This is a genomic window from Flavitalea plasmicola (assembly GCF_030546645.1).
In the GTDB taxonomy this organism is placed as follows: Bacteria; Bacteroidota; Bacteroidia; order Chitinophagales; family Chitinophagaceae; genus Puia.
In genome coordinates, this window is sequence record NZ_JAUOTO010000003.1 from 346,029 (window position 1) to 807,401 (window position 461,373).

A 461,373-nucleotide genomic window follows, 5' to 3' on the forward strand; every position below is an offset into this window, starting at 1 on the left:
GGCGATACCGGGTGCGGTCAGGGTGGCATGCAGGGAGCTCAATACCCCGATGGTAAACAGCAGGTTCAATACCAGTGCAATATTTGCAACCCATCCCGCCGTGTTGTAATAGACAAGCATGAGGATAAAGATCACCACAAAAGAGATCGTAAAGGCCATGGTACCGCCGTGGACGGCTTCCTTACCCAAGGTAGGGCCTACCACATATTCCTGTACGATCTTTGCCGGGGCATCCAACTTACCGGTTTTAATGATATTTGCAAGGTCCTGCGCGTCTTCGATGGTATGCGTGGAGCCGCCGCTGCGTCCCATGGTGATCCTGGACTGGCCGCCTGTGATAGGCTCGTTGACAAACGGGGCGGAATACACGATGTCGTCCAATACAATGGCGATGGGCTTGCCTGTATTCTTAGTGGTCATATCGGCCCAGGCCTTGGCACCTTGCTTGTTCATGCTCATCTCTACGAGCACTTCGCTGGTCATCTGGTCAAAATCCTGGGTCGCATCCTCGATGGCTGCGCCTTCGATACGGGCTTTATCCGTACCAGGAAGCGTCTTGATGGCGTATAAATCCAGTACTGGGATCGGCTTGCCATTGTCGTCCAATCCCTGTTTGCCCCAAAGGAATTTCAGGTCCTGGGGGAAGTTGTTGCGAACCACGGGATTGTTGAGCCAGCTGTTGACCGTACCCGTATCTTTCAGCAATACCTGGGCCAGGTAGGCGGCATAACGCGGCTGTCCGGTCTTGGGGTCCTGCTGGGGCTGTATGAAATGGATCACCCGTTGGTTCAGCAGCGGATGTGCATTCGGGTCATTGGCGGCCAGTGAATCATTTTTTGATTTCGCCGTGGAATCCTTTCCCGCAACAGCGGTATCGGCCTTCACGCCAGTGAGATAATTTTCCAAAGCTTTATCGGCGCTGACAACAGAAGTTTCCAGCTCACCCAGGTTGTATACTTCCCAGAATTGCAGATTGGCGGTCGACTGCAGATAATTGCGCACCCTTTCCGGATCAGTGGCGCCTGCCAGCTCGACGGAGATGATACCCCTGTTCTCATCCAGGCTGATGCTGGGCTGAGCAACGCCGAACTTATCGATACGGGTCTGCAATACCTTGTAGGTTTGTTTCATGGCGGCGCTGGCCATGCCATGCAGATAGGTGATCACGTCATCGTCCGCTGCTTCGAATTTGAGTTTATTGCGATTGGCATTGGCGAACAGCGGAGCCAGCTTGCCATTGGGATTTAACTCCTTATAAGATTGTGCAAACAGATCGATAAGGTTGCTGGAGCTGGACACCTTCCTCTTATTGGCAAGGTCAAGCGCTTTCAGCAGCTGCGGGTCACGGGAGTTATTGGCCAGGCCCTTGATCAGTCCATCCAATGCAACGTCCAGGGTCACGCTGATACCGCCCTGCAGATCGAGGCCCAGCAGGAGCTCGCTCTCTTTGGACTTCTGATAGGTCGTGCCCCACCAGGTGATCTTTGTCTCTCTTGTGCTGTCCAGTAATTGTTTCTTACGCAGGTTGAATGCCTCATCAATGGTGTCCTGGTAGAGGGCCTGTGCCTCTTTGTTACCGGGATATTTTGTGGCGGCCGAAGGATAAAGGCTGTTTATTTGCCTTTTGGCCTTGGCTTCCATGGCCGATTCATGGCTGTTGACAAACCACGTAAAAGAAAGTTGGTACAGTGAAATGACAATAAGTAAAGCGGCGAATAATCCCACCAGTGCTCTCATTGGAAGTTTCGTTTGTTTTTTAAGAACCGCAAATATAAGTTTTAGGAATTGAATACCATCAGCTATTTTCAATTATTCCGGGCGGCTTCAACCCCCGCGGGATACGGGCCAGATAAGGGGTTTCCTACCCCCCCGGGGTAGAAAAGAGCCGGATTGGAAAGCAGCCTGTCGCTGCAGCCGGCCCGGGCGGAATACTAATCGTATTAGTAGAATCGCAAAAACACACCTGTTATTGGCACAAATAATACAAATTATTTACCGGGTAAACCCCCGCTTTCAATTGCGCAATGTTTTACCTTTGCGGCGCTCAATTAATATACTAATTATGCAATTATCATCAATTCTCTCCCGGTTCAGCGAGCCGGAAACCCTGAAAATGGCCAAGCTCGGCCGCGAATTAAGAGCGAAAGGCATCGACGTTATTGACCTGAGTCTCGGAGAACCCGATTTCGACACCCCTAAGCATATAAAGGACGCCGCGAAGAAAGCCATCGATGATAACTGGAGCCACTATACTCCTGTATCCGGCTATCCCGATCTGCGCGAAGCCGTGTGCACCAAGTTCAAGAGGGATAATAACCTGGATTACAAGCCGGAGAATATCGTTGTATCCACAGGCGCCAAGCAAAGCCTGGCTAATGTGATCCTTGCCCTGGTGGACGAAGGGGAGGAAGTGATCATCCCCACGCCCTATTGGGTGACCTATTCCGAGCTGGTGAAGATCGCCCGTGGAAAGGTGGTAGAAGTACATTGCACCCTGGACAGCGGCTTCAAGATCACGCCTGCCCAGCTGGAAGCCGCTATTACTCCCAAGACAAAGGCCTTTCTCTTCTCGTCACCCTGTAACCCGTCGGGCGCCGTTTACAGCAAGGCAGAGCTGGAAGCCCTGGCTGCCGTCTTCCGCAAACATCCTGATATTTTCATCCTCTCCGATGAAATATATGAATATATCAATTTCACCGGAAAACATGAGAGCATCGCCCAGTTCAGCGATCTGAAGGACCGCATCATCATCATCAATGGCCTGAGCAAAGGCTTTGCGATGACGGGCTGGCGGCTGGGTTATATTGCCGCAAACACCGAAGTGGCTAAAGCATGTGAGAAACTGCAGGGACAGTTCACCAGCGGCACAAATTCCATTGCACAAAAATCCGCCGTAGTGGCGTTGACTGCCGATCTGGCGCCTTCCATGGATATGGTGAAGGAATTTACGGATCGTCGGAAAAAGACCCTGGAGCTGGTGAAAGCCATCCCGGGACTGAAATGCTTCGAACCTGAAGGCGCTTTCTATATTTTCCCTGATGTATCCGCCTACTACGGCAAATCCGATGGGACGACTACCATCAGTAATTCCGGAGATTTCAGCATGTACCTGCTGAACAATGCGCATGTGTCCTCAGTCATGGGAGATGCTTTCGGAGAGCCGGCCTGTGTCCGTTTCTCCTTTGCGAACAGCATGGGGAATATTGAAAAGGCCTGGGGCAGGATCAAGGACGCGCTCAGCAAGCTTAAATAAGATCATCATACGGCTGCTGCGGACAGACGCAGCAACTTTTCGTGAAGGGACAGCACCTGGGGGATTACCGGGTGCTGTTCGTCATTATAGATGACAGCATCGCACAGTTTCATCTTTATATCCTCGTCTATCTGGCTGCGCATGCGCTGGAGGATCTCTTCCCTGCTTAATTGGTCCCGTTGGAGCACACGATGGATCCGCAGGGTTTGAGGCGCGAAAACCCCAATGACGAAGTCCATGTATCGCAGGGAATCGCTCTCGAAGATCAGGGCCGCTTCCCGGATGGCGTAAGGTGCACGGCCTTTTTGCTGCTCCAACCATTTTTCTCCTGCGGCGATAGTAGCAGGGTGAACGAGGGAGTTCAGCAGCGCCAGCTTTTCTTTGTCGGCAAACACCTGCGCTGCCAGGTAGGGCCGGTTCAGCTGACCACCGGCATAAGTCTCCTCCCCGAAATGACGGATGAGCTGCCGTCGCAGCTCCGGGTCCTCCGCCATGACCCTTTTGGCTTCCCGGTCGGCATAGGCCACAGGAATGCCCAGCACCTCGAAGATGCCGGCCACCGTGCTTTTGCCGGACCCCATACCGCCGGTTAATCCTACGCTGAACATATTATAATCTAAAAGCCCCGCGATCGCGGGGCCTGGTTTATTTTTTATCTGCTGGTGCCGCAGCTGCCTTGTTGATGTTCTGTGTCCACTCTATGGAGATGGCGCTCTTCTCGATCTTCAGATAGCTGCCGGGACTTGTCTCGATCTGGATGGTGCCGTCATCGTTTACCTTGTTCACAGTGCCATGAATACCGGCGATCGTTACGATCTTGTCGCCTTTCTGCATTTCTTCCTGGAACTTTTTGGCGAGCTTGGCCTTTTTTTGTTGGGGACGTATCATAAACAGCCAGAATACCAGGATCATACCTCCCAGCAGGATCAATTGAAAGGATCCGCCCCCTCCTGGTGCACCTGCTTGTAATAGAACCACTAATTGAGTCATTGTATTATTTGTTTGTTTGAGAATGATGAATTGAATGATCTTTTAGGAAGCCTTCTTTTCCACCTGTACCACAAATACCAGGGGATGGGCTTTGGCGTCCTTCATATTGGCATAGACGAAGATCGTCTTGTGGTTGGTGCCCACGCGGCCTTCGCTGTTGAAAGAAGCTTTGATCTGTCCTTCCTGCCCGGGCTGTATCGGCTCCTTGGGTTGTTCTGCCACCGTACAACCGCAGCTTGGCTGCACTTTTTCGATCACCAGGGGCTTATCTCCCGTGTTGCGAAAGCGAAATGCCACTTCCAGCTTTTGCCCTTCGACGATCTTTCCGAAATCTTTGGAGGAATCCAGCCATTGGACCGAAGTAAGCTGGGCAGAATCCCGGGTTTCCCCGGCAGCAGGAGCGGAAGCTGCCGCTTTTTTATCATTGCCCTGGCAGCCGCCTATCAGGATCGCAGCCAATAAAAATGCCGTTAAATAACGCATGGGGTATTTTTTTGCAAACCTACGGGTTTGCCTTGAAATTGATCTTATGCATTTTTTCCTCCTTTACCAGGTCTTTATGGATATTGTCCAGGATGCCATTGACAAACTGGCCGCTCTGTGGTGTGCTGTAATCCTTGGCCAGGTCGATGTATTCATTGATGGTCACCTTGGGAGGGATGGTCTCAAAATACAGGAATTCGGAAACGCCCATTTGCATGAGGATCATATCCAGGGTAGCGATGCGCTCCGGGTCCCAATTCTTCAATTTAGGCTTGATAAGGTCCATCAGCACCTCCTTCTTATCCATCACTGTCTGCAGCAGGCCTTTGGCGAAATCCCATTTATCCTTGCTGATGATCTCCTGGAAATTGACGGATTGGGGTTTATTAATAAACCCCATCACCAGCTGGCTCACCATTTCCCCGTCATCATCCCAGTTGGTGAACAGCTCTTCGACGTGCGTTTCGAAGGCCTCGTTAGGCAGCATCAACCCGGTGAAAATAAATTCGAGTATGGCCTTTTCCGACTTCTTTTCCCTGCCCGCCTCGCCGATGTATTGTTTGTATTCATCCGTGGTCACCAGTTCCTGGTAAAGCTTTTTGATCAGCTCCTTATTTTCCTGCAAATGAGGTTTGTCCGTGCCCAAGACCTTCTGCCAGCTGGCATCTTCCAGCATTTTCCAGAGATATTCATTGCCTGCCAGCTTGATATTGACATTGAGATCCTGTTCGTTTGGCAGGTGCTTGGATGACCTGACCCTGGAATCCGTCTCAGCATAACGGGCCACTTCAGTGATAAAATAAGTAAGGTAGGTCAGTAGCTGCCGGGTCTGATCGAAATGTTTCTGTAGGATCCGTATATGTTCTCCCGGCTTTACGATTTGTTCCTGCGCTTCCAGCGTATACAAGGTCTGCATCACTTTTACCCGGATATTTCTTCTGCTGATCATTTTTAAGAGCTTAATTAGCGGCTGCAAATATACGGATTTACCGTCTCCGGGAGTAAATTCAATTATTTTTAAAAAACCCGCAATCTATTGCCATCGTATTGTCGTATCTCTTACAAGCGCTTCACTGGTGGTTCTGATCAATTCCTCCAAGCTAGATCTATTCATTCCTAAAAGCATTTTTCCTTTTTCATTTATTTAATCATTAATCTTTTTTTCATGCAAAAAAGGACCTGGAAGAGAATTGCCCTGGGCGTATTGTCCGGCACTGGTCTGCTGGTGATCGTACTTTGCGTACACATATATATTGTCACCCGTCCGAAACCTATCGACGCCCATACCAGGGCCATGGCCCGTATTGATATCAGGCAGGCCATCACGCAAACGGACGCCGATAAGATCACTTGCTGGCTCTACCAGCAGAAAGGGGTGGATCATGTGCTGGTAAACCCGAAGTCTGATATTGCCGTATTTACGTTCTTTCCCATCAAAACTACGGCCAGTCAGGTAGTCAGCGCCTTTAAGGCGCAGCTGCCATACAAAGCAGAACGTTTCATCCCCAGTGAAGAAGCCATGAAGAGCGGTTGTCCCGTTGCCTCCACTTCTATTTCATACAGGGTGTACGGATTTTTCAAACACATTTTTTAAACACAAAATCAGCAATATGAAATTGAAAAGACATTTTATCCGGATCAAAGTAAGAAGGAACCTGATCATTTTGACAGCAGCCCTCGGCATTGGCGTTGTTTTATGCACCATGCAGTCCTGTAAAAAGGACAGTTCGCCCGCAAAGCAGACCCTGTATGATTCGCTGGGTGGAACGACGAAAGTGTCTGATCCCGCCAATTCCGGCACAATGATCGAAAAAGGGCGCCTTGGTCTGCGCTCAGTGGTGGACAGCGCCATCTTCGTTATCGCCGCGGACCCGGAGATCAATGGATTTTTCCAGACGCTGCTGGCAGAGGTTGGCAGCAACAATCTGACAGGTTTCACCGCCCTGAGCAAGAACCTGACGGATTTCTTCTGCGTTGCCACCGGGGCTAAGAATTTTACCTATGGGGGTAAGAATATGCACGACGCCCATGATCCGGCTACCAATTCCCGCATGAATGGCAAGGCCGACAGCGGAGACTTTGATGCCTTTGTGGCAGACGTCGTCACGGCCGCAAAAAAGAATGGGCTGTCGGATCAGCTCATTGGCCAGGTAGGGGTCGTCATTTACTCGGTAAAGCCGGCTGTCGTACAAAAGTAATGGCAATATTTATTTTGACGGCGCCCCACCCGGAAGGGTGGGGTTCTTTATTTACTGACAAACAGCCCGTTGCCTGCCTGAAAAATTGACACATCTGCCGGGCTTGCCGACTCGATATTTTAACAAATCTGTAAAAATGACCTGGCTTTCGGGTTTGGTACAAAATTCGCCTACCTTTGCCGACCGGACCAAACTGGTCATTATCATTCCATCAAACAAAAATAAATACGATTATGGCGAAAAAGTTAAACGTTACCCCGCTTGCTGATAGGGTAATAGTGAAGCCAGCTCCTGCTGAAGAAAAAACTGCCGGTGGCATTATCATCCCAGACACAGCCAAGGAAAAACCGCAGCGCGGTACAGTTGTAGCCGCCGGTCCCGGAAAAAAAGATGAGCCGGTGACAGTTAAGATCGGAGACACCGTTCTCTACGGCAAATACGCCGGTACGGAGATCCAGATTGAAGGTGATGATTTCCTCATCATGCGGGAATCAGATATCCTGGCAATTGTTTAACGCATACATACCATTCATTTTTAAACTTACTCCCCTTCAGATGGGAGATCAATCAGAATAATTATGGCAAAACAACTTTTCTTCGATATCGAAGCCCGCAACAGGATGAAGAAGGGCGTTGATATCCTCGCCAATGCAGTAAAAGTGACACTGGGTCCCAAGGGACGTAATGTAGTTTTAGAAAAGAAATTCGGCGCTCCCTCCATTACCAAGGATGGTGTCACCGTAGCAAAAGAAATTGAGCTGGAAGACCCCATCGAGAACATGGGCGCCCAAATGGTGAAAGAAGTGGCTTCCAAGACAGCGGACATCGCCGGCGACGGTACCACCACCGCCACCGTATTGGCCCAGTCCATCATTGGTGAAGGGCTGAGGAACGTAGCAGCCGGTGCGAATCCCATGGATCTTAAGCGCGGCATCGACAAGGCCGTAATTAAGGTGGTAGAAAACCTTAGCGGCCAGTCCCAGACCATCGGTAACGACAGCCGTAAGATCGAGCAGGTGGCCTCCATCTCCGCCAACAATGACAACGCCATCGGCAAGCTCATTGCACAAGCCTTCGCCAAAGTAGGCAAGGAAGGCGTCATCACCGTAGAAGAAGCCAAAGGCACCGACACTACCGTCGACGTGGTAGAAGGTATGCAATTCGATAGGGGATATCTCTCCGCTTATTTCGTTACCAACAGCGAAAAAATGGAAGCGGAACTGCAGAATCCCTATATCCTTATCTACGATAAGAAGATCTCTGCCATGAAGGACATCCTTCACATCCTGGAAAAAGTAGCACAAAGCGGCCGTCCCCTGCTGATCATCGCAGAAGACCTGGAAGGCGAAGCGCTGGCTACCCTGGTAGTGAACAAGCTTCGCGGCACTATCAAAGTGGCTGCTGTCAAAGCCCCCGGTTTTGGCGACCGCCGCAAGGAAATGCTGCAGGATCTCGCTATCCTCACTAAAGGCATCGTCATCAGCGAAGAGCAGGGTTACAAGCTGGAAGGCGCCGACCTCAGCTACCTGGGTTCTGCCGCCAGCGTGACTATCGACAAGGACAACACGACTATCGTAGGCGGTAAAGGCAAGAAGGAAGATATCCTGGCCCGCGTCAACCAGATCAAGGCCCAGATCGAAACCACTACCTCCGACTATGATAAGGAAAAATTACAGGAACGCCTGGCTAAGCTCAGCGGCGGTGTAGCTGTACTATATGTAGGCGCTGCTACCGAAGTGGAAATGAAGGAAAAGAAGGATCGTGTAGACGACGCCCTGCATGCCACCCGCGCTGCGGTAGAAGAAGGCATCGTTCCCGGCGGTGGCGTAGCTTATATCCGTGCCATCGAATCCCTGGAAAAGCTGAAAGGCGCCAACGAAGACGAAACCACCGGTATCGCGATCGTGAAAAGGGCCCTGGAAGAGCCTATCCGTCAGATCGTGGTCAACAGCGGCATCGAAGGCAGCATCGTAGTACAGAAAGTGAAGGAAGGCAAAGCCGATTTCGGTTTCAATGCCCGCACGGAAGTCTATGAAAACCTGCTGAAAGCTGGTGTTATCGACCCCACCAAGGTTACCCGCATCGCACTGGAAAACGCGGCTTCTATCGCCGGTATGTTGCTGACCACTGAGTGTGTCATCGCCGACAAACCTAAGAAAGAAGAAGGTCATGCTCACCCCGGCGGCGGTGCTCCCGGTATGGGCGGAATGGATTATTAATCAATGCGTTGTAAATATTGAGAGGCCCGGCATCCGCCGGGCCTTTTTCTTTCGTATATGTGGATATATGGCCCGGGTTATGAAAATAGCGCTGATAACAAGCCTGATGATTGGCTGGGCAGCGGCTTGCATAAAGCACAACGCCAATCCGGTGATGGCCGCCTCTCCCGATACGACTGCCACTGTTATTCAGCCCCCCCTGCCTAAAGATTCCCTCACTTATCTGGCCCTGGGCGACAGCTATACCATTGGCCAGTCTGTACCTGTAAGGGAACGGTATCCCACCCAGGTAGTCACCCTGTTGAGGGCTGACAATATGCCCTACAATGACCCCGATATCATTGCCGTCACCGGCTGGACCACGGCCGACCTGTTGGCGGCATTGCCTGACACGGCCCCCTCATCCCCCTATCATATTGTCTCCCTGCTCATAGGCGTGAACAACCAATACCTGGGGCTGGGCCAATCCCTTTACCGTGACCAGTTCACCGTACTCCTGCAGCGATCCATCCGGATGGCGGGTAACCGGCCTTCCCATGTCATTGTGCTGTCCATCCCTGACTATTCTGTTACACCTTTCGCCAGGGGAAGGAACAGGGCGACTATTGCAGCAGAGATCGATTCTTTCAATGTCATTAACCGGGAGATTTCCCTGGCTTACCAGGTGCGATACATCGATGTGACGGGAGAAAGCCGGAAGGCAGCGAGTGATCCCTCGCTCATAGCAGGGGACAGCCTTCATTTTTCCGGGAAGGAATATGCCATTTGGGCAGCAATGATGCGGCCGCTGATGGCATCCATTCACTAAAACTTGAATCCCACAGTGAGCACCACCGTCCCGCCTGTTTCCTTTAAAGCAGATACCAGGTTGTTCTTATCCGACAAGAGATACGGGAAATTGACATCCCGGGAGAATTGCATTACAAAGGCCAGGTCGAAGAACATGCCTGCGTTACGATAGCCTGTGCCGGCTGTGAGAAACAGCTTGTCCGCCTTCAGCTCCTTGCTGTCCTGGTAGGGGTTGGTATAGTAAGCTGCGCCGGCGCGGGCAAAGATCGTATTGAACTTTAGTTCGCCTCCCATCCGCAGGCTGAGGTAATTCTTATAAATATCTTTAATGGCTGCATTCACTGCATCATAATAGTTGTCCGGAGCGGACCCATCCCCGGTATTCTCCGGTTTGAAATGGGCCGTGCGTGTCGTGACGTATTCCACATCCGCCGTGACAAAGCCTTTTTGTGCTTTTACATTGCTTTCCCCGCCTCCGAATACGTACGAGCCGCTGGCGATGAACCTCCAGGGCGTATATATATTGTAGTTGACGCTATTGACGGGACCATAAGCGGCGTCAAGGTCACCCGAGCTCACTTGCTGGGGCTTGGAAAAGTCTTCCAGGTCGCTGGTCATGAAAGTATGGATCTTATCGGTCACACCGAGCAGGCTGGGCGTATGGACCGCAAGACCTACCCGCCAGGCATTGGAAGGTCTGAAGATCAAGCCCAGCTTGGCATTTAGCCCGAAACCTTTGGAAGTATATTTCTCCGTATAGGTATAGTTGGCGAAATCATTGTGGGCATTGCCTGTCGCGTCGGATTCCTGGTAATGTTGCTCGCGGGTGTAGCTGATGATCGGGATGCCTATGCCGCCGCCGATGTACCATTTATCATGCAGGCTGGTGGCCAGGTTCAGGGCGATCTCCGTGATGCCGCCGCTGGTCCGGACATCGTTCACCTGGTCCAGCAAGCCCGCGTTCTGCGCCCGGCTGATCACTTGTTGCTGGCCATTAACAGTGGTCGTGTCGACCAGGTAGGTATAGAGGGCGCTACGAGTGCCGTAAGAGACATCGCCATTAGGGTTTGCGATGGCCGAATCGATGGTATATCCCGACCGCGAGAATTCTTCCGCATATTGTTCGGACTGGGAGCTGTAATTGTTCCGTCCCTTATAATAAACGTGATTGTTGAAATTCGCCGTCCTGTTCACCGCGATGGAAAAAACGCTGTTGTTCCCATTGTAGGTGGTGTGGCTGGTGACCAGGCCGCTGGTGCCAAGGTTAAAGTTGCTGGCGGTCTGGCCGCCATTGGCAGTATTCAGATAACTGGCCTTATCCTGGAGGAGACGGAATCCCGGGCTGATGACGATCTCCCTGGTCTTGTAAAAGCCGAGACCAGCGGGATTGACGAAATTGGAAGAGATCTCACCTCCCAGGGAACCCATGGCGCCTCCGATGGCCTGCTGGCGGGCCGTACCACTGGGGACTGTCCACGAAGCTCTAAGGGCATCTTCCGGTAGTTGGGCAACCAATTGCTGACAGGCCAGAATGCCTATAGCTACGACAATTTTTTTCATGAAAGACAGAATACTTAGGTATGTAGGGTGCTGGTATTAGTGCCTGCTGGGCCTGGCGCCGCCACCGCCACCGCCACCTGAAGAAGGAGGAGGTGAGTAGCTTCTCACAGGCTGGCTGCCGCCACTGAAACCGCCGCTGCTGGGCCTTGAATAGCTGCCGTTGTTATTCATGCCGCTATTCGGGCTGACAGAACGATAGTAGGTATTGTTCCGGCCACCGCTCTGGTTGGTGGAATTAAACCGGTTGCTGGTGCCGTATTGAACGTCCCGGGTGTATACATTGCTGGAAGGACGATAGCTCCTGTTATTGCTGTTGGTTACCCTTGCCGTAAGGCTGCTCCTGTAGCTGGTGCCATTGAAAGCGCGCAGGTGCGTATACATGTTATTGGCATAAGAACCGTTCCCTTTCACAATAATGGCGCCACCTCCATAGTAGGGGTTATAAAAATAAGGGTTGTAACAGGTGTTCCAAAGGAAGTAGCTGTTCCATCCCAGGTAGGGGTTTCCGAATCCAAGGCCCAACCCATAAGAAAGGCCATATCCATACATGGGATAGCCGTATCCGAATCCCATTCCATAATACGGGCTGATGGCAGCGGAAGGGTAATAATAAGAGTCGTATGCATTGTAATCGTCGAAATAGGACCAGCGGGACTGATCCTGGGCTTTCAGACGCACATAGTTATCGCTGGGAGCGGTGCTGTAATAGTCTCCCCGGTTGCTGGAACGGGGGCTATAGTATCCGCCGTCTTCCTCATCATCTGCTGCGGCGACAGCCCTGGAAGAACCGGGAGAATAATAGACATCATCCGGGGTCTGTGCGGCTTTCCGGGAAGAGGAGCAGCTGCTGAACAGGATAAGGCCGGCAGCCAGGATGGAAAGGGTATGTTTACTTGGTGTCATGGCGAAAGCATTTAGTGTTTTTCGGGATGAAGTTGCTATCTTGCGCAACTTAACATGATTTAACCTCCATGTTAACGTAAAGTTACAATAAAATATCAGCCTTTATAGGGAAAATTAATGCCTGATTGTTAAAAGGGGATTAATAATATAACGCGATAGTTCGAACAGTTATGAGTAAAGAAATCACAAGCCGAGCACAGGATTATTCCAGGTGGTATAATGATCTGGTCATCAAAGGCAGCCTGGCCGACCATTCCGGCGTCAAGGGATGCATGGTGATCAAGCCTTATGGGTTTGCCCTTTGGGAGAACATGCGGGACCAGCTGGACAGGATGTTCAAAGACACGGGACATGTCAATGCCTATTTCCCCCTGTTCATACCGAAAAGTTTTCTCAGCAAGGAAGCTGCGCACGTGGAAGGCTTTGCCAAAGAGTGCGCAGTGGTCACCCATTACAGGTTGAAGAACGATCCCAATGGGGGAGGGGTGATCGTGGATCCCGAGGCGAAGCTGGAAGAGGAGCTGATCGTCCGCCCCACCAGCGAAACGATCATCTGGAATACCTATAAGGGATGGATCCGCAGCTACCGGGACCTGCCCCTGCTCATTAACCAATGGGCCAATGTCGTTCGGTGGGAAATGAGGACACGGCTTTTCCTGCGGACCGCCGAATTCCTCTGGCAGGAAGGTCATACGGCCCATGCTACTGCTGACGAGGCCATTGCCGAGGCACGCCAGATGCTGGACATATATGCCACTTTTGCCGAAGAGTACATGGCCTTGCCCGTCATCCGGGGCGTTAAAACGGAAAGCGAACGCTTTGCAGGCGCAGTGGACACCTATTGTATAGAGGCGCTCATGCAGGATGGCAAGGCCCTGCAGGCAGGCACCTCCCACTTTTTGGGACAGAACTTTGCCAAGGCCTTCGACGTAAAATTTTCCGATAAGGATAATCAGCTGGAATACGTATGGGCCACCAGCTGGGGTGTAAGCACCCGGCTCATCGGCGGATTGGTCATGGCTCACAGCGATGACGATGGACTGATACTGCCTCCCCGTATCGCACCGCTGCAGGCTGTTATCGTCCCCATTTATAAGGGAGAGGAAAGAAAGGACCTGCTGGACGCCAAAGGCAGGGAGCTGGCTGCACAGCTGAAGGCTGCGGGCATCCGGGTGAAATTCGACGACAATGACAACGCGCGCCCGGGGTGGAAATTCGCGGAATATGAAATGAAAGGCGTTCCTGTCCGCATTGCCATGGGTTTGCGTGACCTGGACAACCAGGTGGTCGAGATCGTCCGTCGCGACTCGAAGGAGAAAGTATCCGTTCCGATGGAAGGTCTGTCCGGCTATGTCTCCGCTTTACTGGAATCGATCCAAAAGGCCATGTTTGACAAGGCGCTTGCTTACCGTGATCAGCACATCACTAAAGTGGACACCTGGGAAGAATTTGAAAAAGTGCTGAACGAAAAAGGCGGGTTCGTCCTCGCACATTGGGACGGCACGCCTGCAACCGAGGCGGCCATCAAGGAAAAGACCCAGGCGACCATCCGTTGTATACCCCTCGACAATCCTGCCGAAGAGGGAAAATGTATTTTGACGGGTGCACCGAGCCGCCAGCGGGTGCTTTTTGCAATGGCTTATTAGACAGTAATTTATATTAGATATGCCCTTTTTAAGGGGTAAATAGTCAGGATCATCATTGATACCTGGCTATTTTTTTTACTTTCAGGTAAATTTTAATTTCATGGAAACCAATACGACCAGCTTATTCGAGCTTCAGGTGGATCACGAGGCATCCATTTACCTCAGAGATGCGGCCCGTTGGGCCAAATTCCTGGCGATCATGGGCTTCATCGGCTGCGGGTTCTGCCTGCTGGCAGGCATCGGGCTGGGTGCGGGCACGTCCGGCGATCTCAGCACCCTGGGGGCATCCTCCGGCATGCGATATATGAGCGGGACAGCCATTGCCATCGTCTATTTCATCATCGCGCTTTTGTATTTCTTTCCCTGCCTCTACACTTTCAATTTCGCCAGGAAGATCCAGGCAGCGCTGAGGAGCAATGACCAGGTCCAGCTGAACGAAGGCTTCAGGAACCTGAAAGCCTGCTACCGCTTCCTGGGAATATTGACGGCCATTTGGCTCGGTCTGATGGCCATCGTGCTACTTTTCACCATCACCGTCGCTATATTCCGCCGCTGATCCTTATTGAGTGGAATAGTAGTTGTAATCCTTCAAAAGGGTCTCCAGGAAGTCGAGGGAGTCCTGGTCGCTTTCGATCCGAAGCTTCGACTTGATCCGCTCTCCAATGCGCATGGAGAGATCATAATCTCTCTTTTTCGCCACTGTGTTGATGATGCTCTTCAGCGTGTTGATGTCCTTGTCGGTCAATTGCATTACCTGCGGGAACCTTGGCCTGTAATCATTTTCCAGCTCGGTGAATACCGTATCTTCCCATGACGTATGTGTGCGCGTATCTATGATAATAGTGCCTGCGATCAGGTCGCCAATGCGTTGGGTATGGGGTGTGGAGATCACACTCGCCAGGCCTCCGAAAAGGAATATAGCGCACCACCAGGGCAGGGCTCCGAATGCGATGGATGGCATGATCCATACAGGGAAATCCGCCAACCGGAATACCCAGCGGATCAGGTATTGGCTGAGCGACGGCTGTCCTCCGTCCAGGGTGATCACCTTGATCGACATCGCCTTTTTCCCCACCGTCTGCCCATTCATGGTGATCTCGCAGATCAGGTGATAAAAGAGGGGAGGGAGGCCTGCCAGCACATAGATCCATTCCCTTTCACCCGACATGGCAACATTCAGCAGCTTGCTCATGAACAGGTAATAAGCTATCAGGATCACAAAGTCGATCATCCACGCGAGAAATCGTTTGTGAAAAGGTGTGATGGCGAATTCCACCTCTATGTTGAAACCGGTGTCTAGTTTTACTAATGGCATAGATCGGGGTAGGGGGAATTATAATTATCAGATATAACTTACTATATTTATCCGTAAATATAAAGCTAAATCTTCCTACGTGCGAGAAGGTCTTTTTATTAAGAAAAATATTGATAAGTGGAAGCAGTATCAATACGAGCCTGCGACGGACCCGGACGAAATGGCCGGACAGTTCACGGAGTTGGTGAATGATCTGGGCTATTCCAAAACATTCTATCCGCATAGTAAAGTCACCCTGTACCTCAACGGACTCGCTTCACGGATCTACCTGGGGATCTACCGCAATAAGAAAGAGCAGGTATCCCGCATCCTCAGTTTCTGGAAAACAGAGTTGCCCACCGTCGTAAGGAGATACCACCGTGAAATATTTTATTCTTTTCTTGTTTTTACACTTTTTGCCATCCTCGCCGCTTTTTCGGCTGCTCATGACGAGACTTTTGTGCGCGGTGTCCTGGGCGACCGTTATATGGACATGACGGAAGAGAATATCGCGAAAGGCGACCCGTTCGGCGTGTACAAACACCAGGACCAGCTGAGCATGTTCACCTGGATAGCAGTGAACAATATAAAGGTATCCTTTATGGTATTCGTCAGCGGCTTCATCCTTTCCATCGGTACGATCTGGCAGCTGTTTAACAACGGCGTCATGCTGGGAGCTTTCCAATACTATTTTTTTGCAAAAGGACTCGGCTGGCAGTCCATACTAGTCATCTGGATCCATGGCACGCTGGAGATATCTTCCATCATCATCGCGGGCGGCGCAGGCTTCATCCTGGGTAACAGTATCCTCTTCCCGGGTACGCACCGGCGTCTGCATTCCTTAAAACGAGGTGCAAAAGACGGAGTGAAACTGATGATCGGACTGGTCCCCATATTTATTGTCGCCGCCTTCCTGGAAGGATTCGTCACACGTTATTCTACGATGCCTGTATGGCTCAGCATCATGATATTGGCTGCATCTTTGGGCTTTATTGTCTGGTACTTTATCATCTATCCCCGTCGATTTGAACCCCCCACTCCTACATATTAAATATTACCTCCACCCGGCTGCCCTCACCGTGCTCTTTCTGCTTGCTGTCCTGCATAGCCCGGCTCAGCGGCATGGAAGACGTCACGCGACGCGTCATTCCGCCAGCATGCCGGATTCGGTCAATACCGCCGACGAAGAGATCCGACCATTTGTCACCGACACGACGACGGCGACCATCGATGGCACTGAACATCATGCCGACACGACCGTCGCATCGGAAGTTACCGGGGCGACGACGGCCCCTCCTGAAAAAGAGGAGGAACCGCCCCTGGAATTGCGGAGTATTCCCGACAGCACTATCCGCAACCTGAAAAAGCAACGTGATTTTGCTTATGCCAACGATTCCGCCTACTGGAAACGTCCTGCCAAAGATGGCCCATCGGACGAAACATTCTTCAGGCTGCTGGACAGCAAAGCCTTTCTTTATTTCATTTATATATTTTTTGGAGGCGTGCTGGTTTACGCCTTGTATAAGATCATTTCGGAAAATAATCTTCGTTTTTTCTACAAAAAGCCGGTCAAACTGGGCGTGGGTCCACTGGCGGAGGCGGAGTTGCCGGAAGAAGACCTTGACCAGCTGTTGAAAAAAGCAATGGATCAGCGCGATCACCGTTTGGCTACCCGATACCTTTATCTGAAAACGCTTCGCATGCTGGAAGCCCGGGAGCTGATACGATGGCATATCCGAAGCACCGATGAGGAATACGCGCGCCAAATGGATATAAGGCCCCAGGGCGAAAGCTTTCGAAGGGTAATGGGCGCTTATGAAAGGGTGTGGTATGGGAAATTCTCCCTCAGCGACCAGCAGTTCGCCCGTTTGTTACAATATTTCCAGGACTTTCATACATCCATCGAGCACTCCAGACGCGCATGAGAAAAAGCTACCGCATCATATGGCTGATGTTATTCTTACTTCCCATGTTGTCCTGCAACCGGGGCAGCGGCAGAAAAAAACTGAACGACCGGATAACTTTCAGGCGAAAGGATAAGATACCCTATGGGACTTTTGTCGCCTATGAAAGCCTCCAATACCTGTTCCCGAACGCCGAAATAACCATCAACAAAACAAACTTTGCCACCCTTGCGCAAGGCGAGGGCGGAAAAAAAGCGCTGATCTTCATCGGCCAAAGTGCTACGATGGACGCTTCGCAGGTCAATGCCATGTTGAGCTTTGTCGGGCAAGGTAATCATGTATTTATTTCTTCTTTTTATTTTGATGATTCATTGCTGCATGCATTGAATTTACGGACGGGCGGCAACGCCAACGTCCTTACAGCAGAGGAGGGACTGCGGGTCAGCGTATTGCAGCCCATCACCAATGACTCTTTGTCGTTTGCCTATCCCGGCGCAGCCATTGACAATTACGTCGATTCGCTGGACCCCGTTTACGCCACCGTGTTGGGCAGGAATGAGCAGGGACGGCCCAATCTGGTGAAGTTCAGCTACAAGGGAGGAGGATCGATCTTACTTCATTTTGCGCCTATGGCATTCACTAATTTCTTTCTGCTGCATAAGAACAACAAAGCGTATTACGATAATGTCCTTTCCTACATCCCGAACAATGTCAATGAAGTCCTGTGGGATGAGAACTTTCGTTATGGCGATGACGGCGGCAAAAGCTCCTTTTCCGCCCTTCGGTATATCCTGAACAGCCGCCCGCTGGCCATATCTTTCTGGCTCCTGTTGGGACTGCTGCTGATCATCTATCTTATAGAGTCCAAGCGGAGACAGCGGATCGTACCTGTGATAGAGGGTTTGCGCAATAATTCCCTGGACTTTATCACGACCATCGGCCGCTTGTATTACCAGCGGAGGGACAACCAGAACCTGGTTGTCAAAATGGCCACCCATTTCCAGGATCATATCCGGACAAAATATAACCTGTCCATACATATGACTGACGAAGGATTTGCGGATCGCCTGGCTTATAAGACGGGCATTTCAAAAGAGTTCCTGAGCATCCTGACAGAGGATCTCCTGCGTTTGCAGGACAGCCCTGCTGTGTCGGATGAAGAGCTGCTGACATTGAATAATAAACTGGAAGAATTTTATAAACAAGGATAAATATGGAAGAAAATCTGTTTGAACAACGTACTGATCTGGGTGAATTGCAGCAGGCTGTCGGAGAGCTCAAGCGGGAGATAGGCAAAGTGATCGTAGGACAGGAGCAAATGATCGAATTATTGCTGGCAGGCATCCTGGCAGACGGACATATATTGATAGAAGGCGTACCCGGTGTGGCTAAGACACTGACGGCAAAACTGCTTAGCAGGGTGATCTCCGTGAATTTTTCCCGGATACAGTTTACACCCGACCTTATGCCCAGCGACGTCATCGGGACCTCCATCTTCAACCCCCGGGAAAACACTTTCCAGTTCAAGCCGGGTCCCATCTTCAGCAATATCGTGCTGATCGACGAGATCAACAGGGCGCCCGCCAAGACGCAATCGGCCCTCTTCGAAGTTATGGAAGAACGTCAGATCACTGTCGACGGTCAGACTCTCGTGATGGAGCCTCCGTTCATGGTGGTGGCGACGCAAAACCCTATTGAACAGGAAGGCACCTACCACCTTCCGGAGGCGCAGCTCGACCGGTTTCTCTTCAAGATCAATGTAGGTTATCCCACGCAGGAGCAGGAGTTCCGCATCGTATCCGATCACCACCTGGCGCGCACAGAGAACCGCCTGGACCGCGTTCAGTCCGTATTATCTCCGGCAACCATTGAGACGCTGCGCAAAAAAGTGCATGGACTGGTCATCGAAGAGAAATTGATACAGTTCATCACATCCATTGTGGCGGCTACCCGCAATCATAAGGCGCTGTACCTGGGGGCTTCGCCCCGGGCTTCCATAGGTATCCTGAACGGCTCCAAGGCCCTGGCCGCCATGCGGGGGCGGGATTTTGTCATACCGGACGACATTGTATATATCGTTCCTGCCGTATTGCGCCACCGGCTGGTGCTGGCGCCGGAAAGAGAAATGGAAGGAGCTTCAACGGATGATGTTATCAATGAGATCGTTCAATCCATCGAAATACCACGTTGATGATTAAACGATTTTATAAATCCCTGTTTTTTTCCCGCCGCTGGTATGCGTTGTGGGTAGGGGTGATCCTGCTTTTTATATTGTCCTATTGGATCAGCCTGCTTTTTGTCGTTTCCCAGCTGATAGCCCTGTTCATTTTTGTCGCGAGCACGCTGGACTATCTGGTCCTCTTTTCCCGTAAGCAACCCGTAGAGGTCCAACGCCAGCTGCCGGAGCGGTTCAGCAACGGGGATCATAACCCGGTGAAGCTGGTGGTGACGAACCAATACCCTTTCAGGGTGTCCTACCGTATCATCGACGAGTTGCCGGACCAGTTCCAGCGAAGGGATTTCCACCTGGACGGCGTCCTGAAGCCGGGCGAGACTATCGGGCTGTCCTACGGGCTGCGGCCGACGCAGCGGGGAGAATATGTCTTCCATGATATCAACGTTTATATAAAAAGCCCGTTTGGTCTCATCGTGCGACGAAAGGTCCTTCCCGCTGAAAAAATGGTGAGGGTGCTGCCGTCTTATTTCACCCTGCGGAAATATGAGCTCCAGGCATTTTCGAGCAACCTGGCCGAGAGCGGCAATAAAAGGATGCGCAAGCAGGGACAAAGCCTCGAGTTCGAACAGATAAAGGAATACGTCACCGGGGACGATATCCGGAGCCTCAACTGGAAAGCCACGGCCCGTAAGGGCGGACAGCTGATGGTGAATAACTTCACGGATGAAAAGAGCCAGCAGGTCTATTGTCTCATCGACAAGGGGCGCATCATGAAAATGCCTTTCGAAGGCATCAGCCTCCTGGACTATGCGATCAACGCGACGCTCATTCTTTCCCGGGTAGCGCTCATCAGGCAAGACAAAGCCGGGCTCGTAACTTTTGCCGATCAGATAGGGACCTTTCTTCCCGCCGGGAGAAAAGCCTTGCAGATGAGCAATATCCTGGATATCCTCTATAACCAGCAGACTAAATTCCTTGAGACGGATTACGAAAGGCTGCACGCCCTCATTCGCACCCGCATCACGCAGCGGAGCCTTCTCATACTATTCACCAATTTTGAATCCCTGTCAGGCCTCCAAAGACAAATGCCCTATATCCGGGCCATCGCCAGGAGCCATTTATTGCTGGTGGTGTTTTTCGAGAACACAGGTCTGCAGCAGGTGCGCACGTCCCCGGCAGAAGATATCGAAGGGCTGTATATAAAGACCATTGCCGAAAAATTCGCTTATGAGAAAAGGCTGATCGTCAAGGAGCTGAACAGGCATGGTATTGCCACTATACTCACCGCACCCGAGCACCTCACCGTCCAGACCGTCAACAGATACCTGGAAATAAAGGCACGTTTGGCGATTTGACTTCCGGCCGCCGGACCTGTGAACCGTTTTTGTACCTTTGCGCCCGATGCAACAAAACCATACAGACAACAATCCCTTTGCAGAAGGACAGGTAATGCTTATCGACAAGCCGCTGAACTGGACCTCCTTCGACGTGGTAAGGAAATTAAGAGGCATGGTAAAGACAAAAAAGGTGGGTCATGCAGGCACCCTTGATCCTCTGGCCACGGGGTTGCTGATCGTCTGCACGGGAAAATATACCAAAAAGATCAACGAATATATGGCGCAGGAAAAGGAGTACACCGGCAGTATTACCCTGGGCGCCACTACTCCTACTTTCGACCTGGAAAGCGAACCGGAAAATTTCAGGGATTTTTCCGGCATTACCCTGGAGATCGTGCAGCAGGCTGTCGTCGGGTTCACCGGGCTGATAGAGCAGGTGCCGCCCATCCATTCGGCCATTAAAAAGGACGGCCAGCGGGTGTATGAGCTGGCGCGAAAAGGCAAAGAGGTAAAGCTGGACCCGCGACCGGTGACCATCCACGTTTTCGAGATCACCGGCTTCCATCTGCCACTGGTGCATTTCCGGGTGGTTTGCTCAACGGGGACCTATATCCGAAGCCTCGCCAATGACGTGGGCGCTGCCCTTGGTTGCGGAGGATATCTCAGCAGTCTCTGCCGCACGCGCATCGGCTCCTTTCACCTGGAGCAGGCCATGAATATAGAAGAGGCGGGGAAATATATCCGGGAGCGACTGGCTGCCCTATCTTAAAAGGGATAGTTTATGCCCAGCTGGAACTGCCCGTCGCTGAGATGCATATCGTAGAACCACTTATCGCTGTTTTCCAGCCGCTGCGGATCTTTGAGCTTATAGGCCCAGTCAAATCGTATGAGGAAATAATCGAAATCCAGCCGGAGACCGGTGCCTGCGTCGACGGCTATCTCCTTGTAGAACCGGTTAAGACGGAAGTCGCTGCCCACGTCTCTCCCGGCGGAGTCGATCAGCTTGCGGTTCCAGATATTTCCCGCATCGGCATAAAAGGCGCTCTTCAGCTTGACGCCGAACAAAGTACCCAGGGGAAATCTATATTCGATATTGCCTTCCAGCTGTACATCCCCGAAGCGGTCGTATTTTGCATTTTCAGGCTTATCATAAAACTTGGAAGACCCCAGCCCCAGCTGCCGGATACGCCATCCCCGCATACTGTTTGGGCCCCCGGCAAAAAACGCTTTATAGAAAGGTAGGGTCTCCTCATACCCTTTGCCTTCCCTGCCATAAGCCCATCCCGCTCCGGCATAGGCACGCATGGCCAGCTCCGTCCTGCGCCAGTCTATGTGGTGGCTGTACTCTACCTCTCCTTTTATGAAACGCCAGAGATCTCCCTGGTCCACCTCCTTGATAAGTCCCAGCAATGCGCCGCTTTCTTCCAGGCTGATGCGCAGGAAATTGGTATGAATACCAATCTTTCGCCGGCTGCTGTAGATGAATTGTGTACCTACTACCAGCCCGCTGCGGAAGGCCAGGTTCAGAGAAGGGATGCTGTCCAGGAACCGCTGGAAGCTGTCCGTCTTGAACAGCTTCGTGTATTCCACGTTCAACGGATTGAGAATAAACGAGCGGTTGCCTCTTGTCCATTGATAGCCCCAGGACGCATTGAAGGATTGCACGGTAAAGAATTGACGCCTGTCCGTATAGGAAGCGTTGAGGTTGAGCACTGAGCGGAGGCTGTCCAGTCTCCGTTCCCGCCGTACGTTCCAGGGGACAATGAGACGGGGGATGGAGATGGTATGTGCGATGCTGGCCTGGGTGGTCTGGATGAGGTCGTTACCCAACTCTACCCCGGCCCTTAGATTGGTATTGGAAAGGACGGATTGCCGGAAAGTATTGCGGTTGCGCAGTCCCAGATTCACGCCCACACCGAAAAGGTTGCCTACGGTAATGATATCTGCGGTATTGCGGCTGGCTTCCACGCCCACGTTGAGGTTCTGTTTTTTATTGGGATAGAGGCGCAGGGCGACATCCAGCAGGGAATCCGCGGGGCCTTCCGTGCTGAAATTAATGGAAGCCTGGTCCCATGCGCCCATCTGGCTAAACCTGTTGATGGTCCTGTCGTAGTTGGATTTCCGGTACATGCGCTGCGGCCGGAGATATACGTTGTTGGCGACAAAGGAAGGCTTGAACCTGTCTGTGCGGGCGATGATGGTAAAACCTTTCGCGGTGCTGGTATCAATCGTGCTGATCGCGATAGTATCTTCCAGGATGGGCAGGTCCGGGAACACGGTGACATGCCCGATGTAATATCTTTTGATCCGGCTGGAGTCCCTGACGGGCCGCTGCTCCACCACTACATGGACCGTGGGGTGCTCCCTTTTTCTACGCAGCTCTTCCAGCAGGGCCGCCTGCTGAAAAGGGTCCAGGGTCGGATCGATAAGGCCTGCTACCACGGTGTCCTTGATGATGACCAGGTCTTCCTTGGAGAATTTATAGTAGCCATTGTCCTGGAACAGCGCAACCAGCCTGTCCAGCTCATCGGATAGGTTCTTATTGGAATAAGGCTGACCTCGCCGGAGAAGAGACTGACCTTTGCTCTGCAATGCCAGGGCCTGAAGCGCAGGCGTATGCAGGTCATACCCGATGGAATCCAGCCGCAGCTGTTTGCCGGGCCATACCCGGAATTCAATGCTTACCCTGAACTGATCCTTAAAAGGTTTTTTCCTCCGGACGTGGACCGTATCTATATGAAAGGTATCCCTGATCTGCGGCGTATAATAGCCCGACGCATTCAGCAGGGCCACCATATATCCGATGGAGCGGCGCACATTTGCAGAATCGAATGCAGGGGGATTGACCAGTTTTCTGTAAACGCCGGCGATGGAGGATTCCTGTGTACGGAGACTGTCGTCCAGCTGATTGAACAGGCGCAGGGTAAGATCCTTTTTTTCACCTCCCGGGATATCACCTTCTACTTTTATATTTGTGCTGTAGACAAACGGTTTTCCATACTGGTAGCCGGAGACTTGTTTGCCGGGCGTACAGGAAAACAGGAAGATCACCGTCGACAATGCAAATGCAGGGTAAAGGATGAACACACTAACTTGCCGGCGGTATAGCATAATGAGATTAAACAAACCCGGTCAGGGTTAACTTTTGTATGTAAACGAAAACCAATGCTGGTAAAATCGCAGGTCAAATATATTCAAAGTTTAGGCCAGAAAAAATTCCGGGATGAAGAAGGGGCATTTGTCGTGGAAGGTCCTAAGATGGTCAGGGAGCTATTGCAAGCTCCGAACCTGGCGTTATTGCACCTGTTTGCCTTATCTTCTTTCCGGGACGCGGGCGTGCCTTTCACCGAAGTAAAGGAAGGTGAGCTGGAAAAGATTTCTTTCCTCGCCACGCCCAACCAGGTCCTGGCCGTTTTCAGGAAGCCTGTCTTTGCCGCGCCGGATCACGACCATCGCGTCAGCCTGGTGCTCGACGGGATCCAGGACCCCGGCAACCTGGGAACCATCGTCCGCATCGCGGACTGGTTTGGCGTGGGCCAGGTGGTTTGCACCCCTGACAGCGCCGATGTCTTCAGTCCCAAGGCAATCCAATCGACCATGGGCAGCATTAGTCGTGTACAGGTGCTGTATGAGGATCCTCTCAGGTTGATGGACCTTCACCCGGACCTTCCCGTCTATGCCGCCGTGCTGGAAGGGAAAAGCATCTTCGAGCAGCCACGCGTCACGAAAGGCTGGATCGTCATCGGAAATGAATCAAAAGGTATCCGCGGGGAGCTGCTGCAACGCTCCACCCATCCCATTACCATCCCGCGCATCGGTGAGGCGGAATCCCTCAATGCGGCCGTAGCCACGGGGATCATACTATCGCACCTGGTGCGGTAGGAGCTGCAAGCTTCAAGCTACAAGCATCAAGCAGGACTTGTTAAGAGTTTTAACGCTTATTTGAGCCCACCTTGTAGCTTGTGGCTTGCAGCTTGTAGCTGTTCGCTTTAGCGGAATTGTATCGCCCTCGCCGGCTGCATCCGCCGGACCACCAGGGTAGGGATCGTCAGGATGAGAAAACAAATGAGGAAAGTACCGGCATTCACCGCCACAATATGCCACCACTCCAGCTTTACCACGGCTTTTGAGATGAAATAAGCGTCCTCCGGAAGGGTAATGAACCCATATTTCTGCTGCAGCCAGCAGAGGAGGAGGCCGCACCCGTTGCCGATGGCCATTCCGAATAAAGTTATGATGGCGCCCTGGTAGAGGAATATTTTCTGGACAGCGGAAGTAGGGGCGCCGATGGCTTTTAAAATACCGATCATCCTTGTACGTTCCAGCACCAGGATGATAAGGCACGTGACGAGGTTGAGGGTGGCTATCACGATCATGATCACCAGCACGATGAAGATAGTGAGGTCCTGCAGGTTCAGCCAATCGAAGATATTGGGAATGACTTCCTCTATGGTACGGCTGTTCCAGGCGTCTGGCAGCTGATTATAGATGGCGGAATTTACAGAGTCGGCCAGGCGATAGTCCTTGACAAAGACCTCGTATCCCCCGATCTGGTCAGGCCCCCAGTTGTTCAAACGCTGGATCAGCCGCAGATCGCCGATGGCGATCAGCTTATCAAAGTCCTCGATGCCAATTTTGAAGATCCCGGCCACCGTGAGGGACCTCACCCGCGTGCCTTCCTGCTGAATGAAATAGATCAGCACCTTATCGCCTACTTTCAGCTTCAGCTGGCTGGCCATGGAGGCGGAGATGTTGATCTCGTTGCTATACCCGCTGTCGGGAAATTGCACCCAGCGCCCGCTTTTCAGGAAGGCGTCCATGTGGCTGAAATCATAACCTTTCCGCACTCCTTTCAGCATTATGCCTTCGATGCCTTCAGGGCTCCGCAGGACGGCATTCTTGGTCGCATAGGCTCCGACGCTTAGTATGTTCCTGTTGGCGCGCAGGACCCGTCTTACCGTATCGTTCTCCGATATCGGTTGCTCCTCGGCAATGGCTGCCCTGTTAGGCGAGGCATATTGTACACGGATATGCCCCCACAGGCTGAAGATCTTCTGGCTGATGGTGTACTGGAATCCCTTTGTAAAGGCGAGTGTCAGGAGCATGGCCGCTATGCTGATCGCAGTTGCGGTGATGGCCAGCCGGATGATAAATCGGGAAAAAGATCGTTCCCGGTTGAAAGCCACGCGCCGGGCGATAAATGCTGCTACATTCAAACATTATAGTTTAAGGCCAAATCTATAAAAGTTTTTTCCAATTTTGTGTTACATTGTTCTGCAATTCTTTTCCCATGAAGCACCTCCTCCTGTTTTTCTGCGGTAATCTGCTCGCCATCTTCGCATGGGCGCAAGCTCCGGACTCTATCTATGGGCCTAATATCAAACTGCCACAGCTCTACCAGGCAGGCAACCAGTTGGGCTATCCCGTCCTGCAGCTGAATGGCAACGACCAGCTGGAGCTTCATTTTGATGACCTGGACGGAGACGTGAAGAATTATTACTACACTTACCAACTATGCAACGCTGACTGGAGTCCTGCCGTTGTCAGCGTATTTGACTATATCAGGGGGTTTGCGCAAACGCGCATTTCCAATTATCAGCTGTCTTCCGTAGCGCTCACGCGCTATACGCATTACCAAGCCTTGCTGCCTGATGCCAATTGCGTGCCCATCCATTCAGGCAATTACCTGCTTAAGGTATTCCTGGACGCAGACACTTCCAAACTGGCTTTCACCCGGCGTCTGCTGGTGCTGGACAAAAAGATCAGCGGCGGAATGCAGCTGCTGCAGCCCCTGGATCCTGATATTGCACATACGCATCAACGTCTCCTGCTGAAATTGAATGTGGCCAGCGTGAATCCTTCCAACGCCCTGGACCAGATCAGGGTAGTGATCCTGCAAAACTATCGATGGGACAATGCCCTGCGTAATATCAAGCCCACGTTCTATGTCAATAATGTCCTGGATTATAACAACAATGAGGACGGCATCGTATTTGCCGGCGGAAGTGAATGGCGTTGGCTGGATCTGCAGAGCTTTCGTTTCCAGAGCGACAGGGTGCAGAGCGTCAACTACGGCAAGCGGTCCACCGAGGTCCTGCTCAGGCCGGATGGCGATAGAAGCCGCCAGCCCTACCTGTTCTACAAGGATTATAATGGATCCTGGTTCTCGCAGACGACGGAAAGCATCAATCCCTATTTCCAGACGGACTATGCCACCGTCCGTTTCTATTTTGTACCGGCTGATCGTTCTCCCTGGCCCGACAAGGATCTGTACCTGCTGTCCCAGTTTACCGGTGGCGGCCTGAACGATTCCACCCGGCTGGTGTTCAACGCTGAAAAAGGAAGATATGAAACATCCTTCCTGCTAAAGCAGGGATTCTATAATTATGCATATGTCACGGTAGACAGGTCGGACCCCGCCCGCAAACCATCCTTCGAGTTCACGGAAGGCAATCACATAGAGACGGAGAACACATATACGGTTCTCGTTTATTACAGGGCCCTGGGTGCAAGAGCGGATGAACTGGTGGGCGTTTTGTCAACCAGCAGCCTTAATACCTTTCGATGAAAGATGCATCTTTTGCAATAAAACAGGCTAAAAGTTTTTAAATATTTAAACCATCGTTACCTGTTTATCCGTATCTTTGTGGCCGGCAAGTCTTATACGACCAGCTCCCGCTGAACCCCCCCAGGGCCGGAAGGCAGCAAGGGTAAGTGGTCGCAGCGGTGCGATGTAAGTAACTTGCCTTTTTTTATTTATACCCGGGCCTCCAGGGCCCACTGCTCCGATAAAAGATAAATTTAATACCATGAAGTTTTTTATTGACACTGCCGACCTGGCACAGATCAAAGAAGCAAATGACCTAGGCATTTTAGATGGCGTAACCACCAATCCTTCCCTCATGGCCAAAGTAGGCATCAAGGGCGAGGCGGCCGTAACCAACCATTACAAGACGATCGCAGAGATGGTAAATGGGGATGTAAGCGCAGAAGTGGTGTCCACTGAATTCAAAGAGATCGTAGAAGAAGGAAAGAAGCTGCATGCTATTCACCCCAACATCGTGGTGAAGGTGCCGATGATCAAGGACGGTATCAAGGCATTGAAATGGTTCTCCGATAATGGCATTAAGACCAATTGTACTTTGGTGTTCTCCGCCGGTCAGGCAATCCTGGCCGCCAAGGCAGGTGCTAACTATGTTTCTCCCTTCATCGGCCGCATCGACGACAGCAACTGGGATGGTGTAGAGCTCATTGCCCAGATCGCACAGATATATGCAGTGCAGGGCTACGAAACGGAGATCCTGGCCGCTTCTATCCGCAGTGCGCTCCATATCGTAAAATGTGCCGAAGCGGGTGCAGATGTGATCACTTCTCCCCTGGAACCCATCCTGGGCCTGTTAAAACATCCGTTGACGGATATCGGGCTGGCTAAGTTCCTGGCCGATGCAAAGGCGTTTAAATAACTTTTAGTTGTTGCAGGCCATTGGCATCCGCAGGATGGCTGATGGCCTGCATTTTTATATCCATGCCCAGCGCTACGACAGGCCCTATGACGATGATCGAAGGGTGCGTCAGCTGATGGATAGACGCCAGTTCCGGTAGTTGCCGGACGACTCCCCGGGCCATTTTTTCTTCAGGCAGGGATGCCTGCCTTATAATAGCCGCAGGCATTGCTCCCAGGCCCGCCGCCTCATAAAGGGCTGCTATCTCCTTTAATTTTTTCATTCCCATATAGATCACTACAGTGGCTTTGCTCTTCATGGCCAATGCCAGATCGGCTGAGAGATCACCGTCCTTTTTTGTACCGGTGATGATCCAGATGCTCTCGCTGACATGCCGGTGTGTAAGGGGGATGGCTGAAAGACCAGCCGCCTGCATGCTGCTGACTCCCGGTATATATGATACGGCAATCCCATGCTGGCGGGCAAAGACGATCTCCTCGAAACCCCGGCCAAAAATAAACGGATCTCCGCCCTTCAGGCGGATCACCCTTCCGGCGGCAAATGCTTTCTCCTTTATTAAAGTATGGATGGTCTCCTGGGGCGTATAAGCGCCATAAGGCAGCTTGCCTACATAAATTTTTTCACAGTCGGGATGCGCCCAGTCCAGCAAGGCAGTGTTGGCGAGATTGTCATATAATATGACCGGCGCTTCCTTTAAGATCCGGTAGGCTTTTAGCGTGATCAGCTCCGGGTCGCCTGGACCGGCGCCTACTACAATCAATTCCGGATTATTATTATAAATAATGTGCATATGATATATATCATACAAATTAGGCAAAAAATCCAGTCGTGGCAATTATTTTATTATATAAATAATATTTATTTGCAAAAAAAGTCATATAATTGTATGGAAGTATTACATGTGAAAATAGATAATACTTGCACTGACTGCTAACGTTTGCCTGCCATCCAACCTGGGGATTCCCCTTAAAAATGATCATATGAGCAGCTCCAACAAACCCGTGGTGGTTGTCATCGGCAATGGCATGGTGGGCCATAAGTTTTGTGAGAAATTGATGGCGGCCTCGCCTTCCTTCCAGATCGTCGTCTTTGGCGAAGAGCCCAGGCCTGCCTATGACCGGGTGCACCTGAGCGAGTATTTCAATGGCAAGTCGGCCAATGACCTGAGTCTTTCCATGGCGGGCTGGTTTGATGCAGAACAAGACATCGTGTTGCATGTAGGCGATCCTGTCAGGGAGATCGACAGGACGGCAAAGGTCATTCACTCGCGAAAAGGCATTATCCAGCCTTATGATTTCCTGGTGCTGGCCACCGGCTCTGCCGCCTTTGTACCGGACATTCCCGGTATTGAGAAGCAAGGTGTGTTCGTTTACCGCACGATCGAGGACCTCGACCTTATCAGGGCCTATGCGAGGGAGGCCCGCAACGGAGCCGTGATGGGGGGCGGCCTCCTGGGGCTGGAAGCCGCCAAGGCATTGCTGGACCTGGGAATCTCCCATCCCCATGTCATCGAATTTGCATCCCGCCTCATGCCCCGGCAGATAGACAGCGCCGGTAGTCATATACTGGAGGCGCGGCTCAAAAAATTAGGATTGCAGCTCCACCTCAACAAGACTACTCTTGCCGTGGAAGGCGAGGGTAGGGTCAAATCCCTGCGGTTTGCGGACGATACTTCGCTGGACCTGGATATGCTGGTCATTTCCGCGGGTATCCGTCCCCGTGATGAGCTGGCGCGGCTGGCCGGTCTCCAGGTAGGCACCCGGGGCGGCATCCTGGTGAATGAGAAAATGCAGACCAGCGACCCGCAGATCTTCGCCATCGGGGAATGCGCCCTGGTAGCGGGCATGGTCTATGGTCTGGTGGCGCCGGGCTATGAAATGGCGGATGTGGTGGCAGCCAATCTGGCCGGAGGGCACAAAACGTTCACCGGCTTTGATATGAGCACCAAGTTGAAGCTGATCGGCGTGGATGTGGCCAGTTTCGGGGACGCTTTCGTCGGCGAGCCGGACAGCAGGACCATTGTATTCGAAGACAGGCACAAGGGCATCTATAAACGCATCAATATTACGGGTGATGGGACACGTCTGCTGGGAGGCATTCTCATTGGGGACGCCGCTGCCTATAATATGTTATTACAGACCGTCAATAACCGATTGCCCCTGCCCCCGGACCCGGAAGACCTGATCCTTGGGAGCCGGGGCGGCGCCGGATCCGGCGCTGGTGTGATGGACCTGCCGGACGATGCCCTGATCTGTTCCTGCGAATCCGTCACCAAAGCCGCCATCTGTCAGGCAGTGTCGGAAAAAGGCATCGAAACCATCGATGGCATGAAGAAATGCACCAAAGCAGGTACGGGCTGCGGCGGTTGTGTGCCCCTGGTGAAGGACCTCATTGCCGGCGAACTAAAAGCCAATGGCCGTTATATCCGTAATGTGATCTGCGAGCATTTCGACCAGTCCCGGCAGGAGCTGCTGCACCTGATAAAGCTGCATGACGTGAGGACCTACGACGAAGTGCTGGGCCGCTGGGGGAAGGGCGATGGTTGCGAGGTATGCAAGCCGGCGGTCGCCAGCATACTGGCCAGCTGCTGGAACGACAATATTCAGCAACAGGCGGTCATCCAGGACAGCAACGACCGTTATCTCGCCAATATCCAGAAAGGCGGCACCTATTCAGTTGTGCCCCGCATCCCGGGCGGGGAGATCACCCCCGAAAAGCTCATCGTACTGGGAAAAGTCGCCAAAAAGTACCATCTCTATACCAAGATCACAGGCGGTCAGCGCATCGACCTCTTCGGCGCGCATGTAAGCGACTTGCCCGATATCTGGGAAGAGCTGATCGCGGCAGGGTTTGAAAGCGGACATGCCTACGGCAAGGCCTTACGAACAGTGAAGAGCTGCGTCGGCAGCACCTGGTGTCGCTTTGGCCTTCATGACAGCGTCAGCTTCGCCATCGAAGTCGAGGAAAGGTACAGGGGTATCCGGGCTCCCCATAAGATCAAGGGGGGCGTCAGCGGCTGTATCAGGGAATGTGCCGAGGCGCAGAGTAAGGATTTCGGCATCATCGCGACGGAGAAAGGATGGAACCTGTATGTCTGCGGCAACGGCGGCTCCAAACCCCAGCACGCACAGCTGCTGGCGACCGACATCGACCAGGCCACGGTCGTCCGCCTGCTGGACCGGTTCCTGATGTTCTATATACAGACGGCCGACCCGCTGACGCGCACAGCCACCTGGCTGAATAAAATGGACGGCGGTATGTCCTATCTGAAGAACGTGGTCGTTGAGGACAGTCTTGGCATGGCTGCGCAATGGGAGGAGGAGATGCAGGCGCTCGTGGATAGTTACAAATGCGAGTGGAAGGAAGTAGTGGATAACCCGGCCCTCCGGCAACGCTTTGTCCACTTTGTGAATGCCCCCCGGAAAAAGGACCCTACCGTGGCATTCGACAGTATGCGGGGGCAGATAAAAGCAAAAGAGTGGTAAATATCATCTTATAATTTTTCTCACATGGAATCAAATGCAAAATGGAGGCTGGCCTGCCAGGTAGAGGACGTGCCGTCCGATGGCGGGGCCTGCGTCAGCTTTGGGGACGAGCAGATAGCGATCTTTAATTTTTCCCGGCGCAATCAATGGTATGCGACGGAGAACAGGTGTCCCCACAAACAACAAATGGCCCTGTCCCGTGGAATGACAGGCAGCACGGGCGAACAATGCGAGCCCAAGGTGGCTTGTCCATTTCATAAAAAAACGTTTTCGCTGGTGACGGGGGAGTGCTTAAGCGGAGATGAGTATAAGATCAGGACTTATCCGGTGAAGGTAAAGGATGGGAAGGTGTATATTTGCGCATAAACCAGGACATGCGCGACATCTCCCACAAACAGATCACTCTCCGCACCGCCGACGCCATGGGCGTCCTCTTTTGTGCTCCCGCCACCATCGATCTCATCCGCAATGACCAGCTGCCGAAGGGCAATCTCTTCGATGTGGCCCGGGCTGCCGCCTTTCTTGGCGCCAAAAACACGCCGCAATTATTACCGCATTGCCATCCTGTGTCTATTGACGGCATGGACATGCAGTTTGAGTTCCTGGACAGTCTGGTCCACGGCGAACTGCTGGATGCCCCTGTTTTCACCCGTACGGGTATCCTAATCAGGGGACAGGCCCGCAGCATCGGGCGCACCGGCATCGAAATGGAAATATTGATGGGGGTATCCGTCGCGGCCCTGGAGATCTATGACATGCTCAAGCCGGTGGACAAGGAACTGGAGATCGGCCACATCCGTTTGCTGGAAAAAAAAGGAGGCAAGAGCGACAGGGAAAGGTACTTTGCCACACCCCCTTCCTGCGCTGTGCTGGTATGCTCCGACTCCACGGCAGCAGGCAAAAGAGAGGATAAAAGCGGAAAGATCATACAGGAGATGCTGGGCCTGGCAAATGCACAGGTGAAATATTACGATGTCGTGCCTGATGAAAAGTTACGCATCCAGGAGAAGATACGGCAATGGGTGGCGGAGGACATACAATTTATTTTTACCACAGGTGGGACAGGGCTTGGTCCCCGTGACAATACAGTCGGCGCGGTGAGGGAGATCCTGGAAAGAGACGCCGAGGGCATCACAGAAGCCATGCGGGCTTACGGCCAGATGCGCACACCCATGGCCATGATGAGCAGGGCCGTGGCCGGCTCCATCGCCCAAACGCTCATCGTCACGCTTCCGGGCAGCAGCGATGGCGCCCGGGAATCGCTGGAAGCCATCCTGCCTGCCGTCTTCCACGCGCGTAAGATGATGAAAGGAGGAGGGCACTGATCATGATAAGTTATAAGGAAGCCCAGGCAGTGGTGAGAGCGAAAGCCCATACGTTCGGGACGGATATCATTTCCCTGGACCAGGCTCAGGGACGTGTGCTGAGCACCGTAATACGCGCCGACCGGGATTATCCCCCTTTCAACCGCGCTTCCATGGATGGATATGCGATGCGCTGGGAAGATCTCCAGAAAGGCATCCTTGAATTCCAGGTAGTCGAGACTGTTTTCGCCGGCGCCGCCGCCACCAGGGACCTTCCGCCAGGCGCCTGCTACAAGATCATGACAGGCGCTCCTGTGCCTGCCGCAGCCAATGTGGTCATACGAAGGGAAGACACGGAAGAAAGGGACCGCACCGCACTGGTGCAGCGGATCCCCGACCGCCCGTTCCTCAATATTGCCCGGCAGGGAGAAGACCTCTCCCAGGGCGGGATCGTCATCGACCAGCCCTGTATTTGCGAACCGTCCATTGTGGGACTACTGGCATCCCTTGGACAAAATGAGCTGGCGGTCGCACGGCTGCCGCGGATAGCCATCGTTACCACAGGAAATGAAGTAGTACCCGTAGAGGCGCCGGTGGGACCGGCCCAGATACGGAACAGCAACCGCTGGCTGCTGCAATCTCTTTTAAAAAAATGGCAGATCGACCCCTGGTGCTATCAGCACGCACCCGACGACAAGGCATCCCTCAAAGCGATGCTGGAAAAAGCGCTCCGGGCCGATGTCGTTGTTCTTTGTGGCGGCGTTTCCGCAGGCGATGCGGATTACGTCCCCGAAATGCTGGAGGCTTCGGGCGTACATTGCCTCTTTCACAAAATGGCTATCAAACCGGGCAAGCCCGTCTGGTGCGGGACAACGGCTGAAAATACCATGGTCTTTGCCTTGCCAGGCAATCCATTTTCCTGTCTGGTAGGTTTTATATTGCTGATCCAGCCTTATTTACAGGCTTGTTTTGGCCTGCCCCTTCCGTCCCCGCTGAGCCTGCCCCTCGGCAGCTTTAAAAAGAAGCAGACGCCGCTGGATGAATTCTTCCCGGTACGCATACACGGAGAACCAGCCCATCTGCAGCTTGTTTCGCTGAATGGCTCCGGAGATATCCGCCTGGGCATGCAAGCCAATGCATTGGCCCTCCATCCGGCAGAGCGTCCGGACCTGGCCGCGGAAACCCCCGTAATGTATTTTAGTCTGTGATCGATTTTTGGCTCTGACCTTCCGATTCGCGGGTAAGCTCCTTCAGTTTGTGGGCATCCATCAGGGCGATGCTCTTACCTTCCGTTCGGATCAGCTGTTCTTCCGTGAACTCATTGATGATGCGAAAGACCGTTTCATAGGTAGTGCCTGCAAAAGAAGCCAGGTCCTGGCGGCTGAGGGATACGTCGATGAAGCCATTCGCGGTGACGCCAAACTTATCCTGCAGCGCGAGCAGCGCCTGGGCAATACGCCCCTTCACCTGCATATGGGCCAGGTTCCGCATCTTCCGCTCTGACTCCTGCAACTCATCTGCGAAGAATAACAGGAGCTGGTAAATGAATTCGTAATTCACCTTTAAGGCAGACTGGAAAAAATTCAGGTCGATATAGCACACCTGCACAGGCTCGATGGCGGTGGCCGAAATAGGGTAATACACATTGTGCCCCAGACCACGGTGCCCGAGAATATCCCCTTTTTGAGCAAACCGTATGATCAGCTCTTTTTCTTCTCCCCATTTTTTATGCACTTTTACCTTCCCGCTATACACGAAATAAATGCCTTTTACGGCTTCCCCCTCTTCGAAGATCAATTCCCCTTTCTTATAATGGAACGTTTTTCTATTGGCATCGACGGCAGGCAGCCATTCGGGAAGACATCTTTTGCACAGAAAGCAGCTTTTCAGATCACAGGTATGATTAATTTTCTTCATGTCCAGAGCTTTGCGATTTTGCCGGCGTAAAAGTAGGGTTGATTACCTACTATTCGCTACATTAAATAAATAAATATATGTTAGTTTGACTCCAAAATGATGGAAATAGAACATAAATATCTTATTTTTATGATACAAGTAATGTTTTTATAGATTAATAATTTTTAGACAGCCGATATATATTAAATGTAATTTAATTTAATATGTTTAAAAGCTGCTCCCGTCTACGATCGCTCTCCCCGTCTACGATTGCCTGCCGTGTGGAATACCGGCACTTACCGGTATATAAATAAAGCCCCGGAAGAGGTTCAGTCTATCCGAGGCTTGAAGGATAAAATGATGGCTCATTTTAAACCAAAACAAATTTATGATGAAAAAGAGAGATTTCATCGTCGCATCTGTACTCCTGGCATTTTTGGGAAAACCCTTCTCCGGACGGGCCCAATTTTCTCTGACAGGACAGCTGCGCACCCGCACCGAAGTTCGTGACGGCTATGGCACCCTGGAGACGAAAGGAAACACACCGGCTTTCTTCACCTCCCAACGGGCTCGCCTCAATTTCAATTATCGCTCCCCGAGAGTGATCTTCCAGGTTTCTTTACAGGATGTGAGGGTATGGGGCGCCGATGCCTCCACCATCAACAATGCCGACGGCAACCGGCTCAGCCTCCACGAAGCATGGGCAGACATTATCCTGGCCAATGTAAAGGATAGCGCCCTGCCCAAAAGCGCCGTCGAGTATTTCAGCATCAAGATCGGGCGCCAGGAACTGGTCTACGACGACCAACGGCTATTAGGCAACCTTGACTGGCTGCAACAGGCAAGACGCCATGACGCCGTCGTATTTAAATTGCTGCACAAAGGCTGGCAGGCAGACCTGGGGGCGGCATTCAATCAGAATTCGGACGCGGTGGGTTATAACGGCACCTACTATACGCCGGCAAACCTCCCTGCTTATGTGAAAGACAGTAAAGGGAACCTGGCCCCCACGCCCGCAGGACTGGTACCCCTGGCAAATGCGGCCGGTCTCAGCGCCAGGACGGGTACTCCGCTGCTGGCCAGCGCTGCCGGTACCAATGGGATGAACCAGGATTATAAATCCATGCAGTTCCTCTACCTGGCTAAAAAATTCAGCAGCACCCGGATCGCAGGTCTGGCGTTTGCCGACGAATTTGGAAAATACAGCCTCGACTCTGTGCGCAATATCGCCGGCGCGGACACCGGCTTTATATATGGCCGCCGCTTTTCCCACAGTGGGGTGAATGCCCGCCTCACCGCCGGCGCGCTGCTGACCAGCCAGCTGGACGCGCAAAAAGCATGGACCCTGCAGGCCGGCTACTACTACCAGATGGGCAAAAACAAGGACGGTATCAGCCTTGGCGCTTACACCACTACGTTATCCATTGCATATGCGAGGCAGACCCTTTCATGGACGGCCGGCTGGGATTATGTGGCCGGCGGCTTCGACCCGTTGTATGGCACGCCTCATAAATTCTGGGGGGCCATGGACTATTTCTATGCAGCCTCCGGCTCACCTGCCGCAGGCCTGAACAATCCTTTCCTGAAAGGGAAGTACACTTCGCCCGGGAAAAGGTTCAGCGCGGAGCTGGCCTATCATTATTTCGGGCTGGCAAACGATCAGAAGGATGCGAAGGGCAATGTGCTTTCCAGGTACCTGGGCAGCGAAGTGGACGCCACCTTCAGCTATGGCCTGAATAAGATCACCAACCTGGAGCTGGGAGCATCCTGGATGGCCGCCACGCACAGCATGGAATATGCCAAAGGCATCACCCCTGGCGCCGCCCGCCTGAATGCCAGCTGGGCCTACCTGCAGGTGAATATCCGCCCCGACTTTTTCAGCAAATAACAAGATACCTCCATCTATAAAATTATTCCGATGACTACTCCGACAACTAACCAACCCCTGAATTCCATCCGGCTTTTTTCGCTGGGAAGTATACAAATGCGTACTTTTCATGTTACATGGCTGATGTTCTTCGTATGCTTCTTCGGATGGTTCGGCCTGGCTCCGCTTATGCCGACGGTCCGCACCGACCTGGGGTTGTCCAAGGCACAGGTAGGAAATATCATTATCGCATCCGTCTCTTCCACCATTTTGGCGAGATTGATCATCGGCAGGCTTTGCGATAGCTGGGGACCGCGCAAGACGGCGGTACGGCTGCTGCTGGTGGGTTCCATACCCGTGTTCTTCGTAGGATTGGCGAAAGATTACACCACCTTCCTCATCTTCCGTTTTGCCATCGGCATTATCGGCGCCTCCTTCGTCATCACTCAATTCCATACGTCTATGATGTTTGCTTCCAGGATCAAGGGCACGGCCAACGCCATTACGGGCGGGTGGGGTAACCTGGGCGGCGGCGTGACCAACATGGTGATGCCCCTGATATTCGCAGCTATCGTCGGCTTTGGTTATACCAAGCATGAAGCCTGGCGCTATGCTATGATCGTTCCGGGCCTGATGATGCTCATCATCGCCTTTCTCTATCACCGCTATACGAAGGACACGCCTGCCGGCAATTTTAAAGACATCGGCCGCAGCGCATCCGCAGGCAAGACCGACTGGTCCGCCCTGGCCGACTGGAGAGTTTGGGCCCTTACGCTAGCCTATGGCTGCTGCTTTGGCATGGAGATCACTTTCGACAACGTTGCCTCTCTCCACTTTGTGGATTCTTTTAAGCTGTCTCAAAGCAGTGCGGGTTTCTGGGCCGGTATATTCGGATTTATGAACCTGTTTGCGCGCGCCCTGGGAGGTATCGTGTCCGACAGGATAGGGGGCCGCTGGGGGCTCCAGGGTAAAGGTTTCCTGTTGGCCGGCGTGCTGCTGCTGGAAGGCATAGGCCTCATCGCCTTCGCTTCTGCCGGAACTTTTGCGCTGGCCATCGCCTTTATGCTGTCCTTCGCCCTCTTTCTGAAGATGGCTAATGGGGCGACTTATGGTATTGTACCGTTCATCAATGAAAAGAACATCGGGCTTATCAGCGGCGTCGTAGGCGCAGGCGGTAACCTGGGCGGCATGCTTTTCGGATTTCTCTTCAAGTCGGAATCCATCAGCTACGTACAGGCTTTTACCTACATAGGCATCGCCGTTATAATCGTATCCCTGGTGATCCTGGCCACCCGCTTCCGAAGCGCAGCAGCGCCTTCCGGAGAATTAGCCAGGGTAGAAACGGCATTTTCATGAAACAAAGAGGCACATCCTTTTCCACTACTTGTTGTTACTGCGGCGTAGGCTGCGGTGTGACCGTGCATAAAGATAAGAAAGGGAATATCACCGTGCAGGGCGATGCCGCATATCCTGTCAACAAGGGCATGCTATGCAGCAAAGGACTCAACCTGCATTATACGGTCAACGACCGGAGCGACCGGCTCCTGCACCCGCAAATGCGCCCCAACAGGCAGATGCCGCTGCAAAGGGTAAGCTGGGACACGGCGCTGGACCGGGCTGCCGCGGTGTTCAGGACAATGATCGAAAAATACGGACCGGACTCCGTAGCCTTCTATATTTCCGGCCAATGCCTGACAGAAGAGTACTATGTCATCAACAAGCTGATGAAAGGGTTCATCGGTACCAATAATGTCGACAGCAATTCCCGCCTGTGTATGAGCAGCGCCGTCGCCGCCTATAAGAAGGCCCTGGGCGAGGACAGTGTCCCGGTGAACTATTCCGACATCGAACGGGCGGATTGCTTTTTTGTCACCGGCGCCAACCCCGCCTGGTGTCATCCCATCCTCTGGAGAAGGGTCGAGGCGCAAAAGGCTGCCAACCCCCATGTGAAGATCATCGTATCCGACCCACGGCAGACAGATACAGCCGCACTGGCGGATTGTTATTTGCCTATCCGCCCGGGCACGGATATTACCTTACACCATGCCATCGGCAGGATATTGATCGAACAGGGGGCCATCGATCCTGCCTTCATCCGGGATCATACGGAAGGGTTTACCGCCTACCAGCAGGCCGCCTTCCAGCGAACAGTGGCCGAGGCCGCCTTGCTATGTGGAATACCCGAAGAAAAGATATACCAGGCCGCCGGCTACATCGCCGATGCCAAAGGATTTATCAGCATGTGGACCATGGGGCTGAACCAAAGCGCGAGCGGAGTGGATAAGATCCTTTCCCTGATCAACCTTCACCTGGCGACAGGACACATCGGCAAGCCCGGTGCAGGGCCATTTTCCCTCACCGGTCAACCCAACGCCATGGGCGGCCGTGAGGTGGGAGGTCTGGCCAACCTGCTGCCGGCCCACCTGGACCTTGCCAATCCGGCGCACAGGGAAAAGATGCAGCAATTCTGGGGAGGCGCCGCCATCTCCCCTACGCCCGGGCTGACGGCTACGGAGCTATTCGAAGCCCTGGAGCAGGGCCGCCTGAAAGCCATCTGGATACTCGGTACGAATCCCCTGGTAAGCCTTCCCGATGTGCGGCAGGCGGAAGCTGCCCTCAGAAAAGCAAAGTTTGTCGTGGTGCAGGACATCAGCAATAAGCCCGAGACCCTGGCTTTCGCCGACCTCGTCCTGCCCGCGGCCGGCTGGGCGGAGAAGGACGGCACCATGACCAATTCCGAAAGGCGGATCAGCTATCTCCATAAGATCGTGGACCCTCCCGGCGAGGCGCTCCCGGATGCGGCCATCATTTGCCGCCTGGCCCGGAAAATGGGCTACCCGGGCTTTGACTTCCAGGATAGTGCGGCTATTTACCGAGAGTATGCGCGGCTGACGACCGGCACTTCCGTCGATATCAGTGGTCTTAGCCATGACGTGCTGCGCGCGGAAAGGTCGGTGCAGTGGCCGCGCCCGGCGGGAGATGCGCCGCAGGTCGTACCTGCCCCCTTTTCCGACCATCGGTTTTCCACCCCCTCCGGCCGTGCCATCTTCCATGGGGTAGCGGATACACTTTCCAGTGAGACGCCGGACGCTGATTTCCCCCTGATACTCACCACGGGCCGTATCCGTGATCAGTGGCATACGATGACCAAGACAGGAAAGGTCAATAAATTAAAGCAGCATATCGCACAGGCTTTTTTGGAAATACACCCGGAAGACGCCCGTGCCCTGCACATTGCCGATAATGACGTAGTGCTGGTACGATCCAGGCGTGGCGAAGTGCGGGTAAAAGCCCGGTTTTCCGCCGCCATCCGGAAAGGAGTGGTATTCCTGCCCATGCATTGGGGGAAGATCGTGGGCAATGACCTCAACAGAGCCAATAACCTCACCCATAACCTGGTGGACCCCGTGTCCAAAGAGCCGGATTTCAAATACTGCGCCGTCCACGTGGAGCGGTATAAAAAAAGAAAGGAAAGGATCGTCGTCATCGGGGCCGGCGCAGGCGCATTTGGGTTCGTCCAGTCCTACCGTACGTTGAATAAAGAAGACGAGATCGTCATCTTCAGCAAGGAGGACTTCCCTTTTTACAACCGCGTGCAGCTTCCGGATTACATCAGCGGCACACAAAGCTGGGAGCAGCTGATCAAGATGACGGATGAGGAAGAGCCCGAATATCACATACGGTTACATAGAGGCGTTAGTATAGAGTCGATCCACCGGGAAGAGAAATATGTGGTGGACTCCAGGGGCATAAAAACGTATTATGACAAGCTGATGCTGGCCACAGGCAGCAGGGCCGCGCTTCCGAAGAATGTTCCGTCCCTGGAAGGCATTTTCACCATGCGCAGCCGCACGGATGCCGATCGCTTTAAAGAGCTGGTACCCCCGGGGGGGCATGTGGTCATCGCAGGAGGAGGGTTGCTGGGATTGGAGATGGCGGCTTCCCTGCGGGAGATAGGAAGGCAGGTCTCCATTGTGCACCGCACCTCCCGGTTCCTGGATCGCCAGCTGGATGTCCTGGGCAGCCAGCTGTTGCATGAGGAGATGATCGACCAGGGCTGTGAGATATACTATAATGATGAAGTACAGCTGTTCTATGGGCATCCGCGGTTGACGGGCATACGTCTTAAAAGCGGCAGGATGATCGATTGCGATGCCCTGATCTTTGCCATCGGCACTATTCCCAACATCGAGCTGGCCATGGCGGCAGGGCTGCATTGCCAGCGGGGCGTCATCGTGAACGAGTACCTGCAGACCAGCGACCCGGACATCTATTCCGTCGGCGAGATCGCCGAGTTCAACGGGATGCTATATGGCTTCACCGCGGCCGCAGAGCAGCAGGCTGGCATATTCGCCCGGTACCTTAACGGAGATATCAGCGATTATTACAAGGGCAGCACGCTCATGAGCATCATTAAGATCCATGGCTTTGATCTCTGCAGCATAGGTATTCCCGACAGGCCCAACGAACACGAATATGAAGAGATCGTATTTATCGATCGCGCCCGCCGATACTACAAGAAATGCATCGTTCACCAGGATCGCCTGGTAGGGGCGATCCTCATCGGGGACAAGGATGAGTTCCTTGAATTTAAGGAGTTGATCGACGGGCGGATCGAGCTGAATGAGAAACGCCTCGGCCTTTTACGCAGCGGAGGAAAAATGGAGCCGGTGCTGGGCAGACTGGTCTGCAGCTGCAACAATGTCGGCAGCGGTAATATTGAAAATAAGATCGCATCCGGCTGTACAGAGTTGTCACAGCTTGCCATGGCTACAGGAGCAGGCACGGGGTGCGGGTCCTGCCGTCCGGAAGTGAAAAAGATATTGGAAAGGAAATTGCAGGAGATGAATATCCATGTTTCGTAAGAACTATATCGTCAAGATCAATCTTTCCGGCGGCATTGTCGCTGCGGGAGAGCTGTATGCCATCGTGTCGGCGGCAGAGCGGGCCCGGGTTGTCAACATGCAGCTGGGCACGAGACAACAACTTTTCTGCAAGGTGACGGATAAATACGGACCGGCATTTTTACAGGAGCTGCAGCAGGCGGGCGTCGCTTTCGAGGCAAATGAAGAACGGTACCCCAATATCGTCAGCTCCTATGTCACGGGGGGGATCTTCACTACACAAAGCTGGGTCAGCGAAGGCTTGTACAGGGATATTCTAGGAGCATTCGATTACAAACCCCGTTTGAAGGTCAATCTGGTGGAGCGCAACCAGTCTTTCGTGCCTTTCTTCACGGGCAATATCAATTTTATCAGCTCGGACATCGGCAACTATTGGTATCTCTACGTACGTTGGCCACAGGCGACACATATCCAGCCCTGGAAGGACCTCATCTGCTCGCAGGACATACCCCGTATCAGCCGTTTCATTGAAGAGGCTATCCTGCACGGATCAGTTCCTTCTATTGACGGGTTGTATGCGGCCATGCAGCACAAGGGACCCTTTGCTACGCAGCCGGTGCGATCGGCGCTGCAGAGCCCCTCTTTTGATCTTCCTTATTATGAGGGCTTTTCTCAATGGGGTAACAAGACCTGGTTGGGAATCTACCGGAGGGAGGAGTTATTCCCCGTGCCTTTCCTGAAGGACATTTGCCTGGTCTGCCTGGAGACCCGCGTCGGGCAATTGTATACGACGCCGTGGAAATCCCTGATCATCAAGGGTATCGAGGAAAAGGACAAAAATCTTTGGGAATATGTGATGGGGAAATACCGTATCAATCTCCGGCATGCCAGCAACGAGCTGAACTGGCAGGTGGAAGATCTGAATGAAGAGGGGCTGCGGCTGAAACGCTACCTGGTCCGTCAGTTCGACCTGGAAGATGTCCGTACGGAAGGCTTGTGCTTTGCCATTAAGACCCGGCCCAGGTCAGGTCTTTCGGGGTCTGTCATCATTCGCAAACAGGAAGTTGGGCGCTCCGATCAGCGGAAAGTGCTGGACCGCTACGATATTTTACATACGCCTGATTTCAATGCCAATTCAAAGGAATATATCCTTTACAGGGAAGGTCTGGAAAAAGAGAACCTGTTCGTCTATCTTGTTTCCCTCTGCAAATCATTTTACGAGCAGCAGAGCAGGAAAGAACCGGCCCCATTGCACAACTCTCTTTCCGGGGCAGGCGGTACGACATCTTCGCCTGCAGTGGGTGGATCTCCCGTTTTTCAATGCCGGCATTGCCTCACGGTATATGACGAGCAATACGGCGACCCGGCGGCGGGAGAACCTGCCGGCCGGCCTTTCGCACAAGTAGCCCCGGACTATGCCTGTCCCGTCTGCGGCAGCGGGAAATCCGATTTCCGTCTCATCGAAAAAACTGCCTTTATTAAGGGCTGACAATCGTAACTTTGGGTATATGGCAGTCATTCAGGATCAATATGGGAGAACGTTCAGGACGTTGAGGGTAAGTCTGCTCAACCATTGCAACCTGGGCTGCGTGTACTGCGTGGCGGGTGAAGATATCGTGAAAGCTGCTAATGCCGGAGGAAAGAAGGATTTGCTTTCCGTGCCCGCCTTGCTGGAGATCATCGGACGTCTGCACGGGCAGCTGGAACTCGGCACCATCCGTCTCACGGGAGGAGAACCTCTATTATATCCGGGACTGACAGCGCTCATCCGGGGCATTCATGATCTGGGTATACCGGCCATCAAGCTGACCACCAATGGGTTTCTTTTGGAGCGGCTGGCCATTCCTATGAAGGAGGCCGGCATGGCATCCGTCAATGTGTCCCTGGATGCCGTGGACGAAGATGTCTTTTACAAGATGAGCCGGCGTCACTCCGCTGAGCGGGTCATCCGCGGTATTGATGCGGCCCTGGAAGCCGGCCTGGATGTCAAGATCAATTCCGTCATCATGCGCGGCATCAATGACGGACAGATCCTGCCGTTACTGGATTTCGCCTTCTCCCGTCGTTGCAGCATCCGTTACCTGGAAGTGATGGCCATGGGACACCTCCACGACCAGGCAGAAAAATACCTGTTTTCTCAAAAGGATATACTATCCGTCATTGCCGCCCGCCACTCGTTCAGCTCCCTGGGTAGGGCCGGAGCGGCTACCGCCAGCTATTGGCGAACGGACGAAGGCCATCAGTTTGGGGTCATCGCCAACGAGACGGAGCCTTTTTGCAGGGACTGTGACAGACTCAGGCTGGACAGCAGCGGCCATATATACGGTTGTCTCAGCAGCAATCACCCTATACAACTGGACAATATGGAAGACGAAACAAAATGGGTGGAAAAATTACAGCAGGCGCTTCTGCAGAAACAGGCGTTACGATTTACGGGCAGCGATCTGAGCATGCTGTATATTGGGGGCTAGGCAATATTAAAACATTATTATGAAGATCCACGTATATGCCACACTGAAAGATTACTTCTCATCGGAGTTCGAGCTGGCAACCGTCGCGCATAATACGGATGAGCTTAAACGCCACCTGGTGCAGCTGAATGACCAGGCGGAGCTGCTCCTGAACAGCTGCCGTTTTGCCGTAGAGGAAGGTTTCATAGACAACGATTATAAATTGAAGGAAAATGATACGGTCATCATCATCCCTCCCGCCAGTGGAGGTTAGCCAGTCTTCTTCGGAGGCTATCCAGCCTCCTTTGGAGGTTTTTCAGGTTATCTCCGCTGCGCCACTGGACATGGTGGAGCTGCTTCGTCGCGCCCATCACCCGGCGGCAGGGGCCGTCGTCCTGTTCAGCGGTGAAGTGCGGGATCATAACAAGGGTAGGGCAGTGGACCACCTGGAGTATGAGGCCTATCAACCCCTGGCCGTCAAAATGATCCATGCCATACTCGCGGAGGCCACGGCGAAATGGTCCCTGCAATCGGCCATTGCACAACACCGGGTAGGGAGACTGGCCATCGGTGAATCGGCTGTAGTGGTGATCACTGCCGCTGCCCACCGGCGGGAGGCGTATGAGGCCAACCGGCATATCATCGACAGGATCAAGCATGAGGTGCCTATCTGGAAATGCGAATATTTCCACGACGGCTCTCATCAATGGGGGAATAACTGTAATTGCTAATGCAACTGAAACCGAACATCACCATCGAATATTGCCCCAAATGCGGATGGCTGCTCCGTGCCGCTTATATGGCCCAGGAGCTGTTGACCACGTTCACGGAAGAGCTGCGTGCAGTAAGCCTCCAGCCTTCGGACCGCGCCGGCTCCTTTGTCATTTATGTTGAAGGAGAGGTGCTTTTTGACAGGAAAAGAGAAGGCCGGTTCCCTGAGATTAAAGAACTGAAACAATTGGTGCGGGATAAGGCCTGCCCGGAAAAAAGCCTGGGACATTCCGATAGATCACATGGATAGGCTCATGGGTGTCATACTATGCGGCGGCAACAGCAGTCGTATGGGCCGCGACAAAGGGCTTATGCTCAGGGAGGGTGTTCCCTGGGCACGTCATATGGCGGACAAGCTGTCTCCCTTCCATCTTCCCGTCGTCTTTTCCATTAATGCTTCCCAGGTGGACGCTTATTCGGCTTTTGTCCCGGCCGCGGCGCTGGTGACGGATAATGTGCCTGTCTCCGGTCCGCTGAAAGGCCTGCTCAGCGTACATGAGCAATTCCCTGGTACAGACCTGCTCCTGCTTGCCTGCGATATGCTGGACGTGGATGGACCCACTATTGGTCATCTCATTGCCTCCTACGGCGCCGGAGGCTACGAATTTTACGCTTACCAGGAAAGCACTTTCTTCCAACCCCTCTGCGCCATCTTCACTGCTGCCGCCCTGGAACGCGGAACGCAGGAGCCCAGCCTGCAAATGCTGCTCAGGCACGGGAAAACAAGAAGCCTCGCCGTTTTGAGGAGCGAGGCTTTCCGGAACTACAATTCGTTGTAAACTATTTCAGCTTCTTTTGTAAATTCTGGTCTATTGCGTCCAGGAACTCCTCCGTGTAGAGGAAATGCTTGCCATGTTCGACCTTATTACCGTGTACGCATACTGCCAGGTCCTTCGTCATCGCGCCGCTCTCTACGGTCTCGATACACACCGCTTCCAGCGCATCCGCAAAGTTGATCAGGTCCTGGTTGCCATCCAGCTTGCCACGGAAGGCCAATCCCCTTGTCCAGGCGAAAATGGAAGCGATAGGATTGGTAGAAGTGGGTTTGCCGGCCTGGTGATCCCGGTAGTGACGGGTCACAGTGCCATGGGCTGCTTCCGCCTCCATGATCTTGCCGTCAGGCGTGATGAGCACAGAGGTCATGAGGCCCAGCGAGCCGAAGCCCTGGGCAACGGAGTCGCTTTGTACATCCCCATCATAGTTCTTACAGGCCCATACGAAATTCCCGTTCCATTTGAGGGCGCTGGCTACCATGTCATCGATGAGACGATGCTCATAAACAATGCCGGCTTCCTTGAAGGATTGGATAAACTCCTTTTCATAGATATCCTGGAAGATATCCTTAAAGCGGCCGTCATATTTCTTCAGGATGGTATTTTTGGTGGAGAGGTACAAGGGCCATTTCTTACTCAGCGCCATATTGAAACAGCTGCGGGCAAAACCCCTGATCGACTCGTCCGTATTATACATGCTCAGCGCGACGCCGTCCCCTTTGAAATTGAAGACTTCAAATGTCTGGGGAGCGCTGCCGTCTTCCGGCGTAAAGGTCATTGTCAGCTTGCCCTTGCCCTTGATCACTGTGTCGGTGGCGCGGTATTGATCACCGAACGCGTGACGTCCCACGATGATAGGGGCCGTCCAGTTGGTCACCAGCCGGGGAACGTTCTTCATTACGATGGGCTCGCGGAACACGGTGCCGTCCAGGATGTTCCTGATAGTTCCGTTGGGGCTTTTCCACATTTGCTTCAGGGAAAATTCTTTGACGCGCGCCTCATCGGGCGTAATGGTGGCGCATTTGATACCTACGCCGTATTTTTTGATGGCCTCTGCGGCATCGATGGTCACCTGGTCATTTGTCTGGTCACGATATTCCACACCGAGGTCAAAATATTTGATATCCACGTCCAGGTAGGGCAGAATTAATTTGTCCTTAATGAACTTCCAGATAATACGGGTCATTTCATCCCCATCTAACTCCACCACAGGGTTTGCAACTTTGATTTTTTTGGCCATATTTCTACTTATTTTATATACAAAAGAGAGCAAACCTACAAGAATTGAGTCAAAATGAGCCATCGTGATCGTGTTTTTTTTGAAATTTAACCCTGCCCGGACCTGTACCAGCGGTGCGTGATTCGCGTATTTCTACCCACGCCCGGACCCATGGTTTTTTTGTATGTTTGCTTCTCATATCTTTTTCGGATGTTAGATACATTAAGACAATATATTTCGGGCTTTGTATCGCTGACTAGTGAGGAGTTTGCCTTGCTTGCCGATACGCTGGTGATCCGGAATTTCGATAAGAAAGAGCTGTTGATCAACGCCGGGGAAGTGGAGAATTATCTCAATTTCATCGTGAAAGGGCTTGCCCGAAAATATTTCTACAAAGGTAAAACAGAGGTCATTACCCAGATCGCAAGGGAAGGGGAGCTTGTCAACTCTTCGGCATCCTTTTTATCCGGAACGCCGTCCCCTTATATAGTAGAGACCCTGGAGCCATCCACCTTTCTTTCCATCACCCGGCAGCAGTTGGAAAAGCTGTATGAGCATAGCCCGCGGATCGAAAGGCTGGGACGCATTGCCATTACCCATCTGTTCCTGCAACGGGAAGAATGGGAGCATGAATGCCTGCGATTGGACACCAGGGAAAGGTTCCTGCATTTTGTACAAAACAACGCGGACCTGATGCGGCGGGTCCCGCAAAAGTTCCTGGCATCCTATCTCAACATGAAGCCAGAGACATTTAGCCGCCTGAAGCATTTGCGGCCGCGGACCGCAGCGCTTGAAAAAAAATTTGACTGACATAGATGGGCAAACAGAAGTCCTCTTATAAGACAGCCCTGGATGGATTACATCATTACCTCTCCAGTTACCTTCCCCTTTCCAAGGCGGAATTCCAGCTCATGCTGCCCTATATCGAGATCCGCGAATACGACAAAAAAGTGAGGGTCACCAGGGAAGGGGAGATAGAACGTTATTTCAACATCATTGCCCGGGGACTGGTCCGTAAATACCTGCCGGTGAAGGGTGGGGAACAGACTATCCAGCTGGCGGTGGAAGGTCATATCATCCATTCGGAGCTTTCTTTTTTTTATCGGACCCCTTCCAATGCTGTTGTGGAGACCATTGAACCCACGGTCTTCCTTTCCATCAGTTATGACAGCCTGGAACAGCTGTATGACCAGTTTCCCAGGATCGAGCGGTTGGGCAGGCTGATCGTGACGGACCTCTTCGTCAAAAAGGACCTTCACTTTTTCGACCAGCTACGAAAGAGCACCAGGGAACGGTTCCTGGATTATATAAAAACCCATTCTCATATGTTGCAACGTGTGCCTCAGAAACACCTTGCCAGCTATCTCAATATCAAGCCAGAGACCTTCAGCAGGCTGAAACATTTGATGCGCCCGAAGAAATAGCTGCAAGCTGCAAGCTGTGAGCTACTAGCTGTGAGCCTGGTTTTAATAAGTCCTGCTTGAGGCTTGTCGCTTGCAGCTTGTAGCTGATCAAAGGTTCACAATAAGCACGGGGATCTTCAAGGCGTGCCTGACAGCATCCACCGTTTCTCCATAGATGAAGTCCTGGAGGCCGCGATGACCATGGGCGCCGATCACCAGCATGTCGGCCTTTTGCTCTTTTACGATGCGTGCGATCTCCCGGCTGCGATGCCGGAATCCCAGGCTTGTCCGGCTATGATAGCCTTTCTGTATCAGCACTTCCCGGTAGTGATCCAGCCGTTCCTGGTCCTTTCTTGTCTCCAGATCATCGCTTTCCTTTCCCAGCATGCGGGCTGAAGCGCTTTCCACCACGTGGATCAGCAGATATTCGCAGTCCTTTCCTCCCTGGGCGAGGGCATACGCCAGGAGCTTTTCATCGTGGGCGCTGAAGTCCAATGCAATGGCGATATACCGGAAGGCAGGAGGGATCCAGTCCGTCAGGGGGCCGGACTGAGGGTGCGGCAGTGCGGGCGCTTTTCGCGGCTGGCGCGTTAACCAGGGATGGAAAAAGACGTATGCCAGTAATAGCGCCGCCACAATGCTGCCGGCTATGATACCGGCTTTTGAAAGCAGGTGTCCCGCCTCGGCAAAGAGGGGACTGGCCTCTTCCACCACCAGCTTGACATTGAGATACACCAGAACGGATGCTACCATCCAGGCGAGGGTTTTGATAACTGGGCTGATGACGAAATTTCCCATGGTGCCCTTATCGCTGACGAAATGGATGAGGGGGATAATGGCGAATCCCAGCTGTATGCTGAGGATGACCTGGCTGAATACCAACAAGCTGTCCACGGCCTCTTCCCCCATCACCAGGATGACGGCAACGGCGGGTATAATGGCCAGCAACCGGGTCAGCAGGCGTCTGAGCCAGGGATTGATCCGCAGCTGCAAATAGCCCTCCATCACGATCTGTCCTGCCAGGGTGCCCGTAATGGTAGAACTCTGCCCGGCGGCAATGAGCGCAATGGCAAACAGTTTGGGAGCAATGTCGGTCCCCAGCATCGGCAGAAGGCGATAGGCTTCTTTAATGGATGCTACATCCGTCTTGCCTGTTTTAAAAAAAACGGTGGCTGCCAATATCAGTATGGCTGCGTTGACGAAAAAAGCCAGGTTGAGGGCGATTGCGCTGTCTAAGAAATTGATTTTTAGTGCCTTCCGTACGTGCTCTTCCCCGGGTTGTATCTTGCGCGTCTGAACAAGGGCCGAATGGAGGTAGAGATTATGAGGCATTACCGTAGCCCCGATGATACCGATGGCGATGTACAGTGCCTCTTTCCCCCGCAGGGTGGGGACAAAGCCGGTAGCGATCTCCTTCAGGGCGGGTTTGGCCAGCAGGATCTCCACGAGAAAAGAAAGCCCCACCACACTTATTAGTCCAATGATAAATGCTTCCATCCTTCGCATCCCCAGTTTTTGCAGGAACAGCAGGAGGAAAGTGTCCAGGACGGTAATGCTGACGCCGTATACCAGCGGAAGGCCCGTCAGCAGTTGGATACCGATGGCCATACCCAGCACTTCCGCCAGATCGCAGGCAGCAATAGCGATCTCTGCCAGGACATAGAGGGCAATATTGACATACCCCGGATAAACTTCCCGGTTGGCCTGGGCCAGGTCCCTTCCCCTGACGATGCCAAGCCGGGCCGACAGGTTCTGTAACAGGATGGCCATTCCATTGCTCATCAGCAGGACCCAGATCAGGGAATAGCCAAACTTGCTTCCCCCCGCCAGGTCGGTAGCCCAGTTGCCGGGATCCATATATCCCACGCTCACCAGGTAAGCCGGGCCGAAGAAAACAAATATTTGCCTCCACCAGGGGCCTTTCGCCGTAGTATCTACGCTGCCGTGTACCTCGCTGAGACTAACATCTTTGGAAAATCTATTCATCATCTTTTACCAGGACATTTTTGGCTACCTGGGCGCTGAGCGTCACCGGCGGCCGATTGCGTATTTTCACTTCGAGTGAATTGTCAAAAGGGAACTTCTTGCGTATTTCCAGCCTGGTGCCCAGCTGGATATGTTTGTGCTGGAGCAGCTCCAGCATCTCTGTCGTCTGGCTGGAAATAGCAGACACTTGTGCAGGCTTGTTCAGGGGAAGCTCCGACAGACTGATCTGCCGCCTTTGAAGAAACCGGCCCTGGCTGTCGGGAATAGGATCCCCATGCGGATCGGTGTCGGGAAAACCTAAAAAAGCATCCAGGCGATCTACCAGCTTCTTGCTGCTGATGTGCTCCAGCTCTTCTGCGATCTCATGCACTTCGTCCCAGCCGAACTGCAATTTCTTTACCAGGAAATACTCCCATAGACGGTGTTTGCGGATCACCTGAATGGCGGCTTTTTTCCCTTCGTTGTTGAGCCGGAAGCCTTTGTATCGCTCATACAGCAGCAGCTTCTGGTCCTTCAGCTTCTTCAGCATGTCCGTGACCGAGGCGGGACGGGTCTGTAAAGCCGCAGCCAACGCATTGGTGGTGACGATCCCCTGCTCAAGCTGCAGGTGAAAGATGGCTTTCAGATGGTTTTCCTTGCTGGCTGAAAATTTCATGTTTAATTAGGTCTAAATTTAAATTTAGACAAATCTAAAATTAAAAAATGATAAATAACAGGAAAAATAGCGCCTTGTTGCCGCGAATGTTTATTTTTAACACCGGTAGTATTTCAAAGATGTTAGTATGAACAAATTCTTGTTGCTGGTCGTGCTGGCTGCCCTGATCTTCTCCTGTAAGAGCAAAAAAACCTCCCTTGCCGGGGATGACGAAAAAGTAGATGGGCACGATTTTGTAGAATTCTTCCAACCCCTGAAACTGCCCTACCAGGTGACGGATACCATCCTGCGCCGGAAAGAGGCGGAAGGTTCCATCATCAGCTATAAAGTATTTACACAGCTTGTCCCGGACACCGTGCTGACAAAGCTCTTCGGGAAAGAGCTGAAGCCGAGACTATATGCCATCGGCAAGATCAACGTCCCCAAAAGCGAGACATACCTTTTTGTCAAAGCGTCCACAGCGTCCCGGAAAGCGTTGTATATCGTTTGCTTTACCCGGCAGAACAAATTTGCAGCGGCGCGGCCCGTCCTCTATTCCGACAATGAATCCGCGGGCAGCGGCATCGTCGTCATGGACGCCAAATATACCCTTACCCTTACCCATCAGCGGAAAGCATCTGATGGACAGAATTATTATAAAAGGGATGCCTATATCTTCAATGAAGAGACCGGGTTTGTGCTGATCCTGACCGAATCGAATGAAACAAAAACAAAGATCCCCCCCATCTATAACCCCATCGATACGCTTCCACATAAACATAAATTCACGGGAGACTATATACAGGACAAAAGGAATATCATCTCAGTCCGAGACGGCAAGGATCCTTCCCGTATCCTCTTTTTCATTCACTTCGAAAAAGCCGAAGGCACCTGCAAGGGCGAGCTGAAAGGCGAAGCCAGATTCATATCCGCCAATACGGCCCGTTTCCGGTCCGGCGGAGACCCCTGCACGGTGGATCTCACCTTCAACCCCTCCGGAGTCTCCATGAAGGAGGTGGAAGGATGCGGCAACCACCGGGATATTAAATGTTCTTTTGAAGGTTATTTCGACCGCCGCGCAGCGCCTAAACCCAAGCCACCGAAGAAAAAAGGATGATACGGTCAGATGGGCAACTTATCCGGACAATTCAATTCATGATTATCCGTTATATTGCGTACTTAATACATGCCTGAAACATGACTAAAATAATATGGAATTGCTATGAGTTTTAAAAATTTTACTGTTCCCTATACGATAGACGAGCGCTATTCAAAGAAAGTGGCTTATTTTTCTATGGAATTCGCGGTGCATCAGCCACTAAAGATCTACAGCGGCGGCCTGGGTTTCCTGGCCGGCTCACATCTCCGCAGCGCTTACGAGCTGAGGCAGAATATGATTAACATCGGCATTTTGTGGAAATACGGATACTATGACCAGGCGCGCAACCAGGATCAGACCCTGCAAGTGACCTGGATGGAGAAACAATACAGCTTCCTGGAGGATACAGGTATAAAATACCAGGTCATTATCCATGAGCATCCCGTTTGGGTGAAGGTGTTTTACCTCAACCCGGAGACGTTTAAAAGCGCTCCTTTGTTTTTGCTGAGCACCGATCTTCCGGAAAATGATTATGTCTCGCAGACCATTACGCATCGCCTCTATGACGCCAACGTGGCGACCAAAGTGGCGCAGTTCATTTTATTGGGAGTAGGGGGGGCGCAGCTGGTGGATGAACTGGGGTTCAATCCGGACCTCTACCATTTCAACGAAGCCCATGCCATCAGCGCTGCCTTCCATCTGTATAAGAAATACAACCATGACATCGCTGAAGTAAAGAAGAGGCTCGTATTCACTACCCACACGCCTGAGGAAGCCGGCAACGAAAAGCACGATATTTACCTTTGTCACAAGATGAGCTACTTCTGCGGTCTCAGCGTCGACGAGGTCCGTAAGCTGACAGGCATCGAGGACGATGCCTTCAATCATTCCCTCGTAGCGCTGCGATTTGCCCATCTGGCTAATGGCGTATCCAAACTGCACGGAGACGTATCCAGGGCCATGTGGAGCAAGTACACCAATATATGTCCCATCATCTCGATCACCAACGCGCAGAACTGGCGCTATTGGGCCGACAAGGAGCTGTACCGGAAAATGGAAGAAGGCAATGACTATTGGTGGGACGACCGCAAACGATACATGAAAAAAAGGGCCTTCGAGCTCGTCGCCGATCAGACGGGTAAGATCTTCGATCCGAATGTGTTCACTATTGTCTGGGCCCGTCGTTTTGCAGGCTATAAAAGGGCCGGGTTCCTCACCCGTGATATGGATCGCTTTAACAAGCTGATCAGCGACACCCGATATCCCGTCCAGATCATCTGGGCGGGCAAACCCTATCCCATGGACTATCCCGCCATCAATGAATTCAATCATCTCGTGCACCTCAGCAAGGGATATAAGAATGTGGCAGTAGTCATCGGATATGAGCTGTCTTTATCCAAGCGGCTCAAGCAGGCTGCCGACTGCTGGCTGAATAATCCCCGCGTACCGCGTGAAGCGTCCGGCACCAGCGGCATGACAGCCGCTATGAACGGGGCCGTCAATTTTTCCACCGACGATGGATGGATACCTGAATTCATCAATCATGGCAACAATGGCTTTGTCGTACCGAAAGGGGATTATGCCAATATGCACGTGGAACAGCAGGACGATTATGACTATAATAAGCTCTACGAGATCCTGCAGCAACAGATGCTTCCATTGTATTATGATAATTATGACACCTGGCGCCAGATCGCAAAGAATGGAATGAGGGATGTTCGCTACCAGTTTGACGCGGGCAGGATGGCAGCCGAGTATTACGATCTGTTGTACAAATAGATATAGTAACCGTAGACAAACCAAAAGAATAAGGAAAATTTATGTAATCAGGCGGATCCCTGCATCTGGTGTACAAATCAATCGTATGCATCGTGTATCCGCCTTACTGTTTGGCCTGGCCATATCTATCGGCCCGGCCTATGCTTCCGAAGGAAAGGAAATAGTCCCTTCCTCGCTGAAATCCGCTACCATTTACCGCAATGGTGCGGAGCTTATCCATACCGCCAGCGCTACCCTTCCACAGGGCAGCAGCGAGCTCATCATCGGCGATATCAGCAGCTCGATCGACGTCGCCAGTCTGCGCGTCAGCTGTACGGGCAGTGTAACGATCATGTCCGTGGCCTTTTCCACTGAATACCTGAAACCGGAATCCTCCAGCCCTTTCGTCAAACGGCTTCGCGACTCCGCAGAAACTATAAAGAAGGAGCTTGCCAGACTGGATGTGCTGATCCGGAGCGACAATGCACTGCTGGATGTGCTGACGGCCAATAAGAGCATCACGGGTTCCAATGGTCTCTCCGTAGCGGAGCTGTCAAAAATGGTGGATTATTATAAGCAAAAGACCATCGAGCTGAATACAGAGATAAATGGTTACGGTGAAAAAAGTGATAAATGTAAGCAGTTGATCGGAAGGCTGGAAAATCAGATCAAAGAAGAAGAAAAAAAGAATGGCAAAACGGGAGGGCGCCTCACGCTGCTGTTGCAGAGTCCGGTATCAGGCGTTGTCGACTTCACCGTCAGCTATTTGACCACCGCCGCCTCCTGGACGCCCTTCTACGACCTGAAAGTGGACAATGTCAACGAGCCTATCCGCATCCTGTACAAAGCCAGGCTGGCGCAAACTACTGGACTGGACTGGAAAAAAATAAAGCTGACCCTATCGACCTCTCAACCCGGACAGGGGGGCAATGCGCCCATTCTAAAGACGTGGTTCCTGCAATTTGTCGACCCTTTCCGTATCCGCGGAGCAGGCGCTTACTATCTTAATAACCATTCCACTGGTGCCGCCAACGGCAGCCTGAACGAAGTAGTCGTAACAGGTTATGCCAAAGAAAAGGTGGAAGAAGATCAAAAGGAGCGCACAGCGCCCTTGTACATCGTCAACGGCAGTCCTGTCGACGCTGCCGCTTATAAAAATATCGATCCCCGGGCCATCAAGAAGATCGATGTGCTGAAAGGGGCTGAAGCCACCGCCATTTATGGGTCGCGCGCGGCTGAGGGAGCCATGATCATAACATTGAAAGAAGAGCTGGGGGACTACGTTTCCGTCAGCGATAACCAGATGGATGTCACATTCGATATCGATCTGCCCTACGATGTTCCTGCCAATGGAAAGGAGCAGGGAGTGGTGCTGAAAGAATATAAGGTTCCCTGCTTCTATCAGTATTATTCGGCTCCCAGGGTGGATAAGGAAGCTTATCTACTAGGGGGTATCTCAGGATGGGAAAAGCTCAACCTGTTGCCCGGCGATGCCAATATCATCGTGGAAGGAGCCAATATAGGCAAATCCTTCATAGATCCCAGTTCTACGCAGGACACGCTGAACCTCACGCTGGGCCGGGACAAAAGAGTAGTGGTGAAAAAAGAAAAGCTGGTGAACTACAGCAGCGTGAAATTTCTTGGCAGCAATAAAAAACAGATCTTCACTTACGAGCTTACGGTACGAAACAATAAAAAAGAAAAGGTGCAGATGTTGCTGAAGGACCAATACCCCATCAGCTCCAGTAAGGACATCGAAGAAGAGCTGATCGAAAGCGGCGGAGCGGCGGTGAACAGAGAGACCGGCGTGCTTACCTGGCAGATGGACCTGGCCCCGGGCGAGACAAAAAAATTTCGTGTCAGCTACAGTATCAAATATCCGAAGGAAAAAACAGTAAATATCAATTGAAAAAAAACCGGGCATTTCAAATGCCCGGTTTTTTTTTATTTATTTAACTATGTCCAGCAGCTCCACGTCGAAGATCAAGGTAGAACCGGGCGCGATCAATTGACCGGCCTGCTGATCTCCATACGCCAGGTTGGATGGAATAAAAAGCTTCCATTTGCTGCCCACCGGCATCAGCTGCAATGCTTCTGTCCAGCCGGGTATGACGCCGTTCACCGACAGCTCGATAGGCTGACCTCTGTCGACAGAGCTATCGAACACCCGTCCGTCGATCAGGGTACCATGATAATGGACCTTTACTTTGTCGGTAGGACCGGGCTTGGGGCCGGTGCCCTCTTTCAGGACGGTGTATTGCAGTCCGCTGGGCAGCGTGACGACACCGGGCTTGGTCTTATTGGCGGCCAGGAACTCTTCGCCGATCTTCTTGGTGCCGGCTGACTTTTCAGCCTTGGCCTTTTGCATATAATTTACGATGGTAGTATTACACTGCTGTTCGTCCATCAACGGCTTGACTTTCTTATTCACGTCATTAATGGCCTTTACAACCAGGGATGTGTTGATATTGGTGATGTTCTGCTGCTTGTAGAAATTTGCCACGCTGATCCCGATGGCATAGCTAAGGGAGTCCTGCGTCGTCCTGAGGCTGGTGGCGGGTGCGGAGGCGGATTTAGCGCCACCTGCATGGGAGGCCGGGACGGATTTCTTCACCGTTGTCTGGGCCATCGCCGGCAGACAAGCGGACAGGGAAAGCATCGAGACAACAAGATTCTTTCTTACGATCATATTTGATTTTTTAAAGATTTGCCAAATTTGTCACGCAAGATAGCGGTTTCTTGGCAAAAAGGGTAGTACCTCACTTCCCGGCCGGGAACAGTCTGCTGTTTAGTTCCCGGACCAGCTCCGCCTTCTCAGGCTCTCCCGAAGTCTGCAATACTTTGGCATAGGAAGTCAGCTCCCCGGGTGAGCTGACCAGCGGCCTCAGTCTTTCTATCAACTCCGGCAGATGGGCTTTCACCTTCCCCAGCTGTCCCCGGCGGAATACATCCGCCAGTAGTGCCCCTCCCTGGTAGTGGGGCGTATAGGGCGCTCCCGATACAATGGATAGCAGGTCCTTTTCCAGGGAAACCACTGGTGACTCTACGATCCTGCCTATCTCCCGACCCTTGTCCAGAACGATGAAATCGGGTACCCTGAAGATATTGAGCCCCTTCTCCTCATGGTTGGGACTCTGTTTGTACAAACTATCCGAATTGCTGACCGTCACGATGTCCACGGCAGACGACGCTATACCACAACAGTCGAGCAGCTTGAACAAACGGGGTACTTCCCTTCTGCTGTCGCCGCACCAGGTACCCAAAAAGACGATCAGATGTTTGCCCGCCAGTCCTGCCCGGAGCCTTGCTGCTGTTATCGAGTCGATGGGGTAGGCATCGTAGCTTTTCATGAACCAATCTCTATACGGCGGCTGTTCCAATCTTTCCCGCGAGGTCTTACCTAATAATTGGGGATTCCCATGCGCGTCATTTACTTCGAGGTTGGCGAATGCCGGTCCCTGGGGGGACAGCTGATGATGGCAGGAGATGCACAGAAGGGTATAAATAAATAAGGCTATATATGAAAATGAAGGCTTCATAATTAATGAGTTTTTAATAAATAGGCGCGCATAGGCGCAGGCACAGGAAGCCTCGCCCAAACCGCGAAAATTGTTGTAGTCACGTCAAATAAATAAGGGAAAGAAGACGTTTCCCCGGGGAGGTTGGAAGATGGCTCCGGTATGCCCGGCAACGACCAGGTATGATTTGTCTGCGCTGCCTGGAAGGAGCAGGCCGATGGCGTCGTCGGGAGACGGCGATGCAAGGGCCATGAAAATTTCCTCAGGCCTTGGCTTGAAAACGGAATTTTCCGTGCTGTGCTGTTTGTTCGTTGTGCTCGCTTCGGGGACCTGTTTCTGGCAATCGCAAGCCAGGGCGGGCGAAGTGGACAAAGGAGTGATGCGGCAGGATTGATACTGCAGGATCCTGCCGTAAAGGAGCAGCAGCCAGGATAAGAGCGTCAATATGGAAAAGGTCGTCCTCAGGCACTCTAATATAACATTACTTTACCAATTTGTTGCGCTATTTTTAACCGTTAGAAATTAGAAATTTGAAAAATATCCATTATGAAGAAAATTACCTCCGTTGTTTTGTTATCCCTTTGTTCTTTTCTTATGGCAGATGCGCAGGGCCTGCTGGGTGGCGCTAAAAATGCATTGAATTCTTTAAAAGGTGGCAAGAGCGGATCTTTAAGCTCGGATGACATCGTAGCCGGCTTGAAAGAAGCTTTGTCACAAGGGGCTAAGAAGAGTGGCGATAAGCTTTCGGCCGTGGATGGATTCTTTAAGGACGCAGCCGTAAAGATCCTTCTTCCTCCCGAAGCAGCGAAAGTGGAAAAAGCTTTACGCAGCGCAGGCTTCGGCAAGCAGGTGGACGATGCCATTCTCAGCCTGAACAGGGCAGCAGAGGACGCCGCAAAATCCGCCGCACCCATATTTTTAAACGCCATTAAGGGCATGAGCGTGCAGGACGGTGTAGGTATCCTGAAAGGACCAGATACCGCCGCAACTTCTTATCTCCGTAAATCCACGACGACACAGCTGACAGCCGCTTTCCGTCCCGTGATCGATACGTCCCTGCAAAAGACGGGCGCGACAAGGTATTGGAAGACGGTGTTTGAAACTTATAATAAGCTTCCCCTGGTGTCGAAAGTAAATCCGGACCTGTCCTCTTATGCCACGGGCAAGGCCATGGACGGCGTGTTCTACTATGTAGCGCAGGAAGAAAAGAATATTCGTAAGAATCCGGCGGCCCAGGTCACAGACCTGCTGAAAAAAGTATTCGGTAAATAATATAGGAAGGAAGACGTAACTTCGCCGCAGGCCCCGGCAGCATCCCTGATGCTCCGGGGCCTGTATCATTGGTGTATGCAACCAGAAAAATTACAGATGTTCCGGAACAGGCTGACGAAGACCTTCCGCCACACTTCCCGGCTGGCGGGACGCCAGTCCGTCTCCTGCTACCGTATCTACGACCACGACCTGCCCGAGTTCCCTTTTTGCATCGAGTTGTATGAGGATAAGGTCTACCTGGCGGAATACCGTCGCCGGCATGGCATGACCGAAGAAGAACATGAAGCCTGGCTGGAGTCCTGTCTGCCGGTGATCAGCGAGATACTAGGCATCCCCGACGAGACCATCTACTGGCGGCAGCGGCAGCGCAAGGCCGGTAGACAGGGACAGTATGAAAAGCTGGCCAGCGAACAGGAATTTTTCGTGGTGAAAGAAGCTGGGCTTTCTTTCAGGGTCAACCTGACGGATTACCTGGACACGGGCCTTTTCCTGGATCACCGGATCACCCGTGGCATGGTGCGGGAAGCGTCGAAGGACAAGAAAATGCTGAACCTTTTCTGCTATACGGGCTCCTTCTCGGTTTACGCGGCCGCGGGAGGCGCCGTTCAGGTGGACTCGGTCGATCTCTCGAAGACCTACCTCGGCTGGGCTGAAGAAAATATGGCCCTTAATAAACCTGGCAGCGGCCAAGGCCCGGTGTGCAATTTCATTCACGCAGATGTTAAACAATGGCTGGATGAAGCGCCTGCCGGGTTTTACGACCTGGTAGTGATGGATCCGCCAACCTTCAGTAACAGTAAAAGGATGAAGGATTTTCTGGACATACAGCGCGATCATCCGGAATTATTGAATAAGACCCTCCATGCCATGAAGCCGGGCGGACTGTTGTTCTTTAGCACGAATTCCCGGAAATTCCAGCTGGAGGCGGAGAAGATCGCCGCTTCATCCATCAAGGACATTACCAACGCTACAACCCCTTTTGACTTTCAGGGCAAATTATTCCGCTGGTGCTATAAGATCACGAAATAGATCAGTTCAACGGTATATCCCTTTTCAGCATGTCGTTACGGTTGGCCATCTCCCAGGCGGTGTAGAACACCAGCCGGGCCCGCCTTTCCATCAGATCATAGTTGATCTTGTCGGGTGTATCCGAGGGACGATGGTAATCCTTGTGGATGCCGTCGAAATAAAAGATGATGGGCACTCCCTTGCGGGCGAAGTTATAATGGTCGCTGCGATAGTAAATGTGCTGCGGGTCGGAGGGGTCATTGAACTTATAATCCAGCTCCAGCTTAATGTGCTTTTTATTCTGGGCCTCGCTGATCTTCTTCAGATCCGAGCTAAGTTTGTCGTCCCCGACCACATATACGTAGTTCGTGGAATCTCCTTTCTTACGATTGGGATCGATGCGCCCGATCATATCGATGTTCAGGTCCACCGTCGTTTGCTCCAGGGGATAAGCCGGATGCTCCGAGTAGTACTCTGATCCCCAGAGGCCTTTTTCTTCCCCGGAATTGGCGAGGAAAAGAATGCTCCGCCGCGGACCTTTACCGTCAGCTTTGGCCTTTGCAAAGGCTTTTGCCAACTGCAGTATACTGACCGTGCCGGATCCGTCGTCATCGGCGCCATAATAGATGACGCTGTCCCGTCTGCCCAGATGATCATAATGGGCGGAGAGCACGACAAACTGATCTTTCAGGTCGCTGCCTTCCAGCAGGCCCAGTACATCGCTGCTGTGTTCGGCGACGATGGTTTTTGCAAAGTCCAGCACCACGTCGGCCTGGTAGGTCCCTGTTTGGATCCTGCCGGATGTGGCGGCCTCGTAATCTTTGCCCATGATGGCCTCCGCGACCTTATCAGAAATAAAGAATGTATTGGGCAGGATGACTTTCTTAAAGCCATTCAGGTAGGGCGAGTTATCGGATGCGCGGAATTTTTGTGGATATCCCTGCCGCACGACCAGTATGGCTGCAGCCCCGTTGTTCAGGGCCGTTTCCTGCCAGTTCATAAGCCCTCTTCTGCCGCCGGAGCCAGGGCGTGCGCCCCCTGGCAGGTCGGTTAGTATCAGCACGATCTTACCCCGGACATCCAGGCCATTGTAATCATTCCTCGTGGAATCGCTGAACCCGGTGCCCACAAACACTACTTCACTGCCATAGATCGTGGCAGTATGATTCACCAGGCTGAAGACGGAAAGGTCCTCGAAATTATGGAATACCTGCCCGTTGACCTCAATGGAGGCTTTTGTAAGTGAATCATGGAAGATGGGATAGTACAATTGATAACCCAGTTTATTCCCAGGCTGTAATCCCAGCGCTTTGAACTGATCCTCTATATAGGCGGCTGCCTTTCGCTGACCTTCCGTGCCCGTCTCCCTGCCTTCGAATTCCTTACTGGCCACCTTGTACAAATGCGTTTTCAGGTCTTCCGCGGTGATGACATTGGCGAAAGGCGAGGGATCAGATATTTCCTGGGCATGTGTAAAATGGGCGCTCAGGAGGGAAAACAATAAAAAGAGGCGGTTCATGGAGCTGGGTAATTTTTAAGACAAATCCAAATATAAAGTATATTCGTCGATAACCTGGCACGTGTGAATGCAGATCATTGGATACTATTGATGTCGTGGGGCCTGTTCGGCCTTTTGCACAGTTGGATGGCCACGCCCCTGTGCAAAAGATATGGCGCCATCCTGCTGGGAGGGCAGGGCAGGTACTACCGGCTAATATATTCGCTTCTTGCGTTACTAAGCCTGGGCGCCGTCCTGGCAGTGCAATTCTCCATCAAGAGCCGCGAGCTTGCTTCCTTTCCTATATTGAAATACCTGGCGGGTCTTGCCATTGGCCTCCCCGGCGTCGTGCTGATGATGGTAAGCATCCGGAAATATTTTGTTAATCTCAGTGGGGTGAAAGTGATCTTTGGCGAAGATAAAGACCCGGTGCTGGAACTGACGGGCATCCACACATATGTACGTCATCCTCTTTACCTGGGGACATTGGCCATGGTCTGGTCCGTGTTCCTCTTTTTTCCTTTGCTGAATAATTTTATAGCCTGCCTGGCCATTACGGTGTATACGCTCATCGGCATACGCCTGGAAGAACGGAAGCTTCTGCGGATCTTTGGCCGGCAGTATGCGGACTATCGTCGCCATACGCCCATGCTGATCCCTAGTTTTCGGCTTCGCTGAGCTCCAGCCAACGCATTTCTTTCTCATCCAGCAGCCGGTCGATCTCGCCAATGCGAAGGGAAAGCTTTTGCAGCTCATCGAAAGGAGTGCCGCCGCTGTTGAGCCTTTCCGTCACCAGCTTTTTTTCTTCCGTCAATTGTGCGATGTCCTTATCCAGGCCCTCCAGCTCTCTTTTTTCTTTGTAGGATAATTTCCTTTTTTCGGTGGCTGCGGCCGGGGCTGGGGCGGCAGGGGGCTGGTCCGAAGAATTGTCGCCATTGTTGCTGGTGATCTCGCGTCCGACAGACGTTGTTCCAAGATCCCGCTCTGCGGCGCGGTATTGCGAATAATTGCCCGGGAAATCCCGGACGACGCCGTTGCCTTCCAGCACCAGCAGATGGTCCACCAGCTTGTCCATAAAATAGCGGTCGTGCGAAACAATGAGCAGGCATCCCTGGAATTCGCTTAAGAAATTTTCCAGCACCCCTAAGGTAGGCAGGTCGAGGTCATTGGTTGGCTCGTCCAGCACCAGGAAGTTAGGATTGCGAAAAAGGATGGACAGCAGATGAAGCCTTCGCTTTTCACCGCCGCTGAGCTTGGAGATATAAGTATATTGTTGTTCGGGCGGAAACAGGAAGAGATTCAGGAACTGCGCTGCGCTGAGCGATCCGCCGTTCGCGAGCGGGAATACTTCCGCAATGTTCTTTACATATTCGATTACCCGCATGTCTTCCTTGATGACGAGTCCTCCCTGCGAATAATTGCCGAAGATCACGGTCTCGCCGATGTTTACTTTGCCACTGTCAGGCTGTTCGATGCCTTGCAGGATATTGATGAAGGTGGATTTGCCTACGCCGTTCTTGCCGACGACGCCCAGGCGTTCCCCCTTTTTGAAGGTGTAATCAAACCCTTTTAGAAGCACTTTTTCGCCAAAGCTTTTATACACTTTCTTCAGCTCGGCGATCTTTCCTCCCAGGCGGTTCATCTTCACCTGCAATTCCACCTGCTGGTCTTCTATGCGTTGTTTGGCCTTGGCCTCCACTACATAAAAATTATCCTGCCGGCTCTTGCTCTTGGTGGTCCGGGCCTTGGGCTGCTTGCGCATCCATTCCAGCTCTTTGCGGTATGTATTACGGGCCTTGTCGATGCTGGCCGCTTCATTTTCCATCCGGGCCGCTTTCTTTTCCAGGTAATTCTCGTAATTACCTTTATAGGTATGCAGGTCGCTGCCGTCTATCTCGTAAATCTCGTTACATACGGCGTCCAGGAAATAGCGGTCATGGGTCACCAGCAACAGGGTGACCTTTTCCTGGTTGAGATAATGTTCCAGCCATTCCACCATTTCCACGTCCAGGTGGTTGGTGGGCTCATCCATGATCAGGAGCACGTGCTTATGCTCGAAGCCGATGTCGATGAGCGTCTTAGCCAGGGCTACCCGCTTGCGCTGTCCCCCGGACAAAGTTCCGGCCAGCTGCTGCAGGTGGTGGATGTTCAGCTTGCCCAATATCTGTTTGACCTTCGTGTCGAAATCCCAGGCATTCAGCTCGTCCAGCTTTACGATGGCGTCCGTCAGCTTGTCCACATCCCCTTCCTCACTGACCTTCTCGTATTCGCGGATGGCATTGATGACAGGATGATTATGATGGAAGATATTGTCCAGGATGGACTTGTCCTCCATGAATACAGGTTCCTGCTCGAACAAAGCCACTGTGACGTCCTTATGCACCCATACGGTGCCGCTGTCGGCCGTCTCATTGCCGGACAATATCTTCAGCAGGGTAGACTTGCCGCTGCCATTGCGTGCTATGATCGCTATTTTATCGCCCTCTTCGATGTGGAAGCTGATATTGCTGAAAAGGGGCTTAACACCGTACGATTTGCTCAAACCTTCGACAGAAACATAATGCATCCCGCAAAGATAAGCTACAAGCGACAAGCTGCAAGCCGCAAGCGGGACTTATTTAGGCCCCAGCGGCTTACAAAAACGCTGCTTGTAGCTTGAAGCTTGTAGCTTGTGACTACGCTTTAATGAATTCCAGCCCAACATGGATACGGACTTCGTCGCTGAGGACAATATTGCCGGCTTCTGTAACGGCGTGAAATTGCAGGCCGAACTCTTTGCGGTTGATCTTTCCGCTGACCGTGATGCCCGCGCGGGTATTGCCCCAGGGATCCTTTATCACGCCGCCGAACTCGGCATCCAGTTTTACCTGCCTGGTAACGTCCCGGATGGTGAGGTCTCCATAAATTTCATAAGATCCGTCGTTATCCACATTTTCATATTTCGTGGCTGTGAACCTGATCTGGGGGAATTTGGCGGTCTCGAAAAAATCAGGGGCTTTCAAATGACCGTCCCGCTGCTCGTTACCGGTGGTAATGGAATTCACGTCGATGGTAAAATTGACCTTGGCTGTCGTAAAATCCTCCTCTTCCGTCTGAACGTCAGCCTCGAACTGCGTGAACTTGCCGCTGACGGTGGAGATCATCATATGCTTTACCTTGAACTCAACTTCTGAATGGGTTGGATCCAGTATCCATTTGGTTGCTGCCATAGTTAATGTTTAAACACTAAGTTAAGGGAAAATTGATAAATCCTGTCCGGGACTGCCCGGACAGGATTGTTAAATTATTATAAACCGAAGGAATAGGCTACTCTCAGCCCCAGGAAATTTGCATAAGAACCCCCGTCGTAAAAGGAGGCGGTGCTTTCCCAACGGAAGCCGATGTCGAGATAGTTCTTCGGAGCCAGCTTCAGCAATGCGCCGATCTGAGGCGCATAGACGAATGCGGTGGATTTGTCCGCCTGCAGGTCGGACTTGTTAGCCAGGAAGGAAACGCCTGCGTCTCCCTGCACATAGAAGATATCTCCCACGGGAAAATACTTCAGACCTGCCCTCACGGGTATCAGCTGCATATTCTTACCGCCCAGCTGCTTGAGTTCGTCCTTGATGAAGAAATTGTTGTACCCTGCGTTCACGGTGACGTACAGGCTCTGTACGATGGGAATGTCTGCCTGCACCGACCCTCCCAGATTCCAGTTGTAGCTGTCTTTAAGACTTCCAATCGGCAGTCCGACCTCGGGTCCTACGCTCAATCTGAATTCCTGTTTTGCGGTTTTGGGGGCCTCCTGCGCTTTCGCCTTTCCGGCGTACGCTAAAAATCCTAAGAATGCTAATGCGGCTAGGCCGAGCTTGTGTTTCGTTTTCATTTTTCTATTGTTTTATGGTTCTAAATACTTATCTGTTCCTGTCTGTTATTCGTCGGTCGTAGTAGTTGGTATAATCAACGATGCCGGCTGGAAAAAGTTCGGTTACCACGAAAAAAATACAGAAATATTTCCCACCTCGTGGCTGTAAAGACCTTTCATCGCCGGCGAAGAAGTATTTTGGGTAAAAGAGATGCTGAAATTTCCTGACGAGACAACTGCCCCATAATTTATTCCATACATCCAATTCCGCAGCGCTCTATAGGGTAGGGGGGCAGTTGATTTGCCCGGGTGGCCATACCGGGTATTGGGATTGCCGGTGAACATGCCGCCTTCCAATAAAGCATTGGTGAAAATGATCTGCGCCTCTGGTTTGAGGATAAGGTATGCCTGCCATTTTTTTCTCCTTCCGCCGTCGGTGCTGCGACCGCCGTATTGACGCATGTAACCCTGGAAATAGGGGTTCATTTTCCCTATCCGGATCAATGGGTAAAATGCCATGCCGTTCATCATCGTTCCGGCGAAGACCTGGGCGCCGCCGATAACTTCCAGGGTATGGCCCGAGGCCGCCAGCTGCTTTTCTGCCGTCATATTGATGTTGAGCAGCAAGTCGTTCCTGAACTGGTGCGCCCACCCCATGGGCCGCTGGTAATGGATCAGCCGGTGAATAAAGGTCTGCGTCTCCGCTGCAAACGAAGCCGGACCAATGACGCCTGCCACCAGTTCCGTCTGCCAGTCGAATTTTTTGTCGGCATTATACGAATAAAGCGTGTGGGTAGCAACAAGGGCGCCCGAATAAGGGTAGTCGTCCGGTTGATAGTCCGGCGTGCTGATATCATTCGGCGTGAACATCAGCTGCATGATACCCCACCCATACACGTCCATGCTGCTGGCGCCTGCTTTCGGCAGAAGCCTGTCAATGGCGTTGCGGGAGGGATGCTGCTTTGTGTAGAACAGATCGATCCGGGTACCATTCGTGTAAGCGTTGTCGGTCCCTGCTCCCCGGGTATTGATAAAATCATTGTCCTCATAAATGCGGAACAAAAAGGTGGGCGCTTCCTGCGCAAGAAGCGCCTCACCTCCTACGCACCCTGCTGATAGCAGCAGGGTGGTCATACAACGTAAAAATTGTTTCATAGCCTGTCATGTTTGATTCTTTAATTGATTGCTGCATCGAAAAAGCCTTTCTATTGTTTATACTATTCCTTTTTTCCCAACTATTGTATATACAACAATTGAGGAAAAAAAATTTACTTTCTGAATTTTTCCAGGAGACCTGCCAATAATATATGTTCCTGGTCCGTCAATTTATTCTCATAGTAACATTGATGACCTTCTTTTAGTTTGGATTCGATTTTATCCAAAAAAGCAAGGCCTTTTGCCGTAATGGAAATGTCTACCCGTCTGCGATTGTTCTCATCGATGTCCCTGGTAACCAGTCCTTTTACCCGCAGCTTTTCCACCAGCCTGGTGGCATTGCTCATTTTGTGGAACATCTGTTCCTGCACATGGCAGAGGTTGCAGGTCTTGCCACATTTTTTTAATATGAACAGGACATTCAACTGCTGTTCGGAGATCCCGAAGGGTTTGACCGTCTCGTTCAGGCGATCGCTTATCCAATACCCGGTTTTCAGGATACCTGTTACGGCCAGTTTCCATGGCGCATCCTGTTCTTCTACCTGTTTGGGCTTTTGCCGGGGCATAATGATGTTTTAACGACTATTGTATATACAAGTGTGTATTTGGAAAAGTTCACGGCCAGAAATTTATTTCTGGCCGTGAAGCATTATTTCGGTGGTGAAGCACTATTTTCCTTTTTCTGCCCCTGCCTGCTGCTCGTCCTCTTTCACGGCAAAATGGTAGGTTCCGGACCCCAGGCTCAGCATCAGATATCCTCTGCCCACCCCAGCCACTTTTATCTCCTTCACATTTCCCAGCAGGTGCCCGCTCTCCGTCACCAGTCCGCCTTCCGGGGCCGGGATATAAACGGTGGAGCTGGTATTGGCAGGTATGGTGACATCCAGTAATAAAGAATCCTTATCCCGGCGCCAGTGGGAGACCAGCTCGCCATAGCCCGTCTGGAGCCTGGCCTCTGCCTCTTTCAACCCGCCCCCGGGATGCGGATAGATCATGCTATGCTTATAGCCTGCCCCGTCCTCATAAGTGTCCACTCCGGCCACGAAGCGATACATCCAGTCGCCGATGGCCCCGTAGGAATAATGGTTAAAAGAGTTCATGCCTGCGTTTTCAAAGCTGCCGTCAGGCCTGATCCCATCCCATCTTTCCCAAATGGTGGTAGCACCCATCTTCACCGGATAAAGCCAGGAAGGATAGCTTTCCTGCATCAGCAGCCGGTAGGCTACATCTGTAAAACCCCACCTGCTCAGGACATGGCAGAGATACGGCGTGCCCAAAAAACCGGTGGTAAGGTGATAATCATAATCTTTTACATTATCCGCCAGTCTCCTCGCCGCCTGCATTTGCAGTGAATCAGGGAGCATGTCGAACTGCAGGGCCAGTACATAGGCTGTCTGTGTGCCGGAAACCAACCTGCCATTGGGCGTCATGTATTCCCTTGTGAAGGCGGCTTTGATCCGCTTCAGCAGCTGTTCATAAGCGGCGACCTCTTCTTTTTTATTCAACACCCTGGCTGCATTGATGAGCAGCTGCGTGCTGTGCGCGTAAAAGCATTGAGCGATGAGGTATTTATCCGTCACTGCCGAGCGGCCGTCATTGTCGTCGAATGGCCGGTAGAAAAGCCAGTCCCCGAAATGGAACCCTGTGTTCCAGAGATCGTTCCTGCTCTGCGACCGCATATATTCCACCCAGGCCTTCATGGAAGGATACTGGTCTTCCAGCACGCGCTGGTCACCGTATGCGAGGTAAAGGTTCCACGGTATTACGGTGCCCACGTCTGCCCAGCCTGCGCTGGCGCCGTTGCCCAGCACATTGGGGATGACAAAAGGTATGGCGCCCGCAGGTGATTGGTCTGCTGCTACGTCCTTTAGCCATTTGGTGAAAAAATTATCCACGCCCATGTTATAGGCTGCTGTCCGGGAGAACACCTGTGCATCCCCGGTCCATCCCAGCCGCTCGTCCCGCTGCGGGCAATCGGTGGGTACGTCCAGGAAGTTGCCCCGTTGCCCCCACTGGATATTGTGCTGCAATTGATTGATGAGGGCATCCGAGCAGTGAAAATATCCTGTCTTCGTCATGTCTGAATACAAAGCCACTGCCTGCAGATCGTCCGTGGCCAATTTGCCGGGATATCCTTCCACGCGGATATAACGGAAACCATGAAAGGTAAAGCGCGGCTCGAATACTTCCTCACCGCCTCCTTTCAGAATAAAGGTATCGCTGGCCCTGGCGCTGCGGAGATTCTCCGTATAGAAATTTCCTGTTTTGTCGAGCACTTCCGCGTGGGAGATGATAATACGGTCTCCGGCTTTTCCATTGGCTTTAAGCACCACATGGCCCACCAGGTTCTGACCAAAGTCGACCAGCTGGTCGCCGGCAGGACTGTTGAAGATCCCTTTGGGATGGAAGACCTCCTGTTTTCTCACCGGCTCACTATGCGTGGCGACAAGATTGTTCATGGGGAATGCCGCTACCCGCACACCGCTCCAATCCTTATCATCATAGCCCGGCAAGGCCCATCCTGCCTTCTCTTCCCGTGCGTCGATCGTCTCCCCGTGATAGATCTCCGCACTCCTGATCGCACCGGTGGAAGATTTCCAGCTGCCGTCGGAGACAATGGTCTCGGTGCTGCCGTCTTTATATTTGATCACCAGCTGCAGCAGCAATGAAATATCCTTGCCATAAAAATCTTTTTGCCGTTCGAATCCGATGTACCCCCTGTACCAGCCACTGGCCAGCGTTACGCCCAGCGCATTACGGCCACTACGGATGAGCGATGTCACATCATAGGTCTGGTATTGCAGCCGTTTGAGGTAGGAGGTCCATCCTGGCTGCAGACAGCCATCACCGATAGGACGACCGTTCAGCTGCGCTTCATACAATCCGTGAGCCGTGATATAGGCGGTGGCAGATTCCACGGAGTTAGCAGATGTAAATTCTTTCCGGAACAGCGGGCTGGGGCGCGACGAGGGCTCTTCATAGCCGGGGCTTATCCACTTTGCCACATAATCCTGCTGCGGGGCGAATAAAGCGGTCTGCCACCAGGCCGGGTCGCTCCAGCCTGTGCCACGGCCTTTATTATCCCATATGCGTACCTGCCAGTAATAACGGGTGCCGGATACCAAAGGTGTTCCGGCATAAGGTACCCATAAGGATTGATCGGAACTTATTTTGCCGGAGCTCCAGACCACTTCTTTTCCGCCCCTGGTGACCTTTATCTCAAAAGCTGTCTGCTGCAGCCCCCTTTCGGGACCTGAAAGCTGCCAGCTGAACCGGGGTTGCCGGACATCCAGGCCAATGGGGTTGGAAAGATTTTCAGTCAGGAGATGCCCTGGCTTTACCTGGGCAAAGGACAGAAGGCAAAGTAGCTGTAGCATAGCCAGGGAGCAAGCAAATTTGATCATGGTGCTGTAGTTGAGACAGCAAATATAGCGGTACAACCATCATGTACCATCCTGGAAAACAGACAATTAAAGAATAGTGAGATTTTTGGACCTGTAAGCCTGCAATTCCGCGCTGTCAGGGGGCAGCTCCGTGAGCAGATAATGGATCTCGTCAATATCCGCGATCTTCATTTGCATGGTGGAGTTCAGCTTTTCGGAAATAGCCAGGATAGCAACTTTCTCTGCCGCCTTGATCATCGCTTTCTTCACCTGGATCGTTTCCCAGTCAGAGTCGGTAAGCCCGTTGCCGTAGTCGATGGCGTTGGTGCCCAGGATGCAAAGGTCTGCCTTGATGTCCGCAAGATATTCGAAGACCTCTCCACTGACAGTCATCTGGCTATACGCGGAGATCTGTCCGCCGATCATGATCGTCTTGATCATTGGTTTGTCCAGTAATTCCACGGCCGTCAGCACATTCACCGTAATAAAGGTGGCCCGCAGCTTATTGGGTATGCGCTTGATGAATTCACGTATGGTCGTTCCGCCACCAATGAGGACGATCATGTCATCCCGCAGCAGCTCTATTGCCTTTTCTGCGATCACCAGCTTATTGGATTGTGCATAGGTCTCCGAATCATGTCCGATGTGGTAGGCCCCCGACATCACGCCTCCTTTTATCCGGATCACCTGCCCCTCTTCCGCCAATTCATTCACATCCCGGCGGATCGTATCCTCGGAAACGTCGATCAGGTTAACGAGGTCATTGAACATCAGCCGTGTATGTATGTTCACCTGCTTGAGGATCAGCATTTTCCGTTCTTTTTTCGGCAGCGATACGCCCACATTGCCATTCGCCTTGATCTTTGTCATAATGAAAAAACTGTTTTCTGGCTTCTTAAAAATTTGCAGTATTTGCAAAATTGCAATGCTTTCCAGCCTTCCGATCTGCAATGATACGGGTTTTGCTTAATAAATGAAAGTCCGGCTATAAAAGGTAAGGGTAAAATCCGCAAACTTTCGGTTAATAATTGGCTATCCAGCCTTATTATGCAAAATATTTGCAGTATTTTTTTCATTTTCGGATTAAAATGATAAATTCGGGGAGGATTTTGCAAAATAGTCGCAACTATCCCATCACTAACTAAAACTACTGCACAATGAAAAGATTCCACCCGAAAGTCTTGGGCAGCCTGCTGATCTGCTGTCTACTGGCGATCCCGGCCAGTCATGCCCAGGCGCAGGACGCCAAATCTCTCCGCATCAATGGTACTGTTCGCAGTGTATCCGATGGATTGCCCATTGCGGGCGCTACTGTTGTTCTTGTCGCCAATAAGAAAATCGCTACGGCCACCGATGCTTCGGGCAGCTTTACCCTGGTAATACCTGCCGATGTCACTGCCCGTACGCTGGAGATCAGTTCCATTGGTTTCAGCAGTAAGCAGGTGGAGGTTCAACCCGGGCAGGCCGTATTGTCCATTACCCTGGAAGGCAGCCGGTCCAGCCTCAATGAAGTAGTGGTGACGGCGCTGGGCATCAGCCGTCAGAAGAAATCACTGGGTTACTCAGTCACCGAAGTAAAAGGATCTGAATTTACCCAGGCGCGTGAGAATAATATTGCCAATGCGCTCACCGGTAAGGTCGCCGGTGTCAACGCCGTAGGTATTTCCACAGGACCCGGTGGCAGCAGCCGCGTCACTATCCGGGGGAATGGCAGTTTCGGCGAAAACCAACCGTTGTATGTGGTCAACGGGATGCCGATCGATAACTCTGTGCCTGGTGGTGCTCCCACTGTCAACGGCATCACTTTCAATGTGGACCGCGGCGATGGCATCGGAGATATCAATCCCGACGACATCGAATCCATCACCGTCCTGAAAGGCGGTACGGCCTCGGCGTTATACGGTTCCCGTGCCAGCAATGGCGTCATCCTGATCACCACTAAAAAGGGCCGTACACAAAAAGGCGTCGGTCTGGAATACAATACAACAGGAACACTGGAGAATGTTGCGGTGATCCCCGATTATCAATTCGAATACGGGCAGGGCGACGGGGGTAAAAAACCGACGGACATCGGGGCTTCCCGGAACACCGGGCGCCGTTCCTGGGGTGCGAAGATCGACGGCTCCACGGACTATGTCGGCGTGGACGGTAAAACGCATCCTTACACTGCCCAAAAGAACAATTTCCAGAACTATTATCACACGGGTAAAACCCTTACCAATACCATCGCCTTGTCCGGCGGCAACGAATTTACCACCTACCGGTTCAGCGCATCCGATCTCAACAGCAAGGGCATCCTCCCGAGAACGACCATAGACCGCAAGACGTTCAACCTTGCCGTCAACAGCCGGCTGACCGATAAGCTTTCGCTGGACGCCCTGGCCCAGTATAACCTGGAGGTGGGGCATAACCGCACCAGCGCCGGCGACGCCCTCGGCAATCCCAACTGGGTTCCCCTGGAAATAGCCAATACCGCTGACGTACGCTGGCTCGCACCCGGCTACGATTCATTGGGTAATGAAACACCGTGGAACGATGCCCCCATCGCCTCCAACGGGTATTTCGTCCAGAATAAGTTCCAGGAAAATGATACCAAGAACCGCTTTCTCGGTCAGGCTTCGCTTTCCTACAAGCTGCTGCCCAACCTGGTGTTCAAGGGCACGGTGAGCCGTGATTTTTACAACTATAATTACACCAATATCATGCCGACCGGCACCCTGTACGTGCTCACCGGGCAATATGCCGGGGTGAAATCCGATGTATCGGAAACCAACGCGCTGTTCACGACTACCTATAACACCCGTGTCGGGGATGACTTCGGTATTGCGGTGATGGGCGGCGCCAACAGCCGTAAGTTCCGGAACCAGCAGCTGACCCTTTCCGGGCTGAACTTTACCATTCCCTATTTCTATTCTTTTACCAACCTGTCCACTTCCTCCGTAACGCCATTTACTTCACATTTAACCACGAATTCGGCCTTCGGCTCAGTGGACCTCGATTATAAGAGTCTCTTCTTCCTCAGCTTCACCGGCCGTAAGGACTGGTTCTCCACGCTGAGCCCAAAGCATTACGGCGTTTTTTATCCCAGCATCGGAGGCAGCTTCATCCTGTCTGATGCGGTGAGTCTGCCGGCCATATTCAACCTGGCGAAGATCAGGGGCTCCTGGGCAAAGGTGGGCGGCGGCGCACCGGACCCTTACGCCATCAACCTGACCTACAGCAGCGTTCCCAGCTCCGGCCAGCCTTTGCAGAGCGTGACGCCGGATCCCAACGCTTTTACGAACATCATCTCCAATCCCGATCTAAAGCCTTTTACCTCCACGACCTACGAGGCAGGGTTCGAGCTCAGCATGCTGAATCACAGGTTGGGGTTGGATGTTACGTATTACAACCGGAAGACTACCAACGAGATCCTTCCGACGACCATCTCCACGACCTCCGGCTATAGCGCAGCCTATCTCAACATAGGTCAGCTGAACAATAAAGGAATTGAAATGCTGCTCACCGGTACGCCCATTAAAATGGGCGATTTCAGCTGGAATGTCAGCTACAATGTGGCTTACAACAATAATAAGGTAATACAGCTGGCGCCGGGATTGACCTCTTTCCCCGTGGCTCAAAGCGTAAACGGCTATACCACCCTTCAGCATATTGTCGGGCAGCCCTTCGGTATGCTGGTAGGCACCAGCATGCTGAAAAATGCCAATGGCGACACCGTCTTCAATGCCACCAGCGGTCTTCCCGTTATAGCGCCTTCGCATAATCTCGGCAAGAGCGTGGCGCCCTGGACCATGGGCCTGACCAATGAGTTCCATTATAAACGTTTTGGCTTCAGCTTCCTCATTGACGGTAAGTTCGGGAATAAGATATTCTCCATCTTCGAGGTCTATGCCACCCGTATGGGCAAGTTGAAATCCACGCTGAAAGGACGGGAAAATGGTCTCACTGTAAATGGCGTGGATCAGGCGGGCAATAAATACGCCAGGACTGTTCCCATATCCGGCCTCCGGGTTTATTACGACAACTATAAAACATATTCGGACCTGTTCGTGCACGACGGCAGCTTTGTCAAACTGCGCCAGGTGATCGCCAGCTACAACCTGCCCATCAGCAAATGGCATCTCGGCAGGCTCCAGTCTGCCAACATCGGGTTCGTTGCCCGCAACCTGTTCATCCTGTACAGGAAGACAAAGAACTTCGATCCGGAACAAAGCCTTACTAACAGCAACGCCCAGGGCTTCGAATCCATCGGTCTGCCCAGGACCCGTTCCTATGGGCTCAACCTGTCGTTGAAATTTTAATTGATTACTTCAAACAGCAATGAATATGAAATTACATATAAGCGCTCTTCTTGGACTATGTATCCTGGCGCAGACATCCTGCACCAAGAACTTTGTTGCAGAAAATACCAACCCGGATGCCGTTTCGGCACCCATCCCTGCGTATGTCTTTACCAAAGCATTGTATGACGGCATGGGCAATGCTTCGGGCACCTATGGCGGCAGCACGATGTATCTCCTGCAAGGGACCATGCAATACACCACCAGCTACAATGATGTGGCGGGTTTCGGCTCCAAATACGTAGCCGCCCAGGTCCAGCAGACCTTCGGCGCCTTTAATGCAGCCTATCCCGATGAGATCAACGAGCTGGGCATCGTGATAAAGGCCGTAAAAAGTGATCCGGCCAAGGTGAACATGCTGGCGTCAGCCCGGATCTGGCGGGTCTTCTGCTTTTCCCGCCTTACGGACCTGTATGGGGACATTCCTTACTCCCAGGCGGGGTTGGGGTATGACTCTTCTCTATTCACCCCTGCTTATGATGCCCAGCAAGCCATCTACGCCAACATGCTGTCCGAGCTGGATGCCGCCGCGCAAAGTCTCGATGCCTCCAAACCAACTTTCGGATCGGCTGACCTCATCTACAACGGCAACACCGCGCAGTGGAAGAAATTCGCCTACTCACTGATGCTGCGTCTGGCCATGCGCATGACCAAGGTGGATATCGCCTTGGCACAAAGCTGGGCGACTAAAGCGATCACCGGAGGGGTAATTACGCAGGATGCCGACATTGCCAAAATGCCGTATCTCGCAGCCGGCCAGGTGATCAACCAGAACCCCATGGCATACAACCTCTGGAATAGCGACTACATTGCCCAGGACGGCAACAGTAACGCGGAAGGCGGCAAATACCAGGACGTTTGGATCAACTATCTCCAATCCACCAACGATCCCCGGCTGCCGATCATCTCCGTGGTATATACTTCGCCTGGCGTTACGGACACTTCCGTCGCTATTCAGAAAGGTATGCCTGCGAATATCCAATACACCAAACCCGCCAATTTTGTCACTTTTTCCGAGCCCAACCCCAAGACCGTCCTGAAGCTGAGTTCCAACCAACTGGTGTTCTCTGCGGCAGAATCCTATTTCCTGCTGACCGAAGCGGCTTTGCGCGGTTGGTACAGCGGTTCGACCGCTGCCGCCCTGTACACCCTTGGCGTGCAGGCCGCCCTGCGCAACTGGTCGATCATTGCCGGTGCCGACGGAACTATAAGCCCGGGGGCGATCAACGCCTATGTATCCGCCAACCCGCTGAATACGGCCGGCACCTTCGATGCGCAGATGCAGCAGGTGTATACTCAATTCTGGGTGAGCATCTTCCCGGATGCTACGGAAGCCTATAGCAGCTATCGCCGCACCGGTTACCCTGCGCTCGTGGGCAATAATTATACAGGCAACGCAACGGGGGGAAAGATCTTCAGAAGATGTCTGTATCCCGTCACCGAGCAAAGCCTCAACGGCGCAAATTTAAAGGCGGCTATCGCCCGCCAGGGAGCCGACGATCTGATGACCCATATCTGGTGGGATAAATGATAATGTGCGCACATGAACAGGCTTTTTTATTTTCTCATAAGCACGCTGAGTTTTGGTAATCTAAAAAGAGGGCAGTTCTCTGCCCTCTTTCTTCTACTGATGCCCCTGTTTGCCGTCGCACAGAATGACACCGTCCGCGACGACCAGGCCAGCGACTACAACCTCAACAAGCCGGAAAGGGTGGAGTGGTTCCGCAACACCGGCGCAGGACTTTTTATCCACTTCGGGGTGGATGCCCAGCTGGGTATAGTCATCAGCCATTCGCTGGTAGGCGCTTCCGACGACTATGTGGAAAGATATTTCAGCCAGCTGCCCCGTACTTTTGATCCAGCCCTCTTTTCGCCCCGTGAAATCGCTACGCTGGCGAAGCTGGCCGGCATGAAATACCTCGTATTTACCACCAAGCACCATTCGGGCTTTTGCATGTGGGACACGAAGACGAGTCCTTTCAATATCATGAATACGCCCTATCATGCAGACCTGCTTCAGGCTTATACGGAAGCCACGCGTGCGGCAGGGCTGGGAGTAGGGTTTTATTTTTCTCCCGAGGATTTCTGGTTCCTTCACCAGCACCACATCCCCATCAGCCGGACAGACGTGAAGATGGATGACACTATCCGGCAGGCATATGACGACTATACGCGGCGCCAATGCGAAGAGCTGATGACCAGGTATGGGAAGGTGGACGTGCTGTTCATCGACGGCACGCCCAAAGAGGTCGTGAAGAACACCTGCTGGCGATTGCAGCCTGACCTGCTGATCACACGCGGCGCAATGAAGACGCCTGAACAGGTGTTGCCCGGGGAAAGGAGCATGGATCCCTGGCTATCCTGTATCACCATGGGAACCGCCTGGCAATATCAACCCACCAATGAAAGGTACAAATCCGGCGACCAGCTGATCCGGTTGGCCATTGAAGCCAGGGCAAAAGGAGGATCTCTGCTGCTGAACGTCGGTCCGAAAGCTGACGGTTCGTTGCCTTTCGAGCAGGAAGACAGATTGCGTGAAATGGCTGCCTGGTATTTCATCAACCACGAATGCATGGACAGCGTCCGCAGCTGGGTCGTCAGCCGGGAAAATGGGGTCTGGTTCACCGCCCGGGATGCACATACCTGCTATGCTATCGTCACCGGTGAATGGAAAGAAGGAGAGAGAAAGACTTTTCGTCTGCATTCTGTGAAGGCGGGCCCGGAGACACGCGTCAGCGTATTGGGGCAGAACAGCCGGATCATCGAATACAAGCGGGATGATGTCGGCTGCCGTTTCCGGCAAGTGGGAGAGCGCCTGGAACTGTCGGTGGTGAAAGCACAACGCGTCTATGACGATCATCGATGGCCGAACCCCGTCGTAATAAAGCTGGAGCATATCGATGCGGCATTCGATGAAGCGGTGGAGGTACGCACCCTGGACGGGAAGACGACGAAGGAAGGCGTTCTTTTCTCGGGAAAGGTCTTCGGCAACAAGCGATCCTTGGCTAAGAGAGCCCGTTTTTATTATCGTCCCTACGCGGGCCAGGTGGAAACCTTATACGCAGCACCCTGGACGGCAACGGCCTGGGTGAGCCTCCATGCCGATGGCACATTTCAGCTCCGGGAGCAGCATGCCCGGCCTGACAGACAATATGAATACCGGGCGGTCGTCGAGTACCGCCAGGTGGAGATCAATGGGGAGGACAGGATCTACAAGCCTGGGACCGCCCGTCATCAATAACACTACAAAGAACATCATATGAAGATCTACAATGCCGAAGAGCAATTCGAACGCTTAGACCTTAGCTTACCGCCTGCACCGAGCCCCAAGGGAGTATACAAGCCTTACCTGATAGAAGGGAAATACCTGTACCTGTCCGGGCATGGGCCGGTGCAAAATGACCGGTCGCTCATCATTGGCCGTATTGGAAGAGAACTGGATATCGAACAGGGGAAGCTGGCTGCCCGCCAGGTAGGGCTGACCATGTTGTCCACCATCCGCACACATGTCGGCGAGCTTAATAAAATAAAAAGAGTGATCAAGGTCTTCGGAATGGTGAACTGCACCCCGGAATTCGAACGTCATCCCTATGTGATCAACGGGTGCAGTGAGCTTTTTGCGGCCGTCTGGGGCGAAGAGAATGGGATTGGGGTTCGCAGCGCCGTGGGGTTTGGTTCCCTGCCGGACAATATTCCTGTTGAAATTGAGGCTATATTTGAGCTGCAATAAAACCAAACCGACATGCTTCAGAAAGCCGCTCCCGGTAAACCGCAATTAGCCGCCTTCGGCGAGTTCATGCTCCGGCTGCACTGTATGGAAGGACGCCGTTTTTTACAGGCAGGTTCCTACCAGCCCTATTATGCAGGCGCGGAAGCAAATACCTGCGTATTATTGTCCCGCCTGGGTATACCAGTACGCTACATAACACGACTGCCGGAAAATGATATAGCCAGGGCCGGCATTCAGGAACTGAGAGGCCAGGGTGTGGACACTTCCCATATCGTCTATGGGGGCGATAAGATGGGCATTTACTTTACAGAGCAGGGTAATGGCATTCGAAGCACCCGGGTGATCTATGACCGCGATGGATCTTCCTACGCGCGTCTGCAACCGGGTGTCATAGACTGGAACAGCAGCCTTGCCGGGGTCCCCGCTTTCCATTGGTCGGGCATATCGGCGGCTGTTTCACCGGGTGCGGCCGAGGTTTGCGCGGAAGCCCTGGCGGTGGCGCGCGAACAGGGGGCGATGATCTCATCGGATTTCAATTACAGGACGACACTCTGGAAATACGGTAAGCATCCCCGTGAGGTGATGCCCGGACTTCTGCAATACACAAAAGTAGCCGTGGCGGACCTGGACTCGGCAGCCGTTTATTTCGGGATAGAGACGGACCCTGGCGCGGCTTTGGAGGATCGGTTCATACAATGCAGCAGGGCTTTGCAGGAACAGCTGCCGCAGCTGGAGGTGCTTGCCATGAGCTTCCGCAAGACACAGGGGATCCAGCATATTTATTCCGGCGCGCTCCTTTATAAAGGCGCCTGCTATTTTTCGCCACGGCATGAGCTGCCTTATGTCACCGACCAGATCGGCAGCGGCGATGCGTTCACGGGCGGGATGCTTTATGGGCTGATGACCGACGCGCCGCCTCAGTCGATCATAGATTTTGCGACCGCCTGTGGCGCCATCAAACAAAGCATTCCGGGAGACTGGGCGCTGGTGAACAAGGCGGAACTGGAACAATTCATTCACAACGGACCCACCGGCCGGATCATCCGGTGAAAAAAAAGTACGACCTGCTTATGTTTATAATCGATGCACACCTGGATCTGAGCATGAATGCTATGGAATGGAACAGGGACCTTCGCCTTCCCGTGCAGGCGATAAGAGAAAGGGAAAAAGGGCTCTCAGACAAGCCCGACAGGGGAAAAGGAACGGTGTCCCTGCCGGCGCTGCGTAAAGGCGGCATCGGGCTGGTAGTAGCTACGCAGATAGCCCGGTATGTGGCGCCGGACAATCCTTTGCCGGGCTGGCATTCTCCCTGGCAGGCATGGGCGCAGACACAGGGCCAGCTGGCCTGGTATAAAGCCATGGAAGAGGCGGGGGAAATGACAATGATAAGAGACACCGCTTCCCTGGAGGATCACATCGCCTTGTGGATGGACGATACGGACCCGGGAAGAGTAAAGCCCATCGGATATATCCTCAGCCTGGAAGGAGCCGACTCCATCATTACGCCGGGACACCTGGAAGAGGCATATGAATATGGACTGCGGGCCGTGGGCCCCGCCCACTATGGCCCGGGGCGCTATGCCAATGGCACAGACGCCACAGGCGGCCTTACAGACGAAGGAAAGGAACTGCTGCGGGTAATGGAAAGATTGAATATTATCCTGGATGCCACCCATCTCTGCGATGATGCCTTCTGGGACGCGATGGAGCTGTTCGGGGGCGCCGTATGGGCCAGTCATAACAACTGCCGGGCACTGGTGGATCACAATCGCCAGTTCAGCGACGATATGATCAGGGCCCTCATTACAAAAGGAGCCGTCATCGGTGGCGCCCTTGACGCTTGGATGATGGTGCCCGGCTGGATAAGAGGAAAGTCTACGCCTGAGAGTATGCAATGCAACCTGGAAAAGATGCTGGACCACCTGGACCATATTTGTCAGCTGGCTGGCAATACCTTGCACGCAGGCATCGGCACGGACCTGGATGGGGCATTCGGAAAAGAGCAAACGCCTTATGACCTGGAGACGATCGCGGACCTGCAGAAGATCCCTGACATGCTTTCGAAGAGAGGGTATAACGCCGGAGACATCGATAATATCATGCACGGCAACTGGCTCCGGCTCCTGCGTAAAACCTGGGCGTAACCGGCTAATACTTCGACATCTTCAGACAGACAGGAGCAGGAACGCTCAACTGTTTGCCCGTGCTCTTCAGTAGACCTGTCGCCTTGTCGATGCTGAATACGACGATGTTGTCGCTGCGCTGGTTAGCCACCAGCAGCCAACGGCCTGTCGGATCGATCATGAAATTGCGGGGTGTGGCGCCTTGCGTGGGTTCGAAGCCTTTTATGGTGAGCTTCCCGGTGGCCGTATCAATGGCATAAATGGCCAGGCTGTTGGCATCGCCCCTGTTGCTGGCATACAGAAACTTTCCTTTGGGTGCCACGTGGATATCCGCGCTGCCAATGTCCCCTTTGAAACCTTCCGGAAGCGAGCTGATATGCTGAGTGGCGACCAGCTTACCGTTGGTCCAGCGTAGGACATCCACGGCGCCTCCCATTTCCATCATCGCATATACATACGGTTTGCCGGGATAAAAGCTGATATGGCGGGGGCCATCGCCGGGACCCATGTGCAGCGTGGAAGCAGGGGACGCTGACAGCGGATGGGCTGCCGCGGCGGCATTGAATGTATAAACGGACAGCTCGTCCAGCCCCAGGTCCGCCGTGATGAGATAATGATCGTCAGGCGTAAATGTCACTGAATGGACGTGCGGTTTTTCCTGGCGTTCCTTATTGGGACCGGCCCCGCTGTGCTGGATCAACTGTGTCAGCGCTCCCAATGAGCCATCTGCACGAATGGGCAGGGCTGCCAGGCTGCCCCCACCATAATTGGCGACCATCAGCCATTTACGACGGGCGTCCACGGACACGTAGCAAGGGCCGTCGCCTCCGGAGGACTGCCGGTCGAGAAAACGCAGCTGACCAGTGTTTTTATCAAAGGCGAAGGCGCTTACTCCCGAGGAGTCATTTCCTTCTGATTCGTTGGCCGCATACAGGAATTTTCCACCGGGCGCCAGCGCCAGGTAGGAAGGGCTCGCCGTAGCCGCGGTACTGACCAGTGTGGCTTCGCCCGTGGCTGCGTCGAACTGGTAGACGTAAATGCCTTTGCTTGCATTGCCGTTGGTATAAGTGCCTACGAAGAGATGGAATTTTTGTGCAAAGCCGGATAGGGTGCACAATGACAAGGAGAAAAGAAGAATTAAACGCATAGACCAAATTTAACGAAAAAAAAAGACGGGGTCACAGGACCCCGTCTTTTTTTTAAAATGATCAGTTTTATCGGATCAATTTTACATTCACTGCATTCAGGCCCTTCTTGCCATTCTGAAGATCAAACTCTACACGATCGTTTTCTTTGACCTGGTCGATCAGACCGCTGGCATGCACAAATGTCTCTTTATTGCCGTCGTCGTGCTTGATAAAACCAAAGCCCTTGTCGGCGTTAAAGAATTTCACGGTGCCTGTTGTTTTGTTGTCCATCATTAATTGTATTGGTAATAAAATGTAGCGCAAGATAAGCTTTTTTTTCTTTGACGGGCCGGTAAAATCCGCCGTGATTCGGAATTTACGGCGGCGGGCTGCGTAAAATACGATAGGACAACCGTATGTTTTACGCGTCCCGAAAAACGGATGAAGGCCACGTAAGGGTTTGCTTTTAGGCCCGGGTAAGATAACCACAAATGGTAACGGATTGGTCATATGAAAAATTTGTTTTCTCTCGCGACTGACGGACCTTTGCAGTATGAATGAATGATAGATCCGTATCCATTTGCAAAACCAAATCAAGTAAGGCTCAGATCCATTATCTCTGAAAAACCAACAACGTCCAATGTCCTGTCCTGTTTAGGGCTCTCACTGTAAGAAACGTCCTTCTTATGGTAAATTACTTACACCCGTTCCAGGTTTCCCGGAACGGGTTTTTTCATTCTATGCCTGTAACTTATCTTTACGTTTCATCAACGGATCTATACACATGGCAGGGATCAATGAACCAATGATATCGCCTCTCCAGGTGAACCAGCTCATTCGCCTGAGGCGAAGCACTTTTCCTGATCAGTTTGAAAAAGACAGACCAATAGACGAGGACATCATCTGGCAACTGCTGGAGAATGCCTCCTGGGCGCCCAATCACAAGGCTACTGAGCCCTGGCATTTTACCGTTTTCACCGGGGAAGGTTTGAAGAAATTCGCTGCCTTCCAGGCAGGGAGATACCAGCAGACGGCCGGCGAAAAGTTCAGGCAGGATAAATACAACAAGCTGCTGACAAACCCCCTGAAAGCCTCGCATATCATCGCGATCATCCTGCGCCGCAGCAAGACCGCCGACATCCCGGAAATAGAGGAGATTGCCGCAGTATCCTGCGCGGTGGAGAACATATACCTCTCCGCAACCGCCTATGGCCTGGGCGGATATTGGAGCACGGGCGGACCAACCTATGACCCTGCTGCCGGAGGATTCTTCGGACTGGAAGAGGGGGACAAACTGATGGGCTTCTTTTACCTTGGGCATGTCCGTGTGCCTTCCGTTGCGGGATCCCGGAAGCCCGTGAAGGAAAAAACCACCTGGGTGACGACATAGGTGTATGATTGATAGTTATTAAGTACCTTTCGTGCACAAAATTTATTTCTACCATGCGTAAGCTTTATTTTCTTCCTGCTGCACTGCTCCTGGGGCTCGCTGCCTGCAACAACGCCGGCGACCAGACTGCTGCTGCTACGGATACTTCCAAAAAGGCAGGACATGACACAATGGCGATGAATCATACGCCCGACAGTACACAGGCAATAACACCCTTGCCGGAAGTGCCCGCGGGCAGTAAAGTCTATTTTAAGAACCTGAAGGACGGGCAGACTGTTCAGTCTCCCTTTAAAGTGGAAATGGGAATGGATGGATTGAAGGTCGATACGGCAGGCGCCATCGTCTCCGGCTCCGGACACCATCATCTCCTCATCGACGCCGGTGATTCCATTGCGGCAGGCGTGATCGTGCCCAAGGACGAACATCACCTGCATTTCGGCAAGGGCCAGACCAGCACAGACGTGACGCTGCCTGCCGGCGAACACGTACTGACCCTTCAATTTGCTGACGGTATCCACCGGTCATACGGCAGCAGGCTGGCGACAACCATCAAGGTCAAAGTCAAGTAAATTGCGTTCAGCTGCTGAATGACGCTAAAATCTTACCTTGCGCCTGCCTCCCTCACCGGAGGCAGGCGTTCCTTTTTTAAGGTGTCCTGAGACAACCTAAGCAACGGAAAAGACGTAGAGATTGTCATAGGGATGAGATGAAGAGAATGCGATATATTAAACAAATAAATCATGAGTAAAAACATGCGTGCAAGTAACCTATTCAGCGTTTTAATAGTGGCCCTGGTTGTCGGAATATCGTCCGGTTGTATGAAAACAGGCTCCGGCACCAATCAGAACACCAATAACGTCAGTTTTATTAGTTTAATGCATATGGCGCCCTATTCCTCCTCCACGGAGGTCTATTTCAACGGGGACAAAAAAACTTCAGCCATCGCGGCAGGAACTTTTTCCACGAGCTATGGACAGATACCTCCGGGCGTCTATGATATAAAGTTCCATGTGGCCGGCTCTGACAGCGTGCTTTCCTCTCTGCCGGCTACCACCTATGATTCCCTCGGATTTTATACGTTGATCCTGTATAACACCGAAGGCGGCACCGGATTAGGCTCCATGAAGATCAACGACGATTTTTCCAGTCTTTCCCTGTCGGGCGCCAACTACCGGTTTTTTAACTTCTGCCCCGATGCACCCGCTGTCGATCTCTATATGAACACGACCCCCGTACAACAGGGACGGCATGTGGCGGATAATGCCAGTAGCTATTATTACAACTCCTTCCAGGCTGTGACCGCGGGAGGCTATAGCCTGCAGGCGAAAAAGGCGGGGACAGACTCCGTGATCGCTTCTGTTACCAGCGTGAACCTGGTGGCGGGCGCGGCCTATACCATATTCCTGGCAGGAAGTACGCACAGTACCTCCAATCCCGTGACATTGAATGTATTGCAGGCAGCCTACTAAACCAGGCTGCTTACTTTTTCGTAGTCCATTCGCTGAGCGCGAACTCCTTCTCCAGCTCCTTCCGGGAAGGCAGCATGTCTTCCCGGCTCTGTACCAGCTGCTGCTCCCCCAGCGGGATCGGCTCAACAAAGGGCGCATCGGGGGAAGAAGGCAATGGGGCACCCGGAATACGGCAGATGATATTAGCCAGCAGCATCAGCGCCCGCGAGCGTACAGCCAGCAAGTTGAACAAAGGCTTATACAGTTCAAACGTTATCTCGCTGAGCAGGCGATCCTCGCTTGCCTGGGTCGTCTCTGCAATGACGGATACAGGATTTTCTCCTCCCAGCTTGTCTACGATGGATGTGATCTTCTCTTCCATGCCCGCCAGGTGGGTATAAAGCCATTCGCGCGAAAACTGCAGCTCCAGGGTGTGCGACAATAAGCCTTCCGGTATGCGCGCCGACAGTCGGTTGTCATTAGACGTTAGAAATACATTCCGGGGATAGTTCGTTTGCGGCGAATAACTGAAAATATGATCCAGGGATTTCTGTGAAGCAGGCGGCAGCATAAAACACAATGCGAAAATTATCTCGCTCCCGGGTGTTTTCGAAAGACGCACGACCTCAATGTCCTCGTAATACCTGAGATGAGCATATCGCAGGTGCAATCCTTCTTCTAGGAATATGCTTTTCATTAGCCCACTGCTCTTATGCTGAGGTAGATGCATAGCCTTGTTACATACGTAAAATGGCTTCATTTGGATTCAAAATAAAAAGAGACCGTCCCATTAGACAAATGTCGGGACGGCCTCTTCTCCAGTATCATGTCCGCAGCTAAGCCAGCTCTTCGTAAGCACTCACCGGCTCGCAGGTGCAGATGAGATTGCGATCTCCGTAAGTGTTATTGACCCGCCCGATGCTGGGCCAGAATTTATTTTCCTTCACATAAGGCAGGGGGAAGGCCGCCTGGGTACGGCTGTATGCATGATCCCATTCGTCCGCACAGATGACATGTTGCGTGTGCGGGGCATGCTTCAATGCATTGTCCACCTTGTCCGATGTGCCTTCTTCAATCCGGAGGATCTCTTCGTGAATACCGATCAGCGCGTCGCAGAAACGGTCCAGTTCCGCCTTGTCCTCGCTCTCCGTCGGTTCGATCATAATGGTGCCGGGTACGGGGAAGCTGAGGGTAGGGGCATGGAAGCCGTAATCCATCAGGCGTTTGGCGACATCTTCCGCTTCTATCCCCGCAGTGGCCTTGAAAGGACGCAGATCCACGATGAACTCATGGGCGCAGGTGCCATTGCTGCCACTGTACAGGATCTTGTAATGTTTCTCCAGCCGTGCCTTCATGTAGTTGGCGTTGAGGATGGCATATTTCGTGCTTCGGGTAAGGCCTTCTGCTCCTAACAATCTTATATACGCATAGCTGATAAGCAGGATGCTGGCTGAGCCGTAGGGGGCTGCGGATACTGCGTGGACCTTCGTTTCATGTTCACCATGCCCGTTGGCCGAAGCATGGGCGGCAGCAGCGGCTTCTTCCAGGGCCACATGTCCTGGCAGATAAGGTTTCAGCTTCTCATTGACACAAATGGGGCCCATGCCGGGGCCACCACCGCCGTGGGGAATGGCGAAAGTCTTATGCAGGTTAAGGTGACAGACGTCGGCTCCTATGACACCGGGGCTGGTGAGTCCCACCTGGGCGTTCATATTGGCACCGTCCATATACACGAGCCCCCCATTGTCATGGATAGCCTTACAAATGTCTTTGATGCTTTCCTCGAATACTCCGTGCGTGGAGGGGTAAGTCACCATCAGGCCGGCGAGGCTTTCCTTGTACTGCGCCGCCTTGGCCTTGAGATCAGGCACGTCAATATGCCCGTCCTCATCGCTTTTTACCACCACTACTTTCATGCCCGCCATGACGGCGCTGGCGGGATTGGTGCCATGGGCGGAGATAGGAATGAGCATTACGTCCCGGTGACCTTCTTTATGAGCGGCGTGATAAGCCCGGATGGTAAGCAGTCCGGCATATTCTCCCTGGGCTCCGCTGTTCGGTTGCAGGGACGTAGCGGCAAACCCGGTGATCTCGCTCAGCGCCTTTTCCAGGTCGGTGATCATCTGCCGGTAACCTTTCCATTGATCCGCGGGTGCGAAGGGGTGCAGTCCGCCAAACTCCGGCCAGCTCACCGGGATGAGTTCCGTGGCGGCATTCAGCTTCATCGTACAGGATCCCAGCGAGATCATGGACGTATTCAGCGACAGGTCCTTGTTCTCCAGGCTCTTCAAATAGCGCATCATTTCCGACTCGCTGTGATGCGTATTGAAGACGGGATGCGTGAGGAAGGAAGAAACGCGGGTAAGGGCTGAAGGGATATTATCCAATGTATCGTCTTCCACATCGAAAGTGGCGATGGTCAGGTCACTGCCTGCCGCCGCCTGGAATACGCCGAGGATATCGAGCACATCCTGCTGTGTAGTCGTTTCGTTCAGCGTAATGCCGATGTTGTCGCCATAATAGCGGAAATTGATCCCCCTTGCTTCGGCCAGGCTGCGGATCGCGGCAGGGTTGGCCGACCTGATCCGCACCGTATCAAAATAGGAAGTATTCAGGTTCTGATATCCCAGCGCTGTCAGCTCGTGGGAAAGGGTTCGCGCCAGCAGGCTTACCCGCTTGGCGATGTCAGTGAGGCCCGCCGGACCGTGATATACGGCATACATGGCTGACATATTGGCCAGCAAAGCCTGGGCCGTACAGATATTGGACGTGGCTTTTTCCCGCTTGATATGCTGCTCGCGGGTCTGCAGGGCCATTCGCAGCGCGCGATTGCCCTGCGCATCGATGCTTACACCGATGATGCGTCCGGGTATGCTGCGTTTGAAATCCTCCTTGGCGGCAAAGAAGGCCGCATGCGGCCCCCCGAATCCCATGGGCACGCCAAAGCGTTGTGCGCTGCCGACGGCTACGTCGGCGCCCAATTCACCCGGAGGCGTCAATAAGGTCAGGGACAGCAGATCCGTAGCCATTGCCACAAACCCACCCGCAGCGTGCACCTGCTGTATGAATTGCCGGTGATCTTCCACCGATCCGTCACTGGCGGGATATTGTACGATGGCTCCAAAATAGGAGCCGTCGATGGTGGCATTGCGGTAATCGTCTTCTACCAGCTGGATGCCCACCGGCTGCGCCCTGGTTAGCAGGATGTCTTTGGTCTGGGCGAATATATTGGTGTCGACGAAAAATTTGGGAACGGTGATATGGTCATGATCCTTGTTCTTCAGATTGAAGAACATCGTCATGGCTTCCGCCGCCGCAGTGCCTTCATCCAGCAGGGATGCATTGGCCAGGGGCAACGCCGTCAGGTCGACCACCAGGGTCTGGAAATTCAACAGGCTTTCCAGGCGGCCCTGGGCAATCTCCGCCTGGTACGGCGTATACTGGGTGTACCAGCCCGGGTTTTCGAACACATTCCGTAAAATGACGCTGGGTACGATGACGTCGTAATAGCCCTGACCAATATAGGACCTGAATACCTTATTGCGGGCCGCCAGCTCTTTCAGCTCGGTCAGGTACTGATGTTCGCTTATGGGGCCAGCCAGCGCAAGGCCTTCTTTACTGCGGATAGAAGCGGGGATGGTCCTGTCGATCAGTTCGTCTAAAGACCCTACGCCAATGGTTTTCAACATCTGCGCCGTTTCCTCATCATTAGGACCGATGTGACGACCGATGAATTCTCCAGCCTGTTTTTCGAATAGATTCATCAGAATAGTATTTGTTTTTAATTGCCCGATGGAACCTCGCATAAGCTCGGTTTCATATAAGCAGGGGGTTGACCGTTTAAAAAAGATGTGCAAAGTTACGGCCCGGGAAGGAGAAAACAGCGGGTTTCGATCAGGCCAGCTAATGGCGTGGATAAAAGGTGATTATCGGAGGATGGAAATGAAAAAAGGCCGCTCCGTAAGTTGATACAAATGGAGCTGGCCTCCAAAACGGCGGAGCCGTTTAAAAATCATATATGAAAAGAGGCCGCTCCGTAAGTTGATACAAATGGAGCTGGCCTCTTTTCTGTTTAAAAACCCCTAAACCCTAAAACTTAATGCTAAAACTTATTGCTGTGAGTAAGCATGAACTAATTACCACAACGAAATTAACCCGGAAAGACCGGAAAGGAAGTTAAGATATATTAAAACTAAATTAAAATTGTCTCCTGCTGCGGAGGCTCCTGGCGGGCCTCGCCATACATACGCGACTCTGCTTCACGCATTTGCTCGCTGGTCTGCCGGCTGCCGTCATGGCTCCAGCCGGGAGGCCCGAAGAGGTAATTCCATTTCTCTTTCCAGCCGATGTCCTTACGCGAAAGATCTTTACCAATGTGGTTCCATTCATGGAAAATGATATGAACGGGATCCTTCTTCTCGGGTGTCGTGGTTAGGCCATATTTCGTAGGTTGATACGCTTCTTCGGAAAGCTCTGCCTGGAAAGTCCCGAAGAGCTGATCCCAGATGATGAGGAACATGCCCATGTTCTTATCCAGGTAGCGGGGATTGGAAGCGTGATGTACCCGGTGGTGGGAAGGCGTCACCAGGATATGTTCCAGCCAGCCCATCTTATCAATGAGCTCAGTGTGGACAAATATGCCCCAGATCTGGGTCGCCGAGTACATAAAGACGATGTCCAAAGGCCTGAAGCCCAGGTAAGCCAGGGGAATGAAGTAGACGAAGCGATACAGGGGCTGAAATACCGAACTGCGGAAGCCCACCGTAAAATTCATATGCTCGGAGGAGTGATGTGTTACATGGACCGCCCAGAACAGGCGGATCTCATGGTCCCACCGGTGCAGCCAGTAGTAGAGGAAGTCCTCGGCCAGCAGCAGCAGGAACCAATAGGAAAAGAGATTGGTAATGGATATCCAATGGTGCCTGTAGCATAGATCCAGGATCATTAAATAAGTGGCCCGGAACAACAGATCGATGCCCCCATTGAGCAGCATCAGATAAATATTTGTCAGCGTATCACGCACCGTATACAGCTTCCTATGCCTGTAATTGCTAAGGAATAACTCTAATCCGATGATGATAAGATAGAGTGGCGTGGAGATCAGCAATAATATTTGCTCTTTCAGGTTATGCACGATGGTCAAAAATAAACGAAAAAACGGACCTTTGTATTGTTTTAGTTGTTAATCAAGCACTAATAGGAAGCGATATATGACAGATCTCTTACATAACTGGGAAAAAAAGTCGGCGGCGCGCCAGAAGGATTACAAGCGCTTCCTTGGGAAGGCCGACAAGAAAAAGATACTCCCCCTGCTGCCGGACCTCCATGAAGCAGCGTTCCAAAAGATAGATTGCCTGCAATGCGCCAACTGCTGCAAGCATTATTCACCCCGGTTTAAGACTCCCGATATCAAACGTATCGCCCGGCATCTTAAGATGAAAGAGAGTGTGTTCATCGACACCTATCTGCGCCTGGACGAAGACGGGGACTATGTGGTAAGATCGACGCCCTGTCCATTCCTGGGGCAGGACAATTATTGTAGCATTTATGAGGTACGTCCCTCGGACTGCGAACGATTTCCATACACAGATGAGGACGTATTGATCAAGAGGCCTGCCATCACGCAGAAGAACACCACTTTTTGTCCCATCGTTTATTTTGTTTTGGAGAAGCTGATGGCCGTCATTCCTTAGTATTCCATTTTCCGGAGACTGGGCGCCTTGAACCAGGTGACTGCCACCACGGCAATGGTCATACATCCGCCGAATACCACGGACGGCACTACGCCCAGCAAACGGGCCATCACGCCGCTTTCAAACATTCCCAGCTCGTTGCTGGAATTGATGAACATGGAATTGACCGAAGATACCCTTCCCCGCATGACGTCTGGTGTCTTCACCTGCAGGATGGTCCCCCGGACCACGACGCTGATGCCATCCAGCATCCCGCAGACCAGCAGGGCGATGAAGGACAGCAGGTACCATTGGGAAAGACCGAAGATGATAGTGCTGATGCCAAAGCCTGCAATGGCGTACATAAGGATCAGGCCTTGCCGGCGGCGCAGGGGATACAGGGTCATCGCAAAGATGGTGCAGATCGATCCAATATCGCTGGCGGCATTCAGCCATCCGAAGCCGATGGGCCCGATCCTGAGGATATCCCGGGCATAGACGGGGATCATGGCGACAGCACCCCCGAAAAGAACGGCGAACAGGTCGAGTGCCATCGCGCCCAGCACTTCACGGGTCCTGTAGACAAAGCGCAACCCGTCGAGGATGCTATCCCATGTCTTCTTCTCCGTACTTACCAGCATGACCTTCTTAGGGGCGATGGTGGAAAGCGCGTACAAGGCAACGACGACATACAGGGCGACGGTCAGGAAAGAATAAAGGTACGTGGTATGAGCGATGAGAAAGCCGCCGGTGGCATGCCCTATCACTGAGGCGAACAGGAAAGCGCTGGTATTCATGGTCACGGCGGATGGGAGCTGTTCGCGGGGAACGATCTGGGCGACGATGGCGCTCAGGGCCGGACCCGCAAACGCACGTATGATCCCCGTAGTAAAGATGATAGTATACGTCAGCCATTGGATCCAGTGGACGCCCAGGGTTCGTACCAGTGGACCGACGGAGAGCGCTATCAGGCCCGTCACGCAGACGAGGTAGCAGCTGGTAGTTATCAGCAGCAGACGCCGCTTGTCGCTCTTGTCGATGACATGCCCCGCAGGGAGAGCGCAGATGAAAGCCGGGATAAACTCGGAAAGACCGATGAGACCGATGGCGAATGCATTGTGCGTGATCTCATAAATACGCCAGCCCACGATGGTGGTCACCATGCGCATGGCCATCACATAAAAAAAACGGGCTATGATAAAGTTCCGGTATTCCGGGATACGTAATATTTCCAGTGCTGTCTGTCTGTTTCCTTCCTGGGTCATGGTAATGTAAAATAATGTTGTCCTTCGTCAAGGTCTTTTTCCAATGCATCCAAAATCACCTGCAGGTGTGCGCTGTTCCCAAGAAAATCCGCATTGCTGACGTCTATGAAGATGGTCTTGATATTATGCTGCCGTATATAATTGGTATAGGCTTCCTGGATCCTGAAAAGGTAATCGTCCGCAATACCCTGCTCATAGGACCGGTTCCTTTTTCTGATGTTCTGCTGCAGCCGGCTGACGGGGGCATGCAGATAGATGAGTATGTCCGGTTGCACAAGCTGGGTATTGATGATGTCAAAAAGCTTCTGGTAGAGACGGAATTCCTGCTCCGGCAGATTCACCTTGGCAAAGAGCAGGCATTTGGTGAAGAGATAGTCCGAAATAGTGAGACTTTGGAACAGGTCGCTGGTATGCACGAGCTCTTTCAGCTGCTTGTATCGCTCTGCCATGAAGAACAGCTCCAGTGGAAAAGCATTTTGACCGGGGTTCTCATAGAATTTCGGGAGAAAAGGGTTGTCGGCAAATTGCTCCAAAACGAGCCTTGCATTAAAATGTTTAGAAAGTATATGCGCCAGGGTTGTCTTTCCGGAACCGATATTTCCTTCGATCGTGATAAAATGATAGTTCATCCGCTTATGATTAGTTTTTTTACTTCCAGCTTATCCGGGCATAGGGCCAGCAGCTCGCGTATGGTCTTTTGCAGGATCGGATGCACATAGTCAGGGGCGATCTCATTCAAAGGCTCCAGGGCAAAGCGGCGGTTAGCCACTTCGGGATGGGGAATGACCAGCCATGGCAGACGGATGACCTCCTCATTAAAGAAAAGTATATCGATGTCGATGGTCCTCGGGCCATATCTTTCCGTCCGTATGCGCCCCATCTGCTCCTCTAAGGTCAGCAGACGCTGCAGCAGGGCAGGGGCGTCCAAAGATGTTTCAACGATCAACGCCTGGTTGAGAAAAGCAGCCTGATCCGTCTTCCCCCAGGCCGCCGTTTCGTATACGGACGATTGCCGGAAGATCCTGGTGCCTCCGGACCCTATTTGCCGGGTTGTTTGCTGCAAATAAGCTGATCGGTCACCTTCGTTGCCACCTATCAATAAATAGGCTATGTTCATAGATTCCGTAATTTCGGGAGCTCAAATATCTTATAATTTTAGATTTAGCTTTAAAAATATAAATCCTTTTCATGCGAGGCTTTTTTAAATCGTTCTTTGCCGCCCTGCTGGCGCTGGCCGTTTTTGCGGTGATCGTGGTGTTTGTCCTCGCAGGTGTCGTCGGTGGGCTTTTGTCCCCGAAGAAGCCGGATGTAGAGGCCAGATCCATCCTCGTCATAGACCTTGCCCAATCTGTCCGCGAGCAGATGCAGGACAATCCCCTGTCCGGATTTGGCTCGGAAGACCAGTATGACGTTCCCGGATTATATGACATGGTGCGGCTGGTCCGCCATGCCAAAGGGGACTCGGCCATCAAAGGCATCTTTCTGAAATGCAGCGATGACCCCAACGGGTTCGCCACCAATGAGGAGATCCGCAACGCCCTTCTGGATTTTAAAAAGAGCGGTAAGTTCGTCTATGCATATGGGGAATCTTTCCCGCAAAAGGCTTACTATGTGGCCAATGTCGCCGACAAGATCTACTGTAACCCTAAAGGCAGCATCGACTGGAGAGGCTTTTCCGTGGAAATGACCTTTTTGAAGGGCGCCCTCCAGAAGCTGGATATACAACCACAGATCTTTTATGCGGGTAAATTCAAAAGCGCTACGGAACCGCTGCGGGAAGACAGGATGACAGATGCCAATCGTCTCCAGCTGACAGAGCTGCTGAATGATTTTTACGATCGTCTGCTGTATACGACTGCAAAGCAGCGCAACCTGGATACGACTCAATTACGCAAATGTGTAAACGAACATCTTATCCAGCATCCCCGGGATGCCGTAAACTTCAAGTTGATAGACGGACTTCGTTATGATGATGAATTGAAGGATGAGCTCCGGCAAAAACTGCACATCGACAAGCATGAGTTCATCAATTTTATTCCCCTGGGCAAATATGCAAAGGCGGTGGACTATAAGGCCGAAGGCAAGGACAAGATCACCCTTATCTATGCGGAAGGAGATATCGTGGATGGTAAGGGGGACAAGAATGAGATCGGGTCCGACACTTACCGCTGGCTGGTGCGCAAGGCCCGTTTCGACAAAGATGTAAAGGCCATTGTGATCCGGGTCAACTCCGGTGGGGGCAGCTCGCTGGCCAGTGAGAATATCTGGAGAGAGATCAGCCTGGCCAGGAAGGAAAAACCCGTGGTCGTCAGCTTTGGGGATGTGGCGGCTTCCGGAGCGTATTATTTCTCCTGCAATGCCGACAGCGTATTTGCCATGCCGGGCACCATCACGGGATCCATTGGCGTGTTCATCGTAGTGCCTAACCTGCAGAGCTTCTTCCGCGATAAGCTGGGTGTCACTTTCGATGGGGTAAAGACGGCCCCCGAAGCCGATCCGCTCAGTGTCACCCGCCCCCTGACCCCTTCCCAGCGAAAATACCTGCAGGACGGCGTCGACACGACCTACCTGGACTTCAAGACACGTGTGGCGGAGGGCCGTAAGAAAACGATAGAATTTGTTGACAGCATTGGCCAGGGGCGTGTATGGAGCGGTGTCAGGGGCATGGATATAGGGCTGGTCGACCGGATGGGCACCCTGCAGGATGCCATCGATTGTGCGGCCCGTATGGCAAAGACCAGTGACTACCGGCTGAAAGAATATCCCGAGCCTAAAAGTTTTCTGGACCAGCTGCTGGGCGGCTATAAGAAGTCGATGAGCGCGAAGGCGCTGCAGGAGCAGCTGGGAGAAGAGGGCTACAAGACCTGGCATACCATCAAAAAATTAAAGGCATCGGTTGGGATCGGCCAGGCTAAATTGCCTTTCGACCTCAGCATTGAATAGCGGATCACATAATATTTATTCCGACCTTCGTCGTATGGCAGAAAAATACAACCAGCTGAGGGCAATGCTGGCTATCACCAAAGGAAGCCTGAAAGCTATTTTCAGAAATCCGGCTTCCGTGGCCTTCAGTTTTGGTTTTCCCCTGGTGTTTATTCTTGTTTTTGGCTTTATCAGCGGAGGAGGTCCTACGGTGTATATTGCCTTGACCAATAGGGCTGACACTTCCAATGGCGTCATTCACGGCATGCTTTCTTACCAGACGATAAGGCTGTCGAAGGATACTGATGCCATTTCCATCCGCCGGAACCTTGAAAAGGGAAGGATAGGGGCTGTTCTCTCTGTGGATTCTTCCAGGTCAGCCATGGGCTTCATGCAATATCACTTTCGTGTGCAGACGTCTTCGGCTGCCGGGGACAAGTACCCGATCGTCAGGATGTCTCTGGCGCAGGCCATCCGGTATGCGGAGGACGAGAAGATACCCGCGCAATATAAGTTCATGAGCGTGGACGAGCTTCCCATGATCACAGGCAGGAAATATGCCATGATCGACTTTATACTCCCGGGCATGCTGGGCTTTTCCCTGCTGAGCGCGGCCGTATTCGGCGTGGCCTTTCTTTTTTTCAGTCTCCGTCAGCAACTGGTGCTAAAGCGTTTCTATGCCACCCCCATCAGCAAAAAATACATTATCCTGGGAGAAGGCCTTGCCAGGGTGCTGTTCCAGCTGATCACGGCTGTCGTCATCATCGTCATTGGCAAGATCGCTTTTCATTTTACCCTGGTACATGGCTGGATCACTTTCCTGGACATGCTGCTCCTTAGCTTGTTCGGGCTCATTGTTTTCATGGGCTTCGGTTTTATTATCAGCAGCGTAGCGAAAAGCGAAAGCACTATCCCCCCTTTTGCGAATATGTTCACCCTGCCTCAGTTCCTGCTCGGGGGTACTTTTTTTTCGACAGAAGCTTTCCCCGGCTGGCTGCAGAAAATATGCGAAATATTACCCCTCAAACAGTTGAACGATGCCATGCGCAACGTGGCTTTCGAGGGGGCGCACCTCACCGATTGCGGCAAACAGCTGGGTATACTTGCTCTGTGGGGCATTGCCGTCTACGCCGTCGCCATTAAAGTTTTCAAATGGGAATAATATGCGCATCATAAAATTACTGCTTATCAGCGCCATCGTCCTCTTTGGGGTCATGACCGCCCTCTCTCTCTTATTCCCTTCCAGGTTACGATTGTCCCGTGCCGTCAACATAGCGGTTCCCCGGGAAAAGGTCTATGCCGCCATTGGCGACCTGCGCCAGTGGGAAGAATGGAATGCGTTCATCCGCGCCACCCCGCTGACGGGAAAAACCTATTCTTCCCCGGCCACCGGCAAAGGAGCCTATTTGCATGCAGACCAGCTGGTGCTGACACTCGTGACTTCGGCGCCCGATTCCGTTGCGCTGGACTGGCGGCTGTCAACCGGGAAGCATTTCGAGGGAGGATACAATATCCTGCAGAGCGGCAGCGACAGTATCACCATTCAGTCCTGGTTCGACTTCCATTTCCGCTGGTATCCCTGGGAAAAATTAGGGATACTCGTATATGACAAACAATTTGGGCCGCTGATGGAAGAATCTTTGGCGGGATTGAAACAATATCTGGAAAAGACCCCATAACTTTATGTGCGGTAGATAATTCTTGTGGCAATGTGATATGTTTGTATACCACCATTTTTAACCAATCAAATGTTGCAAGTATGAAAAAAGCTTTTTTATTGTCAACGATCCTGTTCCTGGGACTGGCTGCCTTTAGCCAGGAAGCAAAGAAACGCGCCAGCCCGCATGACACGCTCAAGGCCAAGGACCTCTCCGTTACCTACGGTCGTCCCTATAAGAAGGGCCGGGAGATCTTTGGAAAGCTGGAACCCTATGGTAAAGTTTACCGTTGCGGCGCAGACGAAGCCACTCAGATCACTTTTAATAAGGATGTGACCTTCGGCGGTAAGCCTGTTAAGGCCGGTACTTACACCCTCTTTGTCATTCCCGAGGAAAAGCAATGGACCATTATCCTCAACTCGAAGTTAGGGCAATGGGGCGCCTATGACTATGATAAAAATAAGGACAAGGATGTACTGCAGACGGTAGTACCAGTGACGATGTTGTCTGCCCCCGTAGAGCAGCTGACAATTGCACGACCGGCGGCTGGTCTTTCCATCAGCTGGGACAAGACGCAGGTGGTCATCCCCATAAAGAGTTAATAAGAAGACGAAGCCCGGCCTATGGCCGGGCTTTCTTTATGTATTTTTCGAGAAAATCATAGATCTTATCCAACTCTTCCTTCGTTGTACAATAGGGGGGCAGAATATAGACGGTGTTCCCCAGCGGCCGCAGATAAATACCCTCCTCCATCGCCTTTTGGGTCAGATCCAACCCTGCCGGGTTGATATAGCCATCCTCTCCCTGGCTGAGTTCGAACGCAACAACGGTTCCAAGTGTGCGTACATCCCGGACGACGTCATAAGCCTTTATCTTTTCTGCAAATGCAGCATGCTGCGTGTTGATGCCCCGGATACGCTCCGCACATGCTGTTTCCAGCAGTAGATCCAGGCTCGCCAGGGCAGCCGCGCAGGCCAGCGGGTTTGCCGTGAACGAATGTCCATGAAATAGCGACTTTCGCCTGTCATCACTGAGAAAAGCTTCGAAGACCCTTTCCGTGGCGGCCGTAGCGCCCAGGGCCATCGTGCCTCCCGTCAATCCCTTACTAAGACAAATGATATCGGCAGTATTGCGGAGATAGTTCCCCGCAAATAATTCTCCCGTTCGGCCGAATCCCGTCAGCACCTCGTCGGCGATAAGTAATAAATCCATTTCCTTCGCCACGCCCATTAATTCATCTAAAAGCGCCGCATCATACATGTGCATGCCGCCCGCCCCCTGCAGCAGCGGTTCGTAGATAAAACAAGCCATTTCGCAGCCATGACGGCGGAGTAGCTCTTTCAGCTGCCCGATATTTTCCCGGTCCGGGGCATCGATAAAAACAGGTTCGAACAGGTAATCCTGGAAGGCAGCGGTGAACAGGCTGCGCCCGCTGACGCTCATGGACCCGAAAGTATCGCCATGGTACGAGTTGCGCAACGCCAGTATTTTTTTCCTGTCGTCCCCTTTGTTCTTCCAATACTGAATGGCCATTTTAAGGGCGACTTCCACAGCTGTCGACCCATTGTCGGAATAGAATATCCTGGAAAGGTCTCCCGGCAGCAGGGGGAGCAGCCGCTCTGCCAGCGACACGGCCGGTTCGTGCGTAAAGCCGGTGAAGATCACTTGTTCCAGCACCAGGGCCTGCTGATAGATCTTTTGTGCGATATGGGGATGGGCATGCCCATGAAGGGTCACCCACCAACTGCTGATGGCATCGATATAGGGGTTGCCTTTTTCATCCCATAACAGAGTACCTTTGCCCCGAACCACCGGGATGGGAGGCAATTTATTCTTATGTTGCGTATAAGGATGCCAGATCACCTCGTGATCCCGGTCGGTTAGCGATTTCGTTTGCATGAGGGGCAAATTTAAAGTAGTTCAGAGAAATAGCGCACAATTGCCATGCAACGGTAAATGCTGTTCAATTGTCAATGTTGTTAACAAATAAGGAATGGATTATCACCAGTTGGTAAAAGACTGTTTGAGAGGGAATACAGCTGCTCAAAGGCAGTTGTATGAGCATTTCGCGGGAAATATGCTGGGGGTATGCTATCGATATACCAAATCCATGGTCGATGCGGAAGATGTTCTGCAGGAGGGGTTTATCATGGTCTTTAAAAATCTCCACCAGTTTAGCTTTTCGGGTGAGCTGGGGGGATGGGTTCGAAGGATCATGGTCAACACCGCGATCAATTACCTGAAAAAGCACAGCCGTTATCAGACGGAGCTGCTGTTTACGGAAGGGGTGCTCCATCCCGTCTCTGACGATGATCCGGAAGTATTGCTGAGCACCAAGGAGCTGGCAGACCTGATCCGCCAGCTGCCGCCTGGATATCAGACGATATTCAACCTGCACGCAGTCGAAGGGTACAGTCATGTGGAGATCGGAAAGATTTTAGGCATCAATGAAGGGACTTCCCGTTCCCAGTATGCACGGGCCAGGTCCCTGCTGATCAGTTGGATAAAAAAACTATCGGCCGTAACAAAAAATGAGACGTATGCACGACCCTAAATTTGAGAAAGAAGTACAGCAAAAGCTGGAAGAGCTGTCGTTCAGCCCTTCGGATGCTGTCTGGACAAGGGTGGAGCAGGCCGTCAACGGTAAAAAAAGACGCAGAGTACCCGTTTTCTGGCTGTTCCTGCTGCCAGCGCTCGTGATGACGGGCGCCGGAGTGATCTATTTTTCAGGGACCAGGAAGGTTCCGGCTACCGCCATGGCCCAACGGCCCGCCATCGTCCCGGCATCCCCTGTAACATCGCCGGCAGCGACGCCACCTGCTTCGCCGTCCACGGCATCCAGCCTGCCAGCTGCTGCGCCTACCTCGTCAGCTCCGGCCAATCCGGTCTATCCATCCTCTACGGCAACCAGTGCCCATACGAACCCGACTTATACAAAGCCAACCGATACATACAGGCCTTCTTCCGGCATGTCCGTTGTACGGCAGTCTCATGCCAGGCGTGCGGCGCCAGCTGCCATCTCCGGGGTAGCAGCTGCTGACGAAACCTCCGGCGAAGGCGTTCTTTCAGGTCATTCGGCCGAAGCAGCTGTTTCATCCGTAAAATCCGTTGCTTCCACTGCCACCGCGAAAGCTGTCACCGCCCGCGTTACCCTTCCCGGGCGAAATGATTTCGGGCGCCATTATGCTGCTCCTACGGCGGCACGCCTGCCCACCACCAGCCAGGCTTTTCCTGCAAAGGCGCCTATCCGGCTTAAACCGAAATATTCATGGGAATCAGGCTTTGCAGGAGGAATAGGATTATCCTCGCAGAACAAGACCTTATTCCAGCAGCCCACGATCATGTCCGACCTGAGCCCCAATGCGGCGCCCATCACGGGACGGCCCAAGACCTATACCTCACAGGTGCAGCCCGATCTGTCCTACTGGGCCGGCATTGTCGTGCAAAGACCGCTTAGCAAGGTGCTGACCCTGTCATTGGGTTTGGACCTGCACTATTACTCCACGAAGGTCCAGATAGGAGAAAAAGTAGATAATTCCCTCAGCGCCAGTTCGTCCCCATCCCTGCTAACAGGGCAAAGCCAATATGTGCAGACAGCAGCAGCCTATCCCTATTATTATTCCGTAGGCAATAAGGATGTTTTTGTCAACCGCTATTACTTCCTGGAGCTGCCAGGATCGGTCGTCTGGCAGGTGAACCATAGCCGCAATCTGCCCCTGTTCTGGGAGGGAGGCTTCTCTCTTGCCTACCTGGTCAGCTCGAATGCGCTTTATTTCAACTCGAAATCAGGGGTATTTTATAAAGACGGGAATGCGACCAAGAAAACGCAGATCAACCTGACCACCGCATTGCTGGTAGGTCTTCCCATCAGGGGGTTACGGCTTCAGGCAGGACCCCAGGTGCAGTATGGCCTCACCAGTCTGCAAAGCCAGGGCTCCGGCATGCAACATCTTTTTTATGGCGGCCTGCGGCTGGTACTGCTTCCGGGGAAAGCTAAGAACTAGCGGGAGGAGGACCAGGAGTGATGAAGTGAAGATTCCGGCGGATGCCGGCATAGCGGGCACGTTTCAGCGGCGAGTGGCGGAAGATCTCCTTAAAACTTTCCTCTGTCAGCTCTTCCCACTCGGCTGTCCTGAAATGAAGAATGGCGGGGATAGGAGAGAAGGCCATTTCGGTAGCAGGCTTGGAAAAACGGTTCCAGGGGCATACATCCTGGCAGGTGTCACAGCCGAACAGCCAGTCCTGGAATTTTCCTTTCATGGCATCGGGTATCAACAGGTCTTTCAGCTCGATGGTAAAATAAGAGATGCATTGGCTGCCATTTACAACTTTATCGTCAGATATGGCATCCGTTGGACACGCGTCTATACATTTCCTGCAGCTGCCGCAATAATCTCCGGCAAAAGGGACATCATACTCCAGCTCCAGGTCCACGATCAGGGTGGCAATGAAGAAAAAAGACCCCGCCTGCTTGTGCAGAAGGTTCCCGTTCTTTCCTATCCAACCCAGCCCGCTGCGTACAGCCCAGGTTCGTTCCAGTACAGGAGCGCTGTCCACAAACCCCCGGCCTTCTATCTCTCCAATGCCGTCTCGCATCTGCTTCAATAATAAATTGAGTTTTCTGCGAATAACTTCATGATAGTCATCTCCATATGCGTATTTGGCTATTCGGGGGGCGCCTTCTTCGGCAGCGTCTTTCAAAGCTTCCCTGCCAGGAAAATAGTTCAACAGCAGCGTAATCACCGATTTAGCGCCCGGCACCAGCTTGCAGGGATCTATCCTGAGATCGAAATGATTTTCCATGTAATGCATGGACCCATGCATACCCTGGTGAAGCCAGCTTTCCAGCCGACGGGCATCTTCGTCCAGGCGCCCTGCTTTTGCAATCCCACAATGGTCGAATCCAAGGTCCCTCGTCCATTCCTTGATCCATTTCGTATAATCGTATTTTGTCAAGTGTATTTTTTTTAATCCTTGAGGAGTATGTGGAATACTGCAATTTCACTATTTTGCCGTCGCTAATTGACCCCCATGATGCTCCTAAGGCCGACCGTGCTGCTAGCTATAGTCTTATTCCTATGCCTGCCACAAAGGTATTGTGCCGCCCAGGACAAATCAAAAATTCAATTCGTAAAGACGGGACCGGATGATTTCAGGTCTTTTTCCGGCACCGGTGTCGACAGCAGCACCGATGCCATCATTCTTTCCGATCAGGGGGCTGTCCACTTCGTGGGCAATCAAAAAGGATGGTTTTCCTATGTATACCAGCGGCATACCCGCATCAGGATCCTGCATAAGAAAGCCTTTAGGCTGGCCACCGTGGAGATCGGCCTTCATTCCCGGGACAATGACGCAGAAGTGGCCGATAATATCGCTGCTTCCATCTACAATTTGGAAAATGGGGCCGTAGTGGAGACACGGCTGGATAAAAAGGACATCTTCGAGGACAAGAAAAGTAAGTACTATACGGAGAAAAAGTTCACGCTCCCGGCAGTACGGGAAGGCTCGATCATTGAGTATACTTATACGATCACTTCAGATTTTTATTTCAATCTTCCTCCCTGGGAGTTTCAATCCATCGAATATCCCTGCCTGTTTAGTGAATACAACGTGGAGATACCGCAGACCCTCTTTTATGTAGTGGTCAGGCAAGGGATCCATCCCTATGCGATAGATAAGGGTAGTGAAGGGCATGGATCGTACCGGGTCGTCCAAAAAGAAAGTACCGGTCTGACAAATATGGATCGTGACCTGTTTGTCAATGCCAATACGGTGAAGCATCGCTGGGTGATGAAAGACGTTCCACCCCTTCGGATAGAGAACTATATTTCTACTCCGCACAATTACCTGGACCGGATAGAGCTGCAGCTATCAAAGACCTACAATGGTCAGGATACCCATGACGTGATGAATACATGGCGTTCTGCAACGGAAGAGTTGTTGAAACGGGAGGATTTCGGGCGTCCTTTGTACGAAGACACCGAGTGGCTGGATGAGCTGCTGGATAAGATCACGTCCGGGGTAAACGACCCTCTCCAACAGGCAAAGGCTATCTATTATTATCTACAGGAACACCTCACGTGTACGAGTCACTATGATAAATATATACGGACTACGCTCCGCGACGTCCTGAAGAAGAACAGCGGCACCGTGGGGGATCTCAATCTGCTGCTGGTGGCTATGCTGCATCAGAAAGGCTTTATGGCCGACCCCGTCCTGCTCAGCACCCGGGAATATGGGTTCAATCTTTCCAAATACCCTATTCTGGACAGGTTGAATTATGTCATAGCCAGGTTGTCTTTGAACGGGTCTGTGTATTACCTGGATATTGCACATCCCCGCCTGGGGTTTGGCCAGCTGGCAGGCAACTGCTACAATGGACATGCCCGGATCATCAGCAATAAGGACTCCGCATCGGTGTATTTCGAAGCTGATTCCCTCATGGAGAAAAGAACGACCATGGTCTTCATTTCCAACGGAGAAAAAGGAATGGAAGGGTCTTATCAATCAATAATGGACCCTCAGGCTTCCTATGACGTTCGTGAGCGGATAAGTGAAATAGGGGAGAAGGAATATTTTTCAAGGATCCAGACCGCTTATGGAGAAGATGCGGTTATCCGGAATACGCACCTCGATTCGCTGGATAAGAAGGAACTGCCCATCACAGTCAGGTACGACTTTGATCTGAAGCAGGCTCCCGGCGTACCGATGATCTATTTTAATCCTTTTTTCGGGGATGGCCTGCGGGAGAATCCATTCCGGGCGGCTGACAGGAAATATCCCGTGGAAATGAACCATGCCACTGACGATCTCTACCTTTTCAACCTGGACATTCCGGCCGGGTATGCGGTGGAAGAATTGCCTAAGTCAGCTAAGGTAGCTTTCAACGGGGATCAAGGATCCTTTGAATACCTGATCGCCAAACAGGAAAATACGATCCAGCTGAGATGCCGGCTGAAATTAAACCGGGCCAGTTTTTCCCCGGATGATTATGAAAGCCTGCGGGACTTTTACGCCTTTATCGTTAAGAAAGAGAGTGAACAGATCGTGCTGAAGAAACAATAGAACCCATTTAACCCATTTAACCATAACCTCCTAAATTCGACCTCCCATGCGCGCGCGGAAAAAGCTCCTTATCGCCCTATGCTGTTTTTGGGCAACCTGCAGCGCCACTCAGGCCCAGGACAAAGTACGTTTTGGAAAAGTTTCTCCCGAGGACTTCAATGTGAAAGCCCCCTCTTTTGATACGGCCGCGGATGCCGTGGTGATCGCCGACATAGGCAGCTCTGAATTTGTCGGGAATAACAAAGGCTGGTTTACGCTGGACTTCAAACATTCCAAACGCATAAAGATCCTCAACAAAAAGGGGTTTGACGCGGCCACGGAAGAAATAGTCCTTTACACCGATGGCGAAAAAGTGGATGGACTGAAAGCGGTGACCTACAACCTGGAGAACGGAACGGTAGTGGAGACCCGCCTGGATGACAAGTCCGTCTTTACGGACAAGCTGAATAAATACCTGTCGGTAAAGAAGTTCACCTTCCCCGCCCTGAAGGAAGGCTCCATCATCGAATTTACCTATACCCAGCATTCCGAATACCTGAGGAATCTGCAGCCGTGGACATTTCAAAGTGAATATCCCTGCCTGTACAGCGAATATGAGGTCAATATGCCCAACTTCTTTCAATATGTCACGCTGACGCAGGGCTATCTTCAAATGAATGTAAAGCCCACTATCTCCCGGCGGACCCATTTCAGGGTGGTCGTTCCCGGAGGTGCGGACAGGGATGAAACTGTCCCGGTTGAGGACGAAGTGGTGGACCATGTATGGTCGATGAAAAATATTCCCTCCCTGAAAGAAGAGCGGTTTACCACCACCATCAGGAACTATACTTCAAAAATCGAATTTCAGCTGGCCCGCTATGCTTTCCCGAATGCCGTGCCGGAGGATAAGATGGGCAACTGGCTGACGGTCAGCACGGGCCTTATGAAGTCGGAATCTTTCGGTTCGGAACTCCACAGCAACAATGGCTGGATGGACGAAGAGATGAAGGCGGCCGTCAACGGCGCCGCGCAACCCCTCGACAAAGCAAAGAACATTTTCACCTATGTGCGGGATCATTACACCTGCACGGACCACAGCAGCTTTTCTTGCGCCAATCCGCTGAAAACGGTGTTTAAGAATAAGAATGGCAGCGTGGCGGAGATCAATCTGCTGCTGATCGCTATGCTGAATCATGCCCGCCTGCAGGCCGACCCGGTGATCCTGAGCACCCGCAGCCATGGGTTTACCCATGAGCTGTACCCCTTGCTGAGCCGGTTCAATTATGTAGTCGGCCGTCTCGTCATCGACTCCACCGAATGGTTTATGGACGCCAGCGAACCGTGGATCGGATTTGGCCATCTGCCTGAGCGTTGTTACAACGGTCATGCGCGGATCATAAAGGACGGGCTCCCGGAACCCATCTATCTTGATGCGGATGCGATGATGGAAAGGAAAGTCACTACTGTGTTCATAACCAACGAAGGGAAAGGCGTGCTCAGTGGCAGAGTGCAGACCGTGCCCGGATATTTTGAGTCCTGCGGCATCAGGGAAAAGATACGCGACAAAAACGAAAAGGAATATTTCAAGACGATCCAGGCTGCTTATCCGGCAGAGACGGAGATCTCCAATTCTTCTGTTGACTCGCTGAAGCTGATGGACGAGCCTGTAGGCATCAATTATGACATAAAATGGAAGAATGATCCCTCTGAAGACATAATCTATTTCAACCCGATGCTGGCAGAGGGATACAAGGAAAATCCCTTCAAAGCAGCCGAACGCAGATATCCGGTGGAAATGCCTTATGGATTTGACGAAACATTTATTCTCAATATGGAAATACCCGAAGGGTATATCGTAGACGAGCTGCCTAAATCCACCAAGGTTACCTTCAACGAGAACGAAGGTGCATTCGAATACCTGATCGTAAAAAATGACGATGGCATCCAGTTCCGCAGCCGTATCCAGCTTAAGAAAGCTAATTATAAGCCGGAAGATTATGCTACCCTGCGTGATTTCTTCGCCTTTGTCGTAAAAAAACAGAGTGAACAGATCGTATTCAAAAAGAAAAAATGACAAAAATGCGCGAGATCCTGAACGCTTTTTTTATAATGTTGATCCCCTGCTGCCTGCATGCGCAGACCTATAATGCCTTGCTGATCCCCGACAGCCTGAAAAAAGATGCCAGGGCCGTGGTGAGGGAGGACGAATATATCCTGGAGATCCGGTCGGCTTCCAAGGCCATTGCCCGGGAACATCATGTCTACACCATCCTGAATGAAAACGGCGATAACCTGGGAGGTTTTACCTCCTGGTATGATAAATTCCAATCCATTAATTCTGTTTCGATGACTTTGTATGATGGGATGGGAAAAGAGCTGAAACATGTGAAGAAGAAAGATATGGAGGACCGAAGCTATGTCACCGAAGGGACCCTGATGAATGACGCGCGTTATAAAGAATATAATTTTTATTATAAGGTCTATCCTTATACAGTGGCTTGTGATGAGGAGGATGAGTTCAACGGCATATTGTATTTCCAATCCTGGCGTCCCTTGTTGAATTCGGGCATCTCCACCCAGCATAGCAAGTATGTGATCATTGCGCCAAAGGAATACGAGGTGAGGTACAAGCCGGTGAACTGTAATTTCCAGCCCGTGATCACTACCGCAGGGGACAGAAAAACATATACCTGGGAAGTAAGCAATCTTCCCGCCCGCAGGACGGAGGTGGCAGGCCCCCGATGGAAGGAGATCGCTCCGCATGTATTGATGGCGCCTTCAGACTTCGAGGCTGAGGGATATAAGGGCAATATGTCCAGTTGGGAGAACTATGGCAAATTCTTCCACCAGCTGTGCGTGGGCAGAGATGCGCTGCCCGATGACATCAAAAGAAAGGTGCATGAACTGACGGACAAGCTGCAGGATCCCCGCCAGAAAGTATATGCCCTTTATGATTTTCTGCAAAAAAATACGCATTACATCAGCATTCAATTGGGTATTGGCGGCTGGCAGCCATTTCCGGCAGACTATGTGGCGACAAAAAGATATGGCGATTGCAAGGCTTTGTCCAACTACATGATCGCCCTGCTGAAAGAGGCAGGCATCTCTGGTAAATATGTGATCATTTATGGCGGCAGGGACGAGCCGGACCTGATAGACGAATTCCCTTCACTGCAGGGCAACCACGTTATATCCTGCGTACCGATGGCCAGGGACACTATCTGGCTGGAATGCACCAGTCAGACTGAATCACCGGGCTATATGGGCAGCTTCACGGGCGACCGAAAGGCCATCCTCATCGATGAAGCAGGAGCGCACATTGTAAGGACCCCTTCCTATTCTTCCGCTGACAATACAAAGTGCCGTGTCGTCAACGCCACCATCAACACCGAAGGTAATTTGGAGGCCGACGTGGCGACCACCTATCGGGGTACGAGGCAGGAGTCACCCCATGGATTGATCTATGGCGCTTCGGATGAAGAGCGGGAGAAGTATCTCAACGGCCTCTTTCACCTGCCCACCTACAAAGTGGATAAAAGCCGGTATGAGGAGGAAAAAGGCGCCATGCCCGTGATCAGGGAATACCTGCATGTGGTCAGTCCCAACTACGCTAATATAACGGGCAAACGGTTGTTCATCACGCCCAACCTTTTTGACAAAAGTACGTACCGCCTGCCCCAGGATTCGGTGCGGCATTATGATTTTGTGGATGACAGGGCTTTCAGGGACATCGACAGTATTACGATCAGCATACCTGCAGGCTATCAGCCCGAAGCTGTCCCTTCCGATACGCACATCGATACAAAGTTTGGGAAATACAGCGCCTCGGTAAAGGTGCTGCCCGACAAGATCCTGTACTATCGTAGCTGTGAAGAGTCGGTAGCGCATTTCCCGCCATCGGATTATCCGGCCATTGTCAGATTTTACGAGCAGCTGTACAAGGCGGACCATACCCGTATCGTCCTGGTGAAAAAAGAGTAGGGATCACTGGCATCCACTCCCTCCAACCGCCTCGTCCACCAGGTTCTTCAGGCTTTGGAAAAGGGGCTTTTTCTCCTCTTCCGGCTTGTCGATAATGAGGATGGCGGCATAATTCCGGCATTTGTCGATGTAGGGGATCGTGCCCATCAGGTTAGGACAGGCCAGCACATTGGCGGCGCCCGATGCGGTGGACTCCGTGATAAAGGCGCCGAAACTATAATGAAATCCCTGCACCTGCTTAGGCGCATTTTTGACGGGTAATTGCGCGAACTGTGACGCCTCCAGTTCCTCCACTGCCTTTTCGCTGAGGATGCGCTTGCCTTCAAATACCCCCTTGTTCAGCAGCATGGAGAGAAAATTAATATAGTCATTGGCCGTAGACCTTGCGCCGCCGGCAGGATTAAGCGCTCCCCCTTCCTCATTGCTGAAGCTGGTACCCCGCATTTTAAGGGGCCGCACGATCCTCTCCTGGATCAGCCTGTCAAAACTTTTTTTAGTGATCACTTCCAGTACCCGGGCAGCGATATTGGGGCCCACGTAGCTGTAGTAGAATTCAGTCCCCGGATTGGACACGATGTCGCGGTGTGAGGCGTAGGAGTTTATTTCTTCCTCTAAACTTGCGAACTTTGTCTTGCCTTCCGCCTTGATACCCGTGGTATTGGTGAGACAATGGCGGATGGTGATATAGCTTTTCGAATATTTGGCGAATAGGGGAATATATTGCGTTACCCGGTCGTCCAGGGACAGCTTCCCTTCATCCACAAACGTCATCACCAGGGCGGCGATAAGCCAGTTGCCGGAATTGCCGATGGGAGCGACCGTCTTGGGGGTGAAATCCATACCGCCCTGTTTCTGGTAAATAATTTTCCCATCCTTCCACACCAGGGCGGTGAAATTGTTCCCCAGGGTCTTTTGGTTCTGCTTAAATAATTGATCTACTGCACTAAAATCGGATTGAGCAATGACGGGCCGACAGAATAGCAGGTAGGCGAGCAGGAATCCGCATTGTAGACAGGTTGTTTTAACTTTATATGACATAGTTGCCGGGTTTAGCTTTTGGATTAGATTTTGTCGCACAATTTAACAGTAAATTTTAAAGGAAAACAGCTAATTATATGAACCTAAACAATTTTACCATCAAAGCCCAGGAAGCGATCTCTCGGTCGCAGCAATTGGCTTTTGACAAGGCGAATCCCGTCATCGAAACGGAACATTTGCTTAAATCGTTGCTGACCGAAGAAGATTCTTTGGTAGAATTTCTGTTGAAAAAGAATAACGTGAACGTGCCTTTCGTAGAGACGAAGCTCGAGGAGAGCATCAATAAATTACCAAAGGTCAGCGGCGGCGAACCCGCCCAGACCATCAGCCGCGACATGAATAATGTCATGCTGCGGGCGGGATCGGACCTGAAACAATTCGGAGATGAGTTCGTGAGCGTAGAACATCTCCTGCTGGCCATCGTGCATGGCAGCGATAATGCCGCGAAATTACTAAAGGATGCCGGGCTGACCGAGAAAGGCCTTATCGCGGCTATCAGGGACCTTCGTAAAGGCTCTACGGTCAATTCCCAGACGCAGGAAGCGTCTTTCAATGCACTGAATAAATATGCAAAGAATTTAAATGAGCTGGCACGCCAGGGGAAGCTGGACCCCGTCATCGGCAGGGACGAAGAGATCCGCAGGACGCTGCATATCCTATCCCGTCGCAGCAAGAACAACCCCATCCTGGTGGGTGAGCCCGGCGTCGGTAAGACAGCCATCGCCGAAGGTCTGGCCCATCGCATTGTGAACGGGGATGTTCCCGAGAATCTTCGTTCCAAGGTGATCTTCGCCCTGGATATGGGACAGCTGATCGCGGGCGCCAAATATAAAGGGGAATTTGAAGAGCGCCTGAAAAGCGTCGTGAAGGAAGTAGCCGGCAGCGATGGGGAGATCATCCTCTTCATTGACGAGATCCACACCCTCGTCGGTGCGGGTGGGGGAGAGGGCGCCATGGATGCCGCCAATATCCTTAAGCCGGCCCTTGCCCGTGGTGAGCTCCGGGCTATCGGCGCCACTACCCTGAATGAATACCAGAAATTCTTTGAGAAGGATAAAGCGCTGGAGCGCCGTTTCCAGAAAGTGTTGATCGACGAGCCCAGTGTGGAGGACGCCATTTCTATCCTGCGTGGACTGAAAGACAGGTATGAGACGCACCATCACGTGCGGATCAAGGATGATGCGATCATTGCTGCCGTGGAATTATCACATCGTTATGTCACGGACCGTTTCCTGCCTGACAAGGCCATTGACCTGATAGACGAAAGCGCGGCCAAGCTGCGGCTGGAGATGAACTCTATGCCTGAAGAGCTGGACAAGCTGGAAAGGCAGATCCGTCAGCTGGAGATCGAACGGGAAGCCATCAAAAGAGAGAACGATAAGGATAAATTAAAAGAGCTGAGCGCTGAAATAGGCAATCTCACTGTGAACAGGGATACATTAAAAGCTAAATGGAAGCAGGAAAAAGAGCTGGTGGAGAAAGTGCAGAACGCCAAGGCAGAGATAGAAAACCTCAAAATGGCTGCTGAGAAGGCCGAAAGGGAAGGACAATATGGACTGGTGGCGGAGATCCGTTATGGCAAAGTGAAAGAGCAGGAAAAGATCATCGAAGAATATTCACGGCAGCTGGCAACCATCAGCGCTCATTCGCGGCTGATGAAAGAAGAAGTGGACGCGGAAGACATTGCGGAGGCCGTGGCGAAGGCCACGGGTATACCGGTCTCGAAGATGCTGCAAAGCGAAAGGGAAAAGCTGCTGAACCTGGAAGACGAGCTGCACAAGCGGGTGGTAGGACAGGATGAAGCCATCCTGGCCGTAGCCGACGCTATCCGCCGGAGCCGTGCAGGCCTGCAGGACCCAAAACGCCCCATCGGATCGTTCATCTTTTTGGGAACTACCGGTGTCGGTAAAACGGAATTGGCAAAGGCATTGGCGGAATATCTTTTTGATGATGAGGGCATGATGACCCGCATCGATATGAGCGAATACCAGGAGAAACATGCGGTGAGCAGACTGATCGGCGCTCCTCCGGGATATGTGGGATATGATGAAGGCGGTCAACTGACGGAGGCCGTCCGCCGCAAACCTTATAGTGTCATTCTGCTCGACGAGATCGAAAAAGCGCATCCGGATGTCTTCAATATCCTGCTGCAGGTGCTGGACGACGGACGGCTCACCGATAACAAAGGCAGGGTGGTGAACTTCAAGAACACCATCATCATCATGACCAGCAATATGGGGAGCCAGATCATCCAGGCGAATTTTGAGGATGTGACGGAAAAGAACAGGGAAGATGTAATGGAAACGACCAGACGGGAAGTAACGGATCTGCTGAAACAGACCATCCGGCCGGAATTCCTCAATCGCATAGACGAGATCATCCTATTCCAGCCCTTGCTGAAAAGCGAGATCAAAGGGATCATCCGTATCCAGCTGGATGGCCTGCAAAAGATGGTGGCTAAGAATGGGATCGACCTCCAATTCAGCGACTATGCGCTGGATTACCTGGCCGAAAATGGCTTCGATCCCCAGTTCGGGGCCCGTCCGCTGAAGCGGCTGATCCAGAAAGAAATAGTTAATAAATTGAGTAAGAAGATATTAGCTGGCGATGTGGCAAAAGACCATCCGGTGTTGGTGGATGTATTCGATGGCGTTGTCGTATTTCGCAATGAAGCGCAGGAGACCCACGCGATCTAATAGCCGCAGTGGTTTGAAAATGACCCGGGGAAGTGCTTTTCCGGGTCATTTTTATGTAGATGTCCAATAAAAAAGGGTATATTGCGAATAAGCTGAACCAAACCGATTAGGAATTGTTAAATAGATGAATTATGGCACTAAAAGCAAAAGAAGTGGAGATCATCCCTACCCGGGATATCTTCGTCGGAGACCTCAAAGCTCCCGTAACACTGACAGAATATGGTGATTATGAAAGCGAAGCCTGCGCAAAAGTCAATGAAGTAGTGGACAAGCTGCTAAAAGCATACGACGGCAGGATACGCTTCAATTTCCGTCATTTTCCCCTCACCAAGATCCATCAGCATGCGATGAAGGCGGCGGAAGCCTCCCTTGGCGCAGCCCAGGAGGGAAAGTTCTGGGAAATGCATAATACGCTCTTCGCCCATCGGCGGCGCCTGGGCGCTATCAGCCTGCGCGAATATGCCAAGGAGGTAGGGGTGATCAATAAGAAGTTCCTGGAACACCTGGTGAATTGCACCTACGGCTGGTCTGTCAAGAGCGATCTGCTCGAAGGGCTGGATAAAGGAGTAAGGGACGTACCGGCTTTCTTCATCAATGGAGAACTGTTCACCGGTAAGCCCACTTATGACAATTTGAGCAAGGGTATCGAAGCCGCCCTTAACCAGGGAAAGAAAAAGAAGAAAGTTTCGACAGCGAAGGTTTAAAAAGTACATTCTTACATAAATGTTCAGCCTGGCCCCTCCCTGAGGGGCCTTTTTTTATTATCTTCAGGAGTATGAAAAACATCCTCCTCCTTTCAACCCTCCTCGCACTAACGTCTGCATTTTGTTTTGCACAAGGCTCCATCCCTTATGGTAATAACAAGGACGCCGGCAAATTCTACGATATCCGTGGATTTAAAATGTACTGTGAGATCTACGGACAAGGTCAGCCATTGCTGATCATTCATGGCAATGGAGGATCGATTGAAAATTTTAAGAAGAACATACCGTATTTCGCAGGTAAATACAAGGTGATCATTGCCGATAGCAGGGCGCAGGGGCGTTCAGCAGACCCGGGCGACTCGCTGACCTATGAAATGATGGCCGATGACCTTTCCGCGTTGCTGGACCAATTGCGTATAGACTCGGCCGATGTCATCGGCTGGAGCGACGGGGGGATCGATGGACTCCTGCTGGCTATGCGCCACCCGGAGAAAGTAAAGAAGCTGGCCGTCACAGGTGCCAATCTCTGGCCGGACACCAATGCCGTTTACCAGGAAGTATGGGATATGGTGCGGCCATACTATGCAGGACTAAAGAAAAAAACGTCCCTCACAGCACAGGAGAAAGGCAGCTATAAATTGCTGAGGCTGCTGTGCGACCAACCGAACATCCCTTTGGACGATCTCCATACTATCCATTGTCCCACATTGGTGATAGGAGGGGATCATGACGTGATCAAACCGGAACACACCATGCAGATAGCACATCATATCCCGCGGAGCTATTTGTGGATCCTGCCTAATTCGGGACACAGCACGCCGGTGGTGTACAGTGACCTGTTCAATAAGACGGTGGACGATTTCTTTATAATGCCTTTCCGGGAGATAAAAGGAGAGGGGCGGTTTAATTGATAATTGATCATATGATCCAGTTCACCACGACAATCTTACAATTTGCGGACCAGGGCGAAAAGACCGGCTGGACGTATATAAAGATCCCGGCTGCCCAGGCGCAGCAGCTTAAGCCTGGCAATAAGAAGTCCTTCCGGGTGAAAGGCAAGCTGGATGAGCATCCGATCAAAAAAGTGGCCTTGCTGCCCATGGGAGAGGGCGATTTCATTATGGCGCTTAATGCCACGATGAGGAAAGCCATCCGGAAGAGCAAGGGAGCCAGGCTGAAAGTGCAGCTGGAAGTGGATAATGCGAAGATCGAGCCGCCATCGGACCTGCTGGAATGCCTGGCCGATGAGCCTGCTGCGATGGCGTATTTCAGGGAGCTACCCAAATCCCATCAGAATTATTTCGGCAACTGGGTGCGCAGCGCCAAAACGGACGCCACCCGTGCAAAGAGGATTGCCCGGGTGGTGACGGCCATGGTTAAAAAGCAGGACTATGGGCAGATGATCCGTTCAGGCCAGCAGGACAGGCAGGACCTGATGGGATGAATGCAGGTCCTGCGGGCAAATTTTCATTTTGGCATGTATTCTTTTCATTTTGGGGTGGTACGCCGCTTCAGCTTCTTACATAATAATTTTTTTGTATCTCCTGTGATCCTTTGCTGGAGCGGCTTTTGACCAGGCCGGAGCCCTTCAGCCCTTGCTGGGTATGCTTTTTGACGCTGGGGGTCGACCCTACAGGCATAAATATGGACACAGGCCACTCAAAAAAGATCACCACAGCAGGACTGCTCATTACATTAGGCATTATTTTCGGAGACATCGGTACTTCTCCCCTTTATACTTTCCAGACGATATTGAATGAGGGAGGGAAGATTTCCAGTGAGCTGGTGCTGGGCGCCATCTCCTGTGTTTTCTGGACACTGACCCTGCAAACAACCTTTAAGTATGTTTTGATCACACTCCAGGCGGACAACAGGGGGGAGGGAGGCGTATTCTCCCTTTTCGCGCTGGTGCGGCGCTATGGGAAAAAGCTGGTGTATCCGGCTATCATCGGGGCAGGCACGCTGCTGGCCGACGGTATCATTACCCCTCCTATATCCGTGACATCGGCCATTGAAGGGCTGAACTCCGTGAAGGGGCTGGAGCATATCATCGTGCCGGGCAACAACCTGGTGGTGGAACTGGTGCTGGTGATCCTCCTGCTGCTGTTCGTATTTCAGCGTTTCGGCACAAAGATCGTCGGCGGTTCCTTTGGACCGATCATGCTCATATGGTTTTCCATGCTCGCTGTACTGGGTATCAACCAGATCATACATTATCCGCTCGTATTGAAAGCGCTGAGCCCGCATTATGGGCTGGAGCTGCTGATCCGGCACCCAAAGGGTTTCTGGCTGCTGGGAGCCGTGTTCCTCTGCACGACAGGGGCCGAAGCTTTGTATTCCGACCTTGGTCATTGCGGCAGACGGAACATACAGATCAGCTGGATCTTTGTAAAGACAGCCCTTGTATTGAATTACCTGGGACAGGGCGCCTGGGTGCTGCTGCAGCAGAAGAACGACCTGGGCGGCGTCAACCCATTCTTTGCCATCGTGCCTCACTGGTTCCTCGTACCCAGCGTCTTTATTGGCATGGCAGCCTCGATCATCGCCAGCCAGGCCCTGATCAGCGGCAGCTTCACCCTCATTAATGAGGCCATCAGCCTGAACTTCTGGCCCAAGGTCACCGTGAAATTTCCCACGGAAATCCGCGGCCAGATATATATTCCCAGCATCAATTGGATCCTATGCACAGGCTGTTTTCTTGTAGTGCTCTATTTCAGGACTTCCGAAAGCATGACGGCAGCATATGGATTTTCCATTACGATCGCAATGCTGATGACCACCATCCTTGTATACCATTTTCTACGGTATGTGAAACACTATTCTGTCTGGACCGTTATCCCCATTCTCATTGTCTTCGTAGTGGTGGAGTCCTCTTTTTTCGTGGCCAACGCCGTCAAGATCGTGAAAAGACTTTTCTTCCTCGTATTTGAAGTGGGGCTGATCTTCACCATGTATATCTGGTACCATGCGCGGAAGATCAACAACCGGTTCCTGAACTTCATCGACCTGAAGGAGCATATACCCTTGCTCGAAAGTCTCAGTCAGGATGAGTCCATCCCCAGATTGACCTCTCACCTTATCTACCTCACTAAAGCCAACCGGCCCGGGCAGATCGAGCAAAAGATACTCTACTCCATTTTCAGCCATAATCCCAAGCGGGCGGATATATACTGGTTCCTGCATATCGAGCGGACTGACGAGCCGTATACCATGGAATATGGGGTGGAAGAGCTGAGCGATAAAGTGATACGGGTGGAATTCCGCCTGGGTTTCCGTGTGCAGCCGCGTGTGGGACTCATGTTCCGCCGTGTCGTTTCGGAAATGATCTGCAACAGGGAGCTGGATATCACCCATCGCTATCCTTCCCTGAAGAAGCACAATATTGCAGATGATTTCCGTTATGTGATCCTGGAAAAATTCCTCTCTTACGACAATGAGTTTACTGTAAGGGAAGGATTTATCCTGAATGCTTATTTCAGCATGAAAAAGCTGGCCCTGGCGGAAGAAAAAGCTTTCGGGCTGGATTCCAGCGAGACGGTGGTGGAAAAGCTGCCTATGCTGGTAGCGCCGGCTACAAAGGTCAAGCTGCAGCGGGCTTACTACCGTGTCCATCAATCTGCTACCGTATAGTAATATGCGCGGTACTGTCCGGCAGGAATACCGGACTCTCCCGGCTGACCTAATGGATTTAATTGCGCAATCGTTCCCGGAGTGCCATCAAAATGGAAACAAATTTTGTTGCATCATTTTATTTTGGTAGCTTTTCAGAAGATTAATTTGCCTGACCTGTTTTTAACTCCGTTTCCATCAGCATCCGTCTCCCGTTTTTGTTACTGACCTTTACACCTCTTCAGAAGCCAGTGCTGTTCGTATATGCATTGGCTGTCGCATTTATACCCTCTGCGTAGGAAACAGGCTGAAAATTGTATGCCTTTTCAAATTTAGAAGAGTCGAACAAATAACCGTATTCATATTGATAGAGCATTTCATGCAACTCCGCCGTCGTCTTGTCGAAGAGACCTCCTATGCGGATCATCCATTTAGGGAGCACCATGCTGCGGGGCGTTTTGCCCAGGGCCGCCGCCGCCGATGCAATATAGCCGGCACCGGTGAGCGGGTCGGCCGCAGTAGGAAGATGCCAGACCTGGTTCCAGGAGTTTTCATCACTCCCCAACAGGTACAGCGCCCTGGCGGCGTCCTCAGTATAGGTAAAGGAATGGCGGGCATGGAGGTTCACGAGCCATTGTGCTTTTTGATCTTTGAAAAGTCGCTGGAAAACCAGCAGGTTGAATACGCTGGTCTTGTCGGCCCCGGGACCATAAAAATCCGCTGCGCGGGCGATGGTGGCGGTGATATTGCCCTTCCGTACCTCGCTCATCAGCTGGGTGGCGATCCGGGCGCGAAGATCGCCCTTCCTGCTGTCCGGATCATAAGGCGTTTCCTCCGTCATGGCGCCATCGACCCTTCCGTACATATATACGTTGTCGAAAAAGATAAGCCTTGCATTTGCCTGCCGGCAAGCCTCGATGAGATTGTTCATAATGAGCGGCCAGGCTTGTCTCCAGACGGCGTAATCATATTTCAGGCCTATGCAGCAGTAGACGACGGCGGACCCGCTGACAGCCGCTGATGCGTCATCCGCGCGGGTAATGTCGGCAGCAAGTGTCATTGCTCCGGGAAAGGGCGATGGATGCCGGGAAACGAGCCGGACGGGCAGCTGATGACGGATAAGCTCGCGGGCAAGACGGTTGGCAATGACGCCTCCGGCGCCTAGTATGGTATGGATCGACATGGTGTTGGAATTAGCTTTCAAAGATAGACAGAAGGACATTAACGTCTTATCCCAGCCTAATTGTATGAAAATAAAATATTTAGAAATATATATGATTAAAAATTGATTAAACGTTTGTTTAATTTAAACGTTTGTTTAAATTTGCTGCGCAATAGGTGTATTGAATACATAAATACATCAGCGGTTATTTTGTCTCAACTATTTGTAGCGATTTTTGCCTGCCGAAAGAAGATCATTCATCTATAGCCAACATATTTATGAAAAGAATAATGTATGCAGTATTTGTCAGCAGTGGCTTATTTATTTTATCTCCGGCGGTCAACGCCCAGAAGGCTCCCGACACAGTGCTGCAGCAGGCGACCTTGCCACAGGTGGTCGATTTTGCCCTGAAGCACTATCCGCTGATCCAGCAGGCGATGCTGGACGAACAGATCACGGACCGGCAGATCCGCAGCAAGCTGGCAGACTGGCTGCCGCAGCTGAACCTCAATGCCAGCTATCAGAATAACTTTCAGCTCCAGACCATCAATTTTAACGGCACCTATGTGCGTTCCGGCGTCTACAACACTTCGCTGGTAGGATTGGGGCTGACCCAGAATATTTTCAACAGGGACGTGCTGCTGGCCAGCCGGACTAAGAATGACGCGATGAAGCTGAGCCGGCAATATACTGCCACCGATAAGATCAACCTCGTCGTGAATGTCAGCAAGGCTTTTTATGATGTGCTGCTCACCCAGAAACAGATAGAAGTGCTGGATGATGACATCCGCCGGCTGGAAAGGAACCTGAAGGACACCTACAATCAGTACCAGGGTGGATTGGTGGACAAGACGGATTACAAACGGGCAACCATCTCCCTGAATAATTCGAAGGCGCAGCGGAAGACAAATGAAGAGGCGCTGAAGGCCAAATACAGTGCTCTGCAGCAGCTGATGGGTTATACTTCGAAGGACAGCATCCATCTCGTATATGACAGCGCGCAGATGGCATCGGATATATTGGTGGATACGCTGTCCGGAGTAGACTTTAACAACCGGATAGAATACCAGGCGCTGTTGACGCAAAAGAAATTACAGCAGACCAATCTGCAATACGAGAAGTGGAGCTACCTGCCCAGCCTGACAGCCAACGGAGCTTACAACATGAATTACCTCAACAACCGGTTCTCAAAACTATATAATGATAATTTCCCGAATTCCTATGCCGGATTGATGCTGAGCTTCCCCATTTTCCAGGGTACCAAACGGACCCAGAATATCAGGATAGCAGAGTTGCAGGTCCAACGCCTGGACTGGGATATCGTGAACCTGCAAAACTCCATTGGTACTGAATATGCGCAGGCGCTTGCTGCTTATAAAGGATACCTCAATAATTATAATGTGCTGAGGGAGAATCTCGATCTTGCCCGGGATGTGTTCAATACCATCGAGCTGCAGTACAGGAGCGGGATCAAGGCCTATCTGGAGCTCATCACGGCCGAAACAGACCTTCGCAATGCACAAACCAATTTCAGTGACGCGCTGTACCAGGTGTTGAGCAGTAAACTGGATGTTCAAAAGGCATTAGGGACCATTAAATTTTAATATAGCAAAATAAATCATCGTTTTTATATGGAAAATATTACACGTTGGACAGGACTAATGATCATCGTATCCGGATTAATGGCGGCTTGCGGCAACGATAAACCTGCAGGTCCCGCAACACCTCCTCCAGTCTCCGTATCGGTGTACACGGTAGCTCCCGGGGATGCTACCTATTTTGATTCCTACCCTGCGACCGTGGCTGCCCTGAACCAGGTGGATATCAAGCCGCAGGTTTCGGGCAATATTACCCATATCTTTTTCCAGGACGGGCAGCATGTACGCAAGGGAGCGCCATTGTATGAAATAGACCAGCAGCAGTACAAGGCGTCCTATGACGCGGCGATCGCCAACCTCAACGTCAGCAAGGCCAACCTGGCAAGGGCGCAACAGGATGCCGACCGGTATACCGAGCTTTCGCAGAAAGATGCCATTGCGCGCCAGACGCTGGATCATGCCCTGGCAGACCTGGAAGCCAACAAGCGGCAGGTAGAGGCTGCGCAGGCCAATGTGGCCAGTGTGCAGACCAATCTGAAGTATTCCATGATCTATGCTCCCTTTGACGGCACGATAGGGATCTCCCAGGTGAAGCTGGGTACCGCCGTGTATCCGCAGACACTGCTGAACACCGTTTCTTCCGACAATCCCCTGGCCGTGGATGTAGCCCTGGATGAAAAGCAGATCGCCCGCTTCTCTGCTTTGCTGCAGCAAAAGCCTTTGGCAAATGATTCCACTTTCACTTTCGTACAGCCGGACGGGACCGTCTATCCTTACCCGGGGCATATCCTGTTGCTGGACCGCGCAGTAGATCCTACGACAGGCACCATCAAAGCCCGTCTAATTTTTCCCAACCCAAAGAACACCATACGTCCCGGTGTCACAGGGAATGTACGCATCCAGAATAAAGGCGCCATCGGCAGCCTCCTCATTCCTTTAAAGTCAGTGGTCGAGCAGATGGGTGAGAACTTTGTTTACGTGCTAGGCGACAGCAGCAAGGTGGCGCAAAAGAAAGTCGTCCTTGGCGCCCATGTTGGCGATAAGGTCGTTGCCAGGGAAGGACTACAGGAAGGAGATAAGGTAGTGACCGACGGTGTGCAGAAGGTGAGGGACGGCATCAAGGTAAATGTGGGAGCTCCGGGAGCTAAGCCGCAGGCAGGTGCACAGCAGCAAGGGAAATAATATTCATCAGACAACAGATCAAGTCACAGCTATGATTGCAGATACTTTTATAAAAAGGCCGGTAACGGCTATCGTAATATCACTGGTCATTTTGATCGTGGGCGTACTGGCAATATTGACGCTGCCGGTGAGCCAGTACCCGGATATCACACCGGCTACGGTCCAGGTGACCAGTAATTTCACTGGCGCGGACGCACAGACAGTAGAGCAGACCGTCACCACGCCCATCGAGACCCAGATCAACGGCGTGCCCGGCATGACCTATATGCAGAGCAACAGCACCAACAACGGGCAATCGACCATCACCGTTACCCTGGATGTGGGCACCAATGTGGACATCGCCGCCCTGGACATTCAGAACAGGGTGGGCATCGCTACTCCGCCGCTGCCCGCGGTGGTTAAGAACCTGGGGATCATCACCCGCAAAAGGAACCCCAGTATCCTGATGCTGGTGGCTATTTACTCACCCAACGCCTCCCATGGAGTGCCTTTCCTGGACAATTATACCAATATATTCGTTCGTGATGCCCTCCTGCGGGTGAAAGGGGTAGGAGACGTGTTCACACGCGCCGATGATTTCAGTATGCGCATATGGTTGAAGACGGACAAGATGGCCCAGCTGGGCCTTTCATCGCAGGACGTGACCGCCGCCATCCAGGAACAGAACCTGCAGATCGCCGCAGGTTCCGTAGGCGTACCGCCGCAGAAAGCCACCTCTTCTTTCGAGTATACCGTATTCACCAACAGCCGGCTGAGCTCTGAAAAGGATTTCGAGAACATCGTCATCCGCAGCAATACCCAGAACGGCTCGATCATCTACCTGAAGGACGTGGCCAGGATCCAGCTGGGAAAGTTCAGCTATGCCAGCAATTCCTTCGTCGACCGGAAAAGAGCCAGTTACCTGCTGGTGTACCAGGCGCCGGGCAGCAATGCCCTGGCTACGGCAGAAGGCGTATACAAGGCCATGGATGCCTTAAAAAAATATTTCCCCGTCGGAGTTGATTATGTAGTGCCTTTCGAAGCGGTGTCCGTCGTACGTGTATCCATCAGCGAAGTGGTGGATACCCTGCTGGAAGCCCTCGGGCTGGTGGTGCTGGTGGTATTCCTCTTCTTACAGAGCTGGCGGGCGACGCTGATCCCTGTCCTGGCCATACCGGTATCCATCATAGGCACCTTCATCCTCTTCATACCGCTGGGCTTTACCATCAATACGCTTACCATGTTTGGTTTCGTGCTGGCCATCGGGATCGTGGTGGATGATGCCATCGTAGTGGTGGAAGCTGTACAGCATTATATGGACGAAGAGGGGCTTTCTGCGAAGGAGGCCACCACACGGGCGATGAAGGACATTTCCGGTCCCGTGGTGGCGATTGCGCTGATCCTGGCCGCAGTGTTCGTACCCGTAGGGTTCATTCCGGGCATAACAGGCCGTCTGTACCAGCAGTTTGCCATTACCATCGCCATTTCCGTCCTGATATCCGCTTTTGTCGCCTTGTCGCTGACGCCAGCCCTTTGTACCTTGCTGCTAAGGCCTATGCATCTCGACAAGAACTCGCGAGGCCTGAACAAGTTCTTCTATCATTTCAATAGCTGGTTCCACCGGGTATCGATCCGTTATACCAAGAGTGTAAAGGGATGGATCAAGCGGGCGCCGCTGGCCATTATCCTGCTGATCTGCATCGTATTGGGAGCATTGTTCCTCTTCAAGCAGAAACCCAGCGCCTTCATCCCCACGGAGGACGAAGGCCGCGTATATGTCACCTATGAGATCCCGGAAGCCGCCTCTACGACCCGAAGCCTTGCGGTCCTGGACAGTATGATGAAGGTCATCGACAGCATTCCCGGAGTCGCCCACTACGCGGCCCTGGGCGGACTGAACGTAGTGACCTTTGCCACGAAATCCAACAGCGGCACTATCTTCTGCCAGCTGAAGCCCTGGGACGACCGGAAAGAGAAGAGTCAGCAGCTGGACGGCGTTATGGCAGAGATGCGTAAGCGCTTTGCCGTCTTCAAGGAGGCCAACGTGGTCGTTATTTCGCCCCCCGCCATTCCCGGTCTGGGACAAACGGGCGGCTTCACATTCGAGCTGGAGCAACGGCAAAGCAATGACGACCTTCCCACCTTTGAAAAGGTGGTCCGGAACTTTGTAGGCGAAATGAACAAGCGGCCCGAGATCGCCCAGGCCTTTAGCTTCTTCACTGCCCATACACCCAGCTACCAGGTAACTGTTGACAGGGATAAATGTAAGAAGCTCGGCGTGTCCCTGGCAGATGTATATTCGACCCTGCAGATGTACCTGGGCAGCAGCTATATCAATGACTTTACCATCTATGGCCGTAACTTCCACGTGGTGGCGCAGGCCGACACCATCTACAGGGCTGATATCTCCGATATCGGGCAGTTCTATGTGCGTAACAACGCCCAGCAGATGATCCCGCTGAGCACGGTGGTGAGCTACAAGCTGCAGGAAAGTGCCCCGCTGATCTCGCACTTCAACATCTTCCGGACGGCGGAGATCAACGGCGGCGCCAAGCCAGGCTTTAGCAGCGGCCAGGCCATCCAGGCCTTGCAGGAAGTGGCGGCTAAGACCCTGCCCGAAGGTTATGGTTATGAGTTTGCCGGCCTTAGCAAACAGGAGATCGAATCCGGGTCCAGCACTATTTACATCTTCTCCCTGTCTGTCCTGTTCGTATTCCTCTTTTTGTCGGCCCTTTATGAGAGCTGGTCGGTGCCATTCTCCGTATTGCTGGCCGTGCCCATCGGGATATTCGGCGCTATCCTGACGCTGACCCTGGTGCCCAGGCTGACCAATAACGTGTACGCCCAGATCGGCCTGATCACCCTCATTGGTCTGGCGGCCAAGAATGCCATCCTGATCGTGGAATTTGCCAAGGAAAGGGTGGATAGAGGGGTGCCGGTGCTAACGGCTACATTGGAGGCTGTCCAGCTCCGTCTCCGCCCCATCCTGATGACATCCATGGCATTTATCCTGGGCGTATTGCCCCTCATCTTTGCCACGGGCGCAGGTGCCGTTGCACGGAATACCATCGGCTTCACCGTATTCGGAGGGATGCTGTCAGCCACTTTGCTGGCCATTTTCATCGTGCCGGTGCTTTTTGTGGTCATCACACGGACGGCTTATGGCAAGAAAAAGCTGGAAGAGCTGCAGAAGCAAAGACCGAATTTGTCGGAATAAGATCCATAAAGTAGGGCTAAAGATCCCGGGAATATACAGAGCGTCTCAATCATGATTGAGACGCTCTTTTTTTGAGGCGCTTATGCAATCGGCAGAAAAAGAGCATCCTTGCCTGAAAAGGTATTATGCCGGTAAAACGATTTGTCCCCGACCCCCGCTGTTTCCAGCTGTTCTTTCAGACCATCTTTTTGTCCTATGGCCTGCTTTACCTGGGCTGGACGGCTGAATGGGGCCATTACCTTGTCAGTATCGTAAGTGCGGTGGCGTTCAACTATCTGGCCGAGGGCATCCGGCTGCGCAAATGGCCTGCCAGGCATAGCTGGCGTTCCTGGGGGCTAAGCCCCCTCATCAGCGCTATGAGCCTTTGTCTATTACTGAAGACGGGCCATTGGTACACCAGCTTACTGGCCGCCCTGCTGACAGTAGCTTCGAAATATGTTCTTCGCGTCGGCGGCAAACATATTTTCAATCCTTCCGCTTTCGGAATAGTAGCTACGCTGCTGATCACGCAGGATGCCTGGCTTTCTCCCGGGCAATGGGGCAGCGATGCCATACTGTTCTTCCTTACCATTGTCTTTGGAACCATCGTCGTGACAAGCGTGCAGAAGCTGGATACTACGCTTGCCTTTCTCCTGACTTTTGTGCTGCTGACCTGGTGGAGACAGACCTATGTGCTGGAATGGCCCGTGGATCATTTCCTTCATTCCATTACAACCGGAAGTTTGTTATTATTCGCCTTTTTTATGATCAGCGACCCCCGGACCTCTCCCAACCATCCTTTTGCAAGGATCATCTGGGCATCGCTGATCGCGGTGGTCTCCTTCTATCTTGCCGCCTTCCAATGGAAATATAATACGTCAATCTGGGTATTAGTGGCGGCGGCGCCCCTCGTTCCTGTCCTGGACAGGGTCTTCAGGGCCAGCGCTTTTAAATGGTCGTCTTCTCCCATTCAATTTAATTTTCTTTTACAACTTAAAAAACAGGGTATGAGAACAAGGATTAGAAAAGCAGGCGCAGCCGTGATCCTGGTTACCATGATCGGCCATGATGCCGCGGCCTTCTGCGGATTTTACGTCAGCAAGGCGGATGGGACACTGAAAAACAAGACATCGCAGGTAATCGTCGTACACGATGGCGACAGGAGCACCATCACCATGTACAATGATTTCAAAGGCGATCTAAAGGATTTTGCCATGGTGGTGCCCGTGCCCGTCGTATTGAAAGAAAGGGATATCAAGGTGGTGGATCAGAAGATCTTCGCAACCCTGAATGACTATAGCCAGCCACGGCTGGTGGAATATTACGACAATAATCCCTGCGGGATACAAGATAAACTCCAGGGTAGGGTCCCCGGGCTGGCCATGGGTGAAGTAGTGGTAGTGGGGTATGGCAAAAGCAAAAAGGACCTCGGTGTCCGTATAGAAGCCCGGTACCTGGTGGGTGAATACGATATTCTTATCCTCAGCGCAAAGGAATCCCAGGGATTGAAAACCTGGCTTACGGAGAATGGGTATAAGATCCCGGCAGGAGCTGAGGAGGTATTGGAGCCCTACATCAGGAGCAACCTGAAGTTCTTCGTCGTAAAAGTAAATGAGGAAGAAAAGAAGAAGCTGCCGGGCAATTTCCTCAGGCCAATCCAGATCTCTTTCAATTCTCCCAGGTTCATGCTGCCCATCCGTCTGGGCATGGCCAATGCGGAAGGCGACCAGGACATGGTCGTATATGCTTTCAGTAAAAGAGGTAGGATCGAATGCGCCAACTACCGGACCGTGTCCCTGCCGACCGGGAAAAATATCCCCTTATTCGTACAGCAAAATTTCGGGAATTTCTATTCCAATCTTTTTCAGCATCAATGGAAGATGGAAGGTAAGGCGGTGACGATGCTGGAATATGCCTGGGATGTCAGTCCCCGGAACTATGTAAAATGCGATCCCTGCGTAGCCAGCGCTCCTTCCCGGCAGGACCTGGTACAGGCCGGTGTATGGTGGATGGGAGGATCACCATTGGCAGACGATGAAGCGGGGCAGGAGGCTTCCGATAAGGTCTATTTCACCCGGCTGCATGTCCGGTATAACCGCAAGGCCTTCCCCCAGGACCTGCTTTTCCAGGAGACAGCCAATACGGAAAATTTCCAGGCCCGCTATATTATCACCCACCCGGCTACCGGGGATCTCAGCTGTCCGGAAGGAAAAAAATACCTCAATGAATTGAAGGAAAGGCGTAAGGATGAACTGGAGATGCTGACCTATCTCACAGGCAAAGGACCCGATGACTGGGACCTCCTCGCGCAGACGGATGAGGAAAGAGCTATTCCTGCCGGGAGCTCTTATGCTGTGGCTGCGATGACCCTACACCAAGAGAAAAAGGACGGACTAGAGATTTGGGGCACTTCGTTAGGTATGATCGTGCTGATCTCCCTGGCCTGTTTCAAGCGGAAAGGACGGACGGGGGAAGAATAGGAGAGGGAATGCTCTTTTTTTATTTTCCCGGCTCACGGGGGATTTCGTATCTTCCGGGTTGACGTTTTTTTCTGCTAAAATGTTTGGGTTCCAAGCCGCAAAAAGCCGCAAGAAGAGCGAAACCAGGCTACTAATATAATTGGAGGATAATTAAATATATCATTTTATTGATTTTTAAATACTTACAATATTTTATATGCTATTTATTAATACTTGTTTATTGGCTCCAAATAGTCCTATAGGTGCCTAATCTCCCCAAATTTAGACAAGACTCAATTAAATTTTATGTAGATGAATCTAGTAACTGATTTACAATACTTTCCAAGTGTTATATTATATAAAATCTCAAATAAGACATCAAATATAATATTTGAGCAATATGAATGTTACCAAAAAATGAGTTTTCGCAACAGGTGCGAGATCGCCGGGTCCCAGGGACGGATCCATCTCAGCATTCCCCTGGAAAAAGGACGTGATCAAAAGACCCTGATGAAAGAAGTGAAAATTGCGAATGCCTACTCCTGGCAGGACCGGCATTGGAAGACCATTCTTGCCTGCTACAGCCGTTCACCCTGGTTTGAATTTTACCGGGACGAGCTGGAGTTGTTCTATCGCAGGCGCTTTGATTTTCTCCTGGATTGGAACCTCGCCTGTTTCGAATGGACATGCCGTGCCCTGGCGTTATCCGTCCGGGTGGCGCTTACGGAATCCTGGCGGCCGCATTATGATGGAGTGAATTGGCTGGACATACGGGGACAGATCCGCCCCAAAAATATCAGGGAGGGCAGCACTTCGTCTCCGGTGATCTACCGCCAGGTCTTTGAAGAGATCACCGGTTTCATCCCGCATCTCTCCATCCTGGACTTATTATTCTGCGAGGGTCAGCGGGCCCGATCTTTACTTGCCGGGGTCGACCCAACATCGTAAATTACATGGATTGCAAACCAAAACTGCCTGATGCGATTTTTTACAGTGATCAGAGTGTTGCCGGTGATCACCAGCCTTCTCCTGGGTACCTTGCTGCAAGCGCAACAAAAACCGGAGTACACCCAGTATATTCTCAATAACTATATCCTCAATCCTGCCCTCACGGGGATCGAAAATTACACGGATGTGAAGATCAGCCATCGCCACCAATGGGTGGGCGTTCAGGATGCACCGATCACCACTTATCTCACCATCCATGGGCCGTTGGGCAAAAAGGATGATCGTGAAACGGCGACTTCTTTTCATAAACCCGGCTACAATCCCCGGGGAAGGGACTATTGGGATGACTATACGGCCGCAAGACCTCACCACGGCGTCGGCCTTCAGGTGCTGGATGACCGGACCGGGCCACTCAGCCGGTTTTCCGCCTACGCTACTTATGCCTACCATCTGGGACTTAGCCCCCGCACCAGCCTTGCCCTGGGCTTTGCCGCAGGCATCAGCCAGCTGAACCTGGACAGGAGCAAGCTTTTTTTCGATGTACCTGTGGATCCCGCGGTTTACTCCAGCGGCGAGCTGAATAAGATCAAGCCGGATTTTGGGGCAGGCATCTGGCTGTATTCGGCTGATTATTTCATGGGCTTCTCTGCGCAGCAGATCATTCCGCAGAAAATAGCATTTACGGATAAGATCGCTCCTCATCCCGGAAAATTAGTGCCCCACCTGTTCGGACAAGCCGGCTATCGTTTCCTGCTTGACGAGGACTTCAATTTGATACCTTCCGTGATGGTGAAATACGTAGACCCATTGCCCCTGCAATTCGATTTTTCCGCCAAGCTGCAATACCAGGATTTCTTATGGATAGGGGCTAATTTCCGGACTTATGATGGCTTTTCTGCCATGGCCGGGCTCAACGTCTCCAATACTTTTAATATCGGCTATTCCTATGACCTGACAACTTCTAAATTGAATACCATCAGCAAGGGTACCCATGAGATCATCATTGGGTTCCTCATCGGAAACAAATACGGGGATTGGTGTCCTAAAAATATTTGGTGAATGGAGGTCTGATATCAGATGACTACGGTAACCCGCTTTTTCCCGATCCTGCCCAATTTTCTTTGCAGTTCCTGTTGCTTATCCAGGTACTGCTGCTGAAGTTTAAGCTGCTCCATTAGTATCTGGCGTTTTTGCCTTAGTTCAGGTGCTTCTTTCGCGCCTGCCTGCTGGAGAAGCTTTAGCTGAATTTGCAGCTCCTTTTGCATTTTATTGATAGCCAGTTCCACCTGGTGAGAGGCCATTTGCTGCAAGTATACATATTGCTCTCCGGGAAGGGTAGTGCTGTCCTGTATGTTCTGGAAGGAGAAGCTCGAATTGGGAACATAAGGAGGAGGCGCGCCATCTCCATGCAATTGGGTAACCACGTCGGTATGTGCCGAAATGGAGTAGTCCCGTTTGTCGGCCTGCAGGGGCGTGGAAGCATAGCCTGCCAGGGCGTTGCCATCTTCATCCTCAGCAGGAGCATCCGACTGGATCAGCTCATCCGTTGCATAACTGTCTTCATCGCCGGCTGCATCCTTATGATGGGCGTGTGGCGTTGCAGGCTTTCGGAGGGCTGCCTGCTTATGCGCTATCCGGAAAGACACCGATACAAAGGCAGTCCGCTTGCTTTCCCCGCCGGCCGGCTCGTCCGTTATTTTTTTCTCTGAGGCAGCAATCGCCGGAACACGGAACGCAGCCGGCTGCTTCACCGCAAAGTTCGGCCAAGACAATAGCATGCCGGTGGTAAAAAGCGTCAGGAACAGGAATATCAATGGTTTTCCCCTCAGCGGTTCAGACGTCTGATTAAGCTTCAGGATCCGCCTGACCCTTTGCAGCAGGAGTTGGTCGTCGCCGCCCGTGGCGGCCAGCACCAGCCGGGGACTTCCCTGTATGCCTTTTGCCAGGGCCAGCAGCGCAGAGACATAAGTGTGAGGATCATATCGGAATTGAAGGACCAGGTCGTCGCAACGATGCTCCCTTTCTTTTTGAATGCTTCGTATGAGCAGTCTTGAGAAGGGGTTGAAGAAGAACAGTATTTCCAGGAAAGCTATCCACAGATGCAAAAGATAGTCCTGCCGCCGGATATGCGCAAGTTCATGCAGGATCAGCGCTTCCATCTGCTCCGGGCTGAGATGGCTTACCATTGCCAGCGGCAGCAGAATGATGGGCTTTAAGGAGCCAAGGGTCACAGGGCCTTCCACCAGGGAAGAAAGCCAGACCTTTACGACCTTTTTTATCCCCATCCTCCGGCCTGTCTGCTCCACAAAGGTCCGAAGCTCCGGCGCCGCTTTCGACAGACCGGCATGGGCAAGGCGCCTGGAATAAAAATATTGTTTGCCAAAACGGGCAAAAAGCATACACAAGGTCAGCAGATAAAGGGTCGAGCAATAAGGGAGACCTTCAATGATCAGCTGCCTGCCTGCCACCAGGAAGGAGGCGATGCGGTCTGATCCCCAAAAAGAAGATACTCCCAGCCGGGAAGCCGGCGTAAGCGGATCTGCAGAGAAAAAAGCATTGAAAAAGCTGATGCCCGTCCAGACAGTTCCGGCCCCTAATAACAGGATCGCAAGTCCATGGCGGAGATGGGCGGAAGTGCGCCTGAAAATATTGACAAAGCAAACATATACCAGCCACAAAAAAGCCATTTGCCAAAGGCTATTTAACAATGACCATCCCAGCGCCCTCAGTAAAGCGGATTGGGTAAGCAGGTGCATGCCTATTGATTTTTCAGATTATTTAATAGCTGTTGGATCTCTTCCAGCTCTTCCGGGGAAGCCTTGTGATTGCCCAGCGCTTGCAGAACCAGTTCCGTAGGCGATCCGCCAAACAAAGTATTGATCATTTTGCCAAGCAGGTGCTTCTGCGTTCTCTCCCTGGTGACAGCCGCCTGGTAGATATGGGTCTTGAAAGAGTCGTCTCTTTTCACCAACCCCTTCTCATGCATGATCTGCATTAGCTTGAGCGTAGTGGTGTAGCCTACGTCCTTGGATTTGGCCAGATCCTCGTGCACTTCCCGAACGCTGGCCAGGTCTTTACTCCAAAGGACCTGCAGGATCTCCAGCTCGCTTTCAGTTGGCTTTATATACTTCGTCGACATAAAAATATATTTGAAAAGCAATTTACGATTTTTTTCGTAAATGAATGTTAAAAATGGGCCTCCTCTTGCCGGCGGTGTTCTTCGATCAGTTGACGGGTAGTGAAGCTGCTGCCGTCATGACTCCAGCCCGGCGGCTTGATAAAATAAAGGAGGGCGTTCTTCAGTGAGCCTGAATGGGCTGCTTTTTTGAATAATTCTCCCCAGGTCCTGAACGCCACGATAAAAGGATTGAAGGAGCCTATATTTCGGGTGAGCCCATATTGTGGCCGTTGCTGTTCGGGTGTGAAGGTACCGAAGATCCTGTCCCAGATGATCAGCACTCCGCCATGGTTCCTGTCCAGGTAAGCAAGGTCCGTTCCATGATGCACGCGGTGATGGGAGGGGGTGTTGAAAATAAATTCCAATGGTGCCGGCAGCCGCCGGATCATCTCGGTGTGTATCCAGAACTGGTAAATAAGGCTTGCGGATTGCATCATGAGCACGATGACAGGATGAAAGCCGATCACGGGCATCCAGCACCAGAAGATAAAGGCGCCTGTCAGGTTGCCTGTCCAGGTTTGCCTCAAGGCAGCTGCGAGATTATAGCGTTTGGAAGAATGGTGTACCACGTGCGATGCCCAGAACCAGTTGATATGGTGGCTGGCTCTATGGAACCAGTAATAAGAGAAGTCGTCCGCGAAGAAAGCAAGCACCCAATGCCACCACCGGCTTCCGTCCAGGGTAAAGATCCGAAGGCGATAGAGCAGCATGAAAAATCCGAAGATGAGGGCTTTGGTGATCAGGCCTGTCGCCACATTCCCGATACCCAGGGCCAGGCTGCTGAAAGTATCTTTTGTTTCATACAGATCGCGGCGCTCCCGGTGGGATAACCAGGCTTCCAGGCTGAGCAAAAGGATAAAGCCGGGAATTGCGTAATAAAGGATGGCTGGCGGCATGCAAACGTATTACTCGTAATTTACTCTTTTTTTGGCGGGGCTGCAAACCTGGAAACATTTGAAAGTATTTGCCTAAAAGCGTCTAATAGTCTATAGCCGGCCACAGGCCGGCTGTCCGAAGGACCATCATTAGATTTTTTTTCGCCGAAGGGAGTACATTTCAGATACCCCGAAGGCGAAAAAAAAAGCCCCCATGTAGAAACATCGGGACTTTTGGTATTTGGATCTGATTAGTGTCGTTCTTTGAGGTCGTAAAGATAAATATACCTACGAATTATCCAACTATTTTTTTTGTTAAAACTGCAATTAATTGACAGCTGCGGTCACAGCTGGCTGAGCCGGCTTGACCACTACTGCAGGTGCATCCTTTCTGACATGGATCTTCACTTCGTCGCGCGTATGGAAAATAGACGCAAGGGTGGGTGCAATGACCAGAGATACGATCGACATCAGTTTAATAAGGATGTTCATGGACGGGCCGGAAGTATCCTTGAAAGGATCGCCTACGGTGTCACCTGTTACAGAAGCCTTATGGGGATCGGACTTCTTGTAATGGACCTCTCCATTGATCTCCACTCCTTTTTCAAATGACTTCTTTGCATTATCCCAGGCGCCTCCGGCATTATTCTGAAAAATACCCATCAATACACCGCAGACAGTGGCGCCTGCTAAAAAGCCGCCCAGCGCTTCGGGTCCCAGGAGGAAGCCGATGATGAGGGGAGAGAGGATCGCGATCGCTCCCGGCAATACCATTTTCTTGATAGAAGCCTGCGTGGAGATAGCCACGCACTTATCATATTCAGGTTTGCCCGTTCCTTCCATGATACCTGGAATGGTGCGGAACTGGCGACGTACTTCTTCCACCATCGCCATGGCTGCCTGTCCTACTGCCTGTATGGCCAGGGAAGAAAAAATGAAGGGGATCATGCCGCCTATGAAGAGGCTGGCCAAAACCTTCGCCTTATAGATGTCAATACCCTGGATCCCGGCCACGCCGACGAAGGCGGCGAAAAGAGCCAGCGCCGTCAGGGCCGCTGAAGCAATGGCAAATCCTTTACCGGTGGCGGCAGTCGTATTTCCTACGGCATCCAGTATATCTGTTTTTTCACGTACTTCCTTGGGCAGCTCGCTCATCTCGGCAATACCGCCTGCATTATCCGCGATGGGACCAAAGGCATCGATCGCCAGCTGCATGGCAGTCGTCGCCATCATACCGGCGGCGGCAATGGCGACTCCATAAAGACCGGCGCATGCGAATGAACCCATGATACCGCCTGCCAGCACCAGGATCGGAAGGAAGGTGGATTGCATACCGACCGCCAGACCGCCGATGACGTTGGTGGCATGACCGGTGCCGGACTGCCGTATGATGCTTAATACAGGTCCCTTGCCCATGGCTGTATAATATTCCGTGATGATGCTCATCAGCGTCCCTACCAGCAGACCTACTGCAATGGCGCCCAGCACTCCCCATTTCGTGAATTCCGTTCCACGCAGTACCATCGTTTCAGGCAGTACATAATACACCAGTCCGATGCAGGCGAGGGCCGTCAGAATGATGGAACCCCAGTTACCCATATTCAGGGCCTTTTGCACGACAGCAGTGTTGAGTTGGGCCGAATCGCTTACGCGGACGAATAAAGTGCCTACGATGGAGAAGAGAATGCCGATGCCGGCGATCAGCATGGGCAGCAGGATAGGGGCCATGCCACCAAACTGGTCGTCTGACTGCGTTTCCCTTCCCAAAACCATGGTGGCCAGCACGGTGGCTACATATGAACCGAACAGGTCAGCGCCCATCCCCGCCACATCGCCTACGTTATCACCCACATTGTCTGCAATCGTAGCAGGGTTGCGGGGATCATCCTCGGGGATGCCCGCCTCTACTTTACCTACCAGGTCAGCGCCAACGTCGGCGGCTTTGGTATAGATACCACCTCCCACACGGGCAAACAGCGCAATGGATTCCGCGCCAAGGGAAAAGCCCGTCAGCACTTCGATCGTACGGATCATTTCCGGGGAATCCACCGCAGCGCCGGGGGCGAAGATCGCTTTGAGTATGATGAACAAGCCTCCTAATCCCATCACTGCCAGGCCCGCTACACCCAGGCCCATGACGGAACCGCCGGTGAACGATACCTTCAGCGCCTGGCTAAGACTGGTACGTGCGGCCTGTGCTGTCCGGACATTGGCTTTGGTGGCGCTACGCATACCAATATAACCAGCGGTGGCGCTTAAGATAGCTCCCAGGATAAATGAAATGGCTATCGACCAGTGCGAGTCAGGATTGCTGTTGCCCATGAAAGCCAGCAGGATGGCGGCCAGCACCACAAAATAGGAGAGGATCTTCCACTCCGCTTTGAGAAAGGCCATTGCGCCTTCCGCAATGTAACGGCTGATCTCTTGCATTCGCTCGTTACCCGCATCTTGTTTGGACACCCAGGCAAACTTGATAAATGTGTAGAGGAGACCGATGGCGCCCATGACGGGAACTAAATAAATCAATTTGTCCATAATAAATATTAGTTCTTAAAAGAGGAGTTCCACCAGCAAACAGTCGTTTTTTTGGTTACCTGGTGAAAACAAGGGAGGCAAAAATAAGGGGAAATGGTTGAATATTACCGTCCATGCGCTACCTATAATGAAAAATCCTCCCGCTTCAGTTCGGGAGGATCTCTCAGAAACCTTGAAATTTGAAAAAAAGAGAAGAACAATCTTTATTATGAACTATTGATGGCCGGTGTAAGGAAAAGGTTGTTCGTTTGAAAAGTTTAAGGTTTAGGGGTTAAATGGGTGGTTCAGGTATACAAGAAAATATACGAAATTGGTGCCAATTGAGTAAGTGTCTGATAATCAATTGTAAAATACCGAATAAGGCTCCTGTATTTTTCCCGATTTTGGAATCTTCGTCCCGAAATGAATTGATTTGGTTATAAAAGAGTGGACTTAATTACATTTACAAAGCAACGGTGAACCCCTCCGCACCGTCATGTAGTTAACTAGCTTTGGATGTTCTCTAAGAAACTGCTTAGTATTATATTGGTGCTATTATTTACCCTGGTCAGAGGTCTTCCTGTGCTGTCACAGGGCTGTACTACATTGGGGCAGACTCCTGTCACGGCCTTCCCGGTCTGCGGCAGCGCTACGTTTACCCAATCCAGTGTTCCCGTATGTACCAATGGCACGGTGAAAGCACCATGCTCTTCCGGTACCGGGAATGTATATGAAGACAAAAATCCCTATTGGTATAAATTCACCTGCTTTACCTCGGGCACGCTTGCGCTTACCATCAACCCTAAGAACCAGGACGATGACTATGACTGGCAGATCTTCGATGTGACGGGACATGACCCTTCGGAGGTTTATACCAATGACAATCTGCTGGTGGCCTCCAATTGGTCGGGACTCACCGGCGCTACGGGTACAGCGGCCAATGCGGCTTCCCTCAATGAATGCGGATCCACCGGTACCTTCAATCCTCCGAAATACAGCAAGTTGCCTTCCATCATCCAGGGACATAATTATCTTCTGCTTATTAGTCATTTCTCCGGGACGCAGCAGAGCGGTTATGATCTTTCATTTTCGGGAGGCACCGCCAGCATCACTGATACGGTCCCGCCTACCTTTAAGGATATTCGTCCCATTTGTGATGGCAGCCGTATCCGGGTGATCCTGAACAAGAAGATGAAGTGCAGCAGCCTTGCGGCAGATGGCAGCGACTTTTCCATCAGCCCTGCCGCTGCACAGGTCATAGGCGCCGTAGGCAACAGCTGCAGCGCGGGTTTCGATATGGACACTGTGACCCTGACGCTTAACAGCGGGTTCCTTCCAGGCACCTATTCGGTCGTCGCAAAAAATGGCCAGGATCAGAATACCCTTTTTGATAACTGCGGTACGCAAATTCCGGCAGGCACTTCCCTGCCATTTGTCATTGCCCCTCCTGTACCCACTCCTTTCGATAGCCTTACACCGCCGGCCTGCGCACCCGACGTGCTGCAGCTGGTGTTCAGCAAGAAAATAAAATGCAGCTCCATCGCAGCGGACGGCAGTGATTTCGTTGTTTCCGGATCTTCCCCGGTGACAGTCGTTTCAGCCAACGGTAAATGTGATGCCGACGGACAGACCAATGTGATCCTCGTACATCTGTCTGCGCCCATCATGACGGCTGGTAATTTCCAGATCAGGCTGGTGAACGGGATTGACGGCAATACCATCATTGATGAATGCGGTCTGGTAACCCCTTTAGGCGCGCCGCTGCCCTTTGTTACCAAAGACACTGTCACGGCGGCTTTTGATAACCGGGTACACCTGGGATGCATCCAGGATACCATTGACTTCTTCTACCCGGATAAGAACGGCGTCGATCAATGGACGTGGATCTTTGATGACACGGACACCAGCCATGTACAAAACCCTGAGCGCCGCTATACGGTCTTTGGGAATAAAAAGGTGCAACTGATCGTTTCGAATGGATTTTGCAGTGACACCAATGCGGTCGTTATTCCCCTGGACAATGCCATCAATGCTGCATTCGAAGCGCCGAATATTCTTTGCCCCAGGGATGCAGCCCGCTTTTCAAATTTCACCCAGGGACATGTCAGCACCTGGGACTGGGACTTCGGTGATGGGACTACCAGCACGGATTCGCTCCCGGCGGATCACCTGTTCCCCGTCATAGGCGCCGAAAAAAAATATGGCGTCACGCTCATCATCACTAATGACATTGGTTGCAAGGACACGGCCAGCCAACTGATAGATGTGCTCAAATCCTGTTATATAGCGGTCCCCTCTGCCTTCACGCCCAATGGAGATGGCCTTAACGATTACCTCTATCCGCTGAACGCTTTCAAGGCGGATAATATGGAGTTCAAAATATTCAATCGCTGGGGACAGCTCTTATTTACTTCAAAAGACTGGCTGTCGAAATGGGACGGCACGGTCAACGGGCACCCCGAGCCTCCCGGCACGCTGGTATGGGTACTCCATTATACGGACAGGGATACGGGTAAAAAGATCTTCCAGAAGGGGACTGCGCTATTGATAAGGTAAAATGAAAACGCCCCACTTTTAATTGTTGGGGCGATTTTCATTTTTTGTATGAACCTGTAAGCCTGAAAAAACTAGAGAAACCTTTTTAAACTTATTGATGGCCGTCAAATTGTTTTTAAGGTAAATATCTTTAAGAGCTTTAGTTGTCAATTGAATACGTGTTAAGGATTACGAATAGAATGCCAATTTATAATAGATTGAAAACCAAATATTAATAAAAAAGTTGACCATTTTGGCTGTCCATGATTGGGAAAAAAATTCCGGGTCAAGGAAAACTGCCGTAGATAGACAATTTTATGACACCCATCACGTTTAAATACTACAATCCAATATTCTCTAAAAACTAATGCTCATCCCTATGACCCCTGACATACGCAACAACCAGGATCATCTGGCAGAAGAGTTTCGCCAGTCGGAAAATTATCTTTTACAGGAAAGCAGGATCGCGCTGCTGAAGATACAAAGCTGGCAATTTGCCATGCGGACCCCGGAAGTCGGTCTGCACTATCAGCAAGAGGCGGCAGCAATGGTAAAACAATCACTTCTTAGTTTCGTTCCAAACAGCTTTGTGCTAAACGAAGAAGGGTTCTATTACAAACCCCTTGACAATTAAAAAGCAGTAAAAAATTTCAATTTCTTTTCGTTTGTGTAAGACGGGCGGACCATCGGTTTCTCCCAGTTCCTTCGCATGCGTCCGTTCGACGGCCGAACAAATGCCCGCTCAGTAGCTATTTATGCTGCTGAGCCGGCAGCCGACAATCGGCAAGCGGACCTTATGTGAAGCTGACGCATTCCTTCAGTTCCTTCTCGGTATACGCCAACCCATATTGTTTGAGAACATCATCCGGAACGCCATTCCATTGATTGGGGATATTACCCGCATATCCAAGGTCTTTTACGCCCATTTGTGAAGTGAAAAAACCTGTAGCGACCAGGTTGCGCATGAGGTTAAAAAAGGCGACACCCTGCGCCATTTCCGGCTTTGCTTTTTTCGGATACGCGATGGCGTCTACCATTTCTATCTGCTGCTGCGGGGTACAATCCGAAAATGCTTTTTCATATCGGTTAAGACACTGTACATCCAGCCAGCGGAGGCCGCCCCGCATGGGGATCTGGTGGCTGGGCATATCCTTTACGATGAATTCGATGAATTCCGGAACTTTTGCATCCGAAGCGCTGCCGCTGTGCTCGTCCTTGGGGATGATGATATCGCCGAGGATAGTGATGGTGGCCATCTCACCCGGGGTAAAAAATGTTTTGGCGACAACCTCTTTATAGTGCGCTTCCTCTTCCTTCATCCGGTTAGTCTCCGCTGGCGCCGCTGCATCGGCCGCTTTGGGCGCTTCGGGTTTTTTCTCTTCGCCGGGTTTGCAGGCCTCGACCAGCACGCCGGTGGACACAGTACCTACGATAAGGGCTTTGATGGATTTTCTTCTGTCCATAAAATATTTTAAATATTACGTTTTTTCATTTCATCAACGATATACTCGCTGGTCCGCATGGACAGCGCCAGTATGGTCCAGGTGATATTCTTGTCGGCCTGAGATACGAAAGGACCGCCATCCACACAGAAAAGATTTTTTACGTCATGGGCCTGGCTCCATTTGTTGAGGGGCGAAGTCTTCGGATCATTGCCCATCCGCACGGTGCCGGCTTCGTGGATGATATTACCCGGCGCGTGGATGCCGTAATTATTTTTTTCGTTGTCATCGCCACCCCAGGTGACCACAGCGCCCATGGCATGGAGGATCTCTTTGAAGGTCTCCTTCATATGTTTGGCCTGTTTGATCTCATAGTCCGAATGGCTGGTGTTGAATCGCAATACGGGGATACCATATTTATCCACGACTGACGGATCGATCTCGCAGTAATTATTGATATTGGCGACGGCTTCACCACGCCCTGCCATCCCCACATGGGCGCCGAACAGCCGGCGGTAATCGTCTTTCAGGGAAGCGCCATAGCCCCCTGGTTCTTTGGCCTTGCCCATGATCCTGCCGTCCCCGTTGATCTTCTCGATACCCCATTCAAAACCATAGAGGGGCATTCCAAAACCACCACCGTATTCGATGTGATAGCCGCGGGGAAAATCTAATTTTTTATTGTCCAGCCACCAGGGGGTGTATACATGCATCCCGCCAGTGCCGTCTTCATTATAGCGTTTACGATCGAGCAGGTGTGGGATGATGCCTCCCATATCGGCGCCAGTGGAATCGTGCAGGTATTTGCCTACGATGCCGCTGTTATTGGCCAGGCCATTGGGAAAGCGGGATGACTTGGAATTGAGCAGGAGACGGGCGCTTTCACAGGCGCTGGCAGCCAGGATGACGGTCCTGCCGGTGACCTGGTACTCCTGCATGTCGTCTTTACTGACATAAGACACGCCCGTGGCCAGTCCTTCCTTATTCGTCAGGACCTCGCGTGCCATGGCATTGGTGACCAGGTCGATGTTGCCCGTCTTCAGGGCAGGGATTACCAGGCAGCTGGACGACGAGAAATCGGCATAGACCTTACAGCTCCGGCCACATTGTGAACAATAAAAACACTGGCCTCTGTCTTTGTTGATCTGTTTGGTGAGAATGGACATCCTGGAAGGGATGACGGGTATGCCGATGCCTGTGGCCGCTTTTTTGATGAAAAGTTCGTGCAGCCTGGGTTTGGGCGGAGGCAGGAAAAATCCATCCGGATCATTGTATAGTCCTTCATTCGTCCCGTACACTCCCAGCAACTGATCTATTTTGTCGTAATAAGGTTTTACGTCCTCATAGCCGATGGGCCAGTCATCACCCAGGCTATCGATGCTTTTCCGCTTGAAATCCTTCGGACCAAAGCGGAGGGAGATCCGACCCCAGTGATTGGTCCGGCCTCCCAGCATACGCGCACGCCACCATTCCCAGTTGGTGGTGCCTTTGTTGCCTGTCTGCGTATAAGGTTCCCCTTCGACTTCCCATCCCCAATAGCAACCATCGAAGTCGCCAAAAGGTCTGAATTTCGTATGGGCGCCTCGTCTTGGCGACTCCCAGGGATTTTTCAACTGGTTGGAATCTTTTTTGGGATCGAACATGGGGCCTGCTTCCAGCAGGCACACTTTAAGGCCCGCGTTGGCAAGCACATATGCCGCCATTCCGCCGCCTGCGCCGGATCCTACTATAACTGCATCGTAATTCTTTGGCTGTTTCCTGATCTGGAGATCTCCCATATCAATTTGGGGTTGAGGGCATATAGCCCGCTTATGTGTATAAATACAAAAGGTAAATATAAAGTTTTAGCAAAACAGGAAGCAAATAAATTTTATTTTCTTTCCTGTGCGCTGCTGTCGCGAATGGCCTTGAATTCCGAACCCGCTTTCCATTGGGGCCAGGCGCTTCCGAAGGCCAGCTTCTTTCCTAAGAGATATATTAATCCAAGGTCCTCCAATCCTCCGGTGAGATCCCATGTTCTGGCATCGTATTCGTCACTGGGCTGATGATAGCGCTGCGCCGTATATTCATCATGCTTCTGTTTGCCGAACGAGGTACCTTTGGTTACATCATCCACGCCGCCGTCAGCTGTCAGCGAAGGTACACCGGCCCGCGCGAAATTGAAATGGTCACTCCGGAAATAATGGCCTGCCTCCGGATGATCCTCCGGCGCAATATACCGGCCTTTTGCTTTTACCTCCGCTGCCAGCAGGTCCTCCAGGTCGGACTGTCCCTTGCCGCTGTAAGTAATGTCCTTTGTAGGACCGTAAGTATTCAATACATCGATGTTCAGGTTCGCCACCGTCCTGGCCAGGGGATAGACCGGATGCTGCCCGTACCAGGCCGAACCCAGCAGCCCCTGCTCCTCAGCCGTCACGGCAAGGAAGATCACCGTGCGGGCTGGCTTCTCCGGTAGGCTCTTAAACGCGCGGGCAAGTTCCAGCAAGGCGGCTGTTCCGCTGGCGTTGTCTGCCGCTCCATTATATATGGAATCGCCCTTTTCATCAGGCTTACCTATACCCAGGTGGTCCCAATGGGCGGAATAAATGACGTATTCATCCGGCCGCTGGCTACCCGTGATCCTGGCAATGACGTTATGAGATTTATTATACACTTCCTTCACCTTCAGTGAGGCGGATAATTTCACATCGAGCGGCTGTCCTTTGAACCCTTTTTGCCTGGCTGCTGTAAGCAGCGTGCTGTCCTTGCCTGCCGCCGCCAGCAATTTCTTACCCGTCTCTTCCGTGATCCATCCCTGCAGCGCCAGCTGGTACTGACCATTACCCCTTGTATCCAGGTGCAATTTTACGCCGCCATTGGAGCTTTGTACCACCTGGAAAGGGTAGGAGGCCGCGCCCGTATTGTGAATGATGAGACAGGCTGCGGCGCCCTGACGGGCGGCTTCCTCGTATTTGTAGGTCCAGCGACCGTAATAAGTCATCGTATGTCCTTTGAACAGGGTGGAATCATAATACCCCGGATCGTTCACCATCACCAGTACTGTCTTGCCTTTTACATCCAGGCCTGCATAATCGTTCCAGTTATATTCCGGGGCGACGACGCCAAAGCCGGCGAAGACCACCGCATTTCTGTCGAGGTTGATGACAGCGTCAGGCCGCTCTGTCCAGATGACAAAATCATCCAGCGTTTTCAGGTCAAAGCTGGTTTTGGGCGCCTGGATCTTCATGGTCGGCGTGCCTGCAGGGCTTATTTCCACCATGGGCACATCCTGCGTATATCCGGCACCGTTGCCAGGCTCCAGGCCAAGGGCTGCAAAAGATCTGGAAAGGTAGTCCACCGTCCTGTCCTCACCCGCGGTAAATGGACGACGTCCCTGGAAGCTGTCGGAAGCCAGGACCTGTATATGGGCGGCCAGGCTGTCCTTGCTGAGAACGGAGAGCCCTTCTTCTCCGCCTTGCGTGGCGGAAGAGGAACCGCCGCCCTGACCGCATCCGGCAGCACCCATTGCTAAACTGAGAAAAACACCTGCACGAAAAAGTGAATTTGTCATACGTATTTTATTGGCAAGGGATAAAGGTAGGGGATTGCAATAAAATACCTTTCACTCATTACAAAGTTTGCTTCGGAAGGGCACTCATCTTGCCTGCAACCAATCGATGGCTGCGGCTCTCACCGGGTCATCGTCTACGGGACCCATCGTGGGTGGACGGATGATCCTGTCAGGCAAAATGCTGCCCTCGCAGATCCGGCCCATATAGTCGGCTTCCCGACACACGGTGAGCACCAGCATGGAATGGTCCGATAAAGAGTAGGTGGCATTGGCCGTGGTAAGGCCTGCCGTAGGCTCCCCCACAAAGTAAGCCTGCTCCCTGCCCTTAAAAGCAAGCGCGACGATCTCCCCGGCGCTGATCGTCCGACGGCCAGTGAGCACCACGATCGACTTGTGTTCCTGTTGCGTGCGATAGCCGTTCCTGCTGACCCGGCAGAGAACGTGTTTTCCCTGGAAGGCCGCACCATTGCGATAAGAGATGGGGATCCTTTCCCCTCCACTGACAAAGTAGCCGCAGACACCGTCGCCCAGCAGCGGGCCGATCCCTGCCAGCATGGGCCAGCAATTGCCGCCTGCATTCTTTCGCAGATCGATGATCCATCTTGAAACGCCCTTACTGTCCAATCTTGCGATCAGTTCCTGCAGGGAGTCGGCTATCCGCATGCAGATGAATGAATCGGTGGTGCTCACCCAGGGTACTGTGAGATAGGCGATGCTGTCGTTCAGCCACTCGCCCCTGATCTCGCCCACCAGCTCGGAAAGGGGGGGCAGCGGAGCAAGGCTGGCATCATAATTATATTGACCAGCTTTTTGGGGAGGCATGATAAAGCTATGTTGCTCGTTCAGCTGTTTGAAGCAGGATGAAATAATATCATATACGTCATCACATCTCCCTGAAGCTTTCAGACGCGTCCTGGCCTCATTGGTAATGTTCTCCCAGCTGACATCGGCCCTGCGGTAGTAGTTCTTTTTCATAAAGCCCAGCGCTTCATCCAATAATCCATTCGCCCTGTCCAGGCAGGGTTGAGCATTTAAAAGGGAGCAGCACCATAAGAAGAGGAGGAGTAAAAGAATAGGGCGCATAGGCTATGATTATTCCTGTAAGGAAGTTAAGATGAAAAAACGCACCTTTTCCATAAAATTGAAATTTCACATCGTTTTAACGCCTTGGCCACACCGGACCAATGCCGTATCAGGCATCGTTATTGTATTAAATATCTTATCAATACTTAGTCTATATGAAAAAGATAATGATCATGGCAGGCATTGCATTGTTCGCAGGCATACTGCCTCCTGTTGCACAGCGCGCAAACGCCCAGGTCAATGTCAGCTTCCAGCTTTTTTATGATCAGCTGAGCCCATTCGGCAGCTGGGTCAGCTACCCTGATTACGGCTATGTATGGGTGCCTGACGCAGGCTCCGGGTTCAGGCCCTACGGCAGCCGCGGTCACTGGGTGTACACAGAGGATGGATGGTTATGGGTTTCGGACTACAGCTGGGGCTGGGCTACGTTCCACTATGGCAACTGGTTCTATGACGACTCCTATGGATGGATGTGGATGCCCGGATACGAATGGGCCCCTGCATGGGTCACCTGGGGTGAATACGGAGGGAATTACTGTTGGGCGCCCATAGGACCGCGGATAGACATCGGCGTTGCTTATAGTACGTATCGTCCACCGGCCAGGTATTGGAACTTTTGCCCGAGGGAACGCATCACCAGCGTCAACGTGAGCAACTATTATGTGAGGAACGTGCATAATACCACCGTCATCAATAATATCACTGTTATCAACAATGTGAACAGGGGAAATGGACATGCCTACCTCCGGGGACCGCAGGCCAATAATGTGGAAAGATTTACCCACAGCGCCGTGCGACCGGTGGCTATACGTCCTGCGGAAAGACCCGGCGCAGCAGCCGTACGCAACGGACAGGTGAGCATTTACCGTCCTGCCGTGCAGAATAATAATGCATCGGCCCGTCCTGCCCAGGTACGCGATCTGCATGCGCTGAGGCCGGTCAACAACCGTCCTGAGGCAGCCGCTGATCGTCCGGGCAATGCTCCCGGAAGACCGGCCCAGCCGGCCGACCGCCCGTCACAACCGGCTGGGCAACGCCCCGGACAGCCTGACCGCGGGGCCCTGCCCAGGTCAAACCCTTCAACACAACCCAGAGAGGTCCACCCTTCGAACCCGGGGCAGCCTCCCGGACAGCAGCCGCATCCAACACCGGCTGATCGCCCGGTGCAACGTCCTCCCGTCCAGCAGCAGCCGCATCAGCAGCCTCCCCATCAGCAGCTGCCGGTGAGCCGGCCGCCAGCCCAGCAACCGCATCCCGTGCAACAACCACGTCCAGCTCAGCCACACCCAATTCAGCCACCGCATCCGGCCCAGCCACGCCAGGGAGAAGCGCGCCCAAATCCAGCGCCCCGACCGATGCCGCAGCAGCGTCCCGAGCAGCGACCGGCAACACCGCCACCACACCCTGAGCATCAACGTTAGCACCTCATAAAAACCCGTTGTCACCGAACGGGTTTTTAAATATAATTCGTTATATTCGTCATATGAACCAATCACGCAGAACTTTCCTGAAGAACAGCGCACTGGCAGCTGCCGCCGCCAGCTTCATGCCAGGGAGCTCTTTCGCAGCCCCCACAAAAAAACGCATCCTGGGAATACAATTATACTCTGTAAGGGACGACATGAAAAATGATCCCGCAGGTACCTTGCAGAAGCTGGCTGCGATGGGTTATAAATACGTCGAGCATGCAAACTATATAGACAGGAAATTCTACGGCTATGGTGCAAAAGAATTCAAAAGCCTGCTGGACGGCATGGGATTGAAAATGCTCAGCGGTCACACCAGGATGGACCCCCAACACTGGGACGAATCAAAAAAAGACTTCTCCGACTCCTGGAAATGGACGGTGGAAGACGCCGCTGTGGCTGGTCAGCATTATGTCATCAGCCCCTGGCTGGATGCCAGCCTTCGCAAGACCTACGACGATCTTCTCCATTACATGGACGTGTTCAACAAATGCGGTGAGCTGTGTAAGAAGTCAGGAATGAAATTCGGCTATCACAACCATGACTTCGAATTCAGCACCGTGCTCGATAACAAAAAAGTATTCGATATCATCCTCCAGCATACCGATCCCGAATTGGTGGCCCAGCAGTTGGACATAGGAAACCTCTACAATGGCGGCGCCGTCGCCATTGCCATCGTCATGCAATATCCAGGGCGATTTGAACTGATGCATGTAAAAGACGAGATCAAAGCCGCCAGCGGAAGCGAAAAATACGAAAGCACCATTCTGGGACAGGGCATCGTCAATACCAAACAGGTCGCTGACCTGGGTAGAAAATCAGGTGGTACGCAACATTTCATCATCGAGCAGGAGTCCTACCAGGGTAAGTCGCCGCTGGACTGTGCGAAGGAAGACCTGGCGATCATGAAGAAATGGGGATACTAGTTAATGGCCTGGGTCCGTATAAGTGAATACGGCTTTCTTATCTCCTGCCATCACGTCAAAATCCCCGGGCTCCGTCACTGTTTTCAACCGGGCGTTGACAAAGGCCAGATCTGCGGTATGCAGTGTAAATCTCACCGTCCTGGACTCGCCGGCCTTTAAAGAAATTTTTGTGAATGCACGCAACCGCCGCATGCTGGGCGTTACGCTGGCGTAATGTTGCCGGGTGTACAGCTCCACCGTGTGCTTTCCGTCGCGGTCGCCGGCATTCTTCACCGTAAGGCTGACGGTCAGCGACCCGCCCGGACCCGTCAAATGAGGACTGCTCAGCTGCAGGTCGCTGTATTCCCAGCGGGTATAGCTCAGTCCAAAGCCAAAAGGGAACAGGGGCTTATACCCGTCCATCGTCATGTCAGAATTGAATATTTCCCGTATCTCTTCCGTAGGCTTACGGTCATACAGCACCATCTCTCCCATGCTGCGGGGATAGCTGAAAGGCAGGATGCCGTCAGGGTTGTAATCTCCTGATAGGATGTCGCTGACAGCCTCGGCCGTTTTTCGCCCGCTCCAATATGCCAGCAAAATGCCTTTCATCAATGGGGCAATGGAAGTGATCAGGCGGGGCCTTCCCTCCGTGAGGACAAGGATGACGGGTTTGCCGGTGGCCGCTGCCGCCCTTGCCAGCGCTGCCTGTTCGCCGGGCAATGCCAGGTCGGCTATGTTGCCGGGACTTTCTGCATAAGCGTTCTCGCCCAGGCAAAGGACGATGGCGTCTGCGCCCGCTGCCGCCGCCTTCAGGGTCGTCGTATCATAATTTTCCCGGCTGTCAAAGCCCTGAACGGAGGTAGTGGTTACGTTCCCGGCGCCAAATTTGTCCTGCAGGGCCTGCAGGATGGTCTTACTATTTTTAGGATACCATTGTTCCTCCTTTCCCTGCCAGGTATAGCTCCAGCAACCATTCAATGCGCTGATGCTCTGCGCGGACGGCCCCGCGACCAGGATCCGGGTATTCCGGGCCAGCGGTAAGATCCCTTCGCTGTTCTGCAGGAGGGTCATGGCCTCGCGGGCCGCCTGCAAGGCAAGCGTCTGGTATTCCGGCAATCCGAAATTCGGGAGAGCCGCTTCTTCCGGGTATGGATGATCGAAAAGGCCCAGCTTGTACTTCAGCTCCAATATCCTCGTGACAGCCTCGTCGATGCGACCCACGGATACCTCTCCCTTTTGTACGGCCTCCTTCAGCAGATTGAAAAAAGAAAGATCGTATGGCACCATGCTCATGTCAATGCCCGCATTCACGGCCATCACTACCGCCGCGCGGGGCGTGGCTGCTACGTTATGACGGGTATGCAGCCGGATGATATCCTCCCAGTCGGTGACAGCGACTCCCTGAAAACCAAGCTCCTTGCGCAATACATCCGTCAGCAGGTATTTGCTGGCGTGCACCGGGGTTCCATTGATCTCGCCGGAGTTCACCATGATAGTGGACGCCCCCGCTGCTACCGCCGCCCTGAACTGCGGCAGGTAATATTCCCGTAATTCTATATCCGGCAGGTAAATAGGGGTGCGATCCTTTCCCGTGCGGCTGGCAGAGTAGGCAAGATAATGTTTCATACAGCTGGCCACTGCCGTGGGATTCCGGAGGCCATCGCCTTCATATGCTTTTATAACAGCCGCTCCCAGGGTCTTGCCTATATACACGTCTTCCCCATAGGTTTCGGGAAATCTCGACCATAGGGGTTGGCGTCCACAATCCAATACGGGGGCAAAGTTCCAGCGGACACCCGAAGCCCGCAGCTCCCGGGCGGCTACTTTTGTCACGGCTATGGCAAGCTCCGTGTTACGGGTGGCGGCCACACCGATATTTTGCGGAAATAAAGTGGCGTCCAGCGTATAAGTCTGGCCGTGAATGCCGTCGAGACCGTAGATCACCGGTATTTTCAGACGGGTCTTCAACGCAGCATCCTGGATCTGGCGAAGGACTGTATGCCATTGCTCCAGCGACAGCGCATGATTGGTGACATTGAGTATCGAGCCAACATGATGCTCTTCCACGATCCGGGCAAGGGCGGCCGGGTCCAATATGCCGTCCTCGGACGTCGAGACGACACCCAGCGTCACCTGCGTCATTTGTCCGATCTTTTCATCCAGGGTCATTCGCCGCAGGAGGGCGACAGCTTTTTGGCGATCTGCATTGCCAGTCTGGGCAGGAGCGGCCGGCGAAAGCAGGATGGTAAAGAAAAGCAGGCAAAACGGCAGAGTAAGATTTTTTTTCATAATAGGGCTTAAAATTAAGGAGAAGCCGCTCCCTTCCTGCATGACATTTTGATCATTTATAATACTTATTTATCTGGACAGCTACAGATCCTTCAGTTCTTTTTTATAATCATATTGAAGATCCTCATGCAAGGTGGCTATTACCGAGTGGACCTTTTTCAGCTGCCCCTTATAGAGGTTCGTCAGGACGGGGTGCTTGTCTACAGGTATGCCGGATTGACGGACCTTATTCAGGAAATAGGTCAGCAGCTCGACTTCCGCCTGCGGAGAGCTCGTATACCGTATCTGCCGGGTTGTTATGCGAAGCACTTTGCGCAGGCTTTTCTTGGTCAGGTACAGGTTGGGCTTCGGCAACTCCTCGAATTCCAGGTCTATCTCCTTCTTTACGCCGGCGATGTACTCCCTGATATCGGCGGCCTCGAATAAAAGATAGGTCAGCAATTCCTTATTATCCTTTTTGAATTTGGCCAGGCGAAGGCAAAGGTCGGCCAACGCGGCGGGTGATAAGGATGACAATTCCTGTTTGATCTCGTGGACAGTAGCAGCTTTCATGCAGAGAAAAGTTATTCGCAAAAATATTTTTTCCCGGCGAATAAAAATTGATATATATACTAACAGCCGTTAGTATCTTTGCGACTCAACCCATAGCATGCAAAAAGCAAATAAAGAAGTTGTCATCATAGCCGCCGTCCGTACGCCCATCGGCGCCTTTGGCGGGGCCCTCAAAGACCTTTCAGCCACTCGTCTTGGCGCCATTGCCATCAAAGGCGCCCTTGAAAAAGCCGGCATCGGGGGAGATCAGGTGGAGGAGGTGCTAATGGGATGTGTGCTGCAGGCTAACCTGGGTCAGGCTCCTGCCCGGCAAGCTGCCAGGGGAGCGGGCTTACCTGATAAGGTCGTCTGCACCACTGTCAATAAGGTATGTGCCAGCGGGATGAAGTCCATTGCATTGGGCGCCCAGTCCATCCTGCTGGGAGAAACGGAGATCGTGGTCGCCGGCGGCATGGAAAGCATGAGCAATATTCCATTTTATGTGGAAAGTATGCGCTGGGGGAATAAATATGGGGACAGCAAGCTGATTGATGGTCTAGCTAAAGATGGTCTGACGGATGCCTATGACGGCAAGGCCATGGGCCATGCAGCGGAGCTTTGCGCGTCCACCTGTGGCATCAGCAGGGAGGAACAGGATGCGTTCGCCATTCAAAGCTATCAGCGGTCTCAGGCTGCCTGGGCGGCTGGCAGGTTCAGTGACGAAGTGATCCCTGTGGAGATTCCCCAGCGGAAAGGCGATCCGCAGATCTTCGCCAAAGATGAAGAGCCTTTCAATGTCAAGTTCGATAAGATCAAAGAATTGAAGCCATCCTTCCAGAAGGATGGCACCGTAACTGCGGCCAATGCTTCCACCCTGAATGACGGCGCAGCAGCCCTTGTCCTGATGAGCGGTGAAAAAGCCGCCGCCCTGGGATTAAAGCCGCTGGCCAGGATCCTGTCTTTTGCCGACGCAGAACAGGCGCCCGAATGGTTCACTACCACGCCCGCCATCGCTACGCCCAGGGCAGTCGGGAAAGCGGGGCTAAAAATGCAGGACATTGATTATTGGGAATTGAACGAAGCTTTTTCAGTGGTGGGCATCGAGAATACCCGTCGTATGCAATTGGACCCGGCCCGGGTCAACGTTCACGGAGGGGCCGTATCCATCGGACATCCGCTGGGCGCCAGCGGCGCCCGTATCATTACTACATTGGTGCATATTCTCAGGCAGCACAAGGCGAAGTATGGAGCTGCCGGCATTTGCAATGGGGGAGGAGGCGCTTCCGCCATGGTACTGGAGAATCTTTCTATTTAAGCTTTTGATTGATCCGGTCTATTTCCCCCTGCATCTTATTCAGTCTTTGCAGGATATAGGTAAGGCTTGCATCGTCCGGCTCCTTTAACAGGAACTCTTCTTTTTTTTCAGGGTCGTACTCCCTGCCAGTCTCTTTTTTCCCGTCCTTGCCTGACTTACCCACCTCCCAGCTTGTAAGGGACAGATCCACCTTTAACAGGATATCCAGGGGTGTACCAAAATAGTTGCTGAGAAGAAGGAGCTCTTCCAGGCTTGGTTCGCTGACGCCGTTTTCCCAATTGCCGACCGTGGTCTGCCCTTTTCCCATCAGATCTGCCAGCTCTGATTGGGTTTGGTTGAATTGCTTTCGCAGGTGTCTGATATTTTTTCCTAGAAAATGCATAGCAGGACGTGTTACTAATTTTGTTGGTATTATTATATTTATTGCTCTACCTTTGCTAAGGTAATCAAAAAAAATGATTTTATGCGTACCGATATAGACCATCTGGGACCTGTCGCCCGCGAACAGGTCCTTTCCATTATCCCGGTGATCATCCAGGCCGTCCGTCCCGAAAAGATCATCCTGTACGGCAGCCATGGCGCCGGCAGCCTTGAAATGCCCGTCAATGACCGGAATGACCTCGCCTTTCCCACCGGGTATGATCTGCTCGTCGTCACCCGTCGAGGAGACCGTCGCTATGACCACGAGATACAGGATATCATCGAGAACCGGTGCCGTATTCACGCCACCGTCACCGTGCTTGTGCACGATATAGATTATGTAAACCAGCGACTTTCGGAAGGACAATATTTCTTTACCCTGATGAGCCGGGAAGCCATCCTCTTGTATGATGCAGGGGGCACGCCCTTTTCCAGGGCCGCTGCTCCGGACTTCGGGGCTATCCGGCATAAGGCCCAAAAAGATTTTGACAGATGGAGCCGGCAGGCTCGTGCCTTTTTTAACAGCGCCCTTTTCAACGTCAGGGAAAATGAGCCCAGGCTGGCCGTCTTCCTCCTTCACCAGGCAGCAGAACATATTTACCAGGCCATCCTGCTGGCATTTATGGGCTACAAGCCATGCACGCACAACCTGGATAAGCTGAGGCGTTATACCCACCGTTTTTCCATAGAGCTCGCCTTTCTTTTCCCCCGCGATGGGGCCGGAGAAGATCATCTCTTCAAGCTACTGCTGCAGAGCTATGTGGATGCCCGCTATAAAGAAGACTACCACATTACGGAAAATGAATTACAACTATTGGTGCAGCGCGTAGACAGGCTTTTGTCCATAGCCGGGCGTATTTGCCATAACAGGTTCATCAGTCTCGAGAAAATGGCGGCGGCATCCGTGCGCACGGGAGGATAACAGGGTAGGCTCTACAACGGCCGCGTATCAACGCTTTGCGAGATCCGCGATGGTCTTTTTTTCCAGTATCTTCAGGTTGGCGTCGCGCACCTGCGACATAACGATGTGAAGACCGCAATGATTTTGATCACAATTCTTACATCGTTCGTAAAAGTACAGACTGACACATGGCAGCAGTGATATAGGGCCATCCAGCAGACGCATGATCTGCGCCAATGGGACGTCTTTGGGGTTCTTGGCAAAAAAATAGCCCCCGCCCTTGCCCTTCTTGCTTTCCAGTATGCCGGCATTCTTCAGCTCCAGCAGGATATTCTCCAGGAACTTCAAAGGGATCTTCTTCTTCTTGGCGATCTCTGCGATCAGCACCGGCTCGTCCTTCCCTTTTTCTGCCAGGTACATCAGCGCCTGGAATGCATATTGTGTTTTCTTCGACAGCATTTTGTATCCTTATTTTGTAGTAGTCTCGTTAGCTACGTCTCTAGAATCCGAGAACATCCTTCATTTGAAATATCCCTTTCTTATCACGGATATATTCCGCCGCCAGCACGGCTCCCGTGGCAAACCCCTTGCGATTGTGCGCCGTATGAATGATCTCAATATCATCGATGGCCGAATGATATCTCACCATGTGCGTCCCCGGCGCCGGGTCCACCCGTTCGCTTACAATGGACAACTCGTCCTGGCTATCGCTTGCCTGGTTCACCCATTTCTTTTTCCGGGGCATCTTTCCCAGGATCTGCTCAGCCAGAGAGATCGCCGTTCCGCTGGGGGCATCCTTTTTTTCTGTATGATGCACCTCCGTAAGCCGGACCTCATAATCAGGGTGGGGGGCCATCAGCTCTGCCAGCCGTTTGTTCAGCTCAAAGAAAATGTTAACGCCCACGCTGAAATTGCTGGCATATAAGAAAGTACCTCCGGAACTCAAGCAATATTGCCGGATCTCTTCATATTTGTCCAGCCAGCCAGTAGAGCCGGAAACCAACGGAACACCCGCGTCCAGGCATAACCTGATATTCCCGTAGGCGCTTTCAGGACCAGTAAACTCGATGGCGACATCTGCTTTGCGGATATTTTCCACTGTATTTTCCTCCAGATTATCTATCGATGTCCTTAAAACGATGCTATGACCCCTCCCCAGGGCGATCTCCTCGATAGCCCTGCCCATTTTACCATATCCGATTAACGCGATCTTCATGATGCTGAAAAAATTTTGCCAAACCTACATTAAATTGTTTATACTGCCATCAAGGCAGAGGGATCGGCTTATACCTTGCCTTGTGCAGGTCAAAGACCAGGCCGACGCCCGCCGGACTGGCAGAACCGGGGATCAGCAGGTTGCCCTGGGTGCCCGACCCTTCCCGCAGGTGCATGCTCAGCTCCGGACTAATGTCAAAATTCATCAGGTGCGCATCCACCGTCGCATCCACGATCTGCAGCCCCCAGAAGAGAAGGAAGAAAATGACGGAGTAATCCTGGTCCTTCCGGTACTCATTGCGATACTCCCGGATATAATTGTCTTGCTTGGTCGTGACGAATCCCTGCAGCTTTGGATCTACCTTGGCAAGGGTGGCCGAGTCTGTGGAGCCATTGAGCACCACCGTCAAGGCATACTGGCACTTTTTGTACCAGCTCCTGTTGTAGAAATAAGTGTAGGTTGGGATGCCCACCGCCGCATATACCAGGGGCAGCTTCCAGTATTTCCGGTTGTAAATCTGCCCCAGGCCCGGACAGAAAGTAGAATACAAAGTGGCTTTATGGGGATCGTGCTTCTTTTTGACAGCTGGTGAATCCACTTTATTGAGACCAGGCTTACCTCTTTTACGGCCTCTCAAAGAATCGGCGTTCGGAGGCAAGGTATCCAGCACCCTTTCTCCCAGCACCACCTTGCCTTTGATATAATTGGGTATTGTATCATTCTTTACCTGGCCATGGCAGACGTGGTGCAGCCCTGCCAGGACACAGACCGTAAATAAAAACCTGACCGTCTTCATGCGTGAGATGCTTAAGTTTGCAGCCAGCTTGTCAATTCACGGCAATTCCCAACTGATCCAATAATTTATTCAATTCCTGGAGAGAGTAATACTCAATGGAAATGCTGCCTTCTCCCTTCTTGTTGTGATTGAGCTTTACCCGCGTGCTGAAATGCGATGCTAAGTTATCTTCAATTCTTTTGAAAGCCTCAGGCAATGAGGGTTTTACGGAATTTTTAACGCCAGCAGGGCTGTCTTCCTTATAGAGGCGGCGCACCAGCTCTTCTGTCTGACGTACGGAAAGGCCTTTGTTCTTGATCTCGCCGAAGAGATACAGTTGTTTGTCCACGGTGTCCACATTCACCAGCGCACGGGCATGTCCCATGGACAATTGGTTGCTGCGTACGGCCACCTGTATATCAGGAGGGAGTTTCAGCAGCCGGATATAATTGGCCACGGTGCTCCGTTCCTTGCCCATACGTTCGGCCACCTGCTCCTGCGTATAGTTCAGCTCCTCCATCATCCGCTTGTAGCTGAGCGCTATTTCCATCGCATTCAGGTCCTCGCGCTGGAGGTTCTCCAGCAGCGCCAGTTCCAGCAGCTGCTGGTCATCAGCCTGGCGGACATACGCCGGAATATCCTTGAGGGCGGCGATCTTTGCGGCACGGAACCGGCGCTCTCCCGAGATAAGGCGATATTTTCCGGAGGGCAGCTTCGATACCGTGACAGGCTGAATAATGTCATGCATCCTGATAGAGTGCGCCAGTTCCTGCAGAGCCTGCTCGTCAAAATCGTGACGAGGCTGCCGGGGGTTGGTCTCGATCTGGTCCAGGGGAATCCGCAGCATGTTCGTCACCGCCTCTACGACGGAGGATTTTAGCTCGCCCGAAGTAGTCTTCAGGTCTGCGTCTATACTTTTCAATAACGAGCGGATGCCCTTACCCAGGGCCTCTTTATCTTTTTTATGGGGGGTGGTCATAATTTAGCTTCAAGCAACAAGCGGCAAGCTGCAAGTTACTTTTTATTAGGTGTTAAATACTTTATTACTTAATCGGTTCTTAGCTTGTAGCTGTCAGCTTGCAGCTTGCAGCTATTCCAAGATCCTCTCTTCCTGTTTGATCTTCGTCATATTATTCTTCTGCAGGATCTCCTTTGCAAGGTTGAGATAGTTCACGGAGCCTTTGCTGAAAGCGTCGTACAGGATCACCGGCTTGCCGACGCTGGGCGCCTCGCTGATCTTCGTATTACGGTGGATGATGGTATTGAAAACGATCTCGTCGAAATGCTTGCGTACTTCGCTTACAACCTGGTTGCACAAACGCAGGCGACCGTCATACATGGTCATCAGGATGCCTTCTATAGCCAGCTCGGGGTTCAGCCTGCTTTGGACGATCTTAATGGTATTCAGCAGCTTGCCCAGGCCTTCCAGGGCGAAGAACTCCGTCTGCACCGGCACGATCACAGAATCCGAAGCCGTCAGGGCATTGACGGTGATCAGACCCAGGGAGGGGCTGCAATCGATAATGATGAAATCATAATCCTTCTTCACCGGCTCCAGGATGCCTTTCAGCACCAGCTCCCGGTTGGGATAGTTGATCATCTCAATCTCGGCTCCCACCAGGTCAATGTGAGAGGGAACTACATCCAAATGGGGGATCTCGGACTTTAAGATCACGTCCTTAACAAGGACATTATTGACCATACAGTCATAAAGGCTCTGGGTAACATTATGGAGGTCAAATCCCACCCCGGTAGTGCTGTTCGCCTGTGGGTCGGCATCCACCAATAAGGTCCTGAATTCCAGCACGGCAAAGCTGGCCGCCAGGTTGATAGCCGAAGTGGTCTTGCCTACGCCGCCTTTTTGATTTGCAACTCCGATTGTTCTTGCCATAGTGATAATGTAACTTAGTCCTCCCGTGAGGGGGGGAAGTTTTTATTCCCTTCAGGGGGAAGTGGAGCAAAAATACATTCTTAAAGATAATTATCAGAACTTTCCTTTTTCTTTACTGTTGAAGACGCCGAATATGTATACTATTATATCAGGGACTAACCGGCCCCACAGCAAAACCCTTAAAGTGGCCAAGGTCTACCAGGGAATTTTGCTTCAAAAAGGTATGGAATCCAATCTGTTATCTTTGGAGGGGCTAAATGTCCTGGAAAGAAACCCTGCCTACGAAAAGATCGAAAAAGAAGTCATCATACCCACTTCCCGGTTTATTTTCGTCTCCCCGGAATACAACGGCAGCATTCCCGGCGTCCTCAAGGCCCTGTTCGATATTTCAGACATTGAGAAATGCTGGTGGGGCAAGCATGCCCTTCTGACCGGGGTATCCACGGGCAGGGCGGGTAATCTTCGGGGCATGGAACACCTCACGGGGATCCTGCATTACCTGAAGATGAAGGTGCACCATAATAAACTGCCTATATCCGTCGTCAATACCCTGCTGAACGACCATGGCGGCATCGAAGACGTGCGTACCCTGGAAGCCATTAATATACAACTGGATGAATATCTTGAAAACTAATAATAAATAGGTCTTACATGCGCAACTGGAGATTTACCGCTGTCGTCATCATTCTGGTCGTCCTGTTGGATTTTTATATATTCCAGGCGGTGAAAACCGTCAGCCAGGGCGCGTCTGCCCGGTGGCGGACCATCATTTTCAATGGCTACTGGGCATTGACGATCATTTCCCTGCTTCTTTTTGCTCTGCTGCCTATGCTCTCCGATCCTTATTGGCACCGGGTGAGGACCTATGTATTTGCCACTATCCTGGGCTTTTTCTTCGCCAAGCTGCTGGCGGCCCTTTTTTTCCTGATAGATGATATCCGTCGCCTCATCCAGTGGGCTTCCGGAAAATTATTCTTCCCGAATACCGAAGGCGAGAACATCTCCGAAGACGGCATCTCCCGTTCTGTGTTCCTCAGCTGGCTGGGGCTGGGTATGGGAGGCGCTCTCTTTTCATCCCTGGTATATGGCTTTGGCAATAAATACAGCTATAAGATCAGGCGGCTCTCCCTTGCATTTGATAATCTTCCCCCTGCCTTTAAGGGGTTGAAAATAATACAACTGTCTGATATTCATTCAGGTAGCCTAGCTGATCAACAGGCCGTCGCCCATGGGGTCGACCTGGTGCTGGCCGAAAAGGCGGATCTGATCCTGTTCACAGGAGACCTGGTCAACGATACAGCCGTTGAAATGGAGCCGTATAAGGAAATTTTTAGCCGGCTGAAAGCTCCCATGGGTGTATTTTCCACATTGGGGAATCATGATTATGGGGATTACATCTGGTGGGAGACGCCGGAACTGAAAAAGGCGAACCTGGACCGGCTCAAAAAGCTGCAAACCGATATGGGGTGGAGGCTGCTGATGAACGAGCACGTAGCCCTGGAAAAAGACGGTCAGCACATCGCCCTGATCGGCATCGAGAACTGGAGCGCCAAAGCCCGCTTTCCCAAACATGGCCGGCTGAATGAAGCTTATGCCGGCGCCGAAAAATATCCTTTCAAGATCCTGATGAGCCATGACCCCAGCCACTGGGACGCGCAGGTAAGACCCCACTTTCCCGACATCGACCTCGCTCTGGCAGGCCATACCCACGGAATGCAGTTCGGCGTGGAGATCCCCGGCCTGAAATGGAGTCCCGTCCAATATGTATATAAGCAATGGGCCGGCTTGTATGAAGAAGGCCGTCAGAAGCTGTATGTCAACCGGGGATTTGGATTTATAGGCTATCCTGGCAGAGTGGGGATCCTGCCTGAGATCACCGTTATCCAACTGACCTGAAGCTTGGGGGCGTTAGCTTTCCCGGATGCCGGGTTACTACCGGTGACTTGTAGACGAAATGCCTTTCATCAACGCTTTTTGCCGTCTTGACCCTTTTCACAATAATATCTTCACACCCTATCGCAAAAGGCCATAAATTTGCGGGCCGGCAACGTTTTACAACTATTTAACGTACAGAGGGATGATTAACGAGCCATTAAATATATTTTAACAAAGCTATAAGGGATTCAACCCTATATTCACCATTATTTGTATTTGAACCAAAAAACAGCATCAACAATGAACCCGAGAGTGAAATTCGTTATCATTTCTTTCGTCTTGTTAACTACTGCAACTGCTTCCTCCTATGCTCAAAAACTGCATCTGGGCTTAACAGCCGGGGCCAATCTCTATAAGGTCACGGGCCGCAGCTTTGATCAGAAAACGCAGTCGGGCTTCAGTGCGGGCGCCTACGGAGAATATAGCTTCAACAGGCTGCTGGGTGTACAGGGCGAACTGATCTGGAGCCAGCTCAGGGCCAAGACCAACGACCAGTTCAATCAGATCTATGGCACTTATGGTGGCGTATCGGGTGCCGACGTTTATTTAAATTATATTTCCCTTCCTTTGATGGTGGCCTTTAAACCTACACCCGAATTATCCATCTTAATAGGACCCCAGTACAGCTATCTCGTCAACCAGACCTCCGGCTTACTGCAGGCTCCGGGATACCAGAGCAAAGATGCTTTCAAGAAAGGCGAAGCGTCACTGGTTTTCGGCGGTCAGCTCAACCTGGGTAAAATAAAGATAGGTGCACGGTACACTGCCGGTCTGACCAATCTCAACGGTATCAACAGCAGCGACGAATGGAAATATCATGGCTTCCATTTCTCTTTGGGATATCAGTTGAAATAATAGATGGAAAGGGTGGCATGATTGTGGCGTGTAGATAATTTTCCTCTTAAAATCATTGGCATATAAGTTGAAATATTACTCTCAAACCAGTTAATCACAAAAACACCTTTAACATGAAGAGTAAGTCAATTTTTTTATCGCTATTGCTGGTAGGCTTTGCCGTTATTAATACCCGTGCCCAGGGCGTCCATCTGGGCGTAAAAGGCGGCGCCAATATATTCAAGGTCGATGGCCAGGGTTACGACCAGGGATTTCACTTCGGTTACAATGTCGGCGCTTTCGCAGAGCTCAATTTCACCAGCTCATGGGGCATACAACCCGAGTTATTATGGAACCAAACGAATTACCGCACAGGCACCCAGTTCAGCTCCATCTATCCGGGCGGACTCAATGATGTCAAAGGCAAGCTGAACTATCTCAGCGTCCCCTTGCTGCTGAGCTATCGTCCTGTCAAGTTGCTCAGCCTCCAGGCGGGTCCACAGTTCGGCATCTTATTGAGTCAGGATAAGAATCTGGCGGACAACACCAAGGATGCCTTCAAGAAAGGAGACTTCTCCCTGGTAGGCGGTGTGCAGCTCAACCTTGCCAATCTGGTAGTGGGCGGCCGTTACGTGGTAGGCCTCACTGACATCAATGACGTCACAGACAACCAGAAATGGAAGAACCAGGGTTTTCAGGTGTATGCAGGATTCAGGTTCTTTTAATAAGAAAAGACATTTTGAAAATGGTTGGGTTGGAAACGACCCAACCATTTTTTATAGCTTAATTTTGGGTAGCGTGGCCCTGGGGTCAATATATTCCTCTGAAAAACAGTAGGATTTTTCCTTTACAGATGCTATTTTGTCATGGATTCAGCCCGTCCGGGGCGCCCATTACCCCTGGCGGCAAACAAAAACAATAGGATGAAAGAATCGAACTTATTTATGCGTGCCGAAGATGATATGGATTTCATGCCAATCATACCCTTGAATGAAAGCGACAACGAAAGCCTGAACGATATCGAGATCCCCAAGGAATTACCCGTGCTCCCCCTGCGCAATACCGTGCTCTTTCCCGGCGTAGTGCTGCCCATCACGGTGGGCAGAGATAAAAGTATCAAGGCCGTGAACGATGCCTATAAGGCGGACAAGCTGATAGGAGTGCTGGCGCAGAAGGACAGCAGCATCGAAGACCCGTCCGTGTCCGACCTGGAAGACGTAGGGACGGTGGCCCGCATCATAAAATTGATCAAAATGCCTGATGGAGGCACCACGGTCATTCTCCAGGGCAAACGAAGGTTTAAGGTGGGTGCGGTCACGGCGGAAGATCCTTATTTCAAGGCCCAGGTGGTCCTGTTGCAGGAAGAGGAAGCGCCCAAAGAGCAGGACTTCGAAGCCTATGTCAGCAATATCAAGGACCTTGCCGCCCAGATCATCCAGCTATCGCCCAACATCCCTTCAGAGGCCTCCATCATCCTGAAGAATATCGAGAACCCATCCTTTCTCATCCATTTCATCTCCAGCAACCTCAATACAGAGCTCCACGAAAAACAACAGCTCCTCGAGATCCACCATATCAAGTCCCGTGCGGACCTGCTGATGCAGCTGCTGCAAAGGGAATTGCAATTCGCCGAGCTCAAGAATAAGCTTACCAACAGGACCAAGACAGAGCTGGACAAGCAGCAGCGGGAATACTTCCTGCAACAGCAGCTGAAAAGCATCAAGGACGAATTGGGCGGCGACACCAATGAGCGGGAAGTGAAGGAGATGCTGAAGAAGGCGGAAGGCAAGAAATGGCCGGTCGCTGCCAGGGACATGTTCAAAAAAGGCATCGAACGCCTGGAACGCATGCACCCCAGCACACCGGACTATTCGGTCGTATACAATCATCTCGACCTGATGCTGGAGCTGCCCTGGCAGGACTATACGGACGATTCGTATGACCTGAAAAAAGCTAAAAAAATACTCGACCTGGATCATTATGGCATGGACAAGGTGAAGGAAAGGATCCTGGAATACCTGGCAGTGCTCAAGCTGAAGGGAGACATGAAAAGCCCCATCCTTTGCTTTGTCGGACCTCCGGGCATCGGTAAAACCTCCCTGGGCAGAAGCATCGCTTCGGCCATCGGCCGCAAATACGTCCGCATCAGCCTGGGGGGCCTCCATGACGAGAGTGAGATCCGGGGACATCGCAAGACCTATATCGGCGCAATGCCAGGCAGGATACTCCAGGCGCTCCGCAAGGTCAAATCTTCTAATCCTGTCATGATCCTGGACGAGATCGATAAGGTGGGGACGGACTTTCGAGGCGACCCCTCTTCCGCCTTATTGGAAGTGTTGGACCCTGAACAAAACCATACCTTCTACGACAACTACCTGGAACTGGAATATGATCTGAGTAAAGTGCTGTTCGTAGCGACGGCCAATGACTTGAGCGCCATCCAGCCCGCTCTTCGTGATAGGTTGGAAATCATTGATTTAAGCGGTTACGCCATCGAAGAAAAAGTAGAGATTGCCCGGCAGCATCTCCTTCCCAAGCAAAAGGAGGCGCACGGCGTCGACAAATTGAATTTCAAGATCAACGATAATGTCCTGGCCAAGATCATCCAGGACTATACACGGGAGAGTGGCGTCCGCGAGCTGGACAGACAGCTGGCTTCCATCATGCGTTATCAGGCTAAGGAATTTGCCATGAAGGGCAAGGTCAAATCCCAGCTTACGCCCGCCGACGTGGAGAAGGTCCTGGGCAAATCCCGTTATAGCAATGACCTCTATAAAGTGGCGAATATGCCCGGCGTAGCCGTTGGACTCGCCTGGACCTACGTGGGTGGGGACATCCTTTTTGTAGAGACCAGCCTCAGCGACGGCAAGGGGGATCTCAAGCTGACGGGCAACCTGGGCAATGTAATGAAGGAGAGCGCCGTCACTGCCCTGACCTATCTCCAGTCGAATGCCCGCAAGTACGATATCGATCCTGAGCTGTTTAATAAAAAGACCATTCATGTCCATGTGCCCGAAGGCGCCGTACCAAAAGACGGCCCCAGCGCTGGCGTCACCATGATGAGCTCCATCGCGTCTGCGATTACAGGAAAGAAAGTCAAGCCTTACCTGGCCATGACCGGCGAGATCACGCTGAGGGGCCAGGTCCTGCCCGTAGGGGGCATCAAGGAAAAAGTGCTGGCTGCCAAAAGGGCTGGTTTAAAAGAGATCATTCTCTGCTGGCAAAATGAAAAAGATATCCAGGACATCGACTCCTCTTTCATCAAGGGCATGAAGTTTAGTTTTGTTAAGAATATGCAACAAGTGCTGGAACTGGCGCTTGCCTGACGCACTGAATGAACTAAACCCTTATGCCGCATGTTAATTATGAAACGGCCATCCAATTCAAGGCCGTATGAATATTTTCATGTTGGTTGTTTTAAGGGTTAAAAAAAATCCCTCATGTCCATGAGGGATTTTTGCTAGTTTGCAGCTACGTCATGAAGCTGATAGCAGTCATCATCCTCTCGTTAAACTTTGGCCAGCTGGCTGCACAAACCCTGGGAGGCAACACTGTCTATAGCTTCCTGAACCTCCCTAATACACCCCAGCTCACTGCCCTGGGCGGCATCAACAATTCCGCCATCACGGATGACGTCGGGCTCTCCTTTTCTAACCCCGCACTCCTGCGATCTTCCATGCATGCTCAGATCAATGCTTCTTTCAGCACGCTGTATGATGGTGTCCGCGACTACAGCTGCTGGGCGGCAATGCATAGCGCCCGGTGGCAAATGAATTTTGCCATGGGCGTGAATTTTCTGGATTACGGCAATGTTCCGCAGACCGACGTCATGGGAAATATATTGGGCAATTTTCACCCTTCCGACTATGTAGCGCAGGTGGCTGCCTCCCGTCAATACGAGAAGAAATGGTTTTACGGCGTCACGTTTAAATTCATCCATTCTTCGTATGGATACTACCGGTCTTCCGGCGCCGCCCTGGACATCGGCATCAATTATTATGACAGTGTACAGCTGTTCCAGGCGGGCCTCACGCTGCGCAATATGGGCGTTCAGCTAAGCCCTTATCCCGGAACGACCAGGGGCGATCTCCCTTTCGATCTGACCCTGGGCCTGACCAAGCGGCTCGCTAAGGCGCCTATCCAATTCTCTTTTACGGCGCATCACCTGCAGCAATTCAATATCCGCTATGACGACACTACTTTTTCCAACTACAATGGATTCGATCAGAATAATAAAAATTCTTCCTTCACCATCGACAAACTCTTCCGCCATTTTATCCTGGCTGCGCAGCTATTTCCTGAAGATAGGGTAGAGGTCACCGTTGCCTATAATTACCTCCGGAGAAAAGAGCTCAACATCGGGCAAACAAGTAATGGCTTCACCGGATTTTCATTTGGACTGGGCGTGTTGCTTAAGAAATTACAGCTGAGATATGCCCGGGGTTTCTACACGAATACGACTGGATATAACCAGTTTGGTCTTAACCTAAGGTTAAATGATTAGACAGACGTAAGTAGAGATAAGTGCCCACTGGGGAAACTGGGTAATCGTGTAGGGGATTGCGCCGATTTGGATTGTTTTTAATGCTTTAGCAGTAATTTTGATCTGGTAGAAAAAACTTTCATGGTCAGGATAATTATCGTAGATGATCATTTTCATGTCCGGGAGGCCTGGAGCTGGGTGCTGAACCAGGCCCCTGGGATCAAGGTCATCGCCCAGTGCTCCAACGGGCAGGAGGGGATCGAAGCTGCCAGAAAATTGCGGCCTGATGTCATGCTGATGGATATCAATATGCAACCTGTCAATGGCATCGAGGCAACCCGGAGCATCCGGCAATTCGACACCGATATTAAGATCATCGCCGTCTCTGTCCAGGCGGAACGTTCTTATGTAAACGAAATGTTGCGCAACGGCGCCAATGGATATGTCACCAAGAACTCCTCCAGCACCGAAATGATTGCGGCTATCGACGAAGTATTGGCCGGAAAGACCTATTTATGTGAAGAGATAGGATATCTTCGGGCCCAGCTCGTGCATTAGCTGATCCCTGCCGCTTCCGCCAACTCCTTCTCAGTCTTGAAGGCCTCTCTTGGCTTCAATCCCAGCAGCTCGAACATGATATTGTCCTCTTCAAACGATGGGTTGGGGGTCGTCAGCAATTTCTCTCCGGCAAAGATGGAATTAGCGCCTGCCATAAAGCAAAGGGCTTGCTCCGCCTGGCTCATTTCCGCCCTTCCCGCGCTAAGGCGAACCATCGTACGCGGCATCAGTATCCGGGCAGTGGCGATCATACGCACCATATCCCAGGTATCGACCTTGGGATTGTTCTCCAGCGGCGTGCCTTTCACCCGCACCAGCGCATTGATGGGAACGCTTTCGGGGTGCTCGGGCATCGTCGACAAAGTATACAGCATCTTGATACGATCGGCATGCGTCTCACCCAGGCCAATAATGCCTCCGCAACATACGGTCACTCCGGCCTTACGGACATTATCCAGCGTAGACAACCGATCATGATAGGTCCTCGTGGAGATGATTTCATTATAATATTCGGAAGATGTATCCAGATTGTGATTGTAAGCATAGAGCCCAGCATCTGCCAGCTTTTTGGCCTGTTCTTCATTCAGCATGCCCAGTGTACAGCAAACTTCCATCCCCATTTCATTCACCCCTTTCACCATATCCAGCACCCTGTCAAAATCCTTGTTATCCCGCACCTCTCTCCAGGCCGCGCCCATGCAAAACCGGGTAGAGCCGGCCGCCTTTGCTTTTGCGGCATAATCCAGGACCTCCTCCTTTTTCATCAATGCCTGTACATTGACCCCTGTATTGTACCTGGCGGCCTGGGGACAGTAAGCGCAGTCTTCCGGGCATCCGCCTGTTTTGATCGACAGCAGGGTACAGACCTGCACTTCTCCCGTCTCATTGTGCTCCCGGTGTACCTTCGCAGCCTGGTAGATCAGGTCCAGCAGCGGCGTATTGTATATATCGTTAATTTCCTCTATTGTCCAGTCCTTTCTTATCATAATTGGTATGATTTAATTTTGATGGAACTCCCATTGCTTAATGGAAGCAAATTTATTTCTTATCTTTTACATTCACGATTGAATCTTTTAACAAAGGAATATTTTGCCTGAACAGGGTATTCAGCACCACCCGAAACTGGTTTACCCCTGAGATACTATCATACAGCAGTCGGTAGTCCCGGGAAGGGAAATAGACGGCATTCTGGTTCTCCAGGAAGAAAAGTGGATTGTATCCCAGCCGGTCATGGCAACGGAGACCATGATCTCCCATGAATATGATCACAGCCTTACCGTTGGTCCGTTGCTGGATCGTCAGGATCATGTTTTCCAGGACACGGTTGGCATAGGACACATAAGCCAGGTAATCCTCCGTACGGTCCTCGTCAGCCGGAGAATAGGGGGCCGCTACCTTCAGTTTCCGGCCTTTTCCATCAAAGTAGTACGGGGGGTGCGGAAGGTTGAAATGACCGTAAATAAAACGGGGACGCCTGCCCCGGGGCAGATTGGCCTCCTTCAACAGTTCCTCCTCCAGCTTTTCATTGTTATATAAAGGGCCGTAAAGAACTTTTTTTGACAGGGGATCATGGAAATACTGGAGGAAGTTCCATGCAATGTCCCGGACGAACCTTGAATAAAAAGTCTGATCCGTGATCAATCTCGTTTTCAGCGGCAACAAAGTTTCCGAGATGGGCGTAGGATTGCCTTCCAGGTCGAAGATGGAGCAGTTGACGATGTCGTACCCTTGCTCCTTTAGCCAGGCCGTAAGAGCATTGTCCCTGATCCGTCCGCTGAGGTAGAGATACTCTTCCGCCGGACCGCCTTTGACATTTTTCAGATCGTCGAGATAATCCATGTTGAGAATGGAGGGCATCGAAAGGATGGTGTATTTGTAATTACTTCTGCTGTTGCGTTGTATGTGAAATCCCCGGACGGCCAGAAAACTATCGAGTTCGGAATTGTCATAGTGGAATTGCTCCCGCAGCGCTTTTGAGCTGGCGTATGCATCGAACAATAAAAAATAAATGTCAGGCCGGTGAATACTGTCGGCCGCGGGCGTCAGTGAGAGATGCCGCGTAACGGCGCCCGTTTCCCGTCTGGCGGAGGGCCTTAACGCCGAGATCAGCAGTCCCGAGATATCTATGACGAGATAAATGATGAACAATCCGTTCAAAAAAAGAGACCATCGCGGCACCACTTGTGGTTTCCTGCGCAGGTATAAGAAGAGGCCTATCGCCAGGGCCATCCATAGAGAAAGAAATACAGACCACCGGTGAAGGAAATGAATATGGATCTTGAAAAAATCTTTTATCGCTCCGAAGAAAAAATAAAAAAAAAGCACAGCGCCAGTGTATAGGCCTGCTTTGCCGGCATGGCGGCAGATAAGAAAAAATAACCCAAACAGCGCCCCGGCTCCCGCGCAATAAGTCATCATGAGCAGTGCCACATCGGAAAATGATAAATAGCCATAATATTCCAGGCTTCCATGAATGACAAAGAAGACCGGAAGGAGAAGAACATAAAACGGTATCTTTTTTAGCATGCGGCTCATGGAAGTCAAATGTAACTAAAGCTTCTTATCTGTCAAATAAACGGTGGAATCCTTCAATAAAGGGATGTTTTGCCGGAATAGGCTATTGAAGACGACCCTGAACTGGTTGACCCCGCTGATGCTGTCATACAATAAATGATAATCCCTGCCCGGAAAGAAAATAGCATTTTGGTTTTGATGGTCGTGTATGTTCAGCGTGTCGCCCGGGGCCGGATATCGTACCCCATGGTCTCCCATCATAATGATCACGGCATTATTATGCGTGTTCTGCTGGATGGAGGTCACCAGTTTTTTGATCACCTCATTGGTATAAGGAAGGTAGTCCAGATAGCCCTCTATATTCTGGCGCAGATTGCCGGGCTCGTTCAGCGACCCATGGCTGTCGTAATAAAAGGGGTTATGCGGCAGAAGAAGATGTACATAGACAAAACGGGGGCGTGCGGAACGCATAGCGCTTTGTTTTTCTGCCTCTTCAATGAGATGGTCGTTGTCATGAAGGATCTGGTACACCTGGTCTCTTATCGCCCGGAGCGGTAGGCCATGGAGGTTCCACCCGATGTCGTGGACAATACGGCTCCACAGCGTTTGCCCGGTGATGAGGCTTGCTTTGGCCGGCAGCAGATGCAGATTGACTTCCGAAGGTTTGCCTTCCAGGTCGAAGACAGAATAGTTGACGATGTCATATCCATGTGCGGCGAACTGTTTTACGACTTCACAGCTGCGTATCAGGTCCTTGCTGGAAGCGTAGCCGGCGATGGTGGCGACGTTGCCTGGCTCGAGACCTTCCAGGTAGGACATGTTCAGGATGGAGGCCATCGAAAAAGAAGTGAAATTATAATTACTGCGACTGCCCTGTTGAATATGAAATCCTCTCTCCCGCAAAAAACTGTCCAGTGCGCTGTTGTCATAGTGGAACCATTCTTTCAGGGAGGCCGTGCTGGCATATTCATCCATTAACAACAGGTAGACATCCGGGTAGGTACAGGTGTCGCAGGCAGGGCCAGCCTGTTTAATGGGAGTGGCCAGCGTCAGACGTTCCTGGTTTTGATCACCCGTGAAAAAAGCGCTTGCCCCGTCCACCAGGAGATAAATCAACAGTAATACGTTCAGGAACAATACGAGGCCGCTCAGCTTGCGGGAAGTCTTCTTCAGCCAGACCAATGCCGTGGCTATCAGGATCGTAAGGACGGGTAGGATAACGCTGTACCTGCTTAAAAATCCCGCGTGCCGGGTGAGGAAGTCATGCATGGCGCCAAAGAAAAAGGACACGGCTTGCAGGGTTCCCAACGCTAATGACGCCTTTGCTGCATTCCTGTAGAACAGGTACAATAAAATGTAGAGTCCCCCGGCTATCAGCAGGTAGGTCAATACCAGTCCACCGCAATCGCGGAGGCTTATGAAAGGCCTGTTTTCAATGAACCCATGCAATACGAAGAATACGGGTAACAAAAAAGGGAAAAGAGGGATATAGCGCAATTTCATTTTCATTTCTGCGGCTGAAGTTTTTTCATCATATATAGGATCCTTTCCGTCCCCGGTACTTTACTTTTTTTCACGATGGAGAAATATTCCAGGAAAAACCGCTCGAAAGAAGGTTCATCGTAGGGGAGGTGCCATCTGTGCTTGTTCCGGATAAGCTCCTGTGCCTTTTCGTCCTCCAGGGGAACAAATTCGATGATCAGCAGGTGGTTGCTTAGTTCCGCCAGGTGACCTGCGACATCACGGACCGGAACATTCCCGCTGAGCACCAGATGATGGATCAGGGCCAATGCAACCACCAGCTCCGCCCGGAACCTGTCGTTGAAAGAAGAGCGCTCCCTGTTACGGAAACCAAGGGCAGGGGAAGGATGCAGTATGTCGACACATAATGGAAGGATATTGCTGATCCGCTTATTGTAGAGGTTATTGATACAGGTGGCATCGGCGTCGATGGCTATGACAGCGACATCGCTTCTCTCCGCCAGCAGCTGTGAAAAATAGCCGTCGTTCGCGCCCATGTCCAGCACAGTCCGGAAAGAGATATCACCTATAAAATTCCGGAACAGCTTTTCTTTTTCTTCCAGGTAATTGCGGCTGAGAATGGTTTGCCCGTAATAGTTGTTCCAGGTGGAAAGGGCGGGGACGCGGGTCCTGAGCTTCTTAACGATGCCGGCAAGATTTTCAACGAGATTCGTCAGTTTCTGCCGGCTGAAGGCCGGGGGCTTTCCCTGGCGGGGGGCGCTGCCTGTGCCCACCCAACTTTGCAGGTGCACATGCATCAGGGCGCCGGGGCTCAACCTGCTTTTTCCGGGAAGCAGCCGCGCTGTTACATTCGCCGGGATGCCGTCCGGGTACGCGGTGAGCAGCTTACCCAGTTCGATGCCACAATAATGTTCCAGGTACAGGGGGAATAGAAAACACTCGCAGAACTGGCGATAAGCTACCCAGGGCAAGGCCGGATCGTATCTTTCAAAAGAGAGCGTGTCGATAAACAGGGGCTTACCCTTGACGAACTGTAAATTAAAAGGAGTAGCGTCCTTCAGGATCATGCCCCGCTGCATAGCAATGGAAAGGATGGACAATGTACGGAGGGCTGCATCCCGCAATTGCTCAAAGCCCCATTCGTAAGGATAGGTGATCTGGTCCAGCTGGTCTGGCAGCAGGGTCTTATACCAATCTGCCGAACCCGTGAGGTTGCCGGGTATTTCCTGGTGAGCGATGATCCATCCTTTTTCCGCCAGCGCCGAATACAGACCGGAATCCATGAGCGAGGTATAATCCGCTGCATAGGACTGGTTCACCTGCCTGTGATAAATGCCATTCACCTGGAATACAAAACCCGACGGATCCCTGTAAGATGACGGGTGATGGATCGGCTCAGGCATTTTCACTGTCATTTTTCGGTGGCTGGTCTTTTTTGCTCTTCGAGAAAAAAGACCTGAACTTCCACCACAGGTTCCTGAAATAAAAAGCGACGCCCAATACGGCGGCAATGATCATCTGTATCAGATAACTGCCGCTGCCCGGGTCGATGTATAAAAAGAGCTTTCCTATCATAGATACCGTAAATTGGTTTGTGGCGTCAAAGTCAGCAGGGTCTCATACATCAATTGAATGGTTTGCTCAATATCTTTTTTGTGCAGCATCTCCACCGTCGTATGCATATAACGGAGAGGAATGGAGATCAGTACGGAAGGGCAGCCATCGTTGGCATAGGCGAAGGAGTCCGTATCCGTGCCCGTGCTTCTGGACACTGCCCTCATTTGCACGGGGATCTCTTTCTTACCTGCCACGTCCTGTACCAGGGCCAGCAGCTTGTTGTGCACGGCAGGACCGAATGCAAGGGAAGGACCTTTGCCGCAGGAAATATCCCCTTCAATGATCTTATTGATCATGGGCGTGGAGGTATCGTGGGTGACATCCGTAATGATGGCTACATCCGGCTTTATCCGCCGGGCGATCATCTCCGCGCCTCTTAATCCCACTTCTTCCTGTACGGCATTGACGATATACAGCCCGAAAGATAGTTTCTTTTTATGTTCATGCAGGAGACGCGCTACTTCGGCGATCATAAATCCCCCAACGCGATTGTCGAAGGCGCGGCCAACCAGGTAATCGTAAGCCAGCTCTTCATATCCCGCCTGATAGGTGACCACCGCCCCGATGTGAACGCCCAGGTCCTCGACTTCTTTCCTGTTGCGCGCGCCTGTGTCGAGAAAGAGGTTGTCAACTTTAGGCTGCTGCTCTTTGGCGTCCGGGTTTCCCAGCCTTGTATGAATGGCAGGCCATCCGAATACGGCAGGTACCATGCCTTTCTTACCATGGATAAATACCCTTTGGGCAGGCGCTATCTGGTGGTCAACGCCTCCATTGCGCTTGAGGTACAACAATCCTTCGGGGGTGATGTAGTTGACGAACCAGCTGATCTCATCGGCATGGGCTTCGATGACGACCTTAAAGGCAGCCTTGGGATTCACCACGCCGACGGCGGTGCCATAAGGATCGGTAAAATAGCTGTCGACATATGGCTTGAGATAGTCCAGCCAGAGCTGCTGTCCGCTGCTCTCAAAACCGACGGGAGACGGATTGTTGATATAATTCTTCAGGAAATTCAGCGATCGGGTAGTCAATATGGACGGGGATTTTGTGGTGGTCTTCGTGGATTTTGCCATTTTGTCGGTATTTCAGTATAGTTGATAAGCTACAAATTTAACTAAATTCGGAAGACCAGCATCAGCAGACCCGAAAACATCATCAGGCCGTCAAGTACGAAGTAATAGAGGTAATCGGAAAAATCCTTTTTGGCCCTCCCGTATAAAAAGGCTAACAATATACCTGGTATCAGCAGCAGCAGGATATAAAAGGCCGGATAATGGAAGAAGGCCAGGGCTATCGTGGTCAACCCGAACAGGCTTAGCGACGTGACGAAGAGGCGATGGATCCCTTTTTCGTTCAATAGGGTGATGAGGCTCCTGATCCCATCCTTTTTATCGTCCTCACGGTCCCGGTAATCGAAGAGGATACAGATGGCATAGATGAGGAAAAACCGGCCCAGGGAAAAGAGGAAATGCCCTGCCTGCCAGGAAGTGCCTGCAACGATCAGGGGCAGCACCGTGGTCACGTACATCCAGACAAAGGCGAGAAAAATGGTCTTGCCGACAGCGATATCCCGCAGCCGCCGGAAGATGGGGTGCGGCAGTTTGGGGGCCGAATAAAGAAAAGTGACAAAAACCCCGAAACAGAGGGCAACGATGTGAGAAAGCAGGTAAAAAAAATAGACGGCGGACCCCACGAATCCCACCAGATATAGAATGAAATGCAGCACCTTATGCCTTTGTGTCCACAGCGCCCGCCGCGAAGGATTCACTGAATAGGGGGTCAGATACCAGTGAAAATTATAGCTGCAGATGGTGGAGAAAAATACAAATCCTATCAGCCTTCCCGAAGAGGGGGCTCCCAACAGCAACCAGCTCGTCTGCCAAACCATCAAAACGGCACACAAGGCAATGTATAGACTGCTGAAGATAAAAAGATCGAATATTTTTCGTAGCAAGGCGCTAAATAATTACTGGATCAAAGATCTTAAGGGTTGATCACGATGATCTGGGGCGATGAAATGGTATCGCTGGATATCCCGTTGACGTCGATGACCGCGAACTTAAGTACCAGCGTGTCGTTGATATGATCGATAAAATGAAGGTAGCCCTGGTAAGGTTGTATGAATTGCAGCTCGCCTTTTTCGGCGCTGAATTCGGGGATCTTGAAAGAGACGGTGTCGCCGCTGACGGGATTGGGCGGCTGGATCTGATTAAGACGCGTGCGAAAAGCCACGAAAGTACCTTTGGAAAGCTTGCTGCCATTGGTGAACTTGATGTTCACCGTCAATGATTCGTCCGGCTGGACGGGATTGTTCAAGGACTCTATGCTGATCTTCGGTTTGCTGCCATTTCCACTTTTGCTGCAGGCTGATACGGCAATGGTCATCGTTATCAATATTCCGGGTAACAATAAACACGAAAGCTTCATGCTGGATGGATATATGTACAAACCTACCTAATTTTGTCGAAAAGGTCCAGCCTTAACGCAATTTTTGCAATTAATTGACTAAAAAGACGCTAAATACACCGATTGGAATGACCCAACTGGAAAAGGACATTTTCGGGGGCACACCGCTCCCCAGCCTGGCTTTGGAGGTATTTCATTTTCAATATGAACATAACCCGCTTTACCGTAGTTGGGTGGATACGTTGGGGGTTCCGCCGGATACGGTACAGTCGTTGTCGCAGATACCCTTCCTGCCTGTGAGCTTCTTTAAGTCCGGGGAAGTACGGACGACGGACTTTGTCCCTGCCGCCGTGTTCGAAAGCTCCGGAACCACGGGCACCGGCGGCAGCCGCCACGAGGTAAAAGACCTGGAGCTCTATAAGGAAAGCTTTATCCGGTGCTTCCGGTTGTTTTATGGACTTCCCGGGGACTATTGTATCATCGGTCTGCTGCCAGCTTACCTGGAAAGGTCCAACTCCTCACTCGTGGTGATGGTCCATGAACTGATCGGTCTCAGCGGCCATCCGGACAGCGGTTTTTATCTTTACGAGCATGAAAGGCTGCAAGGGCTGCTGACGGAGCTGGAGAAGAAAGGGCAAAAGACCCTGCTTATCGGGGTGACATTTGCCCTGCTGGACTTTGCGGAAAAATACGCGCTGCACCTGCAACATACCATTGTGATGGAGACGGGCGGCATGAAGGGCCGCCGCAAGGAGATCACACGGCCCGAGCTGCATGCCTTCCTTCAGCGAAGGCTGGGCGTAAAGACGGTACACGCGGAATATGGGATGACGGAGCTGCTTTCCCAGGCCTATTCGGCCGGCGAAGGACGCTTTCGCTGTCCGCCCTGGATGAAGGTGCTGGTAAGGAAGGAAGACGATCCGCTGGATGTGACGGACAGGGGAGAGGGGCTGTTGAATATCATCGACCTGGCGAATATCTATTCCTGTAGCTTTATAGCGGTGGATGACATCGGGCGTATTCATGCCGACGGCAGTTTTGAAGTGTCCGGACGGGTGGACAACAGTGATATCCGCGGGTGCAGCCTGATGGTGGTCTGAAGTGCGCTAGAAACTTTTCATCACGGTGATAACGGCCTTGAATAGCGTATTGCAGCTGGCAAGGATCACCAGCGCTCCCACGGCAATGAACATAGCTTTAATGGGCAGCTTGCCCACCAGCCTTGCGGCGATCGGCGCCGCAATGACTCCTCCCAGGATCATGCCCGCAACATCCATCAGGGGAATATGCTTCAGCAGGATAAAAAAGGTAATGGCGCTGGACAGGACTACAAAAAATTCTGCCAGGCATACGGACCCGATGACATATCGGGGATTCCGGCGCTTGGAGATCAGTGTGCTGGTGACCAGCGTTCCCCAGCCGCCTCCGGCAAAGGCGTCCATAAAGCCTCCTATCGAAGCCAGCCAGCCGGCTTTTTTAACTTTGTCTTTCGGGTTCGTGCGTATGAAAGCTTTTCTCAGGATGTAATATCCCAGGTAAACAGTGTAGATAGACAAAGGTATCCGGACATAGGAGGCATATTTCTGTCCAAAATAGGCAAGGGAAGCGCCAATCACCGCCCCGATGCAACCTGGTATGACCAGTACGCTGAAGAGCTTTTTGTTGATGTTCCCAAACCGGTGGTGGCTGTACCCGGATACACCGCTGGAAAAGACACGGGCAGAATGCACCCGGCTGCTGACGATCGCGGGGCTTACCCCATTCGCCAGCAGGAAAGTGGTGGCGATGGTGCCATAGCCCAGTCCCATCGAACCGTCCACCATTTGCGCAATAAATCCGGTCAGCATCATGATGAGAAACCCATGAATGGCATCCTGAGGGATGGTCTCGATATACCGCCCGATATCACGGAGAGGCACCAGTGAAAGCAGGCCGTGCCCCAGGATCATAAAAAGGAAAGCGAATAGGCACCATTTTACTATTTGCATCCATTTGCCAGGAGGAGGCCGATGGAGGATCTCCGGTTTATCCGGCACCGCCTGTTTAGCAACCAGGACACTGGTGAGGTCATTCAGCCGCCGCACTTTCTCGCTGAAATCTCCATTCATCCGCTGCCGTATCGTCTGCATATTGTCGAGGACGCTCTCCATTTCATCGGGGATCATGCTGCTGATCTCTTCCTTCAGCCGCTTGGCAATGGTAGGAGATTTGCCGTTCGTGGAGATAGCGATCTTCAGGTTGCCTTTCCTGACCACGGAGCTGAGATAAAAATCACAGAGCTCCGGTTTGTCTGCCACGTTCACCAGCTTCCCCGCCCGTCGCGCGTCTGTCTTGATCTGTGTGGCGACGGGAATATCATTCACCGCCGCGATGACAAGGTCGGCCCCCTCCAGATCGCTGCGGTCGTAAGGTTTTTCTATCAATTCTATATTGGCATGCAAAGCCGCTTCCGCGGCCAGGCCTTCCGACACTACCTTCGCCACGATCTTTATCCTGGTGGCAGGTGCATTGGAAAGTACGGCATGCAGCTTTTCCAGGGCCACATTTCCACCGCCTACGATCAGCAGGGAAAGCTCTTCCAGCTTTAAAAAGACGGGGAAGAGCCGGTTGCCTTCCTGCTCTTCCCTGGCTTCTGCGGGCGTCACACCGATTGGATGATCATTTATCTCCATAGTCCTCCAAATTTATAGAATAATACCCACTCCATACGTCTTATTTCAACAATCCGTCGATGGTAATGGCCGCATAGTAAAGGCCGCCTATTGTGGGACCGCCGGCATACTGCAGATATCGGTGATCGAAGAGGTTCGACCCTCCCAGCTTGATGGTGGAATACAGTTTGGGGAGACGAAAGCTCACCTGGGCGTCCACTGTGCTGAAGGCCGAGACGCTGCCTGTCACCAGGGGGCTCTCCCAAAGGAAGCTGTCCTGCCACCTCCAGACCACGTTGAAGCCGATGTTCTTTACGATCTCGCGGTTGCCGAAAGAAATATTTCCCGACCATTTCGGAGTGTTGAATCCGGTGACAAAGACGTCGTTCGTCTTATTGGACTTCATTTCATTGAAGTTCAGGGCGCCGCCTATGGTATATTTCTTATAGAAGTTATAGTTCACAGAAAGGGCGGATCCGAAATTGTGATAGGTGTTTTTTGCATTGGTGTATACGCGGTATCGGTCCTGGGCATTCCTGTTCTTGTCCAACATGGCCAGCACGGCGGTGTCGGTGCCGATGGTCACGCCATGGGGAACATACACCTGCACCTGTCCGAGGAAGCCGTTATAGGAGTTGATATAAGCATCTACGTCGACGACCAGGGTATTGTTCAGGAGTACGCTCTTGTAGCCTGCTTCGAAAGATGTAATACGCTCGGGCCTGGCATTGGGCAGGTTGGCCCATTCCAGGAGGTTACGGTTGGCGAGGGCCGCGTCCCTGGTGCCGCCGGCTGCGCTGACCGCAGCATTGAAATTGACGACGGATTGCTGTGTATAGCTGTTCTCCAGGTAGCCCAGTCCTTCGTTGATATAGGGGAGGCTGCCCACCCTTTTCACCCGGCCGTTGTTAACGTAGGAGAGAGCTTCGAAGAGGGCGGGGAAGCGGTAGCCGTTCTGGAAAGTGAGACGGAAGTTATGCCGTTGGTTCAGTGTGTACACCGCCGCTACGCGAGGAGTAAATTTGGGGTCGAACTCCGGGTTATAGTCATAGCGGAGGGAAGCGAACAGTTTCAGCTTTTCATCGAAGAAGGTCTTCGTTACCTGGGCGAAGCCGCCGAACTTTTTGTACAGCACGTCTTTTCCAAAGCTGCCGTCTTTTTCAGGCTTGTTCCTGTCAGCGATGGGGCGGGAAAAGTCTACGAAGTTATTGCCATCAGGGATGACCTGGTAAATACGGGCGTCGGCGCCGATGAGCAGGTCCAGGACCTTGGTGTATCTGGAGAGGTCCCATTGGGCTTCGGTGTGGTACAGGCGGCTCTTCTGGATAAGGGCTGCGCCGCCGGTGACGGGCGCATCGGGTATGGAGGCGGACTTGATGTCCCAGTTATTGATCTTTCGAATGGTGTCTACCAGACTGTTAAACCGGGCTGTACCTGGCTCGGCCCGCCCGGCGTCTGCCTGAGCCCGGGCATACCGGCCTGCATCTGCAAGGTTGGCGGAGGTAAGCTCGCCGCCATGGTCGGCGGCAAATTTCTGCAGCGCCGCCTTGTATTTGGAGCCCCAGTCGCCAGGCTTCTTGGTATCGGTGGCGCCGCCGGTATACAGGTCCAGGTTATCGGCCAGCGGTTTCACGTTGTAGGAGTCGCCTGTATTCTCCAGGGAGACATAGGCCCGGACGACATAGTTGCTGCCTTTGAGCTCCAGATGATGGTTTTGTACGACGACATTATCCAGCCGGATCTTGTTCCCCCGCTGGAATACGCCATCCATGGAGCCTATGCGGTAGCTGTAGGAGATCTCTGTCTTTTCGGACAGGCGATAATGCAGGGCCGCGTCGAATTTTATATTTCTTACCTGGGGCTTCACGAGGTCTGTCTCCCAGTATCCTGTGCGGGCCACCCGTAAAGTTTGATTGTCTGTCTTATCGATCCTGAGACCGTCAATGGATACGACGTTGCTGCCGGACAGTACATCGTCCCCATATTTATTCCAGCCGTCGAAAGCCATATTGTTCTCAGGGCCGTTGAGGGCGGAGAAGCGGGGGTTGGCGCTTTTGAGGTTATTGGGGTTCTGGTCCAGGCGGGTATTGCTTCGCCAGTCCGTGCCCTGCATATATCCGAAGTTCAGTTTGACAGCCCATTTATTATTGATCACTTTGGCATAGCGGATGGCCGACTCTGTAAGTATGGCGGGATCGTGGTCCTTACCGTCGACGTGGTTGACGCCTGTTTTGTGGTAGATGCTGAGACCCTGGCTTGTGAAGGGACTTTTTGTCAACAGGTTGGCCATGCCGTTGACGGCATTCATCCCGTATAGGGCGCTGGCTGCGCCCGGCGTGATCTCGACGCTGGCGATATCCAGCTCGGTAGGCCCGATGGCATTGCCCAGCGGTACACCCAGGGTGGCGGCCTGCATATCCACGCCATCCACCAGCTGCATAAAACGGAAGTTATTGGGGATATTGAACCCCCTGGTATTCGGGACTTTAAAAGTGAGACTGGAGGTGGTCATCTGTACGCCTTTCACATTTTCCAAGGCATCGTAAAAGCTGGGAGAAGGACTCTCCCGGATGGCCCGGATATCCAGCTTGTTAATGGCGACGGGGCTTCTTAATATGCTTTCCGGCAGGCGACTGGCTGTCACCACCAGCTCGTTGCCCAGCACCGTCTGCGTGGTCAGGGCTATCTGCAGATTGGAGCCCAGGCTCCTGACCTCGAATTCCTGCTGTCTGAAGCCGACGGAAGAGAATATCAGGGTAAAAGGCAGCCTGGCTTTGGTACGCAGCCTGAAATCACCGGACTGGTTGGTTACCGTGCCGGTGACGGTGCCCTTCACCTGCACGGAGACATCAGGGAGAGGTTCCTTCTTTTCCTGGTCAGTCACCCTGCCGGAGATCTCGATAATGGAATTGTTGTCCTGGGCAAAGAGGGATTTGCCCGCGAACAGGAGTGAAAAAAGGATAAGGGTTGTTAGCATTTTCGCATTTCTCATAACGAAATCGTTTGGGCGTTTTAAGATGTTTTTTAAAGTGTTAGTCTACTTATTTTATAGACTTTTTGCTCGCAAAAATAGTCTATTGATTTAATAGACTAAAAATATAATTTAAAAAATGCTGCACGCAGCATTTTGATTGGTTAGACTCTAAACTATTGCGCTTCGCGCGGCTTCGCTGTGCTCAGCCTTTGTACCATTTCTGTCTCCAGGCAAAATCCCCGAACTTTTCTCCTGTAATCCGCTCTTTCCTATAAAGCCAGAAAAGGAGGTCCAGTTCCCGGAGGATGGAGGCCTCGTCCAGGTTCTCTTTATAGATCCTGTTAAGGCGCAACCCTTCATGGTCGCCCGCGAGATGCATATTATAATGTCCCGGAGCAGTGCCTACAAAACCTATCTCGGCAGCGTAGGGGCGTCCGCACCCATTGGGACAACCCGTCATCCGGGTGATGATATTCTCGTCGTTCAGCTCATGCTTGTTCACCAGCTCCTCGATCTTGTCGATCAGCACAGGCAAATATCGCTGCGCTTCGGCCAATGCCAGGGGGCAGGTGGGCAGGGCAACACAAGCCATGGCGTTCTTGCGCAGGGCCGAGGCCGTCTCCGTATGCCGGATGATGCCGTACTTTTCCAGGATCGTGTCGATGGCTGCTTTATCTTTCTTGTTTATATCCGCCAGGATGAGGTTTTGATTACCCGTAAATCGGAAATTCGCTTTTCCCGTTTGAGCCACTTCCAGCAGGGCGGTCTTTAGCGCTACCTTCTCGTCATCGAGCACGCGGCCGTTCTCGATGAAAGGCGTGTAGTACCAAAGTCCCTTGTGATTCTGGCGCCATCCGTAATAGTCGATGCGGTCGGTGAAACTGACAGGGCGTGCCTCTTCCAGCCGGAACCCTGTGCGGCGCTCCAACTCCTCCTTATACCATTCGATCCCATACTTATCCACTGTGTACTTCAGCCTGGCCAGTTTCCGGTCGCTGCGGTTGCCATAATCCCGCTGGATCGTCAGCACCTCGTAAATGGCTTTCATCAGCTTGTCGTCGCCGGAAGTGACGGGGATATAGCCGATGGTGGTAGCCAGGCGGGCATAGGTCTCTGCGTTGCCATGGGTGGTACCCAGGCCGCCGCCGATGGCGATGTTGAATCCTTTTAAGGTCTTTTTCTCTATGATAGCGGTGAGCCCCAGGTCATTGGTAAATACATCCACCTCGTTGTTAGGCGGGATTGCAATGCCGATCTTGAATTTCCGGGGCAGATACCGGTCCTGGTATAAGGGATCCTCTTCCGAGGACTTGTCGGCGAGCTTTTCTTCATCCAGCCAGATCTCGTAATAGGCATGCGTCTTCGGCTTCAGCAGCTCGCTGATCCTTGCCGTATAGGCGTGCACCTGCTCATGTACTTCTGACTGCAGGGGATGCGCTGCACAAGTGACATTACGATTTACATCGCCGCAGGTGGCGATAGAGTCGAGCCCGGCCTCGTTGAAAGCCTTGATCGTGGGTTTTAGCCGGGATTTCAGCAATCCATGCAGCTGGACGGTCATCCGGGTGGTGATCTTGATCGTGCCTGTGGAATTCTCTCCCGCTATATGATGAAGGGCGATCCATTGTTCGGGTGTAAGGAACCCTCCCGGCAACCGGAGACGGATCATAAAGGAATACAGCCGCTCCAGTTTCTTTTCTGCGCGCTCTTCCCGTCTGTCCCGGTCATCCTGCTGGTACATGCCGTGAAACTTCACCAGGGACTGGTCGTCCTCGCTGATGGCGCCTGTCACCTCGTCCTGCAGTCTTTCCACCAACGTACCCCTCAGCCCATCGCTCTTCTGCTTGATCCGCTCCACCGGGGTCAGGTTCACTTGTTTGGGAGGCTCCACGGGTACTACATTCGTTTGCTTGGTCTCGCTCATAAGTTCTTTTATTTAATACACGTCTTTTACATACCGGCCGGCTTCTTTCAGCTCGTCCAGATAGCCTTCCGCCTGCGCGGCGTTCTTTTTCCCCTGCTGCTGTATAATTGTCAGCAGGGCATTTTCGACATCCACGCTCATCGGCTCTTTTGCTCCGCAAAGATATACATAGGCGCCGGCCTCGAGCCACGCATACAGCTCGGCTGCCTGTTTATGCATCTTATGCTGAACGTATACCTTATCCTGCTGATCGCGGGAAAAAGCAGTATTGATCTTCGTTAGTACGCCCGTTTGTATCCAGTTTTGTATCTCAGTCTGGTAAAGGAAGTCGGTGGTAAAATGCTGGTCGCCGAAAAACAGCCAGTTCCTGCCGCCGGCGCCCGTGGCATCGCGCTCTGCCAGGAAGCTGCGGAAGGGGGCGATACCCGTTCCCGGCCCGATCATGATAACGTCCTTGTCGTGGTCCGGGAGCTTGAACTGAGAATTTTTATGTACATAGAACTCCAGCGTCTGATCCGGGCTCAGTTGCGACAATACGTCGGAGCAGAGACCGTGCTTGGTCTCACCGTTGACGACAAAGGTGTCTTTGGCCACCGTGATATGTACCTCGCCGCCATGTGCTTCCGGTGACGAAGAAATAGAGTACAGTCGTGGGGCGGTAGGTTCGAGGATGCTGATGACCTCCTGGAATTGCGTGATATCTTTTACGGGATAGATCTTCAGCAGGTCCAGCAGCCCGATCCTGGTTTCGGGAATATCCTGCCGGACGATGGCGGCATATTTTTTCACCACCCGCTCCGGGAGGAAAACAATGTTCAGCTTCCTGCGCAGCAGGTCTGCTACGGATAGCTCCTCTTCCCGGTAGGTCATTTTGCGTGTCGGATCGATCCCTGTGAGGGATATGATAGCCTCTACGATCTCCCGGGGATTTTCCGGTGTGATACCAATGGAGTCGCCTGGCTGGTATTCCACTTCGGCGGCGATCTCCAGGTGGTGGGTTTGTTTGCCGGAGCCGATGTCGTTGAGGTTGATATTGCTGATAACAGTGCCTGCATGGATCTTTTTACCCGTGGACTTACGGACAACGACGCCGGGAGCGCTGAGCGCCGGGGCGGTGCTGCTGACCAGCTTCTGCAGGATCTGGTCGAACCAGCCGCCGGCCTCCACCTCATAATCCGTATCGCACTTCTGCAGCGAGACGATGCGTTGGCCTCCCATGCGTTGTAATTGCTCATCCACGTCCTCGCCGGCCTTGCAGAAGAGGGGATAGGATGTATCGCCAAGGGCCAGCACGCTGTATTTCAGCTGGGTCAGCTGCAAGCTTTCCTTATGGATGTGATCGTAAAATTTCCTGGCAGAGGCAGGGGGTTCGCCATCGCCCTGCGTGCTGATGACAGTGAAGAAATATTCCTCCTTGGAAAGGTCCGTGAGCCGGTATTGTTCCAATCCCACTAATTTCGCATTGATCCCCTTCTTTTTGGCCCTGGCGGCAAAGTCCGTTGCCAGTTTCTTGGAGTTGCCCGTTTCCGTCCCGTAGGCTATAGTGATCTTGCTCACGACAGGCTTTGCCGCAGCTTCCGGCTCCGGCGCCGTAACCAGGACGTTGGTGGTAATGGCCGGTTGCCCGGTGGTCTGTGCTACCACGCCGGCCAGATAGCCGCTCAGCCAGATCAGCTCTTCTTTAGTCGCGCCGGCTATCAGCTCCTGTAAAGTCTTCAATTTCGGCGTTGTCAGCATGTCGGTAACTTTTTATTGTATAGGTCTGCCCCCGCTACGCTCAAGGGGGTAAAATAATGTTCATTGCTGCGGCTATCCGGCATCCATCCGAAAGATCCGTGTAGTGCCGCTACTTTTCCAATGATGATCAGGGTAGGGGACGCATAGCTGCTGCCTGCGGCTTTGTCCAGGTAATCATTGACAGGATAATGATGTACATGCTGCAACGGCGTGGTGGCCTGTTCGACAATGGCTATCCATTTGTCGGATGCTATCCCATAGTGCACCAGCTTTTCCACCAGCTGGTCCAGCGTGCCGGAAGACATATAGAACACGAGGGTGTCGTCAGTCCGCGCCAGGTCCTGCATATAGGATTCGTTCAGCAGCTCGCTCCTGTAGTAGGTCAGCATACGCACCGCCGTGGCATAACCCCGGGCTGTCAGCGGAATGCCGGCACAGGCGGCCGCACCAAGTGCTGCCGTCACGCCCGGAATGATCTCATACTCGATCTGGTGTTCGGTGAGCGTCTTCAGCTCATCCAGCACATTGGAGAAGATGGAGACATCGCCGCCTTTCAACCTCACCACCAGCTTCCCCTGGAGCGCATATTCCACCAGGAGCTCATTGATGATTTCCTGCGGCGTGGAAGCATGGTCACTGCATTTTTTCCCCACCGGCACGATAAGCACGTCTTCACGGGTAAATTCCTGCAAAGCCTCCCGGCTGACCAGCCGATCGACGATCACCACGTCAGCTTTTTGAAGCCAGCGGAGGGCTTTAATGGTCAGCAGTTCCGGGTCTCCGGGTCCTGCGCCTGCTAATATCACTTTACCTTTGGGTTGCATCTCTTTTGTTTGCTCTCTACTCTTTTATCTTTTTTAAGCCCTGAACCTGACGGTTCGGAGTTTGGTGTGGTTAGACGCCTATGATGGGCCTTCTGCCGGGTTCGCTGTGCTCAGCCTATTGAATCATGCAGGCCCCCACTGTTACGTAACTGGTTTCATCCACCAGGATTGCGCCGCCGTTCGCCTGTAGCGAACTATAGCTGTCGAAAGGCAGGGGAGTAGCCGTACGGATGGTGACTTTCACAATATCATTCAGTCCGATCTGTCCCGGGCTGGTATTCTTCTCCAGGGTATTGACATCCAGCTGGTACGCTATTTCTTTTACCACGGCGCGTACTACCCGGCTGCCTTGCTGGAGGAGATATTTATTGCCCGGGATGAGTGGCTTCGTATCCATCCAGCACAGCAGCACTTCCAGCTCCTGGTCGACACGGGGCGGATGTTCGTTCGTCACGATGAGGTCGCCCCGGCTGATATCGATGTCGTCTTCCAGCTGCAGGATGGCGCTTTGAGGCGCAAAAGCCTCTTCCACTTCCCTGCCGCCAGTTTCGATGCTTTTGATACGGCTGGTGAGCCCCGCGGGCAGCACGGTGACGGCATCGCCTTTACGGTACACGCCGCTGACGATCTTTCCCGCATATCCCCGATAGTCATGCAGCTCCTCGGTCTGGGGACGGATAACATATTGAACGGGCAGCCGGCCATGGGTGAGGTTGACATCTTTCTCCACCTCCGTCTGCTCCAGCAGCTCCAGCAGCGTGGGGCCTTCATACCAGGCCAGCTTATCACTCCGATCCACGATATTATCACCTTTCAACGCGCTGATGGGCAGGTAGACCACATCCCTTAACTGCAGCGTCCTGGCGGTCTCCGCATAGTCAATGGCAATATTGTTATATACATCTTCGGAATAATCTACCAGGTCCATTTTGTTAATGGCGACTACCACGTGAGGGATGTTCAAAAGGCTGGCAATGATCGAATGACGGCGGGTCTGTTCCACCACACCATTACGTGCATCCACGAGAATGATGATCAGGTTCGCATTGGAAGCGCCGGTGATCATATTCCGGGTGTACTGGATATGCCCGGGCGCATCTGCGATGATGAACTTCCGTTTGGGCGTGGAAAAATATTTGTAGGCGACGTCGATGGTAATACCTTGCTCCCGCTCCGCACGAAGGCCGTCGGTCAGGAGCGCCAGGTCGATCTCTCCGTCCTCCTTGTTCCTGCTTTGTTTTTCCAGCGCTTCCAGCTGGTCCGCCAGGATGCTTTTGCTGTCGTATAACAACCGGCCGATGAGGGTGCTCTTCCCGTCATCCACGCTGCCTGCCGTAATAAATCTTAACAGATCCATATTCTAATATTTTTAAGCCTTCTAAAAGTAACCGTTCTTTTTCCTGTCCTCCATCGCCGCCTCTGACACCTTATCATCGATGCGGGTCTCACCCCGTTCGCTGGTACGCGTGGCAGTGATCTCACGGATAATATCATCGATGACGGAGGCGCCGGATTCCACAGCCGCAGTACATGTCATATCTCCCACCGTGCGGTAGCGCACGCGCCTGGTTTCTACCTGGTCGCTGGGGTCCAGCCGGATGAAAGGTGATACGGCCACCCACTGGCCTTCGTACCCGATGACCTCCCGCTCATGCGAAAAATAAATGGAAGGAAGGTCTATCTTCTCGCGACGAATATAGTTCCAGATGTCCAGCTCCGTCCAGTTGCTGATAGGGAATGCACGCACATTCTCACCTTTCCTGATCTTCCCGTTGTAGGTATTCCACAATTCAGGCCGCTGCCGTTTGGGATCCCATCCGCCGAACTCATCCCGCACCGAAAAGATCCGCTCTTTTGCCCTTGCTTTTTCCTCGTCTCTTCTGGCTCCGCCGATGCAGGCGTCGAACCCGAACTCTTCAATGGTATCCAGGAGCGTATAGGTCTGCAGCGCATTACGGCTGGCGAATTTGCCCGTGGGCTCCGTCAGGTGCCTGGCCTTGATGGTATCCTCCACCTTGCGGACGATGAGCTTCTCTCCGATGCTGGCAGCCAGCTGATCCCGGAAATCCAACGCTTCAGGGAAATTGTGTCCCGTATCGATATGCACAAGAGGGAAGGGGAACTTACCCGGCCGAAAGGCTTTCAGCGCCAGGTATACCAGCGTGATGGAATCCTTGCCCCCGCTGAAAAGAAGGGCAGGCCGTTCGAATTGTCCTGCAACTTCGCGCAGGATGTGGATGGCTTCCGACTCCAGCTGGTCCAGATAATCCAAGTGATACTTATTCGTTGTGCTCATAATTATTTTTTTACCCTCCTAAGAGGTATGTAATCCACATTCCTTTTTGCTGCTGTCCTCCCACCACCATCTGCCCGCCCGGAAATCCTCTCCCGGCCTGATGGCGCGGGTGCAGGGCGCACAGCCAATGCTGACAAAGCCCCTGTCATGCAGTACATTGTAAGGGACGTCATTGCCGTCTATATATTCTTTCACCCTTGCCGTATTCCAATGCAGCAGGGGGTTGAACTTGATGATCTGGTTGCCTTCATCCCATTCTATCAGCGCATGATCCTTGCGCTCCGGTGAATGTTCCGCCCGTAAGCCCGTCACCCAGATTGCTTTCCCTTTCAGTGCGCGTTTCAGGGGTTCTACTTTCCGTATCCGGCAACATTCTTTCCGATTGTCCACTGACTCATAAAAGGAGTTGGGCCCTTTCTCATTGAGCAGCTTTTCCAGCAGGGCGCGGTCAGGATAATAGGCCTGCACCCGGGTATGGTATTTCTCATTGGTGCTGCTCCATACGGAATAGGTCTCCGCGAAAAGCCGTCCGGTATCCAGCGTAAAAAGAGTGACAGGAATATCATGCGAAGCGATGGCGTGTGTGATCACCTGGTCTTCGAAGCTGAAGCTGGTCGAAAATGTAACCTGCCCCGGAAAGCGTGCAGCCAGCAGCGTCAGGGCTGATTCCATGCTCAATCCTTCCGTTTGTTCCGTCAATGAGGACACCAGCTCCTTTAACCCACCATTTTGGTAGGGTATTGTAGTTTGGTCTTGTTTCAGCTGTATTGTATTGTCCATAATCAGGTGGTTAATTTCGAACGAATAAAATGTCAGGGGGGATGGCGACAAGTATCAGCAGCAACAACAACAGGAGTTGTTACAGGAGAGAGACATATACTTCATGGACGCTGCAGATTTCATACTTGTTATTAAGTCTACCATTATGATGGACAAAGATATAGTGGAAAAGTCAAATTAAAAAAACCTTTTTCGGCGATCTGTCCGGTGAAAGATGTCTTTGTTCAGGACGCTAATCGCTGTCCGACAGGAGAATGCATCTTAATTAACGCATTTAATTTTTTTGTAATATCTTTGTAAAAATGCTTGATTATGAAAAAGTTAACGTTTTGTCTATTCCTGGTTGGGGGTTTTTTCTGTTACCCGGGATCCGCCCAGGTCAACGTAAGCATCAATATTGGCAGCCAGCCTTTATGGGGCCCCACCGGATATGACGAGGTACAATATTATTATTTACCTGAATATGATGTCTACTATGATGTTCCTCACCGGCAATATATTTATTGGAATAATGGCCGCATGGCTACGGGAAGGATGTTGCCTTCCAGGTTTCATGCTGACCTGTACAGGACCTATAAGGTAGTGAGAAATGAGCCCAGTCCCTGGAGACGTCACAATGATGATCGGCAGAAGTACAATGCCTATAAAGGGCGGCGCGATCAGGTAGTTATCCGTGACAGCCACGACGAAAAATACTGGAAGATCAAGGGACATCCGGATCACAGTCGGTGGAACGCCAACGGCAACGGAAACCGGAACGGCAACGGAAAGGGGAATGGCAACGGCAACGGGAATGGCAACGGAAAGGGCAACGGCAACGGAAATGGGAAGGGGCGCCATTAAAAGAAAGAGGGGCTGAACCCCTCTTTCCTTGTTCGATAAAACTATTTAAGCGCCGGAGGCCCTGCGGGCGCCGGCTTGCCATTGTACTGTTTATCCCACTCTTCCATCTGCAGCAGGATCTGATAAGACGACACGATGTCCTGTGCGAAGGGCGCCTGTTTTTCCGAGAGATTGCCGCCCTTGCCCTGTAACATCATCTGGGCATTGACCGCCATTTGCTCGTCCGTCATCCCTTCTCCCAGGGATTTATAATACACCATCTGCTGCTGGAGGTCCTTTTTCAGAGAGGCCGCCACTTTCTCCGCCAGCTTATGGTCTTCTGCCTGATAACAGGCTTCCAGGAAACGGAAGGAGAAATAATCATGCAGGTTGTTCTGGTTGCTCGTCATCCCATAGGAGAAATTAGACTCCAGCACATTCTGGTCATAATGCTCCAGCACTTTCCGGGCGGAATCCTTAAGACCCGCCTGGGCCAGGCTCAGTCCCACCTGTGCGTGCGCAAATTTGATGCTATTCAGATGCCGGCGATTCTCTTCATCATAATAGACTCCTGGCTTATTGGCATTGCCGTAGGTGAACTTTTCCATCAGTGTCTTATAGGCCACTTCATTGTCCACATTGCCATTGGCCACGGGCACCAGCTGGTACGACATACCCCGCAACCGTACGTATTTCGACAAGCCCAGATCGCCCAGCTCCTGGGGAGACGTGAAGCAAATAGGCCTGTTCCATTTATTGGCCGCGATGATGGCCAGGATTGCCAGGTCATTTTTTACCAGGTAGCTTTTCTGCGCAGGGATATCCAGGTGCAGTTCGGATAAGACGCTGTCTCCCGGATGCACCGTCCCGTTGCTGCGCACGGTATTCACATCCACGGGCACGGAGAATTTCTGCGTAGGCACCATATTGACCGTTCCGCCGTTGTTGGTCTGGTTAGTGTATTGGGGAGCGTCACTGCCTACTACATGCTTCAACACGTCGTAAAGGTCATAGTATTTGCTCTTATCGAAGCCGGGTATCCTGTCGGTGAAATAGCAGACGTTCCGTTTATCACCCATTATCTGCTCCGGCGTGAATATGACGTCAAAGGGCGCGCTTTCATTCACCTTATACCGCAGCTGGTTCATGTACCAGTCCGTACCCAACAGCGTATTTACCATCACGCGTACATCGGGACGGATGCCTTCCACTTCCTGTGCATACCACAGCGGGTAAGTATCGTTATCACCGAAAGAAAAAAGAATGGCATTTTTCGGACAACTCTCCAGGTAATTTCGCGCCAGGTCTCTCGCCAATGTCTTTTTGCTACGGTCATGGTCATCCCATTCCTGGTTGCCCATCAGCACGGGCACGGCAAGGAAGCATAGGCCGGCCGCAGCATAGTTTGCCATGGCTCCCTTTCCTTTTAGCACATATTTTTCCAGCAGCTCTTTTATCCATAGGACACCCAGCCCGATCCAGATAGCAAACACATATTCCGATCCCGCATAGGCATAGTCACGTTCACGTGGCTGCAGACCTGCCTGGTTGAGATAGAGGACGATGGCAAAGCCGGTGAAGAAGAAAAGCAGCCCCGTTACGATGAAATCTTTCCTGGCGCGCCGGGCCTGGAATACCAATCCCAGAAGACCCAATATCAGCGGGAGAAGGTACATCCGGTTGTAGGATTTATTATTCTTACGGATGGAGTCGGGCAGCTTGCTTTGATCTCCCAAAAAGAAATTGTCGATAAAGGATATGCCAGTAATGGCATTCCCATCCCGTGCATTGCCGAAGCCTTCCAGGTCATTCTGCTTGCCGGAGAAGTTCCACATAAAATAGCGGAGATACATCCACCCCGTCTGGTAGTTGACAAAATATTTTATGTTGTCGGCCATTGTGGGCTGATCGCCTTCCATGTGGGAATATTGACGGTAAGTATCCACCTCACGCCGCTCGTTACTGGGGTTCCACATACGTGGGAAGATATGGGCGGAAGGAGCGCCCCCCCAATCCTGTACGATGGCCTTGCCCGCCACTTCATATTTATCCTTTCCCTTGGCATATACGTCGGCCCCTTCGACAGTGGGAGCCGGGTCGGTGAAATCCGGCCCATAGAGAATGGGCCAGTCGCCGTATTGTTCACGGCTGAGATAACCGACAAGACTGACGGGATTGTCCACATTGTACATATCGACGGCCGGGTTGGCAGTGCTGCGGATGAGGGTGGTGAAATAAGTGGAATAGCCCAGCAGCATGAAAGCAAAGCACCAAAGCGCCAGCTTAAAGCTGGGGATGGCGTCCTTCTTGACAATATACCCACCGAAGTAGGCCAGGACCAGGCCTGCCAGCAACTTGATGAACTTGCCGCCGCCGCCACCACCGGAATTGATGATAACTGGCAATGCCACGATCAATACAAACAAGGCCAGCCAGATGCGCATTTGCAGGACGCCGGTTCTTTCCCTTTTAAAGATGAGCCCCCAGGCAAGCAGGGCAGCCAGCAAGACGAAGTACAATCCAAATCCGGAGAAGAAGGGGAGCCCCAGGCTATTGACAAAGAAGATATCGAAAGCGCCTGCGCCTTTAATTGTGTATTGAATGACTACCACCTGTACCACGCCCGTGATGACGATGCCGGTGAGGAGGGCGATAATGCTGCCCCAGGTAGTAGGCTTGAATCGCTTGAAATAATACACCATCACAATGGCCGTAATGGTCAGCAGGTTCAACAGGTGCACGCCGATGGAGAGGCCCATCATATAAAAGATGAAGACGATCCACTTGTCGGACCCGGGTTGGTCTGCATGATGCTCCCATTTGAGAATGGCCCAGAAGACCAGGGCGGTGAAGAAAGCGGAGGACGCATATACTTCGCCTTCTACCGCACTGTACCAATAAGAATCGCAGAAAGTATAGGCCAGTGCACCCACGACACCCGCGCTCATGATGGTGAACAGCTGGTTGCGGTCCGGCTCCACGGCAGTATTTTGTCGCTGCACGAGCTTGCGGGCAAAGTGCGTAATGGTCCAGAATAAGAAGAGGATGGACAGGCCGCTGGCAATGGCGCTCATGAAGTTCACCCCCCTGGCGGCAGTGAGCGGGTTGTCGCCAAACAGGACGATGAACAGGCGGCCCATAAGGACGAATAGCGGGGCGCCGGGCGGATGGGGGATCTGGAGCTTAAAACAGCTGGAGACAAACTCGCCGCAATCCCAGAAGCTGCCGGTGGGCTCCATGGTCATAACATAGACAGTACATGCAATCACTCCCACGATCCAGCCCACAACATTGTTCACTCGGTTGAAACTCATAAATTAAATTACTGGTTAACAGGATTTTGTTGGACACTAGTGATAGGGCCGAAGGCCCATTTTACCACATGCCGGGCAAATATAGATTATTTCACCAGCAATTTTTCCACCTTCCTTCCCCCTTCTGTATCAATTATAACTAAGTAGATACCGTGGGAAAGAGGCCCCGGTGTGAGCGTCCACGTGGTGCCGCTGGCTGCCGTCCGGAAAAGGATCCTGCCGGAGACATCCGCCAGCTCGATGTTGCGCAGGCTCTGGGTGCTGGTGATATGCAGTTCGCCGCTGTGCCAGGGGTTCGGATAGATATGAATATAGGCACCGGCATCATTCAGGTCGAGGGTGCATATGAAGGAATAGTTATAGCGTCCGTCAGCATCCAGGAGCATCAGCCGATAGTAATTCAACCCTTTCCACAGGGAATTATCAGCAAAATGATAGGTATTTAGGGTGTCTCCATTCCTACCGGCAATGGAATCCAGGGCGGTGAACTTGACCCCGTCAGGGCTTTTTTCAATGATGATCCGGCTGGTATTGGTTTCGCCGTCTGTAGTCCATTGCAACAGCCCTCTATCGCCGCTTCTGCTCGCCGTGAAAGAAAGCAGGGTAGGTCCTTCGGATTGCTGATTGCCCGGTCCTCCGGCATTTACCCAAAACTCGGAGAAGCCGGCGACGCTATATTCTGCATAATAGCCGTTGTCGTAGGGAACTACGGCGACATCCCGGCGAGGCTGGAAAAAATGATAAAAGCCGGTGGCATTATTGGTCAGGGTGCTGTCCTCTTCTGCGGCAATGGCGCTGCTGTATTGGGCTACGCCGGCCTGGTACGCGTCGGAGAACGGGGTACAGCCCGGGCAGCCGCTCGCGGCGATCAGGTCCCGGGCCTCCAGGTCGGTGAAATAATACCGGACTGCTACCTTGCCTGCCGGCGCATTGGAAGGCTGGACGACGATGTTCCTGTCAAGGTAGTATTGTTTGCCATCATTACGGACCCCACCCGTGTTGATAAAGACTTTCACCGCTACATTGCCCAGGTCCTGCCCATTGGGTTGTAAGGACAGGATCCTTTGACCTGCCAGATCAAAATTCACCCAGTTGCTGCCGTTGACGGGCCGGGTCAGCGTGGTGTCATGGCTGCCATAAATGGCAGCTTTATCGAAGATATGGATGTCGTCGATACCCACCCCCTCGTAATGGGTGCCGGGATCGCTGCTCATGACGATGCGGAAACGGACGCGGGCCGCATTCGTGGGAATATCGTAGCTCGATACATGCCACAGGGTGTCCGACAGCTGCCACGCCTGCCGGGGAGCGTTGTCATACCAGCTGACTCCCTGGTTGCTGGCACCGAGTTTTGTCCAGTTGGCGCCGTCAGTGCTGAATTCCACCCAATGGAAGTCGCACATGCAATTGTCTTCCGTCCGGAAGATATGGCTGAAGGAAAGCACCGGGTTGGAAAGGGTGCTCAGGTCAAAGCAGGGCGAGTACAGGTAAGACAGCTCGTTATCGTTATAGCCTCCCGTCAGACTGGTAGTCCAGCATTTTATTCCATTGGCGGCCTTGTTGATCGTCGTCTTGGCCGGCGTACCCCATTGCCAGCTGCTGTTGATCCCTCCGGTGTACCAATGGCCATCATTGGTCTCGAAGCTTTCCAGGTAGGGGAAGCTGCTGACCATGGGCACCGTGTGGAAAACGATCACCGGGAGGCTATCATTGGCCGCATAGGTGTCGCCGGCAGCGCTTACCCAGGCTCGTAAGCTATAAGTCCCGTAGGAGGAAAGGTCGGCCTTTCGCGTAAAGGTGTAAATCATCGAATCGTTGGCATTGACAGCAGGTATCGTTTCGGTGACATTCACCCCATTGATGGAATAAGTAGCGGGTATGTTGCTGATGGTAGCGCCGCTGTAATTCCTTACTTTGATACGAATGGTCTCCGCATTGCTCAGGTTGCATACACCACCGGACTGATCGGGTCCTGTCAGCGCCAGGACGCTGACGTCATTGGAAGCACGCGTCAGGGTGACATCATCGAAGGAATAGCCGTCATCCAGGTCCCCGTCCGTCACCACGGAAGTAGCGGAGGTATGCCCCTGCTGCCCGAATTTTACCTGGAAGCTGCTGCTCAGAGTCTGTGAAGGTACTGCCGCCTTCAGAAGGCCTGTAATGTCTATATTGGAAGAAGGCTGATAGACGCCGATCTTATTAAATGTGGCATCCAGGGTATAGACGGGTATCCAGGCAGCCTGGTCATTGCCCCGTACCCAAACGGTGTTGCCCGGAAAAGTGGAATCAATTCCCTGGTTACGGTAAAAAAAGTTCAGCCAGATCTGGTCGGCGACTGTATAGGCCGATAGATTGAAAGTGGCGATCAGGCTGTCTGTGGTAGTGCTGCCGCTGTAATGCACCTGGTCCAGGACGGCGCTGCGTGCACCTGTCCGTGCAAAGCCTGTATTGACAAAGGTTCTGGCCCTTCCATTGACATTGCTGCGGCTGAAATCGCACCGGTCCAGGCCGGAAAGTCCCATCACGGGCCGGATATATTCCGCGGCATCAGCCGATTCGAATCCCTCGGTAAAGGAAGGGTTCAATGTAATGGGATCGTTCTGTAAATGTTTGACCACTGTCGTCAGGGTATCGTTGCCGGATTGCGGATCGCCGGGATAGGTCACCCATGTCTGTATCGTATACGCGCCGGGAGCCGAAAGGTCGGCCCCGGTGCTAAAGCTATAGCCGTAGACGCCCCCGCCCGGCGGGATCACCGCATTGCTGGCCTCTGTGATCACCGGGCCGCCATTGATCCGGTATGATAGATTGAAAGGGGTGGCCGCAGGCACGGTGCCCAGGTTCTTCAGCTCTATCCGGATCGTTTCGGCAGATGTAAGCGCCGAAGATGAATGTTGCCGGCCTGTCAACGGACCGATGAGCGAGTCTGTCGTTAGGTCCTTGTCAAGGGCCGTAAGCGCGCAGGCTCCCCCGGAAGGAGTGACGACGCCTGCGATGGACCGCCGGCCCCTTGTCCCGCCATTGACAGCCGCCACGGCCAGCCAATAGGTGCTGTCCCGTCGCAGGTTGCCCAGCAGATAGCTGGTGCCCGTTGTGGAAGCCACTTTCGCCATGCTGTCTCCTTTTAGCTGAAATATATCGTATCCGGTGGCGGAAGGTACGGCGCTCCAGGCCAGCTGGGCATAGCCCTGACAAGGGTTGGTCACCGTGACGGCAGGCTGTCCCAGGATCGTAAAATTATAGTTGCTGACGTCGCTGTAGGCTGTCCCGTTGCGGCTGACCCGAATCAGCCCCTGGTTGGTAGCCGTCCCTGGCGTCGTCCAGGTATACATACGCTGGGTGGAAGGAATGCTGTTGCTGATAAGGGACCAGCTGCTGCCGTTGTCCGGTGAATATTCCAATGAAAAAGTGTTAGGCTCGCCGCCATAGGCGTTCCATCGTATCGTCTCGCTGGCGCCGGGTAGCCAGGTCTCCAGCCCCAGCGGATATTGCAGGATGACGGAAGGCTGAATGGGCTGCCATGCCACCACGAAATTCTGGGAGCCAGACACAATGTTGGTGCCCTTCACCGTCACGGTAAAGCTGCCGGCGACAGGATTGTCAATTACGACCTGTTCGATATTATTAAGATGGTCGGCGCCTTCCACAGCCACGTCGGCGGTATGTCCAACCGCAGGGTTGAGAACCAGGGGCAGGTGCACGACGGCGTCGGGACTGGTGACTGTAAGGTCCAGGTCATTCACCAGGGCTGCTGCCGCATTCGGTGCGGCAGGAACATCGGGCCAGTATAGCAGGATCTTCAGCTGACGGAGTCCTGAGGGGATGCCGGTGAGCGTGTAAGTGTAATTGCCTCCATTGTTCACTGCGCTGGCGGTATAGCGGTTGCCTTCGAGCGCTTCAACGGCAGCCCTTGCATTCAGCGATCCGAAGCCGTAGATAAAATCGGGACCTGGGTTACCCAAATCCGTAGCCGTATTGCAGGCAATGGTCTTGATCAGGGCGGCGGTCGGATCGGCGCCACCATGCAACTGCCGGTAACGTTGTATCAGCAACGCCAGCGTACCGGTGACCGTTGGTGTAGCCATGCTGGTGCCCGTGCCTGGTCCATAGGTATTGTTCGGTGTGGTGGAAGTGACATTCACCCCTCCCGCCACGATCTCCGGCTTGAGCCTGCCGTCATTCACAGGGCCGCAGCTGGAGGTAGGACCGATGATATATTTGCTGTTGTCCACGTTGCCCACTGTCAGAACGTTCTTGGCGCATTGATAGCCTGATTTCACCGTGGCATAAGGCAGGCTGTACGGCTTGCAGTTCTGCAGTCCGTCATTGCCTGCCGCAAATACATGGAGGAGGGTGGGGTAGGACGCCAGCTGTCCATCTACATAATAGCTGAGAAAATCATATTCGCCTTCCCAGGAGCACCCGGGGTCATAGGCCGTATAGGAATTATTGGTCAGCGGCATATCGTAATCCGTAATATATGTCCCCGCGTTGACAAGGATATCGCTGAAGTACTGGCTGACAAGGGTCACGTGAGGCGCCATTCCTTTATACTGGGGATCAAGGATGCCCCCGCCGCCTACGGTGCCGGAAGTATGGGTGCCATGCAGCGCGACGGGCTGGGAGAACCGGTCGATCAGCCTGCCCGTAAAATCCACATGTGTATAAGGGGTGGAGTTATCGCCCATGCCTACCGTGACGCCATCTCCCTGCAGGTTGCGCACCGGGTCATTGTTCAGGGCATCCAGCCCGTGCGCCGCCCGGTTGTTATAGTTCAGACTTTGGTCCTTCAACGACTGCGGTCCTATATAGCTGACATAGGGCAGTGCGGCGATGCGCTGCAGGGCTGCTTTTCCCGCCTGTATGAAAAGCACTTTCTCGGGCTTGATCTTCGTCGTCACCAGGCTTGCTCCGGCAGCTGCCAATGCTTTTCCCGCCTCTTCTTTGGTGATGGTCCCGAAAAAGCGTACGGCAATCAGCTGACCAGTTGCCGGCGTGTAGGATTCCGGGCTGGCGGCCACCCGGGGGGATATCTTCATCGAAGGGGTTAAATTATACACTCCGCTGACGGCATATTGTTGCAATGCTGTAAGCCTGAGATCGTCAGGCACTTCTGCCATATAAGCATGGCCAGGCATATAGTCGAAAAGACGGACACCCTGCGACTGCAGACCCGATCGCCTGACTGCATCCGGCAATTGGTCGAATTGCAGCAGGACATAATAATGTTGCCGGAAATGTACGGGGCGCAATGAGTCGCCGGTGATGCGGGAAAGATTTCTTTCACGGTTGAGCAGGCCATTTTTGAGACGGATGGGGTTGGGCTGCTGAGCCGGAAGAGAAGAGAGCCAGAAGAGGAAGACCAGGAAGGAGCCAATGGGACGTAATATGGTTATCGTTTTGGTTTTCAATGTTCCTGGAAGGGTTTGGGGCGAATATAGGCAACCTCTTTTCTAAAACGTCCCTTCGCCGAAATTATTTTCTCAACAGGGTTCTACAACTTTTATTGTGTAAGAAAGGTTAAAATATGGTTAAAGCCATGGGGTAATTTGTTAAAATTGATGAATCAGCCGGTAGCGCGAGAGGGTAATTTACATCGAACTTAAAAACTACTGCTCCTCATGAGAAAGCTCCTTGTGCTTTGCGCAGTGCCGCTATTGGTGGCGCTTAACGCTATTTCCCAAAATTTAATTACGGTGAAGGGGACGATCAAGGCTGAAAACGGCCAGCCCATTGCCAATGTTTCCATCCGGGTTAAAGGGACCAACAAAGGGACTACCACCAACGAAAAGGGAGACTTTACGCTCACTACCGCTGCACAGTCGACCCTCGAGATCTCTGCCATCAACTACTCGCCACAGGAAATCAAGCTGGCGGGCCGGACCTCGCTGGCATTGACGATGCAGGAAAGCAACAGCAGCCTGGGTGAGACCGTGATCATCGGTTATCAGCGTGTCACCCGCAAAAAGAGTACTGCCGCCATTTCCAGCATTTCCGGCAAAGAAATAGAGAACCTGCCTTCTTCCAGCTTTGATCAGTTGATGCAGGGCCGTCTTTCCGGGGTCAACGTGCAGAATTTCAGCGGAGAGCCCGGCGCGCGGCCAACCGTCAGTGTTCGTGGTAATTCGTTGGTCAGCCGCGATTATGACCAGAATAATGTTGTAAATAATCCGCTCTACGTAGTAGATGGCGTCCCTCAGCCGAATGAGGAATACGTAGGTCCCGGCACGACGACAGGTATGAACTACCTGGGCGGCGTTAATCCCAACGATATCGAATCCATCGACGTATTGAAAGATGCCTCTGCCGCCGCCATCTATGGCTCCCGGGCGGCCAATGGCGTTATCCTCATCACCACGAAAAAAGGCCGCGTGGGCGCACCCCGCGTTTTGATCTCGGGTTACACAGGTGTCACGGAAAGGCCCAAGCTGCGGGAAGTGACGTTAGGCACACTGGAGAGAAGGCAAAAAATGGAAGTGCTGATGCAGCAGCTGGATTACACACAGCGAACCCAGCTACCTTACTTGCTGACAGACAGTCTGAATCCTGCTTTCAATGGTAATACCGACTGGCAAGGGCTCTTCTATAAGACCGGTCTCATCCGCAATGGCGATCTCAGTATGAGCGGCGGTAGCGACAACTCCAACTATCGTTTCAGTGCAGGGTATTATGATGAGGACGGAATCATCAAGGCAACTGGTTTCAAGCGTTATTCCATGCGGCTGAACCTGCTGACCAAGACCCTGCATAATAAATTGGACATTAATCCCATTATTGCCTACTCCCGTACGGACAAGGCGCGGGGAAATGGCCAGGATCCCCGCTATACAAATAACTATAATCCTTTTAGCCTTAGTGCCGGCAGCATGCCTTCGTCACTTTTTGGCCTGGACGCCAACAAGCAGCAGGCAATTCTCGGCGCATATAACAATAACCTGGATAAGAACGTTGCCAATAATCTCAACTTCAATCTGAACCTGGGTTATACTTTCAATCCGCACCTGAGATTCCAATCGCTTACCGGGTACCTGTATAACACTTCCCGCAGGGATTTCACGCGTTCCAACGCGATGGAAAGCCAGCAGGGTAATTACTCTTATACTTTTTCCGACAACCAGATCGATATCCAGATATCCAATTATCTCACCTATACCAACAGCTTTGGCAAACACAATCTAAGTTTGCTGGGCGGCCAGGACATCCAGTATGATCAATACGAAAATACTACCGCCTCCGGCTCCAACGGCGCTTCCGACCAGATCCAGGTAGTGAACGGTTTTCGCCAGTCGACCATCAGGGCCAGTTCCGATTACCAGGCTTATGGCCTGCTGTCCTACTATGCACGTCTGGCCTATGACTATGACAGCAAATACCTGTTATCCTTTTCTGCCCGTAGGGATGGTTCCTCCCGGTTTGGCCAGAACAGCAAATGGGGCTTCTTTCCTTCCGCTTCTGTTGCCTGGATCCTGTCCGACGAGAAGATCATGAAGAACTCTTACTTCTCCTTGTTAAAGCTGCGCGCTAGCCTGGGGACCTCCGGCAGCCTGCCCAAACAGAATTATCTCCAATATAATCTGTACAATGTCAATGCCGCAGCGTTTAATGGCAATAATTCCAGCACCTCTTCCGCCAGCTCCTATAACTCTATTGCGGCCATTACCCCCAATTTTCATGATGGTGTGGCTCAGAAAGGCCTGAGCTGGGAGAAATCCATGCAGTGGAATATCGGTACGGATATGGAGATCGACCAGGGAAGGTTTGGCGCACAGATCGATTTCTACAACAAAGAAAGCTCTCTCCAGCTGTTTTCCGTGAATCTTCCCGTTACCACAGGGTATGACATTGCCCTTACGAATTCTATCGGCGTCAGGAATGCAGGCGTTGAACTATTGCTGAAGGCCTACCCTCTGCCTAAATCCAGTCCGGTGAAATGGTTTACCAGCTTCAATATCTCTTATAATAAGAACCGTATCATGAGCCTGCCTAATGGAGGCAGGGACCTGATCTTCCAGAATGGCGACCGGTTTGACAAATCCCATATCCTTTCCGTCGGCAGACCGATCAACAGCTTCTACCTGTACCAGACCCTGGGTGTATTTGCTACGGACGCGGACGTGCCCATCGACAAGTTCACCGGCGCAAGGTATCGCAACGGGAACGGCCCCTATAAAGCAGGCGATTTTTACCTGGCCGATCTGGATCACGACAATTTCATTGATATTTTCAACAGCAACCTGAATCCCGACAAAATGCCCATCGGTGATCCCAATCCCAAGTTTACGGGCGGGTGGACCAACAATTTCACCTGGAAGAATTGGAACCTGGGTGTGTTCTTCGCCTTTACTTTCAAACGCGACGTGCTGAACCTGTATAAAGCCGATCAGTTCAATAACTCTACGGATGGCAATGCCAATGAGAATTTTGCGCAATACAGCATACCGAACCTGGATAAGATCAATATCTGGCGTAAACCGGGCGATAAGGCAGAATTTGCCAAATATGACCTGGGGACTTATCTATATTATTATACCTCTGCCCAGACTTTCTTTCTGACAAGCGGCGACTATTTCCGTCTGAAAAGTTTGAGCCTGACATATCAACTGCCGAATAATCTCCTGCATAAAATAGGCCTGGAACGTGTGAAGGTCTTTGGTGTGGCAGACAACCTGCTGAGATGGCAAAGCTCGAAGGACCTGCCTGATGCAGAAAACGTCAATGCTTATGGCGAGTACGACGGCGCCGGATATCCTATCCCTAAGAAATTCACGCTGGGCCTGGAGGTACAATTTTGATCCCTAACAATTTTTAGCTATGACAAAGTATATAAGAAAAAATATCATATATCTGGCGGTTCTGATGATCGTCATCTCGCCCTCGTGCAGAAAGATCCTGGAGCAGCAGCCGAAGAATTCAACCTATCTCGATCAGTATTGGAAATCTGCTAATGACTGCGAGTATGCCATTGCGGGCAATTACGCCCTTTTGCGGGACGCATTCACCGATTATAATTTCAGGTATTACATGTACGGGGATGCGGTCGCCAACACCTATTTCACCATCGATTATAATGGAGACGGACTGGAAGGCATTCAGAGCGGCAATTTCACTTTCCAATACAATGTTGCGAGCCTGGGTGACTGGACAAAGTTTTATAAGACGATCGCAATGAGCAATACGGTCATCAAGCAGGTGCCAAAGATCACTGACGCCCAGTTGTCAGGTTCGGGTCTCGTCACCGACCCTGCTACTTACCGGAACAAGATCATAGGCGAAGCGCTTTTTATCCGGGCGCTCACTTATTTTGAGATGGTAAAAGTATGGGGGGATGTTCCCCTGGTGACCGAAGCATATGACGACCCCATCACGGCGCCCCAATTACCGAGAAGCCCCAAGGCGGATGTCATGGCGCAGATCGAGAAGGATTGCCTTGCCGCAGCTGGCATGCTGTCATGGGGATATACAGATAAGTCGAATATCGCCGTCCGGGCCAACAAAGGTGCTGCCATGGCGCTCTTGACCCATCTGTACCTCTGGCGCGCCACAACGACGGATCTGAATTCATCCAATCCTATTATGGCCGATGTGGACAAAGCCAGTGCAGCCATCGACAGCATTACCACCATGGGCGGATACACGCTGGTAGATACGGGCAGCTATGGCAAACAATTCATTGGTCGCAGCACGGAAAGTATTTTCGAGATCTATATGAGTGAAGATTCCAAAGAGGGCTCTAATGCTCATATCGGTTTTCAATTCCTCATCGACAAATATGTCAATGGCTTTGGAACAACCCATCGATATTGGGTGCCATCGGGCTACCTGGACAATCATTATCATTACCTGGGTGATGACAGCCTGGATGCCAACGGAGATCCATATCCGGATAAGTATAACCCTATCCTGATCTATGATACGCTGGATGTACGCTACCGGAATAATTTTGCGCTCACTTCAACGGATAAGCCCACTTGCCTGAAATATGCGAATGTTGTTTATCGCAATCCGGGTACAAAGACAGATCCTTATCTCAGCAATAACATGATCATTTTCCGGCTCAGTGACATGTTGCTGCTCAAAGCCGAGATTGCCCTGTATAAAAATGATCTTCCCAAAGCCGTTGGTATTATCAATAGCTGGAAAATACGAAACGGCAGCATCGCGCATTTCTGGGTAGATGACACATGGTCCAAGGACGACCTGATGTCTGAGTATATTAAGGAAAGAGGCAAAGAGCTTTACCTGGAAGGCCATATCTATTGGGACCTGATCAGGACCCGGCAGTATGGAAACTTTATACCCTGGCTAAGCGACTCCCGCTGGCAGGCAGGTGGCATCTACTGGCCTGTATATCCCCTGTTGTTCAGGGACAATAGGTTTCTTGTTCAAACGCCTTATTGGAGAGGAAAGGTTTAATCATTTACCCAAAAGCATTTATTATGAGAAATATAAAAATATCGATCCTTATCGTCCTGGTGGCCCTTACTTCCTGCAAAAAGAGCTATATAGATGACGGAGGTAAATCGAATCCCAATGTAAATATGTCCACCTACGACTTCCTGAAGTCGGATACACTCTTTGCAGACCTGGTTCATCTCATCGACAGGGCCGGACTGAAGGCGACCGTTAACGGTAATATCACTTTTTTTGCTACCACGAATTATGGCGTGCAGAATTATTTAAAAGCTATGAAACAGCGACGGGCTGTTGAGCTGGGGGATGAGAATATCACTTATACCCTCGACAGCATCCCACTGGTAAATCTTGATTCGCTGAAGACTTATATGTTCGATGGAAAGATCAACCGGGACCAGATCACTGTGCAGGGGAAATTGTATAATTCCCTGTTTGGACCTATTCCGAATGTTCAATACCTCATTAAAATGACGCGCACGCTGGATTATAATGCCTATCTGGATCATGTCGATTATGTCACGTATTATAAAGTTTATGGCAGCAGGGATGACCTGGAACCGGATCCATCGACGATCCCTCCTGCACTCATTGACGTCGGTGCTTTCTGCCAGACCTCCGGCATTGTCACAACGACCGGGATCGTGCATGTCCTCAATGGCTACCATCGCCTGTTGTTCAACAATGATGTATTACAATAATCACCCAGTATAAAGATTTACCATGAATAAAATAATTTTAGTACTGCTGGCAGCCTCCTCCTGCTGTTTTGCAGCCTGTAAAAAGATCACAGATGGGTTTCTGAGCGATACACTACGATATAAAAGTCCCGACCTGTTCTGCCAGCGTGGGCTGCCGTTGATTCAGTCTGATGCTATCAACCTCGATGGGTCTACTCCTCCCATTACTTTTAAGATGGTCAATCTTCGCGACAGCTCGGGCAAGGCGCTTGCCCCGCAGTGGAATACCAAATATGATATTGTGGCTTTCAAGGCGGGCATGACCTTTAATGTGGATACGGATACTACCATCGAGCTCCTGAATAAGAAGAGGGAAACGTTGAATGTTACTCCCATGGATTTTAACACGGTCAGCGGACAGCTGACCTTCAATAAAGGATCGCTCAATCTGCCCCTGGGCATCTATGTCTTCGATATTCAGGCTACGAACGTACACGGTACCAAGTACTACCCCTCCCTGGGCCGTATCAATGTCGTGGATCCTACGACGGACGATATGTTCCAGCTGGAAGACAATACCAACAATGCCTTCAGCGATGCCACGGGAGCCGTAACGCCGATGAAAGGCCTAAAGGTTATCTTCACGAAAGTGTCCGGAGAAGGAGCCAGGATCATTCTAAAGATAACGGATAAGAACGGTAATCCCTTTAATCCCAGTGCCGGCGAGATCATCAAACGCGGCGACCGGCCTACTTTTGAAAATTATACAAAATTCCATCCTATCACCTACAACGACACCAGTATGGTGTGCGATTTCGAAGTGCCGCCATTCCCATTGGCAAGATATGTGACGCCGACCACAGACTGGGGCCATCTGATCTACTATCGTATCCCCAGCAAATATGTAGTCATCGATGGATTAGGTGCGCATCTATACTCATCCAATGTCCGTATCGCATTTGACGTAAAGCTCGAAGGAACTTACATCGTTGAATTCAGGATGTCGGATGCCACACGTACGCCGTAGTTAATGCTCTGATGATAAATGGTAAGGGTGTACTGATCCGGTACACCCTTTTTTATTAGTGGCTACGGGACCGGGAATATTGCGCCCTGTTTCCCGGATATTTCCTACATTCATCGAATAAATATTTTTAATCCTTTACATCGCATGACCCATTCGTCAGAAGCCCCCGTTCTCCCGTCCTCTTCCAGGAGCTTGTCCCTGGACATTTTCAGAGGCATGACCATATGTTTTATGATCATTGTGAACACCCCCGGCAGCGAGATCTTCACCTATTCGCCCCTGCGCCATGCCCACTGGAATGGCTGTACCCCGACTGACCTGGTATTTCCTTCCTTCCTCTTCGCCGTAGGCAATGCCATGAGCTTTGCCCGCAAGAAATTCGCAACGATGAGCAACGCCGCCGTGCTGGGAAAGATCTTCAAAAGGACCCTGCTGATCTTTTTGCTGGGCTATCTGCTGTACTGGTTCCCGTTCTTCCACCAGGCCAATGATGGCAGCTGGAGCCTGTCGCCCATCTCCCATACCCGTATCCTCGGCGTATTGGAAAGGATCGCGCTGTGCTATTGCTTCGCCTCCCTGCTGATTCAATACTGTTCCACCCGGACCATATTCGTCGTCTCCGCCCTTTTGCTCATCGGCTATTGGGTGGTATTGCTCCTCGCGGGCGCACCAGGGGCGGACCCCTTCGGTATGACCACCAATGCGGGCTATTTCCTTGACAAATGGGTGCTGGGAGAAAACCATATGTACCACGGTGAAGGCATCGCCTTCGAACCGGAAGGCATTCTAGGCACCTTCCCGGCCATCGTCAACGTCATCGCCGGCTATTTCACCGGCGTCTTCGTCCAGCAGAAGGGCAAGACCTATGAAGGGCTGGCAAAAATGCTGCTGCTCGGGAGCATGCTCATGGCCGTCGCGGTAGGGTGGGATCTCCTGTTCCCCATCAACAAAAAACTATGGACGAGCTCCTATGTACTCTACACCGTGGGCATCGACATGATCTTCCTCGCTTTTCTTATTTATATCATTGAATTCCGGCAGAAGGTTTCCTGGACGCCTTTTTTTAATGTATTCGGGAAGAATCCGATATTCATTTATATGCTCTCGGAGCTCTTGGTGATAGTCCTGTTCACTGTCCGTCATGGCCATGATCAAAGCCTTTTCGAATGGATCAACAAAGATTTTTACCAGGCCCTGTTCCCCGGCGCCTTCGGATCCCTGCTCTTCGCCCTCACCTATATGCTCGTTTGCTGGTCGGTGGGTAAATGGCTGGATGTTAAGAAAATTTACATAAGGGTTTGATGAATGTCTTAAATTGCGCATCCATCAACCCAATTGTAGCACATGTATAAGGCAGTATTCCTGGATATGGATGGCACCCTATTGAGATCAGACCATTCGGTCAGCGAGCCCACGAAAGATATGATCCGGCATCTCACCCGAGAGGGCATTCCCGTCATACTGGTTTCCGCAAGGCCGTTGAACGCCATCCTGCCTACCTTCCGGGCCATCGGCATTCCCGATCATTATCCCCTGGTAAGCCTGAACGGAAGCTATATCGTGGAAGGGGAAAAGCCCGTTTTTGATGCAAGGATCGACCTGGAGATGGCCGAAGCCGTATCTGGCAAAGTGAGGCCCTTCGGGGCAACCATTGCTTACTATCTTCAAAGGGAATGGTTCGCCGAAGTGAAAGACGCCTGGACTGACCATGAACAAAGGATCATGGACGTACAGCTGGTGGTAGCCCCGCTGGCAGACCTGGTCAGAGACTGGTCCCATCGCGGCATTGCGCCCAATAAGATGATGGTGATGAGCGAGGCTGCCAATATCGACCAGATACAGCAGCATTTGAGATCGGTGTACAATGGCCGGTTGAACATCTATCCTTCCAAGCCAACTTATCTCGAAGTCATGGATCCCCGTGGCTCCAAATCCAATGCCGTACAATGGCTGATCCAACGGATGAACATCGATCGTTCCGAGGTCATTGCCATGGGCGATAATTATAATGACAGGGAAATGATAGCATTCGCCGGCATGGGCGTAGCTATGGGCAATGCGCCCGATGAGATAAAGGCTGCCGCCGACTTTGTAACGGACACCAACAATAACGACGGGGTCCGCAAAGCATTGGAGAAATTCTTCGGCTAGCAGACCGGAGGTTCGTTGTCCGGACACATAAATGCCTAAATGATCTCGTAAAGCCGGGCCAGATTGATCAGCTCCACCGTATTGGAGATCTTCAGCTTATCCAATATACGGGTCTTGTGGGTGCCTACGGTCGATTTATGCAGGCTCAGCGTATTGGCGATCTCCGAAACGGAGCTACCCTTCAGCATTTGAAGCACTACCTCAAATTCCCGGTCGGAAAGATCTTCGAATGGATTATCCTTTAATTTCTTGGTCAGCTCGCCAGACAGGATCTCTGCCAGATTATCGCTGATATAACGCTTTCCACCCAGCACTTTTTGAATAGCATACTTGATCTCAGATTCCTTCGAATATTTGTTAAGGTAGCCGTGTGCGCCAATCTTCAAAAACCTTTTAGCAAAAAAAACTTCCTGGTTCATGGTGAAGATGATGATCTTTAAGGAAGGATATTCTTTCAAAAGGTAAGTAGTGAGACTAAAAGACTCTGTATGCGGCATATTGATATCCAGTATCAGCAGATCAAAGCTGGCGGATCGCATTTTTTTGATCACAGTCTCTCCGTCTTCGGCTTCATCGATGGTCACATCCCGGATACTACTGTTGATCAGTAGCTTTAGTCCTGCCCGGACAATGGAATGGTCATCTGCGATTAAAATGGTGTGCATGAGTCTCGGTTTGTATAGGGTTCTTGCACCAAATATAAACGATATAAATTATATTAGATGTCCCGGGAAGGCTGAGTTTTATTTTTTTTGTGGCCGGGCAGCGATGCCGTTCTTATATCTCCGGACGGCCACCAGGAGCTTCTTATATTTAGGAATGATCATATGAAGGAAAAGGATATAGAAACTAACTGACAGAAATATAATGATCAGCCACTTATATATGCCACTGTTGTTCATAGATAACAATGCGCCCGGCTTATACCAGAAAAGGATCTTTTCCAGGATTGCCAGGGCATAAAATCCGCAAAGGATACTTACTACGCCAAAAGAAAGTATATACTTATCCAGAATGGTCTCCACCTTTTGCAGGAAGGGCATCAGTCGCAGCGCCAGTAGGGCAGGGTAGTCCGCAAATAGCAGCAGCCTCGTATGGAAATAAACAAAATACCCCAGTGTAAAGAAGATAACTACCTGTCGATCCAGGTCGCCACCCCCCGTTGTATACTGCTCCCGCAGCTGGTACAGATTATATAACAGCAGTAACCCTCCGGCAATGATCCGGAAAAGGATCTTTTTCTTCAGGTAAAATGCATCTGAAAGTGGATTCCTGACCACTATTTTTTCCAGGTCGGACGAGAGCACCGGGCGCTCCTCCATGGAGATCTCGGGGAAATTGTCCCAGTATTGCTGCAGGTTTTTTAGCTCCATATCAGTTTTTCCTTTAGGTAAGGGATAAAGTTCTTTTTGATCCCTTCCTTCGGAACAACATTCCTGGAGGGCAACGGACCCGTCAGATCGGCTATCTCTCCCGGTGAAAGCTTCTCAAACTCCAGGAAGAGCCGCATCTTATCAAAATCGGATATATTGCCCATACGCTCCCGGAATTGAAGCATATTTTTTTGATAGTCAGGCGATTTAAACTGAATGCTCCGGTCTACCGCCGGCTCCATTTCCAACGTGATGGAATGCAGCGCCACCATATTGATACAGGCCCTCAGCAAAAGCACCTGTTTGCTTTCCTCTCCACGCCGTGAACGGATGCTCTGGGAAGCGGCCGAGATAATGTTGGCGAAGAGACGTTGATGCTCTTTGTAGTTGTTAGCGAAAAAACGGCAAATGGAATAAACTCTCTTGTGCTGGGCCTTAAGAAGTGATCGCAGGTCCTGGTCAGGGCCTTCTTTTTTTTGCGGGTTATTCATGCGGGTATGGATTTTTTTGTCATAGGTATGGATTGCGGGGTAAATATTTCAATAAAACGACACTTTCGATAATTGTCAAAATTGTTTCACTTACGCAAAAGGACAAGGCCTTCATACCACCAAAAAACAAAATATGTTTTCTTATAGCGTAGTATACATTATAATTATTAAATATTTAAATTAGGATGCGCTCAAGTGTAGTCAAAAAACTACAGGCAATTAAATTTTGTACTATACCGGCGCGGTAGCCTTATTAATAACTTGTCGCCGCAGAAAAATCAGCTTATATAGATTAGTAGCCTGTATAAGTTCTTTACGTAGGGCGAATAAATTTAAGTCAATGAGTTATGTATCTCTTGAAAATTCAGAATCGTTTCTGAAGTGTTTTGAGGTGATGGCAGAAGACAAATCCTGTATTGTTACTGATTCGGTACTTTATTTTTCGGGAAAAAATGGTAAAGGCTTTATGACTGTGGCTGGTGTTTCCACTGGAATCGAGGTCCTGGCCATTAATGTTTCCATGCTCTCCGAAGATCTTACATTCAGTTTCTTACCTTCCCGCAGCGCATCTTCCTACATCTTATGTTTTGATGACATCAGCGTTCCCGGCAAAATGGAGAGTGATCTTCCCCTGGCATTTACAGGCATTCCCGGCGACAAGCATAACTCATCCGTATCTATCACGGACGCCAGCTACGGGAAGCTTATCAGCTATCCAAAGGAGAAAACGATCCGGGCGTTGATCGTAAGAGTGCAGAAGTCAAGCATGGGGCATCTCATCGATGATTTTGATGCGGGCGCCATCCAGAACATATTGCAATCCCACGACAATGCCTCTTTTCTAAGCTGGCCTATTACGTTCAAATACCGGCTGTTGCTGAACGATTTTATGTCGGAGATCATACAGCATCCTTTCCGGGAGCTGTTCACTGTCCGCAACGTATCCGTCCTGGTGGAATATCTGCTTCTACAGTTCTTCGTAATGGAGAAGCTGGTAAAGGATGGCAATTACCTCAGCACCCAGGATACACATAATCTATCAAAAGTAGAGCAACATCTTTGCGTACACTATAAGCAGGAATTTCCAGGCATCGAGAAACTGTCACGCATATCGGCAATGAGCCCCACCAGCCTCAAGACAAAGTTCAAGAAATATTATGGCGAGACCTTATTCGGCTATTATCAAAAGAATAAGCTGGAGCATGCCCGTAAACTGTTGGATAACAAAGTGCCTGTAAAGGTTGTAGCCACAGAGATCGGCTACTCCAACCCGTCGCATTTTACCCTTGCCTTTAAAAAAGAATACGGTTTTTCACCCTGGCATTATCTCAACCCTCATTAACCTAAGCTCTACCTGACCCCTAATACTAACCTGGCAATACATGACTATGAAATCCCTAAACGCCGCTTTTAATGACCCGGAGGTCGCTCATCCTCCCCGGTTCACGGAAAAATTACCCGTGGGCCTGGGGATCTCCTGTTGGTCTGCATCTGCAGATCATCTGGACCTTTCCATCCCCGCTAACATGGGAAATGGGCTGCTGCTGACTTTCATCAACTACAAAGGCGACCTGCAGATCGCCTCCGGTGATGGGAATAATGGATTACAGCAGGCCAGTCCCGGACTGGGCCTGTTGACGAGGGCCGCCCAACCTTTGCTGTTCCGTAGTTTTACCCCCATTCAGTTCTCAGCGGTCATGTTGTACATCTCCGCTGAGTGGATCGACGTCTTTTTAAAAGTAAACCCTAATTTTATTAAGATCGAACAAGCACTGGAAGGGGAGGGAAGCATTGTCACCTGTCGGCTGGGCCGCAGACAATTAACTCTCTTTTCTTCGATCACCGGGCATGGTCGTCAGCGATCGGATGAAGAGACCACCGGCCTGCTGGAAGTTCAAAACCACGCGCTGAGCCTGCTGGAGCATTTTCTCTGCAGCCGGCACCGCAATCTCGCAAGCGTAAATACCGCTACGGGCATTGACAACGAAGATGATCTAAGCCTAATTCGTGAAGTGGAATCGTATATTTCGGAATACTACTGCTCCGACACCTTCACGGTCGATAGCATCCTGAAAAAGACCTATACCAGCTATCACAAGCTGAACTTTCTGTTCAAATCGACACACGGCATGACCATCTCGGAGTACATCCGTAATAAAAGGATCGAAAAATCAAGGGAAATGATCGCGGATAATGTCAAATCGATTAGCCAGATCGCTTATGAGATCGGCTATTCCAGCATCAGCAATTATATACTGGCATTTAAAAAGATCTACCGGATAACGCCCGGGAAATATAAAAAGCAAATGGACAACCTCGCATAAATCCCTTGACTTCCTGTCGACTCATTTACAATGGCCGGGCCCCCTTAAGTCCGGCCTTGTTTTTCACCGGCAAACCTCAAGTACACTGTTGTTCCCTTTCCCTCCCGGCTCTCCACCACCACATAACCATTCAGCCGGTGTGTAAGATCGAATACGAATTTATGGCCCAGCTGGCTGCCGCTCTGTACATGGTCCAGGCTAACCTCCTGCATGAAATAGGCTGCCTGTTTCGGACTCATGCCCCTTCCCGTATCGCTGACTGAGATACAGAGGTCGGAACCTTCTTTGTAAGCGCGCAGGATAATATTTCCACCGTCCGTATATTTATTGGCGTTGTCCACCAGGTTACGGATAATGGTGATCAGAATATGCGGATCCGACCAGGTAGTGAGATCCTCTTCCGCCTCGTATGTCAGGATATTCCCTTTTTGCTGCACCTGTTCCAGGTAGAAATCGTAGATCTCGCGGAGCAATGGCTTCAGGTGAATATGGCGGCGGGTAATGTTGAAGTCATCACGCTGGCTGGTTACCCATAACAGGAAGTCCTCCGAAAAATTGTAGATATCCTGGGTACCTTTTTTGATCCAGTAGATACGCTCTTTTATTTCTTCGGTCGAATAGTTCGCGTGCTTGTCCAGAAGGTCACTTGATATCAGGTTGAGAAAGCGCAAAGGGCTGCGGAGATCATGGATCACCAGGGAAATGAGCTTTTCCCGGAGATTGCTGCTTTGCATCAGCGCTTGCGCCGCTTGTTCGGCGCGAGCGAGCTCCTCTTTCCTTCGCGCCCTTAATTTTATCCATATCAGCACCAGTGCGATGAGCAGCATCAAAAAAAACAACAGGACGGAAACCTCCTGCCATGTAAAAGCCTTTCTAACCATGCCTGACCTTAACTTAAGGGTTAAAATAACAGAAATAAAACGATATAGCATGATTGAGTGAAAAAAAACGCATAGGAGTATGGCGTCGGCAACGTATATAATAGCCTCATAGTATGATGTAAGCGTTTTTTGGTATCCTTTTGTCCTTGTGAGGGGCCATTTTTTGCAAAATGAGTATTCCGGGGCTGCATGGGGGGGTACTTTTATAATGCATTAAAATCTGTACGCTATGGACAAAATCTACACTCGTTTTTGTTCTTCCTTCGCGCATGCTGTTTCATCTGGCCGGCAGGCAAACTGGTAATAGATAAATAGACTTTTTACAGACCCGCATTTTTCTATTTAAACCAATTAGTTATGCCCCTATTCGACCTAACTGTCAATGTCGTCGTGCTTTTCATATTGATGGCGCTTGCCGCTTTGGCGGGGTTTGCCCTGCGCAGCCGACAGCTTGCCAAGAAGAACAGACAGATCGCATCGCTGGAGAAAGAAGTGGTGGTGGTCAGCGCAGAGATACTCCAGGTGCAAAAGGAGTTTTGCGAAATAGAGATGAAGCTGAAGGACATGAACATACCCGTGATCTCCATCAGGCAGGCAGCAAAGGAAGACCCTCCAAAAAAGGACGGCAGGACGGCATGACGAAGATCAAGAAAACCATCGCTTGTCCTATAGCGCAACCTATTTTATAATTATAAGCATAGGGATGCATGGTATTTTATTTTTTTTAATGTCGAGATATTCAATGAATGCCATCTTAAACCTTACATTTTCATAGACATTGGTATTATTGAAATTTCTCAACTAACCAATAAACCTGGGAAAATGTTATTTCCATTATCCTGGAAAGACAAGTTGATTGCCTTTCTTGCCACAGCAGTTCTGCTGACGACCGTTGCTAAAGCCGATAGCCGTATTTTTTTGTATTCTTCCCTCCGAAATAGTCATATTTCCGGGATTTATTCGTTATATATAGATAAGGACACCGGGTGGCTTAGCCCGGTCGGAGAAAAGATCTCTTCCAGGTATGTCCGGAAGGAAAGGAACAGCGATCTGTCGATCGTTGTCCCCACTCCTCACGGAAGATACAGGATCCGGTTCTTCGACAGCCAGGATCGATTACTATTCGAGATCAGGCTGATCCGGGATTCCTTATTGATTGTTGAAAAAGCTAATTTCCGTCACGCAGGTCTTTTTCAGTACGAGCTGTATAAGGACAATGCACTGGTGGAAAGGAAAACATTCATGATTAAATCCAACCCTTGAAAATGAAACAAAAGACAAAGAACTAACGCTAACATCCCTATTCAACTAAAATCCAAATTCCATGCGAATCCTGACCAGCCTGCTATGCAAGGTCACCCTATCATCCATGATCCTTACTGCTCCATCAATAGCCAGCAGCAGCAAGGATGACGGCACCGAAAAGCCGCTCGACAAAGACCTGATGCAACCCTATTATTCCTCCGCAGTTATCAAGAAATTTGTCAACTATACGTCGTTGACCGCCTCTCCCATTTATTCGGAGAAAGGAGAAACGACCGCTCGTCTCGCTGACGTCCAGCGTATCCATTTGGCCACCTCCGTCAACCTCACCAGGGTTGCCGTCGCAGCAAAAGTCCATGTGATGGCCTCTGCAGGCAGCAGGATGATCGCCCTGGCCACTGCCGCCGCCAGGACAAAAGCAGCCGCAAATGCCAAAGCCGCCGAGCTGAAGATGGTGATCAACGAGGCAGCGTTCATGTACGACTACATGGAACTTGAAAACAGCGACCTGAATGAACAGGCCTTCGAGTATGCCTGGCGCGGTTATCACAATTTGTTGAAGAAAGGCCTTATCCGGAAGAAGAACGTACTGACGATCTGTGACTTCAGTCAACCTTCTTACAGCAAGCGCCTCTATGTCATCGACGTCCGGCACAAAAAATTGCTGTACCAGACCTATGTAGCACACGGACAAAACTCCGGAGGAGACTATGCTACCTCTTTTTCCAATGACCCCGAATCGTTTAAGAGCAGTCTGGGTTTTTATCTTACCAATAGGACCTACAGAGGACGAAATGGCCTTTCTCTTCGTATCAGCGGCATAGACACGGGCTACAATGACATGGCATCGAAGAGGAACATCGTTCTGCATGGATCTAATTACGTCAACCCTCAGTACATGAGCGATTTCGGGACCATCGGCACCAGCCTGGGCTGCCCGGCGATACCTACGGGCGTTAGCAAACATATTATCCGTGCAGTCAAGAACGGAAGCTGCCTTTTCATTTATCATCCGACCCCAAAATACCTTGAAGAGTCGGTTGTCATAAACAACTATTGAGCATTAGCCCCTACCCCCTATAACCCCGGGCTGATCGAAAGATCAGCCCTTTTTTATGTCCTTGCGCAAACAGACCTCCATCCCAATATGGTACTTACTTAGGGACAATAAGGGACTTTTCGACTAACGATTACGGAGTTGATAGGTGTATACCTCTAACTTCATCTAAGCGTTTCAAAAATATTTACGTTATTTGATTAGCGATATATTTAATTTTATCAGGTATCATATCGTGTCCGGTCCGCCTCATGAATACGTTGCCGTTGCTACTTATCCTGATCAATTGCGTAAACCCTCTTATGAATAATAATAACAAAAGGCCCTTCGACGGAGAATTATGCCAGCCCCTCGACCCTGATGCGACGTATGGGGTAGTCTGTACAAAACAATTTCCGCGGGAAGGCATCACCCTCTCCCTGAGACCGCTGTCCCTTACTGCCGATGATACCCTGGTAAGAGCATTTGCCATCCTCGAGATGCCGGAAAGAAAAGAGCTGGCTGAAGTGCTGTACCGCACAAAAAAAGAAGAATTAGGGCTGCTTACCATTTCTGACCTGGGACAATCTTTTATAGGTTTTATCGACGACCAGCCGGCCTTCCTGGTCTCCATCTATCGCATGCAGCAAAACAACCTGGGGCGCTATTATTCCTCCCTGCCCGGCGATTACAGGATACATCTGGAACGTCTGTCCCTGGTCGGCGGACGCGATGCGGAAACCTTCGCCCTGGCCATCTGGCAGGCTTGCCCTGCGTGGTTCTTTTCCTTCCCGGAAGTCAAAAGACTGATCACCACCCTTGATATCGAACGCCCTTTGGAAAAGCAATACTGCCGCGCGGCCGGCTTCAGACCGCTGGCCAGGACGGGTGGAGGACCGGACTGGGAAGAATTGTACGTCCTCTCCGGACAGGAACTAAAGGTGGAGGGATGACGTAAGGTCGGGCGGCAGCGGTAGCAGGATCTGCACTCTGGTACCCTTGTTCTTTTCGCTCTGGATGAACAGGCTGCCCCGGATGATCTTCAGCAGGTCTTTTATGATCAGGTAGCCCAGTCCATTGCCTTTTCGCCTGTCGACATTGGCGGAGGAAATGATGAAATGATCCGCCATGATGTTATTGATCTGCTCCTGGGTCATACCGACTCCTGTATCTTCAATGATCAACGTTATTCCATCCGGGGCCGTTTCGCTGCTGACGACGATATGCCCCTCCGATGAAAAGTTGATCCCATTTAGCACCAGGTTGTATAATACGATCTTTACAGGTTCGATGAACTGGTAGATCTGGAGATCTTCCTCCACCTGGTTGATCAGCCGTATCTGCTTTTGCTTGGCCATGGAATTGAAAAGACTGAAAAGTTGCTGGACCAGCGCATGCAGGTTGAAGCTTTCCTTCACCAGCCTCCTGTCCTCATTCCGGTATTTTATCCAATTGAGGATGTTCGTGGACAGCAGCTCCAGCTCCTTGGAAGTATTCATCATCTCCGTAATGGTCTCCCTTTGCAATGCTTCCGGCAGCTCGCTTTTCTTCTCTATCAGGCTTTTGCCGGCAAGGTGGAGGAATTTCAAAGGCGTCACCAGGTCATGACTGATGATGGAGATCAGCCTTGTTTTGATCTGGTCCGTCTTTTCCAGCTCCTCGTTCTTTTGCTTCAGCTCTCCGGTCTTGTCAGCGACCTGCAGCTCCAGGCGGTGTTGTCTCACCTGGAACTGACGGGTACGCGTCCGGATGATCCATGTCACCAGCGCCGTAATGCAACAAAGGCCCAGCAACCAGGCCCAGGGCTGCTGATACCAGTGCGACCCGATCCGGAAAGCGTATTCCGTCATGGCATAGTTATCTTTTCCAAAACCGTTGAGTTTTCTCACCTTTAGCACGTAATCGCCTGGGGGAAGATTACCGAAAGACAGCGTAGGGTTCTTCTGCAATTCCAAAGACCGCCAATCCTTCGAATAAGGCTCCAGCTTATATTCGATGTAAATGTTTTCCTTATTTGCCCAGGCAGGGAACCCAAGGGAGAAAGATAGGTCACGGGTATTGGAAGGAAGGTCGGGTCTCAGTAAAGAAGCCATGTTCAATTGTTTGCCGTCAACCAGGAACGCGTCGATAAAAACTTCTCCTTCCGGCAGCTGCGTCAAAGAACAGTTGGGATCTACCCAAACCAGTCCATCCATGGAGGGAAAGGAGAAGGTTGTGTCATTCAACGCCAGCGCACAGGGGGTGCAGCCGCCATTCAGCTCCGTAATGTCCATACCGTCATTCCTGCCGTAATAGTGGTAATATACTTTGGGATCGCCATTGTCAAAAGCATCCACCATGTCCGAGGGCCGGGCCCGGAACAGACCCTTGTTGCAGCTGATCCAGCAGAATCCCTGCTTGTCGGGGATAAAACAATGCGCATACTGGAGATAGTTATTCTTGTCAACCGGAATAGGTTTCAACACGCCATCCTTCCAGATAAATATACCTTTTCCATAGGTGCCGATGAACAGGTGATCCTTATACTTCCATAATGCACGGACACAGGTGCCGGGCGAACGGAACAAAGTGTCCAGCCGGCGGGTGCGTGTGTCAAAAGTGAAAAGACCGTTGCAGCAACCAACGGCCAGTTTTCCGGGGCTCATCTCCAGCATGGCGAAAGGGACATTGCTGTTGACGTCGGCCTGCGGATACCGCTGTAAATACTCCACGCTGTTAGCCCTCAAAACGCCGATGCCTATGGCGTTGGCAATATAAAGACTGCTATCGCTGCGGACAAAGCCGTCCGTGATCGATCCCTTCCCTGCCAGGATCATCCCGGTCTTGCCTGTACGATACGTATAGGAATAAATACTATCCCCATAGCTATACCATAGGACGCTGTCGGCATCTGTATAAATAAAATTATTGAAGGAAGTCCCGATAGGCCGGAAAGAGGGTGGGGTGGGCTTTCCTCCCAGGATATCCCCATGGCTGGTGAGAATAGCCCCGCCGGGCAGGCCCAGCTGGCTATAGGTGGAGGTAACCTTATCACTGGAAGGTTCCTCCACTTTCACATTACGTACCCTGTTCTTCCGGATAATAATGATCCCTTTGGAGTTGGTGCCCAGGAAAAGGATGCCGTTCTTTTCATTATACCCTGCGTAGGATAACAGTCCATCGGTAGGCACGGCTTCGCAGATGGGATCGCACTTCATCCGTCCGCCTTCATAGGACAGAAGCCAGGCTCGCCTACCCGCTATGAGGACGGGATGGGGCATGCTGCTTTCCCAGAAGAGCTGCCAGGTTGCCATTGCCGGAGGAGGCTCACCCCTGAAAAAAAATGGCACAGGCTCCGGCTTCTGGTCGGATCTCTCCATATCCAGCCTGTGAAAGCCTTGTCGGAAATTGTAAGTGAACAACTGACCGCCCAGGTAAAATACACTGGAACCCGGTTCAATGGTCATCATGGGAGCAGGCTCTCTTTTCCCCTCCCGGTAGTCATACAGCGTATCCTTACGGAACAGGATGATGCGGGTCTCGCTCACGGGGATCAGCATTTCTTCTTTGAAGTTGAATCCGAAATGAGGCGCCGGCTGTTCGGAGGACTGCCGGAACATCTTCCCCGAAGCTGCCAGCCCTATCAGCCTGAAAGCCGAAGGTCGGGCGTCCAGCCGCACCTGTCCCAGGAACTGCAGCGTGTTTTGCATGACAAAGAAGATATTCCCCGCCTCATCCGAGGTATAGATCCTTCCTCCCTGGTTCTTGAATAGAAAGAGCATCCGGTCTGAAGTGAATTCGGGGGTATTGGCCTTGGAGAAAGTAAGAAAATCCGCCCCATTGTAACGGGTAACGCCCGCCTCCGTGGCAATCCAGAGAAATCCAGTGGTCTCATCCCACTGCAATCCCTTGATCCCGTTGGATGGCAATCCGTTGTCTGTGGTAAAACGCTCTACCCGGTAGTTTTCCTGGGCCGGAGCGATCGACCATTTCCCCAAAAAGAAAAGGAGCAGCAGGTGGCGAAATGACATAGTACAGGGCTTTTCCCGCCGCCAAGATACAGCTTAATAATTTACATTATATAAAGTGGCTAATTCGATCAGTTCTTTTAGATTACCGGTCTGCGTCTTCTCGAAAATCCTGTTCTTCACCGTACTGACGGTGTTCATCCTTACATTCAGGGTTTCGGAGATCTCTTTTGTGCCCAACCCCTTGAGCACATAGTGCAGGATCTCCAGCTCGCGCGGCGCCAACGCTGAAAACGGATTGTTGGGGTATTTCATAGGTCCCTGATCACGCAAAGGCTGTTCATTCTGGAGGAACCTTTGCAGGAGCCGGATCGTCTCCTCCTCTGGCGTGGTCTTGGGAAGATAATGGTCAATGCCATACTGTTTGAGGGCCTTTCCATAAACCTCTGCTGGCTGCATGGAGAATACCATGATCCGCAGATCAGGATACACCCGCCGGACATTCGGCAGGATCTCCAGTGTACTACCGTCCGACAGAATAATGTCCAGAATCAGATGGCTATATCTTTTCCTGGTCAGCTCTTTCATCAGCTCGTTACAGCTTACTACTTCATTCACATCCGTGAAGTTGAAATGGAGCTGCAGGAGCAGCTTGAGCCCTTTCCGGATCATGCTGTGGTCGTCTGCCAGTAATATTTGTGGTTGCATAGTCAGCGTTGAATATATCCGGATAAGGGTTTACTCGTAAGCGTGCGTCCTATGCTAAATTCAGCAATAAAAAAGAATGGCCTGTAGAATTAATTCTACATTTTGTTACTGTAAAGCTATTAAGTTTGTTCATCCGTTATGGATCGTTTCCGATCCGCTGTCAATAAATAAGCCAATCAACCTGTGTCCTTCAAATATTCAGGTGCTTCTTCCGGCCCACGGAGCACAGGGATATTGCGTGTTAGACCATTATCATTGTAATCACTTAAATTTTTACTATGTCTGGTTTTAGATTAAGACTCAACAGGTTAAGAAATATTCCATACGCATCATCCATCCAGGAGTCATTACCGTTCGAAAGCAGCTTTGAAGTGGAATACCTCTTTTCCGGAAAGTGGAGCTGGGTAATGGTCAAACCGATAGTTATCAATACTGTAGTTATATTCCTTGTACATTTTCTCGAGAGCTACGATGAGCCCATGGCCCTTGTCTACAACAAGAAAGACGTTTGGTCAGACATCGAAAAAGAGTCCTCCGGCCTGACCGAAGCCATCGGCGCCGCCATCGAGCAGTACTATTCCACCCGTTATTTACCTTGGTCCAACAGTCAGAAAGATGGTCAACCCGATACTATTTGGGATAGCCATTTATTAAATTGATCTATTTTAAGCAATGCGTCATGACGACTGATAAGGAAGGCACCCCCGGGGTGTTCAAAGCCCTCTTTTTTCAATACTATCCCACTTTTTTCGCTTTCGCCCACTCATTGGTGGACGATAAGATCTCAGCCCAACAGCTGACGGTGGAGGCGCTTTCCATTCTTTGGATCAAAAGAATGGATCTCACCGGAGATATCAACAACAGGGCATTTTTATACAGCACTATCCGTAACAATGCGCTGAATTATCTGAAGCACCTGCAGCGGGAACCCGATGCAGGCCCTTATATGCCCGATAAAACGATGGATACTATGCTGCCGGAGGAGATCCGGCAGGAGATAAAGGATTATGTTGCAAGGGAGATATAACGTTGCCGGACCGAACGCTCCTTTGTAATGAGCCACAATGCCAGCAGTACGCCATAGCTGCCTCCTCTTTCCACCCATTCCAGCAGCTCATAGTGTGGATAGAAAAGCTCCGTTCCCATCTTCCAGAGAATGAGGAAGAAGAGAAGCCCTCTTAAAGGTCTGATAAGCAATGAGATTGCCGCCACCACTTCAAAAACGCCCACCCATAGCGCTACTGTCTGCGGGCTGCTGAATCCCAGGTGGGTATATTGATCCATCAATGCCTTCTTCTCTATTAAGTTGAGCCATCCATGTCCCATCAATAGCAGAAAGCCTGCTACCCGCAGACAAAGGCCGGCCTGGTACAAGTTGACCCCTTCACCCGGCTTTACTCTTTTCCACCAATCCTTTCCTCCTGTCAGCAGAAGAAATGCCAATGGGGCGCCAAAATTGCCTCCACGCTCGATCAGCTCCGCGACAGGTTCGCCCGCCAATGGTCGAAGCATCGCCGTCAACAGCCCCCAGACTACCAGCCAGCCCGCAATGGCCCGAATAGGATATACCAGCATCGCGATGCCCAGCATGATGTCCACCGCACCTACGAGTGGCATAAGGCGGTAAGCCGATTCCCGGCCGATGCCGAAAACAGCAAAATAATGCGTCCAGATCTCTTTGGTGATAATGCCGAATGCGCCGTGCCCGAGAAAGCACATCGATATGGCAATACGCAGGGTGAAGTGAATTTTTTGTTCGGCAGTTAAGGTGGCCATAATTTTTAGACCTGATAAAGGTACAAAAAAAGTTGGGTGCCGGATCTGACCTTTCCAGCCGATGACCTACAGCTTGTAAAAGAAAGCCAGCCCGGAGGCAGGGCCTGCGTAAGGGATAAGGCTGATCTTTTTGTTTCTTATCAGCCTGCACTTGTGCAGCCGGGGCACCAGCAGTCCGGACAACGTGCCGACGGCCGTTCCTACCAGGATGTCCGAGGGAAAATGCTCCCCTGCCTTGTGGCGCATATATGCCGTGGCTGCAGTTGCAACGCCTGCGGCGCCATACACCACCCATTTCAGGTGGGAATCCGGGTGATAGTCGGCAAATACCTGGGCCATAAAGAAGGTGGATGTTGCAACCAGCGCTACGTGGCCCGCGAAAAAAGCATTCCGGGAATTGCTGCCCTGACGGACATACATGGGACTTCTTGTATCGTAGACCAGGGGACGTAGCCGGGGAAAATAATGTGCGGCAGACCCATAAAGCGCTCCTGTTATGGACATAGCCTCCGTATAAAGGAAAATTAGCTCCAGGTAATCCTTTCTCATCTTTTTGTCCAGCAGCATAAAGATAGGAGGGTAGGGCACTGCCGCATAAAAAGGAATGTAGCTTGCCTTGTCCACCCCTCTGTTGTAAGGCCGTATGGCCCAACGGTCGAACCAGTTGACATCGTCCCTGGTGAGACCGGCCAGCTTTTCCGCACTGGTGTTGTCCTTCTTGCTTATCTGGGCAAAGCTGTAGATCGTCCAGCCTGTCATAGCTGCTGTAAGGGGAATGTCAATTTGCTTTTTGATAGTATAGGGGCTTACAGGACCATTGTTTTGCTGCCTGCTGGTATCGGCATTTTGCGCGGAAGCGTGCATTGCAGCGAAACAAAATATCGTGAAGGAGAATAATAGTTTTGGCATGTCGTAAAATTATTAAATTAATTCTGATTCTATCACGTGGTATCCGCATTCCCTTCCGATTCCGGCGATTTCGACAAAAAAAGTGATGATATAGCCATTAAAAAAGTGGCGTACTTTCGTTGAAAAAAGGATGAAGCCGTTGTTCGTTTTATTGGGTGTTTTTTTCATTGTTTTCTTTTTACTCCGGGTGACAAACGGATGGTGGGATTACCGCCTGTCGGCAAGAATAGCCATGGCTGCGATGCTGCTGCTCACGGCCATAGCGCATTTCGCTTTCACCAGGGGAATGGAAATGATGTTGCCCGATTTTGTACCGTTTAAAAAAGCCATGGTGTATCTCACAGGCATCGCCGAACTGGCGGGCGCCGTCGGTCTGCTGCTCAACGCATGGTTTGCGCTGGCGGGCGTCATGCTGACCCTGCTTTTTATGTTGATGCTGCCCGCCAATATTCACGCAGCATTGAAACGTATCAACTATGAAAAAGGCACACTGGATGGGAAGGGGCCCGGCTATCTCTGGTTCAGGGTGCCGCTACAGCTCTTCTTTATCGCCTGGATATATTTTTTGATCCTGTATTAGCCCTCCGCCAGTTCCCAGGCGCTCTGCCAGGCGCCTTTCTCTTCCGCATATTGGATCAGCCCCGCATAGAAAGCGCTCTGGGAGAGCGTAGCGCTATCGCCAATGACCACCAGTTTCTTACGGGCCCTCGTCATAGCCACGTTCATCCGGCGGATGTCCGAAAGGAAGCCGATCTTACTGCTGGCATTGCTCCGGGTCATGCTGATATAGACGACATCCCGTTCCTGTCCCTGGAAGCTGTCGATGGTATTGACGGCGATCCTATCCCCATAGATCTTCAGCAGCGGGGAATTTTGTAGCTGCTCCTTCAGCAGCTCCACCTGTTGACGGTAAGGTGAAATGACGGCAACGCGGGGCAGTTCCGCGTCCGGAGAATGTGTTTGCAGCTCACCTGTAAATTGTGTCAGATGGCGGAAAAGAAAAACGGCTTCTTCGGGATTGCTGGTGCTGACGCCTTCCGTCTTTTCGTCATAGCCGCAGCCGGCTGTGTCCACGAAAATAAAAGGCTTGTCGCCTGCATATAGCTTGTGCCCCGCTACAGAAGGGTGGGCTTTTAATTTTTGCTCATAGAACACCGCCGCAGAATAGCCCATGATCGTTGCATGCATGCGGTATTGTTCTTCCAGCAGGATCACCGCTTCCGGATGGAGGGAAACGCATTTTTCCATGAGGGTTACGGTTAACCCTTTTCGGTCCGCTTCCGAAGACTTAACGGTAGGGGGCAGTTGACAATGGTCCCCTGCCAGCACTAGCTTTTCTGCTTTCAGAATGGGTATCCAGGATGCCGGCTCCAGCGCCTGCCCCGCTTCGTCGATGACGACTGTGCGAAATGAAAGGTTGCGCACCGTGTAATGGTTGGCACCTACCAGCGTGGCGGTGATCACCTGGGCCCTGGCCAGCAGGTCGTCCAGGATATACTGTTCCGTGCGTTCTACCTCCTTCATGATATTGCGGGCCTCATTGAAAAGCGCCTTGCGCTGTTCCCTTTCCGCCTGTCCGAAATTTCGTTTGTATTTATGGGCCATATCCCTGAAGGCGGACGCCTGTTTCTTCAGCTTCTTCACTTCCTTCGTGGCGGTATGCTCCGCCATCCTGCTGTCCAGGGTCAATGACATCAGCCTTTCCGACACCCGGGCCGGGTTGCCGATGCGTAGCACATTCAGCCCTTCATCCGATAGTTTCTCGCTCAGCAGGTCCACCGCCGTATTGCTGGGCGCCGTGACAAGGATAGGACCGCCTTCCCGTCCGATGATCGCCTTGATCGCCTGCACCAGCGTGGTGGTCTTGCCGGTGCCAGGAGGACCATGAACGATTGCCAGCTCGTTTGCCGCAAGGATCTTGTTAACCGCGGCTTGCTGGGACGGGTTGAGGCTGTTCGATATCGCAGCGTCTTTCTCCGCCGTATGAAAGGTGGGGAACCGCTCCCCCGTAAGTATCCTGATCAGTCGCCCTTTCGCCGTCTTTTCATCCAACGTAGGCGCCAGCCGGAGGGCGCTGAACATCTCTGTGTAGCTATTGTCGTCAAAAAGCAGGTCCACGCCCAGTTTCCCGTCCCGCGTCCAGTCCGGCAGCTCATCGACCCTTAGGGAGAGCCTGAGCGTATTTCCTCCCTGAAAGGTCACCACACCTTCGACACGATGATTACCCGCATCATGCTGGGAAAATAAAGCTGCGGAAGCTCCAAAACGAAATTGGTGCAGGACATCCTGGTGACCGGGACGTTCCACCTCCACGGTGAGGTAATCCCCCCGGCCGATCTCCGTATCTTTAATGACGATGGGATACCAGCATAGACCCGCAGCCCGGCGCTCCGCGACGGAGGACCGCTCGGTCAGCTCCCGGTATGCCTGTTTATCCTCCGCCTGCTCCATCTTCAGTAGCTCCGCCAGTTGCTTAAAATAATCCATCCGGCAAATATACTTACCCTCGCCGGATATTTAAGGGCGTCTGCATGCTATGGACGGTGATCGTATATTTGTCCAAAAGTTTAGAATGTCAGCGACAAGGAAAAAGGTACTGGCCATATCCGGAAGCACACGGAAGCATTCCTCCAATCATAGCCTGCTGACTGCCATCGCCGGAATGACGGCCGAAAAACTGGATATTGCTATATTCGGATCGATTGCCGATCTGCCGCATTTCGACCCCGATCGCAACCTGGAAAATGTGCCCGCCGAGGTCGCCAACTTCCGGCACCGGCTGGCCGATGCGGATGGTGTCATCATCTGTACGCCTGAATATGCCCACGGTGTTCCGGGCTCGCTGAAGAATGCCATCGACTGGACCGTCTCCTCCTCGGAATTCTCCAATAAGCCTACCGTGCTGATCACCGCCTCTTCGGATGGTCGCTTTGGTCACCAGGCGCTGCTGGAAACATTGCGGGTCATTGAAGCGAAGGATGTGGATCAGCTGCAATTACTTATACAGTTCATTAAAACAAAGGTGGATGCTTCTGGCAGGATCACCGATGAGCAAACGCAGGCAGAAGTAAAGCAATTGATGGATATTTTTGTCCGTTGTCTTACCTAATTTTGTTCTTCCGCAAACCAATTATCATGAAGAAATACAACATCCTTGCATTTGCCTTTTGCCTGATAGCAGCCGGAAGCCATGCGCAGCGCAGCGCCGCCGATGTCGTGCCCACCAGCATGGGGCCCCTGACCATCCAGCCTGTCATGCATGCCAGCCTGGTGCTGTCCCTGAAAAGCTTTGTCATCTATGCTGACCCTTCCGGCGGTGCGGCCAAATTCAAGGGACTGCCAGCGCCCGACATGATCCTGATCACGGACATTCATGGCGATCATTTCGATTCCAGCACCCTTGCCGCCATAAAGACGGAAAAGACGATCCTGGTCGTACCACAGGTCGTTGCCGACAAATTGACGGCTTTTGACAAAAGCAAGCTGGTGATCCTAAAGAATGGCGATCATGTCACACAGTCCGATGTCAGCATCACTGCCGTGCCCATGTACAATCTTCCGGAAAGCCCGACCGCCAAACATACCAAGGGGAGGGGCAACGGTTATATACTAGGTATAGGAGGAAAGAATATCTACCTGTCCGGAGATACGCAAGGTATCCCCGAAATGCGGGCGCTGAAGAACATCGATATTGCCTTTGTGTGTATGAACCTGCCTTACACAATGGACGTCAATGAGGCGGCGGATGCCGTGCTGGCATTTCAACCGAAGATCGTTTATCCCTATCACTACAGGGGGCAGGACATCCATCAATTCCAGAAACTGGTGGACGCGGGCAATAAAGGGATCGATGTCCGTTTGCGGGAATGGTATCCGGCCAATTTGTAATATTTTTCCCTGCAATGCCACGTTCCTGCAATTACGATTGTCAAAATAGGGTCACCTATTTCTATACCCCTTTTTAAATCGACTGACCATGAAACTTTCAAAGGCATTGCTTGGCGCAGTTATGATCGGCATCGCTGTGCATGCAGCCTCTTCCTGTAAGAAGGATAAACCTTCCCCGGACAAGGCGAAGCAGGAGGCCGAAAAGAAAAGCCAGGAAAAGACCTCTCACCCTGACCCTTGCCCTGCCTGCGGAATGGGCTGATAATGGTGACGTATAAAGTATCTATGCAATGAAACAGGGGATGCCGGTGATATACTCTTCCGTTGCCTGCAACCTGGACGCAGACATGCTGGCGGCCTGTCTTCCATTGCTGGAAGAATCAAGGATCGATGCTTTGGAGTGGTCTTTCGATGCGCTGTACCGGGAAAAGGAGGTGCCTGGCTGGTTCCGCGATCTGTTGACTGCTTTTGGGAATGAACACAGGTTGATCGGTCACGGGATCTTCTTTTCCCTTTTCTCCGGCCGCTGGCTGGAGGGACAGCAGGAATGGCTACAGCAGCTGCGACGGGTGTGCAGGGACTTCACCTTCAGCCATATCACAGAACATTTCGGATTTATGACGGGCAAGGACTTCCACCACGGCGCCCCGCTGGGAATTCCTTATACGCCCACTACGCTGAAGATCGGCAGGGACAGGCTGAAAAGGATCTACGACGCATGCAGGTGCCCGGTAGGGCTGGAGAACCTTGCATTCTCCGCTTCGATAGAAGAGGTGAAAAGACACGGCGTATTCCTGGAGCAGCTGTTGGAGCCTGTGAACGGTTTTATCATCCTTGACCTTCACAATCTTTATTGTCAGCTGCATAATTTTGGAATGGCGTTTGATGAGCTAATTGCTCTATATCCTTTACATCGTGTCCGGGAGATCCATATCTCAGGTGGTAGCTGGGACGACTCACTGGCCGACCCGGGACGCACCGTAAGAAGAGATACGCATGATCATGCAGTACCATCAGAAGTTTTCCGTCTGCTGGAAAACGCCCTTGGGCGTTGTCCACACATTAAGTACGTTGTGCTGGAGCAGCTGGGCGTAGGTTTGCAGACAGCAGCCGCCAGGAAAACTTTTTACGATGATTTCCTGCAAATGCAAGAAATTGTAAAGGGAAATTGCCGGCCTCAGACAACGGCCGACTTGGTAAACACGTTCCTTCCCGGATCGATACTGCTGCCGGAAACCAGGGTAGAGGATGAGACCCTGTATCAACAACAGCTGGAGCTTTCCCGCATATTGGAAACGGCCGCTACCCATGATGAGGCTATCGGTGCATTACAGCGAAGCTCGCTTGCTCATTCTTCCTGGCAGATAGAATCCTGGGAACCCTATATGGTCGAAACAGCAATAAAAATAGCGCAGAAGTGGAAGCTCAGTTCAGCAAATGCTTAATAGATTCCTGCAGCTGCCGTTTTGTAAACGGCTTTGCCAGGAAATGATCCGCACCTATTTCCAGGGCAGCGTCTTCCGCTTCAGGATCGACACCCGAGATCATGATGATCTTGACGTCGGGTAAGCTTTTTTTGACATAGCTGATAAAGTCGACACCCAGCCCGTCCGGAAGCCTGTTGTCCAGCAGGATCAACGCCGGCGCTTCCTTTTCCAGGAATTGTCTGGCGGCAGACAAGGTCTTGACATATTCCACCGCTAATCCCTTGTCATCCAGGATCAGGCTTAATAACAGGCACATTTCGCCTTCATCCTCTATCACTAGTATCTTGTGCTGGCTTTGGTTGGAAGTGCTTGACATTTTTTTATGTTTGAAATGATACAATCCAGGATCACAACTACTGTGCTAAATTTCAGGCCGTTCACCATGGCAGCCTAATGGCCTGAACTGGGGAAAAAAGTAGGCAATCGTGTGTATCCGTATACACATAAAAACATATTTTCACGCCATGACAGGCATTCACGCGCAACTGGTCTCCCTCACTTCTTATGGCAACGCATTTCTTCAGGCAGGCGAGCTCATCGATGATTTTTACCCGATGCATTCCTCTTTCCAGTTTTGTAATAATGTCGATTTCAAAAGCATTAAAAAGAGCTTTTTTTCATCGGCCCCAAAAGAAGTATTGCTTGCGCGGGATCCTGCCGATTGGTTCCGGCTATTAAAAAAAGATGGTTGTAAGAAGATCAGGTTGTATTACCACCGGGCAGAGAACCAACCTTCAGGGGAAGAGCATAAACTGGCCGGTATGGTTGGTGGCGGCGGCACCTGGATGATCGAGACCATCTATCGCCGTCATTCGAATTATTGGTTCAACCGCTGGGCAGTGACAGACAAAGCGGCCCCCGGAGGAAAAATATGGTCCGTATCTTATGGCATGATCGACAAGGCTCAGCCCACCACCGACGCACAGCCGGATATCCGGGAGGCTTATTCCCTGCTGGATCAGGCGCTGGCTGCGATCACAGACTTTGCGGGCAGGCAGCAACTGCCCGAATGGGCTAATGTGTTTAAAAAAGCCAGGGCCATATTGAGCAATGACTCCCCGGAGAAGGCATATTATCACCAGGACCTGCTGGTAGATAAATATTATTCACTGATTGCCAGGCAAGTACTTTCCGCTGCTGGCACTGCCTGGGTATTTGGCGGTATGGGTTCCTGGAATGACCTGGGATTTAATACGGCCGAAGAGAACAAGACCTGCAATGAGGTTTCTGAGGGACTATATGCCGCCATCAACCAATCCATCCTTGCCGTGGCGAACTCCTATTAAGTTTGTATCTTGTATTACTTTACTCTGTATGACAACAGAAATATACCAACCTGTCTCCTTATTAAAAGACTTTGTAAAACAGGTCGTTATTTTAGAAGATTATCTTCCGGGGTCAGAGGAGACATCCCTGCCGTACTTTGCGGACGGCTTACCGGGCATAGTACTCCAGCAATGTGATACCGGGATGTATTTGAACAAAACGAAAAAGCTTTCCACTTTTTTTCTTTATGGCCAGACAGTGAAGCCGATTGAGCTGAGCATGACGGGTGGGTTCAGGATCATCATCTTTTATCTTTACTCCCATGTGGCCAAAGTATTATTCAGGCTTAACTCCAACGAGATCACCGACACCTGCCTGGATCTTACCCTGCTGAATAAGTTCGGCCTGAAGCAATTGATTGTAAAATTGGAGGACAGCGGCAGTAGCCGGGCACAGATGGACCTGATCAACCGTTTTTTGATCACACATATCTATGGCAACGATCTTAGCATTGACAGGGGGCTGGATTTTGCTGTTCGCAGGCTGGTGGAATCAAAGAACCCGGGTTCGCTGAGGGACATCAGACACCAGCTGCACATATCGGAACGAACATTCGAAAGGAAATTTGCGGATCATGTCGGTATTACGCCCAAGCTCTTTGCAAGGATCTGCCAATTTCATGCTTCTTTGCAACAGCTGCAAAGGCAGCAATTTAATAAGCTCACGGACATTGCGATTGACAATGGCTATGCGGATCAATCCCATTTTATCCGGAGCTTCAAAGAATTTACGGGACTTACACCTTCCAGATTTTCCGAATTAATACTTAAGCCTTACCGTGGACAATGACACCGAAGATCACTACAAAAAGGGTATATGATGAGCCGTCCTCCAAAGACGGCGTCAGGATACTGGTCGACCGTCTCTGGCCCCGGGGGCTGAAGAAAGAGGACGTGCAGGCGGAATGGGCAAAGGCGCTGGCCCCTTCGACGGAGCTGAGGCAATGGTTTAACCATGCGGTCCCGCTATGGCCGGATTTTGAAAAACGCTACAAAGAGGAGCTGAAGAGAAATCCGGCTGTGGATGATTTTTTACAGCAGCACCGGCATGACAAGCTGATCACCTTACTATATGCGGCAAAAGATACGGAGCACAACCATGCGCTGGTGCTAAAGGATTTTCTGGGAGAACAGTTTAGCAAGTGAGTGTCTGCGAAGGCATCCACTTATTTAGCTACTTCGATCTTAACTTTCTTATTCTTCATCCTTTCATTCTTGATCAGCTGTAACGTATGGCTCGCCTTAGACTTACGAATAGCCACGAACGAGGTGAAATCCTTCACTTCGATAAGCCCGATGTCCTCTTTCTTTAGCTGCCCCTTATGAGAAAAGAACCCTACGATATCCACTTTGTTGACCTTGTCTTTCTTACCTGCGGAAATAAACAATGTCGCCCATTTAGGTTTGTCGGGCAGCGTGGCGGTAGCAGGTAGTTCGATAGGCGTTACCTCTTCCTGTATATAGGAGGGCAGCGTTTCATCGGGAGAAAGGATAAGGATAGCCGTCCCGCTGGCTTCCACGCGGGCTGTTCTGCCATTGCGATGAATGAACACCTCTTCGGTCGGGGGCAGATGGAAATGGATGATATACCGGATATTCGGTATGTCCAGCCCTCTGGACGCAAGGTCCGTGGTCACCAGCACATCGGAGCTTCCGTTCCTGAACTTAGCCAGTGCGATATCCCTTTCCGGCTGTTCCAGGGCGCCATGGTAAAAGACGTTGGTGATGCCTTTTTCTTTCAGCAGGGCGCTGGTACGATCAACGGATTCCCTGTGATTACAGAATATGACGGTGCTCCTGTCCCCAATGCGGCAGATCAGGCGGAACAGCGTCTCTATCTTATCCCTGTCGGGGCTATGTACCACCTGCAGCGCCAGACGCTCCGGCTTTTCTCCGGACAGGAAATCCAGTGTATGTGGGTTGCGAAGCCCTACAAAACCAGGTATTCCGTTGGCTGCGGTCGCCGAAGTGAGGATCCTCTTTTGTAACAAGGGCAGGGCGCCGATGACAAAAGACATCTCTTCCTGGAAGCCCAGCTCCAGTGATTTGTCAAATTCATCCAGCACCAGGGTTCGTATAGTGTCCGTGTGAATATTCTCCCTGCGGATATGATCAGCCAGCCGTCCGGGTGTCCCGATGATCAGGGCCGGCGCTTCGATGAGATTATTTTCCTCCGTCTCTCTCTTATGGCCTCCATAGCAGCAGGTGACCTTAAAGCCCGTACCCATGGTCTTGAACACCTGCTCTATCTGTATCGCCAGCTCGCGGGACGGCACTATTACCATTGCCTGGGTGCCTGCAGCCTCCTCGTCCATCAATGCGAGCACAGGTAACAAAAAGCCGAGGGTTTTCCCGGAGCCGGTATCGGATAGCAATACAAGATCCTGGTCCTTTTCACTGGCTTCCAGGGCAGCAGATTGCAGCTGGTTCAATTCAGTGATCTTCAGACGGGATAGCATTTCCTGTATAGTGCCGGAATTCATTAACATGCGGCAAAAGTACGCTCAAATTGCTTACATTCGGGTTACATGGCTTAAATACCATTTATTAACTGCAGGATCAATAGCTCAAGCGCATGTTTAAAAAGTCAACTCTCCGACGGTTTGTACTGCCTGTTATAGTGCTGCTGGGACTTTTGTCGATGTGGTTTTTTGTATCCTACACAGCTCTTTTCCCAGGGTATGCGCTGCCGTCGCCCCCAGCCGTTGCAAGGAGCTTTAAGGAAGAAATGCTGGCAGGACGCCTGGTCAACGACATCATTGCCTCCTTGTGGAGAGTTGCTGTTGGCTTTGTCCTCTCCGCCGTACTGGGCATCCCCACGGGCCTCTGGCTCGGTCAGCACATCCATGCCAGACATGCGTTTTTGCCCCTGCTTAATTTCTTCCGCTTCCTTTCCCCGCTGGCCTGGATACCGTTTGCAATACTGTGGTTCCACATAGGGGATAAGCCGGCCTTTTTCCTGATCTTCATGGCGACCTTTTTTCCGCTGGTATTGGCGACCATGTCAGCCGTGGCGACCATTCCCAGCATTTACTTTCGCGTGGCGCAGGACTATCATTATCAAGGGCTGGAATTGTTGAGAAAAGTGACTTTCCCCGCAGTGCTGCCCCAGGTAATCACGGCGTTGCGGGTCAGCTATGGCATTGCCTGGGTAGTGATTGTCGCCGCGGAAATGGTTGGGTGCCAGGATGGATTGGGCTATGGCATCTGGGAAGCGCGTAATGGTCTGCGGCTGGATTCCGCTGTCTGTTATATGATGGTCATCGGATTGCTGGGAATGGGCATCGATCGTCTGCTTTACCAATTAACTAAACTTCCTAATGTACGCTGGGGTTATGAAAGATAATCGTTCTGTCAGCCGGCTGCAACTGGAAAAAGTCTCACATAGCTTCGGACAGGTGTCCGTGCTACATGATCTAAGCCTGGTGGTCAATCACGGTGAAGTAGTGGTCCTGGTAGGGCCGTCAGGCTGTGGCAAATCGACCATTTTGAACGTATTGTCCGGTCATATCATCCCGCTCTCCGGATTGGTCCGGAGCGAAGGCGTTGTTCGCACTATCCATCAGCAGGATGGCCTCTTCCCCTGGCTCACTGTGTCTGAGAACATCGCTATGGGATTACGTTCTATGAAAGATACGGCACACCGTACAAAAGAAGTGTCGGAGCTCATTAACCTGGTCCATCTGGAAGGCTTCGAACATCATTATCCCCATCAGTTGTCCGGTGGGATGCGCCAACGGGTTGAACTTGCACGGGTGCTGGCGGGTGACTCAGATATACTGCTGATGGATGAGCCCTTTTCCGCGCTGGATTACCAGTCGCGGCTTCGCATGCGGCGTGAATTGATCCGCCTGCTGCAATTACGGCTAAGGACCGTAGTCTTTGTCACGCATGATATCGAAGAAGCCGCCCAACTGGCCGACCGTGTGCTGGTATTATCCGGCCGGCCGGCAACCATTTCATGTGAGCTGCTTATAGATGCTCCACGCCCAAGAGACCTCACCGACAATGCTGTTATTGAAGCCATGAAAAAGATATTGAAAGAACTAGGATTATAAATTATATTTATAATATGAAATTATCACCGGGAGGACTTATTCTCGGCGTCACACTTGTCCTCTGTGGGCTGGGGGTGCTCCGCTATCGTCCATGGGATCGCAGCAACGCTTCTGCTATCCGGGACGTTATTCACGAAGGTGTGAATGAAAAGGCGCAGCGGGAACTTACTGTAGGATATTTGCCGGTGACCTGCCATCTTACCTGCCCGGTCACGGATTTTGCTTCCAAGACAACCAGGACAAATACGAATTTTAATTCCCGGCTCTTCTCGGATTTTCCGACTGTGGTCAGCGCCCTGGAATCAAAGCAGGTACAGGCCACATTTATGATCGTGCCATTGGCCATGAAACTTCGGGAGCAAGGTGTGCCGGTGAAGATATGTTACCTGGGGCACCGGGATGGGTCTGAGATTGTAGTCGCGAAGAACGGCAGGGTACGGAGCCTGGTAGACCTGAAAGGTAAGAAGGTGGCTATTCCCAGCCTTTATAGCAATCAGAACTTTGTCATTCACAAACTGATGGCCGACTATGGCATGCAGCAGAAAGATATCACCTTCATTGTGCTGCCGCCGCCCGATATGCCGACTTCCCTGGCAGCAGGCGCCATTGACGGCTATTTCGTCGGAGAGCCCTTTTGCGCCAAGGCGGAACTCGACGGCACCGGTCGTGTCCTTTATTATGCCAGGGACATATGGCCCAACTTCATCTCCTGTGCGTTGGTGGTGCATGAGGACCTTATCAAACATAATCCTGAAGTTGTAAGAGACCTGGTCCGGGGAATTGCAGCGTCTGGAAAATGGGCAGAGACACATCGTGCGGAAGCCGCAAAACTAGCATCGCCCTACTATCGGCAAAACGAAAAAGTGCTGAATTATGTATTGACGGCCGACCCGCACCGAGTGAGTTATCTCAACCTGACCCCAACCGATGAAGACCTGCAGCAGATCCTGGACATGGGACTGCAGATGGGCCTGCTGTCAAAACACATCCCCATGAATGAGCTCATCGACAGGAGTTTTGTCCCCCAGGTAATACAGACTGCCCCTATCGACACGAAAAAGATACCCGAGGCTCACCGATAATCTGATATTTATTCCTCATAATTTAAATTAAACAAAATGGCCACCACTCAAAAAGATCAACAGCTCCTGAACAACCAGGTAACAATTAAAAAAAACCAGGAGCTGATCAAGACAAATCAAAAAGCTTTAAAAACCAATCAGGGTTCCATCCTATCTAATCAGAAGGCTATCTTAAAGAACCAGGCGCTCATTCTTAAGAATCAAAAAACGCTGGATCTGATCGTAAAGAACCAGCAGGCGATCCTGCAGTTGCTGAAGAAGTAAGCGGCGGCCGACTCTGGTACAAAGTTTGCCCGGCAGTACCCTATTATGTATCATAAATCCTTGACAACCCTTGTTATCCTGGCAATTTTCATCCTCCCGGCCTGTCATGCCCCTTCCGGAGCACCTGACGCGGCGACGGATAGTCCGGCTGCCAAACGCAGGGCCCTGCCGATGTTCAAACGTAACCCCGAATTCCGCGCCCAGGTGAAAAAAGAGCCCGTGGACGAATACCGGGTCAGGACTGACAACAGCCTCAATGAAATGTATTTCTCTGTCCGGCTATACGAAACCCCGGCCACCATGAAATACCTGGTCAAAATGGAGTTCGAAGGAATTACGGGAGAGGACACGATCAAACTCCCGGACATGGGTACGCCGCCACACCCCGTCCTTCAAAAGGGCCCCGAGAAATATTCCTGTATCATAGGGCTGCTGGATAATGCCAAAAATTTCCGTGAACTGAAGAAGGTGTATGTGACGGATAAAGGACAGGAGCTGAAGATCACTACCCTAAAGCATTATATGGTAACGGAGGACTACCGGCTGGTGAACCAGTAACTAATTGCCATTCACCGGTGCGCCTTAATCAACCACTGAGATTATTGTCTTACCAATTGCCGGGAGATCAGTTTTCCGTTTAGGGAAAGCGTCAGCACATATACACCAGCAGCGAGCTCTTTATTGACCGGGAAGCTATGCCTGCCGCGGGATATGTTGGCGTTTGCCAAAACAGATAGGCGCCTTCCCGTCAGATCATACAGTGCAAGGTTTGCAAACCCCTCCTGCTCCACGTTTACATACACCGTAAAAGCGCCTGACACGGGGTTGGGAAAGTCCAGGGGGCTTGTTTCCATCTCCGGGGACGGACCGGTCTTATCGGTTGCCAGGCTGGTTGGTACAGCAGCAATATCAGCAGCGCCGAGGCTTTGCAGTGTATATTGCTGGTTTTCGCCCCCGTTCCAGGTATTTTGCTGTACAGCCGCCCCGTCGGCCGTGGAGCTTCCCGCCACTTCCACCGCTTTTCCGCTCATCCTGTTGACAATGCGGTAATAACCTCCGCCATTATCCACCAGCTGCCATTCATCATTCGTATTGCTGCCTCCGTACGTGTATTGGACGATGGCTGCTCCATTGGTGGTAGAAGCGTTCTGTACAACCATGTCCTTGCCGCTGTTGCGGTTGATGATCCTGTAATAGCCGCTGCCGATGCTGGAGAGCTGCCATTCATCATTGGTAGCGCTGCCGCCATAGGTGTATTGGATCACTGCCGCACTGTTACTGGTGGATGCGTTTTGCACCACCAGGGCCTTACCACTATGGCGGGGGGTCAGCCGGTAAAAGCCGGAAAAGTCGCCGCCTCCGCCGGAGCCTGCACTGGACGGGCATTGAGACTCGCTGCTTTCCGACACACAAAAATCTGCAAACCGCACCTGCTCATCGCGCAGCCCCGAACTGTTCTTAGACCGGTAGACACCCCATTTAGGATGATTGACAGATGCACCCGTTCTCCACAGGTCGATGCCGCCTGTTTTGCTGTAGCTGAGCAGTACTGCGCCATCACTCACCCTGGTGAGCGTGATCTGGAAGGAGCCGTTGTCGCTGCTGGTGAATTTCACAAATGCTTCCACCCATGTCCCTTTGAACGGGGCAAGGTCCACTGAAGTAAGCCGTCCGAGGTCCACAGAGCCGGCTTCATCTCCGCCATCATGAATCACTTCCAGTATGGTGGCTCTGGGTGTGATGGTAATGAGAGGAGCGCCGGCATCTCCGTCAACAGCTTTGATCTGGAAGATATGGCAGAAGGATGACCCGCCGATGAAGTTGGCGTCCAGCTTGAATTTCCAGCGATACCAGGCAGTCTGCCCCTCTGTGTGCTCGGCGGTGCTGTTCCCGCCTTTGATCTCCATGCGGACACGATCGAGATTGATACACCGGTCATTGTCGTCCACGATATGACTGTGGAAGACAAAAACATTCTTACCCAGGTCCGTATCGAAGGTCTGGGTAACGTGCGGCCCGAACGAAGGGTGAATACAATCGGGATTTTCATTGCCGTAGCCGGCACTGGAGATCACGGGATAAGCGCTGCCTGAGCTTGCCGTGGCCGTAAGAGTGGATTGTCCGAAGATCTGAAAAGAGAACGTACATAGCAGCAGCAGACCGATGGTCTGCTTTGACAGGAAGAATGGTTGCATTTGATAATAGTTTAATGGTTAAGCAATAAAGGATATTAAGTGTATCCCGTTATGAACTGTTTCCGGAGGGTATGGCACCAAATAACAGATAAATTGACGCGGGACATGCACAATGGTTGGCCTTTTATTCAGCTTTTTTGGCAGCATCGGAGAGAAGCTTTCCGAAGGGGTTTTAACAGTATATATTTTTAAGGGTTACTGATTACCACTAATAGTTTGCGACAGGCGTACGTAGGTTTATTGAGAGGTTTTCAGGATCTCCGTGCAAAATGTTTGGGAATGGACTGCCTGAGGGTACATCTTTGTATTAATCGTCAAACCTCTTTTTATGGAAAAATATTACACACAACAGGAAATTTTACTGGTCACCGGCACGACCCTTACCTCCGGCGAATTGTGCAAAAAGGATGAAGCCGGCCAGGACGGGCACCAAACTGAAAAAGAGAAGCTGCAAGAAGCCTGCTGGAATGGGTTGGTGCGGACAATGCTCCCTGAGATAAGCCTGCAAACGGCCAATGGGGGGATCCTCTGTATCTGGGAGATCAAAGAAGCCGGGTCTTTTCTGGAGCTCGATCTGGGAGAGATCCCTGCTGCCATTGACAAGCATTTTTCCATTACGCCGCATAACTTCCTCTGCATGCAATCCTATAACTGACGGCGGCTGAGAAACTCCTCTACTATTCCCGCGGCATAGGAGCGCAAAAAAATATTTATCTATTCAAAGAAAAGGGCTAAATTGTATTAGAAATAACGAACCTTTTCTATCCTCTTTATTTTTATTCTTCGCATCCAGCTACATAGACTTTATATCCTCACAAAAAGAAGCACGTACGCTATCTGATCGATGGGATAGCAGTTTTTGTTATTCCCTTCATTGTACCGTGTCAATAGTAATCCCTTCACTCATAAATGTTTTAGTCTATGGAACATTCATCCGTTTTTAAACGCATCGGCCTGCTCATCATCCTAACCATTTCCATCCAGCTCCTGTCTGCTCAGGAGGACGAGAAATTCAAGCTTGAGGAGGTCAAACAGCAATGCGCCGTCCTGCCGCTGGAGAAAAGAGCCAGGCTAAGCGTCACACGTTTTACTGTGACCACGAAAATGCCAGGCTCCGAAGCTGAAAAAAATGCCAGGGCCAACAACAGGCTCAAGGGATTGGGTACTATTTTCAACAGGGGAGAAGCGCCACAGGCAGATAAAATACCACCCACTCTAGGCGACAACCTGACCACGATGCTTACCAATGCCTTGCAGGGCGTCAATTGCTACAGGGTGCTGGAATCCCTCAGCAATAATAAGGACCTGACCGGAGAGATCGATGCCGGCAGTAGTCAGTACAGCAGTAAAAAAACACCGAAGGCCGGCAAGCAGCTGGGAGCACAGATTGTGGTGACTGGGGAGGTAATTGAATACAGCGAGAAAGACAAAGGCGTATCAGTCGTCGGCGTAGGGACTAAAAAGAAAACGATCAAAATGGGATTTAACCTGAAAATGATCAACCCTGAGACCAGGGATATCATCGCATCCCATGTTTTCAGGATAGAATCCAGGGCTAATAAGAGTGTTTCTGTGCTGGGGCTGGTAAAAACAGGTGATACTGATCCAGCTGTTGCGGCGGTGATGGAAGATGGGATAATAGAGGCAGTACAGTATATGGCCAAGGTGAGAGATTCGCTAAAGATCACCGCTGATGGAGGTTTTGCTGGTAATGCATCGTCAACAGGGGAGAAGGAAACCGAGATATCATTGTCGAATGCCAACTTTACTTCGTATACGGCGCTCGCCAACATTATTTCCGGGTTGCCCGGATTTAAAGGAATGGAAAAGTCCTTCTCCGGCGGTGTAGGCAGCTATTCAGTTACCCATATGGGTTCAACGGATGAGCTATTAACACAAATGAGCAAGAAGCTGGGAAGCAGCTATGAGGTCACGGGGCAGGATGCCGGCAAGATCGAGCTTAGGGCAAAATGACCAATTTTCCATATGGCCTTGACATTTTAAGCAACGGCTGTCGCAAACGTCCTTAAAATTGTCGGACCCGCCCCTTTTTTGGAAAAGGCGAAGGTGATAGTTTTGTGTCATTAAATCAAACACATATGCGCAAAATTATCTCCTTCATGCACGTCTCATTGGATGGATTTGTAGCCGGTCCGAATGGTGAAATGGATTGGATCCAGGTTGACGATGCTATCTTTGATTATGCCACGGAGGCCACCCGGACCGCCGACCTTGCCTTATATGGCCGGACGACCTATCAGATGATGGATGATTACTGGCCGACGGCGGCAGATAAACCGGGGGCCACAAGGCACGACAAGGAGCATTCAAACTGGTACAATAAGGTCGACAAGATCGTGCTGTCCAAAAGTATGGCGGGGCAGCATATCCCTAAGGTGACCGTCGTCAGTAAAGATCTTCGTCCGCAGATCAGTAAGGTTAAGGAAATGCCTGGCGGCGACATCGTTATTTTCGGTAGTCCGGGCGCCGTTCAGTCGCTTATGAAGGAAAACCTTGTCGACCAGATCTGGCTGTTCGTCAATCCCGTCCTCCTCGGCAGCGGTGTGCCTATGTTCAGGGATATCGACCACCGGAAAAAATTAACATTGCTTGCGGATGCGCGGTTCCCTTCAGGTGTAATGTCCCTGAAATACGAGGTTAGTCATTAACAATCAGTTTTTATGTCGGTAGAAGCACATATCAGGACCATTTTAGAAAACTATTTAAACCTTGAGTCTGCCTTAAAAGGCTACTCCCAGGCAAAGGAAGAAGCCTCTAAAAAGTATGACAGCCTTTTAAATAAACATAATCCGCCTGGTCATACCCATACTATTCATTCAGCAGCTCCCATTTTAAGTGCGTATGATGAAATGAAAAATTTAGACAAGTGCGTACAGGATACAAATCATAAACTGAATGAAACAGGCGAAATAATAAAAGAATATATTCATGCTTTAAAGGGAAGCGCTCTGGATGTTACCTTCACTTTTGACAGCCTGAATCACCGGGCAGGAATTCATACCTTTTACCTGGAAAATGAAGAATTAAAGACCAGGCATTTGCCGGTGTCTTAAAGTTGCTGTCTGCCCCGGATCATTTGTTCAAAAAGGGCTTTAACAGATCGATAGGGACGGGGAAGATAGTGGTGGAATTGTTCTCTGTCGCTATCTCCCTCAATGTCTGCAGATAGCGCAATGTCAACGCGCTGGGTTGATCGGCCAGTATCTTTGCCGCATCGGACAGGCGCTGTGAAGCCTGGAACTCTCCCTCGGCTGCAATTACCTTGCTGCGACGTTCCCTTTCAGCCTCTGCCTGTTTGGCCATGGCCCGCTGCATTTCCTGCGGCAGATCAATCTGCTTGACCTCAACATTGGATACTTTCACCCCCCAAGGCTCAGTGTTAGAGTCGATGATCTGCTGCAATCTGTGGTTGATTTTCTCTCGTTGGGAAAGCAGGTCATCCAGTTCGGATTGCCCCAGTACACTCCGCAACGTAGTTTGCGAAAGCTGTGAAGTAGCGATGAGGAAGTTTTCAACCCCGATAATTGCTTTCTGAGGCTCGATTACCCGGAAATAGACGACGGCATTCACTTTAATGGAAACATTATCCTGCGTGATAACATCCTGCGTCGGCACATCCATCACCACCGTACGGAGGCTCACCCTTACCATTTTATCAATAACAGGGATCAATAAGATAAGACCGGGCCCTTTGACGCCATTATTACCCACTAAGCGTCCCAGCCGGAATACCACCGCACGTTCATATTCGCGAAGGATACGGATGGCATTTGCCAGGATCAGGACGGCAAAAAAAATGATCACCATAGTAACAACTGGGAACTGCACCATAATATTTAATTTTAATTAACCATTCGCCTTTTCAACATACAATTTCAGGTTCCTCATTTCCTTCACAACAACTTTTTCTCCCTTGTTGATCTTTCCTGCCATTGATTCGGCATTCCAGACCTCTCCCTGCAGCATGACGGTGCCTGTGGGATCCAGCGTATCCATTGTATTTGCTATTGCACCAGCCATTGCTTCCAGGCCGGTGGTAACTTTTCGTCTTTGGGCCTTTATCCCCATCCCGATGATAAAAAGGAAAAATAATGCGGACACGACAGTCGAAGAAATAATGGCCGCCAGGGAAATTCTTACAAATTCCAGTGACGAATCGCTTCTGATCAGCATCATTGATCCCAGCAGCAGCGAGACGACAGCACCCACCGCCAATAGTCCATGGCTTGCTATTTTGATCTCCAGCAGGAAAAGGATGATGCTAAATACGATCAATGCCAATCCCGCGTAGCTGATGGGCAGGGAATGCATCGAGTAAAAGGCGAGGATGAGCGCAATAACGCCAACAATACCCGGCAGGATGGCGCCGGGGTTGTATAATTCAAACATTATTCCATATATGCCCAGTAACATCAGTATGTAGCTAATGCTTGGATCGCTGAGTATATTGAGTATCCGCTCTGCAAAGCTCATTTCGTAGGGCATTACTCTGGCGCCTTTTGTATGCAGCGTCACGGTGGCTGCATTAAGCCCGACCCGCCTTCCATCCAGCTGGAGCAACAGGTCCTGCTCACTACTGGCAATGAGATCAATGACTTTCTTCTCCAGTGCTTCTTTCTCTGTGATGGAAACGCTCCGGCGAACGGCGTCCTCTGCCCATTGCATATTTCGGCTGCGTTTGTCTGCGATCGTCCGGATAAATGCAGCCGCATCGTTCACTCCTTTTTCATTCATGATAGAATCGGGCTGCTGCCCTATTCCAACAGGGTGTGCCGCACCCATATTCGTACCCGGGGCCATGGCGGCAATATGAGCCGCCATCGCAATGAAAACCCCCGCTGAACCGGCATGTGCACCGCCGGGTGACACATAAACGATAACGGGTACGGGCGACTCCATAATGCTGCCAACGATAACTCTTGTTGATTGAACCAGGCCACCTGGCGTGTTGAGATAGATGATCAGGCATGCTGCGGATTCATGATGCGCCTTTTCAATACCCTCATGGATATAGTCCGCTACCACCGGATTAATGGAACCGTCAATTTTTATAGTAACAACTGTTTGGGCGGAAAGCGCAAACGGAAAGAAAAAGAGATAATATGGCAGTATTCGTTTCACAGAACCTCGGTTTGTAAGATACCCCCGGTCTGGTGGAAAAGAGCTACTGTAATTTACTGAATTCCGGCGACTTCTAACGTCTTGCGGATCTTTTTTATAAAGCCCAGACTGCCAGTTCGTATCCGTCAGGATCTTTGAAGTGGAAACGCTTGCCGCCGGGAAAAGTAAAGATATCCTTTACTATGACGCCTCCCGCTGCAATGATCTTTTGTTGGGTAGCTTCAATATTGTTTGAATAGAGAATGACTAAAACAGTCCCATTTACCGGTTCGCCCGGGGTGAATCCTCCATCTACATAGGTACCTTCGAATGCCGTATAGTTCGGTCCGTAATCGGTAAACTTCCAGTCAAAACACTTTGTGTAAAATTTTTTGGCACGGCTGATGTCTTTTGATATGAATTCGATGTACTGTACCTGTTCATGTTTTAATTTGCTTTCAGAACGAATGTCTGCCATAGATCGTATGCTTTTTGTAAAGGTATGGAATGGCTCTTATCGCCTGCTTGGAAAAAAACGACAAAATCAGTGTGGGGAGGGGCCTTATCAATGGCTATATAAAAATTTATCCTTATCATGTGTAAAATTTTTAAAACCCCTTACTATGTTTTGTTCAAACTGTGGAACTCAAATTGATGACAAAGCCGTTGTATGTGTTAAATGCGGCGCTCCTACACTCAATTTCTCTTTACAATCAACTGCACGGGCCCAAAATGCCGGCGCTGCTGCTGAAGGATATGACTGGCTGACAACCCTGCTGCTTTGTTTTTTCGTCGGTGGATTGGGAATTCATAGCTTCTATACTAAAAAGACCGGTATTGGCATTGCCCAGTTATTTACCTTAGGAGGTTGTGGCATTTGGGCTTTGGTAGACTTAATTATGATCATTACAGAAAATTTTAAGGATGGACAAGGCAGGCCCCTCGTCAGGAAATAAACTCTTTTTTGCTTTATGGTTGTTCGTCCCCCTGCTGATCTTTCAAGTCAACTATTACAGTGCGAACGCGCATTTTACTATTTGTCTGATTAAAAATATTATAGGAAGGGATTGTTATGGCTGCGGGGTATTAAGAGGCATATCGGCCTGTTTGCATTTGGATTTTTCGGCGGCTTACCGGCTGAACCATCTAAACCTGCTGACATTGCCTTTACTAACATTCCTCTACGGAAAAGAACTATGGTCAACCCGACCGGCATGCTTCCGTTCTCCAATAAGAGGGACAATTGTCTAACTTATTACTTGCTGATTATGAGCTGTTTAACAGGGGCGTTATTTATGCAAAACTTTAACAATTCTGCCTTGCAAATGGCGTTTATTTTATAGATTTTTATTTCCTGTTGCTATTCCAAATCCTTAAGACCTATATCATGAAATTGCCCCTTCTTCTTTGTGTCCTTGTTTTATCTATCCATGGGTGGTGCGCCAGCGTAAATCCATCTCATAGCGCTACCCGCGCAATTACACCGGGTCATGAGACCATTGAAAAGGAAAAGTTGAAAGAAGAGACCAACGGTCCGGTGCTGTCGGATAAAATGAGGGCAGCACTGATTGGGTGGGGCCTGATCACCTATCTTGTTATCATCTTCTGGTGGGCTATTGCAGCTAAGAATTCCCTCGATAAGATCTTAAGAGATCTTTTGCAAGATATAGGCCGGTATCCGTCATAGGCTAAGGTTATATTTCTTTTTCAGGAGCAAAGCTCAAGTCGGAGCTGGCGAACGCTAAACTCTTACAGCGGTTGGCGATAGGATATCTTATCCATGAGCAGCCATTTCCCTTCTAACTTTACCAGGTTAAACCGATCGATGAACCGAAAAGTGGGGAAAGTCATTTGCACCTGGGCGGACGCGGTATCTCCATCCCAGGTAAAGGAAAGGATTTCGGTTTGGCATCCCAGCAAGGCAGCCTTGTCAACCGCGTCGAGATATTGCGGCACCGTCCATTGAACCAGTTTTCCATCTACCACCATCCTGATATATGCGTCGGGATGAAAGGCGCGCCTGATCCTTTCGATGTCTTTAACAGGACGGCCTTCAAGATAGTCGTTTATGGGAAGAAGGATCGACTGCTTTTCCGCTTCTATTTCTGTTTTTGTTGTTGTTGTTTCCATGTATTTTGACCTTACAATGATGAAACAAAATTAGTCAGGCGAACAAAGGCAGGATAAAACTATTCAAACGGATACTTCTAAAATTCAAACTACATGCTTCCTTAGTTCATTTGGAGTCGTACCGGCATGTTTCTTATAAAAACTATTAAAATAACCTGGATACTGGAACCCAAGGCAGTACCCAATCTCCGAAATAGTCCAATCTGTATGGCGTAGAAGATCATTGGCTTCCAACACTATTCTGGAAGCTATATGCTCGGTAGTTGTTTTGCCGGTGAAGTCTTTAACCGCCCTATTCAAATGATTCGTATGTAGCGAAAGCTGTTTGGCAAAATCCTTTGCAGAACGGAGTTGAAGTTCGTTCTGACGCGAATAGATAGGGAATTGCCTGTTCAAAAGCTCCAAAAATAAATTGGTTATTCTGGCAGCAGCATTCAGATCCCGCTCGTAATCCCGGGCCGGCTGCATCTTTAAGGCGTGGTGAACGATCAGATGAAGGTAATTTCGCAATATGTCATATTTGTGGACGTAGTTCTTCATATTCTCTCTCATCATAGCTTTAAAGAAAGCTGCTATTTCGTCTACACTATCTGCATCAGGAAAAAAAACCTTGTCTGTGTCAATCTGAAACATCGGCAGATTGGTAAGCAGTCCTTCCCTTTGTTGGACAAAAGCCTGGTTGAATATACAAAACCATCCTTGCTGATCAGTTGAATCAGGAATCCAATTATAAGGAATCATGGGATTTGAAAATACGAGGGCAGGGCGATCAATATAAATAGATTGATTAGAATAATCAAGCCTTCCGGTTCCCAATATCAAAGTCACTTTATAATAATCTCTTCTGGAATATGGAATTGCCCCTATACAGGCTGCCCGCTCGAAAATATTAATATGAGGCTTGTCTGCCTCAATCCTTTCCGGACCCGCGTAATGGATACGCTCATAAAAGCCTGCAATATCTTCCCGCTTGTTCATCATGTAAAATTACACAATACAAACAATAATGCATCATAGGCACTAATTGCCCAAACCTCGATCACACTCGGGGTGCTGGTGCACCCGAGTGGAGGGGCTGTCACATTGATCATCAGGGTCGTTTTATCACCTTGCCTTCTTTCATGACAAAATCAACGTGCTGAAGTAGGGTAATATCCTCCAGCGGGTTCCCCGCCACGGCGATGATGTCTGCGGTGAAACCTTTTTTGATTTGGCCCAGGGAGTTTTGGATGCGGAGTAGACTGGCGGCATTGAGGGTGGCTGTTTTGATGGCGTCCATAGGGGATAGGCCTGCGTTCTTGACATAGTACTCCAGCTCTTTGGTCTCGTTGATGTTCCAACTTGTAGCGTCGGTGCCCATGACGATGGCCAGTTTGGCTTTGTAGGCCCGGTTCAGGTATTTGTGTATGCTATCGAGTAATGGCCCTGGATGACGTTCCATTCCGCTAATGGTAGGACACCAAAATGTTCCATGGGCGAGGGCCAGCTTGATCAGGGAGTCGTTAAACTCGCGGCCATGTTCGATCGACCGGACACCGGCTTCGATCGCTAGCCGGATGCCAACACTTGTATTGGCATGGGCTGCCACATCAAGACCTAATTTTTTCGCCTCGCTAACGATGGCCTTCATTTCAGCGGCGCTGAAGGTAGGTGTAATAAAGTCCCCATACATTTTGATCCATGTTACTCCCCGGGAGTATTGTTCCCGCACTGCTTTGATACATTCGTCAGTGCCCGTAGTGAATTGGGTGCCATAAGGCAGGTCGATCGACCAATTCTGATCTCTGGGAAGAGGGAAGTATTGCCCAGTAGCGGCGATACCTTTGCCTGCCGGGAAAATGTGCGGTCCTTCGACGAAACCCGAGTCCACCGCTCTGGCCAGGTCCACATCGGCATAGCCAGCACCTTCCGAGCACACATCTCTCAGTGTCGTAATGCCATTGTTGAGTGCCGTCCGCATATGCATGACCGCGCGAAGTGCCCGGTAGGTAGGGGAATGATCGTACAGGTCCTTCTCATAATCCCCGGATGTGCCAAGCAAATGCGTATGGACATCCATTAGTCCGGGTAGCAGGGTTTGCCCTTTCAGGTCGATGACGATAGCAGAATCGGGAATTGTTCTGTTGAAATTGACATCGATGATCTTGCCCTGGCGTACGATAACGGTCGGGTTGGATATGACCTGATCGCTTTTACCATCAATGAGGCGATCGGCCAGAAGGGCGTAGGTCTGGGCGAAACTGCAGTTCGAAGCAGCCAGGAACATAAGAACTTGTAGGAATCGCATATAAAGGGAATGCATAATTGTCTTCAAAGAATGGCAAAATAGGAGATTCGGGTTGAAAATCATAATATTTTGCATTTGGTAAGAAGGGCCGGAATTCCGATGGTCATACCATGTTTTAATGACAATGGATCTGTAGGTTCCGGCGAAAAAATTCGCCCCGCTGCGCAACAAAAAAAAGCCCTTCCAACTTCGTTGGAAAGGCAGTGTGCCCGGAAACCCGATCAAAATAGTCAAGAGCATAGCTCGCGAGCACACCCATAGGATGACTCGCCTCAAAATTAAACAAAGAAAAACTGGATAGCTTCTTCTACAGCCTGTCGGCGTATAATAAATCGATGGGTAGTGTTTTGATTACCAGGAATGATTCCATCGTTTATAGCCGGTCTATCGTTCAAGACAAAACAGGGAAAATTTGGTTTGGAACACGGGGTGATATCATCATTTATGATGTAAAAACATTTACCACTCTCACCGATGAAGACGACAAAACCTTCAGGAACGTTGAAAGACCGTCACGGACTTTATAAGTAGAAAATAACAAACAGACTAACAATAACTTAGCGCAAGCCTCGAACGTTAGGGGCAAGCAACGGAAACTTACCAGTTGTCGCAAATAACCCACTACATTGTCGCATTAACACACGCTTTACATAATTTGGACAGATTAGTTTTGTGTTATTAAAAATGTATAAATGAGAAAGCTAAAATTACAAATGAACATTTTACTCGACAATAAATGGGACAGTGGAATGTCAGAATTTAGTATTGACAACCTTAATAGTGTAGACTGCATTTTGCATGGACGAAAAACTGGAGAAGGATTTATTCCATATTGGACTGAAGTATCAAACAATCCTAATGACGGCGAGCATAAACTTGGGAAACGATTCTCAGAAATTCCAAATGCAATTTTTTCAAATACGCTCAAGAAAAGCAAGTGGGCTAATACAACCATTATAAATGGCGATTTAGTACAGGCAATAAAAGCATTGAAATCCACAGATGGGAAAGACATCATTGTGTATGGTGGCGATTCATTTGTATCATCGCTAATACAGTATGATTTAATTGATGAGTATTATGTACTTGCAAACCCCACTGCATTGGGGAATGGGCGCCAAACCTTCAATCCCTTAAAAAATGAATTAGAATTGAAACTTGTGACGTGTAGGCCATTTGCCTGCGGCGCTGTCTTATTACATTACTCAAGACTATAACAACATTAAAACCAAAGATGCCTGCCGCTAACAAAAGCATTGCCGCAATTTGGGCGGACAGCTACAGTCCGCAAAAAGCGGAATTAGTATAAACTAAAAAGGCTTCAAGTCCAATGACTTAAAGCCTTACTATTTTCAGTGCCCAGAACAGGAATCGAACCTGCACATTGTTGCCAATACCAGATTTTGAGTCTGACGCGTCTACCAGTTCCGCCATCTGGGCCTCAATTTCAGGGGTGCAAACATACGCATTTGCACCCTTTTGTCCAAAAACCATCCAAAAAATCTATCTTCGCCGCCCCTGGCCTACAAAATCAATGACAAATGATCAGGATCGGCTTACTACAAGAAAGGAAAGTGCCCGCCGACAACAGGGTAGCCCTGACGCCGGCACAATGTAAATGGATACAGAAGAACGCCGCGGACGTGAGGGTCATTGCCCAGTCATCCCCGGACCGCTGTTATTCGGACAGGGAATACCTGTCAGCAGGTGTGGAAGTAAAACAGGACCTTTCTGATTGCGATATCCTGATGGGCATAAAGGAAGTCCCAGAAAAGGAACTGCTGCCCGGCAAGACCTATCTGTTCTTTTCACATACCAAGAAAGAGCAACTTTATAACCAACGCATGTTCCAGTCCATACTGGAAAAAAAGATCACCCTCATCGATTACGAATGCCTGGAGCACGACGATGGGCAGCGTATTCTGGGCTTCGGCTTCTTTGCCGGCGTAGTTGGCGCGCATAATGGCATGATGGCCTATGGCCTGCGAACAGGTCAGTATAGTCTGGGAAGAGTGCATAAACAGCAAAGTTTCCGGGAATTGATCCACACCTATTTCGGCCTGAAACTCCCCAGCATTAAGATTGTCGTCACCGGCTCGGGCCGGGTAGCCCACGGCGTGCTGGAAGTGATGAACCTCATGGGCATCATCGAAGTAGAACCGGATGAGTTCCTGGAACGGAAATTCTCCTATCCCGTTTTCACCCAATTAAAAGGCGCCGACCTGTATGAGCATATGGACACGCGGACTTATAACCGCGAGGATTTTCATACCCATCCCGAAAAGTATCGCTGTAAATTCCTGCCTTACACAAAAGCGGCGAATATCCTGATGAACGGCATCTACTGGGATCCGGATACGCCCCGGCTTTTCGAATGGGAGGACCTGGCGGAAAAAGATTTTACCATCACGACCATCGCTGATATTACAGACGATAAAGGTGGGTCTGTTCCCTGCAACCTGGGTGATACCACCATACAGGATCCGGTCTATGGCGTACACCGTCAGACAAGAGAGAAGACGGAGCCATACCTGCCCGGATCGATAGACATAATGGCCGTAGGCAATCTTCCCAACGAGCTGCCCCGGGACGCCTCCCGCTATTTCGGGGAGCAGTTGATCAAATATGTGCTGGAAGACCTGGTGCGAGGCGGCTCGCCGATCATTGACAGGGCTACGATGGTCCGTAATGGTCAGTTGACCGAACGATACAGCTATCTGGAGAATTATGCCAAAGCTCGTTAAAGCTTTTCATAATAATCCCGCATCAGCTCTACAAAGTCCTCTGTATATGCCCCCCGCTCATCCTGGATGCTCAGCTCGGTCTCGGGAATAAAATTCTCCTTGTTACGTGAGAAATGCAGAACAGCACGGAAAAGATCGTGGCGGGGCGTCTGCCTTACCAGCAGCCGCTCCCTCAGATGAAAATGGCGGGATCTGGCGAGATCCTCGAAATATTGCACGCGATGATAGGGTAGGAGAATGCCGAAAGAGCCTGCCGGCGAAAGATTATCGTCGACAGCCGTCAGCAGCTCCGTCAATGTCAGCTCCTTGCTGTGCCTGGCCAGATTTTTGGTATGTGAGTCTGCCTCCAGGTCCCCTTCATAAAAAGGAGGATTGCTGATGATAAAATCGAATTTATGCGGAAAATTGAAATGCCGCACATCTCCCGGAAATACTTTTAGTTCTCCTTTCCATTTGCTTTGACCGATATTCTCTTTCAGCTGCTTAAAGGCCGAAAGGTCCAGTTCGATGCCCTGGATGTCCCCTTTATGTTTTTGCGCCAGCATCAGCATCAGCAGCCCCGTGCCGCTGCCTATGTCCAGGATGGAAGAATAGGCCGGTGCTTTCTCGGAGAACCATGCGCCCAATATACAGGCGTCCGTGCAAACTTTCATGGCGCACTGATCCTGGAAGATGGTGAATTGTTTGAATCTAAAATAAGGATTTGGCATACGATCAGATTTTTCACCATTCAGCCCGGGCGCTGGCGCTCACGGACAATGGTGCCGCCTGCCCCGCTAAATATTTATAATAGCCGGTGATGGCGATCATCGCCGCATTGTCCGTACAATATTCGAATGGCGGGATAAAAGTACGCCAGCCCTGCTGTTCGCCCAGCAGCCGGAATGCATTGCGCAACCCGCTGTTGGCGGAGACGCCTCCCGCAATGCAGAGATCCCTGACGCCCGTCTCGCGGGCAGCCTTTTTCAGTTTGTTCAACAGAATAGAAACGATCCGTCCCTGTATGGAGGCGCAGATATCGGCCAGGTTCTTCTGGACAAAATCCGCATCCCTGGTCGTTTGCTCCTGTAGAAAATAGAGAATGGCCGTCTTCAAGCCGCTGAAGCTAAAGTTCAGGCCGGGGATCTGCGGCTCAGGAAAGCTAAAACGGGTGGGGTTACCCTCTCGCGCATACTTATCGATCAGGGGACCGCCGGGGTAGGGCAATCCCAGTAGTTTGGCCGATTTGTCAAAAGCTTCCCCGGCGGCATCGTCCAGCGTTTCTCCAATAACCTCCATTTGTAAGGGGGATTGGCAAAGGACGATCTGGGTATGGCCGCCGCTGACGGTGAGACAGAGAAAAGGGAATTCCGGGCGGTCTGATGCCGGTATCAGGTTCGCCAGCACATGTGCCTGCATATGATGGACGGCCAGCAGGGGAATATCCAGCGCCAGCGCCAGGGATTTGGCAAATTGACCACCCACCAGCAACGAGCCGATCAGGCCGGGTGACTGAGTGAAGGCAATGGCTGTCAACGATGACAGCTCACATGCGGCCTGCTTCAGGGCTGCGTCCACCACCGGCACAATATTCTGCATATGCGCCCGGCTGGCCAGCTCCGGCACCACGCCTCCATATTGCTCATGTATGGCCTGACCGGCAATGATATTCGACAGGATCATCCCATCCCGGCAGATAGCGCAGCTTGTTTCATCGCAGGAAGATTCTATCGCCAGGATAGTGACAGGCCCATCGGGCCCCTTCAATTTTTGCATGGAGCAAAATTACTTATTTCGATCGTATGGCCACCACCGGATCCATCCTTGCGGCAATAAAGGCTGGAATGATCCCTGCAGAAATACCTGTAAACAGGCAAATGCCGATGGCCAGCCCGATAATATCCAGGGGGATGAAGACATTAAAGCTCAGCATGGAAGAGAACACCAGGGTGAGAATGAACACTGCCGCCAGCCCAATCAATCCGCCGATGATGCAAAGGAAGGCGGATTCCAGCAGGAACTCCATCATGATGACATTCCGTTTTGCCCCGATGGCTTTTTTCAACCCGATCTGGCTGGTGCGCTCCCGCACGGTAACGAACATGATATTGGCTACTCCGAACATTCCTACCACCAGCGACAAAGCCGCGATCGCCCATCCGCCGATGTTCATTCCGGAAAAGATGGGGTCGAAGAACTTACTAAGGCTGTCGATGTCGTTCAGGGCGAAATTATCCTCCTGGGTAGGGCTCAGCTTCCGGATGGATCGCATGGCACCCTTTAGCTCATCTTTCAGCGCTTCTACGGAGATATTTTCCCCGGCCTGGACCAGGATCTTGGGATTGGCATATTCTTCTCTCACCAGCTGCCGGAGGAAAGCATAGGTAAATAAAACGCTGTTGTCATAATCCCATCCTCCTAAGAGACTTTTCCCTTGTTTCTGTATGAGCCCGATGACGGTGGCCGAGCGGCCATCCTTCAGCTTTACCACGCTGCCCACGGCTTTCTCCGGGTTGCCGAACAATTTCTCGGCAATGGAATTACCCATTACGATATACGGTGTGCCGCGATCGAAGTCCGACTGCTGGAAATACCGCCCATGGCCGATGATGATCTGTTGTATCTTGTCGAAATCCTCCGTATTCCCGTAAAAATTCACCCCCGTCAGGGAATTGTCCTGGTAATCGACATTGGACTGCATCTCGATCTCAAAGTCGATATGGGGGGCATCAGGCACCTTTAACCGCAATAATTTCATCTCTTCGATCTTTGGCACAGGCCGTTTGATGTATTTCCACCAGGGGAAGTCCGGCCCCCCGCCATATTGCCATTTATCAATATAAATGGTCTTATTTCCCAGGGATTTGATGTCATTTTTCACCGCCAGCTGCATACTGCTGATAGTAGACAACACACTGATAATGCAGAAGATACCGAAGGTTATTCCCAGCAGGGACAGGAAGGTCCGGAGCTTATTGGAACGGAATTCCTGCAAGGCCATCCTGAAGCTGGTCCATGCGATCTCCCGGTGTCGGAACAGAAACCGGAACAAACGCTGGGTTTTATACGCAAACATAATTCGAATATACATATTCGGAGACACCTGGCAACGACAAAAACCATTAATATTGCATCTTAAAATACCATTCGAATTACAACCTAAAAAAAGATCTTTCATGCTCAATATTGAGAATCAGAATCTGAAAGTTACCATCAACGCGAAAGGAGCGGAATTGACAAGCATTTATCATAAGGGGCTGCAAATGGAATATCTATGGGGCGGCGATCCCAATGTGTGGGGCAAGCATTCTCCGTTGCTTTTCCCCATCGTAGGCACGCTGCGCCAGAATACCTGGAAATATAAAGGCAAGACCTGGACGCTCCCCCGTCATGGTTTTGCCAGGGATATGGAGTTTGCCGTGGAGCAACAGAGCAAGGATGGTCTTACCCTGCTGTTGAAAAGCAATGAGACCACCCGCGCCAAATATCCTTTTGACTTCGAGTTACGGGTCATTTATCAGCTGGCGCCCAATGGACTCGCCACTACTTACAATGTCAAGAATAATTCAGGGGAAGAAATGTACTTCTCCATCGGCGGTCATCCCGCTTTCAGAGTGCCCCTGGCCGAAAGGACCACTTACACTGACTATTTCCTGGAGTTCGAGCAGAAAGAAACGGCCAACAGGTGGCCCATCTCCAAAGAAGGACTGATTGAAACGACACCCCAGCCTATCCTGGACAACACGAATATCATGCCCATCACCAGGGACCTGTTCTCCAGCGATGCCCTGGTGTTTAAAAACCTGGCCTCTACCACCGTCAGTCTCAAATCCCGCCGAAGCCGGCATGGCCTGGACTTTGACTTCACCGACTTCCCTTACCTGGGTATCTGGTCGGCAAAAAATGAAAAGGCTGATTTTATTTGCATAGAACCCTGGTGCGGCATTGCTGACAGCGTGGATTCGGATCAGGAAATGGAAGATAAGGAAGGGATACAAAGGCTGGCTCCGGGAGAGACTTTCGAAAGGATCTGGGCCGTGACGTTGTATTAAATCTATCGTTTCTGACGGTTTTCGTGCCCCGTTAGAATTCAAAAGCCTTTACTGCCGGATCGCGGAGGATCTCATGGATACAATGACGATGATCCTTTTCCGAGCCTTGCACCACCCACTCGCCGGTGATGATGCCTGTATCGGTCTTGGACTGCCGGCTGCGTTTGAAGGAGAGGTGATGCCCCCGGAACAGGTCTTCATACCGGTGAAGCGTTTCATTCTCGAAGGCGCAGATGATCTTATAATTGCGTATCTGGTTCACCCTTTCGATCCATCCTTCCAGCATGCTGAAGGTGAGGATAACGAGCAGCACCAACAGACAGGCCATACAGGAGATCAGCTTGTATCCGGCGCCGATGCCCATGCCCAGGGCTGCCGTCACCCAGATCATGGCTGCTGTAGTGATACCGTTGACCTTGCTATTCGTGGGTTCTCCACGGAAGATCACTCCCGCACCTACAAATCCGATGCCCACCACTACATTGGATGCGATCCTTTCGGGCGCATGGACGGCCCCGATCAATTCCGATAGGATTGTAAAGAGAGCGGCGCCAAGACAAATGAGCGTCAATGTCCTGAACCCGGCAGACTTGCTCCTGTATTCTCTTTCGGCCCCGATGAGGCCTCCCACCACCACCGCCAGGACCAATCTCCAGGCAATCTCTTCAGTAGATAGCATAGTTATTTTGTTTTATGTCAGCCGGCGGCCGGTGAGAAATATCCGGCCTTATAAGCGGCAAAATAATCCTTGTAATCTTTTTTGACCTGCTCCGCGTAGGCGACCCCATATGCTATGACCCCATTCTGCCAGTGATGGTCCGCACCAAAGGCGATGAGGTCGTCCGGCAATGCCGACCCCTGCCGGCCTGCGCTGCGCAGCTGGGCCGAGGCCGTCAACAGCGCCATGTCGATGACCACGCATTCGATGTCCCGGGGACTGTCCCGCAACAGCGTAAAATTGATCTTGTCCGCTGTGGGCTGCATCTCCTTCACCACGTAAAAGTCGTCCCGGAAGCGGGTGGTTCCCAGCAAGGCGGGACAGACATTCTGCATCCGCTGCTGCACTGCAACGACCCGCTCGGCCTCGGAGGCCCAGGATGGTTGGGTAATGTTAATCCGGCCCTGAAGACAGGAAGGCATGGCCCGTTTCATATCGATCAGCAGATATTTATCGGGGTTTTTCATCTGCCGTACGAGAAAGACATAGCGATGGACTCCCAGGCTACCGGTGCCGGCTATGCGGAAAGCGACATCCACCACCTCATGGGGCTTTCGTAGCAACGACTCATCCCTGGTCCATTTCTGCAGATGAGCCGCCAGCTCTTTCCTTAAGGACTTTTCCAGGGGAAAGAAGCGGATATTGTCGATCCGCAGTGCAAGCTTTCCGTTCTTTTCCACCGTCCGCTGGCGGATGAGTTCCTTCTGCCTGCGCTCGCAGACCTTATCCAGGAATGTCCGCACAATGCCATTTGCCGTGCGGGGTTCGATATAACGCGATTTCCCTTTTGCCAGCGTTTCGCTGTACTTGTCCAGGAACAGAACGGCCATCCGCCTGGACTCTTTTTTGCTGATGCCCAGGGAGCCCAGACCGGAGCAAATGCTCGTCACCATCCGGGCGAGCTCCCATACAGCGGGCGCCAGCGCGCCCTCGTCAAAATCATTCATATCGAAATAGACCAGGCGGTTGTCGCCCTTATAGCTCCCGAAATTTTCCAGGTGCAGGTCCCCGCAGATCCAGCTCAGCGGGTATTGGGGAAGGGCATCACTCCTTTGCAGGTCTTCATAAAACAGGTGACAGGTGCCGCGGAGGAAGCGGAAGGGGTTTTGCGCCATCTGCTGATATTTCAGGGCCGTATAGGCGGGAAGCCTGTCGTCGTTGAACGCTTTGACCCTTTGTGCAATAGTGGCCACGATGGTTTGTTTTCAGAAAGATAGGTATTATTCAGGAATTCGTAAATCCACGTATCTTACAGCCTTATGCAGCGTACCAATTATAAGATATTCCTCATTATCCTGGTTCTGGCAGGACTGATGACTGGCTGCCGGCAACCGCAAGCCCCTGAGTATTACGGATTTCAGGATCTGCGCTTCGGCAGGGGCGAAGGACAGCAGGCGACCCTTGGCACTACCCTGAAATTCTACAATCCCAACTCTTATGGCCTGCAGCTCAAAGGTGCGGAAATGGACGTGATGCTCAACGGCAAACCGGCCGGACATTCCGTGCTGGATTCCACTGTCCTCATTCCGAAAAAGGATACATTCTATGTCCCTGTAACCATGCAGGTGAACCTTCAGGGCCTCCTGGGCAATGCCATCCAGATCTTCCTGGACAGGCAGGTGACGGTGACCCTGGACGGAAGAATACATCTGAAGAAAGGCGCTATTCCTTTCAGCCGGCCTTTTCACTACGAGGGCAAGGAAGACCTGAATGCACTTTTAAAGGGAGATTATTGAAAGGTCACTTCACCATGATCCACCGGTTCACTGTATTGTAGGTCCCTTCCAGCACCACCTTATAAAAAGCAGAAGGGTAGGAGCCTATTCCAAATGCCGCCGACTGCTGGCCTGCCGGCACTTCCGCCAGTAACTTGTAATCATCCTTACCACCTGTCTTAAAATCATTGGTCCTGGCAAGCCAGATCTTTACCGATCCATCCTTGTCGAAGGACTTCCAGCGTATATCCAGCTTGTTGTTATCCAGGCGCACCACGGGTAAGGCCACGGAAACTTTTCCGATCAGGGGCACGCCGTCCGTCTCAAGCTGGTTTTCCCTGGGAATGTTGATATCCATAAATCGTGCGATGGTAGGCATGATATCCACGATGGCAGGCGTATAGTCGCGCCAATAGTGATTGAGGTCTTTGGCATTCGTTGCGATCCAGGTGGTACGCTCTCTTTCCGACTGCCCTCCATGTCCCTTGCCTGTGATGGAATCCCTTCCATGATCCGTCGTGACGACGATCATCCAGTCTTCCCTGAACTGCTGCTGCCGGTACTGCAGGGCGCTCCAGATCTTACCTATCTGCTTGTCGGTGTACTTTACGGCCTCTTTCTGTTCCGGGCTGTCTCCATACTTGTGCCCCATGTCGTCCGTGTATTCGAGGTAAAGCCACGTGAGGTCTGGTCCCTGCTCCCGGATGCATTTCTCCGCTTCTTCCGTTACTTTTTCATCAATTGCATGAATATATTGACTTTGTTTGTCGTGAGGGTAGTTGACGGTGTCCAGCTCAAGCCCGTCGGCATGATAATCCACCTTAATATTGCCTGTCTGCGGCAGGGATTCGCCCACCAGCCTGGTGCGGTTGTCCAACCAGGTGGAAAATACGGCGATCTTTTTGGTGCTGTCAGCCTTTTTCAGGAGCCGGAAGATGGTAGGGTAATGATAATTGGGTTCCTTGATATCGTTGTCCCAAACATTATGCTTGTTCACCCACACGCCTGTAAGCAGGCTATTGTATCCCACGGCGGAAATGGTCGGCGTCTGCGAATAACCTCCCCGCTCCCCGCCGACAAAAGCACGCTTATACCCGTCCCGCCGTCCGATCTGTTCGGGAAAGGATACATGCGCTTTCTCCAGTACGTCGGCCGGAATGCCATCGGCAATGATGAAGACGACCTTTTTCTTTTTCGGCTGCGCCACTGCGTGGAGGGCCAACGTTGCCATCGCGATTAAAACGAGGATGTGTTTCATATCTGCCGTGTTAAGAAATTTTCGTCAAAAATAAGCAGTCCGGCATTATCAGGTCATTAATTTATATTTGCAGCATGAGCACCATCCGGCGGCAGAGCATCATTTCTTCTGGCATCGTTTACATAGGCTTTGCGCTGGGTGCCCTCAATACGCTCCTGCTGACAAAAGAGTTCTCGGCGGCCCAATACGGATTGATAACTATCTTTATGTCGCTTGCCAATATCATGTTCCCCCTGGCGAGCCTGGGTATGCATGCCTATGTCTATAAATTCTATCCTTACTACAACGATAATCTCCCTCCGGAAAAAAATGACATGATGACCTGGGCGCTCGTCGCCAGCTTCGTCGGCTTCCTCCTTGTCATATCCGGAGGCATCTTCTTCGAAGACTTCGTGGTAGAAAATTATAGCAGGAACTCCCCCGATCTAGTCACGTATTATTATTGGACATTCCCTTTTGGATTAGGGCTTACGTTCTATTCGATCCTGGAAGCTTTTGCATGGCAGCTGAAAAAGTCCGTCCTGACCACCTATTTCCGGGAGATCCAGTTCCGTCTTTTCACATTTGTGCTCATCGTTTTGTTCCTGGCGGGCGCCCTGCATAATTTTGACGCGGTCATAAAGATCTATGCCTGGACATACCCGCTGCTGGCCCTGAGCTTATTGGGTTACCTGATGATAAAACGCCAGCTGCACTTTACATTCCATGTCAGCAGGGTCACCAAAAAATTCTTTAAAAAGATCCTGGCCCAGGTCAGCCTGGTATGGACCGGCCAGGTGCTGTTCAATATCTCTTTTTACTTCGCGCAGCTCGTCATTGGCGCTGTAGTCACGGATGGCATGCGCTTTGTCGGGATCTACATGCTGGCCCTCTATGTCGGAAGTCTGATCCAGGCCATCCAGCGCAGCGTGATCGCCGCCAGCATAGGCCCGTTGTCCCGTGCATGGAAGGACAAAGACTATGGAAGGATCAACCGCATCTATCAGCGTTCCTCCATCAACCAGCTGATCTTTTCTGCCGGCATGTTCGTCCTGATATGGCTTAATTTCACGGACGGAGTGCGTACGTTCAACTTAAAGGATGACTACCTGCTGGCACGGTCTGTCTTCTTTTATATCGGGTTGACCAGGGTCGTGGATATGGGCACCGGCGTGAATACGCAGATCATCGGCACTTCGACATTCTGGCGTTTTGACTTCTTTACGGGCATCGTGCTCACGATCCTTACCTTGCCGGCGAATTATTTCCTGACAAAAGCATTGGGTTACATCGGGCCGGCCATCGCCGACCTCGTCACCTTCTCCATTTACAACGGTATCCGCTTTCTCTTCCTGTACAGGAAGTTCGGCATGCAGCCCTTCACCCGCAAAACCGTTTATACCCTTCTCCTGGCCCTCGCGGGATACCTGGTCTGTTATCTCCTTTTTGATACCCATCATGGTTTTATCTGGCTGGTACTCAGAAGCGCTGTGTTCATCGGCATTTTTGGCACGGGCGTGCTGACACTACGCCTCTCCGACGACATATTGCCCGTATGGCATACCATCAAAAAGAGACTTCACCTGATCAGGTGACCAATGGCCATCAATGCGGACAGGGTGGCCTGTCCGGTTCCCCAAAATTTCGTACTTTTGCCGCCCAATGGAACGAAAGCAACGACTGCCTTCGACCATTGAAAAGACATATATACCGAATGACACGATATAGCAGCGAGATCAATAAGCGCAAGACTTTTGCCATCATATCCCACCCCGATGCCGGTAAAACGACCCTGACGGAGAAATTCCTCCTTTTTGGCGGCGCCATTCAGACTGCCGGGGCAGTAAAAAGCAACAAGATCAAAAAGCATGCGACCAGCGATTTTATGGAGATTGAAAGGCAGCGCGGTATCTCCGTGGCCACCTCCGTGATGAGCTTCGAATATAAAGGCATGCTGGTGAACCTCCTGGATACCCCCGGTCACAAAGATTTCGCTGAAGACACTTACCGTACCCTTACGGCCGTGGACAGCGTCATCCTGGTCATCGACAGCGTCAACGGGGTGGAAGCCCAGACCCGCCGTCTGATGGAAGTATGCCGTATGCGGGATACCCCCGTCATCGTGTTCATCAATAAAATGGACCGGGATGGGAAGAACCGTTTTGACCTCCTGGAAGAAATCGAAAAAGAGTTGAATATCCAGCTGCACCCCATGACCTGGCCGATCAACAGCGGAAAGGATTTTAAAGGTGTTTACAATCTTTATGATAAGAACCTCGTCCTGTTCACTGCCAATACAAAAGCAGCAGATGAGGATACCCTGCGTATCGATAGCCTGGATAGTTCGCTCCTGGAAGAGCGGTTGGGGGAAAAGGACGCCGCGACGTTGCGGGAAGACGTGGAGCTGGTGGACGGTGTCCATGGTGAACTGGACGTGGACGACTACCTTGGCGGCAAGGTAGCACCCGTTTTCTTCGGCAGCGCCATCAATAACTTTGGGGTACGGGAAATGCTGGACACTTTTATCCGGATCGCCCCGACACCCCGCAGCCGCGAAACCTCCACCAGGCACCTGGATGTGGAAGAAGATAAGTTTAGCGGCTTTATCTTTAAGATCCATGCCAACCTGGACCCCAAGCACAGGGATCGGATTGCATTCCTCCGGGTCTGCAGCGGAAAGTTCGAAAGGAATAAATATTTTCACCATGTACGGTTGGACAAGGACGTACGCTTCAGCAATCCCTATACTTTTCTCGCACGTGATAAGGATGTCATCGATGCTGCTTATCCGGGCGATGTGGTAGGGCTGTTCGACACCGGTAACTTTAAGATAGGAGATACCCTCACGGAAGGGGAGGATTTCTTCTTTACAGGCATCCCATCCTTTTCACCGGAGATCTTCAAGGAAGTAGTGAACAAGGACCCTATGAAGACCAAGCAACTGGAGAAAGGGCTGCTGCAGCTCACGGATGAAGGTGTCGCCCAGCTATTTACCCAATATGGCGGCAATAAGAAGATCATCGGCTGCGTGGGCGAATTGCAGTTCGAGGTGATCCAATATCGCCTGCTGCATGAATATGGCGCTTCGGTCCAGTTCAACGCAATGCCGTTCTATAAGGCTTGCTGGATCACCAGCGCCGATCCCAAAAAGCTGGAGGAGTTCACTCGGTTTAAACACGCTAATATCGCAGAGGACAAAGACGGCTACATCGTCTACCTGGCCCAGAGCGAATGGTTCCTGAATACCGAAAGGACTAATAACCCGGCTATCGAATTCCATTTTACTTCAGAAATACACAAGTAGCAGGTCTTTCCGTTCAGGCTTCGGACTGTCGATCGTTACCTTATCAGTGTAAGGTTGCCGGTGCGGGTGACTGGGCCACAAAAGGTCTTTGTCCTTATGACATAGATATAGTTTCCCTCTGGCTGAGGATGTCCGTTGAAACTGCCGTCCCAGCTTTTGCCCGGATCATGGGTAGTGAAGACGCGGACTCCCGCCCGGCTGTATATGGAAAACTCCTCGACCTCCACTTTTCCCCATCTCTGGATGCCAAAGTAGTCGTTGTGGCCGTCCCCATTTGGGGTAAAGGCATTGGGGAGCACAAAAAGATCTTTCCCTGCAACCCCGACATTGACAGTCACCGTATCAAGGCCATAGCATCCGTCCCCATTGACACCTTTGACAGTGTAGGTCGTAGTGTTCCCGATGCTGACAGTGGGATTGGCTGCATCCGTGTCGCTGAGGCCTTCGGCAGGGTACCACGTATACGTTGACGCTCCTGAGGCATTCAGCCCGGTGGTCGGATGGTAACAGTCGATGTCATGCGCTTTTCCCGCCCTGACAATGGGATTGCTGTCTACTGCGATCGTCACCGAATCCCTTAACACAGTGATGGGTATGAATGAAATGTCATCCAGTGCAAAATCATTGCCCCACAGGAGAGTGTTCTGATTCACCAGGCTTATGATCGCCACCGTGCTGCCGTCCGAATGCCAGGTGCGTTGCAGCTGTTGCCAGGTACAGGCTGCGCCGGCAGTGACGGCGTTTCCCAGCGGTGTCCCGTTGATGAAAAATTGCAGGACCGCAACGTTCGAGGATGTAAAGGATTGGATCCAGCTGCAAAATATAAAATCGGTATTCGGCTGCACGTCGACCTTCTGCGTCCATACGCTGGTGCCGGCATCAGGGCTGCCATTCACCATCATCATATTGCCGCTGCCGCTTGTGTGATCGCCGCAGGGAGCCAAAGACTGGTTCCAGCGATGTGGGTTGGCGCCGACGAAGTATTGCCCTTCACTGCGGTTCACGGGCTCATAGTCATAACGGGATGTAAATCCGGTGTTGCCATTGCTGAAATCCCCGTTCACGATGAGGTTTGCGCCTATGAACCTGGCGGTAAAATAATAGGTCGTGGTGACGGAAGGGGTGGCTGTCGGGTTGGCTGATGCAGGGCTATCCAGATCATTTATGGGCGACCAGTAATAGTCCTGCAAAGGCGTCGCAGATAGCTTAACATGTTTGCCCGCACAGATGGTTGTGTCCCCGGTATGGATGAGGCCGGGAGATGGATGGAAACGTATGCCCTGACCTATGCCGTAATACGGAAGGAATGGGATAAGCACAGCTGCACACGCCCTTATGGGAAATCTTTGTGGTTTCATGCCTGGAGGACAGGCAATAAGGGCAATACTAAACTACCGATTTATTAGTAAATTTCAAAAAATGCAAGGCATGCCGCCAAGGCGGCTTTATCTCACCAGTGTAAGATTTCCCATCCGGGTCACAGGTCCGCAGAAAGTCTTTGCCCTGATGACATAGACATAGGCGCCTGCCGGCTGGGGATGCCCGTTGAAATTCCCATCCCAGCACTGCGCTGGATTCCGGGTAGTAAAGACACGTACACCCCACCGGTTGAATACGGAAAATTCTTCCACCTCCACTTCTCCCCATCGTTGGATGCCATAGCAGTCATTGTGTCCGTCCCCGTTCGGAGTAAAGGCATTGGGGACGACAAAAAGATTCGGACCGATGTTTTTGACATGAACTGTCACGGAATCGTAAGCGTAGCACTCGTCGAAGGCAGTGCCTTTCACATAATATTTCATAGTGCTGTCGATACTGACAACGGGATTGGCGCTGGAGGTGTCGCTGAGACCCATGGAAGGGAACCAGGAATAAGTGACGCCACCGGTTGCATTCAGCTGCGTGGTGGGCTGCGAGCAGTCTATGTCATGGGCCTTAGACGCTTTGACCACCGGGTTGGGCTTCACATTGACATTGACAAAGAAATCGCTGTTATAACGGGGACAGGTGGAGTCCGAGATATGCACCGTATACTGTCTGGAGGCAGAGGGCGTCACAATGGGACGGGGTGAAGAAGCATCGTCCAGGTCAGTGGCGGGTGACCAGGAATAGACATAATGTATATAATCGTTGCGCCCCAGGACGCCGGAGAACCCTTCGCAGACCGGCAGGTCCAGCGGCTGTACAAAGACCGGTGCAGGCCGGATAAATACTTTGACGGAATCCTGTTCGATGCAGCCGTTGCCATCGGTGATGGACACCCGAAACATCGTATCCAGCGACAACGTGCCGACCGGCGCAGCGCTGGTCGGATCATCCAGCAAAGCCACCGGCAACCATGAGAAAGAGGCTCCGGAGCCGGCCTCGACATGCAGGTGGATATTGTCGCCGCTGCAAATGGCCGTGTCGGAGCTGATCCTGATATAGGGCGGATAGTACAATGCTACGTCAATGGTGTCATTGGCACTGCAGCCTTCCAGGGAAGTACCTTTTACGATGTATTCTGTCGTGACATCCGGTGTGGCCACAGGGCTGGCGCTGGCCGGATCCGACAGGGTGGATGCCGGCGTCCAGGAATAAATGGCGGCTCCCGTCACCTGCAAAGGGACGGACTTACCCGGGCAGACGGAAGTGTCGGGCCTGGCCTGCACATCAGGCAGCGGACTGACCGTGATCGTGACGGAATCCCGCTGCAGCGCCACCGGGCTGAATGAAATGTCATCCAACGCAAAGTCATTGCCTGAGAACACCATATTTTGGTTGACGATGGAGATGACAGCCGTCGTGTTGCTGCCTGAATTCCAAACGGTGTAATACTGATCCCAGACGCAGCTGTTGACATTGGCCGTAAGCAGATTGCCCAGCGGATGCCCGTTGATGGAGAATTGAAGGATGGAAGGGTTCACCGTAGTGATGTTCTCGAGCCAGGCGGAAAAAGCATAATCGGTATTCGGGGTCACGGTGACCGTCTGTGACCAGACATTTACGTTCGGCTGCTGTGCTCCATTGATCATCAGCATATTCCCGGCCCCACTGGTATGATCAGTACAAGCAAACATGCCGGGATTCCATATCGATGGATTTTTACCTACTAAATATTCTGCCGGACCCTGGTTAACCTGGGTGTAGGTATAGTCGGAAGTGAACCCTGTATTGCCAGCTGAAAAATCTCCGTTGGCGACCAGGTTTGCACCGGTGACCCTGGCCGTGAAATAATATTTGGTGGTGACAGGGGGCGTTGCCACGGGACTAGGTGATGCCGGATTGTCCAGGTAGTCGGTGGGACTCCAGCAAAACTCGAGGACGGGCTTGGTAGATAAAGGGACAGGCAGGCCCGCGCAGAGGGTGGTATCTCCTGTATGGATGAGCTCGGAGGGCTGCACCTGCACGGCAATGGTTTTCATAGCGCTGTTGGAGCAGGTGCCGTCTGTAATTTTCAACATCACAGGATAGGTCCCGGGACTTGTAAAAATATAAGGGAGATCCGGAGATCCCGCCACAATATGGTCCACGCCTTCGATATTCCAGGTATAGGTTAACCCTGACTGTGCGACGCCTGAAAATTTCACCTGGAGGGGTGAACAGACCTGCTGGATAAAGACAAAATCCGCATTCGGAAGCGCCCTCGTCGTCAGGATGCTGACATTGGACGCTACCCGGCAGGCGGGGGATTGGATGTTATTCCCATCCGCCGCCAGCATACGATAATAATAATCCACGGCTTGCCCTGTCACGGGGGCCGTGACAGGCAACTGCACCGCATTGGAATTGGGTATATCGGTCCAGGTCTTCCCGCTGTCGGCGCTCACCTGCCATAAGTACTGAGGATTGGGATATCCCGCTGAAAGCGTCCCATATAGCGTTGCTCCTCCACCTTCACAAATCTTCAGCTGTGTCAGGGGGGTGGCAGCCGAAAAGGAAGAGGTAGTGGCAGGGCCGCAGGGGCGGAAGGTGATATCGTCGATGGCAAAATCATTGCCCGGCTGGGCTGTCCCGCCAGGGTTGTTATCCAGTATCCTGATGACCACAGTGCTTACTCCGGAGGGCAGGGTGAAGAAGAATCCGTATTGCCGCCAGGTCCAGACAGATGACTGTGGCACCGGGCCCGAGTTATACGCGTCGAGGACGGTGCCATCCTCCGTTTGCACGATGAAGGTGAGGTCGGGCAGGATGGCGTTGAGCACAGCCGGATTATCCGCATTGCCGAACCATGCGGCGAATTCATACTTGCCGCCTCCACAGAGGTTGGTCACTTTTTGCCGGAAGAACTCGCCCGGGTTGACCCCGGCATTTGCAAAAAGCATATATCCGTCCACGTCATTCGGTGTATGGTCGGCGGCGCCGGAAAACCATGCGCCGTTAACAGGCACATTGTTGGTGATGGTATATTGTCCATCCAGCGGAGTCGGGAGGGCGGGGTTGCCGCTGACGGGAACATAAGTAAGATTGATCGTGGTGGCTCCCGGCACAGCTGTTTCCAGGGGCGGGGAGTTTCCCGGGCCGGTGCCGAAGTCGACATTGACGATGGGGTCCCCCAAGGCGCCTGTGCATAAGCTGCAACTGCCCGGATTGATGGTGGCTGTAACGCCAGGCGGCGCTGTCGTGGGGGCACAGCCGCTGTTGTCCTGGATGGATTGCAGCGTATAGACAGTGGGGACCGTTGGCTGGACCTGTACGGCAAAAGGCTCTCCGTCCTTTACGTTGGGTTGTGAATAGACATTGGTACCATCTGAATAGGAGATAGTGAAAGGACCGGTGCCGGTGCCGGGACTGGAATGGAAGGTCAGCATGCCGGGGGCATTGTTACAGGTATTGCTGCCAGTGAGTGTTCCCGCCAGGGTGGGGCAGGTTTGCAAAGGGCAGAACGCGGCGGCGTCTGCCGCACTTAGTTCCCGGTCGTAGATCCGCACTTCATCGATCTTGCCTTGGAAAAACAACGGGTTGCCGCTCCACCACGAACCGATTTGAATAGCGCCATGCGGGCATTGATTCAGGTCTGTAAAGCCAGCATTCACCGTGCTGACCAAGACTCCGTCCACGTAAAGCTTATGTACACCTTTTTTAAATGTAGCAACGAAACAATGCCATTGATTCAGCGCAAATACTGTCCCGGAATTGGTGTAGGAGTCGTTCAAATGTATACCGGCACATCCGGTGGCTGCAGCGTTCACACCAAACATGATGCCCGGATATAGACTAAAATCCATGGCTGCCTGGAATTGAATACCCAGGCCGTCGGTATAGTTGACCTTTCCTACCATGGTCGCCACCTGATGACGGGTGGGATAAAAATACATCGCTACAGACAGCTCGTCCGTTGGGCTGATATCGGTGCTGGTGGGGATCTGTATATAGTCGTCTATACCATCGAAATTATAAGCGCCGTTGGGATTGCCTGCCTTGTCGGTGGTAAGCGTGGGGCCATTTATCAAAACGCCATTGTAACCATTCCCGGTGGCGTCGTTTACATTACCATTAAATGGATAATAAGCCCGCAGACCAGTGGTAAGGTCCTGACCGGCGCCGGAATAGGAAAAGAATAAAAAAAACAAGGCTATGCCTGATACAGCACGGGGAATTTTCGCTTTCATGCCTACGGGAACAAGGGTTAGGGCTAAAACTAATGAATTATCCCGGATATGTCAACCCGGAGATAACCTGGAGCACCCGAATAACAATCAAACCGACACGAAAAACGGCCAAATCGACACACTTATTGCTATTTTCGACACACTTATCAAATATGATAATATGTACGCGTTTTTGATATATTTTTAGGCCCCAGATGGCCCCGAGACTGTTATTGCTGATACTGACTAGCTGCTTATCCACCTGCTCCCTGATGGGACAGATCCCCGGATTTACCATGCCATCCGTCGTTTGCCCCAATACACCTATTACTATTAAGAACACCTCTACGGGCGGTACTTCTTTCTATTGGAGTTTTTGTGATGCAGACCCGAATACTGTCCCGGAGGCCGTCAACCTGGGCAATATCAGCAACCAGCTGTCCCAACCCGTATTTCTGGACATCGTCTCACAGAATGGCAACTATTATGGCTTCCTGGTCAACCACTATCCCGGCGCATTGGTCCGGCTGGACTTCGGCAATAGCCTGTTGAATACGCCTACAGCTGTCAGCTTTGGTAACATGGGCGTCCTCAATCCGGGCTATGGCTCCGAAGGTATCCAGATGGTAAATGACAATGGCCATTGGTATGGAGTGATCGTCGGCGGGTGCACCTGTTCCAACACCAATATCCAGCTGGTGCAGGTAGATTTCGGCAACAGTGTCACCAATACCCCGAAAGCTACCAACTGGGGCAACCTGGGCAATATGGATCAGGCTGTCGACCTTTATGTATTCCGGGAGAGCGGCAATTGGCATGGCTTCACAGTCAATGCCAATAACAATACCGTCACCCGTTTTGACTTCGGCGCTACCGGTATCGCTAATCCCCCCACTGCTGTGAACCTGGGCGGGTTTGGCCTGATGAATTATCCCACTGGCATCTTCGCCCTCAACACGGCCGGCAGCTGGCATGTTTTCATTACCAATGGCCTGGGTGGTCATATCATCCGGCTTGATTTCGGGGCCAGTCTCCTGAACAATACGCCGGCGGCCGTCGACCTGGGGGATCCCAGCGGCGCCATCCAGTCTGGTCGCGATATCACTATCATCCAGTCCTGCGACCAGATCATCGGTCTTGTCGCTGATGGCACGGCTGAGTCCGTTGTCAGGCTGGACTTCCATAACGACATCCTCAGCATCCCTACAGGCGTCAACATGGGCAATATCGGCAACTTTACATTCCCCCATTCCCTTTCCACGCCATTCAGGGTTGGAGGAGATCTGTACAGTTTTCTGCCCAACGCCTATAACAACACGCTTTCCAGGATCCGCTTCCCGGGCTGCAGCAGCTCCAGCATTCCCGGATCCAATCAGATCAATCCACCCGTGATCTCCTATGCGCTGCCTGGCACCTATCATGTCAGTATGATCATGGATGATGGTCTACCCACCCAGACCTCCCTTTGCCAGACTATCACGGTGCTGGACAGCCCTAAAGTTACCTTGCCTCCCGACACATCTCTTTGTCTGGGTGACAGCGTCGTGCTGCGATACAGCGGTCCAACCTTACCCCTGCAATGGCAGGATGGCTCCAGCCTGGACACTTTCACCGTCCATGCCGCCGGAAAGTACAGCCTGACAGCTACGAATGCAGCCGGATGCGCTGGTCATGACTCTATTCATGTGGAGATGGTTTCCTTACCCGTCGTCGCAACCCGGGCCGACACGTCCATTTGTAAGGGCACCAGCCTGCTGCTGTCCTCCACAGTGCAGAATATGGATTCGCTTCAGTGGACGCCTTCCTCATGGCTTTCCGGTACGACGGCGGTCAGTCCGGTGGCGAGCCCGGAATTGGACATCCGCTATATTCTAACGGCCTGGCACAAGTTCTGCCCTGTCAGTGATACGGTCCGGCTTACGATGCTGGATACGCCCTCTATAGCCGTGAGCAATGACACCCTGATCTGCCTTGGACAGACCGCAGATCTGAAGGTCACCGGCGCCGGCACCTATCAATACAAATGGTCTCCGGGTACATTCACCTCAGATCAAATACTCGTCACTCCCGACACTTCCACTTATTTTCATGTGAAGGCTACATCCGCCAACGCCTGTACGAAAGAAGATTCCACCCTCGTACAGGTGAAATACCCGGATGTCTTTCGGGTAAAGGCCGCCCCTCCCAGCATTTGTGTCGGTGACTCCACCCGGCTGACTGTGACAGGCGGCGACCCGACGTTGGGAGATCGTTACACGTGGACGGCTGACATCGGCGCCCAGGACCCTTCTTCCGGGTTCATTGTCGTATCCCCATCCACGTCCACTTCCTACCAGGTAACGGGATGGGACAGCATCTGCGCATTGCAGACACAGCTGTCCATACAGGTCACGGTCGGGCAATTGCCAGTCACTTCCGTTGACAAGTCCAATGACATCGACTGCATCTATGGCGAGGCACAGCTAACTGCCTCCGGCGGCATCCGATATACATGGTCCCCGGCGGCTACGCTGGACAATCCCTACAAACAGGACCCAATCGCCCGCACTGACAGCAATACCTGGTACTATGTGCTGGTCACCGGCGCCAATGGGTGCTCCTCCGTGGATAGCATCGCGCTTTATGCGAGCAAGGCGGGCGGGAGCATCGGCTTCCCCGTCGCCAGCGCCTTTACTCCGAACGGGGACGGTAACAATGATTGCTTCGGTATCAAATACTGGGGCTACGTAGGCGATTTTGAAATGGCCATCTTCGACAGGTGGGGCGCAAGAGTGTACTACAGTAAAGACCCCTACCAGTGCTGGAACGGCACTTTCAACGGACAGCCGCAGCCGGCGGGCGCCTACGTATATTATATAAGGGCACATGCGCTCTGCGGCGATGCTGTTAGAAAGGGAACCGTCATGCTCATTCGCTAGGGAAGGTTGATGCCGGTATAATTTTGCGGTGTGATCCTTTTAAGCTCTTTCTTCAATGCCTGGGAGACCTTCAGTTTCTCGACAAATTGATGGATGGATGCTTTGTCGATGCCACCCTTGCCTCTTGTCAGCTCCTTCAATGCTTCATACGGCTGTGGATAATTCTCACGACGCAGAATGGTCTGGATGGCTTCCGCTACTACGGCCCAGTTGTTTTCCAGGTCCCTGTCCAGGCGGGCCCGGTTGAGCACCAGCTTTTCCAGCCCTTTTTCGATCGATTTCAGGGCAAGGATGGTGTGGGCAAAAGGAACGCCGATATTGCGCAGCACGGTTGAATCTGTCAGATCCCTCTGCAGCCGGGACACAGGAAGCTTTGACGCAAAATGCCCGAACAGGGCATTGGCCACACCAAGATTGCCCTCGGCATTTTCGAAGTCGATGGGATTGACCTTATGAGGCATGGCGGAAGAGCCAATCTCTCCTTTTTTTGTCTTTTGTGAGAAGTAATCCATGGAGACATAGGTCCATATATCCCGGCAAAAATCTATGAGGATGGTATTTATCCGCTCCATGGCATGAAAATGGGCGGCCAGGTTGTCGTAATGCTCAATCTGGGTGGTATATTGCTGGCGTTGCAATCCCAGCGTGCCTTCCACAAAACCATTCGCCAGCTTTACCCAGTCTTTCTTAGGGAAGGCGACATAATGTGCATTGAAGTTACCGGTGGCCCCTCCGAACTTGGCGGAAAAAGGCACCTGGATGAACAGCTCCACCTGGTTCTCCAACCTTTCGACAAACACCATGATCTCTTTCCCGAGGCGGGTAGGGCTTGCCGGTTGCCCGTGCGTCCTGGCCAGCATCGGCACATCCTTCCAGTCGCGAGCCAGTACCTGCAGCTGTCTCTTCAGATTCAGCAGGCCGGGAAGATATTCAAATTCCACGGCATGTTTCCACAACAGCGGGATGGCCGTATTATTGATATCCTGGGAGGTAAGGCCGAAATGCACCCACTCCCGGATATCCGGAGCGCCCGTACCGGTCTCCTCTATTTTTGTTTTGAGAAAATATTCGACAGCCTTCACATCATGGTTGGTGACCTTCTCTGTCTTCTTCACCAGCTGTGCATCTTCCTGACTGAAGTTCTCCACTGCCGACTGCAGGCTCTTTCGCTGTGCGGCGGACAGGGGGAAAAGCTTTTGCTTTGCCAGGAACTGGAAATACTCCACCTCCACCAGCACCCGATAGCGGATCAGTGCAAATTCCGAAAAGTAATCATCCAGGTGTTGCACCTGGTGGCGATAGCGGCCGTCGATAGGGGAAATGGCGGTCAATGAGTTCAATTCCATATGGCGAAATTAACGTATTGCTCGTGGACAGAAAAATGATCCGTATTTATCGCTCTCCCAGGCGGCCGCCGATGTCCAGATGGTAACGGCGGGCAGTGTCCAGTGCAATGTCGTATCCGGCATCGGCATGACGGATCACTCCCAGTCCGGGATCGTTGCGCAATACGCGTCCCAAACGCGCGGCTGCTTCAGCTGTCCCATCGGCAACGATGACCATGCCTGCATGAATGCTGTAGCCCATCCCAACACCTCCGCCATGATGGAGACTGACCCAGCTGGCTCCTCCTGCCGTATTCAGCAGGGCATTCAGCAACGGCCAATCGGCAACGGCATCGCTGCCATCCTTCATTGCCTCTGTCTCCCTGTTCGGGCTGGCCACGGAGCCCGTATCCAGGTGATCGCGACCGATGACAATGGGTGCTTTTACCTTTCCTTGCCTGACCAGCTCATTAAAGGCCAAACCGGCTTTTTCCCTTTCACCTTGCCCAAGCCAGCAGATCCTGGCAGGCAATCCCTGAAAAGCTATCTTTTCTTTCGCCAACTGAAGCCAGCGCTGCAGGCTGGCATTTTCCGGGAAAAGGCCGGCAATCACTTCGTCCGTGACAGCGATGTCAGCCGCATCGCCGCTGAGGGCTGCCCAGCGGAACGGCCCCTTACCTTCACAGAACAATGGACGTATGTAGGCGGGTACAAACCCTGGAAAATCAAACGCATTTTCCAGGCCCTTCTCCTTAGCCCTGGCGCGAAGGTTATTGCCATAGTCAAATGTGATCGCGCCGAGTCCCTGCATCTCCAGCATCAATTCAACATGGCGCCGCATGGACCGGTAAGCGTAGTCGATATATTCCTGCGGATTATCCGTCCTGAGCACTTTTGCCTGCTCATAGCTTATCTCATGCGGCCAGTAGCCGATGAGGGGGTCATGGGCAGAGGTCTGGTCCGTCAGCGTATCGGGTATGCAATTGCGTTGGATCATCCGCTCCAGCAGCAAGACGGCATTGCAAAGGACGCCGATGGACAGCGCCTGTCCTTTTTCTTTGGCTTCCAGGGCTTTGTCGATCGCTTCGTCTATGTCGCGGACCTTGATGTCAAGGTACCTTGTTTCCACCCGCTTGTCGATCCTCCACTCCTCCACTTCGGCGATCAGCGCAACTCCGCCATTCATCGTAATGGCCAGTGGCTGCGCTCCACCCATACCGCCCAGGCCCGCTGTGACGTTCAGCGTGCCTTTCAACGATCCGCTGAAATGTTTGGCAGCGGCGGCGGCATAGGTCTCATAGGTGCCTTGTACAATACCCTGGCTGCCGATGTATATCCAGCTGCCGGCCGTCATCTGGCCGTACATCATGAGTCCCTTCTTTTCCAGCTCATCGAAGTGCTCCCAATCCGCCCATTTAGGCACAAGCTGCGAGTTGGAGATAAGTACACGGGGGGCGTCGCGATGTGTCCGCAGAATGCCCACTGGCTTACCGCTTTGTACCAGCAGGGTCTCATCTGCTTCCAGGTCTTTCAGCGCTTTGATGATCAGGTCCAGTGCTTCGAAATTACGGGCTGCCTTACCCCGGCCTCCATATACGATGAGCTCGTCGGGCCTTTCGGCCACTTCGGGGTCCAGGTTATTGAGCAGCATGCGGAGGGCAGCCTCCTGTATCCAGCCTTTGCATTGCAGCTGAGACCCCGTAGGTGTTTTGTATTTGACTGGATCGTAATGCCTGAAAGTAGTTGTGCTCATGTCAGATGATTTTAAAAGCTTCAAATGTGCTGTTCAGATCGACGCCTTTCGCAGTGGCGGCTTCATCCACCTTCTTTACAAAGGAATGATCCCGGATGATGGTGCGCAATTGCAGAATATCTTCCGAAAAGATCCGGTCCTCACTGGCAAACCCGACAAAGTTACGGGCGTATTCATGGGCGGCTTCAAGTATTTCGCTGCTTCTCAGCGGCCGGCGGAACTCAATGGCCTGGCAGGCGCTCATCAGCTCGATGGCCAGGATATATTCTAAATTATCCAGCACCAGGCTGAGCTTGCGTCCGCTGATACTGCCCATGCTGACATGATCTTCCTGTCCCAGGGAGGTGGGAATGCTGTCGGCACTGGCCGGGAAGCAAAGCGTCTTATTCTCCGTTACCAGCGCTGCTGTCGTATATTGAGGGATCATAAAACCGCTGTTAAGCCCTACATTTTTCATCAGCAGCAGCGGAAGCCCCCATTTACCTTCCAGCAGCAGGTAACACCGACGGTCCGATATATTTCCGATCTCGGCCGCCGCCAGACAGGCATAGTCCAACGGCAGCGCCAGGGGCTGGCCGTGGAAATTACCCCCGCTGATCGTATCGCCCGCCCCTAAAATGATAGGATTATCAGTGACTGCATTCAGCTCTGTTTCGGTGAGCGCTCGGAGATGTTGCCAGGCATTGCGGGAGGCCCCGTGCACCTGGGGCATACAACGAAGGGAATAAGGGTCCTGTACGCGACCGCAATCCACATGGCTTTGCATGATGGCGCTGTTGTTCAGCAGGAGCCGGAGCCGCTGGGCCACCAGCGTTGTGCCGGCGAAAGGCCGCAGCCGGTGTAGTCGTTCATCAAAAGGTGCCTTGGTGCCTGTGAGGGCCTCCAGGCTCATGGCGCCGATGATATCGGCGGCTTCCAGGCAATAATGCAGCCGCTGGACGCCACTGGCGGCAAAAGCCAGGATGAATTGCGTACCGTTGATAAGGGCCAGCCCTTCCTTCGGACCCAACTGAAGAGGGGCGATCCCGAACAGGTCCAGCACTTCCCGGGCCGGCCTCCGGAGACCCTTGTGAAATACTTCTCCCAATCCTATCAGGGGCAGAAAAAGATGGGCGAGAGGGGCCAGGTCGCCGGATGCTCCAACCGAACCTTTTTCGGGCACCACGGGAATGACGTCATTATCGATATGCCAGCTGATACGTTGCAGGGTTTCCAGCCGGACGCCGGAAAAACCCTGGGCCAGGGCATGGATCTTTGTAATGAGCATGATACGCGCGATCGGCAAAGGGATCGGATCACCTACACCCACGCTGTGGCTCTGGAGGATCTTATGCTGCAGCGTACGGGTATCCTCCTCCGAGATCCTGGTATCGGCCAGGATGCCAAAACCGGTGTTGATACCATACACCGTAATATTGCGCTGGACGATGTCGGATACATGTTGCTGGCTGGCCAGCACTTTGGCGACGGCGCCAGGGGAAAGCTGTCCTTTCCGGCTGCCTTCAGCCAGGGCCATCACTGCCCCTATATCCAGGACGTCTTCGCCGTAATGGAAGATCTTTTCATTCATCGGCCAAAAATAACGGCTTTTGACGGATTCCTTTTCTACTTATGCAGGTTGCGGAACAGGATGGACGAAACGGTGCTTAAACTATTTAAGCAGCCTTCGAAGGAACTCCTCGCGGCGCCGGCTGGCGACCTCGATCGTATTACCGTCTTCCATCACCACATATCCCCCTCTTCCCTTATGGTACTTCTGGATCTTATGGAGGTTGATGATGTGCGAATTATGCACCCGGCAAAAGATGGCGGCAGGCAGCAGGTCCTCATATTCCTTGATATTACGGGTCGCGATTATCTGTTCACCGTTCGTCAGGTAGATCGTGGTATAGCTGCCCTTGGCTTCAAAGCGCATAATGTCCTTGATAGGAATGAACACCAGCCCCGTCAGGGTAGGAACGGCCATTTTCTGCTGGGTGAGCTGGAAGGTCTCCACATTGTACAGGAGGGTTTCCATCTGGTCGATAAAGTTCTTTCCCTGCACTTCCCGCATGGCCCTTTGCAGGGCCGCCTGGAGATCATCGATGTCCACCGGTTTCAGCAGGTAGTCCACCGCACTGTACTTGAAGGCCCGGATGGCATAATTGTCAAATGCCGTGACAAAGATGACCTGAAAATCGATAGGCTGCAGCTGGTTCAACAGATCGAAAGCGTTGCCCTGCGCCATCTCGATATCCAGGAAAACCAGGTCTGGTTTTGCGCTCTGGATAGTGTGTACGCCCATTTCCACGCCGTCGGCTTTACCGACAATCGTTACTTCAGGGCAATATCGCTCCAGGAGCCTTTCCAGCACCCTGATGCTGTCGATTTCATCATCGATCAATACTGTTCTGATCATATGGTATGTTTTTGATAGGCTGGATCGAACTTCGGAAATTTTACGATCACCCTGGTGCCCGATGCCTCTCCGTTGGCCTCTTTCAGGTCGATGATCTCCACTGTGATCTCCTCTTCGTTGGCGGCATTGATCAGCCGGATACGGTCCGCCGTAAGAGACATGCCCCTCGACTGGTATTCGATGTGCTCCCGCGTCTTGTAGCTGGCGGCTTTTTCGCGACCGATGCCGTTGTCCTCGATAGCGAATACAAGCAGCCTTTCCTCCTGACTGATGTTAATGCGTATATATCCTCCGGCGGATCTGCGATGACGCAGTCCATGCCGCATGCAATTCTCTACATAAGGTTGAAGGATCATGGGAGGAATATACAGCGATTGGGCGTGCTTCAGCGAAGGGGCCACTTCGATGGAATAGTTCATTTTTTCCTTGAACCGAAGCTTTTCCAGCGAAAGATAGGTAGACAGATAATCTATCTCATCTGCCAGCGTGATATACGCTTTCGTGGAATTGTTCAAGGTGGCGCGTATCAGCTTGGCAAAACCCGTGATATACTTATTGGCGGCGAATACGTCCTGGTCGAATACATATTGCTGGATGGAATTCAGGCAATTGAAGATAAAGTGCGGGTTCATCTGCGCCTGCAGCGCCACGTGCTCCATTTCCATCAGCCGTGTGTTCAACATTTCTTTTTCCTCCTGCTGCCGGCGGATGCTCCTGATGCGCAGACTGACGAACAGCCAGGTAAGGGAAAGGAAGGAGAGGAGGATGACCATGTAGAACCAGGTGGTCCGCCAGAAAGGAGTATCGACGTTGAAGCGGATGGAACGTACTCCGCTCTCTACCCCGAACTTATTAACAGCCGCTAGCTGCAGCTCATAATCGCCGAAAGGCAGGGTGGGGTATTCCAGGAAAGTCTCCTTCGTGCTTTTCCAGTTGCTGTCCAGTCCGATCAAACGGTAGCGATAAGTGATATTGCCTGTGGACTTATAAGAGATGCCGGCAAAATCAAAGCGTATATTGTTCTCCGTATGACGCAGCTGCAGGAAAGGAGTATCAGGCAACCTGTCCCTGCCGGCATTGGTGATGCCCAGCAACACCAGACGGCAGCCGGCATTCAGGAAAGAGTTAGTGGCGTTGAAATAGCTCATCCCCTCCGGCGTTCCCGCAAACACAGTTTGTCCGGCAACGTAGACCGTATTGATCATGTTGGAAGCCAGGCCGTCCTTGGCGGTATAATGAGTAATGGAATACTCATGTCTGCTGATGTCCACCTTGTTCAGGCCTTTGTCCGTACCGACCCACAGTTCGTTGTCATGTGTGGCGAGCGCCCGGCAGATATCGCTGCTTAGTCCTTGTTTGACGGTTAGATAGGCCTGGGGCTTCCCGTCAACCAGGCCGATGACTCCTGCATCATAGGTCGCTACCCAGATCGTATGCCCCTTCGATACTGCAATGGACGAGATCCTCCTGTGGAGAAAGGGGATGCTATCTCCCAGGAATCGGGGTGGCCTGCCGCAGCATAATTTATAAAGCCCGTTGAGAGTACCGAAATACAACGTATCCTGATCCAGGAACAGGGCAGTACACCTTTCTCTCCAAAGCGTATCTTTAATCTTGAGTGACATTATATCCAGCAGGAACAGCCCCTTGCCATTGCCTATGATCAATTCCGAGGTATTCTTTCTCACAGCCACTTTCACCGGCATAGCCACTTCCATCTTGTATTCTTTGTACCGGGAAGTAGCCAGTCCCATATGGTCATGGCAGCCATAGACCAGGCCTCCGTCAAGGGTTCTATCTACAAACGTCGTGAAACCATAAGTAAAAAGAGCGACCTGATGTCCCTGCAGCGGCCCCTCCGGCAAAGGATATCTGAAGATCATTTCGTGATTGGCGCCGATCAGCAGTTCGCTGCCCACCTTGTTAATATATATAGCCGCACATGGCCTCGCGCGTAAATCGGGAAGGATCATATTTCTGATCTCATTGGAATTCAGGCGGTAGATCCCTTGCCCTACCGTACTGAACCAGAGATTACCTTCGTCGTCCGAGTAGGTCCTGCTCACTTGTACTCCTGGCAGGTAGGTCCTTTCCCTGCCAGTGTTTACATTCAGCTCAATTACGCCCGTGGCTGTATTTTCATATATTAGGCTATCTCCCTGGACGCCAAAAGATTCGTGGGTAAAATGCGACGCTTCGAATGGCCGGTGAAAGAACTTGCCTGTTTTCAGACTGCGAATGGAGGACTCCCTTATTGCTTCATGCCATATGGCAAGCCAGCTGTTGACGGCAACTCCAAGCGTATTCAGGGGCGAGTGCGGCGCGTGGAACAGCAGGGAGAAACGACCGTTCGACAGCCTGTAGAAGTCTTCGTCAGCCATCACCACAAAAGAATTGCCGTCGCCACCACCAACGGCATAGAATCGGTCAACAGTCTTGCCATCGATGGCCTTGTAGTCAGTGACGCTTCCCTCAGGCGTTATGATGTGCAGCGCCTTCTGCTCCTGCAGGAGGATATTCCCATCCCTGTCTTCGGCAAAACCTTCGATATTATTGGCGCAATGGATCTTTTGCAGCAGGGTATCATTGTGCTGATTGTGGATCTTTCCCTTATAGTAGTAGCAGATGGAGGAATGAAAAGCGCCCATCCAGACCCGTCCTCTGGAATCACAGAACATCTGCAGCACTTCCATATCCGGAAGGCCGTCAGCCGTGGTAAAGCTGACGAAATGGGTCCCGTCAAACCTGCTCAGCCCCGTCTCCGTGCCGATCCACATAAACCCTTCCTTATCCTGTACGATACAATAGGCCGTTGAGCCGGCCAGGCCATCGCTGATATCGTAATGCGTATAGCTGTATTCCTGCGAAAGTGCGGAATAAGACAGCGTGATAAGGGCAATGATCAGCAGGAATAGGCTTGGCTTCATAACACCTTATAAAAATAAGGCTTATTTCGGATGATGGTCAGGCTCTTGCCAAGGACAATCTTAAAATTTTTACAATATTGCCGGAACTGAAAAAAAGTATAACGGGCACGGCGCCCATAGAATACCCGGGATACCCATACTCCTGCAAGGAACACGGGTACTTCCAGGAGATAACATACCACATGGAACAGGAACCAACCAACGCCAAACTGCTTGCGTATGCGGACAAATGTCGAGAGCATGATCTGTAGGCCCTTGCGGTCGTAAAGATTATAGTAGCCTTTACCTTCCGATCCGAAGGTCTCGTTAGCCGAAGCGCCTTGCAGGTGTACGACATGCAGCTGCCCGTAGATGCACATTTTCCCCTGGCGTCGCAGCCGGCTGCACCATTCCGCCTCTTCGGCATAAAGAAAAAAATCCTCGTCCATCAGACCAGCCAGCTTGATAGCAGCCTTCTTCACCATCAGGAAAGCGCCATTGATCCAATCCACTTCCACCAGGTCGCCTGCCTCCGGCACATTGGGCTTTGCGACCTTGAACAGCTCTCCCGCCTTTTTCACCAGGCTGCCCAGATAGGGCAGGGGCAGCAGGTAGTTCAGGCCCCCTTTCATGAAGTAATTTCCGGAGATCTGGGGCGTCCGGTCCAGGTTCAGCAGTTGAACGCCACAGGCGATGTAAGATGAATCCCTGAAATTGGCATAGGACCTCTCAATTGCACGGTCCTCTATCAGCGTGTCGGAATTTAGCAAAAGCACGGTATTGCTTTGCGAGATCCGGATCCCCTCATTGTTCGACCGGGCAAAACCCGCATTGTAGTCCATGGCCAGCCACCTTATCTCCGGGAAGATCTGCATGACACGCTGCCGGCTGTCATCTCCCGAAGCATTATCCACTACAATGACTTCGAAAGACAGATCGCCCGCCTGTGCATACACTGTCCGCAGGCAATCGATCACCAGGTCAGGTGTCTTATAATTTACGATGATGATGGAAAGGTCCGTCAATGTTTTTTCTTTTTGGTAAAGCAAAGCCGGAGAAAGGCCCCCCATCCTGTGAGGCTCAGTGCCGCCAGGTGCTTCAGCTTCATCAGCGGCACATATAGAACCGTGACGAATGCCTGTCTCCGGGAGAGGTCCCATAATTTGCCGAGATACAGTCTGTACTTGCGCGCATTATTCTTCTGCACGGCATTGAAGACCGCAAACTTCCGGTATAGCAGCGCCAGCTGTGGCGGCGGGAGCTTCTTCTCCAGGCCCGTCATTTGTCTTTCGATCATGATCTTCGCAAGGTCATTTACCACGTCTCCCTGTGTCGAGGTGAGAGAGGAGGGATGTTCCCGGTAGAAATAAAGGTCGTATCCCGGAAGGTAGTAAAAGTTGAATTGCAGGAAGGCCCGCATAAAGAAATCATAATCTTCGATCAGGAAAGCGCCCGGGTTATACCCTTTGTTTGCCCGGAATACCTCCTCTTTATACAGGAAACATGCGCCGCATCCCAACCAGTCCGTAAAGCTGTCATAGATGTTGTGGAACGTCCGGGTGCCGAATACATGGCACTCTTCGTCGACAAGGGAATAGTCCGTGTATACAAGGTCCCGGTGAGGATCTGCCTCAAGAATGGCAACCATCTTTTCCAGGGCATCGGGCGCATAATAATTATCATCGGATGTCCATGTATGGTATTTACCTCTTGCCTGTGCGAAACCGGTATTCAGCGAAAGGGGCAACTTCTTGTTGAACTCATTATGGATGATCTTGATACGGGCGTCCTGTCTCCCCAGCTCTTCAATGATCGATGCCGTATCATCGGTGGAGCAATCGTTGACGATGATCAGTTCGAAGTCCGTAAAATGCTGTGCCAGACAGCTCCCGACAGATTGCCGGATATACCGGGACCCATTATAGGTAGGCAGGACAATGGAAACCAGGGGGGCACTCATAACGCTTCGTTTAGTAATATATCCGTGATCTTTTTGGCCGTGGTCCCGTCGCCATATGGGTTGACAGCCTTCGCCATCCGTTCGTATACCGCAGGCTCATCCAGCAGTTGCCGGGCATGGGTAAGTATCTTTTCCCTGGAAGTCCCTACCAGTATGGCAGTGCCCGCATCTATCCCTTCCGTCCGCTCCGTTACGTCGCGGATCACCAGTACTGGCTTGCCTAACGCAGGCGCCTCTTCCTGGATACCGCCGCTGTCGGTGATAACAAAATAACACTTGTCCAGCAGCCACACTAACTGTGGGTATTCGACAGGAGGTATCAGGTGGATCGACGGTACTCCTTTCATCCGGGCGTTCACCACTTCCTGGATATGGGGGTTCAGGTGTACAGGGTAAACGATCTGCACGTCCGGGTAGGCACGGACCAGGTCCACCAATGCATCGCAGATGTTCTCGAATGGCTTGCCAAAGCTTTCCCTCCTGTGACCCGTTACCAGGATCAATTTTTTTGCCGGGTCCAGGAAAGGGAAGCTGTCCGCCTGTCCGCCTGCTTTCCTGACCTTATCGACGCCGTACAGCAGGGCGTCAATTACAGTATTGCCCACTTCGAAGATCTTTCCTCTGGTAGCTTCTTTCACAAGGTTATCTGTTGCACGGGAGGTAGGCGTGAAATGTATATCGGCCAGGGGACCGATCAGCTTGCGATTGATCTCCTCGGGGAATGGCGAGTATTTATCATTGCTTCTAAGGCCTGCTTCGACATGCGCAATGGCAACCTTGCTGTAGAAAGCCGCCAGCGCACCCACAAAAGCGCTGGTCGTATCCCCCTGGACAAGCACCAGGTCGGGACGGCTTTCAGCCATGACAGGCTGAAGCAGGCTCAGCCCTTTCGACGTTATATCAAAGAGGGTCTGGCCGGGCTGCATCAGGGAAAGGTCATAGTCGCCTTTGATACCGAAGAAATGCAACACCTGGTCCAGCATTTCCCGATGCTGCCCCGTGAGACAGACCTTTACATCCAGCTCCTGCGGGTATTGCAGGCAGGCATGGATGATGGGAGCCATTTTTATCGCCTCGGGCCTTGTTCCGAATATAAATAATAATTTACGCATGCGCAGTGTATGTATTCATCAGTTTATCCAGCAAAGTTTTCCCCGGAGCGGGATCATACAATTCAAGTGCCCGTTGGTGGGCCCGCAGTCCTATGGAAGGCCATTCTTCCCTGGCCGACCAGGCCCTTTCCAGGGCTTTATCCAGCGTGGGGATAGCCGCCGCGTCCGCCAGGAAGCCCGAAATACCATCTTCGATCCATTCGGCCGCGCCACCCACATCGGTGGCTACACAAGGACGGCCACAAAGCATGGCCTCTACAATGGCCAACGGCATGCCTTCCATATGTGAGGGCATCAGCAATACCTGGTTGTCCCGCCAGACCTGCCGGATATCGCCTACTCTGCCGTGGAAGAAGACCCTGCCTTTCAGTCCGTAAAATTCCGCCAGCTCCTGCAGGTATTGTTTATCGGGGCCGTCGCCATAGATATTCAGTATCCAATTCCTTTCCTGCCATTTGCTTTCCTTTAATACGGACAGTAGCATATCTTGTCCTTTGTGGGCGGTCAATAAATTACCTACGAGTGCCCAGTGTACCGCATCTTGCGAAGGAAAGGGTAAGGCAGAGATATCGGGCATGTTGACGGGGTTTCGCACCTGTGCCGCATTCGGGATATCCCGGCAAAGTTGGCGCCTGGCCGTCTCCTCACTGCGTCGCGAGATAAAGAATACCTTCTCCGCCCGGCCATATGCCGCCAGGATCGTATCCCGCTCCGAAGGGCCAAATCCACGATCCTGCTCTCCATTGAGATGCCCGATGATAAAAAACCTTGGGCCTCCGGCCAGCAAAGCTTTCATCAGCTGTTTTTCAACGCCGATGGAATAACAGGTGCCGTTGTATAGTACGATGTCCGGACGCTGCCGGAACAAAGGGACAAATGGGTCGCGGATCCTTTTTTTGATGAAATTGATCAGCATTCTGATAGCCCGTGCCTTGGGACTGAGTCCCGGACGATAATACCCCGGGCGCCGGAATAGCTGCGCTCCCAGCTGCCGAAGCTCCTTCAGACGCGGATGGAGTGTGTCAAAGTCGAATGAAAGATGCATCACCGTATGTCCTTCCGCCATAGCCTGTTTGGCCATGGCGAACCAGAGCTCCTCGCTGCCTCCCCAGGGCTCCCGGATCATGGAAATAACGGCTATCTTCATATCTTATTCCTCACTTTTTTACAAAGGATGACATTGTTGAGATAAAGGTCTTTCCGGTCGGGCAGCAGCCTGCTGAACAGTAGCGCTATGATATTGAGGCTGGTATAGGAGAAGAACCGGAATGCGCTCCGGACAACAGGTATTTTCCGGAATTTGGGATTGATATGCTGGTGAAGGTACATGATCCACAATTGGACGACCACCTCCACATTATTGCCTGTCTTGTCCTGGTGCACTACCTCAAAACCGTTCCGCTCGAAAAGGCTTCGCAGCCCGTAGGAAGAATAGCGGGCAAAATCGTTAGGAATCTCGTGTTCACAGATCGCAAAAGGACAGGTGGCAAGGATTAATCCACCTGTCTTCATCACCCTGTTCAGTTCTTTCAGCGCTTCTTCGAGGTTGAAAACATGCTCGAATACTTCGCTGCTGAAGACGGCGTCAAAACTGTCATCGCCGAAGGGAATGCGCCTGCCGTCATAAAAAACGTCTATCTGTTCGTTCAGGTGCGGATGGCCGGGGTTTTCAAAGTCGATGCCGGTATATTCGTCCACGTTGAACAGCGACCGGTAGGGCTTACTTCCGCAACCGAAATCCATCAGGCGTCCTTTAAGCAGGGGAGCATATTGTGCGATGCTTTTCAGTAGTCTGTTACGGGTGAGAAAAGAGGGAAAGGTTATCCCCGGATCGAATTCATATGCCAGATTCGGGTATTTCATCCTATTTGTTTGACGGCAATCCGGCCCGTCTCGTCGATACGGTTTAGCAACAGCGGCTGTTTGTTGGCTGCGAAATATTCGTCCACCGCTTTTTTAGCGCCTGCCCAGAAACCATAATCATCCAATATCAACACACCCCCTTTTGCCAGCAGTGGATAGAGATGATGCAGCTCATGCCTGGTGGACTCATACCAGTCCGTATCCAACCGCAATAGTGCAATGCCGGTAGGCAAGGTCGATGGGATCGTATCTTCCACCTTCCCCTTGACATAATGGATCTTTTCCCTGGGATAGCGGGTGGTATCCATGCCTGCCCGGACAGTCTCAAGGGTGGAATACGCCCAGACCGTATTTTTTTCCTTGTCGATATTGTTTCTAAGAAGATCGCTGGCGGATTCACCGAAATAAGTCTTATCCATTTCTTCCGGCGCTGACATACCTTCGTAGGTGTCGTAGAGATATAGTTCTCTCGAAGTAACTTTTAGATGCTGCAAAGTCTCAGCCACTGCCATCATACTACCGCCTTTCCAGACGCCGCATTCCACGATGGCACCCGGGATATCGTTTGCCACAACGTATTTTACAGCCTCGATGAGCGAATAGATCCGCTCCGCGCTGGTCATCGTGTTGTTCCTGACTTTTCCGTAAACATCCTGGTGCAACGGTTCAAAATCGGGCGGAAGGCTCCTGGGCTTGTTCCTTTTCACAATATCGTACCCAAGCTTATGTATTTGCTGGCCCAGCCATTTCTTCATAGATATAATGCTTTAGCGTGCAATATAATACAAAAACTTTTCCAATCCCGCCCGTTTGCGGTCGTCCAGCCGGTAGTCCAGATAACGTGTAAAATAATCGCGCAAATCGAAGATGTGATACGGATTTTGTTCCACTACTTTATCGAGCTGCTGCAATCCCTGGCAATTGGCCTCGTCGAATTTCTTTATGAAAGCCTTGTCAAGGGGCTTGTTACTGATCCAGGCGGCGAAAACAAAGGGCAATCCCGTCAACTTTTTCCAGGCCTCGCCCAGATCGTATATATAAGGAGAAACCTTTCTTTGCTCCAATGCACGGTCGCCGATGACAACACCGCCTGTGGCGCCATTGATATGATTGCGGAAGTCGCGCCCCCCGTCCTCCAGCTGGGGGGTCACGCGCCAGTATTCTTTCAGCAGGATCCGCGCCAGCTGTACTGAAGTACGGCTCTGATAGTCCAGCAGCACTTTCTCCAGCTTTTCCACCGGCGACTCGCTGAAAAGACATACGGAAGCAACGGGGCCGTCACTGCCGATGCAATAGTCTCCATTGATGTAATACTCCTTCATACGGGGAATAACAGCCACGGGCACCAGCCCCATATCGATCTCGTCCCTTAATAGCATATCGGCGATCCGGGATGGATAATCTATGATCAGCTCAATTTCCTCCATGATGGGAGATTGTTGGATGCCGTAAAGCAACGGTTTGGTATTCAAATAACTAACTGCGCCTATTCTAATTTTTCTTTCCAATGCCATGTTTGATTTGGCAGCAAAAGTATATATATTTGCGCTTCGTAATTGAATACCTAAACCAGACCGTCATGAAAAATGCTACGTCCGTATTCTTTGGCCTTGCCCTGCTTATTTCCCTCGGAACTGTTTTCTCCTGTAAAAAGGATCATAATCCACCTCCCTCCAATGTCAATCTGAAAAAAGGATTGCTGCTTTACCTTCCCTTTAATGGTAGCTTTGCCGATTCCAGCGGCAATAACAATCCTGCCACCACCATCGGAGGTGCGACACTTACCTATGATGAGCATGGATACGCTAATAGCGCTTTCGGAGCCACCGGCAATGGAGAGAAAGTATTGATTACAAACAATGGGTCAATCAAGTTTGACACTGCTTTTACTGCTTCTTTTAACTTCATGGTTTGGGACCTTCGGAACCAGATCTTCGTGGGGCTCGTGGAGCATTCGAACGCCCATGGCCTCGCTTTCGACTGTGGCCTGAATGTACCCGGCGACGAGCAGTTTGAATTCGGCGCAGGTGATATCTCCAATGATTGTTCGAAGACCGTAGAGCAGAATCCATATAATATTGCCGATTCCACCGGGTTTCGCGTCGCTCCAGGCAGTTGGTATAATGTCATTTGTGAGTACCACAATGGGACTATTACTACTTATATTAACGGAAAGTTCATTTCTTCCAAAACGGGTGCGGGCAGGAAGGCTCTGAACTGTCCCAATGCCCAGTTCATCGTGGGCGGCTGGTGGCAGAATGACCCTCAGTCCATCAATGGAAAGATTGACGAGGTCAGGTTCTACAATAGGGTACTGACCAAGGAGGAGATAACGGACCTGGCAAAGGATTTTCAGCAGAATTAACCCCCCTCCGACACAAAAACACCCCTGATTGACACACCTGTTGGAGATTCCGACACGCTGGTGAACTCTTGATTGCAGCTCGCAGCGATATAGTTTACTTTTGCGCAAAACCCTAAATTTATTAATTATGAACCCGCTACCTTTTAAGAAAATAGCTGCAATATCTTTACTATCAGCTTTTTGTGTGGTATTTGCCTGTAAAAAAGAATCTCATGAACCGCCGCCTGTCAATTCCGACACTGCGGACCTGAAGAAAGGCCTATTACTCTACCTGCCCTTTACAGGCAACTTTGCCGATTCAAGCGGCAACAATAACCCGACATCAGCTCTTGGCGGCGCTTCCCTGACCTATGATGCCCACGGCTATGCCAACAGCGCCTTTGGTGGCACAGGCAATGGAGAGCGAGTGGTGGTGACCAATAATGGTTCTATTAAATTCGATACTGCTTTTACATTCTCCGCCAGCGTACTGTCAAGGACAACGAATGGCCAGTCTTTTGTATCGATGGTGAAAAGGGCTACTGGTACAGGCGTTACCTTTGGTCTTGGCTACGGGATACCGGGTATTCCTCATGTGAATTTCACCGTGTCCAACAGCCTGGCGACCTGCGATGACATCGCCAGTGAAGCCAATACGATTGTAGATACTTCCAACCTGACCTTACAGCCCGAGGCCTGGTACAATCTGGTGGTGGTATTCCATAAAGGAACCCTGAAGATGTATTCCAATGGTCAGCTGATCTCAACAAAAACAGGGGGCAGTCAGACAGTCCCCATCTGCCCGAATGCAGACCTGGTTATTGGCGGTTGGTGGGATTATGGCACCGCACAATCAATCGATGGTAAGATGGACAATGTCCGGCTGTACAACCGTGTGCTTACACCCGCAGAGATCGCGTTGCTGGCAACGCATTATCAGCCTTCATCCAACAGCGTCACGAAGGGCGTGAACCAAGGCACCCAGACTCGCTGGTAACAATCTAAGCTTCAATTTGTTCAAGAAGTCCCCCTATGGGGACTTTTCCCATTTTCGGCCTTATTTTTGGAATAGAGGGTGCATAACTATGGGCCGTCTTATCATTATATCCAATCGCCTGCCCTTTTCCCTGGATAGGGAAGGGGATAAGCTCACCCTCCGCCAAAGTTCCGGTGGACTGGTGTCAGCCATCAAAAGCTATTTCGAGAGCAATTCGAATAAGGATCAGCTGACGGAAAAACTGTGGATGGGTGTGGCGGATTTTCCCCAGGAAGACTGGGACCAGGCTGTGGCATCTCACGTGGCGGACCAGGATTTCAGCGTCATACCCTTGTATGTAGATAACACCCTGTATGACAACTACTATAACGGGTTTTCAAATTCCGTTCTCTGGCCCCTTTTCCATTATTTCTCTTCCCTGGCCATTTATGACAGCAAGTTCTTCGACGCATATGTGCAGATGAACCAGCTCTTTGCCGAAAAGCTGGCGCCCCTGCTCAGGCCGGACGATCAGGTATGGGTGCATGACTACCAGCTGATGCTGCTGCCGCACCTGTTGCGCCAGAAACGACAGGACGCCACTATCGGCTTTTTCCTGCATATCCCATTTCCGTCCTACGAGATCTTCCGTCTGCTGCCCACGGAATGGAAGAAGATCCTTTTGCAGGGTGTCATGGGGGCGGATCTCATCGGCTTTCACACTTATGACTATGTACAGCATTTCCTGCAGTCCGTAAAGATGCTGCTGGGAGTGGATAACTATTTTCATAACCTGCAATACCAGGATAGGCTGGTCCGCATCGACCTCTTTCCCATTGGCATCGATTATAATAAGTTCAGCCAGGCGGCCAACGATCCCGAAGTGATGGACATGTGCAATAAGATCCGCCATAATCTGGAAGATAAAAAGATCATCTTCAGCGTGGACCGGCTGGACTATACAAAAGGCCTTCCCAGCAGGCTCAGCGGATTTGAATACTTCCTGGAAAGATACCCGGAGTGGCGGGAAAAAATGGTCTTCATACTCAACATCGTTCCTTCCCGCAGCAATATTCCCGCCTATCTCGAGCGGAAAAAGATGATCGAAGAAAAAATAGGCATGATCAATGGAAGGTTCTCGACCATCAGCTGGCAACCGGTGATCTATAGATATAACCATCTTTCGTTTAAAGAGCTGATCGCTTTATACCAGGCGGCTGATGTGGCCCTTATCACGCCGCTGCGGGATGGGATGAACCTGGTGGCGAAAGAATATGTCGCCAGTTGTACCTCGGGCAGGGGTGTATTGATCCTCAGCGAGCTGGCCGGTGCTGTCAGTGAGCTAAGCGAAGCCATCCTGGTGAATCCGACCGATACTGCTGACGTTGCCTCTTCTATTACCCGCGCGCTGGCCATGCCGTTGTATGAACAACGGAACCGGCTTGCCCTCATGCAGCGGCGATTACAGGAGTACGATGTGATCAAATGGGTGAATGATTTCATGGATCAACTTACACAGGTCAAACAGGAACAACAAAAACAAAAAGTAAAGATCCTGGATGACAAGGCTCTTGCTGCCATACGCAAGCATTACGGTAATTCCAAGAACCGGTGCCTCCTGCTGGACTATGACGGCACATTAGTGCCTTTCACCCGTTTGCCTTCAGAGGCATCTCCCGATAATGCGGTGAAAGAAATGCTCGCCAGGCTCACCGGCGATCCCAGGAACCATGTCATTGTCATCAGCGGCCGGGACGTTTCCTCATTGGACCGCTGGCTGGGCGCATTGCCCGTGACCCTGGTGGCCGAACATGGCGCCAGCTTCAAAATGCGCAACAGCGGCTGGCAGCAAATGGTGTCTGTTTCCGATATGTGGAAGGAGGAGATCCGCCGCGTCATGCAGCTGTTCGTCATCCGTTGCGCGGGCTCTTTCATTGAAGAAAAGACCAATACCATCGCCTGGCATTACCGCAATACCCAGACAGGCCTGGGCTTCAGCAGATCGCGGGAATTGCTTAACACATTGTCCCAGCTTATCCAGAACACCACCCTCCAGGTGATCGACGGCAATAAAGTGGTGGAAGTACGCATAGCAGGCTTTGATAAAGGTGCTACGGCCCTGAAGATCGTGAATGAATCGGACCCGGATTTTGTCCTTTGCATCGGAGATGATACGACAGATGAAGATATGTTCAAGGCATTGGAAGGAGAAGCTTATACGATAAAGGTCAATAATGGCGCTTCGGCGGCTCAATATACCATCCTTTCGCAAACACAGGTTCTTCCTTTGTTGAACATGCTGGCCACTCCTCTAAGCGAGCCATTGGTTGAACACCTAAAATAAATCTATGCCGGTCCACAAATACAACATGGGCATCATCGGGAATTGCTCTTACCTGGCCTATATCGACACCAGCGCCAACGTGAAATGGATGTGCCTACCCCGTTTTGACAGCAGCTTCCTTTTCGGCAGCTTGCTCGACGAAGAAAAGGGGGGACATTTCTTCATCCGCCCCGTAGACGACACCTATAGCTCCACGCAGTATTATGTACCCAATACCAATGTGCTCTGCACCGAATTCAAATGCCGGGACGGCAGCTTCATCGTGAAAGACTGCGCTCCACGTATGCGCATCCACGATAGGCAATTCCGTCCTCTGATGCTGGTGAGGAAAATAGAATTGCTGGAAGGGGAGCCGGCCATCCTCGTTTCCTGCCGGCCAAGAGGCGACTTTGGTAAACTCGTGCCGGAAACTGTCATTGCCAGCAATCATATACGCTACCTCAACCTGGACCAGCAGGTGCGGCTCACCACCGACGTGGCCCTCACCTATATCCAGAAGGAACAATCTTTCATCCTGGACCAGGATCGTTACCTGGTGCTTACCTATGGCGAGCCGCTGGAAGCCCCGCTGAAAGAAACAGCGGACGAATTTATCCGCAAGACGGTGGAAGACTGGCAGAGCTGGATCAAAAGCTCATACCTGCCTGACATCTACCAGGAAGAGATCATCCGAAGCGCCCTGGTCCTGAAACTGCACCAGTATGAGGACACCGGGGGCATCATCGCTTCCGGCAGCACCAGCCTCCCGGAGTTTCATGACAGCACCCGCAACTGGGACTACCGTTACTGCTGGTTCCGCGACGCACATTATACCCTTCGCGCTTTCAACCAGATAGGTCACTTCGAAGAGCTGGAAAAGTATTTCGACTTCATCTACAACATCATTCACAATGCCACCAACTCCCTGCAGCCATTATACTCCGTCACAGGAGACAAAAAACTATTCGAAACAAGCCTGGACCTGGAAGGCTACCTTGGCAATAAACCTGTCCGTATAGGTAATAAAGCTTATATCCAATCACAGCATGACGTATATGGTCAGGTACTGGTAAGCCTTCTGCCTCTTTATTCAGACAAACGCCTGATCTTTAAAAAGAAGAACAGCTACCGTAAGATCGTTCCCTGGCTGCTGAACCAGATCGAACGGACCCTCTCCGTGCCGGATTCAGGCCTCTGGGAGTTCAGAAGCGAAGTACAGGTGCATACCTATACGCTGCTGTTCCACTGGGCCGGCGCCAAAGCCGCCTATAAGATCGGTGCACTCTTCGGTGACAAGGAGTTGATGCACAAGGCAGGCCAGCTGGCCGTCGCTGCGGACAAAATGATTGACAAAGCCTATGATCCGGGACGCGGCCTGTACACCCAGGCCATCGGCTCCGTCAACCTGGACGCCAGTACCCTCACCATGATCACTATGGACTATCTGGATCATAATTCTGATAAGGCAAAGCAACACATCGCCGCCCTGGAGAAGGAGCTGCTGACGGAGAAAGGATTGTTCTACCGGTATAAACACTACGACGACTTTGGCTTCCCGGAAAGCACCTTTCTGGTATGCGCGTTCTGGTATGTCGATGCGCTGGCCTGTGTGGGAAGGATCGACGACGCCATACTTAATCTGAACCAGCTGCTGCAGTTCAGCAATCACCTGGGGATCTTTAGCGAGGATGCCACCACCGACGGCTCGCAATGGGGTAATTTCCCGCAAACCTATAGTCACGTGGGATTGATCAATGCAGCATGCCGCATTTCCCGCAAGCTGGATAAGGCTGATTTTTTGTAGAGGAGGCGGAAATATCTATCTTGAGGCATGTCTACCCAACTCATCGTAAACTGTAAGCTGGCAGGCGTCCACCAGGTGCAAGGACCCTTGCGGGGACCTTCATTGGCCGTACTCCCCTGCATAGAGGACGGATGGCTCATGATAGAGGATGAGCACATCGCGGCACTGGGGCCTATGACGCAATTGCCATCGTCCCCCGCCACCGTCTTGGATGCCGCCGGCCGTCATATCCTCCCCGCCTGGTGCGACAGCCATACCCACCTCGTATATGCGGGCAGCAGGGAAACTGAATTCGTGGACAAGATCCGTGGCCTCAGCTATGCAGAGATCAACGCCAGAGGGGGAGGTATCCTTAACTCTGCCCGCGTTCTGCGGGAAACCTCGGAGGATGCCCTATTCGACCAGGCCTGGAAAAGACTGCAGGAGCTCAGCCGCCTGGGCACCGGCGCCATCGAAATAAAGAGCGGATATGGATTGACGGTAGATGGAGAGCTGAAGATGCTGCGCGTCATCAAAAAACTGAAAGAACGCAGCCGTCTTTCCATCAAAGCCACATTTCTTGGCGCCCACAGCTATCCGCCGGAATATAAGGATAACCACCGGGGATATATCGATCTGCTTATCAGCGACATGCTGCCAGTGATCGCCCGTGAGAAGCTGGCGGATTATATCGACGTATTCTGTGAGCAGGGATTCTTCAGCCCGGAAGAAACGACGGAGATATGCCGTGCCGGTATGAAGCATGGCCTCAAACCGAAGATCCATGCCAACCAGTTGCATCTGTCGGGAGGCGTGCAGGCCGGAGTAAAACTGGGCGCCGTGTCTGTCGATCACCTGGAAATGATGGACGGGGACACTATCGCCCTATTAAAGGATTCACCCACCATCGGGACACTATTGCCTACCGCAGCTTTCTTCCTGCGCATGCCTTTCCAGCCGGCAAGACAGTTGATAGACGCCGGATGTGCGATAGCCCTGGCCTCCGATCTGAACCCCGGCTCTTCTCCCAGCGGCAACATGAACCTGGTAGTGGCGATGAGCTGTATCCAGATGAGGATGTTGCCCGAGGAGGCCATTAATGCAGCAACGATCAATGGAGCATATGCTATGGAACTGGGCGCCGTCACAGGCAGCCTTACACCCGGCAAAAGGGCCGATCTTATCATTACCCAACCTATTCCATCCCTGTCTTACCTGCCCTATTCCTTTGGGTCCAACCTGATCGACAAGGTCATCATCAGAGGGGAATTTGTTTAAAAGCTTTTAGCATGTTTGGACGCAAGAAAAAGGGAAAAGCAGATTTTATCCGGACTGTATCTGAAAGGAGCACCATCCTTCCCATATCGGACAGCCAGCAGGGACTTGACTTTCTCGTGTCCTTTTTATCCACTATACGGCCGTCCTCCTCACCCGGCCGGCGCCCAGCCGCCGAGAATATTCGTCGCGTTACCGCAGCTCTTCACCAAAGTCCTGTGCTGCTAAGCAACCTGCAGCACGCCATTCTTTCCCAGCTGGTGCGTACTGACCTTTCGTCCGCATTGACGGAGAGCGGTATACCATTGGCCCGCGGCTTCTGGCAGGAATTCTTTGGAAGGCTGCGGCACAAGCTGCTGCCGACTTTACGGAATGAAAATGACTTCCTGTATGTCCTGAACCGGGTCTTCTTTCACAATGATGACTATAAATGGGTAGAAGACATCCCCCGCGAAGACTGGGTGCTCTTCTTCCAAAGCATTGGCCTCAGCCTGCACATAGACGACCGGCGCATACTTTCCCAGCTGCTGTACTCCCTGAGGACGCTTAGCTTCCAGGTGGCCCAGCTGGGATTGGAAAAGGAAGTGCAGGACTATATGCCGGAAGGAGAAAAGGAAGAAAACCCCTTCGTAGCACAGCATTACCATATACATGAGATGGAGCAGGAGCTGCTGTTCCCTTCTTCACCAGACCATATCGCCCTCAAAAAAATTACAGAAAAGATCAACCAGACGCTTGCCCAGTGTTATGACAGTCTGGAATTCATCCGGGAGAACCATACTCAGCGGGGCGCCAGCCTCCATCAGACCTATATCCTGATCCTCCTGGCCAATCGCCTGGAACGGATGTCCATTCTCACGGACCTGCTGGATAAAGATCATTCCTTTGATGCAGGCAAGTTCGTCGACTTCTTCCGCATGCTGGTCCGTAACGAGAACAGAAAGAACAGTCTCCTGGAGTTCATGTCCCAGACCATGGGGTACCTGGCCTACCAGATCGCGGAGCACAAAGGGGCAAAAGGGAATAAATATATCACGGCAACCTGGGCGGAATACCGTGCCATGCTGGTGAGCGCGATGGGCGGCGGCGCCTGGGTGTGCCTGGTGGTTATTATCAAAAACCTGCTTACCAGGCTGCCGATGGCACTCTTCTGGCATGGATTTGCTTACAGCGTCAACTACAGCCTGGGCTTTATCCTCATTGAAGAGACCCATACCACCCTGGCTACCAAGCAGCCCGCTTTCACGGCCAGCGCCGTGGCCGGCAGCCTGGATACACGCCGCAATACCCGGCAGCCCAATCTCTACAACCTGGCCGTCACCGTTGCAAAGGTCTCCCGCAGCCAGATAGCTTCCTTTGCTGGCAATCTGCTCATCGTGTTCCCCGGTACCTTTGGCCTGGCCTGGGCCTATGATAAGATCTTCGGCACGCCCCTGGTGAACGGAGAAGTGGCGCTGCGGATGCTGAAGGACCAGCATCCCTGGCAAAGCTTGTCCCTGCTGTACGCCTGCAACGCTGGCTTCTTCCTTTTTCTCAGCGGTATCATCGCCGGCTATGTGCAGAACAAGATCCAGTATGGACACATTTCCCGGCGATTGCAGATGCATCCTGTTTTGCGGATATCCATGCGGCAGGAAAGATTAAAAAAACTGGCCGATTACGTGGAAAAGAATGCCGGCGCCCTCGTGGGAAATGTGGCCCTTGGCTTCTTCCTGGGAATGGCGGGATTCGTAGGTGAGATCTTCGGCATTCATTTCGATATCCGGCATATTACCATCTCTGCCGGCAATACCGCCCTGGCGATGTATAGCCTGGGCTTCCATCACGTCAATCCCTGGTATCTTGCCACCGTCATCGGCGGCGTGCTGGGCATCGGCCTCCTGAATTTTCTTGTCAGCTTTTCCCTGGCCTTTGCGGTGGCGCTGAAGAGCAGGGGCGTTCGTCTCCGGGACTACCCCGGATTCCTCGGTATCCTTGGACGATATTTCATCAGTAATCCCCTGGATTTTATCCGTCCAAGGAGAAGGCTGGCGGAGAATGACTGACAAAATGAACCAGTTTGCTTAAATTGCCACCCTATGGCGTATCAAATCATCGAATGCGTACCAAATTTCAGCGAAGGACAAGATAGTAATATCATCCGGCAGATCACCGGTGAAATAGAGACCGTAACAGGCGTTCGCCTGTTGAATGTGGACCCGGGCAAAGCCACCAATCGTACCGTGGTGACCTTCGTAGGCAACCCGGCTGCCGTGGTCGAAGCGGCATTCAGAGCCATCAAAAAGGCCGGCGAGCTTATCGACATGTCACGACATAAAGGTGAGCATCCCCGCATGGGAGCCACGGATGTCTGTCCTCTCATACCCATCGCAGGTATCAGTATGGAAGAGGTGGCCGCATGGGCGCGGCAATTAGCTAAAAGGGTAGGAGAGGAGCTTCAGATCCCCGTCTATTTATACGAAGCCGCACAGCCTGACAAGAACCGCAGCAATCTTTCCGTCATCAGGGCCGGTGAATACGAAGGTTTTTTTAAAAAGATCCAGCTGCCGGAATGGGCGCCCGACTTTGGACCTTCGGTCTTCGATGCCCGCCGGGGCGCCACTGTAATAGGGGCGCGTGACTTCCTGGTAGCCTACAACGTCAACCTCAATACCACTTCCACCCGTCGTGCCAATGCTGTCGCTTTTGACGTCAGGGAGGCCGGTCGCGTACTCAGGGAAGGCGATCCTATAACAGGTAAGCCAGTGACGGGCGCCGATGGAAAGCCTATTCATACCCCGGGCCGGCTGAAAGCCGTCAAAGCCATCGGCTGGTACATCGAAGAATATGGCATCGCCCAGATCTCCATGAACCTGACGAATATCAGCGTGACACCGGTGCACATTGCCTTTGATGAAGTTTGCAGGTCGGCGACAGAAAGAGGGCTTCGCGTGACAGGCAGCGAGCTGGTGGGTTTGATCCCCCTGCAGGCCATGCTGGATGCCGGCCGCTATTTCCTGGAAAAGCAACAACGCTCTACAGGCGTCTCTGAAAAAGAGCTGATCCGCATCGCCATCCTCTCCATGGGACTGGATGAACTGGCACCTTTCAAACCAGAGGAACGCATCATAGAATATCTGCTCGCTAACGACTCCGATCATACGCTGGTTGGCAAGAGCCTTGTAGACTTTGCCGACGAAACGGCCAGCGAAAGCCCTGCGCCGGGTGGTGGTTCTATTTCAGCCTATGTCGGCGCCCTGGGCGCCGCCCTAGCCACTATGGTAGCCAACCTGTCCGCTCATAAAAAAGGATGGGATGGCCGGTGGAAAGAGTTCAGCGATTGGGCAGAGAAAGGTCAGGCACATAAAAAAGAGCTGCTCAGCCTGGTAGACGCCGATACCCGCGCTTTCAATGGCATCATGGCCGCTTTTGGTCTGCCCAAATCTACGCCGGAAGAGAAAGCCGCACGTACGGCAGCCATCCAGGCGGTTACAAAAGTCGCTATCGAAGTACCTTTACGGGTAATGGAGCTGGCCTATGCCAGCATGGAGACCATCCGCGCCATGGCGGAAACCGGCAATCCCAATTCCGTATCTGATGCAGGCGTGGGCGCCCTCTGTGCCCGCACCGCTGTCATGGGCGCCTGGCTCAACGTACGTATCAATGCCGCCGGCTATGAGGACAGGCAATGGGTGGAGCAGGTACTCTCGCGTGGAAAGGATCTGGAAATAAAGACCGCCGCCGCCGAGGCGGAGATACTCAGGATCGTCGATAATAAGATCTCTTCATAAAAAGAACCTATATGCAATACCTTCGCGTTTATACCAAACAGGATATCCTCTCCCGGACCCATATCCGGAAATTTGAGACGAAACTAGGCGAACAGGTATTGACGATTGCCGATGCCAGGTCCCTGACCTCCTCCATTGAAAAAACCACCGCAGAATATATATTGATAGGCGTGCCCGAAGATGTAGGGGCCCGCGCCAATGGCAGCCAGGGAGGAAGCTCGACCGCCTGGTTGCCGTTCCTGGATTGCTTCCTGAACATCCAAAGCAATGATTTTTTCACAGGCGATAATATCCTCGTACTGGGCCATTTCGATTTCAGCGAAGTGCAGCGGCTGATAGAAGCCAATGCGCACGATGGGCAGGAGAAACAGGAAGCATACCGCCATGCCCTGCATACCATCGACGAGGCCGTGGAAGACCTGGTGAAGGTCATCACTGCCAGCGGTAAGATCCCCATCGTCATCGGAGGTGGTCACAATAATTCCTATCCTCTTATCAAGGGTTCCGCCAAAGGTTTGTACAAGGCGGGGTTGATACCTCTGGCGCAGATCAACTGTGTCAACCTGGATGCCCACACCGATTTCAGGCCCGCAGAAGGAAGGCACAGCGGCAATGGCTTCCGTTATGCCGAAGAGGATGGATATCTGCAGAAATACTGCGTCCTCGGCGTACATGAGAACTATCTTCAGCAAAATGTTTGGCTGGACATCGTCAACAACCCATTTATCGATCTCATCACCTATGAGGATATCTTCATCCTGGAGAAGCGGAATTTCATCCAGGCTGTCGCCCATGCCACTTCTTTTACTGAAGACGGCTATATTGGGCTGGAGCTGGACCTGGATAGCATTCAGAATACGCTTAGCGCCGGCATGACGCCATCGGGACTTACCCCGCTCAATGCCCGTCAATACCTGACGCTGGCGGCTACGGATTCTAAAGTAGCCTATCTGCATATCTGCGAAGGCGCCGCCACGCTGGATGACGGACGCAACGATCCCATGACCGGGAAGCTCATCAGCTATCTGGTCAGTGATTTTGTGAAGGCGAGGGAATGAGCTGTCAGAAAGGTATCCCGATATTCACGTATCCCAGTACCTCTTTGGACTGATCGGAATACATAGCGCTCACCTCCAGCGGCCCCAGCGCAAAATTGTAGGTGAATGTCAGCGCATACCCGGAAAGAAAGTCCGGCGTAGTAAAGAAAGTCTGGTTGTTCGTAATGAAATTATTGAAGAGTATATTGGCTTTGCCGGTGATAAAGGTATTGCTGAACAGCTGGTAGCGCAATCCCACCAGCATGGAGGCCAGGCTGGAAGAATAGAAGGTCCCTTCCCGCAGACCAGCGAAAGTCACCTGGTTATGGAAATTACTCGTGAGCCCCCCGATGGAAAATTCATTCATGATGTTGCGGAGGTAGTTGAAATTCATGCCGGCCTGTACATGCGTCAGCAGGGTATAGCGCCTGGCGAGCGGCGTGTACCTGTCCAGGCTGAACAACACCCGCTGATAGGGTTTGTCCGAAAAGCTAGTGTCGTTGCGCGTGGTATTGGAGGCGAAATATTGCGCATGAGGGCTTTGCTCAAAGACATAGTCCGCCTCAGCTTCGATCTTCGTTCCTTTACGAGGGAAGACGGGCCTGTCAAGGGTGTTGTGGCGAAGAAAGAAATAGCTGGTCATAAAATCGTTCCGTCCTTTGAACTCCAGGCTGGAAGTGATCGAGGGATCGTAATGTATCCATTCAAATCTGCTGCCAAGCCCGAAACTAAGATCCCTGTTCGTGGAATAGCTGAACTTGCCGTCCAGCTTGAAGTAATTCTGGTCGTAAAGACCTGCTTCCTTGAAGCCGGCATTATAGCTGGTGATGCGGAATTGATCGAACTGTGTTCCAAGGATAAATGCAAATTTACCACCCCGGCTGAAATATTGGAGGTGCTCGGCCCGCATCCTGAAATTCTGCCCGATGTTCAGGGTCACCAGGCTGCGGGACGTAGGCGTAAAGAAATTCCGGCTGGTAAGATTGATGATAGCGCTGATGCCGCTGAACTGGTTGTAATTGAGGCCGATCTTCGCAAAAGTGAGCGGGTTCTCCGTCGCTTCGAAAATGACACGGTTGCTGTCGCCACTGCCAAGTGGTTCGAGGGAATACGTGATCCGGTTGTAATAGCGGGTGCCAAAGGCCCGGCGCACCATCCGGGAAAGATTCTGTGCGGAATAATACCGGTTGACCTCCAGCCCCGTCGCCTGGATAAAAAATGATTCCGATGTTCTTTCCGTCCCTTTCACCTCGAAGGATGAGATCTTGACGGGTATTTCGGCGGGAAGTCTGTTCCCGGAAATCTCCTGTGGACCGTAAATAGCATTCAGGCTATCGGCCAGCCGCTTGAAGACCGGATAAAGTCTGCGCCCTTCCGTGACACCCGTGTCGATGATCTGATCGGCTTCGCCAAAGCTGCCCATTCCAAACTTTTCCAGGGGCTGATGCACATAAATATTACATAACGGGATTTGTTTGCGCGTGTCTTCCGCCTCCCGAAAAAATGCCACCTGCAGCAGGACCTGGATGGCATTGGTCACCTGCTCCGAAGTACGCAGGGCGCCTGATACATTGCTGCCGATCACCAGGTCGGCCCCCATGTCACGTACGTTCTGCACCGGGAAGTTGCGGACAACGCCGCCATCCACTAATTTGCGGCCATTGTAGCCAACGGCGGTAAAGAGGGACGGAATGGCCATGCTGCTGCGAATGGCCGAAACGATCTCACCGCTGTCCAGCACCATTGCATCGCCCGTGGACACATCGGTGGCGACACATTCGAAAGGAATGGAAAATTTATGGAAGTTCTTGATATTATAAACGGGACGGAATAGTTCCGCGAATTTGAGCCAGAGTTCCTGCCCTTCTATTACACCCGTGGCAATACGGAACCAATGGTTCACCCAGGGCAGCTCGATGTCATATTTGCCATATTCGTCCTTTTCCTCCATGATCATGCTGCGCATGGTGGACTGGTTGGAGAGCAGCAGGTCCCAGTCGATCCGGCGGGCAATCCTTTCAATGCTGTCAGCGGAATACCCTACGGCATACAATGCGCCGAGGATGCTGCCCATACTGGTCCCCGTGATATAGTCAATTTTCAGCCCCGCCGAGTCGATGGCTTTGAGTATGCCGATATGGGCGAGGCCCTTCGCACCACCCCCGCTGAGGGTTAGCCCGATCCTGGGACGCTTGCCCGGCGACTGCGCAAGAACGCTTCCGGCGGTCACCATCAGTAAAAGCACGGTAAAAAAGTATCTCGCTAGGCTGTTCATATCGGCATCGGTCACTGGTTTTTTTCCAGCTCCATGATCTTCTCGAAGACCTGTTCGTATTCCTTGTTGGCCTTGTTTAGCTCTTCACTGGCCTTTTTATAATCCGTTTCTGCCTGTACGAACTTATTCCTGTCGGAATACGTTGCAGGATCCGCCAGAGATGCTTCCAGCTGGCTTTTTTGACGGGTGAGAGTAGCTATCTTTTCTTCCAGCTGTTGGAAGATCCGTTGTTGTTTCTGTAGCTCTTTTTTCTGCTCTTTGTTGACTGGCGGGGGCGGAGGCGTTGCCTTCACGGGCGCAGGGGCTGTCTGAACGGGTTTGGCGACAGGCTCAGCCGCGGTCAGGGAATTTTTTTTTTGAGCCGCCTCCATCCTTTCCTTCCATTCCACATATTCCTCGTAGCCGCCCTTGAATTCCCTGATGCGACGGTGCTCGTCTATCTCCCAGATCTTATTGGCTGTCTTTGAGATGAAATACCGGTCGTGGCTTACCAGCAGAAAGCTGCCTTCGTATTTGTTCAGCGCTTCGATCAGCAGGTCGCAGGAATGCATGTCCAGGTGGTTGGTAGGTTCGTCCAGCAAGAGGAAGTTGGCCTTGCTGACAATGGTCTTGGCCAGCGCCACCCGGGCCTTTTCGCCACCGCTGAGCACCTTGATCTTCTTGTCCACATCGTCTCCGCTGAATAAGAAACAGCCTAACAGCACCCGTAGCTCCAGGTCTGTTTTCTGGCTGCCGCAAAGCTGCATCTCTTCCAAAAGTGTATTGTTCACGTCCAGCGCTTCCAATTGGTGCTGGGCATAAAAGCTCTCTTCCACGTTGTGTCCCCACACCCGCTCGCCTTCGAAAGGTTCCGTGCCGCCGATGATGCGCAGCATCGTGGATTTTCCCTTGCCGTTGGCGCCGATCAGTGCGATCTTGTCTCCCCGGTCAATTTCTACCGAAGTATCCTGAATGATGGTGAGGTTGCCGAATCGCTTCGTGGCATGCTTCAATGTCGCCAGTACGCGTCCCGGCGTCTTATCCACCCGGAAGTTGATCTTGATATTGGGACGTTCTATTTCCACGTCCTCGATGCGATCGATCTTATCCAGCCGCTTCATGGCGCTTTGCGCCGCTGCCGCCTTACTGGCCTTGGCGCGGAAACGTTCGATAAAACGTTCCTGCTGGCGGATATAATCCTGCTGGTTTTCGAAAGCCCGCTGCTGCAGCTCTACCCGCATGGCTTTTTCCGTCTCGTAGTAACTGTAGTTGCCGTTGTAGACGTGCAGCTCTTTCTGGTACAGCTCCACGATCTTGGTCACCATCTTGTCGAGGAAGAATTTATCGTGGCTGACGATGATCACCGAGCCCTGGTAATGCTGCAGGTATTTCTCCAGCCATTCGATGGAAGGAAGGTCCATGTGGTTGGTCGGTTCGTCCAATAGCAGCAGATCAGGCTGCTGGAGGATCATCTTGGCCAGCAATACCCGCATCCGCCATCCACCGCTGAATTCCCGGAAAGGTCTTTGCAGGTCGGAATTGGCAAAACCGAGCCCCTGAAGGATCTCCTCCGTCTTGTGATGGATGCTGTACCCATCCAAGGTATCCATTTCATGCAAGGCATCCGTATACTGGTGGAGCAGGGCCTCGTCCTCGGAGTTCTGCTCCAGGCGCTTACCCAGCACGTCGATCTCTTTTTCCAGCTGCAGCACTCTGTCGAAGGCCGTCATGGCCACCTCCAGTATCGAGCCGTTGGTATCGAAGCTCAGCAGGTCCTGGTGCAGGTAGCCAATGCTGGTGCTGCGGCTCCGCTCCACAGTGCCCTCCGAAGGGCGGTAGTCGCCGGCAAATAATTTCAATAAGGTGGATTTTCCCGTACCATTATAGCCGATGAGGCCGATACGTTCATTGGGTTGGATATGCCAGGTGGCGTTGCGTACAATGGTCCGGGCCCCGAATTCGAAAGTTACATTCTGTAGTCCTGCTAACATGAGTGCAAATGTACTGCAAACAGACTGTAACCCCATGTCCCTGCCCGTTCTATGAGTAGATTTTTATGCTACCTTTATGAAAATTTCCTTAATGAAGAAGTTGGTTTTATTGATCATAGTACTTGTAATAGCAGGACTGGTTGGCTGGAAGCTATTATCAAAGAAAGAGGCCTCCCAACCAGGCCAACCCGATCAGGCCCTGAAAATCAGTAAGAATTCAGGCTCTTTTAACTCGGCTTTTGCCGGCCTGCTGAACGATTATTACGCCCTCAAGGACGCTCTTGTTGCATGGGACACCGTAAAAGCGGATCAGGCGGCGTATGCCCTGGCCCACAGGACCGATAGCTTGCCCGTGGATCAGATCAAGGGTGACAGCGACATCGTCAATACGGCGAAAAGTCTTATTGCCAGCGTGGGCAGTGAAGCAAAAGGCATTGTGGGAGAGGGGAATATCGAACAAAAGAGAAGGGGGTTGAATATGCTCACCGGCTATCTGTATGACCTGATACGTACGGTGCGCTATGACGCCGAGATCGTGTACCATGAGCGTTGTCCAATGGCATTCAATGGGGAAGAAGAAGGCTTCTGGCTGTCTAATTCATCGAAGATCGTCAACCCTTACCTGGGGGACAAGCATCCCACCTATAAGTCGAAGATGCTGGGTTGCGGAGAGGTCGTCGATTCCGTGAATTTTGCCAAAAAGTAGCTGCAAGCTGTGAGCTACAAGCTGCAAGCGAAGCACTTATTAAGATCTAACTTGTAGCTTGAAGCTTGTGGCTTGAAGCTAATCCGGTTTGTACACAAATCGTACCGCCGCACTTTTTTGCTCACTGGAAGTAAGAAAGACCTCGATCTTTCGCGCCCCGGCGGTCACCATCATCAGCGCGGTGTTGGGGGGTATTTCTCCCAGGTTGTCCGCATACATCACCAGCTCGTATTCCGTGCCTGCGATCGCGTGGACGTTCATCGTCAGCGGCCGGTCGGTCAGCATTTGCCGGTAGAGCAGCAATTTTCCATTGATAAATACGGTCACCGTATCATGGTCGATCTCCCCATTGTCATACAGCTCGATCTTTACGTCGGGGCTATTCAGCGTGATGGTTTTTATGACTTCTTTCTCCCGCGGCTGGATATGCAGCTGCCGCTGTAAGCGTATCAACGTGTCGTTTTGAGCTGTCTCCTCCGGGAAGTCTGCAACGGTCGCCCGCTTTAAAACTATCTTTCCAGGCGGACATGGCAGCCGTTTGCCCAGCATAACTCCTTTCCAATCGCCTTGAAGCACTTCTTCCGCACCTTCCAGGGAATAGGTCAGATCATAGGTCTTGATACAAGCGGCGCAGTCTTCAGGGATGTCTGCCTGCAGGACCTGTTCTTCTATCAGCACCAGCCGCCGGGTCCTGGTATTATAGCGCCCCGTAAAGCTCATCTTGACGAAATGCGTTTTATCATAATAGTCATAAGCCCTGCCCGTGACCTGGTCATTGGTAACATCGATCTGCAGCTCCAGGAAATACCGGGGATAGCAGCCGCCGGGCCCCTGCGTCAGCGTCCCTTTCCAGATGCCCGCGATATTCTCTGCCAGGAGGCAGCAGGGCATTATCCAGCAGCATATGATCAGGTAGAGGAGGCGCATACGAATAAAGTTAATGACAATCCAACCATGGGGAAACATCGAACTGTAGGAGCGGTCACTTCTGGTACCTGAACGTCACCATGGCATTCTTTTGTTCTGTGGAGGTGATGCGCACTTCGTATTCTTTATCGCCTGCTTTGACGATCATCAACGAGGTATTGGGTGGGATCTCGCCTTCATTCTCCGCCACCATTACCAGTTCATGGTAGTCCTCGGATTCATCCAGGTGCAGCGTCACCACCAGCGGTCTGTCCGTCAGCATCGCGTGAGAGATCACCATTTTCTTATCCAGGTAGATCGACACGGTGTCGTGGTCGATGGCCCCGTCGTCGTAAATGTTCAAAATAACTTCGCGTGTATTCACCGTAATGGCTCTGGTCAGCACGGTGGACCTGGACTGCAATACTTTTGGTGTAATGACGGAGAAATGCTTTCCGATGCCTGTAGAGGAATCCATCCGGGCAGTGGATGATGCAGGAGCCTGCGGTATGCTGGCTTTCGCCAGGGGAGCGTTTTCCGGCTCTTTTATTTTGGCGGGAGGTCTTACCGCAGATGGTTTGGCGCCTGCCCTTGCGGTTGCCCCGGACGTATCGGTCCGTCTTGTAGCAGGAGGAGGCGGCTTTCTGCCCGCATTCGTCGTTTTAGCTACATCGGCCGGCTTCTTTGTCTCAGACCGTTTACCCGCATTATTTCCTCCTTTGGCCACCTCCGCCGGCCTTGCTGTTTCATTTCCTGCCTTTCCCGCATCGGGGCTTTTCGGCTTTTCCGTTTCGACCGCCAGCGGCGGGTTCCTGTGCTTTGCCATATCCAGCTCTTTCTCCCGCTTGACCAGGAAAGGCTCTTTATAAAAATCGGACTGGGGCACTTTACGGAGGAAGATGGATCCCCGGCCGCAATTGGAGGAATCCCGCACATTCATGCTGACATAATTGCCTTCCAGGAACTCTTCATTGCCGGACCGGGAATACTGGAGGAAACAGGTCATGATACAAACGTCCCCCGACTGGTTGCGCACTTCCAGCAACTTTACTTCCTGTAAAAGAGCTTTGCTGGTCTTAGGGTTCACCGCACCGTTGGCAGCTGCCTTACCGTAAAAAATAGAGGAAAGATAAGAGTAAGTGACGGCTTCGATCGTTTTGTCATGCTGGGCGATCTGTACCTCGAACTTATACCGGTCGTCAAACAGTGAGCTGCGAGTGGACATATTGGTGGCACGGAAATGTCCCTGCCAGACACCCGTCAGGTCCTGCCCATGGATAAAGCCAAAAATAAGTAATGAAAGGAGTGTAAATGTGCTCCGCATTGCCGACTGTTTCACTTAGCAAGGTAAAGAAATAATTTGTTCCCGCGGTCCCGGCTGTCAATAAAGGACAACCATTTGTGGCAATACTTTGTTAATTTTTTACTTGCGATGATGATGTCTTTTCAATGGTCTAAGTGAATTCGCCGGAAGGTGGCGAATTTCCCTGGCGATCAATGTCTTTTTACTTCGGGGCATAATGTCCTTTTCAATGGTCTCAGTGATTCCGGCCGAGCCGGAATTCAATGGACGGGAAGAACCTAACCGACTGCATAACAGCACTGGATATGAGTATATGGTCCCTCTTACTTCCATTGACAATTGAGCATTTTAGCGTAGGTTTGCACCCTTATGATCAAGATCACTTTTCCAGATGGAGCCGTAAGGGAATATCCCTACGGCAGCACTGCGCTGGACATAGCGAAGTCCATCAGTGAAGGATTGGCAAGAAAGGTTTTAGCTGCGAATGTCAACGGACAGGTATGGGACGCTACACGCCCTATTCCCGCGGACGCTTCATTGAAATTGCTCACCTGGGATGACACGGAAGGTAAATCCACTTTCTGGCACTCTTCCGCCCACCTGATGGCAGAAGCCATCGAATCAATGTATCCCGGCGTAAAATTCTGGGTCGGACCTGCCACAGAAAACCCTCCGGGTTTCTATTATGATATGGATCTGGGCGGCCATCAGATCTCCGATGAGGATCTTCGGAAGCTGGAAGCTAAAATGGCCGAGCTGGCCAAACAGAATACGGCTTATCAGCGGAAGGACATCAGCAAGGCTGATGCAATAGGCTATTTCACCGACAAAGGCGACGAATACAAGCTGGACCTCCTGGGCAACCTCCAGGATGGCGAGATAACTTTCTATACGCAGGGACAGTTCACCGATCTCTGCCGGGGACCGCACATCCCGCATACCGGGTTCATCAAGGCGGTGAAGCTGACCAATATCGCCGGCGCTTACTGGAAAGGTGATGAAAAGAACAAAATGCTCACCCGCATCTACGGCATTACTTTCCCCGCCAGAAAAGACCTGGAGGAATACGAGGCCCTGCAGGAAGAGGCGCGGAAAAGGGATCACCGTAAATTGGGTAAAGAGCTGGGGATTTTCACGTTCGACGACCAGGTCGGTCCCGGGCTTCCTTTATGGATGCCGAATGGCGGGATTGTCATCGAGGAGCTGGAAAAGCTGGCCAAGGAAAGCGAGGACAAGGCTGGATATAAAAGGGTGGTCACCCCCCATATCGCAAAAGAGAGCCTTTACCTCACCAGTGGTCACCTGCCTTATTACCAGGACAGCATGTACCCCCCCATGGAGCTGGAAGGGGTGAAGTACTACCTGAAAGCCATGAACTGCCCGCATCATCACAAGATCTTTGATGCTGAACCGAAAAGCTATAAGGACCTGCCTTACAGGCTTGCGGAATATGGCACTTGCTACCGGTATGAGCAAAGCGGCGAGCTGTTCGGGCTCATGCGGGTACGATGTTTGCACATGAACGATGCGCATATCTATTGCACCAAAGAGCAGTTTTACGAGGAGTTCAAGGCTGTGAACGAAATGTACCTGAAGTATTTCAAGATCTTCGGCGTTGATAAGTATGTCATGCGGCTGAGCCTCCACGACCCCGCGAAGCTGGGGAAGAAATATGTAGACGAGCCGGAACTATGGAAAGAGACGGAAGCCCTGGTCAGGGACGTGCTGATCCGGACCAATACCCCCTTCAAGGAGGTGGCGGATGAGGCGGCATTTTATGGTCCCAAAATAGACGTGCAGATCTGGAGCACCATTGGCCGGGAGTTCACCCTGGCCACCAACCAGGTGGATTTCGCCCAGGGCCGCCGCTTCAAGCTGACCTTTACCAATAAGGACAACCAGCCAGAGACGCCCCTCATTATCCACCGGGCGCCCCTGGGGACGCACGAGCGCTTTATAGGGTTCCTTTTGGAGCATTTTGCCGGGAAATTTCCCCTATGGCTGGCCCCGTTGCAGGTGAAGATCCTGCCGATCAGCGATAAGTCCATGGAATATGCACAAACTCTTTTGGATTCCCTGAAAAATGCGGATATTCGTGCTGAGGTGGATGATCGCAGCGAAAAAATAGGGAAGAAGATCCGCGACACGGAGCTGGCGAAAGTTCCCTATATGCTGGTGATAGGAGAGAAGGAAATGCAGGAAGGGAAAGTGGCAGTGAGAAGGCAAGGTAAAGGAGACCTCGGCACAAAGACCATCGACGAGTTCATCCTTGAGGCCAGAAAAGAGATCAAAGAAAGGACTCCCAACCCCTAAAGGAGTCGTTAAACAAAACGAAAAAATTAAAGCCTTCAGAATGGGGGAAGGCTGAACTTAAAAATTGTAAATGGCATTTCCACCGAGACCTCCGAGAGGTAATTTCAATCCACGTTTCAGGAAAGAACAACAACAAGAACACCGTACCAATAACATGATCAGGGTACCGCAGGTACGCCTGGTGGGAGAGAATATAGAGGTAGGAGTGTATTCCTTCCAGGAAGCGCTGAAAATGGCGCAGGAGCAAGGGCTCGACCTGGTAGAGATCTCTCCCAATGCAGACCCTCCAGTATGTAAGATCATCGATTATAATAAGTTCCTTTACGAAAAGAAGAAGAAGGAAAAGGAAATGAAGGCCAAGAGCAAGGCCTCTGAAGTAAAAGAGATCCGGTTCACGCCGAATACGGATGACCATGATTTCGACTTCAAGGCGAAGCATGCCGAAAAGTTCCTGAAAGATGGTAATAAAGTAAAGGCTTATGTCCAGTTCAAGGGACGGGCCATCCAGTTCAAGGAAAGGGGGGAGCTGCTGCTGCTGAAGTTTGCCGAGCGCCTCAATGACTCTGGCGTGCTGGAAGGCATGCCCAAAATGGAAGGCAAGCGCATGTTGGCGATCTGGGCGCCAAAACCCCAGAAAAAGAAGGAAAAGAACGCCTAAACGGGCTTATTACGATAAAAAACCCGCCTGGAAGGCGGGTTTTTTCATTTTTATGGCTTACCTTTGCGCTCCGTTTACCCAAACGGCTCCATAAGTGTTCCGCCTGTGCGGATCCGCCAGCAGGGTATCATGCAAAAAGCATTCAAAATGCCAAAGGTCAAAACGAATTCGAGTGCCAAAAAGAGGTTTAAGATCACCGGCACCGGAGAGATCACCTTCCAACGTGCGTTCAAACGCCACATTCTTACCAAGAAATCTAAGAAACGTAAGCGCAGCCTCAATAAGAAAGGTGTTGTGCACCATGCTAACCAGGATTTCGTCAAACGTCTGTTAAGACTGAAATAAATAAGCCTTGATGCTTATTTGCACTTTATTTATTAATTGAAAATTAGTTAAGATATGCCACGTTCAGTAAATGCTGTTGCTTCCAGGGCACGCAGAAAACGCATCTTAAAAGAAGCAAAAGGTTTCTATGGCAAACGTAAGAATGTTTACACCGTAGCCAAGAACGTATTGGAAAAAGGCCTTCAGTACCGTTATGTCGGCCGCAAATTAAAGAAAAGGGAATATCGCACGCTGTGGATCGCCCGTATCAACGCCGCTGTCCGTGCAGAGGGGCTGACCTATTCCGCTTTCATCCACAAGCTGTCCCTGAAAGGCATCGGCCTGGATCGCAAGGTGCTGGCAGACCTGGCTATGAATGAGCCGGAAACGTTTAAGAAATTGGTAGATTCCGTTAAGTAGGTTTTATTGCACCACAATTATACACCGGCTCTCCAAAGGGGCCGGTTTTTTTATGGGGTCATCTAAAAAAAATCCCCATTATTTATCCAAAAAACTTCACATTTGCATAGTTTTTTTATAAACCGATAAATACCATATAACCTGGACCAGTCAATGAACAATACGTACACCGACCTGGTGACACAAACCTTCAACTTCCCCCAGGAAGGATTCGAGGTTAAAGATGCTTACCTTCAATTCAACGGCCTGGACCTGAAAGCGCTGATCGATAAATATGGCACGCCCATGAAGCTAACCTATCTCCCCAAGATCGGGATGCAGATACGGAAGGCGAAAAAGATGTTCGCCGCCGCCATTAAGCGCCATCACTATGAAGGGAAGTATTATTACTGCTATTGCACAAAGAGCTCTCATTTCTCTTTCATTGTGGAAGAAGCGCTGAATCATGAGATCCACCTGGAGACCTCTTACGCCTACGATATCGAGATCATCAAAAAACTTTACGCCCGTAAAAAGATCACGAAGGATACCTTCATCATCTGCAACGGGTTTAAACAGAAACCCTACACCAGCCGTATCGCCTCCCTGCTGAACAGCGGCTTCAAGAACGTTGTTCCCATCCTGGACAATAAGGAGGAGCTGCAGCAATACAAGCGCTCGGTGAAAGTTCCTTTCAAGCTGGGCATCCGGGTGGCGGCTGAAGAAGAGCCCAATTTCCCTTTCTATACCTCCCGTTTGGGTTTCCGGGCCCGTGATGTGCTGGAATTTTATGTGGACAAGATCGAGGGCAATGAAGACAGGTTCCAGCTGAAGATGCTGCATATCTTCCTCAACAAGGGCATCAAGGATGATATCTACTACTGGTCAGAGCTGAATAAGGTCATCAACCTGTACTGCCAGCTGAAGAAGATCTGTCCCGAGCTGGACTCCATCAATATTGGCGGCGGCTTTCCCATCAAGCATTCCCTGGGCTTCGAATATGACTACCAGTTCATGATCAATGAGATCGTGGGAAATATCAAAAAGGCCTGTAAGCGCAGCAATGTGCCCATGCCCCATATCTTCACAGAGTTCGGCAGCTATACGGTAGGAGAGAGCATGGCGCATATCTACAGCGTCATCGGACAAAAGATGCAGAACGATCGCGAGATCTGGTACATGATAGATTCTTCTTTTATCACCACGCTGCCTGATACCTGGGGCATCGGGGAACGCTTCCTCATGTTGCCGATCAATAAATGGGATGTGGAATATCAGCGTGTGGTATTGGGCGGCATCACCTGTGACAGCCACGACTATTACGATTCGGAAGAGCATATTAATGAAGTGTTCCTGCCCAAGATCATTAATGGCGAACCCCTGTATGTCGGCTTTTTCCATACCGGGGCTTACCAGGACCAGATCAGCGGGTACGGCGGCATCAAGCACTGTCTGATCCCTTCTCCCAAACATGTCATTGTAGGGCATGATAAGAATGGGAAACTGGTGGACTGGGTATACGCCAAGGAACAGACGGCGCAGAGCATGTTGAAGATACTTGGGTATAAATAGTGTCCTAAAATCTGCATATGGCCCTTAAATACCTGCTCACCTGCGCATTGCTGATGGCGATCGGCGGCGCCCGCGCCCAATCGGCGCAGGATTCCGTCAGGACAGCCGTCAATCAATTATTTACGGCGATGAAAAATGCGGATAGTGCGCAGCTGGTGGCCGCTTTCGACGACAGCGCGGTACTGCAGACCATCGTAGTAGACAGCGCCGGGAAAGTAAGCGCCCGCAGCTATCCCGTAACCCAGTTCGCTTCCGCCATCAGTAGGCTTCCCAAAGGCGCCGCTGATGAACAGATCCATATTGAAACGCTGAAAATTGATGGCCCCCTGGCAGCCGTCTGGGCCTCTTACCATTTTTACTACAATGGCACGCTGCTCCATTGCGGGGTGGACTCCTTTCAACTGGTCCGTGTAAATGGGGTCTGGAAGATCCTTTATATCGTGGATACCCGGAAAAAGGGCGCGTGTGAATAGCCGCACAGGCGCTATTTCCTTTTCAGCCTGTACTTTTTGTTCACCCTGGGATTGTTAAAGTAAGCGTTCAGCTGTTCCTCCGTCATGCTGCTGGTCTCCTCCAGCGGAACGTCAATCAGCTGTACCTGGGTCTGTTTCAGCTCATTTTTCAGGGCAGTCACTTTTTTGGCGATCTCCATGTCTTTTTCTCCTACGAGAGCATTGTCCCGCATGCTATACTCCAGTCTCTTGATGGAGCTGCGGATAAGACCCGCCTGGTTCTGCTCCGCCTGAAGGGTAGGGGCTACCGCCTCTTTTACAGGTACCAGTGCAACCCCGACACTGGGTAATATCGTGCCGGCAGTTTTCGCATCCTGGCTGGCGGCCGAGGAGAAGATGGTGCCGCCCAGCGCTGTGGTGGCGGTGGTCATATCGAAATCCGTTCGAGTATTCTTGGTCTTCTTCACCTTTTTGTCCAGCTGAAAGAAAGCGTACTTCAGCCGGAGAATATAAGTATTGATGTTATGGATGGCCAGGCTAAATTCCTCCTTCATATAGGGGTAGTTCAGGGCTTCTTTTATATAGATGCGGATGGTGGCCGTGTCGCGCATAAAGATCTTGTTCGTACCGACAAAGTAGAGGATAAGAAGCTTCGTTTTGGAGGAATCGCTCTCTTTTACGAAGTCATAAGGCGGGCTCCAGGTAAAATCGTCGTTACATCCTTTGATACTGGAATTCGTTTTGATCGGTATGTTGGAGTAGAAGTTGATGCCTTCGATGGGATAGGTGCCCGTCTCGCATTGCACTTTGAAGCTGATGGTATCCCCTTCGTCCATATATAAGACATTGCTTACCGTAGGCTTCACATGGGAAGGCATGATCTCTGTCGTAAAAAACACCAGCGTAAAGGAAGTATCCACCCGTTCCTGCGGGTTATTGAGATTTTGCACGCCAATATTGACCTTGTATTCGTTGTCGTATTTCAGCCTGCCGGAAAGGAAGTAGGATTTATCTGCTTTGAAGGTCAGCAAGCCATTTTCTTTGATCTTCAGGCCGACCGGTGCATTCTTCATAAAAAAGAAGTACTTGCTGGGGTCCCGGTTAAGCTCTAGTTGATAAGTAAGCGTGGAATCTACATGCAATGTGAAGTATGGGTTGAGATTGCGTATTCGCAAAGCGGAGTCATCCCGGATCTTTCCCGTATCGGACATAGCCATGGGAATATGAAAAACGGGATTCTGGGAAAATGCGCTGTCGGAAAATGCCAAGCCTACCACCAAAAGCCAAAACTGAAAAACTTTCACGGGTTTAATCATATTCTTGGATGATGTTGCCTAAAATTAGGTGTAAATGAAGCCCGAAATTAAAACAATCAGGCTAAAAATCCGGAAAACAAATAAAGAAAGTCCTTATTCGTCGCCTTCACAACTTCGTATATACAGGCCAATATCATGCCGGCGTATAAAAAAACAAGCCCTCCCAGGACTGGGAGGGCCTAAACCAAAACCAACTGCTAAATGAACGTTCTAATATCTTTTAGGCATTGAAGCCCACCCGATTACTGGATCGAGATCTGTTTGGTGCTTTCCTTTTCCTGTTCTTTCTTGGGCAGGAGAAGCTTCAGGACGCCATTTTCATATTTTGCCTGGATACCATTGGTATCGATGCGATCATCCAGGTTAAAAGTGCGCTTGAAGCTCTTGAAAGAGAATTCCTTCCGGACTGTCTTGTAATCCTCCGTCTTGGTTTCTTCTTTCTTTTCAAAGGCGATGGTCAACTGGCCCTTGTCGACAGAAAGCTGAAAGTCTTCTTTTGCACGGCCTGGAGCGCTCAGTTCCAGATGATAAGCATCCTTAGTCTCATGGATGTTCACCGGGGGAAAACCAAAATTGCTTTCACGACCCCAGGTTGCGGGGAAATCCTGGAAAAATCCATCAACTAAGCCGGAGAGGTTCCTGGCGGGATGATTGTTAACTTTTACGAGTGTCATAGTGAGTTCCTATTTTAGATTTATCAATTTTGTTTGACAGGTAGGAGGGATCAAACCACGTACCATGGGCCAAAAACATGTTTTATTGGGAATTTTTGACGGGTTTGCATCCCAAATACCAGGTTTAAGGTGACATTATTGCATTTGAAGCCAACTTATGGTGACATTTATTCCGATTTGGGCCGCTACGCAACTTTTTGTTTATTTTTGTGTTTACAATAGGCACTTGGTCACAGCGCCAAATCAACTTTTAAATAGCATATAAAAATGTATCCAGCAGAAATAGTACAACCGATGAAAGAAGAACTCACAGATAATGGGTTCGAAGAGCTACTGACTTCCACAGAAGTAGAGAACCAGCTGAAAAAGTCCGGCACGACCCTGGTCATGGTCAATTCCGTATGCGGATGTTCCGCCGGTTCCGCCCGTCCGGGCGTGCTGATGGCCGTGGCCAACACCGCTAAAAAACCGGATTTCCTGACCACCAGCTTTGCCGGCTTTGATATGGAGGCGGTAAATACATTAAGACAGCATTTGTTGCCCTATCCCCCCTCATCCCCGGCTATTGCCTTGTTCAAGGACGGGCAATTGGTGCATATGATCGAGCGTCACCAGATCGAAGGCCGCCCGGCCCAATTGATCGCCCAGAACCTGATCGGGGCTTTCAATGAGTATTGTTAAACAAGCAGATTTTAATCATAGCAATAAAAACCTTCCGGTTCGTCCGGAAGGTTTTTTGTTTGTGGTATAGTCAGCAGTCTATTATCCCTCAACGCCCATTCCCGGAGCAACCGCCTGTGGATAACCCTAACACCCGATCTGTTCTTGTGAAAACCATGTTTCTTCGATGAGAAAATATCCACAGCTGTGAATAATCAACGTAATGCTGACGTGGCCTAAATTTGAAGGAAAAAGTGTTCCCCGTGGAACACTCGTGTGGAACGGCATTCCCCAGAATTTAGTATTTGTGGAAAATTTATTTTTAATTTTTTTTGGAAACTTTGATATAACAACTTCATCTTCCATTCTTTCGGCAGGATATTCGTTGTTTGCCCTTTTTAATGTACGTTTGTGCCCGGCTATGATCTCCCAATGCACACATAGCACCTAAATTTTTTTATGTATCCTAACCTTTATTTCGCCTTCAAGGATCTTTTCGGAATATCGTGGCCTCCTTTGCGGTTCGTTAATTCGTTTGGCTTCTTTGTAGCATTTTCCTTTATCGCAGCGGCGATCACGCTGTCCCGGGAATTGCTCCGGAAGGAAAGAGAAGGTTTGCTCCAGGGCAGGGATCAAATGGTGCTGATCGGCAAACCCGCCAGCGCCGGCGAACTGGTGCTGAATTTTGTCATCGGGTTCCTGCTCGGCTATAAGCTTATCGGTCTTTTTATTTCAAATAGTCCATTGACTGCCAATCCCCAGGACTTTATTAAATCCACCGAAGGCAGCCTTCCGGCAGGGGTTTTCCTGGGCGTTCTCATGGCCGGCTGGAAATGGTATGAGAAGAACAAACAGAAACTGCCGCAGCCGCAGGAGAAAAAGATCCGTATCTGGCCACATGACAGGGTAGGAGATCTCACCATCTATGCCGCCCTCTTCGGTTTCGCAGGCGCCAAGGTCTTCAACAGCCTGGAGACATGGGACGACTTTGTAAGAAATCCCATCGATTCGCTCTTTTCTTTCAGCGGCCTCACTTTCTATGGAGGACTGATTTGCGCGGCGCTGGCCATCTGGTACTATGCCCGTAAGAACGGCATCGGTTTCTGGTACCTCAACGATGCGGCGGCCCCCGGTCTCATGCTGGCTTATGCCCTTGGACGCATCGGCTGCCAGGTATCCGGTGACGGCGACTGGGGGATCCTGAACAGCGCCTATTATACGAACATCGGTGAAAAGGCTGCTCTCGCAGGTCCCGGTGACTTTCAGCGCATTACCGAGCAGTACAAAGAAGTTTACCTGCCTCAGTTCGGCAGCCTGGATAAAATTCCCCACCTGGCAGTAAAAGCGCCGTCCTGGCTGCCGGATTGGTTCTTTGCCTATTCCTATCCACACAATGTTGTGAGCGAAGGCGTACGCATCCCCGGCTGTGATGGCGCCTATTGCAGCCAGCTGCCTATTCCCGTTTTTCCGACCCCATTTTATGAGACATTGGTTTGCCTTGGCCTCTTCTTTCTGCTTTGGTCCCTGCGCAAAAAATTGAAAGTACCCGGGACTTTGTTTGGTGTCTACCTCTTTGTCAACGGGGTCGAACGCTTTTTCATTGAAAAGATCCGTGTCAACTCCAAGTACGATATCTTCGGCATCCATCCCACCCAGGCCGAGATCATCTCACTGCTCCTGGTTATCACAGGGGCTACCATTTATTTCAGACTCAAATCCCGTCCACCACAGAACGACCCGCCCCGGGAAGCCGCTGCCTCCTAGCCATCCTTCCCGTATTACTTCCTTTTATCATTCCTCTTTTGCTGCCTGTAACCTACCGGCAAAATCCTCGTCTTATTCTTTACGAGCAATGCCTGTCGTCAACAAAATCGAACCCTACATCTAAAAAATTATCCGCCTGCCCGTTCTCTGGGTAAGTTTGACTTACCAATTATCAACAAAATCAGCCATCCGACACAAAGCAATGTACTATGTAATAAATAGTACTAACCTTTGTATTGTAATTGCCTACGAATAGTACTGAATAATATAAAATAAATGACCATGACCAGCTTTAAGACCCTGCTGACTGCACTTTTCGCAACACTTTTGTCCTTATCCCTTGCCGCCCAGGCGCCTGGCCGCATCAGCGGGGAGATCACCGATGACAACCACAAACCTATCGAAGCCGCCACCATTTCCTTATTAAATGCCGGTGACTCGTCCCGGGTCCACCAGACCGTCACCGACAAAACGGGCCGGTATGTCTTTGAAAAGGTCGCTGAAGGAAAATACCTGGTTTCGGCCAGCAGCGTGGGCCACGACATCCGGTATTCCCCCCTATTCGAGGTTTCCGCCGCCCAGGCCTCCGTCGCCCTTGGCTCCCTGGCCCTGTCTGCGGCCTCTAAGAATCTACAGGAAGTCTCCGTTGTTGGCAAAAAACCCCTGATCGAACAAAAAGCTGACCGTATGGTGGTCAATGTGGACGCATCTCCAGCCAATGCCGGCTCCACAGCCCTGGACGTATTGGAAAGGTCACCAGGCGTCACCCTGGACAAGGACGACAACATCAGCCTGAAAGGTAAGCAAGGTGTCACCATAATGATCGATAACAAACCCACTTATCTGTCGGCCGCCCAGCTGACCAGCTATCTGAAAAGCCTCCCTGCATCCGCCATCGACCAGATCGAGCTGATGACCAACCCTTCGGCAAAATATGATGCCGCCGGTAATTCAGGGATCATCAATATCAAAACAAAGAAGAATAAAACGAAAGGCTTCAATGGCAGTGTCAATCTCACCCATACCCAGGGCGTCTATCCCAAACCAAGCGGCAGCCTCAACCTCAACTATCGCAATGGGAAAGCCAACTTCTTCCTCAACGGTGGCTATTCCCGCTGGGAAGGCTTTCAACACCTGGATATCGGGCGTACGTACCTTGATCCGGGCCCGACCAGGGTCGTGAACTCTATCTTCTCGCAAGGCACCGAGATCCATTTCGCCAATCCCCAAATGAACCTCAAGTTCGGTATGGATTATTTCCTGTCCAACAGGACTACCCTTGGATTTGTGGTCAGCGGCTTCCAGAATAAAGAGAACAATTTCACCACCAGCGATATTTTATTGAAAGACGCGCATAATGCAGTGGACTCCATGGTCAACTCTACCAGCGTTTCCAAAAACAATTGGAAGAACGGCTCCGTTAACCTCAATTTCCGTCATCAGTTCGACTCCACAGGAAGAGAATGGACGGTCGATCTGGACTATGTCCGCTATTCCTCTCAAAGCGATCAGCATTTCGATAATATAACTACCTACCCCCGCAAGGACGATAAGACGGAGACCGTCCTCACAGGCAACCTGCCCAGCACCATCAATATCTATACATTTAAATCGGACTATACCCATCCACTGGCCAAGGATCTCAAGCTGGAGACTGGCGTCAAATCCAGCTATGTCAACACGGATAATATGGCCAACTACTTCAACATCATCAACAACAACCCGGAAGTGGATACGGCCAAGACCAACCATTTTCTTTACCGGGAAAATATCAACGCGGCCTATATCAATCTGAACAAGCAATACGGGAAATGGGGCATCCAGGGAGGGCTCCGCGTGGAGAATACCAACTACCGCGGTCATCAGCTGGGCAACGGTATCTCCGTCATCAACAAGGATTCCATCTTCTCCCGCAACTATTTCAGCTTTTTCCCCACCCTGTATTTCAGCTACCAGGCCAATGAAAAGAACCAGCTTTCCGTCAACTATGGCCGCCGGATCGATCGTCCCGCCTACCAGGACCTGAACCCTTTCCTTTTCTTCCTGGACCAATATACCTATCAGGCAGGTAACCCTTTCCTCCAGCCCCAGTTCTCCCACAATGTAGAGCTGTCCCATACCTATGCGGGTTTTCTTTCCACCACCCTCAATTATAGCTATACCAAAGATTTCTTTTCGGAGACCTTCGAGCAGTCGGGCCGTGCTACCATCCTCCGCAATGGCAATATCGGCAGCCGCCAGAACGCAGGTATCGCCGTCAGCGCACAGCTGCATGTTACAAAATGGTGGATGTCCATCCTGTATGGCAATGTCAATTATACCAAATTTAATGGAGTATTGTATGGAGAACCCATCAGTGTGGACGCGACGACGCTTACGCTGAACGTAAACAACCAATTCACTTTCTCCAACGGTTGGAGCGCCGAGGTCTCCGGCTGGTACCGCACCAAGGGCGTGGAAGGACAGGTCGTCATCTACTCACTGGGACAGGCCACCGCCGCCGTGTCGAAGAAGCTGTTGCAGGACAAGGCAAGTATCAAGCTGGGCATCCGGGATTTCCTGTACAGCAATAAACCCCACGGCTACCTCAACTTCCAGCAGACAGAGGCTACTTTCCATAACTACAGGGACAGCCGCCAGGTGAGCCTGACCTTCAGCTACCGTTTTGGCAAGCCCCTGAAAGTCCCGGCACGCCACAGGACCACCGGTGCGGGCGAAGAGGAAAGCAGGGTGAAAACGGGGGGCAATAATTAGCCGTGAGCCGTGAGCTGTGAGCTGCGAGCCAAGGACTTATTAAGTCCACTCATAGCTCGAAGCTCGTAGCTCAAAGCTTTTTCCTTAGCTTTGCCTCTCAACTTCTTACAATGCCATCTTTTGATATCGTCAGCAAAGTCGATCCTCAGACATTGGACAACGCAGTCAACGTGACTAAGAAAGAGATCACCAATCGCTTTGACTTTAAGGATTCTCCCGTCGTCATCGACCTGGACAAAAAGGAAATGAAGATCAAGCTGGAAGCGGAAAGCGACATGAAGATCACCCAGATCACCGATGTGCTGATCAGCCGCAGCATGAAGCAGGGCCTGGATGCACTGGCCTTCGACATGAGCAAGGAAGCCTACCCCAGCGGAAAGATCACGAAAAAGGAAGTGCCCGTTCGCAACGGCCTGAAACAGGAAGATGCAAAAAAGGTCGTTAAGCTCATAAAGGACTCGGGGCTCAAGGTGCAGGCCGCCATCATGGATGACCTGGTCCGGGTCACCGCCAAAAAGATCGATGACCTCCAGGCCATTATCAAGCTTTGCAATGGGGCAAACCTGGGCATTCCCTTGCAATATGTCAATATGAGGAGCTAAAAGGGAGAAATATTTGTTTTCCCCGCTAATTACCCGTAATTTTGCCAACTTAAATAAACCGTACGGCCAAATCCGTACAACCTTTAAATAGAACTAATTATGAAAAAAGGTATCCATCCGAATAACTATCGGTTCGTTGTTTTCAAAGACATGAGTAATGGCTATTCTTTCCTGAGCCGCAGCGGCGCAAGCTCCAGGGAAACAATAAAGTGGGAAGACGGCAACGAATACCCCCTGATCAAATTGGAAATTTCCAATACGTCCCATCCTTTCTTCACTGGTAAGAATGTACTGGTGGATACTGCCGGACGTATCGACAAATTCAAAAAGCGTTACGAAAAGAAAACCAAGTAATTCCTGGTTCTTCTATAATCTATTATCCCTTCCCGCAACGGAAGGGATTTTTTTTAAGGATACGCCATCCCCGATGCGATAATTTTATAGTTTTACCCCATGGATGACACGCTGTTCCCTTTTACGGCCACCCGGGCCATCGCAGATATACGTATCGGTATTCTTACCATTCGGGAGAAGGAACAGCAAGGCGCACGGGGTATCCTGCACTGGATCCCCCGACTTACCCGCCCCTGGCATATTTTCCAGTTCAACGCCGAAGCCCTCGTGGATGACTACACGCTCCTCACCAGCGGCGCCGTTTCCCAGCCCATTCCTCCCTCCGTACAAGCCATTGCTCCAGAGAACATCTTTATAGCGGAAGGCGCCATCCTGCAGCACTGTATCCTCAACGCTTCCACAGGTCCCATCTATATCGGCGCACGCGCCGAGATCATGGAAGGGGCGCTCATCCGCGGGCCCTTTGCCCTTTGTGAGGGTGCCACGGTCAAAATGGGGACAAAGATCTATGGTGCCACGACAATCGGGCCCTACAGCGTCGCCGGCGGAGAGATCAAGAACTCCGTCATCTTCGGCTTCTCCAACAAAGGTCATGACGGCTACCTGGGCGACTCCGTAATAGGGGAGTGGTGCAACCTGGGCGCGGGCACCTCCAACTCCAACCTGAAGAACAATGCCGCAGCCATAAGAGTATGGGATGAACCCACCGGCCAATACATAGCCGCCGGCACGAAATGCGGACTGTTCATGGGCGATTATTCCCGCAGCGCCATCAACACCTCTTTTAATACGGGCACCGTCGTAGGCGTCTGTTGTAATATCTTTGGGGAAGGACTGACGCCCAAACACATACCCAGCTTCAGCTGGGGCTATGGCTCCTCGCCAAAATACGACCTGGAAAAAGCCCTCCGGGATATCGCCGGCTGGAAAAGATTAAAAGGTCATGCACTGACCGATGCTGAAATACAGAAGTTAAAATATATTTTTGAAAAATAATAAATCAAATTACGCCATCAATGAGAAAGCAAATTGCGGCCGCTAACTGGAAGATGAATCTTACTTACCAACAGGGAGAAGAACTACTGGATACAATCCTGAAGGGGAATATCGGGCTGGCTGACCACCAGTACGCTGTCTTTGCCGTTCCCTTCCCTTACCTCATCATGGCCCAGACCAAGCTGTCCGGTAAGAAGAACTATGCAGCTGCGGCTCAGAACTGCTCCGATCAGCCCGCCGGCGCCTACACGGGGGAGGTATCGGCCGAAATGCTCAAATCCATCAACATCGGCTATTGTGTCCTGGGGCACAGCGAAAGAAGAGAATATTTTTCCGAACACAATCAATCCCTGGCTACCAAGACCCAGCGATGCCTGGAGCTGGGTATTACCCCCATTTTTTGCTGCGGCGAACCCCTCAGTATCCGGGAGGTCGATGCGCAGGAGAGTTACGTGGAGGCGCAACTGAAAGAGTCCCTCTTCCATTTTTCCGCGGAAGAGATCAGCAGGATCGTCATTGCCTACGAACCCATCTGGGCCATTGGCACCGGCAAAACAGCTACCGCAGAGCAGGCCCAGGAAATGCATGCCTGCATCCGCCGGCAGCTGGCATCGAAATATGGCAGTCAGGTAGCCGATGCCATTCCCATCCTCTACGGCGGCAGCGTCAAGGCGGGGAATGCCAAAGAGCTGTTTAGCAGGCCGGATGTGGATGGTGGCCTGGTGGGGGGCGCCTCGCTGGTAGCAGCTGATTTTCTGAAAATTATAGAGTCTTTGAAGTAAGGATTGTTGATTATCTTTATGATATGCTGACAGCAATTAAGATTGCGGTTCGGAAAGTGAAAAAGATACCCAGGGGCCAGCTTACTCAAAGAGTAACGCTGGGCCTCCGGAAATATATTACTAATTATCCTTATTCCATCAGCATTCAGACGGTGAGCGCCTGCAACCTCAAGTGTAAGCACTGCTTTATCAATGACTACCGGACAGAGATCCATGACGGCGTAATTAAGATAATGAAATTCAATGAGTTCGTCCTTTTCGCAGAAAGGCTCCGCCCAATGATCCAGCATGCTTCCTTCTTTAATTTTTCCACTTTCGAGGCCATCCTGAACAAACACCTGTTCCAAATGATGGACCTGATCCTGGAGATCAATCCCCGCATGCAGTTCCCATTTCTCTCCAATACCATGGAGCTCTCGGCGGAAAAGATCGCCCGCCTGGAGCAATACCCCATTTCAGAGGTCAATATCTCCCTGGACGGCTATACCAAAAAAACGGTGGAAGATTTCAAGACGGAAGTGGTTTTCGAAAAGATCATAGAGACGATCCGCCTGCTTCGCGGATCCGGGCTCAAGGACAAACTCGCCGTTACCTTCGTGGCCCACAGGGACAATATCCGGGAGCTGCCTGACTACGTCGACTTCGTCCACGGGCTGGGAGTAAAGCAGATCTACGTCAGCAATATCCTCAGCTTCACCAGCAGCCTGGAACCCCTCGCCCTCTATACGCCCGAAGGTAATCCTGAAGCGCAGCAACTTTTTGACGAAGCCGTGAAAAGAGCCAAGGACCATCGCATGAACATCAGCATGCCCCGCCTGTCACCTGTCACCACGGGCTGTCAGTCCACGGAAACTTTCTTTGTAGATATCAACGGCAATGTGGCGCCCTGTGATTTCCTGGCCGTCAGTACGCCATTCACCCTTTGGGGCAAAACAGTCCGCCACGCGCCCGTCATTTTCGGGAATATCCTGAAGGACGATCCCCTGCAGATCTACCGCCATCCGGCGTTTAAGAAGTTCCGGCAGTCCCACCGCCTGGGGAAGGATCTGCCTGAACAATGCACCCAATGTATTGATGCCTATGGCCTGATGTGCAGCAACCGCACTCACCACACCGCTTAAACCGCCACTGCCTATGCCCGTCGGGAAGATCCTGTACCAGAGCTTGCAATGGAAAAGCCTTCAGTTCCTCACTTCCTTCCTTGTCAATATTATTTTCGCCCGCGCCCTGCATGCTTCCGTCGCAGCAGAGTTCTATTCCCTGGTGTACTTCCTCTCCCTGATCATCAGCTGCAGTACCCTGGGGCTGGACATCAGCCTGAATTACTATCTGTCGCGGAAGGAAATGGATGGCGCCACCGCCCGCCGCATCATGCTTGCCGTCACTGGCATGGCGCTCCTGATCAGCCTATCTCTGCTGGCCATATCTTCTTCCCGCTATGCGCATCTCGGCTTGGCACAGGTGCTGCTGCTCTCCGGTCTGCATATCGCAGGGGGGCTGCTGACGGTCCTGGCAGGCGCCGTCTTCACCGCCGCAGGGAAGAATCATGTTCCCGCGCGCATTGCTTTTGTGTTCAATGTGCTGCTGGCGGGCCTCGGTCTTTATTGCAGCAGCCGCTACACCGGTCAGTCGCTGATCTTCCTTCTTTTCTGCCTGTATTTCATAAGTTCCTTCGGCCAGGGCATCCTGCTTTTCCTGCTTTCGTTTCACCTGGCCTTCGGAGCTGGCCACGACCCGATCGCCCTGAAGACGATCCTCCGCTTCTCCTTCCTGGCCTTTGTAACGAACCTGCTATTCTTCATAGCCGCCCGGCTCTACATCTATATGCTGCCCTATTTCTTTTCGCCTCACTGGCAAGGCAACTATATCCAGGCGTATAAGATCGTGGAATACCTGGGGCTGGCCATGTCCTTTACCTACTATCCGTTCATTGCCCTGGTGGCGGGCGTAGGCGAGGGGCGAGCAAAAATGAAAGCCTACCTCCTGTTACTGGTGCGGTTGTCCAATACCGTTGTCCTGGCCTTCTGCCTTGTCGCCACGGCTGGCGGTCCATGGCTTTTCCCTTTGCTGTTTGGGCCCAGCTTCGACAGGATGGCGGGTATCTTCAATGGGTTTATCCTGGGGCTGTTCGCCGTATGCTCCTCCGGCTTCTTTACGGCCTGGTTCTTCGGCAGCGGCCATATCCGTTACAACCTCGTCAGCGCCTGCATCCAGCTGCTTGGCATGCCCCTGTTCTTCTTCCTGCTCAACGGCCCCGCAAGCCCGGAAAGGACGGCCATCGCCTTCAGCTTGTCCAGCATACTGTCCCTGGCTTATGACCTTTGGATATTCAGAAAGGCTTTCCCTTTCCATGCAAGAGAAATATTATTGATCCGCAAGGCCGATGTGAAGATGTTGCATAGCTTTCTCCGCAAAGGATTGCCTTGAGCTCAGGTTTTCAGCTTATTGACCAGGTCGATGTACAGCTGCATGGCCGCCTCCTTTCCTTTGCCTTTCAGCGCTGCCCAGGCCTCGTGTTTTGCTTTGGCGACAAAATCGAAAGGATTGGATGGACCGTCCTCCGTCGCATCTCCTTCCGTAGCTTGTTTATAAAGGGAATATAACTGCAGTAGTGTCTCGTTACTAGGGCGTTCGCTCAGCTCTTTGCTGTCCGCAGCTGCCTGTTCGAATAAGGTGGTGAGTTCGGTAGCCATACCGGTAATTTGTGGTGAAAATAAGCAATTTAAGGCACTAAAATCGTACATTTGCACGGCAATGAAGAACATCCGGAATTTTTGCATCATCGCTCATATTGACCATGGTAAAAGTACCCTGGCAGATCGCTTGCTTGAAATGACCCACACCATATCCGAAAGGGATATGCAGGCCCAGGTATTGGACGATATGGACCTGGAAAGAGAGAAGGGCATTACCATTAAGAGCCACGCCATCCAGATCAATTATCCCCATAATGGACAGAAATATATTCTGAACCTGATCGATACGCCGGGTCACGTGGACTTCAGCTATGAGGTCAGCCGCGCACTGGCCGCCTGTGAAGGCGCCCTGCTGCTGGTAGACGCTACCCAGGGTATCCAGGCACAGACTATCTCCAACCTCTACCTCGCTATTGAGAATGACCTGGAGATCATTCCCGTCATTAACAAGATCGATATGGACGGCGCCATGGTGGAAGAGGTAAAGGACCAGATCATCGAGCTCATCGGCTGCAAGCCGGAAGATATCCTGCTGGCGAGTGCGCGCACTGGCCTGGGAGTCCAGGGAATACTTGATGCCATCATCGAGAAGATACCGCCGCCGGAAGGCAATCCCGATGCACCGTTGCAGGCCCTTATCTTTGACAGCGTCTTCAACTCCTTCCGGGGTATCATCGTCTACTACCGTATCCTCAACGGCAGCATCAAAAAAGGAGATATCGTAAAATTCGTGTCCACCGATCTGGAATACGGGGCGGATGAAGTGGGTATCCTCAAGCTCACGCTCGACCCGAAGCCGGAAGTGAAGACGGGCGATGTAGGCTATATCATCACGGGCATTAAGAACGCCAAAGAAGTGAAAGTGGGCGATACCATCACCCTGGCCAGCAATCCCAATCCGCAAATGATCCAGGGGTTCCAGGAAGTGAAGCCAATGGTGTTCGCCGGCATCTTCCCGGTGGAAACGGACGACTTCGAGGAATTAAGGGACTGCATGGATAAGCTGCAGCTGAATGACGCCTCACTGACCTACGAGCTGGAGACCTCACAGGCCCTTGGCTTCGGGTTCCGTTGCGGCTTCCTCGGCATGCTGCACATGGAGATCATCCAGGAAAGGCTGGAACGGGAATTCAACCAGACCGTGATCACTACTGTCCCCAACGTGAGCTTCGTGGCTCATACCAACAAAGGGGAGGAGATCATCGTGAACAATCCCGCCGAAATGCCCGATCCCACCCGCATCGATAGAATTGAAGAACCCTATATCAAGGCACAGATCATCACTAAGCCGGACTATATCGGCAATATCATGACCCTCTGCCTGGGCAAAAGAGGCATGCTCATCAATCAAAGCTACCTTACCACTACCAGGGTTGAGCTGATCTTCGAGATGCCGCTGACAGAGATCGTATTCGACTTTTATGACAAGCTGAAAAGCCAGACACGCGGCTACGCTTCCTTCGACTACCATCCCATTGGTAAAAAGGACAGCGATATTGTGAAGATGGATATCCTGCTCAACGGCGATAAGGTGGATGCGCTTAGCGCCCTGATACACCGCAGCCGGAGTGCCGATTTCGGAAGAAAGCTCTGCGAAAAACTGAAGGAGCTATTGCCCCGCCAGCAATTCCAGATAGCCATCCAGGCTGCCATCGGCGCCAAGGTCATCGCCCGTGAGACCATCAGCGCCCTGCGCAAAGACGTCACTGCTAAATGTTATGGTGGTGATATCAGCCGCAAACGCAAGCTGCTGGAGAAGCAGAAGGAAGGTAAAAAGCGTATGCGCCAGATCGGCAACGTAGAGGTACCGCAGGAGGCATTCCTCGCCGTCCTGAAACTGGATGAATAATGCACCCCTATTTATGCAGAAGATATTCCTTCTTTTATTCCTGCTGGCAAGCTCCTGGCTGAGCCACGCCCAGGGAACGAAGATCATCAATTTCAAGCAGGAGAAGCTGAAAGCCCGCTTGCAGCATTATTATATCGCAGAAATTAAGGACGACCGTTCCGACACCACCACCATTGGATCTGTCCGTTCCGGCGTCTTCAGCAAAAAATCTGTTTCACTCAACTTACCCGGCGGTGCTGCCGCAGCCTTTTTTAATTTCTTCAAGGCCAACCTTACAGCCGACACGCATACCATACCGATCAGCCTGCACATCGTTCAGTTGGAAGTTGCAGAAAAGACAGGAGGCCTGAAAGCCGAGTCTGAAGTGCGGATGAACATCGCGTTTTACAATGCCGCAGGTAAGATCGTGGAATACAAAGGCAGCAATACGGTGCAAGCGACCCTGGATGCCTCCCGCTATGTGGAAGAGCTGATCCGGCGTGGATTGGATGATATGCTCCAGCAGTTCGACACATGGGCAGGTCAGAACCAGGCGCAGCTGAAGGCGGCACTCAAAGGTCCTTCCGTAGAGATGGAGGTGGAGATCCTGGCGGACGCCGCCGATACGGACAGGATAGCCTGGACGCGTGGACGCCCCCTCACATTGGATGATTTCAGGGGCAGGCCGGATGAGCTCAGCCGGGCCGCCGCCGCCACCAACAGCGGCCTGGACGTCAGGACCAGCCTGCAAACGCAATATGGGCAGACAAAGGTCACCGTCACCATCGTCCCTTTCTTCGATAAGGGGCGATCCTGGTGCCGCGCAAACAGCCGCAATGCCCGCACCCTGCAGCATGAACAGCAGCATTTCAATATCACGGCCATAAAAGGCTGCGAGCTGGCTGACACCATCCGCCATTTCACCTTTACCACGCAGAACTATATGAAGGAGTTGGAGCAGCTGTACAGGCAGAAAGACAGGGAAGCCCAGCAGCAGCAGGAGGTATATGACGGAGAGACCAATCACGGACAGATCCCCGCCGCACAAACGAAATGGGAACAGACGATCCGGGAGATGCTGAACAGACAATCCTGCTACAGGTAAACTGCCTTTCCGCAGCGCCCGAAAATTCCATAATTTCACTACCTAATAGCCATCCCATGCGCACCCCGATTCAAAATGGAGAAAAGATCCTACTTGTGACGTACAGCAGCTGGACTTTGCTGATCCTGCCCTTTTTCATCGCCCTGGCAGGGATCGTCGCCTCGTACTTCATCGGCTTTATCGATCACTACGGATGGATCGCGGCCGTTCTGGGTATCCTGTACGGCTGCTGGAAGTACTTCGTCTGGAAGGTCAATATCTGGGTAGTGACCAATTTCCGGGTCATCGACGAATCCGGACTGCTGAGCCACTATGCCAAGGAAAGCCCCCTGGATAAGATCAACAACGTATCTTACGACATGACGCCGATGGGGCGGCTGTTCAACTATGGTCATGTGGAGATCCAGACGGCTGCCGAAGTAGGTGCCACCGATTATTTCAATGTCAGTCATCCACGCAGGCTGAAAGATACCATCACAGCCGCACAATCAGATTACAAAACCCTTCAATCCACCGCACAGGCAAGGCAAATGGCGGCAGCATTCAATGAGTCTATCGGACAGGGCCACCCGGGAGCGCATCCGGCGCAGCAGGCGCATACCACCTCGTCCAATATCGCTGCGGAACTGGAGAAATTATTCGATCTGAAGCAGAAAGGCGCTTTGTCGGAAGAGGAATACCAGCGCGCCAAGAGCAGGCTGCTGGGGCACTAATTGCCTGGTTTTTTCTTCGGTTTCACCGGCTTTGCAGGTGCGGTCGTTTTTGCCTTTTCGCCCTCCTGGATATTCTTTTCGGATTGCTCCTGGAGCTTCTGCTCGTTGATCCCTCCGCTCTCGTCCAGGATCTTCTGCTCCTGCGGGAACTGTCCATCCTTCAGTTTATATTCGAGGATCTTCTTCTCCACATGCACCCACATACCGTCCTGCCATTTGAATCCTTCGAAATCTCCATCGGGGATGTACGAGTCCTTCCTGTTCGGCTCATCCCCTTCGGGCACCAGGTGGTCGAACATGACCATGTCCATGTTGGGATCATAATTAAACCGGGTGGCGGCATCCTTTTTATATTCGATGTTGAAACGGTATTGCGTACGGCGTCGAACAGAATCGTCCTGGAATGAAAAATAAGGTCCCCCGAACATAGGCTCCCCATTGCTCCGGGAAAAAGTCAGCACTTCCATCCATTTCTTGTTGCTGCTGCGGGTGAAATCGTCGAAACCTATCAATGTATAATAGTTGATCCCATTGTAAGATTTTTCGATAATGCGGTAGTATATCGCCCCGATCCAATTACGCCTTGTTCTCACGGAATCCAGCGGCCTGGCGGTAAACATGCTGACGTCGAACAGGGGATAGAGTTTCAGGGATCCATCCGGCTGGTTCATCTGGATAGCGCCTTCCTGCAGGAACAACAGATCGTCTTTTTTATACTGCCACGTGATGATGCGGAAAGTGCTGTCCGGCGCATACAAACGCGAGATGCTCTCCAGGCTGTCAAAAGGATAGTAAAAAGAGTGCTTCATCTTTAACGACCGGACCAGGGTACGGACGAACTGACTGTCTGCACGGAGCCGTACGGCAGGGTCACCCGCATTGATCAGCGAGTCCGACAATACCTTCAGGGAGTCTTCCTGGACCTGAAGCGATTTCAATACGCTGGGACTCAAGGCGGTCTGCGCTTCAGCATGGTGGAGGCTGCAAAGAAAGAGTGCAATTAAGAGAATGCGGTTGATCATATGAGGAATTTTCAAAACGCAAAAGACAACCCAAAATTTCATCGCAATTGCAAAGCTTTTGCAAAATCGTATAAAGATTTGAAAACCAAATCAATATCGGGGTGGGGAAGCGCCGGGGCCGGGCTGGTCGTGCTCAGGAACACCGTATACATACCCGCATTCCTCCCAAACTCCATATCGCTGAGGTTATTCCCCACCATGATGGACCTTGTGAAGTCGATGTCCGGCAGATCCTGACGGGCGGCCAGAGCCATGCCAGGGTTCGGCTTGCGATGCGGGTGATCGTTCGACAAGGAATCACAATAGTAAACGGCATCTATCCGCCCGCCGGCGGCCGCAGCAGCTGCAATCATTTGCGCATGGATATCCGCCAGGTCCCCCGCCGTCATCAACCCTTTTCCCACGCCCCGCTGGTTGGTGACCACCACGATCCGGGGAAAAATTCCGGCCAGGAGCTGCAAGGCTTTGAGCCCCCCCTCGTAAAAGGCAAACTCCCCATAATGGAAAACATAGCTCTGCTCTTTTTCCTCATTGATCACACCATCCCTGTCCAGGAAAAGCGTCCAGCGCCCATCTATCTTTTGCAAGTCCAGCATATTATTCCTGTTTTCCAAAATATTTTTCTTCCACCAGCTGACAGATCGTATGCCCGATCAGCATATGGGCTTCCTGTATCCTGGGCGTGTTGGATGAAGGTACATTGACCAGGTAGTCGCTGCGTTCCTTTAACAGGCCGCCACCTTCCCCTGTGAATCCGACTGTCACCATTCCTTTCTCCCTGGCCGTATCAAAAGCCTGTACGATATTGACGGAATTGCCGGAGGTGGAAAGCCCGATCAGCATATCACCCTTCTTCCCGATGCCCCGGATCAGCCGCGAATAGATGACGTCATAGGTATAGTCGTTCGCAACTGCAGTCAGGTAGGATGTGTTGCAGTGCAGCGCTTCGGCAGGTAAGGCCTCACGGTTGATATAAAACCGGCCGGAGAACTCCGCCGCCAGATGCTGCGCATCCGCCGCGCTTCCCCCGTTGCCGCAGAAATAGATATGGTTGCCATTTCGAAAGATGGTGACAATGACATCCACCAGCTCCGAGATCAGCTGTAGCATCCGCTCGTCTTTCAGCAGCTGGCTCTTCACCGTCACTGATTCGTTGATGCAAAATTTAATTTTATCTAGCATGGAATGATTTTAATGATGTTCTCCACCAGCTTGCTCCAGGAATATTTCTCCTTCTCCTCACGAAGGTGAGGAATAAAATGATCGGCTCCTAATTCGTAGAACCGCAGCATCCCATCTGCCAGTGCGGCTGCTTCCGGCTGCACCACCAGGCCCACCCGTTCGTGGGGCACCAGGGCAGGCAGCCCTCCCACATTGGTGACGATCATCGGCTTCCCGAAGTGATAAGCCAGCGGTGTCACCCATATGGGCTTCCTGTATCCTGGGCGTGTTGGATGAAGGTACATTGACCAGGTAGTCGCTGCGTTCCTTTAACAGGCCGCCACCTTCCCCTGTGAATCCGACTGTCACCATTCCTTTCTCCCTGGCCGTATCAAAAGCCTGTACGATATTGACGGAATTGCCGGAGGTGGAAAGCCCGATCAGCATATCACCCTTCTTCCCGATGCCCCGGATCAGCCGCGAATAGATGACGTCATAGGTATAGTCGTTCGCAACTGCAGTCAGGTAGGATGTGTTGCAGTGCAGCGCTTCGGCAGGTAAGGCCTCACGGTTGATATAAAACCGGCCGGAGAACTCCGCCGCCAGATGCTGCGCATCCGCCGCGCTTCCCCCGTTGCCGCAGAAATAGATATGGTTGCCATTTCGAAAGATGGTGACAATGACATCCACCAGCTCCGAGATCAGCTGTAGCATCCGCTCGTCTTTCAGCAGCTGGCTCTTCACCGTCACTGATTCGTTGATGCAAAATTTAATTTTATCTAGCATGGAATGATTTTAATGATGTTCTCCACCAGCTTGCTCCAGGAATATTTCTCCTTCTCCTCACGAAGGTGAGGAATAAAATGATCGGCTCCTAATTCGTAGAACCGCAGCATCCCATCTGCCAGTGCGGCTGCTTCCGGCTGCACCACCAGGCCCACCCGTTCGTGGGGCACCAGGGCAGGCAGCCCTCCCACATTGGTGACGATCATCGGCTTCCCGAAGTGATAAGCCAGCGGTGTCACCCCGCTTTGGGTGGCGTTCCGGTAAGGCTGTACCACGGCATCGGCCGCACAGAGATAATATTTTACATCCTGGTCGGGGATAAAATCCGTACGGAGCAAAAGGCGGTCGCGGATACCCAGCCTTTCGATCTGCTCCCGGTAAACCCGCTCATCCTCATAGAACTCACCCGCCACCAGCAGCTTGATACCGGCAGCCCGGATGCGCTCATCCGCCATCGCCTCCAACAAGAGATCCAGCCCCTTATATTTCCGGATAAACCCAAAGAAGAGGAGGATCCGGTCGTTCTCTTCCGCCTTCAGCCCTTTCTCCCGTAAGATAGCCCGGGCCGCCGTCAAGGGAATAGGCTCGCCGAAATTATCGTACAGAGGGTGGGGGACCTGCAGGGCGGGCTTATCTTTTTCGAATAGCCGCAGATCCTGCATTACCTTTTCGCTCATAGTGATAAAGGCATCACAGCTTTTCAGGAAGTACCTGGTGAAAGGGATATCGCCCGGCCGCCGTTCATGCGGGATGATATTATCCGTCAATGCAATGATGCGCGTATGTTTATTCCGGCGCACTCTCCGTAAGATGGTTCCCAGCGCCGGCCCCATAAAGGGCAGCCAATACCGGACAACGATAATGTCGGGCCGGAGACGGCGCAGCTCTTCACCCACCAGCCACCAGTTGAGCGGGTTAATGCTGTTCACCCGGGAATGGATGGTCAGACCTTCCGGGGCCGGCTCATCCGTGTATTGCGAGCTGCCGGGAAAAAGGAAAGAGGGATATTGCAGGGAAAAAGAATAGATACGACAATCATAGCCTTCCTGTAGAAAAGCCTTTGCCAGCCGGTGATTAAAAGTGGTAAGACCACCTCCTCTCAGAGGATGTGCCGGGCCGAGGATAATGACGGTACCGTTCATGGTTGGTCCAGTCCAAGTTTTTCTTCGATGAGATAAGAGTTGCGGCCTGGCGAATTACGGGAGATCAATTCCGCGACAAAGCCGGTGAGAAACAGCTGGCTGCCAATGACCATCGTGATCAGGGCGATGTAGAATGCCGGCTTCGTGGTCAGGCCGAACGAGGCATAATGCGTCAGCTTGGCGGTGACCAGATATACGCTGGCGACAAAGCCGATCAGGAAGCAGACGACACCCAGCGGACCGAAGAAATGCATGGGACGCTTGCCATATTTCCCGACAAATGTGATCGACGCCAGGTCCAGCAGTCCTTTCAGTCCACGGCCCAGGCCGCCGAACTTGGTGAATCCGTATTTCCTGGCCCGGTGCTGCACGACTTTCTCGCCGATGCGGCGGAAGCCCGACCATTTGGCGATCACAGGGATATAGCGATGCATCTCGCCATACACTTCGATGCTTTTGACGACCTTGCGCCTGTAAGCCTTCAATCCGCAGTTGAAATCATGAAGAGGGATCCGGCTTACCCTTGCCGTAGTCCAGTTGAAGAATTTGGAGGGCAGGGTCTTCGAGACCGGATCGTGACGTACTTTCTTCCAGCCGCTGACGAGGTCATACTTGTCTTCGACGATCATGCGCCGCAGCTCGGGGATCTCATCCGGGCTATCCTGCATGTCCGCATCCATCGTGATCACCACATCCCCCATAGATGCTTTGAAGCCTTCGTTCAGGGCGGCGGATTTGCCATAGTTGCGCTGGAACCGGATACCTTTTATCATCGGGTTTTTGTGGCGTAATTCATTGATGACCTCCCATGAATTGTCCGTGCTGCCGTCATCCACCAGAATGATCTCACAGGAAAGATCATGCGCTTTTACCACGCGGTCGATCCAACTGCACAGCTCCGGCAAAGATTCGTCTTCGTTATATACGGGTATGACTATCGAAACATCCATTAATAGTGTATTTATTATTGCGCGCTCTATTTTAGGTCCGCTTCGCTGAATTCCGGTTTTTTCTTCTTTATAATGGCCGCGATCACCAGGGAGACCAGGAAGAAAACGATATAGGAAACACATAGTCCCATTATCGACTTGGATAAAGAGAATTGATTGGCGCCCCGATCCTTCGTCAGTGCCTCATCGATCTTATCCTGGCTTACATTCATGCGCAGCATGAATTTTTCCATTTTTTCCATGATCGCCTGCTCCACTACCTGTCTGAAAGTCGGATCGATGTAATTCATCAGCACCCAGGTGAAAAGGGTTTGAAGCGCCAGGGCAACGACAAAAACAAGAAAGGCGGATTTCAGGGCGTCCCTGAACTCCAGGTAGCCGCCACCGGTCTTTTTCTCTTTTAAGGGCGCTACGATCGCCATGCTTAGCAGGATGGCATACCCCAGGTAAGCCGCCGGTCCAAGGTAGGCGTTTACTCCCGACAGGTATAATACGGTTGTCAGCAGGATCATGGCCAGGCCTGCCACCAATCCGCAGGTCAATGAGATGGATATTTTCCGGGGTTGCATAAATGAAAAATTATTGTTGATGTTAGTCTTCCCATATTAACCTGTCTCCATTGAGGATCCCCAATGCACGCCCCTTCAGCGATCGACCCAGGAAAGCCGTATTCTTTGACTTGGACCTGAGCCCTTTTTCCTCCACCAGGGTCGTCCCGGAGGGATCGAAGAAGCTGAGACAAGCGGCATTTCCTTCCTGCAAAGTCGGCTGTTCCAACCCAAAAATATCCCTGGGCGCCGATGATAGAAGTGCGACCGCCCTTTCAGCGCTCAGTTCGGGGATTGCCGTCCGCAGCACAGCGTACACTGTCTCAAGACCCGTCATGCCGGCCTTGGCATATTCGAATTCCACTACTTTACTGTCGTACTCGTGGGGTAGATGATGGGAGGCAATACAGTCAACGGTCCCATCCAGCACCGCCTGCTTGAGCGCAGCTACGGCAACCTCGTCCCGCAGGGGAGGGAAGACCTTCAGGTTCGTGTCGTATTGGACCAGGCTGGCATCCGTGAAGAACAGGTGGTAAGGCGCAACGGAACAGCTGACGGACAGACCGCCGTCCTTTGCGCGCCGGATATAGTCGAGTCCGCGAGGGGAGCTCACGCCTGTGAAATGGATACGGGAACCTGTATACCGCGCCAGCTTGATATCCCGGGCAATGATGAGCTCCTCAGCCATCATGGGCTTGCCCGGCAGGCCCAGGCGCGTGGAAATAATGCCTTCGTTCATCAGTCCGCCGGCGCCTACGCTCCGGTCGTCAGGGACTTGTATGACGACCCCTTCGAATGCTTTTACATACTGCAAACCTTTCAGGAGCAGCCCCGCTGACTGCACGGGGCTTGTTCCATCGCTGAAAGCGACGGCGCCACTGTGACGCATATCGTACATTTCTGCCAGGTCCTTTCCCTCCAGTCCCTTCGTCAGGGCGCCGATGGGCCGGATATTGACAGGCAGATTGGCCGACTTGCCGCGTATATATTCTACCTGAGATTTGCTGTCGACGACAGGCCGGGTATTGGGAATGACGAAAACATCGGTAAATCCCCCTGCGGCAGCCGCCTGGGCGCCTGTCTCCAGGGTCTCCTTGTATTCATAACCCGGGTCACAGAAATGGGCAAAGATATCAACCCAACCGGGTGAGACGTGCAAGCCCTGATGATGGATAGTGCGGTCGGCCTCCACCCGGAGGTCCTGCGCTATGGCCTTAATGCGGCCTTCTTCGATTAAAATATCCCGGATCTGTCCGTTATGGGGAGACAGGCGGTCTATGATAGCAGCCTGTTGAAAGAGTATCTTCATTACCAAAGAATTGCGCGAAGATACAAAAATTGTTAACAGCGCCCTTTATTCGCTGATAAATATCAGCACCAAAAAAATGGCCGAAAGAAAAATAATAACCAGGTTCTGTTTCCTGTCTGTTGTCATATCGCTCTGATTTATTTAACTGTTATGGTATTAAAAAAGACTCCTCCAGCATGATATGCTGAAAGACGGCAAACAGCTAATAAAAGGAATGGGATTTCAGTGACGCAGGAGGCAGGTCACCGTACATTATGAAATTTTCGTGCCAATAATTCAATACTCAGCAAAAAGCCGGTCCTTATAACACCAGAGCCATCGCTCCCCCGGCTCGGCAGAGATGATCAGCGGGTGGTGTGATGTATGATAATGCTTGGTCATATGCGTATTGGGAGAGTCATCGCAGCATAAGGTGGCGCCACAGGTCTGGCAGACCCGGAGGTGCACCCATTCATCCCCCGTTTTGATACACTCTTCACAGACATAATCTTTGCTCGTTTTCAGCTGGTCGATCGCCGCGATATGCGAACAGGATGGATCGGTATGCATAATAATTCCTTTAGTTGAAGTCACTTAACTTTATACTTCGGCCAGGTATTTATGAACAAAACTAATGGCCATTGAACCTTCGCCGACAGCTGAAGCTACCCGGTTCATGGCCCCGGCCCGTACATCTCCGGCTGCAAAGATGCCCGGGCAGCTGGTCTCCAGCAGGTAAGGGTCCCGGTCCTGCTTCCAGATCTTGCTGAAATTGGAATAGACCTTCAGGTCGCGTCCCGTTTCCAGGAAACCTTTTTCATCCTTTATGATATCCAGCCCGATCCAGTCCGTGTAGGGACGTGCCCCGATGAAAACAAACAGGGCGTCCGCCTTTCGGGTCTCTCTGCCTTTTGTATCCACATCTTCGATGGTCAGCTCTTCCAGCTTGCCTGAACCGGCGGCTTCTGCAATCTCCCTTTTCCCCATTACATGGATATTGGGACGGGTGCCCAGCTGGTCGATGAGATAGGTCGACATGGTGCTGACAAGGTTCTCCTTACGGACGAGGATATAAACATTTTTTGCAAACTTGGACAGGTACATGGCCGCTTGTCCGGCCGAATTACCGCCGCCGACTACGAAAACCTCTTTGTCACGGAAAGCCGCCGCCTCCGTCATAGCCGCCCCGTAATAGATACCGGCGCCCGTAAAGTCGCCTATACCCTTCGTATCCAGTTTCCGGTAATCTACTCCCGTAGTGATCACTACGGCATGTGAGTCGATACAGGTGTCGTTGTCCAGGATGATCTTTTTGTACCCGTCCTTTTGCCTGATGTCCTTTACATACCCCGGCAATAAGAGTTCGGCTCCCAACCGGCTGGCTTGTGTGACGGCTCTCCGGGTGAGCTCAGCGCCGCTGAGTCCTGTCGGGAAACCCAGGTAATTTTCGATACGGGAGCTGGTGCCCGCCTGTCCTCCGGGCGAATGCCGCTCGACCAGTAAGGTCTTTAGTCCCTCGGAAGCGCCATACACCGAAGCCGCCAATCCCGCAGGGCCTGCGCCGATGATCACCACATCGTACATGTTGTTCTTAATGACGGGATTCAGTCCTATCTTCTCCGCTACATGTGGAATGGCCGGCGCCGCCAGGAAGCTGCCATCCTCCATGAATAGCACCGGCAGGTCTTTCGTCATGATATTATTCAGTTTCAGCAGCTGCGCGCCTTCCTCGCTGGTCTCGATATCCATCCATTGAAAAGGCACGAGGTTGCCTGATAGGAATTCCTTGATATCATGTGACTTGGGCGAGAACTGATATCCGATGACCTTCAGTCCCTTAAAAGCCGGCCTGTAGGTGCTTTGCCAATCTTCCAGCAGGCCATTGATGATGGGATACAATCTGTCCTCCGGGGGATCCCAGGGTTTCATGAGATAGTAGTCCAGCTGTATGTCATTGATAGCCCTGATGGCCGCATCGGTATCGGAATAAGCTGTCAGCAGCACCCGCTTTGCATCGGGAAAGAATGCTATCGCCTGTTTGAAAAAATCCACTCCCTCCATTTCCGGCATCCGCTGATCGGATATAATAAGGGCCACCGTCTCGGATTTGTTCTTCAGGTCCAACAGACTGTCCAACGCTTCTTTGGCGGAAGTAGTACTCAGTATCCTGTAGTCATTCCGATAATGGCTTCTGAGGTCGCGTGTAATAGCTCGCAGGACCTGTGCGTCATCATCGATTGTAAAAATGATCGGTTGATTCATAAAATGGGTCTGTTAGCGCTCGCAATTTAAGGTAATTATTTTTCGGACAAAGTGCCGCCCATCCAACTCATCGCTCATCCATCGATGAGAAAGCAGACGATGAATTCCGTCCTTCCCGGCCGGGAATTCACTTTCACCGAGCCCCGGTGCTGCTGCACGATGCGGGTCACCACATCCAGCCCGAGCCCCGTTCCCTTCCCAATATCCTTTGTCGTAAAAAAAGGATCGAAGATCTGGGACCGGATGTTCTCGGGAATGCCGGGGCCGTCGTCGGTGATCGTCACTTCCACAAACTCTCTGTCTCTCCGGGTACGGATGGTTAGCTGTCCCTTCCCATTTATTTCCATGGCATCCAGGGCATTGTCGATGAGGTTGGTCCACACCTGGTTTAGTTCTCCTACCATGGCTTTTACTTTCGGAAGCGTTTCGTCGAACTCCTCCTTTACTGTCACATTGCCTTTTTTTATTTTATGCTGCAGGATGGTGAGTGTGGTGCGAAGACCGGAATGGATGTCCGTATATTCCTTTCCTTTCCCCTGATCCATATGGGTGAAGGTTTTGATGGATTTCACCAGGTCCGAAATGCGCTGGGAGGATTCCTGGATGTCCCCTATCATCCGCTCGGTCACCAGGTTGGTATTGATCCAGTTGAAGACGGGCGACAAATAGTGGGCAGGGATGTGTTCCTTAAAGGATTCCATGTCGTCACAGGTGAATGCGTAATCCACGAAGTTCTCGGCAACTTCGTCGCTATTGCTTATGTTGTGGTCGTCCAGCCAGTCCCGTACGGCATCTTCCTTTTCCGTCCGCTGGATGAGCGTGAGCTTGGGCTTTTCTCCCCGGTGCAGGATCTCGAACAGCTTCTGGGTAACGATGTCCACTTCTTTTTCTTCCATCCGGATGGCCATGACCTCTTTAAAGGACTTGGGTTCCAGGTGCAGGTGCTGCATCAGGGAAGTAGATCCCCGTACGATGGCCGCGGCGGGATTGTTCAGCTCGTGCGCCAGACCGGCCGACAATTTTCCCAGCGCCATCATTTTTTCATTCTGCTGCTGAAAGGCCGTATAGTTCCGAACCCGCGTGGTCATGATATGCACCAGCGCCTGCGTTAGCTCGAAGTGCTTATTAATCATTTCCCTGGACTTACCGATCGGCAGGGTCATCACCCGGATATTGCCTGCCGCTTGTCCCATCGCTTTGGCTATCAGGCCGCGCGAAAAGGGGAGATAGCCGAATATGGCTTCCGGCTCCAGATAGACCTGGTCGCGCATCTCGTTATTTTGCAGCAGGTACATCTTGACCCTTCCCTCCATGAGTACATGGGTGCCTTTCATGGGTTCACCGTTGCGAAAAAGAAAATCTCCGTCGGGCACTTCATGCACCGTGCTGCTGTCGATGAACCATTGCAGCTGTTCGAGGGGGACTTCTTTAAGTGTTTCTATGGACTGGAGCCAGGCGGCGGTAACATTTTCCATGGGGGCAATGTACCGAAAAAAATAACATCAGCAGGAGGGGGGAGTTGTATGGATCATGGTAGTATTTTGCAAGATTACTTGCTAACAGTGTTAGCAAAATAAAAAGAGGCCGGCGTCAGCCGGCCTCTTAGACAAATTTATCATTCTAATAAGGCAATATGAAAGTATACGTCTTCCCGGCTTCCCACACTAACTTGAAATAGTAGGATCCATCGGGGCAGGTAGTAGCATTCCCATTGGCATCCAATCCGAAAGTGATCGTGGTGGTAACTTCAGGACGAATGACCTTCACTTCTCCCTGGGTAAGCCTCCAGCTGCAATTCTGATCGATGACCAGCGGTTGGGTGATCTGTGTCACGAAGGTATTGCCCCAGCGGTTGACGCCCCATTCGGAGATACCCGTAGTGCTGCCATCCGTATGTACGCCGGTGGTCGTAATGACATACCCATTATTTACCCAGCTGTACACCCTTTGACGGGCAACATGCCAGGTGCGCTTGGCGCCATTGTCGAAAGTAATGGACATGTCATCGCTGGTAACCTTATGCGTGACTGGGGTCCCTTTCGGTACGTCGATCAGGCTTCCACCGTTGACATTTGTATAAGTATGTGTACCATTCAGCGTAATGCTCTTGCTGTCCCGAATACGGGTGATCTTCAGGTTCTGGATGCTCACGTTGACGACAGCGCCCATATCCTTCCAATGCGTTCCCTTGGTCCAGGATACAACGACAACACCAGTCCGGGTACGGGTCCCGGCACAATTGCTGCCATTATACGTAATAGTTATATTGCAAGTGGCCGTGCTGGTATCCATGGTCACAGATGCATCACAGATAAGGTCCTGTTGCACAGGCTTGACATCCTGCGTGGCGATGCCTTCTTTATAGCCGGGTGTGACACTGCTGCCAGTAATGGCAGCCTGATTGGAAAGCATGGCGTTGACATCGTCAGTCACCGCATCTGTCTCATTGGACACTTGCGTCTGGTCATCCGACTGCGTTTGCAGCTCTTCGCTGGACTGGCCCGTGCTTTTGTTATCCTTTTTACAGGCGTTGAAAGTAATAGTAAACGCTAGAATAGCCCAAAGGAGATACAGGGATCTTGTTTTCATACATTACGTTTTAGTGGGTGGTCGCTTGGTTTTTATAAATGGTTTTGTTTAGGACGGATTGTTTCATGGATAGTTTAACGGAATTTTATATAAATTATTTTTTTTTAATTGTTAAGGTCCTATTTAGTAAGAGATTCTATTTCTGTTATATACCAAAACAACGGCTTATACGTTAATGGCATCGTGCCCCTTAAAGCGGACCACAGCTAACCCCTTAACCCTTAACCCTGTTGATGAGATATTTTTTATTCATCGTATTGTCGTTGCTTTTAGGACAGGCGCGGTCCCAGGATAATTGCAGAAAAAGCTCGCCCCTGTTCCGGTTTGACCCCCGCGAACACCCTCGTCTGTTCACCGACAAGCTGGGCAATCATCCTCAGTTTCCCTTCCTTCAACGCGAAAAAGGCGTCACTACGCCCAACCTTGTCATTCACTTCGTCAAAGACCCCGAAAGCCAGGTGAAATACCCCGAAGAATTTAAAATATTCGATCAGCTATTGAAGGACATCGGGTTTGTCCGAGGTTATAAAGACCTTCACACCGTGCATGTAAGGAAAAGCTATGTCCAGGATGGCACCATCGGCAACCTGGGTTTTTATAATAATGAGAAGCCTCAATACAATTATATATATGTTCGGCTGAATCCCGCCGGGGAAGGCCGTCGCGGCATTCCCGCCTGGAAGATCACAGGGCCTTCGGGCTGCTGGTTCTACATCCTGCACACCTGCGGCAACGCCTTTTATCCCGGCCATACGAACGATGACTGCTGCAAGGAAATAAAGGCCGAAACCAGGATCAATCCGCTGGAAATAAAACCACAGGCAGTGGACCGCCCCCTGCATATAAAGATCACCTTCTATGAAGGCAGGATCTTGCCTGCGCATAGGCGTAACGGTAAGGCGGACACCCTCGTCACCTTGCTGCGCAGCATCGACACGCTCATGAGCTTTAGGGATACCATCGGCCATACCCTGAAAGTATATGTCGCCGATACGGTAAGCCACCTGCTGGTGTGCCGGGACACCGTCCTGCAGCTGCGCCCCCGTTTGCTGGTGGACAGCACACCCGGTGCTCCTGACAGCGTGCAGTACGTACTTTCCGACACCGCCTATGTTTCCACGCCAACTAAAGGCAACACCCCTTGTCAAAAAAAATGGGAGATAGCGCTGGACGGAGGCATTTCCTTTAATTCCATTCCCCGCTTCGACAACACGACGATACATACACGCACGGATGGAAGCCACCCGGCCGCCGAGCTGGCCATCTCACGGATCTTTAATCATTGGTTCCAGGCGGGAGTCATGGTATCGTATATCACCCTGTCCTACCAGGATGATGTAGCCTATCCGGGTTCCGCTCCCAATACGTACAACACCGTTTATATAGGCAAGCCCATCCTTCCCATCCAGCTTTTTGGAAAAGCTACCATCGGAGGGCCCCTGCGCTGGCAGTCCAATGTATCGCTGTCAGCGGGCTGGTCTCTTCCCATGAAAGACCAGATCATCAATGGCGGCAATACGCTGGCGACTAAGCCTGGGGTAAAGGGCGGACCGACAGCCGGGTTCAAGATGGGCGTGGCGTATTTCTTCAGCTGTAAGTTTGGCCTCGGGCTCACTTTCAGCGGGCAATATTTTTCCAATAAAGCCGATGCGATGAGCTATCACCTGTTTGCACTGCCCATCACCCTGGGGATACGTTACCGGTTCTAATCCCGTAACTTTGTCTGCAAATTTATGGAGAACAACTACATCATTCCCGCCGGGACAAGAATAGGGCACGTGCACCTTAAGGTCAGCGATCTGCAGAGGTCGATGGACTTTTACTGCGGACTGCTGGGCTTCCAGCTGATGGCGCGCTATGGAACGGAGGCCGCCTTTATTTCCGCCGGCGGCTATCACCATCACATCGGACTCAATACATGGTATAGTAAAGGCCAGCCTCCTGCTCCCGAAAAGGCCCCCGGTCTGTTTCACACGGCGATCCTTTATCCCGAAAGAAAGGACCTGGCGGCCGCATTGCAGCGACTGGTGGATGCAAAATATCCGCTCACCGGCGCTTCCGATCACGGTGTCTCCGAGGCGCTGTACCTGGACGATCCCGATGGCAATGGAGTGGAGCTATACTGGGACCGCCCCGTCGATCAATGGCCGAAGGATGCGGAAGGACAGCTCACCATGTTCACCCATCGCCTGGACATACAGGGTTTGCTGGGGGAGTTGGCGAAATAAACGCTTACCCCTGCTATCACTATTACCAAATTATTACCTTTAGCTTAACTAATAGTTACTTAGGATGGGGGTGATCTGCCATTCACATTCACTCCCTACATTTGCGGCCAAAATTACATTGCTTATGTACCTGCACTTGTCGCTTAAACAAGTTCTCTTCCAATTACTATTGTTTTGCTGCTGCACCGCGGCCATGGCCCAGTCCAGCGGATCCGGCATCAGCGGCTTTATCTACGAGGAAAATGGCAGCAAGCCCCTGGAGGCTGCCACCATTGTCGTGAAGAACACGGCTACCGGCTTTACGACTACTTCTGTCTCCAACAAACAGGGTTATTTCAGCTTTCGCGAGCTGCCAGTAGGCGTATATACGATAGAGATATCCGCTGTGGGATTTCAGTCTACCGTGGTCAAAGACAATACCCTCAACCTGGGCGACCGCCTCGTCCTCCATAAGATCGCTCTCAGCAAAAGCGCCACTACACTGACCGAGGTCACTGTACGCAGCACCAGCTTTAATAACAGTGTGGATCGTCTGGGCGCCGGCACTGCCGTCAGCAGCCGCGCCCTGCAGCGGATACCGGTTGCAACCCGCAACTATACCGACCTGATGCTCCTGTCACCCCTGGCTAATGGAGCATCTCTGGCCGGCGCCAAGCCGGGAGGCACAGGATATATGCTGGATGGCGTCAGCAACCGCCGTGCGCATTTTGCCGGTACGACGGATGCCGCTTTCTCTATCTCTTCAGAGACGATCCGGGAATTCGAGATATCCACCAACTCTTATGACGTGACCAACGGCCGCGGCTCCGGCGGAGTCGTAAAAGCCATCACCAAGTCGGGGACCAATAAGTTTTCCGGCTCCGCATGGGGCTACTATGGCGCCAACTCCCTGGCGGCTACAAAAGATTTTAATGGCAACAAAGTCACCACTAAATATGAAGTAGGCCAGTTTGGCGCGCTGTTCAGCGGGCCTGTCATCAAGGACAAACTGCATTTCCTTGTTTCCTATGACCAATACACTAATACCATTCCTTTCCGGGCCTATGATTTTAATTTTTCGGCCGCTACACATGACCAGGCGGAGAAGGTGCTGGGTATCACAGAGGCCAATCTTCAGAAGGTAGTGGAGGTGATGGAAAAGCAGTTCGGTTTCCCCGCCAGCCAGCAATACGGCGCCATAAATATCAAGCAGGAGACGAAGAATGCTTTTGTTAAACTGGACTGGAACCTGAATAGCAAGAACCTGCTTACCCTGAAGTACAACTATCTTCATTTTGTAGATCCCAATAAGTTGAAAAGCAATGGCCTTCTCACTACACAGTATACTGGCGTAGAAATAGACAACGCCGTTATGCTGGGGCTTCGCACGGAGTTCTCTCCCAGGATGACCAATGAACTGAAGCTCAATTTCAGCACCTATCGTAAGTTCCTGCACTTCCTGAACAACCATGTACCGGAGGGATTTGTCACAGTGTCCTCCACTTTCAGCGACGGCAGCAAAGGCACCAAGCAGGTGGCATTCGGGGACCAGAACTGGGTACCTGAGCGGGATGCTTCGGACGTAATCCAGATCGTGGATTACCTGAGGTTCAAGACCGGCAAGCTCAACTTCACTTTCGGCACCGACAATAATATCAACCATATCACGGACCGTCTGTCGCACGATCAGCAAGGGGCCTTCTATTATGACAGCCTGCAGGCTATGATCGCCAACACGCCCAGCCGTTTTACACGGAAGATCCCCTTGAACGGCGTTAATCCTAAGATCAGCGTGCCGCTGATCGAACTGGGCGTGTTCGCTCAGATGGAGACCAACCTGAAGCCTAATCTGAACCTTACGGTCGGCGTCCGCTGGGATGCCCAGATCATCGGCAGTGCACCGACCTATAACCCTACGCTGGACCATGATCTTGGCATTAATACGCACGTGGTGCCTTTTGACGCCAAGAATGTACAGCCCCGGGTGAACCTGATCTGGGACGTGAACAACAATGGCCGGGACATCGTAAAATGGGGCGCGGGTCTGTTCGCCTCCGAATTGACCACCCAGCCTATTACTTTCGCCCATATCGACAATGGGGTGGATTTCCGAACAGTGGATGTCAGCGGCAGCAGCGTACCTTATGCCGATTGGCAGGCCTATCAGCAGGATTTCAGCAAAGTACCTGGCAAAGCTTTCTATGATACAGTGTCCGGGAAGCAGCCCGCTACTGTGCTTGCCCTGGATAAGCACCTGAAGAACCCGCTGACATTTAAGACCAACCTGAGCTATTACCATTATTTCAACACCTGGTTCCGCATGGGCGTCAACGTATATTTTGACAACACCTGGGATAATTTCTATCTCATGGACATGAACCTGCGCCGCACGCCTAATTTTGTGTTGCCTGTTGAAGGACGCGAAATATACGTAGATCCCAGTAATATTCCCACCAGCGTCTCCAACAAGTCCCTTGTCCAATACTCCCGTATCTCTTCGAATTTTCGGGAGGTGCGGTATTTCACCAATGCAAAGTGGTCGTCGAAGTATTTTGGCGCTGTCATCGAGGCAGCCGCCCAGATCGGCCGGGACGGCTCTCTTACGGTGTCATACGCAAGGGGCAAGGCTACAGGGACCCCGCCATATGACAACGGAGATCCCCGCAATTCGAATTTCAACGTAGGCTCATCCTACTGGACTTATCCTTCTTATGGTAAGAACTGGTACAGCGACGGCGATCAGCGTAATAAGCTCGTGGTATTGCTGCTCAGTCCTTCTTTCTATGGGTTCAGCATCAGCTCCTCCTTCCAGGCTTACCAGAATGCCCGTTTTTCCGCCTTTGTGGATAAGGATCTCATCGGGACCGGCGTTGACGGGCAGGACCTGGCTTATATCTATGATCCCAAGAACCCGAACACTCCTGCCAGTATCGTTTCAGGGATGAATACGTTGCTGCAGAAAACGAGTCCGGAGTTCAGGAAATACCTCGAATCCAATTACGGCAAGTTCGCCCCTTATAATGGTGGCATCATGCCGTGGCGCACCCAGTTGAATACGAGCGTGGCCTACGAGCTGAAGGTGAAGGGAACGAACAAGATCAGTCTGCGTTGCGATATCTTTAACTTACTGAACCTGTTGAACCACGAGTGGGGCTACTACCGTCAGAGCAGTGGGTTCAACCTGTATAATATGAAAGGCTTTGACCCCGTGGCCAAATCCTACAATTACAGCGTGAACACCAACGCCGGCATCAGGTCTAAAGCCGGCAGCCTCTACTCCGTGCAATTCGGAGCCCGCTATTCGTTCTAAAACCTGGAGGGAGCAACGCTCCCTCCCTTTTTTACATATATATGAAGATCTTTTTCGGTGGCCTTATGCTTAGAAAGGTCAATGACTGTACCGGTCGTTCCGCCAGGGATAGGCCGTATTGGAATAACCTCGTTGTTCCCAAAAGCCCAATTTATTGGAAGTAAGAAATTCAATGCGGTGGATCCATTTCGATCCTTTCCAGGCATACAGCTGCGGCGTGATCATCCTCACCGGACCGCCGTGCTCGCGCGGCAGGGGTTTATCGTCAAAAGTATGCACCAGCAGCACATCCGGCTTCAACGACTCTTCCAGGGAAACATTCGTGGTGTAGTCATCATATCCATAACAGAGAAGGTGGGTCGCTGTCTCCTTCGGCTGGACCAGGGCCGCCAGGTCCAGCAGGCGTACTCCCTTCCAGGGCATGTTTAGCTTCGACCAGGTAGTCACACAATGGAAATCCGACACATCCTCCGTCTGGGGCAGCGCCATGAAATCCGCCCAATGAAGGGTCACTGGATGTTCCACCGCTCCGTCGAGCACCAGTTCCCATTGGTCCAAAGGAATATCGGGCTGCAGACCGAGGTCCAATACAGGCCATTTGGCTGTGACCACTTGCCCGACAGGCACCACCGGCATCCCATGCCGGTTAGGCACCCCCATGCCCATTGGCTTTTCATCCGATACTGAAGGCGTCTGCTGCATCTTTTCCTCAAAACGCGCTTTCAGCTTCATACGCGCCTCGACGACCCTTTGGAGCTTGTCTGATCCTTCCATGATGTCCGATTTATTTAAAGTTAAAGCATTCCACCTTATCTTTAATTATCAAATGCAGCCATTATGAAATACAGTAAAAAGATACCTACTGTCGCCTTTTTTTTATCTATAGCTTTGACATCTTACGCCCAAAAGAAAGGAGCTCTTTTTTCCGGGGCGCCGGGCATCGTCTCCTATACCTATCGTGATAATTTTCAAAAGGATGTACCCGCTACGCTGGACATCATTAAGTCCAATGGTATCACAGACATCGAATTCTCCAATCTATTCAAGAAGACAGCGGCGGAGTTGCGCAGCCTCCTGGATCAGCGCGGCCTCCATTGTTCGTCCTTTGGCGTGGGTTATGACGACCTGGTGAATCACACCGCAGAGGTGGCGCAGAATGCCAGCGCCCTGGGAGCCTCCTATGTACGGGTAGCAGGCATTCCTCACCAGGGGGCCTTCACCCTGGAAGAAGCGCGCAAAGCAATCGAAGACTTCAATCGCTGCGGCAAGATCTTAAAAGAGCAGTATGGCCTTGGTTTTATCTATCACAACCATGGTTTTGAGTTTCAGCCATATGAAAAAGGTACCCTGTACGATCTGCTGATAAAGGAGACCGACCCACGGTACGTCAGCCTCGAACTGGATATTCTCTGGGCCTTCTTTCCCGGTGAGGACCCGGCGCAGTTGCTGAGCAAGTATGGCAGCCGGTATAAGGCCCTTCATCTGAAAGACCTGCGCATAGGGGTTACCGGTGATCTTTCCGGCGGTACTTCCAAAGAGAATGACGTGATCCTGGGGACGGGGCAGATCAATATACCCGCAGTGCTGAAAGCTGCCCGCAAGGCAGGCGTGGAGCATTATTATATTGAAGATGAGAGCAGCAAATCGCTTGAACAGGTACCGCAGAGTATCGCCTATCTGAAAAGTCTCTGAAAATCCCTTAGGCTGCCGGGAATTACAGGTATGCTCTTTGGCGTCAAAAAAAATGCTCTAATATGGCAGGCGTGGGTTCGATCGCTTAGATATTTTCATTTTTTTAATATATTAAAAAATTACCCATTTTCCATCATTTATTCCCCATAAGGCGGTTTTTCCACAGTCACGTGGAATGGATTTTGCATATGTGGATATGTAATTATTGCTTACCTGTATTTTCCCGAATGCTTTTCCAGCGGGATTTTCATGCTTAATTTATAGATTTTCATGAGGATGTGTTGATAAATAAAATCACATCCGTATGTTTTGGAATGGAATTTGTAATTCAGCATTCATCCTGTAGAAAACCGGTATTTTTATTGTTAAGGACAAGTGGGGATTTGGAATTTCAGTGTGTTTGTAATATTTTTACTAAACCTTCTTGAACTTCTAGCGTAGAAAAGCGCCCCCCAAAGCTCCAGGCCTATCGAATAAACCGCGCTAAAATTCCTAAAACGATCTACGGTTGCCCGCCTGAGATCCTTTTAAATGCCATGTCGATTCCGATTCTTGCTTACTAGACTCATTTAACTATTTTGATAGCTCCCCAAAGGATGTTATCAGCTATTCAGGTAATCGTAAAATGGATTACCGGATAAACGGTTGCTTATTCCCTGACGAGAATGGATTTTCAGCACAGGCTGATGTAAGAAAGGGCTTTGTGTAATATATAACAGATATATGTATTCGAAATTATCGATGTTTTTAATTCTTTCAGGGTTATTGTTTATGGTGTCCTGTGTCAATAGCAGGAAAGCGATTTATTTTAATAATATCCAGGACACCACTGTGAACAGTTCGCTGACCAATACGGAACCGGTGATACAGACCAACGACCTGCTCAACATTTCGGTGACCAGCCTTAACCCGGAAGCAACTATGGTCTTTAATACACCTAATATCACCACGCCAGTGTCAGCTACTTCCACTGGCACAACTCCCGCAGCCGGAGGGTATGGAGCTTCTCAGTTGATGGGTTACCTGGTGAATGCGGACGGAAACATCAAATTTCCGGTACTGGGACTCGTCAAAGCCGCCGGCCTTACCAAACGGCAGCTGGAAGCCCTTATCACAGATTCCCTGAGCCAACGCAAATTATTGGTTGACCCCATTGTTACCGCCCGCTTCCTGAACTTCAGGGTCACCGTATTGGGCGAAGTCGCCCGCCCCACTACGCTCAATATTGCCAATGAAAGGATATCCATTCTGGAGGCCGTAGGCCTGGCCGGTGACCTTACGATCTATGCCAAACGCGACAACGTATTGCTTATCCGCGAGTCGGGAGGACAAAAGATCGTCAAACGGCTGGATCTTAGCTCCAGTGAAATTCTCACTTCTCCCTATTACTACTTAAAAACCAATGATGTAGTCTATGTAGAACCACGGAAGGAAAAGATTGCCTCTACCAGCAGAACGCAACAATTATTACCTATCATATTGAGCGCTGCGTCACTCGTTGCAGTCGTCGTATTACATTATGTTAATTAATAAAACTTGAGCTTATGCAGGTGACAAATAAGAGTTTTTACGAAGAAGATGAAGGCAGTCTGTTCTCCCAGGTGCTTTTTAAGTATCTGCCCTACTGGCCCCTGTTCCTCATTCTGCTGGTGCTGTCAGGCTCGGGAGCCTATGTATACCTGCACTACGCAGTGCCTGTATACGAGACAGCCGCCACCGTCATGGTAAAGGACGAGAAAAAAGGGCTGGACGATTCCAACCTGATGGAGCAGCTGAACCTCTTCGGCAGTAAAAAGCTCGTGGAGAACGAGATAGAGGTGATCCAGTCCAGGACCCTCATGCGGGAGGTGGTAAAGAACCTGGACCTGTATGCCCCTGTCACCCAGGAAGGCCGGATAAAATCCCGCAGTGCCTACCTGACCTCTCCCGTCGCCATACAAGTGAGAAATCCTGACTCGCTGACAGAAATGTATAAGGTCTACTTTACATTTGACAGCGCCAGCCGTGAAGTGGTAATAGCAGGGCAAAGATATCCCCTGGGCTCCTGGGTCACCACGCCCTACGGAAACCTGCGTTTCATCACAAACCATAATTACGTAGCTCCGGATAAGACGCGACCGTTGTATTTCTCCCTCGTCAACGTAAGGGCCGTTTCGGACGAACTGCTGGCCAGACTGAAGGTCACCCAGGCCACCAAGCTATCTTCCGTCATCGATCTTAAAATAAAGGATGCCATCCCCAAAAGAGGGGAGGACATCCTCAACGGCCTTATAGGTGAATACAACAAAGCCGGCATTAACGACAAGAATGCGCTGGCCGCCAACACCCTCCGTTTCATCAACGAACGGCTGGGCCTTATCTCCAATGAACTTGACTCCGTCGAGCACGGCATACAAAAATACAAGACCCAGGAAGGCATCGTGGACATCAGCGCCCAGGGCCAGCTCTATCTGAACAACGTGGGCGCCAACGACCAGAAGCTCAGCGAAATGAACGTTCAGATGGCAGTCCTCGACCAGGTCGAGCGCTATGTACAATCCAAGAGCAACGAGGCCGGCATCGTCCCTTCTACCTTCGGCGTGGATGACCCTGTGCTGGGACAATTGCTGCAGAAGCTGTACGACCTGGAAGTAAAATACGAAGGGCTCAGCAAAACAACGGCTGAGAACAACCCGCTGCTGATATCCATCCGCCATGAGATGGAAAAGATCAAGCCCAGCATCCTGGAAAATGTACAAAGCCTGCGCAGGAACCTGACGGCCGGACGTGGCAACCTGCTCAATACCAGCAATAGCTACGCATCCATTCTCAGAACCCTTCCGGCGAAAGAAAGGAAGCTGGTAGAGATCAGCAGGCAGCAAGGGATCAAGAACAGCATTTATTCCTTCCTGCTCCAAAAACGGGAAGAGACGGCGCTCACCTTCAGCTCCGCGATCGCAGATACCCGCATCATCGACGCAGCAGCCACTACGGTGATGCCTGTAGCTCCCAAACCCATGCTGATCTGGGCATTGGCCGTCCTGGCCGCACTTGGCCTGGGGGCCGGCATTATCGCCATCCGTGAAGGATTGAATCAACGCATTGTATTCCGCAGCGAAATAGAAAAATTCACCACCGTGCCCGTCGTGGGAGAGATCATGTTCGCTCCCGCCCATGACGCGTTGGTAGTCACCCAGGGTAAACGTACCGTCATCGCCGAGCAATTCAAACAACTGCGGACATCCCTGGCCTACATCGGCATCAATTCCAGGAAGAAAAAGATCCTGGTAACTTCCACCATCAGCGGCGAAGGAAAAAGCTTCGTCACGGCTAACCTGGCAGTGAGCCTGGCCCTGACGGACAAGAAAGTGGTGCTCCTGGAGCTTGACCTGCGCAAGCCCAATGTAGCCCACCTGTTCAACGTCAGCAGGGAAGTAGGTCTCACTAACTATTTCATCGGGAACAAGGACGCCGACCATATCATCAAACGTACGGATGTCAGCCCTAACCTGTTCATCATTCCTTCGGGCGCTATCCCGCCCAATCCTTCCGAGCTGATCCTCAATGGTAAGCTGGATGAATTGCTGCAATACCTGGAAACTATTTTTGACTATATCCTCATCGATACAGCCCCAACGGCGCCGGTGACGGATGCATATATCCTCTCCCCGCTGTGTGACGCCACCATTTACGTGGTCCGCCATAAAGTGACTCCGAAAGGGTATATAAAGATGCTGGATGAGAATATGAAGATTCGTGGACTGAAGAACCTTGCCATCGTCTTCAATGGTGTGAAGAACCGCGGCGTAGGCGGTATCAATTATGGCTATGGCTATGGTTATGGGAAAGAATACGGCTATGGCTACAGCGAAGAGAAGAAGAGCAAAAAGAAAGATAAAGTAAGCAAATAATTCACCAAACCTGCGGTCATTGTGCCGGAGGACAAGATAGTCACGGAAGAAAAAATAACCCGTCATCGCCCTGATGTGACTGGATTGGGCGGAGCCCGCTGTAGAATGAAAATTGCATATGCAATTGTCGCACGATCGTATCCGCGTGCCGGATGACAGCCATATGTACCTATTGAATAATCTGTTAACTACAAAACTATGAACCAACCTGTAATGATGGACCAATTTGGTAAAAGCTGGTATGCTGTGCATACCAGACCCCGCTGGGAGAAGAAGGTAGCAGGGCAGCTGGGCAAGAAAGGATTAGAATATTATTGTCCTTTGAACAGAGTTCAACGGCAATGGAGTGATCGTAAAAAGGTCATCCTGGAGCCGCTTTTTACTTCTTACGTATTCGTCCGCCTTTCAGAATCTGAACATATATCGGTATTACAGACAGACGGCGTTATGAGCTTCGTCTACTGGCTGAAAAAGCCTGCCATCATCCGTGATGAAGAGATCGAAGCCATCCGTCGCTTTATGAATGATTATGAATCTGTCAAGCTCGAGAAGACACAGGTCAACGTAAACGACCGCGTCCGGATCATCGGCGGCCCCCTGATGGAAAGAGAAGGAAATATCGTCGAGATCAAACACAAGACGGTCAGGGTACAGCTGCCTTCACTCGGGTATACTCTCACCGCCACTATTGAGAAATCGAATGTGGAAATTCTTTCTCTCTATGGCGAGATCTCATCCTCAAACGTGATCTGAGCATTTCATATTGGAAACAACTATTGACAGCAAGCCCGGGGCCAAGGAGCCCAGCTTCAGGCGGAATCTCTTTAATAACATCCTGGTAGCAGGTAGCTATACCTATCTTTCTCAGGGTGTTACGTTTTTGGCATCCACCATATTGGCACGCCTGCTCTCCCCGGAAAGCTATGGCGTGGTGGGCCTCATTACGGTGTTTACCGGCTTTATCATGGTATTCTCGGATGGCGGCCTTTCCTATGCCCTTATCCGCAGTGATTTCGGTCGCACCTTCCAAAGAGTGCTGACGAACCTTTCGATATTCCTCGGCGTCGCCCTTTTCCTGATCACCGTACTGGCCGCGTGGCCCATCGCTCATTTTTACAATAACCCGGGACTGGTGGCGCCCATCATCGTACTGGCAAGCACCTTTGTCATCAAAGGCATGGGACTCGCCCAGGGCGCAGTGTTGGCGAAAGAACTGCAATTCGGCTACATCGGGAAAGTAACGCTGCTAAGCAATGTCGCTCAGATACTGCTGTCCATTCCCATGGCTTATTTCGGAGCCGGCTACTGGTCGCTGATCATCCCCCAGCTCCTTGCAGCCTTCATTGTCACCGTCCTGTATGAAAGAAAAGTAAGACTGGGATTCAAGTTGTATCCCCGCAACTATCTCATCGTAGTGTTCCGGCATACGAAAAAACTGGTGAGCAGTGTCATCGGCTTTTCCTCGATCAACTACTGGTCGCGCAACAGTGACAATATGATCGTAGGCAAATGGTATGGCGCCGGAGAGCTGGGCATCTACAACAGAGCCTACTCCCTGTTGATGCTGCCGTTGAACCTGATCACCGGTCTGTTCAATAACATCCTTTTCCCGAACCTGAAAAAGCTCCAGAGCAGGAATGGCGATATTGAGAATGAATATTATTTTGTGCTGAATGTCATCGGTTTTCTCACCTTTCCGCTGGTACTTCTCTTCGTTTTATTTCCGAAAGAGCTGGTCCTGGTGCTTTGGGGTAAGAACTGGGTGCAGGTGGCCGATCTGTTGCCTTATTTCGGACTGCTGATCTTCACACAATCCCTTTTGTCGACCTCCGGTCATCTTCTGATTCTCTATAAGAAGGAAAGAGCTTTTATGATCTCAGGCTGGATCTCGGCAGTGTTCCTCATCAGCTTCATCGTGCTGGGCGCTACCATCTCCCTGGAGGCCATCGCCCAGTTTTATTCGCTTTCCTTTATCATCTTTGTCCTCTTGCTCAATGTGTTCTATATCTATATTAAGAACCTTCAGCTCAACAGGAAAAAGGTTTACGCCTTCTGGCTACCGAAAATGCTCCTTTCCCTGCTGATCTGGCTTTGCCTGTATTTTAAACAGGATTACCTGAGGAATATCGCCGTAGCGGTCTTCTCCGTATATGTTTTACTGTCCGGACGGCAGCTGCTGAAGGCGGTGACAGGAAAGATCGGACGGACCGCGCCCGGCGCCAGGATCCTGCATTCTCTGGCAACCTTGAAACCAAAAAGATGAACACGATTTCCATTGTCATACCGACCTATAAACGAAAGGACAAGCTGAAAAGGGCCCTGTTCAGCGCCCTGCACCAAAGCCTTTCCCCCCATGAGATCATCGTCGTCGACGACAATCGCGAAGAGAGCGAGAGCCGCGCAGTAAAAGAATGCATCGAAGGTTTTGACGATGCCCGGCTGAAATGGATACCCAATTTCAGGAAACCCGGTGGATGCGGCGCCCGGAATGCCGGCATTATGACGGCGACAGGAAAGTTCATTGCTTTCCTCGACGATGACGACGTCTTCCTTCCGGATGCCCTGCGGGCGCACCTCAATGCCTTTGAAGATGGCGTCAGCATGGTGTATGGCAACTGCCAGGTAGTGGACGATCTGTACAAAGTGACTGAGACCACTGCCTTTACCCGGCAGCCCCTGAGCTTCACTGACCTCATCATGGGCCATTGCCCGCCCAGCTCTTCTGTCGTCATGGTTAAAAAAGATGTCCTGCTGGAAGCCGGCCTCTTCGATGAATCCCTGCCCAGCTTCCAGGATTACGATATGTGGTTGAAGATCGCCCGGCTGCATCGTATCGTATCCCACGAAAGGGTAGTGGCTAAATTCATCCAGCACGACGGCCAAAGGACAAGCATCAATTTTGACAAACGCAAGACAGGGTTGGACCTGATCGTGGAAAAATGGTCCGGAGAGATCGTAAAGGTCAGGCCCCTGAAAAGCTTTATCAACCATTTTATGGCAGGCGCTTATTTCAATTCCGGGGCTGTGGCGCTCTCCCTGGGTCACCAGCACAGGATGGAGGCCGTCCGGTATTTTTTCCGGGCCCTGCAGCTGAATTATCTATCCCGGCGCTATTGGAAATGGACAGTGTTCAGCCTGCTGGGATTCGAGCTGACAAAAAAGATCCGCAGCATTCATCCCTAAAGCCTGGATTATGTCACAACCGCTTATCAGCATCATCACCATATCATATAACTGCGCAGATGCCCTGGAAAAAACGATCCGGAGCGTACTGTCCCAGCGGTATCCCGATTTCGAATACATCATCATCGACGGAGGATCCACCGACGGCACTGCCGATATCATCCGCCGCCATAGTAACAATCTTTCTTACTGGGTCTCCGAAAAGGACAGAGGCATCAGCGACGCGTTTAATAAAGGCATTGCCGCTGCCAGGGGAAAATATATCAACCTGCTCAATTCCGGCGACACTTTTGCTTCTGTACATACCCTGGAAGAGCTGGCCCCTCACCTGACGTCGTCCCTGGTGACCTTCCGGTTCATGGAAGAGAATTCGGGCGAACACTCCAGGCTGGTGGATGAAAATGAACCAGACATGGAAAAAAAGGCGCTGCTGGGGCACCAGGCTACCTTTGTTCACAGCGATGTATACAAGGCATTCGGCGGATACAACGGAAGCTACAAGATCAGGATGGACTTCGACTTTTTCCTGCGGGTGCTGCCGCATCACCGGCTGAAGGCGGTGGACCTGGACATCGTCCGCTACAACGCCGGACTGTCGGCCAGCATAAAGCATCGTCTGCGCTATGAGATAGAAGGCCTCATCAGCGTCTTCCTCAATGGTAAAAAACCTAATAGCTATATACTGAAATGCGCCTACCTCCCCCTGTGGCGCGTAGGCGTGTATTCATTGAAACATACAGTGAAAAAGCTCATCGGCTATACACCCAAGCCACAGAAAGGGCCGGCGCCACATCCTAAACAAACAACTTTCATCGGATGAAAATAGCGTTCGACGGCGTACGCCTGGCCAAAAAACCCATGGGTGTGACCAACATCGGCATCTCTATTATTAATACCTATGCCAGGCTCTGCCCGGAACATACATTTTATATCCTTACCAATGGCGACCTGCATCCGGAAGTGCAATCCAAACTGCAGCTGCGGGATAACATAAAGATCATCAACAGCCCGCTGCCCGTATTTGGCTCCATCGGGTTCCTATGGTCCATTCTGCGATTCCACCGGCTGCTGAGGAAGATAAAGCCGGATATCCTCATCGCTCCGAATTTTTTCGTGGTGACCTGGTTCCTTCCTAAGAAGATGAAGCTGATCCTCTATGTACATGACCTGGTATATAAGCAATACAAGGACACTATGCAGCTGATCACCAAGGTGCAGATGGAGTTGTTCTTCGAAAAATCACTGCAGCGCGCCGACATCATCTGGCTGAACTCCGCCTACACGGAACAAGAGTTCACAAAGTATTACCCGGCTATTGCAGGGAAAGCCCAGCTGTTCACGGGAGCCGGCATCAACCCCGGATTTCTGCAACGCATCGCACAACCGGCCATTCGTTCAAACCCTTTCTACAACAGCATAGGGGAGAGGAAAGAATACATGCTTTTCGTTGGGACCATCGAGCCAAGGAAGAACCTTGCTTTCCTGCTCCGCCTTTTCAAAGACCTGGAACCTGGAAAATACCAGCTCGTCATCGTGGGCGATCCGGGCTGGGGCGATATGCGGCGGCACATTGACGAGATCCTGCATGAAAAAGACTATCCTGCAGGGTCGGTACATTTCATCGGGTATGTGTCGGACGATGAGCTGATAGCCTTGTACAGGGATGCGGCCTTTTTTATCTCCGCCTCGCTGAATGAAGGACTGGGCCTTCCCCAGCTGGAAGCCATGGCATGCGGCTGCCCCGTCATTGCGCCCCACAATTCCGCCATGATCGAGGTGGTGCACGGCGCAGGCCTGACAGTTAAGGGCTGGGATCATCGGGATTGGCAGGCAGCTATCCGCGACCTGACGATCAACAGGATGCATTATATTGAAATGGGCTATGCCCGCGTAAAAGAATATAATTGGGAAGACATCGTCATCCGCCTGGACAACCATCTTGCCGGCGGGACAACCTTCTCTGGCCGTATGGCGGCCGCCCGGCAACTGACCTCCGTCAATTAAACACATGGACCTAAGCATTTCATACACGGATCTGAACGCTGCCGCTACGCCCAGGATAAAGCGCAGCCAGTACCAGGCCATTATGCTGGTGGCATTCGTGTATTTCTTCTTCAATAGTTTCAAGCTTCCCGACGGATTCCTCTACACCATCCTGCTGAGCCCCGTATTCTTATACTGGCTGCTGGTGAAGAAGGCGCCCGTCGCAAGATGCATTTCATACTTTCTTCTCTGCTGGTTCCCCATGCTGGTCATCCACTATGCCTTTGGGATCAGCCTGGGAGCTTATATCAAATCATCCGTTCTTTATTTCACCGCCTTTCTTTTTGGACTGACAGTGTATACTTATTTCAAACACTACAGCTTTACCTATGAGTCTATCATGGAGAAAGTGCTGAAGCTCAATTTCCTGTTTGTCATCGTTTGCGTTGCTTTGCTGCTGCTGGATAAAAGCGAGCCAGTGTGGATCACCGGGGATATTTCCGAAGGTGTGACTAATTTCCCTCGTCTGAGGATGCTGACGTACGAGCCATCCTATTACAGCCTGCTGCTCATACCCTCCTTTCTATTTTACTTTCAATATATCTTTTATAAGAATATGAGCCGCGGCCAGTGGCTGCTCCTGTTTTCCGTCATTATATCCCTGGGGCTGTCGCTGTCCTATGGCGCTATATTTATTTCCCTGTTGACCCTGGGCGTTTTTGTACTCTATAATTCTTTTTCCCGTATGCGCCGGCAACAGAACAAACGGTTCATGTTCTTTCTCGTGGCAATGGTGTCCATTAGTGCCGTGCTCGTGCTGACCCTTTTCGCCAACTCTGGCTTCGTTCTAAGGATCCTGAATATTCTCGACGGTAATGATTCTTCGATCAACAACCGGTCCTCCCAGGCTTATTTCCTTGCTTTGTCCATTGCCGATCTGAAAAGCACGCTTTTCGGCGTCGGACCCGGTCAGCTGAAGATCCTGGGCCAGGAGCTGATCAGCCTGGTATATTCGTTCTCGGATGATGATTCGACCAATCAAATAGCCCGTATCCCTTCTTCCATGGCAGATGTACTGGCTACCTTTGGCTGGGTAGGGTTCTTTAGCAAGCTGCTGGCGGAGATCATCCTTTTCAGGAAGACAAAGGTTAAGACTTCTTCCTTCCGGCTGTGTCTGTTCATTTTCATGTTTATATACCAGTTCGTGGGCAGTTTCTCCACCAACATTGTGGAAGTATTTTTCTGGGTGGTGGCATTTTCTCCCATCTTCCCGGATAGCTATTTCCAACGAAAGACCCCGACCCAAGCTATTCCTGAACTATAACAATTTCATTTTGAATTTTAATCCGACTATCGCACCTTTTGCGCCGCATTCACCGTCCAGGCCCAGCGTCCTGAAAGTGGTGGCTACCAACCCTGCTACCACCCGCAAATCGCGGCTGGAGTTCCTGGACTTTCTCCGTTGTATGGCTGCTTTTTCCGTGCTGATCCAGCATGCATGCGAGAAGCTATTCCCTTCGTTCGTCCATTTCACCAGTCACTATTTTCAGTTCGGTGTTTTTGGCGTCACGCTCTTCTTCCTCTGCAGCGGATTTGTCATCCCTGTCAGCCTGGAAAAGACACATTCTTTAAAAAAATTCTGGATCAACCGCTTGTTCAGACTCTATCCATTATACCTGGTCAGTATGATCGCCGCATTGCTGCTTATCGTCGCCACGAAAGGAGTGCTCCCTGCTTTTTCCGACATCCTTGCGAACCTCACGATGCTGCAGAAGTTCATGGGGCGTCCTTCCATCCTCCACCTTTACTGGACGTTGAGCCTGGAAATGGCTTTCTATATCATGGTCTCCCTGGTGTTCCTTGCAGGATGGCTGAAAAAAAGTGTAGCGCTGGCAGTGACATCACTGGTCATCACCTTATTGGTAGGCGTAGCGGGCACACAGTTCTTCCATCTCTTCACGCAAGGGTGGGGGACTGCTTTTTATTTTGCAACCATGTTCATCGGATTCCTGTACTATCGGCGCTTCCAGCAGAAAGTTTCCGCCGGCGTCTTTACCACCGTCATCCTTGGTGCCATGGCTGTGCTACTGCTTATCACCTATTTCAACCTGTATGGTAAAGACAAGCCGGAAGCCCTGGGTACACTGAGCTTTCTGCCCGTCACCACGGCTATAGCCGGAGCTTACCTGGTATTCTCTCTCACCTTTGCGCTGAGAAAAGTCCGTTATCCGGCATTCCTGCTCACGCTGGGCGTGATCAGCTATTCGCTATACCTGGTACAGGCCATTGTATTTCTTGTTATCCCGCCCACCCCGCAGCCTTACCTCACCGTGTTTATCTGGCTTGCCGCCATCATACTCCTCTCCTTTCTGACCTATCGCCTGGTGGAAAAACCCTTCATGTCCATCGGACGAAAATTACAGGGGCACTCACATTAAACCGCCCCTATTAAAATCAAACGTTATGAAGAGAACGTATTTTTTCCTCATCGCCCTGGCGGTGCCCTTCCTCATGGCCGCCAGCTACGGTCAGAAGAGACACAGGCATGTCCGGCACACCGCACAGAATGGTGACATTAAATTAGGCGCTTATTATTTCGATGGCTGGGTAACTCCCAGTACAGGTCACCTGACCCCCAAGCTGCGGGATAGCTTTCCGGAGCGGAAGCCGAAATGGGGCTGGCTCACCAGCACGCCTGAAATAATGAAGGACCAGATCGACGTAGCGGCAGATGCCGGTCTCTATTTTTTTAGCTTCGATTGGTACTATCCGGATTATGACAAGAAGAATTTCGTAAAGGACCCACTGAATCATGCGCTGAGCCTTTATCTGGCGGCGCCTAATAAAAGCCGGCTGAAGTTTTGTCTCATGATATCAAACCATGCGGGGCAGGAGATAGGTCCTGACGACTGGCCTGCCGTCACGGATGAATGGGCCAGGCTGATGAAAGATCCCGACTACCTCAAAGTGTCCGGTAAACCTTATATCTCTTTTTTCGACCTGCGTAGCTTATTGAAGCTGTTCGGCTCCGTGGACGCTCTCCATAAAGCCCTGGATGATTTTCGCAGCAAGGTCGGACAGGGCGCTACCATCGCTGTCGTGGCGGCCGCAACGGGTCCAGCCGTTCAGCAGGCAAAGGACTGTGGATTCGATATGGTGACAGGCTATAATTATCCCAATCCTACGTACAAGGACAACCAGATCGAGCACCATGTTGACAGCCTTGACAATTTCGGCAACTATGTATGGAACCGTTTCCGCAATACGGCATTGCCTTATGTCCCTGTGGCTACGCTCAACTGGGATCCCCGTCCCTGGGCCAAGGGCAACAACTGGTACAGCAGGTCAGTGCGGTTCACGGGCTACAATGCGAATTCTGTATATCGCATGGTCAGATCCCTGCGTACCTGGATCAACAACAACCCATCATCCACGTCCCGGGATCGCATCGCACTGCTGTATGCCTGGAACGAATACGGCGAAGGAGCCTGGCTGACACCTTCGGAGAACGACACGCTGCATTTATTATCCGGCGTGAAGAGAGCGCTCTCGAACTAGCATATCTCACCCAAACATACAAACTATGAGGCCTAAAATTTTTGTTGACGGTCGCGTATTCGACACCGAATATCAGGGCACACGTACCTACATCCACAATCTCTATAAGATCATAGATAATATTGGGGATTTCGAGATATTCCTGGCCTCCTGCAACCCGGAAAATGCCGCAGGCTTTTTCCAGGGTTCTGCCCACATCAACTTCATCCGTTATAACACGATGTCGAAGCTGCAACGCGCTTTCCGCGAGTTGCCGGAGATGATGGTAAAGCACAGGATCGATGCAGCACACTATCAATATGTGGTTCCTCCGCGGAAGAACTGCATTCAGATCGTCACCATCCACGATCTGTTGTTTAAAGATTTCCCGCAGGAGTTCAGCTTTGGATACAAAATGGTAAAAGGCGCCGCCTTTTACCTTTCCGCGAAACGGGCCGACCTTGTCACCACCGTCTCGGACTACTCGAAAAAAGCAATTGTCCGGCATTTCAATATCCCGGAAGAAAATATTCACGTCGTACCCAATGGAGTCTCCGGCTTCTTTTTCGAACCCTATGACAAACAAAAGGCGGCCATGGAGGTATGGCAAAAGTTCGGGTTGAAGAACTACCTCCTGTATGTCAGCCGGATCGAACCACGGAAAAACCAGCTGGACCTGCTCCGCGCCTATCTGGAGCTGGAGCTTTACCGCCAGGACAAAAGCCTGGTTTTCGTGGGCAAGACCTCGATAGCAGTGCCGCAGATCAGGGAGATCCTTGCTCCACTGGCAGAGGACGTCAAAAAGAAGATCTTTTTCCTGGAAGACATTACCAATGCCGACCTCCGGCTGCTCTACCAGGCGACGGAATTGTTCGTCTATCCATCAAAGGGAGAAGGCTTCGGTATCCCGCCCCTGGAAGCGGGCGCACTGGGCGTACCTACCATCTGCAGCAACACGACAGCCATGGAAGAATTCTCCTTTTTTGGCGACAGGCACATCAACCCCGACACCGCAACCCTGAAAACAGCCATTACCCGCGCCCTGACCGAACAGCCTTCCAATCTCCGGGATATCAGCAACACCATCCGGAGACGCTATGGATGGGAAAAAGCCGCCTTCACCATGAATGAGCTCATCTGGAATAAGGTAGGCCGCCCCCATCGCATCTTTACGTCCGGCCAGCCGGCAAAGGCGGCTCCGGTGCTGGATTAGCCTCCATATGAACAACACACGATCGACCCTCATGATTTACTAATTTCTTAAAACCAACTGGCATGAAAATCGCAATTACCGGCACACGGGGTGTGCCCAACCATTACGGAGGATTCGAACAGTTCGCGGAACACCTGTCCGAATACCTCGTCAGGGACGGTCACGAGGTGACTGTCTATAACTCCCACACCCATCCCTACCAGGGTGCGGAATGGAAGGGCGTGAAGATCCGGCATTGCCATGACCCCGAAGACAAATTCGGCACCATCGGCCAGTTCTTTTATGACCTCAGTTGCATTCTGGATTGCCGGCGCAGGGATTATGACATCATCCTGCAACTGGGCTATACCAGCAATTCCGTCTGGGGATTCCTGCTGCCGAAAAGATCCGTCATCATCACCAATATGGACGGTATGGAATGGAAAAGGTCCAAGTACAAACCGATCGTCCAGAAGTTCCTCCGCTGGGCGGAAAAGCTGGCCGTTAAGACCAGCGACTTCCTCATTTCCGACTCCATTGGTATCCAGGATTACCTGCTTCAAAAGTACAAGGTCCGCAGTCAGTATATACCTTATGGCGCCAGCCTTTTTGAAAACCCTGACATCGAAGTGCTGCAGCAATATGGCGTGGAGAAATATGGCTACGACATGCTCATCGCCCGCCTGGAGCCGGAGAACAATATCGAGACGATCCTGGAGGGAGTGACTTCCGCAGCCGGCTGCTCAAGGACCTTCCTCGTCATCGGCAATCATAATACCGCCTATGGCGCCTACCTTAAGGAGAAGTTCGGACACCATGAACAGGTCCGCTTCATCGGTGGTATCTACGATATGCACAAGCTTAACAATCTCCGGTATTTTTCCAATATTTATTTCCATGGCCACTCCGTCGGCGGCACCAATCCCTCCCTGCTGGAAGCCATGTCCTCCAATACCTATATCTGCGCCAATAAAAATATCTTCAACTTCTCCATCCTGGGCAATGACGCTACCTACTTCTCCAATGCGGCAGAAGTCAGACAAATGGTGGAAACCATGGAGAAGACAAGCGAAGAGGCCCGCTTTAAGATATTCAACAACCATCGTAAGATCAGGACCACCTATTCCTGGGATGATATCAACGGACAGTACATTCGCTTTATGATCGACGCGTATAAAGAAAAGAACTTTGCACAGAAGGGCGTCGAGGTATTCAGCCCCAGGACCTTTCCTTCCTTCGGCCGGCTCAGGAAGAATGCCCAGCCTTCCGAAGAGCGCCTCCGCGAGCTGGAAGAAGAAAATGCCCGGCTGAAGTCTATGTATGCCGACCTCAGTCTCATTCACAATACTTATAAGGAAGCTGTCACACGCAGCATGTCTTAAGCCGATGTTCAAACACCCCCTAAAATATTGCCAGATGAAATTTTACTTTCTCCTTCTCCTGGGACTGGAACTTGCCTGCGTTGAGGGAAAAGCGCAAACCGAATCGGGTTCGGTCAGCGGTAGCATGGAAGTGCAAGGCATACTTGCCTCACCTCACAATACCCCTTTTTGGTTCCGCTCCAATCAATTTGGCAGCGTCCCCCTGCCGGGAAGTTCAGGCGCCGCCATCGGGGCCATTCATATCAACTATGACAGTCCCCGCACCAGCCTCATCGACTGGGGAGGTTCCCTGGAGGTCAGGGGCGACCTGGGGGCTACTGCCCGTGCTACGATCATCGAAGGCTATGCAAAGCTCAGGGTCGGCATCTTCGAACTGAAGGCCGGCCGTGTCAAAGACTTTATGGGAATGGTGGATACCACACTTTCGTCAGGTGCATTCGCCATATCCGGCAACGCCCTGGGTATCCCCAAGCTCCAGCTGGCCATTCCAGATTACTATCAGCTGCACTGGTTTGGCGACCTGTTCTCCTTCAAAGGCAGCGCTGCTGCAGGCCTGGTCGGTGACATTCCCATCCAATATGCCCATAATGCCAAAAGCGCTCATACGTATTTCCAGCAATCTTCCCTCTACGTACGGCTGGGCCGGCCCCAATGGGCGTTAAAGCTTTATGGCGGTGTCAACCACCAGGTGTTCTGGGGAAATGAACGCGCCGTATTTGGGCCCGGATTCACGCTGCCCGGCTGGAAGTCCTTCCTGTATGCCGGCATTGGTAAGACCTGGCAGAATTCAAAGATCGGCAATCACATCGGCTCCATCGACATGGGACTGGACTACGACTTTGAGGAGGTGCGGCTTACCCTTTATCGCCAGAATTTCTACGACGAAGGTGCACTGTACCACCTGGCCAATATAAAAGATGGCCTCAACGGCATCTCGATCACCAATAAGGAAGATTATGGCGAGCTCTTCCATTGGACGAAATTCCTTTTTGAGTTTTTCTGCTCAAAGAACCAGGCAGGATATCCGACTTCTACCTATACCAATTCCGGAGATGAGAACTATTACAACAATTATGAATATAAGCAAGGGTGGTCCTACAAGGGCCTCGGCCTTGGCAATCCTTTTATCAGCACTTACACCAGCACCCGTGCGGGCCTTCCAAACGATACGGCCGACTTTTTTAACAACAACCGTGTCGTGGCCTTTCATTTCGGCGCCCAGGGCGCTGTCAGCAACTGGTACTTCACGGCGAAACTTTCCTACTCTATGAATTATGGCACCTTCGGGACCAGCCCGTATGGGCATACGACCGGGCGCTTGCGCCAGGTGCCCCGCTTCGGCTATTGGCAGGAAGTATCGCAATTCTCCTCTTACCTGGAGGTGAAGAAAGCAATTGGCAACGGGTACACCCTCGGCTGTCTCGCGGCGCTGGACAACGGCAAGCTGTTGAACAACTCGGGCGGGATCATTCTAAAGCTAAGCAAGACATTCTTTCAGACTCCTTAAATTAAACTACTTCATTCCCATGAACAGTCGTTATAGTAATCTCTTCCGCTTCTTCTTCGTCTGCGTCGATCTGCTGGCGTTGAACATCGTCTATTTCGTGCTGGTTCTCAGCACCAATAAGATACAGCTGGGAGCAGAGCATCAGTATATGATCCTCTTCATTGTGGCCAATATGGTATGGCTGCTGGCCTCTTATTCCACGGCGCTGTACATCGACAACGCCAGCATGGACCTGGACAGGTTCGCCCGGCGGACCGTGAAGACAATGATCCTGTTCTTTATGGTGATGATATTTTTTATCTTCCTCTATCATTTCGACTATTCGCGTATGTTCGTGCTGGTAAGCTTTGCCGCTTTTTGCACCGTGATGCTGGCTACCCGGGGCTTTCTGATGGTCACCGCCTTTTACAGGCAGAAGAACACCAAGGCCAGCAAAAAAGTGGTCATCGTGGGATATAACAATGTGGCCAAGAAGCTGGCCTATAGCTTTTCCGGACGGGAGAACCGCCTGTCAGTGGAAGGGTATTTTGAAGACCCCCGTCAGATCCACGAATTGTCGGACCTGCCTATCATCGGCAACATCGACGAATGTATCAACTATGCCATCAACAACCGCATCAGCGAGATCTACTCCACCATTTCGCCCGAATCGAATACGACCATCTACGATATGGCCCAGACGGCTGAAAAGTCCCTTATCAGGTTTAAGTTCGTGCCCGACTTCAAGTTTTATGTCAACCGGGATACCCATCTGGAGTACCTGAACGAGCTGCCTATCCTCTCCTTGCGGCCGGAGCCCCTGGAAGATATGAGCAACAGCATCAAGAAGCGCGTCTTCGACATCGTCTTCAGCCTCGTGGTCATCATCTGCGTCCTTTCCTGGCTCACTCCATTGCTTGCCATCCTGATTAAGCTCAGCTCCAGAGGGCCTGTGTTCTTCGTGCAGTGGCGCTCAGGGAAAGACAACAAAAAGTTTCGTTGTATCAAGTTCCGAAGCCTCGCCGTCAATGACGAAGCCAACATTCGACAGGTCACCCGTGGCGACAGCCGTATCACCCCGCTGGGAAGGTTCCTCCGCAAGACCAACCTGGACGAGCTGCCCCAGTTCTTCAATGTCCTGGCCGGCTCCATGTCGATCGTAGGGCCCCGCCCGCATATGCTGCGTCATACCGAGATGTATTCCAAGGTATTGGGACAATACATGATCCGTCACTTCGTCAAGCCTGGTGTGACGGGTTGGGCCCAGGTCAATGGCTTCCGGGGCGAGATCAAACGGGAAGACCAGCTCCGCAAGCGCATCGAGCACGATATCTGGTACCTCGAACATTGGAGCCCCTGGCTGGACATACGCATTATCTTCCTGACCTTATACGTATCGTTCAAAGGCGATAAAAATGCTTTTTAATCCTTTGCCGGCAGGATCCAGGGCAATGGACGAGCGCTATCGATTCATGCAGCTGCGAACCACTCTCAGCAAGGATATCATCGCCGTACTTTCGCTTACGGTCATCTGGGTGCTCACGGAGATGCTGATCCATCCCGCAGGAGAATTCCCGCTGAATGACGACTGGTCGTATACGCTCAGTCTGCAGCAATGGTACGACAAACACCAGTACAGGCTGCTGGGATGGACCTCCATGCCCCTGCTGTCGCAGCTGACCTGGGGGCTGCTGTTCTGCAAGCTATTCGGTTTCTCCTTCACCATCCTTCGTTATTCCACGCTGGTGCTGGGCCTGGCAGGAGGCATCGGCGCTTATTTCCTCTGCAGGGAATTCTCCCATGATAAAGGCGCCTGTTTCCTGGCAGCGTTGATCCTGCTGTTCAATCCCATGTATCTCAATCTGTCGAATACCTTCATGACAGATGTTCCCTTTACCTGCTTTCTTATCTTATCCCTGTTGTTCTTTGTAAAAGGCCTTCGCCAGGAGAAGACCGCCTATATCATTCAAGGTATTTTCTTCGTGCTGGTGGCGACCCTGGTACGTCAGCTGGGATTGCTGGCAGCTGCCGCTTTCGCCCTTGCACTGGTGCTAAAGAACAACTTCTCCAGGAAAGCGCTGCTGACTGGCCTTATCTCCCTGGGAGTGCCTGCCGGCCTTTACCTGCTGTACAACTTCTGGCTAAAGACCCAGCATGATTACCCTGTCAAATACAATGAAGGCGTTCACAGGATAAAGCACAACCTCTTCCACAATGACCACTCCATCTTCCAATTCCTGCTGCGACAGGCGCTGAATATCTTTATCTATGCAGGCTTTTTTATCTTCCCTTTCATTTTCCGCGTCGACTGGAGAGCCATCTGGCAGCGGCGGAAGACGCCGGCTTTCATCGCTTGCGTGACCGTCATGACGGCGGTGGGCGCCTATTGCCTTATACAGCACAACCATCTTGCCCTGATGGGGAATATCATGAATCCTTATGGATTGGGCACCGTGGACCTGCGGGACGGTTCGCTGCTTGATACAGGCAACCTCCGGCCGCTTCCGGCCATCCTCTGGCAATTGGTGTGTGCCGCAGGCATCATCGGGGGCAGCTTCCTTCTATGGACATTATTCCAAAATAGCAAGGGACTGCGCAGCCGTCCTGCTTTCCTCTTCCTGCTTAGCTTCTGCGCCTTCTATTGTTTCATCATGCTGATAGGAGGTACCTATGACCGTTATCTCATCCCGCTCATACCTGTCCTGACCATTTTGCTGATGACGGGACTGCCGGCCAACAGCCACAAACGGAACACTTCCACCAGTCCTCGGCAGCGGCACTACTCCATCGGCCATTTTGCTGCAGGCCTGTTCCTGGTCATCGGGGCCTGGTTCTCCATCGCCGGCACCGCCAATTACATGGGCTGGAACCGGGCAAGATGGGACGCGCTACACTACCTCATCAATGATGCAGGCATTCCCCCCGCACAGATCGACGGTGGATTCGCATTCAACGGTTATTACAACTATAACGACGCTGATATCTCCCTTCTCAAGGATCATCCAGGCCCCGGCATCAGGAGCTGGTGGTGGGTAAAGGATGACGTTTACATGATCTCCTTCGGTCCCCTCAATGGATACTCCGTCCTGAAGACCTATCCCTGTTCCGGTAACTTATTTCCCGCCTCCATGGAGTCGATCTATGTGCTGAAAAGAGTCGACTGATCTTCCCATTTCTCCACTTTATTCCCTTTTTGGGAGTCTTTCCATTTTTCAAGTATTTGATTTTTAAATAGATACGGTCTGGCATGTTTCTGGGCAATAGGTATTTACCCTTAAAACATCCAAACTATGAATTCCCGGATCTATCGTCCTCTTTGTATGCTCTGCCTCGTGCTGGCACAATTCGTTTATTCCCCGCAAAGCAATGCGCAATCTTTAACACGGACGCCGCTGGTGACCACCACTGCATGGCAAAAACAGGAAGACTATATGGAGTCGCGCCTGCCCGGCAAACTGGTCACGGAAATGAAAAAGACCGTCGGCAGCCTGGCTTCCTGGGCACAGCGATCCGGTGTCGACTCACTGGGATGCACACCCGCCTGGTGCGGTGCGTATTTTTCCAATAAAACGAATGCCTTTCCCCTGTTTAAATATGAGATGCGTTCCGCCTTTTTTACGGGCGAAGTGGGCTTTCTGAATGCAGGGGCCGGAAAAGGCAGCAGCCTGGTCATCACCGCTAACGATCTTGCCATTCTGCAGCAGACCTTTTCACTCAACGGCAATGACTACCTGTCGCTGCCCGCGATGCAGCAGACGCATGATGGCGTGCAATATGCCGAATGGATGACTGAAAAAGATGAGACCGCAGAAGCGCGGCGGGCGAGGTCATGGGTAATATCCTATGCCGGCCGCATGCCCTATTCCATTCTAAGCCGTAAACAATACCTGGAAGAGGCAAAGAAAGAAATTGCAGCCGATAAACAAAAGCTGAAAGAGGACCTGCTGCAGCGCATTCCCGTAAAAACGGCCCAACAGGAAGAAGTCGAACAGAAAAGAGAGATCGAATCCATCGGCGCCATGTACAGCGGCGCCACGCGGGACAGCAGGGTTCGCAGCTATCTTGCATCTTACAAGCCCGACTCCGTCTATTTCAAAGAGGTCTTTGCAGACCAGTCCGCTTCCCTGGACGCAGACTCCCTGCTGCTGGACCATCTGCTGACGAAGTCTTCCGCCGACTACCTGGAAAAGCCCGCCTTTGTCTCGGTACCTGCTCATGACTTCAGGGATTTCGAGGACGGAAAGCCTGGCTGCAGGATGCTGGCGAAATGGAATATGCCCTATTTCGATAAGAATCTTTCCCTTGCAAGACCCCAGTTCCTGGTCGTCTCCTGGCAATTTGATCCCGCCGTTCCGACTGCCGTGAATCTGGACAAGGTCATCTCCGGACTGGATTATTGTGCTTTGCAGGACCTGCTCATTGCGGCGGGTACAGGATCTTTGAAGTAAATAAGGTGGACAGATGATTTTTTAATAATAGCAAAAGATGCCAGATGGCATCTTTTTTAATTTGTCCTACATTTAAACGATCTTTGGAAAAATATCAATGGCGCCTGCAATGCGTAACACCGACCTGAACAATGATCTTGGTCCCATCGTCCAGAAAACCATGGCCGATGTAGTGGAGATCCGGCTACGTGAATACCTCAAGGAGAAATCCTTCAAGCCCGGCGATCCATTGCCCAAAGAAATGGAGATGGCCCAATCCCTGGGCGTAAGCAGGAATGTCGTTCGTGAAGCCCTCAGCCGGCTGCGCATGCTGGGCATGGTGGAAACAAAGAAGAAGAGGGGCATGGTGCTTGCCCGACCCGATATCCTCAGCTCTTTTGAGCGCGTGCTGGACCCCCTGATCATCGGCGACAGCACGCTCCGCGATATCTTCGAGCTGCGACTTACCCTGGAAGTGGGGCTCGCCGACCTCCTCTATCTCCGCAAGACTAAGAAGGATGTGGAAGAGTTGGAGCAAATTGCCAGGAACCAGAAAGTGACGAGCGGCCGCCAGACTTTTCGCATCAAAAATGAAATTGCCTTCCACGGAAAAATATACCAGATGACGGGTAATGAGACCCTGCAGCGCTTCCAAAGCATGTTGCTCCCCGTGTTCGGATACCTCGTCAGCCTGGAAAAAGTCCCCATCATCGGTAAGGTCTCCCACCTCGATCTCGTCGAGATCCTGAAGCACGGCTCCAAAGAAGAATTCCGCCAGGGTATGCTCAAGCACCTGGAACATCATTTTGCAAAATTGAAATAAGCTAAACTCCTCTCTTCTAAAGCTTTTACCCCCATCGTCCATGCGGCGGGAAACTTTTTTTGGAGGGAAAAGTATTTTCTTTCTACATTTGTTATGTAGTACATAAGTACTATTAAACGTAACACTTGCCAATATGATCATTGTTCCAACCCACTGTCGCAGCCATCGCCGCCGGGCGTTGTGCTGGCTGGCCGCTGCCGTCCTGTGCACGGGCTACAGCTGCCATAAAACCCCGCTGGCCCGCAGCGGCCCCGGTAAAACTGAAGACAGGGCCGCAACTCCTTACCACACCAGCATGATGCTGTTCAATGGCGGCAACGAGGGCGCCGGCGGCGTAACCACTTATCATTCCTTCCGGATCCCATCGATCATCCGGACGAACAACGGGACGCTGATCGCCTTCGCGGAAGGCCGGAGATGGGACCCCAGCGATTACGGGGACATCAACCTCGTTTTTAAACGGTCGACCGACAACGGCGCCACCTGGTCCGCTCTGGGTGAGATAGCCGCCAGCGGCCCCGGAACCTGGGGTAACCCGACGGCCGTCTATGACGCGAATAAAGGCGCTAATGGACGCGTATGGCTATTCATGAACTGGAATGACAGCGCCAAGCACCAGATCTCCGACTTTACCCAATATGGCGACCGGAGAGTGTACACCTCCTACAGCGATGATCATGGGGTGACCTGGTCGACGCCGCTGGACAGGACATCCACGCTGACGCCAACAACTTATAAATGGGATGCGATGGGGCCTGGCATCGGGATCCAGACCGTGGCCGGCGATCATCCCGGCAGGCTGATCATCCCAGCTTATGGAAGGAATATCTACAGCGACGACAGCGGAGCTACCTGGCAGGTGCAGCTGCTGTCGGGCGGCAAGCATGAAAGCACCATCGTGGAAGCGATGGATGGCACTTTGCTGAGAAATGACAGACCGAACTCCACCGAATGGACTGCTGCCAAACGGCGGGTGAAGTCCACCGGCTCCATCACGGGTGGCTTTGGCGCGTGGTCCGCCGACGCCGCACTGACAGATCCCATGTGCGAGGGTTCGATCCTCCGGTATAACAGGGATGCCCCCGACAGGATCTATTTCCTGAATCCGAACAATGAGACCAGCCGGTGTAACATGACGGTGAGGATCAGCTATGACCAGGGCGCCACCTGGCCCATCAGCAGGGCTATCTTTGACTGGAACACCTGTGACTATAATGCCATCAAGGCCGGCAACCATATTGCAAAAGGAGGATACTCCAGCATGATCAAGACCGCGGATTATGCAGTGGGGGCCCTGATCGAGATCAATGAAGACCTTACCAACAGCAGCACCAGCCATAAATCCATTGAGTTTCACAAATTCAATCTGCCCTGGATCCTCAATGGAGCCACCGAACCTTAGACCTGCCCATTATTGATAACCATTTTTTAAATTTTTCGTTCAACCCGATCAACTGCATATGAAAAAGCAATGCATTCTACTTCCCTTGCGCTGGCTGCTACTTATCGCACTGTTTTTTTTCACACAGGCGTCCTTCGGACAGGGCCCTACTATCAACGGCAAGGTCATCGACAGCACCGGTAAAGGATTGGAAGGGGTCAGCATCCTGGTAAAAGGCCACCAAAAAGCCGCTATCACCGATGCCAGCGGCGCCTTCACGCTGGCCTTACCCGCCACCCGGGTCACACTGGTGTTCTCGGCAGTGGGCTATGCCCCGCAACAGATGTCCGTGACGGCCGCCCAACATGAGCTTACTGTTACGCTCAATCGAAGTAATGACGCAATGCAGGATGTCATCATCGTTGGCTACACACAGCAAAGCCGCGCGAAGACCACTGCCGCTGTCTCCAAGCTGGACATGGCGGAACTGAAGGACGTCACCAGTCCCAACCCGGTGCTGGCCCTCCAGGGTAAGCTTCCCGGCGTCTCGGTTCCCGTCAGCTCCGGCCAACCGGGCGCCTCGCCTGTGAATATCATCATCCGTGGCGGAACCAAGCTGAATGTGTATGGAACGGGCATCGGCAGCAGCGGCGGCAATGCTATCGGCAGCTCCGACGCCACCAGTCCGCTCGTGATCATTGACGGTGTGTTCCGGCCCATGGCGGATGTCAACCCTTATAACATCGAATCGATGCAGGTGATGAAAGATGCAGCTGCTACTTCCATTTACGGAGCCCAGGGCGCCAACGGTGTCATCGTGGTAAAGACGAAAGGCGGCAAATACAACAAGAAAATGACGTTGACGATGAACCACCGCACCACCTGGGAGACCAACTCCAGGACCCTCAACTATATGGATGCGGAACAATACCTGAAGCTGGCGCGCACGACGGTGTTCAACACGCACGATGGGTTGAATAAGGACAACCTGCTTAACAAAGGCGGCTTTTCCGCCGGCACCAAGGTATTTACAGCCAAGGGCCAGTATGGCAGGGACATCAACCTTACTGCCCTGTATGACAACATCGTTGCCGTGGAAGGACAGGCCTATGTAGACAACCTGCTGAAACATGGATACAAGACCATGGACGATCCCATCAATCCTGGTACCAGGCTTTTGTATGCGGACAACCATTACCAGGACTTGCTCTGGAACACGGGCGTTACGAACAATGAGAATATCTCCATCGATGGCGGCAGCGACAAGGCCAGCTATTTTGTCAGCGCCAACTATATCAACCAGGCGGGTACCTTCGTCGGCACAAATTACAAACGTTACGACGTGCTGGGCAATTTCAGCTATAAGGTTTCTGACAACTTCAAGCTGGACGTGATGACCAACTATCAGAACATCCTGCCCAACTATGTAAGCGGATTTGTGAACGAATTGATACGGAGCGTGCGCATTACGCCGTTGATCCGCATTTTCAAGGACAACGGTGATCCAACGGTAGGCGAGCTATGGTCGACGATCAACCGGTTCCACACGCTGAAATACGACCAGACCCGGGTATCCACCGAACGGTTTGTCAACAAAGTGGCCGGCGACTGGACCATTATTCCGGGATTGCACTTCAAGCCTTCTGTATCTTACTATGCACAGGATTACAAGTATATGTTCATGCGGAAAGCTACGCCTGCCGACGAAGTACAACCATCCACACAGCGGCAGAAGAATGAGAATATCAACGACACACGTCAGCTGATGACGGATCAGATCCTGCAATACGACTTCAACCTGGGCATTGACCATCACTTCACCGTGCTGGGCGGGTTCAACTATACCCGTAAGACGGGCAACACGGTGACCCTGGGAACCCAACGGGCGAGTAACGATTATGTATTTACCATCGCCGAACCTTCTACCACCAGCATCAGCGGCGTGGTCAATACCAATGTCACTGATCTGGGAACCACGCTTTCCGAGACCCGCTCTGCCAGCTATTTTGGGCAGATGAACTATGACTATGACGGAAAGTACCTTTTTAGCAGCTCGCTGCGCTACGATGGATTCTCTAATTTCGCGCCGGAGAATAAATATGCGCTGTTCCCCTCTGTGGCGGTGGGCTGGAATGTCGCCCGGGAAAAATTCTGGCATGTGGAACCTGTCACCACCCTGAAGCTGCGGGCCAGCTGGGGTCAGGCCGGTCTCAGCGATCTCGATCTCACCGACACATATGGCGGTTATTCAGCCACGCAATATGCGCAAAACTCGGGTATCCTCCGCAGCAATCTTGCCAATTCCGACTTAAAATGGGAGACTACGGAAACGACGGACCTGGCCGCTGAAATTGGCCTGTTCAAAGATAGGATCAACCTGGTAGTGGACTACTATAATAAATTGACGAAGGACCGGCTTGACTCCAAACCCCTTCCCTCAGAAGCGCCTTTCTCCAGCATCACCTATAACAACGGCACGCTTCGCAACCGGGGCGTGGAAATAGGGCTGGAGGCTCTTGTCATCAAGGCTGGCGCCTTTAGCTGGAAGACAAACTTCTCATTTGCTTTCAATCGCACGGTGTTCACCAAACTGCCAGCCAACGGACATCCCAGGAACAGGCAGTTCGGCCAGGTGGTGTGGGACCCCGGAACAAAGCAAAATATAGAACAAGGCGGATATGCGGTGGGCGAGCGTCCTTTCGGACTTTGGGCCTTCAAGGTACTGGGTGTGTTCTCCACCGATGCGGAAGCTGCAGCCTGGAATGCCAGGATCAAGGATAACCTGGCATCCCCTTCCGGCATCACCGTCGGTAAACATGCAGGCGACTATATCTTCGCCGATGTCAACGGTGACGGCATCATCGATGCCAAGGACCAGGTGTTTATGGGCTACCGCACGCCCAGCATTCTCGGCGGCATGCAAAACACGTTCTCCTGGAAAGGCATCTCCATGCGCATAACCATGGATTATGCCCTGGGCCACCTGATCAGCAATGGCGCATTGGCCCGCAGTCTTGGACAAGGCCGCGCCTATAACGAAGGCGCCCCTAAGGAGGCGCTGGGCCCGGATATCTGGCAGAAGGAAGGCGACGTGGGAAAAAAATACGCCCGTTTCTCTTTTGCAGACTACGATTTCGGTCAGCGTAACTACCTCCGCAACGCCTCGCTGGGCACCAACTACACCTATTCTTCCGATGTATCGCCCATGATCTCCAAGGGTGACTTCCTGGCATTCCGGGAAATATCCATTGGCTATGACATACCAAAGGACCTGCTCAAAAGAGCACATGTAGCAGGGTTGAATGTCTTTGCCAGCGTGAATAACATTGGCTATATCACAGGTTATAAGGGGTTCAACCCTGAGACCTACACAGGAGTGGATGGTGGCGGGTATCCCCGTCCAAGGCAGTATTCATTAGGCGCAACTTTGAAATTCTAAAATTACCATTATGAACAAAATCATCAATATATTCATCTTCTCAGCCTGTGTCTTCCCTGCCTTCACCGGTTGTAAGAAGATCCTGGACGTAGCACCCCAGTCCAGCATCACGGAGCAGAACTATTTCACCAGCCAGGGAGATTTCGAGCCCTATGTAACAGGCATCTATACCCAGATGCGCGGCCTGGCAAACAATATTACCTATGGTACGGAAAGGAGCGAGGAGCTGATCCCGGCGCTGAATTCCCGTTTTTCCACGGCCTGGTCGCAGATCATTTCCCCTGCCACCGGCGCCCTGGACTACAATGCATGGTACAAAGCCATCGGCAACTGCAACCTGCTGCTGTACAAGATCCGGGATTTCAGCTTTTCCGATGCGCCGGATACAAAGGCGCGGATACTGGCGGAGACCTATAGCCTCCGAGCCTATTTCTTTTTCCATCTTTCCCGTATCATCGGTGACGCACCGCTGATGCTGCAGGCTGTAGTCGGCACCGATGTCCCGTTGCTGGGCCGTTCGCCCGCTGCAGATGTCATTAAACAGGTGAATTCGGACCTGGATAGCGCCCTTCTCCTTTTCAGGTCCATCAGCAACTTTTCGCCTAAAATCTATCCTTCCAAATACCGTTTTGCTTATGGTTCCGCACAGGCGCTGAAGGCGGACGTCAATCTTTGGAGCGCCAAAGTACTGGGTGGCGGGGATGCGGCTCTTAATAATGTCATTACGGCCATCAATGAAGCGCAGTCCAGCGGCCTCACATTGAATGCCGATTTTAAAAGTGTGACGGGCATCCGTGCGGCCGGCAATCCGGAAGTGGCGCTGGCCGCCTTTTATCTGCGGGATGAGACGGGAGCCAACTATGGACTCAATGCCCTGCCTTATTTTAATGCAGGTGTACAAGGAGCGCTTAACCTGGATAGCTTGCCGTATGTACTCACCACCAGCAATGGCCAGGGCGCTTATCAGATCAGCACTTTGTCGAGGGGATTGTTCAGCGCCAGCCCCAATGACAAACGCATTCCTTTTACCTGGGTGACGGAAAGGCAATCTTCGGGGCCTAAGATCTCCTGGATCACCAAGTATCCCGGGACAAAATACACTGATGACAGGGTTTCAGACAACGACATCATCATGTACCGCCTCGCTGACATCTACCTGATGAAGGCGGAAGCTTTTGCTGCCCTGTCCGCGGCCAATACGGATTCTGCTATTGCTTATCTTAATAAGGTGCGGGGTCGTGCGGGTAATGGTGATTACGCCGGAGCGACGGATAAGCTGACAGTGGAAAAAGAAATTTTGAATGAAAGAGGAAGAGAACTGTTTTTCGAGAACAAACGCTGGTATGACCTCGTACGTTTCCATAAAGAAGGCGTCATCGATGTATACCAATACGTACCCAACCTGGCCGGTAAGACCACCCCTTTGTTCTGGCCATTGAATTCCACCGTGCTGGCCAACAACAGCAAGTTGATCCAGACGAGTGGATATTGATCCGGCCGCAGCATGAGAAAACGAAACAATTAGTTTAAAGAATAATTATGAGTAAAAAAATCGAAGGATTGATCGCGGCGGCGTTTACCCCGTTCTATGAAGATGGCAGCATCAACACAAGTCTGATACCCCCCCTGGTGGACAAATTGCTGCGGGACGGCGTCCGTGGAATATTTGTTTGCGGCAGTAATGGAGAAGGACCCAATATGACCCTCGAAGAACGCAAGTTGGTAGCAGAAGCATTTGTAAAAGCAGCTGCCGGGCGGCTGCTGATCATCGTGCACGTAGGTCACAGCTGTATCACCGAAGCAAAGATACTGGCGGCACACGCTGTCACCATCGGTGCTGACGCGTTTTCAGCCGTGGCGGCCTTTTACTTCAAGCCGTCGTCGGTGGAAAATCTGGTGGATTGCATGGCCGACATCGCGGGTGCGGCGACGGGTCTGCCTTTTTACTATTACCATATTCCCCACCTCACCGGTGTGGGCATGGACATGATCGAGTTCCTGCGGCTGGGAGGCAGGCGTATTCCCAACCTCGCAGGGATAAAATATACCGCCGCCACTATCCAGGAATACCAGGCCTGCCTGAATTACAGCCAGGGTCGGTTTGACATCCTCTATGGCGTGGATGAGCTGTTGCTGCCCGCTCTCGCGGCCGGTGCGAAGGCCGCCATCGGCAGCACCTATACTTTCGCCGCGCCACTGTACCTTCGTACCATGGAGGCTTTTGAGAAAGGAGATATGGAAACTGCCCGACAACAGCATGCATATCTGGTGGAAGTGATCCGTATCCTGCTGAAATATCCACCTATCCCGGGTCAGAAGGCCATCATGCAGATGCTGGGCTGGGACCTGGGGCCCTGCCGGCTTCCGCTTGCTACCCTGGACAAAGAAAGCTTTGACGAATTTCACAGAGAGCTTGCCGCCCTGTCATTCTTTGACAAGGTCGGCACGCGAAAACCTCAGCACATTTCCTAAATATCCGGCATGTCCATATTGAAAAAATTATTTCTCGTCTTTTTATCTCTATCAATATCAACTATGAAAGCCCGTAGCCAGACTCCCTCTGTGGAAAAGGACTTCTTCAGCTGGGGACAAGCCAGCCCGTTGCCGGACGCAGATGGCCTTGCCGGCTCCTTTGCCGGCACCAGCGGGGGGGCGCTCCTCCTGGCTGGTGGCACCAACTTCCCTGGTAACCAACGACCCTGGACAGGCGGTACCAAGACATGGTATGATAAGATCTATGTGCTGGAGCGGCCCGGCGGCGCCTGGAAAGAGGCAGGCAGGTTGCCAAGAGCTTTGGGGTATGGGATTTCTATCTCCGGCGCCGGCGGATTGATATGCCTGGGAGGCGGCGACGCCCAAAGGGAATATGCAGATGCTTTTATACTGCAATACCAGGCCGGCAGGATATCAACCCAATCTCTCCCGCCTCTGCCCGAGCCCCTGGTCAATGGATGCGGCGTTATTTTGCAGCACCGGATATTCGTCCTCGCTCCCGGGGGCGCCTTCTGGTCCCTCGATCTTTCGGCGTCCTTGCAAAAATGGGAGATCCTGCCTTCTATGCCCGGACCGTCCCGCATATTGGCGGCCGCCGGTGCGGGTGAGAACGAAGTCTATATTTTCGGAGGCGTCCATCTCAAGGACAGCGCCGGGACAAGAGAATATCTGAAAGACTGCTGGAAATACCAGCCGGGAAAAGGATGGGGCCGGGTGGCCGACCTGCCCCATCCCCTGGCTGCAGCGCCTACGCCAGCCTACCAGGCCGGTCAGAACCACCTCGTGCTCTTCGGCGGAGACGATGGTTCACGGGCAGCACTAACCGCCATATTGAAAGATAACCACCCGGGGTTTACCAACGGGATAGTAGCTTTCAACACCATCACGGGCGCCTGGTCGATGATGGGGGGTATCCCCGTCGAAAAAAAGACCGATGCGGCGGACAACCCGCATGGAAGCACCTATGCACCCGTGACGACACCCCTTGTCGTCTGGAACGGCCAGGTGGTCCTGCCCGGGGGTGAGGCCCGGCCCGGGGTACGCAGCAACAAAGTTCTGACGGCCTCGCCCCGGCAGCCATCCGGCAAGTTCGGAGCGCTGGACTGGACCGTTATAGCCTGCTACTTCGCTCTCGTCATCGGCATCAGTGTATGGGTCTCCCGGAATATGGGCAAGACCACGGGCGACTTCTTCCTGGGGGGACAAAAGATCCCCTGGTGGGCGGCAGGTCTCAGCATTTTCGGCTCCAAACTTAGCGCCCTCACTTTCATCGCCATTCCGGCCAAAGCCTATGCCACCGACTGGACATATATCATGAACAATGTGATGATCGTGGCGATCGCTCCCATCGTCACTTTTTTTTACCTGCCTTACTTCCGGAAATTGAAGCTGACCAGCGTCTATGAATACCTGCGCATACGTTTTGACAGCAGGGTCAAATTTCTGGGCAGTCTCACTTTCGTTATTTTTCAGCTCAGCAGGCTGGGAGTGGTGATCTACTTACCCGCACTCGTGCTGAGCACCGTCACCGGTATCAACATATTTGCCTGCATCCTCCTCACGACGCTTATCACCACAGCCTACAGCGTAGCTGGCGGCATCGAGGCAGTCGTATGGACCGAGGTCATGCAGGTATTCGTCCTGCTGGGAGGGGCGCTTGCCAGCTTCTTTTTCATTACCGCGCACACCCACGGCGGCTTCTCCGGCCTGCTGCAGGAAGCTTTCACGAACGATAAGTTCCGCGTGGCTAACCTGGGCTGGAGCATCTCACAGCCCGTCCTATGGGTAGTTGCTATCGGCGCTCTTCTTACCAACCTGGTGACCTATACCTCGGACCAGGTCGTGGTACAGCGCTATCTCACTACAGCCACTGAAAAAGAGGCGCGCCGCAGCATTTATACCAATGCCCTGATGGTGATCCCCGCTTCTGTGATCTTCTTTGGCGTAGGCACGGCCCTTTGGTTCTTCTATCGTCATCATCCGGGCGAACTGAATCCCAACGGCCGCATCGATGACGTCTTTCCCTGGTTTATTTCCCAGCAGCTGCCCGCCGGCCTCTCCGGCCTGGTGATCGCCGGCCTTTTCGCCGCCACCATGTCGACCATCAGCTCCAGCATGAATTCCATCGCCACCGTCGTCACCACCGACTTCTACAAGGCGCTGAAAAAAGGAGCCAGCGACCGGCAATGTCTCAAGTTTGCCCGCCTGTTCACCATCTTGCTGGGGACCCTGGGCTGCGGCATCGCCTGCTATCTGGTCTATCTGCAGAATGCCTCTATCTGGGACCAATACCTGAAGATCATCGGGCTGTTCGGGGGCTGCCTGGCCGGTATGTTCGCCGCAGGCATCTTCTTCCCGCGGATCAACAGCCGGGGCATCCTTGCAGGGTTCGTCCTCAGCTGCATCGGCCTTTATTTTCTGCAGCGCTCCGGCGCCGTAAGCTTCTTCCTTTATCCCTTGTTCGCCGTGGCGGGATGCCTGTTCTTTGGTTACCTCTTCTCTCTCCGGAAATTCATACTCCTGCTCCTTCCCATCCTCTTTTTATCCGCTCGCCCTGTGTTTGCCCAGGCTCCCAACCTCAACTATATCTTTCAGAGCGGGCAAGACGGCTACTCCTGTTTCCGCATCCCGGCCCTGATCACCACGCGCCAAGGCGCCATTCTTGCCTTTGCCGAAGGAAGGAAGAACAACTGCGGCGACGCAGGGGACATCGACCTGGTGGTCCGGCGCTCGACAGACGGGGGAAATACCTGGGGACCGCTCCGGGTAGTATGGGACGACTCCGCCAACACCTGCGGGAACCCGGCGCCAGTAGTGGATGAAACAACGGGGGCCATCATCCTGCTGTCCACCTGGAACCTGGGCGCCGACAAAGAAAAAGCCATCGTCAACAGTAGTTCCGCCGATACCCGCCGGGTCTTTGTCCTCACCTCTGGTGACGAGGGACTTACCTGGTCCGCTCCCACAGAGATCACCGGCAGCGTCAAGCAGTCCAACTGGACGTGGTATGCAACAGGGCCCGGGCGTGGTCTGCAGATCTCCGGGGGGCGGAAAAAAGGCCGGTTAGTGGTCCCCTGCAACCATATGGAGGCCTCGACAAAAAGGAATAACGCCCATGTTATCTGGTCTGACGACCATGGCAAGACCTGGGTGCTGGGAGGCGTCGCACAGGACAGCACCAACGAATCCACCCTGGCGGAGCTTTCCAACGGCCGGCTAATGCTGAATATGCGCAATACAGGCAAAACAAGATACAGGCAGATCGCCATTAGTAAGAATGCAGGAAAGAACTGGATGCCGCAGCCTCCCGATACGACCCTGGTAGAGCCGGTATGCGAAGGTAATCTACTGGCATTTCATTCCGCTGACAGACAGCACGGCCTTGCTTTCTCCAACCCCGCCAGCGCTGCGGCACGTATAGCCATGACGGTGAGAGTAAGCTTTGACGACGGCAGGACCTGGCTCTTACAGAAATTATTGTATGAAGGCCCTTCCGCCTATTCCTGTCTGGCTATGTTGCCGGACGGCAACCTGGCCTGTCTCTACGAAGCGGGGAAACAACGGCCCTATGAAGGCATCGTTTTTGAAGAAATTCCCTGGACCGAATTTAAAAAGCAGGAATAATGCTGACGGCAAAAGACCTTAAAGGCAATTGGGGCACGTTGCTCCTGCCCATCAATGCAGACGACAGCATCGACTTCGACAGGCTGGGTGAGGAGCTGGACTATCTCGCCGGAGCCGGCCTGGACGGTATCTATTCCAATGGTACCGCAGGCGAATTGCACAATCAAAGTGAAGAGGAGTTCTTTCGGGTACAGACGCTGATGGCCGGAAAATGCCATACCGCCCGCATGCTTTTCCAGATCGGCGCCAGCCATCCTGTCCCGTTCATCTCGCTGGAAAGAGTTAAAAGGACGGTGGCTTTGCGACCGGCTGCTTTCCAGGTGATCCTGCCCGATTGGGTGACGGCCGGGCAGGACGAGCAGATCCTCTTTCTCCGGAAGATGGCCGAAGCGGCGGAAGGCGTACCGTTGGTATTGTACAATCCTCCGCATGCGAAATGTGTGCTGCAGCCACTGGATATGGCCAGGCTGTCAAAGGCTGTTCCGCAGGTGATAGGGGTGAAGACGGGTGGCGGCGATAGCGGCTGGTATGACGAGATGCGTCCTTATGCTCGGGAACTGTCGGTATTTGTGCCTGGTCACTTACTCGCCATGGGCGTACAACAGAAGGTGGCTTCCGGCGCTTATTCCAACGTAGCCTGTCTGAGTCCGGCGGGAGCACAGGATTGGTGGCGGATGATGGATACGGACCTTGAGGAAGCGTTGCGGATACAGCGGCGGATAGGGGAATTCTTTGATCGTTGTATATTGCCTTTTAAACAGGCGGGTTATTCCAACCCTGCCCTTGATAAATTCCTGGCTGCCGTGGGAGGGTGGGGGACAGTGGGCACGCGCCTGCGCTGGCCCTATAAATGGATCGATGAAAAAGAAGTGGCGCCGGCCAGGGCGATCGCTCAATCTCTGTTACCTGAATTTTTTAACTATGCGTAGTATTTTCTTTCTGCTTTTGTTGATTATTTCACTGCACGCTTTCAGCGAGATCAGCCTCCCGTCCATCATCGCCTCCAACATGGTCCTTCAGCAAAGGACAGACGCGCCGTTATGGGGCAAGGCCACCGCAAGGTCCAGGGTTTCCGTCACCACATCCTGGGACCATAAGACCTATGCATTCATGGCTGGCGCTGACGGCTCCTGGAAAGTGATGGTGAAAACGCCCGCAGCCGGCGGCCCCTATAAGATCATCCTGTCAGACGGGAAGGCCACCATACTTGACAATATCCTCATCGGAGAGGTCTGGCTATGCTCCGGTCAGTCCAACATGGAGATGCCTGTGAAGGGGTTTAAAAATCAACCCATTCTTGGATCCACCCAGCTGCTGATGGATGCCGGCAACCCGCAGATCCGCCTTTTCCGGCTGGAACGAGCCCTGTCCCGGACGCCACAATCCGACTGTAAGGCCACATCCTGGCAGAAAGCCGACGCCGCCAATATAGCGGACTTCAGCGCGGTGGGTTATCAATATGCGAAGATACTGCAGGAAAAGCTGAAAGTACCCGTAGGCGTCATCATGTCTGCCTGGGGTGGCACTGTCATAGAAGCATGGATGGATCAGGCCGGCTTAAAGAACTTTCCAAACATAAAGACTTTCGCGGCTACCGACACCACGAAGATCACCAAGAATGAACCCACCGTTCTCTATAACGCTATGATACAACCGCTGACAGACTACGGGATCAAAGGCGTGATCTGGTACCAGGGCGAACAGAACAGGTCCAACCCGGAGATCTACGACAGCCTCCTCTCAACGATGGTGCGGGAATGGAGGCAGCTGTGGAACAGGGGAGACTGGCCTTTTTATTATGTGCAGATAGCGCCCTATGGCTACAACGACAAACTGGGGCCCGCTGCTCCGCTGAGAGAAGCGCAGCTGAAAGCCATGGCCAGGATCCCTCACGCCGGCATGGTGGTCAGTATGGATGCAGGCGAACAGCGGAGCATACATCCGGCAGATAAGGCAGTCATCAGCCAGCGGTTGGCCTGTTGGGCGTTGGCTGACACGTATGGCCGCACAGGGATCCCATATGCAAGCCCTACTTATCATGGCATGAAGGTCGAAAGGGACGGCATCGCGGTCAGTTTCGATCATGCATTGAATGGCCTCACCTCTTTCGGCAAGTCCCTGGCCGCGTTTGAAGTGGCAGGAGAGGACAAGGTGTTCCATCCGGCCAATGCTAAGATCACGGGCAATGGGGTCACCGTTTGGTCTGACAGTGTCAGGATGCCGGTGGCGGTGCGATATGCGTATAAGGATTGGGTAGTGGGCGACCTTTATAATACAGAAGGCCTGCCGGCCGCCCCCTTCCGGACGGATGACTGGCCTCCTGCCGCCGTGAAATAGCCGCGCAAATTAAAGTTCTATCACCATGTCTTCTACGCTGGCATCCTTTGCAGTATAGGTCACCCCGTCTATTTTTAAGCCCTCTTTATTCAGCAGGGTGATGATGCCTCCCTTCTGGGAAAGCTGGGCGCCTTTGCCGCTGAGCGTCACCTTTAAAGTGTCGCCGGCGGGAACAGTAAGCTTGCCGAGCGTGTCTTTCTTATTTTGCTTGTCGACGATCTGCCAGCCAGAAAGATCGATGTCGGCAGCGCTTTTATTCAGGAGGAGGACATACTCCTTGCCCACGTCGTCTCCTTTGGGGTTCACTTTGGCCGCAATGATGCGTACGGGCGTATCATTCTCCGGTTGCCCGGGATCGTTAGGCGGAAGGTCGTTCAGCGGATTGCCGGTGACGTCGTCCGTATGGAATGACTGGGACTGGAAGGCCGTAAAGACGGCAGCCCACCGGTTGCGGGACGGGAAATGGAAGATAAGTCCGCCATCCTGGTAGATGCCATTGTCCTTCAGAAAATTCCCCTTGGGGTTGCCCTGGTTCATATGGATGTCATGAATGCCCGTGCTGGGACTGATCTCCGGAAAATACTTGTCTGCACCGTCCGCGTCCACCCAATGTTGTCCGAATGCGTAAACGACGGCGTCGTTGTCCGAAATGGCCTGCTGTACAAAAAGGTCCAGCTTGTCGTTGAGGTCATTGTTATCGCCCGGTACATTGGAGTCCAGGGGAACCATCTGCGCTACGTCGAACAAATTACCCCGGATGAAATCCAGGGCCAGTCCGTCGGGCCGGGAAGGTAATGGTGTAAAGGCATCAGGGAGATTGGCCTGAAGGATCGCGTCAGTGATGGCATGATGAAAATCATCATCAGCGTAGAAAAGCACCTGGCTGGGCGCTTCGCTGGACTGTGTATTGATGGCAATGCGGTGTGGGTCATTGCCATGGTTGACGAGGATCTGGTAATGTTCGCTGTTCTTTGTGGCCAGGATACGCTGGGAAGCTTTTCCTTTAAGGACGCCGTAATCTTTGATAGGCATAAATAGAATGGTTATAAGAGGCAAGTTATTTCATCAGGTCCGCAAAAAAAAACGTGGAAATACCCGAATTAACCAACGGTTGCCTGTGACGTCTATGCGGTATATCTGTCCGACTTTTCAGTAATGACCATTGATGCTATTACTTCCCACGGGTATAGACGTCCGGATGATGTACCTCCATCCATCTGTCCGGGCTGGCGATGGACTGCCAGCCGTATTGACTGTACAATGCATGGGCATCGCGGGTCAGGAGGATCCACCTCCTCAACCCCTTTAGGTCCGGGTGGCCCATCACCTGTTCCATTAGCCATTTGGATAGGCTCTTTCCCCGGTGGGCCGGAATAATAAATACATCCCCCAGATAAGCTACGGTGGCAAAGTCCGAAACGATCCTGGCATAGCCTACCTGTTTGTCGAGGTGATATACGCCAAAGTTCAAAGAGTTCCGGATCGAGTGCTGCACTGTGTCCAGAGGGATGTCCTTGCTCCAGTAAGCTTCCGTGGATAGGAAATGATGGATGAATTGGACATCCAGCTTTGTCTTGTCTGTCGTGATGAGGTAATCGTCTTTTATTGCTGTAATTATTTGCATGATAGGGTCATTTAATGGTTGCCGTCAGGATCATGGGGCAATTTCGCGATTTTTACCGGACAATGACTGTCCGTTTCCGATACATCTTTACCCGGCTTTTATGTTTTAATAATTTGATAATGAATAATTTGTGACTTTGGAATGAAATTTACCCTCCAAGGTAAAACAAACGGCCATGATCAGGAACTACTTTACAATAGCTATCCGGCATCTTCTGAAAAATAAAGGATACTCCTTTATCAACATCTTTGGCCTGGCGGTAGGTATGGCGGTGGTACTGCTCATCGGGCTGTGGGTCCGCCATGAGGCCAGCTACGACGCGTTCAATGTCCATAAGGCACAGATCGGCAAGATCAAAAAAAAGAATGTCTTCAACGGTGAAAAAAAAGTGCAGAACGGCATTATGCTGCCATTGTATGATGAACTTAAGAACAACTATCCCGAAGTAGAACATATCACCCGCCTGGATTGGGGCGATGATCACAGCCTGTGGGCCGGCGACAAAAAGATAAGCAAAAGGGGGCATTTTGCAGACCCCGATATTTTAAAGATGTTCACCTTTCCCCTGGTAAAAGGCAATGTGGACAAGGTTTTGAAAGACCCTTATTCCATCGTGTTGACCGAATCGCTGGCCAAAGCCTTGTTTGCCGACGCTGATCCTATAGGACGGACGATCAAAATGGACAACCGGTCAGATTTAACGGTGACAGGCATTCTGAAAGACATCCCGGAAAATTCCTCTATTACATTCGACTTCCTGATACCTTTCGAACTCAATATTGCCACCAGTGATTTTGTCAAAGGGGCCAAAGGACAATGGCAGAATAACTTCCTGCAGAACTATGTTCAGCTGCGGGAAGGCGTCAGTATGGATGCCTTTTCCCGCCGGATAGCGGATGTCGTACGAAAGAAAACAAACAGTAAGCATGAAGGCCTTCTCTTCCTTCACCCCATGGAGAAATGGCATCTCTATAACCACTTCGATGAATGGGAAAATACCGGCGGCGTCATTGATTATGTGCGTATGTTCACCATCGTAGGTCTGCTGGTCCTTGTCATTGCCTGCATCAATTTTATGAACCTGAGCACGGCCCGTTCGGAGAAAAGAGCCAGGGAAGTGGGCATTCGCAAGGCCATCGGTTCCCAACGCCGGCAGCTGATAGCGCAGTTCCTCGGTGAAGCGGTTATCACGGCCTTTATCGCCTTCCTGATCTCCTTGCTTATTGTCAAGCTATCCTTGCCGCTGTTAAAGGACATGGGCTTCCAGTATGTCGAGCTGAACCTTGCCAATTTACCCCTGCTGGGCATCGCGCTGGCAGGTTGTATCGTCACAGGCCTGTTGGCAGGCAGCTATCCAGCGCTCTATCTCTCGGCTTTTAAGCCCGTGAAGGTCTTAAAGGGCGCTCTTACTCCCGGCAGAGGCGCCAGCCTTCCCAGGAAGATCCTCGTAGTGGTCCAGTTCAGCTGTTCCATTGCACTGATCATCGGCGTGGTCATCGTTTTTCAACAGATCCGTTACGCTAAAAACAGGCCGCTGGGATATGACCCCAATAATCTTATAGCGCTCAACCTTTCTGCTGATCTGCAAAAGAACTTCCTGCCCATGAAAAGGGACCTCCTGGCCACTGGCCAGATAGCCGCCGTCAGCAGGTCTTCCAGCCCTATGACAGGCATTTATAATAACTGGGGCGATTTCTCCTGGGAAGGAAAGGATCCCAACAGCAATCCCGTGTTTTCAGCCATCATGATAGACTTAGATTATGAGAAGGCATCCGGCATCAAGCTGAAAGAAGGGAGATTCTTCTCACCGCAATTTGCTACCGATAGCAATGCCGTGGTATTGAACGAGGCGGCTGTCAGGCTTATGGGATTTAAAAATCCCCTTGGCAGCACCGTTAAATTTGGAAAAGACAACATGACTGTGATCGGTGTCGCTCAGAACGTGATGATGGAAAATCCTTTCGAGCCTGTTGCCCCTGCCATCATGCTGTATAGGCCCTATTTCTTATTCCAGGGAATGATCCGCCTGAAAGATGACGCAGATGTCAAAAAGGCGCTGGCTTCCATCCAACCCATCGTTGAAAAATACAACCCGGCCTATCCGTTTGACTACCATTTCACGGATAAAGAGTTTAATAGCAAGTTCCGGAGTGAGAACCAGGTGGGTCAGCTGTCGGGCATTTTCGCGGCCCTGGCCATTTTTATCAGCTGCCTCGGTCTGTTTGGGCTGGCTTCTTTTATGGCGGAACGCCGCACCCGGGAAATAGGCGTACGCAAAGTGCTGGGAGCTTCCGTGCCTCAGCTGTGGCTGTTGCTGTCAAAGGATTTCGTGTTCCTGGTGATCGTCAGCTGCCTTATTGCTTCGCCGCTGGCCTGGTATTTTATGCACGGGTGGCTCTCCAAATACGACTACCGTATCAACATCAGCCCTTTGATCTTTGTTGGCACAGGTTTGCTGGCTATCGGCATTACCCTGCTGACTGTCAGCTTTCAGGCAATCAGGGCTGCCGTTGCCAACCCGGTGAGAAGCCTTCGAACAGAATGACGGGCAGCTGACATAGGGCTGTCAGTGGCGCGGCGTAATCTTGCTGGGTCAACACCGTGTAAACGTCATTTATGACCAGCCAGGATATAGCCGTCAGAAGACTTTTCAGCCAGCAGATGGCGGATAGCAGGTTTGCCGAGCCCGCAGGACTTGTCAAATGGATGGGTTGTGTCCGCGCCGAGGATCCTGCAGGTGCCAGATGGTCCATCGGCGCCAGGATAGCAGGCAGTACGGACGACAGCATTGGAAAGGCATTCAAAGAGGGATTGATACTCCGGACCCACGTCCTGCAGCCGGCCTGGCATTTCATTGCGCGGGACGACATCCACTGGATGCTGGCCCTGACGGCGCCGAGGCTAAAAGCGTTTAATAAGAGTTTATATCGTTCGCTGGGTCTGGATGACGTCGTCCTGAAAAAAGGTAAACAGGTAATCGTCCGTGCCTTAAAAAGAGGACAGCTCGCCCGCAAAGATCTTCTGGCGTCTTTGGAAGACGCAAAATGCCCTACCGATGATCTCCGGCTGCGATTGCTCCTGATGGATGCTGAGCTGGATGGATTGATTTGCAGCACAAGTATGGATGGCCGGCATTTCAGGTATACGTTACTGGAGCAACCGGCGCCCCTGGCATATCGATTTGACAGGGCGGAGGCCATTGCCGAGCTCACCAAAAGATATTTCCGCAGCCGTGGCCCTGCCACCGTGTATGACTTTACAATATGGAGCGGCCTGCGCCCGGCAGAAGTGCACTCCGGCATGCAAATGAATATACATTGGCTGGCTTGCGAAGTCGTCAATGGACAGGAGTATTGGTTTGATCCCGCAGGTAAGCCGCCAGATCACCTCCTTTCTCTTCACCTGCTCCCCGCCTTTGACGAACTGACGGTAGGGTACGCCAACCACGGTATATTCAAGCCCGCGGTCTTCATCGACGGACTGGCATCAGGCACCTGGGCGCAGGTGCTGGAAAAGCATACAGTGGCGATCCAGGTCAGCACCCCCTTGAAAAAAAGCAGGGACCTAAGGACAGCCATACGACGGGAGGCCGAGCGTTACAGCGCGTTTCTGGGCAGGTCGCTGCTGCTGCACTACTGAATTTCAATATCATATTTATTCAAAAGCCCGGGCAGCCCCTGTAAGGAGAACTTTGCCTTTTTTACCTTGTTCCTTTCGGGGTCAATAGAGTAGTTGAAAGATGTTCGCAGATCGGCCTTCTCCAGGATCGTATTTTCAAAGGTCGCCCCAGCCAGGTCACAATGGTCAAAGACCGCATTGGTCAGATCGCATTCGGTGAAGTCCGTTTCCCGTAATTGTATCCCTTTAAAGATTGTCTTTTTTAGTTTGTTCCTGTAGAAAGAAGATTGATCAAGCTGCCCGCCCTCAAAGCCAAACGAGAGCCCGAAGGGATCGCATTGCTCAAAGTGAAGTCCCACCATTTTACAGCCCTTGAACTGGACGTCGCGAAATACGGTCTTATCCAGCCGCGCCAGGCTTAGATTGCACGCGTTGAATGCGCAATCTATAAATCTGACGGATGAAAGGTCTGAGCTGGAAAAATTGCAATGCCTGAAAATGCAGTTCTCGTATGTGCCTTTTTGCAGCGGTTCGCAGGTGAAGTCTTTTTTGTCAAAGGATTCGTCAGTATATTCCATCCATCAGAATTTTCAATTATTATTGTCCCACTATGGGCAATGCAATAATATTCCAATCCAGATCAACAAAAAACACCTTTTTCTTCTATTTTGGGAATTAGATAAACGAAGTGCCATTTCAGCGGTAGCCCTTCATGGCTTTTGGGAGCCCATTCGGCCCGGCCGAAAAAATAAAAAAAACCTCCTGGATAAGTCGGAGGTTTTTCAGAGAATTGGATAACGAGTTTTTCGCAGGAAATTATTGGATGGTTTTTCTGGATATTCGGTTATTTCACGAGGATATTGGTGTAATTCAGTAGGATATCTTGTTCTTACATTGGAATTGGATATAGCAAAGGTAGTTCACCGGATGTCTACCTGCAAGAGCAAAAGTCCTGAAAAAGCTAGTATATGTACGTCACCGTATTTATACCAATTGCGATTGCTGATCCTGACCTAAGAATTTTCCCTGTATGGTAAGCTCATTAACTCGTTGGGCTTCAAGTACACGTAGTCTTTTTTGAAGTCCAGTATAATATTAAATCGCTTTAAAAGATCATTGCCGAAGTCATTGATCTCGAAGCCTGCAGGATTTTTATTCGCTAAAACGAACGTCGGAATATTCGCAAGCGCAAAATTGTTGAGTCTCAGGAGAGGGGAGAGGACTATTTTATTTTCATATGCTACACCCCGGGGATCCCTGAGGATTGCTGTCCTGATCACTTTAAGGTCTGGTTCCCAGTTGTAATTTGTATACCTTTTTCAATTTCGCCAGACAATCCTTCGTCAAATGGAAATCAAAAGAGCCGACGTCAAAATGCAGGTTCAGGGTGTCCGTATTATTAATGACAGACCTTACATGAATGGCATTGAATGAGCTCAATGTAAAAGGGATCGTATCATTTTTGTCAATTTTCCCTTTCAGGGTCCTTTTCGGAGGGATGGCGCTTACGATCCGGGTGTAGCAGGAGTCTTTACCATTTAACAATACGATAAAATCAAAACTGGTTCCCGGTTTTACTTTTACCCTGATGGAATCTACATCAGTATAAAAAGTTACCCATTTTGTTTCCCTCGTTCTGTCCGCGGTGAAAATGTCCGGCCGGATCTTCGGGGAAAGTGCCCAGGCATTTTTATCTAAAAAGCCTCCATCGTTGATCGATACCTTTTTTGAAGTTGCCCTAATGACGGGAAGTTTTGATTGGCCGGGAACGGATTGAGCCAATAACAGGATAAAAATTATTCCCAGCGCTTTCCATCTATTCATGATAGTATTGCTTTTAACGGGCATATGAGTACTAAAATAGTTATTATCTCAGAAGAATAGCTATTTCCCTTTTGGCAAACGGATATTAGAGCTATGGATGTTCCGGGATCAGGGAATGGAATGATCACCTGTCACCAGGATCCCAGCCGGCATCGGACAGACAGGCGCAGGTAAGGATAAGTATTGTCAATCGTCTGATAATGATTGTAGTTGCCATGCAGATTGAAATAACCTGATTCCATTACGATGAAGGTATTGCCGATGGCTCGGATGCTGACTTCATTGGTGAAGGCATGCAGGAGGTAATTGGTAGCGATGCCATCCGTGGTATGCATCCAACCTCCACGATAAGTGATGTTATAGAATAGCCTTCCGGCCAGCGTGAATCCACCCGACAAGCTAAAGGTTAACCCAGGGCCGTAGTCATAGTCTCTTGCCTTGTACAGGTAATGGTCCGGGACCGCAGCCAGGATCATGGGGCCGGCAGCAATTGCCGTGTGAATCATAAAATTACGTTGAACTGGGAATTGCGAAAAGAGATTCATGCGGATGCTTTGTCCGCTGTAGAAGAATGCTGCGTTGTTGATATACTCATAATTGGCCGAAAGGACAGCCACATGCCGGAATTTCTCCGAGTGAATCATCCATCCTGTTAGGGAGCCGTATACGCTGACGATATTGATCTTAGAGCTATCGTCCTGGCCGAACTCGGCGGTGATATGCAGATGGCTAAAAGGTTGGCGGAGGTATTTGAAGGGATCGCCATATAAAAGATGGATCCTGCCATAGAGACCGAATCTGCCGTCTCTGAATGGGTTAGTGTTATTGACATTATATTTTCTTAATCCAGCCTGAAGTTCGATGCCCATAGGGATGGAATCCTCCGCCGTCAGGGTGATGGGAGGTTTGCCCCATTGTCCGTTTGTGAGCCTGGTGAAGCCATTGGATGGGTTGATAAGCATTGCTAATATCTCATTGACCTGCCTGTTTAGCCCCCGGCTATGGTTATTCAGCAGCCGGTTTGTCAGGCGGTGTGTCATTTCTCCGAGCACGGCACCTCCGAAGCCGGTGTTGATAAAGTCATTGGGGGCCGGAGGCTGGTTTTCCGAAAAGGTTTCCCAGATATAGCTGCCCGCAAATGCGGCGGGGACAGACTGCCAAAAACTATAGCCATTGCTGCGAAAGGCATTAAAAAAAAGGCTGCCGTGGAAAGGATGCCCGATCTGGTTGGTTTGGAACCCATCGTTATCCCATGTCCAATTGGAAGGCTTCAAGTTGTACCCTATAGTGCTGAACGATACGCGTGCATAATCCTTGTTCGCGACGTATCTGTCAAAGAGGAAGGGAGCAGCTTCAGCCAGCAGCATTGTCGCAGCTGCCCGTTGAAAATGATGTGCCCTCACGAGGCTGTCCTGGACCATTAACTGTCGCTGGCCAGATGAATGCGTCAGACCATATAGGAAAGTAAGCGTGAGTAGAAAACGATGCTTCATGCAAATAATTCTCTATACTAAGCTACGCTCTGTCTAAAGCGAATAGCATGATCAATCTCATGGCGAAAAGTGAGCGTCGTCCTTATTGCCGGAGATTTACTCATGTAACTTTATTTGATTAGCTGAAGGTACTTAGATTAGCCAGAAAGTGGAGCGGGAAGGGCTAAATATAAATAAAACTTTGTATATTACGTAATTGCTTTGTCCAATAATCAAGTTTAATGAAATTTAACCTGTTTCTAATCATTTTTCTGATCAGCCTGTTTTCTTGCCGCGCCCTTAACTTTTACGGGGATGCTGATAAGCCGTTGTTTAATTCCGAAAAAAAGGAAATAGCAAACACGGAACCATCTGACTCGTTGAATGTGGTAACATTTAACATTAAAAAAGCCAGGAAAATAGAATTGGCGATTTCCGAAATGAAACAGCTGGAAAAGAAAACACCGATTGATATTTATTTGTTACAGGAAATGAATGAAGGAGGTGTAGAAGCAATTGCAAGGGGGTTGAGCTTGAATTACCTGTATATCCCCATTGCGTATGACAAGTCCGATAAAAAAAATATAGGCAACGCTATTCTAACGAAAGGTACCATAGAACATCCCGAAAAATTGATATTGCCGCATGCAAAATGGCAGAACCAGCAACGGCGGTCCGTTACCATTGGTGAAGTAAATATCCATCAAAAGAAAATACTGGTGTTCAGCGTTCACACGGAAACCGTAGCAATGAGTCGGAAAATGAGAGGGGACCAGATTGACTCCGTTGTTCACTATGGTCAGCAGGAATCGTCGCACTATCAATATGTTTTGATAGGAGGGGATTTTAATACGGCTTTTCCAAAATATTCCCGGTCGGTTGTAAATAAATTCTGCAGTAATGGATTTGAGTGGCAAACATCGAAGGTTGGCAGTACCGCGAAAGCAATGATGGGGTTGGTGACACCCATAAACGACTATTTATTTTCCAGAGGATTTGTATGCGTGAACGCGTATGCGATACGGGATTCAAAATCAAGCGATCATTACCCCGTATTTGCGACTTTGCGCTATTGAAAAGAAATAAATTCCTCTGTAAAGGTCTGCTAGTATAACTTGACTATGATCCTATAAGACAAATGAGATTTGGTAGGGCGTCAGTTGTAAATTCCCTGTCTTTCCCTGCGCATTAATAGTTCTTGCCATTGAGCCAACCGGCCGAGTGTGTATCTCGTCGTCACAATCAGATTGACTAACAAACCTGAAATTTTAACCAGCCGCTGACCAACTCTTGAGGTAGTATCCAACTTTCCCTTCCCGGCGGATGCTTGTTTGACGAGGCCGCTAAATATCTCGTTCTGAGCGCACATCGTGTCGCAACTGGCTTTTAAGATAGTCATGAGAGAAGATATGCTCTTTTGGCAGGACCGTCCCCGGGATACCGGGGATGTGCCGGAGACGAGCAGATCGTTCAACGAGTTATAAAGAACAACATGAGGATTTTCTTCGGAATTAAGAAATTTCAGCAACTGAAGGACGTCCGAAGGAATGGATTTGTAATAACGGGCTGAATAAGGCTCCTTTCGAATGTCAGCGGAGAATGCTTCCAGGAGGTCTGACATGCAATAAATAAGCCGGCGGGTAGTGGCCAGATCCTCGGTCTCCAGGCCGATGATGAGTTCGTTGACTGTATGCGTTTGATCCATCTCTTTTTCAATCAATTTCCGTAGAAGTCGTCTATCTCTCTTTTGGTTCGTAAAACAGCGGACGCATAAATTTCCATGTCGCTGATCGATGACAGGCAGCGTCATCTCCTGCTCTTTGAATTGTTGAATGAATTCGATGTCTAGGCGTTGCATAATCAAAGATTTTGTCGAAGATAGGGACGGGAACGGGCGATTGACGAAGAGCTGGATCATGGATGTGCATGATATTTGGATAATAAGGATTCATTTATTATGACCAGGAACAGGCATTCTATTGACGTAGGTCATACGGAGGGTGATGCGCGTCCGGGAATAAGATATGCCCCCGTTGGGGTATTCATTTGATAGATAGACTGGAAGGGACACTTTTCGAACATTTTTGTAAAAGATTCATTGAAAACCAATGACTTCTTAAATAAGCGGTAGGCTTAGCGGGGAGAACATGGCCTTTGTAGTAACTTAAACCTATGGCAAAGCGGAGAAACAAAGAGCTAAAACCTACGATAATCCCGTGAAATGATGAAATATGCACATTTATATTCTTTGCTCCTGATGTTTATCTTTTGCTACTCCAGTAAAGGACAAACCAGAACTGACCTGCCCGTACGGAATACCAAGCCCGAAACCAAAGACGTAGTCACCAGCTACGGACCGAACACAATGGTTCGTAACATCAAGCTAGATAGAAAGGGCAACATTTGGATTGCTGCTTCAAATGGGGGCGTTTTTCGATACGATGGAAAATCTTTTACCAATATTACAAGTAAAGTTATTTCGGCCCGCTTCTGGAATGTTCTGGAAGATCGACACGGAAATCTCTGGTTCGCTTCTACAGATTCAGGTGTTTATTTTTACCATGGAAAATCCTTTCGAAATTTCACCACTAAAGTAGGACTATCGAATAATGATGTTACTACTATCATCGAAGACAAAACAGGGAAATTCTGGTTTGACACAAGGGGTAACGCCTGCTCTTATGATGGCAAAACATTTACCATATTCAAAAATAAAGATGGTAAAACCTTTAACAACGTTTGGTCCATAATCGAAGATAAAAAAGGAAACATCTGGACTAGTTCACAAACGTCCAATGGGTGGGCACTTTCCCGTTATGATGAAAAGTCTTTGACTAATGAAAAGCCAACTGTAGCCGAAATAAGATCAGAAGATGAAGTAACCAGAAGAATGATTTTCGGGATTTCAGAAGCTTCTGATGGAAGTATTTGGTTTGGCGCTTTAAACGGCGTGCATCGTTATGATGGGAATACCATTACCGACTTTAAAGATAAAGAGGTTCAGAAATAACTTCTACAGGTAACCTGTAGAAGTTAATATTCTGCTTGCAACTAAATTTGTCCGTCATAATTTGGGTCAAATTCCACAATCCATTCAATGCCGTATTTGTCTCTAAACATTCCAGCGTAGGTACCCCAGGGACTATCGCCAATGGGTCCCTCAATATTTCCGCCTGCTGATAGCCCGTTAAATATTTTGTCTGCTTCTTCACGACTTTGTGCACTAACTGATATTTTAGACCTGTTTTCGTTTTCGTTTGTCCGCCCCATAAATTCGGGAACGTCATTGGCCATTAACACATTGTGTTTGCCAATAGGCAAAGCAATGAGCATTATTTTATTCGCATCATTTTCTGCCACCGGAAATTCAGCGCTTGATAAGTCCTTAAAACGAATGATCTTTGCGAACTCTCCGCCAAAAACTGATTTGTAGAAAGTGAATGCTTCTTCTGCATTTCCGTTGAAGTTGATCCAGGGATTAATTGCTCTCATAATTTTTATTTTTATATGGCTAAATTTTTCTACTTGCTCAATAGCTGAAATCTAGCAAACCTTGTAGGAAAAATACGACATAATTCCAAAAAAAGGGAATAACCACAAAAATCAGCTTAATTCTCCCAGTTCGGAACGCGCGGAGAGGAAGAGATTACCGCTTTTGAGAGCAAGCGCTCATTGCTACCCGGAATAACAAATACTTAACCAAGTAGAGTGCTCGCCAAATGACTGCTTCTTGCAGTCGATTGAAACTTTTGCAACCGAGTGCTCAAATGGCCACGCGCATATAAACTGAGGATTAATAACGATCTTACCCGTTGATGCGTCCGCATACCCAATCTTATTTTTTATGATAATCCAAAAAAGACCGTCCGAAGGATAGTCAGGACCGTTGCCAAAAGGAAATACCTCATATAATATTTTCTCTTGCCTGTCAATTGCCACAAACCCTTTTTGAGGTATTGCAACGATTGCATAAGTTCTAAAAGTGTCAGTAAGTGGAGCAGATATTGTCGAAGTGGAATTTTATGCGGGTGCACAAATCGCACATCATAAATATGAAGTATATCAAACGATATATAAAAGGCGAGGGTGGGGTTGTCATCCTGTCGGATGGGTCTGAAGTTGAAATATCGAGAAGGGAGAAGAATGCATTTTTACAAAGAGTGAATGAGATAAAATAAATACGTGACCGATTGGACGATTGCGGCCGTCATTGCAACAACGCGGCGGTCTCTTCGACCAACGACTGCATCAGTTGCCCCGCCTTTTTATGTTTGAGCAAAGGTGAGATCTGTCCGCCCCAGAACAATACCATATCCCATTTTTCCTGGTCGAGGGCCGCCTTCCGTAGGGGAGACATGAATGTGGTTTGCAAAGGGAAGGGCAGGAAATCCTTTTCTTTGCCCGACAGATCTTTGGCTATCCTGCTGGTAATACCGCGGCCGAGCCTGCCGGTGAATGCCCTCGACAGGGTGGTATATTTCGCTGCGTCGGAAAACAGCATTTGCTTATGGATGGGCAGCGCATTTGATTCATCGCAGGCCAGGAAGGCGGTGCCGATCTGGGCTGCGTCTGCTCCCAGTGTCATGGCCGCGGCTATCCCTCGGCCATTGGCGATGCCGCCCGCGGCGATGATGGGAGTTTTTATTTTTTCTTTTATTAGCTGCAGCAGCACGAAGGTTCCGGTGATCGATGATTCGGCGGGCGCCAGAAATGATGGCCGATGACCGCCGGCTTCAAACCCCGAGGCAATGATCATGTCTACGCCGGTGGCTTCCAGGGCGATGGCTTCGTCAAGGGTAGTTGCGGCGCCGACGGTTGTGATGCCTCTCTTGCGGCATTGTTCGAGTATATCGGCGGAAAGGGTGCCGAACATAAAGCTGAAGACCTTGGGGCGGATGTCCAGGACAACCTGCAGCTGGTTTTCGAATCGCGACTTAAAAGTCGCGGGTTTTTCGGGTACGGGGATGCCTGCTTCATCAAAATATGGTTTGAATATCTTTTTCGCCAGCTCATATTGTTCATCTGTGACAACGCCGTCGGGCGCATCGGTATCCGACACCCAAAGGTTGAGGTTGTACGGTTTACTGGTGGTGGCTTTGATCTGTTTGTCCAGGTCATAAATTTCCTGCGGAGTCAGGGTATAGGCCCCGTAACCGCCCAGCCCGCCGGCATTGGATACAGTGGCCACGAGCTCCACGGATGAAAGATTGCCGCCGAAAGGCCCTTGCAGGATGGGAAATTCAATACCCAATAGTTTTGTCGTTTTTGTATCGTACCACATAGTTTTTGTTTGTTTTTTCTTCTCAAAGTAACGAAGGGGTCTTTAACCGGCAGTGTGACATACATCACAATTTAGTGATGATTATACAGCTGGCTCAATGTTTCCCGGGAGACGCCCAGGTAGCAGCGATCAATTGTTTGGGTACAAGATCGTTCAGCTGGGGATAAAGGTTCATGAGCTCTTCATAGCGGGCTTTGGCATCGTTGTTCCTAAGGGATAGCGAAGGCTACAAAATCTTCTTGTGGGTTAGTGAAAAAGGAAGGCGTCGAGACGCTTTCCGGTTGTCTTATTAATCCCGCCACCTGTTTTGTTAGCAATTTCCTGAAAAGCGTGGTGTCTTAAAAAGACACCGCATGATTTGAATTCTTTTGGATCGATTTGTAGTGGAAATAGAAAAGGGCTCACAGAATCAAGTTCTTATGAGCCCTTTTGAGTAGTAACATTCGGTAGGTTGCGGAGAGCTGGCGACAACTTTCGAACCATTTTACCAAGGACCTATTGAAAATCAACTACTTCCTGAAATACTATAATTTGTTTTAATTAGATTACAGCTTTGGCCCTCCTTCCCTTTCAAAATGTTTCAAGCAGTTCTTCAAAAGTCTTAAAGCTGGACGATATTTTGTCTGGTCTTTCAATTTTATGATAAAGATTTGGGCGATTTATAATTTCAGTCAATAGACTTGGATTATACTTCTGGCGCGTAAATATCTTACTCATTAAATCAAGAAGGGGTGTATCCCTCCGGCTAAGTACATCTTTCTGTAGCCAGATGGTTAGGCTACATTAGCTGCTAAAAGTCATGATGGAAGAAAAGAAGGAAAAAGCCGCTCGGAAGTTGCGTGGCAAGGCAGCTATCGTAAAATTAGTTCAGGAGCAAGTTCAAAGTGGTCAATCTATAAAATCGTTTTGTGACGCGCATGGCATTGCAGAAGGTACTTTTCACAACTGGAAGCAGAGATATGGGGCAGGAGTAGCCCAGGCATCCGGGGGCTTCGCAACCCTTCAGATCCTGCCGGAGCGTGGTTTATTTGCGGTGGTGGGCAGTATAAAGATCTACCAGCCGGTAAGTGCTGCTTACCTCAAAGAACTGCTGTCATGAGCAGCCTGATCATGCTGAGCGATCACCGGGCTTATCATCTTTACCGCAAAGAGACCGATATGCGTAAAGGTTTTAATCTGCTGTGCGGCATCATTGTCAATGAGTTGGGGCGAGAGGTTACTCAGGGCGATGCCTTTATCTTCATCAATAAGCCGCGTACTCACCTAAAACTGCTGGTCTATGAGCAGGGCGGCTTTACCATCTTCTATCGACGATTGGAAAAAGGCGCTTTTGAAGTACCCGTCTTTGATCTGGATGCCAAAAGTATGCAGATCACCGCCAACCAACTGCATTTTATCCTGCAAGGGATCTCCCTGCAAACGATCAAATACCGCAAAAGATATCAACACCAGATGGATAAATAGTTGATAAATAAAGTTGTGTATCCGCGTAGTGTAGGCGAACTTTCTTCTATGCAAAGCGCCGCTCCTGATTATAAACAAATGTATGAGCAATCCCAATTGCGCATCACGGCCCTGGAGCAGCAGTTACATCAGTTACAGAAGATCATCTTCGGCTCCCGGCAGGAGCGTTTTGTTGCGGCAACTACCAACGATCCGCAATTAGCGTTGGACATTCCTACGGAAGCGGTAGCAGCCGTATCAGTCACCGGCGCTCAAAAGATCAGCTATATCCGCCAAAACATTGTTGTAGAACCAAAGCCGTTGCAACATCCCGGCCGGACCAGGCTACCGGAAAGCCTGCGCCGGGAACAGATCATCATAGAACCTGATGGAGATACAAGTGCCTGCAAAAAGATGGGCGAGGAGATCACGGAGGTACTGGAATACCAGCCAGGAGAGCTGTATGTAAAGCAATACAGGCGCATTAAATATGCCCGTCCGGATAATCGTGGCGTTCTGATCGGCGAGTTGCCATCCCGACCGTTGCCAAAGGTCATAGCAGGAGAAGGCCTGCTGGCGCAGATCGTAATTGACAAATACATCGATCACCTTCCCTTGCACCGACAAATGCAACGTTTTGAACGGGTAGGCGTTAAACTCCCTTACTCCACCCTTACCGATTGGGTAAGCGATACCTGTCAGTTGATCACACCGCTGTTCAATGCACTTAAAACAGAAGTATTACAAAGCAGCTACCTGCATGCAGATGAAACTCCCATCAAGGTGATCGATAAGGATAAGAAGGGGGAGACCCACAGAGGCTTTTACTGGGTATATCAAAACAGCATTGACAAACTGGTCTTCTTCGATTACCAGGAAGGCCGTGGCCGCGAGGGACCGATGGAAATACTGGAAAACTTTAAAGGGTATCTGCAGACCGACGGGTACGTCGCGTACGATATTTTTGACAAACGCCCTGGCATCACGCTGATGCACTGTATGGCACATGCGCGGCGTATGTTCAATGAAGCATTGGAGAACGATTACGAAAGGGCCTCCTATGCCCTCAACGAGATACAAAAACTGTATGAGATCGAGCGTATCAGCAGGGAAGCCGCTCTTAACTTTGAAGAACTAAAAGTTGTCCGTAACGCTAAGGCTGCGCCAATCCTGAAAAGGATGTGGTTATGGATGCAACAGCAATATGTACATGTTCTGCCTAAAAGCGCCATTGGGAAGGCGCTCGCCTATAGCATGGAACGCTGGTCTAAATTATCACTGTATATTACCGATGGCAGGCTGAACATCGACAACAACCCAGTAGAGAACAGCATCCGGCCGGTCGCCCTGGGAAGAAAAAATTATCTGTTTGCCGGGTCTCACGAAGCAGCCAAAAGAAGCGGTATGTTATATAGCTTATTGGGCACCTGCAAAATGCACGGCATCGAACCGTATGGATGGCTGAAAGAAGTGCTTCAACGCATAGCTGATCATCCTATCAACAAAATACACGACCTGCTCCCGCACCGCTACAAGACCTAACCCACTTCGCAGCTATTTCTAAGAAAACACCGTGTACTTCGCCGGAGGGATACGAAGGGGTGAGCTTTTTTCAGAAATTAAATGGACTTCTCCGTCGTCATGGCTTGTCAACTTAATTCGGTGATTAACAATAATAGTCAAGTCATTACACGGGAAACTGCCATTTTCAACAAGCGGGATTGCTGTATTTAAGAACTCCTGAACGGTCCTGCTGGCTTTAATGATTTCAGTCTTTTGATAAATTCGGTGCCGCTCTGAAAAAAAACCAGTTACTTCGATAGGGGTGTTTGAAGGCAGTTCTCTTAATACTAATATCGATGATTGTTCAAGTAGATAAAAACTGTCATGCCCTTCAGAAGTCCGACAATATCTTAATACGGTAAGATCACAAATTTCGTTTAATGATCTAAAGACGGCATCCTCAAAGTTGCTCATGCAGGGAAAATTTTGTTGTTGTATATAATTGAAACTTACTTTGGATGCCAATCTGCTATTACATTTTTATATTGGTCCGGCAACAGATTAATTGCATTTTCAACTGTGTCATAAGTCCCATCTTGAACTGTTTCCCAATTTTTATCACAACTAAAGCGATAAATGCCTCCTGAACCGTCATATTTACAGATTGCCAGACCAAATATTTGCTCCCTTTCTGAACTGCCGTCTGTGGGAACAAATCCGAATGGTTGATGTCCGGACCAAGCTCATTTAATAACTTCAGCTCCGTCTATATATGAAGGTGGTTTTACAACTAAAATTTAAATAAAGATATTGAACGCGCCTTGTTTTGGCAAATTAGGGGTGGAATTTTAAGTAGGGAAAGCCTCATTTTCCGTTTGTAAGATCCCGACGATTTAGGCCCAGCTTGGGTTAGATTTTCTAAATAGAAAAAGCCTTCAGATTGACTTTGCCTGAAGGCTTTTTTGATGCATTTTCCATGGATTCCCGTGGATTTCGATGGATTCCGTTGGATTCCCATGACTTGCGGAGAGCTGGCGACAACTTTCGAACCTGTTTGCGGATAATTTGGGTAGAGTTATGTCGTTTATTGATCAATATTGCTGGAAAAGTCAAAATAGGTCATTTAACCGATAAACCGTTTTTGGCTGTTTTCCCCGTTTTCTGGAACATATGTTTTCATAATAGGTTGTACGGTCTCGCCATTATCAAAAGGGGATTTCAAGCCAAAGCTTGACCATCCAGAACTCCAGATAAGTATCATTTCTTTCCAATAAGGAATATCTTTTTGTGATGCGTCGGCGAAGGATGAAGCCAGAATAGTTTTCAAGTCCTTGCCAAATTCGATAAAGTTGCATTGAGCTTCCTTGTCGTAAATCACTTCAAGAAGATTTAAATGGCTACGAAGCTCGTTGAGCAGATAAATCCGCAAATCCCATCCATAAACGATGATGTCTGAACCATATACGGAGAGCGCCGGGCGATCAGTAAGATTGGGTTCGCTCACCAAAAACCGGTGGGATGTTAAGGGGACCAACCGGGGCGCATTGTTCAACCAATTGGTGAAAATGCGTTCCTTATCTTCATCGGATGCAGGTCTATTTCCCCAGGATTTCAACCAAATACCGTTGGGACCCAGCACATCTTGTAAAATAGTCCGGTAAGGCCAATCCAACCTTGATCTGATTTCGGATTCATCTTCCAGCCAGTTATAAAAAAAAGGTCTTTTTTCGATGGTAGGCTTACCACCTTCAAATTGAGGTTCTTGTTCAATTTCTTCCTTTCTATCGATAGTGTGTAATATCTTCAAGAACTCCCGATGTTCGGGCATAAAATTGACGCCATATTTTTGTTCAATAGCATTGATCTCATCCTCTGTTAGCGGTACCCACTTGGCTCCATAGGCCCAGGTCTCTGGTATAAAATCATCCGAAGAATATAGAGGACCTTTACTCCAAAAGGATTCAGTCGTTTCTTTTACCCAATGAAAAAAGTCTTTGTAGTTTTCAGGTATTCGTAGCATGATGGGGTATAGTTTTGCTCATTCACTTCGAAAAATAAGAAATATAAACACGATTTAGGCCCAGCTTGGGCCAGATTTTCTAAATAGAAAAAGCCTTCAGATTGATTGTCTGAAGGCTTTTTGATGCATTTTTCCGTGGGTTCCGTTGGATTCCAGTGGATTTCGATGGATTCCAGTGGATTCCCATGTTGGCGGAGAGAGAGGTTCCCCACCCCTTCCGTAAATAACTTTATAATCAATTAGTTATATGCCTTGTCAAAAATCACTCACTGAATCACTCAATCCCGTTTTCGGGTGCGCAAATTCTGCTGTAAATATACGATAATTTAAAATTGCTGGTAAGATTTGGATATGCTTTGTCGAAACTGACGGAAACTCTCTAAAAGGATGCTTAAAGAACAGATCGAAGACGTTAAATAATCAAAGTAGGAGCTTGGAAAAAATAGTCCTTTCATTCTCACCATTGGAAAATCCCAGTGATGAGCCATTTCAACAAACGAGTCGCTCTATTGGGAATGGCTTTGGTTAATTGAATTTCAGGTGTTTTCACGGTTGCGTATGTCTTGAAAAGTTCTTATGTTCAATCCTAATATCCAATACTTATACATTAAAAATGTAATATGCAAAGAAGGCTTTTTGCTCTTTGGGGTCTTGCTGGAACCGGAAAAACAACAACCTTAAAATTAATAGCCAGGGAGATTTTACACCAATTTCCAGCAGCTTCAGCAAATATTAGTTTAGATCCAATTCCAAATGGAGATATTGACAAGATTATAATTGTAATTGGAAGTATCAAGATTGGTATAACGACGAAAGGGGACCCAAATTCAGACCTTGATAAAAGATTACAGTTTCTAATTGATGAAGATTGCATAATTGTTTTGTGCGCAACGCGAACAAGCGGCGCAACTGTTGGAATCGTTGAGGCATTTGAACGGGCAAACAATTTTCGTGCAACATGGGTAACAAATTATCAAAGCGGTTTTGACGATGAAAGGGCTTTCCTAAATCAAAGGTCGGCCCATGATCTTGTCCAATTAATTCGCACGATGTCCAGAATTTAATAAATGCAGGCTTCGTGAAAATATCAACTATAACTAGCAAAAAACAAATATGCCACTTTTTAGAGCAACAATTAAATCAACAAAAGTTGTAAACGGCGTCAGGCTTGAAAAGGGAATGAGTGTTGATTTTCCTTCATCATATGGAAGTCCTCTAAGCATGAATGGCGGAAAAGAAGTTATTGAAGCCTTTCGAAGGAAATATGGTGTTGATATTAAAAAGGCGAACGCAGTTTCATCATCATACATTGAAGTAGTGAAAATTAATTGACGACATGCCGTGCGGATAATGATCTAACTATGGCGGTCAAGAAGGTACATAGGAAGCCTTGAAAGCGAGCAAGCGAGATCAAATGCGAACAGCTTGGAGCGTTTAAATAACGTGATAAGTCTGGAGAGACAAGTTAATTTATGCTTCGGTTAATATTCATGTCGGCTACAATATTGAATTTTATTGTTGCTGCAAACTGAGATCTACCGGGTATCTTCCTGTTTTTCCATTTTGATGACGAGGTGCCCGAATTTTTGCTCTATCGAATGCATGCCTGCACCAGGCGGCTAAAAGATCTCTTTAAGTCGTACGGTAAGCTCAACCGCTTCCGGCCAACCCGAGTCGGCAAAATGGTCCAGGATAATCACGATGTTGCTGAAATTTTCCTTTTCCAGGAGGAGGTCGGGATAATCTGCCAATATTCGTTCTGTTAGTCGGATTATGGCCTGTAGGGAACTTGGACTATAAGTGAGGTTGTTTTTCGCGGAATAGGTAATGGTGGCGGCGATGAGATCAAGGATGTACTGCGGATCTTGGTCGAAAAAGAATTCCAGTACATGAAGAAAATGATACCCCGTATGGCCCACCATAAATCCGGAACCGACCGATCCAGACCCGCTTACTACCAGCGAAAAAAGGGGCTTAAGAAGCAAGTACAACGCTGCTTCTCGTTTGGGATCCAGGGGCGATTTCTTCGAATGGTGTCTTCCCAGAACAATGCCGTAATACAACTGGGTGATCACGTTGTCGATCGGCTCAATGTCGTCTGCGGTTAAGCTGGCGATGCTTCTCGTGCCGATGGCATCGAATTGCGCTTGCAGGATGTTCAACAGCAATTGGAAACAATTTTTGTTAAGGCCTGAATCGTCCTCATAGGTGTTGGTCTCCTCGTATGGGTCGATAAAAGTAGTGATGACAAAAATGAGAGAAGACAAAAATTCCTTCTGTCCGAAGCTCTTATGCAGTAACTCGTCTGCCACAGGGCTGTTGAAGCTATTATAGAGTCGCAAAAGCAATGTCGCATAAACTTGAAACAAATCGTTTAGTCGAGCTCCTATTTTAGCAATTACGCCGCGGTAGGCGGAGAGGGCCAACTGCTCCACTCCTTGCTGATTAGCGGCAATAATGTCGCTGTAAGCAATTGTTTGTAGCAGGAGCTGGAGACTTAGCGAGTTCTCCTCAATAAGGATTTGGGTGGTTACAATGTTCCAAAAGGTCGGTTTGTCCTCTTTCCAAAAATGGAGTAGCGCGTGAAGCGCCAGGAAGCGGATATTTTCATTATTGTCACTAACCAAGCCAACCAGTTTTCTACTGATAGCGCCAGACGGGTCTGTACCGACGAGATGTAATAGGGTTTCAACTGAATACATTCGTGGGGCGGGCGAATAGCCCTGCGGCCCGCCAGTAAGACTTCCTTTTTGATAGGTCATTGTCTGGTAAACAAGCGCATCGATAAAGAATTGGGACACTTTTTCTGACAGCGCCCGAGCATCGGGCGTTAATTCGGATGGGCTGAGTGAAATGAACTTCGTGAAGCGACTTACTTCAAAATCAGCATCGAAAAACGCTTCGTTATCAATGACGGATTCAAGCCTGAACTTGAATAAATTTTGTGCCGTTGGAAGATGGGGTAGATAATCTGCCTGTTTGGGCTCCTTTTCTCGGTTTCCTTCAAGGCTGTCATTAAATGACTTTAGATGGGCAATGTCTTCCATAATGGTTGCCGGCAATAATACCGCTTTTTCGTCGACTGGCCAGGCGGGTGGTCCCTGAACGTTTGCTTCTTTTGCTACGGTACCGGTGGGACGAGCGGGCTCTTCCTTCTCCCGTGGAGCGAAGCAAGCCAGCAATGCCGCCTTTATTTTTTCAATCATGTCTGCGCCTCTTGCCGGGTAATCGCTTGCCTGGATAGATTCCACCACTGCCTGAAGAGCGCGTTTGTCGGAACCCGCCAGCCAGGGATACGCTGATTTCAGCAAGTCAAGCGCATCTGAGTGGGTTTCCTCGAAAAGCAGCAGCTTCTTTTCGGACAATAGGACAACCGCTTCCTTCTTGAGGGTGCGGATATTTTTTGAAACAAACTTAAGCAACTCTTTCCAGAGGCTGGCGGCTTCAAATTTGGCAATCATTATGGTGATCGTACTTCGGAGAAGGGCTGTCTTTTTTTTGTCTGCTACGGCTTGTAGATAATTGATCAGGTTAGTGGCAAAGGATTCTTCGTCGTTTTTCTTATCATATGCATTGACGTACCTAAAGTAATCCGGCGAAATTCTGGATTTTATACCATCCACCTGGATTGAAGTAGACTTGGGACCGTGTTGGTACACTTCCCGCCGAATAAAGTAGGTATTGACGATTTCGATGCCTAACGGCAAAAAAACTTTCGGATGCTTTTCCAATAGGGTCGGGAAAAGTCTCTCGAGCGCGTATCGGTTGCTTTGAAAATCCTGACCTCGGTTGCTCTTGAGTGTCAGGGCAACATCGCTGTTGAAATAGGTAGGCGTTTCGCTATTTTCGACATGCGCATAGATCGCTTTGAATATCTTCCCCGCCAATGGAGCGTCGACATCGGAAATATGATCGAAGTGTTTAACCAGGTGGAAGAATATTGAAATGGGGAACTCCGGTTCTGCCAGTATCTCCAATACTTTACTAAGCATTTCCGTTGCCACCTTTTTGTTGTATTCCATTGTCAGGCAAAAAATGGCAATGCCCCAGTGGCCGGCGTTCCGGTCGATGTGCGCCTTGCTGGTGGCGACCTTTCGCCGCTTGAGGACAAACCCTAAAAAGTTGGCGGAAGCTGTTGCCATCCCTTTTAGCAGCCGGGTCTTCTTTCTTGCCGTTGCTTGATCTATGGCCTTGTGTATTAGAAAGCCCACCTCCCAGACATAGATGTCGTCCAGTTGTCCGGATACGTCCTGCAGCAGAAAGTACACTTTCCCGGGGACCTCGTCTTTGTACATGAACCGTATGGCTTCCAGGATCTTCCAGAGTGTTTTGACCTTTTCGGCTACCGGCACCTTTGCCAATGGCAAAAGGATATCCTCCGGTGATTGATACAATTCCGCAATCACAAAATTGAGAATGCTCTGGCGGAACAGCCGAAACCGGGGGGTATCGATCTGCCGTATTTTTTCATACTGCTTCCAAAACAGGTCCCGGTTTATCCGCCATGCCCGCCCAAAGAAGTAGAGGTAGGCGGACCTGAAAAGAAACCAGTGCATTTCGTTTTCCTCCAACTCTCGGACCAGTTCGGCGGGCCTTTCGGGGATGATGTACAGCGAGATTGCATAGTCGAGCAGGATATTATGGGCAAAGGAGAGGTTGAGTCCGGAACTAGATTCGCTTAGTACGCCGCTACTTACCAAATCATCCATAACATCGGCGTGCGCCTCCTGGGCTATTTCGATCTTCTTGCACGCCAACGTTAACCTGGCCGACAGTAGTTGTGTCAACCGTTGTACAAAAGTGGTGTTGGCGGTATTTACCCGCACTTTCTTTCTCCAATAAATCTCCAGCAGTTGCTCTTCGGTTTCTACCGATTCAAGTGTTTTTTTACCTTTTTTGTTGCTATGGCGTACTAGGTCGTAGAAGATGGTGAGAAAATAGGGTATCCGGAGTATTTGCCGGAGTGACGCCGTGCCCTTGTCGAAGGTATTGACTACCCGCTTTCTCTTCAATACTTTCCTGATCTCGTCTGTCTCCAGCAGGGACAGTTGAAAATTCCGGCAACTGACTTGCCGCCTTGGGTCGCTTGCCGGGAATAGCTCCAACAGGCGCGTGGATTTTGATGCATCGTATATCCGGGCACTGACCAAGATATTCCATTGGTCCTTTAGTGTCTCGATTGCCCGTTGGATGTGTTTGAGGATTGCACTTTTCAGTAGGGGATCCTTTGCGGCGTCGAACGCATCAAAGATAAGAAGCGGGCGGGGTTCCTGCGTGGTGATGGGGAGTTGAGCCAGCGCCGTCAGCCAGTCACCGGTGGCGTGGAACTCTTCGGTGATGGCGCTATCACTCCCCGATGTCAATTTATCGATGCGAACGATATAACAGCGCCCCTTCTTCGACCGGTATTTTCGCTGCAGCTCCTGCGTTAGGTAACTCTTGCCTTCCCCTGGGCCGCCAACTAGCAAACCATTGCCGGCCTGCGTAAAGGCATACAAGTCGTTTAGTAACCGATCCCGGCGGATATCCAAGCCATCGGCGGATTTCTCTGTCAGTCTGGGTTTCCCGATCATAGAGAGGCCGGCGCCTGGAGTTGCCTGCAAGATAATCTTTGGTGCAAATTCATCTTGGAGGATCTTGTTGATGGGCTCCAACTGGGAAGCGATGGTATTCTCTCTGAAAATCTCCGCTATGAGCTTGGGCAGGTCCCAAGCGTCAAAGGTAAACCCCGGGAACTTTTCGGACGTTAGTACTTTTGGGCTGACGTGGTCGGAAATGAAAAGGATCTTAAACGCCTTTGCCTCGTTTGCTTTGGTTCTTTTCTTAAACGATTTAATGGATATTTTCTTTTTGGCGCTGTGCTTTTGGTTGGAGGTTACTTGAATATATATCCCTTTGTCGGCATCTTCCAGATCAAAGGAATCATGATTTTGAGTTCTCCTATTGGCATTGACCAGATTCCAGGGGAAGGCTTTGTTCAAAAGAGCACAAAAAATATCCTCTGCGTGAACGCCTGCATCGGTGAGGTTGAGGGAGTTTTTTGTCTTTATTAATTCAGCTAATGTAAACAGGTGGGTGGTGATATTGATCGTATACAGTTGGGTATTCATACTAAGATTTAACGGTTCGATGGAACTGTAAGCTCCCCTCAATTCCGGCACACTGGGGATTAGAATTTTCAATTTGAATAAATTTCCTTAAAGGTCAACTTTCATATTTAGTCCGAAATATTTTCCAATTGTATTTAAGGTTGTAATCAAATTAAGAAACATCGACCTCAACACTTCAGCCTTACTTAATTGATTAATCTCAAAATAATCAAAAATCTTTTTAATATCCTTTGTCACAGATGATCTTCTATGTGCTGTAGTTGTACTTCGTAGCGCCTGCAGCTTTCGGAAAAATTCAATCATATCCGAACAAGGCACACCTTTCGATTCCAAAAATTCTTCAAGCTTATCAATACCTTTTGCATTGGGCTTTGCTTTAGTCAAACCAGCGCCCAATTCCTTCTCATTCAGCGAATCAATAAATATTTTTGTCAACGCCAATACTTGCTCATCTAACTCCTTGCCATTGTCAGGCGTTGTTAGCAAGTGAAGCCCTGTCAAATAATGACTATCACCGGGATTAAGTGGCTTAAACAATTCCCAGCCAAAGACTGTCTTCCACTCTTTATTAAAGCTTTCAAGGACATACTTTAGTAAATGGTCTGGTTCACTAGGTATATAAGGCACACCCTCCATAAACCGTTTATATGCTGTAATACTTAACCCTCCCTTTAAAGGGGCAATATTGTAGCTCTTCCAATATAATTGCTCGCTCAAATGTAAATCCCCCAAATCACCTAACATGACAATGATATATTCGGCATTGTTATTATCCATCCGAAGTATCCACGATCCATTGCACCGAACGCAACCATCTTCCACCAGGTACTTAGCTGGGTTATCGTAATACTTCTTTAGCACCTCCTTTTTAAAATATACACTTGTTACATACAATGGTGCACCAGGATTAGCGCCAAAATAATTTCCCAATAGCCGATCATCACAAGAAAAAACGTTCCCCTCACCATTGTCATCGTATCCTATAATAAAGTCAGTATATTTTTCCCCCAACTCCATTACACTATTGGTATATTTAAAACCATTAATCGGCTCAATTGTACATTTTCCAGCAAGCCAACTTGTGACTTTTTTACTATCATTAAGATCCTCCGTAACCAAATGATTAAAACAGTGCTTATCAGACTTGTAATTCTGATTAATTTTGGACATATTCAACTGTTGCAGCGTCTTGTCTGAAAAACGCATAATGTCAAAGTAAATGAGCAAATACTTTTTACGGATAGATAGATACTCCTTTAAAAACTTAAGTTTTATTGTCCCTATCCCATCGTCAATTTTCGCTACTACATCCTCATCACCATTATCATTTACAAAAATATAATCCTTCTTCTGCGGAGAATGATACACTTCATACAGATTAAAATATAACCGGAATTCCTCTGAAAACTCAAAATACCGTTTACGCCCTCCAAATTGATCTCGGTAATATATGATAGGTTCAAATCCAGTTGTACCAAATCTCCTATAAACATCCTCACCTTTTCCTTCTTTGAAATACGTCGTAATGCCTGGCCTGCCATGTCCATACCTTAATTCCCAATCTCTATGTTCCAAAGCCTCTTTAATCTTATCCTCATCTACAATCGCTGAAAAAATAGAAACCTGAGTGCCGTCTTTATCATCGTTGCCAGATCTTATAGCTGTCAACCAACCATGTTCGACGAATGATTTATCAATGTTCTCTACATAATCTTTTAATAAAATGTCTTCCATAAAATACAATTAATTTATTTTAAACTCGGATTTGAACTATGACATCTCTCTTGATGTCTTGTTCAAATCGAGCAACCCGATCAATAATGAATCAACAACATTAATTCCATTAATAAATATCAAGCGAAATCCTACCAAAGAAAGTTTGTTCATTTTTATTATCATATTTTTTTCATCGGTGTTGCAAGCGTACGATCTGTAATTCCAGTGGGGATTTGCAAATCACTCTCCCTAAAGACCACCTCCGCAACCTGACAATAATCTTCACCCTTAGTATTGAAAGTTATAGACAGGAGACCAATGGCTTCATCTATAAATATATCTTCCTGTACAATCGCAGCATCCTGGTGTAGTCTGATAAGCTCAATAAGATTAACGGCAAAAAGAAGCCAACGACAAAACTATAAACCGATTGTTCCCCAAACCTCGGATGCGCACGACAATATATTGATATTAAAATATTTATGATATTTGTTCTTCAATTGCCCTCCTGCATTACGCCCTTTAAAGTTTTTACTTTTTTCAATTTTTACAGACTCAGGCATGTTTTATATATGGAATGTGATTGTCGGTGTTGAGCCTATAATCTCCGATCTTGATCTGCTGTACTACCGTACTTCTGTCATGTCCCCAGGCATTCGATATGTAATGGATATGTGGGCCTTCTCCTCTTTCCTGGCCATTCACCGCCTTCATAGTATAAATGAAACAGTGCCATTCAGGGCCCTTATCAAGAAATCTTCCGACAACATAGCTTCGCTGTTGCATTGCAGCTCTAATTTGGCCATTAGTTAAATTCGTTTCACCCCATACTCGAGTAGAGCCATCCTTTTCAACAATTGCAGCGCTCGGCCACTCATTGGGATCGAGACCTGTTGGTAATCGTTCACCAGTATACATGCTGTATGTGTACCCATAGTCAAGATAGGCGCGATAAATGAACGCCATCAAAACATTTGAAAAAAGGCCTAAAGCTGCGATCTTATTTATTTCAGCAAGCTGGCGCTTTTTTTTATGAAGGGACAATAGTTTAAACAATTCTTCGTGAATAGGTAAGCTCATAGCTTCTGAAAAATGTAATTTGAATAGCCGAACACCTTCTTCCTGCCCTTGTTGTAGGGTTTCTTCATTACTTAAATCCTCTTTTGCAAATCGCGGATGTTTAATCCCGTTTTCGGCCAACAACATACATTGGGTTATATAGACTTCGCGTACCTTTTCAATAGGGTTGACATACTCATAATCGCCATTGGAAAAAGTAAATACCGCACCATTTTCTGTTGGGAATTTCCCGATTTTCATGAAGTCGTTGATTTAGTTACTTGACGCGCCGTTTATTCTATACACATATACAAAATTCGGTCTATTTTGGATGCTCCGAGGGTACTTTTTTCTTCGTCTACTATACACACCTCACTTAACCCCGCATTTTAGTGCCAAATTGTCACCGTCGACATTGATGGGTACGACCTCCCCGATTTGAAAGCCATTGTTGCCCGACCTGGGCAAGAACTATGAGTTAAAAATCAATTAATTAGCGGCGGAGTGCTGCACAAAATGCTGCACAAAAAGGTAGCTTTGAATTAAAGTGAAATTCCCTAATTTTCAGGGTTTTACCTGCTCATTTCCGGGGTAAATATTGTCGATTTAGTAACCAATTTCCATGGCTTTAGTGGATAGGGTGCTTTAGGACCATCTGGACTTTTGCAGTGGTGTCGAGGGGCTGCTCACGACGGGCGGCGGGTTTGTCGATGCAATAGCCGATGCTGTGGCAGTGGTCGATGCTTTTGCCGGTCAATTGGTTGATGCGTATATAGACGACCCCTATATCTTGATGGAGATCGGGTAGCCAGGGAGTGCTGAGAATTTCGTCGATCTGGCGGCCAGTGGCGTAGTGAAACATTTGGTTTGGAGCGGTATGGTGTCGGCCATCGTCCAGGACTATGATCAGAAAGTAAACTTGGTGGAACCCCAGGATTCGATAACTGTTTACCTGGCCGACAGCCTTTACAACTTTTTTGGCGCCGTTGATTTTGAGCTTTCCGTCCGGCAAAGAAACGACTTTTACACGTTTGCATTCAAAGGCAATGGCTGTGGCGGGATTGTTGGGATCGATCAGAAGGATATCAACGTCGCCGGGATTGAGGTGCGGCCTTGTGAAAGGGTCGATGAGGTTTAAACGATATTCCGGCACGACGCCATTGGGAAAGAACTCTCGAAAAAACTCGTTGCGGATGAATGGATTTCGGACTAACCAGCGAAGGGCGTCATCTTCTTTTAGGTCGGTGACCGATGGGTCATCGTCGGTGCTGTCCGCGAAAAAATTATAGGACAAGGCATCGGTGACCGGCGCCGAATCCATTATTGAGGTGTTAAAGTGGAGCGTTCGGTTCATTTTTGCAGATAAACAAATATCGCAAAATCGGTTCGGATTGCCCAAATCTGAACCTGATCATAATATTTCGGATATTTGCAGGCCATTGAACCGGAGCGATATGGTGTTTTTTCGCGGAACATAAACCGGCCGAGGGAAGGCCGTCCGGCGGCTTTTAAAATCAAAACATAAACCCCGAAAAGTGATTGCATGGCAAAGGCTGCTTCTTCCGGTGACAAGATCGATCTGATTGGCAAGAAGCCCCAGTTCGATTTGTTTGCCCGCTACGCCTACGAAGCACTAAAGGCGGACGAACTCAAGCTTATTCGGGTGGGGGACCCCGAGGCAATGAAGCTGGACGATATCCAGTATGAGACTTCCACCGAAATCCATGCATTCCAGGTCAAATGGAGTGGAAAAAAGCGGCCGGAACCGTTTTATTTTCGGGAACTGGAAGTGCTTTTTCCAGACCTGGTGGATGCCTGGCGGAGGCTGCGAACAGTATATAAGGCGGGCAGCAAGCGGATCATCGGGCACCTGCTAAGCAATCGGTCGCCCTCACGTGGTGACAGGATCGAGCCAAATGGTAAAAACATCGGCACTTTCGACGATTTTGTCCGGGAGTCTTGGGTTCGTTTGAAGCGCGGAGAACCAATTGTTCCCAAATGGCAGCCGGTCATCGATAGCCTGTTCGGTTCCGCGGGTTTGCACGGCGTAGAGAAGGCCGAGTTCATCGCGAATTTTGAGATCCAGCTATCAGAGGATGCACCGGACTTCGACCTTAGCACTGGCTATCGACAGCGAAATGTAGACCTGCGCAATCTATCGAGGCTTATCCTGGAGACCCTTGCTTCGCTTCACAGTGATGTTACGTTTACAAAAAATGACATTTTACGGCAGCTAGCGTGGGAAGACCGGTTTTGCACGACATTCAATCACGAGCTGTTCGTAGATCCTGCCACCTATCAGCAGATGGGGGCCACGATGACTGACCTCACGGCTATGATCAATCTGCTCCCAGGGGGGTATATTTTCCTGTTAGGTCCGCCGGGGACGGGAAAGTCATCGCTAATCACCGAATGGGCGAGAGAATCCAGAGAGCAGGTCATCCGCTACTATGCTTTTGACTTTACGGATCCGGCCTCGTCTGACAACCACGCCTCCCGTGGCGACTCTACCTCCCTCTTCTTTGACCTGGTCTTCCAGCTTTCGAAACGACTTCACCGCCGGGAGGATACGGTACTTTATAGGGATGTTGATTTTTTGCAGCGGGTCTTCGCTAAACAGCTCGATGCCTTGGGCGAACAGTATAAAACGTCCGGGGTACGGACATTCATCGCAATCGACGGACTGGACCATATTCCGCGCGAATACCAGGGGGTGACGCGGAGTCTTCTTAGTGACTTGCCGGCGCCAGACCGGCTTCCGGAGGGGGTGTATATCATCCTCGGTAGCCAAAGTTTTGAAATGGATAGTCTCGCCCTACCCGTTAAGGCCAATTGGAAGAAAGGGGACCGGACGGTAAACATCAAGGGGCTTACCAAAGAGGAGACTGGGTTGCTGATCGACAAGAGCAACCTGGGATTTTCTATTACCAATAAGGACAAGGAGCAACTTTTTGAGGTCTCCGAAGGCCATCCGCTGCTACTCGCCTATTTGCTCAACAAAGCGCGGGCGGACGGTGATGTTGGTTTTCTCCAGAGTGAGCCAACTATCGGGGATGGTATTGTCGACTATTACCGTCGTATCTGGCTGCAGATCGAGCCCGACGTCGAACTTGTTCGATTCCTGGGTCTTATAGCCCGTATCAGGGGCGCTATTAATCTTGCCTTCGTGAAAGAATGGAACTTATCGGACGACGTACAACGGCGTTTTCGTGTGACGGCCTGGCACCTCTTTCAAAAGAATGGAAACGAGTTGCTTTTCTTTCACAACTCCTTTCGGCAATTCCTGGTAGCGGAATCAGCTAAAAGTCCCATGGACGGTAACGATGATCCTGATCGGGACAGGAAATTCCATAAGGAGCTTGTGGCGTTCCACGAGGCCTCGTCGGTCGAGCCCTCGTGGCCAATGTTATACCATACCTTCATGGCCGGCGATTATGAGGCATTTTTGGCCTCCGCGACCGGGGTGACTTTCGCCCGGCATTTTTCGGAGTTCCGGCCTTTGCGCGATATCCAGCGGGATGTCAAGCTGGGCCTATCCATTGCCAGACAAAGGAACGACCCCTATCTCACCATTCGTTTTCTGTTCATACTGAACGAATTGTCCGGCCGGGAGCGGTTTGTCTCCGCCGGTAGCTTCCTGGAAGAGCTGATCGTGTTGGGCAAGGCTCCGATCGCCAAACGGATTATCAGGGATGGAAGCAAACTATTTATCTCCCGCCAGTCTGCGGTGAACGCCGTGCGGTGGTTTGTGGAAGCAGGAGACTTACTGGAGGCAAAATTGTTGTTGATGCTGGGGCAACCCACGGGATTATCCGCCAACGGAGTACGTCTGCACGTGAACCACGACACAAATAATACTGTGAAAGACCTGACGAATTGGGCTCGCTCGGCTACGTTGGTCTTGCCATTAAACGATGTCCTCGCGAGAATAAAAATCGAAGACATCGTTGTAGAATCCGGTGAAATGCCGTCCGGGTTGTCACTGGAGTCATTGTATGCACGGTTACTGGCTGCGGTTGGCGGCCGGATTGTGAAACTACGCAGATGGGACGACTTGGACTTGGTGATGGCTGAAACGGATAAGCTGGGGGCTGGTGCCAGAGCAAACCGTTACCACTTATCAGTTGCCGCTGCCTGGGAATCCTATTTGGCCGGGGACCGGATCAAGGCAGACGAGTGGCTGGATAAGGCGACTATGACGGTAGCGGTTGCCGATATGGATGAGGATCAGCTTCTTGAATATGCGATGGTGTACTACCGGATCAAGGGCGATCGGGACCGGTTGAAGCAGTTGATCACCGGCATGAGTCAGCCGGACACGCCGAGCGAAAATGATCTTTCCGACGCGGGCGGACTAGGGCAATTCTCGACCCGCATCCAATATAACCACTTGTTGGATATCACCGGGCAGTCGCAGGTGGTAACTGTAGCCGTGCCGGATTCACCTGGTAGCTCACCGGAAATTGTTGAGTTCGAACGGATGCTCTGCCGGATCACGAAGCTCAAAGCCGACATTAACAACGATATCTTCCCATTGCCACTAAGACAGGCTGTCTTGCCGATCATTCAGTACTTCTACCGGGATTTCCATAGGCGTGGAATGCTACAATTGAAACTGGACCGATGCGCGAAGGAATATTTTGAGTTTTTGATCACGACGGTTGGCGATTATGGTCACGACCTGATTGCTGAGCTTGGAGCACTGTTCTTAGACGAATTCGAACGCTACCCCGGAAAATGGAGTGCAGATCGGCGGCGCTATGTGTTACGGGCGCTGGGCAGGATGGGCTTTGATCGATCGAAAGTTACGGAGCAGCTTACTAGTTTGGAGGGTGGCATGACGGAAGGGCTCGACGTGTCAGGGAAAGTGGAGGCCTGGGTGGCGCAGGCCTCTGCTTGGCTGGACCTAAGCGAGGAGGATAAGGGGTTGACGTCGATCCAAAACGCCCTTAACGAGGCATTCGGCATTGGCTATCGGAATGATTATCAGTTCAACTACTGGAATTTCTGGCTTCGAAAGATCAACGCGATCACTCCCGGTCAGGCCAGGCGTCGCATTGCGTGGTTTGTAAACCAGCTGCCCCGGGTCAAACATCTCTCCGAGCGCTCCACGTTTTACTCCGCCGCCGATGCGGTGCTCGAGACGGCCTTTTCGTTTGACCTTGGGATGGGGGTTGATCAAATGATCGAGCTGCTCGAAAAGGGACTTGTCCGCTTCGACTCGGCGATGAAGGTATGCCTTAAGGCGTTTTTTGCAGGTGTCAAGTCGCTTGAGCAATTCCGGCTACTGTATGACTGCTATATCCAATTGTATTTGTTTTTCGAGACAGAAATCAGCGATCGGCTGTTGTCGGAGGCCCTTGAAGCCGCCCGGCGGTTGATGAATGACGATGAGCTGAAAGTCTTTCTGGATGGACTGATGTCAGATATCGGCATTAACGCACTGGAAGAAAACGTAAAGCTGTATCGAGACGAGATCTTGATGTTCCTCAAGGATCGTAGTGTCAGCATTGTGGGGTGGGACACTTCCGCAACGAAAACTAAGCTAAGGGATGGGTCTGCTGAGAGGCTGCTTTTAAGCCCTCCTGGCAGTGGTGGCAGCATGGACCTGAAGGACGTCTTAGCGGAAGTCAATAGCTTCGAGGATTTGAAGCGGCTGATGCTAAAGGAGGATCGGATGAATTCCTGGTTCTCGTGGGCACCGGTGATCAACAAGATCAGCGGCAGCCTGACTCGACCGCACCTTGAGGAGCTGTCCAGTCTTTTTCCTGAGGGCAAGCGGGATTGGGAGTGGTATAGTCTTCTGGCGGTTCGGGCTCATCAGCTGAATGATCGGCCGGCAGCGGAAATACTGATAAACAAGGCAATTGAAGCGTCGAGTTCTTCGGGCTGGGCGCCGCATTACGACGGTGGCAGCCGTTTACGCGCCTTTGGAGCCCTCAATGGGATGGATTCGGCCGGCGGCTCCCGGAAGGCGTTGGGAGTCTTGATCGATGATATCGAGCAGGCTTCTTATTATTCGGACTTGACCGAGTCGATCGATGATATCCTGCCGGTGGTCTCTCCCAATGTTGACGTGGGGCGGACCTGGTCCGAAATAGAGCCCTATCTCCGACAGCTGTTCGGCGATGAGCCGGATGAGACTGGCGATGGTCGACCCCCATCGGGCACCGGAAGCGATCCCCTGGCCCGGCTGATTTGGTACGCCGCGGGCATGCTGGCCAATCCGGTTAGGATTGCGGGCAAAAAGATCTTTGCGGCCCATCTTCGGCGATGGCCTGGATTCTTGTCCTTGTTGAAAGCAGTCGAGATGAAAACTGACGAACAGCAAAGACAATTCCTTGAGACCTTATCACTTGCGGCCGTCGATGACGACGGTATCGTGTCCGAGTTTGCCGACCAGCTTCGTGGTTTGGCTTGCAGTCTCAACAGCTATATTCGATTTTGCGCTATCGCACTGCTGCGCCGGGGGAGGCCGGGTGAGCCGCTTCCTGTCCCTCCGCGCAGGCCGCTTTCGCCGATCTATGAATTAAAAACGGCGGCGGTGTCCCGGCATGTTCGTCCGCGGGAGGTTAGACCCCATGAAAGTATCATTGATACCGACGATCCGATGGAGCTATTGGGGGCGGACGGTTTTTATGTGGATATTCTTTCGGAGATGTCCGGCATCAGCAAGGACGGCATCTTGCTCCGATGGGGCCAGCTGATCCGGGAGGTGAACCCCGAGGGGATGGAGACTAGGCAATTTGAGAACGAGTGTAAGGCGTCCCTGCAGGCCATAAATTTAAATTATACTTTTTTCCGGCCCCGGTCTCGGGCCGTCAAAACCGCCCTGGATTTCCTGGTTGGAGAGTTGCTTGATGCAGGTCGATTAGATCCGGAAATTTTCTCCAAAGACCGATGGGAATTCGACTTCGTCCTGGAAATGATGGTTCGGCCGCTAGAGCGACCGGCGTTCGTCGGGCGCCTCCAGGAAGACGAGCGGCATTCCATTCGTGAGGAATGGGTACGGGAGTACATGGAAGACAAGAGATATAGACAAGTTTTTGTAAAGCGGCCCGGAAATTACACCGTAGTCGCTGAATATACCGTCCTTCGAAGCCTGGACTGGAACAAGCCAAAACAGACCTATCAGGCGCAGCTGGCATTAGGCACTTCTGTTCCCGATGATACCCTGTTCTTTGATCTGGCCAAAAACTGCCTGTATGAAGACTACCATCAGCAGGATCGCAGTGACCAGGAGGTGAGGATCGTTATCCTCAATGATACCAATTTCCAACACCTCGCCAACCGCGCCCGCTGGCTTGCGATCGACCCGGCAATCGCGCGTAGCCAAGGCTGGGTGCCATCGACGAAAGGTCATTTTGCCTGGGAGAATACGGAAGGGAAGGTCATGGCCGAGTCGTTCTACTGGCGCCAGGGGAATCCATACCTGAATACCCATAGAGAAAATGAGGTGGGAGAAGGATGGTTCGTGGTGCTCGCCAACAGTGCGCTCGAGGACATTAGGGAAGACCATGAGGCGCATCTCTGTGTTCTGAAGCGAATAACGAGAACGGTTGATATGGACGGTCGGATCGAGGAGGAGACCGCCAATGTCATCCTGGGGAACCTGGAAGATGAGTAGGATGGATCAGGCCGAAGGGGAATAATGCTACCTATTCACTGGTAATGTACTCCAGGAACTCAGTGCCGATCGTACTTGGAACCATGTTCCATTGGACCCCATCGTTCTGAACCACATCGGTTGAGCTGTAAGACAATAGGTGATAACTTTCCAGACCTTTTTTGAGTAGGGCAAAGTATTGGTCATCGCCTCCTGCATACTTTGCGGATAGTTCGCTCTCGATCTGCTGCTGGTATTTGTAGTCGTCGCTTTTGGAATTATCGTAAACGTCTTTGAGAATAAGCAGTTGCGCTTCGCTTAGGTCTTCAATCATCCTTAGAAAGAGATATTTTTTGTCTAGCGGAATTTCCTTTGTCAGGGCTGCTTTCAATGCAGACTGAAGAGCGGGCCGTTTAAAAGCCTCTACGTTGTCAAGATATGCTTTCGAGGTCTTTTGAAATATCGAGGCGAATCGTTCGTCGGCGTAAAGTTGTTCCATGGTTATCCTACCTTGTTCTAGCAACTGCCGCAGAGTTTCGTCGACACTGGCATACCATTCTTCCATTTTTTTAACGTGGTGAGGCACCCATGTTGAGTCGATTAGTTCGGCAAGGGGGCCGCCAACCAGGGGCAGAAAGTTTGCACTGGCCTTAACGGCGCTCCTTATGTATTCTTCCACCGACTTTTTTTGCTCGGGAAGGTGTTGATATTCTTTTCGTACTGGCAATTGATCAGGCATGGCTCGCTATTTTATTTTTACGATAAGTCGGACCAGGAGGCAGGTCAGGTAGAGATACGCTTCGACCTCAGCTTCTGTCGCGTCGTGCCGTTCTGCACTGGCGTGTCGTCCATAGTCGTTGCCAAAGTCGATATAAGCGGCCAGCGTGCTGTTCCACGGGTCTGTCAGGCCGAGGCGTCGGAGGAGGTCGGCTTTATTATTTATCAGGGTCTTACCGTTGGAAAGGACCTGGCGGGTCAGCCCTTCCAGGCATCGGTAGCAAGTTTCGACTATGCCGTCTTTTTTGTCGGCACGGTAGTCGTCCAAGGCCAGTCGGAGGTCTTTATCTTCCGCTGGGTACCCAGCGAGTACACGTAGCGAGTGATTGATCAGATCCTGATCGAGTGCGGGTTCACCTGCTGGATAAAACATGCCGCTATCGTAGGAGACTCCCAGGGCAGCGGTGGCGCGGTGCATAATTGAATGAATCGACTGATCTATGAATGAGTACAATGGTGGGTTGGCTTTTGAGGTTTTTAGAGTGGCAATCAGTATTTCCACCATTCTGTGAAAATCGTTTGCCGCGACGCTGCCCAAATTCATAAATAACGAGCCGTCACGTCTATAGTCCCTCTTGTAATCCGATGGGCGGATGCCCAGTTCAAAACACACGGACTTAAAAAAATCATCATAGCTGCCTACGCGCGTCCGAACCAATGTAAGCAAATGGTCAGCTCGATTTGCAAAAGCAATTCTTTCTTCTACTACGGATGGCGTCTTTCCAAACGCCTGGTTATATTCCTTTAGCATATAAATGTGATAGTCTGCAAAGGTCGTTAATTATTCGGTTATTTCATAATGTGAGTGCGAGTAGCGGAATAAGGCCATCGGCGTCGACTAAGCATATTTTTGTTGAATTACTTCATTGATCCCTTGGAGTGCAGTCAGGTAATGATGCTGCAATGTTTTCCAGCTTGCGGAGTAATCGGTTACGGGGAATGTTAAACCGAGGGCATCGTATGCTTTAAGGGTATCTGGCTTGTCCTGGTGGGCCGGGTAACCATTGCGCACGGCTGCAATATTTTGGAGGGTTTTTATATGAGGTTCCACGGCCGGGTCCAATGGCGATAAAAGGGTCCTGAGTAATTGAATTGATCGTATATTAGAGTCCGTTATGCCTGTAAGGCTACGGAGAAGGTCGACGTTCATTTCGCCCACCGTGGATCCTAACGAGATAATTCTTGTGTTAAATTCTTCTTTAGTTTGGGCATCCTTGAAAAGATCGGATAGGTTTTCCTCTTGGGTAAATTCAAGTAGGTATTCTTTGTGCTTTTTCTTGAAGACGAGATTTATGGCTTTTCGGATTTCGACAATCAGATCGGGGATGTTGCGGTGAGTTGGGGCTGCCGGTAAAACCGGACGGACCCTCTTATGCACATAAAATTCTGCACCTTTCATAGCCGGTGCGTCCGATGGTGTGTATTTTGGGAGATGGGGGAGATCGTTTTGCATAATCTCTATTGTCTGTTCATCAACGATGGTACCGTCCTGTATATCCCGCATGATTTTATCACGACCGTGGAGTAAGAGTATGCTTTCGGCAGAACCACCGGCTGCGAACGACAATTTCCAATCGTACATCTGGACGAAGTCCGAAATGCCCACCGTTATTGATTTGTAGGGTTCCGACGGTGCCTGTGTTGACAACCGGTAGAAATAAATATACCGGTATAAGGATTTGCTTTCCATGGGAATGGCCTGGCCGTTCAGTACGGTGATGACGGTCACCTGGTAGTTTCTTACGGCTTCCCGTGCGATTCTTATACCGGCGCCGGTTAGGCTGACAAGTTTGGTTCCGGCAATTTTTCGAATATACCCGTATTCCTGAAGTTGGTATTGGAATGCGGGTAGCTCCGCCAAGTGCAGGCCAATGGCCTGGGCAATATGGTTCGGGCTGAACCCCGCTTCAGGGTTAGATTTCGTCTTGTCATATAACGCGGTAAGGAAGTGTTCTTCCGTTTCTATTATGGGATGGTTGGCTTGCATGTTGGACAAATGGGGTTGTATTCTTACGGGGCGTTGGAGTTCTTCTTCTGAATAAAAGGCAGTGATGACGTTGTGTAGGGCGGCGCAGCGGTTGGCGAATTCCTGGCTGGAAAAAATCTCGAAGGTATTGTTTGCGGCGAAGTCCTTGTAATTTTCATCGGCGGCTACGACATAATGTACGTCTTTGCCGCGAATGTACACGCATTCGATCTCGCAGCTGATGCTAAGGAAGCCGCCGTCCATGGTGCCTAAAGCATAGCCCACGTTTTGGTTGCTCATGTCGTTTTCCAATGCTTCAAACTCGAGGTTGTGCAGGTCGATGACTGCCACGGTCTTTTTTGCTAAATCGCGTATGCGGCTGGTATTTGCAATGGCAACGGTTTCAAAATAGGTGGTAGCGGCGGCGATATTCAGGAACGGGCGGTCGGAATTGATGAGTAGCCGTTTGTATGTGTTCGCGGCAACTTGTTCCCGAAGTTTTTTTAATGCAAAACAGACGTCCCAATGGATCAGGTCAAGGGGCGTAAATTCTGGCTGAGGGGTTCCCATCATATCTAATAAAATTACAAAATAACTGGGAGATGCGGGATGCGACAGACCTGTTAAAGATAGAAGGGTTGTTTTATAGGGGGTAAGGCTATGAGTGGTGAAAAAAAAGTCCTTTTGTTGTCAGGCATTTTCTAAATCAGGATTAATCTTTGAAGAATTGTTATATTTCGACTTAATAATCTTGCTAAGTAGATAAATATATGAATGACAATCAAAAGGAGCGTATAGAAAAGGCATTTTTGGAAGAAAAGGAGAGGCTCTTAAGCGACAATAAGAGAGTGGAACAGGTGGTTGCCGTTAACCTATATCTTAAGCAATTCAACTGGGCGTTTGTATACCCCTACGTCATGGGCGGGCATGTAAATTACTTTGCGACGCTGGAAAAAGAGGGGCGCGGGGATAAGAAAGAAGTTTTCCAAATATTTGCTAAATCCTTTTTCGATCTCAAGAGCACGACATATTTTATTGAATCTATCTTTAAAAGGCGTCCGGAACTTGAGCCTTTTTGCCATCTGATAGATCAATCGGTTTTTATGTGTTTGCAACGCGACTACGCTGGCGCGATTAGCGCTTTGCTTCCTGCTATAGAAGGGTCTCTCCGACATTATCTTGTCCATCGTCGGGGAATGTCGAACGGGCGGATTATGAAAATAAAAGACTTGTTGAATGTATTTACCTATTTGAAAGGAGATTATTTGACGGGTCAAAGAAATTATTACCAGGATGACTATGGTAAGATACACGGGTCACTTATAATTTTTAATGAGGATCAGGTTGATGAGTTAGTAGGATATAAGGAAGCCTTTATAGATATGTGGTTTGGTATTATTACCGAATATTTGGAGAAGAACCTGTATCTCGACAACAGATCTCCGGATTTCTCAGATGGCTTAAATAGGCACGTCATTTTTCACGGATTTACTGGCGACATTTATTATAGCCTGGAAAATTATTTGAGAATTTTCAACTGCGTTATCTTCTTGAGCTATGCCTTTGGAATGGGGAACGGAGGGAATTTTTTGTTCGATATGGAGGATGAAGAAATTTTGGATAAATGGATTGCTTTTGAGCAAATTCGGGTAGTTTCGTGGACGACTACGGAAATTAAGGCAAAGGCGTACGCAGGGTATAAAGACTTTGACGAGAAAGCGTATTCAGAGGACATTTTTGAAGATCCATTGGGTAAGCAATTTAAACAGATGCCGGCTTGGTCTTTGGAACATCGATTGAAGCTTGTTGACAAGTTAATAAGAAAGGCCATATTGAAAAATAAGGTAAAATAGACATTTCCAGTTTACGGCACCGTATGGGGAGGTATGTGTATTGCTGCTACAACTTGTAGCTTACGGCTTTACGCGTTTTCGAAGTCCAGGGATGGTTTTGATAAAAGCATCGATATACACAAAACTCCCGATGATAATATTCAAAGAAAGAATTAAGAGAGTACCCATGTTGTTTTCCACTTTGTCAGTTGGAGCAATGTAAAATATGCCCAAAACACCAATGACAAGGCTGGCGGTTCCGGTTAGGATGTACACGAATGAGGAAGGCGATGGTATTATTCTAAACAACCGCAAGGCTAAAATAATCGGACTAAGTATACAAACGGCTATCCAAAATATGGTGAAATAGCCAAATGTGGGGCTGAGTGTGCCCGTTGACGGGCGAGAGGAAATATATGCGATGAATAAAGCCAGAAAGCCTAACAATACAACGGACCACAATAAACTTAGCCATTTCATATGAGACGAGTTGAATTGTTAAAAAGGAAGCAGGAGAGCGCTTTATTTAGCGCCTTCCAGTTGTAACCATTTTGCAGTCAGGTATGAAAGCCAGCTGTCTTGTACATCTTCAGTTAGTTGATAATAGCGTTTCTCCTTTTCTTCATAAAAGAACCGTCCATATTGGCTAATTTCAATCTTTATGGATGTGCCATCCGGGAGCTTGCATGTAGCAACATAGTAACCCATCCAGACCGGGGTCCTTTCAGTCTGGATCTCTGTGACGGCTTTTAGAAATATTTTCATTGAATCCTGGTTTAAAGCAACGGATTTAAACATCTTTAACGTATCAATTTGGTAAGCGAACGCTCTTTTTGATTGAGTATAATAGAGTCTCCATTCTTTCGTATCTGCCCAGTTTATAGATGAATGAGGCGGACGATTCGCAGTCGGCGGATATTTTTTGCCAGGACTAAGAAATGAGGCGGCGGTTAAAATGAAGCAGAGGAGCGCTTTCATAGCTGCAGAAATTTAAGTAAGTAAGTTAATTACAATTGCCAACATTTGGATGGGAGTTTTCGACTGTACTGCGAGACATATTCGATGATAAAGGCATGTTCCTGACATCTTCTCCCAGGTCCCCCGGGTTATAGCCCGAACCTTTAAACCATGTACCGATCTGGGTGGATAAGTTCACCGAGCCAGCTTGCAGGGCATTGATGGCAAAGGTTGTACAGTTATTGCTATTCAGATTATACATGTAACCTGGATTGTTCCCTTGCGAAACGTAGTTCAGCATGTTAAAGAATTGCGCATTGTTAATAGCAATGGTAAGTGATAGGTTGTAGGAGGATCCTTCATTATCATTCAACTGCCCTTGATCTGATGGATACAGTGGATTTACGCTTGTTCGAGGATAGAAACCAACGTTCCTGGTAATGGTTGTACCTCCATAGGTTTCAGAAAAGACAAGGAAAGTGTGGCCGACGTCGAAGGGGTTATTGGCAGCTGAGCTTGCTCCAGGGCTATTTTGGAAACTCCACGGCTCCCTTGTGCCTGGAACAGGTTGATCTATACAAAGAGTAACGGTATATACATGGTCTGTACCGCCTACGTTGGTGAAACACTTTAGGTAATCTTGAATACTGGCAATTGTATTCGGCCCTCTGTTAATGGTCGCAAAGCGAGCTGTGGGGCTTGACGGGTGCCCAATTGACCCATAACCGCCGCCTGAAAAACCGCCTCCTCCTCCGAAGCCTCCTGCTCCTCCTCCGCCTGCTTCTAAGGGGTCGGGTATGTACATATACCAGCATCCTCCTGGTTCGGACCATGCATAACCATGGTCGGGATCGTCTGCTGCGTAATTATAGCCATATATTGTAGTACAGTTTGCAATGACCCTATCAGTTTGAACGGGATTTTCAGACGAGCTTATCTTCGATGACTTGTTTTGAATACCATATTGATCATTGTAGATAAATGTATGTCCGTCCGGAGTCAATTTAAATTGATGAATGCGTTGGCCTGACCAATTTTCAACGAAGATAATGCCTGAGAATTTGTTTGCATTGCGCTGCAGAGCATTTGTATCCGGAAAGGCTGTGACCAGCTCTGCCTGGTAGCTATTGTTCTTGTCCTTATAGATGACAAGGTGCACTATTTCATTAAGGCTGAAAAGCTTTTCACCTCCGAAAGTAGTTTTGATAAAGAGGTCTTTTAGATAGTGTACAGGTACTATAACAACTGGAACATTGGACAGACTGGCTACTTGCGCGGCCTGCCAGTCAAGGGATTTTGCTGCGTCGGTTCGGTAAATACCAGTGGGATCGTGCTTTGCGTGCTCCAAATTGTCTTGAAAGTAGCGTTTTGCTGATTCAATTAAATGCTGATTGAGGGCGCCTGTGTTAGTATTGTTTTGATCTTTTTTACATGCCTGAAATGAGTAGAGCATAAATAGAAGCAGGAGCATGATAGGGAGTACACGTTTCATTTTGTAAGGTTTAATTGAATGAATACTTTGGTTGCTGCATTGGAAAGTTGCAGTCTGGAATAAAATTATCCTAAAAAATAATTTCAAAAAATAGGGAGCGCTCTAAAATGCACGAATGTGATAAAAATCATTTTAACACACGGGCAGGTAATGAATGCAGTTAGGTGATATTTATTTTATATGAGTCAAGTAGGGGTGCATGTTTGCATAAGTGGCCCATAATAGGAGATTATAAGAGAAAACACTTAATTTTATGTAGCAAAATTGCAGTACTGGTGTGGTTTAATTTAGGGGATTATTAAATTGCCATCAGTATTTAACCTTATCTGTCTTTATGGAAGAACTATTGTCCTTTCTCGACCAGATCGCTACCGCTGAGGGATGGCCTCTATCTGCCGCCTGCCTTGCACATTTGCGCATGATTATAAAATACAGATCGATAAAGACTGAAGAGTACCTCTTGAAGGAGGGAGAGATCTGCGCTAATTTGTATTTTATTCAAAAAGGCTTATTGAAATGCTTTTATATCCTACATGACGACGATGTGTCCGATTGGTTTTTTGGAGAATTGGAGGTTGTCGTCTCTATTGATAGTTTCTACGATCAGACCCAGAGCAAGGATTACATACAGGCATTGGAGGACACTGAGCTGTTCTATATTACTTATGAAGACCTGAAGTACTTGTACAAAACTTTCGTTGAATTTAATGTAGTAGGGAGGGTGTTAACCAATAAGTACCTACGTATATGGCATCGTCAGGCAAGAAACCTTCGTATGCTGACGAAGGAAGAAAGATATGCGCTCTTGCTTGAAAACCAGCCAGAGCTAGTCAGGAGGGTCCCTGTTCAAGATCTTGCATCCTACCTCGATATGAGGCGTGAAACGCTTAGCCGTATGCGCGGACGCCTTCGTTAAGTGACTTATATCATTTGCATTCTAAGGAAGCCTATTTATTTTTACGAAGCTTATCGGTAAAAAGAAAGATTGATATGCGCGTAAGGGACAGTCAGATCATGCACGTCCTTGTCGCGGATCAACATCGCATAGTCAGAGCAGGCATTAAGTCGTTGTTGTCAGAAACGGGTTCCTGGCAGCAATTTCAGGTGGATGAAGCTGAGTCGACGGAGGAAGCAATTGCGATGGTGTGTTCCGGAGAATATGGTGTTGTGCTGATGGAGTACGGCCTTCCAGGGAGGGGCGGGATCAAGGCTACAGAAATTTTAATGGCGCGGCGGCCAGGTACTTGCATACTTATTCTCACTGATATGGACGATGGATCACAGGCTGAACGAATAATAAGGGCTGGGGCCAGGGGAGTCATACTGAAAAACATCGGACTGGATACGCTTGTTTTTGCCATCCGAACGGTGATGACGGGTAAGCAATTCTATAGTAATGAGATTGCGATCAGGCTTTTGGAACGAAAGGGTGGCCCGCAGGATCCGCTGGAGCGGCTGACAGCAAGGGAAAAGGAAGTGTTTAAGGCCATCCTGGAGGGTTTGGGCGGAGAAGAAATTGCTGCACGGATGCATATCCATAAGCGGACCGTAGATAAGCACCGGCAGCATATCAATTATAAACTGGGGATAAGGACGCCGCTGGAGCTTGTGCAGGTGGGGTTGCGCCTGGGTCTGATATCTATACCGACTAAAGATTAAATAAAAGAGTGTTTTCGTAGGATAAGGTTTAGTTAAGCTTGATTAGTAGGTTTAGGGGTTTTTGAGGTTGAAAAACGGTACGGGGTTCCGGTAGCTTACAGCCGGCCCCGCTGCCGTTTGTATGGTGAAATTGATATCTGGCATGATTGAACGTCAGATAGGAGGATAAGATAGAGAAAGACATTTTAAATATAATCTTTAATAATTATGAACAAGATCTTTGATGGTGTGTCCGTTGCTGGGTTAATAAATCCGGGGCACTTATATATATTGGATGCAAGTGGGAACCGGGAAGGTTTTCCCAAATCAATAGCGTACATGTATTGTATCAGGGAAGAGAAGGAGATCCTGCCGGCCCTGGATATGGAATTTTCCATCATCTTGGCGGAGGAATATGAATTGAAAAAATTCCTTGGGATTCGTAAGATTAGTAATGACTGTTATGTGTTCGAGGTGCTTTGCTATGAAAAGCAGTTGAAAGAGAAATTCAAGCGTTTACTTTATCTTCACAGAATCCAATCTTTTGAAGAATACCTGGCTAAAATGAAAAAGCTGTATAAGGTTGGAGATGAATAGTTCTGGTGGATGAAAACCCGATAAATCTGAGGGTCATTCAAGGCCTTTTTTCTTACGGCGCGCCCCCACTTTTGGATTAATGATAAGGTTGCTAAGGGCCGGCGTGTTTCTCATGTGATCCAATCTTTTCTCCACTATTCGTTTCACTTCGTTTTGGATTTGGCGGAAGGTTTGTTCCTGCACCTCTTTGCGCACTGTCCTGGATGGTGTGGGCTTTTCTTTTTCCTGCGTAGGTTGCTCCAACGTGATCTGACAGTGGAATGCTTTCAGCGGCATGGGTTGATCTGGGCTGTCGGCGGTGATTCCTACGAACTCGCCGGACGACAAGGTGGCGATCTTGCTGGCGGGCAAGGCGAGGTCGAGCTGCAGGCTGTGGCTTGTGGAGCTGTCCCGGCTGTTGGTGCTGACGGTTGATCTTTCCTGCAGGATCTTGCCGAAACGTTCGGAGACTAGCCGGGCACTGTCTCCGGTGACCTGGCTGCAAATGAGGTTGGCTGGCAGGTTGAAAAGGGCGTCTGCATGATCACGGCCATATTCTTTTCTCATTTGATCGAGGCTTTGTATGCCGAGAAAAATCCCCACTCTATTTTCGCGGCAGGTGGCTAGGGTTGTGTCCATTCCCAGTGCGTGGAAGGTGGGGAATTCGTCTATATAGATATGGCAGGGTACGCCTCCTTTCCTGTTCACGACCTTGAGCATTCGGCTGACAAAGAGGCTGATAACGGCGCCGTAGATGTGCTGTTTCTGCGGGTTGGAGCCCAGGCACAGGACCTTGGGAGCAGCTGGGTTGTTGATTTCCAGGCTGAAATCGCTGGCGGATAGCAGATAATATAATTTAGGTGATACCAGGGAAAAAAGTGGTATGCGGGCACTGTCGAGCTGGCCCTGGAGCTGCTCCATTACATTATACTGCAGGGCCTCTGTGAATGGATGGACCAGGGTCGCGATGTCCGGATAGGACCGGAGAACGGAGAATAGGCGGGCATAATCGGTGGACATTAGTTCGATGAGGTGGGGTAGGGTGCAGTACCGGCCGTTCTCGTATTGGCGGAGGAACCATATGTTGGCGGTGAAAAAATTGACGGCCGATTCGGTGAAGAATTCGCCCTGTTGGTGGGCGGCGCGTCGGTTGATCCCGTAGAGCAGGGTGCGGGCGCATTCGGAGGCATCGGATAGGTCTTCCATGCTGGCGGGATCGAGGACATTACAGCGGTTGTCCAGGTTGTCGAAGTTAAAGGAGTAAAAGGCTGGGGCGTTGGTGAGTTTGGGCCTTGCCTGTTCGAGGGTATTGTAGACCAGACGGGTGAGGCCATCGTACTTCAGATCGTAAACAAAGATGGCCATTCCGCGATCGATGGATTGCTGGATCAGTTGCCGGAATATGTACCGTGTCTTCCCGCTGCCGGGGCTGCCCATGATGATGGTGCCGCGGTACACGTCCAGGTTGATGATGTTTTGCCGCCATTGGTTGCGGAAGCGATAGCGCCCTTTGAGATGAAGGGAATTGGGATGGGACAGCAGGCGTTCTTCCTGGGGAAAGCTTTCATTGTATTGATTGAACACGCCTCGTTTGGATGGCCAGGAGACAAGACCTGCAAGGGCTTTGACGGAGGTGTACAGTAGTCCGAAACCGGCGAGTGTAACGGCCATATAGGTAATGGTAAGGAGGGCTGGATCGGCATTCAGATAAAGCAGCAGGATACCGCCGAAGTAGCAGCATGCGCCTGGGATCAGGATCGCGATCAGTCGGCGGGGCTTGATCTGCAGCGGTGATTTGGCACCGAGCGTAGTTCCGGCCAGGGCTAAAAGGGCAAGCGAAAGCGAAAGGGCGGGGTGGCGGAAGAGCCCGGCGGAGGCCAGGCCGGCCGCGAAGCGGTCGGCAATGGGGTGGGTGAGGGCCCAGGCCGCCAGGCCGCGATGACAGAAATAATAATAATGAAACGCAAGCAGGGTTGCGCAGCAGCAGGCTGCCAGGTTACGCAGCTCCCGGTAATTATTCTCGTTCGTCGGTTGCATGGTCATGATCTTATGATGATTGGATCAGCGTTTGCGTCGGGGAGCGTGGCCGAGGTCTTGTTGGTAGGGATCGGGACCCGGTCCGCCGGGGTCAGTGTGAAGAAGGGCTGAAAGGAGCTGCGGTGTGTTGGAATTGAACTTTGAGCTGTCCGGCTGCTGTTGCGATTGCTTATGCTGTGGAGTCCGATGGTGTTGAGTGAGGCCGGCTGTCACGGCGCTGGTTGTATAGGCCGGACCCAGGATATTGCCGGTCACGGCTGTCCTCGTGCGGTGATCTACATAGACGTAGTCGTGCGGATTTCTCCCGTTGCGCGGCGGCGTGACGATCTCAATGGCGTCGGCCTGGAGGTGGGTGAGCAGTTCGCGGAGGGTTTCCGGCTGCTGATCCAGGGCCCAGTCGATGCGCTGCCGGATGGACGATAGGTTGTCCATGTAGTTGACGGCGGGTTGATGAAATTTCTCGTTGAGCCGTGAAAGGGTGGGCCGGCTGGTCAGTTGAGACGCCATGACCGGCGGGCTGATCTTGTTTCCATGATCGTCGAGGGCGGTGTAGTAAATCCCTTTGTGCAGATGGGTCTTGCTCCCTGGGCTGCCGGTTTCGGCGGTAACGTTGTACGCGCGTAGGATGGCATTGTACTCGTGAAGATTGGCGAAATGATAATGCCGGTTGACGGCGCCAAGAATCCTGTCCATCGCCTGCGTTACAGGGATATTGTCTCCGGGGACGATCTTTTGGACGGCTTCGATGGGAGGTATTCTGATCCGTTGTTTTTGTTGGGATGGCTGGAGACTGAATTCCTGTTCGATGGCTTTTCGGGTGGGTTCGGACAGGCGTGGCGCCATCAGGTGGGTGTTGACGCGGGTGCCATCAGACCGGATAAGGGAGGCCACGATATGGACATGGGGATGCTTGGCGTCCTGGTGGCGGTAGACCAGGTAGGGATGGTCTTGCATCTGGAGGCCCTGCATATAGCGGTCGGTGATGTCGGCCAGCTGCGTGTTGGAGAGCTTTTCCGATGGTTCAAAATTGAGTGTGGCGTGTAACATTTTCAATTTGGCGCGGGTGTTGAGCTCATTGAGGTGTTGAAACCGATGGACTTTTTCGGCGTAGGTCAGGCTGTTTTTATCCTGTAAAAAATTCTTCATATGAATAAATTCAGCCTTGTGTTGTGTCACCTTTTCCTCACTGTACTGAAGCGTTTTTGAAATGCTTTCGACGGGGGTTATACGCGCGACCATAGCTGATAGGCTTTATGGATGGTATGGGTAATGTTTTCGATCTTGTGGAAGAGCTGGGTCTTGTCCTGTTCGTTGATAAGGATCCATTGTTGCAGATCCGGGAGCTGCCGAAGGGTGTGCAGGCGGCGGACGGACTGGTTGAAATTATTGCCGATGGCGTTCAGCTCGTTCTGCAGCTGGAGCATGCTGGCCATGAAATCGTCCAGGGACTGGTTGCGATAGCGCATGATGACTGGCTTGCCCAGGACCGTTTTGCGGGCATAGTCGCTGATCGACTTGCAGGTGGATTGCTGGCGGAGCTTTTCAACCTGTTCGTACTCGGTCTCGGTCATTCGGATGTTGAGCCATTTGCTTCTTTTTTCATCTTTGGGTTCCATTGTCCGTTGGTTTTACTGGTGATAAAATCTTGTTGTCGATACGCCTGCCGGTAAGGCCGGCAGCGGCGCGGCGTGTAACATTTGTTCATCTTGCCGTCCCTGGGGGAGGGCTGGATTTGGTGGGCCCGGAGGCTGTTTTAGGAGCCATTCAGTCGTGGTGGGAAATGGGTGGTGCCGATGCGGCAGACCCAGTCGTTTAGAGTAGCATAACCCTGGTAGAGCGACCGGTGATCGTGAATGCCTTCCTGACTGGCGGCTGCCAGGTTGGTGAAGGCAATGCCGGCAGGATCATGGGGGAGGAAAAGATGTTTATACCGATAAGGTTTGAGCTGTTCCCCGACTGCGTGGAAAGGGACTGGCCCATTGAGCACGAGAAAGTCAGGGAACGCCTGGGCGGGTTCCGTAAAGATGGTGGCAAACGTCAGGAGGTCGAAGACATTCCGAAAGACGGCGATACTGTGCGATTGGCGGATGATGTGGGTCGGACTGTTATTGGGTACCCGGTAGTGGTGGCGCTGTGTGTACAGTTCGTATCCTCCATCGTCGCACCGAAAGGCGAGTGCCTGATAGGTTTGGCCTGCCCTGGTATAGCAGGCTTCGAGGCAGTAAATATGTGCCACAGGTAAGGCTATTCGTCGGGTCCATAGATACCGGTCGAGAAAGGCGGAATGAATGGGACGGGTTTCTACGATGGTAATGTCTTCGGCAAGGACTGTGTCATCGGAAGCATCAAGCTGTGATACGGAACGATGGGCTGCCAGCAGTCTTTCCCTGAGTTCGCTGATGGTACAGCTGTAGAGTCGGACGGCGAGATCGACCACGGTGCCGGTCTGCCGGGAAGAGGTTTCCCGCCATCGGTTGCGCTTCCGGTCTACGATAAATGTAGGCTGGCCGGTTCGGCGCCCGGGCAGCGGCGACATGTAAGAAAATTGAAATCCCTTTTCTTTTTGCGGATGGATATCCAGGGTTGCAAGAAATGCGACGATATCAATCTGGCTGAGCTGTTCAAATGATAAATGCTCCATACTTCACGGCTTCATATTCACTCGGTGAAGGTAGAACGAGGCAGGTGCCTTTCAAATACCTGGCCGTATTCTGTATAGGTGGGATATGTCTACTTGAGATATTTTTGATGCGTAATTATTCATTGAAAAAATTGTGCTTTATGTCTACGGTGAAAGAAGTTGCGAAGATGTATGACGCGGTGTTGTCACTGCGAGCCCTGCATACGAATGTGAAGCTGGACATTCGGGTTCCCTGCAGGATGGTGTTGCTGCTGGCTATGGCGGTGGAGCAGGGTTTGTCGGTAACGGATCCTGGTAACCTGTTGAAGAAGATCATCTCGGAAGAGGACCAGGGAAAATTGTTGGAGCTGACGGCGGAAATGTTGAAAAAAGCGGAGGTGGAGGATTTTCATCAGAAGTTGAAGGAGATGGCGGCGGGGTGATTAGGTTCTTTTGGGAATGTTAGGTTTCCTGGAAGCGATGACCTTGAACGTATTGAAGTGAAAGCTTCTATTTGGCCTGAGGTAGGATAGGCGCTTTTTCATTCTGTCTGTTAGGTTGACTACCCGAAATAAGCAATACCCTTAACGCCCTGTAAGTTTACTGATCAAATGCTCGAACCCAGCTTGCCATTGTTTGGTGGAGCTGGGTATTTCTTCCATCTTTGTTCTGTCAAAAGCAACAGATACGTACCCGAATCCAATATCCGAAAAATCCGACACCCCTGCAGCTTTTTCAGCTGCCCTACACCCGGCCCGTTTGCCGACTTTATGAAAACTTAGATCCAATTTTTCTCTGAAAAACCTCTGGCTAACCCTGGAGGTTTTTTCTTTTGCCCCAATTTTCGGATTATCCCAAATTAGCCATTTGGTGGCGCAATCCTGGAAATGTAGTTATGAATAAGGTAAAACGAGAAATTGCAGCATCTCAACACCGGATAAAGGCTTCTTAAAAAAGACAAATAGATAGGAAATCAAGAAAGGGGATTAAACATCCCCTTCTTTTTTACCGTACGCAATAAAGGCATCTACGGCATCCTGCAGAGAATCCAATGCATGGCCAATAATTTTTACAGACCCCGACTTCGATAAAACCGTCCATTTATATTTTCCGCCACGGGTACAGTCTGCTACTATTCGTCTGCCTTCTTTGATCTGATACCAGTATTGCGTCTTACGCCTTACTGTGTATTTCATATAGTAAAAATACAGCAAGTGTATGGCTATTTTATGGCTGATGCTGATTAGTTATTAAATTAATACCGCTTATTCTTTTTTCGCTATATACAATATGCAGTTTTATAATAGAATGATGGCAATTTGGACTATGGATTGCTTGCTTCAAAAGATTCGACTGAAAACCATAATCGCCCGCGCCCGAGGCTTGGTATTAACGATACTCCCATAAAATTGTGAAAAAAATTTGAAGCAATTAACCGTCGATTAACAATATTTCCTTTATTTCGCTTTAAGTAATTTCCCTTATCCCTTGAAGTCCTTTCTATTTTTTCAACCCACTTTGATTAGTAAGTAGCAATAACCGTAGACGTATGGGCTATGCCCTGCGCAACACCCTTAAACCGGCTTCTTATGCAAGGACCCCGGAGCGCAATCCTATTGCTGCTCTTCTGTATATCTTATTCCTCTTATGCGCAGGACCAGCCTGACAAGGCTACTGCCGTAACAAATTTTCCTTCCCACTTCTTCAGCAAAATAGAGAACAGGATTGCCGGCCTGGACGATCAGCTGACGCGCCAGACAAAAAAATACCTGGAGCGTATGCGCCGTCGTGAACAGCGCATGTATAACAAATTATATAAGAAAGATTCGGCGGCGGCAAAGACGTTGTTCGCAGGATCGATCGGGCAGTATGATGCGCTGTCCCGAAAGCTCGTCAGTGATACTGGTGGCGGGAGCTTGCATATTAATGGGGAATACCAGGCTTATGCGGATTCGTTGCAGGGGATGCTGAAGTTCCTGAAGAATGACGGAGCTGCCGGCTCTCTTTCGCAGCTGAAGGCATTGGAGGCAAAAATGCAGGACGCGGACCAGATCAAGGAGTTTGTTCGTCAGCGCAAGCAGCAGATTGCTCAATATGTCCAGCAGCATAGTGGTTTGTCCAGTCTCCTGGGAAAGGATTATCAGGGGATGAACCAGGATATCTATTACTACTCGCAGCAGGTGCGCCAGTATAAGGAGATGTTGAATGACCCGGACAAGCTGACGAAGCAGGCGCTGGCGATCCTCGGCAAGCTGCCGGCCTTTCAGGCATTCATGAAACAAAACTCCCAATTGGCGGGGTTGTTCAATTTGCCTTCCAATTACGGCGATCCAGCCAGCCTGTCTGGCTTGCAGACCCGCGACCAGGTGGCGGCCCTGATCCAGCAGCAGGTGTCAGCAGGTGGATCGGGCGGCGCCGCGGCTTTACAAGCCAACCTGCAATCGGCGGAGTCGCAGCTGGATGGGTATAAGGATAAGCTGAGCAAACTGGGCGGCGGCAGCGGCGACATCGACATGCCAGGCTTTAAGCCGAATGACCAAAAGACAAAGACTTTCTGGAAGCGATTGGAGTATGGGATGAATTTCCAGACCACCCGCAACAACTATTATTTCCCTACGGTGTCGGATTTTGGCTTGTCAGTGGGCTATAAGCTCAGTGACCGGAGTGTCATTGGTCTGGGCGCCAGCTACAAATTGGGTTGGGGAAATGGGATCCAGCATATTGCTTTTTCCAGTCAGGGGGTGGGATTGCGCTCCTTTATTGACATAAAAATAAAAGGCAGCTTCTCCGGCACAGGCGGCCTGGAATATAACTATACCACCCCCTTCGCCAGCGTGCAGCAGCTACGAAAATGGGATAACTGGGTGAAGAGTGGCCTCGTTGGAGTGAGCAAGACCGTGTCGATGAAGAGCCGGGTGTTCAGGAAAACGAAAGTACAGCTGCTGTGGGACTTTTTGAGCTATCAGCAAGTGCCCAAAACCCAGGCGGTGGTGTTTAGGTTGGGGTATGGACTTAATTAATGTAAAAATATCTAATAATTTATATGCTGAAGATGAAGGCTCATTATCTCATTCCTGCCATAACCTCTGCTATGATGTTGTTTGCAGCAGGCCTGAAGGCGCAGAAAAATCCCTACAATGAAGTGTCCATCGCTTCACCTACGGCGGGATCGCTGGGTAAATACACGGATATTCCTGTCAGCTATCATACGGGAATCCCGCAGATAGATATTCCTGTTTATACTGTTAAAGCCGGGCCATTATCCCTGCCCATCGGCCTTAGCTACCATGCATCGGGCATGAAAGTCATGGAGCCTGCGGGATGGGTCGGAGCGGGTTGGTCCCTCAATGCTGGCGGTGTCATAACGAGAACTGTACGAGGAGGCGCCGATGAAAAAGGAATAAATGGCGTTTCCCCTGGAGCCCGTACAGATGGTTCTAAAGGACATTATAGTGATTATGGATATCTCAATTATTTATTTATTCCCGCTTCAGGAAACCCTGCTGCCATAAACGGAATGGTTCCGGACGACTTAGATTTTGCTAATGGCAGCACTGATGGTGAGCCGGATATGTATTCGTTTAATTTTGGCAACTATTCAGGCAAGTTCTATTTTCGGGACGATAGAACGCCAATCCTGCTGCCGGAGCAGGATTTCAAAATTGTTCCGACGTACACAGGTTCGGGGAGCTTCCAGAACTTCATCATTACAACACCTGACGGCGCAAAATACTATTTTGGAAGAACGGCCAGCACGACAGATGTTGATCCGGTGGAGATCACTTACCCATATGATCCCCAATCGGGTATTACTCAGGGCACTGTCGTTTCAAGCTGGTATTTGAATAAGATATCCACAGCGGACGATCAATTCTCCATTAATCTGACCTACCAGGCAGAGAACTACAGTTATTTCAGCATTTCCATGTTTCCCATATACGGAGGTAATAATACCACGACCGAATATAAGCCAATCAAAGAATGCATCAACGGCGTAAGACTCAGTCAGATAGCTTTCCCTAATGGTACAATCTCCTTCACAGCTGGTGCCATCAGACAGGACCTGGCGTCTTACAATGTGAATTCGTTTACTGATGACATTAATTTGGAGGCATCCTCGTTGGGATCCATACAAATCACCAATGCGGGTACTTTTTGTAAAACTTACAATCTCTTTTACAGCTACTTCCAGGATAATTCGACAACGCTGCCCGGCAACCTGAGCAGTTATGGTACGATCCAGACGGATAAAAAGCGTCTGCGATTGGACAGCTTGCAGGAATTATCCTGCGATGGGTCGATCAAAGTGCCTCCTTACAAGTTTTCCTATCTGGCGCCTTCCGGCAGCCCCAATTTCGCACCCAGGAGGATGAATTTTGCCCAGGATCATTGGGGATTCTATAATGGAAAGACGAATGGCAGCCTTATTCCTTCTTACACGCAGAATAAGTGGACTACTGTCAGCGGCGCTAACCGGGATGCCAGTTGGCCTGAAATGAGCTATGGCACGCTGAATAAAATTAACTATCCAACCGGCGGATATGCTCAATACGATTTTGAGGCTAATGATACCTGGCTGTCCTATCCCGTCTATACGCCCGTATTGGCTGCTTCCGCCGGGGTGGGATCGCATATAGGGCAACCCGTTTCAACCAGCGTCACGGTGAACTGCACCTCTAACCCATATCGCTTTACCGTTGATATAAACTCCACGAATAGCACCTTCGGCGCCTACGCAAACTTTGCGGGCGCACAGGCGAACCAAACTACTCCGCATGCAGAAGTCATCCTCCAGCCCGGAGCCGGATCGCATTCTTATACACTTGCCATCAGCGGAAGCACTTCCTCTGACTGGGCCATAGGCAATGTATATGAGCTGCAGACCTCTCAATTCAATGGGAATGCTATGGTAGGTGGGTTACGCATTAAAACGATTACGCAAAACGATGGAATTACTTCCAATAATATGGTGACGTCCTATTCCTACCAGACAAATGGAGTTTCTAACGGCATTTTATACAGCCGCCCCACTTACGTGCAGGTAATCCGGAGCGACTTGTTCAAGCTATATGGAACGGGGCAATATGACAATTCTCCTACTTATACATGTAGCCCCAATGGATGCGTGGGATGCGACGCCAGTACCATTCTCGAATATTATAAGTCTCCATCTCCTATTCGCCCTTTGAGCACTACCCAGGGCAACCACATTGGATACAACGAAGTAAAAGTAAGTCAGACCGGGAATGGCTACAGCATTTACCGCTACTATGGATCTAACTTATGGGACGTTAATCACGATGATGTCGCCTACAGGAATGTTAATACAGCACCCCCCTGCGATGCGTCCATACCTAATTTTCCCGACCCGCCTTTGTCTTATGACTATAAACGGGGCCAGCTTAAGTACGAGGGGCATTTTGACAACGCCGGGAATATTATTAAGGAGGCCACCTACTATCCAGTTTACCAGGATGATCCTGTCAAAACGCCCGGCGTAGTTGCAAGTACATTGGCAGGGCCAAACCCAATGATTACCTTATATGATCTTGTCTCCGGACGGATGACCCAAAACACTGTGATAGCCAGAGATTATAATAATAACATTACTACCATTGATACTTCTTTTTATGAAAGCCCTTATCATTATCAGCTCACCCGGAAAGTAACTATCAATTCCAAGGGGCAACGGATAGAAACAAAGTATAAAAATACATTTGACTACAGGATCGCTAATTGTGATACCATTTCTGATGGCGCATCGGCAGCCGCGGCAGGGGTTTCCAATGCTACAAGTACCCTTAATACAGACATGTTCAATTGCACCACCATGGGATGTCGTTGGATGGCCTTTCAAAAGTACAGGTACAACCTTGGCCAGGGAAGGATCAATTACGTTAATCTCCGGAGAAGTAATTACATGGATCCCACGAATGCCTTTGCAACCTGTCATTTGAATAGCAAGAATGCAGCAGGCGTTGAGCTTAAACCGGTCTTGGAGATGCAGGATCAGTATCTTGTTGCTCCAATCGAGGTTACCAACTGGAAGGGTGGTAATTTGACGCATGCTGATTTCACTCGGTGGGATTTTGCCACCAGCCCGGCTGGCAAGGTATATCCCAATAAAACACAGCTCGTCAACCTGCAAGCTCCTTCTGCGACGTTCACCAATTCAGCCGTTTCCGGTACGAACATTTCCAAGGACAGCCGGTATCTGGATGAGGCTACCTATAGCCATACAGGAGGTACCCTGGTGCAAGTCCTTGCTCATGATGGCGTGCCCATTTCCTATGTTTGGAACAATACCAATACTTTGCCGATCGCAAAAGCGACCAATGCCACGATCGATCAGGTTGCTTATACCAGCTTCGAGACAGATGATCCGGGGAACTGGACCATCGGTTCTGCTACAAGGGATGCAGCCAACGCCATTACCGGGACACAAAGCTACAACCTGGCTAATGGTAGCTGCTCCCGGTCTGGCCTTACGAGTGGCAGCACTTATATCGTCTCTTACTGGAGTAAGACCAGCAGCAGCTATAGTGTAACTGGCAATACGGCCGTTAAACAAGGTAGGTCAATCAACGGCTGGACTTATTTTCAGCATACTGTGACGGGCACCACATCTGTTTCCATCACTGGTACTGGCGGCATTGATGAACTGAGACTATATCCCGCCACGGCGCAAATGCTCACTTACGCCTACACACCCCTGCTAGGAATTACAGGGCAGTGTGATGCGGGCAATAGGATTACCTATTATGAATATGATAAACTGGGACGCCTGCTGCGCCTTCGGGACATGGACGGCAATATTGTCAAGCAATTCGAATACCAATATCAATCCTCTACCCGCTGCGGCAGCAGTTGCTATGTACTATCCATGACCAACCTGGCCGGTACGGGTACCCTCAGTTACCCGGTGGGTGTATTCAATGCTAACGGAAAATTACTGGATACGGCCTCCAACCAGGCCCGGTTCATTTCAGTATGGAATGCCGATACCGCTAATGCCAATAGAGGAGCCCTATCCGCCGGAGGCGACGCCATGCATTTTCAGCTGGCGCTGAATACCGGGAAGGCTCTGCCCGCTATCACGGGATGCAGGTATTTCAAAGTCGACCTTGCCTGGAATCTAATCGACGGGGTCCGGAACATAAACGGTTGTTACGTGGATTTTGGCGACGGCGCCAGTGTTCGGCTGGGTTCCAATCCCGGCGATATTATTAACCCTTTGCCGGCCAACACCATTCAGAAAGGCAGCAGTGCTTTATACCTGGTGCATACCTATGCCGACACAAGTTTGAAAACCCTGACTTTTTATCACAACGATGCGGAAGAGACCCAATACATCGATAACGTGGACCGGCCGGCGACCAGTGTATCCAAGCTGAAAAATCTGCGTGGCAACCTTCCGCAGCATATGAAACAGTTTGGAAGCAGCTCCAATCAGCAGGCTTCCATGTCATCCGTGGCAAATGTTACCAACTGGTCCTCCATGCATTCGATCAATGATTTTCACCTGAATACGGGCGATGGAGGCACCACCACCATTCAAAACCTCAGCTACCAGCAGGACTTTATGGCCGGCAACCCGGACCTGCAGTCGGTGCAGTTGGCGAGGAATAACCTGGCCTGCTATTTCGATGCTACGTTTAAGATCAGCCGGCTTAAGAGCGATTGGAACACCTGGTTCAAGCATTTACAGTTCCTGTCCCTGACAGATGCACAATGGAACCGGGAGGATCTGAGCGCCCTGAAAGAGTTGAATTATTTCTATATCATTCCAGCCCGGCCGCTTTATTCCAACGATCCCACGGGCAACGCGGAGATCCCAATTCCGCAAAGTGTGGTGGACGGGATCTTTAACCAGATAGCAGCAGGCAGCGGACAGACTGTGAGTGGCGGATTTTTATACATCAGCTCGGCGGGATCGGGACGATCGTCCTCTTCCAATACAGCGGTGAGTACCCTGCTGGCCAAAGGCTGGGCGATTTACCTCGACGGACAACAATTACAATAAAGGCATCAGGATATTAACTTATAAGCAATATAAATGCAACGTAGTAGAAAAATATTCATTACAGGTTTCTTCCTGATGACTACCCTGGTAGTTCTCCAGGATAGCCAGGCACAGGTAACGCCTCCCACAGCCTATCCCACTTCAGCTACAGTCAACTATGTCAGATCCTGGGACGCGAAAGCTCCTGAAAAGGATCCAACCGCGCTCGTAGCCTTGCCACTGGCTGGGGTGAACCAGGCCACGCAATATTTCGACGGCCTGGGTAGGCCTCTGCAGACGGTGGTAAAACAAATGAGCCCTTCCGGTAAAGACATGGTGGCGCCCGTTGTTTATGATGCCTTGGGAAGGGAACAGTACAAATACCTGTCTTTTGTGGCAAATGCTTACCAAACAGGGGATCAGGTCAGCGATGGTAATTTCAAGATCGATCCTTTCCTGCAGCAGGCGGCTTTCGGATCCATCCAATACCCCGGTGAGAGTTATTACTACGGAAAAATGGATTTCGAAGCGTCGCCCTTGAACCGGGTGATGACTACTTATGCACCCGGCAATAGCTGGACAGGCAATAATAAAGGGGTATCCAGACAATACCAGGTCAATACGGCCGGAGACAGTGTACGCATCTGGAATATCGATGCCGCTGCCGGCAGTACGCCTACCAGTACCACGACCTATGCAGCAGGACTCCTGTATAAGAATGGCACTACAGATGAACAGGGTCACCAGGTATATGAATACAAGGATATGGAAGGTCATGTCATTCTCAAAAAAGTACAGTTGTGGAGCTCGCCGGCAGCCGGCCACAGCGGCTGGCTGTGTACCTACTATGTTTATGACGACCTGGACAATCTACGTTTTGTCATCCAGCCCCGTGCAGTGGAATGGCTCTTGAGCAATAGCTGGGGATTCACGGGCACATACGGGCCTTTAGCAGTAAATGAACTCTGTTTCCGTTACGAGTATGATCTGCGTCATCGTTTGATCATTAAAAAGGTCCCTGGAGCAGGAGAAGTCTGGTTGGTATATGACGGACGTGACAGATTGGTCATGACACAGGATGCTAATCTGCGGACCCAAAGCCCGGCTAAATGGATGGTGACCGAATATGACAGCCAGAACAGGCCATATCGGACGGGGCTTTTAACAGACGCAAACGACCGCACCTACCATCAAAACCTCGCGAATAATAGCACTACCTATCCAAGCACAGCCTCGAACTATGAAGTGTTGACGCAGACATTTTATGACGACTATAACTGGGTCAGTGGTTCCGGCTCCGGCATAGGAGCTTCTATGGCGGATAACCATACCCAGGATGGCAACTCGTTCTACACTGCTTATAATACTTCGCCCGCCTATGCGGTACCGATGACGCCCTATGCGATCACCACCGGCATGACGACCGGCAGCATGACTAAAGTACTGGCTTCCTCACCTGCGCAGTACCTGTATTCCGTGAACTTCTACGACGACCATGGACGGGTGATCCAGGCGCAGAGCACGAACTACCGCAATGGTATCGATACCATTACTACCCAATATGATTTTAGCGGTAAGGCCCTGCGGACCTTGCTGGGTCATAAAAAAGCCGGCACTTCGACCCAGTATCATACCGTATCTACAAAAATGAGCTACGATGCTGCCGGGCGGCTAAAAAACATATTCAAGAACATCGACGGAACAGGCGATCAGCTGATCGACAGCGTGCAGTATGACGAACTCGGGCAGCTGAAGAACAAATTCTTGGGCAATCAGGTAGACAGCCTCGCCTATGCCTACAACATCCGGGGTTGGCTGACCAGCATCAATAAGAACTACCTTACCAGCACCAGCGCCTACCCCAGGAATTACTTCGGAATGGAGCTGGGCTATGACAAAGCCGCAGACATCACAGGGAACACCTATGCCAACCCCTCACTCAACGGCAATATCAGCGGCACGATCTGGAAGGGCGGCGGAGACGGGATCAATAGGAAGTACGACTTTACGTATGACAATGTCAACCGCCTTACAGGCGCCGACTTTAACCAATACACCGGCAGCGCGTTTAACAAATCCGCCGGCGTCGACTTCAGCGTCAGCGGTCTGACCTATGATGCCAATGGCAATATCCTGGCCATGAAGCAGCGGGGGCTTACCGTCACCACATCTTCCACCATCGATTCCCTGACCTATTCCTACAACTTCAGCGGTATCAGCAATAGGCTCCTGGGCGTAACGGACGGCACCAACAACCAAAATTCTACCCTGGGCGATTTTCATTATAACCCCAATGGCAAGGGATCGGTGGACTACACCTACGACCAGAACGGGAACATGATCACCGACTTCAACAAAGGGATCAGTCCCATCACGTATAATCACCTGAACCTCCCTCAACAGGTGCATATCAAGAGCAAGGGCAACATCATCTACACCTACGATGCCGGGGGCAACAAACTGGCCAAGGTGACGATGGACAGCCTGTCCAAACATGCTACGACAACCCTGTACATGAACGGCTTTATCTATCAGCAGGGCGACACGATCATCACCCCCAATGCCGGCATCGACACCCTGCAATTCGTGGGTCATGAAGAAGGCCGGGCCAGATGGGCATTCCACCGGTATACCAATGGAACCACCGGCTACAAATGGGAATACGACTTCTTTGAGAAGGACCACCTGGGCAATACCAGGGAAGTGCTGACCCAGCAACGGGATACAGCGCAATATATGGCTACGATGGAGGCCGCCTACCGGGCCACGGAGAACAAACTGTTCTACAATATACCGCTGACGAATGTCTGGAGCTATTATGTCAATGGCAGCTCCGGTCCCAATCCCTTCGGAACGAGCGTCACCAATCCGAATGACTCCGTCTGCCGGATCAATGGCAATACCCCCCATGAAGGCCCGGCGATCATCTTAAAAGTGATGGCAGGCGACCTGTACCGGGTAGGGGTCAATTCTTTCTGGAAGTCCGGGCAGACATCGACGGGTACCACAGATGCCACGACCGATGTACTCAGCTCCCTGGCCAATGGCATTATCTCGATGGTAGGAGGCGCTAAGGGGGACTATAGCACCCTGAGTAATAGCTCGACCAGTCCCTTGCTGGGTGGGGTCAATGCTTTCCGGAATGATAAAAATCCCACACCGCCAGTATATCCTAAAGCCTATTTGAACTACATAGCCCTCGATAACCAGTTCAATTATGATCAGTCGGCCAGCGGGGCCCTGGGAGTAGGAGCAGCGGATAATTTAATGTCCCTGGCCACGGATACTATCCGGATCAAAAAGAACGGATATTTGTATATTTACCTGCTGAATGAGACGAAGAGTGTCTCAGTGTTCTTTGATAATCTAAGTGTAACACATTATTCGGGACCGCTGCTGGAAGAGACGAATTATTATCCGTTTGGGTTGACGATGGCTGGGATATCCGACAAAGCGTTAAAGGGCCAATACGCTCAGAATAAATACCAGTATAACGGTAAGGAACTGCAGAATAGGGAGTTTTCTGATGGAACAGGATTAGAAGAATATGACTATGATGCGAGATTTCAAGATCCCCAATTAGGGCTTTTTACCACTATCGATCCCTTATCAAATATTAACAGGAGGTGGAGCCCCTATTGCTATGCGGTAGATAACCCGGTTAGGTTTTTAGATCCTGATGGAAGAAATGCTACGGACGGCCCTAACATTGTTTCCTCAGTAGACATAGACCGTAACGGTAAGGTAATTCATATAAATGAAGACGGCGATCCGGGAGTTTATATGATTGCTGATCCTAATGGTCCCAGGAGTTTGGTTGGCTTTATGGACCCCAGTAAGAAATATACTATTGGCGGTCAATATCAATATTATGGCAAAAAGGACTATTATGAAAAATACCCTGTAACTTATCTTTGGGGAATGCTGTTGCCAAATCCTCAAGATCCGAATCCAGATCAAAATAATCTTCAGGAAGCAGGCCGTGCAGCGATGGGTAGTGTATTTCTCATTTTATTATTTGATCTTGACTTTCCTGAAGGTGGCGCAGGTGGTTTTGGGTTGACGTCTGCAAAGATGGGACGGATAATTGGATGGGGTGAAGGAGCGACTGCTGAAGCCGTTGCTCAGACAAAAGCCTTGACTGAAAGTCTAACGTCGGAGCAGATTCAGCAATGGGCAAAGGGCGGGTTAACCAGGGAATGGGTAGCAAAGCAGTTGGAGCTTTATACTAAAGCTCTAGAAAAAGGTGGCAACAAATTAAAAAACATCAACCTTGAACCAAGGAAGGAATTGATGGAAAAAATACTAAGTTTATGGAAGTAATGGAAATTGAAAAATCCGCGAAACAATTGTTAGAATTCTGGGGCAAGCAAAAAATCGTATCCCCCCCCAATAATCTGGACGACATTCTCTATTTTGAATTTTCAAAAAATATGCAGTTGCCTGATGACTTTAGACGTTTATATATGATGACAAATGGAATGGTCAGTCTGTTCCCAAATTATTTTGATGATGAAGGATTTTTGTTTTATCCACTTCAAGAATTGACAACATTAGAAGAGGAATTTAATATAAACGGCGGTGGTGCCATTGAACACTGTCTAATCTTCGCGGAATTTATGCACAAAAGTTGGTGGTATGGAGTCAGATTTTCAAAGATTGAGGACAACTATGAGATTGGCATAATCTCGTCGGGAGATAAGTTTAAAGTAATTACCCCAAGCCTTGCAGAATTTATTCATTTATATTTGAACGACTCTCCGGTGCTCTACGAATATTGATGGATAGCTTTTGCATTTACACAGACAGGTATAATGGGGATAAACAATTAATGGGCTTACACGGTTCCCACTGCCCCATAAAATCTCCCGCCCAATTATCCAAGGCACCCAGATCCAGGTGCTTAGTGAGGGGAGGTTCAGCAGGATTAGGCCTGGATTGTTTCCGCCTTTGGTAATTGTAAAAAAGGAACAATCCGGCAGGGTGTTTCCTAAATGGGATACACATTGACAGAGACTTACCTGTTTTCACATTTACTCATAAGTTGATCGATGCGGTAGAGGGCTATATTCTTCAGTACAGCTGTTCGACTGACACCGAAAAGCATTGTCGCAAGATCAAGGACTCCGCCTATATGTTTTCCCTGGCCTATGCGAAATTTATTTATGCCATTGTCGACATATACTATACCTTTCTTTGGAAATACTGCCGGGAAGAGGGCGTACCCGCGAGCACTTATGAGGGAATCATACCCTAATATCTCCAGGTAGGACTTTACGCTTAAGTTGTTTACAGCGTCGACTTGTTTCTTCCTGTCTATCTTCTGTGTCATAACGTAATGTTTAGATGTTAAAAGAAATTAAACCGGGTATTCCGGCGTGGGGCTGGTCGAATGCCAAGGAGGAACGGAATAACGAGGTGTACGGTACCGCTTCCTGTGATCCGATGCACGTGCAGGATCCTGTGTTGAGATTTAGTAGTGAATCGTTTATGCCGTAGTTCCTTGGCGAGGCCGGACATGAGCCGACCTTTGCGGTTAATTTCTTTTACTTCAGGGGATTTATTAGGCGGGAGGGCTTAATTAAACTAGCGCGCCAAATCAAATATTTGAAATTTATAATATAAAATACAGCGCAACTATAACCAGGTTACTCAGGCGCATATCCGACAAAGATGTATTTGTTTTCTGGTCGCTTTTGCTTATCAAACACTTCATAGCAGAGCGCAGGCTCCCATTTATCAACGTAAATTTCAAATTGGCGTTGGAACTCGTTGGAATACATTTCAAGGTTCCTCGGTAATTTACCGCATTTCAGCGCATTAAGCCACCTGGAGAGGTCGACGTCCGGCGGTGTTTCAACCAGCAGAAAGCCGGATTTTGCGTTAAGGTCTCCTGAGTAACCATCCTGGTAGCCATTCTCAGATTGCGCGTCTTCGCATGCGGCATTGTAGGCTTCATCAGCGTTTTTTCCATACGCGACACGAGTGAATGCAGTTGATCCCATAAAAAAGTAATTAAAGGATAAGAATTATGGTATGTATTAATGACTGGGCTACGCGGTTTTTGAGAAATCCAGCTCCATCATCGTCGATTGCAACTGCATTTCCAATTTCTTCTTTTTTTCCATCAGGCACTCTTCAGCGGAAAGTGGTACGCGCTTAATGAGGATATCACCGGAGTCGGTTTTAGTGACGGCGATCCTGTCGCCAACGGTATATCCCCATTCCTCCAGCCAGGCACCCGTAAGGGTGATCTTTGAATGATCGCGGACAGATGGGCATACTGTCAAGGTTCTTATATTGTTTTCCATTGTGTAAGAAGGTTAAAGGTGATTATATTTGAGGATTAGGTAAAAGGATTAAAAAAGTCATAGGGCCCGGGCCAACCCTATCTAATACAAATATAGCTAAAAGCTAGATTTAACTATCTAAAAGATAGAATTATATTGTTAACGGCACGTTAATGTTTGCTGAATGGATAAGATTACTTATAACCGCATTAAGGTGGCATTGGCTGAAAAGGGCATTTCAAACAAAGCTCTGGCCGAAGCATTAGAAGTAAGTGAAGACACCGTCTCCACCTGGTGCGTACAGCGCAAGCAACCATCATGGGAAAACTTGTATGCGATTGCTGACTTTTTGGAAATGGACGTTAGGGCCCTCCTCGTTCCCAATAAAAAATCCCCTACAAAGGATTTCAAATTTTAAATGCTGCTTAGGCGTATCCGTTAGATTAATTTTTTTTCGTTTTCTGCATTTCGTATCTTTGTCTTTCATCCTCACTATCCCAATCAACCTACCTACATAGTTCAAGCGTGTGCCCTAAAGTTCGCCCTTAGGGGCCTGGGGTTTATTATCATTAATCTTATGCCATGGGACAAAGAAAGGATACCCTTTGGAAGGGTGTATTGGAGTGGGTCTTCGAAGACCTTTTGCGATTCGTTTTTCCGGAAGCAGACACCGTATTCGACATACAAAAAGGTTTCGGTTTCCTGGATAAGGAGCTGGCCGAGATGTACCCGGAGCCGGAGAAGAAAACAAACGTGCGCGTCGTCGATAAGCTGGTGAAAGCATTCCGTAAAGACGGCGGCGAAGAATGGGTGCTGATCCACATTGAAATACAGGATCAAACGAAGGTGAAGGATAGACCGTTGTTTCCCGAGCGTATGTTCCGTTATTTCATCCGCTGTTATGATAGATACCAAAAGCCGGTGGCGGCTATTTCAATCTTCACGGGACGGGATGGAAAGCGATTGCCGGGCAGGTATGAGTATTCGTTCATGAACACGCGGCTACAATATCAGTACAATACGCTTTGCATCCTGGACTATTCGGATCAGGAGTTAGGAGAGAGTAAGAATCCGTTTGCATGGGTGATGCTGGTGGCTAAGATTGCACTTCTAAAGGGCAAAGAGGTGGATGCGGCACTGCTAAAAGGGAAGTTATTTATTTTCAGGAAATTGTACGAGAATGGCGTTTTTGAGAAACGAAAATTGCAGGCCATTTTAACCTTTTTGAACAATTATGTCCGGTTTGAAAATAAGGAAACATATCGTACCTTTAATAACGAAATTGACAAGATCACCGAAAAAGAGAATACCATGGATATTTTTGAAATAGCAGCAGAAATGAGGGCGGAGGAAAAGGCTTGGGTGATAGTAAAAAACCTCCTTACAAAAACTTCTCATCCTGTGGAAGAGATTGCATCGCTTGCAGATGTTTCTATCGACTTTGTAAAAGAGGTAAAGAAAAGTCTGAAAAGGAAGAAGTAATCTTTCATTGAAAATATTTGAAGCCGCCCGGTTATCCAGGCGGCTTTTGCTTTTATGCCTGTTGAGCAGACTACGTACATGTACGTAATGATAAGGTGTCGGGCTTCGCTGGTTTCGGGTGTTACCATGGGAATTTGGGTGGATTTTGCGCGGTAGACTGATCCGGAGCAGTAAAGCTGCCAGGTTGTTCTAGTTTTAGGGTCGTTTGGAATCTTAAACTGGGCAGCCATGACAAAACCATTTGATGCATTATACGCAGATCTGGAAAAATCCCTGAAGCTGGCTGAGCGGAGCCATCAGGGCCCTGATAAATATTTACATGGGATTGAGTTGATCCGGACCAGCATAGAGAAATTGCATATCCAGGGTGTTAAATTCATCCGGGAGGGGCCCAGGGAGGTTGAGTTTTTCCGGCAGGTATGGCCGGCCTTTTATGCAAAGCTGTTATTGTATATTCAGCTGCACGGCGCGGAGCTGCGCCGGGCAATGGTGTCGGCTGACGGTTGGCCTGCGGTGATCGGACAGGAGGAGGCCCGGATCGCGGCTTTCTTCCGGACCAACCAGGGTTTCTGGCAGTATTACCAGAGTGGGGCCCCGGTGATCAATGTGCAATTTACCCGGACCTACAGCCGGGGCAGGATCTTCGAACCGCTGGCCCTGGTAGTGGACCGGGACGGTGCGACCTTGGCCAGCTACCGGGCGGCGTGGTGCCTGGCCATGCAGGGTTACGGGGAATGGCTCAAGGAGGAACGGGCGCGGCTGTCGACGGGTATGGTTTCGGCGGCGGACCTGGGGTACAGTTGGGGCGCGTCGGATGCGGACCTGGCGGAGTGGCTGTTCGGTATACAGGCAGTGGGGGCTATCCGTTATAAAGGTGCGCCGGCAGATGTCAGCAGGTTACAAAAATGGGCCCGGCTGGCGGTTGGCCGGGAGGTGGCAAACATTTACGACAGGGCGCGGGTGCTTCGCAACCGGAAGAAGGAGCGGCTGGCCTTCACTAAGAAAATTTCTGACGCACTGGAAAAGAAATGGGACCAGGCGGAGGGGAAGTTTGAGTGAGGACACGCTGCCATTGTAGGTTGGGTGCCACATGCCCGAACAGCGGCTCCCCGAATATGGGCGCATCCCGATGATCAGCCCCCAATAATAATATCCGAGAAAAGCCGCCTCCCCCGGAGGGGGACGGGAGGGGGAGAAAAAGCTTCCTTTTTACCAAAACGCCTGGATATAAAGTAGCCGCTATTGTAAACGTCAACATCATTTGCTCGTCCTCAATTGTTTTATTTTTCAACTGTACACTTGCAATAGCCGGATTGGCCGAAAGTGAATGGGGGGGATCCACTTTTTGTTTCTCTCTTTCGAAAGACCGGGATCGGAAAAGATTCGCTGATCTTTCCTAAATGTTATGAAGAAATAGACACTATATTAATTGCTAAAAAAGCAGTAGAAAGACTCAATAAGAGCAGATTTATTTTGGCTCTATCTCATTATTTTCCCCAATTTGCCTATATATACCGTGCTGCTGCCTTCTTTAATGAATTTCTTATAAATAAGAGGCGCTAAGACCGCAGCAATTAATGAAATTACTGCCCATTCACTCAGTATACCTGAAATGTTACTACTACTTAAAAACTTCAACAAGGATAATACTCTAAAAGCGATAAATACTAAAAACAAATTGGTAAATATTGCCCACATCCTGATTGTTTTCCAGGCGGTACTTGTAGGATATTGATTGGATTTCCACATAGAAAGAAAAAGCATAGTATGGCAGAATAAGATTACTGTAAAGTAAAGAATTATACTATCTATCGAGGCTTCGCCGAGTGCCGCGGCAACCATGCTTTGTAGCAACAACAAAAAAAAGCCCACCCATATCCGCATATTTTGCATTTTATTTTTCATATGAGTGGATGTATTGCCGGTCTTCCCTGAAAGTAAATCTACGGCATACTTGAATTTTATGATGTTCTCACTGTAAAATATGAGGATTGTATCCGTCGCTATAATGGAAGTACATATGTAACCCCAGGTCCGAAAGAAGACGTTCGGCTTTGAGTGTCCTGCATAGTCAATCCCAAAAACCTGATCGACTAAAAGTATACAAGTAATTAAAGGACAGCATAGAAATGCACAAACCAACAGCGTGGAAATGTATTGTAAAAATTTGGATTCACCGTCCTTTCTGGAATACGAATGAAAACCCATAAAGGGGATGCTTTTTTCCCAGTCTCCGCCGGCAGAGGTCTGGATGTTAGCCAGGAGCGATTTTCGATGAAATATTTGTTCCGAGAGATCATGGAAAAGGATGAGCAGAATAAAGGGGCTGATAAATAACCATGGAGTGAAAGGGGCATTTAACCCTAGAATCCCGATGGTTTTTTCATCGTTTTGTACGGATCTTCGAAGATTCTTCACTTCAGTAATGGCCTCTACAATCGCATCTTTATCGACATATCCGCTTTTCGCAACTTTATAATAAATGGCATCTTTATCGATAATATCATAAAGAGGTTCTAAGCTATCGGCTTCAATGAAATTCTTTGGAGTTCCACTGTTTTTGAATTGTTCGAGTAATTCTACATCGACTACATAAATGAAATTTTTGTTTTCGCTGATTCTATAGGATTGTAAAAGCCCCCATGCCACGAGCGTTAGAACGCCTATTATAACAGCCCTTTTTCTAAGTGATATGTCCGTGGTCTTGATGGTTGATAAAAGCTGATCATGTGGGTTAGTCGAGGCATTTTCCATTGGTAAGGGTTGTATTATTAAACGTGGCTGCCATATATATAGTGTGTAAACCTTATATGTTTTTTGCCTTAAACTGATAATCAGTAGTTTAACTATGATTAAAACGATGCTGGAGCGGTGTTTTAACAGGTCTGTTCCTGGGAAAATGTGATGCTGGCATGAAGCAGGATTCAAGGTAGCCGATTGTAAGTGGATCTCATGCCGATGTTTATTGCGAAACGTCGTATGAGAATGATCTAATTTTTATAGAGGCATTAATGCCTCTATTTTTTTGCCCCAGGATGTGTTTCATTTTTGTCCTGCGATCAAAAACGAACGAGTATGCTACAACAAGTTTCCTGGGGACAGTTTTCAGTTTTTATAATGATTGTAACGAGTGTCTATTATCTCTACGTTGTGATGGGATATTATAGGGAGGACGTTTCGGGGTGGCTGAGCCGAAAACGAAAACGAGATCGTGATTCGAATAGAGGATCCAACACGGCAGAAATAAAGGGCGGTCAGGATGAGTCAGTGCCTGCGCCGGCGGCGAATCAGGCTGAACTTTTCCAGCAAGATCGACGCGGAGGACAGGATGAGGCTCATTTTAAAACAATGGAGCGTGCCATCGCCGTGATCAGGCAGCTGATTTCACAGGGGATTGAGAATAAGCTGGACAGAGAGAATTTGCTGGACCATATACGGGAAGTATTGAGCGACTACCGCGAACTGCGGGGGACAGCTTATGATCAGGCGATCAATAATTTCCTGGTGCGGGTATGTTCTTCCGAGTTTTCGCTGATGCTGGGAGAAGGGGAACTGGCGGAACTATGGAAATAGGGCGAGTGATTTTTTAACCTTAAACATAGTGTGATTATGAGGTGCAGGATTTTGTGGAAAAGGGGTGGACTGCTGGGCGGCGGGATGTTTATGCAGGTGTGGGCATTCGCACAGACAGCGGACGGTAACCAGGGGCTTAACCAGGCTAATACGATGGTGCGAGGGTACTATGAGACGGCGACTAATTTGATGTTCGGCATCGGCGCGATCCTGGGGATCGTGGGTGCCATAAGGGTTTTTTCGATGTGGATCAACGGTGAGCCGCACATGGGTAAGGTGGCGGCTATGTGGTTCTCGGCCTGCATATTCCTGGTGGTGGTGGCTACAGTCATTAAATCATTTTTCGGATTGTAACTGCGGGGGAGATGGCAACGAAGAGCTATAGTATCAACAAGGGCATCAACCGGCCCATCGAGTTCCGGGGTTTGAAGGCTCAGTACATTGGATATCTCGCGGCATGTGTGGTAGGATCACTGGTGGGATTTGGCGTGTTGCACGCCTGCGGGATCAGTCTTTATGTATGTACGCCTTTGACCCTGGGCCTCGGCGGGTGGATGGTTGCAAGGGTCTTCCGGATGAGCAAACGGTACGGGCAATACGGGCTGATGAAAAAGAGCGCCCGCAAGCAGCTGCCGAAGGCGTTACTATCGAGGTCAAGAAAAATGTTTATTCATTTATACAGGGATTACGTTTGGACCGCTAAGTGAGGGGATATGGAACGGTGCGTTGAATGCCTGTGAAAAGAAGGGAGTGTGTTATGTACGGACAACTGGATGAGCGGCTGCCGATCTTCGAGGTGGCGGATGACTGGCTCGTGAACAAGATGGGCGATGTGGGTATCGGACTGGAAGTAGAGAAGCCGGAGCTGTACACGCTGGGGGAGAATGACTACGAGACTTTGCACCAGTCATTTGTAAAGGGGTTGAAGGCGCTGCCGGACGGAACCGTGTTGCATGTGCAGGATATTTACCGGAGGGAGCGGTATCGGGCGGAGCATTCGCCTGGCGGAGCGAGCTTCCTTGGCCGGGCAAGCGAGCGGTTTTTCGAAGGGCGTCCCTTTTTGCGGCACCAGTGCCATATGTACCTGATCCGGAGGCCGGCTGGGCGGAAGGCGGTGACGTCGGCGTCATCGGGATTGCTGCGGAAGGTGCTGGTGCCGGCTGATACGATCGATATGCAGGCTGCACGGGCGTTCGAAGATGCGGTGATGCAGTTTGTTCGGATACTCGAAGATTCGGGGTTGATGAAGGTCAGGAGGCTGAGAACAATGGAATTGGTAAGTACGGAGAAGAAGGCTGGAAAGATTGAACAGTATTGTTATCTGCTGGACGACCAGGAAAGGCCGGTGATCCGGGACATTGGACTGGGAGATCATGTGCGGGTGGGTGATCAGGAGGCTGTGATGTTTACGCTGGCGGATGCTGAAGGGTTGCCGGGGAAATGCTCGCCGTCGGTGGGATATGAAAGGTTCAGTACGGAGAAGACGAGGTTTCCTGTTGGATTTGCGGCCGGGTTGGGTTTGTTGCTGCCCTTCGATCATATCTACAATCAGTACATCGTGCTGGAAAATGCGGGGGCGGCGATGCGGCGTCTGGAGCGTAAGCGGCTGCGTCTGCAATCCCTGGCGAAGTATTCGCGGGAGAACGCGCTGGCGCTGGAAGCCGTGAATGCCTTTCTGAACGAGGCGATCAGCCAGCAACGGCGGCCGGTGAGATTTCATGCGAATGTGCTTGCCTGGACGGATCAGCCGGAGGAACTGAAGGAGATCAGGAAAAGGATCGGGTCGGCGATGGCGGCAATGGATGCGGTGGCGCACCAGGAGACGGTGGGGTTGCGGCAATTGTGGTGGGCGGGGATACCGGGGAACGGGGGCGACCTGCCGGAGAACGAGTGTGTGGATACTTTCCTGGAACAGGCCTGCTGTTTCCTGGGAATGGAGTCGAATGTGCGGAGTGCGGACCGGGGTATCCGTTTCGGGGACCGTATTACCGGAAAGCCTGTCAACCTGGATCTGTTCAACCACCGGGCGCTGACCAATCGGGGGGCCTTTGTCTGCGGTAGCTCTGGCGGCGGGAAATCCATGCTTTGTGCGCATATATTCCGATCTCTCTACGATGCCGGCGGTCATATCGTGGTTGTCGATATTGGGGGCAGCTATAAGGGGCTTTGCGAGTTGGTGGGTGGGTACTATCTGACGTATAGGGAAGAGGACCCGATCCGGTTTAATCCGTTTTACCTGGCTCCGGGGATTTCTCTGGATACGGAAAAGAAGGAGAGCCTGAAGGCATTACTGGCTACCCTTTGGAAACAGGAACACGAAACCTTTAATCGGAGCGAATATGTGGCTTTATCGAACGCCTTGCAGGGTTACTACGCCCGGCTGGAGGGGGACTCTTCGATCTTCCCGTGCTTCAACAGCTTTTATGAATTCCTTCAATCGGACTATGTATTGTCATTGAAGGAGCAGGGGGTAAAGGACCGCGACTTCGACATCGAGAATTTTCTGTACGTGCTGCGTCCTTATTTCCGGGGCGGCGAATTCGACTACCTGCTGAATGCTACGGAGAATCTGCAGCTGCTGACGGAACGATTCATTGTCATAGAGCTGGATGCGATTAAAGATCATCCGATCCTGCTGCCCGTGGTTTCCCTGATCACGATGGAACTAACGATGACGAAGATGCGCAGGATTCCTTCGGTGCTGAAGGCTTTTGCCATCGAGGAGGCCTGGAAGCCCATGATGCAGGCGGGTATGTCACAATTCATGAAGTATGCCTGGAAGACGTTCAGAAAGCTGTATGGGATCCCGATGGTGGTCACCCAGGAAATTGACGACCTGTTGAGCTCTCCGATCATCAAGGAAGCGATCATTGGGAACTCGGATATTAAGATCCTGATGGATATGCGCAAGTTTGTTAACAAGTTTGATGCGCTGCAATCCACGTTAGGGATGTCGGAGAAGGGGAAGACGATGCTTTTTTCGGTGAATCGGGCCAATGAGCCAGGGCGCAGGTACCGGGAGTTCTATGTGGAGCTGGGTGGTGAGGTGATGATGGTCTTGCGGTATGAGCCGTCGCCGGAGGAATACTATACGTATACGACGGAGGCCAGTGAAAAGGTCAAGGTGATGGAATATGCGCGTAGGCATGGGAGTATGGAGCGGGGGATCGAGGTATTAGTGACGGAGCTGGAGCATGGGCGCCGGCAGGGGAAGTAAAACCATAGGGCATGGAAAAGAAAAAGAATTGTAGGACGGGTGAAGGTGTGGACAAGGGCAGGTATGCCGAAAGGGATAACAGGATGGGGCGCCGTGGAGCAATGGTTGGGCTGGCGCTTCTCCTGGCCTGCCTGGCGCCGGGTCGATCGGACGCGCAGGGTCTGGATATTATATCGGTCATTAATTCGGCGGTGAAAAGGGTGATCGTGGCGATGGACCTGAAGATTGTGCGGATGCAAACGGAAACGATCGGTCTGCAGAATGAGGAAAAAGCGGCGGAGAACGAGATGCAGCAGTCGGAATTGTCCGGGATCATTGGCTGGGTGCAGGAGCAACGGGATCTTTTTGCTGGTTATTACCAGGAACTGCGGGAAGTGAAGAATATTATTGCCGCGTACGAGGAAGTAAAAACGATGATCGATAAGCAGGGGAAGATCATCGCCGGATACCAGCAGGCGTATGCTGTACTGCGGCAGGACAAGCATTTTAGCGCGGATGAGCTTAGTCATCTATCTGCTGTGTTGTCCGGGATTGCGCGTCAGAGTAGTCAAAACCTCAGTCGGCTGACGATGGTGGTTACCAGCCTGCTGACACAAATGGGCGATGCGGGTCGGTTGGAGATCATTGACGAGACGGGAAACGATATCGACCGGAATTACCGGGACCTCGCGCAGTTTAGTCAGGAGAGTTTCCTGCTTAGCATGCAGCGGGCCCGGGATGCTAATGATATCGCTGTTACGAGGGCGTTGTATGGGATGCAATAAAAAGTAATTATGAAACGGGTGTTGTGGGTATTGTTGTGTATGGGACTGGGGTTCGTCGGGAATGCGCAAACATTTGCGGAATGGTTTAAGCAAAATTCCACCCGGCGGAAATATTACGGGAAGCAGATCGCGGCGCTTCAAATGTACATTGGGCAGGTGGAGAAAGGCTACCAGCTCGTCGAGTCGGGCCTGGGAACGATCCGGGATATCAAGTCGGGGGAGTACAACATGCACAATGCCTTCTATACGGCCCTCGGGGAGATCAATCCTTCCATTCGAAACCTGGCTGAAGTGATCGAGATTGCTGCCTTGCAGGTCGCCATTGTGGAGCGGTTTACGGGGGTGCTGGCGCGGTACGGGGAAGATTCCCATGGACATAGTGATCAGGTAGCCTATCTCTCCGAGGTATATACCTCCGTGTTGAACGCCGGACTGGCGGATGTGAATGCCCTGCTGGACATTCTGACGGTGAATAAGCTGCAGCTATCGGATGATCAGCGGGCGGGGCGTATCCGGAACCTGGATACAGCCATGCGGGACAGGTATGCCTTTACGATGGTTTTTACGGACCAGGCGGATTTGCTGGCGCGGGAGCGGCAGGCGGAGAGGGCTAACCTGGGGGTGGTGAAAGGGTTGTATGGGATTCCATAGGGGGGGCTCGGGTTGGTGACCGGTAGTTTACGGAAAGACAAAAATGGTTTATGAAAAAGAAAATGAGCGGGCGGCGGTGGTTGATCTTCTTACTGCTGCTGGTATTGCCGGCGAGGGATTTGCTGGCGCAATCGGTGGCGGACAATATTGAGCAGTTGCTCCTGGACGTGCAGAAGCTGTCTCAGCTGAAGCAGATCCTTGCGGAGATGTGTCAGGGGTATACGATCGTGAAAAATGGATACGAGGACATCAAGCGCCTGAGCCAGGGGACGTTTTCTCTTCACAAAGCTTTCCTGGATGGACTGCTCGCGGTGAGCCCGGCGGTTAGCTCTTATGCGAAGGTGGCGGACATTATCAGCAAGGAGGCGAGATTGGTTAAAGACTGTCAGGAGGCGAACAGGTATTTTCGAAACAGCGGGCGGTTTACCGCGCAGGAGCTGGGTGTTTTTTCTTCGACGTATGGCAATTTGCTGCAACGGGGATTGAAGAATATTAATGAGCTGTCGATGGTGATCACGGGCGGCGCGTTGCGGATGAGCGACGCAGAAAGGTTGTCGGCAATTGACCGGATCGATGGGGATATGACGGGGCAGCTGAGCTTCCTGCATACGTTCAATAATAATGCGGCGCTGCAAGCGGTGCAACGGGGTCAGGCGGCGCAAGACGCTGCAACGGTCAGGGCCTTGTATGGGATCGGGCCATAAGCAAGTGGTTAGTGTTGCGTGAATCAGACGGGGAAACGTTTAAAAAAGATTGACATGGCAAAGAGGGGTTGGGTTTTCCTGGCGTTGGCCGGGGTAGGAATGGTATTGCCGGCAGGGGCGTGGGCGCAGGATGCGCCGGTGACGGGGCTGTCTACGAATATCAAGGGGTTACAGGCTACGCTGGAGCATGTATATGGGACGATGATGAGCCATTGCGGGGAACTGATGGGAGTCGGGCAGGGGCTGGCTGGTTTCGGGGCCTTGCTGTATATCTCTTACCGGGTGTGGGGGCACCTGGCGAGGGCGGAAGCGATCGATTTCTTTCCATTGCTGCGGCCGTTCGCGCTCGGATTGCTGATCTCGTTCTATCCTGCCTTTATCGGGCTCGTCAACTCGGTGCTACAGCCGGTCGTATCCGGCACGGCGGCGCTGGTAGATGATGCGAATGCGGCGAACACTAGGCTCTTGCAACAAAAGGAGGCAGCGCTGGAAAAGTCGACGGACTGGCAGATGTATGTCGGACCGGATGGCAGCGGCAGCCTGGAAAAATGGGAGCAGTACAGCGGGGACGCGGCGTCCGGAGCGTTCTCGGGTTTGACGAACGCCCTGAAGTTCCAGCTGGCGAAGATCAGCTATAATTTTCGTAACGGGGTGAAGGTGGCGCTTTCGGAAATACTGGAGATCGTTTACGAGGCGGCCGCTTTATGCATCAATGCGCTGCGAACCTTTGAGCTGGTGTTGATGGCCATCCTGGGACCGCTGGTGATCGGGTTGTCGGTGTTCGATCCGTTCAAACACGTATTGTCGGCCTGGCTTGGCCGGTACATCAATGTATTCCTTTGGCTGCCGGTGGCGAATATCTTCGGGTCTTTATGCGGGCAGATCCAGGCGGAGATGATCAGGATAGACATCCAGCAGGTGCAGGCGTCGGGAGCTACGGCTTTCGGGCCGACGGATGTCGGCTATATGATCTTCCTGATCATCGCTATCATCGGGTACTTCTGCGTTCCGTCGATCACCAACCATATTATCAATGTCTTTCCATCAGGGGGCGGCTCGCTGCTGAGCCGGGTGTCGGGGGCTGGACGTAGTGCAGCGGCGGTGCCTGTGCAGGTCACCTCGGGTAGTTCGGAGGTTTCATAGGGGCTTTTAGTTACGGATATGTGCGAACGATAAAAATGAGGGGTTATGTTTCCGAAGACAAGAAATCTGGAATCGTCCTTCCGGCTGATCAGGGGGACTTGCATGGTAGTGATCGTTGGGGTTTTGGGCCTGGGCGGCTATATGTTCTTTGTCGCCAGCGAGGCGGTGAGCCGGGCGCAGGGGCGTGTTTATATCCTGGCGAACGGGAAAGTGCTGGAAGCGTTGGCAAGCGACCGGAAGGAAAATATACCGGTGGAGGCCCGGGATCATGTGCGGACCTTTCATGGCCTGTTCTTCACCCTCGACCCCGACGAAAAGGTGATCGGGGAAAATCTTAGCCGGGCGCTGTACCTGGCGGACGGATCGGCCAAACGGGTTTATGAGAACCTTAAAGAGTCGGGTTATTATGCGAATGTCATCAGCGCGAATATCAGTCAGCGGCTGGTAATAGATAGTATCCGGCTCGACATGGCAAATTATCCTTTTTACTTCCGTTGTTATGGGCAGGAGACGATCATCCGTACGACGAGTATCGTCACGCGGGACCTGGTGACGGAGGGATGGCTGCGGGATGTTTCGAGGTCGGACAATAATGCGCATGGATTCCTGATCGAGCGGTGGAGCATTTTGGAGAACAAAGACGTAAAGGTGGAACAGCGATAGCTCTTTTTACATGTAGTGTGCTATCTAAAAATTAAAATGATGAAAAGGAAATCAAAGGAGCGGCTGCCATCGCTGATCTCTCTCATGAGTCAGGCGGCGAGGGATAAGGGCTTTATGCATAACCTGGCAATGCGAATGCAGGAGCGGGCTGCCAGGATCAAGCCGGGAAGACTGCGGTGGTATTGTTTTGTCTTTTTCCTAGTGGCTGGATTAGCACAGACCTGGATATTTACGAACGGCTTTGATTGTACCAGGAAGGCGCCGGATTTTTCTTCGATCCGGCAGGCGGCAATGCAGGGCGAACCGGTGCGTCAGGGCCGGCAGTCGGAAACTTCCTTTAGCCGAAAGTGGGATAGCCTGATGACCGACCCGCTGTTTAGAAAAAGCTGGGACAGTTTGTTGATGGCGAGGCCGGAAATGGCGGAGACGTTGAAAGCGTTGAAGGCAATGGATTCGTCGGAATGGAGATGGTAAGGTCGTTTTTTTTAGTTCTTAAAAATCTGGTGTATGGAAAAAATGAGGGGAAAGTACAATGAGACGTACTTGCGTAAGCGAAAAATGTTATTGGTGGTGCCGGTGATCCTGATACCGATGATCACATTGGGCTTTTACGGACTGGGTGGGGGAAAGGGCGGTAAAGGCGGCGTAGCGATCTCTGTGAACAAGGGCCTTAATATGAGCCTCCCGGATGCGCGATTTGATGCAAAACGGAAAAATCTGAACAAGCTGGGGTTTTACAAGCAATCGGAGCAGGATTCCCTGAAGATTAAAGAGAGCCGGAAGATGGACCCTTATTATGCGGGAGAGGATACGGTGGCCCGTTGGCGGCTGTCTTCTTCGGCACGGAACGATTCGGGCTTATCGTCGAAATCCACGGCAGGTGGTGGATTATTCATTGAGCACTCCGCCACGGATGCACAGGCGGGGGCGCTGTTAAATAAGCTGGATCAGTTGAAAGGGGTGCTGAACCGCCAAGAACAGGAAGCCGTGCCGGGAGGAATGTTTTCGGGGCGGGTACCGGAGAAGCCAGTTTTGTCTGTTGGGGGAGGGCCTGCTACTTCTTATGCGGTGACTTCGGGCCGGGAAGCCCCGGGCGACCCGGATCTCGACAAGTTGAATACGCTGATGGATAAGGTACTGAAGGTGCGGTATCCTAGTGATCCTCCTTTGCTCGATAGTGCCGTCCCTGCACGGGAGGATCGCCCGGTGCAGGTCCTGGCGACACCGCCGTCGGAGGAAATGGTAACTACGCTGCCGCTGGATGAAAGCGCGGAAGGAATGGAAACGGGCTTTATCGAGCTGGATGAGGGAAAGCGGGTGGATTCCCTGGCGTCGCCTATGATCACGGCGGTGGTGGATGGGGCGCAAACGCTGGTGCCTGGAGAATCGGTTTCTCTGCGCATTGCGCAGGAAGCGGTGGTCGGAGGAGTGCGGGTACCGAGGGGTACGGCGATGGCTGGAAAGGCTAGTCTGTCGGGAGAGCGGCTGTTGGTCAGTGTTAACTCCATCCGCCTGGGAAATCAGGTGGTACCGGTGGCGTTGGACGTGATTGATATGGATGGGATGCCCGGCTTCCATGTCAAGGGATCGATTAACAGGGACGTCTCTAAAGAATCTGCCGATCAGGCCGTGAGTTCCCTGGGAATGACTACGCTGGATCCCGGCGTCGCGGGACAGGCTACAGCTGCAGGTTTACAGGCGGCGAGAACCTTGTTGAGCCGAAAGGTGCGTTTGGTGCGGGTGGGGCTGCCGGCAGGATATAAGGTGTTATTGAGGAATACAAAATTGAACCGTTAATACGTGAGGTATGAAATCGATGTTTTTGGGTCGGACGGCCCTGTGGGGTTTTGTCCGGGAGATAGTGCTTGGTTTTTTGTGTATGGGCATCGTGTTTTCGCTTCGTGCCCAGGAGGCTGGGTTCCGCCTGGAAGGCATTGAAAGCCGGACCTTGCCCGTGACGGGCCGGAAAATGACGAACGTCATCTTTCCTGTAGCTATCGCTGCCGGCGTTCGGGTGAGCAAGGATGTGCTGGTTCAAAAAGTCAAAGGAGTGGAAAATGTGATCGAGCTAAAGGCTTTGCGGCGGGATTTTCCCCCGACAAATTTATCTGTTTACGGGAGGGACGGGCGGTTATACTCTTTTGTATTGCGGTATGTCGATGATACCGCCATTCTGAATTTCCGGGTGGTAGGGGACGGTGACGGAGTGATGCACCCGGTGAGATTGACTGGCTGGCCCGTGGACCCGGAAACTTTGCGGGCCTCTGCGCGTATAGTGGCGGCGCGGCGCGGGTTCTTACACCGGTGGGCAGCTGCTGACGGGCTGCTGCTGGGGTTGACGGGAGTTTATTTGCGCGACAGTTTATTGTGGCTTTGCCTGCAAATGAAAGACCTGACGGGAATGGGGTTTAGTCCTGGTTTCCTGCGGATCTATTCTGAAGAGCGGAAAAAGCTGAAGCGAACGGCCAGCCAGGAAGTGGAGCTTTCCCCGGTGTATTGCAGCGGGTTCGGCATTGTGCCGGGTAATGGGCGGCTGATGACAGCGGTCGGATTGTATCCTTTTGTCGTTGGCCGGGGTAGGCGGCTGGTGGTCTCGGTAGCGGATCCGTCAGGAGAACGGGTTGTGGTATTGAAGGTGAAAGGGAAGGTGTTGTTAAGGGTACGGAGGGGATGAGAGTGGATAAGGTGGAGTGATAACGAAAAGTGGGAGCGATGGAAAAGGATGTGCTGATGATCAGTTTCAGCGGCGGCCGTAGTTCGGCCTATATGACTGATCGGATTTTGAATACAAGGTGGGATGGGGAAGTGGTTGTGTGCTTTGCCAACACGGGCAAGGAAGCGCCGGAAACGCTGGATTTTGTGCATGCGTGTGATCTGCACTGGCAAGGAAAGGTGCATTGGCTGGAATACGACGCCCTGACGAGATTCCGCGAGGTTAGCTATGAAACGGCCAGCAGGAAGGGAGAACCCTTCGAGGCGCTGATCGACAAACGAGAATATCTGCCGAATGTAGTCTGGCGCTTCTGCACCCAGGACCTGAAAATACGGGTGATCAAGCGGTTCATGATGTCACTCGGGCACAAGCATTGGACTAATGCAGTGGGCATCCGGTATGACGAGCCGGCCCGCTGGGCGAAGACCCGTGCGATCGGAGAGCGGGAACGATGGGACACCTGGCTGCCATTGGTGGATTGGCGGATCACCAGGCCGATGGTGTTGGATTACTGGCGGGCAATGCCGTTCGACCTCCGGCTGGAGCATTATCAAGGTAACTGCGACCTATGCTTTTTGAAAGGGCGTAATAAGGTGCGTCGCCTGCTGTTGGAACAACCGGAGCTTGCGGCATGGTGGATCAGGCAGGAAGAAAAGGTCGGCGGGACCTTTCGGAAGGGGCTGTCGGTGCAGCGTTTCATGGACCTGATCCGTACTTCGCCCGCGCTATTTGACTATGAGGACCCGGATATTGAATGTTTTTGTAACTCGGATTAAAAAAATTGGCTAATAGGCAGAGGGTGCCATTTCAAAGGAAATGTCATGGAAATAATACTCAAAAATATATACGTCGGCGAAAGGTTGAGCAGAGAGACGACAGCGTTTCAGGCTACGTTGTATATCAACGGTTATAAAGTGGGCGCGATCAGTAACGAGGGGCAGGGTGGCCCCATCCTTTATCATCCCCTGGCGGACAAGGGTAACTTGCTGATCAGGGAAGCGGAGGCATGGTGCAGGAAACTACCTCCCGTCATTTTTCCTGATACGATGGTGGATGGGAAGCCTATGTCCATTCCGATGGAACTGGAGATCTACCTGGATAATATTATCACCGCCTGGCTGGAGCAAAAAGACCGGGAGAAGTTCCGTTGGAAAATGGAAAAGAAGATGGCGTCCGCCATAGTGTTTGGAATTCCGGAGAAGACATTCAGGGTTTTAAGATTCAAGACCCCGATCGCTTCCATGATCAAGTGCAATTCAGGAGTAGAACGGCTCCGGCGGGATATCCACAAGCTGGTACTTCCACGGCTGGCGGAAAATGAAAAGATCCTGAATACAAACATACCAGCGTCGATCATCAAAATGATGGAGGTGGGAGAGGGGAGGTGGGTGGAGCAAGGAAGGAGGTAACGAACTGGCAGGTGTGGTTGGAATAGGTGGAGGGAAAGGTAGGGGGAGGACTATGGTATGAAGCAGGTGCCGGAAGTAACGGATTTTATGACACGGGCGGAGCTGGATGCCCGGCTGGGACCGATGCACATCAGCCTGTATGTGGCCATCCTGCATTGCTGGTTGCGGCAAGGCGGGAGTGGACCGGCCAGGATCAGCGCTAGGGACCTGATGCCGATCTCCAAGATCGGCGGGTTGACGCCTATGTACAGATGCTTACGTGAATTGCATGAGTACGGGTATATCGTCTATGAGCCTTCTTTTAATCCAGCAGAGAAGAGTAAGGCGTTTTTGCGGTTGGAGTAGGGGTACTACATAGAAAGCCGTTCCGAGCCCGGAACGGGCCGGAAAATGACGAAGTCATTTTCCCAATGGATAGAAGGGCGGCTTGATAGTCTTAATGGGCATAGTACTTCCTGGTATGTCTTAGGTAATGGTGGCCGCCTCGGGCCGGGAGGGAGGAGGTACGACGACCGGACGGATCCGGGCGCCCGCCACCGTCGCCACCCGGCTGGCCGTGCTGCACCGGGAGGCCTTTCGCCGGGTTCGGGGTTTTGCGTGTTAGCGGCTTTACCCGGCGACAAGGCTGGGGGGCAGCTACCCGCGGTCGACCTTAGCGTTGAGCCGTAGCGGAGCGGAGGCTGATCATTAACGAAAGCGGCCAGCCGGCGGCAGGTGGCGGACATTAAGGAGGAGCGGCGCTGACGGGCCTTAGCCCGGCAGAGGTAGCCGCGGAGGGCAGCTTCGCGAAGGGTGGGCAAAACCATGCCAGGTACGGTAGGGGCGGAATTGTGGGTAGGACCTGGCGTGGTTTTATAAAATCAGGGCGAAGACTGCACACCTGTGGTCCTTTCGAAAGAGGCTGTCGTGCCGTACTCCAATGCGCATATCAGCGACTTAGCCAGAGGATACTTGAAAGACCCAACATATTCGGCTAGCCATCTGGCCAATATTGTCCGGCTGACCCAACAGCTATGCATTGTGCAATACTGGGGTGAAAGTGATGTTCGTTGGCACTACCGGGATCCGAGCGAATTCTTAGAATCAACCTTGGAAGAGCTGCGCCTGACGCCTACCAACTTCCGCACGTTATTGTATGTAGATGGTATCCCTGAAGCAAAATCGATCTGGGATGCTCAGTGCGTCGAATTTGAAAAGGTCGCATTGCCAGAAAATTTTAGTCAAATATTCGAGGTGAATCCCATCTTTGAAGTGATGTTCCCACGGACGAAAACAGCTATGAATATGCTGTCCATGTTGGAGGACATACTGGCCTTTTCCGCAACGATTAGTGCAGATTTTGTGTTGTATAAGCAATTCCGGCGGTATTTGACTACTGCCCAACAGCAGTTACCGGGGATGGTTGAGATGGCAAAGGCCTACGACAAATCGGGTACTATCCCCCAACGATTGACCTGGGACGACCTATGGGAACAGGCGGCGGTAAAGAAAAGGCTTAGCAGTAACGCAGCCTATGATCAGATCATCGATTTGTTTACGACAACGGATATGAAAGGCTACCGGCGCGATGAACGGTTTGCTAATCTCATCGATGATGCAATCCACTGTTTTTATGCGGCGCATGCTGCTTATTTTATTACTTTGGACAAACGGTGCGCTGACAAGGCAAAGGTGGTCTATAAACAACTGGGTATTGTGACAAAGGTCCTGACGCCAGCTGAGTTGGTGAGCTTACTGTAAGATGCCCTGAAGCTCACGCAGAAACAAACTGGATAAACTCCTTTCCTCGCGCACTTACCCCATAGACGCCCGTTGGGAGAAACCATTCTATCCTCGATGGGTTGCTAAAACAATTTCCTATTTTTGCAAGATGGCGAAGGTGAAGCGAAAACCGGTTCCAACCCCGATCAAGCAAAAACTGATGGCCCATACGGGCAACCAGTGCGCTATGCCAGATTGCACAAACCTGCTCTATGAAAATGACGTCTACCGGGGCCAGATCGCGCACATATACCCCGTGGGAGGACCGCCCGCACCGCGGCACGACCCTTCCATCACCCAGGCATTTATTGATTCCTACGACAATATGCTGGTGGTCTGCGGACTCTGTCATCCGGAAGTGGATCATGTCCCCCTTCTCTACACAGCTGAAGACCTCTTTACGATCAAACATAATCATGAAGCCAGGTTCAAAGACGCACCGGTGACGCCGGCCATCGAAGCGCTGACCGTGGCAGTCATTCAGCAACTCCAACAGCAGTTGGAGGTCATGCACGCTGAAAATACCCTGCTAAGAGAGCAAACGACCACCCTGACCAATGAGCTCCGGCGCCTGAACGAGCGGACACTTACCGCGCCGCCCGGCGACACGGGCACGGCGATCCAGCATGCCATGCTACAGCATGCAAAGACCTTGAAGCATCAGGGCCTGCATAAAGCGGCGCTCAGCATCTTGCGCCGCGATACTGACACCCAGCCACCACTCAGTCCAGCAGATCGGCACCGGTGGCAGGTCGAACTGGCCCTGACCCTCATGGACATGAACGATGCGGCCGGGGCCGCGCCGATACTCGTGGCACTGGCGGACGAGCCAACACTGCCCAAGAGTGCCAAAAGCCTGATCGCGATCGGCTATTTTCTCCAGGAGGATTACCTTGCTTCGGTCCATTGGGCGAAGGCTTCGATCCACGATGAACCGGATGAGGTCAACGGGTATGTTTGTTACGAGCAGCTGCGGGCAAAGCTCTCTCCCTCCCTCGTGCCCCCGGTGGAATGGCCGGCCGCCGTTGCGTCCAATGCGGTGCTGCTTGCCGCTCTCGCCCGGCTGCGGGAAGAGGAGGGCGATTATACGGCCGCTTGCGCGCTGTATAGCCGTATCGACTTTTCCGGGATCGAGCAACCCGTCCTGCGGCATGACCTGATGTCATATTACGGGATCGCCTTACTCAGCTCAATCCGGTATCCGGAGAAGATTCTGAAAGGCGCGCGCCCACCGGAGCTCATCTCAATCATCGACCAGGCACAAAACTATCTGACGGCGGCAAGAGACTACTTTTCTACCACCGAGCTTGTAGGCGAGCGCGTCTACCTCTATATCGACCTGGGCATCATTTACCAGCTGACAGGAGACGAAGCCCAGGCACGCTACCATTTTAGCCGGGCATTTGAGCTCAAGCCGTCCTTTACGACGCTCAAGTATTCCCTGGCCCATGCGCCAGACAAGGATTGGGACAGCCTGCTGAACACCGGATACCTCCTGCTCATGGATCCGAAAGAACGGATCGACCTTACAGTGATGGATGCTGAACGGCTAGCCATGACAGATAACATTGATCCGGCCTTGGCAAAGCTTGAAGCGATTTATGACGAGGTCCTCTCCTGCCCGGGCGATCATACTTTTTACTTTATCCTGCTGGGAGAACTGTTTTTACGAATGTCCCGCGAGACTGAACTGGATCAGCTTCTCACCTTGCTGGGAAAAAAGAACTATTCCCCTTTCGCGCGATCGGTACTTCATGCCAAGAAGAATCTTGTGGAGAAGGACCAGCCACACTATCACGCGCATAAAGATATGGTCTTTACCGCCGCGAGCGAGCTGGATGCGGGCTGGGCCCGGGGGATCGCCTACCAGGTGTTCACGGCGGCGGGGGATCATGGACTGGCAGCGGATGTCCTTGCGCCGCTCTGCGATCAGGCTTCGGTCACGTCATACACGCGAGACTTTGTAGAAAGCCTGTACAAAGCCGGCCGGTATCGGGTCTGTGCCGAATGGGCCACAGCCCTGCTAGCTCGGTTTCCGGGCGAAGGCGTATTCGTGGACACTCTCGCCACGATCTATGAATATACGGGCAACCGGGAAAAAGCCATTGCGCTGATCGAAGCATACCTCGGTCAGCATTCCTCCATGCTGCTCAAAGCAAAGCTGGGCATGCTCTTCAGCATGACCCATGCGTACGAACGCGCGCGGGCGATGCTCGGAGATGTCAAGGACTTTACCGCGCTAAACGCATCAACCCGCATGCACCTGGCCACCGCGTTGGCGGCCAGCGGCCAGGAACCCCGGGCGCTTGAGCTCGCCTATGAGACCTATCATCTCTATCCGGACGAGCCTTCGCTGGCGCCCGTATACCTGGATCTGCTGCTCGCCTATTGCTGGAACCATCCCCTGCTCCAAACGCCCGGGTGCATGACGGTAAACTGCACGATCCGGTTGCGGAGCGACGATGACGCCATTACGGTCACGCTTGTTCCGGAGCCACGGTTCGATACCGAGCGATCGCTGGATGACCCCATTGCTGCCATCTTATTGGGTCGTACATTAGGCGAAGAAGTCACGATCGAGGGCGGGCACTGGCTCATCGAATCGATCCAAACGAAATATAGCCATCTGCAGACCGTCTGCCAGAAGATCCACGATGCCACTCAGACGGGGCGGTCGGATTTCGAAGCGGAGAAAGAAGCCGGGGAACATGACGGCGTACCGGAACACAATTTACTCTTCGAGGTACTGGCCAACCGTTACGGCTGGAACCCGATCATGCTGTGGCTAAACCAAATCGAAAAAGGCGCGTTCCAACCGCAGGCGACGACGGTGGCTGAGCGCGAAACCAAAATTACCCCCTCGTTTCCGCTGCTTTTCGATGGCAGCGCGATTGTCATGCTGGCGCTGAGCGGCCAGCTCGACGGATATTTGGGATCGCTTCCGGGACCGATATACGTTTCCCGACGACTGCTGCGATACCTAGACGAGATCTTGAGCCAGTCACGCGCTGATCCATCGCGGCAGCGGTCCTTTTTTACCCTACCGCCGGCGGATATCACCGCTGATATGCAGCGTCTAAAAGAAACGATCCTTCAGAAATGCATGATCGCCGACATACCCATCCCGGCCGATAAACACCTCGAAGATCGACGGCGGAAAAAAATGGGCATTGGCAATGCGGATCTCATCACCCTCTGCCACGAAGGGGCCTACACGGTTGTGACGGAGGATGCGGTTTTTCGAGAGCAGTTGCACAACGAATTCCAACAACCCGCCCTATCATTATTGATGCTGTCCCATGCGCTGACCCAACAAGGGTTGCTCACCGGACGGACCATGGGTGCGGTGGGAGCCTACCTGATTAACAAAGGCTACGGGGGCGTCTTTGTGTCGAACCCCGTTATCCGGGCGGCGGTGAAGGCACCCGGCACCATTGCCGAACCCACCCGTAAGGCAATAGTCAGCTTTTTTGCCTACCTCGGCGCTTCTGTCGGCGTTGCTGCAACCGCGGAGCTCCTGCGCGACCTGTTCGAAGATAGTGAACTCACAGAAGCGGAGATCATCAAGGCAGCGTTGCGGGTGATCGTACTGTACCAGCTGGCCAGCAACGAGCGGGACGACCGCGTGCGGCTGGAGAACATGATCGGTCTGCTACTCCCCATCCCACAGCGACTGCAAACCTACCTGCAAAGCCACATCCAGCCCCAGCCGGATCTGGACATCCTGGATTAACCCTGCGTTGTCGTACCGCTATCCTTTGCGCTTCGCCGCCAATACAACTATTTGAAAGGCGGATCGTCCAATGGCGAAACCTTTATTCTGATATCGCTGTCCTTATAGACATTTCAGCTACTCTTAGAAAAAAAGGTGCCTATCTCTGTTGCAGTTTTATTGGAAGAGCTCATTCCCTGTAGCTGTGCCGGATGGTTATCGCATAACTTATAGCAAAATATTTTTTAGTTTAAATATTCGTATTTTTCAAGTCTATTACAATAGCGATTGCTACAGTATAGGGCCAAATAATTCATTGATGTTTAAAGTGTGTTTTTAATGCCAACCCAAGCAAGACAAAGTATATACAACCTGATCCTTGGAATGACGGAGGCTGACTGGAATTATTATGCACCAGCATATAATAACATCAGATTAGGAAAACCTTTCGTGGAAGATATCACTGCCGTTGATTTTATCTTGAGATTTTTTCAGAAAGGGGGCAAACCCATGGTTACGGAAAAATTTCAGGTACATACATTTGGACGGCCCAGAGCGGAACATACCGTCTCTGTCTTTTTTTTCGGCGTCCTGCTTTATCATAACATGGTCTTTCGACACAAAACATTTTATAAAGGGAAAGTCAATGAAAAATTTGACTTCTTTGCTTTCATATGGTTTATCACCGTGCTGGCCCATGATTTTACCTATTATAAGGAAGCGGATCCCGAACTCTTACAGGCTTGCCAGACGACAGATGAACTCATTGCCCATTTTGACATTCAATATAATTTATTGCAGGATGGTGGGGCACATGTGCCGGTAGCGCTTTGGAATGGAGTCCAACAATATTACCGCATGCGGCGTGAGGTAAGGGGTAAGGTGGATCATGGCATAGTAGCCGGAATGCTTGCCTATGATCTACTAGTGAAAAACAGGAAGCTTCAAAAAGCAGAGCGAAATAAGGAGTGGTTATGGGAAGATTATTTAGATAAAGAATATGCATATGCATCGACCACGATCGCGGTACATAATATTTGGCTACCAACCGAGGATCGGTTGGCAGATTACATCAAGTTCAATTTAGGGCATCTCTCGGAACATCAAAAGTTCCGGTTTACGGAGGGGGCATTGTATCATTTGCTCAGTATTGTAGATACCTTAGATCCCGTGAAAACGTACGGAGATGTTCGGGTAGGTAATGCCAATACACCTAGTGAAGCGCTGGACGAACCCAAACCCGATGCCATGACGATCCTGCAAAATGTTTTTTTATCTTTTCCTGATGAGCGGACCTTTGAGATGACGGTGTCGGGGCCTCTCGAACCAGACGATCTTATTAGGGACGGGATGAATCTCACTGCATTTTTGAATGTCAAAGTGACCCCTTTGGAAGATGGGATAAGAGTACGGGTGTTTAGTAGTGTATAGCGTGCTGGCCGGATTTACTATATTCGCAGTTCGTCGTCCTCTTCCATCTTCCTGGCTAAACTACGCATGCCCCGGTCCCAGAAAGTCGTCCTGTTCTTCTTTCGTAAACGTTTCTCCTCGAACTATACTATATGTGGTATAATACCTCCACTTGACAACTGAAGGTGAGTATTAGTGTGAACTTTAAAAAAGAGATTATCGGCTTTGAAAAATAGAATTATATTATTGCCTCTTTTATGTCTCTATTGTTTTTCTAAGTTTGAGGGGGCAATTTTGCAGGTATGAGTGTAGAGATTGTGACGAAGGAGGATTTGCAAACACTACGTTTTCAAATTGTGAGCGACATTAAAGAGCTGCTTGATCAGCGAGCGCGACCAGGGGAAGGCGACATGCGTGGCTTCCGGACCAGAGAGGTCAGGCATTTGTTGGGGTGTTCGCCTGGCAAGTTGAAGTCGTTATGTACAGGGGGGCGAATTAGGACGAAGAGGATAGGCGGAACGATCTACTATAACAAGGATGATGTTAAGCGCCTGTTGACGTCAGGTTTTTAAAAATCAACGAGGTGGAAGCGATGTGGATGGGGCGGCAGATGATTTTGTTTTACCGAATGTTAGCAAGCGATGACCGTTTGAGGCCACAACACGTATGCCTCTATTTTGCCATTTTGTCAATGGCGAAGGAAGAAGACAATTCCGGTATGGTTGCGGTGACGAGGAGGGAGTTAATGGAAATTTCCCGCCTGACGTCGAAGGCTACGTATCATCGGTGTATTCGTGAGCTGGAGTGTTATGGGTATATTCAGTACCGTCCGTCATATAATCCGTTTCTAGGGTCGAAGGTTGTTTTGAAATTCGTAGCTTGATGTTTGTCTATTTTTGTTGTTGCGCGGTCTCTTCGGCCGGCAATGTCTTTGCATAGCCTTTTAAAAATTTCTTTTTCTCCAGCCGTTTTTGCAGGACTTCCATGTCTTCAGCGATTTTCGCCGGAACTACTTTTGAATAGTGTTCGGTTTGGGCCAGGCGCTTGTGGCCCATCATGCCTTTTACGGAAGTAAGAGGGACGCCGTTCGATGTGGTAACGGTTGTTCCAAAAGTGTGCCGGGCGGCATGGGTCGTTAGGTTTTTCTCGATGCCGCAAATGGCGGCAATTTCCTTTAGGTATTCGTTGTACTTGGCGTTGCTGTATACGGGCAGGAGCAGATCTTCGGAGATACACCGGGGATGATCGCGGTATTTATCGAGGATTCGGCGGGTGAGCGGAAGGAGAGGTACTTTTGACGGTACTTTTGTCTTCTGCCGCTTTTTATCGATCCACAACTGCCCGTCATGCCCCACGGTGACTTCGGATTTTTTGAGTTGCTTGACGTCTATATAGGCCAATGAGGTGAGGCAACAGAAGATAAAGACATCGCGGATGACGGACAAGCGTTCGTTGTTGATCTCCTTGTTGGCGATAAGATGCAATTCCTGTTCAGTAAGGAAGACGGGCTCTACTTCGTCGAGTGTTAGGTTTAGCTTGGTGAAGGGATCGCCCTGGAGCCAGCCATTGTCTATGCAGGAAAGGATGATCTTCTTGAAAAAGCCCATGTAGGCGGACGCGGTGTTGTGGCTGCACTTTCTGATGGTTCTGAGCCAGGTGTAGAAACTTTGTCCAAATTCATGATCGACGGCATAGATGCTGATGTCGGTGAGCTTATATTTTAGGGTGACAAACTCCTTCAGATAGTTTAAGACCCGTTCGTGTTTTTCCCAAAGATCGTCGCTGCATTCGAGCCCGATCAAGGCTTTGACGGTGTCATTGTGGGCCTGGTAGACTTTAAATAACATCCGATTTCTTTCGGCAGCGCCGGATACAATGTCTCTAATGGCGACGGCGGAGATGGTTTTTCCGGTTTCGATAAGGGTTCGACGGGCTTCGTAAACCTTTGCCAGGACAATATCGAGATAGGCATTTAGCGCCTTCACCTGAGCTTCTTTGCCTGTTGCACGTCCCGGGTTGGGTTGCCACTTTGATTTCTCCCAGGTTCTTTTCATAGACAGTTCTTTCGAAATACCGTCCACAGTTATACGAAGGAATATAAGCCACGGCCCTGGCCGAAAGGGGCGAGGCTTGCGTAGAAAGAATAAGATGCCAAGACTTTTTTCCATCACCGGATCTCTCACTTTTAATGCGCGGTTTGCGCGGTTTACAAAGGTAGAATTGCGCAGCGCTTTGGACAAGATGTTTACCTTTGGTACAGGTTGATTTTCATCCTGTTATGGCTGTCCAGTGAGTGATTTTTTTGTTCAATTTTGCCACTCACCGAATCACTCACTCCAAGTATGACTTTTTTTGAGTTTTTCTGATAGTGTGCAAAAATGAAAAAGCCCGCTACTGTTGAATTTGCGGGCTTTTGATGCTTTTTGATTTAGGCTTTTGCGGAGAGAGAGGGATTCGAACCCCCGGAAGTGTTACCTTCAACGGTTTTCAAGACCGCCGCAATCGACCGCTCTGCCATCTCTCCGGGCGCAAAATAAAGGCTCCCCGGCCACACAGCCAAAAAAATAATAGGGTAGGGGCGCCTCCCCCGGGCACAGCATGTAGCAGGCAGCCGCAAATCCGTAACTTTGCCCGAATGAAGCATCTAAAGGCCGTTAATAAATACTTCTGGAAATATCGCTGGCGCTTCCTCCTGGGACTGGTATTCATCATCCTTTCCAACTACTTCCGCATCCTTACCCCCCAGGTCACAGGCTACGTAGTCAACTCCGTGGAAAAAGAGCTCCGCGACAGCGTCATAAACAAAAATTCAGCCCCCTCACCAGACGGACAGGCCATACCCCAGGCGGCTATCCATCAGACCATCCAGGATAGAAAAGACACTGCCAACTATGACATCCTGGTCAAAAAGTTCATCCGTGGCATGGACAAGGCCAGGCCCGCTTTCGGCGCCAAGGTAGCCATCTGCGGCGTTACATTATTATTACTGGCGCTGGTCGGCGGCTTCTTCATGTTCCTCATGCGCCAGACCATCATCGTCATGAGCCGCCACATAGAATACGACCAGAAGAAAGAGATCTATGACCACTATCAGTTATTAGATACCAACTTCTATAAAGTCCATTCCACAGGCGACCTCATGAGCCGCATGGCCGAGGACGTCAGCCGGGTACGCATGTTCACGGGGCCTGCCGTCATGTACCTGGTCAACCTCCTGGCTACCATAGCGTTCAGCCTCTTCTTCATGCTGAAAAAAGACGCTCTCCTGAGCCTGTATGTCCTAGCGCCCCTGCCCATCCTGGCCATCACCATTTATTATGTCAATAACATCATCCACAAAAAGAGCGAACATATCCAGGCCCTGTTAAGCAACCTAACTACCAATGCCCAGGAATCCTACAGCGGCATCCGTGTCATCAAATCCTTCGTCCAGGAAAAGGCCATGCTCCGGTTTTTCACCCACAACAGCGAAGAATACCGTAAGAATGCCGTGGGGCTGGCCAAGGTGGAATCCATCTATTTCCCTTCCATGGGCCTGATGATCGGTCTGAGCACTTTACTGGCCATCATGATCGGCGGGCTATACACCATATATGGACGCCATAGTACCGACCTGGGCACCATCACAGAATTCGTAATTTATATCACCATGCTCACTTTCCCCGTGAGCGCCATTGGCTGGGTGGCCAGCATCATCCAACGCGCCTCCGCCTCCCAGAAAAGGCTCAACGAGTTCCTGGACACGGTGCCGGGCATCCAGAACCCGCCTGTCCCCCTGGAACATCGCCTACAGGGAAACATTAGTTTTGAACACGTGGATTTTACTTACCCTAACACTGGAATCAATGCCTTGAAAGACTTTCACCTGGAGGTTAGGAAAGGGGAGAAGGTAGTGATCATCGGACGGACAGGCAGTGGCAAGACCACCGTTGCCCAGCTCCTTCTCCGGATGTATGATCCAACCCGGGGCCATATCCGCATCGATGGCGTCGATCTTCGCGCGCTGGACCTCCAGGACCTCCGCCGCCAGATCAGCTACACGCCCCAGGATACCTTCCTGTTCAGCGATACCGTCACCGGCAATATTCAGTTCGGCCTGGATAAGCCGGATGAAGAAAAGGTCCGTCTCGCCGCCCGCTACGCATCCGTCGATAAGGAAATAGAAGGGTTTGCCGCCCGCTATGACACCATGATCGGCGAACGGGGCGTCACCCTCAGTGGGGGGCAGAAACAACGTATCTCCATCGCCCGCAGCCTGGTCAAAGACCCCGAGATCGTGGTTTTCGATGACTGCCTCAGTGCTGTAGATGCTAAGACTGAAAAGGAAATACTTGAGAACTTACATCAATATCTGCAAAATAAGACGGCTATCATCATTACCCACCGTATCTTCTCTCTGGTGGATTTCGATCGGATCATCGTCCTGGAAGAAGGCCGCATTGTAGAGACAGGCACTCATCGGGAACTGCTTGCCCTCAATGGTTATTACACTTACCTGTACGAGCAGCAACAGCAGGAAAAGGAAGATGCATCCTAGTCCCAGGAACCTCTCCCAGTCTCATAACGGGAAATACAAGCCTCTTTCCGCCTTCTCTGGTGCTGTGGCATCACAAAATGGTCAATAACCCGCCGGTTCGGGCAACCTGCCGTGAAAAGCAGTCTGGTTGCGGCCTAAATCGGTGATATAAATTCTTTTGTGAATTTTGCTAATTCGAAAACAATACTATATTTGTGCTCGGTTCAAATTGTTATTCTCAACGTAAAAAAAAATTATTGTGGCGTACGACAACAACGAAAAAAGAATGGAAAGCGTTTACAGCAAGCGCATCAGAGCTGGCAAACGCAGAACGTACTTCTTTGATGTGAGGGCAACACGTAGTAACG

The 461,373-nt window shown here is 51.1% G+C and carries 385 protein-coding genes, 2 tRNA genes, 1 other RNA gene and 2 pseudogenes (2 of these 390 running past the window's edge); 227 read left to right on the plus strand and 163 right to left on the minus strand.

The features are described from left to right. On the minus strand, nucleotides 1-1,737 hold the 5' portion of the coding sequence (gene secDF, locus Q4E93_RS11415) for a protein translocase subunit SecDF (protein WP_303585269.1). Its footprint begins 1,341 nt before the window's first position; 1,737 of the gene's 3,078 nt are visible here — the first part of the coding sequence; the start codon lies at nucleotides 1,735-1,737; its stop codon lies beyond the left edge, outside the window. 325 nt (nucleotides 1,738-2,062) lie between these two features. Between secDF and Q4E93_RS11420 the strand changes: the two genes are divergently transcribed. Further along, a complete protein-coding gene (locus Q4E93_RS11420; RefSeq protein ID WP_303585271.1) occupies nucleotides 2,063-3,253 on the plus strand; it encodes a pyridoxal phosphate-dependent aminotransferase in 1,191 nt (396 codons plus the stop codon). A gap of 5 nt (nucleotides 3,254-3,258) precedes the next feature. Here the strand turns inward: Q4E93_RS11420 and coaE are convergent, their stop codons facing one another. The 4 genes from coaE to nusB are packed head-to-tail and all read right to left on the minus strand — an operon-like array spanning nucleotide 3,259 to nucleotide 5,675. Further along, nucleotides 3,259-3,861 carry a dephospho-CoA kinase gene (coaE, locus tag Q4E93_RS11425; protein WP_303585273.1) on the minus strand — a complete coding sequence of 201 codons (603 nt, stop codon included), beginning with the start codon at nucleotides 3,859-3,861 and terminating at the stop codon, nucleotides 3,259-3,261. Nucleotides 3,862-3,898: 37 nt separating this feature from the next. Then, complete coding sequence (gene yajC, locus Q4E93_RS11430) at nucleotides 3,899-4,243, minus strand: preprotein translocase subunit YajC (protein ID WP_303585275.1); 345 nt, start codon at nucleotides 4,241-4,243, stop codon at nucleotides 3,899-3,901. Between the two features lie 42 nt (nucleotides 4,244-4,285). Then, complete coding sequence (locus Q4E93_RS11435; RefSeq protein ID WP_303585277.1) at nucleotides 4,286-4,726, minus strand: DUF1573 domain-containing protein; 441 nt, start codon at nucleotides 4,724-4,726, stop codon at nucleotides 4,286-4,288. A gap of 19 nt (nucleotides 4,727-4,745) precedes the next feature. Continuing rightward, the gene (gene nusB / locus Q4E93_RS11440; protein WP_303585279.1) at nucleotides 4,746-5,675 is read right to left on the minus strand and encodes a transcription antitermination factor NusB; all 930 of its coding nucleotides are present in this window, start codon (nucleotides 5,673-5,675) and stop codon (nucleotides 4,746-4,748) included. 216 nt (nucleotides 5,676-5,891) lie between these two features. On the opposite strand from nusB, the gene Q4E93_RS11445 reads away from it, so the two are divergent. The 5 genes from Q4E93_RS11445 to Q4E93_RS11465 all read left to right on the plus strand — a co-directional run bounded on the left by Q4E93_RS11445 (nucleotide 5,892) and on the right by Q4E93_RS11465 (nucleotide 9,951). After that, the gene (locus tag Q4E93_RS11445) at nucleotides 5,892-6,320 is read left to right on the plus strand and encodes a hypothetical protein (RefSeq protein ID WP_303585281.1); all 429 of its coding nucleotides are present in this window, start codon (nucleotides 5,892-5,894) and stop codon (nucleotides 6,318-6,320) included. Nucleotides 6,321-6,336: 16 nt separating this feature from the next. Then, nucleotides 6,337-6,924 (plus strand): globin family protein, encoded by a 588-nt coding sequence (locus Q4E93_RS11450; RefSeq protein WP_303585283.1) that lies wholly within the window; start codon nucleotides 6,337-6,339, stop codon nucleotides 6,922-6,924. A 233-nt stretch (nucleotides 6,925-7,157) separates the two neighbouring features. Next, nucleotides 7,158-7,439 carry a co-chaperone GroES gene (locus tag Q4E93_RS11455; RefSeq protein ID WP_303585286.1) on the plus strand — a complete coding sequence of 94 codons (282 nt, stop codon included), beginning with the start codon at nucleotides 7,158-7,160 and terminating at the stop codon, nucleotides 7,437-7,439. A 63-nt stretch (nucleotides 7,440-7,502) separates the two neighbouring features. Next, entirely contained in the window at nucleotides 7,503-9,143 is a 1,641-nt protein-coding gene (gene groL / locus Q4E93_RS11460; RefSeq protein ID WP_303585288.1) for a chaperonin GroEL, read from the plus strand. Between the two features lie 79 nt (nucleotides 9,144-9,222). After that, the gene (locus tag Q4E93_RS11465) at nucleotides 9,223-9,951 is read left to right on the plus strand and encodes an SGNH/GDSL hydrolase family protein (protein ID WP_303585291.1); all 729 of its coding nucleotides are present in this window, start codon (nucleotides 9,223-9,225) and stop codon (nucleotides 9,949-9,951) included. Here Q4E93_RS11465 and Q4E93_RS11470 read toward each other — a convergent pair. Together Q4E93_RS11470 and Q4E93_RS11475 are read right to left on the minus strand one after the other, a co-directional pair. Beyond that, a complete protein-coding gene (locus Q4E93_RS11470; RefSeq protein WP_303585293.1) occupies nucleotides 9,948-11,492 on the minus strand; it encodes a hypothetical protein in 1,545 nt (514 codons plus the stop codon). The two genes, Q4E93_RS11465 and Q4E93_RS11470, sit on opposite strands and share 4 nt — an antisense overlap. 36 nt (nucleotides 11,493-11,528) lie before the next feature. Continuing rightward, a complete protein-coding gene (locus Q4E93_RS11475; protein ID WP_303585294.1) occupies nucleotides 11,529-12,395 on the minus strand; it encodes a hypothetical protein in 867 nt (288 codons plus the stop codon). Between the two features lie 170 nt (nucleotides 12,396-12,565). On the opposite strand from Q4E93_RS11475, the gene proS reads away from it, so the two are divergent. Continuing rightward, entirely contained in the window at nucleotides 12,566-14,041 is a 1,476-nt protein-coding gene (gene proS, locus Q4E93_RS11480) for a proline--tRNA ligase (protein ID WP_303585297.1), read from the plus strand. A 100-nt stretch (nucleotides 14,042-14,141) separates the two neighbouring features. Beyond that, nucleotides 14,142-14,597: a DUF5362 family protein gene (locus tag Q4E93_RS11485; RefSeq protein WP_303585299.1), complete on the plus strand. Its 456-nt coding sequence runs from the start codon at nucleotides 14,142-14,144 to the stop codon at nucleotides 14,595-14,597. Nucleotides 14,598-14,600: 3 nt separating this feature from the next. On the opposite strand, the gene Q4E93_RS11490 is transcribed toward Q4E93_RS11485, so the two are convergent. Next, nucleotides 14,601-15,356, minus strand: coding sequence for an RDD family protein (locus Q4E93_RS11490; protein ID WP_303585300.1), 756 nt, complete (start codon nucleotides 15,354-15,356; stop codon nucleotides 14,601-14,603). Nucleotides 15,357-15,435: 79 nt separating this feature from the next. Between Q4E93_RS11490 and Q4E93_RS11495 the strand changes: the two genes are divergently transcribed. The 6 genes from Q4E93_RS11495 to truB are packed head-to-tail and all read left to right on the plus strand — an operon-like array spanning nucleotide 15,436 to nucleotide 21,521. Next, a complete protein-coding gene (locus tag Q4E93_RS11495; protein WP_303585302.1) occupies nucleotides 15,436-16,386 on the plus strand; it encodes a stage II sporulation protein M in 951 nt (316 codons plus the stop codon). Then, nucleotides 16,361-17,260, plus strand: coding sequence for a DUF4129 domain-containing protein (locus tag Q4E93_RS11500; protein ID WP_303585304.1), 900 nt, complete (start codon nucleotides 16,361-16,363; stop codon nucleotides 17,258-17,260). The genes Q4E93_RS11495 and Q4E93_RS11500 overlap by 26 nt, the downstream gene beginning before the upstream one ends. Then, the gene (locus Q4E93_RS11505; RefSeq protein ID WP_303585305.1) at nucleotides 17,257-18,450 is read left to right on the plus strand and encodes a DUF4350 domain-containing protein; all 1,194 of its coding nucleotides are present in this window, start codon (nucleotides 17,257-17,259) and stop codon (nucleotides 18,448-18,450) included. The genes Q4E93_RS11500 and Q4E93_RS11505 overlap by 4 nt, the downstream gene beginning before the upstream one ends. A gap of 2 nt (nucleotides 18,451-18,452) precedes the next feature. Continuing rightward, nucleotides 18,453-19,430, plus strand: a complete 978-nt coding sequence (locus tag Q4E93_RS11510) for an AAA family ATPase (RefSeq protein ID WP_303585306.1) — start codon at nucleotides 18,453-18,455, stop codon at nucleotides 19,428-19,430. Further along, nucleotides 19,430-20,770, plus strand: coding sequence for a DUF58 domain-containing protein (locus Q4E93_RS11515; RefSeq protein ID WP_303585307.1), 1,341 nt, complete (start codon nucleotides 19,430-19,432; stop codon nucleotides 20,768-20,770). The genes Q4E93_RS11510 and Q4E93_RS11515 overlap by 1 nt, the downstream gene beginning before the upstream one ends. 46 nt (nucleotides 20,771-20,816) lie before the next feature. Beyond that, nucleotides 20,817-21,521, plus strand: a complete 705-nt coding sequence (gene truB / locus Q4E93_RS11520; RefSeq protein ID WP_303585308.1) for a tRNA pseudouridine(55) synthase TruB — start codon at nucleotides 20,817-20,819, stop codon at nucleotides 21,519-21,521. Here truB and tamL read toward each other — a convergent pair. Continuing rightward, nucleotides 21,518-23,839, minus strand: a complete 2,322-nt coding sequence (tamL, locus tag Q4E93_RS11525) for a translocation and assembly module lipoprotein TamL (protein WP_303585309.1) — start codon at nucleotides 23,837-23,839, stop codon at nucleotides 21,518-21,520. The genes truB and tamL overlap by 4 nt on opposite strands. A 78-nt stretch (nucleotides 23,840-23,917) precedes the next feature. Here tamL and Q4E93_RS11530 point away from each other — a divergent pair, with 78 nt between their 5' ends. Then, entirely contained in the window at nucleotides 23,918-24,634 is a 717-nt protein-coding gene (locus Q4E93_RS11530; protein WP_303585310.1) for a TrmH family RNA methyltransferase, read from the plus strand. Nucleotides 24,635-24,741: 107 nt separating this feature from the next. On the opposite strand, the gene Q4E93_RS11535 is transcribed toward Q4E93_RS11530, so the two are convergent. Next, on the minus strand, nucleotides 24,742-25,968 hold the full coding sequence (locus tag Q4E93_RS11535) for an ABC transporter permease (protein ID WP_303585311.1): 1,227 nt from the start codon (nucleotides 25,966-25,968) through the stop codon (nucleotides 24,742-24,744). Between the two features lie 74 nt (nucleotides 25,969-26,042). Here Q4E93_RS11535 and Q4E93_RS11540 point away from each other — a divergent pair, with 74 nt between their 5' ends. The 3 genes from Q4E93_RS11540 to fsa all read left to right on the plus strand — a co-directional run bounded on the left by Q4E93_RS11540 (nucleotide 26,043) and on the right by fsa (nucleotide 28,215). Beyond that, nucleotides 26,043-27,320 carry a type IX secretion system plug protein gene (locus Q4E93_RS11540; RefSeq protein WP_303585312.1) on the plus strand — a complete coding sequence of 426 codons (1,278 nt, stop codon included), beginning with the start codon at nucleotides 26,043-26,045 and terminating at the stop codon, nucleotides 27,318-27,320. Between the two features lie 83 nt (nucleotides 27,321-27,403). Beyond that, nucleotides 27,404-27,503, plus strand: an RNA gene (ffs, locus tag Q4E93_RS11545) — signal recognition particle sRNA small type. Nucleotides 27,504-27,561: 58 nt separating this feature from the next. Then, nucleotides 27,562-28,215, plus strand: a complete 654-nt coding sequence (gene fsa / locus Q4E93_RS11550) for a fructose-6-phosphate aldolase (RefSeq protein WP_303585313.1) — start codon at nucleotides 27,562-27,564, stop codon at nucleotides 28,213-28,215. On the opposite strand, the gene cobA (Q4E93_RS11555) is transcribed toward fsa, so the two are convergent. Next, nucleotides 28,208-29,005: a uroporphyrinogen-III C-methyltransferase gene (gene cobA / locus Q4E93_RS11555; protein ID WP_303585314.1), complete on the minus strand. Its 798-nt coding sequence runs from the start codon at nucleotides 29,003-29,005 to the stop codon at nucleotides 28,208-28,210. The two genes, fsa and cobA (Q4E93_RS11555), sit on opposite strands and share 8 nt — an antisense overlap. Before the next feature lie 190 nt (nucleotides 29,006-29,195). Between cobA (Q4E93_RS11555) and nirB the strand changes: the two genes are divergently transcribed. Genes nirB through Q4E93_RS11575 form a run of 4 tightly spaced genes read left to right on the plus strand, consistent with a single transcriptional unit; the run spans nucleotide 29,196 to nucleotide 34,212 of the window. Further along, complete coding sequence (nirB, locus tag Q4E93_RS11560; protein ID WP_303585315.1) at nucleotides 29,196-31,700, plus strand: nitrite reductase large subunit NirB; 2,505 nt, start codon at nucleotides 29,196-29,198, stop codon at nucleotides 31,698-31,700. Nucleotides 31,701-31,724: 24 nt separating this feature from the next. Further along, complete coding sequence (gene nirD, locus Q4E93_RS11565) at nucleotides 31,725-32,066, plus strand: nitrite reductase small subunit NirD (RefSeq protein WP_303585316.1); 342 nt, start codon at nucleotides 31,725-31,727, stop codon at nucleotides 32,064-32,066. An 8-nt stretch (nucleotides 32,067-32,074) separates the two neighbouring features. Next, nucleotides 32,075-33,025 carry a bifunctional molybdenum cofactor biosynthesis protein MoaC/MoaB gene (gene moaCB, locus Q4E93_RS11570; protein ID WP_303585317.1) on the plus strand — a complete coding sequence of 317 codons (951 nt, stop codon included), beginning with the start codon at nucleotides 32,075-32,077 and terminating at the stop codon, nucleotides 33,023-33,025. A 2-nt stretch (nucleotides 33,026-33,027) separates the two neighbouring features. Further along, a complete protein-coding gene (locus Q4E93_RS11575; RefSeq protein WP_303585318.1) occupies nucleotides 33,028-34,212 on the plus strand; it encodes a molybdopterin molybdotransferase MoeA in 1,185 nt (394 codons plus the stop codon). On the opposite strand, the gene Q4E93_RS11580 is transcribed toward Q4E93_RS11575, so the two are convergent. After that, nucleotides 34,202-34,921, minus strand: a complete 720-nt coding sequence (locus Q4E93_RS11580; protein WP_303585319.1) for a Crp/Fnr family transcriptional regulator — start codon at nucleotides 34,919-34,921, stop codon at nucleotides 34,202-34,204. The genes Q4E93_RS11575 and Q4E93_RS11580 overlap by 11 nt on opposite strands. Nucleotides 34,922-35,288: 367 nt before the next feature. Between Q4E93_RS11580 and Q4E93_RS11585 the strand changes: the two genes are divergently transcribed. The 9 genes from Q4E93_RS11585 to mobA are packed head-to-tail and all read left to right on the plus strand — an operon-like array spanning nucleotide 35,289 to nucleotide 45,611. Beyond that, nucleotides 35,289-36,788 carry an alginate export family protein gene (locus tag Q4E93_RS11585; protein WP_303585320.1) on the plus strand — a complete coding sequence of 500 codons (1,500 nt, stop codon included), beginning with the start codon at nucleotides 35,289-35,291 and terminating at the stop codon, nucleotides 36,786-36,788. Nucleotides 36,789-36,818: 30 nt separating this feature from the next. Beyond that, entirely contained in the window at nucleotides 36,819-38,123 is a 1,305-nt protein-coding gene (locus Q4E93_RS11590; RefSeq protein WP_303585321.1) for a NarK family nitrate/nitrite MFS transporter, read from the plus strand. Then, the gene (locus tag Q4E93_RS11595) at nucleotides 38,120-41,632 is read left to right on the plus strand and encodes a nitrate reductase (protein WP_303585322.1); all 3,513 of its coding nucleotides are present in this window, start codon (nucleotides 38,120-38,122) and stop codon (nucleotides 41,630-41,632) included. Before Q4E93_RS11590 ends, Q4E93_RS11595 begins: the two co-directional genes overlap by 4 nt. Beyond that, nucleotides 41,622-43,100 (plus strand): rubredoxin, encoded by a 1,479-nt coding sequence (locus Q4E93_RS11600; protein WP_303585323.1) that lies wholly within the window; start codon nucleotides 41,622-41,624, stop codon nucleotides 43,098-43,100. Before Q4E93_RS11595 ends, Q4E93_RS11600 begins: the two co-directional genes overlap by 11 nt. Nucleotides 43,101-43,119: 19 nt before the next feature. Further along, nucleotides 43,120-44,082 (plus strand): GTP 3',8-cyclase MoaA, encoded by a 963-nt coding sequence (locus tag Q4E93_RS11605; protein WP_303585324.1) that lies wholly within the window; start codon nucleotides 43,120-43,122, stop codon nucleotides 44,080-44,082. Nucleotides 44,083-44,101: 19 nt separating this feature from the next. Next, the gene (locus Q4E93_RS11610) at nucleotides 44,102-44,335 is read left to right on the plus strand and encodes a MoaD/ThiS family protein (RefSeq protein ID WP_303585325.1); all 234 of its coding nucleotides are present in this window, start codon (nucleotides 44,102-44,104) and stop codon (nucleotides 44,333-44,335) included. Beyond that, complete coding sequence (locus Q4E93_RS11615) at nucleotides 44,295-44,792, plus strand: molybdenum cofactor biosynthesis protein MoaE (RefSeq protein ID WP_303585326.1); 498 nt, start codon at nucleotides 44,295-44,297, stop codon at nucleotides 44,790-44,792. The genes Q4E93_RS11610 and Q4E93_RS11615 overlap by 41 nt, the downstream gene beginning before the upstream one ends. After that, a complete protein-coding gene (locus Q4E93_RS11620) occupies nucleotides 44,792-45,082 on the plus strand; it encodes an Rdx family protein (RefSeq protein ID WP_303585327.1) in 291 nt (96 codons plus the stop codon). Before Q4E93_RS11615 ends, Q4E93_RS11620 begins: the two co-directional genes overlap by 1 nt. A gap of 4 nt (nucleotides 45,083-45,086) precedes the next feature. After that, a complete protein-coding gene (gene mobA / locus Q4E93_RS11625; protein ID WP_303585328.1) occupies nucleotides 45,087-45,611 on the plus strand; it encodes a molybdenum cofactor guanylyltransferase in 525 nt (174 codons plus the stop codon). A gap of 1 nt (nucleotide 45,612) precedes the next feature. On the opposite strand, the gene Q4E93_RS11630 is transcribed toward mobA, so the two are convergent. Further along, the gene (locus tag Q4E93_RS11630) at nucleotides 45,613-46,845 is read right to left on the minus strand and encodes an isocitrate dehydrogenase (NADP(+)) (RefSeq protein WP_303585329.1); all 1,233 of its coding nucleotides are present in this window, start codon (nucleotides 46,843-46,845) and stop codon (nucleotides 45,613-45,615) included. A gap of 189 nt (nucleotides 46,846-47,034) precedes the next feature. Between Q4E93_RS11630 and Q4E93_RS11635 the strand changes: the two genes are divergently transcribed. Next, complete coding sequence (locus Q4E93_RS11635; RefSeq protein WP_303585330.1) at nucleotides 47,035-47,634, plus strand: Crp/Fnr family transcriptional regulator; 600 nt, start codon at nucleotides 47,035-47,037, stop codon at nucleotides 47,632-47,634. Nucleotides 47,635-47,639: 5 nt separating this feature from the next. After that, nucleotides 47,640-48,248 (plus strand): Crp/Fnr family transcriptional regulator, encoded by a 609-nt coding sequence (locus Q4E93_RS11640; protein ID WP_303585331.1) that lies wholly within the window; start codon nucleotides 47,640-47,642, stop codon nucleotides 48,246-48,248. 87 nt (nucleotides 48,249-48,335) lie between these two features. Here Q4E93_RS11640 and Q4E93_RS11645 read toward each other — a convergent pair whose 3' ends face one another. Together Q4E93_RS11645 and Q4E93_RS11650 are read right to left on the minus strand one after the other, a co-directional pair. After that, nucleotides 48,336-50,216 (minus strand): Nramp family divalent metal transporter, encoded by a 1,881-nt coding sequence (locus Q4E93_RS11645; RefSeq protein ID WP_303585332.1) that lies wholly within the window; start codon nucleotides 50,214-50,216, stop codon nucleotides 48,336-48,338. Continuing rightward, a complete protein-coding gene (locus Q4E93_RS11650) occupies nucleotides 50,206-50,868 on the minus strand; it encodes a metal-dependent transcriptional regulator (protein ID WP_303585333.1) in 663 nt (220 codons plus the stop codon). The genes Q4E93_RS11645 and Q4E93_RS11650 overlap by 11 nt, the downstream gene beginning before the upstream one ends. 127 nt (nucleotides 50,869-50,995) lie before the next feature. On the opposite strand from Q4E93_RS11650, the gene Q4E93_RS11655 reads away from it, so the two are divergent. The 3 genes from Q4E93_RS11655 (at nucleotide 50,996) to Q4E93_RS11665 (ending at nucleotide 55,613) form a co-directional block, all read left to right on the plus strand. Next, complete coding sequence (locus Q4E93_RS11655) at nucleotides 50,996-51,964, plus strand: hypothetical protein (RefSeq protein WP_303585334.1); 969 nt, start codon at nucleotides 50,996-50,998, stop codon at nucleotides 51,962-51,964. Between the two features lie 105 nt (nucleotides 51,965-52,069). Then, a complete protein-coding gene (gene glgP, locus Q4E93_RS11660; RefSeq protein WP_303585335.1) occupies nucleotides 52,070-53,725 on the plus strand; it encodes an alpha-glucan family phosphorylase in 1,656 nt (551 codons plus the stop codon). Between the two features lie 85 nt (nucleotides 53,726-53,810). Further along, nucleotides 53,811-55,613: a DUF4139 domain-containing protein gene (locus Q4E93_RS11665; protein WP_303585336.1), complete on the plus strand. Its 1,803-nt coding sequence runs from the start codon at nucleotides 53,811-53,813 to the stop codon at nucleotides 55,611-55,613. Nucleotides 55,614-55,652: 39 nt separating this feature from the next. Here the strand turns inward: Q4E93_RS11665 and bamJ are convergent, their stop codons facing one another. The 3 genes from bamJ to Q4E93_RS11680 all read right to left on the minus strand — a co-directional run bounded on the left by bamJ (nucleotide 55,653) and on the right by Q4E93_RS11680 (nucleotide 57,666). Next, on the minus strand, nucleotides 55,653-56,393 hold the full coding sequence (bamJ, locus tag Q4E93_RS11670; protein ID WP_368501870.1) for a BamJ family beta-barrel-assembly machinery protein: 741 nt from the start codon (nucleotides 56,391-56,393) through the stop codon (nucleotides 55,653-55,655). 70 nt (nucleotides 56,394-56,463) lie between these two features. Next, nucleotides 56,464-57,243 (minus strand): TlpA family protein disulfide reductase, encoded by a 780-nt coding sequence (locus Q4E93_RS11675; RefSeq protein WP_303585338.1) that lies wholly within the window; start codon nucleotides 57,241-57,243, stop codon nucleotides 56,464-56,466. Nucleotides 57,244-57,327: 84 nt separating this feature from the next. After that, complete coding sequence (locus Q4E93_RS11680) at nucleotides 57,328-57,666, minus strand: hypothetical protein (protein WP_303585340.1); 339 nt, start codon at nucleotides 57,664-57,666, stop codon at nucleotides 57,328-57,330. Nucleotides 57,667-57,768: 102 nt separating this feature from the next. On the opposite strand from Q4E93_RS11680, the gene Q4E93_RS11685 reads away from it, so the two are divergent. Both Q4E93_RS11685 and Q4E93_RS11690 read left to right on the plus strand, forming a co-directional pair. Then, the gene (locus Q4E93_RS11685; protein ID WP_303585342.1) at nucleotides 57,769-58,494 is read left to right on the plus strand and encodes a DUF4197 domain-containing protein; all 726 of its coding nucleotides are present in this window, start codon (nucleotides 57,769-57,771) and stop codon (nucleotides 58,492-58,494) included. Nucleotides 58,495-58,569: 75 nt separating this feature from the next. Then, nucleotides 58,570-59,523, plus strand: a complete 954-nt coding sequence (locus Q4E93_RS11690) for a class I SAM-dependent methyltransferase (RefSeq protein ID WP_303585344.1) — start codon at nucleotides 58,570-58,572, stop codon at nucleotides 59,521-59,523. Between the two features lies 1 nt (nucleotide 59,524). Here the strand turns inward: Q4E93_RS11690 and Q4E93_RS11695 are convergent, their stop codons facing one another. Beyond that, a complete protein-coding gene (locus Q4E93_RS11695) occupies nucleotides 59,525-61,021 on the minus strand; it encodes a M28 family peptidase (RefSeq protein ID WP_303585346.1) in 1,497 nt (498 codons plus the stop codon). Between the two features lie 63 nt (nucleotides 61,022-61,084). Between Q4E93_RS11695 and Q4E93_RS11700 the strand changes: the two genes are divergently transcribed. Beyond that, nucleotides 61,085-61,678 carry a methyltransferase family protein gene (locus Q4E93_RS11700; protein ID WP_303585348.1) on the plus strand — a complete coding sequence of 198 codons (594 nt, stop codon included), beginning with the start codon at nucleotides 61,085-61,087 and terminating at the stop codon, nucleotides 61,676-61,678. Here the strand turns inward: Q4E93_RS11700 and Q4E93_RS11705 are convergent. The 7 genes from Q4E93_RS11705 to Q4E93_RS11735 all read right to left on the minus strand — a co-directional run bounded on the left by Q4E93_RS11705 (nucleotide 61,659) and on the right by Q4E93_RS11735 (nucleotide 70,252). Beyond that, on the minus strand, nucleotides 61,659-63,566 hold the full coding sequence (locus tag Q4E93_RS11705; RefSeq protein WP_303585350.1) for an ABC-F family ATP-binding cassette domain-containing protein: 1,908 nt from the start codon (nucleotides 63,564-63,566) through the stop codon (nucleotides 61,659-61,661). The genes Q4E93_RS11700 and Q4E93_RS11705 overlap by 20 nt on opposite strands. A gap of 109 nt (nucleotides 63,567-63,675) precedes the next feature. Next, a complete protein-coding gene (locus Q4E93_RS11710) occupies nucleotides 63,676-64,209 on the minus strand; it encodes a YceI family protein (RefSeq protein ID WP_303585351.1) in 534 nt (177 codons plus the stop codon). Nucleotides 64,210-64,286: 77 nt separating this feature from the next. Then, nucleotides 64,287-64,865 (minus strand): outer membrane beta-barrel protein, encoded by a 579-nt coding sequence (locus tag Q4E93_RS11715; protein WP_303585352.1) that lies wholly within the window; start codon nucleotides 64,863-64,865, stop codon nucleotides 64,287-64,289. Between the two features lie 102 nt (nucleotides 64,866-64,967). After that, nucleotides 64,968-65,999 carry a lipid A deacylase LpxR family protein gene (locus Q4E93_RS11720; RefSeq protein ID WP_303585354.1) on the minus strand — a complete coding sequence of 344 codons (1,032 nt, stop codon included), beginning with the start codon at nucleotides 65,997-65,999 and terminating at the stop codon, nucleotides 64,968-64,970. Nucleotides 66,000-66,112: 113 nt separating this feature from the next. Next, nucleotides 66,113-66,565, minus strand: a complete 453-nt coding sequence (locus tag Q4E93_RS11725) for a MarR family winged helix-turn-helix transcriptional regulator (RefSeq protein ID WP_303585356.1) — start codon at nucleotides 66,563-66,565, stop codon at nucleotides 66,113-66,115. Between the two features lie 102 nt (nucleotides 66,566-66,667). After that, complete coding sequence (locus Q4E93_RS11730) at nucleotides 66,668-69,403, minus strand: alpha-L-rhamnosidase (RefSeq protein WP_303585357.1); 2,736 nt, start codon at nucleotides 69,401-69,403, stop codon at nucleotides 66,668-66,670. Nucleotides 69,404-69,469: 66 nt separating this feature from the next. After that, a complete protein-coding gene (locus tag Q4E93_RS11735; RefSeq protein ID WP_303585358.1) occupies nucleotides 69,470-70,252 on the minus strand; it encodes a DeoR/GlpR family DNA-binding transcription regulator in 783 nt (260 codons plus the stop codon). 287 nt (nucleotides 70,253-70,539) lie between these two features. Here Q4E93_RS11735 and Q4E93_RS11740 point away from each other — a divergent pair, with 287 nt between their 5' ends. Genes Q4E93_RS11740 through Q4E93_RS11765 form a run of 6 tightly spaced genes read left to right on the plus strand, consistent with a single transcriptional unit; the run spans nucleotide 70,540 to nucleotide 79,596 of the window. Continuing rightward, nucleotides 70,540-73,683, plus strand: a complete 3,144-nt coding sequence (locus tag Q4E93_RS11740) for a SusC/RagA family TonB-linked outer membrane protein (protein ID WP_303585359.1) — start codon at nucleotides 70,540-70,542, stop codon at nucleotides 73,681-73,683. 25 nt (nucleotides 73,684-73,708) lie between these two features. Next, complete coding sequence (locus Q4E93_RS11745) at nucleotides 73,709-75,253, plus strand: SusD/RagB family nutrient-binding outer membrane lipoprotein (RefSeq protein ID WP_303585360.1); 1,545 nt, start codon at nucleotides 73,709-73,711, stop codon at nucleotides 75,251-75,253. Between the two features lie 12 nt (nucleotides 75,254-75,265). Continuing rightward, nucleotides 75,266-76,963 carry an alpha-L-fucosidase gene (locus Q4E93_RS11750; protein ID WP_303585362.1) on the plus strand — a complete coding sequence of 566 codons (1,698 nt, stop codon included), beginning with the start codon at nucleotides 75,266-75,268 and terminating at the stop codon, nucleotides 76,961-76,963. A gap of 18 nt (nucleotides 76,964-76,981) precedes the next feature. Further along, nucleotides 76,982-77,452 (plus strand): RidA family protein, encoded by a 471-nt coding sequence (locus Q4E93_RS11755; RefSeq protein ID WP_303585364.1) that lies wholly within the window; start codon nucleotides 76,982-76,984, stop codon nucleotides 77,450-77,452. Between the two features lie 12 nt (nucleotides 77,453-77,464). Further along, nucleotides 77,465-78,502: a sugar kinase gene (locus tag Q4E93_RS11760; protein WP_303585365.1), complete on the plus strand. Its 1,038-nt coding sequence runs from the start codon at nucleotides 77,465-77,467 to the stop codon at nucleotides 78,500-78,502. Nucleotides 78,503-78,522: 20 nt separating this feature from the next. Further along, a complete protein-coding gene (locus Q4E93_RS11765; protein ID WP_303585367.1) occupies nucleotides 78,523-79,596 on the plus strand; it encodes a dipeptidase in 1,074 nt (357 codons plus the stop codon). A 4-nt stretch (nucleotides 79,597-79,600) separates the two neighbouring features. On the opposite strand, the gene Q4E93_RS11770 is transcribed toward Q4E93_RS11765, so the two are convergent. Both Q4E93_RS11770 and Q4E93_RS34535 read right to left on the minus strand, forming a co-directional pair. Beyond that, the gene (locus Q4E93_RS11770) at nucleotides 79,601-80,722 is read right to left on the minus strand and encodes a lactonase family protein (RefSeq protein WP_303585369.1); all 1,122 of its coding nucleotides are present in this window, start codon (nucleotides 80,720-80,722) and stop codon (nucleotides 79,601-79,603) included. 67 nt (nucleotides 80,723-80,789) lie between these two features. Next, nucleotides 80,790-81,212, minus strand: a complete 423-nt coding sequence (locus Q4E93_RS34535; protein WP_303585371.1) for a cold-shock protein — start codon at nucleotides 81,210-81,212, stop codon at nucleotides 80,790-80,792. A 295-nt stretch (nucleotides 81,213-81,507) separates the two neighbouring features. On the opposite strand from Q4E93_RS34535, the gene Q4E93_RS11780 reads away from it, so the two are divergent. From Q4E93_RS11780 to Q4E93_RS11790, 3 genes are all read left to right on the plus strand, one after another. After that, entirely contained in the window at nucleotides 81,508-82,092 is a 585-nt protein-coding gene (locus Q4E93_RS11780; RefSeq protein WP_303585373.1) for a nitroreductase family protein, read from the plus strand. Between the two features lie 53 nt (nucleotides 82,093-82,145). Next, the gene (locus tag Q4E93_RS11785; protein WP_303585374.1) at nucleotides 82,146-82,661 is read left to right on the plus strand and encodes a DUF4399 domain-containing protein; all 516 of its coding nucleotides are present in this window, start codon (nucleotides 82,146-82,148) and stop codon (nucleotides 82,659-82,661) included. A 183-nt stretch (nucleotides 82,662-82,844) separates the two neighbouring features. Continuing rightward, complete coding sequence (locus tag Q4E93_RS11790) at nucleotides 82,845-83,561, plus strand: DUF4397 domain-containing protein (RefSeq protein ID WP_303585375.1); 717 nt, start codon at nucleotides 82,845-82,847, stop codon at nucleotides 83,559-83,561. Between the two features lie 10 nt (nucleotides 83,562-83,571). Here the strand turns inward: Q4E93_RS11790 and Q4E93_RS11795 are convergent, their stop codons facing one another. The 3 genes from Q4E93_RS11795 to Q4E93_RS11805 all read right to left on the minus strand — a co-directional run bounded on the left by Q4E93_RS11795 (nucleotide 83,572) and on the right by Q4E93_RS11805 (nucleotide 88,674). Continuing rightward, the gene (locus Q4E93_RS11795) at nucleotides 83,572-84,237 is read right to left on the minus strand and encodes a hypothetical protein (RefSeq protein WP_303585376.1); all 666 of its coding nucleotides are present in this window, start codon (nucleotides 84,235-84,237) and stop codon (nucleotides 83,572-83,574) included. Nucleotides 84,238-84,376: 139 nt separating this feature from the next. Next, a complete protein-coding gene (gene gcvP / locus Q4E93_RS11800; protein ID WP_303585377.1) occupies nucleotides 84,377-87,304 on the minus strand; it encodes an aminomethyl-transferring glycine dehydrogenase in 2,928 nt (975 codons plus the stop codon). A 428-nt stretch (nucleotides 87,305-87,732) separates the two neighbouring features. Next, complete coding sequence (locus Q4E93_RS11805) at nucleotides 87,733-88,674, minus strand: sterol desaturase family protein (RefSeq protein ID WP_303586313.1); 942 nt, start codon at nucleotides 88,672-88,674, stop codon at nucleotides 87,733-87,735. A 76-nt stretch (nucleotides 88,675-88,750) separates the two neighbouring features. On the opposite strand from Q4E93_RS11805, the gene Q4E93_RS11810 reads away from it, so the two are divergent. Further along, entirely contained in the window at nucleotides 88,751-89,233 is a 483-nt protein-coding gene (locus tag Q4E93_RS11810; RefSeq protein WP_303585379.1) for a YkgJ family cysteine cluster protein, read from the plus strand. Here Q4E93_RS11810 and Q4E93_RS11815 read toward each other — a convergent pair. From Q4E93_RS11815 to folK, 3 genes are read right to left on the minus strand one after another with little or no spacing between them, the layout of a single operon-like run. Continuing rightward, entirely contained in the window at nucleotides 89,230-90,477 is a 1,248-nt protein-coding gene (locus Q4E93_RS11815; protein ID WP_303585380.1) for an MFS transporter, read from the minus strand. The two genes, Q4E93_RS11810 and Q4E93_RS11815, sit on opposite strands and share 4 nt — an antisense overlap. Beyond that, nucleotides 90,474-91,106 (minus strand): deoxynucleoside kinase, encoded by a 633-nt coding sequence (locus Q4E93_RS11820; protein WP_303585382.1) that lies wholly within the window; start codon nucleotides 91,104-91,106, stop codon nucleotides 90,474-90,476. Before Q4E93_RS11820 ends, Q4E93_RS11815 begins: the two co-directional genes overlap by 4 nt. Next, nucleotides 91,103-91,594, minus strand: coding sequence for a 2-amino-4-hydroxy-6-hydroxymethyldihydropteridine diphosphokinase (gene folK / locus Q4E93_RS11825; protein WP_303585384.1), 492 nt, complete (start codon nucleotides 91,592-91,594; stop codon nucleotides 91,103-91,105). The genes Q4E93_RS11820 and folK overlap by 4 nt, the downstream gene beginning before the upstream one ends. Nucleotides 91,595-91,665: 71 nt before the next feature. On the opposite strand from folK, the gene sppA reads away from it, so the two are divergent. From sppA to Q4E93_RS11845, 4 genes are all read left to right on the plus strand, one after another. After that, nucleotides 91,666-93,420, plus strand: a complete 1,755-nt coding sequence (sppA, locus tag Q4E93_RS11830; protein ID WP_303585386.1) for a signal peptide peptidase SppA — start codon at nucleotides 91,666-91,668, stop codon at nucleotides 93,418-93,420. Nucleotides 93,421-93,454: 34 nt separating this feature from the next. Further along, complete coding sequence (locus Q4E93_RS11835; RefSeq protein WP_303585387.1) at nucleotides 93,455-94,561, plus strand: ABC transporter permease; 1,107 nt, start codon at nucleotides 93,455-93,457, stop codon at nucleotides 94,559-94,561. A gap of 1 nt (nucleotide 94,562) precedes the next feature. Further along, nucleotides 94,563-95,078: an SRPBCC family protein gene (locus tag Q4E93_RS11840; RefSeq protein WP_303585389.1), complete on the plus strand. Its 516-nt coding sequence runs from the start codon at nucleotides 94,563-94,565 to the stop codon at nucleotides 95,076-95,078. A gap of 80 nt (nucleotides 95,079-95,158) precedes the next feature. Next, nucleotides 95,159-95,659 carry a DUF2911 domain-containing protein gene (locus Q4E93_RS11845; protein ID WP_303585390.1) on the plus strand — a complete coding sequence of 167 codons (501 nt, stop codon included), beginning with the start codon at nucleotides 95,159-95,161 and terminating at the stop codon, nucleotides 95,657-95,659. Nucleotides 95,660-95,678: 19 nt separating this feature from the next. Here Q4E93_RS11845 and bioA read toward each other — a convergent pair whose 3' ends face one another. Next, on the minus strand, nucleotides 95,679-96,956 hold the full coding sequence (gene bioA, locus Q4E93_RS11850; protein WP_303585391.1) for an adenosylmethionine--8-amino-7-oxononanoate transaminase: 1,278 nt from the start codon (nucleotides 96,954-96,956) through the stop codon (nucleotides 95,679-95,681). Nucleotides 96,957-97,050: 94 nt separating this feature from the next. Here bioA and Q4E93_RS11855 point away from each other — a divergent pair, with 94 nt between their 5' ends. Further along, complete coding sequence (locus Q4E93_RS11855; RefSeq protein ID WP_303585394.1) at nucleotides 97,051-97,611, plus strand: RNA polymerase sigma factor; 561 nt, start codon at nucleotides 97,051-97,053, stop codon at nucleotides 97,609-97,611. After that, nucleotides 97,598-99,061, plus strand: a complete 1,464-nt coding sequence (locus Q4E93_RS11860) for a hypothetical protein (protein ID WP_303585395.1) — start codon at nucleotides 97,598-97,600, stop codon at nucleotides 99,059-99,061. The genes Q4E93_RS11855 and Q4E93_RS11860 overlap by 14 nt, the downstream gene beginning before the upstream one ends. Here the strand turns inward: Q4E93_RS11860 and queG are convergent. Beyond that, entirely contained in the window at nucleotides 99,051-100,013 is a 963-nt protein-coding gene (gene queG / locus Q4E93_RS11865; RefSeq protein WP_303585397.1) for a tRNA epoxyqueuosine(34) reductase QueG, read from the minus strand. The genes Q4E93_RS11860 and queG overlap by 11 nt on opposite strands. A gap of 75 nt (nucleotides 100,014-100,088) precedes the next feature. Between queG and Q4E93_RS11870 the strand changes: the two genes are divergently transcribed. From Q4E93_RS11870 to Q4E93_RS11880, 3 genes are read left to right on the plus strand one after another with little or no spacing between them, the layout of a single operon-like run. Next, nucleotides 100,089-102,122, plus strand: coding sequence for a DUF3858 domain-containing protein (locus Q4E93_RS11870; RefSeq protein ID WP_303585398.1), 2,034 nt, complete (start codon nucleotides 100,089-100,091; stop codon nucleotides 102,120-102,122). A 46-nt stretch (nucleotides 102,123-102,168) separates the two neighbouring features. Then, nucleotides 102,169-104,175, plus strand: a complete 2,007-nt coding sequence (locus tag Q4E93_RS11875; protein WP_303585400.1) for a DUF3858 domain-containing protein — start codon at nucleotides 102,169-102,171, stop codon at nucleotides 104,173-104,175. Then, nucleotides 104,172-106,082: a DUF3857 domain-containing protein gene (locus tag Q4E93_RS11880; protein ID WP_303585402.1), complete on the plus strand. Its 1,911-nt coding sequence runs from the start codon at nucleotides 104,172-104,174 to the stop codon at nucleotides 106,080-106,082. The genes Q4E93_RS11875 and Q4E93_RS11880 overlap by 4 nt, the downstream gene beginning before the upstream one ends. 3 nt (nucleotides 106,083-106,085) lie before the next feature. Here Q4E93_RS11880 and Q4E93_RS11885 read toward each other — a convergent pair whose 3' ends face one another. Then, a complete protein-coding gene (locus Q4E93_RS11885) occupies nucleotides 106,086-107,120 on the minus strand; it encodes a serine hydrolase domain-containing protein (RefSeq protein ID WP_303585403.1) in 1,035 nt (344 codons plus the stop codon). A 77-nt stretch (nucleotides 107,121-107,197) separates the two neighbouring features. Here Q4E93_RS11885 and clpB point away from each other — a divergent pair, with 77 nt between their 5' ends. From clpB to Q4E93_RS11910, 5 genes are all read left to right on the plus strand, one after another. Next, nucleotides 107,198-109,816, plus strand: coding sequence for an ATP-dependent chaperone ClpB (gene clpB, locus Q4E93_RS11890; protein WP_303585405.1), 2,619 nt, complete (start codon nucleotides 107,198-107,200; stop codon nucleotides 109,814-109,816). Between the two features lie 131 nt (nucleotides 109,817-109,947). Continuing rightward, nucleotides 109,948-110,520, plus strand: coding sequence for a DsbA family protein (locus Q4E93_RS11895; protein ID WP_303585407.1), 573 nt, complete (start codon nucleotides 109,948-109,950; stop codon nucleotides 110,518-110,520). Between the two features lie 71 nt (nucleotides 110,521-110,591). Continuing rightward, nucleotides 110,592-111,431, plus strand: a complete 840-nt coding sequence (locus Q4E93_RS11900; protein WP_303585409.1) for an alpha/beta fold hydrolase — start codon at nucleotides 110,592-110,594, stop codon at nucleotides 111,429-111,431. Nucleotides 111,432-111,442: 11 nt separating this feature from the next. After that, entirely contained in the window at nucleotides 111,443-111,964 is a 522-nt protein-coding gene (locus Q4E93_RS11905) for a YdeI/OmpD-associated family protein (RefSeq protein ID WP_303585411.1), read from the plus strand. A 200-nt stretch (nucleotides 111,965-112,164) separates the two neighbouring features. Further along, on the plus strand, nucleotides 112,165-114,150 hold the full coding sequence (locus tag Q4E93_RS11910; protein WP_303585413.1) for a KUP/HAK/KT family potassium transporter: 1,986 nt from the start codon (nucleotides 112,165-112,167) through the stop codon (nucleotides 114,148-114,150). Between the two features lie 220 nt (nucleotides 114,151-114,370). On the opposite strand, the gene Q4E93_RS11915 is transcribed toward Q4E93_RS11910, so the two are convergent. Beyond that, nucleotides 114,371-115,312 carry an NAD-dependent epimerase/dehydratase family protein gene (locus tag Q4E93_RS11915; protein ID WP_303585415.1) on the minus strand — a complete coding sequence of 314 codons (942 nt, stop codon included), beginning with the start codon at nucleotides 115,310-115,312 and terminating at the stop codon, nucleotides 114,371-114,373. Nucleotides 115,313-115,569: 257 nt separating this feature from the next. Between Q4E93_RS11915 and Q4E93_RS11920 the strand changes: the two genes are divergently transcribed. From Q4E93_RS11920 to Q4E93_RS11945, 6 genes are all read left to right on the plus strand, one after another. Then, nucleotides 115,570-116,895, plus strand: a complete 1,326-nt coding sequence (locus tag Q4E93_RS11920; RefSeq protein ID WP_303585417.1) for a TolC family protein — start codon at nucleotides 115,570-115,572, stop codon at nucleotides 116,893-116,895. Between the two features lie 27 nt (nucleotides 116,896-116,922). Continuing rightward, nucleotides 116,923-118,071 (plus strand): efflux RND transporter periplasmic adaptor subunit, encoded by a 1,149-nt coding sequence (locus Q4E93_RS11925; protein ID WP_303585419.1) that lies wholly within the window; start codon nucleotides 116,923-116,925, stop codon nucleotides 118,069-118,071. Between the two features lie 31 nt (nucleotides 118,072-118,102). Further along, nucleotides 118,103-121,267: an efflux RND transporter permease subunit gene (locus Q4E93_RS11930; RefSeq protein WP_303585421.1), complete on the plus strand. Its 3,165-nt coding sequence runs from the start codon at nucleotides 118,103-118,105 to the stop codon at nucleotides 121,265-121,267. Nucleotides 121,268-121,392: 125 nt separating this feature from the next. Beyond that, a complete protein-coding gene (locus Q4E93_RS11935; RefSeq protein WP_303585423.1) occupies nucleotides 121,393-123,726 on the plus strand; it encodes a DUF2330 domain-containing protein in 2,334 nt (777 codons plus the stop codon). Nucleotides 123,727-124,017: 291 nt separating this feature from the next. Next, nucleotides 124,018-124,653 (plus strand): WbqC family protein, encoded by a 636-nt coding sequence (locus Q4E93_RS11940; RefSeq protein WP_303585426.1) that lies wholly within the window; start codon nucleotides 124,018-124,020, stop codon nucleotides 124,651-124,653. Between the two features lie 30 nt (nucleotides 124,654-124,683). Continuing rightward, nucleotides 124,684-125,712, plus strand: coding sequence for a PorP/SprF family type IX secretion system membrane protein (locus Q4E93_RS11945; RefSeq protein WP_303585428.1), 1,029 nt, complete (start codon nucleotides 124,684-124,686; stop codon nucleotides 125,710-125,712). Nucleotides 125,713-125,726: 14 nt separating this feature from the next. Here Q4E93_RS11945 and Q4E93_RS11950 read toward each other — a convergent pair whose 3' ends face one another. The 4 genes from Q4E93_RS11950 to Q4E93_RS11965 all read right to left on the minus strand — a co-directional run bounded on the left by Q4E93_RS11950 (nucleotide 125,727) and on the right by Q4E93_RS11965 (nucleotide 131,241). Next, the gene (locus tag Q4E93_RS11950; protein WP_303585430.1) at nucleotides 125,727-127,409 is read right to left on the minus strand and encodes a M56 family metallopeptidase; all 1,683 of its coding nucleotides are present in this window, start codon (nucleotides 127,407-127,409) and stop codon (nucleotides 125,727-125,729) included. Between the two features lie 2 nt (nucleotides 127,410-127,411). Further along, nucleotides 127,412-127,792, minus strand: a complete 381-nt coding sequence (locus Q4E93_RS11955) for a BlaI/MecI/CopY family transcriptional regulator (protein WP_303585432.1) — start codon at nucleotides 127,790-127,792, stop codon at nucleotides 127,412-127,414. 47 nt (nucleotides 127,793-127,839) lie between these two features. Next, the gene (locus Q4E93_RS11960; protein ID WP_303585433.1) at nucleotides 127,840-128,727 is read right to left on the minus strand and encodes a sterol desaturase family protein; all 888 of its coding nucleotides are present in this window, start codon (nucleotides 128,725-128,727) and stop codon (nucleotides 127,840-127,842) included. A 306-nt stretch (nucleotides 128,728-129,033) separates the two neighbouring features. After that, nucleotides 129,034-131,241, minus strand: a complete 2,208-nt coding sequence (locus Q4E93_RS11965) for a sodium-translocating pyrophosphatase (RefSeq protein WP_303585435.1) — start codon at nucleotides 131,239-131,241, stop codon at nucleotides 129,034-129,036. A 495-nt stretch (nucleotides 131,242-131,736) separates the two neighbouring features. On the opposite strand from Q4E93_RS11965, the gene Q4E93_RS11970 reads away from it, so the two are divergent. Further along, nucleotides 131,737-133,776, plus strand: a complete 2,040-nt coding sequence (locus tag Q4E93_RS11970) for a PKD domain-containing protein (RefSeq protein WP_303585438.1) — start codon at nucleotides 131,737-131,739, stop codon at nucleotides 133,774-133,776. Nucleotides 133,777-134,134: 358 nt separating this feature from the next. Then, the gene (locus Q4E93_RS11975; RefSeq protein WP_303585441.1) at nucleotides 134,135-134,389 is read left to right on the plus strand and encodes a hypothetical protein; all 255 of its coding nucleotides are present in this window, start codon (nucleotides 134,135-134,137) and stop codon (nucleotides 134,387-134,389) included. A gap of 160 nt (nucleotides 134,390-134,549) precedes the next feature. Here the strand turns inward: Q4E93_RS11975 and Q4E93_RS11980 are convergent, their stop codons facing one another. The 4 genes from Q4E93_RS11980 to Q4E93_RS11995 all read right to left on the minus strand — a co-directional run bounded on the left by Q4E93_RS11980 (nucleotide 134,550) and on the right by Q4E93_RS11995 (nucleotide 139,830). Continuing rightward, nucleotides 134,550-135,218 (minus strand): gluconate 2-dehydrogenase subunit 3 family protein, encoded by a 669-nt coding sequence (locus Q4E93_RS11980; RefSeq protein WP_303585443.1) that lies wholly within the window; start codon nucleotides 135,216-135,218, stop codon nucleotides 134,550-134,552. A gap of 8 nt (nucleotides 135,219-135,226) precedes the next feature. Beyond that, nucleotides 135,227-136,975: a GMC family oxidoreductase gene (locus Q4E93_RS11985; RefSeq protein WP_303585445.1), complete on the minus strand. Its 1,749-nt coding sequence runs from the start codon at nucleotides 136,973-136,975 to the stop codon at nucleotides 135,227-135,229. Nucleotides 136,976-137,067: 92 nt separating this feature from the next. Continuing rightward, on the minus strand, nucleotides 137,068-138,747 hold the full coding sequence (locus Q4E93_RS11990; RefSeq protein ID WP_303585447.1) for a M28 family metallopeptidase: 1,680 nt from the start codon (nucleotides 138,745-138,747) through the stop codon (nucleotides 137,068-137,070). 84 nt (nucleotides 138,748-138,831) lie between these two features. Next, complete coding sequence (locus tag Q4E93_RS11995; protein WP_303585449.1) at nucleotides 138,832-139,830, minus strand: S41 family peptidase; 999 nt, start codon at nucleotides 139,828-139,830, stop codon at nucleotides 138,832-138,834. A 155-nt stretch (nucleotides 139,831-139,985) separates the two neighbouring features. On the opposite strand from Q4E93_RS11995, the gene Q4E93_RS12000 reads away from it, so the two are divergent. Then, on the plus strand, nucleotides 139,986-141,251 hold the full coding sequence (locus Q4E93_RS12000; RefSeq protein WP_303585450.1) for a DUF6600 domain-containing protein: 1,266 nt from the start codon (nucleotides 139,986-139,988) through the stop codon (nucleotides 141,249-141,251). Nucleotides 141,252-141,313: 62 nt separating this feature from the next. After that, a complete protein-coding gene (locus tag Q4E93_RS12005) occupies nucleotides 141,314-142,222 on the plus strand; it encodes a sugar phosphate isomerase/epimerase family protein (protein WP_303585451.1) in 909 nt (302 codons plus the stop codon). On the opposite strand, the gene Q4E93_RS12010 is transcribed toward Q4E93_RS12005, so the two are convergent. Both Q4E93_RS12010 and Q4E93_RS12015 read right to left on the minus strand, forming a co-directional pair. Next, nucleotides 142,223-144,493, minus strand: a complete 2,271-nt coding sequence (locus Q4E93_RS12010) for a glycoside hydrolase family 3 N-terminal domain-containing protein (protein WP_303585452.1) — start codon at nucleotides 144,491-144,493, stop codon at nucleotides 142,223-142,225. It abuts the gene before it with no gap. 81 nt (nucleotides 144,494-144,574) lie between these two features. Then, entirely contained in the window at nucleotides 144,575-145,045 is a 471-nt protein-coding gene (locus tag Q4E93_RS12015) for a hypothetical protein (protein ID WP_303585453.1), read from the minus strand. A gap of 97 nt (nucleotides 145,046-145,142) precedes the next feature. On the opposite strand from Q4E93_RS12015, the gene Q4E93_RS12020 reads away from it, so the two are divergent. Next, complete coding sequence (locus tag Q4E93_RS12020; protein WP_303585454.1) at nucleotides 145,143-146,339, plus strand: acetyl-CoA C-acyltransferase; 1,197 nt, start codon at nucleotides 145,143-145,145, stop codon at nucleotides 146,337-146,339. On the opposite strand, the gene Q4E93_RS12025 is transcribed toward Q4E93_RS12020, so the two are convergent. Then, nucleotides 146,332-146,721, minus strand: a complete 390-nt coding sequence (locus Q4E93_RS12025; protein ID WP_303585456.1) for a helix-turn-helix domain-containing protein — start codon at nucleotides 146,719-146,721, stop codon at nucleotides 146,332-146,334. The genes Q4E93_RS12020 and Q4E93_RS12025 overlap by 8 nt on opposite strands. 81 nt (nucleotides 146,722-146,802) lie before the next feature. Between Q4E93_RS12025 and Q4E93_RS12030 the strand changes: the two genes are divergently transcribed. Further along, nucleotides 146,803-147,681: a HEPN domain-containing protein gene (locus tag Q4E93_RS12030; protein WP_303585458.1), complete on the plus strand. Its 879-nt coding sequence runs from the start codon at nucleotides 146,803-146,805 to the stop codon at nucleotides 147,679-147,681. 27 nt (nucleotides 147,682-147,708) lie between these two features. Here the strand turns inward: Q4E93_RS12030 and Q4E93_RS12035 are convergent, their stop codons facing one another. The 5 genes from Q4E93_RS12035 to Q4E93_RS12055 form a co-directional block, all read right to left on the minus strand. Then, the gene (locus Q4E93_RS12035; RefSeq protein WP_303585460.1) at nucleotides 147,709-148,119 is read right to left on the minus strand and encodes an RrF2 family transcriptional regulator; all 411 of its coding nucleotides are present in this window, start codon (nucleotides 148,117-148,119) and stop codon (nucleotides 147,709-147,711) included. A 40-nt stretch (nucleotides 148,120-148,159) separates the two neighbouring features. Further along, complete coding sequence (dapB, locus tag Q4E93_RS12040) at nucleotides 148,160-148,876, minus strand: 4-hydroxy-tetrahydrodipicolinate reductase (protein WP_303585462.1); 717 nt, start codon at nucleotides 148,874-148,876, stop codon at nucleotides 148,160-148,162. A gap of 49 nt (nucleotides 148,877-148,925) precedes the next feature. Continuing rightward, complete coding sequence (locus Q4E93_RS12045) at nucleotides 148,926-149,672, minus strand: DUF5683 domain-containing protein (protein ID WP_303585464.1); 747 nt, start codon at nucleotides 149,670-149,672, stop codon at nucleotides 148,926-148,928. 31 nt (nucleotides 149,673-149,703) lie between these two features. After that, entirely contained in the window at nucleotides 149,704-150,630 is a 927-nt protein-coding gene (locus Q4E93_RS12050; protein WP_303585465.1) for a ParB/RepB/Spo0J family partition protein, read from the minus strand. Nucleotides 150,631-150,741: 111 nt separating this feature from the next. After that, the gene (locus Q4E93_RS12055) at nucleotides 150,742-151,542 is read right to left on the minus strand and encodes a ParA family protein (RefSeq protein WP_303585467.1); all 801 of its coding nucleotides are present in this window, start codon (nucleotides 151,540-151,542) and stop codon (nucleotides 150,742-150,744) included. A gap of 133 nt (nucleotides 151,543-151,675) precedes the next feature. Here Q4E93_RS12055 and Q4E93_RS12060 point away from each other — a divergent pair, with 133 nt between their 5' ends. The 7 genes from Q4E93_RS12060 to Q4E93_RS12090 all read left to right on the plus strand — a co-directional run bounded on the left by Q4E93_RS12060 (nucleotide 151,676) and on the right by Q4E93_RS12090 (nucleotide 159,352). Then, a complete protein-coding gene (locus Q4E93_RS12060; protein ID WP_303585469.1) occupies nucleotides 151,676-152,176 on the plus strand; it encodes an NADPH-dependent FMN reductase in 501 nt (166 codons plus the stop codon). A gap of 17 nt (nucleotides 152,177-152,193) precedes the next feature. Next, on the plus strand, nucleotides 152,194-153,438 hold the full coding sequence (locus tag Q4E93_RS12065; protein WP_303585471.1) for a metallophosphoesterase: 1,245 nt from the start codon (nucleotides 152,194-152,196) through the stop codon (nucleotides 153,436-153,438). Between the two features lie 279 nt (nucleotides 153,439-153,717). Then, a complete protein-coding gene (locus Q4E93_RS12070; RefSeq protein ID WP_303585473.1) occupies nucleotides 153,718-154,332 on the plus strand; it encodes an outer membrane beta-barrel protein in 615 nt (204 codons plus the stop codon). A gap of 113 nt (nucleotides 154,333-154,445) precedes the next feature. Continuing rightward, entirely contained in the window at nucleotides 154,446-155,036 is a 591-nt protein-coding gene (locus Q4E93_RS12075; protein WP_303585474.1) for a porin family protein, read from the plus strand. Between the two features lie 198 nt (nucleotides 155,037-155,234). Further along, nucleotides 155,235-157,637, plus strand: a complete 2,403-nt coding sequence (gene lon, locus Q4E93_RS12080) for an endopeptidase La (RefSeq protein ID WP_303585476.1) — start codon at nucleotides 155,235-155,237, stop codon at nucleotides 157,635-157,637. Nucleotides 157,638-157,789: 152 nt separating this feature from the next. Beyond that, nucleotides 157,790-158,815 (plus strand): type IX secretion system protein PorQ, encoded by a 1,026-nt coding sequence (gene porQ, locus Q4E93_RS12085; RefSeq protein ID WP_303585478.1) that lies wholly within the window; start codon nucleotides 157,790-157,792, stop codon nucleotides 158,813-158,815. Nucleotides 158,816-158,935: 120 nt separating this feature from the next. Then, nucleotides 158,936-159,352 carry a response regulator gene (locus Q4E93_RS12090; RefSeq protein WP_303585480.1) on the plus strand — a complete coding sequence of 139 codons (417 nt, stop codon included), beginning with the start codon at nucleotides 158,936-158,938 and terminating at the stop codon, nucleotides 159,350-159,352. Here the strand turns inward: Q4E93_RS12090 and bioB are convergent. Genes bioB through Q4E93_RS12130 form a run of 8 tightly spaced genes read right to left on the minus strand, consistent with a single transcriptional unit; the run spans nucleotide 159,349 to nucleotide 167,392 of the window. Further along, entirely contained in the window at nucleotides 159,349-160,338 is a 990-nt protein-coding gene (gene bioB / locus Q4E93_RS12095) for a biotin synthase BioB (RefSeq protein ID WP_303585482.1), read from the minus strand. The genes Q4E93_RS12090 and bioB overlap by 4 nt on opposite strands. 52 nt (nucleotides 160,339-160,390) lie before the next feature. Beyond that, the gene (locus tag Q4E93_RS12100) at nucleotides 160,391-161,887 is read right to left on the minus strand and encodes a sulfatase-like hydrolase/transferase (protein WP_303585484.1); all 1,497 of its coding nucleotides are present in this window, start codon (nucleotides 161,885-161,887) and stop codon (nucleotides 160,391-160,393) included. Nucleotides 161,888-161,902: 15 nt separating this feature from the next. Further along, entirely contained in the window at nucleotides 161,903-163,375 is a 1,473-nt protein-coding gene (locus Q4E93_RS12105; RefSeq protein ID WP_303585486.1) for a sulfatase-like hydrolase/transferase, read from the minus strand. Continuing rightward, nucleotides 163,372-164,751, minus strand: coding sequence for a class I SAM-dependent methyltransferase (locus Q4E93_RS12110; RefSeq protein WP_303585488.1), 1,380 nt, complete (start codon nucleotides 164,749-164,751; stop codon nucleotides 163,372-163,374). Before Q4E93_RS12110 ends, Q4E93_RS12105 begins: the two co-directional genes overlap by 4 nt. Continuing rightward, the gene (locus Q4E93_RS12115; RefSeq protein WP_303585490.1) at nucleotides 164,744-164,923 is read right to left on the minus strand and encodes a hypothetical protein; all 180 of its coding nucleotides are present in this window, start codon (nucleotides 164,921-164,923) and stop codon (nucleotides 164,744-164,746) included. The genes Q4E93_RS12110 and Q4E93_RS12115 overlap by 8 nt, the downstream gene beginning before the upstream one ends. After that, nucleotides 164,920-166,038, minus strand: a complete 1,119-nt coding sequence (locus Q4E93_RS12120; RefSeq protein WP_303585492.1) for a M42 family metallopeptidase — start codon at nucleotides 166,036-166,038, stop codon at nucleotides 164,920-164,922. Before Q4E93_RS12120 ends, Q4E93_RS12115 begins: the two co-directional genes overlap by 4 nt. 41 nt (nucleotides 166,039-166,079) lie before the next feature. Further along, nucleotides 166,080-166,919 carry a UbiA family prenyltransferase gene (locus tag Q4E93_RS12125; RefSeq protein ID WP_303585494.1) on the minus strand — a complete coding sequence of 280 codons (840 nt, stop codon included), beginning with the start codon at nucleotides 166,917-166,919 and terminating at the stop codon, nucleotides 166,080-166,082. Between the two features lie 29 nt (nucleotides 166,920-166,948). Continuing rightward, a complete protein-coding gene (locus tag Q4E93_RS12130; protein ID WP_303585496.1) occupies nucleotides 166,949-167,392 on the minus strand; it encodes a hypothetical protein in 444 nt (147 codons plus the stop codon). Between the two features lie 107 nt (nucleotides 167,393-167,499). Between Q4E93_RS12130 and Q4E93_RS12135 the strand changes: the two genes are divergently transcribed. Continuing rightward, a complete protein-coding gene (locus tag Q4E93_RS12135; RefSeq protein WP_303585498.1) occupies nucleotides 167,500-168,471 on the plus strand; it encodes a long-chain-fatty-acid--protein ligase in 972 nt (323 codons plus the stop codon). A gap of 6 nt (nucleotides 168,472-168,477) precedes the next feature. Here Q4E93_RS12135 and Q4E93_RS12140 read toward each other — a convergent pair whose 3' ends face one another. The 8 genes from Q4E93_RS12140 to Q4E93_RS12175 form a co-directional block, all read right to left on the minus strand. Next, nucleotides 168,478-170,043, minus strand: a complete 1,566-nt coding sequence (locus tag Q4E93_RS12140) for a TSUP family transporter (RefSeq protein WP_303585500.1) — start codon at nucleotides 170,041-170,043, stop codon at nucleotides 168,478-168,480. Nucleotides 170,044-170,083: 40 nt separating this feature from the next. Beyond that, the gene (locus Q4E93_RS12145; protein ID WP_303585502.1) at nucleotides 170,084-173,014 is read right to left on the minus strand and encodes a TonB-dependent receptor; all 2,931 of its coding nucleotides are present in this window, start codon (nucleotides 173,012-173,014) and stop codon (nucleotides 170,084-170,086) included. Between the two features lie 184 nt (nucleotides 173,015-173,198). Then, nucleotides 173,199-174,920 carry an NADPH-dependent assimilatory sulfite reductase hemoprotein subunit gene (locus Q4E93_RS12150; protein WP_303585504.1) on the minus strand — a complete coding sequence of 574 codons (1,722 nt, stop codon included), beginning with the start codon at nucleotides 174,918-174,920 and terminating at the stop codon, nucleotides 173,199-173,201. Between the two features lie 12 nt (nucleotides 174,921-174,932). Next, complete coding sequence (locus Q4E93_RS12155) at nucleotides 174,933-176,657, minus strand: diflavin oxidoreductase (protein WP_303585506.1); 1,725 nt, start codon at nucleotides 176,655-176,657, stop codon at nucleotides 174,933-174,935. Then, a complete protein-coding gene (cobA, locus tag Q4E93_RS12160; protein ID WP_303585508.1) occupies nucleotides 176,651-177,481 on the minus strand; it encodes a uroporphyrinogen-III C-methyltransferase in 831 nt (276 codons plus the stop codon). Before cobA (Q4E93_RS12160) ends, Q4E93_RS12155 begins: the two co-directional genes overlap by 7 nt. Before the next feature lie 115 nt (nucleotides 177,482-177,596). Continuing rightward, nucleotides 177,597-178,838, minus strand: coding sequence for a sulfate adenylyltransferase subunit 1 (locus Q4E93_RS12165; RefSeq protein ID WP_303585510.1), 1,242 nt, complete (start codon nucleotides 178,836-178,838; stop codon nucleotides 177,597-177,599). Nucleotides 178,839-178,859: 21 nt separating this feature from the next. After that, nucleotides 178,860-179,777 carry a sulfate adenylyltransferase subunit CysD gene (gene cysD / locus Q4E93_RS12170; RefSeq protein WP_303585512.1) on the minus strand — a complete coding sequence of 306 codons (918 nt, stop codon included), beginning with the start codon at nucleotides 179,775-179,777 and terminating at the stop codon, nucleotides 178,860-178,862. 18 nt (nucleotides 179,778-179,795) lie between these two features. Further along, nucleotides 179,796-180,557, minus strand: a complete 762-nt coding sequence (locus Q4E93_RS12175; protein ID WP_303585514.1) for a phosphoadenylyl-sulfate reductase — start codon at nucleotides 180,555-180,557, stop codon at nucleotides 179,796-179,798. Nucleotides 180,558-180,869: 312 nt separating this feature from the next. On the opposite strand from Q4E93_RS12175, the gene Q4E93_RS12180 reads away from it, so the two are divergent. Next, nucleotides 180,870-181,400, plus strand: coding sequence for a hypothetical protein (locus Q4E93_RS12180; protein ID WP_303585516.1), 531 nt, complete (start codon nucleotides 180,870-180,872; stop codon nucleotides 181,398-181,400). Between the two features lie 41 nt (nucleotides 181,401-181,441). Here Q4E93_RS12180 and Q4E93_RS12185 read toward each other — a convergent pair whose 3' ends face one another. Together Q4E93_RS12185 and Q4E93_RS12190 are read right to left on the minus strand one after the other, a co-directional pair. After that, nucleotides 181,442-184,693 carry a glycosyltransferase family 117 protein gene (locus Q4E93_RS12185; RefSeq protein ID WP_303585518.1) on the minus strand — a complete coding sequence of 1,084 codons (3,252 nt, stop codon included), beginning with the start codon at nucleotides 184,691-184,693 and terminating at the stop codon, nucleotides 181,442-181,444. Between the two features lie 86 nt (nucleotides 184,694-184,779). Next, on the minus strand, nucleotides 184,780-190,104 hold the full coding sequence (locus Q4E93_RS12190) for a S8 family serine peptidase (RefSeq protein ID WP_303585520.1): 5,325 nt from the start codon (nucleotides 190,102-190,104) through the stop codon (nucleotides 184,780-184,782). 210 nt (nucleotides 190,105-190,314) lie between these two features. Here Q4E93_RS12190 and Q4E93_RS12195 point away from each other — a divergent pair, with 210 nt between their 5' ends. The 6 genes from Q4E93_RS12195 (at nucleotide 190,315) to Q4E93_RS12220 (ending at nucleotide 198,961) form a co-directional block, all read left to right on the plus strand. Then, nucleotides 190,315-193,485: a SusC/RagA family TonB-linked outer membrane protein gene (locus tag Q4E93_RS12195; RefSeq protein WP_303585522.1), complete on the plus strand. Its 3,171-nt coding sequence runs from the start codon at nucleotides 190,315-190,317 to the stop codon at nucleotides 193,483-193,485. Nucleotides 193,486-193,504: 19 nt separating this feature from the next. Beyond that, on the plus strand, nucleotides 193,505-195,106 hold the full coding sequence (locus Q4E93_RS12200) for a RagB/SusD family nutrient uptake outer membrane protein (RefSeq protein WP_303585524.1): 1,602 nt from the start codon (nucleotides 193,505-193,507) through the stop codon (nucleotides 195,104-195,106). Nucleotides 195,107-195,129: 23 nt separating this feature from the next. Then, entirely contained in the window at nucleotides 195,130-195,804 is a 675-nt protein-coding gene (locus Q4E93_RS12205) for a hypothetical protein (RefSeq protein WP_303585526.1), read from the plus strand. Nucleotides 195,805-195,826: 22 nt separating this feature from the next. Beyond that, nucleotides 195,827-196,810, plus strand: coding sequence for a DUF5007 domain-containing protein (locus Q4E93_RS12210; RefSeq protein ID WP_303585528.1), 984 nt, complete (start codon nucleotides 195,827-195,829; stop codon nucleotides 196,808-196,810). Nucleotides 196,811-196,954: 144 nt separating this feature from the next. Beyond that, a complete protein-coding gene (locus Q4E93_RS12215) occupies nucleotides 196,955-198,112 on the plus strand; it encodes an acyltransferase family protein (RefSeq protein ID WP_303585530.1) in 1,158 nt (385 codons plus the stop codon). A gap of 42 nt (nucleotides 198,113-198,154) precedes the next feature. Then, nucleotides 198,155-198,961: a Cof-type HAD-IIB family hydrolase gene (locus Q4E93_RS12220; RefSeq protein ID WP_303585532.1), complete on the plus strand. Its 807-nt coding sequence runs from the start codon at nucleotides 198,155-198,157 to the stop codon at nucleotides 198,959-198,961. A 35-nt stretch (nucleotides 198,962-198,996) separates the two neighbouring features. Here the strand turns inward: Q4E93_RS12220 and Q4E93_RS12225 are convergent, their stop codons facing one another. The 3 genes from Q4E93_RS12225 to Q4E93_RS12235 form a co-directional block, all read right to left on the minus strand. Then, nucleotides 198,997-199,626, minus strand: coding sequence for a response regulator (locus tag Q4E93_RS12225; protein ID WP_303585534.1), 630 nt, complete (start codon nucleotides 199,624-199,626; stop codon nucleotides 198,997-198,999). A gap of 78 nt (nucleotides 199,627-199,704) precedes the next feature. Then, a complete protein-coding gene (locus Q4E93_RS12230; RefSeq protein ID WP_303585536.1) occupies nucleotides 199,705-200,334 on the minus strand; it encodes a hypothetical protein in 630 nt (209 codons plus the stop codon). Then, nucleotides 200,325-200,825 (minus strand): hypothetical protein, encoded by a 501-nt coding sequence (locus Q4E93_RS12235; RefSeq protein WP_303585538.1) that lies wholly within the window; start codon nucleotides 200,823-200,825, stop codon nucleotides 200,325-200,327. Before Q4E93_RS12235 ends, Q4E93_RS12230 begins: the two co-directional genes overlap by 10 nt. Nucleotides 200,826-201,291: 466 nt before the next feature. Here Q4E93_RS12235 and Q4E93_RS12240 point away from each other — a divergent pair, with 466 nt between their 5' ends. Together Q4E93_RS12240 and Q4E93_RS12245 are read left to right on the plus strand one after the other, a co-directional pair. After that, a complete protein-coding gene (locus tag Q4E93_RS12240) occupies nucleotides 201,292-202,167 on the plus strand; it encodes an AraC family transcriptional regulator (protein ID WP_303585540.1) in 876 nt (291 codons plus the stop codon). A gap of 46 nt (nucleotides 202,168-202,213) precedes the next feature. Further along, nucleotides 202,214-203,149: an AraC family transcriptional regulator gene (locus Q4E93_RS12245; RefSeq protein ID WP_303585542.1), complete on the plus strand. Its 936-nt coding sequence runs from the start codon at nucleotides 202,214-202,216 to the stop codon at nucleotides 203,147-203,149. Between the two features lie 44 nt (nucleotides 203,150-203,193). Here the strand turns inward: Q4E93_RS12245 and Q4E93_RS12250 are convergent, their stop codons facing one another. Beyond that, nucleotides 203,194-204,030: a sensor histidine kinase gene (locus tag Q4E93_RS12250; protein WP_303585544.1), complete on the minus strand. Its 837-nt coding sequence runs from the start codon at nucleotides 204,028-204,030 to the stop codon at nucleotides 203,194-203,196. Between the two features lie 357 nt (nucleotides 204,031-204,387). On the opposite strand from Q4E93_RS12250, the gene Q4E93_RS12255 reads away from it, so the two are divergent. The 4 genes from Q4E93_RS12255 to Q4E93_RS12270 all read left to right on the plus strand — a co-directional run bounded on the left by Q4E93_RS12255 (nucleotide 204,388) and on the right by Q4E93_RS12270 (nucleotide 207,282). Further along, on the plus strand, nucleotides 204,388-204,669 hold the full coding sequence (locus Q4E93_RS12255; RefSeq protein WP_303585546.1) for a hypothetical protein: 282 nt from the start codon (nucleotides 204,388-204,390) through the stop codon (nucleotides 204,667-204,669). A 183-nt stretch (nucleotides 204,670-204,852) separates the two neighbouring features. After that, nucleotides 204,853-205,293, plus strand: a complete 441-nt coding sequence (locus tag Q4E93_RS12260) for a hypothetical protein (protein WP_303585548.1) — start codon at nucleotides 204,853-204,855, stop codon at nucleotides 205,291-205,293. Between the two features lie 61 nt (nucleotides 205,294-205,354). Continuing rightward, nucleotides 205,355-206,353, plus strand: a complete 999-nt coding sequence (locus Q4E93_RS12265; protein WP_303585550.1) for a murein L,D-transpeptidase catalytic domain family protein — start codon at nucleotides 205,355-205,357, stop codon at nucleotides 206,351-206,353. Nucleotides 206,354-206,652: 299 nt separating this feature from the next. Continuing rightward, nucleotides 206,653-207,282: a GNAT family N-acetyltransferase gene (locus Q4E93_RS12270; protein ID WP_303585552.1), complete on the plus strand. Its 630-nt coding sequence runs from the start codon at nucleotides 206,653-206,655 to the stop codon at nucleotides 207,280-207,282. On the opposite strand, the gene Q4E93_RS12275 is transcribed toward Q4E93_RS12270, so the two are convergent. Next, nucleotides 207,265-210,339 carry a sensor histidine kinase gene (locus Q4E93_RS12275; protein ID WP_303585554.1) on the minus strand — a complete coding sequence of 1,025 codons (3,075 nt, stop codon included), beginning with the start codon at nucleotides 210,337-210,339 and terminating at the stop codon, nucleotides 207,265-207,267. The genes Q4E93_RS12270 and Q4E93_RS12275 overlap by 18 nt on opposite strands. A gap of 33 nt (nucleotides 210,340-210,372) precedes the next feature. After that, entirely contained in the window at nucleotides 210,373-210,984 is a 612-nt protein-coding gene (locus Q4E93_RS12280) for a response regulator (protein WP_303585556.1), read from the minus strand. Between the two features lie 278 nt (nucleotides 210,985-211,262). On the opposite strand from Q4E93_RS12280, the gene Q4E93_RS12285 reads away from it, so the two are divergent. Together Q4E93_RS12285 and Q4E93_RS12290 are read left to right on the plus strand one after the other, a co-directional pair. Then, on the plus strand, nucleotides 211,263-211,643 hold the full coding sequence (locus Q4E93_RS12285; protein ID WP_303585557.1) for a hypothetical protein: 381 nt from the start codon (nucleotides 211,263-211,265) through the stop codon (nucleotides 211,641-211,643). 20 nt (nucleotides 211,644-211,663) lie between these two features. After that, entirely contained in the window at nucleotides 211,664-212,011 is a 348-nt protein-coding gene (locus Q4E93_RS12290; protein WP_303585559.1) for a sigma factor, read from the plus strand. On the opposite strand, the gene Q4E93_RS12295 is transcribed toward Q4E93_RS12290, so the two are convergent. Both Q4E93_RS12295 and Q4E93_RS12300 read right to left on the minus strand, forming a co-directional pair. Then, the gene (locus Q4E93_RS12295) at nucleotides 211,990-212,760 is read right to left on the minus strand and encodes a hypothetical protein (RefSeq protein WP_303585561.1); all 771 of its coding nucleotides are present in this window, start codon (nucleotides 212,758-212,760) and stop codon (nucleotides 211,990-211,992) included. The genes Q4E93_RS12290 and Q4E93_RS12295 overlap by 22 nt on opposite strands. 66 nt (nucleotides 212,761-212,826) lie before the next feature. Further along, complete coding sequence (locus tag Q4E93_RS12300) at nucleotides 212,827-213,669, minus strand: phosphatase PAP2 family protein (protein WP_303585564.1); 843 nt, start codon at nucleotides 213,667-213,669, stop codon at nucleotides 212,827-212,829. A 130-nt stretch (nucleotides 213,670-213,799) separates the two neighbouring features. Here Q4E93_RS12300 and Q4E93_RS12305 point away from each other — a divergent pair, with 130 nt between their 5' ends. Next, the gene (locus tag Q4E93_RS12305) at nucleotides 213,800-214,249 is read left to right on the plus strand and encodes a DoxX family protein (protein WP_303585566.1); all 450 of its coding nucleotides are present in this window, start codon (nucleotides 213,800-213,802) and stop codon (nucleotides 214,247-214,249) included. Here the strand turns inward: Q4E93_RS12305 and Q4E93_RS12310 are convergent. Continuing rightward, nucleotides 214,246-216,156 (minus strand): AAA domain-containing protein, encoded by a 1,911-nt coding sequence (locus tag Q4E93_RS12310; RefSeq protein WP_303585568.1) that lies wholly within the window; start codon nucleotides 216,154-216,156, stop codon nucleotides 214,246-214,248. The two genes, Q4E93_RS12305 and Q4E93_RS12310, sit on opposite strands and share 4 nt — an antisense overlap. 85 nt (nucleotides 216,157-216,241) lie before the next feature. Between Q4E93_RS12310 and Q4E93_RS12315 the strand changes: the two genes are divergently transcribed. The 4 genes from Q4E93_RS12315 (at nucleotide 216,242) to Q4E93_RS12330 (ending at nucleotide 219,002) form a co-directional block, all read left to right on the plus strand. Continuing rightward, a complete protein-coding gene (locus tag Q4E93_RS12315; RefSeq protein ID WP_303585572.1) occupies nucleotides 216,242-216,778 on the plus strand; it encodes an NADPH-dependent FMN reductase in 537 nt (178 codons plus the stop codon). Nucleotides 216,779-216,804: 26 nt separating this feature from the next. Further along, on the plus strand, nucleotides 216,805-217,557 hold the full coding sequence (locus tag Q4E93_RS12320; protein WP_303585574.1) for an MBL fold metallo-hydrolase: 753 nt from the start codon (nucleotides 216,805-216,807) through the stop codon (nucleotides 217,555-217,557). A gap of 88 nt (nucleotides 217,558-217,645) precedes the next feature. Further along, on the plus strand, nucleotides 217,646-217,819 hold the full coding sequence (locus tag Q4E93_RS12325) for a chryseobasin-related MNIO class RiPP peptide (protein WP_303585576.1): 174 nt from the start codon (nucleotides 217,646-217,648) through the stop codon (nucleotides 217,817-217,819). A gap of 28 nt (nucleotides 217,820-217,847) precedes the next feature. Beyond that, nucleotides 217,848-219,002, plus strand: coding sequence for a multinuclear nonheme iron-dependent oxidase (locus Q4E93_RS12330; protein WP_303585578.1), 1,155 nt, complete (start codon nucleotides 217,848-217,850; stop codon nucleotides 219,000-219,002). Here Q4E93_RS12330 and Q4E93_RS12335 read toward each other — a convergent pair. Beyond that, entirely contained in the window at nucleotides 218,983-219,360 is a 378-nt protein-coding gene (locus Q4E93_RS12335; protein WP_303585579.1) for a response regulator, read from the minus strand. The two genes, Q4E93_RS12330 and Q4E93_RS12335, sit on opposite strands and share 20 nt — an antisense overlap. Nucleotides 219,361-219,508: 148 nt before the next feature. Between Q4E93_RS12335 and Q4E93_RS12340 the strand changes: the two genes are divergently transcribed. The 3 genes from Q4E93_RS12340 to Q4E93_RS12350 are packed head-to-tail and all read left to right on the plus strand — an operon-like array spanning nucleotide 219,509 to nucleotide 221,515. Then, on the plus strand, nucleotides 219,509-220,330 hold the full coding sequence (locus Q4E93_RS12340) for a hypothetical protein (RefSeq protein WP_303585581.1): 822 nt from the start codon (nucleotides 219,509-219,511) through the stop codon (nucleotides 220,328-220,330). 28 nt (nucleotides 220,331-220,358) lie between these two features. Further along, entirely contained in the window at nucleotides 220,359-221,159 is an 801-nt protein-coding gene (locus Q4E93_RS12345) for a helix-turn-helix transcriptional regulator (RefSeq protein WP_303585583.1), read from the plus strand. After that, a complete protein-coding gene (locus Q4E93_RS12350) occupies nucleotides 221,156-221,515 on the plus strand; it encodes a DUF488 domain-containing protein (protein WP_303585584.1) in 360 nt (119 codons plus the stop codon). Before Q4E93_RS12345 ends, Q4E93_RS12350 begins: the two co-directional genes overlap by 4 nt. A gap of 20 nt (nucleotides 221,516-221,535) precedes the next feature. Here the strand turns inward: Q4E93_RS12350 and Q4E93_RS12355 are convergent, their stop codons facing one another. Then, nucleotides 221,536-222,858 (minus strand): DEAD/DEAH box helicase, encoded by a 1,323-nt coding sequence (locus Q4E93_RS12355; RefSeq protein WP_303585587.1) that lies wholly within the window; start codon nucleotides 222,856-222,858, stop codon nucleotides 221,536-221,538. 86 nt (nucleotides 222,859-222,944) lie between these two features. Between Q4E93_RS12355 and Q4E93_RS12360 the strand changes: the two genes are divergently transcribed. The 5 genes from Q4E93_RS12360 to Q4E93_RS12380 are packed head-to-tail and all read left to right on the plus strand — an operon-like array spanning nucleotide 222,945 to nucleotide 226,331. After that, entirely contained in the window at nucleotides 222,945-223,715 is a 771-nt protein-coding gene (locus Q4E93_RS12360; protein ID WP_303585589.1) for an ABC transporter permease, read from the plus strand. Beyond that, nucleotides 223,705-224,427 carry an ABC transporter ATP-binding protein gene (locus Q4E93_RS12365; RefSeq protein ID WP_303585590.1) on the plus strand — a complete coding sequence of 241 codons (723 nt, stop codon included), beginning with the start codon at nucleotides 223,705-223,707 and terminating at the stop codon, nucleotides 224,425-224,427. The genes Q4E93_RS12360 and Q4E93_RS12365 overlap by 11 nt, the downstream gene beginning before the upstream one ends. 14 nt (nucleotides 224,428-224,441) lie before the next feature. Then, nucleotides 224,442-225,509, plus strand: coding sequence for an ABC transporter substrate-binding protein (locus tag Q4E93_RS12370; RefSeq protein ID WP_303585592.1), 1,068 nt, complete (start codon nucleotides 224,442-224,444; stop codon nucleotides 225,507-225,509). A gap of 36 nt (nucleotides 225,510-225,545) precedes the next feature. Continuing rightward, on the plus strand, nucleotides 225,546-225,773 hold the full coding sequence (locus Q4E93_RS12375) for a hypothetical protein (protein ID WP_303585594.1): 228 nt from the start codon (nucleotides 225,546-225,548) through the stop codon (nucleotides 225,771-225,773). A gap of 60 nt (nucleotides 225,774-225,833) precedes the next feature. Then, nucleotides 225,834-226,331, plus strand: a complete 498-nt coding sequence (locus Q4E93_RS12380; protein WP_303585596.1) for a hypothetical protein — start codon at nucleotides 225,834-225,836, stop codon at nucleotides 226,329-226,331. Between the two features lie 41 nt (nucleotides 226,332-226,372). Here the strand turns inward: Q4E93_RS12380 and Q4E93_RS12385 are convergent, their stop codons facing one another. After that, nucleotides 226,373-227,968 carry an RICIN domain-containing protein gene (locus tag Q4E93_RS12385; RefSeq protein ID WP_303585597.1) on the minus strand — a complete coding sequence of 532 codons (1,596 nt, stop codon included), beginning with the start codon at nucleotides 227,966-227,968 and terminating at the stop codon, nucleotides 226,373-226,375. A 328-nt stretch (nucleotides 227,969-228,296) separates the two neighbouring features. On the opposite strand from Q4E93_RS12385, the gene Q4E93_RS12390 reads away from it, so the two are divergent. From Q4E93_RS12390 to Q4E93_RS12405, 4 genes are all read left to right on the plus strand, one after another. Beyond that, a complete protein-coding gene (locus Q4E93_RS12390; RefSeq protein WP_303585598.1) occupies nucleotides 228,297-228,623 on the plus strand; it encodes a hypothetical protein in 327 nt (108 codons plus the stop codon). 266 nt (nucleotides 228,624-228,889) lie between these two features. Then, nucleotides 228,890-229,942 carry a CsgG/HfaB family protein gene (locus tag Q4E93_RS12395; protein WP_303585600.1) on the plus strand — a complete coding sequence of 351 codons (1,053 nt, stop codon included), beginning with the start codon at nucleotides 228,890-228,892 and terminating at the stop codon, nucleotides 229,940-229,942. A gap of 125 nt (nucleotides 229,943-230,067) precedes the next feature. Then, nucleotides 230,068-230,637: a dihydrofolate reductase family protein gene (locus Q4E93_RS12400; RefSeq protein WP_303585602.1), complete on the plus strand. Its 570-nt coding sequence runs from the start codon at nucleotides 230,068-230,070 to the stop codon at nucleotides 230,635-230,637. A gap of 12 nt (nucleotides 230,638-230,649) precedes the next feature. Then, on the plus strand, nucleotides 230,650-231,042 hold the full coding sequence (locus Q4E93_RS12405; protein WP_303585603.1) for a hypothetical protein: 393 nt from the start codon (nucleotides 230,650-230,652) through the stop codon (nucleotides 231,040-231,042). A gap of 19 nt (nucleotides 231,043-231,061) precedes the next feature. On the opposite strand, the gene Q4E93_RS12410 is transcribed toward Q4E93_RS12405, so the two are convergent. The 3 genes from Q4E93_RS12410 to Q4E93_RS12420 form a co-directional block, all read right to left on the minus strand. Then, the gene (locus tag Q4E93_RS12410) at nucleotides 231,062-231,820 is read right to left on the minus strand and encodes a slipin family protein (RefSeq protein WP_303585605.1); all 759 of its coding nucleotides are present in this window, start codon (nucleotides 231,818-231,820) and stop codon (nucleotides 231,062-231,064) included. A 15-nt stretch (nucleotides 231,821-231,835) separates the two neighbouring features. Next, nucleotides 231,836-233,110: an NfeD family protein gene (locus tag Q4E93_RS12415; protein ID WP_303585607.1), complete on the minus strand. Its 1,275-nt coding sequence runs from the start codon at nucleotides 233,108-233,110 to the stop codon at nucleotides 231,836-231,838. Nucleotides 233,111-233,204: 94 nt separating this feature from the next. Continuing rightward, on the minus strand, nucleotides 233,205-233,567 hold the full coding sequence (locus Q4E93_RS12420) for a VOC family protein (protein ID WP_303585609.1): 363 nt from the start codon (nucleotides 233,565-233,567) through the stop codon (nucleotides 233,205-233,207). Between Q4E93_RS12420 and Q4E93_RS12425 the strand changes: the two genes are divergently transcribed. The 3 genes from Q4E93_RS12425 to Q4E93_RS12430 all read left to right on the plus strand — a co-directional run bounded on the left by Q4E93_RS12425 (nucleotide 233,557) and on the right by Q4E93_RS12430 (nucleotide 234,776). After that, nucleotides 233,557-234,045, plus strand: a complete 489-nt coding sequence (locus Q4E93_RS12425; RefSeq protein WP_303585612.1) for a TM2 domain-containing protein — start codon at nucleotides 233,557-233,559, stop codon at nucleotides 234,043-234,045. The genes Q4E93_RS12420 and Q4E93_RS12425 overlap by 11 nt on opposite strands. Beyond that, entirely contained in the window at nucleotides 234,014-234,340 is a 327-nt protein-coding gene (locus Q4E93_RS34435; protein WP_368501874.1) for a DUF2752 domain-containing protein, read from the plus strand. The genes Q4E93_RS12425 and Q4E93_RS34435 overlap by 32 nt, the downstream gene beginning before the upstream one ends. Nucleotides 234,341-234,476: 136 nt before the next feature. Then, nucleotides 234,477-234,776: a hypothetical protein gene (locus Q4E93_RS12430; RefSeq protein ID WP_303585613.1), complete on the plus strand. Its 300-nt coding sequence runs from the start codon at nucleotides 234,477-234,479 to the stop codon at nucleotides 234,774-234,776. Between the two features lie 62 nt (nucleotides 234,777-234,838). Here the strand turns inward: Q4E93_RS12430 and Q4E93_RS12435 are convergent, their stop codons facing one another. The 3 genes from Q4E93_RS12435 to Q4E93_RS12445 form a co-directional block, all read right to left on the minus strand. Next, complete coding sequence (locus tag Q4E93_RS12435) at nucleotides 234,839-235,219, minus strand: nuclear transport factor 2 family protein (protein ID WP_303585614.1); 381 nt, start codon at nucleotides 235,217-235,219, stop codon at nucleotides 234,839-234,841. 84 nt (nucleotides 235,220-235,303) lie between these two features. Beyond that, nucleotides 235,304-236,197, minus strand: a complete 894-nt coding sequence (locus Q4E93_RS12440; protein ID WP_303585616.1) for a helix-turn-helix domain-containing protein — start codon at nucleotides 236,195-236,197, stop codon at nucleotides 235,304-235,306. Nucleotides 236,198-236,309: 112 nt separating this feature from the next. Continuing rightward, nucleotides 236,310-237,506 (minus strand): amidohydrolase family protein, encoded by a 1,197-nt coding sequence (locus Q4E93_RS12445; RefSeq protein ID WP_303585618.1) that lies wholly within the window; start codon nucleotides 237,504-237,506, stop codon nucleotides 236,310-236,312. Between the two features lie 335 nt (nucleotides 237,507-237,841). On the opposite strand from Q4E93_RS12445, the gene Q4E93_RS34440 reads away from it, so the two are divergent. Then, a complete protein-coding gene (locus tag Q4E93_RS34440) occupies nucleotides 237,842-238,033 on the plus strand; it encodes a two-component regulator propeller domain-containing protein (protein WP_368501876.1) in 192 nt (63 codons plus the stop codon). A gap of 165 nt (nucleotides 238,034-238,198) precedes the next feature. After that, nucleotides 238,199-238,723 (plus strand): dihydrofolate reductase family protein, encoded by a 525-nt coding sequence (locus Q4E93_RS12450; RefSeq protein ID WP_303585620.1) that lies wholly within the window; start codon nucleotides 238,199-238,201, stop codon nucleotides 238,721-238,723. Between the two features lie 139 nt (nucleotides 238,724-238,862). Here the strand turns inward: Q4E93_RS12450 and Q4E93_RS12455 are convergent. Next, a tRNA-Leu gene (locus Q4E93_RS12455) sits at nucleotides 238,863-238,946 on the minus strand. A gap of 101 nt (nucleotides 238,947-239,047) precedes the next feature. On the opposite strand from Q4E93_RS12455, the gene Q4E93_RS12460 reads away from it, so the two are divergent. Beyond that, the gene (locus tag Q4E93_RS12460; protein ID WP_303585623.1) at nucleotides 239,048-240,250 is read left to right on the plus strand and encodes an NAD(P)-dependent oxidoreductase; all 1,203 of its coding nucleotides are present in this window, start codon (nucleotides 239,048-239,050) and stop codon (nucleotides 240,248-240,250) included. Here the strand turns inward: Q4E93_RS12460 and Q4E93_RS12465 are convergent. From Q4E93_RS12465 to Q4E93_RS12475, 3 genes are read right to left on the minus strand one after another with little or no spacing between them, the layout of a single operon-like run. Next, nucleotides 240,247-240,960: a tRNA1(Val) (adenine(37)-N6)-methyltransferase gene (locus Q4E93_RS12465; protein ID WP_303585625.1), complete on the minus strand. Its 714-nt coding sequence runs from the start codon at nucleotides 240,958-240,960 to the stop codon at nucleotides 240,247-240,249. The genes Q4E93_RS12460 and Q4E93_RS12465 overlap by 4 nt on opposite strands. 13 nt (nucleotides 240,961-240,973) lie before the next feature. Next, nucleotides 240,974-242,005 carry a tRNA (adenosine(37)-N6)-threonylcarbamoyltransferase complex transferase subunit TsaD gene (tsaD, locus tag Q4E93_RS12470; RefSeq protein WP_303585627.1) on the minus strand — a complete coding sequence of 344 codons (1,032 nt, stop codon included), beginning with the start codon at nucleotides 242,003-242,005 and terminating at the stop codon, nucleotides 240,974-240,976. A 13-nt stretch (nucleotides 242,006-242,018) separates the two neighbouring features. Next, nucleotides 242,019-243,281: an ABC transporter permease gene (locus Q4E93_RS12475; RefSeq protein WP_303585629.1), complete on the minus strand. Its 1,263-nt coding sequence runs from the start codon at nucleotides 243,279-243,281 to the stop codon at nucleotides 242,019-242,021. A 124-nt stretch (nucleotides 243,282-243,405) separates the two neighbouring features. Between Q4E93_RS12475 and Q4E93_RS12480 the strand changes: the two genes are divergently transcribed. Further along, nucleotides 243,406-244,281, plus strand: a complete 876-nt coding sequence (locus tag Q4E93_RS12480) for an aldose 1-epimerase family protein (protein WP_303585631.1) — start codon at nucleotides 243,406-243,408, stop codon at nucleotides 244,279-244,281. 31 nt (nucleotides 244,282-244,312) lie between these two features. Here Q4E93_RS12480 and Q4E93_RS12485 read toward each other — a convergent pair whose 3' ends face one another. Next, the gene (locus Q4E93_RS12485) at nucleotides 244,313-244,960 is read right to left on the minus strand and encodes an MgtC/SapB family protein (RefSeq protein ID WP_303585633.1); all 648 of its coding nucleotides are present in this window, start codon (nucleotides 244,958-244,960) and stop codon (nucleotides 244,313-244,315) included. 17 nt (nucleotides 244,961-244,977) lie between these two features. Then, on the minus strand, nucleotides 244,978-246,192 hold the full coding sequence (locus tag Q4E93_RS12490) for a DUF2252 domain-containing protein (RefSeq protein WP_303585635.1): 1,215 nt from the start codon (nucleotides 246,190-246,192) through the stop codon (nucleotides 244,978-244,980). A gap of 66 nt (nucleotides 246,193-246,258) precedes the next feature. On the opposite strand from Q4E93_RS12490, the gene Q4E93_RS12495 reads away from it, so the two are divergent. Next, a complete protein-coding gene (locus tag Q4E93_RS12495) occupies nucleotides 246,259-246,735 on the plus strand; it encodes an LEA/WHy family protein (RefSeq protein WP_303585637.1) in 477 nt (158 codons plus the stop codon). 4 nt (nucleotides 246,736-246,739) lie between these two features. Here the strand turns inward: Q4E93_RS12495 and Q4E93_RS12500 are convergent, their stop codons facing one another. Continuing rightward, on the minus strand, nucleotides 246,740-247,972 hold the full coding sequence (locus tag Q4E93_RS12500) for an alkaline phosphatase family protein (protein WP_303585639.1): 1,233 nt from the start codon (nucleotides 247,970-247,972) through the stop codon (nucleotides 246,740-246,742). A gap of 74 nt (nucleotides 247,973-248,046) precedes the next feature. On the opposite strand from Q4E93_RS12500, the gene Q4E93_RS12505 reads away from it, so the two are divergent. Both Q4E93_RS12505 and Q4E93_RS12510 read left to right on the plus strand, forming a co-directional pair. Then, on the plus strand, nucleotides 248,047-249,546 hold the full coding sequence (locus Q4E93_RS12505) for a polysaccharide biosynthesis C-terminal domain-containing protein (RefSeq protein ID WP_303585641.1): 1,500 nt from the start codon (nucleotides 248,047-248,049) through the stop codon (nucleotides 249,544-249,546). Further along, nucleotides 249,507-251,255, plus strand: a complete 1,749-nt coding sequence (locus tag Q4E93_RS12510) for a peptide chain release factor 3 (RefSeq protein WP_303585643.1) — start codon at nucleotides 249,507-249,509, stop codon at nucleotides 251,253-251,255. The genes Q4E93_RS12505 and Q4E93_RS12510 overlap by 40 nt, the downstream gene beginning before the upstream one ends. A gap of 35 nt (nucleotides 251,256-251,290) precedes the next feature. Here Q4E93_RS12510 and Q4E93_RS12515 read toward each other — a convergent pair whose 3' ends face one another. Beyond that, on the minus strand, nucleotides 251,291-252,613 hold the full coding sequence (locus Q4E93_RS12515; RefSeq protein ID WP_303585645.1) for a T9SS type B sorting domain-containing protein: 1,323 nt from the start codon (nucleotides 252,611-252,613) through the stop codon (nucleotides 251,291-251,293). 87 nt (nucleotides 252,614-252,700) lie between these two features. Beyond that, nucleotides 252,701-256,846, minus strand: coding sequence for a LamG-like jellyroll fold domain-containing protein (locus tag Q4E93_RS12520; RefSeq protein ID WP_303585646.1), 4,146 nt, complete (start codon nucleotides 256,844-256,846; stop codon nucleotides 252,701-252,703). Nucleotides 256,847-257,040: 194 nt separating this feature from the next. On the opposite strand from Q4E93_RS12520, the gene Q4E93_RS12525 reads away from it, so the two are divergent. Beyond that, nucleotides 257,041-259,743 (plus strand): T9SS type B sorting domain-containing protein, encoded by a 2,703-nt coding sequence (locus Q4E93_RS12525; RefSeq protein ID WP_303585648.1) that lies wholly within the window; start codon nucleotides 257,041-257,043, stop codon nucleotides 259,741-259,743. On the opposite strand, the gene purB is transcribed toward Q4E93_RS12525, so the two are convergent. The 12 genes from purB to Q4E93_RS12585 all read right to left on the minus strand — a co-directional run bounded on the left by purB (nucleotide 259,740) and on the right by Q4E93_RS12585 (nucleotide 274,574). Beyond that, nucleotides 259,740-261,089 (minus strand): adenylosuccinate lyase, encoded by a 1,350-nt coding sequence (gene purB / locus Q4E93_RS12530; RefSeq protein WP_303585650.1) that lies wholly within the window; start codon nucleotides 261,087-261,089, stop codon nucleotides 259,740-259,742. The genes Q4E93_RS12525 and purB overlap by 4 nt on opposite strands. Before the next feature lie 46 nt (nucleotides 261,090-261,135). Then, a complete protein-coding gene (gene hutU / locus Q4E93_RS12535; RefSeq protein ID WP_303585652.1) occupies nucleotides 261,136-262,821 on the minus strand; it encodes a urocanate hydratase in 1,686 nt (561 codons plus the stop codon). Nucleotide 262,822: 1 nt separating this feature from the next. After that, nucleotides 262,823-264,391, minus strand: a complete 1,569-nt coding sequence (hutH, locus tag Q4E93_RS12540) for a histidine ammonia-lyase (protein ID WP_303585653.1) — start codon at nucleotides 264,389-264,391, stop codon at nucleotides 262,823-262,825. Nucleotides 264,392-264,472: 81 nt separating this feature from the next. Continuing rightward, complete coding sequence (locus Q4E93_RS12545; protein ID WP_303585655.1) at nucleotides 264,473-265,219, minus strand: LytR/AlgR family response regulator transcription factor; 747 nt, start codon at nucleotides 265,217-265,219, stop codon at nucleotides 264,473-264,475. Further along, on the minus strand, nucleotides 265,216-268,146 hold the full coding sequence (locus Q4E93_RS12550) for a sensor histidine kinase (RefSeq protein WP_303585657.1): 2,931 nt from the start codon (nucleotides 268,144-268,146) through the stop codon (nucleotides 265,216-265,218). Before Q4E93_RS12550 ends, Q4E93_RS12545 begins: the two co-directional genes overlap by 4 nt. Then, nucleotides 268,143-269,150, minus strand: a complete 1,008-nt coding sequence (locus Q4E93_RS12555) for a glycosyltransferase family 2 protein (protein WP_303585659.1) — start codon at nucleotides 269,148-269,150, stop codon at nucleotides 268,143-268,145. The genes Q4E93_RS12550 and Q4E93_RS12555 overlap by 4 nt, the downstream gene beginning before the upstream one ends. Then, nucleotides 269,147-270,085 carry a glycosyltransferase family 2 protein gene (locus tag Q4E93_RS12560; RefSeq protein ID WP_303585661.1) on the minus strand — a complete coding sequence of 313 codons (939 nt, stop codon included), beginning with the start codon at nucleotides 270,083-270,085 and terminating at the stop codon, nucleotides 269,147-269,149. Before Q4E93_RS12560 ends, Q4E93_RS12555 begins: the two co-directional genes overlap by 4 nt. Further along, nucleotides 270,082-271,197, minus strand: coding sequence for a non-hydrolyzing UDP-N-acetylglucosamine 2-epimerase (gene wecB, locus Q4E93_RS12565; RefSeq protein WP_303585663.1), 1,116 nt, complete (start codon nucleotides 271,195-271,197; stop codon nucleotides 270,082-270,084). Before wecB ends, Q4E93_RS12560 begins: the two co-directional genes overlap by 4 nt. Further along, on the minus strand, nucleotides 271,190-272,344 hold the full coding sequence (locus tag Q4E93_RS12570) for a glycosyltransferase (RefSeq protein ID WP_303585665.1): 1,155 nt from the start codon (nucleotides 272,342-272,344) through the stop codon (nucleotides 271,190-271,192). The genes wecB and Q4E93_RS12570 overlap by 8 nt, the downstream gene beginning before the upstream one ends. Continuing rightward, nucleotides 272,341-273,060, minus strand: coding sequence for a class I SAM-dependent methyltransferase (locus tag Q4E93_RS12575; RefSeq protein WP_303585667.1), 720 nt, complete (start codon nucleotides 273,058-273,060; stop codon nucleotides 272,341-272,343). The genes Q4E93_RS12570 and Q4E93_RS12575 overlap by 4 nt, the downstream gene beginning before the upstream one ends. Beyond that, nucleotides 273,057-273,815, minus strand: a complete 759-nt coding sequence (locus Q4E93_RS12580; protein WP_303585668.1) for a TylF/MycF/NovP-related O-methyltransferase — start codon at nucleotides 273,813-273,815, stop codon at nucleotides 273,057-273,059. The genes Q4E93_RS12575 and Q4E93_RS12580 overlap by 4 nt, the downstream gene beginning before the upstream one ends. A 12-nt stretch (nucleotides 273,816-273,827) precedes the next feature. After that, the gene (locus tag Q4E93_RS12585) at nucleotides 273,828-274,574 is read right to left on the minus strand and encodes a menaquinone biosynthetic enzyme MqnA/MqnD family protein (RefSeq protein ID WP_303585669.1); all 747 of its coding nucleotides are present in this window, start codon (nucleotides 274,572-274,574) and stop codon (nucleotides 273,828-273,830) included. Between the two features lie 65 nt (nucleotides 274,575-274,639). Here Q4E93_RS12585 and Q4E93_RS12590 point away from each other — a divergent pair, with 65 nt between their 5' ends. From Q4E93_RS12590 to Q4E93_RS12625, 8 genes are all read left to right on the plus strand, one after another. Then, a complete protein-coding gene (locus Q4E93_RS12590; RefSeq protein WP_303585670.1) occupies nucleotides 274,640-275,425 on the plus strand; it encodes a LamG domain-containing protein in 786 nt (261 codons plus the stop codon). A 127-nt stretch (nucleotides 275,426-275,552) separates the two neighbouring features. Then, nucleotides 275,553-276,401: a LamG domain-containing protein gene (locus Q4E93_RS12595; protein WP_303585671.1), complete on the plus strand. Its 849-nt coding sequence runs from the start codon at nucleotides 275,553-275,555 to the stop codon at nucleotides 276,399-276,401. Nucleotides 276,402-276,489: 88 nt separating this feature from the next. After that, complete coding sequence (locus tag Q4E93_RS12600; RefSeq protein WP_303585672.1) at nucleotides 276,490-278,724, plus strand: bifunctional alpha,alpha-trehalose-phosphate synthase (UDP-forming)/trehalose-phosphatase; 2,235 nt, start codon at nucleotides 276,490-276,492, stop codon at nucleotides 278,722-278,724. Nucleotides 278,725-278,728: 4 nt separating this feature from the next. Further along, nucleotides 278,729-280,507 (plus strand): glycoside hydrolase family 15 protein, encoded by a 1,779-nt coding sequence (locus tag Q4E93_RS12605; RefSeq protein WP_303585674.1) that lies wholly within the window; start codon nucleotides 278,729-278,731, stop codon nucleotides 280,505-280,507. Nucleotides 280,508-280,534: 27 nt separating this feature from the next. Then, a complete protein-coding gene (gene hutI / locus Q4E93_RS12610; RefSeq protein WP_303585677.1) occupies nucleotides 280,535-281,764 on the plus strand; it encodes an imidazolonepropionase in 1,230 nt (409 codons plus the stop codon). Nucleotides 281,765-281,775: 11 nt separating this feature from the next. Next, nucleotides 281,776-283,806: a site-specific recombinase gene (locus Q4E93_RS12615; RefSeq protein WP_303585678.1), complete on the plus strand. Its 2,031-nt coding sequence runs from the start codon at nucleotides 281,776-281,778 to the stop codon at nucleotides 283,804-283,806. A gap of 33 nt (nucleotides 283,807-283,839) precedes the next feature. After that, the gene (gene ftcD, locus Q4E93_RS12620) at nucleotides 283,840-285,531 is read left to right on the plus strand and encodes a glutamate formimidoyltransferase (protein ID WP_303585680.1); all 1,692 of its coding nucleotides are present in this window, start codon (nucleotides 283,840-283,842) and stop codon (nucleotides 285,529-285,531) included. An 11-nt stretch (nucleotides 285,532-285,542) separates the two neighbouring features. Then, nucleotides 285,543-286,589, plus strand: a complete 1,047-nt coding sequence (locus Q4E93_RS12625) for a formimidoylglutamase (RefSeq protein WP_303585681.1) — start codon at nucleotides 285,543-285,545, stop codon at nucleotides 286,587-286,589. Between the two features lie 4 nt (nucleotides 286,590-286,593). Here Q4E93_RS12625 and Q4E93_RS12630 read toward each other — a convergent pair whose 3' ends face one another. Next, on the minus strand, nucleotides 286,594-288,843 hold the full coding sequence (locus Q4E93_RS12630; protein WP_303585682.1) for a patatin-like phospholipase family protein: 2,250 nt from the start codon (nucleotides 288,841-288,843) through the stop codon (nucleotides 286,594-286,596). 11 nt (nucleotides 288,844-288,854) lie between these two features. Then, nucleotides 288,855-290,813, minus strand: a complete 1,959-nt coding sequence (abc-f, locus tag Q4E93_RS12635; protein ID WP_303585684.1) for a ribosomal protection-like ABC-F family protein — start codon at nucleotides 290,811-290,813, stop codon at nucleotides 288,855-288,857. A 91-nt stretch (nucleotides 290,814-290,904) separates the two neighbouring features. Here abc-f and Q4E93_RS12640 point away from each other — a divergent pair, with 91 nt between their 5' ends. Further along, complete coding sequence (locus tag Q4E93_RS12640) at nucleotides 290,905-291,519, plus strand: DUF3347 domain-containing protein (protein WP_303585686.1); 615 nt, start codon at nucleotides 290,905-290,907, stop codon at nucleotides 291,517-291,519. A gap of 78 nt (nucleotides 291,520-291,597) precedes the next feature. Here Q4E93_RS12640 and Q4E93_RS12645 read toward each other — a convergent pair whose 3' ends face one another. Both Q4E93_RS12645 and Q4E93_RS12650 read right to left on the minus strand, forming a co-directional pair. Then, nucleotides 291,598-292,446 (minus strand): hypothetical protein, encoded by an 849-nt coding sequence (locus tag Q4E93_RS12645; RefSeq protein ID WP_303585688.1) that lies wholly within the window; start codon nucleotides 292,444-292,446, stop codon nucleotides 291,598-291,600. A 55-nt stretch (nucleotides 292,447-292,501) separates the two neighbouring features. Next, complete coding sequence (locus tag Q4E93_RS12650; protein ID WP_303585690.1) at nucleotides 292,502-293,749, minus strand: hypothetical protein; 1,248 nt, start codon at nucleotides 293,747-293,749, stop codon at nucleotides 292,502-292,504. Between the two features lie 348 nt (nucleotides 293,750-294,097). Between Q4E93_RS12650 and thrS the strand changes: the two genes are divergently transcribed. From thrS to Q4E93_RS12680, 6 genes are all read left to right on the plus strand, one after another. Next, the gene (gene thrS / locus Q4E93_RS12655) at nucleotides 294,098-296,041 is read left to right on the plus strand and encodes a threonine--tRNA ligase (RefSeq protein ID WP_303585691.1); all 1,944 of its coding nucleotides are present in this window, start codon (nucleotides 294,098-294,100) and stop codon (nucleotides 296,039-296,041) included. 70 nt (nucleotides 296,042-296,111) lie between these two features. After that, complete coding sequence (infC, locus tag Q4E93_RS12660; RefSeq protein ID WP_303585693.1) at nucleotides 296,112-296,699, plus strand: translation initiation factor IF-3; 588 nt, start codon at nucleotides 296,112-296,114, stop codon at nucleotides 296,697-296,699. A gap of 147 nt (nucleotides 296,700-296,846) precedes the next feature. After that, nucleotides 296,847-297,044, plus strand: a complete 198-nt coding sequence (gene rpmI / locus Q4E93_RS12665; protein ID WP_303586314.1) for a 50S ribosomal protein L35 — start codon at nucleotides 296,847-296,849, stop codon at nucleotides 297,042-297,044. A 54-nt stretch (nucleotides 297,045-297,098) separates the two neighbouring features. Next, on the plus strand, nucleotides 297,099-297,443 hold the full coding sequence (gene rplT, locus Q4E93_RS12670) for a 50S ribosomal protein L20 (protein ID WP_303585695.1): 345 nt from the start codon (nucleotides 297,099-297,101) through the stop codon (nucleotides 297,441-297,443). 153 nt (nucleotides 297,444-297,596) lie between these two features. Next, complete coding sequence (locus Q4E93_RS12675; RefSeq protein ID WP_303585698.1) at nucleotides 297,597-298,994, plus strand: type III PLP-dependent enzyme domain-containing protein; 1,398 nt, start codon at nucleotides 297,597-297,599, stop codon at nucleotides 298,992-298,994. Between the two features lie 17 nt (nucleotides 298,995-299,011). After that, nucleotides 299,012-299,467: a nuclear transport factor 2 family protein gene (locus Q4E93_RS12680; RefSeq protein WP_303585700.1), complete on the plus strand. Its 456-nt coding sequence runs from the start codon at nucleotides 299,012-299,014 to the stop codon at nucleotides 299,465-299,467. Nucleotides 299,468-299,478: 11 nt separating this feature from the next. On the opposite strand, the gene Q4E93_RS12685 is transcribed toward Q4E93_RS12680, so the two are convergent. Next, the gene (locus Q4E93_RS12685) at nucleotides 299,479-300,657 is read right to left on the minus strand and encodes a hypothetical protein (RefSeq protein WP_303585703.1); all 1,179 of its coding nucleotides are present in this window, start codon (nucleotides 300,655-300,657) and stop codon (nucleotides 299,479-299,481) included. Nucleotides 300,658-301,004: 347 nt separating this feature from the next. Beyond that, complete coding sequence (locus tag Q4E93_RS12690; protein WP_303585705.1) at nucleotides 301,005-301,436, minus strand: Hsp20/alpha crystallin family protein; 432 nt, start codon at nucleotides 301,434-301,436, stop codon at nucleotides 301,005-301,007. A gap of 267 nt (nucleotides 301,437-301,703) precedes the next feature. Between Q4E93_RS12690 and Q4E93_RS12695 the strand changes: the two genes are divergently transcribed. The 9 genes from Q4E93_RS12695 (at nucleotide 301,704) to Q4E93_RS12735 (ending at nucleotide 311,775) form a co-directional block, all read left to right on the plus strand. Continuing rightward, the gene (locus tag Q4E93_RS12695) at nucleotides 301,704-302,117 is read left to right on the plus strand and encodes a BrxA/BrxB family bacilliredoxin (protein WP_303585707.1); all 414 of its coding nucleotides are present in this window, start codon (nucleotides 301,704-301,706) and stop codon (nucleotides 302,115-302,117) included. 438 nt (nucleotides 302,118-302,555) lie between these two features. Then, a complete protein-coding gene (locus Q4E93_RS12700) occupies nucleotides 302,556-303,860 on the plus strand; it encodes a prolipoprotein diacylglyceryl transferase (RefSeq protein WP_303585709.1) in 1,305 nt (434 codons plus the stop codon). 282 nt (nucleotides 303,861-304,142) lie between these two features. Continuing rightward, nucleotides 304,143-306,614, plus strand: a complete 2,472-nt coding sequence (locus tag Q4E93_RS12705) for a TonB-dependent receptor (RefSeq protein WP_303585711.1) — start codon at nucleotides 304,143-304,145, stop codon at nucleotides 306,612-306,614. Between the two features lie 110 nt (nucleotides 306,615-306,724). Further along, a complete protein-coding gene (locus Q4E93_RS12710) occupies nucleotides 306,725-307,216 on the plus strand; it encodes a YajQ family cyclic di-GMP-binding protein (RefSeq protein WP_303585713.1) in 492 nt (163 codons plus the stop codon). Nucleotides 307,217-307,315: 99 nt separating this feature from the next. After that, nucleotides 307,316-307,570: a type B 50S ribosomal protein L31 gene (locus Q4E93_RS12715; protein ID WP_303585715.1), complete on the plus strand. Its 255-nt coding sequence runs from the start codon at nucleotides 307,316-307,318 to the stop codon at nucleotides 307,568-307,570. Between the two features lie 99 nt (nucleotides 307,571-307,669). Beyond that, on the plus strand, nucleotides 307,670-308,566 hold the full coding sequence (locus tag Q4E93_RS12720; RefSeq protein ID WP_303585717.1) for a putative sugar nucleotidyl transferase: 897 nt from the start codon (nucleotides 307,670-307,672) through the stop codon (nucleotides 308,564-308,566). 20 nt (nucleotides 308,567-308,586) lie between these two features. Then, on the plus strand, nucleotides 308,587-309,348 hold the full coding sequence (gene tpiA, locus Q4E93_RS12725; protein WP_303585718.1) for a triose-phosphate isomerase: 762 nt from the start codon (nucleotides 308,587-308,589) through the stop codon (nucleotides 309,346-309,348). A gap of 23 nt (nucleotides 309,349-309,371) precedes the next feature. Continuing rightward, nucleotides 309,372-310,469, plus strand: coding sequence for a radical SAM protein (locus Q4E93_RS12730; RefSeq protein WP_303585720.1), 1,098 nt, complete (start codon nucleotides 309,372-309,374; stop codon nucleotides 310,467-310,469). 13 nt (nucleotides 310,470-310,482) lie between these two features. Then, on the plus strand, nucleotides 310,483-311,775 hold the full coding sequence (locus tag Q4E93_RS12735; protein WP_303585722.1) for a lipopolysaccharide biosynthesis protein: 1,293 nt from the start codon (nucleotides 310,483-310,485) through the stop codon (nucleotides 311,773-311,775). Between the two features lie 2 nt (nucleotides 311,776-311,777). Here the strand turns inward: Q4E93_RS12735 and Q4E93_RS12740 are convergent, their stop codons facing one another. Further along, on the minus strand, nucleotides 311,778-312,041 hold the full coding sequence (locus Q4E93_RS12740) for an acyl-CoA-binding protein (protein ID WP_303585724.1): 264 nt from the start codon (nucleotides 312,039-312,041) through the stop codon (nucleotides 311,778-311,780). Between the two features lie 61 nt (nucleotides 312,042-312,102). Here Q4E93_RS12740 and lepA point away from each other — a divergent pair, with 61 nt between their 5' ends. From lepA to Q4E93_RS12755, 3 genes are read left to right on the plus strand one after another with little or no spacing between them, the layout of a single operon-like run. Then, nucleotides 312,103-313,893: a translation elongation factor 4 gene (gene lepA / locus Q4E93_RS12745; RefSeq protein ID WP_303585726.1), complete on the plus strand. Its 1,791-nt coding sequence runs from the start codon at nucleotides 312,103-312,105 to the stop codon at nucleotides 313,891-313,893. 13 nt (nucleotides 313,894-313,906) lie between these two features. Then, the gene (locus Q4E93_RS12750) at nucleotides 313,907-314,977 is read left to right on the plus strand and encodes a hypothetical protein (RefSeq protein WP_303585728.1); all 1,071 of its coding nucleotides are present in this window, start codon (nucleotides 313,907-313,909) and stop codon (nucleotides 314,975-314,977) included. 56 nt (nucleotides 314,978-315,033) lie between these two features. Continuing rightward, on the plus strand, nucleotides 315,034-315,690 hold the full coding sequence (locus Q4E93_RS12755) for a PH domain-containing protein (protein ID WP_303585730.1): 657 nt from the start codon (nucleotides 315,034-315,036) through the stop codon (nucleotides 315,688-315,690). Here Q4E93_RS12755 and Q4E93_RS12760 read toward each other — a convergent pair. The 13 genes and pseudogenes from Q4E93_RS12760 to Q4E93_RS12815 form a co-directional block, all read right to left on the minus strand. Then, the gene (locus tag Q4E93_RS12760; RefSeq protein WP_303585732.1) at nucleotides 315,687-316,712 is read right to left on the minus strand and encodes a hypothetical protein; all 1,026 of its coding nucleotides are present in this window, start codon (nucleotides 316,710-316,712) and stop codon (nucleotides 315,687-315,689) included. The two genes, Q4E93_RS12755 and Q4E93_RS12760, sit on opposite strands and share 4 nt — an antisense overlap. A gap of 38 nt (nucleotides 316,713-316,750) precedes the next feature. Next, a complete protein-coding gene (locus Q4E93_RS12765) occupies nucleotides 316,751-317,308 on the minus strand; it encodes a D-glycero-alpha-D-manno-heptose-1,7-bisphosphate 7-phosphatase (RefSeq protein WP_303585734.1) in 558 nt (185 codons plus the stop codon). Nucleotide 317,309: 1 nt separating this feature from the next. Continuing rightward, nucleotides 317,310-317,894: a D-sedoheptulose-7-phosphate isomerase gene (locus Q4E93_RS12770; RefSeq protein WP_303585735.1), complete on the minus strand. Its 585-nt coding sequence runs from the start codon at nucleotides 317,892-317,894 to the stop codon at nucleotides 317,310-317,312. After that, nucleotides 317,888-318,178 carry a glycosyltransferase gene (locus Q4E93_RS34540; protein ID WP_489670896.1) on the minus strand — a complete coding sequence of 97 codons (291 nt, stop codon included), beginning with the start codon at nucleotides 318,176-318,178 and terminating at the stop codon, nucleotides 317,888-317,890. The genes Q4E93_RS12770 and Q4E93_RS34540 overlap by 7 nt, the downstream gene beginning before the upstream one ends. A 55-nt stretch (nucleotides 318,179-318,233) precedes the next feature. Further along, a pseudogene (locus tag Q4E93_RS34545) lies at nucleotides 318,234-318,659 on the minus strand (D-sedoheptulose-7-phosphate isomerase); the annotation flags it as partial. Then, nucleotides 318,653-319,801: a glycosyltransferase gene (locus Q4E93_RS12780; RefSeq protein WP_303585737.1), complete on the minus strand. Its 1,149-nt coding sequence runs from the start codon at nucleotides 319,799-319,801 to the stop codon at nucleotides 318,653-318,655. The gene Q4E93_RS12780 and the pseudogene Q4E93_RS34545, both read right to left, overlap by 7 nt. Further along, nucleotides 319,798-320,751, minus strand: coding sequence for a glycosyltransferase family 2 protein (locus tag Q4E93_RS12785; RefSeq protein ID WP_303585739.1), 954 nt, complete (start codon nucleotides 320,749-320,751; stop codon nucleotides 319,798-319,800). Before Q4E93_RS12785 ends, Q4E93_RS12780 begins: the two co-directional genes overlap by 4 nt. Nucleotides 320,752-320,777: 26 nt before the next feature. Beyond that, nucleotides 320,778-321,320, minus strand: a complete 543-nt coding sequence (locus Q4E93_RS12790; protein ID WP_303585740.1) for a DUF4199 domain-containing protein — start codon at nucleotides 321,318-321,320, stop codon at nucleotides 320,778-320,780. Between the two features lie 22 nt (nucleotides 321,321-321,342). After that, the gene (locus Q4E93_RS12795; RefSeq protein ID WP_303585742.1) at nucleotides 321,343-322,608 is read right to left on the minus strand and encodes a dihydroorotase; all 1,266 of its coding nucleotides are present in this window, start codon (nucleotides 322,606-322,608) and stop codon (nucleotides 321,343-321,345) included. A gap of 276 nt (nucleotides 322,609-322,884) precedes the next feature. Beyond that, nucleotides 322,885-323,157 (minus strand): UBP-type zinc finger domain-containing protein, encoded by a 273-nt coding sequence (locus Q4E93_RS12800; protein ID WP_303585743.1) that lies wholly within the window; start codon nucleotides 323,155-323,157, stop codon nucleotides 322,885-322,887. 30 nt (nucleotides 323,158-323,187) lie between these two features. Then, complete coding sequence (locus Q4E93_RS12805; RefSeq protein ID WP_303585745.1) at nucleotides 323,188-324,849, minus strand: FAD-dependent oxidoreductase; 1,662 nt, start codon at nucleotides 324,847-324,849, stop codon at nucleotides 323,188-323,190. 74 nt (nucleotides 324,850-324,923) lie between these two features. Then, nucleotides 324,924-326,324 carry an ATP-binding protein gene (locus Q4E93_RS12810; RefSeq protein WP_303585747.1) on the minus strand — a complete coding sequence of 467 codons (1,401 nt, stop codon included), beginning with the start codon at nucleotides 326,322-326,324 and terminating at the stop codon, nucleotides 324,924-324,926. A gap of 145 nt (nucleotides 326,325-326,469) precedes the next feature. Next, entirely contained in the window at nucleotides 326,470-327,438 is a 969-nt protein-coding gene (locus Q4E93_RS12815; protein ID WP_303585749.1) for a hypothetical protein, read from the minus strand. Between the two features lie 233 nt (nucleotides 327,439-327,671). Between Q4E93_RS12815 and Q4E93_RS12820 the strand changes: the two genes are divergently transcribed. The 3 genes from Q4E93_RS12820 to Q4E93_RS12830 all read left to right on the plus strand — a co-directional run bounded on the left by Q4E93_RS12820 (nucleotide 327,672) and on the right by Q4E93_RS12830 (nucleotide 332,955). Further along, complete coding sequence (locus Q4E93_RS12820; protein ID WP_303585751.1) at nucleotides 327,672-329,147, plus strand: hypothetical protein; 1,476 nt, start codon at nucleotides 327,672-327,674, stop codon at nucleotides 329,145-329,147. A gap of 24 nt (nucleotides 329,148-329,171) precedes the next feature. After that, nucleotides 329,172-329,666 carry a VOC family protein gene (locus Q4E93_RS12825; RefSeq protein WP_303585753.1) on the plus strand — a complete coding sequence of 165 codons (495 nt, stop codon included), beginning with the start codon at nucleotides 329,172-329,174 and terminating at the stop codon, nucleotides 329,664-329,666. 124 nt (nucleotides 329,667-329,790) lie between these two features. Continuing rightward, nucleotides 329,791-332,955 (plus strand): TonB-dependent receptor, encoded by a 3,165-nt coding sequence (locus Q4E93_RS12830; RefSeq protein WP_303585755.1) that lies wholly within the window; start codon nucleotides 329,791-329,793, stop codon nucleotides 332,953-332,955. A 78-nt stretch (nucleotides 332,956-333,033) separates the two neighbouring features. Here the strand turns inward: Q4E93_RS12830 and Q4E93_RS12835 are convergent, their stop codons facing one another. Then, complete coding sequence (locus Q4E93_RS12835; RefSeq protein WP_303585757.1) at nucleotides 333,034-333,729, minus strand: molybdopterin-dependent oxidoreductase; 696 nt, start codon at nucleotides 333,727-333,729, stop codon at nucleotides 333,034-333,036. A 63-nt stretch (nucleotides 333,730-333,792) separates the two neighbouring features. On the opposite strand from Q4E93_RS12835, the gene Q4E93_RS12840 reads away from it, so the two are divergent. The 25 genes and pseudogenes from Q4E93_RS12840 (at nucleotide 333,793) to Q4E93_RS12960 (ending at nucleotide 369,824) form a co-directional block, all read left to right on the plus strand. Then, nucleotides 333,793-334,647, plus strand: a complete 855-nt coding sequence (locus tag Q4E93_RS12840; protein ID WP_303585759.1) for a sugar phosphate isomerase/epimerase family protein — start codon at nucleotides 333,793-333,795, stop codon at nucleotides 334,645-334,647. 723 nt (nucleotides 334,648-335,370) lie between these two features. Next, a complete protein-coding gene (locus Q4E93_RS12845) occupies nucleotides 335,371-336,177 on the plus strand; it encodes a polysaccharide biosynthesis/export family protein (RefSeq protein ID WP_303585761.1) in 807 nt (268 codons plus the stop codon). 14 nt (nucleotides 336,178-336,191) lie between these two features. Beyond that, nucleotides 336,192-338,537: a GumC family protein gene (locus Q4E93_RS12850; RefSeq protein ID WP_303585763.1), complete on the plus strand. Its 2,346-nt coding sequence runs from the start codon at nucleotides 336,192-336,194 to the stop codon at nucleotides 338,535-338,537. Between the two features lie 198 nt (nucleotides 338,538-338,735). Further along, nucleotides 338,736-339,290 (plus strand): UpxY family transcription antiterminator, encoded by a 555-nt coding sequence (locus Q4E93_RS12855; RefSeq protein WP_303585765.1) that lies wholly within the window; start codon nucleotides 338,736-338,738, stop codon nucleotides 339,288-339,290. A 10-nt stretch (nucleotides 339,291-339,300) separates the two neighbouring features. Then, entirely contained in the window at nucleotides 339,301-340,800 is a 1,500-nt protein-coding gene (locus Q4E93_RS12860) for a lipopolysaccharide biosynthesis protein (RefSeq protein ID WP_303585767.1), read from the plus strand. Beyond that, a complete protein-coding gene (locus tag Q4E93_RS12865; RefSeq protein ID WP_303585769.1) occupies nucleotides 340,797-341,720 on the plus strand; it encodes a glycosyltransferase family 2 protein in 924 nt (307 codons plus the stop codon). Before Q4E93_RS12860 ends, Q4E93_RS12865 begins: the two co-directional genes overlap by 4 nt. A 10-nt stretch (nucleotides 341,721-341,730) precedes the next feature. Beyond that, on the plus strand, nucleotides 341,731-342,540 hold the full coding sequence (locus tag Q4E93_RS12870) for a glycosyltransferase family 2 protein (protein ID WP_303585771.1): 810 nt from the start codon (nucleotides 341,731-341,733) through the stop codon (nucleotides 342,538-342,540). After that, nucleotides 342,537-343,724, plus strand: a complete 1,188-nt coding sequence (locus Q4E93_RS12875) for a glycosyltransferase family 4 protein (protein WP_303585773.1) — start codon at nucleotides 342,537-342,539, stop codon at nucleotides 343,722-343,724. The genes Q4E93_RS12870 and Q4E93_RS12875 overlap by 4 nt, the downstream gene beginning before the upstream one ends. Before the next feature lie 4 nt (nucleotides 343,725-343,728). After that, nucleotides 343,729-345,027, plus strand: coding sequence for a hypothetical protein (locus Q4E93_RS12880; RefSeq protein ID WP_303585775.1), 1,299 nt, complete (start codon nucleotides 343,729-343,731; stop codon nucleotides 345,025-345,027). Between the two features lie 10 nt (nucleotides 345,028-345,037). Further along, nucleotides 345,038-346,141 (plus strand): acyltransferase family protein, encoded by a 1,104-nt coding sequence (locus Q4E93_RS12885; RefSeq protein WP_303585777.1) that lies wholly within the window; start codon nucleotides 345,038-345,040, stop codon nucleotides 346,139-346,141. Between the two features lie 25 nt (nucleotides 346,142-346,166). Beyond that, a complete protein-coding gene (locus tag Q4E93_RS12890) occupies nucleotides 346,167-347,261 on the plus strand; it encodes a glycoside hydrolase family 99-like domain-containing protein (protein WP_303585779.1) in 1,095 nt (364 codons plus the stop codon). Between the two features lie 25 nt (nucleotides 347,262-347,286). Then, nucleotides 347,287-348,453 (plus strand): glycosyltransferase family 4 protein, encoded by a 1,167-nt coding sequence (locus Q4E93_RS12895; RefSeq protein WP_303585781.1) that lies wholly within the window; start codon nucleotides 347,287-347,289, stop codon nucleotides 348,451-348,453. A gap of 62 nt (nucleotides 348,454-348,515) precedes the next feature. Then, nucleotides 348,516-349,022 (plus strand): annotated as a pseudogene (locus Q4E93_RS34550) (DUF1972 domain-containing protein); the annotation flags it as partial. Nucleotides 349,023-349,848: 826 nt separating this feature from the next. Beyond that, nucleotides 349,849-351,321 (plus strand): capsule assembly Wzi family protein, encoded by a 1,473-nt coding sequence (locus Q4E93_RS12905; RefSeq protein WP_303585785.1) that lies wholly within the window; start codon nucleotides 349,849-349,851, stop codon nucleotides 351,319-351,321. Nucleotides 351,322-351,340: 19 nt separating this feature from the next. Then, nucleotides 351,341-352,726 (plus strand): undecaprenyl-phosphate glucose phosphotransferase, encoded by a 1,386-nt coding sequence (locus tag Q4E93_RS12910; protein ID WP_303585788.1) that lies wholly within the window; start codon nucleotides 351,341-351,343, stop codon nucleotides 352,724-352,726. Further along, nucleotides 352,716-354,464, plus strand: a complete 1,749-nt coding sequence (locus Q4E93_RS12915) for an ArnT family glycosyltransferase (protein ID WP_303585790.1) — start codon at nucleotides 352,716-352,718, stop codon at nucleotides 354,462-354,464. The genes Q4E93_RS12910 and Q4E93_RS12915 overlap by 11 nt, the downstream gene beginning before the upstream one ends. A 126-nt stretch (nucleotides 354,465-354,590) precedes the next feature. Then, on the plus strand, nucleotides 354,591-355,748 hold the full coding sequence (locus Q4E93_RS12920) for a hypothetical protein (RefSeq protein WP_303585792.1): 1,158 nt from the start codon (nucleotides 354,591-354,593) through the stop codon (nucleotides 355,746-355,748). A gap of 109 nt (nucleotides 355,749-355,857) precedes the next feature. Next, entirely contained in the window at nucleotides 355,858-356,550 is a 693-nt protein-coding gene (locus tag Q4E93_RS12925) for a FadR/GntR family transcriptional regulator (protein WP_303585794.1), read from the plus strand. Between the two features lie 133 nt (nucleotides 356,551-356,683). Continuing rightward, entirely contained in the window at nucleotides 356,684-357,952 is a 1,269-nt protein-coding gene (locus Q4E93_RS12930; protein WP_303585796.1) for a sialidase family protein, read from the plus strand. Between the two features lie 58 nt (nucleotides 357,953-358,010). Further along, the gene (locus Q4E93_RS12935) at nucleotides 358,011-361,370 is read left to right on the plus strand and encodes a SusC/RagA family TonB-linked outer membrane protein (RefSeq protein ID WP_303585798.1); all 3,360 of its coding nucleotides are present in this window, start codon (nucleotides 358,011-358,013) and stop codon (nucleotides 361,368-361,370) included. 10 nt (nucleotides 361,371-361,380) lie between these two features. Further along, nucleotides 361,381-362,862, plus strand: coding sequence for a RagB/SusD family nutrient uptake outer membrane protein (locus Q4E93_RS12940; RefSeq protein WP_303585800.1), 1,482 nt, complete (start codon nucleotides 361,381-361,383; stop codon nucleotides 362,860-362,862). A 47-nt stretch (nucleotides 362,863-362,909) separates the two neighbouring features. Further along, on the plus strand, nucleotides 362,910-363,842 hold the full coding sequence (locus Q4E93_RS12945; protein WP_303585802.1) for a dihydrodipicolinate synthase family protein: 933 nt from the start codon (nucleotides 362,910-362,912) through the stop codon (nucleotides 363,840-363,842). Nucleotides 363,843-363,905: 63 nt separating this feature from the next. Then, the gene (locus Q4E93_RS12950; RefSeq protein ID WP_303585803.1) at nucleotides 363,906-367,487 is read left to right on the plus strand and encodes a sodium:solute symporter family transporter; all 3,582 of its coding nucleotides are present in this window, start codon (nucleotides 363,906-363,908) and stop codon (nucleotides 367,485-367,487) included. Beyond that, nucleotides 367,487-368,416: a dihydrodipicolinate synthase family protein gene (locus Q4E93_RS12955; RefSeq protein ID WP_303585805.1), complete on the plus strand. Its 930-nt coding sequence runs from the start codon at nucleotides 367,487-367,489 to the stop codon at nucleotides 368,414-368,416. The genes Q4E93_RS12950 and Q4E93_RS12955 overlap by 1 nt, the downstream gene beginning before the upstream one ends. Then, the gene (locus tag Q4E93_RS12960) at nucleotides 368,409-369,824 is read left to right on the plus strand and encodes a sialate O-acetylesterase (protein ID WP_303585806.1); all 1,416 of its coding nucleotides are present in this window, start codon (nucleotides 368,409-368,411) and stop codon (nucleotides 369,822-369,824) included. Before Q4E93_RS12955 ends, Q4E93_RS12960 begins: the two co-directional genes overlap by 8 nt. 9 nt (nucleotides 369,825-369,833) lie before the next feature. On the opposite strand, the gene Q4E93_RS12965 is transcribed toward Q4E93_RS12960, so the two are convergent. After that, nucleotides 369,834-370,856 (minus strand): DUF2278 family protein, encoded by a 1,023-nt coding sequence (locus Q4E93_RS12965; RefSeq protein WP_303585807.1) that lies wholly within the window; start codon nucleotides 370,854-370,856, stop codon nucleotides 369,834-369,836. Nucleotides 370,857-370,995: 139 nt separating this feature from the next. Then, the gene (locus tag Q4E93_RS12970) at nucleotides 370,996-371,448 is read right to left on the minus strand and encodes a GNAT family N-acetyltransferase (protein ID WP_303585808.1); all 453 of its coding nucleotides are present in this window, start codon (nucleotides 371,446-371,448) and stop codon (nucleotides 370,996-370,998) included. A 175-nt stretch (nucleotides 371,449-371,623) separates the two neighbouring features. On the opposite strand from Q4E93_RS12970, the gene Q4E93_RS12975 reads away from it, so the two are divergent. Together Q4E93_RS12975 and Q4E93_RS12980 are read left to right on the plus strand one after the other, a co-directional pair. Then, nucleotides 371,624-373,993, plus strand: a complete 2,370-nt coding sequence (locus Q4E93_RS12975) for an ABC transporter permease (protein WP_303585809.1) — start codon at nucleotides 371,624-371,626, stop codon at nucleotides 373,991-373,993. A gap of 71 nt (nucleotides 373,994-374,064) precedes the next feature. Beyond that, the gene (locus Q4E93_RS12980; protein WP_303585810.1) at nucleotides 374,065-375,087 is read left to right on the plus strand and encodes a winged helix DNA-binding domain-containing protein; all 1,023 of its coding nucleotides are present in this window, start codon (nucleotides 374,065-374,067) and stop codon (nucleotides 375,085-375,087) included. On the opposite strand, the gene Q4E93_RS12985 is transcribed toward Q4E93_RS12980, so the two are convergent. From Q4E93_RS12985 to Q4E93_RS12995, 3 genes are all read right to left on the minus strand, one after another. Further along, complete coding sequence (locus Q4E93_RS12985) at nucleotides 375,081-375,644, minus strand: pentapeptide repeat-containing protein (protein ID WP_303585811.1); 564 nt, start codon at nucleotides 375,642-375,644, stop codon at nucleotides 375,081-375,083. The genes Q4E93_RS12980 and Q4E93_RS12985 overlap by 7 nt on opposite strands. 703 nt (nucleotides 375,645-376,347) lie before the next feature. Next, on the minus strand, nucleotides 376,348-376,890 hold the full coding sequence (locus tag Q4E93_RS12990; protein ID WP_303585812.1) for a hypothetical protein: 543 nt from the start codon (nucleotides 376,888-376,890) through the stop codon (nucleotides 376,348-376,350). 131 nt (nucleotides 376,891-377,021) lie between these two features. After that, nucleotides 377,022-378,383 (minus strand): DUF3943 domain-containing protein, encoded by a 1,362-nt coding sequence (locus Q4E93_RS12995; RefSeq protein WP_303585813.1) that lies wholly within the window; start codon nucleotides 378,381-378,383, stop codon nucleotides 377,022-377,024. A gap of 221 nt (nucleotides 378,384-378,604) precedes the next feature. Here Q4E93_RS12995 and Q4E93_RS13000 point away from each other — a divergent pair, with 221 nt between their 5' ends. Further along, nucleotides 378,605-379,438: an endonuclease/exonuclease/phosphatase family protein gene (locus Q4E93_RS13000; RefSeq protein ID WP_303585814.1), complete on the plus strand. Its 834-nt coding sequence runs from the start codon at nucleotides 378,605-378,607 to the stop codon at nucleotides 379,436-379,438. A gap of 80 nt (nucleotides 379,439-379,518) precedes the next feature. Here the strand turns inward: Q4E93_RS13000 and Q4E93_RS13005 are convergent, their stop codons facing one another. Further along, the gene (locus Q4E93_RS13005) at nucleotides 379,519-380,220 is read right to left on the minus strand and encodes a hypothetical protein (RefSeq protein ID WP_303585815.1); all 702 of its coding nucleotides are present in this window, start codon (nucleotides 380,218-380,220) and stop codon (nucleotides 379,519-379,521) included. Nucleotides 380,221-380,583: 363 nt separating this feature from the next. Between Q4E93_RS13005 and Q4E93_RS13010 the strand changes: the two genes are divergently transcribed. Then, nucleotides 380,584-381,372 (plus strand): ligand-binding sensor domain-containing protein, encoded by a 789-nt coding sequence (locus Q4E93_RS13010; protein ID WP_303585817.1) that lies wholly within the window; start codon nucleotides 380,584-380,586, stop codon nucleotides 381,370-381,372. Between the two features lie 41 nt (nucleotides 381,373-381,413). Here Q4E93_RS13010 and Q4E93_RS13015 read toward each other — a convergent pair whose 3' ends face one another. After that, a complete protein-coding gene (locus Q4E93_RS13015) occupies nucleotides 381,414-381,854 on the minus strand; it encodes a VOC family protein (RefSeq protein ID WP_303585819.1) in 441 nt (146 codons plus the stop codon). A gap of 500 nt (nucleotides 381,855-382,354) precedes the next feature. Between Q4E93_RS13015 and Q4E93_RS13020 the strand changes: the two genes are divergently transcribed. Next, nucleotides 382,355-382,540 carry a LytTR family DNA-binding domain-containing protein gene (locus Q4E93_RS13020; RefSeq protein WP_303585821.1) on the plus strand — a complete coding sequence of 62 codons (186 nt, stop codon included), beginning with the start codon at nucleotides 382,355-382,357 and terminating at the stop codon, nucleotides 382,538-382,540. 29 nt (nucleotides 382,541-382,569) lie between these two features. Here Q4E93_RS13020 and Q4E93_RS13025 read toward each other — a convergent pair whose 3' ends face one another. Further along, a complete protein-coding gene (locus Q4E93_RS13025; RefSeq protein ID WP_303585822.1) occupies nucleotides 382,570-383,643 on the minus strand; it encodes an NAD(P)H-dependent flavin oxidoreductase in 1,074 nt (357 codons plus the stop codon). A gap of 799 nt (nucleotides 383,644-384,442) precedes the next feature. Between Q4E93_RS13025 and tnpA the strand changes: the two genes are divergently transcribed. Genes tnpA through tnpC form a run of 3 tightly spaced genes read left to right on the plus strand, consistent with a single transcriptional unit; the run spans nucleotide 384,443 to nucleotide 386,628 of the window. Continuing rightward, nucleotides 384,443-384,742, plus strand: a complete 300-nt coding sequence (gene tnpA / locus Q4E93_RS13030) for an IS66 family insertion sequence element accessory protein TnpA (protein WP_303585823.1) — start codon at nucleotides 384,443-384,445, stop codon at nucleotides 384,740-384,742. Then, nucleotides 384,739-385,107 (plus strand): IS66 family insertion sequence element accessory protein TnpB, encoded by a 369-nt coding sequence (gene tnpB, locus Q4E93_RS13035; RefSeq protein WP_303585824.1) that lies wholly within the window; start codon nucleotides 384,739-384,741, stop codon nucleotides 385,105-385,107. Before tnpA ends, tnpB begins: the two co-directional genes overlap by 4 nt. Nucleotides 385,108-385,155: 48 nt before the next feature. Beyond that, entirely contained in the window at nucleotides 385,156-386,628 is a 1,473-nt protein-coding gene (gene tnpC / locus Q4E93_RS13040) for an IS66 family transposase (protein ID WP_303585826.1), read from the plus strand. 18 nt (nucleotides 386,629-386,646) lie between these two features. Here the strand turns inward: tnpC and Q4E93_RS13045 are convergent, their stop codons facing one another. Together Q4E93_RS13045 and Q4E93_RS13050 are read right to left on the minus strand one after the other, a co-directional pair. Further along, nucleotides 386,647-387,063, minus strand: coding sequence for a hypothetical protein (locus tag Q4E93_RS13045; RefSeq protein ID WP_303585828.1), 417 nt, complete (start codon nucleotides 387,061-387,063; stop codon nucleotides 386,647-386,649). 649 nt (nucleotides 387,064-387,712) lie between these two features. Further along, entirely contained in the window at nucleotides 387,713-388,609 is an 897-nt protein-coding gene (locus Q4E93_RS13050) for a hypothetical protein (protein WP_303585830.1), read from the minus strand. A 620-nt stretch (nucleotides 388,610-389,229) separates the two neighbouring features. Between Q4E93_RS13050 and Q4E93_RS13055 the strand changes: the two genes are divergently transcribed. Together Q4E93_RS13055 and Q4E93_RS13060 are read left to right on the plus strand one after the other, a co-directional pair. Next, the gene (locus Q4E93_RS13055; RefSeq protein WP_303585831.1) at nucleotides 389,230-389,673 is read left to right on the plus strand and encodes a hypothetical protein; all 444 of its coding nucleotides are present in this window, start codon (nucleotides 389,230-389,232) and stop codon (nucleotides 389,671-389,673) included. 49 nt (nucleotides 389,674-389,722) lie between these two features. Then, a complete protein-coding gene (locus Q4E93_RS13060) occupies nucleotides 389,723-389,941 on the plus strand; it encodes a DUF6140 family protein (RefSeq protein ID WP_303585833.1) in 219 nt (72 codons plus the stop codon). Between the two features lie 287 nt (nucleotides 389,942-390,228). Here Q4E93_RS13060 and Q4E93_RS13065 read toward each other — a convergent pair whose 3' ends face one another. Beyond that, entirely contained in the window at nucleotides 390,229-394,719 is a 4,491-nt protein-coding gene (locus Q4E93_RS13065; protein ID WP_303585835.1) for an SMEK domain-containing protein, read from the minus strand. An 87-nt stretch (nucleotides 394,720-394,806) separates the two neighbouring features. Continuing rightward, nucleotides 394,807-396,453 carry a hypothetical protein gene (locus Q4E93_RS13070; RefSeq protein ID WP_303585837.1) on the minus strand — a complete coding sequence of 549 codons (1,647 nt, stop codon included), beginning with the start codon at nucleotides 396,451-396,453 and terminating at the stop codon, nucleotides 394,807-394,809. Between the two features lie 215 nt (nucleotides 396,454-396,668). Here Q4E93_RS13070 and Q4E93_RS13075 point away from each other — a divergent pair, with 215 nt between their 5' ends. Then, a complete protein-coding gene (locus Q4E93_RS13075; RefSeq protein ID WP_303585839.1) occupies nucleotides 396,669-396,806 on the plus strand; it encodes a hypothetical protein in 138 nt (45 codons plus the stop codon). A 184-nt stretch (nucleotides 396,807-396,990) separates the two neighbouring features. Here Q4E93_RS13075 and Q4E93_RS13080 read toward each other — a convergent pair whose 3' ends face one another. The 3 genes from Q4E93_RS13080 to Q4E93_RS13090 form a co-directional block, all read right to left on the minus strand. Continuing rightward, complete coding sequence (locus Q4E93_RS13080) at nucleotides 396,991-397,755, minus strand: hypothetical protein (RefSeq protein WP_303585840.1); 765 nt, start codon at nucleotides 397,753-397,755, stop codon at nucleotides 396,991-396,993. A 367-nt stretch (nucleotides 397,756-398,122) separates the two neighbouring features. Next, nucleotides 398,123-398,848: a hypothetical protein gene (locus Q4E93_RS13085; protein WP_303585841.1), complete on the minus strand. Its 726-nt coding sequence runs from the start codon at nucleotides 398,846-398,848 to the stop codon at nucleotides 398,123-398,125. Next, nucleotides 398,845-399,066 carry a hypothetical protein gene (locus tag Q4E93_RS13090; RefSeq protein ID WP_303585843.1) on the minus strand — a complete coding sequence of 74 codons (222 nt, stop codon included), beginning with the start codon at nucleotides 399,064-399,066 and terminating at the stop codon, nucleotides 398,845-398,847. The genes Q4E93_RS13085 and Q4E93_RS13090 overlap by 4 nt, the downstream gene beginning before the upstream one ends. Here Q4E93_RS13090 and Q4E93_RS13095 point away from each other — a divergent pair. Next, nucleotides 399,038-405,121 (plus strand): P-loop domain-containing protein, encoded by a 6,084-nt coding sequence (locus Q4E93_RS13095; RefSeq protein ID WP_303585845.1) that lies wholly within the window; start codon nucleotides 399,038-399,040, stop codon nucleotides 405,119-405,121. The two genes, Q4E93_RS13090 and Q4E93_RS13095, sit on opposite strands and share 29 nt — an antisense overlap. 31 nt (nucleotides 405,122-405,152) lie before the next feature. On the opposite strand, the gene Q4E93_RS13100 is transcribed toward Q4E93_RS13095, so the two are convergent. The 3 genes from Q4E93_RS13100 to Q4E93_RS13110 all read right to left on the minus strand — a co-directional run bounded on the left by Q4E93_RS13100 (nucleotide 405,153) and on the right by Q4E93_RS13110 (nucleotide 408,416). Further along, complete coding sequence (locus Q4E93_RS13100; protein WP_303585847.1) at nucleotides 405,153-405,839, minus strand: hypothetical protein; 687 nt, start codon at nucleotides 405,837-405,839, stop codon at nucleotides 405,153-405,155. A gap of 6 nt (nucleotides 405,840-405,845) precedes the next feature. After that, the gene (locus tag Q4E93_RS13105; protein ID WP_303585849.1) at nucleotides 405,846-406,628 is read right to left on the minus strand and encodes a hypothetical protein; all 783 of its coding nucleotides are present in this window, start codon (nucleotides 406,626-406,628) and stop codon (nucleotides 405,846-405,848) included. A gap of 87 nt (nucleotides 406,629-406,715) precedes the next feature. Further along, the gene (locus tag Q4E93_RS13110; RefSeq protein WP_303585851.1) at nucleotides 406,716-408,416 is read right to left on the minus strand and encodes a helix-turn-helix domain-containing protein; all 1,701 of its coding nucleotides are present in this window, start codon (nucleotides 408,414-408,416) and stop codon (nucleotides 406,716-406,718) included. Nucleotides 408,417-408,613: 197 nt separating this feature from the next. Between Q4E93_RS13110 and Q4E93_RS13115 the strand changes: the two genes are divergently transcribed. After that, nucleotides 408,614-409,696 (plus strand): hypothetical protein, encoded by a 1,083-nt coding sequence (locus Q4E93_RS13115; protein ID WP_303585853.1) that lies wholly within the window; start codon nucleotides 408,614-408,616, stop codon nucleotides 409,694-409,696. Nucleotides 409,697-410,197: 501 nt separating this feature from the next. Here the strand turns inward: Q4E93_RS13115 and Q4E93_RS13120 are convergent. Both Q4E93_RS13120 and Q4E93_RS13125 read right to left on the minus strand, forming a co-directional pair. Further along, a complete protein-coding gene (locus tag Q4E93_RS13120) occupies nucleotides 410,198-410,653 on the minus strand; it encodes a hypothetical protein (protein ID WP_303585855.1) in 456 nt (151 codons plus the stop codon). 25 nt (nucleotides 410,654-410,678) lie between these two features. Continuing rightward, on the minus strand, nucleotides 410,679-412,124 hold the full coding sequence (locus Q4E93_RS13125; protein ID WP_303585856.1) for a hypothetical protein: 1,446 nt from the start codon (nucleotides 412,122-412,124) through the stop codon (nucleotides 410,679-410,681). Nucleotides 412,125-412,458: 334 nt separating this feature from the next. Between Q4E93_RS13125 and Q4E93_RS13130 the strand changes: the two genes are divergently transcribed. The 3 genes from Q4E93_RS13130 (at nucleotide 412,459) to Q4E93_RS13140 (ending at nucleotide 414,359) form a co-directional block, all read left to right on the plus strand. Continuing rightward, nucleotides 412,459-413,040, plus strand: a complete 582-nt coding sequence (locus Q4E93_RS13130) for a Crp/Fnr family transcriptional regulator (protein WP_303585857.1) — start codon at nucleotides 412,459-412,461, stop codon at nucleotides 413,038-413,040. Between the two features lie 74 nt (nucleotides 413,041-413,114). Next, nucleotides 413,115-413,783 carry a response regulator gene (locus tag Q4E93_RS13135; protein ID WP_303585859.1) on the plus strand — a complete coding sequence of 223 codons (669 nt, stop codon included), beginning with the start codon at nucleotides 413,115-413,117 and terminating at the stop codon, nucleotides 413,781-413,783. Nucleotides 413,784-413,990: 207 nt separating this feature from the next. After that, a complete protein-coding gene (locus tag Q4E93_RS13140) occupies nucleotides 413,991-414,359 on the plus strand; it encodes a hypothetical protein (RefSeq protein ID WP_303585861.1) in 369 nt (122 codons plus the stop codon). A gap of 33 nt (nucleotides 414,360-414,392) precedes the next feature. Here the strand turns inward: Q4E93_RS13140 and Q4E93_RS13145 are convergent, their stop codons facing one another. The 4 genes from Q4E93_RS13145 to Q4E93_RS13160 form a co-directional block, all read right to left on the minus strand. Beyond that, the gene (locus tag Q4E93_RS13145; RefSeq protein ID WP_303585862.1) at nucleotides 414,393-416,375 is read right to left on the minus strand and encodes a YWFCY domain-containing protein; all 1,983 of its coding nucleotides are present in this window, start codon (nucleotides 416,373-416,375) and stop codon (nucleotides 414,393-414,395) included. 24 nt (nucleotides 416,376-416,399) lie between these two features. Next, nucleotides 416,400-417,614 carry a relaxase/mobilization nuclease domain-containing protein gene (locus Q4E93_RS13150; protein WP_368501878.1) on the minus strand — a complete coding sequence of 405 codons (1,215 nt, stop codon included), beginning with the start codon at nucleotides 417,612-417,614 and terminating at the stop codon, nucleotides 416,400-416,402. Then, nucleotides 417,599-417,991, minus strand: a complete 393-nt coding sequence (locus Q4E93_RS13155; protein WP_303585866.1) for a plasmid mobilization protein — start codon at nucleotides 417,989-417,991, stop codon at nucleotides 417,599-417,601. Before Q4E93_RS13155 ends, Q4E93_RS13150 begins: the two co-directional genes overlap by 16 nt. Before the next feature lie 137 nt (nucleotides 417,992-418,128). Next, on the minus strand, nucleotides 418,129-419,016 hold the full coding sequence (locus tag Q4E93_RS13160) for a DUF8464 domain-containing protein (protein WP_303585867.1): 888 nt from the start codon (nucleotides 419,014-419,016) through the stop codon (nucleotides 418,129-418,131). 140 nt (nucleotides 419,017-419,156) lie between these two features. On the opposite strand from Q4E93_RS13160, the gene Q4E93_RS13165 reads away from it, so the two are divergent. After that, the gene (locus tag Q4E93_RS13165; protein ID WP_303585869.1) at nucleotides 419,157-419,438 is read left to right on the plus strand and encodes a hypothetical protein; all 282 of its coding nucleotides are present in this window, start codon (nucleotides 419,157-419,159) and stop codon (nucleotides 419,436-419,438) included. A gap of 543 nt (nucleotides 419,439-419,981) precedes the next feature. Here the strand turns inward: Q4E93_RS13165 and Q4E93_RS13170 are convergent. Next, entirely contained in the window at nucleotides 419,982-420,191 is a 210-nt protein-coding gene (locus Q4E93_RS13170; protein WP_303585871.1) for a hypothetical protein, read from the minus strand. A 393-nt stretch (nucleotides 420,192-420,584) separates the two neighbouring features. Between Q4E93_RS13170 and Q4E93_RS13175 the strand changes: the two genes are divergently transcribed. Genes Q4E93_RS13175 through Q4E93_RS13190 form a run of 4 tightly spaced genes read left to right on the plus strand, consistent with a single transcriptional unit; the run spans nucleotide 420,585 to nucleotide 431,778 of the window. Continuing rightward, complete coding sequence (locus Q4E93_RS13175; RefSeq protein ID WP_303585873.1) at nucleotides 420,585-422,015, plus strand: hypothetical protein; 1,431 nt, start codon at nucleotides 420,585-420,587, stop codon at nucleotides 422,013-422,015. A gap of 23 nt (nucleotides 422,016-422,038) precedes the next feature. Beyond that, nucleotides 422,039-427,018 carry an RHS repeat domain-containing protein gene (locus Q4E93_RS13180; RefSeq protein ID WP_303585875.1) on the plus strand — a complete coding sequence of 1,660 codons (4,980 nt, stop codon included), beginning with the start codon at nucleotides 422,039-422,041 and terminating at the stop codon, nucleotides 427,016-427,018. Nucleotides 427,019-427,051: 33 nt separating this feature from the next. After that, complete coding sequence (locus Q4E93_RS13185; RefSeq protein ID WP_303585877.1) at nucleotides 427,052-431,320, plus strand: DUF6443 domain-containing protein; 4,269 nt, start codon at nucleotides 427,052-427,054, stop codon at nucleotides 431,318-431,320. After that, the gene (locus Q4E93_RS13190) at nucleotides 431,311-431,778 is read left to right on the plus strand and encodes an SMI1/KNR4 family protein (RefSeq protein ID WP_303585879.1); all 468 of its coding nucleotides are present in this window, start codon (nucleotides 431,311-431,313) and stop codon (nucleotides 431,776-431,778) included. The genes Q4E93_RS13185 and Q4E93_RS13190 overlap by 10 nt, the downstream gene beginning before the upstream one ends. Nucleotides 431,779-432,014: 236 nt before the next feature. Here the strand turns inward: Q4E93_RS13190 and Q4E93_RS13195 are convergent, their stop codons facing one another. From Q4E93_RS13195 to Q4E93_RS13205, 3 genes are all read right to left on the minus strand, one after another. Beyond that, nucleotides 432,015-432,329 (minus strand): hypothetical protein, encoded by a 315-nt coding sequence (locus tag Q4E93_RS13195; RefSeq protein ID WP_303585881.1) that lies wholly within the window; start codon nucleotides 432,327-432,329, stop codon nucleotides 432,015-432,017. A gap of 316 nt (nucleotides 432,330-432,645) precedes the next feature. After that, nucleotides 432,646-433,002, minus strand: coding sequence for a hypothetical protein (locus Q4E93_RS13200; protein WP_303585883.1), 357 nt, complete (start codon nucleotides 433,000-433,002; stop codon nucleotides 432,646-432,648). 48 nt (nucleotides 433,003-433,050) lie between these two features. After that, a complete protein-coding gene (locus tag Q4E93_RS13205) occupies nucleotides 433,051-433,308 on the minus strand; it encodes a SymE family type I addiction module toxin (RefSeq protein WP_303585885.1) in 258 nt (85 codons plus the stop codon). A gap of 163 nt (nucleotides 433,309-433,471) precedes the next feature. Between Q4E93_RS13205 and Q4E93_RS13210 the strand changes: the two genes are divergently transcribed. From Q4E93_RS13210 to Q4E93_RS13220, 3 genes are all read left to right on the plus strand, one after another. Then, on the plus strand, nucleotides 433,472-433,705 hold the full coding sequence (locus Q4E93_RS13210; protein ID WP_303585887.1) for a helix-turn-helix transcriptional regulator: 234 nt from the start codon (nucleotides 433,472-433,474) through the stop codon (nucleotides 433,703-433,705). Between the two features lie 164 nt (nucleotides 433,706-433,869). After that, nucleotides 433,870-434,769, plus strand: coding sequence for an RpnC/YadD family protein (locus Q4E93_RS13215; protein WP_303585889.1), 900 nt, complete (start codon nucleotides 433,870-433,872; stop codon nucleotides 434,767-434,769). A 228-nt stretch (nucleotides 434,770-434,997) separates the two neighbouring features. After that, a complete protein-coding gene (locus Q4E93_RS13220) occupies nucleotides 434,998-435,828 on the plus strand; it encodes an RteC domain-containing protein (RefSeq protein ID WP_303585891.1) in 831 nt (276 codons plus the stop codon). 420 nt (nucleotides 435,829-436,248) lie between these two features. Here the strand turns inward: Q4E93_RS13220 and Q4E93_RS13225 are convergent, their stop codons facing one another. Continuing rightward, nucleotides 436,249-437,523, minus strand: a complete 1,275-nt coding sequence (locus tag Q4E93_RS13225; protein ID WP_303585893.1) for a hypothetical protein — start codon at nucleotides 437,521-437,523, stop codon at nucleotides 436,249-436,251. Nucleotides 437,524-438,117: 594 nt separating this feature from the next. Between Q4E93_RS13225 and Q4E93_RS13230 the strand changes: the two genes are divergently transcribed. The 20 genes from Q4E93_RS13230 (at nucleotide 438,118) to Q4E93_RS34445 (ending at nucleotide 457,061) form a co-directional block, all read left to right on the plus strand. Further along, nucleotides 438,118-438,342, plus strand: coding sequence for a hypothetical protein (locus Q4E93_RS13230; RefSeq protein WP_303585895.1), 225 nt, complete (start codon nucleotides 438,118-438,120; stop codon nucleotides 438,340-438,342). 36 nt (nucleotides 438,343-438,378) lie between these two features. Next, a complete protein-coding gene (locus Q4E93_RS13235) occupies nucleotides 438,379-438,696 on the plus strand; it encodes a DUF4134 domain-containing protein (RefSeq protein WP_303585898.1) in 318 nt (105 codons plus the stop codon). Nucleotides 438,697-438,707: 11 nt separating this feature from the next. Next, on the plus strand, nucleotides 438,708-439,049 hold the full coding sequence (locus tag Q4E93_RS13240) for a DUF4133 domain-containing protein (protein ID WP_303585900.1): 342 nt from the start codon (nucleotides 438,708-438,710) through the stop codon (nucleotides 439,047-439,049). A gap of 50 nt (nucleotides 439,050-439,099) precedes the next feature. Continuing rightward, nucleotides 439,100-441,559 carry a TraG family conjugative transposon ATPase gene (locus Q4E93_RS13245; RefSeq protein WP_303585902.1) on the plus strand — a complete coding sequence of 820 codons (2,460 nt, stop codon included), beginning with the start codon at nucleotides 439,100-439,102 and terminating at the stop codon, nucleotides 441,557-441,559. Between the two features lie 11 nt (nucleotides 441,560-441,570). Further along, nucleotides 441,571-442,323, plus strand: coding sequence for a conjugal transfer protein TraI (locus Q4E93_RS13250; protein ID WP_303585903.1), 753 nt, complete (start codon nucleotides 441,571-441,573; stop codon nucleotides 442,321-442,323). Between the two features lie 9 nt (nucleotides 442,324-442,332). Next, nucleotides 442,333-442,974 (plus strand): hypothetical protein, encoded by a 642-nt coding sequence (locus Q4E93_RS13255; RefSeq protein WP_303585904.1) that lies wholly within the window; start codon nucleotides 442,333-442,335, stop codon nucleotides 442,972-442,974. A 50-nt stretch (nucleotides 442,975-443,024) separates the two neighbouring features. Next, nucleotides 443,025-443,678 (plus strand): TerB family tellurite resistance protein, encoded by a 654-nt coding sequence (locus Q4E93_RS13260; RefSeq protein WP_303585906.1) that lies wholly within the window; start codon nucleotides 443,025-443,027, stop codon nucleotides 443,676-443,678. A 54-nt stretch (nucleotides 443,679-443,732) separates the two neighbouring features. Then, entirely contained in the window at nucleotides 443,733-444,821 is a 1,089-nt protein-coding gene (gene traJ / locus Q4E93_RS13265; RefSeq protein ID WP_303585908.1) for a conjugative transposon protein TraJ, read from the plus strand. A gap of 45 nt (nucleotides 444,822-444,866) precedes the next feature. Then, nucleotides 444,867-445,484, plus strand: coding sequence for a conjugative transposon protein TraK (gene traK, locus Q4E93_RS13270; protein ID WP_303585910.1), 618 nt, complete (start codon nucleotides 444,867-444,869; stop codon nucleotides 445,482-445,484). Nucleotides 445,485-445,523: 39 nt separating this feature from the next. Next, entirely contained in the window at nucleotides 445,524-445,958 is a 435-nt protein-coding gene (locus tag Q4E93_RS13275; protein ID WP_303585912.1) for a hypothetical protein, read from the plus strand. A 33-nt stretch (nucleotides 445,959-445,991) separates the two neighbouring features. Next, nucleotides 445,992-447,281 carry a conjugative transposon protein TraM gene (traM, locus tag Q4E93_RS13280; protein WP_303585913.1) on the plus strand — a complete coding sequence of 430 codons (1,290 nt, stop codon included), beginning with the start codon at nucleotides 445,992-445,994 and terminating at the stop codon, nucleotides 447,279-447,281. Nucleotides 447,282-447,291: 10 nt separating this feature from the next. Further along, nucleotides 447,292-448,158, plus strand: a complete 867-nt coding sequence (locus Q4E93_RS13285; RefSeq protein ID WP_303585914.1) for a DUF8473 domain-containing protein — start codon at nucleotides 447,292-447,294, stop codon at nucleotides 448,156-448,158. A 38-nt stretch (nucleotides 448,159-448,196) separates the two neighbouring features. Further along, the gene (locus Q4E93_RS13290; RefSeq protein ID WP_303585915.1) at nucleotides 448,197-448,973 is read left to right on the plus strand and encodes a phosphoadenosine phosphosulfate reductase domain-containing protein; all 777 of its coding nucleotides are present in this window, start codon (nucleotides 448,197-448,199) and stop codon (nucleotides 448,971-448,973) included. A 45-nt stretch (nucleotides 448,974-449,018) separates the two neighbouring features. Further along, complete coding sequence (locus tag Q4E93_RS13295) at nucleotides 449,019-449,606, plus strand: hypothetical protein (protein WP_303585917.1); 588 nt, start codon at nucleotides 449,019-449,021, stop codon at nucleotides 449,604-449,606. Between the two features lie 57 nt (nucleotides 449,607-449,663). Next, entirely contained in the window at nucleotides 449,664-449,951 is a 288-nt protein-coding gene (locus Q4E93_RS13300) for a hypothetical protein (protein ID WP_303585918.1), read from the plus strand. A gap of 45 nt (nucleotides 449,952-449,996) precedes the next feature. Beyond that, nucleotides 449,997-450,275, plus strand: coding sequence for a hypothetical protein (locus Q4E93_RS13305; RefSeq protein ID WP_303585920.1), 279 nt, complete (start codon nucleotides 449,997-449,999; stop codon nucleotides 450,273-450,275). Between the two features lie 282 nt (nucleotides 450,276-450,557). After that, nucleotides 450,558-451,346: a hypothetical protein gene (locus tag Q4E93_RS13310; RefSeq protein ID WP_303585922.1), complete on the plus strand. Its 789-nt coding sequence runs from the start codon at nucleotides 450,558-450,560 to the stop codon at nucleotides 451,344-451,346. Nucleotides 451,347-451,476: 130 nt separating this feature from the next. Then, on the plus strand, nucleotides 451,477-455,100 hold the full coding sequence (locus Q4E93_RS13315; protein WP_303585924.1) for a hypothetical protein: 3,624 nt from the start codon (nucleotides 451,477-451,479) through the stop codon (nucleotides 455,098-455,100). 318 nt (nucleotides 455,101-455,418) lie between these two features. After that, nucleotides 455,419-456,510 (plus strand): hypothetical protein, encoded by a 1,092-nt coding sequence (locus tag Q4E93_RS13320; protein WP_303585925.1) that lies wholly within the window; start codon nucleotides 455,419-455,421, stop codon nucleotides 456,508-456,510. Between the two features lie 389 nt (nucleotides 456,511-456,899). After that, entirely contained in the window at nucleotides 456,900-457,061 is a 162-nt protein-coding gene (locus Q4E93_RS34445) for a helix-turn-helix domain-containing protein (protein WP_368501882.1), read from the plus strand. A gap of 318 nt (nucleotides 457,062-457,379) precedes the next feature. On the opposite strand, the gene Q4E93_RS13325 is transcribed toward Q4E93_RS34445, so the two are convergent. Both Q4E93_RS13325 and Q4E93_RS13330 read right to left on the minus strand, forming a co-directional pair. Continuing rightward, nucleotides 457,380-458,657: a site-specific integrase gene (locus tag Q4E93_RS13325; RefSeq protein WP_368501883.1), complete on the minus strand. Its 1,278-nt coding sequence runs from the start codon at nucleotides 458,655-458,657 to the stop codon at nucleotides 457,380-457,382. Nucleotides 458,658-458,928: 271 nt separating this feature from the next. Next, a tRNA-Ser gene (locus Q4E93_RS13330) sits at nucleotides 458,929-459,013 on the minus strand. Between the two features lie 111 nt (nucleotides 459,014-459,124). Between Q4E93_RS13330 and Q4E93_RS13335 the strand changes: the two genes are divergently transcribed. Then, nucleotides 459,125-461,026: an ABC transporter ATP-binding protein gene (locus Q4E93_RS13335; protein WP_303585929.1), complete on the plus strand. Its 1,902-nt coding sequence runs from the start codon at nucleotides 459,125-459,127 to the stop codon at nucleotides 461,024-461,026. 238 nt (nucleotides 461,027-461,264) lie between these two features. Next, on the plus strand, nucleotides 461,265-461,373 hold the beginning of the coding sequence (locus Q4E93_RS13340; protein WP_303585930.1) for a DUF3276 family protein. The gene runs 317 nt beyond the window's last position; the window shows 109 of its 426 coding nt (coding positions 1-109); it begins with the start codon at nucleotides 461,265-461,267; its stop codon lies beyond the right edge, outside the window.

Coding starts and splice junctions, on each gene's coding strand:
- Q4E93_RS11420 (WP_303585271.1), top strand. CDS start 2,063: ATGCAATTATCATCAATTCTCTCCCGGTTCAGCGAGCCGGAAACCCTG.
- coaE (WP_303585273.1), bottom strand. CDS start 3,861: ATGTTCAGCGTAGGATTAACCGGCGGTATGGGGTCCGGCAAAAGCACG.
- yajC (WP_303585275.1), bottom strand. CDS start 4,243: ATGACTCAATTAGTGGTTCTATTACAAGCAGGTGCACCAGGAGGGGGC.
- Q4E93_RS11435 (WP_303585277.1), bottom strand. CDS start 4,726: ATGCGTTATTTAACGGCATTTTTATTGGCTGCGATCCTGATAGGCGGC.
- nusB (WP_303585279.1), bottom strand. CDS start 5,675: ATGATCAGCAGAAGAAATATCCGGGTAAAAGTGATGCAGACCTTGTAT.
- Q4E93_RS11445 (WP_303585281.1), top strand. CDS start 5,892: ATGCAAAAAAGGACCTGGAAGAGAATTGCCCTGGGCGTATTGTCCGGC.
- Q4E93_RS11450 (WP_303585283.1), top strand. CDS start 6,337: ATGAAATTGAAAAGACATTTTATCCGGATCAAAGTAAGAAGGAACCTG.
- Q4E93_RS11455 (WP_303585286.1), top strand. CDS start 7,158: ATGGCGAAAAAGTTAAACGTTACCCCGCTTGCTGATAGGGTAATAGTG.
- groL (WP_303585288.1), top strand. CDS start 7,503: ATGGCAAAACAACTTTTCTTCGATATCGAAGCCCGCAACAGGATGAAG.
- Q4E93_RS11465 (WP_303585291.1), top strand. CDS start 9,223: ATGAAAATAGCGCTGATAACAAGCCTGATGATTGGCTGGGCAGCGGCT.
- Q4E93_RS11470 (WP_303585293.1), bottom strand. CDS start 11,492: ATGAAAAAAATTGTCGTAGCTATAGGCATTCTGGCCTGTCAGCAATTG.
- Q4E93_RS11475 (WP_303585294.1), bottom strand. CDS start 12,395: ATGACACCAAGTAAACATACCCTTTCCATCCTGGCTGCCGGCCTTATC.
- proS (WP_303585297.1), top strand. CDS start 12,566: ATGAGTAAAGAAATCACAAGCCGAGCACAGGATTATTCCAGGTGGTAT.
- Q4E93_RS11485 (WP_303585299.1), top strand. CDS start 14,142: ATGGAAACCAATACGACCAGCTTATTCGAGCTTCAGGTGGATCACGAG.
- Q4E93_RS11490 (WP_303585300.1), bottom strand. CDS start 15,356: ATGCCATTAGTAAAACTAGACACCGGTTTCAACATAGAGGTGGAATTC.
- Q4E93_RS11505 (WP_303585305.1), top strand. CDS start 17,257: ATGAGAAAAAGCTACCGCATCATATGGCTGATGTTATTCTTACTTCCC.
- Q4E93_RS11510 (WP_303585306.1), top strand. CDS start 18,453: ATGGAAGAAAATCTGTTTGAACAACGTACTGATCTGGGTGAATTGCAG.
- Q4E93_RS11515 (WP_303585307.1), top strand. CDS start 19,430: ATGATTAAACGATTTTATAAATCCCTGTTTTTTTCCCGCCGCTGGTAT.
- truB (WP_303585308.1), top strand. CDS start 20,817: ATGCAACAAAACCATACAGACAACAATCCCTTTGCAGAAGGACAGGTA.
- Q4E93_RS11530 (WP_303585310.1), top strand. CDS start 23,918: ATGCTGGTAAAATCGCAGGTCAAATATATTCAAAGTTTAGGCCAGAAA.
- Q4E93_RS11540 (WP_303585312.1), top strand. CDS start 26,043: ATGAAGCACCTCCTCCTGTTTTTCTGCGGTAATCTGCTCGCCATCTTC.
- fsa (WP_303585313.1), top strand. CDS start 27,562: ATGAAGTTTTTTATTGACACTGCCGACCTGGCACAGATCAAAGAAGCA.
- cobA (WP_303585314.1), bottom strand. CDS start 29,005: ATGCACATTATTTATAATAATAATCCGGAATTGATTGTAGTAGGCGCC.
- nirB (WP_303585315.1), top strand. CDS start 29,196: ATGAGCAGCTCCAACAAACCCGTGGTGGTTGTCATCGGCAATGGCATG.
- nirD (WP_303585316.1), top strand. CDS start 31,725: ATGGAATCAAATGCAAAATGGAGGCTGGCCTGCCAGGTAGAGGACGTG.
- moaCB (WP_303585317.1), top strand. CDS start 32,075: ATGCGCGACATCTCCCACAAACAGATCACTCTCCGCACCGCCGACGCC.
- Q4E93_RS11575 (WP_303585318.1), top strand. CDS start 33,028: ATGATAAGTTATAAGGAAGCCCAGGCAGTGGTGAGAGCGAAAGCCCAT.
- Q4E93_RS11580 (WP_303585319.1), bottom strand. CDS start 34,921: ATGAAGAAAATTAATCATACCTGTGATCTGAAAAGCTGCTTTCTGTGC.
- Q4E93_RS11585 (WP_303585320.1), top strand. CDS start 35,289: ATGATGAAAAAGAGAGATTTCATCGTCGCATCTGTACTCCTGGCATTT.
- Q4E93_RS11590 (WP_303585321.1), top strand. CDS start 36,819: ATGACTACTCCGACAACTAACCAACCCCTGAATTCCATCCGGCTTTTT.
- Q4E93_RS11595 (WP_303585322.1), top strand. CDS start 38,120: ATGAAACAAAGAGGCACATCCTTTTCCACTACTTGTTGTTACTGCGGC.
- Q4E93_RS11600 (WP_303585323.1), top strand. CDS start 41,622: ATGTTTCGTAAGAACTATATCGTCAAGATCAATCTTTCCGGCGGCATT.
- Q4E93_RS11605 (WP_303585324.1), top strand. CDS start 43,120: ATGGCAGTCATTCAGGATCAATATGGGAGAACGTTCAGGACGTTGAGG.
- Q4E93_RS11610 (WP_303585325.1), top strand. CDS start 44,102: ATGAAGATCCACGTATATGCCACACTGAAAGATTACTTCTCATCGGAG.
- Q4E93_RS11615 (WP_303585326.1), top strand. CDS start 44,295: ATGATACGGTCATCATCATCCCTCCCGCCAGTGGAGGTTAGCCAGTCT.
- Q4E93_RS11620 (WP_303585327.1), top strand. CDS start 44,792: ATGCAACTGAAACCGAACATCACCATCGAATATTGCCCCAAATGCGGA.
- mobA (WP_303585328.1), top strand. CDS start 45,087: ATGGGTGTCATACTATGCGGCGGCAACAGCAGTCGTATGGGCCGCGAC.
- Q4E93_RS11630 (WP_303585329.1), bottom strand. CDS start 46,845: ATGGCCAAAAAAATCAAAGTTGCAAACCCTGTGGTGGAGTTAGATGGG.
- Q4E93_RS11635 (WP_303585330.1), top strand. CDS start 47,035: ATGTTAGATACATTAAGACAATATATTTCGGGCTTTGTATCGCTGACT.
- Q4E93_RS11640 (WP_303585331.1), top strand. CDS start 47,640: ATGGGCAAACAGAAGTCCTCTTATAAGACAGCCCTGGATGGATTACAT.
- Q4E93_RS11645 (WP_303585332.1), bottom strand. CDS start 50,216: ATGATGAATAGATTTTCCAAAGATGTTAGTCTCAGCGAGGTACACGGC.
- Q4E93_RS11650 (WP_303585333.1), bottom strand. CDS start 50,868: ATGAAATTTTCAGCCAGCAAGGAAAACCATCTGAAAGCCATCTTTCAC.
- Q4E93_RS11655 (WP_303585334.1), top strand. CDS start 50,996: ATGAACAAATTCTTGTTGCTGGTCGTGCTGGCTGCCCTGATCTTCTCC.
- glgP (WP_303585335.1), top strand. CDS start 52,070: ATGAGTTTTAAAAATTTTACTGTTCCCTATACGATAGACGAGCGCTAT.
- Q4E93_RS11665 (WP_303585336.1), top strand. CDS start 53,811: ATGCATCGTGTATCCGCCTTACTGTTTGGCCTGGCCATATCTATCGGC.
- bamJ (WP_368501870.1), bottom strand. CDS start 56,393: ATGATCGTAAGAAAGAATCTTGTTGTCTCGATGCTTTCCCTGTCCGCT.
- Q4E93_RS11675 (WP_303585338.1), bottom strand. CDS start 57,243: ATGAAGCCTTCATTTTCATATATAGCCTTATTTATTTATACCCTTCTG.
- Q4E93_RS11685 (WP_303585342.1), top strand. CDS start 57,769: ATGAAGAAAATTACCTCCGTTGTTTTGTTATCCCTTTGTTCTTTTCTT.
- Q4E93_RS11690 (WP_303585344.1), top strand. CDS start 58,570: ATGCAACCAGAAAAATTACAGATGTTCCGGAACAGGCTGACGAAGACC.
- Q4E93_RS11695 (WP_303585346.1), bottom strand. CDS start 61,021: ATGAACCGCCTCTTTTTATTGTTTTCCCTCCTGAGCGCCCATTTTACA.
- Q4E93_RS11705 (WP_303585350.1), bottom strand. CDS start 63,566: ATGCATTATGTTTCTGTCGAAGGTTTGAGCAAATCGTACGGTGTTAAG.
- Q4E93_RS11710 (WP_303585351.1), bottom strand. CDS start 64,209: ATGGCAGCAACCAAATGGATACTGGATCCAACCCATTCAGAAGTTGAG.
- Q4E93_RS11715 (WP_303585352.1), bottom strand. CDS start 64,865: ATGAAAACGAAACACAAGCTCGGCCTAGCCGCATTAGCATTCTTAGGA.
- Q4E93_RS11720 (WP_303585354.1), bottom strand. CDS start 65,999: ATGAAACAATTTTTACGTTGTATGACCACCCTGCTGCTATCAGCAGGG.
- Q4E93_RS11725 (WP_303585356.1), bottom strand. CDS start 66,565: ATGCCCCGGCAAAAGCCCAAACAGGTAGAAGAACAGGATGCGCCATGG.
- Q4E93_RS11730 (WP_303585357.1), bottom strand. CDS start 69,403: ATGATCAAATTTGCTTGCTCCCTGGCTATGCTACAGCTACTTTGCCTT.
- Q4E93_RS11735 (WP_303585358.1), bottom strand. CDS start 70,252: ATGACAAAGATCAAGGCGAATGGCAATGTGGGCGTATCGCTGCCGAAA.
- Q4E93_RS11740 (WP_303585359.1), top strand. CDS start 70,540: ATGAAAAGATTCCACCCGAAAGTCTTGGGCAGCCTGCTGATCTGCTGT.
- Q4E93_RS11745 (WP_303585360.1), top strand. CDS start 73,709: ATGAAATTACATATAAGCGCTCTTCTTGGACTATGTATCCTGGCGCAG.
- Q4E93_RS11750 (WP_303585362.1), top strand. CDS start 75,266: ATGAACAGGCTTTTTTATTTTCTCATAAGCACGCTGAGTTTTGGTAAT.
- Q4E93_RS11755 (WP_303585364.1), top strand. CDS start 76,982: ATGAAGATCTACAATGCCGAAGAGCAATTCGAACGCTTAGACCTTAGC.
- Q4E93_RS11760 (WP_303585365.1), top strand. CDS start 77,465: ATGCTTCAGAAAGCCGCTCCCGGTAAACCGCAATTAGCCGCCTTCGGC.
- Q4E93_RS11765 (WP_303585367.1), top strand. CDS start 78,523: ATGTTTATAATCGATGCACACCTGGATCTGAGCATGAATGCTATGGAA.
- Q4E93_RS11770 (WP_303585369.1), bottom strand. CDS start 80,722: ATGCGTTTAATTCTTCTTTTCTCCTTGTCATTGTGCACCCTATCCGGC.
- Q4E93_RS34535 (WP_303585371.1), bottom strand. CDS start 81,212: ATGACCAATCCGTTACCATTTGTGGTTATCTTACCCGGGCCTAAAAGC.
- Q4E93_RS11780 (WP_303585373.1), top strand. CDS start 81,508: ATGATATCGCCTCTCCAGGTGAACCAGCTCATTCGCCTGAGGCGAAGC.
- Q4E93_RS11785 (WP_303585374.1), top strand. CDS start 82,146: ATGCGTAAGCTTTATTTTCTTCCTGCTGCACTGCTCCTGGGGCTCGCT.
- Q4E93_RS11790 (WP_303585375.1), top strand. CDS start 82,845: ATGCGTGCAAGTAACCTATTCAGCGTTTTAATAGTGGCCCTGGTTGTC.
- Q4E93_RS11795 (WP_303585376.1), bottom strand. CDS start 84,237: ATGAAAAGCATATTCCTAGAAGAAGGATTGCACCTGCGATATGCTCAT.
- gcvP (WP_303585377.1), bottom strand. CDS start 87,304: ATGAATCTATTCGAAAAACAGGCTGGAGAATTCATCGGTCGTCACATC.
- Q4E93_RS11810 (WP_303585379.1), top strand. CDS start 88,751: ATGACAGATCTCTTACATAACTGGGAAAAAAAGTCGGCGGCGCGCCAG.
- Q4E93_RS11815 (WP_303585380.1), bottom strand. CDS start 90,477: ATGACCCAGGAAGGAAACAGACAGACAGCACTGGAAATATTACGTATC.
- Q4E93_RS11820 (WP_303585382.1), bottom strand. CDS start 91,106: ATGAACTATCATTTTATCACGATCGAAGGAAATATCGGTTCCGGAAAG.
- folK (WP_303585384.1), bottom strand. CDS start 91,594: ATGAACATAGCCTATTTATTGATAGGTGGCAACGAAGGTGACCGATCA.
- sppA (WP_303585386.1), top strand. CDS start 91,666: ATGCGAGGCTTTTTTAAATCGTTCTTTGCCGCCCTGCTGGCGCTGGCC.
- Q4E93_RS11835 (WP_303585387.1), top strand. CDS start 93,455: ATGGCAGAAAAATACAACCAGCTGAGGGCAATGCTGGCTATCACCAAA.
- Q4E93_RS11840 (WP_303585389.1), top strand. CDS start 94,563: ATGCGCATCATAAAATTACTGCTTATCAGCGCCATCGTCCTCTTTGGG.
- Q4E93_RS11845 (WP_303585390.1), top strand. CDS start 95,159: ATGAAAAAAGCTTTTTTATTGTCAACGATCCTGTTCCTGGGACTGGCT.
- bioA (WP_303585391.1), bottom strand. CDS start 96,956: ATGCAAACGAAATCGCTAACCGACCGGGATCACGAGGTGATCTGGCAT.
- Q4E93_RS11855 (WP_303585394.1), top strand. CDS start 97,051: ATGGATTATCACCAGTTGGTAAAAGACTGTTTGAGAGGGAATACAGCT.
- Q4E93_RS11860 (WP_303585395.1), top strand. CDS start 97,598: ATGCACGACCCTAAATTTGAGAAAGAAGTACAGCAAAAGCTGGAAGAG.
- Q4E93_RS11870 (WP_303585398.1), top strand. CDS start 100,089: ATGATGCTCCTAAGGCCGACCGTGCTGCTAGCTATAGTCTTATTCCTA.
- Q4E93_RS11875 (WP_303585400.1), top strand. CDS start 102,169: ATGCGCGCGCGGAAAAAGCTCCTTATCGCCCTATGCTGTTTTTGGGCA.
- Q4E93_RS11880 (WP_303585402.1), top strand. CDS start 104,172: ATGACAAAAATGCGCGAGATCCTGAACGCTTTTTTTATAATGTTGATC.
- Q4E93_RS11885 (WP_303585403.1), bottom strand. CDS start 107,120: ATGTCATATAAAGTTAAAACAACCTGTCTACAATGCGGATTCCTGCTC.
- clpB (WP_303585405.1), top strand. CDS start 107,198: ATGAACCTAAACAATTTTACCATCAAAGCCCAGGAAGCGATCTCTCGG.
- Q4E93_RS11895 (WP_303585407.1), top strand. CDS start 109,948: ATGGCACTAAAAGCAAAAGAAGTGGAGATCATCCCTACCCGGGATATC.
- Q4E93_RS11900 (WP_303585409.1), top strand. CDS start 110,592: ATGAAAAACATCCTCCTCCTTTCAACCCTCCTCGCACTAACGTCTGCA.
- Q4E93_RS11905 (WP_303585411.1), top strand. CDS start 111,443: ATGATCCAGTTCACCACGACAATCTTACAATTTGCGGACCAGGGCGAA.
- Q4E93_RS11910 (WP_303585413.1), top strand. CDS start 112,165: ATGGACACAGGCCACTCAAAAAAGATCACCACAGCAGGACTGCTCATT.
- Q4E93_RS11915 (WP_303585415.1), bottom strand. CDS start 115,312: ATGTCGATCCATACCATACTAGGCGCCGGAGGCGTCATTGCCAACCGT.
- Q4E93_RS11920 (WP_303585417.1), top strand. CDS start 115,570: ATGAAAAGAATAATGTATGCAGTATTTGTCAGCAGTGGCTTATTTATT.
- Q4E93_RS11925 (WP_303585419.1), top strand. CDS start 116,923: ATGGAAAATATTACACGTTGGACAGGACTAATGATCATCGTATCCGGA.
- Q4E93_RS11930 (WP_303585421.1), top strand. CDS start 118,103: ATGATTGCAGATACTTTTATAAAAAGGCCGGTAACGGCTATCGTAATA.
- Q4E93_RS11935 (WP_303585423.1), top strand. CDS start 121,393: ATGCCGGTAAAACGATTTGTCCCCGACCCCCGCTGTTTCCAGCTGTTC.
- Q4E93_RS11940 (WP_303585426.1), top strand. CDS start 124,018: ATGAATCTAGTAACTGATTTACAATACTTTCCAAGTGTTATATTATAT.
- Q4E93_RS11945 (WP_303585428.1), top strand. CDS start 124,684: ATGCGATTTTTTACAGTGATCAGAGTGTTGCCGGTGATCACCAGCCTT.
- Q4E93_RS11950 (WP_303585430.1), bottom strand. CDS start 127,409: ATGCACCTGCTTACCCAATCCGCTTTACTGAGGGCGCTGGGATGGTCA.
- Q4E93_RS11955 (WP_303585432.1), bottom strand. CDS start 127,792: ATGTCGACGAAGTATATAAAGCCAACTGAAAGCGAGCTGGAGATCCTG.
- Q4E93_RS11960 (WP_303585433.1), bottom strand. CDS start 128,727: ATGCCGCCAGCCATCCTTTATTACGCAATTCCCGGCTTTATCCTTTTG.
- Q4E93_RS11965 (WP_303585435.1), bottom strand. CDS start 131,241: ATGGACAAATTGATTTATTTAGTTCCCGTCATGGGCGCCATCGGTCTC.
- Q4E93_RS11970 (WP_303585438.1), top strand. CDS start 131,737: ATGTTCTCTAAGAAACTGCTTAGTATTATATTGGTGCTATTATTTACC.
- Q4E93_RS11975 (WP_303585441.1), top strand. CDS start 134,135: ATGACCCCTGACATACGCAACAACCAGGATCATCTGGCAGAAGAGTTT.
- Q4E93_RS11980 (WP_303585443.1), bottom strand. CDS start 135,218: ATGGACAGAAGAAAATCCATCAAAGCCCTTATCGTAGGTACTGTGTCC.
- Q4E93_RS11985 (WP_303585445.1), bottom strand. CDS start 136,975: ATGGGAGATCTCCAGATCAGGAAACAGCCAAAGAATTACGATGCAGTT.
- Q4E93_RS11990 (WP_303585447.1), bottom strand. CDS start 138,747: ATGACAAATTCACTTTTTCGTGCAGGTGTTTTTCTCAGTTTAGCAATG.
- Q4E93_RS11995 (WP_303585449.1), bottom strand. CDS start 139,830: ATGCGCCCTATTCTTTTACTCCTCCTCTTCTTATGGTGCTGCTCCCTT.
- Q4E93_RS12000 (WP_303585450.1), top strand. CDS start 139,986: ATGAAAAAGATAATGATCATGGCAGGCATTGCATTGTTCGCAGGCATA.
- Q4E93_RS12005 (WP_303585451.1), top strand. CDS start 141,314: ATGAACCAATCACGCAGAACTTTCCTGAAGAACAGCGCACTGGCAGCT.
- Q4E93_RS12010 (WP_303585452.1), bottom strand. CDS start 144,493: ATGAAAAAAAATCTTACTCTGCCGTTTTGCCTGCTTTTCTTTACCATC.
- Q4E93_RS12015 (WP_303585453.1), bottom strand. CDS start 145,045: ATGAAAGCTGCTACTGTCCACGAGATCAAACAGGAATTGTCATCCTTA.
- Q4E93_RS12020 (WP_303585454.1), top strand. CDS start 145,143: ATGCAAAAAGCAAATAAAGAAGTTGTCATCATAGCCGCCGTCCGTACG.
- Q4E93_RS12025 (WP_303585456.1), bottom strand. CDS start 146,721: ATGCATTTTCTAGGAAAAAATATCAGACACCTGCGAAAGCAATTCAAC.
- Q4E93_RS12030 (WP_303585458.1), top strand. CDS start 146,803: ATGCGTACCGATATAGACCATCTGGGACCTGTCGCCCGCGAACAGGTC.
- Q4E93_RS12035 (WP_303585460.1), bottom strand. CDS start 148,119: ATGCTGTCGAAGAAAACACAATATGCATTCCAGGCGCTGATGTACCTG.
- dapB (WP_303585462.1), bottom strand. CDS start 148,876: ATGAAGATCGCGTTAATCGGATATGGTAAAATGGGCAGGGCTATCGAG.
- Q4E93_RS12045 (WP_303585464.1), bottom strand. CDS start 149,672: ATGAAGACGGTCAGGTTTTTATTTACGGTCTGTGTCCTGGCAGGGCTG.
- Q4E93_RS12050 (WP_303585465.1), bottom strand. CDS start 150,630: ATGACCACCCCCCATAAAAAAGATAAAGAGGCCCTGGGTAAGGGCATC.
- Q4E93_RS12055 (WP_303585467.1), bottom strand. CDS start 151,542: ATGGCAAGAACAATCGGAGTTGCAAATCAAAAAGGCGGCGTAGGCAAG.
- Q4E93_RS12060 (WP_303585469.1), top strand. CDS start 151,676: ATGTATACTATTATATCAGGGACTAACCGGCCCCACAGCAAAACCCTT.
- Q4E93_RS12065 (WP_303585471.1), top strand. CDS start 152,194: ATGCGCAACTGGAGATTTACCGCTGTCGTCATCATTCTGGTCGTCCTG.
- Q4E93_RS12070 (WP_303585473.1), top strand. CDS start 153,718: ATGAACCCGAGAGTGAAATTCGTTATCATTTCTTTCGTCTTGTTAACT.
- Q4E93_RS12075 (WP_303585474.1), top strand. CDS start 154,446: ATGAAGAGTAAGTCAATTTTTTTATCGCTATTGCTGGTAGGCTTTGCC.
- lon (WP_303585476.1), top strand. CDS start 155,235: ATGAAAGAATCGAACTTATTTATGCGTGCCGAAGATGATATGGATTTC.
- porQ (WP_303585478.1), top strand. CDS start 157,790: ATGAAGCTGATAGCAGTCATCATCCTCTCGTTAAACTTTGGCCAGCTG.
- Q4E93_RS12090 (WP_303585480.1), top strand. CDS start 158,936: ATGGTCAGGATAATTATCGTAGATGATCATTTTCATGTCCGGGAGGCC.
- bioB (WP_303585482.1), bottom strand. CDS start 160,338: ATGATAAGAAAGGACTGGACAATAGAGGAAATTAACGATATATACAAT.
- Q4E93_RS12100 (WP_303585484.1), bottom strand. CDS start 161,887: ATGAGCCGCATGCTAAAAAAGATACCGTTTTATGTTCTTCTCCTTCCG.
- Q4E93_RS12105 (WP_303585486.1), bottom strand. CDS start 163,375: ATGAAAATGAAATTGCGCTATATCCCTCTTTTCCCTTTTTTGTTACCC.
- Q4E93_RS12110 (WP_303585488.1), bottom strand. CDS start 164,751: ATGCCTGAGCCGATCCATCACCCGTCATCTTACAGGGATCCGTCGGGT.
- Q4E93_RS12115 (WP_303585490.1), bottom strand. CDS start 164,923: ATGATAGGAAAGCTCTTTTTATACATCGACCCGGGCAGCGGCAGTTAT.
- Q4E93_RS12120 (WP_303585492.1), bottom strand. CDS start 166,038: ATGGCAAAATCCACGAAGACCACCACAAAATCCCCGTCCATATTGACT.
- Q4E93_RS12130 (WP_303585496.1), bottom strand. CDS start 167,392: ATGAAGCTTTCGTGTTTATTGTTACCCGGAATATTGATAACGATGACC.
- Q4E93_RS12135 (WP_303585498.1), top strand. CDS start 167,500: ATGACCCAACTGGAAAAGGACATTTTCGGGGGCACACCGCTCCCCAGC.
- Q4E93_RS12140 (WP_303585500.1), bottom strand. CDS start 170,043: ATGGAGATAAATGATCATCCAATCGGTGTGACGCCCGCAGAAGCCAGG.
- Q4E93_RS12145 (WP_303585502.1), bottom strand. CDS start 173,014: ATGAGAAATGCGAAAATGCTAACAACCCTTATCCTTTTTTCACTCCTG.
- Q4E93_RS12150 (WP_303585504.1), bottom strand. CDS start 174,920: ATGAGCGAGACCAAGCAAACGAATGTAGTACCCGTGGAGCCTCCCAAA.
- Q4E93_RS12155 (WP_303585506.1), bottom strand. CDS start 176,657: ATGCTGACAACGCCGAAATTGAAGACTTTACAGGAGCTGATAGCCGGC.
- cobA (WP_303585508.1), bottom strand. CDS start 177,481: ATGCAACCCAAAGGTAAAGTGATATTAGCAGGCGCAGGACCCGGAGAC.
- Q4E93_RS12165 (WP_303585510.1), bottom strand. CDS start 178,838: ATGGATCTGTTAAGATTTATTACGGCAGGCAGCGTGGATGACGGGAAG.
- cysD (WP_303585512.1), bottom strand. CDS start 179,777: ATGAGCACAACGAATAAGTATCACTTGGATTATCTGGACCAGCTGGAG.
- Q4E93_RS12175 (WP_303585514.1), bottom strand. CDS start 180,557: ATGGACAATACAATACAGCTGAAACAAGACCAAACTACAATACCCTAC.
- Q4E93_RS12180 (WP_303585516.1), top strand. CDS start 180,870: ATGAAAAAGTTAACGTTTTGTCTATTCCTGGTTGGGGGTTTTTTCTGT.
- Q4E93_RS12185 (WP_303585518.1), bottom strand. CDS start 184,693: ATGAGTTTCAACCGAGTGAACAATGTTGTGGGCTGGATCGTGGGAGTG.
- Q4E93_RS12195 (WP_303585522.1), top strand. CDS start 190,315: ATGAGAAAGCTCCTTGTGCTTTGCGCAGTGCCGCTATTGGTGGCGCTT.
- Q4E93_RS12200 (WP_303585524.1), top strand. CDS start 193,505: ATGACAAAGTATATAAGAAAAAATATCATATATCTGGCGGTTCTGATG.
- Q4E93_RS12205 (WP_303585526.1), top strand. CDS start 195,130: ATGAGAAATATAAAAATATCGATCCTTATCGTCCTGGTGGCCCTTACT.
- Q4E93_RS12210 (WP_303585528.1), top strand. CDS start 195,827: ATGAATAAAATAATTTTAGTACTGCTGGCAGCCTCCTCCTGCTGTTTT.
- Q4E93_RS12215 (WP_303585530.1), top strand. CDS start 196,955: ATGACCCATTCGTCAGAAGCCCCCGTTCTCCCGTCCTCTTCCAGGAGC.
- Q4E93_RS12220 (WP_303585532.1), top strand. CDS start 198,155: ATGTATAAGGCAGTATTCCTGGATATGGATGGCACCCTATTGAGATCA.
- Q4E93_RS12225 (WP_303585534.1), bottom strand. CDS start 199,626: ATGCACACCATTTTAATCGCAGATGACCATTCCATTGTCCGGGCAGGA.
- Q4E93_RS12230 (WP_303585536.1), bottom strand. CDS start 200,334: ATGGAGCTAAAAAACCTGCAGCAATACTGGGACAATTTCCCCGAGATC.
- Q4E93_RS12235 (WP_303585538.1), bottom strand. CDS start 200,825: ATGAATAACCCGCAAAAAAAAGAAGGCCCTGACCAGGACCTGCGATCA.
- Q4E93_RS12240 (WP_303585540.1), top strand. CDS start 201,292: ATGACTGTGGCTGGTGTTTCCACTGGAATCGAGGTCCTGGCCATTAAT.
- Q4E93_RS12245 (WP_303585542.1), top strand. CDS start 202,214: ATGAAATCCCTAAACGCCGCTTTTAATGACCCGGAGGTCGCTCATCCT.
- Q4E93_RS12250 (WP_303585544.1), bottom strand. CDS start 204,030: ATGGTTAGAAAGGCTTTTACATGGCAGGAGGTTTCCGTCCTGTTGTTT.
- Q4E93_RS12255 (WP_303585546.1), top strand. CDS start 204,388: ATGCCCCTATTCGACCTAACTGTCAATGTCGTCGTGCTTTTCATATTG.
- Q4E93_RS12260 (WP_303585548.1), top strand. CDS start 204,853: ATGTTATTTCCATTATCCTGGAAAGACAAGTTGATTGCCTTTCTTGCC.
- Q4E93_RS12265 (WP_303585550.1), top strand. CDS start 205,355: ATGCGAATCCTGACCAGCCTGCTATGCAAGGTCACCCTATCATCCATG.
- Q4E93_RS12270 (WP_303585552.1), top strand. CDS start 206,653: ATGAATAATAATAACAAAAGGCCCTTCGACGGAGAATTATGCCAGCCC.
- Q4E93_RS12275 (WP_303585554.1), bottom strand. CDS start 210,339: ATGTCATTTCGCCACCTGCTGCTCCTTTTCTTTTTGGGGAAATGGTCG.
- Q4E93_RS12280 (WP_303585556.1), bottom strand. CDS start 210,984: ATGCAACCACAAATATTACTGGCAGACGACCACAGCATGATCCGGAAA.
- Q4E93_RS12285 (WP_303585557.1), top strand. CDS start 211,263: ATGTCTGGTTTTAGATTAAGACTCAACAGGTTAAGAAATATTCCATAC.
- Q4E93_RS12290 (WP_303585559.1), top strand. CDS start 211,664: ATGACGACTGATAAGGAAGGCACCCCCGGGGTGTTCAAAGCCCTCTTT.
- Q4E93_RS12295 (WP_303585561.1), bottom strand. CDS start 212,760: ATGGCCACCTTAACTGCCGAACAAAAAATTCACTTCACCCTGCGTATT.
- Q4E93_RS12300 (WP_303585564.1), bottom strand. CDS start 213,669: ATGCCAAAACTATTATTCTCCTTCACGATATTTTGTTTCGCTGCAATG.
- Q4E93_RS12305 (WP_303585566.1), top strand. CDS start 213,800: ATGAAGCCGTTGTTCGTTTTATTGGGTGTTTTTTTCATTGTTTTCTTT.
- Q4E93_RS12310 (WP_303585568.1), bottom strand. CDS start 216,156: ATGGATTATTTTAAGCAACTGGCGGAGCTACTGAAGATGGAGCAGGCG.
- Q4E93_RS12315 (WP_303585572.1), top strand. CDS start 216,242: ATGTCAGCGACAAGGAAAAAGGTACTGGCCATATCCGGAAGCACACGG.
- Q4E93_RS12320 (WP_303585574.1), top strand. CDS start 216,805: ATGAAGAAATACAACATCCTTGCATTTGCCTTTTGCCTGATAGCAGCC.
- Q4E93_RS12325 (WP_303585576.1), top strand. CDS start 217,646: ATGAAACTTTCAAAGGCATTGCTTGGCGCAGTTATGATCGGCATCGCT.
- Q4E93_RS12330 (WP_303585578.1), top strand. CDS start 217,848: ATGAAACAGGGGATGCCGGTGATATACTCTTCCGTTGCCTGCAACCTG.
- Q4E93_RS12335 (WP_303585579.1), bottom strand. CDS start 219,360: ATGTCAAGCACTTCCAACCAAAGCCAGCACAAGATACTAGTGATAGAG.
- Q4E93_RS12340 (WP_303585581.1), top strand. CDS start 219,509: ATGACAGGCATTCACGCGCAACTGGTCTCCCTCACTTCTTATGGCAAC.
- Q4E93_RS12345 (WP_303585583.1), top strand. CDS start 220,359: ATGACAACAGAAATATACCAACCTGTCTCCTTATTAAAAGACTTTGTA.
- Q4E93_RS12350 (WP_303585584.1), top strand. CDS start 221,156: ATGACACCGAAGATCACTACAAAAAGGGTATATGATGAGCCGTCCTCC.
- Q4E93_RS12355 (WP_303585587.1), bottom strand. CDS start 222,858: ATGTTAATGAATTCCGGCACTATACAGGAAATGCTATCCCGTCTGAAG.
- Q4E93_RS12360 (WP_303585589.1), top strand. CDS start 222,945: ATGTTTAAAAAGTCAACTCTCCGACGGTTTGTACTGCCTGTTATAGTG.
- Q4E93_RS12365 (WP_303585590.1), top strand. CDS start 223,705: ATGAAAGATAATCGTTCTGTCAGCCGGCTGCAACTGGAAAAAGTCTCA.
- Q4E93_RS12370 (WP_303585592.1), top strand. CDS start 224,442: ATGAAATTATCACCGGGAGGACTTATTCTCGGCGTCACACTTGTCCTC.
- Q4E93_RS12375 (WP_303585594.1), top strand. CDS start 225,546: ATGGCCACCACTCAAAAAGATCAACAGCTCCTGAACAACCAGGTAACA.
- Q4E93_RS12385 (WP_303585597.1), bottom strand. CDS start 227,968: ATGCAACCATTCTTCCTGTCAAAGCAGACCATCGGTCTGCTGCTGCTA.
- Q4E93_RS12390 (WP_303585598.1), top strand. CDS start 228,297: ATGGAAAAATATTACACACAACAGGAAATTTTACTGGTCACCGGCACG.
- Q4E93_RS12395 (WP_303585600.1), top strand. CDS start 228,890: ATGGAACATTCATCCGTTTTTAAACGCATCGGCCTGCTCATCATCCTA.
- Q4E93_RS12400 (WP_303585602.1), top strand. CDS start 230,068: ATGCGCAAAATTATCTCCTTCATGCACGTCTCATTGGATGGATTTGTA.
- Q4E93_RS12405 (WP_303585603.1), top strand. CDS start 230,650: ATGTCGGTAGAAGCACATATCAGGACCATTTTAGAAAACTATTTAAAC.
- Q4E93_RS12410 (WP_303585605.1), bottom strand. CDS start 231,820: ATGGTGCAGTTCCCAGTTGTTACTATGGTGATCATTTTTTTTGCCGTC.
- Q4E93_RS12425 (WP_303585612.1), top strand. CDS start 233,557: ATGTCTGCCATAGATCGTATGCTTTTTGTAAAGGTATGGAATGGCTCT.
- Q4E93_RS12420 (WP_303585609.1), bottom strand. CDS start 233,567: ATGGCAGACATTCGTTCTGAAAGCAAATTAAAACATGAACAGGTACAG.
- Q4E93_RS34435 (WP_368501874.1), top strand. CDS start 234,014: ATGGACAAGGCAGGCCCCTCGTCAGGAAATAAACTCTTTTTTGCTTTA.
- Q4E93_RS12430 (WP_303585613.1), top strand. CDS start 234,477: ATGAAATTGCCCCTTCTTCTTTGTGTCCTTGTTTTATCTATCCATGGG.
- Q4E93_RS12435 (WP_303585614.1), bottom strand. CDS start 235,219: ATGGAAACAACAACAACAAAAACAGAAATAGAAGCGGAAAAGCAGTCG.
- Q4E93_RS12440 (WP_303585616.1), bottom strand. CDS start 236,197: ATGAACAAGCGGGAAGATATTGCAGGCTTTTATGAGCGTATCCATTAC.
- Q4E93_RS12445 (WP_303585618.1), bottom strand. CDS start 237,506: ATGCGATTCCTACAAGTTCTTATGTTCCTGGCTGCTTCGAACTGCAGT.
- Q4E93_RS34440 (WP_368501876.1), top strand. CDS start 237,842: ATGGGTAGTGTTTTGATTACCAGGAATGATTCCATCGTTTATAGCCGG.
- Q4E93_RS12450 (WP_303585620.1), top strand. CDS start 238,199: ATGAGAAAGCTAAAATTACAAATGAACATTTTACTCGACAATAAATGG.
- Q4E93_RS12460 (WP_303585623.1), top strand. CDS start 239,048: ATGATCAGGATCGGCTTACTACAAGAAAGGAAAGTGCCCGCCGACAAC.
- Q4E93_RS12465 (WP_303585625.1), bottom strand. CDS start 240,960: ATGCCAAATCCTTATTTTAGATTCAAACAATTCACCATCTTCCAGGAT.
- tsaD (WP_303585627.1), bottom strand. CDS start 242,005: ATGCAAAAATTGAAGGGGCCCGATGGGCCTGTCACTATCCTGGCGATA.
- Q4E93_RS12480 (WP_303585631.1), top strand. CDS start 243,406: ATGCTCAATATTGAGAATCAGAATCTGAAAGTTACCATCAACGCGAAA.
- Q4E93_RS12485 (WP_303585633.1), bottom strand. CDS start 244,960: ATGCTATCTACTGAAGAGATTGCCTGGAGATTGGTCCTGGCGGTGGTG.
- Q4E93_RS12495 (WP_303585637.1), top strand. CDS start 246,259: ATGCAGCGTACCAATTATAAGATATTCCTCATTATCCTGGTTCTGGCA.
- Q4E93_RS12500 (WP_303585639.1), bottom strand. CDS start 247,972: ATGAAACACATCCTCGTTTTAATCGCGATGGCAACGTTGGCCCTCCAC.
- Q4E93_RS12505 (WP_303585641.1), top strand. CDS start 248,047: ATGAGCACCATCCGGCGGCAGAGCATCATTTCTTCTGGCATCGTTTAC.
- Q4E93_RS12510 (WP_303585643.1), top strand. CDS start 249,507: ATGGCATACCATCAAAAAGAGACTTCACCTGATCAGGTGACCAATGGC.
- Q4E93_RS12515 (WP_303585645.1), bottom strand. CDS start 252,613: ATGAAACCACAAAGATTTCCCATAAGGGCGTGTGCAGCTGTGCTTATC.
- Q4E93_RS12520 (WP_303585646.1), bottom strand. CDS start 256,846: ATGAAAGCGAAAATTCCCCGTGCTGTATCAGGCATAGCCTTGTTTTTT.
- Q4E93_RS12525 (WP_303585648.1), top strand. CDS start 257,041: ATGGCCCCGAGACTGTTATTGCTGATACTGACTAGCTGCTTATCCACC.
- purB (WP_303585650.1), bottom strand. CDS start 261,089: ATGGAATTGAACTCATTGACCGCCATTTCCCCTATCGACGGCCGCTAT.
- hutU (WP_303585652.1), bottom strand. CDS start 262,821: ATGAGCACAACTACTTTCAGGCATTACGATCCAGTCAAATACAAAACA.
- hutH (WP_303585653.1), bottom strand. CDS start 264,391: ATGAATGAAAAGATCTTCCATTACGGCGAAGACGTCCTGGATATAGGG.
- Q4E93_RS12545 (WP_303585655.1), bottom strand. CDS start 265,219: ATGATCAGAACAGTATTGATCGATGATGAAATCGACAGCATCAGGGTG.
- Q4E93_RS12550 (WP_303585657.1), bottom strand. CDS start 268,146: ATGAAGCCAAGCCTATTCCTGCTGATCATTGCCCTTATCACGCTGTCT.
- Q4E93_RS12560 (WP_303585661.1), bottom strand. CDS start 270,085: ATGAGTGCCCCCCTGGTTTCCATTGTCCTGCCTACCTATAATGGGTCC.
- wecB (WP_303585663.1), bottom strand. CDS start 271,197: ATGCGTAAATTATTATTTATATTCGGAACAAGGCCCGAGGCGATAAAA.
- Q4E93_RS12570 (WP_303585665.1), bottom strand. CDS start 272,344: ATGAAGATAGCCGTTATTTCCATGATCCGGGAGCCCTGGGGAGGCAGC.
- Q4E93_RS12575 (WP_303585667.1), bottom strand. CDS start 273,060: ATGAAATACCCGAATCTGGCATATGAATTCGATCCGGGGATAACCTTT.
- Q4E93_RS12580 (WP_303585668.1), bottom strand. CDS start 273,815: ATGAAGAAATGGCTGGGCCAGCAAATACATAAGCTTGGGTACGATATT.
- Q4E93_RS12585 (WP_303585669.1), bottom strand. CDS start 274,574: ATGGCATTGGAAAGAAAAATTAGAATAGGCGCAGTTAGTTATTTGAAT.
- Q4E93_RS12590 (WP_303585670.1), top strand. CDS start 274,640: ATGAAAAATGCTACGTCCGTATTCTTTGGCCTTGCCCTGCTTATTTCC.
- Q4E93_RS12595 (WP_303585671.1), top strand. CDS start 275,553: ATGAACCCGCTACCTTTTAAGAAAATAGCTGCAATATCTTTACTATCA.
- Q4E93_RS12600 (WP_303585672.1), top strand. CDS start 276,490: ATGGGCCGTCTTATCATTATATCCAATCGCCTGCCCTTTTCCCTGGAT.
- Q4E93_RS12605 (WP_303585674.1), top strand. CDS start 278,729: ATGCCGGTCCACAAATACAACATGGGCATCATCGGGAATTGCTCTTAC.
- hutI (WP_303585677.1), top strand. CDS start 280,535: ATGTCTACCCAACTCATCGTAAACTGTAAGCTGGCAGGCGTCCACCAG.
- Q4E93_RS12615 (WP_303585678.1), top strand. CDS start 281,776: ATGTTTGGACGCAAGAAAAAGGGAAAAGCAGATTTTATCCGGACTGTA.
- ftcD (WP_303585680.1), top strand. CDS start 283,840: ATGGCGTATCAAATCATCGAATGCGTACCAAATTTCAGCGAAGGACAA.
- Q4E93_RS12625 (WP_303585681.1), top strand. CDS start 285,543: ATGCAATACCTTCGCGTTTATACCAAACAGGATATCCTCTCCCGGACC.
- Q4E93_RS12630 (WP_303585682.1), bottom strand. CDS start 288,843: ATGAACAGCCTAGCGAGATACTTTTTTACCGTGCTTTTACTGATGGTG.
- abc-f (WP_303585684.1), bottom strand. CDS start 290,813: ATGTTAGCAGGACTACAGAATGTAACTTTCGAATTCGGGGCCCGGACC.
- Q4E93_RS12640 (WP_303585686.1), top strand. CDS start 290,905: ATGAAGAAGTTGGTTTTATTGATCATAGTACTTGTAATAGCAGGACTG.
- Q4E93_RS12645 (WP_303585688.1), bottom strand. CDS start 292,446: ATGCGCCTCCTCTACCTGATCATATGCTGCTGGATAATGCCCTGCTGC.
- Q4E93_RS12650 (WP_303585690.1), bottom strand. CDS start 293,749: ATGCGGAGCACATTTACACTCCTTTCATTACTTATTTTTGGCTTTATC.
- thrS (WP_303585691.1), top strand. CDS start 294,098: ATGATCAAGATCACTTTTCCAGATGGAGCCGTAAGGGAATATCCCTAC.
- infC (WP_303585693.1), top strand. CDS start 296,112: ATGGCATTTCCACCGAGACCTCCGAGAGGTAATTTCAATCCACGTTTC.
- rpmI (WP_303586314.1), top strand. CDS start 296,847: ATGCCAAAGGTCAAAACGAATTCGAGTGCCAAAAAGAGGTTTAAGATC.
- rplT (WP_303585695.1), top strand. CDS start 297,099: ATGCCACGTTCAGTAAATGCTGTTGCTTCCAGGGCACGCAGAAAACGC.
- Q4E93_RS12675 (WP_303585698.1), top strand. CDS start 297,597: ATGAACAATACGTACACCGACCTGGTGACACAAACCTTCAACTTCCCC.
- Q4E93_RS12680 (WP_303585700.1), top strand. CDS start 299,012: ATGGCCCTTAAATACCTGCTCACCTGCGCATTGCTGATGGCGATCGGC.
- Q4E93_RS12685 (WP_303585703.1), bottom strand. CDS start 300,657: ATGTCCGATACGGGAAAGATCCGGGATGACTCCGCTTTGCGAATACGC.
- Q4E93_RS12690 (WP_303585705.1), bottom strand. CDS start 301,436: ATGACACTCGTAAAAGTTAACAATCATCCCGCCAGGAACCTCTCCGGC.
- Q4E93_RS12695 (WP_303585707.1), top strand. CDS start 301,704: ATGTATCCAGCAGAAATAGTACAACCGATGAAAGAAGAACTCACAGAT.
- Q4E93_RS12700 (WP_303585709.1), top strand. CDS start 302,556: ATGTATCCTAACCTTTATTTCGCCTTCAAGGATCTTTTCGGAATATCG.
- Q4E93_RS12705 (WP_303585711.1), top strand. CDS start 304,143: ATGACCAGCTTTAAGACCCTGCTGACTGCACTTTTCGCAACACTTTTG.
- Q4E93_RS12710 (WP_303585713.1), top strand. CDS start 306,725: ATGCCATCTTTTGATATCGTCAGCAAAGTCGATCCTCAGACATTGGAC.
- Q4E93_RS12715 (WP_303585715.1), top strand. CDS start 307,316: ATGAAAAAAGGTATCCATCCGAATAACTATCGGTTCGTTGTTTTCAAA.
- Q4E93_RS12720 (WP_303585717.1), top strand. CDS start 307,670: ATGGATGACACGCTGTTCCCTTTTACGGCCACCCGGGCCATCGCAGAT.
- tpiA (WP_303585718.1), top strand. CDS start 308,587: ATGAGAAAGCAAATTGCGGCCGCTAACTGGAAGATGAATCTTACTTAC.
- Q4E93_RS12730 (WP_303585720.1), top strand. CDS start 309,372: ATGCTGACAGCAATTAAGATTGCGGTTCGGAAAGTGAAAAAGATACCC.
- Q4E93_RS12735 (WP_303585722.1), top strand. CDS start 310,483: ATGCCCGTCGGGAAGATCCTGTACCAGAGCTTGCAATGGAAAAGCCTT.
- Q4E93_RS12740 (WP_303585724.1), bottom strand. CDS start 312,041: ATGGCTACCGAACTCACCACCTTATTCGAACAGGCAGCTGCGGACAGC.
- lepA (WP_303585726.1), top strand. CDS start 312,103: ATGAAGAACATCCGGAATTTTTGCATCATCGCTCATATTGACCATGGT.
- Q4E93_RS12750 (WP_303585728.1), top strand. CDS start 313,907: ATGCAGAAGATATTCCTTCTTTTATTCCTGCTGGCAAGCTCCTGGCTG.
- Q4E93_RS12755 (WP_303585730.1), top strand. CDS start 315,034: ATGCGCACCCCGATTCAAAATGGAGAAAAGATCCTACTTGTGACGTAC.
- Q4E93_RS12760 (WP_303585732.1), bottom strand. CDS start 316,712: ATGATCAACCGCATTCTCTTAATTGCACTCTTTCTTTGCAGCCTCCAC.
- Q4E93_RS12765 (WP_303585734.1), bottom strand. CDS start 317,308: ATGCTGGACTTGCAAAAGATAGATGGGCGCTGGACGCTTTTCCTGGAC.
- Q4E93_RS12770 (WP_303585735.1), bottom strand. CDS start 317,894: ATGCTAGATAAAATTAAATTTTGCATCAACGAATCAGTGACGGTGAAG.
- Q4E93_RS34540 (WP_489670896.1), bottom strand. CDS start 318,178: ATGTACCTTCATCCAACACGCCCAGGATACAGGAAGCCCATATGGGTG.
- Q4E93_RS12780 (WP_303585737.1), bottom strand. CDS start 319,801: ATGAACGGTACCGTCATTATCCTCGGCCCGGCACATCCTCTGAGAGGA.
- Q4E93_RS12785 (WP_303585739.1), bottom strand. CDS start 320,751: ATGGATGTTTCGATAGTCATACCCGTATATAACGAAGACGAATCTTTG.
- Q4E93_RS12790 (WP_303585740.1), bottom strand. CDS start 321,320: ATGCAACCCCGGAAAATATCCATCTCATTGACCTGCGGATTGGTGGCA.
- Q4E93_RS12795 (WP_303585742.1), bottom strand. CDS start 322,608: ATGAAGATACTCTTTCAACAGGCTGCTATCATAGACCGCCTGTCTCCC.
- Q4E93_RS12800 (WP_303585743.1), bottom strand. CDS start 323,157: ATGCATACCGATCCATCCTGTTCGCATATCGCGGCGATCGACCAGCTG.
- Q4E93_RS12805 (WP_303585745.1), bottom strand. CDS start 324,849: ATGAATCAACCGATCATTTTTACAATCGATGATGACGCACAGGTCCTG.
- Q4E93_RS12810 (WP_303585747.1), bottom strand. CDS start 326,324: ATGGAAAATGTTACCGCCGCCTGGCTCCAGTCCATAGAAACACTTAAA.
- Q4E93_RS12815 (WP_303585749.1), bottom strand. CDS start 327,438: ATGAAAACAAGATCCCTGTATCTCCTTTGGGCTATTCTAGCGTTTACT.
- Q4E93_RS12820 (WP_303585751.1), top strand. CDS start 327,672: ATGAGATATTTTTTATTCATCGTATTGTCGTTGCTTTTAGGACAGGCG.
- Q4E93_RS12825 (WP_303585753.1), top strand. CDS start 329,172: ATGGAGAACAACTACATCATTCCCGCCGGGACAAGAATAGGGCACGTG.
- Q4E93_RS12830 (WP_303585755.1), top strand. CDS start 329,791: ATGTACCTGCACTTGTCGCTTAAACAAGTTCTCTTCCAATTACTATTG.
- Q4E93_RS12835 (WP_303585757.1), bottom strand. CDS start 333,729: ATGGAAGGATCAGACAAGCTCCAAAGGGTCGTCGAGGCGCGTATGAAG.
- Q4E93_RS12840 (WP_303585759.1), top strand. CDS start 333,793: ATGAAATACAGTAAAAAGATACCTACTGTCGCCTTTTTTTTATCTATA.
- Q4E93_RS12845 (WP_303585761.1), top strand. CDS start 335,371: ATGTATTCGAAATTATCGATGTTTTTAATTCTTTCAGGGTTATTGTTT.
- Q4E93_RS12850 (WP_303585763.1), top strand. CDS start 336,192: ATGCAGGTGACAAATAAGAGTTTTTACGAAGAAGATGAAGGCAGTCTG.
- Q4E93_RS12855 (WP_303585765.1), top strand. CDS start 338,736: ATGAACCAACCTGTAATGATGGACCAATTTGGTAAAAGCTGGTATGCT.
- Q4E93_RS12865 (WP_303585769.1), top strand. CDS start 340,797: ATGAACACGATTTCCATTGTCATACCGACCTATAAACGAAAGGACAAG.
- Q4E93_RS12870 (WP_303585771.1), top strand. CDS start 341,731: ATGTCACAACCGCTTATCAGCATCATCACCATATCATATAACTGCGCA.
- Q4E93_RS12875 (WP_303585773.1), top strand. CDS start 342,537: ATGAAAATAGCGTTCGACGGCGTACGCCTGGCCAAAAAACCCATGGGT.
- Q4E93_RS12880 (WP_303585775.1), top strand. CDS start 343,729: ATGGACCTAAGCATTTCATACACGGATCTGAACGCTGCCGCTACGCCC.
- Q4E93_RS12890 (WP_303585779.1), top strand. CDS start 346,167: ATGAAGAGAACGTATTTTTTCCTCATCGCCCTGGCGGTGCCCTTCCTC.
- Q4E93_RS12895 (WP_303585781.1), top strand. CDS start 347,287: ATGAGGCCTAAAATTTTTGTTGACGGTCGCGTATTCGACACCGAATAT.
- Q4E93_RS12905 (WP_303585785.1), top strand. CDS start 349,849: ATGAAATTTTACTTTCTCCTTCTCCTGGGACTGGAACTTGCCTGCGTT.
- Q4E93_RS12910 (WP_303585788.1), top strand. CDS start 351,341: ATGAACAGTCGTTATAGTAATCTCTTCCGCTTCTTCTTCGTCTGCGTC.
- Q4E93_RS12915 (WP_303585790.1), top strand. CDS start 352,716: ATGCTTTTTAATCCTTTGCCGGCAGGATCCAGGGCAATGGACGAGCGC.
- Q4E93_RS12920 (WP_303585792.1), top strand. CDS start 354,591: ATGAATTCCCGGATCTATCGTCCTCTTTGTATGCTCTGCCTCGTGCTG.
- Q4E93_RS12925 (WP_303585794.1), top strand. CDS start 355,858: ATGCGTAACACCGACCTGAACAATGATCTTGGTCCCATCGTCCAGAAA.
- Q4E93_RS12930 (WP_303585796.1), top strand. CDS start 356,684: ATGATCATTGTTCCAACCCACTGTCGCAGCCATCGCCGCCGGGCGTTG.
- Q4E93_RS12935 (WP_303585798.1), top strand. CDS start 358,011: ATGAAAAAGCAATGCATTCTACTTCCCTTGCGCTGGCTGCTACTTATC.
- Q4E93_RS12940 (WP_303585800.1), top strand. CDS start 361,381: ATGAACAAAATCATCAATATATTCATCTTCTCAGCCTGTGTCTTCCCT.
- Q4E93_RS12945 (WP_303585802.1), top strand. CDS start 362,910: ATGAGTAAAAAAATCGAAGGATTGATCGCGGCGGCGTTTACCCCGTTC.
- Q4E93_RS12950 (WP_303585803.1), top strand. CDS start 363,906: ATGAAAGCCCGTAGCCAGACTCCCTCTGTGGAAAAGGACTTCTTCAGC.
- Q4E93_RS12955 (WP_303585805.1), top strand. CDS start 367,487: ATGCTGACGGCAAAAGACCTTAAAGGCAATTGGGGCACGTTGCTCCTG.
- Q4E93_RS12960 (WP_303585806.1), top strand. CDS start 368,409: ATGCGTAGTATTTTCTTTCTGCTTTTGTTGATTATTTCACTGCACGCT.
- Q4E93_RS12965 (WP_303585807.1), bottom strand. CDS start 370,856: ATGCCTATCAAAGATTACGGCGTCCTTAAAGGAAAAGCTTCCCAGCGT.
- Q4E93_RS12970 (WP_303585808.1), bottom strand. CDS start 371,448: ATGCAAATAATTACAGCAATAAAAGACGATTACCTCATCACGACAGAC.
- Q4E93_RS12975 (WP_303585809.1), top strand. CDS start 371,624: ATGATCAGGAACTACTTTACAATAGCTATCCGGCATCTTCTGAAAAAT.
- Q4E93_RS12980 (WP_303585810.1), top strand. CDS start 374,065: ATGACCAGCCAGGATATAGCCGTCAGAAGACTTTTCAGCCAGCAGATG.
- Q4E93_RS12985 (WP_303585811.1), bottom strand. CDS start 375,644: ATGGAATATACTGACGAATCCTTTGACAAAAAAGACTTCACCTGCGAA.
- Q4E93_RS12990 (WP_303585812.1), bottom strand. CDS start 376,890: ATGAATAGATGGAAAGCGCTGGGAATAATTTTTATCCTGTTATTGGCT.
- Q4E93_RS12995 (WP_303585813.1), bottom strand. CDS start 378,383: ATGAAGCATCGTTTTCTACTCACGCTTACTTTCCTATATGGTCTGACG.
- Q4E93_RS13000 (WP_303585814.1), top strand. CDS start 378,605: ATGAAATTTAACCTGTTTCTAATCATTTTTCTGATCAGCCTGTTTTCT.
- Q4E93_RS13005 (WP_303585815.1), bottom strand. CDS start 380,220: ATGCAACGCCTAGACATCGAATTCATTCAACAATTCAAAGAGCAGGAG.
- Q4E93_RS13010 (WP_303585817.1), top strand. CDS start 380,584: ATGATGAAATATGCACATTTATATTCTTTGCTCCTGATGTTTATCTTT.
- Q4E93_RS13015 (WP_303585819.1), bottom strand. CDS start 381,854: ATGAGAGCAATTAATCCCTGGATCAACTTCAACGGAAATGCAGAAGAA.
- Q4E93_RS13025 (WP_303585822.1), bottom strand. CDS start 383,643: ATGTGGTACGATACAAAAACGACAAAACTATTGGGTATTGAATTTCCC.
- tnpA (WP_303585823.1), top strand. CDS start 384,443: ATGATGGAAGAAAAGAAGGAAAAAGCCGCTCGGAAGTTGCGTGGCAAG.
- tnpB (WP_303585824.1), top strand. CDS start 384,739: ATGAGCAGCCTGATCATGCTGAGCGATCACCGGGCTTATCATCTTTAC.
- tnpC (WP_303585826.1), top strand. CDS start 385,156: ATGCAAAGCGCCGCTCCTGATTATAAACAAATGTATGAGCAATCCCAA.
- Q4E93_RS13045 (WP_303585828.1), bottom strand. CDS start 387,063: ATGAGCAACTTTGAGGATGCCGTCTTTAGATCATTAAACGAAATTTGT.
- Q4E93_RS13050 (WP_303585830.1), bottom strand. CDS start 388,609: ATGCTACGAATACCTGAAAACTACAAAGACTTTTTTCATTGGGTAAAA.
- Q4E93_RS13055 (WP_303585831.1), top strand. CDS start 389,230: ATGCAAAGAAGGCTTTTTGCTCTTTGGGGTCTTGCTGGAACCGGAAAA.
- Q4E93_RS13060 (WP_303585833.1), top strand. CDS start 389,723: ATGCCACTTTTTAGAGCAACAATTAAATCAACAAAAGTTGTAAACGGC.
- Q4E93_RS13065 (WP_303585835.1), bottom strand. CDS start 394,719: ATGAATACCCAACTGTATACGATCAATATCACCACCCACCTGTTTACA.
- Q4E93_RS13070 (WP_303585837.1), bottom strand. CDS start 396,453: ATGGAAGACATTTTATTAAAAGATTATGTAGAGAACATTGATAAATCA.
- Q4E93_RS13080 (WP_303585840.1), bottom strand. CDS start 397,755: ATGAAAATCGGGAAATTCCCAACAGAAAATGGTGCGGTATTTACTTTT.
- Q4E93_RS13085 (WP_303585841.1), bottom strand. CDS start 398,848: ATGAACCGAACGCTCCACTTTAACACCTCAATAATGGATTCGGCGCCG.
- Q4E93_RS13095 (WP_303585845.1), top strand. CDS start 399,038: ATGGCAAAGGCTGCTTCTTCCGGTGACAAGATCGATCTGATTGGCAAG.
- Q4E93_RS13100 (WP_303585847.1), bottom strand. CDS start 405,839: ATGCCTGATCAATTGCCAGTACGAAAAGAATATCAACACCTTCCCGAG.
- Q4E93_RS13105 (WP_303585849.1), bottom strand. CDS start 406,628: ATGCTAAAGGAATATAACCAGGCGTTTGGAAAGACGCCATCCGTAGTA.
- Q4E93_RS13110 (WP_303585851.1), bottom strand. CDS start 408,416: ATGATGGGAACCCCTCAGCCAGAATTTACGCCCCTTGACCTGATCCAT.
- Q4E93_RS13115 (WP_303585853.1), top strand. CDS start 408,614: ATGAATGACAATCAAAAGGAGCGTATAGAAAAGGCATTTTTGGAAGAA.
- Q4E93_RS13120 (WP_303585855.1), bottom strand. CDS start 410,653: ATGAAAGCGCTCCTCTGCTTCATTTTAACCGCCGCCTCATTTCTTAGT.
- Q4E93_RS13125 (WP_303585856.1), bottom strand. CDS start 412,124: ATGAAACGTGTACTCCCTATCATGCTCCTGCTTCTATTTATGCTCTAC.
- Q4E93_RS13130 (WP_303585857.1), top strand. CDS start 412,459: ATGGAAGAACTATTGTCCTTTCTCGACCAGATCGCTACCGCTGAGGGA.
- Q4E93_RS13135 (WP_303585859.1), top strand. CDS start 413,115: ATGCGCGTAAGGGACAGTCAGATCATGCACGTCCTTGTCGCGGATCAA.
- Q4E93_RS13140 (WP_303585861.1), top strand. CDS start 413,991: ATGAACAAGATCTTTGATGGTGTGTCCGTTGCTGGGTTAATAAATCCG.
- Q4E93_RS13145 (WP_303585862.1), bottom strand. CDS start 416,375: ATGCAACCGACGAACGAGAATAATTACCGGGAGCTGCGTAACCTGGCA.
- Q4E93_RS13150 (WP_368501878.1), bottom strand. CDS start 417,614: ATGGTCGCGCGTATAACCCCCGTCGAAAGCATTTCAAAAACGCTTCAG.
- Q4E93_RS13155 (WP_303585866.1), bottom strand. CDS start 417,991: ATGGAACCCAAAGATGAAAAAAGAAGCAAATGGCTCAACATCCGAATG.
- Q4E93_RS13160 (WP_303585867.1), bottom strand. CDS start 419,016: ATGGAGCATTTATCATTTGAACAGCTCAGCCAGATTGATATCGTCGCA.
- Q4E93_RS13165 (WP_303585869.1), top strand. CDS start 419,157: ATGTCTACGGTGAAAGAAGTTGCGAAGATGTATGACGCGGTGTTGTCA.
- Q4E93_RS13170 (WP_303585871.1), bottom strand. CDS start 420,191: ATGAAATACACAGTAAGGCGTAAGACGCAATACTGGTATCAGATCAAA.
- Q4E93_RS13175 (WP_303585873.1), top strand. CDS start 420,585: ATGCAAGGACCCCGGAGCGCAATCCTATTGCTGCTCTTCTGTATATCT.
- Q4E93_RS13180 (WP_303585875.1), top strand. CDS start 422,039: ATGCTGAAGATGAAGGCTCATTATCTCATTCCTGCCATAACCTCTGCT.
- Q4E93_RS13185 (WP_303585877.1), top strand. CDS start 427,052: ATGCAACGTAGTAGAAAAATATTCATTACAGGTTTCTTCCTGATGACT.
- Q4E93_RS13190 (WP_303585879.1), top strand. CDS start 431,311: ATGGAAGTAATGGAAATTGAAAAATCCGCGAAACAATTGTTAGAATTC.
- Q4E93_RS13195 (WP_303585881.1), bottom strand. CDS start 432,329: ATGACACAGAAGATAGACAGGAAGAAACAAGTCGACGCTGTAAACAAC.
- Q4E93_RS13200 (WP_303585883.1), bottom strand. CDS start 433,002: ATGGGATCAACTGCATTCACTCGTGTCGCGTATGGAAAAAACGCTGAT.
- Q4E93_RS13205 (WP_303585885.1), bottom strand. CDS start 433,308: ATGGAAAACAATATAAGAACCTTGACAGTATGCCCATCTGTCCGCGAT.
- Q4E93_RS13210 (WP_303585887.1), top strand. CDS start 433,472: ATGGATAAGATTACTTATAACCGCATTAAGGTGGCATTGGCTGAAAAG.
- Q4E93_RS13215 (WP_303585889.1), top strand. CDS start 433,870: ATGGGACAAAGAAAGGATACCCTTTGGAAGGGTGTATTGGAGTGGGTC.
- Q4E93_RS13220 (WP_303585891.1), top strand. CDS start 434,998: ATGACAAAACCATTTGATGCATTATACGCAGATCTGGAAAAATCCCTG.
- Q4E93_RS13225 (WP_303585893.1), bottom strand. CDS start 437,523: ATGGAAAATGCCTCGACTAACCCACATGATCAGCTTTTATCAACCATC.
- Q4E93_RS13230 (WP_303585895.1), top strand. CDS start 438,118: ATGGAGCGTGCCATCGCCGTGATCAGGCAGCTGATTTCACAGGGGATT.
- Q4E93_RS13235 (WP_303585898.1), top strand. CDS start 438,379: ATGAGGTGCAGGATTTTGTGGAAAAGGGGTGGACTGCTGGGCGGCGGG.
- Q4E93_RS13240 (WP_303585900.1), top strand. CDS start 438,708: ATGGCAACGAAGAGCTATAGTATCAACAAGGGCATCAACCGGCCCATC.
- Q4E93_RS13245 (WP_303585902.1), top strand. CDS start 439,100: ATGTACGGACAACTGGATGAGCGGCTGCCGATCTTCGAGGTGGCGGAT.
- Q4E93_RS13250 (WP_303585903.1), top strand. CDS start 441,571: ATGGAAAAGAAAAAGAATTGTAGGACGGGTGAAGGTGTGGACAAGGGC.
- Q4E93_RS13255 (WP_303585904.1), top strand. CDS start 442,333: ATGAAACGGGTGTTGTGGGTATTGTTGTGTATGGGACTGGGGTTCGTC.
- Q4E93_RS13260 (WP_303585906.1), top strand. CDS start 443,025: ATGAAAAAGAAAATGAGCGGGCGGCGGTGGTTGATCTTCTTACTGCTG.
- traJ (WP_303585908.1), top strand. CDS start 443,733: ATGGCAAAGAGGGGTTGGGTTTTCCTGGCGTTGGCCGGGGTAGGAATG.
- traK (WP_303585910.1), top strand. CDS start 444,867: ATGTTTCCGAAGACAAGAAATCTGGAATCGTCCTTCCGGCTGATCAGG.
- Q4E93_RS13275 (WP_303585912.1), top strand. CDS start 445,524: ATGAAAAGGAAATCAAAGGAGCGGCTGCCATCGCTGATCTCTCTCATG.
- traM (WP_303585913.1), top strand. CDS start 445,992: ATGGAAAAAATGAGGGGAAAGTACAATGAGACGTACTTGCGTAAGCGA.
- Q4E93_RS13285 (WP_303585914.1), top strand. CDS start 447,292: ATGAAATCGATGTTTTTGGGTCGGACGGCCCTGTGGGGTTTTGTCCGG.
- Q4E93_RS13290 (WP_303585915.1), top strand. CDS start 448,197: ATGGAAAAGGATGTGCTGATGATCAGTTTCAGCGGCGGCCGTAGTTCG.
- Q4E93_RS13295 (WP_303585917.1), top strand. CDS start 449,019: ATGGAAATAATACTCAAAAATATATACGTCGGCGAAAGGTTGAGCAGA.
- Q4E93_RS13300 (WP_303585918.1), top strand. CDS start 449,664: ATGAAGCAGGTGCCGGAAGTAACGGATTTTATGACACGGGCGGAGCTG.
- Q4E93_RS13305 (WP_303585920.1), top strand. CDS start 449,997: ATGACGAAGTCATTTTCCCAATGGATAGAAGGGCGGCTTGATAGTCTT.
- Q4E93_RS13315 (WP_303585924.1), top strand. CDS start 451,477: ATGGCGAAGGTGAAGCGAAAACCGGTTCCAACCCCGATCAAGCAAAAA.
- Q4E93_RS13320 (WP_303585925.1), top strand. CDS start 455,419: ATGCCAACCCAAGCAAGACAAAGTATATACAACCTGATCCTTGGAATG.
- Q4E93_RS34445 (WP_368501882.1), top strand. CDS start 456,900: ATGCGTGGCTTCCGGACCAGAGAGGTCAGGCATTTGTTGGGGTGTTCG.
- Q4E93_RS13325 (WP_368501883.1), bottom strand. CDS start 458,657: ATGGAAAAAAGTCTTGGCATCTTATTCTTTCTACGCAAGCCTCGCCCC.
- Q4E93_RS13335 (WP_303585929.1), top strand. CDS start 459,125: ATGAAGCATCTAAAGGCCGTTAATAAATACTTCTGGAAATATCGCTGG.